Raw genomic sequence first — 461,373 nt, 5'->3', positions numbered from 1 at the left:
TAATGTTATCACTTCCACTCAGCATGTAAAACGGGTGGCTTTCGTCAACACTTTGCAGGGTGATGGATGCCTTGCCGTTTTCCAGCTTGCCTATGTAGCGCAATACTTTTTTGTCTTTTTCGGCTTGTTGTTTCAAATTGGTAAAGAAGGCATCTTCGGCTTTGAGCGCGTCGTAAAAAGCTTCAACAGTTTGCGCTTCCAAACATGCTTTTGGCAAGACGCTTTCTATCTGTACATCGGCCTCTTCCATTTCATGGCCTGCGTCGCGGGCAAGGATCAATATCTTACGCATAAAATCTTTACCACTCAAATCGTCACGAGGATCGGGTTCGGTATAACCTTTTTCTTGCGCTGCTTTCACCACATCGTGAAAGTTGGCATCCCCCTTAAAATGATTAAAGATGAAAGATATAGTTCCTGACAGGATAGCCTCTATCCGTTGGATACGATCGCCGCTGCTCATCAAATCTTTTAAGGTACGGATGATGGGCAGGCCTGCACCCACATTGGTTTCGTAAAAGAAATCTACACCGTGCCTGCGTGCGGTATCCCTGAAAGTTTTGTATTGCGCAAACGATGCGGAGTTGCCTATTTTATTACAGGTTACTACTGATACGTTGGCTTTAAAAACATCCTCGTAGAAAGCGATGGGTGCGGGGCTGGCGGTGTTATCGATAAACACGCAGTTCGGCAAGTTCATTTCCTTCATTTTGGCTATGAAGCCTGCTAAGTCAGCGGCGTTTTCTGAAGCCTGCAGATCGTCTTGCCAAGTATCTAAAGACAACCCATCGGCATTGAAAACCATTTTACGGGTATTGCTGATGCCTACTATTTTTACCTGGATGCCGTTGTTCTTTTGTAAAAAATCTTTATGCGCATTTAGTTGGTTAAACAACGTTTTACCGATATTGCCTGTGCCTAAGCAGAACGCATGCAGCGTTTTGGTTAGTTCGATAAAGAAGGCATCGTGCACGGCATTTAAAGCCTTAGCTAAGTCATGTGCAGAGATGATCACCGAGATATTATACTCTGACGATCCTTGCGCTATTGCCCTTACGTTTACACCGTTACGGCCAAGCGCATGGAACAACTTCCCGCTCATGCCGGGGGTTTGTTTCATGTTTTCGCCCACAACGGCTAATATGGCCTGGTCTTTTTCTACTACCAATGGCTCCAGCTTATTCGCCAATAGCTCCAGTTCAAACTCCTGCTCTATTAAAAGTTTTGCCTTATCAACCTCGTTTGGCTGCACGGCGAAGGTAATGCTGTGCTCTGATGATGACTGGGTGATGAGGATGATATTGATCTGCTCCCGCGCAAGCAACGAAAATAACCTGCCGCTAAAACCCGATTTACCCACCATGCCGCTGCCCTCTAAATTAAGGATGCTGATGTTATTGATAGACGAGATGCCCTTGATAGGTAAGGTAGACGCCTTACAATCGTGGCGGATAACTGTACCTGCAAAAGCTGGCTCAAAAGTATTTTTGATCACGATAGGGATCTTTTTTAAAAACGCCGGGATCATGGTTGGCGGATAGATCACCTTTGCGCCGAAATAGGATAACTCCATCGCTTCGGTATAAGTAAGTTCTTCTAACGGGAATGCTTTTTGCACCATGCGCGGGTCGGCAGTCATCATCCCATTTACGTCCGTCCAGATCTGAATCTCTTCAGCATTTAATGCCGCGCCTAATATTGCCGCGGTATAATCGCTGCCGCCACGGCCAAGGGTGGTTATTTGCCCGGCATCATTGCCCGCGATAAAGCCGGTTACGATGAGCAGCTTATCGCTGTTTTCGCGGTAAAACGTTTTGATAAGCAAGTCGGTTAGCTCGCTGTTTACTTTGGCGTTGCCAAAGGCGCTGTCGGTTTTTATTAGGTCCGACGCGTCAACAAACAGCACATCCTTAAAGTGCTGGGCGGCAATTTTGCTCACCATTAATGATGAACAACGTTCGCCAAAGCTCAATATCTGGTCGCGGGTTTTGGGAGTAAGTTCGCGCAAGGTAAGCACGCCCTGCAGCAATTCCTCTAATTGGTTAAAGTGAATTTTTAAGCGTGTATATGCAGGGTTTTGGTTTTGTACGTCAAGCAACGCCTTAACAGCATCAAAATGGCGTTTCTCTAACTCAGCTAACTGCGCGGTAAATTCTTTGCCATTGGCAGCATCCTCGGCCATTGATACCAACAGATTGGTTACCCCGCCCATGGCAGATAATACCACGACCGGGCGGTTGCCTAGCTTATCCTCATCCTTTAAAATTTCCAGTAAAGTTTTGATGCTGTTTACCGAACCTACCGACGTGCCGCCGAACTTTAGAATTTTCATTTTGTGATAAAATAAAAAAGCCTTCCTCTTTGCGGAGGAAGGCTTTCATTTGGTTTTGTTTATGTTTTTACACCATACGATTATCTTCCTCCGAAATATATCCCGGTGGTAATAATTGTTGTAATGGTGGTGTTGTTATTTCTCATATATATTATATCGGTAAAGTAAGTAGATTTTATTTTAATAACCAAATCTAAAGTTGTTTTATTTTTTCAAACCCTTTAAATCTTCCTAAATTGCGGCCGTATGCAGGGACTGATAACAAAATCAACCGGGAGCTGGTACCAGGTACGATCTGGCGACGAAACTATCGACTGCCGAATTAAAGGTAAGTTCCGGATCAAGGGGATAACTACTACCAACCCATTAGCGGTTGGCGACGTGGTTGATTTTGATATGGAGCCCGAGCAAGGTACAGGCATAATAACCAATTTACATCAGCGTAAAAACTATATAATCCGCAAGTCCATCAACCTTTCCAAGCAGGCGCAGATCATCGCCGCAAACCTTGATAGGGCTTTATTGGTGGTAACCCTTGCATCGCCCCGTACTTCGCTTGGCTTTATCGACCGCTTTTTGGTTACTGCCGAAGCTTACGATATCCCCGCCTGTTTGATATTTAATAAACTGGATCTGTTTAGCAAAGAAGGTTTAGAGATCTTAGCAGATTACCAGGCCATTTACGAGAACATCGGCTACCCCTGTTACTCGGTTTCGGCTTTGGAGGGCACTAATATCGATCATGTGCAGGAGTTGTTGAAAGATAAAGTAACGCTTTTCTCGGGCCATTCAGGGGTAGGTAAATCCAGCCTTATCAACCGCTTGCTGCCTGATCTTGACTTGCGTACCCACATGGTATCTGAATGGAGTGACAAGGGGATGCACACCACTACCTTTGCCGAAATGTTTGAACTGCCGCAAGGCGGATCCATCATTGATACGCCCGGCATTCGCGAATTAGGCGTTATTGATATAGAAAAAGAAGTGCTAAGCCATTTCTTCCCGGAGATGCGCAAACGGATGAACCAATGCCGTTTCAATAATTGCCGACACATCAACGAGCCCGGCTGCGCGGTGCTACAAGCGTTGGAAGACGGCGATATCTCGTTATCCCGATATGATAGTTACTTGAGTATTTATAATGGTAATGACACAAGGGCTTAACGGCCAACCCTTATCCTTGCATTTAAAAAATCTTGCAGGTAGCTACATTCGTTTGTAGCTCGTTTGAAAAAAGCGGTTGTTTTATAATTGTTTCTTAGCTCTCTAAAATAGGGGTTTTGCCTAACCAATATGTTATAATCTTCATCTTTTGAATGTATCCCCATCAAATTATATAAATTTTGTTTTTGCTGGCATTTTGCAGCCATAAAAGTGCACTTTGCTTTAAACTCAGGATCTTTACTTAGGCTGCATGCTTTTAAATAATATTTTTCAGCGTACAGGGCGTTAAGAAAATCTCCATCATAGTACTCCGTCGCTTCACGATACCGGTCATAAGAAGTATTGGTATAAGAAATGTAATACCACCCATTGCCATCCATCACCGTATTATAAACCCCATTGGCCATGATATAATAATATGACGACGCTTTTTTTGGATCGGCCTTCACCTTGTTTTGTAAGGATACCATGCGTTTGGCAAACTGTAATTTGGTATAACCTTTTACAGAGCTGGTGTATGCCTTTGGAAAATCAAGCATATGGCTTATAAATGGGTCTGAATGCAACGTTTTATCCCAATCATTTGGTGTTCTTTTTGAGAGCGACGGCGGAAGTTTCTTGAACGCGTCTGCGGCCCTGCTATATTTATGTTCGCGAAGAAATGAAGTACCTAACAGATCATACAAATTGTAATAGACGTTTTTGTTTATACCGGTAGTAAGCTGTTTAATGTACGGGGTTTTAACGGGTGCTTTTGCCCAGCTTATAATATTATTGAGGTGACCTGAATGAAGCTTACGCTGTAAAAAATCGGGTATATCAAAACCGGGCGGTCTTGGCGGGTGGTATTCGCTGTAGGTATCTATATAAGAATAACACAGCTGGCTTTTCAACAAAACCAACCCGGCCATCGCGGTATCTTTTCTGCTTAAATAGGCCGGCGCTAATACCTGCGCATAAAAATCGCGTGCTGACCGGGCGTATTGCCTCATATCATAGCTTTCATTATATCCTTTCCCTCCCGTGAGGTTAAACGCCCGTGTTTCCAGCGCTATCATTTTATTTAACCATGTTAACGACGGCACGAGCTCAGTTTCGTTAAGGATACGTTGTTTGTTTATCTTTTGCGTTAGCAGCAATAGTTTTATCAGCTGTTGCTGATTCGCAAGGTTGCTTTTTAATTTTTGGTTTTTTATGGCAGCCAATGCTTTCAACCCGTCCCGGGTATCGCCCGTTATCCAAGAAAGGTATGAAAACGCCAAGCTACCTAGGGCAGGTTCGGCACATTTACGCTCAGCAGCAAGCTTTTGGCAAAATGCCTTTAATGTGGGGAGGTACGCGGCCTGTTTTTTGGCGGTACTGTCTTCGCCCACAAAGTCGTAATAGCTGTATGGGTTATATATAGCTGTTTTATGTAGTTTAACAGACAAATACTGCTCTTCAATTTTGTTTATTTCGCGCACCAATAAAACTTTCAACAGCAGCGACTGTGGGTACACCTTATAAACCTGCTCCAGCGATTTTGTGCTTACGCGCGAATTGTGCAGGCCACTAATAGCATAAACAAATGCTTTTTCGCCCGGGGTTTTAGCAAACTTTAGCACATTAGCAGAGGCTTCATTGATATTGTTAAAATTTGTGAAAGCCTGGATTCGCCTCTCGGAATATAGGGCAAAAATTTTTGAAAACAGGTAGGCCGCTTTTGCGCTATTGCCGGCCGCTAATTCCCCACCAGCCCTTAAGGATAAAGCCCAGCCCATGACATGGCTTCGTGATTTAGAACCGGCTATATATTTATCGTAGATTTTATTTGATACTTTATAATCACCCGAATATCTTAACATTCGTTGAGCCTGATAATAGTAGCGTAATTTTATAAAGGCATCTTTTTCGGCACCCGCCCTCTTTAAAGCTTCGTATCCTTTATCGCGTAGGGCTTTCGGGTCAGGCGTTTTTGGGTTCCAACGGTCCTCTAACAAAACCGCCGCTAAGGGTTCTGCACCTTTTGCAAAGCGGTAATAGTTTAGCCCGCTATTTTTTGTGCCGGAAACAAGCACGTTCAAAAAGGTGTTTTTATAAAGGCTATCAGGGAGTTTTTTGTTGGGTTTAAGATAAGTTAATACCAGTACCGAATCTACCTTGCTGCTTAACCTGTACATTGCTTTTTCGACGTCATTCGCTGATGTACCTTTTCCAAGATAGGCTGCCCACTCAGACGAGTTTATTCCCCCCTCGCTGGCGGGTTTTTCATCATCATTTAAAAAAGCATACCCATTAAAGTAAAATGGCCGGTATGTGCTATTTCCCTGGATAGTGTTATGAAAAAACGATGCGTAATAATCGTATGGGTCCGCCTCCGGGCCACAGGCTACGTTAACCAATATCTCGCCAAAAAAACAGATCAGGAAGCTAATTAAGCAAATTAGTGACTTTATCCAGGTCTTCATATTTAAAGGCTTTAATGGTTGCCTCGTCAAGGTGAAAATAGGCAACATTTATGGTATCTGATTTAATTAACCCGGATAAATATTTCGCAGCACCCAGCAGGGCGGACAATGATGTATTTTCCCATCGCACCTCGTCATTTAATTTAAACCCGTACTGGGGCAAGTCGGTTTTTGCGCGATAACGGTTTCCCGTTTGTTTTGCAAATTGAGCCGGGTTGTTTAAGTCACGATAGCTCACATGTTTAGATATTCCGATGTACTCCTTATCTCTGAACGCCACGGCCCAGCTAAAAAGCGGTAATGCAACATCAACAGGTAAATGGTAATCGGCAATGTTACTGTTGATATATTTCTTCATTTCGGCGATATTTAAGATTGAGTTTTGATTGCCATACTTGCGCAAATTACCCATGTTATAACACATCAGCATCACCCTATCGGCGGGTGGTACGCCGTTGCGTTTTTGGTTTTTAAGCTGATGCAGCCTCAGCGTTACTGAAAGCATTTTTTGCCCGGCCTTCGTTTCTTTACGGATTTGTTGCAGCAAATAAAAATAATTATCGCGCGTGCTTGAAGTCCAGTCGCAATCTATTTGGAGTTCCTGGTAGTCGGGCAATCCGGCCTGTTCCACTTTTCCTTTTACAAAATAAAGGATCTTTTTAGTAAGGTCGTCAAGGTCGGGTTTGGTTGTACTTTTTAAAACATCATTTACAATAAATACTACCGGCACCATGCTCATTGTATCTGTCAACTTATTTTTAAACGTGATTGGCGAGATTGGGATTGGCGTTGTGCCGGCTTGATCCATATTAACATCCATAATGCGGACATAAAGTTTATTTACATGGAGCTTTTGGCTGTACATTAACTCCGCCGGGTTGGCGCTGTATGCGGTTTTCCAGTAATAAAAAGATGTGTTTATATTTCTATCGTGCCTGCACGCTGTAAATTGTAGAAGCAGTAACAATAGGGGGCGAAATTTCATTATTTCAAAAGTATTAATTTATAATTGTACTATGCGTGCAGTAATACAACGGGTTTCGGAAGCATCATGCCGTGTTGATGGCAACATCACCGGGGAAATTGGTATAGGATTTTTGGTGTTGTTAGGCATTGAGGATGCCGATAACGATGAAGACCTGCAATGGCTTGCTCAAAAAATAACCGGCCTACGCGTTTTTGGCGACGAGAATGGCTTGATGAATAAAGCCCTTGCCGACGTTAATGGCGAGATCCTGCTTATCTCTCAATTTACCTTATTCGCGCAAACCAAAAAGGGTAACCGCCCGTCGTTTCTGCGTGCGGCAAGGCCTGATAAGGCTACCCCGATGTATGAGCAAATGATAAAAATGCTGGAAATTATTACCGGGAAAAAAATAGCTACCGGTGTTTTTGGGGCAGATATGAAAGTTAGCCTGGTGAACGATGGCCCTGTAACGATTACAATTGATACAAAGGTGAAGGAGTAAGGCGCGTACACTTATGATTTTACTTACCCCGTCCCGATATCTATCGGGAACGCTTCGCTGGTCTATCGTCTGTGCTGACCAAAGAGGGTGAAAACTTTTGTCTTTTACTCCCTCTCCTTCGGAGAGGGCCGGGGAGAGGCCAACAAAAAAGGCCGGAGCAATCGCCCCGGCCTTCTACATAATAAATACTTAATTATAAATTATTGAACCTCAAAAACATTGCTAAAGCTACCACCATCCGGGTAGTAACCGGTGATGATCAGGCGGCCATTTTTTAGGTTGGTAATCACTTTATCCATATCGGCAACACTGCCTATAGGCTGCTTGTTGATGGACGTGATTACCGACCCTACAGGGATCTCGGTGTCATCAAAAATACCACCTGCGCGTACCTGGGTTACTACAACACCTGTACTTACATGGAATTTGGTTTTCTGCGCGGCATTTAACGGCTGGAAACTTGCGCCCAATTTGTTGAACAACTCAGCGGCCGATTTAGAAACTGCTGCGGTTTTATTTATAGGTGCATCTGCTTTAAGCGTAATGTTAAAGTTCTTTTCTACACCTGCACGTAAAACGGTGATATTTATCTTGTCGCCCGGCTGTAAACGTGCAACACGCTCTTGTAAGTCAGATGACTCGTAAACTGCGTTGCCTTCAACTTTGGTGATGATATCGCCTGTTTTAACACCTGCTTGCTCGGCACCGCCACCTGTTACCAGGCTGTTTACATAAAGGCCGTTTGTTTTATCGCTGTTAACTTGTTTCGCAGCTTCCGGATCGCTAAGGTCGGCAAAGCCGATGCCTACATAACCACGTTTAACGGTGCCGTATTTTTTAATATCGTTCAACACCTTTTTAGCCAGGTTGATAGGAATAGCAAAACCATAACCCTCGTACGAACCCGTGTGCGATGCTATAGCCGCGTTAATACCGATAAGCTCACCGGCAGTGTTTACCAATGCGCCCCCGCTGTTACCGGGGTTGATGGCAGCATCTGTTTGAATGAACGATTCGATACCTTTTCTAAGCGTAGGGTTATCCTGTTGCCTAACCGGGTATGGGCTGTCTTCGTCATCTTCTCGGCCAATAATATTGATGCTTCTGCCTTTCGCGCTTACGATACCTGCTGTAACGGTCGAGTTAAGTTTGAAAGGGTTACCAACAGCTAATACCCATTCGCCAACACGCACCGCATCCGAGTTACCTAATTTTACTATTGGCAGATTATTGCCTTCAATTTTTATCAGGGCAAGGTCGGTGTTTGGGTCGGTACCAATTACTTTTGCGTCAAAGCTGCGGTGATCGTTCGTAACGATGGTAATTTTCTCGGCCTTTGCAACCACGTGGTTGTTGGTTACAATATAACCATCGGGAGAAATGATTACACCAGAACCAGATGCCATCTGCGGGCCTTGCGGGCGCATGCGCTGGCCAAACATCTGGCCAAACATTTGCTCCAACTGGTCTTGCTGGCCACCGCCTTCGGCTTTAGTTGAATACGTTGTACGGATGTAAACTACCGCTGGCGTTACATCGGCCGCGGCCTGTGTAAAATCTACCGAACCCGCCGATGAGGTGACCGGGGCGTTTGAACGGTTGCTGGCAAAGTAAACTTTTTGTTTATCCTCTAAAGTCATGCTGTCGGCATACTTGTTTTCCACAAGCTTGTACACGCCTAACGCCATGGCACCACCCACAAAGGCGGTTAATAATGTTAAACCAATTTTTTTCATATTATTATTTACTTTTCTTTTGCTTTTTTAATACTGAGACTCAAATTTAATACCATATAGACGATATAATCAATAATAAGGTATATGTAATTTTGTTAAAAATTGTTAAATTAAGAGTAGCATCGGGCTATATTTGTTACGTAAAGTTCTACTTTGATATTTAACGACCAATATAAGCAAGCATTGTGCAAATAAACTTTTATAAATACCAGGGGGCCGGCAACGATTTTGTACTGATTGATAATCGCGACAGCGTAATTAAAAGTATTGATAAACAAGCGGTTGCAACACTCTGCGACAGGCGTTTCGGTATTGGCGGTGATGGCCTGATGCTGCTGGAGAACGAACCGGGATTCGATTTTAAAATGGTTTACTACAATGCCGACGGTAACGAAGGCAGCATGTGCGGTAATGGCGGCCGCTGTATCGTGGCTTTTGCCAAACACCTGGGGGTGATTACCGATACGACAAAGTTTCTGGCTACAGACGGTGTGCACCATGCCAAAATTTCAGCTGAAGGTAATTGGGTTAGCCTGCAAATGATAGATGTTGCCGAGATAAAAAAAGACGGCGATGCTTACGTTTTAAACACAGGATCGCCCCATTACGTAAAGTTAGCCGCCAACCTGGAGGTTAAAGATGTGTACAACGAAGGGTACGCCATCCGCAATAACCCCACCTACAAACAAGAAGGCATCAACGTGAACTTTGTTGAGAAAAAAGACGAGGGCTACTTTGTACGCACCTTTGAGCGCGGTGTAGAAAACGAAACCTACGCCTGTGGTACCGGCGTTACGGCTGTGGCACTGGCCATGGCCAAACACGAACATCAAATGGGTAGGGTAACCACTCCTATAAAAGTTTTAGGCGGCGATCTCAACATCCGCTTTGATCACGACGGCGAAAAATTCAGCAACATTTTCTTAGAAGGCCCCGCCGAGTTGGTTTTTGAGGGGGTGATAGCGCTTTAGTTATTCTCAACCAATCACTATTCAGCCAATTCACTACGCTCTTAAAAAAATGACGCCTTAAAATTTTAGGGTGTCGTTTTTTTACATTACGTTTGAATTTTTTCTCAGCGTAACTTCTATTAATTTTTTACTTATAAAAGTTAATGTTACGCGTAGACAGCACCAAGCCCTGCCAAATAATTTATGCCATTGCCCGGCACGATTACCTGTCGTACGTGATAGAGCCGCACATTGTTCAGTTGAACCCCAACGGCGAATTTTCTTTTACCCACCAGCGTTTATTCTCGAATACTGCAGAGGAGTTTACCCATTGTATTGATGATACCGACCGTAAACTGATTAAAATACTGGAGGATATTGAGCAGGGGAACGTTATTAAAAAATACTACAAGAAGCCCATTCGGCCGTTCGAGTTTTTTGCCAAGATCTTTACCGATCAACTATTTGATACTATCCGCCCAAAAATTGAAAAGAAACTGGTTGAGGCATTGGCCTTATTAGGTAGCGGCAACAAGCAAATTTACCTCATGAGTAAAGAGGGCTACCCCGCCGGGCGCAAGGTGCATATTGCAGATGAGCCGGCTTCGGTACTGTTCCATTTCAGGCGCAGCGAGGAGGAGATCCGCTATTTCCCTACCATCAAATACCAGGGCATGCGCATCGAATTTATGTTTAAAGATGCCGAGGTGATTTGCAACCACCCCGCCTGGATGCTGCTGGACGATACCCTTTACTATTTTGATAAGGAGATAGAGGGTAAAAAACTCCAGCCCTTTCTTAATAAACGTTTTATATCCATACCTAAATCATCAGAACAATCATACTTTGAAAAGTTTGTTGCCCCGCTAATAGAAAAGCATAACGTGTACGCCGAAGGTTTTACTATAAATACCGAAAAGTATGATGCAACTGCTTTCTTGAAACCTATCTACGTAGAAGGCGGCGCATCGCAATTACAGCTTTATTTTAAATACGCCGGCTATATTTTTCCCTATGGGGATGGCAGGACTATATCTGTAAGGATGGAAAAAACGGGCGACGATTACCTGTTTCATCGCATCAAACGGTCGGTTACCTGGGAAAAGGGAAAGCTTTCGATCTTAGAGGGGATGGGGTTAAAAACGGTATCGTCGCTATTCCAGAACTTAGAAGTAGCTAATCACCACGACGAGGGCGACCGATCGTTCCCTGTGTTTGAATGGCTGAACCAGCACCATGATGAACTGCTCGAAAAGGGTTTTGAAATAGAACAGCCCGACGGGCAAAAGCGCTACGTGTTTGGCAATACCAAGATAGACCTGGAGATAAGCGAAAATAACGACTGGTTTGACATTAATGCCGTGGTATATTTCGGCCCGTACCGCATCCCCTTCATCCAATTAAAAAACCATATTCTTAACCATAAAAAAGAATTTACACTCCCATCGGGCGAGATTGCCGTTATTCCCGAAAGTTGGTTTTCGCAATACGGCAATCTGCTGCACTTTAGCGAGGGTGGCGATGAATTAAAACTCCGCAGGCACCACATAGGGTTAGTAAACGAGTTAAGCGACGGCGAAATGGCCCAAGTTGCCATGAACCGCAAATTGCAAAAACTTACCGATTTTGAAGAAACGGAAGATATGCCCATGCCGGTAAATTTTGCGGGTAGCTTACGGCCCTATCAAAAGGCAGGCTATAACTGGTTCCACTTTTTAAAAGAGTACCATTTTGGCGGTTGCCTTGCCGATGATATGGGCCTTGGTAAAACCATCCAAACCCTTGCCCTGCTACAAAAGCACAAGGAGGACACAGAGAATGCCGGTAGCAAAGCCACATCGCTGGTTATTATGCCGACCTCCCTGATCTATAACTGGCTTAATGAAGCTAAGAAATTTGCTCCACAATTGAGGCTGATGGTGCATACCGGCGCGTTCCGTTACAAATCGGCAGAGGTATTTGCTAATTACGATGTGGTGATTACCACTTATGGCATCAGCCGGATAGATATCGAGATGTTTAAGGCTTACTTTTTCGATTATGTGATATTGGATGAGAGCCAGAACATCAAAAATCCGTCGTCAAAATCTTTCCAGTCGGTAAGGCAGTTAAAATCAAGGTTTAAGCTGATCCTGAGCGGTACACCGGTAGAAAATTCGGTTAATGACCTGTGGACGCAGATGTCGTTCATCAACCCGGGCTTGTTGGGTTCGCAACAATTCTTTCAAAACGAGTTTGTGACGCCGATAGAGAAAAAGAAGGACGAGGATAAAGCCCGTAAGCTACAGGCTATTATCAAACCATTTGTATTGCGCCGTACCAAGGAGCAGGTGGCAACCGAGTTACCGCCAAAAACCGAAACCTTGCTGTATTGCCAGATGAGCGAGGAGCAGGCCGAGGTGTACGATAAAGTGAAATCAGAATACCGGAACGAGCTACTTCGCAGCATTGAGGATGGCACATACGCCAAAACACAGATCCAGGTATTGCAGGGGCTAATAAAATTACGCCAGATAGCCAACCACCCATCTATGATAGATGCGGATTACGAAGGCGACAGCGGCAAATTTGAGAACGTTACCCATACCCTAACCAGCGTATTAAACGGCGGCCACAAGGTGTTGGTGTTCTCACAATTTGTAAAGCAATTGACCATCTACCGGAACCACTTTGATAAGGAAGGCATCCCCTATGTTTACCTGGATGGCAGCACACAGAACCGAGGCGACGTAGTAAAACAGTTCCAGGAGGAAAAAAAAACAAGGGTGTTCCTGATCTCGATAAAAGCCGGCGGCGTGGGCCTAAACCTAACTGAAGCCGACTATGTTTTCATCCTCGACCCATGGTGGAACCCGGCGGTAGAGCAGCAAGCTATTGACCGCACGCATCGCATTGGCCAAACCAAAAATGTATTCATCTATAAATTCATCACCAAAGATTCCGTAGAAGAAAAGATCCTTGCCTTGCAACAGCGCAAGCTAAGCCTGTCTCGCGCGTTGATCACCACCGAGGACAGTTTTATCAAATCGCTTACCGCGGATGATATTAAGGAGATACTGGGGTAGAATTTACGTCAATTTCTGCGCTTCGTTTGGGCAAATGTTCACGTTCACGTTGGTGAACACAGGCAACACTTTATAAACAACTGATTATGAGGTTGTCTGAAATTTAATTAACTGACAAAATAGTGCCACCACTTCATGTTTAAATAATACTATAATTCTCTCCCTGCTATCGCGCAAGCCAATACTGCTTTCCCAATGTAGGTAATAAAACTATGCGCAAACAAAAAAGGCTGATGTTTCATCAGCCTTAATCATATTTAATTATTTTTTTCCTATCCTGTAAAGTTTCCCGCTATCGGTTAAACCGTAAAGGGCACCGTCTTTACCGGTTACCAGGGCACGCCAGCGTTCGTTTTTATCTTTTAGCAAACGTTCCTCGCCTACAACTTTATTGGCGCGGATAACCAGCCTTGCAATATGCTGGCCGCTTAAGCCCCCAACAAACAGGTTGTTCTTCCATTCAGCAATGTTGCCGGTGTAAAAGGTGATGCCGCCCGGCGAGATAGTTGGGTCCCAGTAATAAACAGGTTGGGTAACACCATCCTTTTGCTGGATGCCGTCGCCTACTTTTTCGCCACTATATTCTATCCCGTAAGTAACCACGGGCCAGCCGTAATTGCGGCCGGGTTTAATAATGTTGATTTCATCACCTCCGCGTGGGCCAAATTCTGATTCCCATAATTCGCCGGTTACAGGGTTCCAGGCCAAACCATCCGGGTTGCGGATTCCGTATGCATAAACCTCCGGTAAAGCGTTTGCCTTCCCCGCAAAAGGGCCGCCTGCAACAGCTTTGCCCGCTTTGGTAATGTGGATGATCTTGCCGATCCCAGCGCTAAGGTCCTGTGCTTTCATGCGGATGTCGTTACCACTACGTTCGCCGGTGCTTACAAACAGGTTTCCTTGTTTATCAAACACAATGCGGCAGCCATACTGCAAGCCTCCTTTATAAGCAGGCGTAGCACGGTAGATAACCTCTACGCTCTCAAGCGTGGTTTCATTAGCCGATAGCTTGCCTTTGGCAATAGCCAATACGCCGCCATTGTCGGTGGGTTCGGCATAGCCCCAGTAGACCATATGGTTAGTGGTAAATGCCGGGTCAATAGTAACATCAAGCAACCCGCCCTGCCCTTTAAACAGCACCGCCGGGAAGCCTGTTATTTGCTTATCAAATCCGCCGCCTGCTTTTAGTATGCGCATAGTACCACCTTTTTCGGTCACTAAAAAGCGCCCATCCGGCAATACGTGGATGCCCCATGGATTTTTTAAGGTGCTGTTAATAACAGTAGCCGTATAAGGCGTTTTGGTTTTTATACCGCCTATACGTGTTTGTCCTTTAAAGGCTGGTTTGTAGGTAGTATTTGGGTTTTGCGTTTCTACGGGCGCAAGCGTGGTATCGCGTTTTGCAATATCAGCAGCATAGCTAACAGATACCACAGCGGACAAACCCATAGCTAACAAGGTTTTTTTATAATATATTATCATAAATAAATAGTTTTAAGGATATTACCACATTAAACCCCATTTGGTTTTAATGGCATACGTTCGTAACAGATATAATACCTATTAGGGGCTAAGCCCTGCAATATATAAAATCATTTGTTAGATGATCATTCACAAACAAAACCTCCCGGCATTTTGTATTAACACAATATTATTACAAATTAAAAGCATGGTCAAAATTAGTGTCCACTACTCCCGCATATAGCTTACTTTTTGTAACATTGCACAAAGTTTAATATTGACAACCGCAGCCAAAAAAATATTCTCGTACGTCATTAAGGCAACTATCATTGTTTTAGCATTCTTGTTTATATACAACAAGTTTTTAGGAAAAAATGACAGCCTTAAACAGTTTGAGGAATTAATATCTGTAATTAATCGCAACCAGGTTATATATACCTTATTAGCAGTTATATTACTAATGGTTATCAACTGGTTTTTGGAGAGTTTAAAATGGCAGTACCTTGCAAAAAAGTTAACCAACATATCAATTTGGGTTGCTATCGAAGCTGTATTTTGTGGGCTCACCTGGGCTATTTTTACCCCTAATCGTATTGGCGAATACGGTGGCCGGGTAATGTTTCTCCCAAATCGTAAACGCGTACATGGGGTATTTGCTATGGCCGTTGGCGCATTCGCCCAAAATGTGATCACTAACCTGGTAGGGGTAACAGCCTCATTATGGTTCATCTATTATTTTCTGGATATTAACATATGGCTTTATTTAACACTTTTGGCCTTGTCTATCGTGTTTTTGGGCTTTTTTTTGGTGTTTTATTTTAACATTAATTGGTTGGTAAGCCTGCTCGGCAGGATAAAGTTCCTTAAAAAGTATCACCGCTTTTTTGAGATCATAGGCCGCTATAACGTAAATGAGCTTTTAGTAGTTATCGGCTACAGCCTTGCCCGGTTCTTTGTATTCTCTTACCAATATTATCTCATTATTCATTTGCTGTTACCAACTATCCCGTTTGTAGAGATGATGCTAACCGTATTTGTTTTCCTGTTCGTACAATCGGCCATACCATCGCTTGATCTTTTAGACATCGGCGTACGTAGTTTTACGGCGATGCACCTGTTTTTATATATAACCAACCAGCAAATAGCTATAATTGCAGCGGTATCGTGTATTTGGTTAATAAACCTCATTATCCCTGCCATTATAGGTTCAGTATTTGTTTTTAAAATGAAGTTTTTTGATCGCACTGTATAGTACTATTTCGCTTATGCTAACTGGTTTATACCTATTAGTTGTTTCGTATCTCATAAAAGGGTGGGCTGCTTTAAAACGCCCGGCCATTAACACATCTGGTTTTATAACCAGGGTTACTATCCTTATAGCGGCGCGAGATGAAGCCGAACGAATTCGCTTCACAATTGATGATATCATCGCGCAGGATTATCCTAAAGAACTCACCGAAATTATAATTGTTGACGATCACTCTACCGACGATACTGCAAACATCATCCGTAGCTATGCTGCGCAGGGCGTAAAGCTATTACAACTGAAAGAAGACAAACCGCTAAACTCCTACAAGAAAAAAGCCATAGCAGAAGCCATTGCCCTATCGAAAGGCGATTTAATGGTTTGTACAGATGCCGATTGCAGAATGGGGTCAAAATGGCTGTCGTCAATCATAGGTTATTACGAAACTTATCACCCGGTAATGATATCATCGCCGGTAACCTATTTTGAGGAAAAAAGCTTATTCGAGCGTTTGCAAACGCTCGAATTCTCTTACCTGATAGGCATTGGCGCAGCGTTTATTGGTAATGGCCGTGCATCTACTTGCAACGGCGCTAACTTTGCTTACCGCAAAGATGTATTTTATGAGGTAGGTGGTTTTAAAGGTATTGATGACCTTGCATCGGGTGATGATGAGTTACTATTACAAAAAGTTGCCGAAGTTTATCCTTACAAAATAGGTTTTTTTAAAAACAATGATGCGGTAGTATTTACCCATGCCAAACATACCCTGCAGGAATTTTTACAGCAACGCCGCCGTTGGGCATCAAAATCGACCCGGTATAAAGATAAAAAGGTGGTAGCGCTAGCGGTTTGTATCTGGTTATTTAACCTTTCCTTACTGGTAAATGCTGGTTTAAGTTTTAATAGCCTGGTTTATCTTAAACTTTTTACAATTCAATTTCTGTTAAAATATTTGATAGAATTGGTTTTTCTGTTGCCAATAACCGCTTTTTTAAAACGGACAAATTTGGTTAGCCTCCTTATATTATTAGGGCCTATCCACATCATTTACTTTGTATATGTTGGCCTTATAGGCAACACCCGTAAGTATGCCTGGAAAGGCCGCATTGTTAAATAGAGATTAACATTTTTTAATCTCTTAAAAAAACCTTTGCAGCATCCATTAAAAAAGGAATATTTCGCTATTTTAGGCTGCCTTAACTGATAAATGCAAAATAACAACGATAGCACCGGCGAAGACGAACTGATCAGGCTACTGCTTAAAAGGCAGTCGGAATTGAATTCCCTTTTGGAAGTGACCAGGGCTATAAATAAGAACACCCCAACCCCAACATTAATTCAAATGCTGGAGGTTATCCTAAAAAACTATCTACAGATAGGTAAGTTCCGTTTTCTTATAGAAAAAGAAGGTGCTTACAGCTGTATATCTAAATATGGCGGTGATATCGAATCTGCCGTTACCCTTAACCATACCTGGGCTCATTTAAGCAAAATTAAAGCCCCTGCAGAACTTAGCAGCCATCCGGATAAGATATTGAGCAGGTACAATTATTTTATCCCTATATACCATAAAAATAAAGCGCTTGCATTCGCGCTGATAGGGGATTTCAACACTTCCGGCGATATGTTGAACAATGATCTTAATTTTATCCAGACATTGATCAATGTAATTGTAGTGGCGTTGGAGAATAAAAAGCTATTTCGTGAGCGCTTACAAGCCGAACGTTTCCAGCGCGAAATGGAATTGGCTGTAGAAGTACAAAATATGCTTATCCCGCTAAGAGAGCACAAAGAAGAAGGCGTAGAGGTTGGTGCACGATACCTGCCACACCAGGATATAGGCGGCGATTATTTTGATTTTTTCCGTATTAACGAAGCTGAATTTTTATGGTGCGTTGCCGATGTATCAGGCAAGGGAATATCTGCTGCTTTACTTATGGCAAACTTCCAGGCAAGCCTGCACGGTTTAGCCGCTATTGAAGAAGACCTTACCACGGTTGTAGAACGCTTAAATAAAATTGTTATCCGCAATACTAAAGGCGAACGTTTCATAACCTTATTTTTAGCAAAGTATAACGAGCGTACCCGTAAGCTTAACTATATTAATGCCGGCCATAACCCAACCATCGTATACTCGGAAGGTGAGGTTGTTCCTTTAAAATTAGGCACAACTATGATAGGCGCGTTTGATGAACTACCCTTCCTGAATGAGGGCGAGATTGACCTTGAACCTGGTAGCCTAATATTTAACTACACTGATGGCTTAATGGATTATGAATCACAAAATTCAAAGGTATGGAGCGAAGAAAAACTCCTTGAATTTGTAATAGCTAATGGTGAACTTACTCCTGACGAATTTAACGAAGCCTTAATGAAACACATTAATCAGGTTGTTAAAGGCAAACCTATTGATGATATTACTTTACTTACCTTAAGAATATCGTAGCTGGCTTCTAACAGAGTCAATAATTTTATTTGAACCGATTATAATCCTAAACTTGCTGAGATCTCCAGCATCCTCTCAATAGGTTTCACAGCCTTTTCTATAATATGCTTAGGTACTTCAATCTCCGGCATTTCATTTTTTAAACACAGGTAAAGTTTCTCCAGTGTATTGCGTTTCATGTGCGGGCAATCGTTGCAGGCACAGGTGTTATTTGGCGGCGCCGGTATAAAGTTTTTATCCGGGTTATCCTTTTGCATTTGATGCAAAATACCTGCTTCAGTAGCTACAATAAAATCTTTATCAGGGCTGTTGGTGGCGTATTTTAATATCCCGGTAGTAGATCCTATATAATCTGCCATCTGCAATATAATTTCCTCACATTCAGGATGTGCCAGTATTTTTGCGTTTGGATAGCGCTCCTTAAGCCTGGTTAACTTTTCACGGCTAAATATCTCGTGTACCATACAAGCGCCATTCCAAAGTACCAAATCCCGGCCTGTTTTTTTAGCTACCCAGGCACCCAAATTCCTGTCGGGCCCAAAAATTATTTTCTGGTCTATTGGCAAGCTTTCTACTATCTGCACCGCATTGCTGGATGTACAAACGATATCGCTTAGCGCCTTCAGTTCTGCAGTACAGTTAACGTAGGTTATCACCAAATGGTCGGGATAATTCTCTTTAAATTTTTTAAAAAGGTGCGGCGGGCAGCTGTCGGCCAGTGAGCATCCTGCCTTTAAATCCGGTAAAAGTACTTTCTTATTTGGTGATAATATTTTTGCTGTTTCGGCCATGAAGTGTACACCGGCAAAAACAATAATGTCTGCATCTGTTTTGGCGGCTTGTTGAGATAGGCCCAGGCTGTCGCCAATATAATCGGCAATATCCTGAATATCTCCTTCCTGGTAATAGTGGGCCAGTATAACGGCATTTTTCTCTTTTTTAAGTTTTTCTATTTCGGCGAAAAGGTCAAGGGACGGATCGATGTGTTCGTCTACAAAACCTTTCACTTTTATTTCTTCGAAGATATCCATTCCACAAATCAATTAATAATAACTCTTTTTATATATATAAATAAACCTATTGTTATTAAGGTGTTAGTTATGTGCAAAAGTTGTAATACTATTTAAGCTAAAAGTTGTTTTTCCATTTTTACTAACATTTATAAACAACTTTTCCATTTTTATAATATTGATGGTAAGATGAGTATAAGAAACAACATTTATCTTAAAAACTTATTTGTTAATAATTACTTGCTTAATTATATGTTAGTTTCGTAGTAATATCGTCTTACAAATAGCTTAAAAGTAAACGTAAAAATTGTAATTTTCTCACTTATCAACGTTCTGCTTATTTTGTACATTTTTACTTACACAAAGTTAACACGTTTTATACCGCTTATTAACATAAGTGCTAATTTTACACAATACATATACTAAACATGACCAGAACTGTTGATTTCCTCGTGGTAGGATCGGGTATAGCCGGATTAAGTTTTGCACTAAAGGCTGCAAAGCATGGTAAGGTTCTGATAGTTACAAAAGCTAACGAAGACGAGAGTAACACAAAATATGCCCAAGGTGGCGTCGCGGTAGTTGTTGATAAAAAAGAAGATTCGTTTGAAAAGCATATAAATGACACCTTAATTGCCGGCGATGGTCTTTGCGACCCAGTAGTTGTAGAAGCCGTTGTTAAGGAGGGGCCCGATAGAATCCGCGAGATTATTGATTATGGTACCAACTTCGACAAGACGAACGAAGGTATTTATGACCTTGCCAAAGAAGGCGGACACAGCGAATTTAGGGTGCTGCATTATAAGGATATTACCGGTTTTGAGATAGAACGTTCGTTATTGGAAGAGATACACCGCGAGCCTAATATTGAGATATTAACGCATTATTTTGCTGTTGATTTGATAACCCAGCACCATTTGGGTGAGTTTGTAGATAAATCATCAGATAATATAAAGTGCTATGGCATCTATGCTTTTAATACCGAAAATAACCAGGTAGAAAAGATAGAATCTAAAATCACTGTAATGGCATCAGGCGGTGCCGGGCACATATATTCGGTAACGACCAATCCTGTTATTGCTACAGGTGATGGTGTGGCGATGGTTTATCGTGCAAAAGGCAAGGTGCGTAATATGGAGTTCATCCAGTTCCATCCAACGGCATTATTTAATCCTGGCGAGTACCCATCATTTCTGATATCAGAGGCGGTACGTGGTATGGGCGGAATATTAAAAAGAACTAATGGCGAAGAATTTATGCAGGAATACGATCCGCGTAAATCATTGGCGCCAAGGGATATTGTAGCAAGAGCGATTGATGCGGAAATTAAGAAATCGGGGGAGGACTTTGTTTACCTGGATATCCGCCATAAAAAGAAGAAAGATATTATAGAGCACTTCCCTAATATCTACGCCAAGTGTTTAGAGATAGGGATTGATATGACGCGCGATATGATCCCTGTGGCACCTGCCTGCCATTATATGTGCGGTGGCGTATTGGTAGATCACCAGGGGCGATCTTCTATTAACAGGCTATACGCCTGCGGAGAATGTTCGTCCACGGGCTTACATGGCGCTAACCGTTTGGCATCAAACTCTTTATTAGAAGCATTGGTATTTGCACATCGAATTTATAAAGACGCTGTTGTTGATTTTGCAAGTTTTGAGATACCAACCAATATCCCCGACTGGAATGAACATGGCGTTCAGCTTTCAAATGAGGATATCCTGGTTACGCACAACATCCGCGAAATGCAGAAGCTAATGAACGATTACGTGGGTATAGTTCGGTCCGATTTCCGTTTGGAAAGGGCCATGCGCAGGCTGCGTTTGTTATACGAAGAAACAGAAGATTTTTATAAGAAGACAAAACTATCCGTTAAGCTTTGCGAGTTGCGTAATCTGATACAAGTAAGTTACCTCGTTGTAAAATCAGCAAAGGCCAGGCACGAAAGCAGGGGACTACACTATACTACTGATTACCCTGAACATCAGGAAGTTTTGGAGGATACGATTTTTTAGAATTGAGCGAAAAACGGGATTCGAACCCGCGACCTTCAGTTTGGGAAACTGATGCTCTACCAACTGAGCTATTTTCGCTTGTATTTAAAGCAAAACTAATAAATATTTAATCACTATTCCGATAGCTATCGGGACATAAATCACTAATTAAATAAATATGCCTGTCATCTTATCCGTAAAAGACAAATCACCCGTATGGGGAACAGATTGCTTTATTGCCGAGAACGCTACTATTGTTGGTGATGTAATAATAGGGAATAACTGTTCTGTTTGGTTTAACGCGGTTATCCGGGGCGATGTGCATTATATAAAAATAGGGGATAACACCAACATTCAGGATGGCGCGGTGATACACGCCACTTATTTAAAGGCACCAACTAACATCGGTAATAACGTATCTATCGGCCATAACGCTATTGTACATGGCTGTACCCTGCATGATAATGTTTTAATAGGAATGGGCGCTATTGTTATGGATGATGTGGTAGTAGAGGAGTATGTGATCATAGGGGCAGGGTCTGTTGTATTAGAACGTACCATTTGCGAAAGTGGTTATCTGTACGCCGGCAGCCCGGCCAAAAAAATAAAGCCTCTTACCGACGAGCAAAAGGCTTTATTGAATAAGTTACCGCAAAACTATATCATGTATTCCGGCTGGTTTAAGGATTGATCTGCTCCTTCGGGATATCTATCGGTTCTTCTGCTTCCCAATTTGGCCTTAAGGTTATTTCTTTATCGTACAGCCATATATTTTCCGGCTGTGTTTTCAGTTTCACATTACCGCTATCCCAACGCCCATTTTTATTCGCATCGTACACCACCCTAATTTTATACTTTCCTGTTAAATAATTTTTATAAACTATTGATCCGCTTTTGGCAATAGGATCGCTATGTATCAGGTTCTTTTGGTCGTCAATCAATTCCACCACATAGCTTTTGCTGCTATCCGAGACATTAACTTTAAGTGTAAGCTGGCTATAATTTTCCGGCTTATCCGCCTCAAAATTAATACCTGTTCGTTTGTTTTTGTCCCCGTAAATATCCGTTACTGCAGCGTCGTTAAATACTATCTGATACTTGCCACCCGCACGCCACCGGTTTTTTACCAATAAAACACGTGGGTTAGCGGTGTCCCGCTGAACCGTGATGTTTGGAACATTTGCCGAATCGATAGTAAGCGCTATCAATCCGGGCTCTATGCTTTCTACAGGTAAGTTGGTGGTTATTCTAAGGTCTGTATTGGGCTTTAACTTGTTATCACGGTTAATACCATACTTAAAGGTGAGCGTGCGTGTAAAGGTTTCTTTTCGGCCTTTTAACTGGTACACGGTATCGATTGGCTTTTTGTCGTCATAAATAGCAACACGTAGCGAATCAAAATCCATATTACGCATAAATACTAATGCTGTGTCTTTCGTTTTGCTGATGTCTACTATCTTTTTTGCATCTAAGTCTGCAGGGTAAATAATTTTTAATGAGGGGTTATTTAAACGCTTATTAAAAACAAGTGATAATACACCATCGTTAGTTAACTTCTTTTCGGAGACCCTAAATTTTTGGGGCACTTGCTGGAACAGGGATAAACGGATACCCGATGTATCTTTGTTCAAATTTACGGTACGGTTAGAAAAAGCTATCAGCTCTTTATCGTTATCAAAGATCTTATTCGGGCTTGGTTCCTTTAAAGCGTATATCTTATATTCTCCATCGTGCAAATTATTTAAAGAGAAGTTTCCGGCCGAATCTGTCGTTGCAAAAATTGTGGGTTTCTTTTTACCGAATAACAAGGAGTCCTGTTTAACCGGGAAGATCATTACCGTTGCATCTTTTTCTTTTTCCTGCGTAATGCTGTTCATTACAAAACCCGACATGCTCAACGAGTCGATATGCGGGCCGGTAGAAAACACGTAAGTAAAATTATCCATCACGTTGCTTTCGTTTACATCTTGTATCGCCTTACCAAAGTTGATCACGTAGGTTGTGTTTTTTTGAAGCGAGTCTTTAAAATCGATGATGAGGTCGCGCTTACTTGTTTTGTACTCCGGTTGTTTTTCCATTGCCGGGCTAATGGTAATTTCCTGGTACGGATTACTCAGTTTATAAAATTCGTCAAATTCTAAACGGATCTCTTTCGCCGTAAAATTACGGGTCATGTTTTCAGGTGTTGACTTCAATAATTTTGGCGGGGTAAGGTCGCGCGGGCCTCCCATAGGTTTTTGGATGCTTGCGCAACCAAAAATAAGCAAAGCAAGAAAAATGAAGGAGAAAATTTTACCGAGAATAGCCGATTTTGAATTTAACATTGTTTTTATGCCCTATAAACGATTTTTGCCTTTTTATGAACTGTGATATTAAAAATCTAAAAAAATGCTTTCTGAACGATATTTTATAATTAACTGATTTACAGTTTGTTATACGCTATCTAGACACATGTACCATTAATACAGACACATCTGAAGGCGATACGCCCGAAATGCGGGATGCCTGACCTAAAGTGCGTGGTTTTATCCTCGCCAATTTTTCGCGTGCTTCTTTAGAAAGAGAAACCAGTTGGCGGTAATCAAACTCGGGGTTAATTTCCCGATCTTCCATTTTTTTCATCCGGTCAACAATTTCCAATTCTTTTATAAAGTAACTCTCGTATTTGATTTTTATTTCAGCCTGCTCAATAGTTTCTTTATCATAGGCCGATAATTTATTTTGCAATGAGCTATCTACCCGTTTCAGTTCATCAAAACCTATTTGTGGTCGCGAAATTAAATTAAACAACTTAGCGCCCTGGCTAATAGGCGAGGTGCCTACTTCTTCCAATAAACCATTTACTTCTGCCGGGTTAATGCTTTTGCTCCTGGTAAAGGCAACTATCTCGTCCGAGTCCTTAATTTTTTTGTTGACTTTGGCTAAACGTTCGTCGCTTATCAAACCCAGTTCGTGACCCATAGGGCTTAACCTAATATCGGCATTATCCTGTCGTAATAATAATCGATGTTCTGCCCTTGAGGTGAACATACGGTAGGGCTCTTCCGTGCCTTTGGTTACCAAATCGTCGATAAGGACGCCGATGTACGATTCGGATCTTTTTAGGATCAGTTCGTGTTTATCATTGAGTTTTTGATGGGCGTTAATGCCCGCTATAAAGCCTTGCGATGCAGCTTCTTCATATCCCGTGGTGCCGTTTATTTGTCCGGCGAAGAAAAGGTTGCTGATCTGTTTGGTTTCCAGCGTCAAACTTAGCTGGGTAGGTGGGAAGAAATCATATTCTATTGCGTATCCCGGGCGGAACATTTTTGCGGTTTCGAATCCGGGGATCTGCGTAAGCGCTTTGTATTGTACATCCTCTGGTAGTGAGGTTGAGAAGCCATTTACATAGATTTCGCAGGTGTTCCAACCTTCCGGCTCAACAAATATCTGGTGACGGTCACGTTCTGCAAAGCGGTTTATTTTATCCTCTATAGATGGGCAATACCGTGGGCCTAAACCCTTGATGCGGCCGGTAAACATAGGTGATTTTTCGAATCCTTCTTTTAGGGTTTCGTGTACTTTAGTATTGGTATAGGTTATCCAGCAGCAACGTTGATCTTTCGAAAGTTCAACATCCGTGTAAGAAAAGCGGCCACGCTCTTCATCGCCCCATTGCTCTTCCATTAAGGAATAGTTAAGGCTTCGTCCATCCACGCGGGGAGGGGTGCCGGTTTTCATTCGGCCCGCGTCGAAACCCATCGTCACCAGTTGTTCCGTTAATCCGGTTGCGGCCTTTTCGCCGGTACGGCCACCGCCAAATTTCTTTTCACCAATATGGATTACGCCATTTAAGAATGTGCCATTTGTTAGCACTACTGCATCCGCTTCGATTTCTACCCCCAACGACGTTTTTACTCCTGCAATGGTGTTGCCTTTAATCAGTAGTGAGGTTACAGTATCTTGCCAAAAGTCTACATTTGGTGTTTTTTCAAGTCCAATACGCCACTCTTCTGCAAAGCGTATGCGGTCGCTTTGCGCCCTTGGGCTCCACATAGCCGGTCCTTTAGAGCGGTTAAGCATACGGAATTGTAGCGACGTTTTATCCGTGATTATACCCGAATAGCCACCCAGTGCATCAATCTCACGTACTATTTGTCCTTTAGCAACCCCGCCCATTGCCGGATTACAACTCATTTGCGCTATTGTCCCCATATTCATGGTGATAAGTAAAACGGATGAGCCTAAATTGGCGGCGGCCACGGCAGCCTCACAGCCAGCATGGCCGGCACCAACAACTATTACATTATATTTCTTAAACATAAAACCTCCATGTTCCACGTGGAACATTATGTAATTTTTTAAACAGATGTTCCACGTGGAACATTAAAAAAAGAGTATAGAGCAAACGCCGCCCAAATGCCCTCTAATACAACAAAGGGGTAAAAGTTTATCATATATGACGACAACCCACACATGCCGGCACCTATAAAGTTCATTCCCGTGTAAAAATGTGTTTGTGCCGAAATCTTTTTGAACATATTTAACAAAAAAGCTATCAGTAATATAATAACGCCAATAGAAGCAATGATATCGGATGTTTTCATCTCACTACGCTTCTTTAAGTTCGCCTAATTCAATCCAGCGAGCGCTTTTTGCGTCCAATTGTTTATTTAAATAAGCCATTCTGTCTGTCAGTTTTGTTAATTCTTTTGGATCGATGTTGGTTGTGTTCAAAGCGTCGGAAGTTTCCTTTAGCTTATCTTCAATATCCGAGATCTCTTTTTCTAACCCCTCATATTCCTTCTCTTCTTTAAAACTGAGTTTAGCTTTTTTAGGTGCTTCTGCTTGTTGTTGAGTAGGGGCGGATGATGGTTTCTTATTCAATTGCTTGGCTTCTTCCAGTTCAACACGGTACGACGTATAGTTGCCGTTATATATAAGCACATTGCCTTCGCCTTCCATAATAAATAGTTGGTCGGTAAGTTTATCAAGCAAATACCTATCGTGCGACACCATGATCAAAATGCCGGGGAAGTTAGTTAAAAATTCTTCCAGCACATTAAGAGTGTCGATATCCAGGTCATTGGTAGGTTCATCCAGTATCAAAAAATTAGGGTTTTTGATCAGGATGCTCATCAGATGCAAACGTTTCTTTTCACCCCCACTTAGTTTTGACACCATTCCATATTGTTTGGCAGGAGGGAACAGGAATAAAGTAAGCAAAGCCGAAGCAGAAATAAGCTTACCATCGGCCATGGTAATAAACTCAGCAACGTTCTTTACAATATCTATAACGCGTTCATCTTCTTTAAAGCTTAAGCCAGCCTGGTTAAAGTAACCGATAACGGTGGTCTCGCCTTTTACTAATTCCCCACTATCCGGCAATAATTCACCGGTGATCATATTTAAAAGGGTTGATTTACCGCTACCATTTTTACCGGCTAAGCCTATACGGTCGCCTTTTTTAAACGTGTAGCTAAAATCTTTAATATAAGTATTTCCATTAAAGCCCTTGCCTATATGGTGCATCTCCATTATCTTGTTTCCCTGGCGGGAAACCTTAACACTTAACTCCACGTTTTCTTTAGCTCCGCGGTCTTTTGTCTTGGATTCCAGATCATAAAAAGCATCGATACGCGATTTTGATTTAGTGCCACGGGCCTTTGGTTGCCTGCGCATCCATTCCAGTTCTTTACGAAGCAAGTTTGAATTCTTTTGAAAGGTGGCCTCGTCAGACGCTTCTCGTTCGGCTTTTTTCTCCAGGTAATAACCGTAGTTGCCTACGTAGGGGATAATTTTGCCGCGGTCTATTTCCAGGATCTCGTTACAAACGTTATCCAGGAAGTACCTATCATGCGTTACCATCAGGATGGTTTTGCTGCCTTCTGTCAAAAGTTTTTCCAGCCACTCAATCGTATCAATATCGAGGTGATTGGTAGGCTCATCTAAAACGTAGATCTCAGGGTCTTCAATTAACAGTTTAGCTAAAGCTAAACGTTTCTTCTGCCCGCCAGATAGCGTATTAATGTGTTGGTTAAGGTGATGTATGTCAAGTCTTCCTAAAATGGTCTTGATCTTATACTCATATTCCCAGGCATCAATCTCGCTCATCTCCTCCATTACTTTATCCATCTCCTTCATGTTATCGGGGTCGTTCTCCAACAACTCCTCGTAACGGCGGATCAGCTGCTGCTGGATATTATCCGAATGGAAGATATAATCGCTGATGGTAACCGCATTTTTAAAGAATGGATCTTGCTCCAGGTAGCCAACGTTAAGGTCACGTGCTTGCGCAACTTTACCTTCGGTAGGCTTTAACGAACCGGAAAGGATTTTCAATAAGGTTGACTTTCCTGCACCATTAACACCAACAAGCGCAACTCTGCGTCCGCGGTTAATGCCAATTGTAAGGTTTTTAAACAACCAGTTGTCATGAAAGGAGTGGCCTAAATTTTCGGCCGAGATATAAGTGCTCACTAAATAGTATGTATTTTATCTGATGTATATATAAAAGTGCCCACGGTACTCTCTAATGATTTTTTGTACATGGCATGGGCAACCGTTGTACCTTTAACGCTCCTGTATTTTTTAAGCCCGCCAATTAAGATTGGGTCAATAACCTTAAATAGGGCAAACAATATTTTTTCTGGAAATCGCGATTTTTCACGTTTGCCAATTAGCATTGATGGCTGATAGATGTAAAGAGATTTCATATTAACCTTCTTCAGGTCATCTTCTAATTCGCCTTTAAGCTTAACGTAGGTCATAGCAGACGTAGCATCCGCACCAATGGCTGTTACTACATGAAACTGATTGACGCCGTTTTGGTATGCAAGCTTTGCCAGCAGCAATGGGTAATCGTGGTCTATTTTACGGTACATATCCTTATCCGGCGTTTCGGCCTTTGTTGTGCCCAGGCAGCTGAAGACCACATGGCCGGTAATGGCTACAGCATGTTTATCCAAGTCATCAAAATTGATCAACAGTTGCACCAGCTTTTTATGTTGGATAGGCAGTTCATGTCTAACAAGCACCAAAACCTCTGTGTACTCGGCCGCTTCCAGTAATATATTTAATAAATTACTGCCAATAAGGCCGCTTGCGCCCGCTATAATTGCTTTGTATGCCATTATGGTGGTTTTAACGCGCAAATTTACGCATAATTAAATTGTGGAATAGATATTGAGTGTTTAAACATATATTTAATTACAATAGGACGTATTTTACTTCTTATAAATCATAAAAATGAAAACAATATTTCACGCCGCGGGCGACAGGGGTTATAACGATATAGGGTGGTTGAAAGCTAATTTTTCGTTCAGCTTTGGCCCATACCAGGACAAAAAAAAGACGAATTTTGGTGTTTTAAGGGTGTTAAATGACGACTTTATTGCACGTGGAAATGGCTTTGGCCGACACCCTCACGATAATATGGAGATTACTACCATTGTATTGGAAGGGGCTTTAGAACATCAGGACAGCATGGGCAATAAAGGCATCATCAAAGCTGGCGATGTGCAGGTAATGTCGGCAGGTACGGGCGTTTTTCACTCCGAGTACAACCCTTCAGAAACCGAAGATACGTTATCATTACAGATCTGGGTCTTCCCCAAAGTACGAAACATCGCACCACGATACGATCAAAAGAATTTTGGCGATAAGTTTATACAAAACCAGCTAACAACGTTAATATCACCTGTTAAAGGTGATGACACATTATGGTTAAACCAGGATACCACATTCTCCCAGGGTAATTTTGATGCGGGGCAACAGTTAAATTATATAATCAAAACACCCGGAAACGGCGCTTATGTGTTCTTGTTAGAAGGTTCTGTAAACATTGCGGGCAAGGCTCTAAACAAAAGGGATGCAATTGGCGTTTACGATACAGAAGAATTTACAATAGAAACCAATAGCCAAAGCAAAGTATTGATCATAGAAGTACCGATGAGCTGATAAACATCAGAATAAAATTTCGGTAGCCTAAAACATTTGACCAATACTTTGTTTATAACGGGCAAGTAATTAATAACTTATGGCAGAACAGGCAATTACCGGGTACAAAAAATGGCTGGAAGGCGTTGGGGAACAGGGTGTGTTCTTTAAAAGCTTTTTCCGCAATATTTTTAGGGGCGGTTTTGAATGGTCGGAATTTGTGCGCCAATGCTATGAAATAGGTTATCGCTCTATGATGCTGGTTGGTATCACCTCTTTTATTATGGGGCTGGTACTCATATTACAACTTAGGCCGTCTATGTTAGAAATGGGCGCCGAAAGCATGCTTCCAAAAACCCTCGCGGTATCGTTTATCCGCGAGATAGGGCCGGTTATTATCGCCATTATATGCGCAGGCAAAGTAGCATCCGGAATAGGTGCCGAGCTGGGTAGCATGAAGGTTACCGAGCAGATTGACGCCATGGAGGTTTCGGGTGCAAACCCGTTACAATACCTGGTTGTTACCCGCATATTAGCGACCACACTGATGGTTCCTTTACTGACTGTTATTGGTGATGCAATTGGCCTTTTTGGTGGATTTTTAGCCCTTAATTTTACCGACGATATCAGCTTTACGTTGTACTTCCATAAATGTATTTCTTCCCTTGAATTTATAGATTTTTTACCCGCCGTGGTTAAAACAATGTTCTTTGGTTTTGCTATAGGTTTTGTGGGATGCTACAAAGGATATAACTCTAACAAAGGTACCGAGAGCGTGGGTATTGCGGCAAATTCAGCCGTAGTGACTGCTTCTTTATGGATCTTTGTAATAGATGCCGTTGCGGTGCAGATAACCAGCTTATTATTTTACAGGTAACCATGGAAGAAATAAAACAAAGTAAGACCGACATGGATAAAACTACTGGCGAAGTGGTGGTAGATATCGATCACATCTCAAAATCTTTCGGAACAAAGGATGTGCTTACAGATATTACTCTACAGCTAAAACGCGGTGAAAATATTGTTGTGCTTGGTAAATCGGGCCAGGGAAAGTCAGTTACTATACAATGCATTGTTGGGTTGCTTACGCCGGATACAGGCAAAGTTACCGTTTTTGGAGAGGATGTTGCTGAAATGAACGAAGAGCGGCTAAAGGAACTTCGTACCAAGGTAGGTTTCCTGTTCCAGAGCGGGGCATTATATGATTCTATGACCGTGCGCGATAATTTGGAATTTCCGCTAACGCGGATCCTGAAAATTACCGACCAGGCAGAATTAGACAAACGTGTCGAAGAAGCTTTGGATGGCGTGGGCCTCTCGGACGCGATAGATAAGCTACCTTCAGATTTGTCCGGAGGGATGCGTAAACGTGCGGGATTAGCGAGAACGATGATCGTACGGCCTGAAATTATGCTTTACGACGAACCGACTACCGGATTAGATCCCATTACTTCCCGTGAGATAAGCGAGTTGATCCTTAACATGCAAAAAAAGTATAAAACATCATCCATCATTATAACCCATGACATGGAGTGCGCAAAAATTACTGCCGACCGTGTTGTAATTATGAATGAGGGTACATATATAGCCGAGGGCTCGTTTGATGAGCTAAAAAACTCAAAAGACGAATTGGTAAAGTCATTTTTTAACGAAACAACATGAAAACCACATCATCACAAAAAGTAAGAATTGGTGCTTTTACCATAGTAGGGCTGGCCGTATTGTTCCTGGCCGTTTTTTACATCGGGAACCAAAAAAGCTTATTTAGTTCCACCTTTAAAGTTTATGGTACGTTTAAGAACGTTAGCGGGCTTACCGTTGGTAACAACGTGCGTTTTGCAGGTATAAACGTGGGTGTGGTTGAGGCCATAAACATCGTGACCGATAGCTCGGTAAGGGTTGACCTTACGCTGAATAACTCCGTAAGAAAATTCATTAAAACCGACTCGAAGATGAGCATCGGCAGCGACGGTTTGATGGGCGATAAGCTGGTTGTTATCGCTCCCGGCGGGATTACCAGCCAGACAGAAATAAGCGAAGGCAAGGAACTAAATTCCGTTAACCCTGTAGATGTAGACAAGATAATTAACAAGCTTACCAAAGTAGCAGATAATGCTGAAAGCCTTACCAGCGACCTGTCGCAAATTGTAGCCAAAGTGAATAGCGGTAAAGGGAGTATCGGCCGGCTGTTAAATAATGATAAGATAGCAAGAGACTTGGAAGGCACGGTAAATCAGGCTAAAACCACTATGAAAGGCGTACATGCCACCACGGCTACGTTAAATGAGGATTTAAAAGCTGCGCAAAGCAACTTTTTATTAAAAGGCTTCTTTAATAAGAAAAAGAAAGCCGCAAAAGCCAAACAAGATTCAATTAAAAAAGTACAGGAAGAAGCTATTAAAGCCAAAGAAAAAGCAGCTAAAGACGCCGCCAAAAAGAAGGACGATAATTAAGAATGACAGATAAGGAAGTAAAAAGGGGAAGTTAATTAAGCTTCCCCTTTTTGTTATAATGCTTTTGTTATCTCGTCAGATAACGGTTTTGTTGTAGAGCGGTAGCGGTGTATTAGTTTGCCGTTCTCGTCTATAAGGAATTTCTCAAAATTCCATTTAATTTCGCCGATAAAATCAGGGTTAGCTTCTTTGGTTAAGTAAGCAAATATTGGAGCGATATCATCACCCTTAACACTCACTTTTGAACTTAATGGGAACGTAACACCAAAGTTTTTCTGACAAAACTCTTTAACATCCGCGTTGGTACCAGGCTCCTGTCCGCCAAAGTTGTTTGCAGGGAAACCAACAACAACAACCTTGTCTTTGTACTGGTCTGCAAGTTTTTGCAGCTCGGCATATTGTGGGGTAAAGCCACATTTTGATGCGGTGTTAACAATAAGCAATTTTTTCCCTTTATACTTAGATAAAGAAAAATCATTACCATCGATAGTTTTTAGTTTAAAACTATAAAGCGGTGCGGGCGCAGACGTGATGAACATCATAGCACAGATTAATGTCAGTAATTTCATGGTTTATTTATTTGAAGATGAATAATTTAAGAGGGATATTGATTTATGGATGTAAAATTAGGTATTAAAAACCTCTTTTATCCAAATAGAAATCCTCTTTCTGCGTCATTTTTTTCTTAGCGGCAGGGGTTTTATCAGGGTACCCTAATAAGTGTAAGGTTCCATGTATGATAACACGATGCAATTCCTGTTCGGCGGTAACGCCAAACTTGGCGGCATTCTCTTTAATGCGCTCTATAGAAATAAAAATATCTCCTACTATTATCCCATCCTCTTCCGAATTATCAAAGGTGATAATATCTGTATAGGTGTCATGATCGAGGTATTCTTGATTAATCTTAAGCAGGTAGTTGTCAGAACAAAAAATATAGGTAAGCTCGCTCAGCTTGTGTCCTTCTGCAACAATGGTGTTGGTGATCCATTTACGAACCGCAGTTTTATTTTTTAATTTATATTTGATGTCTTCCTCATGGAAAGTAATTGCGGGCATTATATCTTAAAGTGTAGTTCAACCTCGTTACCACTTGCGTTAAATATACACTGGTCGGCAAGGTGTTTTAGTATAAATACGCCACGGCCGGTTAGCTCTTCCAAGCGATCTGCAGCTGTTGGGTCGGCAAGGTTATTATAGTCGAAACCTGCACCCTCATCGGTAACTGTCCAGATGATGCGTTTGCCATCAACCTCAACATTCACAAAAACAGTTTTATTTGGATCTAATTTATTGCCGTGTATAATAGCGTTAATAACCGCCTCATTGAGGCAGGTCATCATGTTGGCGAATACGTCCTCTGCTACGTTATATTTATCCGCCACTTCTTCAATCAAAGTCTCCAGCGGTGTGATGCTTTCGTATTTCGAAGGAAGTTGTAAGGTATAAAGTTCCGTGTGAACATTTGCCTGTGCCATATCATTTTCCATTAAGTTGATCAAAGTATTTTTTAATTTTTTGCCTGTAATACAAGTTGAGCGCCGCAGGTACGGTTTTTATTTGTTCCGTTTGCTTTGTTTTAACTTGTTCATAGTCCTGCAAAGCTTTAATATACCCCGGCGGCATATTACTTGCCGCCCGGCTCTCTCTTTTTTGGTCCTGCTCTCTCTCTTGCTCCGCTTTCTCGGCCTCAAGTAAACGCGTTTTTATTTGCTCTTGCCTTTTTAACGCTTCATTTGTAATTTTCTTGTTTACGAGATCGTTCTCAGTTTGTTCCATTTCTTTTGAAATTTTATCCAAATTTCCCAAACCGTTGGTCCCGTCTTTATTGTTTTCCTTATTTATCTGCTGCAGTGTTTGCCTTATCATTTGCTGCTCGCGCGCCATTTTGGCAAACTGCTCGCTCATGCCTTGCTGCCCTTGCTGGCCGCTTTTGCCCTGCTGAGGATTACCTGCCTTTTGCATTTGCTCGCGCGCCTTCTGCATATTTTGGTTGAGCTGCTGTTGCATCTTGCTCAATTGCGGTATCGACGGTTGTTTGCCTTTGCCCTTACCGCTTTTGCTTTGCTGTTTTTGCAATTGGTTAAGCGCTTCACTCAACATCAGTGCCAAATTGTTCATACTGGTCATTGCAAACTGCTGGTTACGCATGGCCTCGGGCGTTTTTCGTTCGCCTAAATTATCTAAAGATTGGTCTATTTGCTCATTAATGCCGGCAATTTCTTTATTAACAGTCGACTGGATCTGTGGAATGCGGCGGCTAAGCGAGTACAAACTATCCTCGGCCGTTTTTAAATTATCTTTAACATCTTTTTGTTTTTGAGCCAATGCAATGTAAGCCGGATCGGTTGGGCTGGTGTTGCGTAATTGCTGCATTATTTTTTCTTGGGCGAAGGAACTGTTCACCAGCGATTTTAATAACTCGCGCAGTTGGCGTGCATCCACAGCATTTTCGCTATCCTGCCCTTCGCTTTCATCATTTTGTAATTTATCGGCCAGTTGCTTCATTTGTTTGGCAGCTTGCTGTTGGGATTTTGACGCTTGCGGGCGACTGTTCTTTTTCAACGCGTCCAAACTTTTACTCATCTGTTCATCTATCGCTTGCTTTTCGGCCTCAGGGTTTTTAAAGTCCTGCTTACCACCGTTCTTTTCGTTCTCTTTTTGAAGGTCGTCCAGTTGTTTCTTGACGTTATCAAACTGGTTGTTCAGTTTATCTTGCTGTTGCAGGTCTTTGTCGTTATTGCCCGCCTTCCGTGTTTGGTCAGATAGTTTTTGCTGATCTTGCGCCAGTTGGTTTAGCTGGTTGATATTTTGATTAAGCCTCTGCTCAAAATCAAGTTTTTTGTATAATTCCAGTATGCGGTCAAGTTCTTTTTTTAGTGATTTATTGTCCATCTGCATTTTAGACAACTCGTCGCGTGTGCTATCTTTTTGGCTCTCCTGTAACATTTGTTGCAATCGTTGCAGCATTTCTTTGGTCTTATCATCCAGCACATTATTAAACAGGTTTTCTATCTGCTTTTGCATGTCCATCAGCTCCTGGGTTTGCTGTTGGTTTTCTTGTCGATTGTAAAGGTTCTTTTTGTTTTCGGCCTGGATATCTTTAACCAACTCATCCAGATCCTTGCGTTTTTGCAAAAGCTCTTCTACCTGCTTTTTCTCATCGAATGAAAGGGCGTTCTTATCCAATAGCGCTTGATTCAGCTTTTGTGCGCTTTTCTCAATCTGCGCGGCCAATTTCACTGCCGACTGCATTTTTTCTTTTACTGCATTAGATCCTTTGTTCAACTCTTCAGTTAGTTGAGCGGCATCAGGAACGTTCAAGGTTTTCACTGGCGTGCGTGCTTTTTTAGGGCCGGCAACACCGTCATTATCGGCAACTTCAAAATAATAGGTAACCTGGTCGCCGGGACGGATGCCCAGTTCCTTTAAGTCCCAGAAATAAAAGAAATTGGATTGGGTAGCTGACAAATCTGCCTTAACCGGTTTGTTTACAGCTTTTTCTGACCCTTTTTCACCAACTTTATAATGGAATATTAATGACGAAAAGCCATGGTCGTCCTGGATGCGGCCGTTAAAATAAAATGCCTTCATACTTACCGAATCCGGTCTTTCCTGCACTTCTATTGCGGGTGCTTCATCCGCAATTACATTGATACGGTAACTTGCAGAGTCGCTACGCCGAACGTTATTATTTAACGGACTAACGTTATAGGCTGTGTTTTTTAAGATGCGCTCTCGGTGTTCAAATAGGTTGCTATTTGTTGGTGGGATGGGAGTATTAGTGCCATCTATTTTAAACAAAAGCGAGGAAGCATTTTGCGTATGAAATTTCCAGTTTACCACAGTCCCGGCGGGGAGGGTAAGGTCGCCGGCATTGGCAATGATTTCATTCTTTTTGTGGAGGTAAGTAGGGTACGTTAAATCGGCGTCAAAGTGTAGTAATACCGGTTTTAGGTTAACCTTTATCTCGTATGGTGCCGAGCTAAATCCATTACCAACTAATTTAAACGAAGTGTTTTGCTGCAGGTTGGTAAACAGGTATTGGAAGCGGCTGATGTTCTCTTTATCAAGTTTAAACGTATTGTTTGCTGTTTCTATATAAATCTCATTAGGTAGTTTATCGCCGGTAAGTTTAAGGTCGAGTTTGTAATCTTCGCCCTGTAATGCAGATAAATTCTTATTCAAAAGCACAAATTGGAACGGGGCAACAGGTGCAAAATATTCGTTATGACGAATAAGCCTTTTGGTACTCTCTGTTAAAACAGATGGCGCTGCAAAAGCGATAATGCAAATTACGGCCGCAGGAGGCATAACCCACTTAAGGTATTTACTATTCTCGCGAATGTTTACCGCTGATGGAAAGCTTACGGGCTTTAATGTTTCTATTTTTTGGTTGATGCTGGCCTCCAGAAGATCGCGGTTTTCAGCGTTTTCAGCGGATTGCTTTTTTAGCTGAAGGGTATTCAGCAACTTGTCATGCACATCATTAAAATGTTGCCCTATTATTTCGGCGGCTTGGTCGTGCGTTAAGGTTTTGCCCAATTTAAGGCGCGCTAAAAGCGGAGGTAACACCAGCCAGATAACTAAGCCAATATTCAGCAGGATAAAAAAATAGAACAGGATGGTACGTAGTGTAGTGTTAAAATTCCCGAAGTATTCCAGCAACGTTATAACCACATAGGCCGAAAATATACCCGCGCCCAAAAATATCAATCCGCGCAGCAGGTTGTTATAATGGTACTTACGGATAAAGGTGTTGATCTTTTCGATCAACAAATCATAGTTTTCGGCCGAGGTCATAGTTTGGATAAGCTGCCAGCATAAGCAATAAAAACGAAAATAACGTATTAATTGATACGCAGGGCATATTTTATATAATGCCTGTGTTTTTATATACAATGCAATTAATGCCATGTTACGGTAATTTAATTATTATATAGCCGGCGGGAAACAATTAGCGGATAATTATTGTCGTTGAATTTATATACAATGAATATCACCACCTTTAAGGCATTCCGGAGCCGCAACTACCGTTTATACTTTGCAGGTCAATCCGTATCGCTTATTGGTACGTGGATGCAGAAAACAGCAGTAAGCTGGGTTATCTACTCGCTTACCCATTCCACATTTATGCTGGGCGTTACACTTTTCGCTAGCCAGTTTCCGTCATTTTTATTGTCGCTTTTTGGCGGAGTGGTATCAGATAGGTACAACCGTTTTAGGGTACTATTATCCACGCAGGTTGCCTCCATGATACAGGCCACCATCCTTACTGTATTGGTGTTGCTAAAACATTACGAAGTTTGGGAGATATTGGCATTAAGCGTTGTGCTCGGCATTATTAACGCGTTCGACGTGCCCGCCAGGCAATCATTGGTTTATGAAATGATCGAGGATAAAAATGACTTGTCTAACGCGCTTGCCCTCAATTCATCCATGGTAAACCTATCGCGATTAATTGGCCCCGGCATCGCCGGCTTTATATTAGAGTATTGGGGCGATGGGTTTTGCTTCGCGCTAAATGCAGGAAGCTTTATAGCGGTTATCGGATCGTTACTATTAATGCGTCTACCCAAATATGTGAAAATGGAACATAAGAAAAATGTATTTGGCGAGTTGCGGGAAGGGTTCGCTTATTTAAAAGCCACGCCATCCATTTCATTTGTGATATTGATGCTTGGGTTAATAAGCCTGCTGGTATTGCCATTTAGCACATTGATACCATACTATGCCCGTGAGGTTTTTAAAGGGAATGCCACAACATTCGGGGTGATTGATAGCGTTATTGGCCTCGGCGCATTTACCGGGGCTATATTCCTGGCATCGCTTAAGGCAGGAAGTAATTTGAAAAAGATCTTGAGCATCAACACGCTAGTGTTTGGTATTGGCCTGGCGTTGTTCTCGCACGAAAACACTTATTGGCTTGCGCTGGTATTTGCAACCATAGCGGGTTTCGGCATGATGTCACAGATCACCATCAGTAATACCCTAATACAAACAACAGTTGAGCCTGGCATTCGCGGAAGGGTGATCAGTTTTTATGCGATGGCGTTTTTTGGCTTACAACCAATTGGTGGCCTGTTGGTTGGATCGGTATCTAAATGGATAGGCGCGCCCGATACTATTTTGCTGGAAGGTGTCGCCGCGCTGCTAATTGGCTTGTTGCACTTCCGCTATCAGCGTAAAGAAAAACTGAGACAGAAAGATAACGTGATGGCTGTTGAAGAACACCACCTGCGGGCCGCAGTTTAACCCTTAAAATAACATAATTTAACGGGGTGTCAGCGTCACCACTGCCGAACACATCGTAAAATTACAAAAAGAACTAAAGGCAGACACTTACGATTGATGCAATATGCAAGGGCGTTTGATTTGATCTAATCTAACAAAACCAAAAAGGCCCGCTCATTTGAGCGGGCCTTTCAATAAGGAAGTTTAAACTTATTGTTTTACCGGGGCAGTTTCAGGGGCTTTACCTATCAGGTCCATAAACTGATCAAGTTTAGGGGTGATAATTATTTGCGTGCGCCTGTTTTGGGCTTTGCCGGTTGGCGTGTTGTTATCCGCAATTGGATTATACTCGCCACGGCCACCTGCGGTTAAACGTTTAGGATCTACTTGGTAAGTGTTTTGCAAAGCAAGCACTACTGACGATGCCCTTAAAGCACTCAGGTCCCAGTTGTTACGAATGTTTTTCATGGTAATAGGTACATTATCTGTATTACCTTCTATTAATACATCGTAATTTGAGTAATCTTTAATAATCTTTGCAATTTTGCTTAGGGTTGTACCTGCTTTATCCGTCAGGTCATAACTGCCGGATTTATAAAGCATGTTATCAGCAAGAGAAATATAAACCACGCCCTTTAATACTTTAACGTCAACATCTTGTGTTTCCGATTGGCTTAACGAACGGGTTAGGTTATTGGTAAGCACCATGTTAAGCGAATCGCTTTTGTTTTTGGCATTAACCAATTGTTGAATGTATTTGTTAGAGCTGTTTATTTCGTCGACCAGTTTAGAGATATTTAAGTTACCCTGCCCACTTGAGGTTAAACATTTGTCAAGGGCCGATTGTAATTGTTTGTTGTTAGCTCGTTCTGACGCTAATTGTTCATCAAGGCTTTTAACACGTTCTTTTGCAAGGCCAAGGTTACGCTCGGTGAGCAGGTAACGGCCTTTCATTTCGCGGGTATTGCTGTCAAGCTTATCGTAGTTGGCTTGTAGTTCTTTGTACTTTTTGCTGCTCACACAGCTGGAGGCTACCACTGCCATTATAAATAGCGAGGGTATCAATATTCGGAATTTCATAAATGTAAAAATTAGTAAAAAAATTTAATTGTCTAACTCTAAACGAATTAGGAGTAATAAAGTTTTGATTGCCACAGTTACTCACATCGTTATAACATTATCGCTAAATATTTGTGGATGCATAGGGTTGTTGATACCTTGGCAATCTATAATAGAGGCAATGATAAGCACAGCAATATCCGGACAATCCAGATTAACAAATTTAAAATGCCCGGCATGTGGCGCGATGTATGATGCATCGCAACAAAATACTTTTTGTGTAAATGATGGATGCAACAGTACGCTTTTTGCGCAATACGATCTAAATCAGCCGCTTGATAAAGCTATCTTGAAAAATCGCCCGGCCAGTATGTGGCGTTACCGGGAGTTGTTGCCGGTTATTGATGATAAAAATATTGTGACCATGGGCGAGGGATTTACGCCCATTATCCCTGTTAAAAACCTTACTAACCATACTACAGGTAATCAGGTTTACTGGAAAAATGAAGCCGGTAACCCTACAGGGTCGTTCAAAGCGCGTGGCATTGGCATGGCGGTATCAAAAGCCAAAGAATTGGGTATAAAAATTATAGCAACCCCAACAGCAGGTAACGCAGGTGGTGCGTTAGCAGCCTACGGCGCACGCGCAGGCGTAAAAGCTATTGTGTACATGCCTAAACTTACCCCGCAGGTATTTAAAGATGAATGCCGCTTATATGGTGCGGAACTGGTTGAGGTTGATGGTAACATTGCCGATTGTGGTAAATTGGTTGCCGACGGTGTTGCCGAATACGGCTGGTTTCAGATCTCCACCCTCAAAGAACCCTATCGTTTAGAAGGTAAAAAAACGATGGGCTTTGAAATTGCCGAGCAGTTTGGTTGGCAGCTTCCCGACGTAGTATTTTACCCTACAGGTGGTGGAACAGGCCTGATTGGCATTTGGAAGGCATTTGATGAGTTAGAACAGTTGGGGTGGATAGGCAGCAAACGCCCAAGAATGGTAGCTGTGCAATCTGAAAGCTGCGACGGCATTGTAACCGCTTTTAAATCAGGACATTATAGTGCAGAATTTGTTGATGGCGGATTTACCATTGCTAATGGCTTGCGGGTGCCAAAATCATTTGCCGATAAAATAATATTGCAAGTGCTGCGCGATAGCAAGGGTACGGCGCTTACCATTAACGATATAGAAATGAATGAGGGCATAAAAGAAGTTGCCCGCCACGAGGGTATGCTGATAGCACCTGAAGGCGCCGCCCTATGGCAGGCCTATAAAAAATTAAAAGCAACTAACTGGATAAAGCCCGGCGAAAACATTGTTTTGGTAAACACCGGGAGTGGGTACAAATACCTGGAAAATATAGTAATCTAAATCACCAGAAAGCCTCTTTTTCACCCAAAAACGACCCTGATAGGTTTCATTTGGCTACATTTTTGTACTGTAAAAACCAATTAAAACAAGCAGCATGTTAAAAGATTCAAAAGCGTTCAGCGGATTTTCTGTCAATGATATTGATGCCGCTTACCAATTTTACGGCGAAGTGTTGGGCCTGCAAGTTGAGAAGACTGAGGACATGGGCGGCATGGTTACTATCCATATCGAGGGTAACCAAAACAACATTTTGGTGTACAAAAAACCCAACCATCAGCCGGCTACTTACACCATTTTAAACTTCCCGGTTAAGGATGTGGAGGCAACCGTAAAGGAGTTAACTGCCCGAGGCGTAAAATTTGAGATCTATGATAGCGAATACCTAAAAACGGATGAACATGGCGTAGCCAAAGGCAACGGAGGCCCAACCATCGCCTGGTTTAAGGACCCTGCCGGTAACTTCCTTTCTGTACTTGATCCAACCTCCGCCCAATAGCGGCTGGTTAATTTCTAATTAATTTATTTTCAAAACCATTTGTTGTAAACGCCTGTTTACTTGTTAACTAAATATAATAAGTTATGGATAACAAACAGAATACAGGTAGCCCGGACAGAGACAGGATCAACGTAAACGAAGATTACGAATTACAATATTGGAGCGAAAAATTTGGTGTGAGCCGAGATGAGCTTAAGGAGGCTGTAAAAGCAGCTGGCACCTCGGTTGAAGCCGTACAGAAACAATTAAACAAATAATTGTACCGTCATGAGCCTGGAGAAATACGCCGAAAAACGAGATTTTACAAAAACCTCGGAACCCAAAGCCGGAAGAAGCAAGGATAAAGATAAACTGATGTTCGTGATCCAAAAGCACGATGCATCGCGCCTGCATTACGATTTTAGGCTGGAGATGGAAGGCGTATTAAAAAGCTGGGCCGTACCCAAAGGCCCCTCGACCGACCCCAAGAACAAACGACTGGCTATGATGGTGGAAGACCACCCATTCGACTATCGCAATTTTGAGGGGATCATCCCCCAAGGTGAATATGGCGGCGGTACTGTTATTATTTGGGACGAGGGCACCTATGAGCCTATCGAAGAAATAAAGGGCGGCAAAAAAGCACAGGAAAAACACCTGCTTAAACAGCTTAAGGACGGCTCACTTAAAATAAAGCTCCACGGCGAAAAGCTGGAAGGCGAATATGCCCTGGTGAAAACCCACGGCATGGGCGAGAACGGCTGGCTGCTTATTAAACACAAAGACGATTTTGCTTCTACTGCCGATATCACCAAGAAAGACAAATCAATCCTCTCCGGAAAAACCATTGAGAAGATGGAAAAAACCAGCGAAAAGGTTTGGAAAGATGGCGGGGAACAGGATATAGAAGAAGAAGAGCCAAAGAAGAAGTCGGTGTCTAAAAAAAAACTTCATGAGCCGATAGCAGACCTGGAAGAAGAGGCCGAGGAAACATCGATAAACAAGGACATTAATGCCAAGGACGTTTTAAAGAAAGCCCCCAACGGCAAGATCCCAATCGGCATAAAGCCCATGTTAGCGACCTTAGTTAACGAGCCCTTTGATGACCCTGAATGGGTTTACGAGGTGAAATGGGATGGTTACCGCACGCTTGGCTTTGTCAATAAAGGCGAAGTGCAGCTGCTATCACGCAATAATAAGGATTTTAATGAGAAGTACTACCCGCTTAAAAAACTCCTGGAAACCTGGGGGTTAAATGTGGTTATAGATGGTGAGATTTTGGTGCTGAACGATAAAGGTGTATCAAACTTTGGCGCCTTACAAAACTGGCGTAGCGAGGCAGATGGTGAACTGGTGCTATATGTATTTGACATTCTTTGGTACGAGGGTAAAAACCTTATGGATCTGCCCCTGGTAGAACGCCAGGCCATTATGCGAGATGTGATACCTACAGATGACGACCGCGTGCGTATCAGCCAAACCTTTAAAGCCAACGGCACCGAATTTTTTGAAGCCGCCGGCAAAATAGGTCTCGAAGGTATTATGGCAAAACGCGGCAGCAGTACCTATGCACCGGATAACCGCTCTAAAGACTGGCTTAAAATAAAGGTTAACAAACGACAGGAGGTGGTGATAGGCGGCTTCACCAAAAACGAAGGCACCGCCAAGCAATTCAGTTCGCTTTTGCTGGGTGTTTACGAGGCTGGGAAATTCCTGTATGTTGGCAAAGTGGGCACTGGCTTTTCAGATAAACTACAAAAGGAAATGATGGCGATGTTTACGCCATTAATTGTAGATAATGTGCCGTTCAACAGCGAGCCGGATGTAAACAAGCCCTCGCGTTTTAGGCCAAACCCGCCAAGGGCAAAAGCCACCTGGTTAAAGCCCGAGTTGGTTTGCGAGGTTAGCTTTGCCGAAGTAACCAGCGACGGCGTATTTCGCCATCCATCGTTCGAGGGGATGCGGGTTGACAAAAAAGCAAAAGAGGTAGTGCGTGAAACTGAGGCCGATACTAACGAAATTGTTGAAGAAGAGGAGCAGCGTCCCGAAAAGAAAAAAGAGCCTCAACGTAAAATTGTAGCCGCCCCAAAAGAGGCTGTTAAGCGTACCCTACTTAACCCCAAAGAAGAAACGCAGGTGAAAAAGATCTGCGGGCACGACCTAAAGTTTACCCACCTCAGCAAGATTTACTGGCCAGAGGATGGCATCAGCAAGCGCGATATGTTCAATTATTATTACCAGGTAGCGGAATATATTTTGCCTTATCTGAAAGACAGGCCGCAATCGCTTAACCGATTCCCTAATGGCATCCATGGGCCCAGCTTTTACCAGAAGGATGTACGGGGCAAATCGCCGGATTGGGTGAAGACTTTTCCGTACACTACCAGCGATGGCGAGGATAAGGATTACCTGGTAGGGCATGATGAAGCCACCCTGCTTTGGATGGCATCGTTGGGTTGTATCGAGATGAATCCATGGTTCAGTCGCGTGCAGTCGCCGGATAACCCGGATTATTGCATCATCGACCTCGACCCTGACAAAAATACTTTCGACCAGGTGATAGAAGCTGCGCAGGAAGTAAAAAAAGTGCTGGATGCCATAGATGTTCCAAGCTACTGCAAAACGTCCGGCTCAACGGGTATGCATATTTACATCCCGCTCGCGGCGAAATATGATTACGACCAGTCGCAGATGTTTGCCCGTTTGATCGTCAACATTGTACACGAGCAAATTCCCGATTATACTTCGCTTGAACGTATGATAAAGAACCGCAACGGTAAAATGTACCTTGATTTTCTGCAGAACAGACCCGGCGCAACTATTGCAGGCCCGTACTCGCTTCGGCCAAAGCCCGGCGCAACCGTTTCCATGCCGCTGCACTGGGACGAGGTAAAGCCCGGCCTTACGATGAAACATTTTACCATTCACAATTCCATTGCTCGCCTTAAGAAAGAAGGTGACCTGTTTAAAGGTGTGCTTGGCGAAGGCATTGATCTGGAAAAAACGATCAAAAAAGCGCAGAGTATATTTAAGTAATGGAAGCGTTCGACCAGAGACGCGAAGTATCGCGTCTCTACGAATAACGCCTGTAGAGACGCGATACTTCGCCTCACTTTGCATAAAACACATAGCTGGTTCAAGTTTAGCGCAGCGTAAATTGGACCTAAATATTGTAACCTTTAGCTTATGCAAGCAGAACGCTTGCTACATTTTGGGTCGAAGTTGAAAACTTCGACCAGTGAAGTAAATACCCCCTTCTGTCATCCTGAGCGATAGCGAAGGATCTATTATCGAACTCTCCCTCGCAGACTTAGCGGGCGGAGATCAGATGCTTCGCTATAGCTCAGCATGACAATCTTTTATACAACGAGCATGATAAACCGGACGTTAGCTCTCCTAAATGCGGCCTTAGCGCGTTGCGGATAGTACAGGCATCGCCTCACCACACCCTTTAACAGCGACGCGGTACAGCCGCGTGTTTTTTCTTTGGTTACTTTCTTTTTTGCGACAAAAAAGAAAGTAACATCCACTAACGATTCATATTACTCACTGCCATTCCTAACGAAGCCCCAATCGCCTGCTATGCCTCAAGAGATTGCCGCGTAGCTATCGCTCCTCGCAATGACGCGTGGGAGGATGTAGATAAAAAAATTATTATCCTCACAATCAACTATTTAAATTAATTCTAAAAGAAATCCTAATCAATTAGTTGTAATACTAATTGATTAGTAGTATACTTGTTTTATAATTATAATTTATGCAAAAGCTGGCTAAGCGCGAAGAACAAATAATGCAGGTATTTTGGAAACTGGGTAAGGCTTTTATAAAAGAAGTGATCCCAGAGATGCCGGATCCTAAGCCGCACTATAACTCGGTAGCAACTATGGTGAAGATACTGGAAGAGAAAGGCTTTTTAGATCATGACACCATTGGTAATATTTACCATTATTACCCAAAGGTAACCCGCGAAGAATATCAAAAGCATGCCATGAAGGATATTGTGAGCCAATACTTTGATGATTCATACCCCAGCATGCTGGCCTTTTTTGCCAAAGAGCAAAAAATAAGTGAACACGAACTGCAAGAGATCTTAAACCTGATTAAAACCAACAAGAAATGATACCATACGTTTTGCATGTTGCACTGTTAATAAGCGTTTGCCTTTTGTTTTACAAGTTGCTATTACAAAACGAAACGTTCCATCACCTTAACCGGTGGGTGCTGCTGGCCTGCCTGGTCTTAACCTTTATATTGCCCTTAATGCGTGTGCCTCAACAATGGGCGTTCAGGAATGCACCGGAAACTGTGGTAAGCATCCCGGTAACGGTAAAAACAAACCTCGAAACGGTTAAACCAGTGCAAGCAGTTGAGCAAGTAAAAACGCCGCAGGCTGCTATAGTTACTAAACCAACGGTCGAAAGATCGTTTATGGAAACAGCCGCTTTTTACACCCCGCAACTTTCAAAATGGGCGCTATGGCTATACTGGTGCGGTGTGGCAGCCTTTGGATTAAACTTTTTGCTGCAGATAATAGTGCTTATGCGCCAGGCTTATAAAAGCCGGGACATACAAGATGGCCAATACCGAATTGTAGAATTGGATACCGATAAAGCGCCATGCTCGTTCGGTAATTATATTTTTATAAACCCTGCAAAATACGATTGGGAAACCTACAGCCAGATTTTGCTGCATGAAAAGATCCACGTTAAACAGGGCCATAGTATGGATCTGCTTCTGTCGGAGTTGATGCTGGTATTTCAATGGTTTAACCCATTTGCATGGCTTTACCGCAAGGAGCTGGAGAACAACCTCGAATTTTTGACCGACAGCGATGTGCTGAATAATAACGAAGTAGAACGCGAAATGTACCAGATGAGCTTGCTAAAAGTATCGGTTCCCAACCTGTCGCTACGCATAACAACAAACTACAACCAATCACTTCTTAAAAAACGAATAGTTATGATGAACGCAAAAAGATCAAACATACACACCACCTGGAAATACTTTTTCCTGCTGCCACTTATGGCATTTTTAATGTGTGCTTTTAACGAGCCAATGGCAAACCGCCTGCCTATATTACAAACAACAGAAAGTAGAATCAATGCCGACATTGATTATGAAGGCACCTGGACCGCAATTATAAAAGATGAAAAAATTGACATGCAGTTCAATAGCGACGGAAACCGCAACCATATGAGCAACAGCAACTTTTTGGTGAGTGAGTTTAAACCATTTTTGCCAAACAAGTCTGAAAGCGATTTTAAACTGGTACGTGAGGCTGGTACTATGAACTTTACAGGTAAATTTAACGGTTACAAAGGAAGTGGGAGTTATAAATTTGTAAGAAATGCCGAATACATTACCTATCTTAAAAGCAAGGGGATAACCGATATAGAGCAAAACGATGAGTTGGCGTTTTTTATGATCAACATTAAAAAGAGCTATGTAGCTATGATGCATCGCCAGGGATACAAAAACCTTTCAAAAAGTGACCTGATAGCTACCGCCGCTTTAGGTGTGGATGAGCCATACATTGTATCACTTAAACAAAACGGTTTCCCCGGTATTAGTACGCAGGACTTGATAACCGGTAAAGCAATGGGTATTACAGGACTGTACATCAGCGAGATCCGTGAGGCCGGCTACCCAAAAGTATCTTTTGAAAAACTGGTTAGCTTTAAAGCGCAAGGCATAAACGGCCAATATATTTCTAAGTTTAAAACAGCAAGGGGAGCCGCGCCGGATAAAACAAAGGCCACTGCTAAAAACAATGATTCCGACGAAGACAATGCAGATGATATGATAGCCTACAAGGCCTTAGGTGTTGATGACAACTATGTAAAAGGCTTAAAAAACGCCGGCTTAAACAAACTGAGCAGCAGCGACCTTGCCGGGATGAAGGCCGTTGGCGTTACCCCGGAGTATGTGGCCGGATTTAAGCATGCGGGTTACGATGTATCGGCAGACGATGTTTTATCTATGAAAGCTTTAGGCATTACCCCCGAGTACCTGAACAGCTTTAAAAATGCCGGGTTTAAGATAAATGCCGACAAAGCCGCCGGTTTAAAAGCCTTGGGTGTTACTGCTGATTATATAAAAAGCTTTAAGGGGATGGGTTTTAAAGATCTTTCTTTAGACGATGCAACGGCTTTAAAGGCCTTGGGGATCACACCGCAGTATGTTACAGACATGCGCGAGAAAGGATTTAAATCGAATGATATTAATAAATATATTACGATGAAGTCCGCGTTTTAAGCCTTACTAATTGATAATTGAGAAGGCCGGACCTGTAAGGCCTGGCTTTTTTCATGTTGTCACGATGAACTTATTGCACCATTGATAAATTTTATTATAGTCCTTAGATAGGCTCAGCATGCGACGTTGTTATATTAAGCCGCTAACTGTACTTCAACCTTGTTTATAAGCGCGGACATATCAAAAGGCTTATGGAGTATATCATCCGGGGCACCGGCTTGGTTTAAGGTGGCTTCTATGTCGTCTTCTGCAGAGCAGATGATAACGGGGGTGTCTTTGGTGGATTTATTAAGCTTTAAAATTTTGCAGATGTCGCGCCCATCCATGCCCGGCATGTTTGCATCGATGATCAGCAGATCTGGATGGCTGTTTTGTACCTCCTCTATCACATGGTCGCCATTGGGTAGCGAAGATACCTCATAGCCGCTATTGATAAGGATATAACTCATGACCTCCAGTATCAATTCATTATCGTCAACTATTAATATTCTCTTGCACATAATACAAGGTTGTGCAAAGCCCGTGCCGTAAATTATTACGCCGTTAATATACAGTCAATTAAAGCGGGTATCGATCACAAAAATAGCTAAAATTAAAAAGCATAAGATGTTTACACCTTATGCTTTCAAATATAATATGTGGCTAAACCGCCAGATATGTATTAAATATGGATGAAAAATTCGCTGGCCGGGCGGCGAACTTTCGCGGCATTGGCTGTGGCATCATCTTCAGAACGGTAACCAATGGTGGCCATAACGGTTGCTGTTAAGCCTTTTTCCTTTAAACTTAACACTTCATCAAAGCCGGCCGGGTCAAAACCTTCCATCGGGCAAATATCTACATCCTGGTCTGCAGCAGCAGTAATCAAAACACCTAAGCCAATATATGCTTGCTTTTGCGCCCAAATCAATAGTTGCTCTGGCGTACGGCCCTTTATGGCTCCTAATACCATTCCCTCAAAGCCTGCTAAAGCCTCGCGCGGAATGTTGCGTGTAACAGCAACATTGTCTATGTATTTTTTACCAAAATCTTCGTTGATATTTGTTTCGGCAGCGAATACAATAAGTTGTGAAGCATCGGTAATTTGCGGTTGACCGTAACCTACAGCTTTTAATTTTTCGCGTGTCTCAGCGTCCTCAATTACCAATACGCGGTAATGTTGTAAGCCTATTGATGAAGGCGCAAGTTGCACGGCATCTAATATGGCTTGTAATTTATCGGCAGGTATTTTTTTTGTCGTGTCGAACTTTTTGGTGGCGTAGCGCCATTTTAGTTTATCTACTAGGGACATGTTATTTTCTTATTTAGTTATCCGGAAGTAAATGTAGATGTTGCAACACGTATAAAAGTCATAGAGAAGTAATACTACTATATGATAGATAATTTTAGAACTCGTTGGCTGTAGAGCGAAGGTCGCCGTATTCTTCGCCCTCGAAATGAGCGGTGTTTAAGGTTGGATCAATCTCAAGATTCCAGTAGGAGTGCTGGTTGTTCAAGTCATTTACAATGGCCGAGCAGCTGAAGGTAAGCTGCAACCTATAATTAACGCGGATACGCCCATTCAGCGTAACGGCATCAAAGCGTTTTACCTCAAATGTAAGCGCATCAAATTTTGATGAACCAAATTTGTCCCGGTTCTCCTCGGTTAACGCCTCCAATAACAAATTGTAGGGCTGCATACCGGGTTTAAACAAGTTGTCGATAGTTGCTTGTAAAGCGTCGTTATCCCGCGGGATATTAAAACCTTCCGTTAATATGATATCGAACCTTTCTTGCATGGTTAAGGCATGCGGTCTTTTAACTCGTTAACCTTTTCTTTACCCTCGTCCTTCAGGCGGTTCTTTTCGGCTTTTATTTCTTTTCTGGTACGGCCGGCGGTGTCTACGTTATCAACTTTAAGTTTATAATCGGCTTTCACTTTTTCAATTTCAAGCTTAAGGCGGGCTTTAATGGCATCGTTCGTTTCCTCTATTTTTTTCTCCATTTTAGCCGCGGTAGTATCTTTTTTACCGAAGATGCGCTGGAAAAAATTTGGCTTTTTAGGCTCTTCAAAAACAGGCGCGGCAACACCCACGCCGCCACCGCCTTCATCTTCGGTTTGGTGCATCAGGCTATCGGCAACAGCAGTATCAACAGGTGCAATGGTTTTGCGCAAACCCTCGCGCAGGCGAACGCTGTAAAAGCCGTACGCGCTGGTATCACGGGGCGTAAGGCCTTTGCCGGCCATCAACCGGCCTATGAGGTTAAAGTAACCGTGCAAGCCCTGCCTAAGGCTGCCATCAGGCTGAAAAGCATATAAGCCCGCTTTAGGTTTAGGAACAATGCTGGCCAGGAAAATACTTTCGCCAATGGTTAACTGAGAGGGGGATTTACCAAAGTAATACCTTGATGCTTCGCCAATGCCGTAAATACCCCGGCCCCATTCAATAATGTTAAAGTAAACCTCCAGCATGCGGTTTTTGCTCATAATACGGTTATTCTCTATCAACCATACGATCAGTATCTCCTCTATCTTACGCGACAGAGTTTTGTTCCTGCTCAGGAAAGCATTTTTTATCAGCTGCATGGAAATGGTACTGCCGCCGCGCTTAAATTTCTTTTCCTTAATATCCGTAATAATAGATTTACGGATAGACTCGTCCACAAAGCCACGGTTGCTGTAAAATGAAGGATCCTCGGCCGTCATCACCGCGTTGCGCACGTTTGGCGAAATTTGTTCTAATGGCGTAAAGTTTGATGCCCCGGCCCCGATGGTATGCGGAGGCATAGCTTTGCCCTCTTCGTAAGGCGTGTAAACAAAGGTATTATTAAGCTTGCCAAGGTCGGCACGGCCATATTTCAGGATCTTAAAATCGCCGTCCTTTTGAAGGCGAGAATCAAATACCAAATCGTCCAGATGTGCACGGTTCAAATACATATTTAAGCTGTAATTAAGCTTGCCGGTTACCTTAATGCCTTCTAACGACTCAAACATCCCCGTAGGGAACGAATCAAAAACGTCCTGCGCGTTTATCCAGCCGGTGTTTACCTTTGCCTCGTAAACCTTAACCGGGTTAAGGGTGTATTTGAAGTACGGACTGGCCGTTAGTTTTTTGAGGTGGATAACCGATGAACTGTCTAACGATACATAATTTCGCCCTACAAAAATATTGGCATCAATAGCCCCATAAGGCACCACAATATCGCTTACAGATAGCCCGGGATGGTTTAACAACAGGTTACGCACACTCCATGAACTATATATCTTGGTTTCGCCGCCGCTGTTTTTAACGTTACTTAGCTTGGTGCTGATGGTATCAAAATTCAGCTTCAACTTAAATTTCTTTTCGATGATGGGCAACTCTACCTTTTTGCCTTCGGCGTATAAATGTACGTCGATGTCTTTGTCAGATGGCACCATCTTGCCATCGATATGCCAAATTGCATCACCGTTATTTACGTTGATGGTAGACGCTAGCTTACCATCTTTAATGATAGCCTTTTGGGCCAGCAGGTTAAATTTGGTGCTATCATCCACAAAACTTATTTTAAAGTTATGCAACGAGAGGTTATCGGGTATCTTATAAAGCACCTCGTTGATAAGATTGTTGGAGAGCTCGGACAGGTCAACCTTATTGCCGGTGTTGGTGGTGTCTTTTTTCTTCTTGAACAGGAAATCGAAGTTTTTTACCCCTTTAACGCTGGTAAGGTTTAAGAAGCCATCCTGTAATATCACGTCGGCCAGTTTTATATTGCCAAAAATCAATGGAAATATCTTAACGCTTACACTAAAATTCTTGATAGCCAGCAGGCTGTCACGCTGGAACGGAACTATGCTAATATCGGTAAAAGCTACTGTACTTAAGCCCGTAAAACTTGCCGACCCTATTTTTACATCTAAATTATAATCCCTTTTTGCTTTTGCTTTAGCTTTGTAGATAGCTTTTTGGAGCAGTACCTCGCGTTTTGAGTAGGCAACATATCCGCCTATTAGCATAATAACTACTAATATTAGAACGGTTATACCTGCAATACGGATATATTTGGGGTTGATACGGCGCATATTGAAACTTTGCTTCAAAACTAAACTAAATATGATGGTGCAAACGGTTGCAAACTGCAAATTGTTTTCTTAACAAACGCATACCGGTACCTGTTTTCGTATTTTTGCGATGAAATATATATGGAATTTACTAAAGAACAAGTTTTACAAGCCCTTGGAAATGTTGAAGAGCCAGATCTGAAAAAAGACTTGGTTACCCTTAACATGATCCAGGATATACATATCGAAGGCAATAAGCTAACCTTTTCTGTTGTGCTTACTACACCGGCGTGCCCGCTTAAGGCATTAATTGAAAACGCATGCCGCAATGCTATCAGCCACTTCATCAGCAAAGAGATAGCGGTTACCGTGAACATGACATCGCAGGTTACTACCCAACGCAACACGGGGGTGCCGGGTGTTAAAAACATCATCGCGGTAGCATCCGGGAAAGGTGGTGTGGGTAAATCTACCGTATCGGTCAATCTGGCGCTGGCACTTTCAAAAACGGGCGCTAAAGTCGGTTTGATAGATGCGGATATTTATGGCCCATCTATCCCGATAATGTTTGGCCTGGAAGGTGTGCGCCCTAAGGCAACACAGGAGAACGGCAAAACACGCATAGAGCCGATTGAAAAATTTGGCATAAAATTGCTTTCGATAGGTTTCTTTACAGACCCTAATCAGCCTGTTCCCTGGCGCGGGCCAATGGTATCAACCGCGGTTAAACAATTATTTAACGATGCCGACTGGGGAGAACTGGATTATTTAGTGATAGACCTGCCACCGGGCACGGGCGATATCCACATTACGGTTACACAAAGCTTCCCGGTTACGGGGGCTGTAATTGTTACCACGCCGCAAAATGTTGCCCTGGCCGATGCTAAAAAAGGTATCGGGATGTTTATGATGCCGGCTATTAACGTACCTATTATGGGAGTGGTAGAGAACATGGCCTACTTTACCCCGGCAGAACTGCCAGATAACAAATATTACATTTTTGGAGAAGGCGGTGGCCGCAAGCTGGCGCAAACATTAGATGTGCCCTTTTTGGGAGAGATACCGTTAATCAAGGGCATCAGCGACTCGGGTGACGCGGGCCGGCCGATAGTGATGGACGACGATAGTGTAATGACTACTGCATTTATGGAAATGGCGAGGCGTGTTGCCCAGCAAGTTTCTATTTGTAACGCCCAAAGGGCCGATGCTGCACCAAAACCCTCCCCGGTTGGGTAGGGCTTAAAAAAGCCTCCCTTATTGGGGGAGATTTACAGGGGACGTATAAGGATGTTGATTTTTATTAATAACTTTACTTTATAATTTAAATAGATAATGAGTTTAACAGACAGGGTGGAAGCAGCGTTGGATACCATAAGGCCTTACTTAGAGGCAGATGGCGGTAACGTTTCTGTTGAAGAAATAACCCCTGAAGGTGTTGTGAAGGTAAAACTATTGGGGTCATGCGGATCATGCCCCATGAGCATCATGACGTTGAAGGCAGGAATTGAACAGGCCATTTTAAAGGCCGTTCCGGAAATTACCGGCATTGAAGCGATGAACCTAACCGATATTGATGACCCCAATGCGGTGCTTCCCGAAAACTTAAGATAGTGTTAATAAGTGTTAAATACGTATATTGATAATTTTCAATGATGTATTTTTACCTGCTTGTTTATACACCGCAGGTAATTTGCGTTAAAGTAATAAATGAAAAGATTAATTGGCATATTGTTTTTACTGACATCCTTATCAGCATTTTCTCAGCAAAAAGAGAAACCGCTGGTACAGTTTACGGGTGTGGTGTACAATGCCGATAGCGCCGGTGTGGTTGTGCCTTACGTAACGGTAACAAACAAAAGCAGCCACAACACGGTAAATATTACCAACTATAAAGGTTATTTTTCTTTTGTAGCGCACGAGCAGGATTCCCTGCAGTTTACCGCTATTGGTTTTGCACCCGCTACGGTTGTGATACCTGAAAACAGTAAAAGCAAAAGCTATACCGTACAGGTTACCATAAAACAGCAAATGATAAACCTGCCAATGGTAAGGGTTTTTCCATGGGCTACTACTGATGAGTTCCGCAAAGATTTTGTAAACGCCAAAATAGCGGATGACGACCTGGAGATCGCCCGTAAAAACATAAGCCGCAGCTCTATTGCAGCCATGACAAATACTTTGCCCCGTGATGGCCAGGAGATTCAGTCTGCAAACGCGCAATACATGCACCAGGATATTGTTAACCAGCACTCGCGTACCAACCCTTTACTTAACCCGCTTGCATGGGGCAGTTTGATCAAGTCGATCACCGATGGGGACAGTAAATAAGGTGTAGTAATTAGAGGTTAGTTAATTAGTGATTAGTTTAAACATAGAAATAATAAAAAAGCAGGATGGTAAACATCCTGCTTTTTTCGTTTATATAAAGTTTTGTTTCAGAAAGATAGGCCCTGATCTTCAATCAACCAATCACTAATCTTTACCTTCCTTTTTTGGCTGCCGGGAATTTCATGCGATAATCTACGTCAACGGCGCCTTTAGAGATATCGTTAAGGCGTTTTTCTATCAGGCGTTTACGCAGGGGGCTTAGTTTATCGGTAAATAATTTACCTTCTATATGGTCGTATTCGTGTTGAATAACTCGGGCTGCCATACCGCTGATCGTTTCTTCGTGATGCTTCCAGTTTTCGTCGTAATACGAGATCTTAATGGTAGGTTTGCGGCTTACATCCTCACGGATATCGGGGATGCTTAGGCAGCCTTCATTAAAAGACCATTCTTCGCCGGTTTCTTCAAGGATGGTAGCATTGATAAATGCTTTTTTGAAATCCTTAAGCGCAGGCTCTTCATCGTCAAATGGCGTAACGTCTACCACAAACAAACGCATAGACATACCCACCTGTGGGGCTGCCAAACCAACACCGCGTGCACCGTACATGGTATCAAACATGTTTCCCACTAATTCTTTAATGTGCGGGTACTCATCTGGTTCAATAGACGTGGCCTTTTTCCTTAAAACAGGATCGCCGTATGCTATTATAGGATATTTCATATTGCAAAGGTAGAAGTTTTCTTATTTAGGCTCAAATAATAAGGTTATCATACGGTCATTATCGAAGATCTCATTGCTGATCTCCAGCAGGCCTTCGGCGGTAACGGTGTTTATTTTGGCAAAAATATCTTCTAGCGAATCTATCCGCCCAAAATCCATCAGGCTTTTAGCCATCGAGATAATAAGGCTCATGCGGCTTTCTTCGGCCAGGGCTATCTGCCCAATAAATTTCTCTTTAGCCTGTTTAAGCTGTATCGTTCCAAGCTTATTGTCGCGTAGTCTTTTCAATTCTTTATGTACCAACCTAAGGGCTTTATCGGCTTTCTCGGCATCGGTACCAAAGTAAATGGAAAAGATACCGGTATCGGTTAACGATGTGTAATTAGATTCGATAGTGTAGGCAATGCCGTATTTCTCCCGAATCTCGAGATTTAAGCGGTTGCTCATGCCCATGCCGCCCAAAACGTTGTTAAGTAACAGCAAACCATATTTGTTTTGATGTGCCGATGGATAGGCCCTGCTGCCCAAAATGCAATGCGTTTGCGAAATGGGTTTCTTTAAGGTATAGATACCCCTGCTTATTGGCTCGGGCGCTATGCGATGTTTTTCATTGGTATTTTCGGGCACGCTGCCAAAATACTTTTCGCAAAGCTTTATCAGCTTCTTAAAATCGTAGTCGCCATAAACGGCGAAGATCATCTGGTGGGTATTATTATTGGCGGTGATGAATTGTTTTATATCCGCACCATTCAATACGCCAACACTTTCGGGCGTGCCTAAAATATTGTTGCCTATGGGGTGGCCTTTAAAAAGGTACTCCTCAAAATCATCCTGGATGGCCTCTTCGGGTTGGTCCAGGTATGACGAGATCTCGTCCAATATCACACCACGTTCTTTTTCCATCTCATCTTCGGGGAAGGTAGAGTGGAACAGGATATCCTCGAACAGATCTACCGTGCGCTCTAAATGCTGTTTTAGTAACGACGCGTGGATACAGGTATATTCTTTGGTAGTGTAAGCATTAAGGTCGGCACCAACAAGCTCCAGTCGGTTCAGGATCTGCGGGGTATTTCGCCTTTCGGTTTCTTTAAATAACAGGTGTTCAATAAAATGCGCGAGGCCTTCTTTTTGAGGCAACTCATCGCGCGAGCCGGCGTTAAGCACAAAACAGCAATGTGTGATAGGCGAAGGCGAATGTTTAAATAATATGCGGATGCCGTTTGGCAGCGCGTGAACCTGGTGATCTGTCATAAAACGTTCAAAGATAGCGTATAAACGTGCAAATTGTTTGGTATTGCTTATGTTTACCTCATGAAATTACAAATTGCCGACCTTGAATTTGAACCCATGTACTCGCACGAGGCTATACAGCAACGTATTGTTGAACTTGCGCAGGCTATAAATGATGATTTTGAAGGCCGCCAACCTATTTTTGTAGGGATCTTGAACGGAAGTTTCATGTTTGCATCAGACCTGTTGAAGGAAATTGTTGTGCCATGCGAAGTAACCTTTACCAAACTGGCATCGTACTTTGGCGGACTATCGAGCACCCGCACCATCCGCGATGATTTTGATCTGCATGTAAACATAACCGGGAAAGATGTTATCCTGCTGGAAGATATTATCGATAGCGGCAACACCATAAAATACCTGATAGAAAAACTACAGGTGCGCAACCCGGCATCTATTACGGTATGCACCCTGCTTTACAAACCCGATTCTGTTGAACACAGCATAGAAGAGTTAAAATACGTAGCCTTCCAGATCCCCAATAAGTTTGTTGTAGGTTACGGTTTGGATTATCGCGAGTTAGGCAGGAATTTGAGGGGGATTTATCAGAAGGTGGGGTAACTCTCGATGATTCAATTGATTTTCAATAATAGGAGAACTTCGGCAATTACAATTACTTGCATAATTTGCTGGGCGTGTGCATTTATTAATCTTAAATTATTTCCAAGCTATTCTTTTGGTCTTTTTATTTGGCTGCCTGCGGTGCTGGGGGCTTTGTCAACTATATTATATGCCTATAAAAATGAGGTAAGAAAGATATCTTGTTTCAAGTTGACCTTAGCAACGCTTTTGATTTTTTGTTTGGGATTATTAACCTTCGCATTTGAAGGGGTTATCTGCATTGTGATGGCCGCCCCAATCGGGATGTTATTTGCATGGCTTGGTTATTTGATAGGTTATGAAGTCGTTCGGAGCAAAACGGTTAATCCATCATTGATTGCGATATTTTTAGTAATATCGATGCCCATAATAAGTGGGTTTGAATACCTTAAAAGCAAGAGTGATACAGAGCAATTAAGATCTGTTACCACTCGTATAATAATAAAAGCCTCGCCTGGGTCTGTTTGGAAAAATGTAATTCAATTCCCGCAATTAACCCCACCTTCGGAACTGATTTTTAAAGCGGGAATAGCTTATCCGATTAACGCCAAGATTGACGGCGTTGGAGTCGGCGCCATCAGGCGATGTAATTTCTCAACAGGAAGTTTTGTTGAGCCAATAACTGTTTGGCAGGAACCACATCTTCTTAAGTTTGATGTAGATGAGCAACCGGAAACGATGAAAGAAATTAGTCTTTACAATCTTCATCCCAATCATTTACATGGCTACTTTGTTTCTAAACACGGTCAGTTTAATATAATAAAGTTGAAAAACGGCGACACATTATTAGAGGGTACCACGTGGTATAGTAATAATATTAAGCCTGGTATATATTGGAACCTTTGGTGCGATTTTATTATTCATAAAATCCACGAACGTGTTTTAGATCATATCAAAGCTGAAGCTGAGAAAGCCGGTTAAACCGGCTGAACCAACGTCATCTCACTCAATATCTCCAACGCTTCATCAATATTGCCAATGCGTTCTATACTTAGGCGGAGGGTGTTTTTTACTTCTTTAAGATTGGTGCGGCGCGGGTTGCGCTGTACAAATTCCAGTACTTCCTTAAACGCGTCTGTTTCAAAATAGGCCGATTGCTGGTTGGTAATAAAGTAGCCGCGCAGTACATTCTTCTTTAACGATACCTTCTCAAAGCCGATTGTCTTGCCCAGCCATTGCAGGCGCATGGAGTTCAGTAAGTCGTGTACTTGTGGCGGGATAGGGCCAAACCTGTCATGCAGTTGCTGTTTAAAGGCCTGCAATTCGGTTTCGTTATCCAGCCTGCTAAGTTCGGTGTATAGGTTATAGCGTTCGCCAATGTTGGTTACATATTCATCAGGGATCAAAATCTCCTGGTCGGTATCTATTTGGGTGAACGATACGTATGGCCTCGGCTTATCATCAGGGAACACGCCTTTAAACTCGTCTTCCTTCAACTCCTGGATGGCTTCGTCCAATATCTTGTGGTACATATCAAAGCCTATTTCGGCTATAAAACCACTTTGCTCGGCACCTAACAGGTTACCGCTGCCGCGGATGTCCAGATCGCGCATGGCTACGTTAAAGCCGCTGCCCAGGTCGCTGAATTCCTCTATCGCACTCAGGCGTTTGCGTGCCTCGTTGGTCAAGGTACTTAACGGCGGACTAAGCAAATAACAATATGCTTTTTTGTTGCTTCGCCCAACGCGGCCACGCATCTGGTGCAGATCGCTAAGGCCGAACATGTGGGCGTGGTTAATGATGATGGTATTGGCGTTGGGGATATCCAAACCAGCCTCGATAATGGTTGTTGCCACCAACACATCGTACTCGTGGTTCACAAACTTTAGCATTACATCTTCCAGTGCATCGCCTTCTAACTGGCCGTGGGCAATACCTATGCGGGCTTTTGGCACCAGCTTGTGAATCATGCCGCCAAGCTGCGGCAGATCTGCAACGCGGTTATGGATAAAGAACACCTGGCCGTCCCGGTCTATCTCTTGCTGTACCGCGTCTTTTATCAGCGTATCGTTAAATACGTGCAACTCGGTAAGTACCGGCTGACGGTTGGGCGGCGGGGTAGATATAATGGACAGATCGCGCGCACCCATTAACGAGAAGTGAAGCGTACGTGGTATAGGGGTTGCAGTCAGCGTTAGCGTATCTACATTGGCGCGCATGTGCTTTAGTTTTTCCTTTACAGATACACCAAACTTTTGCTCCTCATCTATGATCATCAACCCCAGATCCTTAAACTTTACATCCTTGCTCACCAGGCGGTGTGTGCCGATGATGATATCTACCTTGCCTTCTTTTAATCCCGCAAGAGTGTCTTTGATCTGCTTGCTGGTTTTAAAGCGGTTCACATAATCGATATTCACCGGGAAGCCCTTAAGCCTATCACTAAATGTTTTGTAATGCTGGGCCGCTAAAATAGTGGTAGGCACCAATATGGCTACCTGCTTGCTATCTGCAACGGCCTTGAAGGCGGCACGCACGGCTATCTCGGTTTTGCCAAAGCCCACGTCGCCACATATCAGCCTATCCATAGGGTGCGGCGACTCCATGTCTTTTTTGAAATCAACAGTGGCTTTTTCCTGGTCGGGCGTATCCTCGTAAAGGAAGGATGCTTCCAACTCGGTTTGCAAGTAACTATCGGGCGAAAAGGCATTCCCTTCCTGTGCTTTGCGAAGGGCGTAAAGCTTGATCAAGTCGCGGGCAATGTCCTTAACTTTTTTTTTTGTTGTTTTCTTAAGGCGTTCCCAGGTATCCGTTCCCAGCTTGTTCATGCGGGGTTCAGTGCCCTCTTTACCGCTGTATTTGCTGATGCGGTTAAGGGAATTTATGTTTACGTACAGCAGGTCGTTATCGGCATAAACCAACCGGATCATTTCCTGCGTTTTGCCGTTCACCTCCACTTTTTCCAGGCCTGCGTATTTACCAATACCGTGATCGATATGGGTTACAAAATCGCCGGGCTTAAGGTCGCGTAGTTCTTTAAGCGTAATGGCTTGCGAACGTTGGTAACCCTTCTTAAGCTTGTATTTATAATAGCGATCAAATATTTGGTGATCGGTGTAGCAAGCCAGTTTTTGTTCGCGATCTATAAAACCCTCGCGGATGCTGATGCTCACGGGGGTGAACTTTACGGTTTTATCCAGATCTTCCAGAATAGCGTAGAGGCGTTCTACCTGCCTTGCAGAATCGGTTAGAATGTAATTCTCGATCTTTTCGGCCTCGTTATTTTTAAAGTTATGGATCAGTAGGCTGAAATCCTTATTAAACGATGGCTGCGGGCGCATGTCAAAATGGATAGGCGTGGCATCGGTATAAAAAAATTGCTTGCCAAATTCAACCAACGGAAAATCATGCAGTTGGTCGGCAATTAGTTTCTCATCAGTAAAGCTAAATTTAGGGTCTATCCAATCTGGGTTTTGGTTCTTTTCATCAGCAGATAAAGCCTTCCAAAGTTGAGTGGCCTTTTTGTGACCGGTTTGGATAATATCCAGCGTAAACTGCACATCTTTTATCCATACCTGCGTACCGGGCTCTACATATTCCAGCAGGGAGATGTTATTCTCCGTCAGAAATTTAGATTGTACATTGGGTACAATGGTGATGTTTTTTACCTGCTCAACCGAAAGTTGGCTCTCTATCTCAAAGGTGCGGATAGATTCTATAATGTCGCCAAAAAACTCCACCCGGTAAGGCAATTCGTGCGAGAAGGAGAAAATATCCACAATACCACCACGTACCGAAAACTGTCCCGGTTCGTAAACAAACTCTACGCGGTCAAAATCATACTCCACCAAAAACTCGGTGATAAAGTCTATATTCAGTTTATTGTTGACGGAGATCTCCAATGTATTCTTTTCCAGGGAGGCACGGTCTATCACCTTTTCGGCCAATGCCTCGGGGTAGGTTACGATAAGCTGGCCGTATTCGGTAGAATGGTTAAGTTCGTTCAGTACCTCGGCGCGCGCCAAAACGTTGGCACTATCGGGCTGGGTAAATTCAAATGGTTTACGGTATGATGATGGGAAAAGCAGGGCCTCTTTACCGGTAAGGTTCTCCAGATCGGCCAAAAAGTAAGAGGCTTCTTCGCGTTCGGGCAACACAAATACCATGTGCTTGTGCTGTAAAAAATACAACGCTGCCGCCATGGCCGCATCACCCGATCCGACTAAACCACGAAGCTGAACCCTTGGACTTTTACCGGCATTTAAGGCTTGCGCCAATGCCTTTATCCGCTCGTCGGCCTTGTATCTCTCTAATATATCACGGATGTTCAAAACGTTGTAAATATAGGTAAAAAAGCCTTTTTTAAACAGACCGAACTATTTATCATAAAATTAAAGCAAACAATTTGCGCTTATGTTTACTTTTAAATGATATTTTGAAATCGCAAAAGTACCAAACTTTATACAACATGAAAAACTCAGTAATATTTGGATTAATAATAGGTGTTTTAAGCTTAATTTGGCTTTTTGTAATGCGCCAAACAGGCTATAACTTGTCAGACAGTAAAGCAAACCCAATAGAATACGTATCTATACTAATACCAGCTATAGGTTTATTTTTCGGCGTAAAGCAATTTCGCGATGGCGAACTTAAAGGCAAAATGGGCTTCCTGGAAGCGTTGATACAAAGCTTTAAGATACTATTGGTTGGCGGCGTATTTGCCGTATTTGCAGGCATCATATTTATAAACTGGGGTAACGGTGATAGTAACGACACAACGTTCCAGAGTTTTAGCGGCCGTATTTTTGGCGCCCTGCTTGTTGGTGTTATAGAGGCTTTTGCAGTATCTTTATTGCTTACCACCAAAAGCAACCGTGTCGATTAGGAAAATATTTAACCGGTATTTCGAATTAACCTTCTGGATTTTGGCTTTGGCCTGCCTGGCGTTTACTAACCCGGCAGGCCAGAGCCATTTTAGTTTGTGCCCGCTAAAGCTGCTCGGCATTACCTGGTGCCCGGGCTGCGGCCTTGGGCATGCTATTTCTTATTTGTTTAGGGGTGATGTTAAAAACTCGTTTCATGCCCATTGGCTTGGCATCCCCGTTCTGCTGCTTTTATTATACCGCATTTGCACGCTTCTTATAAATAAGCAATATAACTTTATCGCCCCACGTCGGTAAACAAATCCCTGCCGTATTTCGCCGAATAAATTACCACGCTTACCGATGCTTTATATCTGGTTGCCTATTATCCGTAGGCTAATTTGCCATTCGATAGTAGTTTTACATCATCAAATCACACAATAAAACTTAAAAAGATGAACACTTACAATCCTTATATGTCACTGCCAGGCATCACAACAGAGGAAATGGCAGTTTTACATCAAGCAACAAACGACTTGACAGACGCCCAAAAACAAAACTTTTACATGATCTATTCAGGCAAAAGGCGCAGCCCTCAGGACATCCTGATATTTACATTGCTTGGCTTTATCGGCATAGCCGGTGTGCAACGCTTTTTAGTTGGCCAAACATTGATGGGTCTGTTCTATTTTTTCACCGGCGGCTTTTGTTTGATCGGTACCATTGTTGACCTTATAAACCACCAATCATTGGCGAACGAGTACAACCAGAAAATGGCTTACGAGAGCTTCCAAATAGCTAAAATGGGCGGCTTCAATCAATAATAATTAAGTTATATAAATTAAAATCTTAAACCATATCACAATCATGAAAAATTTAAAAACACCTGCAACCCATAAATTAGTGTCACGCTTTGACAAAGAACTAATGAGCATTTTAATGAACGACCTTAAAACACTTAAGGCCCGTAACCTTAAACACGCGGCTTTATAAGGCTACCTAAACCTTATCACAATACAAAGAATCAAAACGGGGTAAGAATTGGCAAACCGGCAACGGTTGGCGCCAAAGAAAATATTACCTGAACGTTTTGATTTTTTTTGTTCTTTTCACCCTGACTTCTTCGAAAGAGTGGGCTTTAAAAAGGGCGGATGTAATGCCGGGAATAGATTACTCCCCCGCGGCACTTCGGTCTTACCCTCTTTGCGAAGCAGAGAGGGTCGACAAGCGTAGCGATGTCGGGGTGAGTAAAATCGCAAAGCGACGACATTGAAAAAAGTCTGCCCTATCGGGGGAGATTTAGAGGGCAACAAATTTCCAATCTTCGCCTTACCTTATTATCTTAGTGAAATTATGAAATTAGCACAGCTAACTACTTACCTGGAAAGCCTGGCTCCGCTGGCCTTGCAGGAAGATTATGATAATAGCGGATTGATAGTTGGTCAGCCGGATATGGAGATCAGCCAGGCCCTCATCTCGCTTGATTGTACCGAGGCCGTAGTTGATGAAGCCATTGCCACGGGTTGCGAGGTCATCATCTCGCACCACCCTATAGTATTTAAAGGGCTTAAAAAGTTCAATAGCAAAACCTATGTGGAGCGCGTGGTGGAAAAAGCCATCCGTAACAACATCGCTATTTACGCTATCCATACCAACCTGGATAATATTATGACGGGTGTTAACGCCCGCATTTGCGAAACTATTGGTTTAACCAATGCCCGCATATTGGCACCCAAACATAACCTGCTTAAAAAACTGGTTACCTATGTGCCCGTTGCGCAGGCCGAGCAGGTGCGTAAAGCATTGTTCCATGCCGGGGCAGGCCATATTGGCGAGTACAGCGAAAGCAGTTTCAACGTAGAAGGTACCGGCACCTTTAAAGGCAGCGAAAGTAGCGACCCTTATGTAGGCGAGCCCGGCGTGCGCCACCACGAGGAAGAAATGCGGATAGAGACGGTTTACCCCGCCAACCTGGAGAGCAAGATAATTATGGCGCTGGTTTTAGCGCATCCGTACGAAGAGGTAGCATATGATCTTTATAACTTAACCAACCAGCACCAGCAAATTGGCAGCGGTATGATAGGTGAACTGGAAATACCAATGGACGAAGCTGATTTTTTGGGCGAAGTAAAGGCCGCTATGGACTGCGCGGTTATCAGGCACACGGCACTTACGGGCAAGCAAGTTAAAAAAGTGGCTGTTTGCGGAGGCTCGGGAGGCTTTTTATTGAAGCATGCAATAGCCGCCGGCGCTGAGGTTTTTATTACTGCGGATTATAAATATCACGAGTTTTTTGATGCTGAGGGAAAAATAGTGATCGCAGACATCGGACATTTTGAAAGTGAGCAATTTACGCAACAATTATTGTGCGAAATTATTCAAGAAAAATTTCTTAACTTTGCCATCCGTTTAACAAAAGTGAATACAAACCCCGTCAAATATTTTATTTAATGGAACAAACCATAGAACAAAAGCTTAAAGCTTTATACGACCTGCAAACCATCCACACCAAAATTGACAAAATACGCCAGGTAAGAGGTGAATTGCCTATGGAAGTTGCTGATTTGGAAGATGATGTTGCCGGCCTTGAAACCCGCATTCAAAAAATTAAAAATGAGCTTGATGATCTTGAGGACGAAATTGTAACCCGCAAGAACCTGATCAAAGACTCTCAGGCGAACATAAAAAAATACGAGACTCAGCTTAACGAGGTTAAAAACAACCGCGAGTATGATGCAATTTCTAAAGAAATTGAGATACAAGGCCTGGATATACAAGTAAGCGAGAAAAAAATTCGTGAGTTTGGTTTTGAGATCTCTTCAAAAACAGCCATCTACGAAAAGGCGCAGGCTGACCTTGATGCCCGCCGCAGCGACCTTGATGCTAAAAAAGATGAGTTAGGCACCATCACCGCCGAAACAGAAAAAGAAGAAAATGAATTAACCGGCCAGGCAGAAAAAGCTACAGCTACTACTGATGAGCGTTTGCTTATTGCTTACAACCGTTTGCGTAAAAACGCTAAAAATGGTTTAGCGGTAGTTACTATCCAGCGTGATTCGTGTTCTGGTTGCTTTAACCAGATCCCGCCTCAGCGCCAGTCTGATATCCGTCAACGCAAAAAGATCATCGTTTGCGAGCATTGCGGCCGTATCCTGGTTGATGAGTTAATGGCTCTTGAAGAAGAGAACGTATAATTTGAACCCGTTCATAAACTTATATTAAAAAGGCCCCGTTTACGGGGCCTTTTTTGTTACCCGAAATGCTGTGCGAGGAGCGTAGCGACACGGCAACCTCAGCATATCCGTGTGTGTTGTGAGATTGCCGCTATCGCATAATGACACGGTTGTAGTTTTTTTCAAATAAAATTCCATTCCCAGCGTTAAGGGTTATCTTTACCACCGAGAAGATTTGAGATATGGGATTACCGCTAAGGATTACTTTTAATGACAAGGATTATGTTTACCAGATAGTAAACAGCCGCCTTATTAACCAAAATACTACTGAACTTGAGCTATTGCTGAACGGCGAAAAGCTGCAACTGATCAAAGAAAACACCATCTGGATTCAAAAAGAAGGCGAAGAACAACTCGATCCTAAATTTGTGCAGGCGCTGGGCAGGTCGGTATCGCTTAGGTTGCGGATGTAAGGTTTAGGTAGTTTTATAAAGGTACCAACCGTTACCTAATTCCCTTATTAAAATAAAATTAGAGGCAGTAATTTCGGGCATATCAGTTTTATTAGGGATATACATGTAGCCTACGGCATTGTCAAGTATGCCACCTATTAGAAAGGTAAGTGTGTTTTTTGTACTATTGCTGTTAGGGTAAACGTTATCAATAAACAATAACTTTAATTGTTTACGGACGTCATCAATTCCCTTCATATCCCGTGTACCGTTATCTAACGATGTAATTCCTTTTGCAACTAAGGTTTCCCTTGTTTTTTCAAACGCATCTTTATTATTATTAAAGTGTAATATGAGGGCGCTGTCCGAAGCCAATGTTAAACTGGTATTCCCTAATAAATATTGATACTCGCTTTTCGATTTAAACATTCTGTTATCCTTTTTTACAGTGTGCCGTGCAGCTATTACACTATCAACTTGTTGCGGGCTAAATGCTTTCAGATCCTCGTTTATTTTTGCGATTATACCGGTCATGGCAAGGGCTCTAAAAGCACTTACTTTCCAAATGGTATCCTTTTCAAAAAATAAATAGGAATCGAATTGCTGGGAATCCCTGGTGATAGTAACATTTATCATCGCCAGTTTATCCGTTTCTTTTAAAGTAAGAAATGATAGTTTAATGCCAGGCGCTATATCCGATCCATTGGGATGCCCATCAAATTCACCGGTACAATAACTTTTTAAATTATCGAAAGGTTCTTTAGATAGTAGTTTTTTAGCAAGCTGTAGCGGGGTATAGGTTTGAGCGTTACAAAGTGATGCTGAAAAAAATAAAGCGGCGATAAGGATTAGAGGTTTCATTTAACGGAAATCGTGAAAGCGAATATATTATTATTTATTCATCATAATCTGTCAAAACATACTCGTCTGCTTCCCGCCTTTGGGTGTAAACAATGTAAAGTCATACGGGGGCATTTCACGGCCTGCTAAGAAGCGTACGCAAGCCATACGGTATAATTGGTGTATCGACTGCGCAACGTGGCCCTCGCCGCTCATCCGGCGGCCAAAATCACTATCGTTAAGGTTGCCGCCGTGGCAGGCTTTTATCATATTTAGCACCTTATCTGCCCTGTCGGGGAATGCCTTGTAAATCCAATCGGTAAAGATCTCGGCAATGGCGCCATTCAGCCTAACAATGGTAAAGCCTGCGTCAACCGCGCCACGGTCGGCAGCGGCTTTAATAATGTCGGGAATCTCGTTGCTGTTCAGTCCCGGTATAATAGGCGCAACCATCACCCGGCAAGGGATGCCTTTTTCAGTCAGCTTCTGGATAACAGCCAGGCGGCTCATCCCGGTAACGGTCCGCGGCTCCAGCTTTTGCCTGAGTGTCTCGCTTAGCGTGGTTATAGAAACATTGACGTGAGCAAGCCGCATGCTTGCCAGTTCGCCTAAAATATCCTTATCCCGCAGTACTACATTATTTTTGGTAATGATGCTTACCGGGTGCCGGTATTTTAAGAACACTTCTAACAACCCCCGGGTAATTTTTAGTTTACGTTCTATAGGCTGGTAGCAATCCGTATTGCCCGATAAAATGATAGGTACGGGTTGATAGCCTTTTTTGTTCAAGTATTTTTCGAGCAGTTCGGGCGCATTGCGTTTTATGATGATCTTGCGCTCAAAATCCAGCCCGGCGCTAAAGCCAAAATATTCATGACTGTTGCGGGCGTAGCAGTAAATACAACCATGTTCGCAACCCTGGTATGGGTTTATAGAATGGAAATGGCTAAGATCGGGGCTGTTGGAAATGCTGACGATCTTCTTTGGGGTTTCTTCAAAAAGTTGGGTGTGGGTGTTCTCCAGTAACTCTTCGTCCAGCCCCTCTATATGGTCCAGCACATATTTGTTTTTTAAAAACCTGTTGTGGGTGTTTACCTGCGCCCCTCTACCCTTAAAAAATTCATCATTCTCCGCATGTGACATAAGAACAAATTTGCTAATTATTTTAGCAAACTACAATTCTATCATGTTATTTTTTATGGCGTATCCCCAATACCAATGGTTTTACATTCTCATCAACAGGCGGAACAGTCGCAAAAACGAGTTCAAAATCGCCAAGTTTTCGGTGAACACGGTAGACCTTGGTAACGACCAAACCACCACTATTACCGGCTCGGGCGAGTATTTATAGTACGCCAATTCACACAAATAGCAACGGCGCATGTTTACACCACATGCGCCGTTTTTTGCAACGTTTACTTTATAAACCCGTATCACGCCTTGCCGATAGGTTTTCATCCCGCCCAAATAAAGCAAGGGTGAACAAAGCATTAAATGCGCTTTATAAAAGCATTACAACCAAGCCGGGAAAAAAGGGCTTAGTAATCCCTTTTGATGCCTATAAAGACAAATTCATCATCCTGTCTGACCAACATAAGGGCGCACGTGATGGTGCGGATATATTCGCCAAGTCGGCTAAGAACTACCTGGCCGCACTTGATAATTATTACAAAGAAGGTTTCATCTACATAAACCTTGGCGATAGCGAAGAGCTTTGGGAAAACCTGTTTGTAACCGTTAAACGCCACAACAAAGTCACTTTTGAAAAAGAAAAACAATTTATACCCGGTGATAGGTTTGTAAAGATTTTTGGTAACCACGATCTTTATTGGGGAAACGACCCGCTGGCCGCTGTTAGTCTATTCCAGATCTATGGGCGGGCCATCCGGGTTTATGAAGGGGCTGTATTGCAAACCACAGTAAACAATAAGCCGCTCGAAATTTTTATGACCCACGGCCACCAAGGCGATCTGCAAAGTGATGGCAACTGGTTCAGCAAATGGTTTGTGTCTGATATATGGGGCCCATTACAAGGCTTTTTGCGCATTAACCCCAATACTCCTGCTTATAATAATCAGCTAAAAACCGACCATAACCGCATGATGTACGAGTGGAGCAGCCGGCGAAAAAACATGCTGCTGATAACCGGGCATACACATCAACCGGTATTTAGATCGTTAACGCAGCTGGAGATACTTTACATAGGGTTGGATAATGCCAAAAAAGCAAAAGACAATGTAAAGACTGCTGAAATTGAAAAGAAAATAACCGCCCTGCACCTGCACGGTAACACCCAGCCCGATTTTAATGGATACCTGGATACCTATTTTAATACCGGTTGCTGTTGTTTTAATGACGGCGATATCACCGGGATAGAGATTTCAGATGGGTACATCCGACTCATTAAATGGGCTTACCATAAGAAGGTAAGTGAAAGGCTTGTTTTGGAGGAGTGTAAATTGGAAGGGTTGCATATTTTAAGAGAAGCGGAGTAACCTGTGCGAGGAGCGCTCTTCGATCCAAAAACTACGCACCTTACTACCCATCTATCCATCCAACAAAAACACAAACAACTCCTTGGGCCCGTGAGCGCCAAGTACCAATGTTTTCTCGATATCCGCAGTGCGGCTTGGGCCGGTTACGTGGGCTATCATGCTTGGCACGCGGCTGCCGTATCTCTTTTTTAGCAACCTAAATCCATCTTTAAGATCGAGCACCATTTGCGAGGTGTAGGCCAGCACAATATGCACCGGGGGATATATGCTTAACCGGCGGCCTGCAGCATCGCCGTTAGAAAGCAATATGGTGCCGTTACGGGCAATTAAAGCTTCGCAAAGGGTAAATCCTACTTCTGCTTGCTCAAAATCTTTATCAGTCTCAAAAAAAGGATATTCGTATGTGTTCAGTATTTCCTGTAATTTAGGTTCCCAGCAGTAAATTTTGTGCCACTTGCGTTCTTCAGCAAGCTCCAAAAGGCTTTCAATAAATTGCACCTCATCTTCACAAAAAACGAACCGGCCGCTAACACCAGTAAACGCTTCTGCAAATAAAACCTCCAGCATCTCCTCGTTTGGGGGGTACATGGGCAGGTCTTCCAGGTTGGGATATGGATTATCGCGTTTCTCTAAAAGCGCTTTACGTACTTTTTTTAAAAGCTTTTCTTTTGATGTAGTAATATCCCTCATTGGTATTCAAAAGTAACAAGTAGAAAATAAAAAATCGCAAGCCTTATCCACAAATGCGGATAAAAGACTTGCGATCTTAAATATGTAAGCCCTAATTATTTATTTTTCTGAAGATGGCTCTTCGGGCACATCTATCATAGAAAGTTCGGGGTTAATCAGTTTATCGGGGATGGCGTTGTTATCCGGTATAAGTTCCGGTTCGCCATTAACAAATTTATCATAAGCCGTACGGTGCTCAAACGGCCTTTTGCCCAATATCTCCTCGAGATCCGATTGGAACAGTACCTCTTTCTCCAATAATTTGGCGGCTACATTTTCAAGTCCCTCGCGGTGCAGGTTCAACAGATCTTTTGTGCGTGCGTAAACAGATTCGATTAGGTTACGTACCTCGGCATCTATCAATTCGGCAGTAGCGTCAGAGTATGGTTTTACAAATTGGTTTTCGCCCTGCGGGTCGTAAAAGGAAAGGTTACCTACCTTTTCGTTCATACCGTATATTTTAACCATGCCGTAAGCAAGGCGGGTAATCCGTTCCAGATCGCTTAAGGCACCCGTAGTAATTTTGCCAAAAATGATGTCCTCGGCAACCCTGCCACCCATAGATAGTGTCATGTCATCGATCAGTTCTTCTTTGGCAACCAGGAACCGTTCGTTTGGCAGGTATTGCGCATAACCTAACGCGGCAACACCACGCGGAACGATAGATACTTTAACCAATGGATCGGTATGCTCCAGAAACCAGCCTGCAATAGCGTGGCCGGCTTCATGATAGGCAACAACCCGTTTCTCTTCGGGAGAGATAAGCGTATTTTTCTTCTCAAGGCCACCAATAACACGGTCAATAGCATCCTGAAAGTCTTTCATATCAACCGCCTCTTTGTTCTGGCGTGCGGCAATTAACGCGGCTTCGTTACAAACGTTAGCAATCTCAGCACCCGCAAAACCCGGGGTTTGGGCAGATAGTTTTTTTGGATCTACACCTTCGGCCAGTTTAATCGGCTTTAAGTGAACTTTAAAGATTTGCTCACGGCCAATCAGATCCGGTTTATCTATAGATACCTGCCTGTCGAAACGTCCCGGGCGCATTAACGCGCTATCCAGTACATCCGGGCGGTTAGTAGCCGCAAGGATAATGATACCAGAATCCGTACCAAAACCATCCATCTCCACCAGTAATTGGTTCAACGTATTTTCGCGCTCATCATTGCCACCCATCATGTTGTTTTTACCACGGGCGCGGCCAATAGCATCAATCTCATCAATAAAAATGATACAAGGCGCTTTGTCTTTTGCCTGTTTGAACAAGTCGCGCACACGTGATGCACCAACACCTACAAACATCTCCACGAAGTCGGAACCTGATAACGAGAAGAAAGGCACCTGCGCTTCGCCTGCAACAGCTTTAGCTAACAATGTTTTACCTGTACCCGGCGAACCTACCAGCAACGCGCCTTTAGGAATTTTACCACCCAGGTTGGTGTATTTTTTAGGGTTTTTAAGGAAATCTACAATTTCCATAACCTCTTGCTTAGCTTCTTCAAGGCCGGCAACATCATTAAAGGTTACCGATACCTGCGCCTCTTTATCAAACAAGGTAGCTTTAGATTTACCTATATTGAAGATCTGGCCGCCTGCGCCACCACCTGCACCACCGCCCATTCGGCGCATAATAAATAACCATACGCCCACAAGCAACACAGCCATTATCACACATTGAAAAAGCCAGCTGTTTAACAGGCTCTCTTTACCCTGCTCAAATTTAACTGCTACCTTATTAGCGTCTGGCACATCTTTTTGTGCTGCCGCTATAGATTGCTTTAAACTTTCGTAAGATGCATCGGTAAAATTGTATTGCGGCTCATTGCCGGATATGCCCAGGCTGCGCTGGCTTTTGTTGGCATCGGCATATTCAGATTTGCCTACACTGCCTTTTTTAAGGTAAACATCAGCAGTTATAAGGTCGCCGTTTTTGTAGGCCACAATGTGGTCAACATCGTTGTTGCGCAGCATTTGATTGCTTACCCTTTGAAAATCGATCGTTTTGCCGTTATTGCCGCTAATTAAGGTTGGTATAACCAGTATACCAATAATAGCAATGGCGTAAAGCCACATCAAATTAAATTTAGGCGGTTTCGGCGTAATTTTTTTATTCGGCACCTTGCGCAAAGGCTTAGGCGCGTCTGATTTCTTATTATCTTTAATTTCCATTTTTTACAAGCTCAACTGAGCAATAATATAATTTAAAAAGGGCATTGCGTTACCGCGCTTTGTTTAAGCGCTTTTATAGTTTTTAATCTCAGCATCGCCCCATAGGTCTTCAACGCCGTAAAACTCGCGTTTATCCGTTCTGAAGATGTGTATAACAACGTCTACATAATCCAGCAGTATCCACTCGCCATGCTCAAGGCCCTCTTTTCTCCAGGGATCTTGTTGCATCACTTTATAAATTTCTTCCTCAACACTGTTTGCTATTGCTTTTACCTGTGTGGTCGAATCGGCGTGGCAAATTACGAAGTAATCTGCTACCGAACTGTTTAAATTACGGAGATCGAGCCTTACAAGGTCATTACCTTTTTTCTCTTGCATGCCGTGGATGGCAAGTTCAGAAATGTAGGTAGATTCATTTATCACTTTACTTTTTACCATTAAAAAGATTTAGTTTTGAACGATTTTGGGTTTAATAATATTATACGTTGCAAAATAACATATTTTCAGGATTATTTGTTGGACAAAATTTAGTGTCACTAAAAGAAGTTGACTCTACAAACACATTCCTCAAAAATATCTTGTCAAATTCCAAGCCAGTACCCGAGGGAACGGTCATTATGGCAGAAGACCAATTTGCCGGACGCGGGCAGCGGGATAATAAATGGCACGCCCAACCGGGAAAAAATTTAACTTTCAGCATCCTTTTAAATCCAACGTTTTTATCGGCACAGCAGCAGTTTGACCTAACGCGCGCCATTAGTATGGGTGTATATGACGCATTGCACCCCCTATTACGTGACAGCCTGAAGATAAAATGGCCAAATGATATTTATTACGGTGATGCAAAGCTTGGCGGTATGCTGATAGAAAACATATTGCAGGGCAGCCAGATCAAACATTCCATTATAGGTATAGGACTTAACATTAACCAGGAGAATTTCCATCCGGACGCAGTTAACGCAACTTCTATCAAAAAGATATTACAAAGGGATTATGAATTAAAAAATATATTAGCTGAAATTTGCAACAATATAGAAGCATATTACCTGCATCTTAAAGCAGGCCGAATTGAGTTTGTAAGGAATTTATATTTGAGCCGACTATATTGGTTAAACGAACGGCATGCGTTTAAGTCGAACGAAGAGATCTTTGAAGGCGTTATAAAAAACGTTGAGCCTGCCGGGATGTTGGTTGTTGACAATAACGGCAAGGCAGAGACTTATAATTTAAAGGAAATAGAGTTTTTAAATAAATAATGAAAAAAGCGGTTTTAGCCATCGTGATGTTTCTATATGCAATTGTTGCTAAGGCCCAAATGCAAAACCCGGTAAAATGGGCATACGCGGCTAAAAGGATCAGCGCTACCGAAGCGGTTGTATTGTTAAGGGCCACTATTGATAATGGCTGGCATATATACTCGCAAAAAAGCAGCGGCGCGTTAAAAACAAGTTTCGTGTTTAATCCGGCCAAGGAATATACGCTGGTAGGGAAAACGATGGAACCTAAGCCCATAGTGAAGTTTGAACCGGCCATAAAAGCAAGCCTCAGTTATTTTGAAAATTCAGTTGTGTTTCAGCAGAAGATAAAATTAAGAAGCGCCAATGCAAAAACCGTAACAGGTAAGTTGGAGTATATGGCTTGTAAAACCCAATGCCTACCACCGGAGGAAGTTGAATTTACCATCCCGATAGGGAAATAAAACGAATAATATTAGAATTTTTAAATAAACTATAATGAGAAAAATACTTTTAGCGGTAACCGCATTAATGATAACTTTTGCTGCCAATGCGCAGGTAGAGTCGCATGTGAGATGGTCATACGCGGCCAAAAAAACAAGCGCGACGGAAGCCGTTGTTTTAATAAAAGCGACTATTGATCAGGGCTGGCACATTTACTCGCAAACCGTAAAGGATGGCGGCCCGGTAAAAACAAGTTTTACCTTTGACGTTTCAAAAGAATACACATTGGTTGGCAAGCCAAGCGAACCAAAACCCATTACCCGTTTCGAGAAAGTGTTTAACATGAATGTTGGCTACTTTGAAAACGCGGTTGTGTTTCAACAAAAAATTAAACTAAAATCGGCCAAGGTTGCTGCTGTTAAGGGTAAACTGGAGTTTATGACCTGTAACGATTCCAAATGTCTTCCACCAGACGAGGTTGCGTTTACTATCCCGTTAGGTAAATAATATTAAGATAAGACAAATGAGATCAGCTCCCCTGCGTAGCGCTTTTAAGCATGCGCTTTTACTTTTAGTTATCCTCTTTTCTTTTGTTGCGTTATTGCCGAAACAGGTAAAAGCACAAACTCCCGACACCGTTTCTACAAACGATGTTGAGTTTACGGATGTGCCATCGGCCTCTCAGCAGATCATCGCTAACAAGAAAAAGATAGATTCGCTCGCTAAAATAGAGGCCGACTCGGCGAAAGCCGCAGGGGCAAATGCTATATTGAGGGATGCCGCTGCAACTGACTCTTCTGCCGGCCTTTGGCAGTTATTCATCATTGGCTTTTTAGGAGGCTTTGCGGCATTTTTACTGCCATGTGTTTACCCTATGCTGCCATTAACAGTAAGCTTTTTTACTAAAAGAGGAGGCACAAGGGCAAATGCTATTTGGCAGTCATGCCTTTACGGGCTATCTATTATATTTATTTATGTAGTATTTGGATTGCTGATCACTATTGTTTTTGGCCCTGCGGCACTTAACGGCCTTGCAACCAACGGTATATTCAATTTCTTTTTCTTCTTGATGCTGATCGTATTTGGGACGTCGTTCCTGGGTGCGTTTGAAATAACATTGCCAAGTTCGTTAGCTAATAAACTGGATGCAAATTCTGATAAGGGTGGTTTGGCCGGGATCTTTTTTATGGCTGCTACCTTAGTAGTAGTATCGTTCTCTTGTACAGGGCCCGCTATTGGCGGTGTATTATCAAGCGCATTTACAAAGGGCGACAGGCTTGGGCCCGCGGTAGTAATGTTTGGCTTTTCGTTAGCCATCGCGTTGCCGTTCACCGTATTTGCCATGTTCCCGTCAGCGCTTAAAAGCCTGCCAAAATCTGGCGGTTGGCTAAACAGCGTTAAAGTTATTTTGGGTTTTATCGAGATCGCATTCGCTTTAAAATTTTTATCCAACGTGGATTTGGCCTACCACTGGAACTTAATAGACCGTGAGGTTGTTTTGTCGCTCTGGATAGCCATTGGCATTTTAATGAGTTTATACCTCATCGGGAAGATCAAATTCTCACACGATAGTGATGTGCAGCATCTAACTGTTACCCGCACATTTATTGCCATGGGTATGTTTGCTTTTACGGTGTACATGGTCCCCGGCCTTTGGGGAGCACCTTTAAAAGCCATTAGCGCATTATTGCCGCCATTGAGCACGCAAGATTTTGATATTTCAGGCGGGGTCGCAGCAGCTATTGTAACGCCGTTCAATACATCAAGCATCAAAATAAAAAAATACGAGGAGCTTTTTAAGCGCCTGCCTAAAGTAAAAGGGCTTGATGAATGGTACGACTATGACCAGGCGATACAACTATCAAAAGAATTGCATAAACCCATCCTCATCGACTTTACCGGATGGAACTGCGTTAACTGCCGCGAGATGGAGCAAAATGTATTGCCAAACCCGGAAGTGCTTAAGCGCCTGCAGAACGACTTTGTAATTCTGCAAATGGTAATTGATGATAAAACAGAGTTGCCTAAAGCGGAACAGTACACTTCGCCCGTTCAAAAGAAAGAAATAACCACCCTGGGCGGTAAATGGCTTGATCTTGAAATTTCAAAATACAACACTAACGCACAGCCATACTACGTAATTATCAATGAAACAGGCCAATCGCTGGTTAAACCAATTGGCGCAACCGATACTAAATCTTTTATTTCCTATCTCGACAGCGGGATAGCTGCCTATAAAAAGTAGGCGGGTAAAAAAAATTAATGTAAATTCGCGGAACTTTACAAAAACGATGTAGCACGCCTGCATGGCTTTTGTAAAGTTCTTTTTTTACACTTATAAAGCGACAGCGCCCTTTTAAAAATGACGCAGATCAAGAACATTGGAGTTTTTACATCGGGTGGTGATGCACCAGGTATGAACGCCGCCATCAGGGCGGTAGTACGCTCTGCAATCTATTATGGTATTGAAGTTACCGGTATCCGCAGGGGATATGAGGGGATGATAAATGGCGAGTTTTTTGCCATGGACAGGAAATCTGTTTCAAACATCATACAGCGCGGCGGTACTATCCTTAAAACCGCACGCAGCGAACAATTCAGAACAGTTGAAGGCCGTAAGCTGGCTTACGATCAGCTAAAAAAACATGGTGTTGATGCCCTTGTTGGCATTGGCGGCGACGGTACTTTTACCGGCGCGCATATTTTTGGCGAAGAGTACGATTTTCCTATTGTTGGTTTACCGGGTACTATTGATAATGACCTTTTTGGCACCGATTTCACAATTGGTTACGATACTGCAATTAACACTGTTATTGATGCGGTTGATAAGATCCGCGATACTGCAGAATCTCACGACCGGGTGTTTATTGTTGAGGTAATGGGCCGCGATTCGGGTTTAATTGCTTTGCGTACCGGTATTGCATCGGGTGCGGAAGCAATTGTGATCCCTGAGAGCAAAACAAACATTGATGCCCTTTGCGAGCGTTTAGAGCATGGCCGTAAAGATAAATTATCAAAAATTGTTATTGTTGCCGAAGGTGACGATGCCGGTGGCGCATTTGAGATTGGCCGTCATGTAAAAGAGCGTTTCCCACATTACGATACCCGGGTATCTATACTTGGGCACATACAGCGTGGTGGCCGCCCGTCCTGCCAGGACAGGGTGTTGGCAAGCCGTGTTGGCGTTGCTGCTGTTGAAGCATTGAAGGCAGGGCATAGGAACGAAATGATAGGTCTCATCCACAACGAGATCTCATACACCCCGTTTGAGCACGCCTGCAAACATAACGTAGAAATTAACCCCAACTTTTTAAAGATAGTAGAGATACTGGCTATATAAGTTTGGATGAGTATAAATCAGAAAGCCCCGCAATTTTGCGGGGCTTTCTGATTTATACTCATGGGTATTACTCCGCCTTTGGCGTAATATCTACCACTTTTGCTTCGGCTTCCCTTTGGAGCTTTTTAAGCATTTCGGTGCCGATAAGGGCATCTATCATGCCATTGCCGCCACCATTTTGGCCGTTAACCAGAATCTCGGGTACCAATTTGATCCCATTGCTGGCTAAAGCTTCTGCCACGCGTACTATCGCATATTGTTCGATACCCATCGCCTCGGTTTTTTGTTTGGTTACCTCAGCCTCCGCCAAACCTATCGCTTTGATCTTACCGGCATCGGCAGAACCATTAACTTCTGTCGCTGCGGCATCTGCCTTAGCGTTAATGGTTTTGGCTTCGGCATCGGCACGGGCAATAACGGTCTTGTTCTCGGCATCCGCTTTCGCGTTAATCACCCTCGATTCGGCATCACCACGGGCAGCAGCAACTTTTGAGGCAGCCATCTGGGTGTTGATCTCCACCTGGCGGGTAGATTTTACAACCTCTGGCTGCATATCCGCACCGGCTTTGGCACTTTCAAATTCCTTACGCTCTATTTGGGCGCTTTTCTGAATTTCGTAAGTAACGCGTTCCTGTTCTGCTATTTTACGGTCGGTAAGGGTTTTCATTAAAGCTTCCGGTGGCACAATGTCACCAATTAATGTATCTACACCCTCTACATTATAATCGGACAATACTTTGCTGATCTGGGCCCGGGCATCTTCCTGCCTTTGCGACCTGTTGGTCAGGAATTCAATAACACCACTCTTTTGCGCCGAGTTACGAAAGTAGTTGGCAATAGTGGGTTCCAACACTTGCGATACCAGGTTTTTGGTATTACCAAACCTCGCGATCACTTTAGGTGCATCGTTACGAGGAATGTGGATGATCTGCGATACGTCCAGATTGAACGTAAAACCATCAGAAGAACGTACGCTAATGGTACATAGGTTTTTGTCCAGTTCATGGCTTTCGGTACGGCTATTAGCCCAGTTCAATACAATGTTGGTGGTAGGGACTATCTCTACCGTGTGGGTGTAAATATTAACAGGGTGTTTCCCAGGGTCAAGCGGTTCATCCCAAACACCTTTGTCATATTTCTTCACAATGTTACCGTGGGTAAAGCCCACACCACTGGTATCCTTACCTTCGGGGCCAACAAAGGAGTTTACCACCCCTACATAGCCAATATGGATGTGCACCATTTCTACCTGTTCAACAATGGCAAACCATGGGTTAAGGTAATAGGTACCGGCCAGGATAACATCCTCCTGCAAACCCTTTTTACCGCCGGCTTTAATAAAGGCCATCGGGTCCTGGTAGTTACGGTGCCCGTCTACCGAGCCACCGGCAATTTCACCTTTATCCAAAGGCTCACCATCAAGCGTGGTTACAATACCCACCTTGTTTTCGTGGATGCTGGTAGTAGGTACCATCACAATCTCGAACAGGAAGGTGTTGATACGGTAGTTACCCGGTGTTAAGAACGCGGCTTGCGGGCCTTTTTGCCCGTTGTTTTCAAGAAACGCCTGCGAGTCTTGGAATTTATCGCAGTTTACCGGTTTGCCCAGCACACGGCCAATATCCATTGGCGCGCCGTCTTTGGCTTTTACCAGGCCCAGCCTGTCCTGCGGCACAACGGTAAAGGCTTCCATAGTAATTACATATTGCCATGGCCACATGCGCCAGTACAACCCCGGGGCAAGCGGTTTAGCCTGCATACCCGCTTCACCATCAATGGCGATAATACGGCCATCGGGCAGCCGCTTACTCCCATAAAGGGTAAATTTTTTAACAACTAAACCAATACGGTCATCAGGAACGATGATCATACCACATAAAACACGCAATACAAATTTGTAAAGCAGAACAGCACCCACCAGCGGAAACACCCACCAGAATTGGATCAATAAGTTTTCAGACATTTTATTTAAGTGATTAATTTAACGGGGCCCTTAAGGTGCGGGCTCCTCACAATAACTTATAGCTTTATGAGACCTTGGCTATATAGTATTATTATGATGCCGGAAGGATTTGCTTGTTACAAAAAAGGGCGGAAATATTTTTGAGCCCATTATTAGCACATTGTTATTAAACTATTTATTACAAGCCTTTTATATATAAATAATAATTTTTACCTTTGCATCCCCGCAGAAAGAACTCCGGGGACAATGTTGAATACATAAAAACAAAAGAATGGCAACTAAAATTAGACTGCAAAGACACGGTAAAAAAGGCAAACCCTTTTATTACATCGTAGTAGCAGATGCCCGTGCTCCAAGAGACGGTCGTTTTATTGAGCGTGTAGGTTCATACAACCCTAACACAAACCCGGCTACAATTGATATCAACTTCGAGAAAACGCTTGAGTGGGTAAACAATGGTGCACAACCAACAGACACTTGCCGTGCAATACTGTCTTACAAAGGCGTATTATACAAAAAACACTTACAAGGTGGTGTTAAAAAAGGCGCTTTAACCGAAGAACAGGCAGAAACTAAATTTGCTGAGTGGTTAGATCAGAAAGATGGTAAAATAACGGGCAAAAAATCAAACCTTAACGCTGCAAAAGACGAAGCCCGTAAATTGGCTTTAATTGCTGAGGCGAAAAAGAAAGAAGATAAAGCTGCAGCTATCGCTGCTAAGAATGCTCCTGTAGCAGAAGAGGTAGTTGAAGAAGAAGCAACTGAGGCACCAGCCGAAGATGCTGCTGATACCGAAACTAAAGCAGAAAGCGCTGAGTAATTATTTGAACGCAGGTTCATAAGCAAATGGCGAAGCAACCCAACGGTTCTTCGCCATTGTTATTTAAAAGTATTTATATGACAAACACAGCAGAATATTTTAGGCTTGGCAGTATCTTAAAAACCAAAGGCCTTAAAGGCGAAATGCAGGTTTATATTGATTTTGAAGATGCAGAGGATATCAAAATAAAATCGTTGTTTATTGATATTGCCGGTAAACTGGTTCCCTACTTTGTAAGCTCTATTAAGTTTTTGCAAAAAAGTCAGGCGTACCTTAACCTGGAAGATGTGGATACTATTGAAAAGGCCGCGATGCTGGTTAAAAAAGACATTTACCTGCCCAACAAAGTAAAGCCAAAAAAGAAGAAGGAAGAGTTTACCCTTAAAGATGTGAAAGGCTTTATTGCGGTTGATGAAACCCACGGCGAACTGGGCGAGATTTTGGATGTAGTAGAATATCCGCAACAACTTATCGCATCAGTAAACTATAAAAATAAGGAAGTGCTGTTCCCGCTTAATGTGGATATCATTAAAGGGATAGATATTGAAAGCGGCGAAGTTTACATCGATCTGCCGGAAGGTTTGCTGGATGTTTATTTGAGTGAGTAAGTAACACATGCAATAAATATGAATGAATAAAAGCTTCCTGATATGGGGGCTTTTTATTTTTTAAGCTTAAATTAGCGTATGGCAACAATATTCGCACCCATGCTTATCATCCCCAACGGGTTAAATGATGTAAACTTTTATACTAAAGCCTTCGGCGCGGTCGAGTTGCGCCGGTTTAGTAATGATGATGGTACAATCCACGTAGTAGAGTTAGCTATTGATGGGTCAATTTTTCACCTGCATGAGCAATGGGAAACAAAGTTAATGAGCCCTGATAGGGCTGGGGCAAGTACCGTATCGGTAAATATATTTGTTGACGATGTTGACGCGGTAGTCGCGCAGGCTGTCGCTGCGGGAGCGAGGATTACGTCGCCAGTGCAAGATTTTGATTACGGCTACCGCCAGGGCGATATTATAGATCCTTTTGGGCATTGCTGGCAAATACAGAAGAAGATTTAAGAGAGAATCAGGACTTTGAATCAATACGAAAAAGTCTTGGCTCTTGATACTTACTCTTGCCTCTAATAAAAGTATCTTTGCCCCATGCGTTTCGATATTATCTCTGTTTTGCCCGCCTTGCTGGAAAGCCCGTTTGCTCATTCTATTTTGCAGCGCGCCCAAAAAAAGGGCGTGGCCGAAATTGTGGTGCATAACCTGCGCAATTACTCTACCGCCAAACAGAAAAGCGTTGACGATTACCCCTACGGTGGCGGTAGCGGCATGGTGATGACCATCCAACCCTTTGCAGATTGTATAGAAAAGCTAAAAAGCGAACGCGAGTACGACGAGATCATTTTCATGAGCCCCGATGGTGAAACGCTAAACCAGGGCATAGCCAACCAGCTATCTATTAAACAAAACGTAATAATACTTTGTGGGCATTATAAAGGGATCGACCAGCGCATCAGGGACCTCTACGTTACGCGCGAGATCTCGATAGGCGACTATGTGCTATCTGGTGGCGAACTGCCCGCAGCGGTGCTGGTTGATGCCGTGGTTAGGCTGATACCGGGGGTGCTAAATGATGAGACCTCGGCCCTGTCTGATTCTTTCCAGGATGATATGCTGGATGCGCCAGTTTACACCCGCCCCGCCGACTGGAACGGGCATAAAGTACCGGCCATTTTATTGAGCGGCAATACCCCCGAGGTTGAAAAGTGGCGTTTCGAGCAAGCCCTGGAGCGTACCAAACAACGCCGGCCCGATCTGTTGGAATAAATCGAGGAATGGATTTACTGTTAATTGTTGGATTGTTAACTATTTAATAAACAATTAGATAATCCTATAAACCCATTAGAAACCGCCACCACTTGTGGACAAAATACATTTTGTGGATATTTTTAAAATAGGGTTTTAAAATCCAAAAAATATCCTTATAATTGCACTCCGATTTTTACGGGTTAAAAGTCGCTTTAAGAGCTAAAAATCATGGATTTAGTAAAATTTGTAGAAGAGCAATCAGTAGTTAAGAATACCTTCCCGTCGTTTAAGGCCGGTGACACTGTTAGCGTGCATTATAAGATCAGAGAAGGTAACAAAGAACGTATCCAACTTTACCAGGGTGTTTGTTTACAACGCAACAGCGTTGGTAACAGCGAAACCTTTACAGTACGTAAAGTATCTAACGGTATAGGTGTTGAGCGTATCTTTCCTATCAACTCTCCAAACATCGATAAGATCGAAGTTAACAGCGTTGGTAAAGTACGTCGCGCTAAATTGTTCTACCTGCGTGCCCTTACCGGTAAAGCGGCTCGTATCAAATCAAAAAGGGTTTAATTATCTTTTCGCCGTAAGGCGGATACAATATAAAGCATACCAAACCTGCCCGTTATACGGGCGGGTTTTTTTGCGTTGATGTAGATTTAGCAGCAAGGTAAACTTGTGGAGTCATTACGTGTTAAGGCAATAAAACAGATGTCAATTGCGAGCGATAGGCTGGGAGCAAAAAGCCCCGATGCATTTACACCGGGGCTTTCTGTATACATGAATAAATTATTTCTTATCGTCTTTCTTGACCGTTGCTTTTGGTTTTGCCGTTGCTTTAGCTACCGGCTTTTTACCTGCGGCAGGTGCGGCTGCTTTAGCTATCGGTGGTTTAGCAGGCCGCTCTTTTTCGAGGTCGTGCTCAATTACTAATGTTTCTTCGCCGTGTGCATCAGATAATGGTGTTTCTACATCTCGGATATGGGTATTTTCCACAACGTCTGATGTTACTTCGGTAGCTGGTGCAGCACCCGTTAGTTCAGCTAAAATGGTACGGCCGCCTTTAACAACCTGGTTAAGTTCTACATTTATTTTTGTGCCTAAAGGCAGGAACAGATCCACCCTCGAGCCAAATTTGATAAAGCCGAATTGCTGGCCTTGTTCAACTGCATCACCCTCTTTAACGTACCATACAATGCGGCGGGCAAGCGCCCCTGCTATTTGGCGGAACAATACCTGCACGCCCTGGCTATTCTCGGTTACAACAGTTGTGCGTTCGTTTTCGGTTGATGATTTTGGGTGCCATGCCACCAGGTATTTACCGGGGTGGTATTTAAAATATTTTACAACGCCACTAATAGGGTTACGGTTTACGTGCACGTTTACCGGCGACATAAATACCGATAGCTGGATTCTTCTATCCTTCAAAAATTCGGTTTCATCTGCTTCTTCAATTACAACCACTTTACCATCGGCAGGGCACAAAATCTGATTTTCGCTGGTAGTAATAGCAAACTTAGGGTTGCGGAAAAACTGAACGATAGTAACAAACAATAAAAACGACAAGATGTAAACTATCCATTTTACCACATGGGCATTAGGGAAATAAAATGATATAGCAGCATTAAGTAATGCTATAACCAGTATAGTTAAGGCAAGTGATGTATATCCTTCTTTATGAAAAGTCATATATAGGTTGATAAGTTTCTACAAAATTAAACATTTAGAACAAAGTACAAGTATGTATAAACAACCGGGGCAGCCAGCAGTAATCCGTCGAACCGGTCAAGCAAACCTCCATGGCCCGGAAGAATGGTACCGGAATCCTTTATATTGATGCTGCGTTTAAACATCGATTCTACAAGGTCGCCCAGGGTGCCAAAGCAAGAGATCAATATACCTACCGATACCCAGTTTTTCCAGCTTAGTTCGGGGTAATAGATGCTGATAATATAACCCACACCCGCGCTGATGACCACGCCGCCAATAAAACCTTCCCAGGTTTTTTTAGGGGAATGGCGCTCAAATAATTTGGTGCGGCCTATGCTCATACCTACAAGATAGGCGCCGGTATCGTTTGCCCACAGCATCAGTAAAAATGCCAGCGGGATATGAAAATTGTACGGGCCACTTACGTATGACAAAGCATGGAAAAATGTAAAGGGCATAATTACAAACACCATACCCAACAAGGTGTAGCCAATATTAGCAAATGGCGAAACAGATATTTTAAAAAGCTCGTAAATAAACACGATGCTAACGCTAATGGGCAATAGAAACAGCAATATATAACCTATATGCAAGCTATTTGCCCCAGCTAATGCCAGCGAGCCGGCGTAAGTAATAAATGCGAAAGCGGCGTAAATTAACGCACCGTTAAGTATCCCCATAGGGATGTTGGGGTTGGCGGTATCCTTTTTAATAAGGGAGTAAAACTCGTAAAGGCAAAAACCGCTCAACAGTAAATAAAAAGCACCAAATACATTGTGGCCCAATAAAAAGGAGCCTATCATCACTATAATAAAAAAGAAGCCTGTTATGGCGCGTGTTTTCATAAACTTATCTGGTTCAATATCATTATTTCGATAGCACTGCTAAAGTTTTCCTGGTGAACGTAAACTTCTATATCGCCAAATGCCTGGTGAGACGATGCCTGTTTATTAAGCAATACGGCATCTATCTGGTACCCGGTAAGCACCTGTTTCACAATTTCTGACTGATAAAAGTTCGACGAAGTAAAAATTTTAACCCAGTTCTTCTCCATTTAATAGGGGCTTTCGCTTGACCTGTGCTACTTTTTTGTAAACTATCAGCAAAATTATAATAATTAACGTGCTAAATAGATAGCCTGTGTAACTAAATAAGTGCGCATCATCAAGGTTTACCTTAATTTGCTTTTTTTGATAAAGGTAGGTGCCAATTACCGCGGTTGAATTGTTTAAGAAATGCCCCCATACCGCCGGCCAGATGCTGCCGCTATACGCTACAAAATAACCAAACAGCGCCCCTAACAAGGTACGGGGCAAAAAGCCGTAAAATTCCATGTGGAAAGCGCTGAAAAGTATCGCGGTTACCCAAATAGCAATGTGCGTGTTTTTAGCCCACTTTTCAAATATGGTTTGCAACACCCCGCGAAACATGAATTCTTCGGCAACTGCCGTTAAAAAGCCTATCAGGATTACATTTTTCACACAGTCCCAAACCGAATCCATTTTTAAGATAGCTTCGGTAACTCTGCGGGCACTCTCTTCGCTATCCTTCATCCATTGTTCTAACCCGTGGAGCCATTTAGGCAAAACCATTTGTTGGTTTACGTTGCTCAAAACCTCTATAAGTGGCATAGATACCAACATCACAAAAAAAGCAACAACAAACAGCAGCCACGGGAAACGGAAAGTAGGCTTAAGATAATTGTCGGGAGACCTCACAACCCATTTCGCAAAAACTAAGGGCGCCAAAAAAATGGGTATAGTGGTAGTAACCACCTGTAAAATATACAAAGCATTTATACTTTGCGGGTGGCTAAAGTTTAACCGTGCTATATCTAACAGTAGGTTTACGCCGTATAATGCGGCTATCATTCCAAAGCCCAAAAGGTTACCGGCTAAAAATATCCCGGCAAAAACAGCTATAAAAAGTAACAGTTGTTTTGCCGGGGATATTTGATTTACAGGGCTTTTCATCATATAGCTTAAATTTCTTAAATTTGCAGGGTTAAATATAAGCATGTCTGTACAAATAGGAAATATTGATTTAGGGGAGTTCCCGCTGTTACTGGCACCGATGGAGGACGTGAGCGATCCGCCGTTCCGTTATGTATGTAAGCAAAACGGTGCGGATATGATGTACACCGAGTTTATTTCGTCTGAAGGATTGATTCGCGATGCCGCTAAAAGCCGCCAAAAACTCGACATTTTTGAATACGAGCGCCCCATAGGCATACAGATTTTTGGCAGTGATATAGACCACATGCGCGAGGCTACTGAAATAGCTTCCCTTGCAGGCCCCGATCTGATGGATATTAATTATGGCTGCCCTGTAAAGCAGGTAGCATGCCGCGGCGCGGGCGCAAGCCTTTTGCAGGATATTGATAAGATGGTAGCGATGACCAAAGCGGTTGTAAATGCTACACACTTACCCGTTACCGTTAAAACACGTTTAGGGTGGGACGATAACACCAGAAATGTTTACGAAGTTGCCGAACGCTTACAGGATGTAGGAATAAAGGCGCTTACCATACATGGCCGTACCCGTTCGCAGATGTACAAAGGCGTTGCCGATTGGACGCTGATACACGATATTAAAAAAAACCCGCGCATCAAGATCCCGATATTTGGGAATGGAGATATCGATTCGCCCGAAAAAGCTGCCGAATGGCGCACGCAATTTGAGGTAGATGGGATGATGATCGGTCGTGCTGCAATTGGTTACCCGTGGATCTTCCGCGAGATAAAACATTATTTTAAAACCGGAGAGCATTTGGAAAAACCAACCATTGCCGAGCGTATTGAAGTTTGCAAAACCCACCTCGAAAAATCGATGGAATGGAAGGGGCCACGCACAGGTATTTTTGAGATGCGCCGCCATTACAGCAACTATTTTAAAGGTGTACCCGATTTTAAAGAGTACCGAATGAAACTTGTTACGGCCGCAACCGTAGAAGAAATTATGGATATACTGGACCAGGTAGACAAAAAATATGCTTTTGAAATGGCGTAATATTTGTTTGCATGCTATATATTTGAATTAAAGAGACAATAAAACACATGACCACTATCATAACTGAAGGTGTAAAGGTTTCAGTTGAAACGATTTATCAGCCCGAATATTCAAACCCTATGAATGATCACTTTATGTTTGCCTACAGGGTGAGTATAGAGAATATGGGCAATTATGCCGTACGTTTGGTAAGCCGCCACTGGTACATTTTTGACTCTAACGGTGCCAAGCGCGAAGTTGAGGGCGAAGGTGTAGTTGGGCAGCAACCTATAATTGAGCCGGGCAGCTCTCATGAATATGTAAGCGGCTGCAACCTAAAAACAGATATGGGCAGCATGAAAGGCGAGTACCAGATGGAGCGCCTGTTAGATAACTCTGTATTTAACGTGCAGATTCCCGAGTTTTATTTAATTGCACCTTACAGGTTGAATTAAGAGATTAGGCTATAAGAACCAAATATTGAGCCCCGACAGAAATGTTGGGGCTTTTTTGTGGCTAAAATCAAATATGCCTATGCCAGATAACGTTGGCCGTTGTACCAGCCCCTGTAATAACTATTAAGATAGTCAGGTAGTTACTCCCATAAATACAAAAGGCTGCCCTAAGGCAGCCTTTCTAAACAACAATCAAACTATTTAGATTATTCTGCCTTTTAAGAAGCTGGCCGGCTATCTTGCGGAGGCATATGCAATACGGTGTAATGCAAAATCAATAGAACGATCAATTGCATTACGCAACCCTATTAACTAATGCTACAATTAAAGTTTATTTATTTTAAGGTGCGCATTGGACTGAGGACGATAGACTACATTTGATTAATGGATAACCATAATTTTTCCTACTGGGAACGTACCGCGTTTATTGATAATGCCGATGTGATCATTATCGGCAGTGGCATTGTTGGCTTGAGTGCCGCCCTGCATTTAAAAACCCTCGAACCCAATTTAAAAGTGCTGGTTTTAGAGCGGGGATTTTTACCAAGCGGCGCAAGTACAAAAAACGCGGGTTTTGCCTGTTTCGGCACGGTTTCGGAGCAGTTGAAATTGCTTAAGCATACCCCTGAGGAGGAAGTTGCCCGCCTGGCTAACTACAAATGGCGCGGACTGCAACGCCTGCGCCAAAATCTGGGTGATGTTAATATTGACTACCACCAGCACGGTGGTTACGAGTTATTTATGAGTGGTGAAGAAACGCAGTCTGATGAGGCTATAGATAACCTAACCCGCTTGAATAATTATTAAAAGCTGCTATTGACGGGAAAGATATTTACACGGTTGCCGATGTTGAAATTGCCGGTTTCGGTTTTGAGGGTGTATCGAGAATGATCTATAACCCTTTTGAAGGGCAGATCGATACCGGCAAGATGATGCGCGCACTGCTTAATAAGTGCTATCAAAAGGATGTTATGGTATTAAACGGTTGCGAGATTTCGGCCATCCATAATCAAGGCGACCATATCCTTCTAACATCCCCGCAGGGCAATTTTAAGGCGAAAAAGGTTATTATGGCAACCAATGCATTCGCTAAACAACTTTACCCCGACTTAAAGGTTACCCCCGGCCGTGGGCAGGTATTGGTTACCAAACCTATCAAGGGGTTGAAACTAATGGGCACTTATCATTTTCAGGAGGGGTATTACTACTTCCGCAATATAGATGGGCGCGTGCTTTTTGGCGGCGGGCGCAACCTTGATTTTGCCGCCGAAGAAACCAGCGAATTTGGCCATACTGATGCTGTAAAGCAAAAACTTACCCAATACCTGAACCAGGTTATCCTCCCCGGCCAAAATGTCGAAATTGATTATTGGTGGAGCGGTATTATGGGTTTTGGCGAAGAGATAAGCCCAATAGTGAAGCAAGTAGGACCCAACATATTTTGCGCCGTGCGCTGCAACGGTATGGGTGTGGCAATGGGTAGTTTGGTAGGGGAGGAAGTTGCAGAGTTGGCGCTCAAAGCCTAATTATTTTGCCGTTCAAAATTATAAAAAAGACAACAGTTTGTATTGCAGTGTTTTATGTGTTCACGTTCACGGTGGTGAACAAACACAATTTTTTTATAATTGATTGAATATTAACAGTTTGTATTTTGTGTTTTTATGATGTGTTACTAATCCGTTGAAATTCAATGATTTACAATTTGAAATTGTGAACACGTCTACAACAACTCCACCAACCTTTCCAAAGCCATGCCGCGCGAGCCTTTTATCAGCACCGTTGCATTGGTTATCGGGCTTTGTTTAAGGCCTATCATCGCATCTTCGGCAGTCATGTAAAAGGTAGTATTGATGAGATTGGTATTATCTACCTCGGTTTGCTGGCTGGAGAAATCTTTACCGATAAAAATGCGCTCATCCACCTGGGCGGCCATGGCTTTTTGGATAACCGAGGTATGTTCAACTGCCGATTCTAAGCCCATCTCGAACATATCGCCCAGGATCATCACTTTATGATCAGCCTGGACCTTATCCATATTTTCGATAGCCACGAACATGCTGCTTGGGTTGGCGTTGTAAAAATCGCAAATGAGGGTATTGGTAGCCGTTTTGGTGATCTGCGAACGGTTGTTTTTGGGTTGATAACCCTCGATGCCCTGGTCGATCTCGTCGGACGAAAGCCCAAAAAAACGCCCGATACAAATGGCGGCTAAAATATTATCCAGGTTATAGGCCCCGGTAAGCTGCGATTGCACGTTGTAAGACGAACTTGTTTTATCGTGCCACTTCAGCGTTAAAAAAGGGGAGCTGTCCAGCAATTTGCCGCTCACCAGGTTATTACTATTCATGGTTTTGCCGTAGTGAACCACGTTTTTTAAGGCACGTGCTTCCTGCATGTCTGTAAGCGCCTTGTCATCGCTATTTACAAAAGCTATCTTCTGTGTTTCGGACTTCCCGTCTTCCGGACTTTCCGACTTAGCTAAATAATCATACAGTTCCCCTTTTCCTATTTTAACCCCCTCGACCCCGCCGAAACCCTCTAAGTGGGCTTTACCTACGTTGGTGATTAGCCCGTGGGTTGGCTGCGCGATGGTGCATAACAGGGCTATCTCTTTTTGATGATTGGCACCCATTTCTATCACCGCCATTTGGTGCGATGTATCGATAGCAAGAATGGTTAATGGCACACCGATGTGGTTATTTAGATTGCCCTGTGTTGCCAGCGTTTTAAACTTTTGCGATAGCACGGCGTTAATCAATTCCTTTGTGGTGGTTTTGCCATTAGTACCGGTAAGGCCAATAACCGAGATGTTTAACTGCCTGCGGTGGTGCCTTGCCAGGTCCTGTAAAGCGGTAAGCACATCATCAACCAATAAAAACTTTTCGCCGGTTGCATATTCGGGGTTATCTATAACTGCATAGGCTGCACCCGCTTCAATGGCCTGGGGCGCAAACGTATTGGCATCAAACTTATCGCCTTTTAACGCGAAGAATAAACTGCCGGGCGCGATTTTACGAGTATCTGTACTGATAACCGGGTGTTGAATAAATAACTTGTATAGTTGTTCGGTGGTTGTTTTCATGGTCAAATTGTAAACTAAATTACGCTTCTCTGTTCATCAAGGCAATAACGGCTTTAATTTCTCCGTAGGTGTAAGCATCGCCTAACGCTTCTTTAATGGGCGACAGCATGGCGCTGCCATAACTTTCAACCGCCTCCTTTATAGCCGGGATCTTATTTTCGTTAACAAATTCGAATACGTCAAGTTCGCCGGTTTGTATAAAACGGCTCAGGTGGCCTTCAATTGTGGTTGGCGATAAACCGCGCTCGTGCGAGATCTCGGTAACGCTTTTACCCTCTTTATACAGGTTATAAGTAAACTGAAAGGTATCTGATACCTTACCCTTTTTAATTTTTGGTTTCCGCTCACGCTTAACCGATTTCTGTTTGATGCGGGATGGTAATCCCTTGGCCTCGCTGTACGTATTCACGATCGCCAAAAACTCGCGGCCGTATTTAGCCAGTTTTACATCACCAAAACCGGAGATGAGCCTTAACTCGTCCATTTTTTGTGGCAGGTAGGTCGCTACTTCCAGCAAGGTAGCATCCGACAGGATAATGTATGCCGGCAAGTTTTCGCCAAGGGCAATTTCCTGTCGCTTTTTGCGCAGATCGGCCAGTAATTCAGCCTCATAATTCAGCACTTCCTGTTCCTGCTCATCTGTAACCTGGCTTGCTATCAGTTCAACCTTTAGATCGCCCTTTAAAACGGCTTCGCTTTTTGGGGTGAGGCGGATAGTTGGGAAACCTTCGTCAACGCTTTGCAAAAAGCCTTGCGAAATCAACTCGCGTAGGTAGCGCTGCCAGTCGGCCTTGCTGATATCAGCCCCAATACCGTATGTTTTAAGTGCTTTATGGTCGGCCCAGATCTTTTCACTTCTTGAACCACGAAGGAAATCGATCAGGTATGTTGTACCGAAACGCTCTTTTAATCTCACCACAGCAGAGAGCGCTTTTTGGGCGATAAGCGTACCATTAAATTTGGTAAACTCGCTCAGGCAAAAATCGCAGGAGCCGCAATTATCCGGGAATGCTTCGTCAAAATAATGCATCAAATACTGGCGGCGGCAGGCGTGCAGCTGGCAGTAATTTACCATGTCATCCAGCTTTTTTAGCATAATGGCGCTTTGTTCCTTGTTGTTCTGTACGGTAGCAAAACCACGCAATTTAATGGCATCGCCGGGCGAGTAAAGTAGCAGCGCATTAGAAGCCAAACCATCCCTGCCTGCACGGCCGGTTTCCTGGTAATAGCCTTCTATGTTTTTGGGCAGGTCCATATGCACCACGTAGCGCACATTGCTTTTGTTGATACCCATACCAAAGGCGATAGTTGCCACGATGATCTTGATTTCATCTTTCAGAAAAGCTTCCTGATTGCGTGCCTTTACCTCGTTAGTTAGCCCGGCGTGGTAGGCTGCCGCAGCGAAGCCCTCTTCTTTTAAGTCATCCGCCAGGGCTTCTGTCGACTTCCTTGAAAGACAATAGATGATCCCCGAATCATCTTTATGCGACTCTAAAAAGCTCAAAAGTTGGTTAAAACTATTCTTTTTGGGGATGACCCGGTACGTAATATTCTCGCGGTTAAATGAGGAGATAAAAACCGCGGGCTGGTGCAGGTTTAGCTTTTCTAAAATATCTTTTTGAGTAAGCTTATCGGCGGTAGCAGTAAGGGCAATCACCGGCACACCGGGAAACTCCGTTTTTAACCCTGCCAGCATCAGGTACTCGGGGCGAAAATCGTGGCCCCATTGCGAGATACAGTGCGCCTCATCAATAGCTATCTGCACCACGTTTAGGGTATGCAAAAATGCCATCATGCGGTTATCGGCACCAAATAAACGTTCGGGTGCCAGGTACAGCAATTTCAATTTGTTATCGCGCAGCTGTATGGCAATGTCCTTTTGCTCCTCGGCACTCTGGCTGGAGTTTAGGAATGCCGCGGGGATGCCGGTAAGGTTCAGGCTGTCTACCTGGTCTTTCATCAGGGCTATCAGTGGCGATATTACGATGGTTAAACCACCAAGCAATACGGCAGGTAACTGGTAACAAAGGGACTTGCCACCGCCTGTTGGCATTAGGGCAAGAGTGTCTTTATTATTTAAGACATTGGCTATGATGGCTTCCTGCGAAAGCCTGAACTCTGAGTATCCGAAATATTTTTGAAGGGCTTGTATGGGCGTCATGGTGTGTATGCAAAAGTGCAGATTTGAATTAATAGCCTGATGATGAAACCTCAAAAAAATATCTTTAGATTAGCCTTTACTGACACAAGCATTTTATACATGATAAAAAAGCTACTCTTTGTTTTGATAGCCGCGCTCTGCGGTATCCCTGTTTTCGCGCAGCAGCTACAATCGCCCGAGCAATTTTTAGGATATAAACTTGGCGATAAGTTTACCCCGCACTACCGCGTAGTGGAGTATTTTAAATACGTTGCCGAAACGGCTAAGAACGTGCAATTACAGCAATTTGGCACCACAAACGAGGGCCGCCCATTGCTGGCGATGTTCATCGCAAGTGATGATAACATCAAAAGACTGGAAGAGATCCGCCACAATAACCTGCGTATTGCAGGGGTGGAGAGCGGCACAATCACGCCAAATTCGCCGGTAATTACCTGGCTAAGTTATAATGTACACGGCAACGAACCGGCATCGAGCGAGGCCGCGATGTGGACCTTGTTTGACCTTGCCGATCCATCGAACGCAAAATCGAAGGAATGGTTAACAAACAGCGTGGTAGTTATTGACCCATGCCTTAACCCGGATGGGCGCGACCGTTACGTGAACTTTTATAATTCGGTAGGTGGTATAACGCCTGATGCCAGCCCATTATCGCGCGAGCACATGGAGCCCTGGCCGGGCGGCCGCGTAAACCATTATTACTTTGATTTGAATCGCGACTGGGCATGGCAGGCACAAAAAGAAACGCAGGCACGTGTTGGCCTGTTTAACCAATGGCTGCCCGAAGTGCATGTAGATTTTCACGAACAGGGCTACAATAACCCATACTACTTTGCCCCAGCTGCCGAACCATACCACAAGGACATTACCCAATGGCAGCGCGATTTCCAGGTGGTGATAGGTAAAAACAACGCCAAATATTTCGACCAAAATGGCTGGATGTATTTTACCAAACAGGAGTTTGACCTGCTTTACCCATCATACGGCGATACTTACCCGCTTTATAACGGCTCGATAGGGATGACTTACGAGCAGGGGGGCATTAGCGGGGGGCTTGCGGTTGTTACCCGCAGCGGTGATACGCTTACTTTGGCGCAAAGGGTTTCGCACCATCACACAACAGGCTTAAGCACCGTAGAGGTTGTATCTGCAAATGCCCAAAAGGTGGTAGATGAGTTTAAGAAGTTTTATGATAACAGCCGCGAAAACCCACCGGGCCAATACAAAACTTACGTTATTAAAAACGACAATAATGAAAAGGTGAACGAACTGGCAAAAATGCTTACCCGCAATGGCATCCAGTTTGGTTACGGGCTGGCTAACAAGTCGGTAACCGGGTACAATTACTTTACAGGCGCTACCGAGCAATATAATGTAGAGCCGAATGACCTGGTGGTAAATGCCTATCAGCCAAAATCGGTATTACTGCATGTGTTGCTGGAGCCAAAAACCTTTATCCCCGATTCGGCAACGTATGATATTACCGCCTGGGCACTGCCTTATGCTTATGGGTTAAAAGCATATGGTGTAAAAGAATCTTATAAACCGGCCAACACGAACTCGAGCGTGGTTAAACCTGCTGCATTAACTAATACCAGGGCATATGCTTATGTATCGGCGTGGCAATCTGTTGCCGATGTCAGGTTTTTATCGGCTTTGCTAAAGAAGAATATCAAGGTACGTTACTCGGAGTTGCCTTTTGAGGCAAAGGGTAAAAAGTTTACCGCAGGCTCCTTATTGGTTACCCGTGCCGGGAACGAGAAAATAGATTTCGACCGCATAGTTACCCAGCTTGCAGCTGATATGGGCCACGAGATCACGCCGCTATCCTCCGGGTTTGTGGATAAGGGGTCGGATATTGGATCGTACGATGTAAAGTTCATTAAACAACCCCACGTAGCTTTGGTTACCGGCGATGGCATCAACTCGGAAGCGATGGGCGAGGTTTGGCACTTTTTTGAACAGCAAATTGGTTATCCCATCAACCTGATCCGTTACCAGGATATTAATCGCATTAAACTGGCAGATTATGATGTGCTGATTATGCCCGACGGTAGGTATAACGATCTTACAGCAGACAACCTGCAAAAGTGGGTTAGCGATGGTGGTAAACTTATCGCCTTGGAAAATGCGGTAGCATCGTTGGTTGATAAAAAAGGCTTCGATATTAAAAAGAAGGAAAGTAAAAAAGATGATAAGGCCGATCCGAAACCCAAGCCAAGCGTTAAACTTTATGCTGACCGTAACCGCGATGCTATCCGCTCCAGCATCCCCGGTGCTATATTTAAGCTGAATATGGACAATACCCATCCGCTTGGCTTTGGTTTCCCTAATTATTATTACTCGTTAAAGTTAAGCGATGATATTTATGATCTGCTTGGCGATGACAACTGGAATGTTGGCACTATAGAAAAGAATGGATATGTGGCCGGCTTTGCCGGTGTGCAATCCAAACAAAAAATAAACAACGGTATGCTGCTTGGCGTACAATCCATAGGCCGCGGCTCGGTAGTTTATTTGGTAGACGACCCGTTGTTCCGCAGTTTTTGGGAGAATGGCAAACTGCTGTTTAGCAACGCCGTGTTTATGGTAGGGCAGTAAGACAGTTTGCAGTGGGCTGTTAGCAGTTTGCTGATTATTATTAACCCGACCAAACAAAAAGCGATGAATTATACGTCCATCGCTTTTTGTTTTGGTGCGAACTGCCTACTGCAAACTTACCCCCCGCTTTTCACCCTGCCTTTTTCGTCTTCGGCACCGGTTTGGTGCTGACGGGCTTTTATCTTGTTATTGCCAAAGTTGTAAGTAAAGGTTATCCGGGCAATACGGGTTTCGTTTTTCTGCACCAGGTTTAGATTGGTGACCGAAAAGTTGGTACTCACCCTGCTTTTACGGGTGTCAAATATGTCGGACACCGCCAGTTTGATGTTCATCTTTTTCTGGTAGAACGAGTGGCTGATGCCGGCGTCTATCGCGTATTGCGATTTTATTTTGAAGATGCTATAGCTTTGGGCAGATTGATAATTGCCTGTCACTTCTAATTTATATCCCGGTACTATAAAGGTTTGCGTTGCACGGCCCTGGAAAGAGAACTGCCCGTTGTTTAGCGCCTGGCCCAAAAGCACGGGCGATTTAAAATTCTGGTAAAAACCATCCACATTAACGTTTCCCGTCCACCATTTGGTAATGGTGTAAGGCGTATTGATATTGATGTTATAATTATCGCGTGTTGCCAGGTTCTCGTTCGTTTGGAAGGTTGCCTTCTTTACGGTATCGGTGTACAAAACATCCACACTTGCATCTGTGGTGCGGCTGTAGCCAAGGGTTACGTTAACGGTTTTATTGTAGGTGTAACTAAGTTCGAAGGTGTTGGTGTACTGCGGTTTAAGAAACGGGTTGCCTTTTTCGTAAGTGTACTGGTCCAGGTAATAGATGAAGGGGTTAAGGTTATCATAGCTTGGGCGGTCTATACGGCGGCTATAGCTTAAGCCAACCTCATGCTTATCAGATAAAGTTTGGTTGATAAACAAAGTTGGGAAAAGGTCAAGGTAAGATCGGTGCACAATCTGGTCGTTCGTAATAAGGTTACCTGTAGATATGGTATTCTCGGCACGTAAGCCTGCTTGTATGGATGTTTTTTTGAAAGTTTTGCCAAGGTTTACATAAGCCGCGTTTACTTTTTCGTCATACACAAAACGGTTAGTACGCGATTGGTCGTTTACAAAAACACCGCCTTGTTTAATCTCGGCCTGCAGGTTGTTATCCGTTTTTACCGAACTGAATTTTACACCCGTTTCCAGTTTCAAACTTTTGCTAAGCGGGTAAGTATAATCAGCCTTGGCAGTATAAATGCTGATGGTTGATGGTGTTTGGTTACGCAAAAACAATGGTGGCTTTTGTGTGCTGCCATCTGGCAGGAAAAAATAGGTGTCGTAATTAGCGAAGGAGTTATTCTTAAATTTAGAATAATCAAGGTCAATACTTAGTTCCTGCCCGGTTGTATCTATTACCCATTTATCATTCAGGTTTACAGCGATGTTGCGGTAGGTTTGCTTGATACCGGTAAGTGTGTTCTGAAATGAATCTATCCCCATTGGTATCGAGCCGATATTGGTGCGGCTGCTATTGTTATTCACTTCGTTGGTGTAATCTCCGCTTACCACAAAACCCAGGGTATTAGTAGCCGATGTATTATAATCTGCACCCAAGCGGTAGTTGTTATAATGTACAGGCTTTTTCATTATAGTGTTCTGAGTGAAGTAACGCGTTGTTGGCCCGCTTACTACAGTACGGTTAATGTCCAACACATTTTGGCGGGTAATATCGCCACGGCTAAGCGTACCAAATAGGTTCAGGTTTCCTGTTTTATGGTTTATGGTTAGGCTGGTGTTGTCCCTAAAGTTTTTCCCGTAACCTGCGGCGGTTGTTAAGCTGCCGTTGGTGCCGCTTTGCTTATTCTTTTTAAGTTTTATGTTGATGATACCCGAGTTACCCGATGCATCGTACTTTGATGATGGGTTGGTGATCACCTCTATCGATTGAATGGTGCTGCCATCGGTAGACCTTAACATTGCTGCTAACTGGGTGGACGATAAGTAGGTAAGTTTATCGTTTATCATCACGGTTACGCCTTGCTTACCTTTAAGGGTGATGTTATCGTCCTTATCTATGGTAACACCCGGTGCGCGTTCCAGGATCTCTAAAGCCGAGTTGCCCGCGGCAAGTACACTATTCTCCACATTCATTACCGTGCGGTCAAATTTACGTTCGATAAGCGGTTTAGCCGAGGTGATGGTAACCCCCTGCAAGTCGTGGCTGGTTTGCTGCATGCTTATGGCCGGCGCGGCGGTGGCATCGCCAACAACATCAAAGGCGGGGCTAAAGGATGGTTTATAGCCTACATTGGTTGCTTTAACGAGGTATTTGCCTGCCGTAACACGATCGAAAACATATTTCCCGGCATCGTTTGTAAGCGTGCCTTTTACTACGGATGAGTCTTTCGCCCGCAAAAGCATGACGGTGGCATAGTCCATCGGTTTTGCCTGTTCGTTTAAAAGGTGACCGCTTACTGATGCAGGTTTTGTGCTTTGCGCGTTAGCAATATAACCGCAAGCAAGAAGCAGTATTATATATAGTAGTTTGTTGATATGAGATTTCATGGGTGTAAAAATTTAGGCAATACGAGCCCTGCGAAAGATCTTCTTTCGATTTTTGAACGGGCGTTAAAATTTGAATTATTGGGGCGGTTATATCGCCGGGCTATATAATATATTGTGTAGGTGTATGCATGGCTGTAGGTTTATGTTGTATGCGGGCAATATGCCAACATGTTGATGTCTTTGTTATAAGATGGTAAAAGGGTACTAAAGGTTACAGATAAATGTTAATTTATTAGCTGTGGGAACAGTATTTCTGCAATATCCTGATATATAAAGCTATGTGCATGGCCGGGGGTTGCCGCACGCGTTTTGTTTGATGCCAATGCCGTTTTTGTAGTATGCGGCAATGCATGATTTTTATGAGTAGATGAATTATAAAATGGTAATATAAGCCCGCTGAATAACAGCAGGCTTATATATTTTATGATGGGTTTCATTATTGACCGGCGTTTGCTTTTGCAGTACTATCTGCAATAACTTTTTGTTGCGGCGTTTGCGGGATAACCAGCGTATCCACCTTACATTGCAAACCGTTATCGGTCATAATAAATTTTGCAGGCGAATGGTCGTCGCGTTTGTTGGTGCTGTTGCAGCCGTAATAGTCAATATCCCTTAAAAAGCGGTCTATCTGGTCGTCAACAACAACTTTTGAATTTAACGGGATCCTGAGGGTTAAATGTAACCTTTGGGCGCGCCATAACCGGTCGTCTTGTTTTTCTAAACGGCGGTTAAATTTAAGAACGTTGCCTTCCTGCACAAACTGATAGTTGGTGCCACGTGCGTTGTAAAGGGCTTCCTGGTAATCGCTGCCACGGGCACTAAAAGATTCTACAAGAACGGGCTCAACCACGTCACTTTTCTCGATCGTGATATCTATGTTTTTATCGGGCATGTCCATATTGTTATCGTCGTCATCATCAAGGATAACACGGTTACCAAAATCCTCCTTAACCCTCAGGCGGATGCTGTCTTCCTTCGTCAGGAATTTAATATCGTTAAGCTTTAGGTAATAAGTACTATCGGCAGATGGTTTGATGTTTATGGTTTGGCTAAAGCTGGCGTACTCTTTAAAGTCCGCAGATGTTTTGGCGGTGTAATATATAACGATGCTTAACGCGATGATCCAGGTCATTAACAATGCAGATCCCGCGGTGCGGTTGATAACATTACCACGAAACACATAATGGATAAGTGTTAAGATAATTGCAAGCAAAGGTATAATTGACATTAGCAATGCGCAAACTATAAATATGTTATTAACGTGCTGGTTGGCAATGTTAAAAGGGAAGATGCGATAAATGCCCATGTTGAAATTGCCGTATGCAAAAGCAGATACGGTAACTATAATGAGTGCTATGATACCCGCGAATGCGCTTGCGATAAGTGCAATGGCTATCAGTTTGCCAAAAACCTTACCGGCACCGCCTAAAAAATTACCGAAGTGGGCAAAAATATCGCCGGCAAAATCGCGGGTTTTGTAAACAAAGGGGCGGGCTTCGTTATGAAAGTTGTGCAGGCTGCTTTTAACCGTATTCAACTCTTCTTCAAAGTTGTTTTTAAAACCCTGCAGATCCAGCTTTTGGCCTTTCATAGCCATGCGGTCGGCACGGGTAATGGCCTTAGGAACCACTATCCAAAGTATAACGTAAATTATAAAGCCGGTGCCAAAAAACGCTACCGAAATGGCAAATAATAAACGTATCCAAACCGGGTTGAAATCAAAGTAGTTAGCTATGCCCGAGCATACGCCGGCAACCAGGTGGTCGTCCGGGTCGCGGAACAGGCGGCGGGGCTCGTTGCCATAGGTGAAAGCTTGCTGTGCATGCGGTTTTGCGCCGTCTTCCTCTATTTCAAAATCCTCTACCGAGCCCATTTGCTCAACAACGGTTTTTACATCCTGTATAACAATAACCTGTTTGCCCTCTTTAAGCAGGGTCTCGTTAAACATTTCGGCAATGCGGTTCTCAATATCGGTTGTAATTTCCAGGCTATCTGCCGAGTTTAGGAAATGGCGCTGCACATCGGTCATGTAGCTTTTAAGTATCTCGTAGGCATCCTCCTCTATATGGAAAACGATGCCGTTTATATTGATGATTATGGTCTTATTCATGATGGGGTGGTGATTTGTTGTTTATTAATTGTTTCTGTTGCCAATTGCGGTTTCTACGGCAAAGGCCAGTTCTTTCCAGGTGCCATCGAGCTGTTCCAGCACCTTACGGCCTTCATCACTAAGTACATAGTACTTGCGTGGCGGCCCGGATGTTGATTCCACCCAGTTGTAAGAAAGTAGGCCATTGTTCTTTAATCGGGTTAATAAAGGGTATAACGTACCCTCAACCACAAGCAAGCGGGCTTTCTTAAGCTCAGCAATTATATCTGATGCGTAGATCTCGCCCTTTGCTATAACGGAAAGAATGCAGTACTCCAGTATGCCTTTCCTCATTTGGGTTTGTGTATTTTCAACAATCATAATGCAAAGATATATGTTTTGGAATGTATTATGCAATACATAGTACTGTATTTTTTATCTTTTTTAATTTTTTTAAAATATTTTTATGAAAAAGCATCTTTTTTTACTTTTTTATTTGATTTATTGATAGTGGAACACTACTTTTATGATTAATTAACTATTAACTGATCTTATTATTAACAAACATGAAAAAACTTCTACTAGTAAGTTTGTGTTTCCTGATGTTATGTGTAACGCAGGTGTATGCACAAAATCGTACAATTACTGGTACAGTTACTTCAAAGGATGACGGTTTGCCGTTACCGGGAGTAAGTGTTACAGTAGCCGGAACTACAATTGGTACTCAAACCAATGCTTCGGGAAAGTTCTCCCTAAATGTGCCGGCATCGGCAAATTCACTTCGGTTCTCATTTATTGGTTTTTCAACCATTCAGGTTCCTATTGGCGCCAGCGGAGTAGTAAATGCAAGCCTAAGCTCAAGTGCAAGCCAGTTGAGCGAGGTGGTAGTTACAGCGGGTGGTATCGAAGCTCGTAAAAAAGAGCAAGGTTATGCATCAACAACAATTAAGCCGGCAAGCTTAACGTCTACCAAACCGGTAAACGTTATTTCGGGTTTAAATGGTAAAGTTGCAGGTTTGCGTATCAATGCAACAAGCAGTGGTGTTAACCCTAACTACCGTGTTGTTTTACGTGGTATGCGTTCATTAACCGGTAACAACGATGCATTGATCGTGGTAGATAACGTTATTGTTCCTAACGCAATTTTGAGCAACCTTAACCCTGAAGACGTTGAAGACGTTCAGGTATTAAATGGTGCAGGTGCTGCCGCGTTATACGGTTCTGAAGCATCCAACGGTGCGGTTATCATAACTACCAAAAAAGGCCAGAGAGGTCAAACTTCTGTACGTGTATCTAATACCACTACAATTGAGCAGGTTTCTTTCTATCCTAAATTTCAATCTGGTTTTGGTTCTGGTTCTAACGGTAATTATCAGGTTTATTTACCATATGAAAACCAGCAGTATGGCCCTGCGTATGATGGTACTGTAAGGCCGGTTGGTTTACCATTGGAAAATGGCGATCAGCAAACGGCGGTTTATTCATACAAGGATGCAAAAAACAAATTCTGGAAAAACGGTTTAACCAATCAAACTGACTTCAATTTGTCATCTGGTAACGAAAATTCTACCATTTATGTTTCTGGGCAGTATGCTGCAGTTACCGGTACAACTCCCGGCGACAAATTTAACCGTACTAACTTAAGGGTTAACGGAACTCAGAAAATCCTTAAAAATCTTAACTTAAATTATAGCACAGGTTATACTCAAAACCGTTACGATATTACGCAAGCAACGGCTACTATCTATGACAACTTGTTGAACAGCCCTGGGCAGTTAGACATAACTGATTACAAGGACTGGAGAAATAATGAGTATGCTAACCCAATAGGTTATTTCAACGCATACTACAACAACCCCTACTTTATTGCTGATAACAACCGTCGTAAAACGAGGAATGATTATTTGGTAGGGAATGTTGAAATGAAATACAATCCATTAAAATGGTTAGATTTCACTTACCGTGTTGGGATTACCACCCAAAATACAACAGAAAAAACAACTGTTGACAAGTTTGCCTTTAGCGATTACAATAAATCTCAACCAGAGCAAACAGGTACTTACAAAATTAACGATATCTTAGGTTCTAACCAGGATTATTCGTTTTACCAAACCCGTATCAATTCAGATTTCCTGATCGGTATGAGGCAGAATGTAAAGGATTTCAGCTTTAAATTAACATTAGGCGCAAGTATACGTAACGATATACAAAAAGATCTTAGAGCTACTGTCAACGGTTTAGTTGTACCGGGTTTATTTAACTTAAGCAACAGTACCAGCGTACCAACAGCAACGTCAAACTATTACAATGCTCATCAGCAAGGTATTTATGGTGACTTTACTGCCGGTTACAAAGATTACTTATTCTTACACGTTACCGGTCGTAATGATTGGGTGTCTATTTTAGCACCAAATAACCGTTCATTCTTTTATCCGGCCGCCGATGTATCTTTCGTAGTTACAGATGCATTTAAAGAATTGAAAGACATCAGAGGTATTGACTTTATTAAACTACGTGGTGGTTTATCTAAAGTGGGACAGGTTAACTTAGGACAAAATTTTGGCGCATACCAGTTATTGCCAACATTTAGCCAGGGTGCGGGTTACCCGTACAGCGGCCAGGGTGGCCTTACTTTAAGTAACAGCCTTGTTTCACTTAACTTAACCCCGGAGATCACTAAAGGATGGGAAACCGGTTTTGATGCCAACTTCTTTGGCAACAGGGTAGTTTCTAAGTTTACCTACTTTAGTACCAAAACAAACGCACAAACCGTTCGTACCGGTGTATCCAATGCTTCCGGCTTTAATCAGTACCTTACTAACGTTGGTTTAACCAGTTCAAAAGGTTTTGAAGCTGCTTTAAGCGTCACTCCTTACAAAACTGCCGATTGGGATATCACAGTAGGTGCTAACTACGCCCATACAAATAATAGGGTAGAATCAATCAGTGCCGATGTGCAACGTATAAATTTAGCGTCATACACATCTGGTGCAGGTTCTTATGCAGTTGCCGGAGAAGCATTCCCGGTAATATTAGGCCATGATTACAAACGCGACCCTCAGGGCCGTATCATCGTAGATGCTCTTACCGGTTATCCTAATGCAGCTGACGAAGTTAGTGTGTTAGGAAATGCGCAACCTAAAGACATATTAGCGGTTAACTTATCAGTTAAGTACAAAAGTTTACGTTTTTCAGCTTTAGCTGAATATCGTGGTGGTTATAGCATCTACAATGCTGGTGCAGGTGGGTTAGATTTCTCGGGTTCATCATATAATAGTGGTTTTTACAACCGCGATCGTTTTGTGATCCCTAACTCTGTTTACCTTGATGCAGCTACAAACACTTATGTTCCAAATACAAACATTACTGTACGTGATGGTGGTACCGGTTACTGGACTGATGATCCACGCTCGAGCATGGATATCAACTACGTGTACTCTGGTGCATTCTGGAAAATTCGTGAGGCTTCATTAGCTTACGACTTACCAAAATCATTATTAGGCAAAACCAAAGCTATTAAAGCGGTTACTGTAAGTGTACAGGGACGTAACTTATTCTTATTTGCCCCAAAATCAAATGTGTATACAGATCCTGAATACAGTGATGGTGACGGAACAGCAGGATCAAGTGGTAATGCTATCGGTTTAACCAATTTAGGACAAACACCTCCATCTCGTTATTTTGGTGGTACTATCTCCGTAACTTTTTAAGTAAATTATCATGAAAAAAATATTTAGTATAGCTTTAACGGGCATTTGCCTGTTTTCTGCGACATCTTGCAAAAAATATCTGGATGTCAATGATAATCCTAACTTGCCAACAGCGGCAACGCCGGCTTTGGTGCTTCCACAAGCTCTGACAGCTACTGCAGCCCTAATTGTTAATACAGGAGATTTCAATACATATGGCTCTGAATTAAACGGTTATTTTGGTAACGCCGGCGGTTTTGGTAGCTTAGGCCCACTTATTTCTTACGCTTTTACAACCGGTGATAAAAACGGCTTGTTTAATAATACGTATGACAATTTGGAAGATTATCAATACATTATTGATAACCCGGCTTCTAATTCAGCATATATTGCAATAGCTAACGTAATGAAGGCATATGACTTTCAATTATTGGTAGATACTTACAACGATGTGCCGTATACCGAGGCATTAAAAGGGCTTGGTAAATTACAGCCAAAATATGACAAAGGTGCAGACATCTATAAAGATCTTGGAGATAAGCTTGATGCGGCAATAACAGTTTTAAACACGGCAGCATCAGAGAAAACATTAGAGAACGCTGATGTTATGTTTAGAGGTGACCTTAAAAAATGGGCGCAATTTGCGAACACATTGAAATTGCGCTTGATCCTTCGTGCAGGTGGTAAAGTTAATTTTACGAAACCAACGCCGGATGCTACTGCAGGTTTTTTAACGGCGGATGCAGCGGTTAATCCAGGTACCAAAATTAGCCCTATTGGTTACACAAAAGTTTTAGGCAAACAGAATCCTTTATGGGATAAATGGGCATTTTCTGAAACTGGCGGGGCCAGGACAGCAGGTGCGGTATATCTGGCATCCCCATATTTTCTTGCGTTTTTCGATGGTACTAAATTGGTTGATGATAACCGCGGTCTTGCATACTTTTTTAACTACAATGGTACAAATACAGCTAAAAACAGGTTGGGCTATACAGAAGCAAATGCCCCCAAGGCACCAACCCCAGTTTTCTTTTACGCAAACTCGGCCAGGGATGAGGGTTACATAGGTGTTTTGAAAGGTGAAACACAAGACCAGCCGTTAATTTTGGCATCAGAAAGTTACTTTTTACAGGCCGAAGCTAACGTTAGGGGTATTGTGACAGGTACTGCTGCAACGAATTTCAACGCCGGTATAAAAGCCTCTTTCACATATTTGTATACAAATGCAAATAATACAGTGGTTGGGCCGGTTGATGCAGATTATGCTACCTATCTTGATGATAATAGTGGTAGCAGGTTAGTTAATTTTAATTTGGCTACAACAACCGAGCAAAAAGTAGAAGCAATTATTACGCAAAAGTATATTGCTCTTGCATTCCAATTTGGTCATGAAACCTGGAGCGAATATCGAAGAACCGGATATCCGGCTATTACCGGTAACACCGCTACTACCACTTTTGCTTCAATTGTATCACAATCTACAGCGCCGGATAAGTTGCCAACCCGCATATTGTACCCGGTATCTGAGTTTACTTATAACAGTAGTAACGTGCCGAGTGGTATCAGTCCTTACACCTCTAAAATTTTCTGGGCTAAATAAATTTTAATAGTTAAATTTTAAAGAAATGAAAAAATATTTAAAAATGCTCCCTGTTTTAGCCTTGGTAACAGGACTTAGTTCTTGTTTAAAGGATAAACCTATCATAGCAGACAAACCTCAAAACATTGTTGAGTTTTACACAACAGAAGGCTACCTATCTTCAGCAACTGCTGTTTATCCGGTGTATGGTAAATCATTTGTTATTGGCGAGGATGCCTCATTCGATGTAATTGTAAGTTATTCAGGTACCGAAACTGCCCCACAGGATATTACTGTAGAGGTTGCGGTTGATCCTGCAGCTTTAACAAAATATAATACCAAAGCAGCGGTTGATGGCGATCAGGAATACGGACAACTGCAGACAAATGTTTTCAGTATACAAAGTGGAACTGTTGTAATTAAAAAGGGTGAAAGACGTGCAACTTTAAAAGTTAAGGTAAAAATTCCTGCTGATTTTGACTTTGACGGTTCATATGCATTGCCGTTAACCATTAAAAAAGCATCTACGGGAACCATTAGTGGTAACTTCGGTTCTGTATTATATGCTATTGGCGGTAAAAATCAATATGAAGGGGTCTACCATAGCACTGGTGTAAGGGTTCACCCAAGCTTGGGCCCATTCCCTTTCGACACCGATGTAACCATGAATACCGCGGGTTCTAAAGGTATTAGTGGCGACGCATTAGCTGATTTGGGGCCAAACCTTAAGATCATTGTAAATGCTGACAACTCGGTATCGTTATCAAGTACTGCACAACCTTCAGTAGCCTTAACGCCAGGCGGTGTCAACAAATATGATCCTGCTACAAAAACGTTCACATTGACGTATTTCTACAATACCGGTGCGCCGCGTAAAATCACTCAGACGTTAGTAAAGAAATAATTTAATCTTTCGATTATAGTAAGGCATCCTATTACTATAGGATGCCTTTTTTTTGTGCATGCTAAAGAGGGACGGCGACAAAGTCATAATAAAAGCGAGTTCAGTTAGTGTGTTAACTAGCAAGGCATTATCTAATAACGGTACTTGAGCTAGATTCTACATATTCCGACACGCTTCCCGGCCCGAGCCGAGACCCATGGTGGTGTTAAGCCTACAGCGGTATTGTTAATTTCGACAAGATTAATTAGGCGCCAGCCAGCTCCAGAAATCGGGTATCGTAGCAGCACCTTAATATCTTTTCACGGTCGGCATCTTTGTAGAAAAATTTTTCATGGTCATTTCATGGCGCCGAATAAGTCACTTTCATGGACCACGTCTTATGATGATATAACCAACACGATATCGGTTAACAAAAACATTGATCTGATGTAATAATCTTTTCCAGTATGTAGCGACGCTGATACTTAAATGTCATATGGGATGAGTAAAAGTAGTACTCACCAAACCAAACGCCCCTGCGATTATTTTGGCGGAGGCTGAATGAGTGAGGGCGTTAAATTAATGATATTTTTTGAACTTAATTTTTCTGAGTTGAAGCTGCATTATAAAAACCATAAACTGTTATTTTATCTGCCTGTATTGTTGTTGAAAGCGTAACTGTACTCTTTACTTCTTTACCATCAACCTTGGCAGGGATAAAATCTAATAAGCCCGAAGAATTAGATCTAACGTAAACCTTTTTTCTTTCACTTGTACCGTTGCTTTCATAGTCGGCATAAACATCGCCAATTTGCCCGGTCGGCTCTACACTTATAGTATATTTTACATTTATATCAGATTTCTCTTTAAGTATCGTCGGCGGGATATCTTTGCTGTTGTAAAACGAAAGGAACGCCAATGTTGAGCCTCCAATCTTTACCGGTGCTTCTACTTCTTTTTTATCAGGCGCATTCACACTGTAGTCCATTTTTATAAATGAACCCGAATCCTGGTTGGTGTACAACATTTTTGATTTAGTATAATCATATTGCTGAACAAGTTTATTGTCGGGGTCGTAAAACATCCATGTACCTACTTTTTTATTATCCTGGTATTTGCCCCTAACAACAGCCCCACCGTCTGCATCAGTTACCATATACAGACCCTGTCTCAAATCTTTATTAGCAGCAGAAACGTGATATTGTTCGGTTAGATTTAGGGATACTTTTTTCTTTACTAGCTTATCTTGTGACATAGCTGCGAGTGGTGCAAGCAATAATGTTAATACTGTGATCTTTTTCATATAGGTAATTTTAATTGTTTTATAAATTTAAAAAAATTATTTAAAAAAGCCTAACAGTTAAGCTGGGGCTTGTATATTAATTATAGACTAATGTAAGGATACATGCTTTAATTTTCTGTGTAACGCTGGTTTAGGCGCCACCATATAAATGTAACGAAGCTTTTAGTTTAAAACAAGTATCATGTAGTTTATTTCTTATCTACACTATACTTGCCCGGCCCGATGAATAACAATCCTGCAAACATACTGGCATCTTCTATGGCGTGTGCCGCGCCCTGCAAGCCATCGCCCTTACCAAGGTGTGTAGCTGTTGCTACAATAAGGTTTATAACTAACAATAGGCATACGGGCCTAAACGCCAGCCCTACAACTATCAAAAACCCACCCAGGGTTTCTACCAAAGCCGCAGCAAAACCCCAAAATACCGGTGCGAAGTGGATGCCGACATATTTTGTTGATACACCTAACCCTGCCCATGCATTGGTGCCGCCAATTAATTTGGGATAACCGTGAAAGATAAACATTGCGCCTAAGCCAACGCGGATGATGAGCAAGCCCAGATCTTTATACTGCGATAATTTACTTAAGTATGCCATAGGTGAGTGTTTAAATTTATGAATAACTTATTTCTACGCCTTCTGTTTTAACGGATAGTTTTACAACCTTGCCCAGCACCAGGCTGCAATTATTTGATATATGCCCCGCCGGAAAATTAAAGCAAACGGGGTAATCGTATTCGGCTACCACATCCATTACAATCTCCGGCAATGTTTGGCCAAAGGGGATGTCATTATCTTTTAGATCAGTAAACCCACCCACAATCAGCCCGGAAAGGTTTTTAAGTTTACCTGCACGTTTAAGCGCACGCAGCATCCGGTCTATTGCGTACAGGTATTCGCCCACGTCTTCAATAAAAAGGATTTTTCCACTATAATCCATATCACTTACCGAATTAATTACGGCCAGCAGCAGCGAAAGGTTGCCGCCAATAAGGATGCCTCCGGCAGTACCCATGCGGTTTAGCGGGTCGGGTGCTATATGGTAATTCAGTTCCTCGCCAAACAGCGCTTTCCTGAGTGTTTCCAAAGAGTATGCCGATGCATCGGGGATATTCAACGGCATTTGCCCGTGTATGCAGGGCAAACTATAATTACTTATTACGTGCGAGTGTAGCAGGGTAATATCGCTGAAACCCACCAGCCATTTTGGGTTAGTTGCAAGTTTACCAAAATCTACCAGGTCTACCATGCGTATAGTACCATACCCCCCACGGGCACATATAATGGCTTTAATGCTGTCATCATCAATAAAGCGTTGCAAATCGGCAGCGCGTGTAGCATCATCACCGGCAAATTGATGGAAACTTGCGGTAACGGTATCGCCTAATATCACTTCCAATCCCCATGACTCAAGCAAATTAACCGCATCCGTCATAGGGATAGGCAGTTTTTTGGCGGGGCAGGTAATAGCAACCTTATCGCCTTTTTTTAGGTATGGTGGGGTAAGAGGGTATGTTCCGTTGGACGGCATAATTCCGAATAATTAAATTTGTGCTTTTGAGTGATCAACTTCCGTCTTCTGGCCGTACGGACTTTCCGTCTTACCGACTAAAAAGTTATCTTTGCAAATTAATAAACATCCCTGTTTAATGTCGCAACTTAATAAATATAAAAGATACACCATTACATCGGCTTTGCCTTACGCAAACGGGCCGCTGCACATTGGCCACTTGGCGGGCGCATACCTGCCGGCAGATATTTTTGTACGTTACCTGCGGCTAATGAAAAAGGATGTTGTGTACATCTGCGGGTCCGATGAGCATGGTGCTGCCATCACCATAAAGGCTAAAAAAGAGGGCACCACGCCGCAGTCTATTATTGATAAATACCACAACCAAATAAAAGATAGTTTTGAGGAATTTGGGATAGCGTTTGATATTTATCACCGCACCTCATCACCCATCCATCACGATCTTTCGCAAGAGTTTTTCCTGAACCTTTACGAGAAAGGGGAGTTCATTGAGAAATTCTCCGAACAATATTACGATGAAGATTTCGACCAGTTTTTGGCCGATAGATACATTACCGGCACCTGCCCGGTTTGCAGCTACGATAAAGCCTACGGTGATCAGTGCGAGAACTGCGGCACGTCGTTAAATCCAACGGATCTTATCGACCCAATATCGACTCTGAGTAACAAAAAACCGATCCTGAAACCTACCAAGCATTGGTACCTGCCACTGGATAAATACCAGCCCTGGTTAGAAAAATGGATAGATGAGAAAGAAGGTGAGTGGAAAGTTAACGTATTTGGACAATGCCGCTCGTGGTTAAAATCGGGCTTGCAGCCAAGGTCTATGACCCGCGACCTGGATTGGGGGATAGACGTTCCGTTAGAAGAAGCCAAAGGCAAAAAACTTTATGTGTGGATGGATGCGCCGATAGGCTATGTATCTGCCACCAAACAATGGGCTATAGATAATGGCAAGGATTGGGAACTGTATTGGAAAAAACAACCCAATACCGAAGATGATGCCTGCCTGATGCATTTTATCGGTAAGGATAACATCGTGTTTCATTGTATCATCTTCCCGGCAATACTTAAAGCGCACGGCGATTATATTTTACCGCAGAATGTACCGGCCAACGAGTTTTTGAACCTGGAGGGCGATAAGCTTTCCACATCCCGCAACCACGCGGTTTGGCTGCACGAGTACCTGGAAGAGTTCCCCGGCAAGCAGGACGAACTGCGTTATGTACTAACATCGATATTACCAGAAACCAGCGACAGTGAGTTTACATGGAAAGATTACCAGGCACGCGTAAATAATGAATTGGTGGCCATTTTGGGTAACTACGTTAACCGCGTAATGATACTGATGCACAAGTACTACGATGGTAAGGTAGAGAGTGATAGTGCTATTATCACGTTAACCGATGCTAAAGTAGATGCCGAACTTGGAGGTTACTACGACGATCTGGGTAAAAACCTGGAAAGTTACCGTTTCCGTGCAGCCATGCAGAACGTGATGGATATGGCACGCCTTGGCAACCGTTACCTTACCGAGCAAGAGCCATGGAAGACAATTAAAACTGACCCAGAGGCCGCTAAAGCAGCCTTACATAACAGTTTAATATTAATAGGCCATATTGCAACTTCCCTGCAGCCATTTTTACCGGCAACTGCAACCAAGATATTTGGTATGCTAAATTTAGATGCGGTTACATTTGACCAGGAACTTGAATTTGCCAACGGCCATCAACTTAACCCGGCTGCTTTGTTATTTGAGAAGGTAGAGGATGAGGCAATAGAAAAACAAGTGCAAAAACTGGCTGATAAAAAAGCGGCATCTGCCGTTGTGGTAACACCCGTTATAGCACCTGCAAAAACCAATATCACTTTTGATGAGTTTGTAAATATGGATATCCGTACCGGGACTATTTTAACCGCCGAAAAGGTTGCCAAAACTAAAAAACTTTTAAAGCTGACGATAGATACCGGGATAGACCAACGCACCGTAGTATCAGGCATCGCAGAGCATTACGAGCCCGAGGCCATTATTGGCAAGCAGGTAAGCATACTGGTAAACCTGGAACCAAGGGAGATAAAAGGCATCATGTCGCAAGGGATGATCCTGATGGCAGAGAATGCTGAAGGCAAGCTAAGTTTTGTTGCCCCGGCGGATGAAATGCCAAATGGATCAGTAATACGATAAGCCACTATGCAGATGTACAAATTGGTTTGACTAACTCATTCAAAATTTGCACCTTTGCAATTCTTTAAATACCGGTCCTGTAGTTCAACGGATAGAATAGAAGTTTCCTAAACTTTAGATATGAGTTCGATTCTCGTCAGGACCACTAACTTTTACTGAAATCCGCGAAATTCAACGTAATTTTGCGGATTTTCTTTTTTTCACATACAAGATTCCATACAATTCTTAAACATAGGTAGTATATAGACTATCCAACATTTCTAAACGCTGCCGTCATAGCTGTTGCTTTTTGATCATCATCGATTTTATTGTAGCGCGCGAATGATGATATCGATTTATGTCCAGAGATGGAGCGGATTAATTCTGAATCAACACCTTTTCTGAACATATAAGAAACAAATGTCTTTCTACCCATATGTGTTGAAATTAAATCATACAATGGGAACACCTTTTCAATTCTTTCACTACCTCTATATCTAACTTTGCTAATTGGCCTATCAAGCCCAGCCTCTTTGCCAATGTCTTTGAGGTAATCATTCATTTTTTGATTACTAATAACAGGTAGTGCCCTTGTACCTAATATGTTTTTGTACCTATTCAAAATAACCAAGGACTCCGGAATTATTGGAATGTTGATGCGGCTTTTAGTTTTTACGGAGGTAATATTTATAAAACCACCAATTATATCAGTCCTCTTTAAATTTTTTACGTCGGAGTATCTAAGTGAGGTAAAACAACAAAAGCAAAATACATCTCTTACCTGACGCAGATAATCTTGTTTTATTTCCAAATTATATAAATTTGTTAACTCGTCTGGGGTGAGGATAATAATCTCAGCCTCTTGAGTGCGTATTTGAAATGATTTATAATTAAGATTTTTGTTGTACCCCAACTTAGTGGCCCAGTCTAAAAACCATTTTAAGATCTTAATATTTTTAGATATAGTACTATTTATATGTTGTTTCTTTACTTGAAAGTACTCTACATATTTATTAAAAAAGGCGTTATCAATCACATCGAAGTCAATACTTATTTTTGCTTTTTGACTAAACTCCCATAGGTGCTTTCTGTTTTTGCTTAATTTTTTGACGGTGGCAACACTTGCCTTCAATTTGTAGCCATCGATAAATTCATCATATAATGCAAAAAGCGATTTTTTGTTAATTATCTTATCAGCATTTAAAATATTTTTTATGTAACTGGCTGTGGGTTGCAGGTTAGCAATTTTAGCTTCTCTATATATTTTCTGTATTTCGTCACACTTTGTTTGGATAAGCATATTGATCTCCATGCTACCTGTTACGCTTGGTTTTACCCTGTGATTTTTTGCGTCCCATTTACTTGCATCGATGCGCTCACCTGTTGATACCCAAGTGCGCATGCCGTCAAATGTAACATCTATTAATATAGGTACATTTTTAACAATTAACTCGCCTGTGTTTTTGTCTTTTCGAGTTTCCAATTTAGGAGTTGTATTAGCCATTATTTTATCTAAATTTTAATTAATTTATTGATTATTTATATATAATATATTAATAATCAATTAGTTGCAAATATAGTCATTTGAAATTATTGGGCAATAGTGGGGTGATCTCGATATGTTGAGTGAACTTTATTCGTGAAAAATTTGAAACCTTGTTTTTTGTTATTAAGATTTGACCGAAAATTTAGAGCCTTTTTTCATACGGTAAAATTAAGGCCTTGATTCATTTATGATTGGAAGCTTACACAATGTAGCGAGCCGCCAAATTTGGCTAATTCGTCGCAATTAATACTTAACACGTTAAATCCCTGGCTCTCCAGCCATTTTCTATTCATCCAATTATACTCTATTTGAACGTTTTTATGTAATGTGTATTCAGGCATAATAATGCAGTCATTAAACCGGATGTAATTAACATACACACCACGTGCAGAAAATAAACAACTTCTTGTTTTTTTGTTTTTACAGGCGCATTGTATTGGTTCATTTACTGGGTTATCAAAAATAGGTAATACCTCAAACCCATTGTTTATGGCTACTGATTTAAGCATTTTTACGTATTCAATATCCTGCTTCAAGTGCGATAGTTTTGGATATTCACTAATAAATATAGTGTCTTCGTCTTTGAACGCCATATAGCCATCAGTATGCCCTATAACATCGTAGTAACTTCTGCCGACTACAATCGCATCTAATCCTGTATAATACTTCACAATGCCTTCAATGTCCTTGCCGGGATTGTCTTCATATACCTTTTCGGTCATAAACACCTTTTTGGTATTATGCACAAAATTACCACCATCGATGTTTAATGGTACATCTATTATCTGTGATGTAAATGCTTCCGCTAATGCTTGTTTAGTTAGCTTATTCAGGTACTGGTAATACTTCGTTTCTTTAGCTAATGTGCAGTAATTGGGTGAGTAATTAAATTTATAGATTTTGTCTCCTGCGAATACTCCCATGCAGTCCCTCAGCCATATCTCGTCAAAGTAATTAATAACTATTGTGGCAATGTTAGGCTTATGTCTAAACCTGGCTTCTAATTCTCTCGCTACTTTTTTAGTATTAGTAATTACAAATAATTTAATATCCCTTGGTATTAATTCTATTAACTGATCATAGAAATTAACCAAGCTTTCGTATTCGTTTGAAAAGCCTTTTGGATAAGCTAAAAAGAGGTTATTAGATTTGCTAAAATCTGCCTTTAACATAATAAATTCGTCAAAAAAAGACGCTCCCTTGCGAACGTAAAAAGGAGGTTTTTGAAGGCAAAATCTTTTTTTATCCTTCTAATTTTAATAATTATAGGTTGTATAATTACTTTGGTAAAAGTATATGATTGTTAAATTGGAAATATTGTAAAATAGGGGAATTATGGCCTATTAAGTTAACCAACTCTTAAGCTTTTGATGGTGCCCCCATCTATCTCCACAAATTCATTATGAACAGTTCTAAACGTCCAAAAATTGGTTTTAAGGGAACGGTTAATATCCTCTTGATCTTTTTTGAATACATGAGCGGTTATCCTACTTCCATCGTTATAAGTTACCTCAGTATATTTATTCTTGCTATGATCGGCAATTTCGTGTGATATGTAATCCAGTATCTTTGTAGCTTCCATATATTTGATAATTTAAAATTATAATTAAAATATAACAAATTATAATTTAATTACCCAGCCAGCCGGCGTTTTATAAGTGTTGTTTTTTATTTTTTCAAAATTTATATTTTCATAATCCTCATTCAGAACTTTACCAAGTTCGTAAGTAATTAAATAATCTCCTCTGTAGTGTAATCCTAATATTTTTAACTTGATTTTTTCTATTGCTTTAGCAGGAGGTACATACTTGCTATTAAATTCAATTTCATCATCTTTTATCCTTGCCACGGATATACCTTTCGTAAAATTCACATCAACATTGCTTACAGTTAGTGTTACATATTTTACATTGACACCGTTCACAGTAATGGATGGCATATCAATTTTACAAGCCCAAAGTAATGACCAATAATTAACATCTTTATCATTGGTTATTGTTTGATGTTTTTCTGTTTTCCTGTAATCTGCATCATCGTAATATGTACTCCAATCAATATTATAGTTACGTGTGATAGACCAACTTGGATTAAAGTTCGATTTATCTATGTTATCATAGAAGTTTTGGAATGAGGGAATATATTTATTTCCAGCTTTAATAACCCGAATCAATTCCGCCCTTAGTTTAAGCTTAAATGCTTCATAAGTATCAGGTGCTGTTTTTTCTACGTCATAAACCTGTGTATTAATACTCGTGCTTTTTTTCTGCGCAGACTCTTTAGGCGATAGATTTATTACACTTATTGATTGGTCAGGATTTATTTTAAATTCATCAACTCCGATAACATCGTCTTGTGAACGACCATCTTTATAATATGTCATAGCAAAACTTGCAGTTATTCTGCCGTTGAACTGTGATACCTCTAATCTATTTAGTGAATATTCATTGCCAATCCCTCTTATTTTACATTGTGATACCTGGCTCATTATCTCTTTACTATTATTAAAGTATTTAGAAATATATGAAGTTAATTCAGGTGAACACATTGCCCCTAAATTTAAATTCTTCGTAAGGGCACTTGAATTACTAATGCTTGAATAATAGGCAATAACTGCTTTTAAACTTACGCTTACTGTAGCCATAAGTTTATTATTAACTTTTTGATTTAAATAAATATCATTCAGTTCGCTATACAATACTTTATCTTCTTGTTGTGCGAAACCTGTATAATCAATTGCCTTGGTAGGGTCAAACGGTGAGTTGTCGTTAGCCAATTCTCTTATTTCTTCCTTTTGTTGTCTAAGTGCTGTTAATTGTCTTTGTATATTTACAGGTATTGGATTTATTGCTGAACTTCTAATCTCTTTAGTAGCTTGTTGATTTGCAGATAAATAAATAATGCTGTAGGCTTTATCATCATCACCAAAATAATATTTACCAATGTGAATGTTGTTCTTACTCATTGCAATAGCCAATTTATCGATAGAGATAGTAGCATACTGAATTTGGATATAGCTTAATTTACCCTTATCCATTATGTAATGGGTGCAAAAATCGGCTGTTTCACCTAAGTCAATCATTGGAACATTTTCTTGACAAAATATAACATCGCTTATTTGGCCATTTTTATAGTCCGTGCGATAATCTTCTCTCACTTGGTGATAGCCCTGGGCTCTATAATAACTTTTTACTTGGTAGTCGATTTGTTGTTTAACCGTTTCAGCATTTTGTCCTATGGTTTGGCATAAAACAGTTATTGGGCTAAATGATAATAAGATTGCGAAAAGTTTTTTAGGGAATTTTTTAATCATAACGAACAGATTTAGTTTTGTATTTGTCCCTAAATACATCTACAAAAAAACAAGCGTGGGACTGTAACCAATCGTCTGCTTTAGAGGTACTCGGATACCCGAAACACAAGACAAAAAGTTACGCCCACGCTTTACCGTAGGCGTCCACTTTTTATTCACTTGCGCTTCTTGAAGATTCCGAGTTTTCTAAAGCAAGAATAAAAGCTAACGCTCTATTTTATTTATAATTAATATTCTATTTTTATTTATCCATTTGTTCTTTTTTACGAAATTAATAATCTTTCCCGAATTTAAGTCGAAGAGGTTTTTATCGGGCATTAATGTCGTATATGATTTACCGCTGCAATATGTGCTGTATATGGCACTTACCTTAATTTTTCAATAAGGGTTCCGTCTAAAAAGGAAATTGCAATATAGAGGCTATATAAAAGCAAAAGCCAGAACGAAGTCCGGCTTTTTATTGTTCTTGCTTTTAATTTTATAGAAACTCTTTACCAATTTCGTCCAAATATTTATTAGGGTCTATAGTTGTTGCACTAACGATTGTAATTTTATTATTTGTAAAATCTGGGTGTGCTTTCAGTATAATGTTTATAAAATCCTCGTGGGGGTTGTCAAAGTTGGGCACCTTTAATTTGTTTAAATCTGATTTTTCGTTAATCCATATTTGTCTAAGAATGTCTATTTTATCGTCTAACTGAATGGAATAAATGATTTTAATTAAGTGATTCATGTTTTTTATTTTTAATAAAGTTATTAAATATATTGATGGTATTAGTTTAATGATATGGTTGAATTGTCCTAACATGTCCCGGTGTCCCACTATGTCGATTGGGCCACCGGGACATCGGGACGTTAATTATTTAACCATCTTCCCACTTTTGATTTACTGACACCAATCTCTCTTGCAATATCTCTTATTGTTGCGCCAGAGCCATTTTTTCGCATCTCTATGGCCCTTGCTTTTAATGTATCATCATCTAATGTTGTTGCCAAAAGCGAGGCTTCATCGCAGAATTCAACAAATTGAAACGTTAGTAATGTTTCATCCTCCTCATGGCGATGCAATTCGCATTTTAACACATTACTGGCATCATACTTTAGTTCACCACTTCTACTGGGCTTGACCTGTTTTATATAGCGATAACCACCGTCAGCGCTTGAAACACCAACTGCAAATACAGTATCAGCAAAATTGCTTAGTTGTTTACTACCTGCTAAGTCATTAATCGTTAGCGGTTGAGAAGCGTGTCTTTTGGGCGTGTGTGCAAGTACAAGAATCGTGATGCCTAACTCAGTTTTAAGTTGTTTCAAAAGTTTCATCAACTCCATTGCAACCTGAACATCGGATGATGTTTGGGCGCTTAAAAATGTTATATTGTCTATTATTATTAGTTTAGCACTAATATCAATTATATCCATTTTTATTTTTTCCAATAATACCTTCTCAAATCGATTGTTACGGTCAACCACCAAATCCGTAAAATCTACGTTGTCAGTAAAAAGGTCATTGCTGAATTGGTGTACATCACCAGCCTCGTTGCTATACCTTTTTTGAAACTGCTTGTCGGATAACTCAAAATCGTAATAGATTACCTTACATGGCTCGTATTGATTTTCCAATGATAGTAACTCTGCACCCCGGCTAACTGCGTCAGCGATTGCAACAGCCAAAATGCTTTTACCGATACCTGTATCGCCAAATAAAATAGCCAATTCTCCGGAATGAAGAAAAACGTCAAACATCTTTTGTATCTCCGGCATATTTTTGGCATCTTCCATTCGTTGTAAGGCCGTACGGACACTTTTTCTTTCGGTTTGTGAAGGTTGGGTTAAAAATAAAGTAGTCGCTTCAATAATAATAGCGCTAAGTTCTTCTGCTGTTCCGCCTAATTTAAAGAAATCCGCAACATCCTTTCCTCCCTGCTCTATCACCCATTGAGGTAAAGTTATAGCTGGGCATTTCAAAGCATTGGAAAGTTCATTAGATCGTCTAATGCCGGTAGCGTCTGAATCGTACAGAACAGATGTTATCTTCATTCTGCTATCAAATAAGTTCTTCTTTATTTTAGCTGGCAGATCTGCCGTTTCGCTATTTAGGGTGATTGCGTTAAATCCGTGAGCAATCAAAGCGAGTGTGTCCTTTTCACCACCTGTTAAAATAATATCCTGCATTTCAGGGTATGAATCAAATGGGGTACCAAATGTGTAATTAATAGGTTTAACACCTGCATACCAAAATGCTTTAGGGTCAGGGCAGTAGATTTTTGCGTAATTATCACCCTTATAGGCAAACCACATTTTATTGTTCGGTTTTTCCTTTGTTATTGGATAAAGGTCTTCATCATAGAGAGTACTATAAGAGTCGAGTGCAACAACCCTATATTGATCTAATGTTGCACCGTCAATTCCATATTGTGCCCAGTAAGCAATCTCTGCAGTGGTGAAATCTGAACTTTTCCGATCTGAAAAGCTAACTTTAACCAAATTGTTTTCTCTGTCCAAAATGTCCGGTTGCACCCAACTACTAACAGTTGTGTTATCGAAGCTTTCCACTTCATTCATCATTGTGGTGAGCAATAGGTCTGATTCGATAACCGGGTCAATACCATAATGAAATGCGGCGAAATCAAAGACGTCACCGCAATAGGTTTCTTCTCCATAGTCTTTAAAACGCCATTCACCGAACCAATAGTAAATACTTAAGCTTGGCTTGGTATCGTTGTAAAAAGGGTTGAGAACCGCGCGACAACTTCTGTTATTATTGTTTAGTTTTAGATTTGGAATTATCTGTTTGTAGAATAAAAAGCCATCTTTTGTGGCTGCAAGAATTGTATTTTTTGTTAATTTATTATTTATAGCTAACATCTTATTCAAATTATGAAGTATTAATAATTTTACTTCATGTGTATTTTATTTCTTAGGCGCAGAAGTCCTGCACCTAAGTAGATGCGGTGGCGGGTAGCCGAAAGGCTTAAAGCCTGTGTTTGTTAATTATATTTTGCTCCTGACTTTTTTGGTGAAACCATTGTCGCTTTTAGCAGATCACTTTTCTGAAAAAATACTTGCCTACCTACTCGGAAATAAGTTAGCGTGCCATTTTTTTGAAGTCGTGAAATAGTGGGTAATGACACATGTAGAAAGTTTGCAGCATCTAACCTGGTCAAAAGGTCGTTGTCTTCAACTTTATTAACTGGTTTTATTGAGGATTGGCTTAGGGCTTCCAAAACCCCATTTTTAGATTCTGTACGTATTAATTCGGCCAGTCCCCTAATTGATTGTTCGATAAGGCTATTCCAATGCTTTACGGCTGTTTGGTACTCCTCGTGATTTTGTAACATTTAATAATTCATTTTATAATAATTAGCAATTTGTAATGGAACCTACCATCCGGCACAAATAGATTTAAAAATGTAAAAATTTTACAAGCTTTATTTTCAGTTTTTTCTATATTACAGCCAATGAGTTTAGATGATTTAAACGGGATGATTGATAGATCACTTGGTGTGTCAAGTATCATGAGCAACAAAAATAGCTTTAGCAAGATGCTTGAGGCATCAAAGGGAGTGTCCAACATTTTAGGAACTACCAACCGTATGTATGAATTGTTCGGCAAGTCGTCCGGGCTTTCTAACGCTCTTTCTGGAATGGATTACTTAGCTAAGGCTTCGACAATACAAAAAGGATATTTAGGAATTGGAAGTGCTGACTGGATATCCCAAACATCAGCCATTAGAAACATGGGGGTGCCGAATAACTTTTTCGCCATTAGTAAAGGATTGGGGGCAACACTTGCAAACTCTCTTTCTCAAAATATTGGGCAATTATCGGCATCAAACTTAATGATAAAGGGATTGGGCAGTACTTTAGGTAGCGTAGCAGGGAGTGTCATAGCAAATAGTCTTGATTCGGTTTTAGGTAAGCAATATGGTATATTAAACCAGCTAACACAAACAATACCTAATGGAGTTACTACCGCACGGTTGTCGCAGTATAGGAATGTCTTTAATACACTTGGAAGTTTATCGGCAAAAATTGCTGCACAGGGAGTATCAGGTGGCTTGAATAACGAATCATATAATTATTTTGAGGATGCTACTGAACAAGCGGCGGAAATAACAAATGCAGTTGTACAACAACAATCTGTTACCAGTGACAACATAGATCAATTATATATTTTAATTAACGATATAAATAAAAAAGTTGGCTCGCTAAATAAATCTGAATTACAAACAATCTCATTTTGGATTGGCCTGTTAGCATTGTTTTTATCGTTTTATCAAATTATTCAACAAAAAATTGATTCTTCCAACCCAAGTTCAGCATCAGCTACTAAACAACAGTTAATTGATTTAAGGAATGAGGTAATTGATGCTTACAAAAATAATCGTGATATATACTCTCCAGTAAGATTTACAAATAGGCGATGCAAATTGCTCGTAAAGCCACGGTTAAAGTCTCACTTATTATTATTAATTCCTATCAACGAAAAACTATCGATAATTAACACCAAAGGAAAGTGGGTAATGGTCACATGCTTAGATCAAGATAGCTTACCGGTAACAGGTTGGATTTTGAAAAAGTACTTAACCAAAGCCACTATAAAAGCTAATTGATTTTTGCGGCATACAAATTTCCATACAAGATCTCTTTTATGCACTTTTATCTTGTTTTGTTAACTGATAATCGACGACTTAATATTGCATACTCGCTTCTAAAACCAGGTATGAGGCCTTATTAACCTTGCTCAACTGATAACATAAGCGAGGGTATCGTCAGGACCACATACGTGTAATTCAAAATCGATCAAAAGCCTGTAAATCAAATGTTTACAGGCTTTTTGTTTTTAGCAAAAAGACCAATTGATGCATCTTTTTTCACTGTTCGGGTGAGTTTTAGAGCATTTTTCGGCCGCTTGCTAATTAACTCACCAAAAGTGTCATAAACAATTGGTTATCAACTTGTTCAAAAATTGAACATCTTGATATTCAGGGTTCCTAAATGTAGGTTTATAACAATTTTTAAACTAACAAGGGAGAGTTAATGAAAACTAAAAATTTCAATTTGCTTTTTTATCTGAAGAAGATAAAGGGCTATCAATCAGGCGAAATGCCTCTTTATTTGCGTATTTCTGTGGATGGGAAAAGGAGTGAAGCAACCATTGGGCGAGGAATCGAACTCGGTTCGAGTCCCGTCCAGTTTTATTATATAGTTCTTATTAGCTCGACCATCAGTTGAACATTATGTATGAAGCAATGCAAAAATTAAGTAAGCCATTCCTTAATAAAGAAGAAGTTATGGAATATTTAAGCATAAGTGAAAGTACACTTGGTCGATGGGTAGGTAACGAACACATGCCCTGTATAAAAAAGGGAAAGTTTACTTATTGGGATAAAGATGAAATCAATAAATGGATGAAAATTGAAGTAGCGTAAGCTCGAGCCTGATCCGAAAAGATCAGGCCTTTTTATGCTTTTAAGTGCCGAGGACGAACGATCTAAGGCTTAACTGCATAAGTGCCCAGCGAAAAAGAAAACCGTCCTCTCATCATATTTCAGCAACTAAAATAATCTTTATATCGACACATTACCGACAAAGTAAAATAGACTAACCATCCTAAAGAACATAAGCATTGTGTTTCATATAATCGCTACGTTCCACAACAAGAGTTGCCCTGATTATATAATAAGTGTTCGACTTGCAACCGGTCATGATGGACTGTCAATTGCATTTTTACACATTATTGCTGATGCTATTAATTGGAGGTCGATAAAATAAAGCACTTCATGAATTGTGATTAACGACGACAAAACAGTTAACTTGTCCAACGATCAAACTTCAAACGAAAATCTCCTTTCGAGTGGCACTGGGAACAGAAGTTAACGGTTATACCACATATAATTATGGAGTGGGATTTGGATTGGGTTTGAATCGTTCTTATAGCAATACAAAGCTCTTTTATTATCAAAATAACATGGAGGTAAAACGCACAATTTATTCATTAATTTTAATGTTGTTTTTTGAGTCGTGTGTCGATTCACCTAATTGCGATCAAATAGCTGCAATGTTAAAAGATCGTGTAGAATACAATTTTGTACTAACTGATTTGGATATCAACGGTCATGATGCATATATGGAAGGCATTGACCTTAAGGACAATTTAAACAAATCGTTCCTGGAGGGCAGTGGTTGGATAGCTAGAAACTCAAGTAAATTTATAATTGGGGATACTATTTACAAGCAAAAAGGTCAATATTCTATTACAATTCGACGTAAAAAAAAGACCCTTGTTCTTCCATGCCAATGTGGAATTAATGTTTATAAGGATACTCTAACTAACGAAAAGTTACCTACTTCGGAACATTAGAGTAACCACAACGCATAATTGTTAATAGTTTATTCCGCGCTGTACGATATAATCTTTATATTTGGAATAACATTTACAACCAGGGCTTATGAAACACTGGTGAGTTTTTGAATTTAAAAAGGGCAGAATCAGCCTTTAGTATATTGGACCGACATAATTCGATTCTTGTCAGGACCACAAAATTACTGAAATCAGTTATATGTAATAAAAAGTCAACTCTAACAAAGAGTTGACTTTTTTAATTTAGTCAACTTTTTACTCAAACTTTATTTGTTCCAAATACCTTGTCTACTTTTGTCGCCGTCAATCAATTGAACAACTAATCAGATACTTAGAGAGCGCTATCTAATCTGATTCCGAGTACAAGAATAACACTCGATAAACATACTCAGCCTAAAAACTGTAGCCTGCGCCAATTTGGAAACCCAGCCCAAAGCCGGCAAGATATCTGCGGGAGCTAAAAGCCATTGTGGAGTGTACATTGATATGATTAAATTCGGCAAATAACGTACCGCCGGTCGTATTAAAACCCGAACCGTAATCATTTAGATCCCGGTTAATTTGCCCGGTAACTTTGTTAAGGAAAATTTTAAAGCCCACGTTCAAGTCTGTTTTAGGGTGAAAAACGTACTCGGTAAAAATGCCATAACTAAGCATTTCGCTTCGGGGTGAACTCAGTATATCGGGGAGGCCATACACAGATCTGCGGAACGCCAGGTAATCGCCACTTTCTTTGGTATAGATCAAATCGGCGCCAAGTATTCGGAAATCGCACACTTTATTACTGAAATAAAATGATAACGAGCCGTTAAAGCCATAGCCGGTGAAGCCTTTAGAGATATGAATATCATTGGTGGTTGCGCCGCCGTTTCCATTGCTACTGCTGATGGTTTCATTCCGGGAATATTTCCCGGCATAAGCTATTGCACCGTAACTTAGGTTGATGTTTTTAAAAGTATGCGATTGGTAAACGTTCAGCACGCCGCTGGTTGCATCTCCCTGGCCGGAAGCGCCAAGCTGCTCTGCTAATACCCCTGCAATGTAAATCTTCCTTTTAGCAGAATCTTGCGATTGCGGTTTCATCATCAGCTGCACATCGTTTTGGTAGAGGCCCGGAGCGTAGTACTGCTTGGAGCACGATGACAAAAAGCAGGTCGTTGTCATGGCTGCGACAATGGTAAGGTATAGGTTTTTTTTCAATGGATTAATAATTGTAGTGCAAGTTAAAGTAATCCATTAAAATATTCATCATTAAAATCAATACAGTCTTCGGGCGTTAACTACAGGACATAAACATTGGCTGTGGTAAGCAAAGCCCCTCACCAAAAAAAACGCCGCATCAATTTACTTACATATTGCTTGATGAAATAAGAATACAAAACTTCAGAAACTTAAAAAAATTCGTTTGATCCCGTTTCTATATTCTTGTCATTTTTTACCGCAACTATACCCCATTTTCTTTGGCCTTTAAATTGCAATGTACTATAGCATGAAAAACAATGTACTTGTAATTGAGGATGAGCCTGTAATTGGCGAGATGATGTGTATTTTACTGGAGATGGAAGGGTACAAAGTGATCTGTTCCAACGACATAAGCTTTGCCAAGGGTAAATTGGAAACTAAAGATATAGCATTAGTAATGCTGGATCTTAAGCTGGGCCAGGAAAGTGGTGAAGCAATGTGCCGGTACATAAAACAACATCCAGATCTGCAACACATCCCTGTTGTACTTGTATCTGCAAATGCAGATCTGCAAGGTATTAAAGAACGTTGCCAGGCCGATGATTACCTGGCCAAACCGTTTGATATGAAAGACTTTGTTGAGAAGGTAAATTACTGGGCAAAAGATTATAGATTGACCGCGTAATATATAGGTTTACATTTGTAAATTTTACGAGCCTTTAGATGCAAATCAGAAGGCTTTTTTATTTTATCTGTTTTTTCCTGCTAAATCACCCTAAAGTATGACCTGTAAAATTTGCGGATTATACATTTTTGACGGAGATTTAAACAAACTAACGAAACATGAAAAAAGTGACAGGCCTGGGCGGCGTATTTTTTAAAAGTAACGACCCTAAAAGTATGAACGACTGGTATGCAAAAAACCTTGGATTAGGAACCAGCGAATACGGAACAACGTTTGAATGGAGGCATGCTGATGATCCATCGAAAACGGGCTCAACCAGCTGGTGTGCATTTCCGCAGGATACAAAGCATTTCAACCCGTCCGAAAAGCCTTTTATGATCAATTACCGGGTAGAGAACCTGGTTGAATTACTTGAAGAACTAAAAAAAGATAACGTAACCATCGTTGATGAAATTGCAGAATACGATTACGGAAAGTTTGTACACGTGCTTGACCCTGAAGGAAACATCATTGAACTTTGGGAACCCAAAGATGAATAATATAAACGCCCCCGTTATTATCCGGGGGCGTTTGGTTTTAATCTATCACAATACTATCTATCCCTTTTTCTACGGCGGTATCCTGTATACCCGGTACTTTTAAACCTTCTATACGGTATACGCTGATGTCCGTCATGCCAAGGAAGCCCAGCATAAACCTAAGATAGGGTTCTGCAAAATCGGCACTTTTCATGGGGCCTTCAGAATATATGCCGCCCGAGGGGATGGCTATATATAGTTTTTTGTTCTTTATTAACCCTTTCGGGCCGTTCTCGTCGTAGGCAAAGGTTACGCCCGCCCTGGTGATATGATCTATCCATGCTTTTAGGGTAGATGGGATGCTGAAATTGTAAAGTGGCGCACCTATCACAATAACATCGGCATCCTGTATTTCCTGTATTGCCTGGTCGGAGTGTTTTATAGCTTCCAGGCTCTCTGGCGTGCGTTGTTCTGCCGGGGTGAAGAACGAAGTAAGGTGTGCTTCTTCCAGGTGAGGGAACGGTGTTTTAGCAAGGTCTTTTGTGTTGACGGTACTACCGGGGTAAGTAGCTTTTATTTTCTCAACAATAGCATTCCCCAGTTTTATGCTCATAGAGGCCTCGCCCCTTGGGCTCGAAATAATATGCAATATTTTTTTCATCAGTTTATATGTTTAATGCGGTCAAAGCTATGTACATTTGCTTATAAAATATTAGTAGTAAGCAAAAGGTTAGTGGTAACCTTTAAGTTAGTTTATTAAAAATCAAATAGTTATAATATGAATCCACCAATAACCCGGTCAGAATGCAATGGCAGGCTAACCTCAATAGGCGATGCGCTTTATGTAATTGGCGGCAAATGGAAATTGCGTGTAATTGTCGCTTTAATGGAGGGAACAAAGCGCTTCAACGAGATTCAGCGTACCGTAGAGGGCATCTCGGCCCGTGTATTATCAAGCGAGTTAAAAGACCTGGAATTGAATGGTTTTGTGAAAAGGGTTGTGCATGCAAGCCAAACACCGGTGGTGGTAGAATATAGCATTACACCCTATGCCGATACATTAGGTGATGTATTGGAAGCACTATCCAGCTGGGGTACTAACCATAGGAATAAGTTGCGGAAAGAGCGATAATGCGTTACTTTTTAACCCTTAATATAGCCGGCGGAGCTAATGGCTTAATACTAATTTTACTTGTTAACTTTGCATCACATTATGGCAGATAAACAAAACGCAGCATCCGAAGAAAAAACGATACTTCACCCAAGAAACGCGCACCGCAACCGGTATGATTTTCAGGCATTGATAAAGGCGGTACCGGCCCTGCGTAATTTCGTTTCACAAAACGACCATGACGAATTAACAATTGACTTTACCGACCCGGAAGCTGTAAAAACGCTTAACCAGGCATTGCTTAAAAAACAATACGGTATTAATACATGGGATATCCCCGAAGGGTTCCTTTGCCCGCCCATCCCCGGCAGGGCCGACTACATCCATTACATTGCAGATATACTTGCCGAAGGCAATAAAGGGGAAGTGCCAACCGGCAGCACCATTAAGGTATTAGATATTGGTGTTGGCGCTAATTGTATTTACCCGCTTATTGGCCATAAAACTTACGGATGGAATTTTGTTGGCAGCGAAGCTGATTACATAGCTCTCGCATCTGCCAAAAAGATAGTGGAAGATAATGGGCTGGCCGCGGCTATCGACATCCGCAAGCAAACCACCTACGCCAATATTTTTGATGGTGTAATAAAACCCGGCGAAAGGTTTGATATGACGATGTGCAACCCGCCGTTCCACTCGTCATCAAAAGAAGTTAAAGAAAAATCGACCCGCAAGTGGAAAAACCTTGGGCAGGATAAGGGTGCCGAACTAAACTTTGGCGGCCGTAATAACGAGCTTTGGTACGAAGGCGGCGAACCCCGTTTCCTGAACAAGATGATCACCGAAAGTAAACAGTACGCGAAATCGTGTAAGTGGTTCTCGTCCCTCATTTCTAAAAAAACCACGCTGGATGGTTGCTACAAATCCCTTGATTACTATAAGGCTGCCGATGTAAAAACCATCAGCATGGCGCAAGGCCAAAAAACCAGCAGGATACTGGCCTGGAGGTTTTAGTATTCAACCAAAACTGTCGTGCTGAACGATAGTGAAGCACCTGATCTGCGACTTGTTTGCCGTTACCAGATTCTTCACTATCGCTCCGCGGACATCCTTTAATTAAGACCTATCCCAAAACATGGGTGGTTCAATGCCCAATGCGCGCAGGTAAACATAACCCTGGCCACGGTGATGGATCTCATTATCTATCATGTAAAAAATAGTGTTGATGATGGTGTTTGGGTATTGCCCAAATGCGGCTTCGGTTTGTTGGAAACGCTCTGCGGTTAATTGGGGCCATAATTCATCTATCTGGTCGGTTACCTCATCCCAGGCTTCTAAAAATTCGGCTTTGGTGGTTAATTGTACCTCTTCGTTAAAATGATCGAGCGCCGGGGTGGTCTCCCATTTGCTCGTAACCACACCATTAATGCCTGCGCTTGCAAGGCCCAGCATTTCGCCGGCAAGTATATTGTAGGTGCGCATGCCGCCAATGCTAAATTCAAAAAAGTCTTTCTCGGGGAACGCAACTATCACCTTGCGGCTTAAGCGGCGGTGCCCCTGCCAGTTTTGTAAAAGTTCGTTTGCTGTTAGTACCGATACGGTTGCGGTTGTTTCTGCTGTGTTTGTCATGGCTGTTAGTTTTTAATTTGTTTAACAAAGAAACAACCCGCCAATGACAGCAGTATGTCAGCAGGGTTTTAAGAATAAGCAATAAATAAAAGGAATCACTATTGTGCCAAAAATTCGTTAACCATCACCACAAACGTATCAGGGACCTTGCTCCCTGGCTTGGGATTATATGCCTCGCCAATGTAGCTGCCATGGGTGCCCGGCAATACTGCTAAACTGCCGTGGGGAAACAGGCGGGCCATTTTCGCGGCATGTTCTGGCGTTGGTAGATCCTGGTTGCCAATTACTACAAAGGTTGGCGCTTGTATCGATTGTAATTGCTCATCCGTCCAACCTTTAAATGTCAGCATCCGCTGCACATCTTTATTAAACATATTCATAAGGCCTTCTTGTGTGCCTATTTTCAGGTATTCGTCTTTATATATCTGTGGCATGTGGCTAAAGTCGGGGTTTTTAAAACCATCCCAAAAGCCGGCCGGCACAGCATCGCGACTGTAAAAGGCTGATGCGATGATCAACCTGCGTACTTTATCTGCGTGGCGAAGCCCCATCTCTATACACGTTTGGCCGCCATTGCTAAAACCCAAAATATCTGCCCTGTCTATCTGGAGCTGGTTTAACAACTCAGCTACATCATCAGCATCCTGCGTAAAGCTTTCAGGAGCGTTACGGTCGCCCGTGTGGCCGTGGGCTTGCATCTCAACCGCTATCACTTTGTGCGTTTTAGCCAGCAAGGGCATTATGCGACTAAAATTTGTTTTAATGGTTGAGCCACCGCCATGTATTAATACCAGTGGGCTGCCCTTGCCGTGGATCTCGTAATACATTTTAAGCCCGTTCAGCGTGGCGTATTTGCCAGCAGTTTGCCCATCAGATATATAGCTTGTCATAATAAGTAGTAGTATAAGGGTTAATGATTTTAGATATTGCATATGCATTCGTTTTACACACTTGTCTGCAGAAAGGGCACTACGCCGCCTTATCCTTACTATATTTATTCCTGTACTCTACCGGCGATAGGCCTGTTATCTTTTTAAATATCATTCTAAAAGCCTTGGTGTCGGTATAACCAACGTTGTACATTACCTCGTTAACATTCTCGCGAAGGGTTTCCAGGCTCATTTTGGCGGCTTCGATACGTACGCGCTGCATGTACTCCACAACCGTGTTTGAGGTGGCCTTTTTAAAGCGCCGCTCCAGGTGGCGGCGGCTAATGGCAAACATATCGGCAAGGTGGTCTACCGTTATTTTCCCCTGGTAGTTATGCTCAATAAAATCCTGCGCTTTTTTGATTACCTCGTCTTCATGGTCCTTTTGCCCGTGGAAGATGATAAATAACGACTGGCTGTTGCGCTCGATATCTATCTCGAAGATCTTTGATGAATTGATGGCCATATCCCGGCCGGCAAATTTCTCTACCAGGTAAAGCAGCAGGTTTAAAGACGAGTATGCGCCGCCGCTGGTGTAAATGCCGCCTTCATCGGTGATGATCTTGTAAGGCATCAGGTTTACATCGGGGAACATTTTTCTGAATTCATCTGCCATTAACCAATGCGTGGTACAACTGCGTCCTTTCAGTAAGCCCGTAGAGGCCAATATAAACGCCCCTATGCACAGCGAAACCACTTCGGTACCTGTTTTATATTGTTTAATTATCCAGGGGATAAAATCAGCGTTATCACTTAAAACTTTGTTCACGTCGCCATGTACCGCGGGGATAATGATGAGGTCGGTTTTGACAACTTCATCATAGGTAAATTCGGGCTTAATGGTGAACAGGCCATTGGTAAGAGCGGTCTCTTTACTTAAACCCACCAGCTGGATCTTAAACAGGGGCGCTTTCTTCATCCGGTCGAGCGTTTGGTTCACCATCGAGAACATTTTGTAAGTGGCCTCTATGTTGCTCAGGCTGGTTTCGCCCTGCGGGATAAGTATTGATATGTGTTTCATAGTTTCAAAGTTAGTAGGTATCACCGTCGCAATCAACCCCTTAGATTGTCGTAATTACACCCTTTTAAATATACAAAAGGCCTGCACCTTTGTATCGTACCAACACATTAATTTTGATGATAGAAATTTTTAAAACCAATGTGCGTGCAAAAAGCAGGAGCAGGCAGCTTATTCAGCAGCTTACAGCACAATTCCCGGCCAGTAAAATAAACTTCGACCTTGACGATTGCGACAGGATATTACGCGTAGAAGGCCGGGATATTTGTGCCCAACGTATCATCGAATTACTTAAATTGAATGGGCATTGCTGTGAGATACTTACGTAACATATTATAAACCTATAAAAAACAAAACCATGTCAAAGATTAGTGCTTACATCAATTTTAAAAACAACCAATGTGCGGAAGCTATGACCTTTTACCAGAGCGTATTAGGCGGCGAGCTAACCCTGATGCCTGTAAAAGAGTCACCCATGAAAGATAATTTCCCGGCGGAGGCACAAGGTGGCATGCTACACGCCGACCTTACCGGCAGCGATTTTAACTTGCTGGCTACCGATATGCATAACCCCAATATTGAGGCGGTTGTTGGGTTGGTATCACTAACCATAACCTGCGCCAACAAAGCCGAGGTGAATCAAAAATTTGCCAAACTGGCGGAAGGCGGTAAAGTTGTGCACGAGGTAATGACCTTTTTTGCGGGAACAATGGGCAATGTGATCGACAAATACGGAATAGGTTGGGGCGTGTTTACCGAAGAGCAATAACCCATAGAATTAAACTATAATGAACCAAAAAATTATAAGGGTAACCTATTGGGTTTTAACTGTATTATTTGCTTTGGCTATGTTGGGTGATGCTTATGGCGGTATCAGTAAACAAGAAGCCGGGCAGGAGGTAATGCGCCACTTAGGTTACCCCATTTACATTATGGTGATAACGGGTATCTTCAAATTATTTGGTGCGATTGCCATACTGCAAAACAAGTATAGAATTGTAAAAGAATGGGGATTCGCGGGCTTCTTTATCAACTTTACGGGGGCTTTTGCATCAAGGGCTTTTGTTGGCGATGCCGCGGGATTATTAGCGCCGCCTATAGTAATGTTATTGATAATGTTTATCTTGTATTACTTTTGGAAACGTTATCAAGCTATTAATAACCTATAACCATGGATACCTTAACCACCATTATTGGCATTTTTGCCGGGATAATTGTAGTAGTGCTGATACTGGCCGCTGTTGCCCCTAAAGGCTACAATATCCAGCGTAGCATTATCATCAACAAGCCCCGTCAACTTGTTTTTGATTATGTAAAATACCTGCGTAACCAGGACCATTACAGCAAATGGGTAATGATGGACCCCAATAAACGCATGGCCTATACCGGGACAGACGGCACCGAAGGCTATAATGCTGCCTGGGATAGTGATATGAAACAGGCAGGCAAGGGCAACCAAACTATAGAAAAAATTGTGGACGGCGAACGCGTTGATATCCGCGTGGTATTTATAAAACCTTTTGCCGGCGTGGCCGATACCTATATAGCTACCCAAGAGGTTACTGCCGATACCACTACCGTTAAATGGGCCTTTACAAGTAAAATGCCTTTCCCTATGAACGCCATGTTGCTGTTCATTAATATGGAAAAAATGTTGGGCAACGATATGGAAGAAAGCCTGAACAACCTGAAACGCGTTTTAGAACAACAATAAACTATTAAACCTTAAACTAAATATTATGAAAATTGCCATGATCATTATCCGTACGCTGATGGGGCTGCTGCTGCTATTCGCTTCGATTGTATTTCTGTTCCACATCCAAATGGGTAAAATGCCCGAAATGAGCGATGCCGCTAAAACCTACAATGCAGGCCTCGCTACTGTAAACATCATGACTATTGTAAAGGTGCTTGAGCTTATCTGCGGTATTGCATTCGTAACAGGCCGTTTTGTGGCGCTGGCTAACGTGATAATATTCCCTATCGCTGTAAACATTTTATTGTTCCATGGCTTACTGGCTCCGAGTGGGGTACCTGCGGCAGCGTTTTTATTTTTAGGCTGTTTGTTTTTGGCCTACTACTATCGTGCAAAGTATGCCCCGTTATTTACTGCAAAATAATTGGCCTAATATATTCGCGAAACTTTAAAAAAGGGCGCTAAGAAAAATTCTTAGCGCCTTTTGTGGTTAAAAACCGATAAATTAGCACATGCATAAACTGGCTTTCCTACTGCTTTTTCTTTCGGTTATCGCTTCGGATAATTCGAAGCGTAAACCCAATGCCGACAAGATCCCGACGATGTTTAAAGGAAACTTCGTTGACGATTATGGCATCCGTTATACGGTTAACGATACGTTGTTTATGCAGTTGCCGCGCACCAAATACCACATCAATAAATGGAATGTTAAAGACCAGTACATCGTAGCCCGTAACGACGACCAAAACCCCGGAGAGGGTGGCCTTTATACCCGGATAGACTACATGCAGTTCAGCAATATGGAGCCTTGGAAATGGGGTTTCTGTTTAAGCGTTTACGACGCCAAAACCGACCAGATAGCTGAAACCACCGCTAAAGCCGACCGCCAAAATCCCATGAAAGGCCGCAACGGTTTCCCCTTTTCAAGGATGAAAAGGAAGGAATAAAGTAAGAAGGCCGCACCAATTGGTGCGGCCTTCTTTATACAATGTAAAAGGCTAACTACTTACCCAATCGGCGTTTTAGCTCATCAATAGGCATGCTGATCATACGGCCAACTGCTTTTTTACCGCGATAGGTAATAACCTTCATTTGCGTAGCATCAATCGGGATGTTAACAATGCCGGTATATTTAGGGTAAAAATTATCCGGGTACGAATTATCGAAGCTGTAGTAAGTGTCAAGTCCCGGTACTTCATTAGTAAGGGTAACATTTAGGGTGCTATCTGCATTGCGGCCCGGTTTAAAGTCAGGGTCGTAGGCGCTTGGGGCATATTTGGTTTCGGCCTGATTAAAGCGGTCGAAGTGTTTTTCCACCTTGGTAAAGAACGTGGTAAAATTCTTTTTGCTCGCCGGCGACCATACGCTTTCTGCTACTGCAAAGCCACGTGGCCAAGTCATATACTCCGCCTGCCGAATGTTGTAAACCTGCTCTGTCCATAAGTTGGCTTGCCCGCCTTTTATCATTTTGGCATCAACACCTGCCGGTACCGGGTCAAACTCATAAGTTTTGTTCAGGCGAAGACTGGCGTACACGTGTGGCTCCATTACGCGGTCGCTTTGCATATAATCAAGGTAAACAAACGTAGTAGGGCTCATAACCACTTCGTGGCCAAGCTTTGCCGCCTCTATGCCACCTTTAACCCCACGCCAGCTCATCAAAGCAGCATTCGGGCCAATGCCACCTTCCAGTATCTCATCCCAGCCCATAAACTTCTTGCCTTTAGATTCTACTATCTTTTCAAGTCGTTTTTCAAAATAGCTTTGAACCTCTTCCTGTGTTTTTAGGTTTTCTTTTGCCATTAAGGCTTTAACCTGGTCGCTTTGCTCCCAAAAGTTTTTGGCACACTCATCGCCACCCATGTGGATGTACGGGAACGGGAACAACGCGGCAATTTCGCCAACCACTTTATCTAAAAATTGATAGGTAAATTCGCCGGCCGGGTTTAAGGTGTTATCAACAAGGGCAGGGTGGCCTGGTTTGCTCCAGTCCATGATTTTCTCGCCAGAGCGTACAACATATTTATCTGCACCTGCCGTAGCCGAAAGTTCCGGGTATGCCGCAACAGCAGCAAGGCTATGGCCTGGAACATCAACCTCGGGCAAAATATTTACAAAGCGGTCCTGCGCGTATTTAATTACCTCGCGGATATCGTCCTGGGTGTAAAAACCACCGTAGTTGCGTGCTTCGTTAGGTTTTGGTGCTATAAAATCACCAAAGCTACCCTCACGTTTGATATTGTAGGCACCAACGGTTGTAAGTTTAGGAAGGCTTTTTATCTCTATCCTCCAACCCTCATCATCGGTTAAGTGCCAGTGGAATAAGTTAAGCTTATATTTTGCCATGTTATCTATATAGCTCATCACTTCTTTTTTAGTGAAGAAATGGCGCGAAACGTCAAACATCAGGCCCCTCCATGCAAAACGCGGGTAGTCGGTAATGTCAACGATGGGAACAGTCCATTTTACGTTGGATACCACTTTGCCTTCAATTTGGTTAGGCAATAATTGCAACAGGGTTTGCACGCCGTAGTAAAGCCCCGCAGGCGTGTTGGCGCGGATGGTTATTCCTTTAGCCTTCGCAGATAAGTAGTAACCCTCTTGGCCAATAACGTTATCCGTGGTTTTGTTAAGTACCAGCTTAATAGCAGCATCGGCGGCAATGGGTTTTACCTTGATAATTTTACCGGTAGCCGTGCTGAATTTGTTTTTGATCAGGTTCAGTATCGGCGTCATTTCGGTTTGTGAAGCTGCCTGGATGGTCAGCGTTTTTGGCAAAGTGTAAGTGCCGGCGTGCTCTGTTATTTTAACCGGTTCGGGAATAATGGCAAGTTTGGTATCGGCCTGGCTAAAAGCGACGTTTGCCATCAGGGCGGCACCTACCAATAAGGATAATTTTTTCATGGGCTATAATTGAGGTTTTACAATTGAGGTAACAGCATGCAATTTATAACTTTTTAAATAATATTAATAAGTTTTTTGTACTTCAAAACGGTGTTCGTAACTGCCTGTATATTAATATTGGAAAAGGCGTTAAGGTTTTAGTTTTTTTATTAAATTGCCATCACAAACCATTAATTGCGCCTGCAATTATTAATCAATTATTAAAGCTAATTAAAATTAAACCATGTCAACCGACCGCAGAAAGTTTTTGAAGCACTTGGGTACCTCCGTATTGCTTACCTCGGCATCGCTCACCAGTTTGGCCGCTAAAGAAGAAAATGAAGTAAGGATAATGCGCGATGAAAAACGCGTAACCCCAAACGACAAGATACGGATAGCTACCATTGGCATGGGTATAATGGGGTTTAATGATACTAACGCAGCGCTTAGTGTACCCGGTGTGGAAATGGTTGCCGCCTGCGATCTATACAAAGGCCGCCTTGCCCACGCCAAAGAAGTGTATGGCAAAAGCCTGTTCACTACCACGGACCACCGCGAGATATTGGACCGCAAAGATATTGACGCCATAATTATTGCCACCAGCGATAACTGGCACAGCCAGATAGCTATTGATGCCATGAAGAAAGGCAAGGCTGTTTACAGCGAGAAACCGATGATCCACAAGATAAGCCAGGGGTTGGAGGAGATCCGCGTGCAGAAAGAAACCAAGGCGGTTTTCCAGGTGGGCAGCCAGCGCGTAAGCAGCATAGCGTACCGCAAGGCAAAGGAGATGTATGATTCGGGCGCTATCGGTAAGATCAACTCTATTGAGGCATCGTTTAACCGCCAAAGCGCTTTAGGCGCATGGCAATATACCATCCCTACTGATGGCAACATCCAAAATGTAGATTGGGCGCGCTACCAAAGCAATGCCGATGTGAAGCAAGATTTTGACCCCAACCGTTTCTTCCGCTGGAGAAATTACCGCGAATACGGTACCGGTGTTGCCGGCGACTTATTTGTTCACCTGCTTAGCGGCATCCATTTTATAACAGGCTCTAAAGGGCCTGAAAGCATTTACTCGATAGGCGATCTGGCTTACTGGAAAGATGGACGCAACGTGCCGGATGTAATGAGCGCCGTTGTACGCTATGGCGAAACTAAAGAGCATCCTGCCTTCCAGGTTACCTTGCGGGTTAACTTTATAAGCGGCGAGGGCGATAAAACCACTACCAAAATTGTTGGCTCGGAAGGGGTGATGGATATTGGCGGCGAGGGCGAAGCCTTTACGATCCACCAAAATAAAATGCCCGAAGCACCGGGCATTGGCGGTTGGGATTCTTATTTCACCTACACCGAAAGCGAGCAGAAAAAACTGATGGACGACTATAACAAACGCTGGACAAAAGCCCAGCAGCAAACGCCGCAGTTCCAACCGATAAACTACCGTGCCCCCGAAGGGTATAACGCCTCAAACGACCACTTCGCCAACTTTATGGAATCGGTACGTACAGGTAAGCCCGTTGTGGAAGATGCCGTGTTTGGCTTTAGGGCCGCTGCGCCTGCATTGGCCTGCAACGATAGCTACTTTGAAAACAAACTGATCCATTGGGATGCCGAGAATATGAAAATAGTTGGGTAGAGAGTCAAGACTTATAGAATCAAGAAACAAGACAGAATTTAATAGAAAAGCCGCTGATAATTCAGCGGCTTTTTCGTGCTGTCCCACTTTTTATAACAAGGTGCAAGACGTTTTTGTAATTGATTGATACTTACGCATTTGTAATTTAACAATTTATGATTTAACTTCAATAAAAGTTGCAACTAAACGCAGTAAGTGATTGTTAATTAAATGACTATGTGTTTTGTGCCCCTGTCTCATAGTGAGACAGAGTGGGACAGGGTAAGACAGTGAGACAGAATGGGACAGTGACCCAGCTAACCCGTCCTGAAAAAAGTTTACACTTTTGGTTGTTAATACTGTTGTTGATTGTCAGTCTAAGCTTGTCGAAGACCTCTGCACTTTACCAATGGGTTGCCATGCCCAAAATGCTAAATGCTTTCCTTCATCATTCAGCCTTCAAAATTCATTATTCAATATTAACGCCGCCTATGTGTAACGATAATCAATCTTACCTTATCCTATTAGCACTCACCCCCTCATTAGTCATCTTAACTGGTTTGATCAACCCATCTTTATCAAAGATCATTTTATCGATGCAGGTTACGCGGTGGTTGCCATCTGTTTCGGTAAGGGGGCGTCGGTGGTAAATAATGTACCATTCATCTTTGCCCGGCACTTGTACCACCGAGTGGTGGCCTGCTCCAGTAGCTATTGCAGGGTCTTGCTTTAATACCACGCCAATTTTTTTGAAGGGGCCGTTTATGCTGTTACTTACGGCGTAAGCTACCTGGTAATCGGGGCCTGTCCAGCCTCCTTCGCTCCACATAAAGTAATATTTCCCCTTACGGATAAACATAATTGGGCCTTCTACGTAACCCTGCGGGGTAATCTCTTTAAAGATCTTTCCATCGGCAGCAGGTTCAACGCCCGTAAAATCGCTTTTTAGCTTTGCGATGTTGCAATGGCCCCATCCGCCATAGATAATGTAATACTGGCCGTCGGTATCTTTAAACACAAACTGGTCTATAGGCTGCGCGCCATTCACTATCTTATCAATAAGTGGTTTGCCTAAATAATCCTTAAAAGGGCCTTCAGGCTTATTGGCCACAGCCACGCCAATGCCACCGTATTCTTTATCGCTTTGGATATCATTAGCCCCGAAGAAGAAATAATATTTGCCGCCTTTTTGCACAATGGCAGGTGCCCACATTGCGCGTTTAGCCCATTTTACGTTTGATGAATCGAGCACGTTATCGTGCTTGGTCCAGTTCACCAGATCGGGCGAGGAAAAAGCATCAAAATGCACCTGTTTGTTATACTTGTCAGAGTACGTAGGGTAAACCCAGTACTGCTTGCCAAAAATAGTAGCTTCAGGGTCGGCGTACCAGCCCTGGGCTATGGGGTTGCCAGATGTTTTCTTAATAGATTTTTGCGCGTATGCCGCCTGCAATATAAACGCAGGGAGCAATAATAGTATAATAGATTTTCTCATAAGCTTATTTAAACACGGCCACAATATAGCCAACCATTTCCCTAATCCGGGTGTTCCATTTGCCCATAGCCTCTGTACCGGGCACAAAATCGGTAGGCATCACAGTGCCATAATTGATAATATAATCGGAAGGGTATGGCACAACATCCAGCCCCGCCTTTTTATAGATGAACATTGCCCTGCGCATATGGTAGGCGGATGTTATTAACAAATATGGAGGCTTTAACCCGGCCTTTTGTATTAACTTCTTGGAGAACGCGGCATTCTCCATGGTATTGCGCGCTTTGCCATCTAACAGTACCAGGCTATCGGCAATATTTAATTTTTTAAGCTCCTGCCCAACAAATTTCGCCTCGCTGAAGCCGTCGGGATTAAGATCCGAATTACCGCCGCTAAAAAGCAGGTGCGTGGCGGTGCCTTTTTCAAGTAATTTTACCGCGGTGTAGTAACGGTCGGCAGCGCCGTTAAAATGTCCTTCACCTTTTTTATCTTCAGATACAAAGCCACCCAAAAATATAGCCGCGCTGTAGGTTTTTGCAGGTGCATCATAAGCTTCGATATCCCAAATGTTTGCCACTAAATTAGCCGTAAACCTGTTGCCAAAAAACCAGAATATCGCGATAGCAAAAATTAAAGCCTTACGCTTGCTGGTTTTATCTTTTGCAAATAATGCGTAAAGTAGCAGGCAAAATACCCAGGTGAAGGGCAAAATAAATACGTAAAGTAGTTTAGAAAGGGCGTAAACCATTTGCAATTAATGTAAGCGCAAATTAATTTAATTTTTTTGAAAGCCGCATGTAACCCGTTTTATTATATATGCGTCTAACCAGATGTGATGGTGATGGCCCGAGATATTTAAGTATATCCGGGCTTTTTTATGCTTTAAAATCCTTAAGTGCATTATGCTGCTTACATGTGTAAATACCAGATATGTGGTATTGTGAGCGGGATATTATTCCTGTTAATTAGTGGTGTTAAAACCTAAAAAATAAATAATCACTCACTAAATTTTAAGCACAATGAAAAAGATCTTTACTATCGCATTCGTCATCCTGGCCGGTTTTGCTACAAAATCACACGCGCAGGGTTTTAAACTTGGTTTAGGCCTTGAGGGCGCTTTGCCATTAGGCTCGTTAAAAAATTATTATAATGTTGGTGGAGGTTTAACCATCCGTGGTGCCTTCAGTATTGACGATGCAAGCGCTGTAACCATTACAACGGGCGCTATTGCGTTTATCCCTAAAGATCTATCTAACGTAGGTATTGACACAAAAGCACAATTAAACATCCCGGTTAAAGCCGGTTATAAATACAACGTTGGGGGCCCAGTTTATGTTATCGCCGAGGCTGGTGCAACCATTATAAGATCGTACTATAGCGATGCTAACGGCGACCTGCAATCAATAGGCAGCACGCATTTTACCTATGCGCCGGGTGTTGGTGTTAACCTGGGTGGTTTTGATGCCAGCATAAGGTACGAGGGTTACCAGGGCCAGGGCTTTATGGGCTTACGCGTCGGCTTCAATTTCTAAAATAAATAGCTGTTAAGCAAAACAAAAAATCAACGATTAATAAGGCCGCTCATTTATTGGGCGGCTTTATTAATTTATACTTATTTTTAGTGGAGATAATTTGCCCACTATGCGTAAAATACCGGTAGCTATTGTTGATGATAAGCAATTGCTTCGCGAAGCTTTATTAAACAATATCTCGTACTATACCGAGATAGATGTAGTGCTGCAGGCCTGCAATGGCGCTAACTTTTTAGATGCATTAAAAGGCCTTAGCCCCGAACAACTGCCGCAGGTTGTGTTGATGGATATCGAAATGCCTGTAATGGATGGGATCGAGGCCGTAATCATAGCCAAAGACCGCTACCCGGATATGCATTTTTTAATGCTCACCGTTTTTGATGACGACGATAAATTATTCGAGGCGATCAAAGCAGGGGCAAGCGGATATTTACTTAAGGACGAAAAGGTGTCTAACATTGTAAAAGCCATAGCCGAAATTGTGCACGAAGGTGGTGTGCCGATGTCGCCACGAATAGCGCGTAAAGCCCTGGCCATGCTACGGAACAAACCAGATGTGGTAGAAGAGCCCAAACCCGAAATTGACCACACCCTCTCCACCCGCGAAATGGAGATCCTGAACCTTATTGTTGACGGGCTAAATTACCAGGAAATAGGCGAGCGGTTATTCATCAGCCCCCACACGGTACGAAAACACATTGCCAATATTTACGATAAACTGCACGTAAGCAATAAGGCATCTGCCATAAAATTCGCTACCGGTAAAAAGTGGTTTAGTTAAGAAGGTTGCGTACCTACGGCACGCAAGATTTTTATCCGTAGATTTCTACAAAGCGTTAGCTCCTAACGGAGCATTTTTTTGTATAGATATGTCAACTTTAAAGTATCCACAACTTTATCATAGATTTTTGGGTTATTGCTTCATGAAGGTCAGGTAAAGAACTTTTTTCTTCGCTTTCCAATTTTGCGAATAAGCAAGATTGTTAAGCCTCTTAGAGACTACCGCTTTGTAACAAAGCAAGTAAACATGTTTTGCTCCGTAGGGGCTACCCTAACAAAAAAGGAATTAAAAGACAAAGCGGCAACCTTATGCAGATTGCCGCTTTGCTTTATCTTATTTAACGCTAAAACTATACTTTAACATTTTCCATGCCGTACTGCCTCAGCACATCGGCGGGTACGCCCACCCATTTGTTGGGGGTGTTACCTACGTAACCAATATCCTTAGTGCCCATTTCACTGCTCCAGAAACCGGAAGCTGTAAGGTCGCGCATGCGGTTAAAAAAGGCCACGCCCTGCGCCATTTCTGGTTTTGCTTTAGCCGGGTAGGCTATCTCATCCAATATCTGTGTTTTTTGGGTAGTGCTGCATTTAATAAATGTGTTGCTATACCGGTTTAAACATTGCAGGTCCAGCCATTTTAAACCGCCACGCATGGGCAGTTTGTGGCTTGGAATGTCCTTTACAATAAACTCTATAAACTCGGGCACCTTGGCATCTGATGCACTGCCCGAATGGGCATCCTTAGGGATAATAATATCGGCAAGCATGGTGATGGTAGCCATTTCGTGGTCATCAAAATACTTTTCGTCCTTTAATTTACTTTCCCGTTCCACTTCATATGCCTGCCTGCCGGGTACAGCTTCTGCTTTGGCGTTTGCATTTTCAGTTTTTTTATCGCCGGGCTTACAGCCACCCAGGAATAAACTGGTTGATAGTGTTCCTAAACCTATTGCTTTGAGGGAGTCGCGTCTGTTCATGATGCCTTATACATTAAGTTTTTTACGTTCCTGAATTATATACTCTGCGGTGCGCATGCTTAGGGCCAATATGGTCCAGGTAGCATTTTTATCGCCCTGCTGCACAAATGGCGCGGCATCAACCACAAAAAGGTTTTTACAATCGTGCGCCTGGCACCATTTGTTCAGTGCCGATTTTTTTGGGTCGTCGCCCATACGTACGGTGCCAACTTCGTGGATGATCTTGCCCGGTGCTTCTAAACCGTAGTTAGTATCTTTGCCCTGCATGGTACCATAAATAGCGCCCATGTTGTGCAATACTTCCTCAAAGGTTTCCTGCATATGTTTGGCCTGGTTTATCTCGTCGTTAGTCCATTTGTAATTGAAACGCAGCACCGGGATGCCGTATTTATCAACCACCCCGTTAGGGTCAATCTCGCAATAATTATCGGCACGGGCTATGGCAGTACCACGACCGGCCATGCCAACCTGTGTGCCATAAAAACGGCGGTAATCATCTTTTAAGCCTGCGCCATAACCGCCGCCATCTTTCTTTTTACCATCGCGGCCCGGTACAGCGCCGTTCATGTCTTGTATGCCACCACCAAAACCGTACGATGGCATGTGCATGCCGCCGCCATATTCGATGTGGTAACCACGCGGGAAGTCCAGTTTTTTGTTATCTAACCACCAGGGCGAATAAATGTGCACACTGCCCACGCCATCTTCGTTATAACGTTTGCGGTCCATCAGTTGCGGAAGGAAACCACCCGCGCCTGATCCGGTAGAATCATGCAGGTATTTGCCCACTACACCACTGCTGTTAGCCAGGCCACCCGGGTGTGCTGCCGACTTTGAGTTTAACAGTATCCGTGCCGATTCGCCCGCGCTTGCACCAAGTATCACTGTTTTGGCGTTTACCTGGTATTCCTGCAAATCATCCTTATTTACGTATGATACGCCGGTTGCAACACCATCCTTATTAGTGATAACCTCGCGCACCATGGCGTTTGTAATTACTTTTAAGTTGCCGGTTTTCATGGCCGGGATAACCAGGCAGGATGATGCCGAAAAATCGCCGTAAACCTTGCAAGAGCGGCCACATTGCCCGCAAAAGAAACAAGCGCCACGGTCTTTATTATTCGGTAACGCCTCGGTTAGTACCGAGCCGCGGCCCGTAATAACTTTTACGCCTGCTTTGCTTGCGCCTTGTTTAATAAAAAGCTCATTTAAACGTGGCTTTGGCGGCGGCAGGAAAATGCCATCGGGTTCGCTTTCTATATTTTCTACCGTGCCGTAAATGCCTATCATACGGTCAACCTTATCGTAGTAAGGCTTAAGCTCGTCATAGGTTATAGGCCATGGGTCGGTAAGGCCATCTTTTGGTTTAAAATCTTCGGGGCCCATCCGTAACGAGATCCTTCCCCAGTGATTGGTACGGCCACCCAGCATGCGCGAACGGAACCAGGCAAATTCAGTACCATCTTTTTGGGTGTAAGGTTCGCCCTCCAGTTCCCAGCCGCCGTAGGCAGCATCAAAATCGCCAAAAGGGCGGGTGGTGCCCGCGCCGCGGCGTGCAGATTCCCATGCCCATTTTAACTGGTGCGAATCTGTTTTGGGGTCGAAGTAGGCACCTGCTTCCAGCATTAAAACCTTAATGCCTGCATTTGCCAAAACGTAGCCGGCCATACCGCCGCCCGCGCCCGAGCCCACAACCACTACATCGTAGGTTTCGGTTGTTTTCTTGATCTGTATCTCTTCCATTAATATACTATATGTCGAACTATAAAATATTTGCGTTGATGATCTACAGTTGTTTCAGCGTGATGTTCTTAAATGCTACGTCCGCGCCGTGAGATTGTAAAGCGATGCGGCCTTTTGGGTAAGCTGCAAAGTCTTTCCAGGTTTTAAACTTGCTGTTGTTCAGCATTTCGGTCCACTCGGGGCCGCCTATCTGTACATCAACAGTTTGTTTACCATTAAGCCAAAAAGTCAGGTGGCCTTTATCTTTACGGATCTTGGCCGTGTTCCACTGACCTGCAGGTTTCGCTGCATCAGCAGGGGCTGCCTTTAAATCGTATAACGAACCTGCAAGGTGGCTCGGCTTTTTATTGTCTTCGGCTTTTACGTTATCTAATACCTGCATCTCGATACCCGAAAGGTAGGTAGCGCCTAAAGCAGGGTCTTCGTGCACGCCAAAAATGATACCGCTGTTACCGCCTTCTGCAATTTTCCAATCAACAGAAAGTTCATAATTTTCGTACTCGCCATCGGTTACCAAATCGGCTGAATGCGGTGCTTTAGGGTCAAACTGCAAAGCGCCGTCTACAACGCTCCATGGGCCTGCGTCTTTTTGCAAATAAGCATGCCAGCCTGTGGTTGTTTTGCCATCAAATAACTTGGTTTGTGCCATAGTGGTGTACTGTAACGCTGCAATAGCAAGCGTGCTCAAGATCAATTTTTTCATTAGATGTTTTTTTAGCAGCGTAGGGGCGCTACGTGTAAATTTTAGAAAGCTAAATGTAGGATTTATTTTTATTGATGCTATATCAACGTAAACATCAATCAAAAATTTTACAGATGCAGAAGGAGTAAGGGGGCCGATAGTGCCTAATCCTTATGAAACAGGAAGTTCAACCCCGATGCTATGCCGAACTGCACATAAGCGTAGCTATCCTCAAAGTAGATGTTATAATCGTCCTGCCCGCGGTAACCGCCGCCCACCATAAACGATACATTTTGCATAAATGGGAATTGGTAGTAATATTTAAGCCCGGCGTTGAACCGCTTCTTTAAATTGAGCGCGCCGTAGCCATTGTACTTATCAGCTATATAAGTAAAATCGAACTGGATGCGCTGCCAATTTTTAAAGTCGGATTTTTTTGGATCGATGTCGTCCTGGTATTTTTTGGCTATATTATATATATAGCCGCCATTTACGCGCACAAATCCATAACGCCCGGGCAAGCCTACTGCCGTACCCGACTGGCCGAATAATCCGCGGTGGACCTCTACACCCAACGTGCTATAATGGTTGTCAATGGTATTTGCCTTATCTATCCGTTTACCAATAGTGTAGTTTGCCGAAAGGAAATCAGTACTAAACTTGCCGCTATCGCGGTTAAAGCCGCCATTAGGTTTAAGTGTTGGCCCGCGAATGCCGTTGGAGTGGTGGGTGTATGATAATTGTAAAAACTGCGGTTTGTAAGGGTCGCGGTTTAGCCTGTAGTATAAATTACCGCTGGGCATATAGCTTGGCGATTTCACAGGCTCGCCGTTTGCTTTTAGTAACCGAAGTTTCACCCTTGTAGAAATATCAAAAAAGAAACGCGACTTAGCGCTGTTTAACATTACAAAGTGCGCGTTAATATCGCCCACCAGCATGGTTTTTACAGGCTGGAAAAGCTCCTGCCCAAAAAAGGATGGCTTTAAATTTTGTACGTAAATATTATTGAACGCTCGGTTAACAATACGATTGGCAACCTTGCCGGTATCTATAGGGCTAACTATTGTAGTATCGACAGAGGCATAAGTCTTGCCCGATGTTGCCACAAATAGGAATAAAAAAAAGAAGAGCGCTTTAGTAAAGTGTTTAAACATATATCAACGAAACCTAATAAATGATTTACTTAGAAAATAGTTTTTCTTAATAGCAATTTAGAGTGCGGTTTATAAGGTTTCAAAAATACATGATACCACATCATAATAAAGTAAACATGCATAAAACAACAAAATTGTTTACCTTGCATGCTCATCTTTAATAATATAAGTGACTTTTCAGGATTTTAATTTCAACGAACAGCTTTTAGAAGGCGTTTTGAGCATGGGGTACACTACTCCAACTCCTATCCAGGCAATGGCCATCCCGGCTATTTTAAATGGCGACGACCTTATAGCCTGCGCACAAACAGGCACCGGCAAAACAGCATCATATTTGCTGCCGGTTCTAAATTATATATGTAACACGCATAAGCACCATACCACAGCCCTTATACTTGCCCCAACGCGCGAGCTTGCCCAGCAGATTGACCAGCAGGTAGAAGGCCTTGCCTATTTTACGGGCGTAAGCTCGCAGGCGATTTTTGGTGGTGGCGATGGTATGGCTTACGAGCAGCAACGCCGTGGCATCCAAAATAACGTAAACATCATTATTGCCACCCCGGGCAGGCTTATTGCCCACCTTACATCGGGCGTGTTAAAGTTTAATGATATCACGCATTTGGTATTAGACGAGGCCGACCGCATGCTCGATATGGGGTTCTCTGATGATATTATGCGTATTATAGGTTATCTGCCTAAAAAACGCCAAACGCTTTTGTTCTCAGCTACCATGCCGGGCAGGATCCGTACGCTGGCCAAGGCTATTTTGACAGATCCGCAGCAAATAAACATTGCCATATCGCAACCTGCGGCAGGTATCGACCAGCAGATCTACAAATTGCATGACGGGCAGAAAACGCCTTTGTTAAAAATGCTTTTGAAAGATGGCGGCTACTTAAGCTCAATCATTTTTGCATCCCGTAAGGAAATTGTAAAATCGCTTTATAAAGAGTTGAAGTCGGCCCATATTAGTGTGGCCGCTTTTCACTCAGACCTTCAACAGAACGAGCGCGAAGAGATCCTTCTAAAATTCAAGAACAAACAATTGCCTGTAATAATTGGTACCGATGCATTATCGCGCGGTATTGATGTGGAGGGTATTGACCTGGTGGTGAACTACGACGTACCCGGCGACCCCGAAGATTATGTACACCGTATTGGCCGTACCGCACGCGCCGCATCTAAAGGTACGGCGATAACCTTTGTGAATAACCGCGACCTAAAACGTTTAAAAAGCATTGAGGACCTGATAGAGAGACCGATCGCTCTTAAAGAACTGCCTGAGGTGTTGCAAAGTATTGAGGCGCCGCCACGCGAAGATCGCCCGCATGGTTCTGCATCCGGCCAGCGCAGGGACGGTCAACGCAACCCAAAACGCTTTGGTAATAAGAAGCCACCGCGCCCGGCTTCAAATTAAACCTTTTAAAAAATAGCTGGTCTATTTGTTTTGTATAGTCAATGCGTTACATTTACACAAACCAAATTAAACAAACCAGATAATGACATCAAGACGTTCGTTCCTGAAAAGCACCGCGGTGCTTTCGGCCGGCCTGCTATTGGCACCAGAATTATATGCAGCCCATAAAAAGAGATATGTGGGCGTACAGCTTTACACCGTGCGCGATGCAATGGCTAAAGACCCAATTGCTACACTTGCCAAAGTTGCTAAAGTAGGCTTTAACTCGGTTGAAGGCGCTACTTATACCGGCACGCAAAAGTTCTACGGAATGGAGCCTGCCGAATTTAAAAAGGTATTGGGCGATAATGGCCTTATTATGCCAAGCGGGCACTTTATGCTGGGCGAAGGTATGCCAACCGCTAAAGGCACCATAAGCAACGAATGGCAAAAAGCTGTTGACGACGCTGCTGCTGTAGGCCTTAAGTATATGGTTTGCGCATATTTGTTAGACAGCGAGCGCGGCACACTTGATCATTATAAAGAAACTGCCGAAAAATTGAATAAAGCAGGCGAAATAGCAAAAAAAGCAGGCATCCAGCTTTGTTACCATAACCACGATTTTGAATTTGCATCGCAGGATGGTAAATACCCGTATGATGTATTGCTGAACACCACCGATGCCGACCTGGTAAAAATGGAGATGGATATTTACTGGATGTACAAAGCCAAGCAAGACCCTATCGCTATGTTTAAAAAACACCCGGGCCGTTTCCCGTTATGGCACGTAAAGGATATGGATAAAACGCCAAAACAAATGTTTACCGAAGTAGGTAACGGTGTTATCCCTTTCAAAACCATTTTCCCGCATGCTAAAAAGGCGGGCTTAAAATACTTTTTCAACGAGCAGGATATTTGCCCGGGCGATCCGTTCGTGAGTATCACCCAAAGCTACAACTACATAAAGGCGAATAAATTTCACGTTTAGGTTAAGGAAGCAATATAACAAGAATTAAGATACAAGAAAGCCCGGTCACATAAGCAGCCGGGCTTCTTGTGTTATAAAAACCCCGTCATTGCGAGCGATAGCGTGGCAATCCCCTACTTACAGGGCCATAGATTGGTTTATTGCGAATTGCCACGCTATTATCGCTTAAAAGCAATGACGCGTGGATCTTTGGGACTCTACACCACCTTTATCCCATATTTGGTCAACAATCCCTCCAGCCCCGCCATGGCGAAAACCGCTTTTTTAAGGTTGTTCAGTTCCGGGTCCAGGATGATGTTGTAGGAGGTTGCGAAATTTACGGACGAAAGATCGCTGCGGTTAAAAACAGTTTCGAGCAGGTCGCATTCGTCAAAAACGGAACCGTTTAAATTAGTTTGGGTAAAGCTTACTTCTTTTAATGACGAGCGTTTAAATTTGGTCTTCACCATTTTTTTACCCGCGAAGGAAGCATAATCTAAAATACAATTATCAAACCCAACGCCAAACAAGAAATCCTCGCTTTTGCTAAAGTTTACGCCCATTATTTTACACGCTTTAAATGTGATATCGTTAAGGGTGGAGGAGTCAAATTGCATCATAGACAGGTTGCATTCCTCGAAAGTGCAATCCAAAAACTTATTGCGGCCAAAATTGCTGTTGCTAAAATCGCAGTTGCGGAACGTACAGCTTTGAAACTCTTTATGGTTTACAACAGCGCCGGTAAGCACCATTTTATCGAAGGCTTTATCGTCGTAATGTGGTTGGGTAAACATGGGTTAAAGGTAAGGTTTTGCTGAAAATGGAAGGGGTGAAGCAGTCAAAAATTTCTCCACAACGTTAGTTTGGAGTGAGAAGAAATAACACAGATTAAAAAATTGTCAGCCTGAGCTTGTCGAAGACATAAGCACGCAAAGGCTTTACACCATGACAATCGCGTAGTTCTACTCACCCCGCGACACTACGTGCGCGACCCTCTCTGCTACGCAAAGAGGGTGAGAAGAGAATACCAATTCTTAAACCCTCTTTGCGCCAGCGAAGAGAGGGTGGTCGAGCGAAGCAATGACCGGGTGAGTAAGATCACGAATGGACAGGCCAACTACTGCTTATTGCCCCCTTCCTATTATGGTCAGACAGGCTCTCCATACCATTCTTACAAAACCCTATTCACCTGCCCCGCCACATCAGCAATCACCTCTGCCGATTTAATGATGCGCTCGTGCCCGGCACCGCTGTAGTTTTTGGTTTTAATGGAGGGATGGGCTTTTAAAAATGTTTGCAGGTAGGCATTGGGCAGCATGGCATCCTGCTCGTCATAGGCCAGCCAATGGTTTAGCGTGTCGTCAAACTTATACAATTTCTGCATGGCATATTCTGACGGGTAAACACCGTAGCGGGAATTAAAATCGTCAAGGAAAGTTTGCTGCGCAGCATCCGGTACACCAACCGCTGTCATACTCCTCATAAAGTTCTCCTGCAATAAAATAAATGGCGCGATGCTGATAAGCAGTTTTGGAGTAATACCCAGATCGGTTAATGCCGATACATTAGCCATCGTTCCAAAGGAATGGCCAATAGCGATATCCGGTTCGCCTGTTTTGGCAATCACAGCTTTAACCGCATTGGCAAATAGTAAAAGGTTAGACAAGTCGCCATCTGAACTGCCGTTTGCAGGCGCATCAAACGCTACGATCTGCAAGGCTGGGTTTTCCTTTAAGGCGATTATCATGCCATCAAAATCGGCCGCTTTTGAGCCCCAGCCGTGGCTTAGTAAAACGCGGGTATCACCATTACCCCATTTAAAGCCATTTACCTGTAATTGCTTATGGGTAAAATATGGATCGTCGACAACCACGCTAAACTTTTCGGCTTCGCTCATAAGCTGTTCCTGCTGTAAGCGCAAGGGCATTTTTGGCGGGTAGCAAATCAGCTGCCATAATATGGTATTAAGTTCTTCGGGTTTATTTTCGGCTATCAGGGTTTTAACGTCCTGTATAATTTGCTTCAATTTTTTCATATGGTAGATAGCTATTCAAAGCTATAAATTAAAATAGAACCGATAGTGGTAAATTATATAAGTTTACACTATATCTAACAAGCCGCATTTACGTATATGAAGCAAATATTAAAAATTGTGGGTGTTATTGTGCCGTTATTGGTTGTGTTACTTTTGCTTGCTTCATTGTTAACGGTGTTGAAAGCTCCAACCTATCATTTATGGTTGCTGGCCATAGCCGTGACCGAATTCCCGCTGATATTTATTGGGATCACAAGCGTGCTGTTAATTGCCTGCGTTTGGGTAGAAAAGTATCAGTCGGTTTCTACTGTTGCAGGATTATTGGCGCTGATGCTGTTTGTATCGCCCATTATCAGGGCATACATGGTGGCATCATCGCTTAAGCAAAACTTTAATACCGCATTCGGGCCGGGCAGCACCATCATCAAAGGGGATAATGACCAAAGCCCGTTCAGCTTTTTTAAACTGTTTAGTACTGCCGATAACTCTGTCGTAAACAATACATTAACGTATAGCGATAATTTAACGCTCGACTATTACCCCGCGCAATTTGGAGGTAAAAGGCCTTGCATAATTGTAGTACACGGGGGCTCATGGAGCAGCGGCGATAGCAGGCAACTGCCCGAACTGAATACTTATTTAGCAAAGGCCGGGTACAATGTGGCGTCTATCAATTACCGGCTTGCGCCAAAATACGAGGCACCACTGGCCATTGACGATGTTGGGCAGGCGTTTACTTATCTGCGACAAAATGCAGATAAGCTGAACATCGATACCGATAATTTTGTGCTTTTAGGCCGCTCTGCAGGGGCACAAATTGCCCTCTTATCGGCTTATAACCGCCCTCAAAACGGCCTGAAAGGTGTCGTTAATTTTTATGGGCCGGCAGATATGGTTTGGGGGTATTCGAAACCGGCAAGCAAGCTGGTGATGGACTCGCGCGGGGTGATGGAGCGTTACCTGGGCGGTACTTATATGGCCGTGCCCGAAAAATACCTCGCCAGTTCGCCAATTGAATTTGTAACCAAAGCGACTTTACCAACGCTTACTATACATGGCGGCAACGATGTGCTGGTATCGCCAATACACAGCCAAAAATTGGATGCTAAACTTACCCAAAACGGTGTAAAGCATTACAACCTTGTTTTGCCCTGGGCCACCCACGGGTTCGATTATAACCTGAACGGGCCGGGCGGGCAACTATCTACCTATGTGGTAGAACGGTTTATAAACACCGTTTGCAAGTAAACAATATTTAATTTATTAATTATTTTGTTCATTTATTTTGCTTTTTACTTAAAAATACCAGTATAACTTTTATTTTTACAATAAGAGATTTGCTAACCAATGAATAATTTTAATATTCTTTTTTATTCGGCCCCTAATCCGATGTGGGTATTTGACATCATTACCTTGCAAATATTGGAGGTGAATAATGCTGCCGTTACTGCTTATGGTTACAGCAAACAACAATTTCTAAGTAAAACAATTAAAGATCTTCGGCCCCCGGAAGATATGCAACTTGTAGAGAAAATAATTTCGGAGATAAAAACGGATCAAACATACTTTCGGGAATTTAGGCACCAGGATAGCTGCGGCAGGACATTCGATGTAGAAATCATGTCGTATGCTATGATTTTCGATGAAAGGCAAGTAAGGCTGGTTGTCACTCAAAATATTGAGGAGAAAAAGGCGATAGCCGGCAAGCTAAAATTTACACAGCACAAGTTGAGCCGTATGCTCGAAACCACCAGCATTGGGTTTTTTCAGGTAGACCATAACTCGATAGTAACCTACTGGAACCGCGCTGCCGAAGGATTAATAGGATATAACCGCAAGTACGTTTTGGGCAAAAATCTATGGGATGTATTCCCTGAAGCCATTGATACTGATTTTTATTCCAGGTATCAGCAAGCGATAAAAGAGCGCCGGAACGAAGAGTTTATTTCTTATTTCTGGCCTATTCAAAAATGGTTTACTGTAATTATATACTATGTTGAAGAAGGTGTAATTATACACTTCAGGGATATAACCGAAAGTAAAATTTACGAAGAACAGCTACTGGACAAAATTGTGAGATTAAAAGAAGTATCTCATTTAAATTCGCATTATCTGCGTAAACCTGTTGCCAGTTTACTTGGGTTAGCCGACCTGATTACTAACTCATTAATTAGCAATGACGAAATTAAAATGGCTGCTGGCTACATCAAAGAATGCAGCCTTGAACTTGACGCTGTTTTACGCAAGGTAAATAACAAGGTAAATAATGAATTGGAACCAGTTGCCTATGAGGAGATCAGAAACTTCTCTTTAAATAAAGCATTAGGGCAGGTTATTGCAGAGGTGCAAAAGCAATTCACTGTGCATACCATTGTTTTAAACAGCAAAGAAAACGTTACTTGTTATGGCAACGAGCATAGTATTGCAGTGGCAGTAAAACAACTATTATACAATGCCATAAATTTTTCACCTTCTGCAAGCAGGGTCGAGGTTTGCCTTGAGGTGGTGAGTAAAAATGCAATCGTATCTGTACGGGATTTTGGTATAGGGATAGATAGCCAAACCCTTAACCGCATTTTTATGAGTTTTATTAACAAAAGCGTTGCTGAAGAATTAGGGACAGGTTTAAGTAAAGTGTCAGATGTAGCTTTAAGGCACAATGGAAACGTATGGGTAGAAAGCAAGCCCGGTAAAGGTGCAACATTTAGCATGCGGCTCCCAATGTCTAACATTGGCGTTTACAAGCAAATTGGAAACACAAACTTTTCTGATTACCAAGGGGCCGGTATGTTGGTAACATATGATGAGCCGTTAGCCTGTATCGTATCTGAGTGGGAGGGTTTTCACAGTTTACACACCATAAAAACCGGATGCCTTAAGTTGTTGAACTTGGTTGTAGATAAACAGGCCAAATTTATCTTAAACGATAACATAAAAGTAATAGGTACCTGGAACGATGCTGTAGAATGGGTTGCTAATGAATTTTTTCCAATGCTACAAAATGCGGGCGTTACACACATAGCTTGGGTTTACTCGTCAAGCACGTTTAGCAGGCTCTCGGCAGATATGACCATAGCTAATCTTAATGGCAATATCGTAGTTGCAACATTCGAAGACAGTGCTATTGCAAAACAATGGTTGCACAAAATGAGTAAGACCTACAATCCTGAATAATAATCATAACCCTTTTCTGCCCAATAATCTGGCGGGCGCTGGTTGCTGAAGGTAATGGTGCCGATGCGTTTAAGGTTTTTGATGCCGTACTTTACCGGGATGATGAGGCGGAGGGGTTCGCCATGTTTTGGCATAAGGGGTTGGTTGTTCATTTCATATGCCAATAGGGTTTGCGGGTGCAGGGCGCTTGGCATATCTATCCCTACGTAGTACTTTTTATCCGGCGTAGCCATGCCTACGTATTCCAGTTGGGTTTGGTCGGCCAGTTTAAAGTGGTCCATAAAATCGATGAACTTAACACCGCCCCAATGCGAGATCTGGTCCCAGCCTTCCACGCATTTAAAATCGTAGATGATCTCGGTTTTTGGGAGTGCCTTTAGTTCATCTAAGGTGATCTTCATCACCTCGCCCGATTGCTTTTTTACCTGTAGCATCCACCCGTCTACATCTATGGCGTCTTTTATACCAACGCCGCTATTATAGCGCACCACTTTTGCCGCTCGTTCTTTAGGGTAAGTTTTTACCAGGCTGTTATTGCTAAATACCCTGCGGAAGGCAAGCTCTGTTTTATTTAAAGCCCTGCGCAATGGCGCCTTTGCCCCGGCAGTAGCCGTACGCATTTCTTTAGGCGAATTTTTAAGCCAGTTCCAGCCACCGTAGGCCGCGCCCGACATGACTGCGAACGTACCGAACGAAATGAACGTACGCCTGTTTATTTTCTGCTCGGTAGTGAGCGGCTTTTTTGGCTTTTTACTTTTCATTGCTTATGGTCGGTTTAATAATATGTTTTGGCTGATCGTTTACTACCTCGAAACCGGTAACAACCGATTGGAAGTTTCGCCACCCGGCAAGCACCACCTGTACTACATGGATGATAAAGAAAAATACGTAGCCAATGGTGAGCACAAAATGTTCTATCCGTGCGGCGTGGTAACCGCCGCAAAGCCAGGTGATGGTATTAAACTGTACGGGTTTGTAAATAGCCAGCCCGGTTATCAGCGAGCCGAACCCCATAATAATGATAGCGGTATAGGCTATCCGCTGCGCGGCATTATATTTTTTTTGCGGCGGCGCCATGTTGCGGATATGCAGATCGTGAAGCAATACCAGCCACGCCTCTTTAAACGAATTGCGCTTGGGAACCAACTCCCGCCACTGGCCGGAGATGAGGGTGTATAGCACATATACCACACCATTTATAGCAAAGAACCACATAAAAAGAAAGTGGAAAGCCATGCCCTCTGCCAAACGGCCTGGTATGTTAAGCGCGTCGTTAAACCATTTGGGGAAGAACCTGAAAAACGTTTGACCAAAAAAGCCAAATGTATAAGTATCGTTAGCCCAGTAAATGAGCATACCGCTCCAGATCATAATGGTGAGGATCGGGAAGTTTACCCAATGTGTCCACCGCATGGCTAAAGAATGTTTCTCTTTTATCGCTTTCATTATCTATATAAAAATAGCATTAAATATTGATGCCGAATTAATTACTTGCAGTAACCGTTTGCGGAAACGCCAAACGGGTTGCAGCAGATATTTGGCCTGTCTGCATGTTCTGTATAAACCCGATCAGCTCCCAGCCTTGTGCCGAAAAATTCTTTGGTAAGGCAATGCTGGCCTCGCCGGTTTTAATGTTCCCTATCGGGATAGTTTGTAATTTGTTTACGATCTGGATGTGTTGCAGCGTACGGCCGCCGTTCTCGCCGCTTTTAACAACCGAAGTGGCATTCTTTTGTACCAAGGCCAACACCAAAGCCGAGTTGGCTGATGCGCCTTCGGTATCGTATTTTACCGTCGCCTTATCTTTACCGGCCGTTAATCCCGTTAGGGTAATTTGTGTTTTTGAAGCACTCGCCAAACTTGTGCGGATGGCGTTACGCAAGGTGCCTTGTGCCGAGCCTACAAATTCGGTGCGGCCGTTTACAATGGCCTGAGGCGTATAAACGCCGCTTAATTTCAGCCAGCCTGCATAAGTGCTTTGTCGTTTGCTAAAATCGGCACTGCTAAAAACGTCCTTCCAGCCCAAGCGGTTCCAGTAATCTACATGGTAGGCCAATATATAAACGGGTTTGCCGGCAGTCTCCTTTTGTACACGGGCAACCAATTCATCTGCTGATGGGCAACTGGAGCAGCCTTCGGAAGTAAATAGTTCCACTACCGCGAAGCCTTTATCGTCGCCGTTGGTAACAATGGGTTTGCCTGATCTTGCAAAGCTTGCGAACAGCAACCCTGCAATGGCAATGCAACTAATGGCGCTAAATATTTTTATCTTTTTCATGGATGGATGCGTTTTTATGGGCTTAGTCGGTACGCCGATCAAATCCTTACAAATAATATTACATTTATAAATGCGCCTTGTTTATATACGTAAGGTACGGCAAATAAATTTTGTAAGGATATTGATGAAATACCGACTAACATGACAGATTTATAAATGGACATGACAGAACAAGGGCCAGATACCCACCAGCTCGACCCGCATAATTGGGTAAAAAACCACGCTGACTATTTATATAGGTACACCATTACCCGTGTAAGCGATGAAGAACAAGCCCGCGACCTGGTTCAGGAAACTTTTCTGTCGGCGTTGCAGGGCTTGGAGAAGTTTGCCGGCAAAAGTTCGGAACGGACGTGGCTAACTGCCATCCTGAAGAACAAAATTATAGACACCTACAGGAAAAAATCATCCGGCTTAAAAATAGCCGGAGTTGATAAGGCCGAGGCCGAGCAACAGGATTTTTTTAATGCTGATGACGGGCACTGGACAAAAGAACATGCCCCGCAAAACTTTGGGATAGACAGCGCGGATATACTAATGAACAAGGAGTTTAACCAGATCCTTAAACGGTGTATGAATAAACTGCCCGCGCTGTGGCTTTCCGTTTTTACCATGAAGCATATGGACGACGAGGCTACCGACTTTGTTTGCGCCGAACTGAACATCAGCACATCAAACTACTGGGTAATTATTCACCGGGCAAAACTTAACCTGAGGGCATGCCTTCAAAAAAACTGGATGTAGATATGAGCGATTTGAAAAGTATTATATACAACTGCAGGCAAGCCACCTTTTTAATAGAGAAGCGCATGCTGAGCAAACTAACCTTTAGGGAACGGATAGAATTACGCATACACCTTGCCGGGTGTGATGTTTGTACAATTTATGTTAAACAAAGCCAAAAGATAAACGATATGGTAAAACAGTTACTTAAAAGCGATACCAATACTGCTGTGCATTTAGATGAAAGTTTTAAAGAGGCCATGCAGGAGCAGATAGAAGAAAAGCTAAATAAAAATTAAATTGTTTGTAAGGTTAGTTTAATGGCTCCGACAAAGGGGTAAATTAAAAAACTAAAAACAGATGAAAACTTACAACAGAAATCAAAGGTCGGCCTTTTCGGCTATGCTGCTTACTGCAGTTGTCGCTTTATTTTTTAGTGTCAACGTGAATGCCCTCTCGGTTAACCGGGCTATCAACCACAATACTGCCGCTATTGATACCGGCAAAATGAAGACGAAGGAAGATAAGATGAAGATGAAAAAGAAAAAAGCCGCCAAAATGGACAAGAAAGTGGAAGACGACAAGATGAAGGAAGATAAGATGGGTAGTAAAATGTAATTAAGGTGTGTTTTGTGTATGAAAAGTTGGGGGAGCTAAAATCCCCCTTCTTTTTTTTAAATAATTTAATCAGATATGAAAAAGTATATACTTTTAGTGTTGGGGTTTATGTGTGCTGCACAGGTAATGGCGCAAACAGGTTTAAAAAAGGGCGACCCCGCACCACCGTTTACAGCTAAAGATAACACCGGCAAAACGGTAGATCTGAAAGCGTTGCTTAAATTAAACAAAGCCGTGGTGTTGTTTTTTTACCGCGGCCAGTGGTGCCCGTATTGCAATAAGCAAATGCAGCACATACAGGATTCATTGCAGTTATTAACAGGCAAAGGCGCTTATGTAATTGGCGTAACACCCGAAACAGACGAGAACATTAAAACCACTGTTGCTAAAACCAAGGCAACGTATTCTATAGTGCAAGATAAAGGGTACAACATCATGAAAAGCTACGGCGTAAAATATGTGATGGAAGATGCCACGGTTAAAAAGTACCAGGGCTACGGTTTAGACATGACCAAAGCTAACGGCAATGCCGAAAACGTACTGCCGGTGCCTGCAACCTATGTAATAAACAGCGCGGGCAAAATAGAATTTGTCCATTTTGATAAGGATTATAGCAAGCGCGCATCTGTAAAAGATATTTTGGCTGTGCTTTAAACAAAGCAACTTATTTCTTAATTTGCCTTGGGTTGTGTAAGACGCCCGGGCATTTCTAGTTCATGAACATGAAAAAACTATTGATACTACTTATACTATGTTCGGGTGCTGCCATGGCGCAGGAAAAAAATCAGCAAACGCTTAAGTTTGCTATCGTGGGCGATGTGGTGAAAGAATCTGTGATCACCATGGATTCGCTGAAGCAATACACCATAAGCGCTATCGGGGATATAAAAGTAACCGACCATACCGGGGCGTTCAAGCACCAGGATGATGAGCTGAAAGGCATCCTACTCAAGGATGTATTATCGCACACAAGAATTAAAACAACCAGCCCCAAATTGCTGAGCCGTTTTTACTTTGTTTGCACCGGCGCAGATGGTTACAAAGTAGTTTACTCCTGGAACGAACTGTATAATACCACTGTTGGCAACCATGTGTACATCATTATGGAGAAAAACGGTATCAAGGCGGATAAAATGCCCGAGAGCATGCAGATGACATCCGCCAACGATTTTAAAACGGGGCGCAGGTATTTGCACAACTTGGACAAGATCGTGGTGAGCCAAGTGCAATAGATAAGTGTTAAGTCAAAAGTTAAAAAAGGCTGTTGGTAAAGCTTGTTTTAACATCATTGCCGTTGGCTTTAGCCATCGGATCAGAGCAGGAAGTAAATGGCTTTAGCCCAACTAAATTAACTGGTTAACCAAAGCCACCCCTTTTTAACCTGCTATTCCGCCCCATAAATGGGCGGCAATTAAAGAAGTTTAATCAAGCTATCTCCAATTCATACTCACTAATGCCATCCAATTCCTGCGGGTTATGGCTTACGATGAGTGTTGTTGAGCCAAGTTCTGTAAACACGCCTTGTAGATCTTTTATCAATGCCGATTTCATTTTGATGTCGAGGGCAGAGAAGGGCTCATCCATCAGCAATAACTTTGGTTTGATAGCCAGTGCCCGGAGGATTGCCAGCCGCTGCTGTTGCCCGCCGGAAAGGTGATTGGGTTTATGGTCGGCAAAAGTTTCTAATCCGCCAATGGTTAAAAGGCGGTCTATCCATTGCGCATCTTTAGTAGCGTATTCAAGATGTTCCTTTATCGTCATGTTCGGAAACAGCGCGTAATCCTGGAAAACGAAACCGATGTTTCTTTGCTGTGGCGATATGTTTATCTTCTGCCCCGCATCAAACCAAATATTATTTACTGTTTTAATCGTGCCGATATCAGGTGTTATCAACCCCGCCAACATTTTTAAAAATGTAGTTTTCCCCGCGCCGGACGGGCCGGTGATACGGGTGATGCTGCCGGGTTTAAAGTCCTTCTTTATCCGCAGTACCTGCAAGCCGTCGTAGGCCTTCAGCTTTTTTTCGATGTTTACCGCTATCATTCTAAAGGGCTTTTTGCCTGGTATTTATTGTAAATAAAAACACTCAACACCATCACAAAGGTAATGGCAAACAAGATAAGCGAATAGTTATTGGCGGCGGTGTAATCCATCTGCTCTACTGAATCATAAACCGCGATAGATGCCACCCGCGTAACGCCGGGGATGTTGCCGCCTATCATCAGCACTACACCAAATTCGCCCAGGGTATGGGCAAAAGTTAAAACGGCTGCTGTTAGTAATGATGGTTTGATGTTGGGCAACAAAACGTATCTAAAAGTTTGCCACTGCGATTTACCCAGCGTATAAGATGCCTGCGCCAATGATGTTGGCAATTGCTGAAACGCCGATTTAACCGGGCTGATCATAAATGGCATACTGTAAATTACCGACGCCAGCACCAGCCCCTGAAACGAGAATACAAACTGCACGTCAAACGTTTGTTGCAGCCAATGCCCCAACCCCCGCTGCGGACTAAATGCCAATAGCAAATAAAAGCCCAAAACAGAAGGCGGCAGCACCAAAGGCATGGTAATAATAGCTTCTATAATTATCTTGAATAACGACCGCTTTTTGGACAACCACCAAGCCAGGGGCAAACCGATGAGCAGCAATATCAGGGTGGTGATTGCCGCTAACTTGAGGGTGAGCCAAATGGGTGACAGGTCCATACGTTATAGGGTGTGGTAACCGTAAGCTTTAAATATTTTTTTAGCTGCCGGGCTTAATATATACTGATAAAATTTTTCAGCCGCGGGTTTGCCCTTGGCGTTTTTGAGCACCACCATCGCCTGCTCAATCGGTTCGTAATCTTTCGGGCTCACGGTTTTGTAATATAGCGGCACTTTATTATTTGCATCTTTAATAAGGGCTAACGTGGAAAACCCAGTCTGCACAACACCTGTAGTGATATAGGTATTTACCTGCGTGATGCTTTCGCCAAAAACCATCTTTGGTTGCAGTTTATCATAAATGCCGGCCTTGGTTAAAGCCTGCATGGCAGCTTTGCCGTAAGGCGCAATGGCCGGGTTACCAATGGCTATTTTTTTCAAATTTTGATTCAGAAGTAGCTTAATCCAATTGGTGAAGTTTAATTTTTGGGTGCTGCAGATAATAAGCACACCTTGCGCGTAAACTATGCTGTTTTTAAGTGTCAAACCATCCTTTTGCAAAGCCTCGGGAAACGCTCTATCCGCAGACATAAATACATCGTAAGGCGCACCGTTGCGAATTTGGGTGCTCAGGTTGCCCGATGAGCCGGAGATAACATCTATGTCTATTTTTGTGCGCGTTTTAAAATCGCGTTTCAGATCTTTCATTACCAGCTGCAGGTTGGCGGCGATAGCCACCGTTATTTTTTGGGCATCGGCAACACCTGCGGACAAGCCCCAGAGAATGAAAAGCAACGAAAACGTTTTAGTGAATAGTTTCATCGGTGGCAATGTGTTGTTCCACAAAATACGCATTATTGCAACATCGGTACAAATGTTAAATGATAATCCAAATACCTTACATTTGTTTAGCGTTGGCCGCCAATTGTAAACGCTTTCTGTAAACCATCATCAATTCAAATGAAAAGAATTATCACCCTCTTGCTGGTTATTGCTGCCGGCATATTTAATTCAAACTCGCAAGCCCCAAAATTCATCACTGTTAAAGGCAAAGAAGTTATAGGCACCGATGGCAAGCCATTTTTAATGCGTGGTACAAACCTGGGCAACTGGCTGGTGCCCGAGGGTTATATGTTTAAGTTTAAAAAGGTCAATTCGCAACGTTTGATAAACGAGGCGTTAACCGAACTGGTTGGGCCGGAAGAAATGAAACTGTTTTGGCGAACTTTCCAGGACACCTACATCACCGAAGCGGATATCAAATTCCTAAAAGCATCGGGTATGAACTCTATCCGCATCCCGTTCAACTATAAGCTTTTTACTTACGAGGACTACATGGGGCAGAACAACCCAAACCGTGGGTTCGAACTGCTGGACAGGGTGCTTGGCTGGTGTAAAAAGGCAGACCTTTATGTTATACTGGATATGCATTGCGCGCCCGCTGGCCAAACCGGCGATAATATAGACGATGGCAACGGCTACCCGTTCCTGTTCACCAGCGCGTCAAGCCGTAAACTTACTGCTGATATCTGGCGCAAAATTGCAAATCATTACAAGAACGAAACCATTATTATGGGGTACGATCTGTTGAATGAACCCATAGCCCATTACTTTGATGTAAAGGCCATAAACCCACATTTAGAACCAACTTATAAGCAAATAACCGAGGCAGTACGCTCGGTTGATAAAAACCACATTGTATTTATTGGCGGCGCGCAGTGGGACAGCAATTTCAAGATCTTCGGTAAGCCGTTCGACAGTAAGAGTGTGTACACCTTCCACAAATATTGGACGGAAGTTAAGCAAGACGTTATACAGGAATACATGGACTACCGCGACAAATACAATGTACCCATCTACGTTGGCGAAACCGGCGAGAACGAAGATGCCTGGGTAAAAGATTTCCGCATCCTGTGCGAAAAGAACCGCATTGGCTGGCATTACTGGCCATACAAAAAGTTGGATAACTTAAAGGGCATTATCAGTTTTAATGTGCCCAATGGTTACGAAGATATCATCAACTATACCGAAAAGGATCGCGGCAGTTTCGAGAACATCCGTAAGGCAGCTCCCGCAGATCGTGAAAAGATACGCAAAGCCTTATGGGCATTTTTAGAGAACAGTAAATTTGTGAATTGCATCCCCAACAAAGGGTATATAGAGGCATTGGGGTTGAAGGTACCGGCTAAACAAAATTAATTAACATATATTTATGAGAAACTTTTTCACCTGCCTTATACTGTTATGCCTGTTAACGGGCACATCGTTTAAGCCTGCACCAGAATGGACCGCTCTTTTGGATAAAAACCTGTCGAGGTGGGAAACTTACCAAAGTTATTATCATAAAGTTGGTTACAAAGGGCAGCAGCCGGTGGATGAGTATGGCAATCCGCTTAAACCCATTGGTTACAATGTAAACAAGAACAATGTTTTTTCGGTGGAAATGCAAAACGGAGAGCCGGTATTAAAAATAACCGGAGAGATATACGGCTGTATTTTTACCAAGCAAGATTTCAAGAACTATGATCTTAAACTAAAATTTAAATGGGGCGAAAAGAAATGGGTGCCCCGGCTGGATGATTACAAAGACTCGGGCTTATTATACCATTCGCAGGGCAAGTGTGGTGTAGAATATTTTCGTACATGGATGCTCAGCCAGGAGTTTCAGGTGGTAGAGAATAGCACCGGCGATTACTGGTCGCAATCTACATCTCAGGCGGACGCAAAAGCGGTAAAAGATTCCAGCTTTAAATTCAATAACCTGAATGGCAAATGGACACCGATAGGCGGTGGTACCGGCAACGGAAGTTTCTGCGAAGCAGGTGCCAAAATGGATAAGCATATGGGCGAATGGAACGAGATGGAACTTATTACCTATGGAGACAAAAGCCCGCACATTGTTAACGGCAAGGTGGTTATGGTGCTTAAAAATTCGCGGTTTAAAGATGGCGATGTTATGAAACCTTTAACACATGGTAAACTTCAGCTGCAAAGCGAAGCAGCCGAAGTTTATTATAAAAATATCATGATCAAGCCCATAACGGGGATACCGGCTAAGTACGCACAGTACTTTAAATAGGCTTACCTACTTGTCACTAATCATTACCGGTGTGCCTTTAACGCCGCCCATAATAATGATCTTGGTATTTGGCGAAAGGGCAATATCTTTTTGGGCTTTAATGCTTTCGTATTGTAGCTGCTTATCAGATAAACCGGTTGATAGGATCTTCTGGTAATCTGCTATACCCTGGGCTTCCACGCGTTTACGGTCGGCTTCCTGGCGTTCTTTCTGCAGCACGAAGGTCATCTTTTGCGCTTCCTGCTCGGCATTGATTTTAGATTCGATACTTGCCTTCACAGATGCCGGCAACGAAATGTTGCGCACCAGGATCTGTTGCAGGTCGAGGCCGCGTTTTTCAAAGCTAAGTGCTATGGTCGAGTTTATTTTATTCTGAAATTCTTGTCTTTTTATCGAGTACAGGTCAACCGCTGCATAGTTCACTGCGTTATCGCGTATGGCGGTACGGGCTACCGTGCGTACAATTTTGTCCACGTAGTCCATGCCAATATTCTGCATAATAAAAGGAGCCTTGTTGGCATTTACTTTATAAAGCACGGTTAGGTCTATCGTAACCTCCAACCCGTCTGATGATAGCACGCGGATGGCGTCATCGCCCTGCACTTCGCCTTCGCTGTGCACGGCGCTCATGGTGTAGTTTTGGGTTTGGGTGTTAAAGGTGGTTACATCAACCAGTGGGTTAATAACATGCAAGCCGCTTTCCAATACATCGTTTTGCACTTTACCAAACAGTACCTGTACGCCAACTTTACCGGGATCGATCACCTTAAAAACCGAAAATAGCAGGCTGATGCCTGCTATTGCTATACCTATAATGCTGATAATGCCGCCAAAGCGGTTAATAGGCTCAGCAGAACGTTTTATTGTTATACCTACAACAAGCACAACAATACCAACAATTATTAAAAACATCGTATGTTTTGGTTAGGGTTATTTTGTTTTTGTAGGTTAGATATGCGAATGGGTTTATTGTTACACTATTTATTGTTCTGCAAGTTCTTGATCTCTTTTATCAGCCTTATTTTAAGGGTGATAATGATACCGGCTATAAACGCGCAGGCTAAAACATACTCCCAGCGCGCTGCTTCAACGGCATTCCAGATAATAATGATACACAAAAATATAGCGATGTTATAAAACACGTTAAGTGCTACCTTTTTGCCCATATTAGTAAACGTTTAGTTCGGGGTCTATCTCGGCTTTCCAGGCTAAGATGCCTCCTTGCAGGTTGCTAAGGTTGGTATAACCTTGTGCCTCTAACTGCATAATTGCGGCCATACTGCGTTTGCCGCTTCTGCACATAACAACAACAGGTTTATCTTTCTCCACTTTATCGGCCTCAATTAAAATGCCGCCAAGGGGTATGGATAAACCGCCTATGTTTGATGTTTCGTATTCAAAGTCTTCCCGAACATCTATCAGTTGAAGATCTTCGCCGCTATCTAACTTTTGTTTAAGTTCCTGTACGCTTATTTCTTTCATGGTAAATATAATTAATAGCCAAAGGTATGTTTTTCCGTATCAAATATTTGTAGTCAATCTGTAACAATCAGTACCTAAGTGCGTTTTATGGTTAGGTGTATATTATTACCCTATTACCTTAATGAAAAAAGTAACCAGGTTTTTTTGGTTCTGTTCCGGCGCGCATGTGGACACACTAAAAAAATACCCTATAGAACATAATAAGTATGTGGGCATTGGTGCCACCATATTTTTCACTGCGCTTTTTGCATCGCTATCCGGCGGCTACGCTATGTACTTTGTATTTAGCGGCAATGCATTTGCCATTGGTTTCGCCATTCTTTTCGGGCTGATATGGGGTTCTGCCATCTTTAATATGGATAGGTACATTGTATCCAGCATTAATAAAGAGGGTAGCATGAACCAGCAGATATTGCAAGCCACGCCGCGTATTTTGCTTGCGATTATGATAGGTGTGGTTATCTCGCGCCCGCTGGAGCTTAAGATCTTTGATAAGGAGATCCGCACCAAGCTGAAAACGGCCTACCTAAAAGGGCAGCACAGTAAGATAGATACCCTGCAAAAAACCTATCAGCAAAAATACGGGCAGGAGTTGGTTAAAAATACCGACCTGAAGAAGGAGAAAGATTCGCTTGAGCGCGATATCAACCGTTCGCGCTACGAGTTGAACCAGGAAGTTTTTGGCGATAAAACCAACCAAACATCGGGCATCACCGGGTACGGCACATATGCCAAGCAAAAAGCACAGGTACTTCAAGAGAAACAAGACAGGTTAAAAACCGTTACCGAGAACCTTGGCCAAATGGACCGGTACCTGAGTAAGCGTAAAGATTACGAAGGGTTAAACGCTACCCGTTTATTCAGCGAAAAGCAGCTGGACAGCCTATCTAATGTGGCCGGCTTTGCAGACCGTAACTGGGCGCTGGGCCAGCTATCATATAACGTAGATGGCACGCGCGATTTGGATACCTATATGGCTATCTCGTTCATCGGCTATTTGTTCATCCTGTTCGAGTGTTTGCCGGTTTTTGTAAAGCTGATGTCGCCCAAAGGGCCTTATGATACGGCGCTTGCCAAGATCAGCGAAGCGAACACCCATTTTGCAGATAAGGATAAGGAGAGAGAAATAGCTGTTACCGATAACACTTACGACCATAGCCTTGACGCAGATATTGCCCGGCGAAAGCAAATCATTACCGGGCAATCGGAGTATGACCTGGGCAGGCATAGTTATGATTAGGCTTTTTTGTAATAAAATTGATAGATAACAGTTACTGATTTAATTGGTAATTTCATCACCTGAATCATAGCATCTCAATGAAGAAAATACTACTCCTTGCCGCCGCCGCTTTTTTCGTATTTGGCGCCAATGCACAAACTAAAGCACGCAACGGGCTTTACTATGTTGTATCATTCCCCAACGCAGCCCATCACGAAGCCGAAATAACGGTAACCGTTCCCGATATTACCGAAAACGGGCCACTAAGAATGAGGATGAGCCGTTCATCTCCGGGCCGTTATGCTACGCACGAGTTTGGTAAAAACATTTATAATGTAAAAGCTTTTGACCTTAGCGGTAAACAACTTGTAATTAAACAGGTTGAGGGCGATGTTTACGAGGTTGCAGACCATGGTTCTGTAGTAAAAATAAGCTATACCCTGTTTGGTAACCATACTGATGGCACTTATGTAGGTATAGATGCCAGTCATGCACACCTCAACATGCCTGCAGCATTTATGTGGGTAGTTGATAAGAACATAGTAACCCGCCCTATCAAATTTGAGTTTATCGACTTGGATAAATATGGCTGGAAGGTAGCTACCCAGCTTAAGCACGAAGGGGATAACGTTTATAGCGCGCCGGATATGCAATATATGATGGATAGCCCCACCGAGTTGTCTGCCGTTAAAACCAACTACTGGGATGTGGTAAACACCAATGGTAAAAAGCAAAAAATGGGCATCGCCGTACACTCTGATGATGACCAGGCCACGATAGACAACTTTGCCCAGATGGTGAAAAAAGTGGTGTTAGAAGAAAAAGCTGTTTTTGGCGAACAGCCAGATTATGATTATGGCAGCTACACTTTCCTGGATGATGTACATCCCACTAACTTTGGCGACGGGATGGAACACCGCAACTCTACCTGTATTGTGGACGGATCTGACAAAGTAGCCGGTAACGAAAAGGATTTGTTGGGCACTTACTCGCACGAATTTTTTCACAGCTGGAATGTGGAGCGCATCCGCCCAAAATCATTAGAGCCGTTCAATTTTGAGCATGCCAACATGAGCAATGAGCTTTGGTTTGCCGAAGGTTTTACACAATACTACGGCGAGATGCTGTTGGTACGCAGTGGCTTTAACTCGGTTGATGATTACACCCGTACGGTTGCCGGTTTGGTTAACTCGGTTTTAGCAGCACCTGCCCCGGCAAAATATCCGCCAACCCAAATGAGCCGTTACGCGGTATTTACCGACGCCGGTGTTGCAGTTGATGCGACCAATTACGGTAATATATTTACAAGCTATTATGTTTACGGTGGTGCAACTGCATTAGCGCTCGACTTGCGTTTGCGCAGCGAGTTTAAGATCACCCTTGACGATTATATGCGCCAGGTTTGGTTAGCCTATGGTAAAACCGACAAGCCTTATACCATTCCTAATTTACAGGAGGTTTTGGGTAAAGTTACCAACCCTAAGTTTGCAACGGCATTTTTTGCCGATTACATCTATGGCGTAAAAAAGAACGATTATGAAGCCTTATTGGCTAATGCCGGCTTAGTATTGCAAAAAGCAGCGCCGGGCAAAGCATGGATAGGCCGTATAGCAAGCAAACCATCAAACGGTGGTTTAACCATCACTAATTCAACCGTATCAAACACCCCGGTTTACAAAGCAGGGCTTGATGCAGGCGACACCATCTTGAAAATTGACGGACAGGATGTAAAGGCAGCTACCGCTATCGCTGATATTATAAAGGATAAAAAACCGGGCGATAAGCTTTCGGTATCTTATAAAAACCGTACAGGTAGCCACGATGCTACCATAGTAGTAGAAGAGAGCCCTGCATTTGAGGTAGTAACTTTCGAAAAAGCAGGTAAAACATTAAGCCAACAACAAAAAGATTTCCGCAGCAGCTGGTTATCATCAAAAGTTAAATAAATGAAATTTAAGATATTTTTAGCAGCAGGCGCGTTAGCCCTTGCACCCGTAGCGGGCTTTTGCCAGGATGTAAACAAACTGATCAAACAGGATGATGTAGAGCGCATCATTAAAACGCTTAGTGCCGACGATATGGAAGGCCGCGGTACCTTTACCAAAGGGATAGATAAAGCAGCAACATTTATAGAGGGTGAGTTTAAAGCCGCGGGTTTAAAACCGATGGCAGGCGCAACAGGTTTTCGTCAAAACTTTAGCATGGTGCGTACGTCGGTAGTTAGCTCAAAGGTTACCCTTAACGGTGCCGATGTACCAGCCGAAAACGTAATTATTAGTGCGTCAGGCTCATTCAACTGGACAAGTCCGCAAGGTGTAGAAGTGGTGAAGATCACATCAGATAAAAACTTCATTGCCGAGTACCAGGCCCTAATGGCAACCGATAAAAAGGCGCTTGTGTTGGTTGATACCAGCTTTGCTAAAACCTACATCCGTATTGCAAGCCGTATGAAACGTGGCGGTACATCGTTCAAAGGCGCTACCGCATCCAACAAAACGCTTGTGTTTGTAATGGGCACTTTTGCTGATGTAAAATCGCTAACCGTTAGTTATGATGCAGCCGTTAAAGAGCAGCCATTGTTTAACGTGGTGGGTATGATCCCCGGTAAATCTAAACCAAATGAATATGTGGTGTTTGGCGGCCATTACGATCACCTGGGTATTATTAAAAAAGGTGCCGAAACAGATACTATCGCTAACGGTGCCGATGATGATGCATCAGGTACTACAGCGGTTATCAGCCTGGCTAAGTATTACAAAAAGCTAAATAACAACGAGCGCACTCTTGTATTTGTAGCCTTCACAGCCGAGGAAATTGGTGGCTTTGGTTCGCAATACTTTTCTAAACAGTTAGACCCTGATAAGGTAGTTACCCTGTTCAATATCGAGATGATTGGCAAAGCGGCGAAATTTGGCGAGAACTCGGCGTTCATCACCGGCTTTGAGCGTTCTGATTTTGGCGCCATCCTGCAAAAAAACCTGGAGGGCACAGCCTTTAAATTTTACCCGGACCCTTACCCAGAGCAAAACCTGTTTTACCGCAGCGATAACGCCACGCTAGCCGCTTTGGGCGTACCGGCGCACACCATATCTACAGATCAAATCCCTACCGATAAACTTTACCACACGGTAAAAGATGAATATTCGAGTTTGGATGTAAACAACATTGTGGCAACTATCCGCGCTATCGCGTTAAGTTCGCGCAGTATTGTTTCGGGTAAGGATACCCCTACAAGGATCCCAAAGAAATAAATACACCCGTATAACCACAAATTCATAGGGCTCAAACAATTGTTTGGGCCTTACTGTTTAATGGCTAAACTAAACACGAATATTATGCAATGGATGGGCAGACGCGAAAGCAGTAATACAGAAGATGGCAGCAGCAGCGGCGGTGGACGGGGCTTAGCCCTTGGTGGCGGCGTGGTAGGTATTATTGCCGCGGCCATATACTTCTTTACCGGGATAGACCCATCGGCTCTTCTTAATCAAACCCAGGGTGGCGGCGCGCCGCAAGAGAATAACCAGCAGGTAGTGCCGGATAGTAAAGAGAAAAAATTCTCTAAGGTTATCTTTGCCGATACCGAAGATATCTGGACCAAACTTTTTAATGATATGGGCAAAACCTACGACCAGCCCAAACTGCACTTTTTTATAGATGCGGTAAGCACTGCTTGTGGCCAGGCTGGTGCCCAAACAGGGCCGTTCTATTGCCCCGGCGATCAGAAAGTATACATCGACCTTTCTTTTTTTGATGAATTATCTAACAAGTTTGGCGCCGCCGGCGATTTTGCACAGGCCTACGTTATAGCCCACGAGGTTGGCCATCACGTGCAGGACCTGCTGGGCGTATCTGCCAAAATGGACCAGGCCCGCCAACAGTTAAGCGAGGCAGAATACAACAAACTATCTGTAAAGCTGGAATTGCAAGCCGATTTTTACGCCGGCATCTGGGCGCATTACGAGCAGAAAACCAAAAATGTGCTTGACCCCGGGGATATAGATGAGGCCTTAAATGCTGCCCATCAAATTGGCGACGACCGCCTGCAGAAAGAATACCAGGGCGAAGTACATCCCGATAGTTTTACCCACGGCACCAGCGAACAACGCATGTACTGGTTTAAAAAGGGTTATGAAACGGGCGACATGAGCCAGGGAAATACTTTTGCAGCAAGTGATCTGGAATAGGGTATTCCGGGCAAAATGTTCACGTTCACGGCCGTGAACGCACGCATGTATTTGCAACTTGCTTATAATAAGATAGTTGTATTTTTGACGAACTGACAAAATGGTGCCACCATCTTATTGCGTATAATTGCTATGCAACAAGTTCGGCATTACTTGTAGGTTTAACTCGGGTCTACAATAGCCCGGACGCGATTTTCTATTTCCTGCACTAATTCATCTACGGGGGTAGTGCCGGGTTCAATGGGGTCAAGCACTTCCCATTTCATAGGGGTGAAGGTATTGAGCGGGTACAGGCCATAACGGATCATTTTCCAGCTATCAGTAATGGCAACGGGTACCAAAAGCGCGTTAGGGCATTTTTTTAATAAGGTAGCCACCCCTGCCGACTGAAACTTTTTTACCCTGCCATCTTGCGAGCGGGTGCCTTCCGGAAATATCATTGCGCCCCAGTTATTGTCCTTCATGCGGCCGGCAAATTTTACCAGCTCGGTGATGGATTGTCGCGGGTCTTTGCGGTCGATGTTTGCGCCACCGCCGTGCCTTAGGTTAAATGATATGGATGGGGTACCTCTTGCCAGCTCCACCTTCGAGATAAACTTTGCGTGGTATTTACGCAGGTGATAGATCATCGGCGGGATATCAAACAAACTTTGATGGTTAGCCACAAAAATGATCGGCCTGTTTAGGGGCAGGTTTTGTTTGTTAATGAAAGTTACTGTGTTACCTAAAATATAAAAGGTACGTACCAAAAAATAATTCAGGATATCTACAGAGCGTTTATGCGCGCTGTACCCGCCAAACCTTAGGCAAAGCCATTGTATGGGATGGAATATCACCAGCATTAAAAAGAATGCAAAAATGGCAAACGGGGAGAGGATGTAGCCTAAAAACTTTTTCATCAAGGGCGCAAATTTAAAATTTTTTGCGGAAATGATAAATGACCGGTTATAAAGTATTCTCTAACTGCATTAAACGTGCTTTCAATACCGCTGCCACGGCAAGCGAATCGGTTATCTCTCCGCTGCAAACCATCCGGTAAACATCCTCAAAAGGCACTTTTTTTACAACGAGTTGCTCGGTATCTTCAGGTTCGGCCTTGTGCTGTTCCAGGCCCCGGGCAATGTACAGGATGCAAAGTTCGTCGCTTACCGAATTGGAGAGGTACATACGCTGGATCTCCGTCCATTGCGATGCTTTCAAGCCCGTTTCTTCCAGCAGTTCGCGCTTTGCCGATGCTAACGGGTCTATACCGATGATGCCGCCACCCTCGGGCAGTTCCCAGCTGTATTGGTTTAATGTAAAACGATACTGGCCTACCAGGTAGGTGTTCATATCAGCATCTAAAGGCAAAATACCAATGGCGATATTTTTATAATGCACCTGCCCGTAAATGCCGGGGTTGCCCGACGGGTTGATCACCTGGTACTCGGTAACGTTTATCCACGGGTTATCGTAAATTTCCTTTTCTGATGTGATCTTCCAGGGGTTAGCTTCGGGGTGTTGCATAGGATAAAGGTAGTTTTTTTACGGATTTTGTCCACTATGTCATTGCGAGCGATAGCGTGGCAATCGCACGGAGATCAGTTATCTATTAGTTCTTCGTTAGGAATGGGTTGGTGAGCAATATGAATCGTTAGTGGACGTTACTTTTTTTTCTCTCAAAAAAAGCAACCAAAAAAAGTCGCGGCTTGGTAACACCCTGTGTAAGTCAGTGCTTTATTAATTAGATGCCACCCGTGTGTTACGCTATGCCGCATTTGGACGTTGTCGTCAGGACAGTACGTTTTTCTTGAGCAACATATTCCATTTCTTCTATCGTCAAATACAACAGCTTCGTATTACATAGGCTGACGAACCAAACAGCTCTACTCCTAATGCGGCATTAGCGTGTTGCGGATGGCACCACAACTGCTAAAGCACAATCTTTGACAGCGACACGGTTAAGCCGCGTGTTTTTTCTTTGGTTCGTTTCTTTTTTGCGACAAAAAGAAATGAACATCCACTGACGATTAATAAAACGCAAACCATTCCTAACGAAGAACTAATAGCGACATTTCTATCAGATTGGCACACTATAGCTCGTAATTAGCTGTATTTTAAAGCCTAAAATCACATTACTCCACTAAATCTCTATTCCTTTTCAAATATCCCGGCACATTAACCAGCATTATGCCAACCAGTATCACAACCAGGCAAATGAGCTGCGCGGTGTTCACGTGCTCATTTATAAGCAACCAGCCTAAAAATACCGCGACAACCGGGTTTACATAAGTATGTGTGCTGATAATAGCGGGTGGTTTGATGGTAATAAGCCATATAAAGGAAAGGTACGCCAGTAACGACCCAAATACGATCAGGAATACTAATCCGCCCCATGCCTGCCAGCTTACATCAGCGAAGGCGAAACCCCGCTGTTCGCTTTTGGCGAATGCGATGATGGCGCTTGCTATTCCTGCTGCCAATAGCTGCACGCTCGCATTCATGGTAGATGTGCTACAGCCCTTGTTGTCTTTTATCATCAACGAGCCCAATACCCAAAGCACCGCGCTAAACAGCACCACCACACTTGCAATAGTTGCCATGGGCGATGGGTTTGCTACGGCTACGCCAAGTTTCAGGAACAGGAAGATGCCCGTAAAGCCGATAAGCAGTCCGCTTACAATATATTTGTTGGAGAAATATTCCCGCCAATTTTTTCTGTCGAGCAGTAAAAATATCAGCGGCTCGGTGGCTACCAGTATGGCGGCCTGGCCCGAACTGATGTATTGCTCGGCCCATGCTATCATGCCCGTGCCGCCAACCAGCATCATAGTACCGCTTATAGCATGGCGGATAATGAGCTTCTTTTCGGGGAAACGCTCTCCTTTAAATTTGCAAAAGGCCAGCATCAGCAAGCCGGCGCTTAAGTACCGCAAGCCAACCAATATAAACGGCGGGAAGCTCTTTAACCCGTAAGCCACAGCCAAATAGGTTGATCCCCATATAATGTATATGTTGAAGAACGCGAAGGCAACCAATAAGGGCGAGGCCGTTTTTTTTGTCATTGCTGTTGGTATTAAACAAAAAAAGGCGCACCGTGTTGGGTGCGCCTTGTATAATTTGTCGGTATTTAATATTATAAACCGAAGGCGCTTTTTACTTTATCTACGTAGTCAAGTTTTTCCCATGTAAACAGTTCAACCTCGCGGGTTATGGTGCTGCCATCGTGCGCGTTGAATGATTTGGTAACAACCTCGCTTGGGCGGCCGAAGTGGCCGTATGCAGCGGTTTCGCTATAAATAGGGTTACGCAACTTAAAGCGGGTCTCGATAGCGTAAGGCGTCATGTTAAAGATCTCTTCCACTTTCTTAGCTATCTCGCCATCGTTGATGTCAACTTTAGCGGTACCGTAAGTGTTTACATAAATGCCCATGGGTTTCGCAACGCCAATAGCGTACGATACCTGCACCAATACCTCATTACAAACACCGGCAGCTACCAGGTTTTTAGCAATGTGGCGGGTAGCGTAAGCAGCAGAACGGTCAACCTTTGATGGGTCTTTACCTGAGAATGCACCACCACCGTGGGCGCCTTTACCACCGTAAGTATCAACAATGATCTTGCGACCGGTTAAGCCGGTATCGCCGTGCGGGCCACCAATCACAAATTTACCGGTTGGGTTAATGTGGTAGGTGATGTCGTTGTTAAAGAAGTGGGCGTATTTTGGATATTTAGCCTTAACACGCGGGATAAGGATCCCTACGATATCGCTGCTGATCTTAGATAGCATCGCTTCTTCCTCGCCAAAATCATCATGCTGGGTAGAGATAACGATAGCATCGATACGGGTTGGCTGGTTGTCATCGCTATACTCTAACGTAACCTGCGATTTTGCATCAGGGCGAAGATATTTGATGTCGGTATTTTCACGTCGGATAACTGCAAGTTCGCGCAATAAAGCGTGGGCGATATCTAAAGCCAAAGGCATATAGTTGTCAGTTTCTATGGTAGCGTAACCAAACATCATACCCTGGTCGCCGGCGCCTTGCTCTTCTTTAGCCTTGCGGTCTACGCCCTGGTTAATATCCGGCGATTGCTCGTGGATGGCCGATAGCACACCGCATGAACTGCCATCAAACATATACTCGCCTTTGGTATAACCAATGCGGTTAATAACATCGCGGGCAATTTTTTGTACGTCTAAATAAGCTTTTGATTTTACCTCGCCCGCTAAAAAAACCTGGCCGGTGGTCACTAAAGTTTCACAAGCCACCTTCGACTCGGGGTCGAAAGCTAAAAAGTTATCGATCAACGCGTCCGATATTTGGTCGGCAACTTTATCCGGATGCCCTTCAGACACGGATTCCGATGTAAATAAGTATGGCATATATTTTAAAAATAAACGTTAAAACCGAAAGGTAAAGATCTATCTGAAACGTAGTAAAAGGAGCAGGGTTTAGCACTTTTTTACGTGGTTGCAATCCAGTCCCGCTGTTTAAGTTGTCAACAATGGGGCATTAAATCAGTCCACTTTCGGGTGGCAAAAATAAAACAATTTTTCACAAAGCCGAAAATACATTTACTTTTGGCGCTGGTAAACTTATATAGTTGAAAAGGAAAGCGTTATTTATAATAAACCCGGTATCGGGAGGGAAGAATAAGGAAGGTGTACCGGAGCTTGTACAGAGATATGTTGATACAACTATTTTTGATTACGACATTGAGTTTACCACCGGTATTTTCCACGCAAACGGCTTAGCAAAGGCGGCCGTGGGCGAGTACGATATTGTTGTTGCCGTGGGCGGCGATGGTACCGTTAACGAGGTAGCATCGGGCATTGCAAATACTGATACCACGTTGGGGGTTATCCCTTATGGATCCGGTAATGGCCTCTCCAGGTTCTTAAATATCCCCATGAATGTGGAGGATGCCTTTAAAACCTTTAACCAGGCGCGCTCCATTAAAATTGACGCGGGCAAAATGAACGGGCAATGGTTTTTTAATATGGCCGGAATGGGTTTTGATGCCCATATAAGCCACGTGTTTGCCAATGGTAGCGAGAAGCGCGGTTTTGTGAGTTACTTTAAATCGTCCATCAAAGAGATCTCTACGTACCAATCCAAAAACTACCATATAGAAGTTGACGGCGTGCCTTATGACCGCGAGGCATTTATGCTGAGCATGGCCAATTCATCACAATATGGCAACAACGCGCACGTATCGCCTACTGCATCGGTGCAGGACGGCTTGCTGGATGTTTGTATCATAAAACCATTCCCGCTGTGGCGTTTTCCGGAGATGGGTTTAAGGATGTTTACCAAAACGGCCGATAGTTCTAAGTACGTAGAGATCGTTAAAGGGAAGCATATCCACATTACACGCGCGCAGGAAGGCCCAATCCACCTGGATGGCGAGCCACAGGTTGCAGGCACAGATATTAATATAGAAGTGGTGCCAAACGCGCTGAACGTGATCGTTGGCGCATCGTATCATAAATAAAAAGCCTCTCCCCAACCCCTCTCCGAGGGAGAGGGGCTTAAGAAAGGCTAAGTATAACATATAAAATAAAGTCTCCCCTATCGGAGGAGATTAGAGGGGGCTTATTATATGGCTAAGAAAAACTTCACCGGCATCATGTACTCTACCGACCCGGATTTCCAATACCGGGAAGAGGGGAATAACGAGCAGCAAACCCTGCCACCACAGCAGCAAAATCTAAAGATCTACCTGGATAGGATAAAAGGTAACAAACTGGTAACCCGAGTAAGCGGTTTTATTGGGGTGGATGCCGACCTGGAAGCTATCGGCAAAAAATTGAAAACCAAATGCGGCGTAGGCGGCTCTGTTAAAGATGGCGAGGTGCTGTTACAGGGCGATTTTAGGGACAAGGTGCTCGCCATGCTGCAAACCGATGGCTACAAAGCTAAAAAAGCCGGAGGTTAGTGTATCGAAATAAAAAATATTAATTCGATTTAGCAATTGATAATCAAGGATTTATATGGTGTGTAAAAGATACATTATGTAAATAAATACTCAAAAATACTTGGTTCTTAGTGTATCAAAAGGGTAGTTTTGTAGCAACCAATTATAAAATTATCTTCCTGATGAACACCACTGCTAACCGGGTACCCAATTTAGGGTATCTAAACCTGGCTAATAGCCCTGCTATTTATTACCAGTTAACCCCAGCGCAACTTGTTGAAGCTGCCATTAAACGCAACGAAGGTGTACTAACCGACACCGGCGCGCTGGCTATTGACACCGGCAAATTTACAGGCCGCTCGCCTAAGGACCGCTTTATTGTTGATGACCATGTAACGCATGATAGTGTATGGTGGGGAAGCGTCAACTACAAGTTTGACGGTGCAAAATTCAACGCCCTATATAACAAGGTTACAAAATATCTTGCCGGCAAGAAGATGTTTGTGCGCGATTCTTGCGCCTGCGCTAACGAAAAATACCATATCGATATCCGCGTGGTTACCGAAACAGCTTACCAGAACCTGTTTGTGCACCACCTGTTCATCCGCCCCGAAGTGGTGAACCCCGAAAATGAACCCGAGTGGACCATAATAGCGGCCCCCGGCTTTTTAGCCGATCCTGAAAAAGACGGTACCCGCCAGCCAAACTTTTCTATCATCAATTTCAGCAAAAAGATCATACTGATAGGTGGTACAGGCTACACGGGCGAGATCAAGAAAGCTATCTTTTCGGTACTGAACTTTATCCTGCCGCATGATAAGCAGGTGCTGTCTATGCACTGCTCGGCCAATACGGGTTCTAAAGGCGATACCGCGATCTTCTTCGGCCTATCCGGCACGGGTAAAACAACCCTCTCTGCCGACCCTGAGCGCAGCCTTATAGGCGACGACGAACACGGCTGGAGCGATTACACCATATTTAACTTCGAAGGCGGATGCTACGCTAAATGCACCGGCCTTACTGCCGAAAAGGAACCACAGATCTTCAACGCTATTAAGTATGGTGCTTTGTTGGAGAATGTGAACTTTATACCTGGTACGCGCAGGGTTAACTTTAACAATGTAGATAAAACAGAAAACACCCGCGTAGCATATCCTCTATATAACGTAAGCAACGCTGTGATCCCGTCTATAGGGGCGTCGCCAAAAAACATTTTCTTTTTAACTGCGGATGCCTTTGGGATTTTACCGCCGATTGCAAAGCTAACGCCAGAGCAGGCCATGTACCACTTCATATCCGGCTACACCGCCAAAATAGCCGGTACTGAAGCTGGCATTACCGAACCCACAACTACCTTTTCTGCCTGTTTTGGCGAAGCGTTTTTGCCATTGCACCCCGTAGCTTACGCCAAATTGCTTGGCAAAAAGATAAAGCAGCACCAGGTAAACGTATGGTTAGTTAACACCGGGTGGACAGGTGGCGCATACGGCACAGGCCAGCGAATGAAGCTTTCGCATACCCGTGCTATGATAACCGCGGCGATAAACGGCGGGTTAGATAATGTAGATTACCACCAACACCCTGTATTTAATATAGCTATCCCACACAACTGCCCCAACGTGCCCGACGAGGTGTTAGACCCAAAGAACACCTGGCTTAATGCTGATAATTATGACGATAGCGCAAACAAGCTGGCCTCGGCCTTTGTTAAGAACTTCGACAAATATGCGGCGTACAGCACCCCGGAAATTATAAATGCAGGGCCAAACGTAGCCTTAGAGGTGTAATTAGACGCTACTATATCAGTTTAGTTACATACTTTTTATGTGTTATAACTTGCTATTCCAAAAAAAAATGGGTTGTATTGTAAAAAATTGTCTGCGATGTAGACAATTTTTGTGTTTCAAAGCGTTATGTAATCACCAATTTCATAACGCTTTTGCAGCGGTATATTAAATAATTATAAAGAATTACATAAAAAGTTTTTTTATTTCATTTAAATTCTATTTTTGTTATTCGCTTAAAACGCACACATTTTTATTAACTTATATTATAAACAAAACGAAAACTAAAATTTAAAAAGTAATGGCAAACGCACCAACAAAACCAACTACTCCTGTTAAAGAAAGCTCAAGTGCATCGGGCGCATTTGCAACTTTGACCATCCCTATCTGTATAGTAGTGGCAATTTTGATATTTGTATTCATCTTAGGCCACCCAAGTCACTACAAAGGCGGCGATCCTGCAAACGAGCCAAACCCTGGCGATTTATTCGGTACCGTACACAAAGGTGGTGTTATCGTACCTATCATCATGTCATACCTGTTAATGGTTATCGTGTTTTCAATTGAAAGGTTTGTAGTTATTGGCAAAGCTTCTGGTACAGGTAATGTTGACGCTTTCGTAAGAAGGATTCAATCTTTACTAAACGCAGGTAACATCGACGGCGCTAACGCTGAGTGCGACAAACAAAAAGGTTCGGTAGCAAACGTTATCAAATCTGGTTTGAAAAAATACAAAGAAATGGAAGTTGATACAACTTTAGATGTTGAGCAAAAAGCTTTAGCTATCCAAAAAGACATCGAAGAAGCAACAGCTTTAGAAATGCCAATGTTAGAGCAAAACTTAACCATCATCGCTACTTTAGTATCTATCGGTACATTAACCGGTCTATTAGGCACGGTAATCGGTATGATCAAGGCTTTCGGCGAGTTGGCATCAGCGGGTGCTCCCAACCAATCAGCTTTATCAAACAGTATTTCTGAAGCGCTTATCAATACTGCGTTAGGTATTGGTACTTCAGCTGTGTCAATTGTAATGTATAACTTATTTACATCGAAAATTGATAAACTTACTTATGCGATTGACGAAACTGGTTTCAGCATCGTTCAAACATTTGCAGCATCTCACAAAAAATAATCCTGTAGAATATTAGTGCGCAAAAACACATTATAACAAAATATAATTTGGATAATTGCGATAATTAACTATCTTTACATTATTATATTAAAAAAGGAACAAGATGCCAAGAGTAAAAGTCCAAAGAAAGAGCACCTCGATAGATATGACCGCCATGTGCGACGTAGCTTTCCTTTTGCTTACCTTCTTTATATTAACAGCAAAACCACGTACAGAAGATCCTGTACCGGTAGATATACCTGCATCGTCTGTCACCCAGCCAATACCTGATGATAACGTGCTAATGCTTACAGTGGCCGAGCAAAAAGTTTTCTTTACTGTGGATGGTAACGATGTCCGTATCCAAACCCTAAAACAAATGGGCGAAAAATACGGTCAGACGTTCACTGCGGAAGAGCAAACTAAATTTTCAGGAACAGCAATTTTTGGTGTTGCCATGAAAGATCTGAAAGGCTTCCTGGCTTTAGATGCCGGGCAAAAAAAGGAGTATAAGCAACAAGGTATCCCTGCGGATACTACAGCTAATAACGAACTTGCCGACTGGATCCGCGAAGCACGTAAAGCAGATAACGCTTTACACAGTAAGATATTAAGGATATCTATCAAAGGGGATAATAAAGAAGAATACCCAACCATTAAAAAGGTTATCGGTATCCTTCAGAAACAGAGAGTTGACAAATTTAGTCTAATTACTACAATTAGAGCAGCACCTAAAACGAACTAAAAATGGCAGAATTAGACACCTCCGGCGGGGGCAAAAAAGGCGGCAAAGTAAGAAGTAAGAAAGCCTCAACACGTGTGGATCTAACCGCAATGGTGGATCTTGCCTTCTTGTTGATCACCTTCTTCATGCTAACCACCACGCTTTCTAAACCGAAAGCGATGGATGTAACCATGCCGAATAAGGACGAGAAGACAAAAGAGCAGTTACCTGTTGCCGCATCGCGGTCTATGACAATTTTATTAGGCGCTAACAATAAATTGGAATGGTTTATTGGTGAGCCGGGTAAATCCCAGCCAACTACTGAAGGGTATGGCAAAGACGGGCTCCGCAAAACGCTTATTGAAAAAGGCAAAGAAATTCAGGCAAGCTTTGGTAACTATATGGTTGTTCTGATCAAACCAAGCGATAAATCAAATTATAAAAATTTGGTTGACGTATTGGATGAGATGAAAATAACCGCAGTACAATCGTACGCGATTGTAGATATACTGCCGGGCGAAGTTGAATTGCTTAAGCGCGATGGTAACTACTAAAGGAATAATTAAAGTAATTAAACGTTAACATAATGTTTGGATCAAAATTAGACATACTAAACCAGCAGTGGATTGACGTTGTTTTTTCAGGCCGTAACAAAGCTTATGGTGCTTACGAACTTAGAAAGGATAACCCTCGTAATACAAACAAGGCCCTTATAATTGGTGTAGCAGCATTCGTTTTACTTATATCTTTTAAAACAATCCTCAATGCAATAGAGGGATTTATCCCTAAAGCTGATGATAAGGTGAAGGTTACCGAGGTATTACTACCTCCGCCTCCCGTAAACGAAGCGGTAAAACCACCGCCACCGCCACCAGAACCACCTAAACCAAAAGTTGACCAGGTGCGTTTCCCTCCTCCGGTTGTAAAACCAGATAACGAGGTGCGCGAAAAAGATCCACCGACTGTAGAAGATTTGAAGGTTGCGGATCCGGGTCAGAGAGACCAAAAAGGCGACCCTAACCAGGCAATTACTATTGATGAGCCGGTTGGTAACGCCGATGTTAAACAGGTGGTTGAAGAAAACCCTAACCAAATTTTCACCGCGGTAGAGCAATCTCCTGCATTCCCTGGTGGGGAAGGTGCATTCGGTAAATATTTGGGTAACAACATTAAATACCCTGCTATTGCAAGGGAAAACAACGTTACAGGACGTGTGGTTTTAACCTTCGTAGTAGAGCGTGATGGTTCATTAACTGATATTAAGGTACTACGTGGCCTTGGTAGCGGCACAGATGAAGAAGCCGTGCGTGTATTGAAGAAATCGCCTAAGTGGAAACCAGGTATACAAAACGGACGTCCGGTTCGTGTACAATACAGTATCCCGGTAAACTTTACACTGGCGCAAGAATAAAATTAATGTTATCAAATAACAATGAAGAGCAAAAATCGCCCAAAAGGCGGTTTTTGCTTATTTTAGGAGTTACTGCATTTATATGCTTTATAGCTTTGGGGCTCATGATCATCTTTTGGGATAGCTTCCTGAGCCAGTTACCAAAGCCCCAAAAAACCATTTTTGGTTGTATTATAATTGTATATGCTATTTTACGCTTTGCGCGCTATTTAAGAAAGGACCCAAATGAAGCTTAGTTATAAATTATTATTGGGAGTTTCTTTTTTAGCCGGCTTACAAAGCTGTCAGCAAAATGCCGGTAAAAAAGTAGTACTTGATGGGTTTACATCCGGCACTGCACAATTTTATGGCGATGAGTCGTTTTCGCCTATAGTTGACGAAGAACTGTATGTTTTTAAGGCAAGTTACCCCGAGGCAAACCCTGTAGTTACTTATAAACCCGAAAGCGAGGTTGTAAATAATTTAATGAATGATAAAGTGAGGGTAGTGATAATGGCGCGCAACCTGGATACCGCCGAGCTTGGGGTATTAAAAAGGCGTTCATTAACCCCAGACGTTAATAAATTTGCGGTGGATGCTGTTGCCCTTATCGTAAATGAAGCGTCAAATGATACTATTACCTCGGTAAACGAGATCAAGAGAATGCTAAACGGGCAATCAAAAACTGATAAAAGTATCGTTTTTGATAACCCTAACTCAAGTTTGGTAAGGTATTTGAAGACCCTATCAGGCAATAATGAGTTAAAGCAAAAAAATATTTACGCATTAAGTTCAAGTAAAGAAGTTATAAAGTACGTTAGTACACACCCTAATGCGATAGGAATTACTGGATTTGCATGGCTAAACGACCCGGATAAGGACTATGCAGAGGCAGTTGGCAAGGTTAAAATTATGGGAATTAAGGATGAAAGCAGTAAAACTGCACCTAACGAGTACTTTAAACCTTCGCAGACAACGCTCGTCCAACATACGTATCCGTTAAGCAGGTCGTTATATATAATTGATTGCACAGGCAGGAAGGGTTTAGCATCCGGTGTTGCATCATTTTTAGCAAGCGAGCGTGGTCAACGAATTATATTAAAATCGGGCTTATTACCTGATTCTATCCCGCAAAGGGAAATAAATATTAAACACTAACTATATACATAACAAACTAAGATGAAAATGATCAGTAAGATAAGTAAGATAGTATTAGCACTGGCGCTTGTTGGCTCCTCTGTTTCAGCACAGAGCATAGCCGATGCAAAAAAAGCGATAGATGCAGAGCAGTTCCAGAAAGCTAAATCGATGCTTAAGAATTTAACCGTAACACAACCTACTAAGGATGAAAACTTCTTTTACCTGGGTTGGGTATATATTCTTCAGGAATATCCGGATTCGGCAAAAACCAATTTCCAAAAAGGGATTGCTGTAAACCCAAAATCTGCTTTAAACTATGCGGGTTTAGGTGCCGCCGCGTTTATGGATAAAGACAAAGCGACAGCTACCACAAACTTTAACCAGGCAGTAGCCCTGGCAGGTAAGGATAGCAAACCATATTTATATGTGGGCGAAGCTTACCTGTTAAACGATGTTGAAGGTAAAGTGCCTGCTGCCGATGCTAACGCTGCTATAACAGTATTAACAAAAGGAAAAACAGTTAACGCTAAAGATGCCGAGATCTTGGTTGCTTTAGGTGATGCATTGCGCACCCAAAGTAAAAACACCGAAGCTTTAGGTAACTATCAATCTGCTTTAGATCTCGACCCAAAATTGGCTCATGCTAAAGTAGCAACTGGTGTTATCTGGAAATATGCTAACAACTTCGAAAGTTCAGAAACTGAATTTAAAGCCGCTTTAGCTATCGACCCTAACTACGGTCCTGCTTACCGCGAGTGGGCAGAAACTGATATCCGTTGGGCGTTAAGCGATCCAAAAATGGCATCGGCTAAAGTTAAAGAAGGGGCTGATAACTACCGTAAATACCTTTCGCTAACAGATCTTTCTGTTGAGTCGCGCTTACGTTATGCCGACTTCTTGTTATACGCCGGTGATTACAAAACATTGCAAACAGAAGCTACCGCTTTATCAAGCGCTGCAAATGGTAATCTAAAAGTTTACCGTTACTTAGGTTATGCCGGTTACGAAAATAAAGATTACCCTGCCGGCTTAGCCGCGATAAATACATGGATCACTAAAGCAGACCCAAAACGCGTTATCCCTCGTGATTACGTTTACCTGGGCCGTTTACAAATTGCTTCTAAACAAGATTCCTTGGGTATTGCTTCGTTACGTAAAGCGATAGCAGTAGATACTACGCAGGTAGATGTTTATCCGGAGATAGCAAAAGCGCTATACGGTCAAAAGAAATATGCTGAGGCCGGTGACGCTTACCACGTGTACACTCAAAAAGGCAGGAACGTAAAATTATTAGATCACTTTTACGAAGGTATCAGTTATTACTTCTCTTACGATGAGAAAAGCCCGGGTGCAGAAGCTACCATTGCGAAAGCAGATTCAGCATTTAGCTATGTTACGCAAAAAGCACCAACAGATCCTAACGCCTATTTATTCCGCGCTCGTGTAAATGAGTTAAAGGATAAAGACCGTAACAATATTGTAGGTTATGCTAAGCCTTTCTACGAAAAATATATAGAGGTAACCGCTGCCAAAGGTGGCGCACCGGTAGATAAGGTGAAAAAAGAATTAGCTGAATCTTACGTTTACTTAGCAACTTATGCCGAGTTTAAAGAAAAAGATATGGCCAAGGCTACAGAAAATTACACCAAAGCAAGGGATAACGACCCTACTAACAAGCAGGTAGTTTCGTTCTTTTCACGCAAAACCGGCTCTGCCGGCAGGGGTAAGTAATTAGCCTAATAAATAATAAAAAAGCCCCTTCAAAAAAGGGGCTTTTTTATTATGCGCTCATTTGTATATTTGCACTATGGAACTAAAAAGTTTACCTGTCAACTATTTGCCCATCATATTCCAGATGCTTGTGGCTATGGGTTTTGTTGTTACTACGATGTTTGTAACGCACAAAATTGGCCCCAAGCGCCAAACTAAAGACAAGCTCACACCTTTCGAGTCGGGTATCGAGGTAGTGGGTAATGCCCGTACACCAATGTCTATCAAATACTTCCTGGTAGCCATACTGTTTGTGTTGTTTGATGTGGAGGTTATATTTATGTACCCCTGGGCGGTAAATTTTCGCGATTTGGGTTCTACCGGAATGATAGAGATGTTCATATTTATGGGTACCCTGCTTGCAGGTTTTTTCTACATCATTAAAAAAGGCGCTTTAAACTGGGATTAGTTTAGACTGATTCTAAATATATTCCTGAACCTCCATAGTGTATCTGTTACATCGTAATTATTGTAAATTTGCACATCAGTTTTAACTGAGCATTTAATATTATTTGATAAGGAATATAATGAGTGATATTCAAATAGTTGAAGCCCCTGCGGGTGTTGAAGGATCGGGGTTTTTTGCCACAAAGCTTTCTGAGGCCGTAGGTTTGGCACGTTCACACTCTTTATGGCCATTACCTTTTGCAACATCATGCTGCGGTATCGAGTTTATGGCTACCATGGGTTCCCATTACGATCTAAGCCGTTTTGGCGCCGAAAGGCTTAGCTTTTCGCCCCGCCAGGCCGATCTTTTAATGGTAATGGGAACAATATCTAAAAAAATGGGCCCGGTGCTACGCCAGGTTTACCTGCAAATGGCCGAACCACGTTGGGTGATGGCTGTTGGTGCATGCGCGTCAAGCGGCGGTATATTTGATACTTACTCTGTATTACAGGGTATAGATGAGGTTATCCCGGTAGATGTTTACGTTCCCGGTTGCCCGCCACGCCCCGAGGCTATTATTGATGGTTTTATGGCTATTCAGCAATTGGTACGTACCGAGTCTATTCGCCGCCGCGAAGAACCTAAGTACCAGGAATTACTGGCTAAATACGGGATCCAATAATGGCTAAAATAGCAAACGAAGAGCTTTTACAAAAGCTAACAGATAAATTTCCTGGCCAGGTTACCCAAACATCTGCCGATTTTGGCTTGCTTACTGTAGAAACAGGCAAAGATGCAATTACCGATGTGCTAACCTTTTTAAGGCACGATGCAGCACTGCAATTCATCTATTTAACAGACCTTACCGCGGTACATTACCCCGAACTTGAAAAACAGATCGTTGTAGTTTATCACTTACACAGTTTAACAACTAATACACGCATCCGTATAAAAGTTTCTCTTTCGTTAGAGGATTTGCATATTCCTACAGCAGCAACCATTTGGGAAGGCGCTAACTGGATGGAGCGTGAAACATACGACTTTTTTGGGGTGATATTTGACGGTCACCCGGACCTGCGCAGGATACTTAATGTTGATGACATGACGGTATTCCCGATGAGAAAGGAATTCCCGTTGGAAGATCCAAACCGTATTGATAAAAAAGATTACTTTTTCGGGAGATAACATAAATGCAGAACCACCCGGTATATACAGATAACGATCCGCAAACAGAATACTCCACGCTAAACCTGGGGCCTACACACCCTGCAACCCACGGTGTGTTCCAGAATGTATTGCAGATGGATGGCGAACGTATTGTAAGCGGCGTATCAACCATTGGCTACATACACCGCGCATTTGAAAAAATTGCCGAGCACCGCCCGTACTACCAGATAACCCCGCTTACAGATAGGCTTAACTATTGTTCGTCGCCCATAAACAACATGGGCTGGCACATGACGGTCGAAAAACTTTTGAACATCCAAATGCCAAAACGTGTTGATTACATGCGTGTAATTATCATGGAACTGGCCCGTATTGCCGATCATATTATTTGTAACGGTGTATTGGGTGTTGATACAGGCGCTTTTACAGGCTTCCTTTACATGATGGAGCACCGCGAAGAAATTTACGAGATCTATGAAGAAATTTGTGGCTCACGATTAACAACCAATATTGGCCGCATAGGCGGTTTCGAACGCAACTTCAACCATATCGCGTTTGCCAAGATCAAAAAGTTTTTGGTGAGGTTCCCGCCGGTATTGCGCGAGTTTGAAGCACTGTTCAATCGTAACCGGATCTTTGTTGACCGTACTAAAGATGTAGCGGCTGTTACCGCGGCCGATGCATTAAGCTACAGCTGGAGCGGCCCCATTTTGCGCGCTACCGGTGTAGATTATGATGTACGCGCGATGGAGCCGTACTCATCTTATGAAGATTTTGACTTTGAAGTACCAGTTGGCGAAAACGGCGACGTTTACAGCCGCTTTTTGGTACGTAACGAAGAAATGTGGCAAAGCCTGCGCATTATAGAGCAAGCGCTTGCCAAAATAGAGAAAGAACCAACCGATATATTCCACGCGGATGTACCGGCGTTTTACCTGCCTCCAAAAGAGGAAGTTTATAATAACATGGAAGCTTTGATTTATCACTTTAAAATTGTGATGGGCGAGGTTGATACCCCTAATGCGGAGGTTTACCACGCGGTAGAAGGTGCAAACGGCGAATTAGGCTTTTACCTTATCAATGATGGTGGCCGCTCGCCATACCGTTTACACTTCCGCAGGCCAAGTTTCATTAATTACCAGATGTATGCGCCAATGAGCAAGGGTATGTTATTATCTGATGCTATTATTAACATGAGTAGTTTAAACGTTATAGCCGGAGAGTTAGATGCTTAGTGTACAGGACACCAACACACCGGTAACATTTTCGCCGGAACTGATCAGCAAGTTTGCTGATGTGGTTAGCCGTTACCCCGAGGGGAAACAAAAATCAGCATTGTTGCCTATACTGCATTTGGTACAAGCTGAGTTTGGCTGGACCAGCGTACCCGCGATGGATAAAGTTGCCGAATATCTTGATATCCAACCTATAGAGGTTTACGAGGTAGCTTCATTTTATACCATGTACTTTTTAAAGCCGCAAGGCAAGTATATGTTAGAGGTTTGCCGTACCGGCCCTTGCGAAATTGTGGGCGCAACCCCAATAATGGACCACATAGAAAAAACACTTGGTGTTAAGGAAGGCGATGTTACCCCCGATGGCTTATTTAGCTGGAGAGGCGTAGAATGTTTGGCTGCCTGTGGCTTTGGCCCCGTGCTGCAAATTGGCCCCGAGTACACTTTTTATGAAAATTTAACCACGCAATCTGTCGATAAACTGATTGGTGACCTGAAAGGAAAAGCGAACAACTAATGGGACGCAAACTTTTACTTGAACATATAAACGTACCCGGCATCAATACATTTGATGTTTACCGCTCAAAAGGCGGTTACGCTGCTGTTGAAAAGGCTTTGAAAACCCTTACACCCGATGAGGTGGTGGAAGAGGTTAAAAAATCGGGCTTGCGCGGCCGTGGTGGTGCAGGTTTCCCTACCGGGATGAAATGGAGCTTTTTGGCTAAGCCCGAAGGTGTGGAGCGTTACTTAGTTTGTAACGCCGACGAATCTGAACCCGGTACTTTTAAAGATCGTTATTTAATGACTTACCTCCCTCACTTATTAATTGAGGGGATGATAGTAGCCAGCTTTGCGCTGGGTGCAAAAACATCATACATATACGTACGCGGCGAAATGATGCCGCAGATCCGCATCCTGGAAAAAGCCATTGCCGAAGCAAAAGCGAAGGGCTTTTTAGGAAAAAATATTTTAGGTACCGATTACAGCCTGGAGCTTTACGTACAACCGGGTGGTGGTGCTTACATCTGTGGTGAAGAAACCGCTTTGTTAGAATCATTGGAAGGTAAACGCGGTAACCCCAGGATCAAACCTCCGTTCCCGGCTATTGCTGGCTTATATGGTTGCCCAACGGTGGTAAACAACGTGGAATCTATAGCGGCTGTTGTGCCTATCATTAACGACGGTGGCGATGAGTATGCGAAATTAGGTATCGGCCGTAGTACGGGTACTAAACTGATCTCGGCAGGGGGTAACCTTAAAAAGCCGGGTGTTTACGAAATTGACCTGGGCCTGCCTGCTGAAGAATTTTTATACAGCGACGAATATTGTGGTGGCATCGCCAACGGCAAACGTTTAAAAGCGGTGGTTGCGGGTGGTTCGTCAGTGCCTATCCTGCCTGCTAACTTATTCCTGAAAACCGTTAATAACGAACCCCGCTTAATGAGTTACGAATCATTAGCCGATGGTGGTTTTGTTAGCGGTACCATGATGGGGTCGGGTGGTTTTATAGCGTATGACGAAGACCAGTGTATTGTACGCAACACCTGGAACTTTGCACGTTTCTACCACCATGAAAGTTGCGGACAATGTTCGCCTTGCCGTGAGGGTACCGGATGGATGGAAAAAGTTTTACACCGCCTGGAATACGGACACGGTAAAATGAGCGACATGGACCTGCTGATTGATGTATCAAAGAAAATTGAAGGTAATACCATTTGCCCGCTTGGTGATGCAGCGGCATGGCCGGTAGCCAGCGCCATCCGTCACTTTAGGGACGAGTTTGAATGGCATGTAACTAACCCGTCGGCAGCGTTGAGTGGTAACTATGGTATCGCGCATTACGCAGATCCGTTGCCTAAGTTGGAAGTAGTAGCAAGTTAATAAAGAATAAAACGCGTCATTGCGAGGAACGAAGCAATCCTCGATAGAGTAGTTTGCGACATACGCGTCGAAGATTGCCAAGCTATTGATTGCAGTGACGAAACGATATATAAGAAGCACAAGGGTTTTACTTTTGACTTTTTAATTTTGAATTATAAATGAAGGTAACGATAGACGGATTTCCTATTGAAGTAGAAGCCGGGACAAGCATCCTGAACGCCGCGAGGCTGATAGGTGGCGATATTGTCCCGCCTGCTATGTGCTATTACTCTAAGCTGGAAGGCACTGGTGGTAAATGCCGTACTTGTTTGGTACAGGTAACCAAAGGTTCTGAAAAAGATCCCCGCCCTATGCCAAAGCTGGTAGCAAGCTGCCGTACTACGGTAATGGATGGTATGGAAGTGAAAAACATCACTTCGCCCGAAGTTATTGAGGCACGTAAAGGTGTGGTAGAGATGTTATTGATAAACCACCCGTTAGATTGCCCTGTGTGCGACCAGGCCGGTGAGTGCCACCTGCAAGACTTAGGTTACGAGCATGGCGCCGCGAAAACCCGTTACGAGTTTGACCGCCGTACATTCGAGCGTATAGATATTGGCGATAAGATCCAACTGCATATGACGCGTTGCATCCTTTGCTACCGTTGTGTATTTGTTGCCGATCAGATAACCGATCACCGTATCCACGGGATCTTAAACCGTGGCGATCATTCAGAAATTTCTACTTACATCCAAAAAGCGGTTGATAACGATTTCTCTGGAAACGTAATTGACGTTTGCCCGGTAGGCGCGTTAACCGATAAAACCTTCCGTTTCAAAAACCGTGTTTGGTTCACTAAACCGGTAGAGGCGCATCGCGAATGCGAAAACCCGAAATGCTGCGGTAAAGTTACCTTATGGTATAAAGGCGAGGATGTTATCCGCGTAACCGCACGTAAAGACGAGTACGGAGAAGCAGAAGAATTTATTTGCAATACCTGCCGTTTTGATAAAAAGAAAACCAGTGACTGGGTGATAGAAGGCCCGCGTAAAGTATCGCACAAGTCTGTTATCAACTCCAACCACTATGATACGCTTAAACCATTGCCGGTTGTAAAAACCAATCAAGTGTTGATAGAAGCGAATAAAGTACAATTTGAAAGGGAGACACGCCTGTAATGGAATTAACAGACATTGCCATAAAATTTGGCCTCATCATTATTATATTCCTGATAAGCCTGGTGGTAGCCATGTATTCTACTTATGCCGAGCGTAAAATAGCGGCGTTTTTCCAGGATAGGAGAGGCCCTAACCGTGCAGGCCCGTTTGGTATGTTCCAACCACTGGCGGATGGTATGAAGATGTTCATGAAGGAAGAGATCATCCCAACCAACGCTACACCTTTCTTGTTCATTGTTGGCCCTTCGTTAGCTATCCTTACCGCATGTATCGGTTCGGCGGTTATTCCGTGGGGGCAAAACCTGATAATTGGTGATAAAGTTATCCCGTTGCAGGTTACAGATATTAATGTAGGCATCCTTTATATATTCGGTGTGGTATCATTAGGCGTTTATGGCGTAATGATAGGTGGCTGGGCATCAAACAATAAATACTCCTTGTTGGGTGCTATCCGTGCGGCATCGCAAAATATAAGTTACGAAATTTCGATGGGGCTTTCTATCATTGCCCTGTTATTGGTTACCGGTACTTTAAGCCTTGGCGAAATAGCACAACAACAACACGGCTGGCACTGGAATGTGATCTATCAGCCGGTAGGTTTTATCCTGTTCCTGGTTTGCGCATTTGCAGAAACCAACCGTACGCCGTTCGATTTGCCGGAGTGTGAAACCGAGCTGGTTGGTGGTTACCACACCGAGTACTCATCCATGAAGTTGGGTTTTTACCTTTTTGCAGAGTACATCAACATGTTTATATCATCGGCAGTAATGGCTACCTTATATTGGGGTGGATACAATTACCCGGGTATGGACTGGGTTACCGCGCATGTTGGCCCTGTTATAGGCCCGCTTATTGGTACCGCGGTTTTCTTTGCTAAAATATTTCTGTTCATCTTCTTCTTTATGTGGGTACGCTGGACTATCCCGCGTTTCCGTTACGATCAGTTGATGGACCTGGGCTGGAAGATACTGATACCTTTAGCTATAGCTAATATTGTTGTCACAGGTATTGTTATTACTTTTTTAAATAGATAGGGGTTATTTCAATGGAATCATTAAGTAATAAAAAGAAGCAACTAACGGTAAAGCCGCTCAATTTTTGGGAGAGGGCTTACCTGCCAGCTATTGTGAGCGGCCTGGCCATCACCATGAAGCACTTCTTTAAAAAACCGGTTACGATTGCCTACCCCGATGAGAAACGCGAATTCTCTGAAAACTACAGGGGTCTGCACTCGCTTAAACGCGATGAAAATGGTGCCGAACGTTGTACAGCTTGCGGCCTTTGCGCGCTATCATGCCCTGCAGAAGCTATTACCATGCAAGCAGCAGAACGCCAGAAAGGTGAAGAGAATTTATATCGCGAAGAAAAATATGCTGCAGTTTACGAGATAAACATGCTACGTTGCATTTTTTGCGGCTTATGCGAAGAGGCTTGCCCTAAAGAAGCGATTTACCTGGATGGTGATATTGTACCGTCTGATTACCTGCGGAAAGATTTTATTTACGGTAAAGACAAATTAGTAGAGGCACCTTTAAATCAATAACCAAAGTTTTATACCTTTGCCCAACCTTATTACGGGCAAAAGTATTTTGTAAATATAAACATGAGTACATTTTACTTCATCGCGTTTTTATCCATATTTTTTTCGATACTGGTTATCTCTGCAAAAAACCCGGTGCATAGCATACTGTACCTTATACTCACCTTTTTTACCTTCACCATCCACTACATATTGATGAACGCCCAGTTTTTGGCGATCGTGAATTTTATAGTTTACATGGGTGCTATATTGGTGCTGTTCCTGTACACGCTGATGCTGATAAACCTGAACAAGGAGAGCGAGCCTGTTAAACCATTTATGGTGAAGATAGCCGCCGTATTTGGCGGTGGCATATTGGCCGTAGCGCTGATATCATCCCTAAAATCCTTAGGCGTGTCTGACCCGGTAGTGTTAAAGAACCCCGAGCTTGGCTTGGTGAAAAACCTTGGTAAAGTATTATTCCACGAATTTTTGTTACCGTTCGAGGTATCCTCTGTATTGCTGTTATCGGCAATGGTAGGTGCGGTACTGCTGGCAACAAAAGACCCTAAAGAACCAAAAGCAACCATCTGATGGAAAGTTTAAACCAAACCATTCAAGCGGTTCCGCTTAACCACTACATTTTATTAAGCGCTATCATATTTTCGATAGGTGTAATGGGTGTTTTATTACGCCGCAACGCTATTGTAATATTTATGTCGGTCGAGCTGATGCTTAACTCGGTTAACCTGTTGCTTACCGCATTTTCGGTTTACCGTGGCGATGCGGCCGGGCAAGTATTTGTATTTTTTATTATGGCCCTGGCCGCTGCAGAAGTTGCAGTAGGGCTTGCCATTATAGTAATGATATACCGCAACACCAACTCTATCGATATTAACGTATTGAACAGGTTGAAGTGGTAAAATGCCCCACCCAAACCCTCCCCGAAGGAGAGGGGCTTAGAAAGGCAATGAACAGAATTTGTATAACCAATAAAAAAATTAAAAAATCTCCCCTATCGGGGGAGATTTAGAGGGGGCTTATGGACAATTTGATCTGGCTTATTCCTGTACTACCCTTAGCCGGTTTCGTTATAAACGGACTGGGGCGTAATACCCTGTCTAAAGGTATTATCGGTGCTATCGGTAGCTTATTGGTATTGGTTGCATTTGGTTTAAGTGTTGTTACTTTCTTCCAGATAAAAAACTCGGGTGTGCCGGTTGAGGTAATGCTGTTCGACTGGATCTCGGTTGGTAGCTTCCATATTCCGTTCGCGTTCCTGATAGACCAGTTAAGCTCCATTATGCTGCTGATCATCACCGGGGTGGGTTTCCTGATCCACTTATACTCGGTAGGTTACATGCATGATGATAAGGGTTTTGGTAAGTTCTTCGCTTATTTAAACCTGTTTGTTTTCTTCATGCTGCTGCTGGTAATGGGCAGCAATTACGTGGTAATGTTTATCGGTTGGGAAGGCGTTGGTTTGTGCTCATACCTGCTTATCGGTTTCTGGTACACCAACCCAAGCTATGCCGATGCCGCTAAGAAGGCATTTATTATGAACCGTATTGGCGACCTCGGCTTTTTGCTGGGCATATTCCTGCTGGTAAATACATTCGGCAGTACAAACTTTGCGGATATTTTCCCTAAAGCACCGGAGGCGGTTGCTGCAGGTGCCCCAATAGTATTAATTACGCTATTGTTATTTGTAGGTGCAGTTGGTAAATCGGCACAGTTGCCATTGTTTACCTGGTTACCGGATGCGATGGCCGGCCCAACCCCGGTATCAGCACTGATCCACGCGGCAACGATGGTTACGGCAGGTATCTATATGATAGCCCGCTCTAATATTCTGTTCACCCTTGCGCCGGATACGATGGAAGTGATTGCCATCATCGGTTTAGCTACCGCGGCTTTTGCGGCATTAATTGCGCTTACACAAACAGATATCAAGAAAGTATTGGCTTATTCTACCGTATCGCAACTGGGCTATATGTTTTTAGGCCTGGGCGTTGGTGCTTATACAGGCGCTTTCTTCCATGTACTTACACACGCTTTCTTTAAAGCATTGTTATTCCTGGGGGCAGGTTCTGTTATCCACGCCATGAGCGGGGAGCAGGACATGCGCAAAATGGGCGGATTAAAAGGTAAGATCAAGGTCACTTTTATTACCATGCTGGTTGGTACTATCGCTATAGCGGGTATACCTCCGTTTTCGGGTTTCTTTTCAAAAGACGAAATTTTGGCCGCGGCCTTTGCACATAGTACAACGTTTTATGTAGTGGGTGTTATCACCGCAGGGTTAACCTCGTTCTATATGTTTAGGATGATGTATCTTACCTTCTGGGGTAAGTTCCGCGGGACGCATGAGCAGGAACACCACGTGCACGAGTCGCCTGCAAATATGACCATCCCGTTGATCGTGCTGGCTATATTATCTGCCGTTGCAGGTATGATAGGTGTACCGGCAGTTATGGGAGGCCACCACGAATTAGGCGCTTACCTTGCACCTGTATTTGAAGCATCACATACAATACTTGGCGAGCACGAACTAAGCCATAATACTGAATGGATCCTGATGGGCGCTTCTGTATTGATCGCGTTATTGGCGATGGGCTATGCCTACAGCAAATACGTGAGCGGCTCGCATGTGCCGGTCTCTGATGAGGAAGAACGCCCTGCATTGGCAAACCTATCTTACCATAAATTCTATATCGACGAATTGTATGATAAGATTATCCGAAGGCCTTTGGATGCCATATCGGTGTTCTTTTACAAAGTGGTTGAACTGTTAGGCATAGACGGGTTTGTGAATGGTTTGGGTAAAGGCACATTGGAGACAAGTAAAGGCCTGCGCCTGTTACAAACAGGTAATGTGGGTTTCTACATATTTATGATGGTGGTGGGCATTATTGCCATTTTGGTGTACAGTTTATTTAAAATATAAGCGCTAAGCGCTTACCCTATAAAATGACGGTTAGTATTTTACTTTTTTTACCGGTTTTGGCAGCACTATTGGTGTTGCTGGTTAAGAACGAAGTTGCAAAGCACGCGGCATTATTTTTTGCTGTGATAGAGCTTGGCTTAGCCGGTTATTTCCTTGCGGGTTTTGTGCCCGATGCATCTGTACAATACGGGTTAGACCTGCCGTGGATCCCGCAGATGGGGGTCTACTTTAAGGCAGGTATAGATGGTATCAGCATGGTGATGGTTTTATTGACCACTGTGCTTGTTCCGGTTATTATCCTTACCACTTACAAGCACGAGTATAAAAACGCCAAAGCGTTTTACGCGCTTATCCTGTTTATGCAGGCAGGTTTATTAACCGTGTTTACCGCGCTGGATGGTTTCTTGTTCTACGTAGGATGGGAAGCAGCATTGATCCCTATTTATTTTATTTGCGCGTTATGGGGCGGCGAAAACCGCATCCGTATCAACATTAAATTTTTCATTTATACATTTGCAGGGTCGTTGTTTATGCTGTTGGGTATCATTTACCTGTACCTGCAAACACCGGGCAAGCTATACGATATTAACGGTTTTTACAATTTAAGCCTGACGCTAACACAGCAATCATGGGTTTTCTGGGCGTTCTTCATCGCGTTTGCCATTAAGATGCCTTTGTTCCCGTTCCATACCTGGCAGCCGGACACTTACACCGAAGCACCATCTGCAGGTACCATGATGTTATCGGGTATTATGCTAAAGATGGGTATCTACGGCGTTATCCGCTGGTTGATCCCGAATGCGCCCGCAGGCTTCCTGCAATGGCAAAACCTGGTGATGATATTATCGGTTATTGGTATTGTTTACGCGTCGCTGATAGCATTCAATCAAAAAGACGGTAAGCGTTTGGTTGCTTACTCCTCCATTGCGCACGTTGGCCTTATTGCCGCCGGCATCTTCGCCTGGACAACGCAAGGGGTACAAGGCGCAATGATCCAGATGCTTAGTCACGGTATCAATGTGGTAGGTATGTTCTTTATCTGGGATATCATCAGCCGCCGTTTAAACACCCGTGATATTAACCAGATGGGCGGTATTGCCAAAGTAGCGCCTAATTTTTCTATCGCATTTTTAATCATCCTTTTAGGAACGGTAGCCCTGCCATTAACCAATGGTTTTGTGGGTGAATTTTTGTTGTTGAAAGGGGTTTACAACTATAACATTTGGTTTGCCGCGGTTGCGGGTTTAACTATCATATTCGGCGCGGTTTATATGCTGCGTATGTACAAAAATGTAATGCAGGGCGAAACCAACGAATTAACCATCACCTTTACGGATATAGCCGGTTCAGAAAAATTGGTACTTGGTATAATTTGCGTGCTGATCATCGCCATCGGTGTATATCCGCAACCTATCCTGCATATCTCAGAAGCTGCGGTTACCAATTTGGTAAACACAGTAAGCGCAAAATTTAACAACGGAGGCTTTTAGAATTTATATATGACTACGCTAATAATCATATCTGTTTTACCCATCGTAATTTTATACCTGGGTTTATATAAAGTTCAGAAAGCTTTATTGCCGGTAACCGTAATTGGTTTGCTGGTAGCTTTAGGTGCAGCCGTTGCACAATGGAACGACAACGCTGTGCCAATTTACAGCGGCATGATGTTGTTTAACAATTTCTCTGTCGCGTTTTCGGTAGTAAGCATCGTCTCAACCATTTTGATCTTGCTTTTATCTAAAGGATACTTTGAGAAAATAAGCAACCACATTGCAGAGTACTATGCCATCATCCTATTCTCGTTGGCAGGGATCATCGTAATGGTATCATACCATAATTTGGTGATGATGTTTATCGGCATCGAGATCATGTCGGTAAGCTTATACATCCTTGCGGGGATCCGTAAAAGCGATTTCGCGTCAAATGAGGCCGCTTTAAAGTACTTTTTGATGGGTGCTTTTTCAACGGGTTTCCTGTTATTTGGTATCACCTTGTTATATGGTTCTTCAGGTTCTTTTGATTTGGATATGATCCGCGAGTGGGTAGTTACCCATCCCCGTAATATCGACCCAATGTTTTATACAGGTATCCTGCTGGTAATCGTGGGCCTCTGCTTCAAGGTAGGCGCTGCACCGTTCCATTTCTGGACGCCGGATGTTTACGAAGGCGCGCCTTCGCTGATCACCCTGTTCATGTCTACCGTGGTTAAGGTTGCAGGTTTCGCGGCTTTCCTGCGTTTATTCGCGGCTTGTTTCTCAACCATCGCCGCCTTTTGGACACCCGTGTTACTGGCTATAACCATCGCTACTTTGTTTATAGGTAACATAACAGCCCTATATCAACAAAGCTTTAAACGTATGATGGCTTTTTCGAGCATATCGCATGCGGGCTACCTGTTGTTTGCTATTGTAGCTTTAGGTGCTGGTTCGGCTAATTCGGTATTTGTGTATGCTACGGCTTATTCTATCGCTTCTATCATCGCCTTTGGTGCATTGATACTGGTAAGGCAGCAAACCGGCAGCGATAACTTTGAAGGATTTAACGGCTTGGCTAAGAAAAATCCTTTCCTGGCATTGGTACTTACCGTAAGCATGTTATCATTAGCGGGCATCCCGTTAACGGCCGGCTTTATTGGCAAATTTTTTATGTTTACCGGTGCTTTGGCACAATACAATACCTGGTTGGTAATAGTTGCGGTGGTTAACGCCATCATCAGCATCTTTTACTATTTCAGGGTTATTATAGCCATGTATTTCCGCAATGCAGAACGTGCCGAGGTTGAAGTACCCGCTTACTATAAGTTTGTATTAGGCTTTTCTGCCATTGCAACCATCGTTATCGGCGTTTATCCGTCATTTATATCTGCCCTTATTTAATAAGGTACGTAACTACAATTTGATTTAATATTTGTAGTTTTACGGATATAGTTAATGGAAAACTTTTGGGAATACCTTCAAAATTTAACCGACGCACAGTCTATTTTAAGCAGTGGGGGCTTTTACCTGTTGCTTATTGTGATATATGCTGAGACGGGTTTGTTTTTTGGTTTCTTCTTACCCGGCGATTATTTGCTGTTCCTGGCGGGGTTGTTAAGCGCGGCAGGTATCATCCATGTCCCTATTTACACACTGGTACTTTCTTTGATAGCAGCTGGCATTTTGGGTAATTACACAGGTTATTGGTTTGGCTACCGAACGGGGCCTGTACTGTTCAGCAAGAACGATTCCTTCTTTTTTAAGAAGCGTTATATAGTAGTCGCCGAAGAGTTTTACGCCAAATACGGCGGCATGGCTTTGATTTTAGGCAGATTTTTCCCGATAGTTAGAACTTTTGCCCCTATATTTGCAGGTGTTGTAAAAGTCGACTTTAAAAAATTTACCATTTACAACATAATTGGGAGCGTTGCCTGGGTAACAACATTAACCTTAGCGGGTTATTTTTTGGGCAGGCGGTTCCCCGACTTAAAAGATTACCTGCAGTATATTGTACTGGGGTTAATAATAATTACAACAATTCCGCTGATTATTGCTTTTGTGAAAAGACAATACGCAAAATCAAAAGACGTAAATTAATATATACAGATACATGAGCACACAACATCCCTGGCATCAGGTTTCACCGGGTGATAATATTCCTGAGATAGTAAACGCGATAATTGAGATACCAAAAGGTTCTAAAGCAAAATACGAGATAGACAAAGAGTCGGGCTTGTTAAAGCTGGACAGGGTGTTATTTTCGTCGGTAATGTACCCGGCCAACTACGGTTTTATTCCGCAAACTTATTGTGATGATAATGACCCTTTGGATATCCTGGTGCTTTGTTCAACAGACGTTTTCCCGATGTCTATCATCGAAGCGAAAGTAGTAGGCGTTATGCACATGGTTGATAACGGCGAGCAGGATGATAAGATCATCGCGGTAGCAAAAAACGACATGTCGGTTAATTACATTAACGACCTTGCCGAACTGCCGCCACACGCTATGAAAGAGATAGTACGCTTTTTTAGCGATTATAAAATACTGGAGGGTAAAAACGTAACCATTGAGCACTTGCTGGGTGTACGTTACGCGCACAAAGTGATACAAGAGGGTTTAGACCTTTATAAGTCTACCTTCCCCGATAACAAATAAAACAATAAATGGACCCCGGACCTTACGAAATTAATGCCTTCTATATTTTCCTTACCATATTTCTGGTATTGCTAAACGGATTTTTCGTGGCAGCAGAATTTGCCATGGTGAGGGTGCGGGGCTCGCAAATTGAAATCAAAGCCAAATCTGGCAGCGGTGTAGCTAAAGTTGCAAGGGGCATTTTACATAATTTAGATGGTTACCTGGCTGCCACGCAGCTCGGTATCACCATTGCATCACTGGGCTTGGGTGTTGTGGGCGAGGGCGTTGTTACGAACATTGTACTGCGCGCTTTTCTGGCTTTAGGCATCACGCTTACGCCGGGCTTTGTCACCGCAAGCCATGTACTTTCGTTTGTAGCTATAACGGTTTTGCACATTGTATTTGGCGAACTTGCTCCAAAATCATTAGCGATCCAAAAATCGGTACGTACAACGCTGGCGGTTTCGTTACCGTTAAGGGCGTTTTTTATTGCAGCCAGGCCATTTATATGGGTGTTAAATGGCTTTGCAAATTTTATCCTGAAGTTATTTGGTATAACCACTTTAGAAGGTGGCGAAGCACATCACTCATCAGAAGAGTTACAGTACCTGCTTGAACAAGGCAAGGAGACCGGCGCATTGGATTCAAACGAGCACGAATTGATTCAAAATGTGTTTGATTTTAATGAGCGCGTGGTAAAGAATATTATGGTGCCACGTACCAAGATATCGGGCATTGAGCTTGATACCAGTAAGGAAGTGCTTTTAGAAATATTGATCACTGAAGGATACTCTCGCATGCCGGTATTTGATGAAGTGATAGATAAAATTGTTGGTATTGTACACGCTAAAGATATTTTGCCACTGTTGGCCCGTGGTGAACAAATTGTATTGAAAGATATTATCCGCAAGCCATATTTTATCCCCGAAACCAAAAAGATAAACGACCTGATGGCTGAACTGCAGCAAAAGCGCATCCAGATAGCAATTGTATCTGACGAGTTTGGTGGTACTGCCGGGATGGTTACGCTGGAAGATATTGTAGAAGAATTGGTTGGCGAGATCCAGGATGAGTTTGACGAAGAGAAACCAATTGTTGAGAAATTGAACGACCGCGAATTTGTGGTTAACGCGCTTGCACCGATATATGATGTGAATGAGCATCTGCCGCATGACCTGCCCGAGGATGGCGATTTTGATACCGTATCCGGGTGGTTGGGCCATATTTTTGGTAAGATCCCTGATGTGGGCGAGCAAAAAGAAAGTAATGGCTACAACATCACTGTACTAAAAAAATCTGACCAGAACATCGAATCTGTAAAACTGGAGTTGCTTATTAACGAAGAGGACGCCGTAGATTTACATTAATGGCCAGTACCAAGTAGTTTGTATCACGACCTGGATATGCTACTTCTAAAAATCTTGATACTTGATACTAACTACCTGATACTAAAAAAGGAACATGCAGCTTTTTTATACGCCGGATATCGACCCAACTTTCTCGCAATACTTTTTAAGCGAAGAAGAAAGTAAACATGCCGTACGCGTGCTACGCCTTAGCGTTGGCGATGACGTTACACTTATAGATGGCAAAGGCGGATTATACCAAGCTGAAATAAAAGATGCCCACCCCAAGCGGACCATCCTTCAAATAAATTCGGTTGCCACCGGGTTTAACAAACGCAACCATTACCTGCACATTGCCATAGCGCCAACTAAAAATTTGGATAGGGTTGAGTGGTTTCTGGAGAAAGCTACCGAGATAGGTATAGATGAGATCTCGCTTATTATCTGTCAGCGATCCGAACGTAAAGAGGCCAAGGTGGAACGCTTGGATAAGATCATTACATCAGCTATTAAGCAATCCATTAAGGCGTATCACCCGGTACTGAATGCTCCTGTTTCGTTAAGCCAATTTTTGAAGCAGCCGTTTAACGGACAAAAATTTATAGCACACTGCGATGGTGGGGAAAAGGCAGAACTGGCACAATCTATAGAGAAACAAAACCGTTATTTGATACTGATAGGCCCCGAAGGTGATTTTAGTCCGGCCGAAGTGGATGCCGCTTTGCAGAACGGATATAAAGCCATAACTTTAGGAGAAAGCCGCCTGCGTACCGAAACAGCCGCCCTTGAAGCCTGCTTTGAGGTGAATTTTTTGAACCGATAAATGAGAAGATCCATTTTTGTTGCCACCGCTATTGGCCTGATGTTTTGCATCAGCAGCTTTACAGCGCCGTCATACAAAATGGGCAGGCTAAAATATAACGGAGGCGGCGATTGGTATGGCGACCGTACCGCACTGGTAAACCTCATCAAATTTTGTAACGATAACCTAAAGACCAACTTTATGCCCGAGGAAGAAGTGGTTGAGGTGGGCAGCGACCAGATCTATAATTACCCCTTCGTATTTATGACCGGCCATGGCAACGTGATATTTAGCGACCAAGAGGCACGCAACCTGCGCAAGTATTTAACGGGTGGTGGTTTTTTGCATATCGATGATAACTACGGGTTTGATAAATTCATTCGCCCGCAAATGAAAAAGGTATTCCCCGAATTAGATTTCGTGGAACTGCCGGCCAATTACGCCATCTATCACCAGAAATTTAGTTTCCCTAATGGGTTGCCTAAGATCCACGAACACGATGGTAAACGCCCGCAAGGCTTTGGCCTTGTTTACAAAGGCCGCCTGGTATGTTTTTACAGCTTTGAGTGTGATTTAGGAAACGGCTGGGAAGATTATGGCACCTATGCCGGCGACAGCCAGGATGCGCGTTTAAAGGCGCTTAAAATGGGTGCAAACCTTATCCAATATATTTTTATCAAATAGAGTAGGTATTCTTTTTAATTCTTAAGTCCCAAAGACGGCGGAGCCTTCTTGAGAGCCATAACAAAATAATTAACTTCGAAAAAATTACGGATCAGACGATATGTACAAAATAAAGGTTAATACGAAGCACGATTTTGAGGTAGACAAAAAAGCCGATGCGCTAACCGTTAACGGCGAAGCCATCGATGCCGATATACAGCAACTGAATGATCTGTTGTATCATGTAATAAACAACAATGGATCATACAACGCCGAGGTAGTAAGCTTTGACCGCGAAGCAAAAACTGCCGAGATAAAGGTAAACAACAATATTTACAAAGTTGCGGCTAAAGATCAGTTTGACGTACTGCTGGATAAGATGGGTCTAAGCAACCTCATGACCGCCAAAGTGAGCGAGATAAAAGCGCCTATGCCCGGCATGGTATTAAAAGTACTGGTAGAAGAAGGCGCCGAGATTAAAAAAGGCGACAACCTGTTTGTGCTGGAAGCCATGAAGATGGAAAACATCATCAAGGCCCCTGCAGATGTAACCATTAAAACCATCAAAATAAAGCCCGGCGATAAAGTTGAAAAAGGACAGATATTAATGATTTTCTAATCGCCCCTAAAAAACGGTAAGCCACATCAAATTTTGTTGTGGCTTTTTTGTTACAGTTATTACATCTCTATAATTTTGATAAATTAATGATTGGACAAATTATATTTTGATTTGCGAATTGTGTTGGTTAATTTGCATTGTCCAACTAAAGCATTGCCAACATGAAAACCATCGTCTTAACCGCGTTCATCTGCCTCGTGCTATCTACTGCCAACGGGCAGGAAAAAGGAATAAACTTTCAGACCAAACTAACCTGGGCACAGGTAAAGGAAAAGGCTCAAAAAGAGAATAAGTACATTTTTGTAGATTGCTATACCACTTGGTGTGTGCCATGCAAGGTGATGGCGAAAGATGTTTTTACCAAGCCCGAAGTATCGAACTTTTTCAATGAAAAATTTGTGAGTGTGGCACTGCAGTTTGATGAAACTAAAAAGGACGATGCCGATACCAAAAGCTGGCGCGCCGAAGTACAAAGGATAGGGACAGAATACAAGGTAAATGCTTATCCAACCTACTTGTTCTTTAATCCCGACGGGGCCTTGGTACATAGTATAATTGGCGGCTCGGACGCTGCAACGTTTCTTGAAAAATCGAAGGCTGCTTTAAACCCTGCCAGCCAGCTGGTAAACCTTAAAAAGCAATATGCCGATGGCAACCGCTCGCCCGAATTTATGTTAACTTTTATAAAAGCACTTGGCACGGCGTGGGACGGGCAAACCGCCGACGTGATCAACGTTTATCTGCCAACCCAAAAAGATCTGCTTACGCAGGGAAACTTACAGCTTATTTACCAGTCTACTAAAAAGTCTGCCGACCCCGGCTATAAAATAATACGCGAACATAGCAAGGAATTTGACGCCGTAAACGGCCCCGGTGTTAGCCGCACAATTATTAGTACCATAGCATTTGATGAGTTGGTATTACCTATAGTGCGTAAAAATGGTGCGCGCGTTAACAACGGCGGCATGTATTTTTATACAGGCGAGATCAATAAAAACGTAGATTGGGCAGCGGTAAAAGCGAAACTAAAAGCTGGCTACCCGGATTTGGCCGATGATATATTTGCCACCTCCAGGTTATCCTATTTGCGAGATCGTGAGGACTGGCCAACTTATGTTACCGAGGCCAACGCCTATGCGGATAAATACAACGACACAGAACATGCCGACCAGATAGACACTTTTGCCAATTATATTTACCTTTTTACAGATGATAAAAAGTGCCTGGAAGGTAGCTTAAATTTAACCAGAAAAGTACTTGCTATTGATGGGCCTAAAAAAGACTGGTACCTGATAATGTACGCCAATCTACTCCACAAGACCGGTAAAAAGGACGAAGCCCTCGCAATAGCCGCCGATGGTATAAAACGCCTTGGCGATAAAGCCTATGGGTTTAAAGAATTACAGGACCGGTTAACCAAAAAGGAAACCGCGCAGCAATAGCAGCCCTAACTTAACTCGCCTAACTTCATTAAGGCATAAAATAGCCCGGTGCAATGTAATGCCTGGGCTATTTTATTTTCGGCCAGCAACTGTTTCACTTCGGCAATGGTATATTCTTCTACCACGATGCGTTCGTGCTCGTCAAGCTGTTGTTCCTGTACTTTTTTACCGCCTTTGGCCAGGTAGCAAAAGGTTTTGTTATTCGCGGTAGATGGATTGGCGTACACGGTGCTGATCAGTTCTACCTGGTCGAATAGGTAGCCGGTCTCTTCCAGTAACTCGCGGCGCATTCCTTCTTCCGGGTTCTCACCATCCTCAATTACACCACCGGGGATCTCAAGCGATACGATATTGGCGGCATGCCTGTATTGGCGCACCATCAAAATCTTGTTATCCTGGGTTATAGCAACTGCGTTTGCCCAGTTAGGATATTCTAATACGTAGTATTCGTCTACAATAGTGCCGTCAGGCATTTCGCATTTGTCGCTGCGCAGCGTGGCCCACGGGCCTTTATGGATATAGTGTGATGAAAGGATTGTCCAGTTAAGTTCTGTCATGTTGCAAATATATAGGGCTTTTTATAAAAAAAAAGAGACGCATATAATGCATCTCTACTATAAATATTTAAATCATTAAACTTCTCTTTTTTAGAATTAAGCGATTAGAATTAGAAGTTTTAAAATTACCAACTACCGCTGCTTCCGCCGCCCCCGCCGCTCCCACCGCCAAAGCCGCCGAAACCACCACCGCCTCCGCCACCTCCGGAGAAACCTCCCCAGTCGCTGCCGCTGCTCCGGCCGCTGCCACCAAGCATGCTGCCTGCCAAAAACCACCAGAACGGACTCGCGCCGCCGCGGCCGCCAATAATACGGCCGCCGCCGCCACCGCCACGTTTGCTGAAAATGATGATCAGTACTACTACAACGACGATCACAATAAACCCTATCGGGCTGCCATCGCCTTTGCGTTTAACTGCTCTTGCGTCGGCTTTGTATTCGCCACGCATCGCTTTAATAATATCATCCGTAGCGGCATCCAATCCGCCATAATAATCATTAGCCTTAAAACGGGGCTTCATATCGTTTTGGATGATCTGTTGGGTGGTAATATCAGGCAATGCACCTTCAGCACCGTAGCCTGTTTGGATGGCCATCTTGCGGTCGTCTATAGCTACCAGTATCAAAACACCATTGTTTTTTTCTTTTGTACCGATGCCCCATTTCCTTAATAACTCAACACCGTATTGGTTGATATCATAATCCTTAGTGGTTTTAATAATTACAACCGCAATTTGGGTACTGGTAGAATCGTTATAGGCATTTAGCTTATCCTCAAGTTTTATCTTATCAGATGCCGAGAGGGTGTTGGTGTAATCGGTAACTAATGTGCCCGATTTTTCAGGAATATCTTGTGAGAAGGTTGTACTGATACAAAGCATCAGCCCAAGCCATAGTATTGTTTTCTTTAACATCACTTGTTGTTAATTGCCATCCATAAAGGCGATATCATCGGGCAGTTCATTCTTGTCGTTAAGCAGGTTCGGGAAGTATCTCTGTAGATGCTCGCCGGCTTCTTTTATCCCCGTAATGATGCCCTCTACCAAGTTGCCATATTTGAAATGGTTAAGCATACTTTCTTTTGTGGTGTCCCAAAAATCGGCAGGTACAACACTGTTTATACCGGCATCGCCAATAATAGCAAATTTACGGTCCACCGTGGCTACGTAAATAAGTACCCCGTTGCGCAGCTTGGTTTTGTGCATTTCCAGTTTGGCGAAGTATTTAGCGGCACGGTCGAGCGGGTCGTCGCTGCAAGTTTTTTCCATGCAAACACGCACTTCGCCGCTGGTGTTCTTTTCGGCATCGGCAACAGCTTGCTGTATGCGTTGTTGCTCGTCTTCGGTAAATACGGCCATTGGTTAATTAGTGATTTAGTGATTGATTGTCCCGATAGTTATCGGGATTAGTAATTTAAGAATGTTAGCGAATAAGCGATCTTCAAATCACTAATTCGCTAACGCATTAAATCGCTAATTAGAACGCTACTTTTGGTGCTTTATCAGAACCGGCTTCGCTTTGGAAATACCCTTTAACAGGGAAACCAAACAACTTAGCGGTAATATTAGCCGGGAACGTACGAACCTTACTATTGTACGCCTGTACCGACTCATTAAAATCTCGGCGGGCTACACCAATACGGTTCTCAGTACCCTCTAACTGTACTTGTAAATTCCTGAAGGCATCGTTAGCCCTAAGCGTAGGATAGTTTTCTGATGCAACCAATAAACGGCCTAAAGCGGTGCTTAACTGGCCTTGTGCTTCCTGGTATTTCTGGATGGTTTCCGGTGTAAGTTTAGTTGGATCAACCTGGATTGAGGTAGCCCTTGCGCGTGCATTGGTTACTTCGGTTAAGGTTCCTTTTTCAAAGTTAGCTTCGCCTTTTACGGTTGATACCAGGTTAGGTATAAGGTCGCTGCGGCGTTGGTACTGGGTTTGCACTTCGCCCCATTTGCCTTGAACGTTCTCGTCAGATTTTACCATGCCATTGTAACTGCAGCCACCCATTAGGGCCAATACTACAACAACAGCTATTACGATAAGTAGATTTTTCATTTGTGTGTTTTTGTTTATTTATAGTGATGTGAATTTACAAATTAGATTACAAAACCTGTACCGTTGTTACAAAACGCAGCATTTACGCCATAATGGCAACAATTAGCTGTGTAAATGTAATTAAATACCGCTAACAAGCTATATGATTTTATATTTGCCAACGTTAACACGTTACTGATCACGCATTATCATCCCAGCAATAAATGAAAAAGATATTTTCTGCTCTTTTAATTTGTACCGGCCTGCATGCAGCGGCCCAAAAACCCCACGAAAACTTAGTGCAATACGTAAAGCCTATTATCGGCACACAACGTATGGGCCATACATATCCGGGCGCAACCGTACCTTTCGGCATGGTGCAGCTTAGCCCCGAAACTGATACCGCCAGTTACGAACTTAACGGTAAATACAACCCTAAAGTTTATGAGTACTGCGCAGGTTACCAATACGAGGATAAAACCATTGTAGGCTTTAGCCACACCCACTTTAGTGGTACAGGCCACTCAGACCTGGGTGATTTTTTAATTATGCCAACTGTGGGTGCTTTAAAACTTAACCCCGGCGTTGCCGATAAACCGGGCAGCGGTTACCGCTCGGCTTTCTCGCATGCTAACGAAGTAAGCGCGGCCAACTACTACAAGGTAAAGCTCGATGCCTCAAACATTACCGCCGAAATGACCACCAGCACCCGTGTTGGTTTCCACCAATACACTTTCCCAAAATCAGATCAATCGCATATTATTTTAGATCTGATGGCGGGTATCTATAATTATCCCGACAAAACTGTTTGGACTTACGTAAAGATCCTGAACGATAGCACACTGGTAGGTTACCGCCAAACAAACGGCTGGGCACGTACCCGCAACCTGTACTTTGCTATGGCGTTCAACAAAAAGTTTACTCAGCATGGGTTTAAGAAATATGATAAGCGCGAAGTTTATGGCGGTTTCTGGGGTAAATTCAATCAATCGAAAAACTTCCCGGAGATAGCAGGCAAGCAGATCCGCGCTTACTTTGATTTTAAAACCGAAGAGGGCGAAAAGATCAAGATAAAATTCGCGTTATCGCCGGTGAGCATGGATGGCGCAATGGCAAATATGCAAGCCGAAGTACCGGGCTGGGATTTTGACAAAGTAAAAAACGACGGGCAAGCACAGTGGGAAAAAGAGTTGGAGAAAATTACAATCAACGCTTCTACAGAGCGCAAGCAGGATTTTTATACCGCCATGTACCACACCATGATCAACCCGACCATTTACATGGATGTTGACGGGCAGTACAAAGGCCTCGACCAAAATATTCATAAGGCGGATGGCTTTACCAACTATACCACCTTCTCGTTATGGGATACTTACCGCGCTTTGCACCCGCTGTTTAATATTATTCAGCCGCAACGTAATGCAGATATGGTAAAATCGATGATGGTACATTTTGATCAAAGCCCCGAAGGGATGCTACCTGTTTGGAGCAACTCGGGTAATGAGAACTGGTGTATGAGCGGCTACCACAGCGTATCTGTAATTGCCGATGCTGTTGTTAAAGGCAACGCGCCGTTTGATACCGAAAAAGCTTTAGCTGACTGTGTGGCTACAGCGCGCCACCGCAGTTATGAGGGTATTGGCGAGTATATGGATAAAGGATATATCCCTGATGAGAAAACAGGTGTATCGGTATCTAACACTTTAGAGTATGCTTATGACGATTGGGCTATTGCACAAATGGCTAAGAAATTAGGTAAAACGGACATCTATAATGAATTTATAAAACGCAGCGAGAATTATAAAAATGTGTACGACAGCAAATCGGGCTTTATGAGGCCAAGACTCGCAGATGGTACTTTCCGCGCTAAGTTTGACCCATTAAGCACCATTAACGAAGGTTTTATTGAGGGTAATGCCTGGAATTACACGCTGTTTGCACCTCAAGATCCCGAAGGTTTAATAAAACTGATGGGAGGCAACAAGCGCTTTGTGCCTTATTTAGATTCGTTGTTTACCATGAACCTGCCGGATAAATACTTTGCCGAAACAGAAGATATTACCCGCGACGGTATCATTGGCAACTACGTGCACGGTAACGAGCCATCGCACCACGTCGCATATTTGTACAACTGGACAAACCAACCATGGAAAACTCAGGAACGGATCCGAATGATATTGCCACGTATGTACAAACCAACCCCGGATGGTTTGGGCGGTAACGACGATACCGGCCAGATGAGTGCCTGGTACATTTTCAGTTCGATGGGTTTTTATCCTGTAGCGCCGGGTTCAGTTGATTACTCCATCGGTAGTCCATCTGTAAACAACGCCACCATACAGGTTGGAAGCGGTAAAACTTTTAACATCGTTGTGAAAAACCAAAGCGAGAAAAACGTTTACGTACAAAAAATGACCCTGAACGGTAAGCCATATACGGCCTTAACCTTAACCCACCAAGATATTATGAATGGGGGCGAGATGGTGTTTTACATGAGTGCAAAGCACAAATAAGAAAATAGAGTGAGGAGTAGAGATTAGTTGAATAATATTGAATAAATATTGTCGAAGTATAATTGAAAGGTGGGTAGCGGGAGTTGCTCACCTTTTTGATTTATTGATCAATCCGGCGGGCTTGCCGGTAACAATCAATAAATCGTTGTGATTAGGTTTGTATAGGTTATTCTATAAATTCTTTAATTAAAAAAATTCCGGTTCAGACGAACTTACTATCCTGCCATGCAGTGGCGCTCTCTTATAGCCAGGCTGTTCAATTTTTCTTTAAGGATGGTGCGGGCACGGTGCAGAGTAGTGCGCGATAATAATTCGCTCATGCCTAATTTGCTTCCTATTTCCTGGTGAGAAAAACCTTCTATAGCGTACATGTTAAATACCGAACGGTAGGTGTCCGGTAACTGTTGCACCATGTTCATCAGGTCGCGGGCTTCTAAACCGTTATCGTTGTAGCTGCTGCTAACCGGAATGCCTTGCTCAGCAAAATCCTCAACCAAAACCACATTTTTAGCCTTGCGGTAACGCGAAATAGCACTGTGTACCATAATACGGCGGATCCATCCTTCAAGGCTCCCTTCGCCACGGTAATTGCCCATGTTCTTAAACATTTTTATAAAGCCTTCCTGCAATATATCCTGGGCTTCGTCTTTATCTTTAGCATAGCGCAGGCAAACGGCAAGCATTTTTGGCGCTAATACCTTATATAACATTTCTTGTTGCTTTCTGTCGTTACGCAGGCAACCATCCCAAAGGGTTTGTAAGCGGTTATCAACGGTAGTCATCATCATCTTCATTATTTAATATGTAATGGCCTATGCCAAAATGCAACCATTTTTATAAGTTGTTGATTTTAAGGTATATAAATTATATGATGAGTGAAAAGTGTTCGGTATCGTACGGTCAACCGTTCTTTACCGAACGTCTTTTTTAAAAAAAGACTGCCCACTGCCAACTAAAAACTGCTAACCGAAAATATTATCTTTGCACTATCCGGGATAAAAACCCGGCAATAGCAACATGGTAAAAGAAGTAGAAATTGTATGCCCGCCCGGGGAGCAGGAAGATGAAGCAGTTTTAATTGGTCTGGCTTCGACAGCAATAAATATCCCGCAGCAAAAAATTACCGGTATCAAGATCCTAAAGCGGTCTATTGACGCGCGTGGCCGAAAGGTGCTTTACCGCATGCAGGTACGCGTCTTTGTAGATGAGCCTGTACAAACGGAGATCTATACCCCCGAATATAAAAGCATTAAGGATAGTAAAAAAGTGCTGATAGTGGGTGCCGGCCCTGCGGGGATCTTCGCCGCGCTGCAATGTATTGAACAAGGGCTAAAACCTATGATACTGGAGCGAGGTAAAGATGTTAAACAACGCCGCCGTGACTTGGCGAATATCAACAAACAAGGCCTGGTAAACCCCGAAAGCAATTATTGCTTTGGCGAGGGCGGGGCAGGCACATACTCCGACGGTAAACTTTACACCCGCAGCACCAAGCGTGGCGATGTGAATAGCGTACTTAAAACTTTTGTAGCCCATGGTGCGACCGATGATATTTTGGTGGATGCCCGCCCGCACATCGGCACCAATAAACTACCGCAAATAATCACCGCCATGCGCGAAAGTATTTTAGAAGCAGGCGGCGAGTTTTTATTTGACACCAAGGTAACCAGCCTGTTGGTGAGTTTCGGTAAGATACAAGGCGTACAATTAGCCAATGGCGAAAAGCTATTGGCAGATGCCGTAATATTGGCTACAGGCCACTCGGCACATGATGTTTTCAGGATGCTGTATAGCCAGGATATTTTAATAGAGGCCAAGCCATTTGCACTCGGCGTACGGATAGAACATCCGCAGGAAATTATTGACCGTGCCCAGTACCACTGTGAATACCGCGGCCCGGATTTGCCCCCTTCATACTATAATTTGGTGGAACAGGTGGAGGATAGAGGTGTGTTTTCGTTTTGTATGTGCCCCGGCGGAATTATTGCCCCCTGTGCTACCGCGCAGGATGAGATAGTAGTGAACGGTTGGAGCCCAAGCAAACGCAATAATCCTTTTGCCAACTCGGGTACGGTGGTACAGATAAACATGGAAGACGTAAAGGGGGATATGAACGATCCCTTTCGCATGCTGAACTTTCAGCAACAGGTAGAGCACCTGGCTTTTAAAGCCGGCGGCGGTAACCTGGTTGCCCCTGGCCAGCGCATGGTTGATTTTGTAGAAGGCCGTGTATCTTTGGATTTGCCCGAAAACTCTTACCTGCCCGGTTGCAAAAGTGTAGACCTGAAAGAGGTGCTTCCTGACTGGATCCATAACCGCCTGCGCAAAGCATTGCCTGCATTTGGCCGTAAAATGAAGGGGTATTATACAAATGAAGCCATATTAGTAGGGGTAGAATCGCGCACGTCATCGCCCATCAAAGTGCCCCGCGACCGCGAAACCTTTCAACACCCGCAGGTAGCAGGTTTGTTTCCTTGTGGCGAAGGTGCGGGTTATGCCGGAGGTATAATCTCCGCCGCGATTGATGGTGTCAATTGCGCTGACGGGGTAAAAAGGTATTTTAGTTAATTAAAACGCGTCATTGCGAGGTACGAAGCAATCTCTACACAAGCAGGTCCGCCCTGTATAGCAAAGAGATTGCTTCGTGCCTCGCAATGACGCGAGGAGAATAATTTACTTAATAAGGCAGTTCCTCGCAGGTAAACCCGGCTATTTGCAGCATGTGATTTATAGTTTGCGGCTCAACGCCGCTGCTTACAACGCGCAGGATATTGTCGCAATCTTCCAAATCAAAATTATATTGGCGTATCTCGGCCAGCGAAGTTAGCAGCGGATGGATCCGGCTTACTTCCTGCTTGTTGGTAACGCTTGTTTTAAATATCAGCACATCCATGATAGAGTGAGTTTTTAGTTGTAGGTTATTGGGGTGCGGGATTCCGGTGTGGGGAGCGGCTATAAATTGATTACTCCTCGCTTCCCACACCTCGGTCCGGCATTTATTCTTTTTCTGCAATCGGCTCGTCTTTCCAGGCATCGCGCCAATCCTTACGCTCGTTGCGTGGTTTGCACCAGGCAAAGCGGCTTTCCATTTGCTCCTTAAAACGTGTACGATCTTCCGGCGACATGTCTTTTAGCCTTTCTTCCATCATTTGCTTACGGCGCATCCATGGTGGGCCACCCCCGCCCCGGCCTTTGGGCCCGCCAAAACCAAATAGTATTTTACATAGCACAAATATGCCCATGGCCTGCCAGTAAGTAATGGTTGTTACGTGTAAAATATCGGGTAGCAGGTTGTTCCAAAGCTGCATTACTACATAACTAACAAGAGCTAATATGGCTGCGATGCCTATGGGGAAAAATATGAACCTGCGTTCGTAAAATAACTTTTTCATTTTGTTTCTTTTTTTAATATTCTGTAATTTCTTTATACAATTGTTTTAACCGCTTACGCAGATGCAATACTGCGTAGCGTTTACGCGATACAAGCGTGTTGATGTTCTCGCCTGTTTTTTGGGCTATCTCTTCAAACGGCATATCGTCAAGCTCCTGCCAAATAAATACCTGGCGTTGGTTTTCGGGCAGCTCGTCAAGCGCTATAAAAAGCTGGTCCCAAAAAAGATTGCGCAGGTAAGTGGTTTCGGGCGTGGTTGGTTCGGTAAGCAGTATCGATTGAAAATCAAAATTATCTTCCTCGTCATCACCCGCGGCAGGCAACATATCATCCAACAAGGTTTCGGTACGTTTTTTATGCTTGTCGATGATCCTGTTTTTTGCCACACGGTACAACCACGCGCTGGTTTGCTCTATAGGCCCGGCATTTACCACATTGCTAAACTGATACCAAACATCCTGCAGGATGTCCTCTGCATCGGCATCGTTTTTTACCCGCTTGCGGATAAATCCCAACAGGCTTTTACCATACGACGCAATGGTTTGTATGATATGGCTGTTGTTATCCTGGGGCATCGATGCTGCTGTCAATTTATGATGTGTTTAAATATAAAGACGAGCCACCTTTAAAAACATTTTAAATTATTTTATTTTTTTGGAGATAGGATGGGTAAGCGAGGCAGGGCGGGTTTACTCACCCCGTCCCGGTAGCTATCGGGATCGCTGCGCTCGTCTACCCTCTCTTCGCTGCGCGGAAAGAGGGTAAAAAAAAGTTATTAATATTCAAACCCCCTCTTTGCGAAGCAGAAAGGGGGTGATGGGGGAGTAAATTTTACTACAACGTTATTGCCATAGTTGGCGTTCGGTCGCTTTCGTTCTTAAGCCTGTCAAGCGCGGTTACAACGTAGAAATAGGTTTGCCCTTTTTGGACGTTACTATCCATATATAATGGCTCGGTATCGTATTGGATATGCAGGATGTTTTTGGGATCGCCCAGGTCAAATTTCTCATTTCCCTGGAAACGGTAAATCACATAACCATAAACGGTTTCATTATCCGCAGCGGGCAATGGTGCCTGCCATCTCAGCATTATACCCTTTGCTTCGGGTTTAGCAGTGAAAGCCTGCGGGGCATTCGGCGGGATCGAATCTCGCCATAGCATTGGTGGCGGCAGGGCCGGGTATCGGTAAAAATCTTTCTTTAAAGTATCTACCAAATGATTAGCATTGGCCATCAACGTTTGCGACCTAAAGTAAACACTGCCCTGCACTCTCGGGTTAGCCCGGATCAAACGTAACTGGTTTGGTATCTCAGATGGGTTTTTAAACGCGGGGCTGCGCTGCTCATAAAAGCGGTATGGCCCCTGGCCAATGTATAAATGCCTGTTGTAAGTATTGTTGCTCCACCAGTTTAACAAGGTATCAAATGATGCGGCGCGGTTGCCAATGTGCCAGTAAATTTGCGGGTTAATGTAATCTATCCAGCCTTCCTGCATCCATTTGCGGCTATCGGCAAAGTTTTCGATGTATGACGAACCACCATTGGTGGCAGAACCATCGGGGTGCTGGCTTTTATTGGCCCAAATACCAAACGGACTGATACCGAACTTCATATTTGGTTTATACTTGTGGATGCTGTCGGTAAGCATGTGCACCAGTTTATCAACGTTATCGCGGCGCCAATCTTTTATATTATCAAAGCCCTCGCCGTATTTGTTAAAAGCATCCAAGTCGTTTATTACTTGGCCTCTTACCGGGTAGGGGTAAAAGTAATCGTCCATGTGAATGCCGTCAACATCGTAGTTTTTTACCACATCTAATATTACCTGCACAATGTATTCGCGCACCTCGGGTAAACCGGGGTTAAATAATTTTATGCCATCGTAATAAAAAAACCACTCGGGTTTAGTGCGGGTGATATGATTAAGTGCCAGGGTCCAAAATTTATTATCAAAGGTTGCACGGTAGGGGTTAAACCAGGCGTGCAGTTCCATGCCGCGCTTATGGGCTTCGGTAGTGGCAAATTCTAAAGGATCGTAACCGGGTTCCCGGCCTTGGGTGCCGGTTAAATATTTTGACCATGGCTCACGGCTTTTAGCGTAAAATGCATCGGCCGCCGGCCTTACCTGGAACATAATGGCATTGATACCCGCCTGCTGATGAAAATTCAATTGGTTTAGCAAGTCTTTTTTTTGAGCTTCGGCAGTAGCGCGGGCATTGGTTGGCCAATCGAGGTTTACAACGGTGGCTATCCATACACCTCTAAATTCGCGCTTGGGCTGGGTTTGGGTAACCAGTTCTGGCGTAACGCTTTGTGCAATTGACAGGGAACATATAATTGAAAAGAAAACGGTAATAAATAAGTATCTGTAGAATTGCATTAAGTACGTGTTTTATTTTTAAAGCCTCAAAGATATAAACTCATAACTAAGCTGTTTTAGTATTAGTATAATAATTACAGCTATTTTGTGTTTTATTGATATTGTATTTATTTTAGCCCGGCCCTGTATACGTACAAACAACACGAATTTTACTGCGTTGTGTTAGTTTTTACCTATATTTATAAATAAGAAGTAAGATAAATTATACCAGGTTACCGGCCTGTTATATTATCATAACCTTTAACTAATTACTATGGAATACCAATCATTTGATAATCAGCCTAACCAAGCGCCTAAAAAAAATTCGAACGTAATTTACTTTTTGATAGCGGTTGTGGTTGCATTATTAGGTACCGATGTTTACCTATATACGCAAAAGAATAAGTCGGACACGAAAATCGTTTATCAAAATGATGAGAAAACCAGGCTGCAAACCGAGCTTGACAGCCTTGAAGCGCAAATAGAGCAGGTTAATGCGGGCAGATCAAAAATGTCGGTTGCTATGCAGGCAAAGAATGATTCGCTGCGTGTGAAGATCCGTGTGTTAAGAAGTGAACTTGCCAAAGGTAAACTTACTGTTGCCGAGCTTAACAAAGCCCAGGAGGATATTAAACAATTGAGATATTTTGTTACCAAATACACTGCCGATATCGAAGAGCTTAAAAAGGAAAATTCGACCTTAGCTACCGAGCGGGATACTTTAAAGACCAATTTAGCCACCGTTAGCCAAAAGGCTACAGCGCTTGAGCAAAAGAACCAGGAACTTGATACCAAGGTTAAGGTAGCATCGGCCATTAAGGTAGCCACCGCCGATGTTGTTGCATACAAGGTAAAAAATAGCGGTAAAGAAAGCGACGTTACAAAAGCCAAACAGGCGCAAAAAATTAAGATAAACTTTACTGTCGCCACTAATGCTGTCGCCGAAAAAGGTCTGCATGACGTGTATGTACGTATTATTGACCCAACTGGAAACCTGATCACCCAAAACGATTCGGGTACATTCAGCGCCGATAGCCAGGATCTGCAATTTACCTACAAAACTTCAATCGACTTTAGGGATGATGGTAGCGGTTATACTATCGACTGGATAAATCCTGTACCGTTCCAAAAGGGCACTTACACTGTGCTTTTATATGCGGATGGTTACACTATGGGTAAAACCAGCATCACACTGAAATAAAGAATTATTTACATCTTCAAAGACCCGGTTGCATTTGCAATCGGGTCTTTTTTGTCCATGCCTGCTGGCGCATGCGTGCGTAACTTCAAATATTGTAATATGTCGATGGATGTAGTATCATAATTACACGCCGAACGCCGGGGCCCGAAAAGGATAGCGAAGGTATTGCTTACACATTCGGTTGGCTAACTGCAATCGGCCACTTAGCCACGCTTAAAATTACAAGGCTGTAATTATACTGTCTCCGAACTATCCGCAGGAAAGCTTAAGTAAAAAGTGGTGCCCACATCAATGGTAGTTTCAAACCATACCTTACCATTGGCATTTTCGATAGAGTTTTTAACGAATGCGAGGCCCAATCCGGTGCCCGAACTTTTGGTAGTGAAGTTTGGCTCGAAGATCTTTTCGCGCATATTTTCCGGGATGCCATTACCATTATCTTTTATGGTAAGCAATATGTTTTTAGTGGTAACAAGGTAATTAATATCGATAACACAGTTACGCTCTTGCGGGGTTGCTTCAATAGCATTTTTAAGCAGGTTGTTAAAGCAACGCAGTATCTGGTCGCGATCGGCACCAATATAGAATGGTGTTGTTGGCGGCTCCATGGCTATGGTAACATTATCCATCTGTTTAAAAATGGTGACTGCTTTACCAAAAATCTCAAAAATATCCATTCGTTCTATTCGCGTATCAGGCATTTTGGCAAATGCCGAAAACTCTGATGCGATAGACGACAAACTCTCAATTTGCTCCACAAACGATTTGCTGAAGCGCTCAAACTTTTGGTCAAATTTAGGGTCTTTATCCCTCCATGATTTATCAAGTAGTTGTAAACCCAGTTTAAGCGGCGTTAACGGGTTTTTAATTTCGTGCGCAACCTGCTTTGCCATTTCGCGCCAAGCCGTTTCACGTTCAGACTGGGCAAGTTTTTGGGCACTGTTCTCCAATGCGGCTATCATATTATTATACTCTTTAACCAACGCGCCTATCTCATCGTCTCGGTCCCATTTAATAGGCTCGTTCTTTTTACCGTAAATTGTTTTACTTAAGTTGTATTGGATAAAATTTAGCGGCGCGGTAATCTGGCGGGCTATAATCACTGCGAATAAACCAATGGCTATAAACACCAGCGCATAAACGTTTATCATGATGTTAAGTAACGACCCAATGCGCTCGGTATAATCAGCAACGTTTGCAAAGTAGGGCAGTTGCAGATAGGCAATGGTTTGGTGCTTAACGTTACGGATAGGGGCATAGGCAGCGGTATATTTCAATAACCCTATCTTTTCTTCGCTTACCACCTCAGATTTTTGCATGCCATTTAAAGCGATAAATGCGCGCCCGTTCATTTGGCGGCAAAGCAAGCCATAATCGTAAATCTTGGGCTGTGTTGTAATCAGCAGTTTACCCTCGAGGTTAAACAGGCTAAGATCGGCCGAGTAAGTGTTGGCCAAATCATCAAATTGTATCTTGCTGTTTTCTGTAATATTACTTGTGTAATTAGTAATTGGCCCGTCCTCCAAAGCTGCGGCTATCTGCATTATTTTAGACCGGATAAGCTTTTCTTGCTGGGCCTGGTACTGTGTGCTGATAGATACGAAGGTAATTATGCCAACCAGTATCAATGTGATAACCACAGCAAATATCATGGAGAACTGGATGCGTGTTTTATAAAGTATCCTATCTAACGTAAATTTAAATGTCCACTTAATACGGTCGTTATTTACATTTAGTATTTTAACGCGGATCCATATTAAACGAATGAGAATGATACTGCCACCAAAGGCCAGGAACACTACAAAGAAAAACGTAAGCGCGGTAATTGTTGAGAGCAGGACATTGTTTTCTTGCGTTACAACAATAAGGTTACGGTTAGCCGGCTTGTACAGTAAATGGCTGTAAGTTGTAAACTTATTGGCAAAATCCTGCTTGGTGCTTTGGGTGGTTTGAATAATATACTTTTTAAGCGGGCCTTTAAACTCGTTATTGCGGATGCTATAAACATAAGTACCGCTTTGCCCAATAAGAGTATTATCGGTATAAAACGCGAATGAATAATTTTTAAATTCATCGGCACTGCCCTTTACCTCTTTATCCACTAGCAGATCGGGGAAGGTGCCTGCGGCTAATAATGGTTTTGACTTAAGTTCCACCACAATAGTGCCCAGCTTTTTAGTGCCATCCATTACCGGTAGTATGGCAAAATAACTTTGAAAGCCGAAGGATTCATTTTGGCGATAGAAATATGTAGACACCTTAAAAGAACTATACACCACCATATCCTTAAATACATCAAGCGAATAATTTTTATCAACAGAGATAGGTTGATCTAAGTTGTCGTACTCATGTACTTCAAAATCGTACTTGGACAGGTATCTGTCAAAATACATCTTTTGAAGGCGAGTTTCCAGGTAATCTGATGTGTGGTCGGATTTTTTGTAATAGTTTACTAATAATGGATCAACAATAATTTCTTTCTCGATCTTCTTAAACAATACGTCGGCAGTGGCATCATCCGGCACTTCAAGCCTTTGTATTAGTACTTTGCGCAGGTTCTGTTCTTTAATGGCTTCAAAATGGTTAAGTTTTATTGAAGCGATAACGGCGCATATTAATACAATACTTAAAAAAGATGTGGCTGTGAATTTTTTGTCGCTATATAAAAAGGCGTAGCCTCTTATAACAACCATTGTCATCCACAGCAGGTAAAACAAGCTAAACTCCCAATAAAAAGCAGTGATTGCCGTAGCTATAATTATACTGCATAAGAAGATAAGTAACTGTTGTAAAACAGGGATATCCAACTTAAAGCAAAAAGTTAATATAACCTCGTTTAGCAATACAAACATCATAAAGCTAAAGCAGAGCATAAGCACCCCCAGCAAACTAAAACCCGAAAGGTTAAGTACGTTATTTACATCGAAACTGATGGTAGAGTTGAGAACCAAACCATAATACACCCTTAAAAGGTTAGTGGATGTAACAATAAGTAAAAGTATACTGCCAATAAGTATTGCATAACTTACTGCTTTGCCCGGTATCCTGCTCATGAGCCTGAGCCGATACGTGTAGGCAAATACAACAAGCCAGCACATAAATAATATGTTGATACAAAAATCGCCAAGGGAACGGAATATTGGCGACGAGGCATACAGCTTAGGGCTAAACAGCGAAAGTTCCTGCGTAAAGTTTGGCCAGCCGTAATAAAGGTTTACAAACCTAAACAGTACTGCAAAGCCCGCCATAAACAATAACGCCCAATATATATATCCTTTTTGGGTGAGGTAAATCGCTATGTTATTTACCAATATTAAAAGCGTGAGGATGGCCAATAACCAGAAGCCGGCTACAATGTAAAAAAAGCGGTGGTTAACACCTTTAACGAGTTTTAACGAGAACAGGTACACGTTATTAATATTGTGTACGGCATAAACATTCTTATCGGTAAAATCTGCTATGGCTATATTGTCATCAATAGTAAGATCTTTAGCGAAGATATTTTCGAGGTATTCGTTTGTGAATGGATAGCTGGTTTTTACCGGGATAAAGAATATAACAGATGTATTACCCTCGGTTTTTTTGATTGTTTCGTAATATCCGTTTGGTTGTTTGATAAACGAACAACCCTCTTTTACCTTATTAAAATTGGTGGGTATAATTTTGGCACCGGTCCAAAAATCGAGTTCTCCATTTTTATAAACAAGTATCCAAATAGCGTTGTCTATTGTATACTCGTTAATATACTGCAATCCTTTGGCAGGAGTGTTGCGTAATTGCTTTATCTCGTTAAAAACCTGCTTATCCTTTATTGAATTATAAATTAGCGTTTCTTTACCATGCAGGTTGTTTTCTAATAATTTGGCCGTTTGTAAAAGATTATTATCGGGCGTATATGTGCCTTCTACAACTATTGCTGTAAATAGCAATGTTGTAAATAACAATCCCAATAATACACGTATTTTCCCGGCGGTGCTCAAACTTTAATTCTACTCTAAATCATCTTTAAATAAAGCCATCCGTTAACTAAAGCATGGCTTATTATAACTATTCTATCACGGCACTTGCCGTAGCAACTTCGCGGTTCACCTTTTTAACAAGGCCTTGTAATACCTTGCCCGGGCCAACCTCGGTAAACGAGGTAGCGCCATCTTCCAGCATGTGCTCAACGGTTTGTGTCCAGCGTACAGGGCCGGTTAACTGCGCTATCAGATTATGTTTTATATGTTCAATATCTGTATATGGTTTTGCATCGATGTTTTGATACACCGGGCAAACGGGCTCTTTAAATTCGGTATTTACAATTGCAGCCTCCAGTTCAACGCGCGCGGCTTCCATTAAAGGCGAGTGGAATGCACCACCCACGTTTAATTTAAGCGCACGCTTGGCACCTGCTTCGGTCATTTTGATACAAGCAGCTTCAACACCCGCCTCTGTACCGGATATTACCAATTGACCAGGGCAGTTGTAATTTGCAGGCACAACTACGTCTGTTAAACGTTGGCAAATATCTTCTACTGTAAAATCATCTAAAGCTAAAATAGCTGCCATGGCACCGGGCTGTATCTCGCAAGCTTTTTGCATTGCATTTGCACGAGCGGCCACTAAACGCAGACCATCGGAAAATGATAACGCGCCAGCGGCCACTAATGACGAAAATTCGCCCAGTGAATGCCCTGCAACCATATCCGGTGCAAAATCAGGTAACACTTTAGCCAATATTACCGAGTGCAGAAATATGGCGGGTTGGGTAACGTTGGTTTGCTTAAGATCTTCCTCGGTGCCATCAAACATTACATCGGTAATGCGGAACCCAAGAATTTGGTTAGCTTGTTCAAATAATTCGCGGGCTTGCTCGCTTTGTTCGTAAAGGTCTTTACCCATGCCAGGGAACTGGGCACCCTGGCCCGGAAAAATGTATGCTTTCATTGTATAGTACTTTTTATTAGATGCGAAAGGCGGGTAATCAGTGCGTTTTCACATTCATCAACCCACTCTTCGCATTAACTTAATTTCGAAGAAATCAGGTTTAAAAATTCTGTTCTGGTTTGGCCTTTCAAAAACTCGCCGGTAAATGCCGATGTGGTGGTTACCGAGTTTTGTTTTTGTACGCCGCGCATGCTCATGCACAGGTGCCTGCACTCAATTACCACGCCAACTCCTATAGGGTTAAGGGTTTCCTGGATGCAATCACGAATTTCGTTTGTTAAACGCTCTTGCACCTGCAGCCTGCGGGCAAAAACGTCAACTATCCTCGGGATTTTGCTTAGGCCCACTACATATCCGTTAGGAATGTACGCAATGTGCGCTTTACCGAAAAATGGCAGCATGTGATGCTCGCACATGGAATACACCTCAATATCTTTTACAATTACCATTTGGCTGTACTCTTCCTTAAACATGGCCGAATTCAGGATCTCTTTTGCATCCAGGTCATAACCGTGTGTAAGGTAAAGCATGGCTTTTGCTATACGCTCGGGGGTTTTAAGCAGGCCTTCGCGCTCGGGGTTCTCACCTATCTGTTTTAAAACGTCAAGGTAATTTGCCGACAGGTTTTGGATCAGATCAGGGTTATAGCGGTCAATTTTTTGATAGCCGTTAATGCCCTCGTCCCTGTCGGGAATGTTATCGTGGTCAGTCATGGGTTTGGTTTATCCGCCAAAGTATTCAGCAGAGTTATTTTCTGTTTCGTACAATTTTACCGAGTGCAGGAATACGCCCGGGTAAGCCTCGATAGGGCCTTTAAGTTGGTTGAAGATGCCAATGCAAAGCAATTCGGTTGATGCCATTATGCCCTTCATAAATTCAACATCCATATTGATGTTCTTATGGTCCAGCTTTTCAATAACGTATTCGTTAATAATAACCTTAAGGTCTTTAAGATCCATCAGGTAACCGGTTGCGTGGGTTACTTCGCCTTTAACGGTTACAAACAGGTTGTAATTATGGCCGTGCCAGTTTTGGTTGGCACATTTGCCAAATACCTCGTTGTTTTTCTCTGCGCTCCATTCCTCGCGGTACATGCGGTGTGCGGCGTTGAAATGTTCCTTGCGCGTAATGTGTATCATCATAGCAATTAATGGTGCAAATATACAAAACAAAAACAGGCGAGTTGTTTTATCTTAGCTGTCAAAAATTAGGCCTTTATGCGGATATTATTTGTAGCGGCTACTTCTTTTGAAGTTGAAAGTTTAAAGTTGAAAGTTGAAAGTGAAAATAGTGGCGCTAACTTTAAACACTCAACTCTCGACATTCAACTTCTCATAACCGGTGTAGGCATGGTAACAACCGCTTTTGCTTTGGGCCGCGAATTGGCAACTAAACAGTACGACCTGGCTATAAACCTGGGTATTGCAGGCAGCTTTGACCGTAGCATTGCCCTTGGGGACTTGGTTGAAGTAATCGAAGACACCATAGCCGAACTCGGCGCGCAGGATGACGAAACGTTTTTACCAATAGCCGAGATGGGTTTTGGTGAAAGTGTTTTTAAGGCAACTAAACAACTATCTAATATTTTTAAGGACCAATACATTAAAAAAGCCAAAGCCATCACGGTTAACACGGTTCATGGAAACCAAGCCTCTATCCAACAAATAGAACAACGATTAAATCCGCAAATAGAAAGCATGGAGGGCGCAGCGTTCTTGTATGCCTGCCGGGAAGCGGGGGTGCCTTGTATGCAAATCAGGGCTGTGTCAAATTATGTGGAAAAGCGTAACCGGGATGCTTGGCAGATAAGTTTAGCCGTTAAAAATCTGAATACATTTGCGATGGGATTGTTGGAAAGTTTAAAGGTTGAAAAATTGTAATGTTCATACGTTGCTTTTAACCTTTCAACATTCCAACCTTACAACATTTAAACGTCAGCACCATGAAACTAACCATCGGCTTTTCGCCTTGCCCTAACGATACCTTTATCTTCGACGCGCTGATCCATCATAAAATTGATACCGAAGGCCTGGAGTTTGAAGTATTTTATGATGATGTGGAAACCCTTAACCAAAAAGCCTTTAGGGGCGAATTGGATATCACCAAGCTAAGTTACCACGCCTTTGCATACGCTGCAGATAAATATGTTTTGCTTGACGCAGGCAGCGCCTTAGGTTTTGGTGTTGGCCCCATGCTGATATCTAAAGGCAGCGCCGAAGATTTAAAAGCAAGACTGGAAGCAGGCGATCATACCGTTAAGATAGGCATCCCCGGAAAATACACTACTGCAAATTTCTTACTGAGCCTTGCCTACCCTGACGCCGTCAATAAAAATGAATTAGTTTTCTCGGATATTGAGAACGCTGTTTTGGATGGCCGTGTAGATGTTGGGCTTATCATCCACGAAAACCGTTTTACCTACCAGGATAAAGGTTTACATAAGATCATCGACCTGGGCGATTACTGGGAGAAACGCACAGGTTGCGCTATCCCGCTTGGCGGTATTGTTGCCAACCGCGACTTACCATTGGATGTTCAGCATAAAATAAACAGGTTGATCAAAAGCTCTGTAGAGTTTGCTTTCGCCAATCCCAAATCAGGGCTGGAGTACATCCGCTCGCATGCGCAGGAAATGAGCGAAGAAGTGATGTACAAACACATAGATCTTTACGTAAATAAATTCTCGGTTGATTTAGGTGAAGAGGGTAAGAAAGCAGTAAAGCTTTTATTTGATACAGCGCTGGAGAAAGGAATTATACCAAAGGTGAGTGAGGGTTTGTTTTTGAATTAATAATTGATTTGTCATCCCGAGCGATAGCGAAGGATTTAAATGAACTGTGCCTTCCAATTTGCAAGGCGGCGATTAGATACTCCACTACGTTCAGCATGACAAGTATTTTCACCTCACATCTCCTTCGGAGAGGGCCGGGGAGAGGCCATTACTTCTCAGCCAACAGATCATCAGTCAGCTTTTCAAATTCGCTGATGAACTCTGTGTAATGCTCGCCTGTCCCCGGACCGCTAAAGCCGGTGTGGATCTTACGCACGTCGCCTTTTTTATCAATGATAATAGTGGTTGGGAAACCTACAACTTTGGTAAGCATAGGCAGGCTTTTAGCGGTTTCTACCTTGTTGCTGGTATATCCGGTTATCAATATCGGGTATTTGATATCAAACCTGTTTTTCAATTGTGCCAATGCCTTTTGCGATTTGGCAAAATCGGTAGTACGTTCGTAGGCCAGGCCTATCACTTCTACACCGCGCGATTTATACTTTTTGTAATAGTTGACCATGTAAGCCGTTTCATCCATACAGTTAGGGCACCACGACCCCATGATCTGTACAATAACCACCTTGTTTTTCAAACGCGCGTCATCAAGCGAAACTGGCGTGCCGGTCAGGTCCTTAAAGGTAAAGGCAAGTTTTTTATAGCCGGGTTTCAATGCGGATAGGGAATAAGCATCAGGCAGTTTGGCATTCTCGTTCCGTACTGCAGTCCAAACATCGGTACCTGTTAAGCCGGAGAAAAACTTGCCACCGGTAAGAGTGTTATCATTTGCGATCTTAGCGGTGAACAAAAACGCGTGCCCACCATCAAAACAGGAAAGGTATAAGCTATCGCCGCTAACAGTGCCTTCCAGAAAGCGGTAATCACCTGTTGTGGTCAGGAAGGTGCCGGTAACCTTTTGGCCGGTTTGCTTAAACTCACCAACAGTGGTGTCGCGGCCTGTGCTGTCGCCAATAATGGCGCTCCAGCGGCCTTCAACATTATAATTTGTTTTGGAAGGGGTTTTAAAAAAGCGCCATGGTGTACCGGCCGTCGCGGTAAAGTCCATTGGTACATCACGGTCGCCTAAGTGCCTTATGTAGTGGCCTGTTAAATTGTTGCCAGTTTGTTTCAACCGAAATTCAGAATCAAACAGCGGCATTTTTATAAAAACCGAATCACCTTTACCGGTAACATCGGTTACCTTAAAATGCTCGGTGCTGTTTATTATAGCCAGTTGTTGTTTGCCGCCGGCGTTGGTCACATCAAAATTAAACGCTATCTCTTTGTCCGTAGCAGTTTTTAAAACACCCCGCCACAATCCGGTTTGTAGTTTGTTTTGTGCTGATGTTATATGGGTTAGCGCGGCGACAAATACCGCGCTGAACAATATCTTTTTTATCATGATAAAAATAGTCTACTAATTTTATATACTTTTCAAAAGTAATAAATGCAGCCAAACTATTTCAAGACACCGCGCGATATGACAATGCGCTGAATTTCTGAAGTACCCTCATAGATCTGTGTTATTTTTGCATCGCGCATCAGGCGCTCCACATGATATTCTTTCACGAAACCATACCCGCCGTGGATCTGTACCGCCTCCACGGTAGTTCGCATGGCAGTTTCTGATGCAAAGAGTTTGGCCATTGATGCCGCTTGCGCATAAGGCTGGCCGTTATCTTTTAGCCATGCGGCACGGTAGCAAAGCAAACGTGCCGCTTCAATTTCAGTTGCCATATCGGCCAGTTTAAACTGAATGGCCTGCAAATCGGCAAGGGTTTTACCAAAGGCCTTACGCTCTTTAGCGTATTGTATCGATAGTTCGTAAGCTCCCGATGCTATCCCCAATGCCTGCGATGCAATACCTATGCGGCCGCCTTCTAACGTTGCCATCGCGAATTTGAACCCGAAGCCATCTTCACCAATTCGGTTCTCCTTAGGCACTTTCACATCTGTAAACATCAGCGAATGCGTATCAGAACCGCGGATGCCCAATTTATTTTCTTTATTACCCACGGTAAAGCCTTCCATGCCTTTTTCAACAATAAGGGCGTTAATGCCGCGGTGCTTTTTGCTGGCGTCGGTTTGTGCCATAACTATATAGGTAGATGCCGTGCTGCCGTTGGTTATCCAATTTTTGGTGCCGTTAAGCAGATAATGGTCGCCCATATCAATAGCGGTAGTGTGCTGTGATGTGGCGTCAGACCCAGCCTCGGGTTCGCTCAGGCAAAATGCGCCTATTACCTGGCCTTGCGCCAATGGGATCAAATATTTTTGCTTTTGCGCCTCGTTACCATATTTCTCCAATCCGTAACAAACCAGCGAATTATTAACCGACACCACTACAGATGCAGATGCATCAACCTTAGATAGCTCCTCCATTACAATAGAGTAGGATATAGCATCCATTCCGCTGCCGCCGTATTCCGGCGATACCATCATGCCCAAAAAGCCAAGCTCGCCAAGTTTCTTAATCTGCTCGGTCGGGAATTTTTGCAGTTCGTCGCGTTCTATTACGCCGGGTTTTAATTCGGTCTGTGCAAAATCGCGCGCCGCCTGGCGTATCATTAAGTGTTCTTCGGTTAGTTCAAAATGCATAGTGTAAATGTAAAAACAAATTTCAACAAATGCTATGCGTGCATAGTAAAAATATAAGCGCAAAAAAAGAGAGCTCTTTTGAAGCTCCCTTTTCCCCTAATTAATTTAAACTATTGATTAAACCCAAAATAAAAGAACTTATTCATCTCAACTTGGGCAACTGAGAATTCAACTTAAGCCTTATTAACAAATTGAAAATTTTTCATAGGTAGATGATATATTTTTCAAGGATGTATGCAGGACCGTTTAGATTTTAACAAAAGGTAAGCCATAATTTAAAACAACGTTAAATTTATAGAAAGGGTGAAGTTGGTAATACTCCTTAAACGAGTAAAATGTACTTAAATAAAATCTACCGTATTTATATATAATTATTATTTAGACTGATAATTAAGTAGTTATGAACATAAACGAAGTTTGAACATTCGTTTTTAACCCTGAAAACTGCGTATAAGTACGTGATTTTAAATTTTCGTAAAGATTTAATTTAAATTTTGCTTTAATGCTTCTTTAACCACACTTTTATCAAAAATTAGTTCAAAAAATGTGTACGGAAAATTATAAGTTTCCGTTTTTCTATACACATTCTGTATTTATTTTCAGACAAATCATTAAAATGATACTTAAAAAGAACACGATCTATGCCGTCGCTGCCTGTATGGTCAGTAACCTGCTATTGACGGCCTGCCAGGATAAGAATAAGTTTTACGCCGAGCACGATGTTGTAGTGAACAATATTGACAAAAGTGTTAAACCCGGAGACGATTTTTTTGCTTACGCCAATGGCACCTGGCTTAAAAAGAACCCTATCCCCGCTGCTTACTCATCCTGGAGTATTTATAACCTGGTACAGGAAGACCTGCGTAATAAAATGCTGAAGATAAACCAGGATGCCATGAAGGGAGGCGGCGCAAAGGGCAGTAACACTCAAAAGATAGGTGATTTTTACTTCAGCGGAATGGATACCGTTAAAATTGAAAACTTAGGCACAACGCCACTTAAATATGAGTTGGCTAAAATAGACGCCGTGAAAGACGTACAGGGCCTTGTTGATGAGTTTGCATATTTAAGCACCATTGGCGTAACAAACCCAATAGCTGCATTTGCCGGGCAGGACGACAGGAACAGCGAAAAGATAATTATGCAGTTATATCAATCTGGTATAGGTTTGCCCAACCGTGATTACTATTATAAAACCGACGAGCACACCACCGCCGTTCGTAACGATTACCAGCAAAAGCACCTGCCTGCATTATTTAAATTTTTAGGTAATGATGATGGAGCTGCTAAAACAGCAGCACAAAAAACGTATGCCTTAGAGAAGTTTTTGGCTGACAGCTCGAGAACGCTAGAAAACCTGCGCGACCCATACCACAACTATAATAAAATGGCGGTTGCCGGCGTAAATAAGCTTTCGCCGCTTATTGATTGGAAACCCACATTCGATAAACTGTATTACAAAGATGTGGATACCGTTATTGTCGGCCAGCCCGAATATCTGCGCGCAGTAAATACCGCGCTTACGAAATTCAGTATAGACGACTGGAAAAACTACCTGCGTAAAAACCTGCTTAACGAGTTCAGCCCGTACCTAAACAAGGCGATTGCCGGTGAAAATTTCAGGTTTTACGGTACCGTGATATCGGGACGCAAGGAGCAATTGCCCCGCTGGAAACGTGTGCTTGATATTGAAGAAGATGTAATGGGCGAAGTGCTGGGACAGATCTTTGTAAAAGAGTATTTCCCCGAGCCAACCAAAAAGCGTTACGAAGATATGGTTGAGGCCGTGCGGGGTTCTTTTAAAAACCATATAGAAAAACTGAACTGGATGAGCGCTGCTACCAAAAAGCTCGCTTATGATAAACTGGCAAAGGTTTATCCAAAAGTAGGTTTTCCCGATCATTGGAGAGATTACTCGGGTTTGGATATCGATAAAAACCAATTTGTACAAAACATCATCAATAGTTCCAAATTTGACCGTAAGTTTAACGCGAACAAATTAGGCAAACCGGTAGACCGTACCGAGTGGGGGATGACACCGCAAACCTATAACGCCTATTACAACCCTTCCAACAACGAGATCGTATTGCCTGCCGCTATATTTATGGTACCGGGCACTTTAGATGAGAAGATTGACGATGCAGTTGTGTATGGCTACGGCGCGGCATCAACTATTGGCCACGAAATTACCCACGGTTTTGACGACCAGGGCCGGCAATATGATGAAAAGGGTAACCTTAAACCATGGTGGTCTGCACAGGATTCGGTAAAATTTGCACAGCGTGCTCAAAAACTGATTGAGCAATTTAACGGATATAAAGTGGGCGATCAAAATATAAATGGTAAAGCTACACTTGGCGAAAATATTGCTGATTTGGGCGGCGTTGTAATAGGCCTTGATGCCTTCAAAAAAACAAAACAGTATAAAGAAGGCAAAGCAATAAATGGCTTAACCCCGGTGCAGCGCTACTTTTTAGGCTATGCGCTTGGCTGGCTGGGCCACGACAGGAAAGAAGCCTTATCTAACCAGGTAATCTCTGATGTGCACTCCCCACGCTTTTTACGTGTTAATGGTCCGTTTAGCGATGTGCCCGAGTTTTACGAAGCATTCGGCGTTAAAAAAGGCGACAAGATGTGGATCGACCCAGATAAACGAGTGAAGATCTGGTAACCCCACTCAAATCCTCCCCGTATGGGGGGGGCTTACAGAATAGTTAAATAAAAGTCTCCCCTATCGGGGGAGATTTAGAGGGGGCTTTCTATATTTACACCATGCAAATCATCCACACCTTGCAAGAATGGTGGCAGCATCAAACCTGGCAAGAACTCACCGGGGTTATAACTGGGCTTGCATGTGTGTATTTGGCGGCTAAGAATAATATCCTCAACTGGCCCATCGCTATCATCAGCACCGTTTTATATATTTACATTTATCACAAGGCAGCACTTTACGCCGATATGCTACAATACGTTTACCTATGCATTACCAGCATGTATGGCTGGTACAACTGGAGTAGGTTACCTAAGGTAGATGATAAAAAGACGCCGGTGGTATCTATCAACCAAAAGCAAATGTTGTACGCGGCGCTGTTTGTGCTGGTTTTAACCCCTGTGCTTGGTTACACGCTTATTACCTTCACGCAAAAACTAAATTACCGCCCGCCTGCTTATCCTTATATAGATAGCTTTTGCACGGCATGTAGTTTTGTAGCCCAGTTTTTTTTAACCCGTAAAATTTTACAAAACTGGCTTATCTGGGTTTTTGTTGATATTATATACACTGTTATCTACTTTAAAAAAGACTTGCAGATAACGGCTTTTATGTTTTTTATATTGATCATCATTGCGGCCGTAGGGTACGTAGATTGGAAAAAGGAATATAAAAAGCAACTCTCAAATCTAAATCATGGGTAAATCAGAAATAATCAAGATAGCTATTGTAGGCCCCGAATCTACCGGTAAATCTACCATGTCGGCATTTTTGGCAAAGCATTACCAAACCGTTTGGGTGCCCGAGTACGCCCGGGGTTATTGCGAAAAGTTAACCGCCCCGCCCACCTGGCAGGACGAAATCAATATGTTTCACGGTCAGCTGGCGTTAGAGGAAGAAATACTGTCCAGGGCGAACAAGCTGCTTATTTGCGATACCACTTTTATCACCGTAAAGATCTGGAGCGACGAGATCTTCGGCAAAGCCCCGCAAGAGGTTGTTGACGAATTGCCCAAACACCCTTATAACCTTTACTTACTTTTAGATATCGACCTACCCTGGCAGGATGACCCCCTGCGCGATTTCCCCCATAAGCGCGAGCATTTTATGGATATATGGCAAAAGGAATTAAACACCCTTAACGCCAATTATATAACTATATCAGGCACCGGCGAAGACAGGTACGCAAAAGCTACTGAAGCTATAGATGCGTTTATTAGTCAGAACGGATTATACTAATTATGAATTAATAGAATGGAGGAATTTTGGATAGTTATTCCATTAATTTTTTAATTCACATAAATATTTGGGTTCAGACATTTTTTTTCATCCCCCTGTGCAACGTTACCAAATACCCTGCGTCATTTAACCTGAAACCTGTCAATAATTTGGAAGCCGTATACGTAGATAAACATTACAACCTGGTGGTTGAGTGTAAGCAGGGCAGTAAAAAAGCCTGTTATGAGTTGTACAAGCTATATGCTAAAGCGATGTTGAATGTCGCCTTTAGGATAGTGGGCAACATTGCCGAGGCGGAAGATGTTTTGCAGGAATCATTTACGGATGCTTTTCATAAGCTGAAGGATTTTAGGCAGGAAACCACCTTCGGGTTATGGCTTAAACAAATTGTGGTTCACCGCTCCATAAACCTTTTACGCAAACGCAAGTTAGCGTTTGTTGAGGTAGAGGACGGCCACCTGGAAAACGTAGCCGATGAAGAGCCCTGGGATGATGACGATGTACAATACCAGGTAGCCCAAATAAAAGAAGCCATGAAGGAATTGCCCGAAGGCTACCGTATTGTTCTATCCCTTTATTTATTAGAAGGGTACGATCACGAAGAGATAGGGCAGGTATTAAACATAACAGAAAATACATCAAGAACACAGTTTTTGAGGGCAAAGCGAAAACTGAGCGAAATATTAGTAAGAAAAGGAATTAAGAAATGAGCAAGCGGTTAGAAGATTTTATGAAAGACCACAGGGCGGAATTTGACGACCTGGAGCCACGCGGCGATATCTGGAACAACATTGCCCTTGAATTGGATACCTGGGACGAACAACAGCCAAAAAAGCGCGAAGCAAAAACTTTTTCGCTGGGCTTTGTGCTAAAGGTAGCCGCATCAGTTATTGTGGTGATGGGTTTAGGATTTGGCCTGTATTTAAAAAATCAAAAGCCGGCAGGGATAGACCTGGCCGACATTAATCCAACCTATGCCAAACAACAGGTGCATTATGCATCAATGATAGAGAGCAAACGCACCCGGTTAAAATTGGTTGCCAAGTTCGATCCGCAGTTATATAATGAGTTTAACGCGGAGCTTTTAAAGATGGATGCCAACTATAAAAAATTAAATATTGATTTAGCAACCAGCCCCAACCAGGAGCGTGTTTTACGTGCAATGATCCGGAACTTGCAAATACAAACGGAGGTGCTTAATCAGCAACTGAGTGTAATTGAACAATTTAACCAAAGTAAAAAGGATCATGAAAATGAAAACAAAAATATTTAACAGGTTACTTGCTGCTTTTGCAATAGTAACCATTGGCACAGCCGCCTTTGCCCAGGAAACCCCTGTGCAACCGCCAGCCCCGCCGCAAGCACCAGAGGTAACCACCCCAAAGTTTGACGCTAAGCAGTTCAACAAAAAAATGGGCGACCTTAAGGTTAAAATGAAACAGCTTCAACAAAAAATGAAGCAGAAAAACTTTAATGCGAACAAAGATATGGCCTTCGCTTTTAAAGATTTCGACAAGAATTTTAGTGAAAGTTTCAAAGGATTTAATAAAACGTTTAAAGAGAGTTTCAAGGATTTTGATAAAAACTTTAATACCAACTTTAAAGATTTCGGTAAAAATTTTGCCGGCAGCTTTAGCGAAATGGCGCCTGAGTTTTCCGGCACTTTTAAAAACCTTGATGGTATAAGCTACGGCAATAGTAGCAATATTAATAGCGACGAGTACAATGAGAAAGTCGCCAATGGGCAAGTTATCGAAAAGGTAAAAAATTACAGTAAAAGTTATAGTGTTAATGGCAATGATGTTTTGCAGATAAGCAACAGCTTTGGGAAGATAGTAGTAAACACCTGGGCCAAAAATGAATTTAAAGTTGATGTACAAATGAAATTTGGGTCGGAAGATGAGGATTACGTTAAGAACATGATAAACGGTTCAAGCATCAGCGATAGCAAGAATGGTTCAATAGTGTCATTTAAAACCAACCTTGCCCGTAACAACGGCAGTAATGGAAACAACCACATGGAAATAAACTACACCGTTTATATGCCTGCCGGTAATGCGGTAGACATTACCAATAGATTTGGCAATATAACCCTGCCCGATCTTAATGGTAAAGCCACCCTGCATGTATCATACGGTGCTATATACGCTCAGCAGCTTTTAGCTAAAGATAACGATATACGTGTGCGCTATGGCGATGCAAACATTATAACCTTTAACGGGGGCAAGCTTGATGTTGGCTATGGTAAAGTAAAAGCAGGTACGGTAAGCAATGTAACCGCAAATATATCTTTCGCCGGTTTTAGTGCTGATAGGTTAAAAACTGCGGCTGATATCAATATTAAATATGGCGACGGCTTTAATATAGGCACCATCGACAGGTCGGTACGTAGCTTAAATATCAACGCTTCTTTCACCAAAATAAAACTTGATTTCAAAGGCGCTGATAGTTTCAATTTTGATGTGGTAACCAAATTTGGAGGCTTTAATTATAACGACGATAACATGAAGGTGACCTCTAAAAACCCGACAGACGAGGATAGGGGCTGGTCGTCGACAAAAACCTACAAAGGCTATATTGGCAAAAGCAACAGTGATAGTAAAATTTCCATTAATGCGAGCTACACCGACGTACGTTTTTACTAAAAACTATTGTATCAGTCAAAAAATATTAACCCCTGCTACAAACGGCAGGGGTTTTGCTATTTTTAGGGCATACATTTTATACCTGCATGGAAATTTTAACCGACCCGGAAGCGTGGGTATCGCTTATCACACTTACTGTTTTAGAGATCGTTTTGGGTATCGATAACGTTATCTTCATTTCTATATTATCAGACAAACTACCAAAGAACCAACAAGAACGCGGCCGCAAGGTAGGCTTGGGCATGGCCATGATAACCCGTGTATTATTGCTGCTTACCATTACCTGGGTAATGAAGCTGACCGCACCGCTGTTTAGCCTGTCGGGTATATTTAATGTTACCGACCCGGAATGGGTAGAGAAACTGTCTATATCCGGCCGCGACCTGATCCTGATTATTGGAGGTTTATTCCTGATCTATAAAAGCACTTCCGAGATCCATCAAAAAATTGAGGGGGAGGAAGAGGGCGCGGATAACGTTAAACCGCATTCATTTTGGGCAACCATCTTCCAGATAATGGTATTGGATATCGTGTTCTCTTTAGACTCTGTTATTACCGCCGTAGGTATGGCTAAGCACGTCGAGATCATGATTGCGGCAGTTGTAATTGCAGTGGGCATTATGATGTGGGCATCAAGTGCGGTGGCCAACTTTGTAAACAAACACCCTACGGTTAAAATGCTGGCGTTGTCGTTTTTGCTGCTGATAGGCGTATCGTTACTGGCCGAAGCATTTGAGCAACATATCCCCAAAGGGTATATTTATTTCGCGATGGCGTTCTCAATTTTAGTAGAAATGCTGAACCTGAAAATGCGCAGCAAAAAGGTCGCTAAAAGCGCCAAAGGTATCAAGGCAGTGCCGGCAAAAAAGTAGCATATATCACATTCCTTGTTCACGTTCACGGCCGTGAACGTGAACGATTTTTTGTAACTTGCTAATAATCAAACGATTTGTAAATGTCACTTACTGACAAAACGCTGTCACCACTTTTTTGATTTACAAAAAACAGCCCGGTGTCGCGCCATCGCTCACAATAGGGTATCCTTTCCTGCTACTTAAACTTATTTTTCAAAGCGGCCAGTTTGCTCATCATATCCATCTCTGGTTCCGGCTCAGGTTTTGGCTTTGGGGTAAAAGTTTTTTGAACAGATTTTTGCGGTTGAGGCCTTGGTGCAGGGGCTTCGCGTTTTTCGTTCTCCTTCATGCTTAGGGCAATGCGCTTGCGGCTTACATCCACATCTGTCACGGTTACCTCTACCTTTTGGTGCACCTTTAAAACCTCGTTAGGGTCTTTTATAAAGCGATTGGTTATCTGGCTCAAATGTACCAAACCATCCTGGTGAACGCCTATATCTACAAATGCCCCAAAATTGGTGATGTTGGTTACGATACCGGGTAGTTTCATGCCTAATTTTAGGTCGCCGATAGCGTTAACGCCGTCGGTAAAACTAAATGCTTCGAACTGTTCGCGTGGGTCGCGACCAGGTTTGGCAAGCTCGGCTATGATATCGTTTAATGTAGGCAAACCTACCGTATCTGAAATGTATTTTTGCAGCGGGATAGATTTGCGCAGGGTGCTGTCGCGCATTAGGTCCTGCACGCTGCATTTCAGGTCTTTAGCCATTTGCTCAACCAGTGTGTAACGCTCCGGGTGAACAGAACTGCTATCCAAAGGGTTTTCCGCTCCGCGGATGCGTAAAAAGCCTGCTGCCTGCTCGTATGCTTTATCGCCCAGGCGGGCCACTTTTTTCAGTTGGTCGCGGCGTTTAAAAGCGCCGTTTTGGTTGCGGTATTCCACAATATTTTGCGCCAGTTGCGGGCCAAGGCCGGATACATACGCCAATATCTGTTTCGATGCCGTGTTCAGTTCCACACCAACCGCGTTTACACAGCTCATTACGGTATCATCAAGCGAAGTTTGCAGTTTGTTCTGGTCCACGTCATGCTGGTATTGGCCAACACCTATCGATTTTGGGTCGATCTTTACCAATTCTGCCAGCGGGTCCATCAAACGGCGACCGATAGATACGGCGCCTCTTACAGTAATATCTTTATCCGGGAATTCCTCACGGGCTACGTCCGATGCAGAATAAATAGACGCGCCGCTTTCGTTCACCATTACAATAGTAGCGCCCGGCAAGTTCAGGTTGCGCACAAATAATTCGGTCTCTCGGCCGGCGGTGCCGTTACCTATCGCGATAGCTTCAATGTTATATCTTTCAAATAAATGCTGAACAGTTTTTTCGGCCTCTTTTGCCTGGCCTGCTCCGGTATGCGGGTAAATGGCTGTGTTCTCTAACAGTTTACCCTGTTCATCTAAACAAACCAGTTTACAGCCTGTGCGGAAACCAGGATCGATAGCCATAATGCGTTTTTGACCAAGCGGCGCACCTAATAACAGCTGGCGGGCATTTTCGGCAAATACACGGATGGCTTCCTCATCAGCTTTCTTTTTTGTAAGCAGGCGGATCTCAGTTTCCATAGATGGTTTAAGCAAGCGCTTGTAACCATCGGCAATAGCCAGCCCAACTTGTGTAGCGGCGGCATTGCGCGATGTTAAAAATTCGCGCTCTAATAAAGCTACGGCATCCTCTTCGGTTGGTTTGATGTCCAGGTAAAGGATCTCTTCTTTCTCGCCGCGGCGCATGGCCAGGATGCGGTGGGATGGTGCCGACTTAACAGGCTCCGTCCACTCAAAATAATCTTTGTATTTGATGCCTTCCTGCTCTTTTCCCGGGGCAACTTTCGACTCAAAAACGCCTTTTTCCGTAAATAATTGGCGCATCTTGGCCCTTGTTTCCGCGTGTTCGCTGATGTGTTCGGCAATAATGTCCCGGGCACCGGCCAATGCCTCGCCAGCGGTTGCTACGCCTTTTTCGTCGTCAATAAATTTGCCTGCCTCCAATTCCGGGTCGATGCTTTTTTGGGCGAGGATAACATCTGCCAATGGCTGTAAGCCTTTTTCGCGGGCGGCAGTTGCGCGGGTTTTACGTTTTGGGCGATACGGCAAGTAAATATCTTCTAACCGTACCATCGTTTCGGCAGCGTTAACCTCTTTCTCCAACTCGCGGGTTAACTTGCCCAGATCGATAAGTGATTTCAGGATTGCCTCGCGGCGTTTATCAAGTTCGCGCAATTGCAGCACACGGTCGCGGATGGCGGCTACCTGCACTTCATCTAAGCTGCCGGTAACCTCTTTACGGTAACGGGAAATAAAGGGAACGGTTGCGCCCTCGTCAAGTAAAGCAATAGTTGCGCTCACCTGCTTGCTGCCAACAGAAAGCTCCTGCGCTATTTTTATATTGTATGATTCCATTTGATTTGATTTCACCGATTCAGAAGATTACACTGATTACCGGGAATGCGAAGTTGTCACTCTTTAAGCAGAAATCAAACGGATAGTTTTAAACAAGACGTTAAGTTAGTCTTGCCTAATTTTATTATTTTGTTTGTGCTAATTAATTATTACGTTTGTTGAATGGACATGCGCCCCATCTGCCTGATAATCACGCTAACAGCTTTTGTATCTGTCGCCTACGGGCAATCAGATACCTTAAAGCACAAGTACACCTTGTTTAACCCCGTGCCCCGAGAAAAAATGAAGGATATGGAAACCGACCGTCCCGATGTTACGGAAAGCGCCTATTCTGTAGCGCCCGGGCATTTCCAGGTAGAGAGCGACTTGTTAAGGCATGTGCGTAACAAAAGTGACGGTGTACAAAGCATCCAAAATACGTATAACCTGGCCAACTATAAACTGGGGTTAACCGAGCGGTCGGACATTCAACTGGTGATACCAACGTACACAACCATCACCGTGCGCGACATTGCCACCGGTAAAATAACAAACAAAACATCGGGCATTGACGATATCTCCGTGCGGTTTAAATATAATATATGGGGCCACCATGGAGGCAAAACGGCGCTGGCCGCGTTGCCCTATGTTGTATTGCCAACCTCGGCTTTTGCAAACAATGGGATGCAGTATGGTATGGTGTTCCCATTCGCGCTATCGCTAAGCGAGGAATGGAATTTTGGCTCGCAGGTGGCAGTGAATGTTGCCAAAGAGGACGATAGCCATTTTCATCCCGAATACCTTTATTCCTTTACCTTTGGCCGGGAGCTCTCGGAAAAACTCAGCGCTTTTGTAGAAGGGGTTGCCACCTATAATGTTTTCGCCAAAAAGGCCGAGACCTTTGCCAATGGCGGGTTGATATTTTCTGTAACCGGTAACCTGAATATTGACGCGGGGGTAAATATCGGGCTTAAGCAAAGTTCCGACAAGATATATTTCCTGGGCATTTCGTTCAGGTATTAGTAACGTCATAATAATAACTATGCATACGCTATCCGAAGAAAATTACCTGAAATGTATTTACCGCCTTTGGCAGGACAAAGGGCAAAAGATAACGCCTACTGCCATTGCAGAGTCGCTTGGTAACAACCCGGCATCGGTGGTGGATATGATCCGTAAGCTAACCGATAAGCAATTGATATCGTATGATAAAAAGAAGGGTGTAGAACTAACCCCGCAAGGGCAAAAAGATGCAACTTTAATTGTGCGCCGCCATCGTTTATGGGAAGTGTTTTTGTTAGAGAAACTGGGCTACAATTGGGACGAGATCCACGATATTGCCGAAGAGCTGGAGCATATTAAAGACGCTACCTTAGCAGATAGGCTGGATAAGTTCCTTGGTTTCCCGGAGTATGACCCGCACGGTGACCCGATACCCAAAGCCAATGGGAAAATGGCCAAGCGTTTTTCTACTACCCTTGCCGATGTTAAAACCGGCGGCAGTTGCCTTGTTGTGGCGGTAAAAGATACCACCAGCCAGTTTTTACAATACCTGGTAAAACTGGATATCAACATCGGTACAAAAATTCAACTGATAGAGAAAATTCCGTTTGATAGTTCATTAGTGATCAGTATTAATGGCAACGAGCATAAAACCGTTTCGCAAAAGTTTGGAGAGAGTTTGCTGATAGATATGTAGGAGATGTGCAGATGCGCGCGTCTTTGCGAGGAGCGATAGCGACGTGGCAATCTCTTTGAGCTATTCGTTGATGCAAGATGTAGAATCGTCCTAAAGAGATTGCTTCCTCGCAATGACGCGTTAGGGAATCGCAATGGTATGTTTTATAGCGCACGCTATATTCTTATCCTCCATGCTCGCCTAACAGATCCTTTAAACTTTCTAATGTATCGGCTTCCTCTTTAGGTTTATCATGGCGCCAGCGCAAAATTCTGGGGAACCGTAGGGCTATGCCCGATTTATGCCTGCTTGACTTATTGATCCCTTCAAAACCTATCTCGAAAACCAATTCTGGCTTTACGGTGCGTACCGGGCCAAATTTTTCTAAAGTGTTGCGTTTTACGAAGTAATCTACTTTGTTTATCTCGGCATCGGTAAGGCCGCTGTAGGCCTTGGCAAACGGCACCAATTTATCGCCATCCCAAACGGCAAAGGTATAATCGGTGTAAAGATCGGCGCGGCGGCCATGGCCCTTTTGGGCGTAGATCATGACGGCATCAACAGATAGCGGGTCGATTTTCCATTTCCACCAATCGCCTCTGCGGCGACCAACCTGGTAGGTTGCGCTTTTGCGTTTCAGCATAATGCCTTCGGCGATCATCGCGCGGGATTGTTCCCTTGTTTTTTCCAGTTCTTCCCAGCTATCAAATTTGATGAGCGATGAAATGCGGAATACTTCGGGAAATTCGGTTGCGGCTTGTACCTTTTCCAATATCTCGCGCCTCTCCGATTGAGTTTTAGTGCGGATATCTTCGCCCGCATATTCCAGGCAATCGTAAACTATGGTAGCAACAGGGCTATCGGTCAGGATCTTTTTACTCAGGTTTTTACGGCCGATACGGGTTTGCAACACGCTGAACGACATGGGTAACCCATTCTGAAAACTCAGGATCTCGCCGTCAAGTACAGTGCCGTCAGGCAGTGCATTCAAAAAATCATGCAGCTCGGGGAATTTCTCGGTAGCCAGGTCCTCGCCACGGCTCCATATAAAGATTTGGCCGCCGCGTTTTATCATTTGCGCGCGGATGCCGTCCCATTTCCACTCGGCCTGCCAGTCGGCGGCATCGCCAAGGGCGTTGCCAACATCCTCTGCCGACTTACGCTTTTCTGACGTTTCCTGAATAGGGTATGCCAAAAAGAAAGGATATGGGCGCGAGATATTATCGGCCGCGTTTTGTTCCTCTATCAGCTGGTCGTAGGTATAGTCTTCCGGCATCCAGCTGCCCATAATTCGATGGGTAAGGGCAGGAGCTTCTATCCCGGTAATATCAGCCAGGGCTTTCACTACCAGGTTATTTGAAACGCCAATCCGGAAACTGCCCGTAAGCAATTTATTAAACACAAAGCGCTCCTGCCTGTCCAGCATCGCCCATGATGTTATCAGCCAAAGTTTCTTTTCTTCTTCGTTTTTACTGCCGATGGCATTTATCTCGGCTATCCATTCCGTTAAAGTCTTGCTGCTGCTGTTTTCGCTTTCGGGCATCAGTAATGACATGGTTTCGGCAAGGTCGCCAACCACCTGGTAACTTTCTTCAAATAACCATCGCGGGATGTTTGACGCCTCGATAGCCCAATTGCGGATAAGTGTAGAATTGATGGGCCGCTTTGGCCGCCTGCCGGTAAACAGGGCAAGCATATGCATTTTATCGGTATCGGGTACGTTGGTAAAATAGTCCTTCAGTACCTTAACTTTTTCGTTGGTTTTGTTGGTCTCGTCTAAAGAAAGGAAGAGTTGTGCAAATGCTTTCACGATGTAGCCCCCTCTAATTCTCCCCCGATAGGGGAGACTTTTTGAATGTCTTGAGCTATAGCAAGCTCCTCCCCTTTCGGGGGAGGTTGGGTGGAGGCTTCCGCATCTTCCTCTTCACCACCATACAGCGTATGCACCTCGCTGGCGTTGAAACCTATTTCGTTTAAATACCTGGTGAACGATGCCGTGTAACCGTGAGTTAGGTAAACGCATTCGCAATCGGTAGCATCAATAGCGCTAACCAGGCCGTTCCAATCGGCATGGTCAGACATGATGAAACCGCGGTCGGCCGCACGGCGGCGTTTGGCACCACGTATAGCCATCCAGCCGCTGCAATAACCAAAACTATATGGCCCAAACTTGCGCATCCACGGCGTACCTACAGATGACGGCGGGGCAATGATGATACCTTTCCTCACTTCTTCTTTTGATGATTCTAAAGTGATACGTTCCGTTGGGTTTAATATCACGCCATTACGGCGCAGGGCTTCGTTCGTGTTTTCGATAACGCCGTGGGTGTACACCTTGCCAATGCTTAGATCAAGGTTTTGCAGGATGCGCTGGGCCTTACCTAACGAGTAGCCAACTATTACCGTGGCTACGCCATTTTCGACATTGCTACGCCACCAATTGTTTACTTCACTAAAGATTTCTGACTGTGGTTTCCATGAATAAACCGGCATCCCGAAGGTACACTCAGATATAAAGTGATGGCATTTAACCGGCTCGAAAGGGGTAGAGATACCGTCATCATCCGTCTTATAATCGCCTGATACCACCCAAACAACGCCCTTGTATTCAATCCTGATCTGCGCGGAGCCAATTACATGGCCCGCCGGAAACATGGAAATACTTACGCCATGTTTAACAACCGTTTCGCCATACTCGATAGTGCGCAGGTTAATATCACCTAAGCGGTAAAGCATCACCTCGCGCGACAGGTTGTGCGCTAAATAGTTCTTATGCCCAAAGTAGGCATGGTCTGCGTGGGCGTGGGTGATCACGGCATCGTCCACAGGTTTCCAGGGGTCGATGTAAAATCGGCCCTGTTCGCAGTAAATGCCCCTATCCGTAAATTCAAGCAGTGGTTTAGCCATGGTTAGTATAATAACCTATGGCGTTGAAATTAGTTTGAGTTTGTACTGATGACTATTTGGCACGCCCGTTATAAAAAACAGGGCAAAAAAAACAGTCGCGATAATCATCGCGACTGTCATATCTCAGTGTGCTAAGTATTAGTTTGTGCCTGCCGGTTTAACGGTAGTTAACTTGCTGCCCAAAGTAAGGTAATCTGTTAGTACCTGTCCGGCCTCTTTTTGTAAGAAATCCATATCCTCCTTTTTAGGTTTTACCTGGCCTTTTTTTAGTGCCGGCAAACCTAAGGCTACCCTACGTTCGTTATTATGCTCAAACGCTTTTTTCTCATCGGCATCGCGCTGCTCTTTCAGTTTCGCCTCGTTTAGGGTTACGCTGGTTTCGGTAGCTTGCTTTTTAGATTCTTCAATATCCTGTAACAGGTATTTGTAGCTTTGGCTTGATGCCATACGATCTTCATGCAATTTTTTAAGCTGCGGCAATACGGTCGCAAAATTACCTACGGTAGTGTAATCGCTTTTCTCGATCACATCAAAAGGCATTGCAGATGGCTCGGTATCTTCACCGTATTTATCTAAAGGTATAACAGACGGGAAATCAACATCGGGCAATACGCCTTTATGCTGTGTAGAGTTACCATTTATGCGGTAGAATTTAGCGATGGTTAAGTTTAACTGGCCAAATTTATTCTGGCTGCCGGTAGCTACAGTTTTGGTTTTACCCGCAACGGCCAACAATTTATCTTTTAATGATGGGGTGATCACCTTGTCAAGATCGATAGCGTTTTGTACCGAACCTTTACCATAGGTTTGTGTACCCAAGATCAACCCACGGCCATAATCCTGGATCGCGCCGGAGAAGATCTCTGATGCCGACGCGCTAAAGCGATCAACCAATATGGCTAACGGGCCTGCGTAGGCAATGGCAGGGTCATCATCTTTGTCAACCTCTACCTTGTTACGCGCATCGCGCACTTGCACCACAGGGCCGGTTTTGATGAACAGGCCGGTAAGCTCAACAGCCTCCATTAAAGAGCCGCCACCATTTTGGCGAAGGTCAATTACCACACCGTCAACATTTTCACGTTTCAGGGTATCTAATATCAGCTTAACATCACGGGTGGTGCTTTTGTAATTAGGGTTACCTGCTTTATAGTCCGCAAAATCAAGATAAAATGCAGGGATAGATATAACACCTATCTTAACAGTTTTACCATTTTGATTGTACGTGCGGATCTCTTTTTTGGCAGAGATATCCTGTAAAATGATCTTTTCGCGTACCAGTTCAATCACCCTTGGTTTAGCGGTAACGGCGCTGCCTTTAGCTAATAACTGCAACCTTACCGTTGTGCCTTTAGGGCCACGGATCAGCGCGATAGCGTTATCTATCCTCCAGCCTACAATGTCCTGAAACTCGCCGGTTTTGCCTTGTGCTACGCCAACAATGCGGTCATCAGCATTAACCAATTTGCTTTTATCGGCAGGGCCGCCCGGGGTAACGTTTTTAATGGTTACATATTCGTTCTCTATCAATAGCGATGCACCTATACCCTCTAAAGAGCGCGACATGTCAATATTAAAGTTAGCCGCGTTTGACGGGTTAAAGTAATTGGTATGCGGGTCGATAGCTTCGGTAAACGAATCCATAAACGCCTGGAACACGTCCTGGTTAGACAGCTTGTTTGACTGCGAAAGGATGTTGGTGTAACGTTTCTTTAAAGTCTCTTTATTAGCGGCAAGTTCTTTACCGGTAAGCTTAAGGTTAAGCAGATCATATTTTACACGTTGTGCCCAAACGTTATGCAGGTCGGTTTCTGAGGCTGCCCAAGGCAATTTATCACGATCGTATGTGTAGGTATCATTCTGGGCGAAGTCAAACGTTTTGCCCAATTGCGTTACCGAAAAATTAACATACTCGTTATAACGCTTTTGAAACACGTTGAAAATGTAAAATACATTGGCCAGGTTACCGGCTTTAATGTCATCATCAAAAGTAGTTTTAAACTGGTCAAACTCCTTAATATCTGATGCTAACAGGTAGTTATGGTTCTCATCAAGCTTTTTGATATAACGGTCATATATGATAGCCGATACCGAATCATTCAATGGTACTTTTTTGTAGTTATAGTCAGAAACCAAAGTGTACACATATTTTAAAACAACACTTTGCTGCTCATCGGGCTGCAGGTCATTAGGGCCTGCGTGTTTGTAGTTTACTTTGGCTGGGGCTGCATTACACGCAAACGCGGTTGCTAATGCCAGCATTAAATATAATTTCTTGAACATATCTTTTACACTATTTAAATCGGGACTTGTGTGAAACATCAATACTTGTGCCTGTTTTTAATTTATAGAATATAAAAAGAGACAGCCACAAAGCTGTCCCGCTAATATATTGAATAACAATATTACAATAATGTTTGGGTTGTTTTATTATAGATGCCGCATTTTACCTAATTGTTACAAAAACAGGTTTTATTTGGATTTACCGGTAACGTCAACAGCTTCGGCGTAGCGCAGCTCTGATTTTGGTAACCAAACCTTGTTGCTTTGTACAAATTTGATCTTGGTATCTATTAACTTAACGTCATCAGTACGGCCTGTAGTACGTGCAAGGTCGCGCGCTTCTGCAAGATCCTGCTGTGCCTGGGTAAGATCGCCAAGGTCGGCTTTGATAAGTGCCAGGCTAATCAAGTTATTTATGGTGTGCTGGTAGTCGTTCTGTTGTTTAGAGATCAGGATGCTTTGCAGGTAATACCACTTAGCTTCCGACAGGCGGTTCTCGCCAACGTAGATCTTGGCAAGTTCGCTAAAACGGTAGCTGGCTAAGGCATATTCGCGGAAACGCATGTTGTGTTGTGCCGCGCGCATTACAATGCGCTCGTTTATCTCCAGGGTAAACTGACTGCGGGGTATGATGTTTTTTGCAAGCTTTTTTGGATTATACACCAATTGTTTGGCCGATAAAAACCGTTTAAGGGATAGATCTTTCACTTGGGGTATCTGAGGGTATCTCGCGTGTTTTTTAAAATCGCCGCGCCACCACTGAGCAGATGCCGACAGGTTTAAAGCGCAAAAGATCACTAATATTATGTATCGCATTTAAATTAGAATCGGGGGGATATTAAGTTAATTATTTTAACTGGTATGCAAATATAAAAATTACTTTTCTGATTTACAATACCTCAAAACGGGTATAAACAAGTTTGATTTACAGCCTTATACAAGGCGTTACAAAAACGTAATGTGCCTGAAAATATTGCTTCATCAAATAATCTTTTTAACGATGAAACAGACAATTCTTATTCAAACACCTCCACATCTCCGTCGTGCAAGGCCCAAACCATGTAAGGATGAGTATCGGCATGGTAAATATCGCCGTTGCTGGTGATGCCAATGATCCCTGCAAAACCATCGTAAGGTTTCATTTCGTCAAGTGTTTTTGCTGTCGCGATAGATAGGGGCATGCCGTCGGTTACACGGGTAACAATTTTTGATGCCACCGATGCGCTGGTGATATCCTCGCCCACGCCTGTGCAGGAAATGCCCGCGAAAGCATTGGCATAATTACCTGCCGTGGTGGCAGAATCGCTCACCCTGCCGGGGATCTCGAACCCTTTGCCACCGGTAGAGGTAGCAGCGGCTATATCGCCATAAATATCAAGCGCCACGCAGCCAACGGTACCCAATCGGATAGAGTCGCTTAGTTTTTTCTCGTATTCTTTACGGCGCTGGGGTATTTCGGGGTTGTAATAACTAAAGCCGTTTTCGGATGCGAATCCATTTGCGCCTTGTCCGCTAAGTACGCGGTCGTCATATTCCATCAATTTTTCAGCAACGCAAATGGGGTTTTTAATATCCTCAATATTGATAACACCGCTAAACTTTTGGGTTTTGCCATCCATCAGGGAGGCACTCAGGCGGATCTTGCCATCGCTTTGGATCTGCGAGCCGGTGCCTGCGTTAAAAAGGTCGCAATCCTCCAATAATCGCACAGCGTAAACCACGGTTTGGGCCGCGGTGTGGCTCTCCAGGTATTTGTGGCCAAGGGTAACAATTTCGCGCAGGGCATCCTGTTTGGCTTTTTTTACCTCTTGGTTTGTGTTAGATTCGCTAAAAAACCCGCCGTGTATGATCAGTTTCATTGTAATAGATCGCTTTTGCTTTCACCATCCTGTACGCCAATATAAACGTCCTCCTCAACCTTAACCGCTTTTTTGATGATCATGCGGTGCTGTTGTAGATCGTACTTATCAAATATCGACATTACATGCACCTTTAAATTCTCAATAGAAACGGGGTCGCCTATCTCTACATCATAAACGTTGGTTTCTACAATATTCTTGCCATCAACCAACATTATTAATCCTGATCCTATGGCCTCCATCATACAGCCCTCGGTAATTAAAAGGCCGGCATCTTCGCCAAGTCCAATGCCCAGTATGCCGGGGTTTGTGGCAACGGCGTATAATAAACGGCCAATGCGGCCACGTTGTACAAAGTGCGTATCCACAATTACAGAATCTATAAAACCAAGGCCGGCGGTTATTTGCACTTCGCCTTTTATAAGGGCCTCGTTGCTTTGCCCGCGGTAAATCATGTGGGTTGATGCCGCCGCAGCACCTGCTGAAGTACCTGCAACAATAAAATTATCGTTCTGGTAGCGTTGTTTCAAGATCTGTAGGAACTGCGTACCGCCGAAAATAGCGGTTAGGCGCAGCTGGTCGCCGCCGCTAAACATTACAACATCGGCCTTGCTTATGCGCTCCAGGTAATCGGGGTTGGCGGCATCCTCGCGGCTTTTGATATGTAAAATATTAACGTGGGTAACATTAAGCTGGTTAAAGGCTTTAATGTATTCGTTACCAACAAGTTCGGGGATTTGCGATGCGGTGGTAATTACTTCAACAACAGAACCTTCGTGCTTATCCGATTCATTAATGATGCGCCGCAAAATACCTTTTTCAAAAAATTTGATATAGTGAGGTTGCATGATATGCTCCAGCACACTTACATTACTGCCCATATCAACAGCACCACCAATTATTATTAATTTTCCTTTAGGGGCATCCATAATCTTTGTATCAATTTATACAAATTAAAATAAAATTGATTAAAAACTAATGGTTTAATTAATAAAACTGCATTTTTTAGCCGAAACATTTTATTAGATTGATAAGTTCTTTAGATTTAAAAGAAATTCCCGATTCATTTTTGAAGCATATATGAAGATTGAAAATATACAGGTATTACGTGGCCCGAACCTTTGGAGTGTTAGCCGGAAAAAATTAATACAGATGCGGTTAGATCTGCAAGAAATGGAGGAACGCCCGTCTAACACCATCGATGGTTTTTACGAGCGTATGAAAGCGCTTATCCCCAGCCTGTACAGTCACCGCTGTTCGCCGGGTGTACCGGGGGGCTTTTTTGAGCGGGTGATTGCAGGTACCTGGATGGGGCACGTGATAGAGCATATCGCTTTAGAGATCCAAACCCTTGCGGGGATGGAAACCGGCTTTGGCCGCACCCGCGAAACCAAAACGCCGGGCACGTACAACGTTGTGTTTGCTTATGTAGAAGAAAAGGTGGGCGTTTTTGCTGCCGAATCGGCCGTGAATATCGTGCAGGCCTTGATAGACGGTACCGAGTACGACCTGGAAAAAGATATCCAGACCATGCGCGAAATTCGTGAGAATACCCGCCTTGGCCCAAGCACAGGCTCGATAGTGGAAGAAGCCATTGCCCGCCGCATCCCCTGGATAAGGCTGAATAACCAATCGCTTGTGCAATTGGGTTACGGTAAAAACCAGGTACGTTTCCGCGCCACCATGACGGAGAAGACCAGCAGCATTGCCGTGGACATTGCCAGTAATAAAGATGAGACCAAGCGCCTTTTACTGGAGCAGGCCATCCCGGTTGCAAAGGGGATGACCATTAGCAAAACCGAGCAGGTGATAGAAGCTATTGACCGAATTGGTTTCCCGCTGGTATTTAAGCCGCTTGATGGCAACCACGGCCGCGGCATCAGTATCAATATCAATACGGTAGAAGACGCTATTGCCGCTTATGAATTTGCCGCCGCGATTTCGCGCCGCGTTATTGTGGAGCGATTTGTTACGGGGTACGATTTTAGGGTGCTGGTGATAGACAATAAAATGGTAGCCGCCGCCCTGCGCGACCCGGCCCATATCATAGGCGATGGCGAATTGAACATTCAGGAACTGATAGACAAAACAAATACAGACCCGCGCCGCGGTTACGGCCACGAGAATGTTTTAACCCTGATAGACGTTGACCGTGATACCTTAGACCTGCTGGAAAAGAAAGGTTATACTTTAGAGACCATACTGGAGAAAGACGAAAAGCTCTTTGTAAAATCGACCGCCAATTTAAGTACCGGTGGTACATCCATTGATGTTACCGACCATGTGCACCCGCAAAATATTTTTATTTGCGAGCGCATCTCCAAGATCATCGGCCTGGATATTTGCGGGATAGATATTATGGCGAAAAACCTTACCGAACCGCTTACCGAGAACGGCGGTGTGGTATTGGAAGTGAACGCAGCGCCTGGCTTTAGGATGCACATTGCCCCAAGCGAAGGTTTGGCGCGCAACGTGGCAGGCCATGTGATAGATATGCTGTACCCTCCGGGTAAATCGGCAAGGATCCCTATTATTGCCATTACCGGCACTAACGGTAAAACTACCACCACCCGTTTAATAGCGCATATAGTAAAAAATAACGGGCACCGTGTAGGCTTTACCACAAGCGATGGTATCTACGTACAAAACACCATGATGCTAAAAGGCGATACCACCGGCCCGGTAAGCAGCGAGTTTATATTGAAAGACCCAACGGTTGATTTTGCCGTGCTGGAAACTGCCCGCGGCGGAATCCTGCGCTCGGGTCTTGGCTTTAGCTCATGCGATATTGGTGTGATCACCAACATACAGGAAGACCACCTTGGCCTGTCAGATATCCACACCCTTGATGACCTTACCCGCGTAAAAAGCGTGGTGATCAACGCTGTTAGAAAAGGCGGCTGGGCTGTGTTGAATGCCGATAATAAATACTGCGTGCAGGTTGGTAAAAAAGCCGATTGTAACGTGGCGTACTTTAGCCGTGATGAGAAAAACCCGGTTATTGTAGCGCATTGTAAAAAAGGCGGCATCGCCTGCGTATGCGAGAATGGCTTTATTACCATTATAAAAGGCGACTGGAAGATCCGTGTGCAGCGCACCATCCAGATCCCGCTAACCTTTGGCGGTACCGTACCGTTCATGATCGACAACGTAATGGCGGCCACGCTGGCTACTTACCTGCATGGTTTTAAAACCGAGGATATCAAGATCTCGTTAGAAACTTTCATCCCATCGGCGGCGCAAACCCCGGGGCGTATGAACATCTTCGAGTTTAAAGATTTCCGTTTCATGATAGATTTTGCGCACAACCCTGATGGCTTTAACGGGATCAAAACTTTCCTGAGTCATATAGATTCGCCGCTTAAAATTGGTATCATAGCCGGTACCGGCGACAGGCGCGATGAGGATATCATTGAGTTAGGTAAAATAGCTGCAGAGATGTTCGACTACATCATCCTCCGCCAGGAAAAACACCTGCGCGGCCGTACCGAAGAGAACATATTAGACCTGTTAAAACAAGGTATAGCAATCGGCGGCAATACGCCTTTCGAGATTGTACCGAAAGAAATAGATGCCATTAAACATGCCATGAGCCTTGCCAAACCGGGCTCGTTTATCACCGCGCTAAGCGATGTGATAAGCAATGCGATAGAAACGGTACAAAACTACCAGGAGCAGGAACGTAACGGGTTGTTTAACGTGTAGCCCCCGGCTCCCTGAAGGGGTAGCTTTGAAAAGCTTAAAGCCCGTCTGATTTTTCAGGCGGGCTTTGTTCATATGCGTGTTAACCAAAATCATCGAAACGAGCGCTCGTTTATTTGTTGAAAAGCATCTCACCTCAATATTTTACTCACCCGGTCTTTGCTTCGCTCGACCACCCTTTCTCCGCAAGCGGGAAGAGGGTTTTTGCCCTCGTTTTACCCTCTTTGCGAAGCAGAGAGGGGCGACCAGCGTAGCGTTGTCGGGGTGAGTAAATTATGCGCCTGCAAGGTCTTCGCTATCGCCCAGAATGACAAGCTATTAAACCTTTTTATTCAGATACGGCTTGGGTGACGCTAAATAATAATGCCACAGCATCATACTCGCCACTGTTCTATATGGCCTCCATTGTTCGGCTATTATCATCAATTCTTCTTTAGTGGTTTCTTTGGGCAAATCTTTCAATCGTTTTACTGCGTTTACAATGGCCAGATCGCCTACCGGCAAAACATCGGTGTGTTGCAGGGCAAACATTACGTACACATCTACCGTCCAGTTGCCAATGCCTTTTAAGGCGGTAAGTTGCCGGCGGATGTCCTCATCTTCCATTCGCTCAAAAGCTTCGAGGTTTATTTGTCCGCTGATAATGGCTCCGGCAAGGTAGCGGAGGTAAGCTGTTTTCTGCCGGCTGCAATAGCACTCTCGCATTTCAGCATCGGTTAGTAACAGGATGCGGGCCGGGGTTATTTCCTGCACACGTTCGCGAAGTTTGTTCAGGGCAGATAATGCCGATGCCAGCGATACCTGCTGCTCCAGGATGATATGCACTAAGCTCTCGTACGTGTTTGGCCGCGACCAAAACGGGGGGTAACCGTATAGTTTGATAACGTTGGCAAAGTCGGCATCCATTGCGCCAAGCTGGTCGCAAATGGAATGATAGGTGGCTTGGGTAAACTGTTGGGGCATATAATTGTTATTATAAAATTACTAACTTTTTTAGGATTTAGTGTTTCTAATGCTGATTTTTACATTTATGATCAACCTGCCGCCATTAGCCGAACGCATGCGCCCAAAATCATTGGATGATTATGTGGGCCAGAAACACCTTGTTGGGCCGGGTGCCGTTTTGCGCAAAGCTATCGAGAGTGGAACGCTGCCATCCATGTTGTTTTGGGGGCCGCCGGGTGTTGGCAAAACTACGCTGGCTTATATAATATCGCAATCGCTATACCGTCCGTTCTTTTCGCTGAGCGCTATCAATTCGGGGGTGAAGGATGTGCGGGAGGTTATAGAGAAGGCTTCCTTATTAAAAGAGCAGGGTGAGATTTTGCCGATACTATTTATTGATGAGATCCACCGCTTCTCTAAATCTCAACAAGACTCGCTGCTGGGTGCCGTAGAACGCGGCATTGTTACGCTGATAGGGGCCACTACCGAGAACCCATCGTTCGAAGTGATCTCCGCTTTGCTGTCGCGGTGCCAGGTTTATATTTTGCAGCACCTTGCAGAACAGGACCTGCTCGACTTGCTGGAGAAAGCCAAAAAAGAAGATGTTGTACTGAAAGAAAAGAACATCGTCATCAAAGAACACGAGGCGCTATTACGTTTGAGTGGCGGTGATGCCCGCAAACTGCTTAACATATTTGAGCTACTGGTAAACGCCTTCGACAGCAAAAAAATAACCCTGACCAACGAGGTAGTGTTGGAGCATGTACAGCAAAACATGGCCCTGTATGATAAAACGGGCGAACAGCATTATGACATCATCTCGGCCTTTATCAAAAGCATGCGTGGCAGCGACCCTAACGGCGCAGTGTACTGGCTTGCCCGCATGATCGTAGGCGGGGAAGACCCGCTGTTTATTGCCCGCCGAATGCTCATCCTTGCATCCGAAGATATTGGCAATGCCAACCCTAATGCTTTACTGCTGGCACAGGCTTGCTTCGAATCTGTAAACAAGATAGGCATGCCCGAGTCGCAATTGATATTGAGCCAAACGGTGATTTACTTAGCTACATCGCCCAAAAGTAATTCGGCAACTACGGCAATTGGTGCGGCTATTGCTTTGGTACGCGAAACCGGCGACCTGCCTGTTCCACTGCACTTGCGCAACGCCCCAACCAAGCTGATGAAAAACATTGGCTATGGCAAAAATTATAAATATGCCCATAGCTACGAAGGCAATTTTGCCGACCTTGATTTTTTGCCGGAAGAGATCCGCGGGACAAAAATTTATAATCCCGGTAACAATGCACGCGAGAATGAATCAAAAGAAAAGCTGAAGAAACTTTGGGGCGACAGGTACAAATATTAGTATCTTAACCGCACCGGTTTTTCGGGCTTAAATCTTACTTCCTTCACATGATATCAACCTTTTTCGATCACGAGCTGAAATCCTTTTGGCGGTCAAAAAACACAGGTAAAAGCATTGCCATAAAAATAGTAATGGGGGTACTGATCTTCATCCTGCTTTTATATGTGCTTGCCTTCGGCGTTTTCCTTGATGTTATTTTAAGCAAGATGTTCCCCAAGGAAAACCTGACGGTTGCATTCTGCGGTATCATATTGGTGTATTTCCTGTCGGACCTGCTGCTGCGGATGCAGCTTCAGGAACTGCCCACCTTGAAAGTACAGCCCTATTTGCACCTGCCGGTAAAGCGTAATAGCGTGGTTGGTTATCTGGCGCTTACATCTATGCTTTCGTTTTTTAACCTTTGGCCAATAGTGCTTTTCGCGCCGTTTATTATTAAGGTGATAATGCCTGCATCGGGCGCAGGTATCGCGGGTGCTTTTATAGTTTCTATCATCGCGTTTGCATTATTTAACAACTACCTGGCTTTATACATTAAGCGCAAAGCCAACTTAAACGGATGGGTTTTTCTAATGGCCGGCGGCTTTTTAGCCATAATTACCTGCGGCGATTACTTATGGCACTGGTATTCGCTTAAAGCAATATCATACCTGTTTTTTGGCAACCTTATCATAAAACCTTACCTGGTATTGCTGCCTTTGGCACTTGCCGTTATCATGTACTACGTAAACTTTTACTATTTAAAAGGCAACCTGTACCTGGAGGAATTAAGCTCTAAAAAAGAAGCCGCCAAAAGCAGTACCGAGATCCCATTCCTGGGCCGTTTTGGTAATATAGGCGACCTGGTAGCTAACGAGGTAAAACTCATTCTGCGTAATAAAAGGCCAAAGTCAGCCTTGACTATGGGGCTGTTTTTTATGTTTTACGGGCTGATATTTTATACCAACCCAAAAATGGGCGAAGGTTTTAAAGTATTTGTAGGGATGTTTATGACGGGCATCTTCATCATCAACTACGGGCAGTTTATGTTTAGCTGGCAGGCCTCGCATTTTGATGGCATCCTGGTAAGCAAAGTAAAATTCACCGATTTTTTAAAGGCCAAATATTTGCTGTTCACTATTGTATCAACGGTAGCTTTTATCCTGACCACGCCGTATGTTTATTTTGGGTGGAGAACGGTGATGATCCATTTTGTGATGTACCTGTGGAACCTGGGCATCAATACCACTATTGTACTCTACTTTGCCAACCGTAACTATAAACGCATCGACTTGAGTAAAGGCGCCTCCTTTAACTGGGAGGGTGTAGGTGCAAGTCAGCTGTTATTGTCGTTCCCGCTGATATTGTTTCCGTACCTGATCTATCTGCCGTTTAATTATTTAGGATATACCAATGTAGGCCTGGCGGTATTGGCCGTGGTAGGCATCGTGTTCATCATAACCCGTGATTTCTGGATCAAAAAACTCGACCAGGATTTCCAAACTAAAAGATATCAAATAGCCGAAGGCTTCAGAAATAAATAACCATGATAGAGATAAAAGACCTTAAAAAAGTTTACAACGGTGTAACTGTAGTAAATGTGCCATATCTGCAAATAAACAAGGGCGAAAGCATCGGCCTTGTGGGTAATAACGGTGCCGGAAAAACCACTTTGTTCCGCATGATATTAGATCTGATCCGTGCTGATAAAGGCGAGGTGGTATTAAAAGGCGAAAAAGTTGCCGGAGGCGAAACATGGAAGAACTACACGGCAGCCTACCTTGATGAAGGTTTCCTGATAGATTACCTTACCCCCGAGGAATACCTTTATTTTATAGGCGGGCTACACAACCAGAACAAAGCACAGGTTGATGAAAAGCTTGTGGGTCTGTCAGAGTTTTTTAACGGCGAGATCATCAAAAAGGGCAAATACATCCGCGACCTGTCTAAAGGTAACCAGTGTAAAGTTGGCGTAGGTGCATGCCTGCTGCAACAGCCGGAGTTATTGATGCTGGATGAGCCTTTTGCCAATATTGACCCAAGCACGCAGTTCAGGTTAAAGAACATCCTTAAAGACCAGAACAAAAACCATGGGGTTACCACCATTGTATCCAGCCATGATTTGAACCATGTAACCGACGTGTGCGACCGCATTTTGCTGATGGAAAAAGGTGTGGTTATCAAAGATATCGCCACAAGCTCGTCAACCTTGACTGAACTGGAAGAATACTTCGGGGTAGGCCAAAGCACGGCATCGTACACGGTAGACCCTGAAGAAAACCACTAACCATTGCCTATGTATTTGATAAGAGAAGCAACGGTTGCCGATGTGGGTGCCATTATACAGATAGCCGAACAAACCTGGTGGCCAACCTATGAGCCTTTGCTTGGCAAAGAGCAGGTTGCCTACATGTTGGCGGAATTATATTCAGTAGAAAAAATAACCAAACAGATAGCAGAAAATCAGCAAACGTTTTTGTTGCTTTTAGAGGATGGGCAATCTGTAGCCTTCGCCGGCTACTCGCCACGCGAGGAAGATGCCGGGATCTACAAACTTCACAAGCTTTACTGCCTACCCGTTACCCAGGGCAAAGGCTACGGTAAGATATTGATAAATGCCGTTGCCGATAAAACTATAGAAGCAGGCAAGCACACTTTAGACCTCAACGTAAACCGTTATAACAATGCCAAAAGCTTTTACGAAAAAATGGGTTTCACGGTGATACTGGAAGAGGACATCCCCATTGGACCTTACTGGATGAATGATTATGTGATGCGAAAGGAGTTGTAAATTATTCACTATGTCGTTGAGGGGCATAGCGACGTGGCAATCTCGTCGAGTTCGATATGCGAACGACGAGATTGCCACCCTATCGCTCGCAAAGACATTTTTTAAAGGGAAAGGCGTAATCAATGCGCCTTTCCCTTTAATGTGATTCTTTAACCTTATGCTGTAAAAGCTTCTATCGCTTTTTCTATCCGGATAATGGTTTCGCTTTCGCCAAGTAGTTTGGCTATGTCGAAGACGTGAGGCCCAAATTTGCCGCCTACCAGCATAATGCGGAACGGCAGCATTACATCGCCGGCCTTTAAGCCTTTTTCTTCGGCAAGGGCTTTGAATTTAGCTTCCAGTTCGTGGGCGTCAAATGTGTCGGGGCTGCTTAATATGGCGATGAACGCGGTAAAGAAATCTGTTTTGGCATCCGTCCATTTTGGTTTAACGGCGTTCAGGTCATACTCTGCAGGCTGTTGGAAAAAGTATGCAGACTGCTGGTAAAAATCGGGCAGCAAAACGCAACGCTCTTTAACCACATCAATCACCTTCAACAGGTATGCCTCATCTTTTATAATGATGCCTTTAGCCTTTAATATTTCCCAAACTTTAATCTTCAAGGTTTCGGCAGGGGTGCGTTTTATCCACTCGGCATTGTACCATTTGGCTTTTTCAAAATCGAATTTTGCACCCGCTTTGCTGATTCGGTCTATAGAGAATTTCTCTATCATTTCGTCAAGCGTAAAGATCTCCTGGTCGGTGCCATCGTTCCAGCCAAGCATAGCCAGCAGGTTCAAAAATGCTTCGGGAAGGAAACCTAACTCGCGGAAACCCGGGGTTAGTTCGCCTGTTTTGTTATCCAGCCAGTTCATGGCATATACCGGGAAACCAAGGCGTGCTCCATCGCGTTTGCTTAGTTTGCCGTGGCCGTCTGGTTTTAATATCAGCGGTAAGTGCGCCCATTGCGGCATCTCGGCTTTCCAGCCCAGATACTCCCAAAGCAGGATGTGTACCGGTGCAGATGGCAACCACTCTTCGCCACGGAAAGCATGGGTTATTTTCATCAGGTAATCATCAACCACCACGGCTAAGTGGTAAGTTGGCATCCCGTCGGCTTTTAAAAGTACTTTATCGTCAACCTGGTTAGTTTCAAAACTAACATGGCCGCGGATCATATCGTTAAAATTGATGGTATCATCCTCCGGCATTTTTATGCGGATAACATGTGGGGTGCCATCATGTAAAAGTTTCTCGGTTTCCTGCAAAGGCAGGTTAAGCGAATTGCGCATGCCGTTGCGGGTAGAAAGGCCGTATTGGAAGTTTGGAACATCCTTACGTTTTTCGTTTAACTCGTCGGCGGTATCAAAAGCATAATAGGCGTGGCCGTGTGCCACAAGTTTTTCGGCGTATTCGCGGTAAATGGGTTTGCGTTCGCTTTGGCGGTACGGGGCGTACTGGCCGCCCACAACCGGGCTTTCGTCCGGCGTAATGCCGCACCATTTAAGGCAGTCTAAAATGTATTGCTCGGCACCATCTACGTAGCGGGTTTGGTCGGTATCTTCGATACGGAGCACAAAATCGCCTTTGTGTTTTTTGGCAAATAAGTAATTAAACAAAACGGTACGCACACCACCAAGGTGTAAACCACCTGTAGGGCTTGGCGCAAAACGGACTCTTACTTTTTTTTCTGACATCGCGCAGCAAAGATAACCCTATTAACCGTAAGCCAAAAGATTGATGTAAAATGTGGCAGGATGGTTATCTATAGAATGAGAAAGTCTGCGTCTATAGAAAGTGATTCTATTTAATTTCAGCATGATTTTTTTCAAGCAAACGAATTAGTGCCTTCTTGATTGTCGTGTCAGTAACTTGATGCATCATGAATTTCACATGCTCAATTTGATCGGGCGTTAATGTATCCGACATCTTGAAATGGTCACTGTAATTCATATTGGCTACTATTCCACTAATCATTTCTCCTTTATCCTTGCCCTCTAATTTTAAGAGTTTGATTGGCTTATATTCAAACCTGTCAAAAGTCATGTCGTTTAAAAAGCTCACTTGTCCCACTAAACGGCGAGTTTCAGCAATACCATCATCTGTGATAAATTTGGTAGTAACGAATACCTGTAAAGAATCAAATTTTGTAATTGCTCTATATTTCGGGCCAGAGGGTTTGTATTCCATCATCCCATTAGAATAATCCTTGTATTCGCCTATAAGGTTTATCGACTTATATTGTCCTGGAGCAACAACTATAGGGAATGATTTAATGTTTTCATCGCCTATTCTTTTAAAGTATGGTTTTGTTGTATCGTTTGGAATAACCTCCAGTTCAATATTCGCTTCGAGTAGCATCTCATTCTGATTCCCCTCGTTTTTATAAATCATTGGAATAATTATTTTCTCATTAACTGAAGGAGTTAAAAAAGTATAAATCATTTCATGACTAACATTGAAAAATTGATAATACATTGTAATGATTGAGATAATGAATGCGAGGATGCTCATAATGCTGATGAAATTAGCATTAGAACTTAAATATCTGGAAACACGACGAATTAATCTCATAATCTATCAAATCATAATTTCCTAATGTCTGTAAGTTATTATTAGTTAAGAAATTAACGTTAATGGATACTCTTTTTTACAAATACGTCACACCGTCAAACACGGATTTTGTGTAGTAAATTGGCTCAAAAGGTTCATCATTAAGCATCTGGCAATCGGCTTTTACGTTGGTGCAAAATACATCGCCAAATATGCTTGCAATGGCGGCATCGGCAGCGTCGCGGCCGGTGGCTATTTTTACAAGTCCGTTAAGCGGGGCAAGTTTAGTAGCATCAAACAGGATCCACTCGCCGCCAATGTAAGCCTCAAAACAAGCGTGGAAATCTGCAGGGACAAGCTTATAAGCATACCCTGTAAAGTAGCGGGCAGGGATCGTTAATGCACGGCAAAGGGCAATACCTAAATGCGCAAAATCTCGGCAAACACCCGCTTGCTGGGTAACGGTATCGTAGGCCGAGGTTTCAGAATTACTAAATCCACTCAGGTACTCTACATTTTTATGGATCCACTCGGTAACAGCAACCACCTGCTGATAGGTGTTGTCGATATGCCCAAACGTGTTGTTTGCTAAACGGTACAACTTGTCTGATTGGCAATACCTGCTTGGGTTTAAATAAGTTAAAACCAAAGGGTGAAACTGACTTACCGGGATCTCCAGGAAATTATGATAATCTTTTATTTCGTAGTAATTATCAACCGTGGCTTCGTACTTAATGTTTACGTGCCCGGTTTCGGGGATGTCCAATCTCACAAAGCGGTTTTCGCCATTAGTTGATGGTAACTCTTCGGCCTTTATATAAGGATCTATGCTGAGCTTTTCGTATAGTATAGTTTGGTGCGCTGTACGCAGCGCGTGTACGTTTAATATAAGTGTGCTGGGTGCCTTAACTTCGTATCCTAACTCTGCCGAAACTTTAAACTTCATCTTTTGACACAGGTAATTTTGCAAACGCTTTTTCCATCCAATCTCCCGATATATGCTGTAATGCCGCTTTCAACTCATCATCCCATTGTGCCGAAATACTGGCCATGTCTTTTTGAGTATATCGCTGCTCAACCAACGTAAAAGTATCTTTCTTATAAAGTGCAACATCGATCGGGAAATCGACATTGTTACTGCTCACCCTTGTAGAATCGAACGAGAGGAACGCAGCCTTCAATGCCAAATGCATGCCAGAATCTTCGTCAATAGTACGATTTAAAATAGCCTTGCCATGGCCCGAGTTGCCAATAGCAACAAACGGTGCGCCCTGCCCAAGTTCTACCCAGTTCCCTTCGGGATATAGCAGGAAAAGTTTGTGCTCGGTATCGCCTTTTAACTGCCCGCCAATAATGGTGTTGAGGTCGAATTTAAAGCCGGCCTTCTCCAATGTTATGCGGTCTTCTTCACCAACGCGGCGTACCTGCTCGCCAAAGGCGTTCACGGCCTGGTAAAGTTTATCAAAGCTTTGGGTTTCTACCAGTTCGTTAAAATACACAACGGCTTTGTCACGTACAGATCGCAGCCCGCTGGTCATGATGAACATGCTGCCGCCGTCTTTTTGTACGGTGGTCAGTTTCTTTTTAACGGTAGTTTCGGTACCCGATGTAATGCGGGTATCGGCAAGGGCAATTAAGCCTTCTTTAACTTTAATTCCTAAACAGTAAGTCATGATTTTTTGAAAAAGAACCAAGATATAAGAATCAAGAGTCAAGACAAATTATTCTCTTGTCTTGACTCTTGGCTCTTGTATCTTGCCTCAGTATTATTGCTGTTGTTGTTGTTGTTGAATCATCTCCATATACTTCGCATAGCTATTGCGCGATGCTGTAGTAGAAGCTTTTGGGTGATCATTCGATACGGTAAATATATCTTTTTCTTCGTGAACCTGCCCGTCTTCATATCCAACAGAAACCGATACTTCCAGCCTGTGGCCTGCCGCTCCTTTATAAACGCCCTTAACCGGCGAACAATCAGAGAAGTTACGTCCCACCGCTAAACGCACATGATTTTCGTTAGCCACGCAGTTATTAGTAGGGTCGATGCCAAGCCATCCGTATCCGGGCAGGTAAGCCTCGGCCCAGGCATGGGTCGCGCCTTCGCCGCGCATGCCATCTTTATTTGGGCAGATGTAACCGCTAACATATCGGGCCGGGATACTAACCAATCGCAGCATCACCATCAACAAATGGGCAAAATCCTGGCAAACGCCGGCGCGGATCTTCCAGATCTCATCAAGCGTGGTTTCAACGGTGGTTACACCTTTTATATATTCGAAGTTCTTGTAAATATAGCTGCAGAATTTTAACGCCGTATGGTAAGGGGTGTCTTCCACTTTACGTTCAGATTCTACCACCGGGCGCAGTTCGCTCAATCCCTCAAAATATTCCTGTTTCAGGAAATCGATATAAGGCACTACGTGACGCAGGTTAAACAGATCGTTCCATTGCTCGGATGAAAAAATATTATCTAATGGCAAAGGGCGCGGGTGTGTGATGATGGATAATTGCGAATTGATCACCATCAGGTTATGCGGTTCGGTGTAAGTAAAACTGCCTACTTCGTTACCGTAATAATCAATATAAGTATCTACCTGCGGGTGCCCGCTGATGTTCAAATCGTGCTTTAAAACTTCCTGGTAAATATCAACAATAGGGTATAGGATAATTTTGTTGGCGCTATCGCGCACAAAACCATCGTAAGCGTATTTGGTGACATGTTGTATTTTAAATTCGGGCATGATATAATGTTTAATTTGACGATTTGACGATTTGAAAATGCTTGTCCCTTCATTTTCAAATTTCAAATCAGCACATTTTCAAATTGAGATTAAGAGTTTGCAAAGTAATACTCGTTAAGCGAGTTGCCAATGCGGTAAAGGTCCTCGCGCAGGCTGGTTAGGTACTCGTGCAGGCCCACCTGGCTAATACTTTTAACCGAGCTATATTTGATATTGCTTTGCAGCTTTCCTATTTGAAATGAGATCTCGCGGTAATCGTTCACATTGCTGTTGTTCTTCAGCCTGTCAAAATACCGCTGGATATTATTTACCGAATAGATAACAGAGCGCGGGAAATCGTTATTCAAGATCACCTGCTCAATTACGTTATGTGCTTCTAATCCGTCGCGGTAGGTTTTTTGGTAAAGCTCGTAGCCTCCTATTGATAACAACAGGTGTTTCCAGTAGGTGATATCAAGGAGCAGGTCGGGGTTGTTGTTTATCGGCCCAAACTTTACATCAAGGATATCTATCGACTGGATCGCGCGCTCCAGGTATTTACCAATGTTCATAAAGCTGCGCGCCTGGCCGCGTTCCATGGTGATTTCCGCGGTTCCATAATACAGCATAACCTCTTTGATCAGCACATCCAAAACACCTATTGGGTCGTCCTTTTTAAGGCCTGCTAAAATGCGGGGTTCTTTGGCGGTATGGTAATACTCGTTAAGGCATTGCCAAAGGTCTTTTGGGATGTGTTCCTGTACACTGCGGGCGTTTTCGCGGGCAAGCGTTACCAGGTTCACGATAGAGTTCGGGTTATCCTTATCTATCACCATGAATTTTAAAACCGCCCGGCTGTCGTTATTCAACTTGGCTATCAGTTCTTCGTCCGACCCCGAAAAAATGTGGATCACCGGTTCCCAGGTAAAGCCTGCAACCGAATCCTGCGACGAGGCATAGTTGGTCTTTAACATTCTTAAAATTCCGTCGCTACGCTCAATATATCTGCTTAACCAATAAAAACTTGCTGCTACCCTACTTAACATTTGTCGTTATAATAATGAACATCGAATTTTGAACGCCGAACATCGAAGCACTTCAATATTCACTATTCAAAATTCAGTATTCGACATTTATTTTCAATTCTTTCTAACTCAAAACCCACGTATCCTTGCTGCCGCCGCCTTGCGAACTGTTCACCACCAATGAGCCTTCTGTTAAGGCCACGCGGGTCAATCCGCCGGGTACAATCTCGATGCCATCGGGGCCGCAAAGCGCATAAGGCCTTAAATCGATGCGCCTTGGTTGCAAAACACCGCCAATATAACACGGCGCTGCCGACAGACTAATGGTTGGCTGCGCGATAAAATTGCGCGGGTCTTTCAGGATCTCCAGTTTGTATTTTTCTATCTCTTCCTCGCTTGATGCATGGCCCATTAACATCCCGTAACCGCCGCTTTCGTTGGTCTTTTTTACAACCATTGTATTAATGTTCTTGAAAACAAAGTCGCGCTCGTCCGGGTCAGACAGGCGGTGCGTTGGCACGTTCTTCAGTATTGGCTCTTCGTTCAAGTAATACTTGATCATGTCGGGTACATAAATGTACGTCGCTTTATCATCGGCCACGCCATTACCTATTGCATTTACTATAGCTACGTTACCTTTACGATAGGCTCCCATTAGCCCGGCCACGCCTAAAACGCTGTTTGGGTTAAATACCAACGGGTCTAAAAAGTCGTCGTCCACACGGCGGTAGATTACATCAACCTGTTGCAGGCCGGTTGTGGTTTTCATATAAACCTTGTGGTTGTTCACTACCAGGTCGCGCCCTTCTACCAATTCCACACCCATTAAACGGGCAAGTGTGGTATGTTCAAAGTAAGCCGAATTATATATCCCCGGACTAAGCAACACTATAGTTGGGTTGCTTATCTGCCTTGGTGAAAGGGAAAGTAGATTTTTGTATAGAATAGATGGATATTCCGTTACACTCCGCACACTACAATTTGGTAACAGGTCGGGGAACAGGCGTTTGGTTATCTCGCGGTTCTCCAACATGTAACTTACACCAGATGGGGTGCGAAGGTTATCTTCCAGTACATAAAAAGTTCCATCATGGTCGCGGATCAGATCGATACCGGCTATGTGTACATATACATCATATGGCACATCCAGCTGATACATTTCACGCAAAAAATGCGGGCATGAGTACACGATATCTATCGGTACAATGCCGTCTTTTACAATGAATTGGTTGTGGTAAATATCTTTCAGGAAAAGGTTTAGCGCTGTAAGCCTTTGTTTAATGCCTTTTTCTACAAAGGCCCATTCATCAGAAGTAATAACTCGGGGAATAATATCAAACGGAAATATCTTTTCGATGCCCTCGCCGCTATTGTAAACGGTGAAGGTAATTCCCTGCGTCATAAACAGGCGTTTAGCCAGTTCTTCTTTTTTATTCAGATCATCCGGCGATTCTTTAGCCAAATACTCAATTACTTTTTGATAATGGTCGCGAACAATGCTGTTTTCGTTGTACATTTCGTCCCATACGCCGTTTATTAAATTGTATTTTTCAAAGTGTTGCGACTTGTACATAAAATATCCCCTTTAATGTCCTAAAAAATTAATTTGTTATTTAAAACGGTTTATTTAAATCTATTTAACAGCTATAATTAACTATTCTTTGGTAAATTATAAAAATAATCGCACAAATAATGCAAGATTTATATTATTTTATAATAATAGCTTTAATTTTTTGAATAAAAGTAAATGCTTAATGCGTTTGTTTCTGCAGGTAGATTACAGAACAAGCAATTTAATGCAAGTGTTTGCAGGTGTAATAAGTATTTGTTTGGAAGGAAAAGAAATTTATAAAGCGGCATGTCTAAGCGATAGCATCTGTATGCCACCACTTACACCATCGTAGCATTTGAAGGCAGTTTAACCAACATTAACAACTGTATTTCGCCAAGGTAATAGATAAGTATATGCGAAAGTAAACTTAGCTTACCTGTCACTTTGCTCTTCCATATTTAAATCGGTATTGAATGGGCTTTTAGTAAACGGATAAACAGATTGCTTTAAAAAGCCTTTAGGATAATTCCCCTCGTGTACACCGGTGCCTGCGGGCCATTCGTTGCCCGGCAAATAATAAGTGCCAAAGATTATATCGATCAATGGAAAAATGGAAGCGAAATTATGCCCGTAATACTTTGGGTCCTCGCAATGATGCCAATGATGGTATTGAGGGGTAGTGAAAATATACTTGATGAAGCCAAAATTAACACGGGTATTGGCGTGTATAAGTACCGCATGTATGGCTATAAAAATAATATAAACATTAAAAACAGTTGTTGAAAAGCCCAGCACATACAAGGGAATAAACGTCATTGCCCTGGTGAAAAATATATCCATAAAATGAGTGCGGCTGCCGGCCAGCCAATCCATATTTTGTGTAGAATGATGGATGGAGTGGAAACGCCATAAATAAACCCGCGTATGGAAAAAACGGTGTGCCCAATATTGAAATAGATCTGTAGTGAAAAAAGCAATAAATAAAGCGACAATAAAAGGAAGGCTTTGCACCCACAAATGCATTTTATCCAAACCCATCCATCCGAAAAACAATATTGCAGGCTTTTGGGTAACAATGCCAAAAAATTGAATAAATAAATGACTGATAATAAAGTAAATCAAATCGGTACGCCACTCTTCGTGAAACTTGGTTTGAAGTTTGTTTTTGGGGAAAAACAACTCCAGGGGTATAAAAATCACGGTCATTAAAAGCAGGTCGAGCAACATCCAGTCTAACCCGAAATGCCAGCTAACTTTTTCAACGCCCCGGCCTTGTACTGTAAAGGCGCCAAGTAATATAGCCACCCCAGCGATACCCGATCCTATAAAAGCAAGTGTGAGTTTTTTACTAAGCAGGATGCTAATTAATGCAAAAAAGAACGCTGCTATGATACCGGCCGCCATTAAAATTTGCATGCTTTCTTTAGTGTAAATTTCTCTAAACTCCGGTGTGGTTAGTCGCTCCGGGTATCGGAAACAAAAGATGCCCAAAAGCGCCAACACCGATAAGAAAATGGATATATACCCACTTATCTGACCTTCTCCAACTTTTAAACGTTCTCTTTGCGGCATATGCTAATCGGTCTAAAAAAACTCAAGTAATTGTATTGCAAGCTAGTTAATATACTCAAACAAAAAAATAAATTGATCATGTGTAATTTCTCAAACATCTTAACCGGATTTGAGCCGAATGTATAAAACATGGGCAACTGTTAAGTAATAGTCTCTTTGGTTTCGGTGGGCAGCTTATCGTTAGTAAAATCTTTAAAAAGCAATTCCCAGGCTATTTTAAACCAGATAATGATGGGTATATACGCTTTAATGGCGTAAAGCTGCATCCAATGCCGCGCAGGCTTAGGGAAAGCGTCAGACGGGCCAAGGCCGGTTATCACGAGCAGTAAAACCAGCATGATAATGTTGAAACGGCTAAAGGGTTTCTCCTGCATCATCATGTATATAACGGCACCCGAGGTAGCAATAATAAAGGTAGGGTGTTCTGACGCGGTGCTGAATATAACAACCATTAACAACATGGAACACATTACCTGTAGCTGAAATTTGAGCGAGGCATATTGCTTAAACCTCAATAAAGCGGCACCAAAAACAGCCGCACCACCCAATAAGAATGGCCAGTTAGGGATGCTGCTATCCTGGAACAATCTGCGGGTTACACCCATAATACACCAGTCGAAACCGGTGGTAAGGTCTTGGTTGGTGAGGTTTTTGGATGATAGTGCGGCAAACCAATCCCTGTAACTTTGAATCAGAAAACCCGGCCCTGAAATTATCGCCGGCAGGCAGAAGAAAACGACCAACCATATAAACGACCAGATGATATATTTTACCTTGTTTTTAGAGAATACAAAAAACGCTAAACCAACAATAGGATAGATTTTCATCAGCGTACCAAAAACGGTAAAAAGCGTGCTATATTCATCTTTCTTTCGCCTTATAAAAGTAAAACTAAGTATGATTATAGCAGCAATAGCGGGGTTAAACTGCATGTAATGGCTGGAGTTTGCAAACTCGATGGCGCACAGTAAAAGGATAGCGGTTTTGGTGCGATTGTTAAACGGCAGGGTGTTGATGGCCCACAAAAACATAGCGGCATTGCCAACCTCCCAAAAAAAGAAGCCCCAGCTTTCGGGCATCAGCGACATGGGCGCTATGAGCAATGTAAACGCCGGACCGTAGATGTACACGTCATAATACTCTTTTGGGTATAGCAAATAAAGATTTACATGGTCTCGAAAGTGAAAGTATGAGGTGCGGAAGATGAGGTAATTATTATCTATATGCCTGAAATACTTTAGCTGCCAGCAAAAAATAGCTACGGCTATATATAGCACGCATGTCCATTGGTAGCCCGTTAGTTTTAGGAATTTTTTTGGTGATAATGCTTCGCTCATCTACGGTATAAAATAAAGCAAAATAAATTTATTTGCTTAGGCTAAATGCAACAAAAAGGCCGCTTTATAAAAGCGGCCTCGTATCGGCATAAAAATTAATCTCTTAGTATCTTATCTTTTATGGTGTTCAAAGCCGCGGGCTTCAAACGCTAAAAGTACGTTGATAATTACCCTATTGTAAATAGCCGTGTTACTTGTACTGCTGATAACAATTGCGCCATTGGTACGGGTTGCCGCGTCAATAGTTGCAGAAGGGATTGCGGTAAGCAATTTATTAAGGTGGAAGGCAAGCTTGGCAGTTACGTTGGTAGTTGCATCGATGGTAACATTTTCAACTTCAGCTTTAAGTATGGCGTTGTCGTTGTAATCAAATTCGATTGGTACGGCGACACCACCGGTTGTAGTAAATGTGCCTTTAACCGTAAGCGGAATATCAGCACCTGCCGATTTTACCAAAAGCACCTTTACTTCAATTTGTTTATAAGTACCGGTATCAATTTTAGCGGTAATAGTTACCGGGTCAATAGCCAGCAGATCGAGATTGTTGATGTTTTTTGTGGTGATCTCTATTTCCCGGTTATTCTTTTTGGCTTCCAGTTTAAAACGGCTGATGTTGGCAATAGCCGATGTCCATTTGATACTGGCGTTTGTGGCGACTGATGCGTTAGTTTGCAACCCACCTGTGGATGTCGTATTCACCGTTGAGGAAGCATTATCGGCACTAAGTGCAAATGCAACATCCGCGCTTGATGCCGTGCTGGTGTTTGAGTTGTCTTTTGTACACGATACCAGGGCAACGCTTGCCACCATTGCAATTGCGCTAAATTTTAAGATCGATTGTTTCATATTGTTATTTGTAGGGGTTGTTATAGCTTAATACGGCAGGAGGGCACATCTGGTTGCTTTGTGCTGTGAAATAAAAAAGATTTTGCTCTTGTCGCTCTTTTGATAAGCCTACGCATTGCTGCATAGGCTTTTGAGCATATATTATAAGGTATAGCTAGGGTTTTAGAAAACGTAATTGACAGAGAGCGATAAGGCGTTTGCGAAACTTAAATTGAAAGCGTTATAAGTGCCTTTTATAGATCCATCGTTTGTTTGATGTACATAACTTAAATTGCCGAGCCCAGCTGCAAGTCCTAATTTTTTTACGGGGAAGTAAACAAAATCTAAGCTAACGCCGCCTGAGTAGATTTTGTAGCTATAATCATTATACGAAGGACTGGTGTCGTAAGAAGCATCTTGCGCTCCGTATAGATAATTTAAATATGGGCCGGTTCTTATACCGATTTTATTATCATACAAAACGTATTTTCTTAAATATACCCCGGCACCAAATCCATGCGATTTTTGTACGCTAAATGAATTTAAAGCGTTTTCATTTTCTTGTTTCGATCGCCCATAACCAACTGTGATACCGAGATCAAGGTTGTCTGCAATAAAATAGCTGTAGTTGGGGTAAAAGTTGTAGGATGTTTTTTTTGAATGAAAATTATCGCCGTAAGCGTTGGTATTTGGGTCAAACGATCTGGAATCGTCGCTTGAAGTAGATACGCCAAAACTGGCACCCAACATTTGGCTGCCTTTTTGTGTTTGTGCTTTAGCGGTTTGGATGGCAATAACTGATACGCATACCAGCAGGAGTTTTTTGTACATAAAATTGTTTTAAGGTTTGTTATTTGATTTAAAATCGGCCTTATGACGGTACCTCACGGTATTGGTTTAACGCGTTTTTAGGGAAATATTTAAATTATAGCTAACATGTTTATAATGTGCCGTTTAAATTTTACGGCAATTTATTTACTTTACAAAAGTTGCAGCTGTATATTATTACAGTGTAAATTTGATGCTCATCAGCTATAAAAACTAAACATGAAATTAATATACCTACTGACGCTGCTGTTGTTAACTGCCCCTGCGCTTGCTCAGGAAAAAGCCGATTCTGCAAAAAACATGGCCGTAATTGTAAAAAGCGATTACAGCGACGACTGGGCCGACCTGCGCCATTACGAAGTTGAGAATAAAACATTGCCAACCCCGGCAGCGGGCGAAAAGTGCGTGGTTTTTTTGGGGAGTTCGATTTTCGAATTTTGGAAAACGCGCGTGCCCGAATATTTTGAAGCACATAAAAACTATATTGACAGGGGGATAGGTGGGCAGATAGCGCCACAACTATTGCTTAGGTTTCAGCAAGATGTAATTGCACTAAAGCCCCATGCGGTAATTATACTGGCCGGGAGCAATGATATTGCAAGCACAACAGGGCATGTAACCAACCAGCGCATTTTGGATGATGTGAGATCGATGGTAGAGCTATGCCGGATCCATAAGATCACCCCTATACTTTGTGCTTACGTACCAATCAATGAATATCCATGGCGTAAAGGGTTCCCTGCTGCAGAAAAAATCATAAGCCTTAATAAGGCTATAACAGAGTATGCGACTCAAAACAAATTGATATTATTGGATTATTACAGCCCACTGGTAGATGATAAGCAAGGCACCCGCGCCGACCTTACCCTTGATGGTGTGCACCCAAACGTAGCCGGATATAAAATTATGGCTAAGGTAACTGACGAAGCGATAGCCAAAGCTTTTAAATAGAAATTTGCTATAGGCGATATAAATACATCGGTAAAAACTATTGACTTATGAAGATAGCAACCTACAACGTAAATGGAGTTAACGGACGCCTGCCGGTTTTGCTGCGGTGGCTTGACGAAACCACACCCGATGTTGCCTGCCTGCAGGAATTGAAGGCGCCAGATGAAAAATTTCCGTTGGATGCAATAAAAGAGGTTGGATATAATGCTATATGGCACGGCCAAAAAAGCTGGAACGGTGTGGCTATTTTAGCACGTAATGCCGAGATCCGGGAAACGCAACGCGGCCTGCCCGGCGACCCGGACGATACCCACAGCCGTTATATTGAAGCTGTGGTAAAGGGCATTACCATAGGCTGCCTGTATTTGCCAAATGGTAACCCGGCACCCGGTCCAAAATATGATTATAAACTACGCTGGTTCGAACGTTTTACGGAACATGCCGCGGGCTTGTTAGCCTCCGGCAAACCTGTGGTTCTAACAGGCGACTATAACGCGATACCTACCGAACTGGATGCATACAAAGCAGAGCGTTGGGTAGAGGACGCACTTTTTCGCCCCGAGACGCGCGAAGCATATAAAAATCTTGTTAACCAGGGGTGGACGGATGCTATCCGTAAACTTAACCCCGATAAGGTAATTTACACCTTTTGGGATTATTTCCGCAATGCCTATGGGCGCGACGCCGGTTTACGGATCGACCATTTTTTGCTTAGTCCGGATTTAGATAAGCGCTTGCTGTCCGCAGGTGTTGACAGGCAAGTACGAGGCTGGGAAAAAACCAGCGACCATGGTCCCGTATGGGTGGAGCTGTCAGATGTATAACTTTGCCTTAAATCATACTAAGGTCATAACTTAATCTTTATAAAACTCTTGCATTATTTTGCAGTTTATTTGTTGATTAATTTAACACAACCTATTAGTTTGAATAAGAGCACCATACAATATTTTACGCCGAAATATAGCGGCTATTTAAGCGCAGTTTATTTGTTGTTGTTTTTTATAGCGACCGGAAATTCAGCATATAGCCAAGTGAAGATCGCTACGGATACAGCCAAGGCAACGGTTGCCGCGCCGGATACGGTAAGGATGCGCAAAGAAGCTGCGGATTTGGCTAAACAATATGATATTGGTGACCTGTTCAGTGATATTTTTCATCCTAAAAGGAAGCTGGATTCCGTTAAAAAGAAACCATCGGGCATTACTATTATTCCTAATATTGCATCAAACCCAAGTATAGGGTCGCAAATAGGGATAAAGGCGGTGGCAGGCAGGGTACTGGGCAACGAGCCGGGTACTTTTATGTCGGTAGCGGCTACTTCGGCATCTATCACCACAAAAAACATCATCTATTTTTACATCAACCACAACATATTTACACCCGGTAACCGCTGGAACTTTCAGGGTAACCTCGTAGCCGCTAAAACCGTTACGCCTGATTTTGGTATCGGCATTGGCAACGGCGCTACAGGTAGCGTGAACGATAAGATCCTTACCGACCCGGACCGTAAGGGATATGCTATCCACTCGCAGTTTTATAGTTTCCGCGAAAAGGCTTATAAGGAAATAGATAAAGGGTTGTTTGTTGGGGCCGGTGTTTCATTTGACCTAAGAAGGAAAATTACCGACGTAAGTACACCCGAAGTGCCTACGCCATACTCTATTTACAACGAACGTTACGGATTTAATAACGATCATTATACATCCAGCGGATTATTGTTTAACATACAGTACACCACCCGCGATAACCAAAACCGTGCTTACAAAGGTATATACGTTGATGCCGGTTTCAGGATAAACCAATCTTGGATGGGGAGCTCTAAAAACGCGGTTCAGTTTACTGCCGATTTCAGGAAATACATTAGCCTGTCAGAAAGTCGCCCCGAGCATGTTATCGCATTCTGGAACTGGGGATCTTACTTAATAAGCGGTGCCCTGCCATATCTTGATCTTCCGGGTACAGCCAAAGACGGTGCTTTCCGGAGCGGTCGTGGTTATACAACAGGTTATTTTAAAGGCACCCAATACGATTACTCGGAAGCTGAGTACCGTTTTCCAATCACCAACAATAATTTTTTAAGTGGCGTGGCATTTGTTAACGTACAAACTGCAAACGATGAGTTAGGTACCAAGCTGTTCGAAAAATGGCAGGCGGGATACGGTGGAGGGTTGCGTGTACTATTCAATAAGGCAACGCGTACCAACCTGTGTTTAGATTATGCCTGGGGTAATTATGGCGCGCGTGGTTTCTTCCTCGGGTTAAACGAAGCGTTCTAATTATTAGCCAGTTGCTTTAAATAGTCAGAAACTTTACTGCCGCCATAATCGGCGCTGCCTTCGTGGCTGAACACCATTTTGCCCTCCTTATCAAATATGACGGTAGTAGGGAGTGTACCCTTAAATAAACTTTCAGGGAAATTACCGTTAATTCTGTACAATGGCATAGCGTAATCGCGTTTACGCATAAACAGTTCTGATCTGGCAAAATTGCCATCGGCATCAACCATAATAAAAACAATATTTTTGTTGTTCTTCAGCTTTCCGTAGAGTTCATTTATTGATGGCATTTCGGCAACGCAGGGCGGGCACCAGGTAGCCCAAAAGTTTATAAAAACTACTTTGCCCTTTTGCTGCTGCAGGTTTAAAAATTTACCATCGGGGCCTTCAAAAGTTACTGACGGTAAAGTTACGGGGGCGCCTGCGTATACGGTTTCTGTAATATCCGGTTGAAAGAACCCCACTTTCATGAGCCCCCTAATAAATAACCCTTTTACCGACGGTAAAAAAAGCACAAGTAACAAAAAAGCGATGAACAGGCCATTGAGCCAATTCGTTTTTACCTGTTTCTGTAGCGCCTGCAAATTCATAACTTTAAAATTAGCTTATTTTGTGTGCAGTAGTATTTGGCAGGTTAAAATTATATTTTTGGACGAGCAGAAATGTAACCTATGGAAAACCCAAGTGCCGAAATATTAAAAACCAGGCAACACTTTGATATATTGGATGGCCTGCGTGGCGTAGCCGCATTATCTGTTGTGTGTTTCCATTTTATGGAGATGGTTTACGCGCCCGACAAAAATTTTATTGCCCACGGTTTTCTAGCGGTCGATTTCTTTTTTTGCCTTTCGGGTTTTGTGATCGGCTATGCTTATGACGATAGGTTAAGCAAAATGGGCATTATCGAGTTTTTTAAATCGAGGATCATCCGCCTGCACCCACTGGTTATTTTAGGATCGATATTAGGGTTGCTCGCCTTTTTGTTTGATCCGTTTGTGGCGTTCCCAAACGGATACAGTGCGGGTAAAATCGCGCTGATATTCTTAAGTTCAATCTTGCTTATTCCGTACCCCGTAATGCAGGAGCGGGCCTTTAACCTGTTCAGTTTTAATGCGCCGGCCTGGTCGCTGTTTTGGGAATATGTGGCCAATGTTTTTTACGCGGTCATCCTTTTCAGGGTAGGGCGCAAATGGTTGCCGGTCCTAACAGCGATTGCCGCGTTGGGCATTTGCTACATCGCCTACAGATCTGGCAATGTTATAGGCGGCTGGAGCGGTGGGACTTTTTGGGATGGCAGCGCGCGCATAAGTTATTCGTTTTTAGCTGGCCTGTTGGTTTACCGCAGTAAGTGGATCGTCAAAAGCAAACTGGGCTTTACAGGGCTGGCCGCATTGTTATTGCTTGCCTTTGTGATGCCTTTTAATAAATGGGTTTGGCTTACCGAGCCTCTGGTGGTATTGTTTTATTTCCCATTGTTGGTTGCATTGGGCGCAGGCGCCATATTAAAACCGGGGTTAAAAAAGCTTTGCCAGTTCTCCGGCAGTATCTCATATCCTCTATATATGACGCATTACGCTGCTATATGGGCGTTTGGTAATTACTACGCAGCTAATAAGCCGGCAGCTGGTCAACTTGCGGTAATAATTATTGTTGGGATGATAGTATTAGTAGCTTTTGCTTACCTGGTAATGGTATTTTACGATACGCCCGTGCGTAAATACCTAACCACTAAAAGAAAGCAAAACCTACAAAAATAACCTGCGCTAAATTTTACAAAATACCGTTAAGTAATTCATACCTTGCAATTAATGGCGGACTACTTAACGTTACTAAAAGACTGGATTGTTGACCTTGGCGATAAGCACGAAGTTGACCCCTTGTTACTGGGGTGTATTTACGTGGCTTGTAAAGTGTCGCTTTTTACATGCCTTGGGTTTTTAGTAAGAAATATCCGCGCCAAAAAACCAATCACGTTATTGATACTATTGGCCGGCACCTTTTTTAGCATCCCCTACATTTACATTATTATTGCAGGCCGTAATATTCCTTTTTGGGTTTATATCTTTATAGGGTGTATGTTTTGCTATGGCGGGTTCACTATCTGGAAAAAGGTTACCGACAAGCCAAAAGCGTTAGATATCGTTGAATGAATATTAACAGCGGAACATAATAAAGCCTCTCAAATTATTTTGAGAGGCTTTATTATGTTATTTATTTTTATCAAGCCCTTTTACCGGCCATGCTTCGCTTTGCATCAGCAGGCTAAACCAATCTTCGAGGTGCCATGTATGGGTTAGTTTTCCGTTTTTAAGATAATGGAATTCGTGCAGGGCGATGCTTGCTTTTTTATTGGTTGCGGGGATGCCCAGTATATCGTTATTGTGTGTAAATACGATGGATGCCCTTACTCCGGCGCGTTCATGTGTGCCAAATATTTCGTGGATGACGATCTCTACATCCGGCAGTACAGAGGTAAAGTAGGTGATAATATCCTTTAACCCTTGCGGGCCATCTTCCTGGCCGGGGCCAAGCGGTATGTCTTTCCAGTCGGGCGTGCAAACCATGTCAATCAGGTTGGGCTGTTTGGTTTTCCATGCGCCGTAAAATATCTCAATGGCTTTGCGCTCTTGTTGTGTTAAGGCCTTTACTAATTCCGGTGTTTCAGTTTGTGCTGTCATCTTGTTTCGTTTTGTTGAAACAAAGGTCGGTTAGACGGGCAGCCTATCTCTGGTGATGATTTAAGTTTTATCTGTTAAGCAACCAGGTGCAAATAGGGTTTGCTATTTTCTTCCAAAAGCCATTTACGGTATGCCGATGGTGTTATCCCGGAAAACTCCTTGAAAAACTTGGTGAAGTTTGATGGGTCGTAAGTTAAGCGATTAGCAATATCGTTTATAGACAGGTGCTGCTGGGCCAGTAATTGTTTGGCCTCTTTAAAAATGCGCTGTTCGTAAAAGTGGCAAGGGGCTAAGCCGGTATGCAGTTTTATAACGCTACTTACATGAACCGGATGCAGGCACATAATACTTGCGATGTCCTTTATATGAAACATCTCCTCTACACGGCCGGCCATAAAATCGTCTATATGCTCGTTAAGCACCTTTAGAAACAACTCTGTGATCTCGGCCTGTCTGCTTAAATATTGGTAAGGGACCTTCATAATAACAAGTCAAATATCGAGCTTTAAAATTCTAAAAAATGGTGAAGATTTAAGTATTTCAAATGCTAAAGCCTCCCCGTGGAGCAGGAAGGCTTTAATAATATTAGGGTGAGATGTTATTTTATTGCCAGCAGATCCACCTTTTCAATAATAGGGTCTTTGGCTAAAAGCTCGGCTGCGTTTGCCATTAATGCTTCGGCTATTTTACCATCCAGGTGCGCCTGGCGGCCTTCTTCTGTTTCAAAGGTGTCAAATATCCCAAACGTTGATGGGCCCAGTTGCAGGGCGTACCACCTTACGGTGCCCGGTTCTGCTTCTGCCAAAGGCAAAGCGCTTTTTAAAAAAGCAAATACATCGGCTTCCTTACCAGGTTTTGCTTCTACGCGGGCTAATAATGCAAATTTTTCCATAATTGAGTGTTGTAGTGTGTTTGTAGCCTATAAACGTAAAATTAACCAGTTGCGATGTTTAATTATATTATTTATCCAGGTTGCCTGTACCCTTCAATGCCCAGTAAACCAGCACCGGTTGAAAAAACAAGCGTCCAAAACGTTTTGCATCGGTATCTAATCCAAATGCGCTGCGATGATTTCTGTATTGCGAGATATTCCCGGGGAACACCGCCGTGAAAAAGGCTGCCGCAACTTTGCCAACATTGGCCACATGTTTTTGGGAGGAAATACCAGGGCGCTCTCCAGCGTAATTTCTGCAATGCCGGAGAGAGTAGCACAGTGATGAAGTGCAATTATGGGTTCGCTAATCCCAGATTTAGTTAATGCTTGTACTTAGTAAGTAAAGCTATTGGCGCAACATCAATCAGTTCGGGCGGTTTTACCATACTAAGCGTACTGCTTTTGTATTTTTGAAATGCGCTGTTTAGCTATGCGCACAACCAGGCCCTTGCTTTGTGATAACGCGTCGTTTGTAAATGTTGTTATAAACAATGTGGTTAAAACATGAATATACCCTTGCGGATACTTTTTGCAATTGATTTGTCAGGTTTCATTTTGTAGATTATTGGTTATTGTATTGTTCGTCGGTTACTTGTTCTAACCAATTAACTGGCGAACCATTTTGTTTTTCTTGAATAGCTATATGGCTCATGGCGGTGGTAGCGGTGGCGCCATGCCAGTGCTTTTCGTTAGGTGCAAACCAAACTACATCGCCCTGATATATTTGTTGTATTTGTTCGCCTTCGCGCTGTACCCAACCACTGCCTGCTGTAACTATTAGCGTTTGCCCGAGCGGATGGGTGTGCCAAGCGGTGCGGGCTGCCGGTTCGAAGGTTACCAGTGCCATAGCCACGCGGGCGGGATCCGGCGGCGCAAATAGCGGATCGATACGCACTGTCCCTGAAAAATATTCTGAAGGCCCCTTGCCTGAGGGCTGTGAGCCGCAGCGTTTGATTTCCATTATATGTTGATTTTAAAGATACGTCCATTTTTAACACACGGTACTGTATTTTGTTAAGTAGCTATCTCATTTTATTAAACTACTTTAACTTTTGTTAAAGTTGAGGGCCGTTCCTTTGTGGTATGGAAAACATGACAGAAACCGTACAGCGCTACGTTAACGGCTGGAACGAGAAAACACACGAAGCGGTAAAGGCGGCATTTGTACAATGCTGTGCCGATGGTATTACATATAAAGATAAAAATACGCCTATGTTAAAGGGCATCGATGCTTTGGTAACCCTGGTTATGCAATCGCACGATATTGTGCCGGGGCGTGTATTTTCGGTATTGACCCAGCCAGAGTTTTTTGATCGTAGCTGCTATTATACATGGGGTATATCCATTCCCGGGAGCGGCGAACTTTCAGGCAGGGATTATGTGGAGTATAATGATGAGAACCAAATTACGGCGATAGTAGGATTTTTACCGGCATAATTGTAATATCGCTCATGTTTGAGCACATCCTTGCAAATTTTGCAACGCATATAACGCTTGATGCTGCGGATACTGATAAGGTTACCGCAGCATTCCAGTATAAAGTGGTTTCTAAAAATGGCAGTTTGCTGGAGGCGGGTGAAGTTTGTCGGAACATTTACTTTGTAAACAGGGGATGCCTGCGCATTTTTAACCGCGATAAAAACGGCGACGAACATAATATTATGTTTTGTCCGGAAAACTGGTGGGGGAATGACATGACCAGTTTTACGGGTCAGTCGCCGGCCTACTATTATATTAGCGCGCTGGAAATAACCGAAGTTGTTTATATCAGCCATAAAGCTTTGGAACAACTATATATCGACGTACCCAAGCTGGAACGCTTCTTTCGCATCCTGGTACAAAACGGGTTCAGCTTATTTCAGCGCCGCATTAACACTAACCTATCTAAAACTGCCCAAGAACGGTACGTTTTATTTCAACAATTGTATCCCAGATTGGAGCAGCGCATTTCGCAGAAACACATTGCATCATACCTGGGCATAACACCGGTGTTTTTAAGCATGATAAGGAAAAGGAACAAATAATATTAACAACATTGGTGTGCAAAAAGGTAAAGCAAAGCACCCGTTTGTTATATTTGTTCATATTTAGCTGTTATTAACAACTACCCTATGCGCATTATAAAAGCCGTTTTTATTGCATTTATTATAATTACAGCTGTATCATGCAGCTCAAAAACACAACCGCAGCCAACACTGGCCGGCAATTGGAAGATTACCAGCGCCGTGGGTAACGATGGCCGCCAGTGGACAGGTAGCTTCATCCTAACCGAGGATATCCCCGGTTATAAAGGGGTTTTTCAATGGCAGTCGGTAGATGGAAAGTCTTCCGGAACAGATACCGTAACAGCTACTTACGAATCTGTTATAAAAGTACTTATCATGAGATCGGTGGCGGTAACCGGCAACATCGAAAGTGTAAATTATTCCATGAATGTATCTAATGGATCCACCAAAATGGAAGGCGTTTGGACAGGGTCAAGCGATGGTACGGTAGAAAACCCCGGTAGATTATCAGCGGTAAAGCAATAAATAAGAAGGGTGCGAACAAGCCATCGGGCATATCTCCCAAAACGGGGTTTGCGACACAAAATAATTGGCGACAGCGATGCGAAGCACGCTAAAACTTAACATTAACTTAACCTAAGTAGCGTTATATTTCCGCTTTACAGTAACTCACGGATTTGAAATGCTTATCGTACTCGCTGCACTGGTTTCGCTGGCTTTATTGGTATTGTTTTTTTATGCGGTTATCCCTAAAAGCATGCCCTTGGTATTTTGGGGCAAAGTAGAGTTGTTTTGGGTAATGATATCTTTCTTAAGTGTGTTATATGGCACTATGGAAGTGCTAAAGATAGATAAGCGAACCGAATACGAAGAATTACACAATGCTGCTAAAATTGATTTTGAAGAAGCACAGATATTAATTGGCGAGCATTTGCCGGTGCTTGATCTGCATCACCCATCTGCGGGGCAAAAGACAGGACTGGAGTGGTTTCATACCATGGTGAATTTGATGGACGAGGGTTACGAGTCACGTAAATGGGAAGATTTTGCAAACTATACCAAGGGTTTTTTATTTAAAACCAAAGGGATTTCGGTTAATGAACATATCCGGGCCTTAAAATATCACTGGCCCGAAGACCCACAAATTAAAACTGACGATATTGCTTTTAAGCGAGATATTAAATTGATAGCTGATAAGTTGGAGGCCATTGAACGGGAGAAAGAACAACTGCTGAAGCAAGCACCAAGCAATAAACCAGTTACCTGGCCACGTTATATTATAGCTTTGGTGTTTTTGATAGGGCTGTCGTTGAAAGTCCTGAAGATAAGGCACGAGTCGTATAGGTAATTTAGCTACTTACCAACCTTCAAGCTATAACCATCATCAAAACCTCTAAAATCTTTTTTTAACCTCCTGGATAAGATGTTAAGTGTTTCGCCCCGGCGGGTCACTTGCAGGTAATGGAACTCGGGTTTATAGTCAGGAGAAATATCATGCATTTTCTCGTTATTAGGCCTAAGTGGCTGATGCAAACCGCCACCACCACCAATGACCAGGAAATTCTTACCCTCTACCTTAAAATTTTCAAAATTATGCGAATGCCCCGAAAGGAACAGTACTGCTTTTTTTGATTTAATAAATGGCGGCACAAAACTATGCCTCACAGCCACTGATGGGTTTACGATAGTGCTATTGGTATAAGGCGAATGGTGGCAGCCAACGATGATCAATTTTATAGCCGGGTCATTATCCAGGGCCGGTAATTTTTCTTCATACCACTTGTTTTGTTGAGCGATATCAGCTACAGACATTGTGCCAAAATTGGAATTTAGCAATATTACGGCTACGGAATCTACAACCTCGGTAAACCCTAAGGGATCATCGCCAGGAAAACGCTTCTTAAAATTATTGATGCCTTTTTTAGCGTTGAACATCACCTCGTGGTTACCCAATGTTGCATAAACGGGGATAGAATCTTTAACCAATTGCGCAAGGTAACCATCGATATTTTTCCAGGCACTCTTACTTCTGCCAAGCGAAACAACATCGCCTAAAATAAAAAAGGCTTTGGGCCGCATGCTATCTACAGCCATAAATATCATTTTTGTGGCCAGTAAATTATGATTGGGTTTAAGCCACAATTTTTCTATCCACATGGGTTCCTGCGTATCACTGGCAAAGGCAATAACCGGCTTCTGGTTTTGCGCGTTAATTATATGCGAAAAAGTTATCACCAAAATGCAAAGGAACAGCAATCGTTTCATGTAATTAGAAACGTTGATTAAGATAATTTAGTTTGAATGGCTGCGAGCGTGCCGTTTACCGCGCTTAACTAACAATAAGCTTAGCTATATAGTGACCTACGTTTGATTGTAACTTATGAAATAGCATTAGATGATTTTTAATAGTAATAAAAAAAGCGAAGCGCCTGAAATAAAGCGAATAGCTTGTAGTTGTGGAGGATAGACACCAGCTGATGTCTATATTGCAAACAAAAAAGCCTCCAGATTTCTCGAAGAGGATTTATTTCGGTAGCAACATAATAGTACCCAGTCAAATAAACCCCGCAGGCTTGCCGGGCAAGGCACTGCGGGGTGGTAACCGCTACGTTACAGTTCTTTATCTTCAAACATTTTTGCGTCGCGGGTATTTTTTTGTACAGCAATAGATGAAAACATGCTTAAGCAAAACGCCATAGCATAAAAACCTTTTTCGCTTCGGGCAAGATCTGCATTCCACAGGCCAATGGTGAGTAACACCATTGCAGCAATAGTGGCAAACCAGCTTAAGCCGTAATAAAGGTCGGTAACAACATGTCCCTCTGCCCTGTCCCTCACACTTTTTTGTACCGAGATTACTGCAAACAAGCCAAATAGTAAAATGGTGAAGTAATATCCTTTTTCGTTCAATTCCATAGTTGCATTCCATAAGCCAATGCAATAGCCTACTGTTCCTGCTAATAATGCAAACCACGAGGCGCCCATAAATGCGGCGGTTGGTTTAAACGGGCTTCTAACTTTATCACCATATTTTAAGATGGGTGAATTTTCCTCTGTTCTGTTTTGTAGCGATTCCATGTTTTTCGTTTTAGTGATTAATATGGAAGCAAATGTCGGCTGTACCATAGGCCTAAAAAAATCGGAATTTGGAAATTACTGACGATATATTATTTAAATATTATACTTTTATATACACGAACTTATTCTCATGGACTCACTTAAGGAGTTGATCCAATTACTCAATGTCGCCGATAGAAAGCTTTTCAGGCAATTTTTACATCGGAAAAATAAACGGGAAGATGTAAAAAACCTGCAGTTGCTCAGTTTGATAGAAACTGACGATATGTATGGCTTAAATAAACTTTATGGACCGGAAAAAAACAATGATGCATATCATGCCCTTCGTAAAAGGCTGCAGGATAATTTGCTGCTGTTTTTATCTCAGAAAACGTTTGAAAGCAATCATTCCGACACCTATGACGCGTTGCGCCTGGTGGTGGTAGGGCGTTTTTTATTAGAAAATGATATTGTAAAAGTAGCGTTCAAATGCCTGGACAAGGCGGAGCGTTTAGCTGAACAATTAGAGCAATTTAATTTATTGAACGAGCTTTTGCTTTTAAAGCTGCAGTATGCCCACCTGACGGGGGCTGAAAGCCTCGACATCCTGACCGAGCGTTTCTCACAAAACCAGGCCCATATGCAACGCGAGGCTAAGCTGAATATAGCCTATGCCTTTTTGAGGCAGGAACTGCAGGAGATACACCTGAAAGGGAAGATCGTTAATTTAACGGCGCTGATGATTACAACCATCCGGAAATATAAAATCTCTGCCCGGGACCTGATGACGTACAAATCTATTTATCAGATTCTTTTCATCGCGAATGAATACGCGGCAATACAACAGAACTATGGATTGATAGAGCGATATGTTAACCGTACGAATCAATTTATAAAAGGCCTGTCCTACAAAAATTCGTCTTATCTTTTTTACCATATATCCATCTTGTATTTTTTGGCAAACTTTCATTTACGCCAAAGTGATTTTGCAAAAAGTGCAGCTTATCTTAAGGAAATGATGGGTTTGATGGCGACAGATAGTCGTTATTATAAGCTGTTTTATCTGCGTTATCAATTACTTTACGCACTTAATTTGTTTTTTACCGGCTTTGCAGAAGATGCGACCGCGTTGTTACAGGAATCCCTTTCTAATACAAAGCATACGTTTAAACCTGAAGATATAGAGGATTTACGATTATGCCTTACTATGTTTTTAGGCTTGTGTAATGATCGGGGAAGTTTAAAAAAACTGGCCTTGTTAACGCGCACTGATGCCTGGTATGAAAAGAAGATGGGCATGTTATGGGCTATCCGAAAGAATTTGATGGAAATTTTGGTTCACGCGCAGTTCTCCAACATCGAGCTTGCCATGTCTCGCCTTAGTAGCTTCAGGCGGCGATATAAGAAGTATCTGGTTAAAACATCGGAGGAGCGTGTGTTATCGTACCTGAGGTTGGTTGAAAAATATCTGATAAAACCTGATATAGTGTTTGAAGCAACGTACAAAAAGGCGGTTATAAACCAATTGGGTAAAGCAGAGAACAATGATATTTTTACTTTAAGCTTTATAGCATGGTTGATAGCACACCAGGAGAAAAAAACGGCCTATGAGGTTGTCTTAAAACTTGTATAGGCTGATGAAGAAATTAATTTGGAAAGGCTTCTCAATGAACCTGACACTGCAAAAGAGAAGATCGCTATAAAGCGACTCAAAATTCAACCCTGTTAAATACGCAGTTAATTCTTGTTCATTACATTTTGAAGAGTGATTTTCCAAAGCTGATAACCTGTTTTATTTAAGTGCAGGCCGTCGGCGATAAAATAATCGGCATTAGGCGTTCCCTCGGCATTCAACATTGGGGTAAATATGTCTACCCATTTCCAATTCGGATGATTATTTGCTATTTCTACCGAGATAAGCTCATTTGTATATTTAAACTCCTCTCTAAGACCCCAACGAGCTACGCTTGGCTTTAAAGAAATGAAATAACAGGGAATTGAACCGAATTTATTTTTAACCCGTTCTGTTAATTGTTGAAAGAAAATAAATACCTCTTGCGGGCGTCGCCCATCTGCAAGGTCGTTATCGCCGGCATAAAAAACTATCCTTTCTGGCTGATATCCATCTGTAAGCTGGTTAAAAAACCAAGTACAGGCAGCAAGTGTCGAGCCTCCAAAACCCAGGTTAACGGTACTTAACTCCTTAAAATCTTCGGCAAGGTCTGTCCATTGCCTTACAGATGAGCTCCCATAAAATAATGTATCAGGCGTATAAGTTAGTGCTGCACGTTCTTTTTCTAAACGATGTATTTCATCTTCATACCAAAGCATATAAGGGCGGTTAAGGTGCCAAACCTAATTAAATGAATTGGAAAAAAGGTTTCGCAGGTATTTTTAAATTATTATAGTTAAGAAATTAATTTTGGAGGGCTTTTGTTTAGTTGCAAAGTATTACAGCTTAACGTTGATAGCTGTCCTTGTTATTATGTCATAAGGCCGTTATTTTTTTTAAATTATTCACAAAAATTTATTTAAAAAATTAAAATATTTACTATTTTGGAGCTGTCAAATTCCTTTGACCAATTTCTTTATTTTTTTAATATTCACGAAATTTAACTGGAGAAATAATATCAAAAAATTAAAACTACGACAGGCAATATCTAATCAAATTCGCAAAAGGGCTAAGCAGCAATTACCGTGTATTAAAGAAATAGCGGTAGCGGCCAATCATAAATTTGAACTTGAAATAGATCAATTTTTACGTAACTGGGTTGTTCAACACGAAAATGAAATGCTACTTAGGTTTGATCAGCCGCTGGAGGAATACCTTGCAAATGATGCTCTGCGTGATTTTTTCCTGAGCTCGGTTCATCCTTTACAGCAATTGTTGCAGCAAAGTACAATTGCCAACCATTTAGGAAGAGGCGTTAACGAGGTTTATTTTGACCCAATTTGCGGAGACCCCTTATTGTCAACTTTTGAACAACGGATTTATAACCTTGCGCGCCGGATGGATAGTGAAAGGATGGATATTCCTTTTCGCACGATTCAGCCAAGCAAGCAGACAGAGGCTGGCGATACCGCGGATATTAGCACCTATCCGGTTGATTGCGAGCAGCTACGCTACAACAGCGGCAATCATTTTACCAGCCGCCCGGCGAATGATAACGTATTTGATGAAAACAGTAAACACTGTATGGTCAAGTCAGCCAATAATTTGAATATAATATTCAAGCGTGGTTTTCTGGAAGATCGCTTACAGGAGATTAAGGACCTTACATTTGAATTACATCAGGCAGGGGATAAACAGCTGCAATTTTTTGTTATTTGCAGTCGGCATTCGCTTAAAGAGGGGCATTTCGGAGCCTCCCTGGTCATTATGGACCCGGCAAATCCCCACTTTCCGGTCCGCGTGCTGGTTTGCGACACCCTTCTTAAGGAATTGCCACAACATCCGCGTTGGTGGCATCATTTTGTTGCCGAATACTCTAATGTATTTGGTGACGCCGTAGCAGAGATTATAGAAGATCTTTCGCACCCTTTGCAAAAGGTAAATATTAAAGGTGATGACCCTTACCGGCATGACTGGGATTGCCCATACTACGTTACCAGCATGACAGATGCACTTGCCGATCTTGTGAAAGAAACCCCCGAACTAATGGTCAACGGAAGTTTACAGGAGATACATAGCGCTATGAAGGGTTTGATGCTTGATTATTATCAACCTGATCAAACGATCAAAGAAAGAAACGATATCAAACACACCAATTGCTTAAAACGATGGAATAGCGGTATGAAAGTAATTAAAGAACTGTTATATGATATGTCGCGTAACTCGTCCTACGAAGCGTAACTGTTTCACAATTGCGAGCGAAGTCGATATTAGTTTCCCTGGTTAATTTAATGCAATGAAACTTTATTATTAATTAAGGCAAGTTTAGTATATCCTCCCGCTATGGAAAGTTACAACTTCGGATAATTATGTCTATGGTTCGCGACCACATTAAATTATAAAGCCTCTCAGATTCTCTAAGAGGCTTTTTAGTTTTCAGGTAGCGGGAGCAATACAATATCGAACCATTTAATCGAAGATATTGCGAATATTAACAATTTAGTAATAGTCGTTTTGGCGCCACGTATGTTAGTAGCAGCTATCAGGTGAAAATACAGTAAACACCTTCGCTTCAAATTCTAATATTGGGCGGGTGTGAGATCGTAAATTATACGCAATTATAAAGGACCAACCCCTTCGCGAAAGTTTATTTACTTTAACGAATAATCACACCTGAATATTTTATTGTTAACTTAGGCTACCAATTGTATAAACGATGGCTACAGTTCCATTTTAACGGTATGAAAAGGTTTTTTACCCTGTTTTTTGTTTGTTACTCCTCTGTACTGTTTGGGCAAAACAATGAATTTCAGTTCTCTAAATTGGATATTGGCAACGGCCTGTCGCATAACCAGGTGAATTGTATTTTAAAAGACCGTAGCGGCTTTATGTGGTTTGGCACATTGTCTGGCTTGAGTAAGTACGATGGTTATAAATTTAAAGTATTTAAGCACGAAGAAGGCGATACGGCAAGCCTGAGCGACGATTTTATGGTAAGCCTAACCGAAGGGCCCGATAATAAGTTATGGGTAGAAACAAGGAACGGGTTCAATATTTACGATCCGCTTAAAGAAACTTTCAACCATAATATCGCCGCTGTCCTCAAAGCGTTTGGTGTACCCGCGCAAAACTTTACAGGATTAAAAAAGGACAGAGCCGGTAATTTTTGGTTTCTTAACTCATTTAGCGGTATCTATAAATATAATCCGCGCACAAAAAAAACAGAACATATCAACTATAAAGCAGGTCTTAACACATCTGTTTACAGCAACGCCGTTGCAGACTTATCTGTAGACACGAAAGGCAATATTTGGCTGGTTTACAATAAAGGGATTTTGGAGCGCCTCGATCCGTTGACCCACAAGGTAAATTATCGCAGGCAACTGAGCGAACTACCCATCGGTTTAAACACTTCCTATAAGGTTTTTATCGACAGGCAAGATGATGTTTGGGCATATGTGCCAAGTTATTCATCAGGTGTTTATTACTTAAATTCAAATACGAGCATTTTTAAGCATCTGGATAAAGATGGCACCCCGTCCGGCCTCAATACAAATGTAATTGCCGCGGTGGTACAAGATGATCATAGCAGGATCTGGATAGCTACCGACCATGGGGGCATCAATTTGCTTAATAAAGCAGATTTTAAAACAAAGTACCTGCTTAACCGCGAGGAGGACGAAAAAACCATCGGCCAAAATAGTTTAACAACGCTTTACAAGGACAATACCGGTATTATTTGGGCAGGCACTTACAAGCGTGGCATCAGTTATTACCATGAGAGCATCATTAAGTTTCCATTATACACCCATCATTTGTCTGACCCGGGGAGTTTAAGTTTTAGCGATGTAAATAAGTTTATTGAAGATGATAAGGGTAATCTGTGGCTGGGTACAAACGGAGGGGGCTTAGTTTACTTTAACCGTAAAGATGGCAGTTTTAAACGCTACATGCATGATGCTGCAAATAGTAACAGCCTCACCAATAATGTTATTGTAAACATGTACCTGGATCATAAACAAAAGCTTTGGATAGGCACATATTTTGGCGGGCTGGATAAATTTGACGGCAAAACCTTTACACATTACCGCCATCGCGATGATGACCCGGGCAGTATATCTGAGGACAGGATCTGGTCGATAATTGAGGATCGGGACAATAATTTATGGGTAGGCACCCTTGCCGGCGGCCTAAACCTCTTTAACCGCAGCACCAATTCTTTTAAACATTATAAAATGGTGCCCGGTTCATCCAACACCATGCATTCCAGTTATGTTGCCGCCTTACTTGACGATCGGCATAACAATCTTTGGATAGTAACATCCTACGGCGTTGATGTGCTTAACCGGCGTACCGATCAGTTTATGCACTATGTGCACGATGATAAAGATCCCAACAGTTTGGTTAACGATAACACCAATAATATTTTAGAGGATAGCAGCGGGCTCATCTGGATAAGTACACGCGAAGGCATCAGCATATTAAATACAGCAACAGGTAAGTTCAAAAACATTACCCGCAAAGATGGCTTGCCGGATAATACCGTAATAGACTTAAGGGAGGATGACGCCCACAATATTTGGGCGAGTACACCCAACGGGTTATCGAACATTATTGTTGATCGTAAAAGTAAAGGATTGCTTTTGCGCTTTATCAACTATAACGAGAAGGACGGTTTGCAGGGGAGGGAGTTTACAGCCAATTCATCTTTTAAAACCCGGGAGGGTGAGTTGATTTTCGGTGGCGGTAACGGCTTTAATATTTTCAAACCTGCAGGTTTACGCAATAGTACAAACGCCCCGCTACTGGCCTTTACCGATTTCCAGGTGTTTAATAAAAGTGTTAAGGCAGGCGAAAAAATCTTTGGGAATATGATTCTGCCAAAAGCTATATCACATATTGATACTGTTGAACTTAAATATAATGAAAACGTTTTTTCTATTGAATTTGCTGCCCTGAATTATTTTGACGCAGATAAGGCGAAGTACGAGTATATGATGCAGGGGTTCAATAAAACCTGGATTAGTGCTGATAACCTTACCCGAAAGGCCACCTATACCAATTTAGATGCCGGCGACTATACCTTTAAAGTGCGCGCCGCTAATCCAGGCTTTTGGCAAAGTAAAGAGATTGTGCTATACATTAAAATACTGCCCCCATTTTGGAAAACTACAGTTGCTTATGTTTTATACGCCTTGCTATTTATAGGCATCTTATTTTTTATACGTAGCAGGGGGATTCGCAAACTACGCCTCGAATTTCTTTTAGAGAAGGAGCGCGAGGAAGCACAACGCATGCATGATCTCGACCTAATGAAGATCAGGTTTTTTACTAATGTAAGCCATGAATTCCGTACGCCATTATCATTAATTATGGCGCCGGTTGATAATATTGCTAAACAAATTACCGAACCCGGGATAAAAAAGCAATTGCTTTTGGTAAATCGTAACGCCAAGCGATTATTGAACCTCGTAAATCAATTGCTCGATTTTAGGAAGATGGAGTACCAGGAGTTGAAACTCCATAAAACCACGGGCGATATTGTTGAATTTATCCATGACCTTTCTTACTCATTTACGGATGTTGCCGAGCAAAAGCAAATTAGCTTTGTATTTGACAGCGAAATTGAAGAGTATTACACCAGTTTCGATCACGAAAAAGTTGAGCGTATTTTATTTAACCTTTTATCAAACGCATATAAATTTACCCATGCAGGTGGGCAGGTAAGTGTATTGGTCAATTTAAAAAATCAAACTGTTGGATATAATAACCAATTTGAAATAAGGGTAATTGATACAGGAATAGGTATCCACGCAAATAAGCAAGGGAAGATCTTCGAGCCGTTTTTCCAGAATGATATCCCCGGTACAATGCTGAACCAGGGCAGCGGGATAGGCCTGTCGATAGTAAAAGAATTTGTGCGCTTACACGCGGGTGAGATAACTGTTGAAAGTGAATTGAACCAGGGCAGTTGCTTCACTGTTATGATCCCGTTGCAGCAATTAAATAAAAATACATTTACAGATAAGGCCGTTCATTTACAGCACTCCGAAGACGATTTACAGATATCCACCAACCGTGAAGTGCAGGTAAGGGATGGCCGCGACGGTAAAAAACCTGTTGTGCTTTTGGTTGAGGATAATGACGATTTCAGGTTTTACATTAAAGACAACTTAAAAGATTCTTTCCATATCATCGAAGCGGAAAACGGTAAACGTGGCTGGCAAAAGGCGCTTGCACAACACCCCAACTTGATAGTGACCGACATAACCATGCCGGAGATGAACGGCATAGACCTTTGTATCAAGATCAAAAACGATAAGCGCACATCGCACATCCCGGTAATATTGCTTACCGCGGTAGCCGGCGAAGAGCAGCAACTAAAAGGTTTAGGAACGGGTGCTACCGATTATATGACCAAGCCCTTCAATTTCGAAATTTTGCTTTCTAAGATCCGCAATATTTTGTTGCAGCAGGAGCATATGCGCAAAACCTATCAAAAGCAGGTTGAAGCTAATCCTACCGAAGTAAAGGTAGATTCGCCGGATGACGGGTTTATTAAAAAAGTTTTACTGTTGATAGATAATAATATCTCTAATCCCAATTTTTCGGTCGAGGAACTTAGTAATGAAATGTTTGTGAGCCGTTATACGCTTTACAAAAAAATACTGCAGATGACCGGTAAAACGCCAAATGAACTGGTTAGGCAAATGCGGCTAAAACGTGCTGCGCAGTTATTAGAAACCGGCCATTTAACCATCTCCCAGATCTGTAACAAGATTGGGTTTAAAAGCCAAAAGTATTTTGTTAAAACCTTTAAGGCGGAGTATAATATGCTACCATCCAGGTATGCCGAAACACATCATCAATAAGCTTTCATACATCTTTACAACAGGCTTCATTTGTAACTAATGGGGTTTGTATTTCAATAACTTTACGGTTTAAATAGCCGCACATAAATTATAATAAACTATAAATCAATAGTTTAAATATAAGTTGACATTTGTGCCCCCATTTATCCACAACAGGATATTAAATACCCCATAATTTTATCTCCGAACCAAATGACGGTGCAGGGGCATTCTTAGCAGCCAATGTTATCGCATTACCAATTTAACCAATTTTAGTAAAATACATTCGGGATTGCTATGAAACCGACGCGGAGATCTCCTTCGCACCGGCGTGGTATTGCAATTTGAACTATGCTGCCAACGAACCAATCAAACCAATTATAAAATAATAAACTAAAAAACCGTTATGGGAAAAATTTTACGATCAGTACTACTTTTTGCCTCCTTTTTTATAAGCGTTACAGCAGTAGCGCAAACAGGGAGTATAGTAGTAAGAGGAACAGTAACAGATGAGAAAGGAGTAACCCTGCCCGGGGTTACGGTGTCTGTTAAAGATGCGCAGGTTAATGCGCTTACTAATGTAGACGGTAAGTATAGTATTACTGTACCTGAACAGGGCAGGGTACTTGTATTTAGTTTCATAGGCCTGCAGCGCCGGGAAGTTACTATTGCCGGTCAAACACAAATAAACGTACAGTTGCTTTCTTCAACTACGGCCTTAACAGACGTTAACGTTGTTGCGATTGGTTACGGCTCGCAACGCAGGCAAGATGTTAACGGAGCTATATCATCCGTAAAAGCGGCAGATATTGCAAACTTACCTCAGTCAAGTATCGATCAGTTATTGCAGGGTAAAGCAGCCGGTGTTACCGTAACCCAAAATACAGGTGCGCCGGCAGCCAAACTTCGGTGCATATCAGGGGTATTTCCACATTCAATTCTGGCGAGCCCTTATATGTAATAGATGGCGTACCAATATCAGGTGCTGCCAATGCTAATGGCGGTACCGCGTTAAATGCTAATAATGGCGCAAACTCGCCAAGTCCGCTTGCATTACTTAATCCAAACGACATCGAGTCGTTAGATATATTAAAGGATGCATCGGCGGCAGCTATTTATGGTAACAGGGCGGCAAATGGCGTAATTATTATCACCACAAAAAAAGGCCGTAGTGGTACCGCCCGTATCAATTATGACGGTTACGCCGGTTTCCAGCAGCCGCAAAAATATTTGAAACTGATGGATCTTACCCAATACGCAAGTTTACAAAACTCGTTGGCTGATGCCTATGGTGTGGGCCGCCGCGGCGAATTTGCCGATCCCAGCTTGTTAGGTAAAGGTACCGACTGGCAGCGCGCCATTTTCCGTACAGCTTACCAGCAAAGCCACCAGTTATCTATATCCGGTGGTAAAGAGGGGCTTACTTATTACCTATCGGGCGGGTATTACGACCAGGATGGTATAGCTATCGGCTCAAACTTTAAACGTTACTCGTTTCGTAGCAACGTTGATGCGCAGGTAAACAACTGGTTTAAAGTTGGCTTAACAGTATCCGGCAGTAAATCGTCAGAAAACATCATATACAGCGATAACGGTGGTATAATTTACAACGCGTTATTACAAGCACCGGATATAGCGGTTTACAACGCCGATGGTACTTTTGCAGGCCCGCCAAATACACCCGATGCGGTTGGTGGTATCTTGAACCCTGTGCAACAGGCAACAAGTATTTCCAATATCCTCAACAGGAATAATTTAAACGGAAACCTATATGCCGATATCAGGTTCATCAAAGATCTTACCCTAAGAACTGAGATAGGCGGGGACTTTGGTTTTTCGAACAACAATATTTTTACACCAAGCTACTCGTATGGCAGGTTTACCAACCCTACAGCCACACTTCGCGAGCAACAAAACACAAATAGTTATTATAACTACAAAGAGTACTTGACCTATACCCATACATTTGCGCAAAAACATAATTTAACCGCATTATTGGGTTACGAACTTTCATCGTCAAGATGGGGTTACACACAGCAAAGTATCTCGGGTTTCCTAACCAACTCCCTGGGAGATAATATACCCACGGAAAATTTGGGGACTTCCACAACCGCTGTTATTGACGAACGCAAAAGTGCTCCGCATAACCTGGAGTCGGAATTTGCGCGTGCTATTTATACATTCAATAACAGATACAGCCTTACCGCTACTCTGCGTACAGATGTATCGTCCAACTTTGCGCCGGGCCACCAGCGTGGTTACTTCCCATCGTTCGCGGCATCATGGCGTTTATCTGATGAGGATTTTTTCAAGCCAATTAAAAGCGTTGCCGATAACGTAAAGATCCGTTTAGGTTATGGCCAGTTGGGTAACGAGGGTATCCCGCCGTATTCATTCGGTTCGCAATTAAACCCAACTATTACGGGCTTAGGTACAGGCTTTTTAGTGGCAAGGATCCCCAATGCAGATCTTACCTGGCAACACCAGATAGAATATAACGCAGGTATCGATTTTAGTTTATTTAATTACCGCATAGAGGGTTCATTCGACTACTTTCAGCGTAAAGCAAGCAAATTCTTGTTTCAGTTGCCATTACCGGCATACGTTGTAGGCGGCCCGGATTATTTGGGCGGTATTGCTTCGCCATTTATTAACTCAGGGGGGATTACCAATACAGGTTTCGACATTACATTAAACACGCGCAATATCGTGTCTAAAGATTTTAAATGGAGCAGTACTTTGATCTTCTCCCGTTACAAAAATAGGGTAACCTCTTTAGCTAATGGTTTACAGCAGCTTGTTCAAAGTGTAACCAACGGTTTCCTAAGCTTGCCTATCACCCGTACCACTGTAGGTGGCCCGCTTGGCGAATTTTACGGTTACAAAGTTAAAGGCGTATTTAAATCTGATGAGCAGTTAAGGAGCGCGCCGGTACAGTTTGGCTATCCCGTATCAAACGACCCAAACCTGGGTAATAAAAGGACGTGGTTAGGTGATGTACAGTATGAAGACCTTAACGGGGATAACGTAATAGATGCAAAAGATCAAACCTCATTAGGCAGCCCTCAGCCTAATTTTACTTATGGTTTCACAAACAATTTCAGTTACAAAGCTTTCGACCTGAGCGTATTTTTACAAGGCTCGCAAGGCGGGCAGATCCTGAACCTGCTTGATCGTACTTTAGGCGGCCTGGCAAATCTTTATCAGAACCAGTACGCATCACAAGCGAATTTCTGGAGTCCGGCTAATCCAAATTCAAACCTCCCTGCGCCAAGGGCAGGTACAGACAATGCCAACCTTCAAATCTCAGATAGGTTTATCCATAGCGCTTCGTATCTCAGGATTCAGAATGTGAGTATCGGTTACAACTTCCCGGTTGGTCTTATCAAACGCATTAAGCTTGCGCGTTTAAGAGTGTATGCCAGCGGCCAAAACCTGTACACATTTACCAAGTATAATGGTTACGACCCGGAGATAGGCTTACAAAACCAAAACCCACTTTTAGCTAACGTTGATATTGGTAGGTATCCATCTGCACGTACCATAACGTTTGGTATTAACGCACAGTTTTAATCTATAAATAAGTATAAAATGAAAAGACATATAAAATATATAGCAGGCTTAGCCGTAATGACGTTCATTACTGCAACAAGCTGCAAAAAGGAATTTTTTAATAAAGCACCCGAAGATGCAATAACGCTTGATAATTTTTACCAAACGGCAGAGCAGGTACAGTCGAGCACAAATGGTTTGTATAATAACGTTTGGTTCAGCTGGAATAACAAAGCATCGTGGGCAATAACCGAGATTGCGGGCGGTAACGCGCGCACCTACTCGAGTGATGTAGTGGCTTTCGGTAATTTCTCTGTAACGGGCGATAATACCGAGATCTCAAACGCATGGACATCTATGTTCACCGTAATAGCGCAATCAAACGCGCTCATCAATAACCTGCCATTAAAAGTACCGGCCTCGGTACCATCGGCAACGGTTAACAACGCACTTGGCGAAGCGCGCTTTATGCGCGCAACAGCTTATTTTTATTTGGTTAGGCTATTTGGGCCGGTACCGATTATTGAGAACAGTCTTGATTACGTTAATAACTTTCAAATCAACACTAATACGGTTGTTGACATCTATAAATTTATTGAAAACGACCTGAAATTTGCCGAAGCAAATTGTACATCAATGATCAGGAGCGGTTCATCTGTAGCGCAAGGCCACGTATCAAGTGGTTCTGCTACAGCAATGCTCTCTAAAGTTTACTTGTACGAACAAAAGTACGCGGAGGCACGTGCATCTGCTGAGAAGGTTATTAATAGCGGCGAGTTTAAACTGTACGGAGCGGACATCGCGGGCAAAACCTACAACGATCTTTTTGTTACCGCTAATAACAACAATGAGGAATCTGTTGCGGCATTACAATGGGCTGCCGGTGCGCCGTACGGTCACGGTAATTCATTACAGGCATCTTTTGCTGTCAACTCTATCATTACAGGTACAGGCGATGGATATTCTGTAATTGGCCCCACTATTGATCTTCAGCAAGCTTATGAGCCGGGTGATCTTCGTAAACATGGCACTATCATGTTGGCAGGTGATAAATATCCCGAGTTAAACCAGGCTGCAGGTGGCTTTACAGTACCGGCAGATGTTAACGCCCAAAATACAAAAGCAGGTATCAAAAAGTATGTTACTGGCACACCGGCAGATAATGGCGGCAAAGGTGCAGCACAGTCTGCCGGTAATAACACTTACATTATGCGTTATGCCGATGTATTGTTAATTGAAGCAGAGGCTGTACTGGCGGGCGCCGCTACTACAAGCAACCCGGCTGCGTTAAATGCCTTTAATAAAGTAAGAGCGCGTGCGGGTTTAAATCCATTACCGGCTATAACCAAAAATAATATTTACCACGAGCGACGCATTGAGTTTGCTATAGAAGGTGATTATTGGTTCGACCTTGGCCGTTTAGACGGGTTTAATGTTGCATCGCATCCTTTAGCGGCTGCTATAATTGGCAACCAGGAACGTGGTACTTATAGTAACGATACGCCGCCGGTAGTGTACACTCAAAAAATACCGATCAGTGCAAGCGGTTTCTTGTTCCCGTATCCAACTACCGAGGTGGCGGCAAACCCAAAACTCAACGAAGCACCGGTACCATACACGTTTAAATAAAAAATAGATTTAAAAGAAGATGAAAAATTCAAAAATATATCACCTGGCATTAGCTGTACTAATGATAATTGGTATTGCAGCTTGTAAAAAAGATAGCCCGGAAGGCGGTAAGGGTGCGCCTGTAATTACCCGTGTACGTACGGTTAGCAAAGCCGATACGATAGCCGGTGTAGAGCACCGCATAACGCTCGATTCGAGCAGCGTTTATGATGACCATACCGTTATAGCATCAGATTCGACGGTTACCAACGGTAAATTAAATAACCAATATGCTATACTTGGCGAAAATTTACTGACCACCAACGCGGTATTATTTAACGGGGCATCGGTTTATTTTAACCCGGCCCTGGTTACCGATAAGGTTATCATCATCACCATACCCGATGGCACGCCGTTTGGCCCAAGCCAAAGCAATAAATTGACAGTGGTAACTAAGTACGGCAAGGTCGATTTCGATTTCAGCATTCAACAGCCACCGCCATCCATCACCAATTTCGACCCGCTTGCAGCCGGCTCGGGTGATATTGTAACCATCAACGGTAAAATATTTAACGGTGTGACAGGTGTGAAATTCGATAACGCGCCTGCCGAGATCATTGGTACGCCTACAGATACCCAGATCAAGGTTAAAGTCCCGGCGGGTGTGGTGCAGTCGTACATTTATGTTACAACACCGGGCGGTACAGCCAAATCGGTAGCATCATTCGGGTTTAAATATATTATTTATGACGACATGCTATCAGCAGGCTGGGGCGGTCAGGGTAGCGGTGGGTACGATGGATACGGCAGTACCCGAAAATACAATAGTACAGAGCATCCTAAACGGGGCGCGAACGCGATTGCCGTAACTGTTGATAACGGCTATGGTGCTTTGCAGTTGGGTTATGGCGGTGCTACGCTTAGCGTTACATCGGCAGGCTTAAAGTCGCTTAAATTCTCTATATATGGAGGCGCTGCCTTTAAAGCCGGCGATAAAGTGCAGGTTGTTATAAATGGCAACTATGGTAAGGCTTACCCGGTAGAAGTTACCGTAGGTGCTTATACCGATTACACCATTAAACTGAGTGACCTGGGCGACCCGGCAACAATCAGTGAAATAACTTTTCAGACATTGGGCGTAGCCGCACCGGGCACCTTTTATGTAGATGATTTGGGTTTTATTTAGTACTGGTTATATTTAAGTTACGCCATCATCGGTTACCGGCCTTTGGCTTACCGGTGGTGGCTTTTTTATGTTCAAAAATTAAAGCTTCAAATGAATATGATAATAAAGGGAGGGGCTACAACGCTGGCGGCTTTTATTGCCCTGGTGGCTTGTAAAAAAGATGGCGCCACTGCTTCGGCACCAAACCAGGCCGATACCACAGGCACAACTACGGTTGTAATTACAAAACCTTCCGACCCGGGATTAGGTGTTACACAAGGTTTTTTTCTTGATGGGTGGCAACCAAAACAGTTTGCTTTATCTAACAGTATCGTAAAAGGCACTAAGCCGGCCGCATCTAATATTACTGCTACGGTTGATGTTGCCCAGGTGCTTACCAAAGTGTCAAAAAAAATATATGGTAATAACACAAACCCGTACATGGGGCCGTACATTACCGACCCGGTGCTGATGAACTATCTAACCAAAATGGAACCAAATATATTGCGTTTCCCCGGTGGTAGTTTATCTGATGTTTACTTTTGGGACAGGAGCGACAACACACCGCCCAGCGATGCGCCCGCTACTTTGCAGGATGCAAAAGGGGTTATTTCAAATGCAAATTACTGGTATGGCAACAGCCCCGGCGACAATGCTTTTACGCTCGATAATTATTACAAGGTGCTGCAGCAAACCAATAGTGCGGGCATCATAACTGTAAACTATGGTTATGCCCGTTATGGCAAAGGCTTGCACCCCGATCAAACTGCCGCCCATTTGGCTGCCGACTGGGTACGATACGATAAAGGGCGTACCAAATACTGGGAAATAGGTAACGAAAACTGGGGTAATTGGGAAGCCGGATATCGTATCGCTGTTGCCGATAACAAGGATAACCAGCCACAAATACTTACCGGTTTACTATATGGTACGCATTTCAAGGTTTTTGCCGATTCGATGCGCAAAGCAGCTGCTGAGGTAGGTAATACGGGCATCAAAATAGGAATTGTATTAACAGAAGCCGACGAACACCTGAATCCAACAGTGATTACCAGCGCCTGGAATGCCGATGTTTTAAAGCAGGCGGGTAACGCGGCAGATTTTTATGTGGTGCATAACTATTACACGCCGTATTTTCAAAATTCTACCCCGGCAGAGATATTGGCTACCGCTTCAAAAGTTACCACCTCTACAATGGATTGGGTAAAAACCTCGGTTGCATCGGCAGGGGTTACTCAAAAACCGGTCGCGTTGGATGAATGGAATATTTTCGCGACAGGCTCGCAGCAAATGGTATCTAATGTTGCCGGCCTGCATGCGGCTAAGCAAGCTACTAAAGAAACACGCGAACTGTTTTATAGTATGCAACGCCTGGTAGGCGCAGGGGTTATATTTGGCCACCATGATGATACCGCTTATGGTGTTGGCTGGCGGCTGAATAATTATCGCTCAGATGTAAAAAGCACAACGGGCAGTTACCCCGCAATGTACGGTTGGGACCTTGCTAAAATTGAGCAAGACAGTACCAAAGACATCAACGGCATCCCATTTAAACGTCAACGGGAACTTGTAAAAGACGCTTACCGGCGCGGAGGAATAAATACCTTTTGCTGGCATATGGATAACCCGGTAAATGGTAAGTCGGCCTGGGATACCACACAGCTGGCGGTAAAGGATATTTTACCGGGTGGTGCGGCAAACGCAGAATATGTGAAATACTTGGATAGGGCCGCCGCATACTTAAGTAGTATGAAAGGGAACGAAGGCGAGCCGATCCCCATTTTATTCAGGCCGTTTCATGAGCTTACAGGCAACTGGTTTTGGTGGTGCGCCAATACCTGCACCCCAAATGAATTTAAAACCCTATGGCAATTTACCATTGGCTACCTGCGCAATACTAAAAAACTGCATAACCTGCTTGTTGTATATTCTGTAGCTGATTTTGATACCGAGGCCGAATTTATGGCCCGTTATCCGGGAAATGATTATGTTGACTTTGTTGGCTTCGACAATTACTGTGTTAAAAGCGTCGATCGCTATCAACAAAACCTTGATAAACGTTTAGCTCTCCTTGATCTTATAGCCGCAAAAAACCATAAGGTAGCTTGCCTGCCCGAAACCGGGTATGAACGCATTCCGCAGGCAGACTGGTGGACAAAAGTGCTGCTAAAAACGCTGTCTAAACACAAAACATCATACGTTATGGCCTGGCGCAATGATAACCCCGGCCATTTCTACGCACCTTATCCCGGGCAGGTTAGCGAGGCAGATTTTAAAGAGTTTGCTACCAAAACGCTGTTTCAAAAAAACATAACGCCCCTTGCTATATATGGCAAGTACATGCCTGTTCAATAATTAAAATAATGTTATCATGTTGATCATCCTAAATAAACTATATAAAGCAATTTTACTTTGTGGGTTGCTAACTTTAAGTGCGCAGCAACTGCTTTTCGCGCAAATAGGCGTTGTTAAGCAGGTGCAACTAAAATATTTCCAACTGCAATCTTACGAGTTGGTTCAGCCAGGAGGGAAGCAGCTCTCAGGCGCGGCATATTCACCAAATGTAAAATGGTACCCTGTTACCGTGCCGTCTACGGTGCTAACCGGCCTGGTAGCAAATAGGGTTTATCCAAGCCCATACCAGGGGTTAAACAACATGCTGATACCCGATGCATCAGATGAATTTAATAAGCAATACCAGCTCGAAAAATACAGCCATATCCCCGGCGTAAGCAACCCGTGGAAAAAACCTTATTGGTACCGTACAAATTTCACAATCCCGAAGGGTGACAAAGGCAAAATTTTTCAGTTGATATTCAAAGGTATAAACTACCGTGCGGAGGTTTGGCTGAACGGAAAGCGCATTGCAGATAGTTCGCAAATGGTGGGGATGTTTGCCGAACATAATTTGAATGTGAATGGGCAGGTTACTGCAGGCGGCAACAATAATTTGGCTGTCAAAATTTATCCTTTAGATTATCCCGGCCTGCCTGCAAAAGAACAATTGGAGGCACTCGGTCCGTTTTATGAAAATGGAGGGCCAACAGGCGATATCGGTAAAAACGTTACGATGTTATGCTCTGCCGGCTGGGATTGGATGCCACCCGTGCGCGACCGCAATATGGGCATCTGGCAGCCGGTTTACCTGCGCACAACAGGCGCCGTAACTATTGGCCGGCCAAAGCTGGTTACAGCTTTGCCGTCTTTACCAGATACAAGCAAAGCGACGCTTTCGTTGGCATTAACATTATCTAACTACAGCAAAAAAACTACTAATGGGGAGCTAAGGGTAACTATCAAACCCGAGAATTTTAAGGGCGCTGCTATTCAATTTTCTAAGCCTTATACGGTGATTGCCGGGGGGGCTAAAAGTGTAAACTTGGATGCTAAAACTGTAAAGGAATTATCGGTAAATAACCCAAAATTATGGTGGCCTAACGGTTATGGCCGTGCTAACCTATATCGTATCCGCTTGCAGTATGTGAATCAAAATCAACTTACAGATGATACAACATTTGTTTTCGGCATCCGTACGGTAAGTTCCCGGGCAACAGATGTGAAAGGCTTTACCCGTCGCGAGTTTTTTGTGAACGGTAAACGAGTGCACTTAAACGGCGGTGCCTGGGTGCCCGATCTAATGGTTAACCGCGATTCCGCCAGGTATGATCATGAACTTCATCTTTGTAAAACAGCAAATGTAAACCTGGTGCGCATCTGGGGCGGGGGCATCACACCACCAGATCAGTTTTGGAATGATTGTGATAAATACGGGTTAATGGTATGGTCGGACTTTTGGATCACCGGCGATACACAGGGCGAGTTTAAAGGTTCGCCGGAGTGGCCGCTGGAAAGCGATGTATTTATTAATAACGTAAAAAGTACCATCTACCGGATCCGTAACCATCCAAGCCTGCTGGTATGGACGGGCGGAAACGAAGGCCATGCCCGTAAAGAACTTTACGATGTGATGCGCCACAGCATCATAACCTTAGACGGCACACGCCCCTACATCCCCAGTTCATCAGGCTTTGCCAAACTACCGGCAGGGTGGGATGGCGCGTGGCCGGATAATAAACCTACAGGTGTTTACAGCAGCGGGCCTTACGCCTGGCAAGACCCAAAAGTATATTTCAAATTAGCTGCAGCCGGCCGCGACTGGGTATTTAAGGACGAAACGGGCCTGCCATCGCAACCGCCGTATAATACGTTGGCCAAAAATATCCCTGATACCACCTGGGATGAAAAACTACCTTTCCCAATTAATAATATGTGGGGGTACCACGATGCGGCCACAGGTGCCGGTAAATACGACGAATACTACAAAAACATGGTAAGCCGTTATGGGCAACCCACAACACGCGAGGATTTTTCTAATAAAATGCAGCTGATGAATGCCACAGGTTATCAAGGGATATTTGAGGCTGCAGGTCATAAGTTGACCGAAACAGGAGGGGTGATGTTATGGAAACTGAACGCCGCGTTCCCAAGCGTTGTTTGGCAAATTTATGACTGGTACCTGCAACCAAATGCAGGCTATTACTTTATGCAAAACGCTGTTGAACCGATCCACGCCCAATTTAATCAAAACGATTCGACAATTACGATATTGAACCGTACACACCATGCCACAGGTCTATTAAGCCTACAAGCAGATATATTTGATGCGAACAGTAAACTAATAAACCGCCAGCAGGCGAGAATTAGTTTGGCTGATGAAGGTATAAGGTCGGTATTGCCTTTAAAAACTGTTTTGCAACATCAAAAGGGACTAAGCTTTGTTGTTTTAAACCTGAAAGATAATAAAGGCAAGGTTGTATCGCACAATGTTTACTGGATGGCGCCGGGAAACGATTATAAAGTATTGAATACGATGCAAGGGGCATCTATAAAAACGCAGGTCTTAAATAGGATATCTGACGGCAAAGAAGTTAAATGGTCGATTTTGTTAAGTAACAATAGTAACAAGATCGCATTTTTTGTGCGACCGCAGCTAATGTCAAGTCAAGAAGAAGTAGCGCCAAGTTATTGGAGTGCAAACTATATTACCCTGGCACCAAATGAACACGCTAAACTCACGGTTTCTGCTCCAATTGATGTATTACATAAAAAAAAACCGACAAGGATTGAAGTAAGTGGATGGAATGTAATTAAAAAAACCGTTGGTATAAATAATATATCCCCTGAACTGTGGTTTCGGGGCAAGTGATGTTAACACCGATCTGTAGCGATAAATTCAAACTTTATTCGGGCGTGAATTTTTGTTAATCATCAGTCTAAGCTAAGCAAGCCATGTTTGACCGTGTCAACGACTTGTCGGGATGCCGGGACCCAAGGCTTGCTGGTTTTGGCAAAACATCGTTTGATTTGGACGACTGTCTAAATAAGGCTTTATTCAATCTTTCAAGGCTTCAATAACTTATAATGAAGTGGATGCCAAATTCAAGCGGAATTGGTTCGATATCTCAAAAACTGTGTTTTGATGGAGAGGCTTATCGAAGCTATCGAATGAACCAAGCTGCTAAATTAATCTACAACAAGTTAGGAGCAAAAAAAAAATCGGACAAAACTTGATTTCCAAGCTTGTCCGATTCGGTAGCGGGAGCAGGACTCGAACCTACGACCTTCGGGTTATGAGCCCGACGAGCTACCAACTGCTCCATCCCGCACTATCTTTGTTGGTATTACATAACGGGCATAACTCCGAAATGTTTGTTCCAATTGTCAAAAAAGCAATTTGCTGTTCCTTTTAATTGGTCTGCAAAGATATAATTCGTTTCTTTGCAGTCCAAATAATATTTTAATTATTTTTTTATGGCGCATAAGGCAGGTTTTGTAAGTATAATTGGTAAGCCCAACGCGGGTAAGTCAACCCTTATGAACGCACTGGTGGGCGAAAAGATGAGTATAATTACTCCAAAGGCGCAAACCACCCGCCACCGTATTTTGGGTATAGTTAATACCGACGACTACCAAATCGTGTTTTCTGATACCCCCGGCATCATCAAACCGCACTACGCATTGCATGAGAGTATGATGCACCAGGTTGACGGATCTATTGTGGATGCCGACCTGATATTGCTGGTTACTGATATCCACGAGGAATTTAACGAGCAGGATGTGATTAAAAAACTGGAAGGCTCTACTGCGCCGCTGGTTGTTTTGATCAACAAGATAGATCTATCCAGCGAAGAAGAAGTAAAGGAGAAGGTAGACTACTGGCAGGAAAAACTGAACCCGAAAGCGATTTATGCGATATCTGCCCTGCACGATCACAATATTAAAGCCGTTATGGACTTTGTATTAGAAGGCTTGCCGGAGCACCCCGCGTATTATGAAAAGGATGCGTTGACAGACAGGAACGATAGGTTCTTCGCTTCAGAGATGATCCGCGCGCAGATCTTTAAACAATACAAAAAAGAGATCCCATACAGCACCGAGGTTATTGTTACCGCGTTTGTAGAGGGCGAAAAGCTGCATCGAATCAGCGCCGAAATTATTGTGGAGCGCGATTCTCAGAAAAATATCATCATAGGCACCAAAGGGGAGATGCTGAAAATTGTAGGCACTTATGCCCGTAGGGATATGGAAGACTTTTTTCAGAAGAAGATCTTCCTGGAAATGTTTGTAAAGGTTATACCCGACTGGCGCAGCAAAAAAAATTACCTGAAAAAATTCGGATACGAATAATAAATATTTACGATTTACGAATTACGATTTTAGATTTATGCTGATCGGGTTTGTAAATTAGCATATAGGGTTTAGATGCGGTTAAATCGTAAATCTAAAATCTGCAATCTAAAATTGAAATGAGTAATATAGTAGCCATAGTAGGCAGGCCCAACGTTGGCAAATCCACTTTATACAACCGTTTAACCGAAAGCCGTAAAGCTATTGTTGACGATTTTAGCGGCGTAACCCGCGACAGGCATTACGGTACATCCGAGTGGATAGATAAAAAATTCACGGTGATAGACACCGGCGGTTATGTAGCCAATTCCGAAGAACTTTTTGAGGTAGCCATCCGCGAGCAAGTGCTTATCGCTATCGAAGAGGCATCGGTAATCTTATTTATGGTTGATGTTACCACAGGTATCACCGATCTGGATGACGAGATCGCTAACCTGTTACGTAAAGGTAAAAAGCCGGTTTTTGTTGTAGTAAATAAATTGGATAACAACGCCCAGCTGGCAGATGCTTCCGAGTTTTACAGCTTGGGCCTTGGCGAGATCTACACCCTGTCGTCAATGACAGGCTCGGGTACCGGCGAACTGCTGGACGAGGTTGTGAAGCATTTTGAGGATGTACCTTTTGAAGAGAACACCCGCCCTAAGTACGCCATTATTGGCCGCCCTAACGTTGGTAAATCATCTATCATTAATTCCCTTATTGGCCAGGAGCGTAACATAGTAACGCCAATTGCCGGCACTACGCGCGATTCTATCCATATCCATTATAACCGGTACGGGCATGATTTTATGCTGATCGATACCGCAGGGATGCGTAAAAAAACCAAGGTAAAAGAGAATATCGAATTTTACTCGGTAATGCGTACCATCAAAGCTTTAGAAGAAGCCGATGTGGTGATTATTATGGTTGACGCGGTTGACGGACTTGAAGCGCAGGATGTGAACCTGTTCCACCTGGCCGAGAAGAACAAAAAAGGCGTGGTTATCGTGGTAAACAAGTGGGACCTGATAGAAAAGAACAACAAAACCATCAAGGTATTTGAAGAACAGATCCGCCAAAAGTTAGCGCCGTTTAGCGATGTACCAATCGTGTTTACATCGGTATTAGAAAAACAACGTGTGTTAAAGGTGATTGAAGTTGCTAACCAGGTTTATGCCAACCGTGCCCGCAAGATCCCTACCAGTAAGCTTAACGAGATAATGCTTCCGATAATTGAAAAATACCCGCCGCCATCATTAAAAGGCAAGTATGTAAAAATCAAATACATTACGCAGATAGCGGGTACATCACCGATGTTCGCGTTCTTTTGTAACCTGCCACAGTATGTAAAAGAACCATACTACCGCTTTATAGAGAACCAGCTTCGTGCCAATTTCGAATTTTCGGGAGCGCCTATCCAGGTTTGGTTCAGGCAGAAGTAAGAAGGTTTAATTTTATATTAAATAGCGATGGGTTTACTCATCGCTATTTTTGTTTATGGCTTTTTGGTAGCGATTGCTTCATACGATTCGTCCTTGGGTAAGGGGGATGTAGGGAGTTTATATAAGTAGCAACCTTCTAAGCGAGAGAATTAATAGCTGCAATATGTTTAGGCCATCGCCTACAATCCTTATCTTTACTTCTACAATTATGCAATCTCCACTCAATAAATATAACGTCAAATTTCAGGAAGCGCTGGCGGGGTTAAACCCCGAGCAGTTAGCTGCTGTAAATCAAATGGATGGCCCTGTGCTGGTAGTTGCCGGGCCGGGTACGGGTAAAACGCAAATATTGGCGGCGCGTATCGGCAAGATCTTAACCGATACCGATGCCCTGCCGAGCGAGATCCTGTGCCTTACCTATACCGATGCAGGTGCTGTTGCCATGCGCAAGAGGTTGTTTGAATTTATTGGGCCCGATGCTTACCGCATTAATATTTATACCTTCCACGCCTTTTGTAACGAGATCATCCAGGAGAACCTGGAATATTTTGGTAAGCTGAATTTGGAGGCCTTGTCAGATCTGGAATCGGCAATGTTGTTTCGTGAACTTGTGGATGAGTTTGATAAAGAGCACCTGCTGAAACGCTTCACCGGGGACGTTTACTACGATGCCCCGCGGTTAAAAAAATTGTTCTCGACCATGAAGACCGAGAACTGGACTGAGGAACTGATCAAGCAAGCCGTACGGGAATACCTTGATGACCTGCCAAACCGCGATGAGTTTATCTACAAACGCGCTAATGCCAAAGCAGGCATCAGCATAGGCGACCCGAAGCAAAAGGACATAGATAAAGTTCAGGAAGCCATGAGCAAACTGCTGGCTGCAGTGGGCGAGTACCAAAACTATTCCCGCAAAATGCGCGATAATAATTGGTATGATTACGACGACATGATCCTTTGGGTGTTAAAAGCATTCCGTGAGAATGACGAGATTTTGCGCCGCTACCAGGAACGTTATCAGTATATTTTAGTGGATGAGTTCCAGGATACGAGTGGCTCTCAAAATGAGTTGTTGAAGTTTCTACTGAATTATTGGGAAACCCCAAATGTGTTTGTGGTGGGCGATGATGACCAGTCGATATTTAAATTTCAGGGTGCCAATATGAAGAACATCCTGGATTTTGCCGGCGACTACGTTTCTACCCTGCAAACGGTTGTGTTGAAGCATAATTACCGTTCTAACCAACACATTCTTGATATATCGAGGGCACTTATCAATAACAATAACGAGCGCCTTACCGCCCAGTTAAAGCTGGATAAAAACCTAAAAGCATCTCACCCGCGTTTTACCGAGGAGATTGTTGAGCCAATCATCAAGGAGTACGAAAACCCAAGCCAGGAACTGGTAGATGTAGCCCTGAGTATAAAAAGATTGGTAGATAAAGGCACACCGCCCGGGGAGATCGCGGTGATATACCGTAACCACAGCCAGGTAGAAGAATTACTGCACTTTTTAAATACCCAACACATTGCTGTAAATACTAAGCGAAAGATAGATGTTCTAAGCATCCCGTTTGGCGAGAAGATCATTAATATCCTGCGTTACTTGAGTATGGAATTGGACTCTCCGTATAGTGGCGATGAATTGCTGTTCGAGATCTTGCATTACGATTTCTTCAGCATCCCGCCTATCGAGATTGCCAAGGCCAGCATCGCGGTATCTAAAGAGAACTTCACCACCGCAAGTAACAACCTGCCAAAAACATCGCTGCGTCGCTATATCAGCGAAATTAAATTGGTAGCCCAGGCCGATCTGTTTAGTAAGCAGCCTGCTCAGCAGGAAATGAAATTTCTGGTAAACGATATTGATGCCCTGCTTACCGATGCGGTAAGCGTTACGCTGCAGCAGTTTTTCCAGAATGTGATAGCTAAGATGGGCATCCTCAAATACATTATGCAGCAGCCCGATAAAGGCGTGCATATGCAGGTATTAACAAGCTTCTTCGACTTTTTGAAAGATGAAAGCCGTAAGAACCCCGAAATCAAAATAGCCGACCTGATTGTTACTATTGACCTGATGCGCAAAAACAACATCAGGCTGGAGTTGAACAAGGTTATCTTTTCTGACAATGGCATCAACTTTCTTACCGCCCATGGTTCCAAGGGCCTGGAGTTTGAGCATGTCTTCTTTATTGGTTGCGATAAAAAAACCTGGGACAGCAAAGGACGCAACAGCGGTTTCAGCTATCCGGATACGCTCACGAGGGCAGCATCTGACGACATTGCCCAGAAAGAGGAAGCACGCCGACTGTTTTACGTGGCGCTTACCCGTTCAAAGCAATGCCTTAATATTTCTTACGCGGGTAAAGATAAGAATGGAAAAGATCAGGAACCATCGCAGTTTATTGGTGAGATATTGGCCGACACACACCTACTGGTAAACCATCCAAAGGTTAGCAGCGATGATATGCTGGAATTTTTCGCCACGCAATTTAACGAGGCTGATAAACCTGTGGTGGAGTTGTTGGATAGGAATTACATTAACCAGCTTTTACAAAATTATACGCTATCGGTTACACACCTGAGCAATTATCTGGATTGCCCGCTTAGGTTCTATTTTCAATGTTTAATCCGGGTGCCATCAGGTAAAAGCCCGTCGGCTACCTTTGGGCAGGCCGTGCACTGGGCGCTTAATAAAACCTATCGCCGCTTAAAAGAGAACGACGATGAGTTCCTGTCTACCGAAGAATTTCTGAAAGAGTTCCGTTGGTATATGTACCGTAACCGCGATTCGTTCACCAAGGAAGATTTTAAGCGCCGGGTTGATTATGGCGAAAAGATACTGCCGTTATATTACGAGCAAAATGTATCTACCTGGAACAAAGTTGCCCAAACCGAGCGCAGCATCAAAAATATTGAAGTAGCCGGGGTACCAATAAAAGGTAATCTGGATAAGATTGAGTTTGACGGCAAGCAGGTAACCGTGGTTGATTACAAGACAGGCCGCGTGCGTAACGCCAAACCCAAACTGGAACGCCCAACAAACGAAGAACCCAATGGCGGCGATTACTGGCGACAAGCCGTTTTCTACAAGATCCTGGTAGATAACGACCGCACCAACGATTGGGAAGTGATCAACACCATTTTTGATTTTGTAGAACCGGAAAAAGAAGGGGAGTATTTTAAAGCCAAGGTGGTGATAACACCACAGGATATTGAAGATGTAACAACTCAGATAACCACCGTTTACCAAAAAATAATGGCCCACGATTTTAATAAAGGCTGTGGTAAAGTTACCTGCGACTGGTGCCACTTCGTTAAAAGCAATTTTAAACAACCGGAGGGTTTGCTGGAAATTGCCGAGGGAGAGGATCCGGAATAAACTATTTTTTCTTTGTCATCCTGAGCGATAGCGAAGGATCTGTTATTGAACTATCCAATCGTATTTTGCTTGGCGTAGATCAGATGCTTCACTATCATTCAGCATGACAAGCTTTTAAAATAGGAAGGGCGCTGTAGGCGCTTTTCCTATTACATATCCATCATATCATGATCCATCTTGCGTTTGCTGCCGCCCATTTTCATGAGGCTGGGGGTAACGCGCAGGTAAACCTGGAACCCAATGGGTGCTGTGCCGTAAAGCGGCCTAAGCGCTTGCGGAGAGGCGTTCAGCGTAGCTTGCAAGCCAATGGTCAAGTTTGTTTGTTTAAACGTTGATACAATACGGTTTGTGCCGAGTGTGATGGCGTTAATGCTAAAGTTCGGGTCGCCGGGGTAAAGTGTTTCCAGATCAAGTTCGCCGGCATCTTTCTGCACGTATTCGTACCGGCCGTAAATTGCGGTTTTATTTAACTGCAGGCTGTTTTCTAACAATACAGCAGGCTGCGTGCGGCCATGGTGGCGGTTTTGCCCGTACACCAAAGTAGTGGCAACATAGCTGTTCTCACCAAGCATTTTAGTGTGAATAGCCGATGCGGTAAAGCGGTCGACATCATCATTCGGCTCGGCTTCTTCCGGGCTTTTTAGCCAGCCGTTTGATACCTGCAATGCCCACTCTTTTGATGGGTTAACCGACAGTCGTACCGAGTAAGAATCAAACTTAGGCTTATCAAAATCATAACGATGCTCGTCGGGTTCCCTGCCTGTAAATAACGATCCCTCAAGTTTTACATTTTTATAACGAAACCCTAAAGTAGCCGTACCAAAAGTGATATGCGTAGCATCGGCATAGTGGTGACTTAAAGGCGCGTCGGGGTTATTCATAGCCGATAGACGGTGCATAAATACCGGCGGCCCAAGTGCAGGCTCGCCCGGCATCCCAACGGAAAGCGATACGTCGGTATTTTTGGCGACACGTTGGGTGTAGGCTACGCTTAGTTCCGAAAATAGGTCGTGCGGGTGCTGGCGGTCAACCAGTTTTTTGCCTTGGTAAGATTCGCCTGTTTGATACAGCAATGGGTAGCCGCCGTTACCTACTGTGAAGGCATCCAGCGAAAACATGGTGTTAACCGCAAACAAACCATTACTACCTACTTTGCGCTGCGCCATGTACATAAACCAGTTGGGCACATCAAACTGGCTGTCTCCTCGGCTGCCTTTGTTAAAAACGTCCTGCTTATTATACCGCGCAAAAAAGCTTCCGTGAATCATCTGCATCCACTTTTTACCGTGTATCATGTACATATACATCGGTGTTTCGTCGGGCACCCAAGAGGTTCCCGAGCCATCACGGTTCATTGGCAGATCGAGCGAGAACTGGCTGGTCATGCTCATGCTGTGGCGGGTAGTATCATGCTGCATTTCGGCCATCATTTTGGCATGATCGTGCGGCATGGCTTTTTTGGTGGTGTCTTTTTGAGTATGCTGCATATGGTCCATTTGCTGTGCATTGGCGGCAAAGGATATTATCAGTACAAAAAGTATGGTGATATATTTTTTCATTGGGTAGAAGTCTATAAGTTAAAAAAATTGTACTCGAACCGTACCAGGTACATGTTGACGCTGTTACGCTGCATATTATTGTACAAAGGGGTTCGGTACGAGAAATCGAGCCGGCAAACGCTATTGAAAATGAATTGTACTGCAGGTGCAACATCAAGGTAGTTTTGGTTATACCCCGGGTTGTTTTTGCCAAGCAATTCTACATACAGGTTCAAATTTACCTGGTCGTAGCTTTTGTATTGTTTTGGCAGCACCAGATAACCGGCAGATAGTGTGTAGGCCAATGCTTCTTTAGCGCCGGTAATAGTGCCATAATCATTAGCACTATTTAATCCTCTCAGGTAACTACCCGATGCAGACAGAGCCAGCTTATGCAGCAACTGCGTAAACACCAAACCGCCCTGCAAACCCGAATTATCGCCCTCTAAAGCAATCTCCTGTTGCTGGTATGGATTTCGGCTAACAGCCGCTTTGCCAAACACCGCCCCGCGAAAATGGGTTTGCACCGCATCAACAGAAAGGAAACGGTACTTGGCATAAAAGCTGCCACCTTCAAACCTTTGGTTGCTTTGATAAAAGTTGGATGTGTACACGGCGCCATGCAGCATCAACTTGCCCGTAGCGCCGTACATGGCCTCTAAAGTAGTCCGGTTTTTAAATACGGATGCTTCGGTAAAACCCTGGTTCTCTAACCGGATGCCTAACGAGTGGGCGGCCATATTGCTGGCCGGTTCGGTGTTTACATATAACTCTTGCGCGTGCGCAAAGCATGCCAATGCCGTAAGGCAAAAAGCCAATAAAATAACTTTCATAAGTTGTCTTAAGAAAGTGCTTAAATTGCTAAATGATACGTGCGGCCTGTAGCGGTAGCTGCCTCTTCGGGGGTTTTACCCAAATGCTTTTTGGTAACCGAATTTGGCGCGAAACCTTTATCTACAATGGTTACAGTAACCGGGCCGGCTAAAGCCTTGTCGGCATTAAGCAGCTTGTAGGTGTTGGCACCATAGGTAAAAACATTATCGGCAACCTTGGTATTATCGAAGTTAAAGGTAGTTTTCAGGTAACTTACCGAGAAGCCCGAGTCTTTAACCTTTTTGCTGATTTGTGAAAAATCTACGGGCACATCATTTTTGAAAGTGATAATGTAGATGTTACGCATCAGGTCGGGTTTTATCTCGCTAACAAACGGCAGGGCTTTTAACGATTTCTCAGTAGTGCGGGCACAAAGGGAACAGGTAAGGCCGCTAACTTGTAGTTCGGCTTTGGTAAATTGTGCTTTTGCAACGGTTACGGTTGCTATAAGTAGAATGATATATACTTTTAAAGTTTTCATGTTATTAAAATTGAATTTGAAATTGATAAGTTAAATCTCGAAAAGAAGATCCAATGTCAAATTTTCAAAGTCCGGTTTTTAATAAATGATGGGACGCTTTGTTTCGGCGCGTCGGGTGGGCCGCGGTCAAAAAACGCATTCAATAGCATCTGATGCACAGGCAAAATAAAATCGGCAAATGTGGATGACGGAATAGTTACCGGGGACACTTTTGGGATAAATGAATTAGGCTGGCTTTCGTGGCTATCCTTAACTTTTACATCGAGTTTAGTATCCTTACAGCATTTCATTTTGCTTTTAGCCATTGGCTTAACGCAGCTTTTGGCCGGGGCATTTATTTTGATATCGGCAACGTGATTACCACAGTAATGCAAGTTAAGGGCAAAGCCGGTTGATGTAATTACGTACATCAATACTATAAACAATATGCCGCCCTTTTTTATCATTAAAACAAAAGTACACTATTAACTGCCTCATTTCAAACTTGTAGAGCATTTATTTATTGTCCAATGTTTGGAAAATAAAATATAATCCCTTTTTATACAAGACTTATTTCGTCACTTTCAAAGTTGCTGTTACCTTTCCGCAATCCAGCATATCATCACCATAATATGGGTTGCGGATGCCCTCAGTTTCGCTTAACCACGCGGCTCTTTTCATGGGGCAATACTGCTGGTAAAGCGTAGTGCCGTTAAGTTTTAACGCCGATAAAAGGCTGTACATGTTTTTGGACAGACTTTCGAAGTGCTCGCGCTGATGGTCTATCACCGTGGTTTGGCTAATGTGGCGGCTATCAAATTTTAGTTTATCCAGGTAGGTAGCCAACAGCTTTTGCTGTGCAGGTTTTAAACCTTTAACCGGTGCAGATAACGCTTCTAATAGCTCCGCAGAGCGGGTTTTAGCTAATGCAGCGTTACTGCCAACCAACGCGTTTTTCACGCCGATGTATGAGGTGGTTACCTTATCAATTGCCGCGTTTTGTGCGTTTGCCATTAATATGGTGCAGCTTAACAGCAGGGCCAAAAATATTGCTTTCATAATTTTATGTATTGGAAGGATGTTTTGAAAATATGGTGCCGAACAATATCGCAAAAATCGCGTAAAAAATCGTTACTATCCAAACGATGTAATGCAGGTGTATATTGCTAATAATGGCTTTTACCAAAGCCGCGCCGCCTATAAAAAAGTGCGCAAAGTTAGCTACTGCTATTGGCTTGTTATAAATGCCGCCAATAATGGCACCCTTAGCCATCCAGTTAAGCATAGCAAAGCCAAAAAACAACGCCCCTAAAATTTGTAATTGCAACTGGTAAAGTTTGGAAAAGCCCATGCCGGTGTAGGTGGCAATCTCTTGCGGCATAAAGGTGAAGGCAACGCCAATAAACGCCAGAAAAATGGCACTCGCCATCATGATAGGTTTAGTGTTCATCCACCTAAGGTATCAATTAATGGCTGCATTGTTTGATGATCTCCTTACATCCTGCCTCTATCAGTTTAAAAATCGGGGCAAACTGCGTATCGTCGTAATATGGGTCGGGAACTATCTGATCGCCCAAAAGCATTTTAACTTTCAGTCGGTCGGCATTGTTTCGCGCCATGGCAAGCACACTACTCAAGTTGTTTTTATCCATCACCAATATCAGTTCGAACGCGTCAAAATCGCTGGTACGGAACAAACGGCATACTTGCTTGCTGATATCTACGCCCTGGTCGGCAGCAGCTTTTACAGATCGCCTGTCGGGCGCTCGGCCAATATGCCAGTCGCCCGTACCTGCCGAATCTACCTGCCAGTCCAGCCCGGCCTTATCTGCCAGGTTCTGCATAATACCCTCCGCCAATGGCGAACGGCATATATTGCCTAAGCAAACCATTAGTATTTTCATGATGCGAATATGCAAATGCAGATTAAGGAATTTGCATATCTGCATATCCCCGTATCTGCACATCGGGCTATGCCCCAAATATTTGATTTAATAACCCCGCTAATCTAACGCCGCCTTTTACAAGCTGCCGGTTAAGGGTGCCGATGTATTCGAAATTGTACCTGTATACGTTTACTTTATCGCCATCTTTATTGCTTGCATAGATCTTTGCTGCTATTTGATTAGACTCGAACAGCCACTGGCTAACCGGTGCTTTTTGCCATTCAGCGCGTTGCGCGGCAGTTGTATGGTTTATCCAAATGCTATATTCGGTATAGCTTAATTGCTGAAAATCTATCAGCTGGCTATCCCAGATAGAGTGCAGGTTGGTTTGGTTATTAAACCACATAACCTTAACGTCGTTACCACCTTTATCGCTCAGGTGGCCGGTGTGCAGGGGCTGGTGAACGTCTTCTACAACGTGGATCAGCATGCGCAAGGCAAGCAGTTTATTGGCCTTAGGCAGGCTTTTCTTTTTAAGTTCACCAACTAAAAAGTTGATTTTGGTATAGGCATCGGTAGCAGTATCCTGTTTTAAAAACGCTTGCATTTCCGGATAGCTGTATTCCTTATCAAAGTTTATAAAATGCCAGTTGTACAAATAACTATACTGAGGGTCTGATTTGATGAAGTCGGCCCAGTTGCTGGTCATCGCTATAGACTCGTTGCCCAGTATGGCTTTAATGGCGGCGCGGGCTTTTGCGTTAAGGTGACTATCGGCAATTTGGCTGCTGATGCGGTGGCCGTTGGTGCCCCATGCCATGGTTTGGATAGGCAGGTAAATGATGGCGATGCCTAAAATGATTTTTTTGAAAATACTGGTTTTCATATTTTTTACAATGGCTTTGGTGTACAGGAGTTTCTTTTTACTAAACGTGTATTAATGGCTATCACGCTTGATGTTGGGTTGAACTGAACAAGCGAATCTGACTTCTTCACTATCTTAAATCGCTCTTCGTAAATGCCCGATCGGAAGCAGCCCGAAGGGTCTTTGTAGCTATAGTCGACATTGCAGAACAGGCCGCGCACATGCAGGGTATCGTTCCGCTGCTCGTAAACGCCTTTAGCATATTCTGTCCATTGGCCACTTTTGGTGCAGCTATCTGCCCCGGCGTTTGCTTTACTGATAGTTTTGATGCTCACAAAAAACGAATCGCAATTAAACTTTAGGTTATATAAAGAATAACTTACCAATTGTTGCTGCATTGTTACACTATCCTGCTGCCACTCGCCCTGCAAATAGCTCTCGCCCGGCGTTTGCATATCTGGGTTAAACTTGCAGGCAGTTTGCCATAAGAAGGTGAAAGCTATCCCGATAGCTATCAGGATGTAAAAGGCGAAAGCTTTTTTCATGAACGGGATAATTTAAAAGCCTCTCCCCAAAACGGAAAGAGGCTAAATTCTGCTCCCCTTTAAGGGGGGGCTGTGGGGGGCTTATTATTTTAAGCTCCCTATCATATCTTCGGGGCGTACCCACTCGTCAAATTGCTCGTTGGTGAGGTAACCCAGGCCAACTGCGGCTTCGCGCAGCGATAGGTTATCTTTTAGGGCAGTCTTGGCAATTTTAGCAGCGTTTTCGTAACCGATGTGCGGGTTAAGCGCGGTTACCAGCATCAGCGAATTTTCGAGGTGCTTTTTAATACCGTCGTAGTTTGGTTCGATACCAACCGCGCAATGGTCGTTAAACGATACGCAGGCATCGCCTATTAACCTTGCCGACTGCAGGAAGTTTGCCGCCATAAGCGGTTTAAAAACGTTAAGCTCATAATGGCCGTTAGAACCGCCAATGCTAATGGCAACATCGTTACCCATAACTTGCGCGGCAACCATGGTAACCGCCTCGTTTTGGGTTGGGTTAACTTTACCCGGCATAATTGACGACCCCGGCTCGTTATCCGGGATATGTATCTCGCCAATACCCGAACGCGGGCCCGATGCCAGCATCCTGATGTCGTTAGCTATTTTCATTAACGATACCGCTATCTGTTTTAACGCGCCGTGGCTTTCTACAATTGCATCATGTGCTGCAAGGGCTTCAAACTTATTTTCGGCAGTGATGAATGGCAGATTGGTGAACTTGGCAATGTACTCGGCAACTTTAACATCATAACCTTTTGGCGTGTTGATGCCCGTACCAACAGCAGTACCACCAAGGGCAAGCTCGCTAAGGTGATCGAAGGTATTACGCAACGCCTTTAAACCATGGTTAAGCTGCGATACATAGCCAGAAAATTCCTGGCCCAAAGTAAGCGGCGTAGCATCCATTAAGTGGGTACGGCCAATTTTTACAACGCTTTTAAAAGCCTCGCTTTTTGCCTTTAAGGTATCGCGCAATTTTTCGATCCCCGGGATGGTTACATCGATCAGGATCTTGTAGGCCGCGATGTGCATAGCGGTTGGGTAGGTATCGTTTGATGATTGCGATTTGTTCACGTCATCATTGGGATGGATGAAAGTTTTGCCTTCGCCCAGTTTATTACCCTGTAAAACGTGCGAACGGTTTGCCACCACCTCGTTCACGTTCATGTTTGATTGTGTGCCAGATCCGGTTTGCCAGATCACCAGTGGGAACTCGCTGGCAAGCCCGCCTGCTAATATCTCGTCACATACCTGTGCTATCAGGTCGCGTTTATCGGCAGGCAATACGCCCAGATCGGTATTTGTATAAGCCGCCGCTTTTTTAAGGAAGGCAAACGCCTCTATAATTTCCTTCGGCATTGATGCCTCGGGGCCAATTTTGAAATTGTTGCGCGAGCGTTCTGTTTGTGCGCCCCAGTATTTGTCGGCGGGTACCTGTACCGCGCCCATGGTATCATGTTCGGTTCTGAAACTCATATGGATAGTATGTTTTTGCGAGGGCAAATTTAGGGTTTTATGTGGGTTTAAGCCAGTTGCAATAAATTAAATACACTGTAAAATGCCGGATACTAAGGCAACCCTGCCGGATACTGTTTCATGATTGTGCAATACGCGTAAACCCTGCAGTTTTATATCAACAAACAAATACTAACTTAACACCGCGAATCATGAAACTGCTAATTACCAAGACCGCTTTTATAATTTTATGCTTACTTGCGCTTTGTTGTAGAAGCATAGCGCAAAAACGCCAACCTAATGCAGGGCAAGAGAGGCACTTTGCCCTGGTTGGTAAAACTTATGTTGATACCACAAATTCAACACCCGAAAAAATGGAGTTTTACCATAAGCAAGTGCGGTTAAATAAATTTGCTAACGAGCATTTCTACTTTAATTGGCTTGGTAAACAAAACATCGGGATACGTTTTGACACCACAAGCAAAAGCAAAATTTACGAAGGCCTAAAGCAAACCGTTAATGGGCGGGAATTTAGCAGCATCTTAATTGACGGGACAACTTCTGTAGAGGTTATCATCCAAAATATCCAATCGGAGCCCCAGGCGCTAAATTACTTATATCGGGTTGTTAAGAATAATAACCAGGAGCTTATTGGTTGGAGGCCGCCCTTCAATATCAAAACCCTGGCCGATGGCACCAGGTACGCTTACTTAGGTAAATTTGATTATACGCCCGGCCAGTTCATTAAGGTGGAGATTTATAATATCAAAAATTTTCGTGAGCAGGACGCCGTGTTTATTGACTGGAGAAAAATTGAAAAGGCTAAGGTGGATGCGTCCATACGATACGTTAGGCCGCACGCGCCAATGCCCGACTACATGCTACTTTCACACAATTTTAATGACTTACACCGGGATAGCGACAGACACATTTATTATGAGCATAAAAAGATCGTTTTTAGGGACGTGCCTTATGTAGATATGATTGAAACGCGGGAGGTTGGCGATGCTAAATTCCGCTTATCAGATAGTTTGCAAAGCCTTGCCTTTAATATTGGAAAGGGTGATAGACTGTATTATTACAGGATCAGTTTGAAACGAAATATTGATGGTAAAACCGACAGCCTGCAACTGGGAGAAAGTAACAGCACGTTCGAATTATTTAAAGAGTATTGGAAGTCGCCCGGTGTATATAACATCATCTTCACACCAAAAATACTTGAACCTGGCGGGCACCCTGTAAAACTATTGCACAATTTAGCCACCGATATCAAATTTACGGTTCTGCCCCCATTAAATAAGCAACGTACCGTGTCGTTAAAAACATTAGGTTATATATTAGTGATATTGTTAACAACAGGTGGCTTTATGTTTATGATGTATCGCGATAGCCAAAAGCGAAAGCTAAAACGTGAGGAACAAAACAGGCAGATAGCATCATTGCAACTACAATCGGTAAGGGCGCAGTTGAACCCGCATTTTATTTTTAACGCCCTGGCAGGGATCCAAAACCTCATGAATAAAAGTGAGGTAGAGAACGCCAATAAATACTTAAGCAAGTTTGCCCGCCTTACCCGTAATGTGTTGGATGATGCTAATAATGAACTTACCTCTATTGAACATGAAACCGACCTGCTGAACGATTACCTGCTGATGGAGCAAATGCGCTTCGGCTTTAAGTTTAGTATCGCGGTTGATGAAAAGGAGATAGACCAGCAGATCGAGATCCCGGCCATGTTGCTGCAACCTTTTGTAGAAAACGCGGTAAAACACGGGGTTTCGGCATTGGGCGATAAAGGCAAGATCGATGTTGCGATAATTAAAACGGATGCTACACTTGTGCTATCGGTAACCGATAACGGCAATGGCTTTGGCGGAGATACAACTGGCGGCATGGGTATGAAACTTTGTGCCGACCGGATAAAACTGCTGAACAGCATTTATAAAACCGCCAACATTGTGATGCACAAAGCATCAAATAATAACGGGACATTAATAACCATTGAACTGCAAAACTGGCTATAATGAAAGCGCTGATAATTGACGACGAAACCTCTAACCGCGAAAACTTGCAGCAGCTGTTGCAGGTTTACGCCCCAGATGTGCAGGTAGCTGCTTTAAGCGATAGTGTTGACGACGCGCTGAAGGCGATTATACTCCACCAACCACAGCTGGTGTTCCTGGATATACAGTTGCATGCCCAATCAGGGTTCGATCTGTTGAAGCAATTGGGCGATATCAATTTCGAGATCATATTTGTGACTGCCTATAATCAGTATGCTATACAGGCCATCAAATTTGCCGCGTTAGATTACCTGCTAAAACCGATAGATATTGACGAACTGAAGCTGGCAGTGGATAAGGCCCGCAAAGCCATAGCCCAAAAACAAAAGAACGACCGGCTTAATCACTTACTGGATTATTTGAGGGATGATAAAAAGGCGCCAGTCCGCATCGCCCTGCCCATGTTTAGCGAAACGCGCTACGTAAACATTGTGGACATTGTACGATGCGAGGCAGATAATACTTACACCAAATTTGTGCTTGCGGGCGGCGAACAGATCCTGGTATCAAAAACACTAAAGGAATATGCCGATATGCTAACCGGGCAGGGCTTTATCCGCGCGCATCAATCGCACCTCGTAAACATTACCTTCATAAAAAGCTGGCTCCGCGAGGACGGCGGCAGTTTATTGCTGACGGATAATACTAAAGTCCCGGTAAGTAAATTAAATCGCGAGAAAGTAAAGCTTGCCTTATCGGGCGTTATTTAATTAGCAGCATTGCTTTTTGCCCAGCTATCCAACGCCATAACTTTATCTGCATTATCTTTTACCCAAGCCGCATTTTCCGGCAAAGCTGTCTGGCTTATCACCCGCACAAACGTGTCAAAATTATCCGTTTGCGATAGCTTGTAAAAGAATTGCGCGTACTTGTATTGTTTACCGGGAGTGATGGCGAAAGCGGCAAACAGCTCTTTTAATTGCGCGGTAAGCAATGCTGTTGGCGAAGCGTATTTACGCGTCATAAACCCGGCTAATGCTTTGGTAATGGTTTTGTTTTGGGCAAAGGCTTCGGCTTTGGTGGTGGCTGTTGGGATATAACCAACTTCGGCCTCGAGTGTACCGCGTTGCAGCATGTTTTGCAGGTTGCCAAAGGCCTCTTTACTACGGGTCGAGTTTGGCTCTAATTGTAAAAAGCGGCAAAAGCCAAGCACAGCATCGGCACGTTTATTTTCATGAAAGGTGACCAGCGCGTACATCCTGGTGCTGCCCGCATCCATAGAATCGCGTTTAATGGCGCCAATAAAACTTTGTTCGGCATCTGGGTAAAGCTTACTGCGATATTGTACAATGCCTAAATTATAGTAAATACGTTGGTTAGTACTATCGGTTTTTAAACCATTCTTATAAGCTTCAATAGCTTTGGGCAGCTGTTTTGCATTGCCGTAAATACTCCCCATTAAACTATAAGATGCGGCAGTAAGTGTGTTGCTTGCATTCGTTTTAATGGCCGTTTCCAGGAAGGGAATGCCATCCGGCCCGTTGCCGCCGCTAAATAGGGTTAAAGCCATTTCGTAATTGGCGCGGGCGTTTGCAGGTTCGGTAACTAACGCGTTTTTATATTTCTCTATCGCGGCGGCATATTGTTTTTGGCGGTACAGTTGCTGGCCTTCTTTGGTAAGGCTGGCGGCATCCTGTGCAGATGTACTGGTAAACGCAGTTAAAAATAATATTATTCCCGCCAATGATCTCATATCCAAATTTACGGTTTATTAATATTTTTGAAACATTAATCAAATTTTAATCTTTTACCACTTATATAATTTTTAATTTTCGCCTTTGATTTTGTGATTGATTTTTTACTTATGAGACAAGTGTGCACAACTGTCATTTCCCTTGCTTTTTCTTTACTTTCTTTAGCCTCATGCTCCCGCGGAAAAGGCGATAATAAACAAGGCATCGCCGATAACGGCAAACCTTTTAATACTACCGAACTACTTAAATATGACCCTGCAAAAGGCGATAAAAAGATAGAAGAATTTATGGATCACTTGCACAAGGTGAGTGGCTTTAACGGCAACGTACTGGTAGCAAAAAAAGGTAAAATAGTATATGAGGGCTCTTTTGGTTGGGCTAACCACTTAACACGCGACAGCCTGAAGTTAAACTCGCAGTTCGAGCTGGCCTCGGTAACCAAAACCATGACGGGTACTGCCATTATGCAACTTTGGGAAAAGGGCAAAATCAAACTTGACCAAAACGTTAAAGATTTTTTCCCCGATTTTCCGTACGATGGGGTAACCATCCGCCTGTTGCTTACCCACCGCAGCGGTATGATGAATTACGTTTATTTTTTGGATAACATTTACCGTAGCCAGCACCTTAACCAAAAGAAAGGTGTTACCAATAAAGAGGCCATGGCGTTAATAGCCCAATATAAGCCAGCACGTTTTAATAAACCAAACGCCAGCTTTTTATACAACAATAGCAACTTTATGGTGCTTGGCGCCATTATAGAGAAAGTGACCGGCATGAACTATGCCGATTACATGAAGGAGAATATTTTTAAACCTGCGGGGATGACGCACACTGCTGTTTATTCTAAAGCGGTTTATGATAAGATCCCGGCGGATGTTGTTGGGCACGACCGTAACAGCTGGAAATACTCGGTAGCGCAAAACTTTTTGGACGGCCCCGTGGGCGATAAAGGGATTTACAGTACGGTTGGCGATCTGTTTGTTTTTGACCAGGCCCTTAAAGCCGGCCGTTTAATAAAACAAGCTACACAAGATTCAGCTTATACAGACCGTAACCCTATGGTGCGCGGGCATTTCAATTATGGTTACGGTTGGCGCTTATTTACCAGCCCGGGCCAAAAAGTTGTTTACCATACCGGCTGGTGGCACGGGTTCCGCCATATATTTTTGCGCGATATGAAAAACGATGTCACCATTGTTTTGTTAGGTAATGTAGTAAACGGCAGCCTGCTACACCTCGACGACCTTTTTAAAATGACAGGTATGCCCGTAGTGCGTAAAGGTGCCTATAACGGAGCGGGCGATACAGCGGAGGATTAAGCTTCGGATATGCAAATGCGTGGATATGCAAATTTGCAGATGACGAATTAAAATATATTTACCTGGATATGCAATTATCTGCAAATACGCACATTTACATATCTGCACATTTTAATTATTATGTTCGATAAATTAATGGAAGCCCAGCAAAAGGCTGGCGAAGTAAAACAACGTTTGGATGCCATAACCGTTACCGGCACTGCCGAAGGTGGAAAAATTACCGTAACTGCAAATGGTAATAAGGTTGTAAAATCGGTGGTTATTGATCCGGATTTTTTAAAAGATGCCGATAAGGAAGAACTTGAAGAGCTTTTGGTTGTTGCCATAAACAAAGCTATTGAGCAGGCCGAAAATCTGAGCCAAACCGAAATGGCAGCCATGACCCAGGCAATGCTTGGCGGAATGGGCGGCTTGGGTAACCTGTTTGGCAAATAAAAGTATTACATCTAAAACAGCCTACAACACTATGAAACTTACATATTACGGACAGTCGACCGTTGAATTGGTGGCCGATGGCAAAACATTGCTCTTCGACCCGTTCATCACACCAAACGAACTGGCAAAGGACATCGATATAAATAGCCTAAAGCCTGATTATATCCTGGTATCGCACGGGCACGGCGACCACGTTGCCGACTTGGTTACCATTGCTAAAAGCAGCGGCGCAAAAGTTATTTGCATTGCCGAAATTGCGGGTTGGTTGGGCAAACAAGGTGTAGATAATGTACATGGTATGAACATTGGCGGTGGCTTTAACTTTGATTTTGGCCGCGTTAAGATGGTAAACGCCGTACACTCGAGCACTATGCCGGATGGTTCTGCAGGTGGTAACCCTGCAGGTTTCCTGATCTACTCGGAAGGTAAAGTGATTTATTTTGCAGGCGATACCGCGCTTACCTACGATATGAAATTATTGGCCGATGATAACATAAATTGGGCATTATTGCCAATTGGCGATAACTACACTATGGGTGCCGATGATGCCATCAAAGCAGCAGATTTCATCAACTGTAAAAACATTATCGGGGTGCATTACGATTCATTCCCGGTTATTAAGATTGATAAAGATGAGGTAGCCCAAAAATTTATCAAAGCAGGCCTCAATCTAAAATTGCCTAACGTTGGCGATAGTTTAGACTTGTAATGTTATAGCTCTATCAACAAAAAATCCCTCCTGACGTACGTTGGGAGGGATTTTTTGTTACAAGAATAAAATACTTAAAGGATTAAAAAAATTACATCTTCATTGCGGTGTCTTTCTTCATCATTGTGTCCTTCATCATTTTCTTACTCTTCATTTTTTTCTTCATCGGTTTTTTCTTAGTAGTGTCCTGTTGTGTTTGCAGAGGCGTTGCGGCGAATGCATTTACACTACCGAAAGAGATGGCGGCAACCGCGATCATACAGATAGTCTTTTTCATAATGAGTTAATTTTAAGTTATTTAGTTTATTAATTAAACTTCATTAACTCATAATTGTTGTGCTATCTTTTAAATTAAATAACAGTGCCGCTTGGTATAATGGCGCGCTTTTTAATAATTACAATACCATCGGTAACCGTATAAGTGGGGAAATCCCCATCTGCTAACGGCTCGCCGCAATTGATCTTCACATCGTCGCCTATATAAGTGTTTTTGTCGATGATGGCATTTTTGATGCAGCACCTGTCGCCAATACCCATAATAGGTTGATTATTTTCTTTCGCTACCGCGATCTCCTCAAGCGTTTGGTAATTATCACTACCCATCACATAACAACTTTCTATCTCGCTCTCTACACCAATACGGGTACGGATGCCAATAATGGAGTGGATGATGTGGGCGGCGTTAATGATACAGCCGTCGGCAATGATAGAGCGGTCTATCAGCGTACCCGATATTTTGGTTGGCGGCAACATGCGTGCACGCGTATAGATCTGGTTTTTGTTGAACAGATTAAACTGCGGGATATCATCTGTAAGGCCAAGGTTGGCGTCAAAGAATGATTTGATAGTACCGATATCCGTCCAATACCCTTCGTACTGGTAACTTATAACCTTGTGGCCTGCTATAGCTTGCGGGATTATTTCCTTGCCAAAATCGGTATGTTCATTTCCTTCCAGCAACTCGTAAAGCAGGTTTTTGTTAAAAATGTAGATCCCCATCGATGCGAGGTAAATGCGGCCCTGGGCCTTCATTTCGTCGCTAACATCAGATACCAGGCTTTCGAAACCTGATTTAGGTTTCTCCACAAATGAAGTGATCAGGCTGTCAGAATCTGTTTTCAGGATGCCAAAACCGGGCACATCGCTTACGTTCACCGGGATGGTGGCAATGGATATATCAGCTTTTTTATCGATGTGCTGCTGTATCATTTCTTCAAAATCCATCTGGTACAGTTGGTCACCAGATAGGATCAGCACATACTCAAAATCGTGCGTAGCCAGGTGGTGTAAACTCTGCCTAACCGCATCGGCCGTACCCTGGAACCAACCACCGCTTGTAGGCGTTTGCTCGGCAGCTAAAATGTCAACATATGCCTTGCTGAACGTGCTAAAGTGATACGTGTTTTTTATGTGTTTGTTAAGCGACGCCGAGTTAAACTGCGTTAAAACAAAAATACGGTTGATACCCGAATGCAGGCAGTTAGAGATGGGGATATCCACCAAACGATATTTACCCGCAATTGGCACTGCCGGTTTTGAACGGGTTTGTGTAAGTGGTGCCAAACGGCTGCCCTGGCCGCCTCCAAGTACAATACTGATTACTTTAGATGTCATATCTTAGGAATTAAACTTTGGTACAGGTTTATATATTCTTTTGCCGAGCGGCCCCACGAAAAATCGAGGTTCATCATGCGTTTGCGCAAGGTTTGCATTTTGCGGGTGTCTCTATACAGTACAACCGCGCGGGTGATGGATACGCAAATATCATCAACCGTAACATTGTTAAAGCGTATACCGTAACCGCCTTCTTCGCCAAAGTCAATCACGGTATCTTTTAAGCCGCCGGTACTGCGCACTATAGGCATAGTGCCGTAACGCATCGAGTACATTTGATTTAGGCCACATGGTTCTACGCGCGATGGCATCAGCAGAAAATCTGCCCCGGCGTAAATTAAATGCGCCAGCGATTCATCATAGCCTATAAACACATTGCAGTTTTGTGGGTACAGTTCCTTCAATAAGTTTAGCGATATTTCGGTAGCGCTATCGCCTGCGCCAAGTATCAGGAAGTTTACTTTATCGCCGTGTTCTTTTATGCTTCGTTCTATAGCCGCAGGTAGCTGATCTGACCCTTTTTCGGTAACTAAACGGCCTATAAACGCTATTAGAGGTTTATCTAACGACAAGCCAAAACGCTCGCAAAGGATCTCTTTATTTTTTTGTTTGCCTTTAGTAACAGTTGTCTCGTTAAAGTGTTCGGGCAGCATAGGATCGGTATCGGCATCCCAAACTTCGGTATCTATGCCGTTGATGATGCCTACTCCTTTATCGCGCTCTACATAAAACAGGTACTCTAACCCATTAGAACTGATACTTAGTTCCTGCAAGTAGCTTGGCGATACGGTGGTGAACTTCCAGCAGCATTTTACTGCAGATGCCAGCGGGTTAATGCCGCCGTTCCAGTCCAGCAGGCCTGTCTTATAAAAGTCGATCTCTGGCAGATAATGTAAATTTTCCCAGCCAAACGCGCCATGGTATTGGCCGTTATGAATGGTAAACACCGTTGGGATGTGCGACAGCCTGCGGTACAAATAAGAATTATACATCAGAAAGGGCACCAGGCCCGAGTGGTGGTCATGGCAGTGGATCAGGTCGGGTGTTTGGCCGCTCCAGTTTATCCAATCCAGAAAGCAGATCTGGAACGCCAGGAATTGTTCCCTTTCATCCGGGTAGCTGTAAATATTTTCACGGTCCAGCAATCCTGGGATCTTTACCAGATAAAGCTCAAAACCCAGTTTATCGGTTTGTTCCTTTAATATCTCGAAATAGATCCTGCGTGTACCCAGTAGCGTTGTACCCTGAAAAACAATATCAAAAGTGTTTTCATGAACAAACTTGCGGTTGTAAAAAGGCATTACCACAGCGGCTTGCATTCCTGCCTGGTTTTGGTATTTTGGCAACGCGCCAACCACATCGGCAAGTCCCCCAACTTTAGCAATAGGGTAGCATTCGGCACTCAGGTGAAAAATTCTCATTCGGGATTATATGATGGTTAAGGTACTAAACATTTCCCCAAAGGAACAAACACATAATTTGAAAAATGTGTTTAAAAAAGTGATATTATTTAATTAGAAATAGGGGTTAATTACAATATCGGCATTAATGCTAATTAGAGCGGAGCGTTTATTGTGAAATTGTTAATGATGTTTTGGAGGGAGCGGAGTAGAGGTGGTGAGAGCGGGGAGTTTATCAGGTATAATCTATAAATCTGCCAAATTTAATATTTGTCATCCTGAGCGATAGCGAAGGATCTAATCACCAGCAAGTATGCCATCATGCCCATCATGAGTATTTTGTGGCGGCCATTCCATTATGTCATTATTCAAGAACTTCCAAGCGGTATTTTCTTGTTCAATTAAATTTATTTTTTTCGCCCTCGTCTATCCTTTTATCTCCTTCTCGCGCTCTATAGCGTGATTGACATACTGATACCTTTCATACCAAACCAAATAGAAGCATTTGTATTTAGAGGTAAAACTATAAGACTGACCTAAACCAAAATAATGTTCGTATAGGCGCTTCTCAATATCATTCGTAATGCCCGTATATAAAACCTTTTTTGTATAGTTTGTAAGGATATATGTATAGTAATTATGTTGTTCCATATATCTGGTGTATACTCATCGCTCGATTAATAGATACTTCGCTATCGCTCAGCATGACAAAGTGGAGGTAAGTCTTTAATGTGCCTCCAACCAATTCGAACCTGTACCTATCTCTACCATGATGGGTACCTCGGTTTTGATGGCGTTTTTCATGTTTTCCAGGATGATGGGTTTTACAATTTCTATCTCGTGGTTGGGCACATCAAACACCAATTCATCATGCACCTGCATGGTCATGCGGGCATCCAGCTTTAGTGCTTTAAACTCGCGGTGGATGTTGATCATGGCTATCTTGATCATATCTGCAGCCGAACCCTGGATGGGGGCGTTAATGGCATTTCGTTCGGCAAAGCCACGTACGGTTTGGTTAGCGCTGTTAATATCGCGCAAGTAACGGCGGCGGCCCATCAGCGTAGTTACGTAGCCATTTTGGCGGGCAAATTCCATGGTATCGGCCATGTATTGTTTAATGCCGGGGTACTGGGCAAAATAGTTTTCAATGATCTCGGCAGCCTCTTTACGCGGGATGCCCAAGTTTTGTGATAACCCAAATGCCGACTGCCCGTAAATGATCCCGAAGTTTACCGCCTTGGCATTACGGCGCTGCGTGCTATCCACATCTTCAATTCCTATGCCGTAAACTTTGGCGGCGGTAGCGGTGTGGATATCTATATTATCGATAAAGGCCTGACGCATGTTAGGGTCTTTGCTGATCTCGGCGATGATGCGAAGCTCTATCTGCGAATAATCAGCAGATACGATGCTGTGGTTGGCATCACGCGGGATGAACGCCTTCCTCACCTCGCGGCCACGCTCGGTACGGATAGGAATATTTTGCAGGTTTGGATTGTTGGAACTTAAACGCCCGGTTGCGGCTACCGCCTGGTTGTAGCTGGTATGCACACGGCCTGTTTTCGGGTTCACCATGGTAGGCAAAGCGTCTACATAGGTTGATTTTAGCTTTTGCAGCTGGCGAAAATCTAAGATATCCCTCACAATATCGCTTTTAGCAGCAAGGCCTAAAAGCACATCCTCGCCGGTTTGGTATTGGCCGGTTTTGGTTTTTTTGGCTTTAGGGTCGAGCAGTAACTTCTCGAACAATACCTCGCCCAGTTGTTTTGGCGACGCGATGTTGAAACGTACGCCAGCCTTTTCGAACACTATTTTCTCCAGTTTGGCTATATCTATTTCCAGTTCTTTTGAAAATTCTATCAAAGTTTCGTGGTCTATTTTAACACCTTCATGCTCAATATCGGCCAGTACATATATCAGCGGGTTCTCTATTTTATGCAGCAGGTTTTCGGCTTCAACTTCTTTTATTTTTGGCTCAAATACGGTGCGGAGTTGCAGCGTAACATCGGCATCTTCGGCGGCGTAATCTTTTATCTTTTCTATTTCCACATCGCGCATGTTGCCCTGGTTTTTGCCTTTGGGGCCAATCAGTTCGGTGATGGAAACAGGTTTGTATTGCAGGTAATTTTCTGACAGAATATCCATGCCGTGGCGGGTATCCGGGTCTATCACGTAATGCGCCATCATGGTGTCAAACAGATCGCCCTTCATTTCAACATCATACCATTTCAGCATCAGGATATCGAACTTCAGGTTCTGCCCGGTTTTGCCAATGTTGGGGTCCTCAAATACTGGTTTAAACTCGGCAACTATTTTCTTAGCCTCGGCCTCGTCATGTGGTGCCGGTACGTACCAGCCGTGGTGATGTTTGATAGCAAAGGATAGGCCCACCAATTCGCAATGGTTAGCATCGGTACCAGTGGTTTCGGTATCAAAGCAAAAGTGCTTTTGTTGTTTTAGGATGTTGATGAGTTCGGCACGTTTCTCAAAGGTGTCGGCCAAAATATATTCGTGCTCAACCGTGTTGATGTTCTTGATGTCAACCGGCTCGGGTGCTTCGTAAATATCCTGTACATCTACAGAAAGGGTGGTTCGGCCTTCGGCTGTAGCATTGCCAAACAGGTCAGTTTGCCCAGACACAGCGCGGGTTTCGGTAATACTGAAATCATCGCCAAATACACGGCGGCCCAGCGTACGGAACTCCAGTTCGGCAAAAAGTGGCTCAAGCAGATCTTTGCTCGGTGCGCACATTTCCAGCCCTTCCTCGTCCAGTTCTACCGGTGAGTTTAGGTTGATGGTTGCCAACTTTTTCGACATCAGGCCCTGCTCTGCAAAGTTCTCCACGTTCTCGCGCAGTTTACCTTTCAGTTCATGGCTGTGCGCGATGATCTCTTCTACCGAGCCATATTGTTTAATCAAAAGCTTGGCAGTTTTTTCGCCTACGCCGGGGATGCCGGGGATGCCGTCTACGGCATCGCCCCAAAGGCCCAGGATATCTATCACCTGCTCAGGGCGCTCTATTTCCCATTTGGCTAGTACTTCCTTAACACCCCAGATCTCCATATCATTACCCATACGGGCAGGTTTGTAAACACGGATATTATCAGATACCAGCTGCGCAAAATCCTTATCGGGCGTCATACAGTAAACCTGGTACCCTTTCTTTTCGGCTTTTTTGGCAAGGGTGCCTATAATGTCGTCGGCCTCGTAACCATCGCTTGTGATGAGCGGGATATTGAAACCAAGTACTACTTTAAAAATGTAGGGAAGGGCTTTGCTCAGGTCTTCGGGCATAGCTTCGCGGTGGGCTTTGTAACCTGCAAAATCGGTATGGCGTTCTGTTGGTGCATCGGTGTCAAAAACCACGGCCATGTGGGTGGGTTTCTCTTTACGCAAAACCTCCAGCAGGGTGTTTGTAAAACCCATCACTGCCGACGTATTAAAGCCGCCCGATGTAAAACGCGGGTTTTTACTTAAAGCAAAATGCGCCCGGTATATCAGGGCCATACCATCCAATAGAAAAAGCTTCTTCATAATTTTTTGATTACACCGATTTTGGGTGCGATTAAATCGATTACACCGATAACTTCAAAAATACGATTTCAAGAGGTTAATATCGAACACAGAATGCCGAATATTGAATGGTGAAATATTTCCGTGTTTTAAATTAAGGGCGAGATGTTCGTTATTATTTACCTGAACGAACAGTTTGGCACGTGGTCGTTAACCATCCCTGTGGCCTGCATAAAGGCATAACAAATAGTAGTGCCGAAAAATTTAAAACCGCGTTTTTTCATGTCCTTACTTATCGCGTCAGATTCGGGTGTGCTTACGTGCGGGCCGGTATATTCGGTAATAGGTTTGCCATTTGGCATAAAGCTGTACAGGTATGTATCAAACGAGCCAAATTCCTTTTGCACATCCATAAATAACTGCGCGTTCCTGATAGCCGAACTTATTTTTAAGCGGTTGCGAATGATGCCGGCATCGTTTAATAAGCGTTCTTTATCAGTATCGTCAAAGGCCGCCACCTTTTTTACATCAAACCCCGCAAACGCCTTGCTATAACCATCGCGCCTGCGCAAAATAGTGATCCAGCTTAAACCCGCCTGTGCCGCTTCGAGGGTAAGGAACTCAAAGAAAACACCATCGTCGTGCACAGTTTTGCCCCACTCTTTATCATGGTATTCCATGTAAAGTGGGTCGGTACCACACCAGGCGCAGCGAGTTAAGTCACTTTGCGGTTTTGAGTTTGCAGTTTGCATAGGCATCAAATTTAACATTAAATAATAAACGCCATTGTAAGGTACGAAGTAGTCTCGTTAGTACAATTGTACATCTTGCATAAAGGATTTGCTTATAAATACTTATTTTCATCCGCCGCTATTAATCATAAATTTACCGCATAACTAAATAACCACATGGAAAGCATATCTCCCAATATTTTTGTAACCGACATGAAAGCCACCGTATCTTTTTACAAGATATTAGGCTTTGAACTAACCATGACCGTACCCGAAACCGGCGACGAGCTGGTGTGGGCTATGATGGCAAACGGCGCGGTTACCATGATGTTCCAATCCTTTGAGAGCTTGGCCGAAGAGTTGCCGCAAATAAGCCGAACGGATGGTGGGTCGTTATTATTATATATCAATGTGAAAAATATCAACGCGTTTTTTGAAGATATAAAGGATAAAGTAACCGTACTTAAAGGCCTCGAAACAACCTTTTACGGCGCTACTGAATTTTCGATATTAGATAACAACAACTACGTGTTAACTTTTGCAGAGCACCAATAAATGATAAGCTTTAAACGGGTTGACCATTTCCACGTTTGCGTACCGCCCGAAAGGCTGGAAGAAGCAAAAGCCTTTTACACCGGAGTGTTGGGGCTGGACTTAATTGATAGGCCCGATCATCTTTTTTCGTCGCCGGGTTACTGGTTAAATATAGGCGACGTACAGTTGCACATAGGCGTGGAAGCTGCCCTGCCGCGCACCATACGCCATGTGGCGATGGAGGTATCAGATGTTGATGCTGCCCGCAAGTACCTAAAAGATAATGATGTTGAAATTATAGAAGAGCCTATTATACCCTGCCGCCGCCGTTTTGCTTTCGTTGACCCATTTGGTAACCGCATGGAATTGTTGCAGCTGCTTTAAAATCATTGGTCTGATTTAAGGGTGCACCAGGTTATTGAACTGTTGGTAAGTATCGGGATGCTCGTAGCGGCTTCTACCATTTCCTGTATGATGAGCGTGCGAAACCATACTGCGCTGGAGATATTTTGGCTTATTGTAGCGATTTTTACCAACTACAGCAAAAAGAGTGATGGTGTTAAAGCGCCAATTCTATAGCTGGGTCCCAAAATATTTCTTTAAAATTTTGCACCTGGTTATCTGTCACCTCAACGCCTTCGTTTTGCAGAATTTGTTCCATGGTATTGCCTCCAAAATGGAATTTACCGGTTAGCAGACCCTGTTTGTTTACTACCCTTTGCGCGGGCACCGGCGGGTTGGCGGTTCCGCTGGCCATCATGGCATAACCCACAATGCGCGATGATTGCTTTGACCCAAGATATGCCGCGATTGCCCCATAAGATGTTACCCTGCCCTTCGGGATTTGTCTGACCACATCATAAACATTATCGAAAAAGTTGTAGTCGGCCATTGCAGGGATTAAAAGGTAAACTTAAGGTAGTTGATGTTTTTATTATGCTGCAGGTATTTTTTCTCGTAATAGGTTTTAATGGAGAGCACCTCGTCCGCATATTCCGAATGGTAAAGGTCTTCGGTTTTAGCGAACAGCTGTAAGTTAAGCTCTGTTATTTTCTCGGCTGTATAAGCATGCAGTTGGTCATTATCGGTTTTTAGGTTCATATAACCGCCCGGTTTAAGCACTATGCGGTACATATCTAAAAAGCGGGGAGAGGTGAGGCGTTTTTTCTCGCGGCTCAATTGGGGCTGCGGGTCGGGGAAGGTGATCCAGATCTCGTCTACTTCGCCGGAGGCAAAATAATCAACCAGGTTTTCTATCTGGATGCGTAAAAAGGCCACGTTGTTCACCCCATCTTCGGTAGCGGTTTTTGCGCCGCGCCAAATGCGATTACCCTTGTAATCTATCCCGATAAAGTTTTTATCGGGGAACATGGTGGCCAGGTTAACAGTGTACTCACCTTTGCCGCAGGCGAGTTCTAAAACCACCGGGTTGTTGTTCTTAAAAAAACCGGTAGCCCAGTTGCCTTTATAAGGTTTGCCGGCATCCAGTTGCAATACATTACTGAAAGTTTCTATTTCGGCGAAGCGCCTTATCTTGTCTTTTCCCATAAAAAGGCAAAAGTACATAAATTTTTAAGTAGGTAATCTGTATGTCCCTCGTAGAAAAGGTTAACAAAAGAAAAGGGATAAACTATATAAGCTTATCCCTTCAATGTCTTGTTTCGCAACAGGATGATTATTTTAATATGCCTGGTATGCCGGCACGTCGTCTTTATCAAGTAATATTTCGGTTTCGTTCTTTTCTTTCTTTTTGAAAAGGTTGTTGAATAAGCCCTTTGCTTTATCCCAAACACCAACTACGTTATCTTCACTAACATAATGCGATGCCTTTTGCGAAAGGATACCCACCAACGTCTTTACAATAAAGTTAGAGTGTTTGAACAAGGTTTTATTCAAAGCTAACGGCAGCACAAAACGCGATATCAGGCCTAAAAAATCCTGCTGAAAAAAGCCGGCATTTTTAACCCCGTCAATAGTTGATGAACCCGGGAACAATGACATTGCAGTTGAAAATATAGCAGCCGGGCCGCTAAAGCGCGCCTTTAAAGCAACAGCCTGCTCAGCCTCTAAATTTTTAAGGCGGCCAATTTCGCCCTGTAGTTCAAATATATTTCTGATCGGTGTTTCCATGGTCTTATTTAAATAGCTTTCTTATCATCGCGTTAATTATTGGGCGCTCAAAACCACGTTTGGCAACCATAACTAAAACGGTAATTAACAGATACAGTAACGCCACGCAGCCAAACCCCTGCCAGTAGGAATGCAGTATATCTGCAAGGAACAAAGCCAGGGTAAAACTTGCGAATAAAAAGGTTAGCACCCCGGTTATTATAATTACGATCTCGATTATAACATCGGCTATGATGGAGGTGCTGCGCTCAATAACTTCGTATTTAATAAGTTTAAAACGTGTTTCGGCGTAATCCTTTATCTGGTCGACAATCGGGCGCGTTGCTTGTTCTTTTTCGGGTTCCATATCGTGTTATTAGTTACGGCGTATTAAATAAGCCCGTAACGGTAAATTATGCGTGTTCCAGGTCGTCTTGATATTCTGCTTCGGCGCCTTTTACTTTTGTTTTAATGTTGTCAACAACCTTGTCTTTAAGGCCTACCAGCTTATCAATTTCGTTAGCAGCAGTCTCTTTGATAGAATCGCCAAGGTTTGCTAATGATTCAGATAGTTTGTCGCGTGTTTCGGTACCTTTTTCTGGTGCAAATAAGATTCCCAGTGCCGCTCCTGCCGCTAATCCTGCAAGTAGGGCGACAACCACTTTTGTGTTATCGTTCATATTGTATTAATTTTTAAGTTGAATATTTGTTTTATTAATTATTAAATAAATTTTTATCCTCGGTATATATGGGCGCTTTATTGCATTTCCGGCCCGGGCCGTATTCGCTCCAGCCTATCGGCCGCCATACGGTTAGTTTCATAAATCTCTAATAATAATAAGAAATAGGAAAGCAACACAGGTCCAAAAACCAGGCCAAGAATACCAAAAAGCGGCAACCCTATAAAAACTCCTATAACGGATATGATAGGATGTGTATTGCCAATGCGTTTGTTAATGATGAGCCTCAGCACGTTATCTACATTGCCAATGAACAGCAGGCCATAAGCCAAAAGTAAAATGCCTTTTAAATTATGCCCGCCTGCAAAAAGTATAACGCTTGCAGGTATACACATGGTTGGCGCACCAACCACCGGCAGGAAAGACAGGAACGAGCCTATTACCCCCCAGAATATAGCATCGGGGATGCCAAACGCGTAAAAACCCATGGCCAGTAATGTGCCCTGCGTAAGCGCTATAACCCCCTGCCCTAAAACGTTAGAGTAAGTAGAGTTGCGCAACTCGGTAGCGAATTTTAAGGCATGCTGTTCGCGAAAGGGGGCGTATTTTAACAGGCCAACCTCAAACGCGTGCATCTGCACAAACATAAAGTACAGCAAAAAGTACATAACCAAAAGGGTAAGTACAATGCTTGCAGCGCTGCCTAATAATGAAGGGAACAAATCGGCCGCGTAAGCACCAAGCTTTTGCAGGGTTTCTTCTGCAAAGTGGGGCTGGTTTATGTTTGCCGCGGTAAAAGCGTCTATCTTCTCGGTCCATTTATCAATGTTGATAGATTCGCGGTTGATACTGCCTATTTTACCTATCACCATTATACTTAACGAAAGGAACGGGATCACGATAACGATAAGCGATATCAGGATGATGACAATGGCAGCGAGTGCACTGTTAATTTTCCGCTTTTCGGTCATATACAAATAAAACGGGCGGAAGATGGTAAAGAGCACAATGGCACCCAGTATAGAGCTAAAAAGATCGCTTAGGGCGTACAATAAAAAACAGCCGAGCACAATTATACTCACCAGTATAATGTTGTTGCGCTGCTTATAATTAAAAATGGACATTGTTACCCCCGGAAAGCTAATTGTGATACGAATATATAACAAAAAAGCGCCAAAAAGTTTTTAGCGCTCTTGCATATTTTAGGTTAAAAGGCGCCCAGTAGTTTATCTATTTTTTGGGCAGATTGTGTGATGCTATCCATGTATAATTCCAGGTCGCCGCCTTTGTCTTCCACCTCGTATCGTAACCCCTCTAAAGCAAGGTAAATGTTAGAGAGTTGGTTCTTGATGTCGTGCTTTAGCATATCCATCGCGTCGTTGCTTACCGCTTTGTTTTGTTCGCTCTCGCCCATGTTATTTTAGATTGATGGCTTTCATTTTATTGTAAAGCGTTTTACGGTCGATGTTTAAAATTTCGGCAGCCTTGGTTTTATTAAAGTTTACCTCGCGCAGCACCTTTAAAATTGTTTCGTGCTCGGCACCAAGGGCTGCATTTTTAAGATCGTGCTTTGGCTCTTTGGCCTCGTTTGCGGCCGATGGATTTGAGGGCTCGTATGCCGATACTTTAAAATTAGAGATCTCCAGCGGCAGCGTTTTCATGGTAACTTCATTGCCTTCGCTTAGCAAAGTCGCACGGCGCACCACGTTCTTCATCTCGCGGATGTTCCCCTGCCAGCGGTAGTTCATAAAACACTCTATTACCTCTGGGGCAAAAGTGGTTACGTTGCGGTCAAGCTCCTGATTTGCAATTTTTAAAAAATGCTCGGCAAGCATCATAATATCGTTGCCACGCTCGCGCAGTGGCGGCATGTGTATGCTAAACTCGTTAAAGCGGTGGTAAAGGTCCTCGCGGAAACGGCCTTTGCTGATACCATCCTGCAAATTTTCGTTTGTGGCAATGATGATGCGGACATCAAGGTCTATTTCTTTGGTACTGCCTATGCGTTTTACTTTACGCTCCTGTACGGTGCGCAATAATGCCGCCTGGATCTCGTAAGACAAATTGCCAACTTCATCTAAAAACAAAGTGCCGCCGTTGGCCATCTCAAAGTGACCAATTTTGGTATATAAAGCGCCGGTAAATGACCCTTTTTCGTGCCCAAAAAATTCGCTTGCGGCTAATTCTTTGGTAAGCGACCCACAATCCATAGCAACAAAAGGTTGGTTATGGCGCGGGCTGTTCAGGTGGATGCTCTTGGCTACCGACTCTTTGCCGGTACCGCTTTCGCCTAATATAATTACGCTGTAATTGGTTGGTGCTACCAACTCAATTTGCTTTAATAATTCTTTTGATGCCCGGCTGGTACCTACTACAAACTCGCCGGATAGAATCTGCTTTTTGTTTTCTTTCTGCGGTTTGCCGTTACTGTCGGCGCTGTAATCATGAGCGGCCATTTCCTGTAAGGCATACTGGGTTTCAATCGCCTTGGTAATGGTGTTTAGGATCTCGTCTGGGTAGAGGGGCTTGGTGATGTAATCGTAAGCTCCCATCTTGATAAGTTCAACGGCCATCTTAATATCCGAGTAGCCGGTAATAATAATAACACCTGTTTTTGGATATAGAGCTTTGATGTTTTTAAGCATCTCGCGGCCATCGGTATCCTCCAACCTAAAATCGCACAGTACCAGGTCAAAATCGGCCTTTTTTAAACACTCCATACCGGTGCTGCCGTTAGCAGCCGTACTTACCTCAAAGCCATTGCGTACCAAAAATTTTGATAGCAAAATTCCTACGTTAACTTCATCATCAATGATGAGTATTTTCTTCATAGCAGTATACGTGTGTACAGGTAAATGTATTTGCAGGTTAAATTACAAATATTTGCTAAGTTATCAGAATTATAATTGATAGTATATCCAAAATGGCTTTTGCATAAAAAAAGGAGGCCATAAGCCTCCTTTTTTTATTGTTTTATAGGTAGATGTTTAGGGCTTTAGAAACCGTAAGCAACCCGCACACCTACAAAGCTTGGTTTGCTGTTATCAACAGCGCTGTTGAATTTGGTGGTAGCCTCGTAACGTACACCGGCATCAATAAAGTTACCGTTTGCACTAACCGGGAATTGAACACCAATTTGCGGCGCGTAAACAAACGCTACAGATTTGTCGTGGTATGTATCGTTGCTATTTAACAAGAACGCTGCACCTGCTTCACCCTGGATGTAGAAATTTTGAACAGGGAAGAACTTGATACCCGCTTTAACCGGCAATAATTTAATATCTGTAACGTCAACACCGGCAACACCGCCTACATCTTTTTTACCAAAAATGTTGTTGTAACCAGCATTAATAGTTACGAATACCTGGCTTGCTACCGGGATATCGGCCTGTACCGAACCACCAAGGTTCCATTTGTGGGTGTCTTTAAGGTCGCCCACAGGGATGCCTGCATCAACACCGATGCTATAGCGTATGCCGCTTTTAGTAGTAGTGCTTGTAGAAGTAGAAGTTGTTGTTTGGGCTTTAGCGGCGAATGATAATCCGGCGAAGGCTAAAACTAATGTTGCGATTTTTAATGTACTTTTCATGATATTATGATATTAGATTATGTGCTTTTTGTTTAGCACGGGGCAAAGTAAAGCATGAAACCGGCACTGATTTTTCATCCTATTGTCACGTTAATTCAATCGATTGATTAACAGTATTTTAATTTTTGACTTTTTGCTTTATTTGGTCAGAATAGTGTCATACGGCCCAGAAACGAATGAAATTCAGATGAAATAGTTATTTTTAGAAGAAAGGCTTGAAATTTAGAGGCCGGTGATCCGGTAGTTTTATACCCCAAAAAGTGTCACGAAATACTTGATGAAATTGCTTGTGTAAATACCCTCGGGGTCGAGATTTGGATCAAGAATGGTGATATTTATTCCCGCGACTTTTGGCGAGCGAAAGAGGGGGGAAAGAAGAGCAAATAGTTCGGGATAAGTTAACCCACCAGGTTGTGGCGAATCGACACAAGGCATTACCTCATTTTCTAAAACATCCAGATCAAGGTGAATCCAAAAGCCATTGAGATGGGCAGTCTTTTCTAAAAACTGTGATACGATGTTATTGATGCCCTGTTTACGAACTGCGTGCAACGGGTAATAATTGACATTGCTATTAGTGATAAGATTTACATAATCATCTTCCAGGCAACGGTTGCCTACAGCAAAAACATTCGCTTGTTCAAAATAGGGGTGGAGGGAATTGATATTGGTGAGTTTATCCGGCCCGTTACCGCTTACTATGGCAAGATCCATACCGGCTACGGCTTTGGTTTCAGAAAAGGCAGGGGTTACATAATCGGTATGGCCGTCTAAAAAGAAAAGGCCGTAGTTACCAAGGCTTTTTAAGCCAAGCGCGCAACCTATTAAAATACTACAATCACCACCTATCACCAACGGAAATTGTTTTGCTGTTAGTGCCGCTGTGATCTCTGCAGATAATTTTTTTGAATAAGCCACAATAGCATCGGCATTGAGCACGCCCGATTCTTCGTCAAGTTCCACACGGTAGGGCGGGGCAGCAACATGGAAAATGTTTTGTGGCTGTAATGCATTATAAAGGCCATGCTGTTTTAGCCAGCGGGGCAGTTTGTTAACGCCGGGTTCAACCGCGTTTAGTTGTTTTAACCCTAAGTTGGTAGGGGCTTCTATGATGATAAGCTTTTGCATACCGCACCATCAACATTATTTTCCTTTAAAATCGGCCTTGCGTTTTTCCATAAAAGCAGCTACACCTTCCTTAAAATCTTCGGTGCCGAAACATTTACCAAACTCGCGGATCTCGGTCTCGAAACCGTTGATACACTCGGTGCCAAAATCATTAACGGTTTTTATGGCTGATGCCAGCGCAAGAGGCGCGCGGGTAAGTATCTTATTCATGATCTCCTCGGCCTTTTGCAAAAGGTCATCCTGGAACACTACGTGGTTTACCAAGCCTGCTTGCAGCGCCTCTGCAGCGGTAAGCATATCGGCGGTCATGATCAGTTCAAGCGCTTTGCCGCGGCCAACCAGTTGGGTTAAACGTTGCGTCCCGCCATAACCCGGTATCAAACCTAAAGTAACCTCGGGCAGGCCCATTTTGGCATTATCAGACGCTACACGGATATGGCAAGCCATGGCCAATTCTAAACCACCACCTAACGCGAATCCATTAATAGCGGCTATTACAGGTTTGTTGCCGTTAGCAATTACATCAAACACGTTAGATTGGCCGGTGCGGGCAAGGTCGGTGCCGCCTTTTACATCCAGGTCTGCAAATTCAGAAATATCGGCACCGGCAACAAATGCTTTGGTGCCAGCACCGGTAATGATGATACCACCGATGGCGTTGTTTTTAAAAGCATCTGTTAAGGCTTCGTGCAACTCATAAAGGGTGATCTTGTTTAGCGCGTTTAGTTTGCTTTCGCGATTGATGATAATGTATTGGATGCGCCCTTTATTTTGAACAAGGATGTTTTCGAATGCCATGATTTTGATGGTTAAAAATTGCGGTTGGTATGTACCCAGTTGGTAATGTAAGTTACAATATCGGCAGTGCTGGTTCCCGGGGGGAACAGTTCGCCCACGCCGATCTTTTTCAGTTCTGCCATATCATCAGCAGGGATAATGCCGCCGCCGGTAAGCAGTACATCATCCATCTTTTTCTCTTTTATCAAAGCCATCACCTTGGGGAAAACCGTCATGTGCGCGCCAGAAAGTATAGAGATGCCAATAGCGTCCACATCCTCCTGCAGGGCGGTGTTAACCACCATTTCGGGCGTTTGGCGCAGGCCGGTGTATATCACCTCCATGCCGGCATCGCGCAGGGTGGTGGCAATAATGCGTGCCCCGCGGTCGTGCCCGTCCAGGCCTACTTTGGCAACTAATACACGTATTGGGCGGTTAAATTGGTTCTCGCTCATGTTTATAAGGCAGTAAAAAGCTAAATCAAAGTTAAGAGAAAGAATTTATAAGTGATTAGCAATTTTATTTACAACGCTTCCAAGATCTTTCTTTACCTCGTCATCAGTAAAGCGCAATATGGTTAAACCAAGCCCCTGCATTACCAGGTCTCGATTTGCATCATAATCTTTCTTTTGCAAATGGATAGGGCCATCAACTTCGATAACTAATTTTAAAACATCACAATAAAAATCAGCGATATAAAATGACCTCCTTCCGAAACCATTAACTACAAAAATAGGGTACTGGCGTAAAAACTTCTGGTTATTAATATTACGACGACGCAATTCATACCAAAGAAGCTTTTCGGAAAGGGTTTGATTGTTACGAAGCAAACGGCAAAGTTGGGTAACAGGGTTCATTAAAGGGAAGGTAGTAAAAATCTGTCTATTGTTTTAACCCTTATTAACAGCAGTGTAAATTTCACCGGCAGTATTGTTCCTCTTTTAAGGGGAAGGCTGGGACCGTGCTGTGGCAGTTGCTTAGATAAGGGGTCAAAATGTGTACGGGTGGGCAGATGAAGGACTTGCATCTTCCTTTACCCCTTATTAACGGCAGTGCAAGTTGCACCGGCAGTAGTTTTCCCCTTTTAAGGGGAAGGCAGGGACAGTGCGATGGCAGTTGCTTAGATAAGGGGTCAAAATGTGTGCGGGTGGGCAGATGAAGGACTTGCATCTTCCTTTACCCCTTATTAACGTTGCTTCAAGTTGCACCGGCAGTGGTGTTCCCCTTTTAAGGGGAAGGCAGGGACAGTGCTATAGCATTTGCTTTCATAAGGGGTCAAACCAATAGGTAGGGAAAAGGACAAATGTGTTAGGGGTAGAAGTGGATACCGGCCCTCTGGCTAAGGCCCGTGCATTATGAGCGGATGACCTGGCCGCGGGCAACGCCACTGATTTGTGAAAAATCGAGAAGCAAATTGACGTTAATAGCTATGATATACCTGATATGTAACTGAGAAAAAACGTGAAATTTCCGTACTTTTGCCAACTGTTACAAACATCATGAGCGAAGAAAGATCACTAAATTTTATAGAAGAAATTGTTGAAGCGGACTTAGCTGCCGGCAAAAACGACGGTAGGGTTTTAACCCGTTTCCCGCCCGAGCCGAATGGTTACCTGCACATTGGGCACGCTAAATCGATATGCCTGAACTTTGGCCTAGCTAAAAAATATAATGGTAAAACCAATCTGCGGTTCGATGATACCAACCCTGCTAAAGAGGAGGTTGAATATGTGGACAGCATTAAAGAGGATGTAAAATGGCTTGGGTTTGAATGGGCCGAGGAACTATATGCTTCGGATTACTTCGACCAGCTTTATGAGCTTGCTGCTGAAATGATTAAACAAGGCCTTGCTTATGTTGACGACAGCACCGCCGAAGAAATTGCCGTACAAAAAGGTACGCCAACCGAAGCGGGTGTGGCTAACCAATACCGCAGCCGCTCTATTGAAGAGAACCTACAACTTTTTGCAGACATGAAAGCGGGTAAATACCCGGATGGCGCCAAAGTGCTACGTGCCAAGCTGGACCTGGCATCCACCAATATGCACCTGCGCGACCCATTGATGTACCGCATTAAACATACGCATCACCACCGTACCGGCGATGCCTGGTGCATTTACCCGATGTATGATTTTGCACACGGGCAAAGTGACGCCATCGAGCACATTACCCACTCGATATGTACGGTTGAGTTTATACCACACCGCCCGCTTTATGAGTGGTTTATTGAGAAACTGAACCTGTTCCCGAGCAAGCAATATGAGTTTGCCCGCCTTAACCTTAACTATACCGTGATGAGCAAGCGCAAACTGCTGCAACTGGTAGAAGAAGGCCATGTAGACGGTTGGGACGACCCGCGCATGCCTACCATTAGCGGCCTGCGCCGCCGTGGTTATACGCCTGCCAGCATCCGCGAGTTTTGCGAGCGTATTGGTGTTGCAAAGCGCGAGAACATGATAGACGTTGGTTTGCTGGAGTTTTGCATCCGCGAGGATCTGAACAAAAGTGCGTGGCGCCGCATGGCAGTCCTTGACCCAGTTAAACTCATCATCGATAACTACCCGGAAGGTAAAACAGAGATCTTCCACGGGGAGAATAACCCCGAGGCAGAAGGTGGCGATGGCAGCCGCGAGTTTCCGTTTGGCCGCGAGCTGTGGATAGAGCGCGACGACTTTATGGAGGAGCCTACCAAAAAATATTTCCGTTTAGGCATTGGCCTGATGGTGCGCCTGAAAAGCGCTTATATTATTAAGGGCGAAAGCATTGTTAAGGATGCCGATGGCAACATCACCGAGATCCATTGCTCGTACATCCCCGAATCGCAGAGTGGTAACGATACCAGCGGCATCAACGTGAAGGGTACTATCCACTGGGTGAGTGCCGACCATGCCAAAAGTGTTGAAGTGCGCCTGTACGACCGCCTGTTCCAGGTGGAAGACCCAGGGAGTGAGGACGGTGACTTTAAAGATTACATTAACCCTAATAGCCTGCATGTATTGCCGACCGTTTATGTAGAACCCGATCTGGCGAACGCCCCTGTTGGTACCGCCGTACAGTTTATGCGTAAAGGTTATTTTACCCTCGATAAAAATTCGACGCCCGATAATTTAGTGTTTAACCGCACGGTGACGCTGAAGGATGGGTGGGTGAAGAAATAGTTTTCAGTTATAAGTTGGCGGTTAGCAGTATCAATTCGAATATTGCTAACCGCTTTTTTGTGCAAACTGCAAACCTGTAACTGCCAACTTTCCCTTAGTATTTCTTATACACGTTAAACAGTACATCCAAATCAAACTGTGTTAGCGTGCTTGATCCTTCGCGCTGTACAAAGTGGCGTTTAAAGGCGCCGATGGCGGCGGGGAGGTTGCTGGTATCATAACCTATTAACCTAAGCGCTGTGGCGCTATCGAAGTTAACAGGTGCGGGTACAATGATGATATCCGAATAATAACCGAACCCTCTTTTAGCCAATGCCTCCCATGGAAAGAGTATGCCGGGATCTGGTTTGCGGCCGGGGGCAATATCGCCATGGCCTATAAAATTTGCGGTGGGGATGTTGTAATCCTTTTTTAGTTTGGCCAGCAGGATAAACAGGCTGTTCATCTGTTGGGTGGTAAAGGGCACGTTGCCTTTATTGTCCAGTTCTATCCCTATCGAGCAGCTGTTCATATCGCTGATGCTGCCCCATTTGCTAACGCCGGCATGCCAGGCACGCATATAATCGTTCAGCATGTGGATAACCTTGCCATCTTTACCTATCACGTAATGCGCGCTTACCTGCGGTTTAACTAGCGTGAAGGTCCGCACCGTTTGGGCTACCGAATCTTGCGCGGTATAATGGATGACTACATAGTTAGGTTTGCGCAGGTTAAAGTTTACCGTGCCAATGAAGTCTGAAGGAATGGCAGCACCCAGGCTATCGACCAGCATAGCGGGGTTTTCGGTCAGTAATATTTTGCCCAGACTGTCAGCTTGTGTTGTGTAAACACTATTTGTTTTGGTATGCGGATTAATTACTTTTTTAGAACAGGCGGTTATAGTAGTTGCGGCAAGAAGCAGCAGGAACAGGCGGTTTTTCATAGTCGATGCTAAATTAGCAATTTTTGTGCCTTGATGATGAAAAACCATGCTTTCCACGCGTCATTGCGAGGTACGAAGCAATCTCTTTGCTTTACAGAGCGGACGATTAGTTCTCCGTTAAGTGTGGCAGTGTGCTTTATTTATCGTCGGTGGATGTACGTTTTTCGTGTTACTTTTATTTTGTTTTGGTACTCAAGAGGGCTACGCCGTTCTTTTCGCTCAAAGAAAGTAACCAAAGTTGCGACTTGGTAACACCCTATGTAAGTTGGTACTTTATCAGTTGCAGTGCCACCCGTGCGTTACGCTATGTCGCAATTTTAGATTATCGTTCCGTTCACCTGGCTCGTTTAAGTTAAAGTTTTTGATGCATATAGACCATTTTCGTGACGTCACGAAAATGGTCTATATGGTTTCAATCCCAGCCCTACTTATTCTTCTTATAAAAATCCTCCAGCGTATCCTTATACTCTTCGCGACTAAAGAGGTTTACCAGATCAAGGAACGATTTGTAGTTGGTGGTGTATTCGAACGTGTACTTGGCAACCGCGAGTTTAGAATCATCCGTCAGGAACTGGTTCATAAGGGTTGCCAGTTGGTTAATGGTGAGGCCCAACTCTTTGCTGTTTATTTTGGCTTTTATAACGGCTATCTTCTCCTCATCGTTACGCTCTGTTGCATCTTGTTAATTCCTGATAGCACTAAGTAAATCCACAATATCCTGCTGCCCTGCCTCGTCGGTTATTTCAACGCTTTCAAATTCGTGCCAGGTATGGTCTATCTCGTTATCCCATGTACCAGAATGCAGGTCGGGCACATTCCATTTATCGGCGTAGAACCAAGCATCTTCAATTAGTTTAGCTAAAATGGTTTTCTCGATATCTGCTAACGGGATGTTCGTCGCGTTATTGAAGATAATAAAACTATGGTTTTTGTAATTGGCACCGTCGCGATAGCGATAGGAGAATTTAATGTTTGGCATGAGGCTAAGGTAGCCGGATGCTCATTTAGTGTCAATCGGATATAAGTGAACTTATACTTTAAAGCGCCCGTTATGGATCTTTAAAAATTCTACGTCGGGAAAAAACTTCTTTGGTTCAATTAGCGATTTCCCATCATATGCAATAAAGTTGTCCTTGATACTTTGAATGTTAGAAATATTCATAAGAACAGACGACACTTTGATTTTTAGGTCTTCGGTAATTGTTATCAGGCCGCGGTCAAAAGCCTTGTCATGTAGCGTATTTAACGCTAATCCGTTGCGTGGGTTAAGGCGATTGCCTGCATCCATACTCCAAGGTAAAATGTGGCTTGCTATCAGTAATTCTGGATGATTAATACCGGTAATACAACAGGTATCGTTAAAGTTGCTGAGTACCATTTTTCTAAATACGGTCTGGTCTAACCGTACTACAACTTGACGGGTGGCCTCTCTCCCAATCATAGTTTTAGGTTCGATAAGTTCTATCGGGTTTAGCTGTTCAATAGTCGTGTTCTTCTTTTGGGCGAGCAGTGTTTCGCTCTCTATAAATAACTCGTCCCAATTGTTCATGTACTCGTTCCAAACTTCCCTGTCAAGTTTGCTTACGTTAGGTAATCCTTTAACGCCTCTTTCTGCAAGTTTTGGGTCGAAACTTGCAAAATTGCCAAGTTTACGCGCGACCGCGGCAGGCGAACGGTCAATGATCAAAGCCCACTCTTTCACAATAGCGTTACCCGCACTCATCTTTCCAAATGGGATTTTAGAGTATAAATTTATTGCTAAAAGTAACTGGTCTTTCGTCCAGAGGGTTTGGCCTTCTTTCATGATTATTCTTCTACTTCGAAAAATACATGTTTACAAGCATTATTTAAACATTCCTCAATTTTTAATTTAAGAAGGGTATGTAAGAAATCGGATATTTGCCTTGTTCTTGTTCCGCATACAGGGCAAGTTGTCGGCTGGTCACTAATTAAATAATAAGTGTGCATTTAATAAATATAACAATTGTTTATAAACGACACAAGCCATGTAATTAAACCTGATAGGAGCTTTATCGGCTTTGAGCACAAGGCTTTTAGACGTAATAGCTTTATTGCCGTTATAAAAATGATATAACCGGCTTTACTTTATATCGCTTTTATAACCCTTTTTCTCCCCCTGTCCCACGGTGTCCCACTCTGTACCGTTTTTTCACAAATCGGGTAAGGCTTAAAAACGCAATAACTACTTAGTATTTAATGTCTTATCACCTAAATTATCAAGATAAACTTCACGAAAAAGCGAAAAACATAAAACTGCAACTAATTGTAATACAAGGTGTTCCGCTATTTGTCTCACTATATAAATATAAAAGTGGGACAGTAACCAATTCTCCCCTAATACTGGCCTATAGATAGCAGCACCAATGTGCAGGCGTAATCTGTTGCTATGCCGTTTTCGTGGGCAAGGCGGCGTAGGTCGGCGTTTTCGGTGCCGGGGTTAAATATGATGCGTTTGGGGTGGGTGTTAATGATATAGTCGTATAGGGGCGGTTGGTTTTGCGGGCCTATGTATAGGGTTATGGTGTCTATATCGGTGTGGATGGTTTCGGGCTTTTCGATAGGTACGCCGGCAACCTCGCCGGTTTTAATGCCTACGTTTACGATGCTGTGCCCTTTGTCAATTAAACGGTTAGCGGCGAGGTAAGCGTATCGGCTTGCATCGGGCGTGGCGCCCAGTATCAGTGTTTTTTTATCGGCCATGTAAGTATAACGTGCGGGGCGGTTGTTTAGTTTGCAGTTGTTGGCCGGCAGTTTGCACGTTTACAATCGGGTGATCTATGCCTTTTCGCGTCGCCTCGTTTTAACGAGTACTAACACAACGCCGGCACCTATAAGCGCTATCCCCGCCGAAGCCAATACAATGCGCCAGGTTTGGTGGTTCTCTATCCCTTTTATCAACCCAATAACCCCCTGGGTTAGCAGCACTATAAAGATAAACAGCGAGGGCAGCAGTTTTTGGCGCATTGTTTTTTCCATAACTAAAGTTAAAGGAAATTATCGCTTTTTTAAAAATTCGGTTTTCAGTACGATGCTCATGCCGTCAATTTTGCAATCCACCGCGCCGTCGTCATCCGTAAGGCGGATCTTTTTTACCAGCGTGCCTTGTTTAAGGGTAACGCCACCGCCTTTTACCTTCAGGCTTTTAATGAGGGTAACACTGTCGCCGTCGTTAAGGGTGTTGCCGTTGCTGTCTTTTACGTTAGATTCTGCCATGGGGCAAAGCTACAAAACAAAAAAGCCTTCCCAACATAGTCGGGAAGGCTTTCAAATATATAGTCGTTACAATTATTTGGTAACGTACATTACTTCTTTTACTGCTTTAACCACGCGGTCGGGGTTTGGCAGGTATTCCTGGATCAGGGTTGGTGCGTACGGCAATGGTACGTCGCCACCGGTGATGCGTAATACAGGTGCATCAAGATAATCAAAAGCGTCTTTTTGTACTTTGAAGGCGATCTCAGTAGCGATTGAACCTAAAGGCCAGCTTTCTTCAACAATTACTAAACGGTTCGTTTTTTTAACTGAAGCAATAACGGTATCGTAATCGATAGGGCGCACAGTACGTAGGTCGATAACCTCTGCATGGATGCCTTCTTTTTCAAGTTCGGCAGCGGCAGCGTTAACCACTTTCATTATTTTACCAAAACCAACTAAGGTAACATCGGTACCTTGTTTGGTTACGTTTGCTTTACCTATTTCAATGTAGTACGTTTCTTCGGGTACTTCACCTTTATCACCGTACATCAATTCAGATTCCATAAAGATAACCGGATCGGGATCGATAATGGCAGATTTTAAAAGGCCTTTTGCATCGTAAGGGTTTGATGGTACAACCACTTTTAAGCCCGGGCAGTTTGCGTACCAGTTCTCGAAACACTGGCTGTGCTGAGAGCTTAGCATCCCCGCGTTACCTGTTGGCCCGCGGAATACAATTGGCACAGAGAACTGGCCACCACTCATCGACATGATCTTGGCAGCGCCGTTGATGATCTGATCGATAGCTACCAACGAGAAGTTGAACGTCATAAACTCTATAATAGGTTTTAAACCATTCATGGCCGATCCTATACCGATACCCGCGAAACCCAATTCAGAGATAGGCGTATCTATAACACGTTTAGCACTGAACTCGTCAAGCATACCCTGGCTTACTTTGTAGGCACCGTTATAATCGGCAACTTCTTCACCCATTAGGTACACAGTCTCATCCTTGCGCATTTCTTCCTGCATGGCTTCTCTTAGCGCTTCCCTGAATTGTATTTCTCTCATTATGTTGTTAAAATGAAGTTTTTTACGACCGCAAATATAATCACTAATGTGTAAAATGCAATTGCGTGCCGATATAATAAAGTGGTTACAATTGGGGCTTAGCTTTGGTTGGCATCAGCGAAGTGTAAAATCAACTCCGGGTCCGGGATATTGTGCAGATATTCTGCTTTGCGCGAGTATTGTCCCACGCCGGGATAGTCGCCTTTTGCGTCGCTAATATCCAGCATTAATTGAAAATGCAGGTGCGGTGGCCAGTTGCCGTTTTCTGTAGCGTTGCCAAAGGTGGCTATCTGTTGGTTTATGCTTATGGCTTGCCCAACTTGCAACCCCATCAAACTCGTGCGACTCAAATGCCCGTATAAACTATACATTGTTAACCCCTCCAGGTCATGTTGCAGAATGATGGTAGGCCCGTAATCGCCAAAGTTATCATTGTCAGCAAAGCTATGTACCGTTCCCGCCAATGGTGAGTAAACAAGTGTACCGGCATCGCCCCAAATATCCACACCTAAGTGCAGGCGGCGTGGCTCGTCGGCAGTGTCAAAATGGGCGCTGCGTGAATAGATGGTGCGGTGTTCCATATAACCGCCAATGCCGTAGCGGCAGTTGTTATCGTTTAGCTTTTTGGTTACCCATTGGGTAAAGGCCTTGGTATCGGTAACTAACTCTGGCGTAAGTTCGGCGTTGGCGGCGGTAAGGTCCAGTTGGTAAAGGCAGTCGCTTTTAACATCAAAGTCCACCACTTTGCCAATGGCACCGGGGTGGACTTCGATATAAGCTGCTAATTGTTCGGTAGCAAGCATCAAGGGTTATTTTTCTTCTTCCGTATCGGGTTGGCGTGGCTCGTGGCTTATCTTGTCGAAGATCTTTTCCATGCGTTCAACATACTCGCTGGTGTCATCCACAAAAAACTCCAGTTGTGGTATCACCCTCACCTGGTCCTTAATACGGGCACCAAGCTTGTAGCGGATCTCCGACGCGTGCATCTTGATGGTTTGCAGGGCGGTTTGGTTATCGGTATTGTTAAAAAAGCTTAAAAAGACGCGGACGATGGCCAGATCAGGCGTAACCCTCACCTTGGTAATGGTAACCAATGTATGCGGTAGGTAGTTCATGCCCTCGCGTTGAAATATCGCGGCCAGGTCTTCCTGAATTACCCCGGCAAATTTTTGCTGACGTTTAGATTCCATAGTGTTTAATAAACGCCGCTTGGGCGATTGGGTTTGAATTATTATTTGGCGAAGGTAATGGTTAAAGCTAATGATTTGAAAATGCTTCTACAAAATTAGGTTGGTAAAAAAGCCCTTTCACCAAGTTGATAGTTTGATTCTTAACTCCCTCTCCTTCGGAGAAGGCCGGGGAGAGGCATTTACAAATCCGCTTTTATCTCATCCAACCTTTTTACACTCAGGCTCGAGCTGATGCCCGATGCTATAACTGCAATCACTGTAACGGTTAAAAACACCAGGCCTATATCACTTAATTTAAAGGCAACGGGGTAGGCGTCTAATACAGACAAGGCCGACCCCATTTTTATCAATCCAAATTGCTTTTGGATCAAACAAATGATCAGCCCTAATGCCAGGCCTGCAATACAGCCGATAAACGAGATCATCATCCCTTCAAAAAAGAATATGCGTTGTATTAGCCCTTTGTTTGCGCCAAGGCTGGTTAGTATGGCAATATCTTTCCGCTTGTCTATCACCAGCATGGTAAGCGAGCCAATAATGTTAAATATGGCAATGATGAGCACAAACGTCAGGATCATAAATATAGACCAGCGCTCGTAATTGATGGTTTTATAAAGTTCGGTGTTTTGTTCCTTACGGTTACGCACGGTAAAGCTTTTGCCTATGCGGTCTTCAATGGCTTCCTGCACCTCGTCCAGGTCGGTGTCTTTTTTATAATTAAGTTCGAGTGATGATACCTGGTTGGGTTGATCGAGCAGTTCGCGGGTAAATTCTATCGGGGTGATGATGAGGTCGTCAAAATCCTGCTGGATGCCAAACACTCCGGATGGCTGTATGGAACGGAAAACAAAATCGTTCATCGGGTCGGTAGAGCTGCCCGCATTCCGCCTTGGCGAAAAGATCTGCAAAGCGACAAACTGGTTCTTTAAACTTACCCCTAAGCTGCCCTGCACGGTTGAGCCTATAACCGCATAGTTTTCGCCTTTATCTTTTAACGTGAACGAACCAAATTGAATGGTGCTATCCAGCATCCGCCCCTTTAAAAAATCATCGCTTACACCCTTTACGGTAGCAATAAACGACCTGCCCGAGTAGCGGATCAACGCCTTTTCCTGTAGTACCTGGGTGTAAGATACTGCACGCGTATCTTTACCCAACGCGTTAAAATAAGGAGTGTTAGGATCGAAGGTTTTGCCCATACGTGGCTCTATCTTCAATTCGGGGGTAAAGTTGCTATATAGTGACAGAATGACACTCTCTAAGCCGTTAAATACCGAAAGGATAATGATGAGCGCCGCGCTGCCCACCAATACACCAAGTATAGATATGCCCGATATGATGTTTATGGCGTGTGTCTGTTTTTTTGAGAACAGGTACCTTTTGGCTATGTAAATGGAGGTGTTCAAATGCTGCTATATTACAAATATGGGTTGGTTTGTTTTTCGTACCCGATAGTAGTTTCGGGGCCGTGGCCCGGGTAAACTGTACAATCATCGGGCAGGGCAAAAAGTTTTTCTTCGATACTTTTTACAAGGGTGCTTAAATCTCCACCCGGCAAGTCGGTACGGCCAATGCTATTCCTGAATATTACGTCGCCGCCTATCAGAATGTTGGCCGCTTTATCGTAAAAGCACAAATGCGCCGGCGAATGGCCGGGTGCAAATACCAGGTCCAGTTCGGTATTGCCAAATTTAACGGTGCCTGTTTCGGGCAAAAATGTATCGGGCAGGGGCGATGGATCATACCGGAAGCCCATTGATGGCGCGTAAGCCACAACCGCGGCCAGCAATTCAGATTCGCCCTTGTGGAACTGTGGTTTTAACCCGTATTGTTCAAACACAAATTTGTTGCCCAACACATGGTCTATATGGCAATGGGTATTCAGCAATAAAACAGGCTTTAAATTATTATCGGCAATGAAACTCACCACCGTGTTTTGCTCGGCAGCGGTGTCCATACCCGGGTCTATTATTGCGCATTCGCCGGTCTCGTCAAATAAAATATAGGTATTTTCCTGGTAAGGATTATTTACAAAGGATTGAACGGTAGCCATAGGGCAAAAGTAGCTATTAAAGGTGAAAGGTAACTTCGAATTAAATAATATCAAATAACGAATGTTGAATTTATAATAACCAAGTGAAAAGCCTTACTTCATCATTCGGGGTTGGGCATTCGATGTTTGATATTTTAATTTCAATCCTTCCACTTAAACGTTTTGATCATCACGTCTACATCTTTTTTAATAAAATTAAGAACAGGTTGGATGGAATCTAGGCGGGGCTCGGAGTTGAAGTAGAGTGCTCCACGCAGATAATGTTTGGTACTATCTGTAAGGTAAAATTGTGCCGATGATGCCGCGTTACCATCAATGGTGTAATAAATGCCGTAAACTTTCCGGTCCGGATAGGCAATAACGCCCTCATCTATGGAAGTTGCTTTTACGCTGTGCTTAAAACTGAGCTTGTGGGCATCTTCTATCAATTGGTTAAATTCTTTTTTGGAAGTAATGGGCTGGTAGCTTAAATGCAGCGTTGCATTAAATTGGGGGAATTGGATGTTTTGCCAGCAAGGTTTGGCATCCCTTGATCTGTCCTGTTCTACCTTGCTATATTTTGGATAATCGAAAGTAAACGGGCAGCCTTCGGTGTATGACTGGTACTCTTTTGCGGGGTAAACAATGCGGTAATATCCCCGCGGCTTTGGCGAGTAATCTGTATTGCCGCCACAGGCAGCGAAAAGCAATACGATTATTATCAGCGCAAAATATCTCACGGGTGTTTTTGTTTTGAGTTCCAGATCTCCCAGGCCTTTTCGGCCTGCAATACTAACATTTCATATCCGTTTTTTATGGCCGCGCCCTGCTCCGCACCTTTTTTCAGGAAAAGCGTTTCTCCCGGGTTGTATATGAGGTCAAACAGCAGGTGGTTTTCCGTTACACCCTCATATGGTATTGGTGGGCATTCATCCACGTTAGGGTGTGTGCCAACCGGGGTGGTGTTAATAATGAGTTTATGATCGGCAATGTCTTTTACAGTAAGGTCGCTAAACAAGATATTGCCTTCAGCGGGTTTGCGGGTAACACATTTGTAGGGGATCTCTTTATTGGTCAGCACGCATTTAACAGCCCTTGCCGCGCCGCCATCGCCTAAAATTAAAGCAGTTTCGTGTTTATCTGTCAACAATGGGCTCAACGACATGTCAAACCCATAAATATCGGTATTGTAACCCTCCAACCTAAAATCGTGGCCTTTTACGCCTACCTCGCCCGAAAACGCTGCTTCCAGCGGGCTTTCGGATGTAATGCGGATGCAGTTGACAGCGCCGGCGCCTTTGGCATCGTGCTCAATCCAATCCAGGTATTGTAAAACATTTACTTTGTGTGGGATGGTTACGTTAAGGCCGCAGAGGTTGGGGTTGTTGTGCAGTAATTTGGGCAGGTCGGCAATGTTCTCTAAAGAAAAAAGTTCGTAGGTGCAATCCCCGATATTTTCTGTTGCAAATTTCTCGGTAAAGTATTTTTTAGAGAACGAGTGCGTTAGCGGGAACCCGATGAGGCCATAATGTTTCATTGCCGGCAGTTTTATAAAATGTAATATTAGCAACAATACGGCAACAATTATAGTTTTTTCTGTTTTACACCGATGCTTTTATAAGTGCTTCGTACGGGCCGATTCTTATTTCAATAAATAAAAAATCCTCATGAAATATTATGCGGGTTAAATATTTAGGGGCGGTTGCCTTATTTAATACATTCAAATTTAACGACCAGTTCCCACCGTTTCGGGTTTTCTACGAGTTTAAACATCTGGTCGGCCGAGTCATTTAATTCGCACCTGCGGATGTTGGTAAAACCGGCGTCGCGCAGTTCTTTTTCTGTAGATTCCCAGTCCCACAGCCAAAGGTGCTCCAGGTAGCCAAACAGGTGTTTGGTAACGGCTTTAAAACTGCGTGGCCTTACCTCAACGCCCATCATCATCCGTTTTATGAGGGTAATAGAAGCTTCGGGGTCGTGCTTTACGTCTTTATCGGTAACATAGTCACGTACCAGCGTTTCCAGGTCGGGCATAATAATGCGGAAGATACCGCCCGGTTTAAGCATTTTATAGGTATTGCGCAAAGCGGTCCTGAAATGCTCAAGCGACATATGCTCTAACACGTGCGAACAGTAAACGCCATCTGCAGTGCCATCTTTTATCCCGGGTAAGCCTTTGGTGATATCGCCGTATTGCACATTTTTATCAAAAACCTGCCCAAGGCTTTTCTTTAACAAGAAACCTACAACCGGTGTATTCTGGATAACAAGAGTTGGTGATACATCGAAATTTTTCCACTCTGCAGGGGCAGTTTGTCCGCAACCGTAATGCACATATAGTTTATTTTCAGACATAATTTATACGGGATTTCTAATAAAGAAAAGCGAATTGTTTACCGTTTTAAAGGTAAACGTTTTACATGAATTACAAAGGTGCCAAAAACGCATAAGTTAGAACAAATAGCTCTTTTTAACGTACAACCGTTTAATAGCAACGCGTTTTATTATTAGTTTAGCAATAAATACATCAACCATGTTAAGTAACCGTAATATATTGTGCATTAGCGGTACCGAGTGGAACGGCAATTATATTAAAGCGGTGGTTGAATTAATGAAGGTTTTATCTACCCAAAACCGCGTCCTTTTTGTGGAGAATGCCTATACCTATAAAGATGCCCTTGCCGGGGTAAGCGACAAGGATAAAATAGATTTTAAAAAAGTATTTGGCCTTAAAGTCCGCATCCGCACCGTTAAAACAGATAATGGTGGTACGGTGCATGTATTGTTCCCCCCGTTGGTTTTTCCGGTTAATTTTTTGGCCGAGGGGATGCTATATAATAATCTTTTAAAGTTTAATGCGTGGCTGTTGCGCGGTGTAGTAAAAAAGGCCCTCAAAAAGCTGAATATGCAGCAGGAACTGATCAACTTCACCTCTTTTAACCCGGGCATGGGGCTGATGACCGGCCGCACATTTGGCGAAAAAACACTGATATACCACTGTTACGACGAAATAAAAGGCGCGCCTTATTGGCTTGCCCGCCACGGTTTGCGGTTAGAAGAGGGCTTTTTAAAAATGGTTGATGCTACTATTGTAACCTCACAAGGGTTGTACGATAGCAAGAAAGGCCTCACCAAACAGTGTTTTATTGTAAAGAATGCCGTAAAGGTAGATCTGTTTAAAAAAGGCTTTAATAACTCGCCAAACCCGGGAAAAAAAGTGGTTGGCTATATAGGTACCGTTGATGACCGCAGCGATTATGATTTGCTGCATCACCTGTTCACCAGTATGCCCGATGCGGAGTTTGTATTTGTAGGCCGCATACTTAGCGAACGTGGCTTAGCCATCCTCCAAAAATACCCCAACGTTAAGATTGAGGGCCCAAAAATGCCGGAGCAATTGCCTGCATACCTGCAAAGTTTTTCGGTAGGTATAATACCTTTTGTGAAGGATGATTTTACCAAGGGGATCTATCCTATGAAGATAAACGAATACCTGGCTGCCGGCCTGCCCGTAGTAAGCACCGCATTTGGTGATATTACCGATTTTGAAAGCCTCATCAAAATAACAGATGACAAAGAAACGTTCCTGCAATATGTGTTATCTGAAATTGCAGATGACACGCCTGAGAAACGCATGGCCCGTTTAAAAACTGCCGAAAACAATACCTGGGATAAACGCGCCGAAGAACTATCTATCGTGATTGAGCAGGTAGAGGCCGGGTTAAATTAACATCCACCCTAAGCCCAATTCATCAAACGGAAAAAAATCCCGTTATTTGAGCATCCATTTATGAACCCGTACCAACAGAAACGCCGCTGGAAATATTTTTTGCTTGCCTTTGCCGTGGTTATTGCCAGTGGGTCGGTTTTTTACACCAGTTACCTGGTGCGCAATATTGCCCGTTCAGAGCGTACCCGTGCACAGGTTTGGGCGCTCAGTATGAAACAAATTGGCAATACATACGATAACGACTTCTTATCATATGTGCTATCGGTGCGGGATAGCCTGGTGGTGCCCGCCCTTGTTACGGATGCTAAAGGCGATTTTTTATTTACCCGCGGGCTTGATGCAACCAAAACTTTCCTTGGTTATGATAAAGAAGAGTTAAAGCAGCGCAAACTAAGCTACGACCCACAATATTTTAAAGATGAGCTTGCTTATATGAAAAAGCAGCATGCACCAATTAAGCTTACCACTGTTTTAAACGAAACCTGGCTGGTTTATTATAAAGATTCGCCACTGCTTACGCAGCTTAAGATGTTCCCTTATATCCAGCTGTCGGTTATTGCAATCTTTCTATTGGTTGCTTACACGGCGTTTAGCTCGTCGAGGAAATCGGAGCAGAACCAGGTTTGGGTTGGTTTGGCAAAAGAAACAGCCCACCAGTTAGGTACGCCTATATCATCGCTAATGGCATGGATAGAACTTATCAAAGATAAGTTTAATGCCGAAGACGACCCTTTAATGGCCGAAATGGAGAATGATGTAAAGCGGTTGGAAATAGTTGCCGACCGATTCTCTAAAATAGGGTCGACCCCTAAACTGGAAGAGCATGCCGTTTACGAAGTGGTGAAAGACTTTGTAGATTATTTTAAAGTAAGGGTAAGCAATAAAATTAGTTTTGAACTTACGGGTAACCGCCGCCTGCACGCCGGCCTTAACGTACCCTTGTTTGACTGGGTATTAGAGAACCTGCTAAAAAATGCGGTAAATGCCATTGCCGAAAGCGGCAGTATAAAGGTGCAGATAACCGGCAGCAAGCAAAAGAATTTGATATACATTGACGTTACCGATACGGGTAAAGGCATCCCGCGGTCTAAATTTGATACCGTTTTCCAACCCGGGTACACCACCCGTAAGCGGGGTTGGGGATTGGGCTTATCGTTAACTAAGCGGATGATACAAAACTACCACAACGGCCAGATATTTGTGAAAGATAGCGAGGTAGGTAAGGGCACAACCTTTAGGATAGTATTAAAAACAATAAGATATGATAAGCAAGCCAAGATCTGACGAGTACGCGCCATATGCAGCCGGTTATGTAAATAAAGTGCCCGATGGTGCCGATGTTTTGCAGGTATTGGCAGATAACCAAACGGCAACCTACAACCTGTTCCACAGCATGACAGACGAGCAGGCCATGCATGCCTACGCCGAAGGTAAGTGGACGCTGAAAGAAGTGCTTGGGCACATGATAGATACCGAGCGGGTATTCTCTTTCCGGGCGTTCGTGTTCTCTCGCGAGGATATCTCCCTGCCGGGCTTTGACCAGGAAACATATGTATTTAGCACCGATTTTAACAGCCGCACCATTCAAAGCCTTGCCGACGAATTTAAGGCCGTGAGAGAAGCTACACTGTTTTTATTTAGATCATTTAGCGGGGAGCAATTGCATCGCAGCGGTGTTGCCAGCGGGGCACTGGTTAAAGTAGGCGCGTTGGTTTACATTACCGCCGGGCACGAAATTTATCACCTGGATATTATAAAGGAAAGATACCTGAAATAAAAAAGGGCCTTATTAAGGCCCCTTTTTTATGATATAATGCTTTATTAATTATCCCAACGGGTACGTTTTGTAGCATCAAACTCGGGTGTAGTGCCGGTTATATTCGCATAAACGGTAAATTCTGAAGCAACGGGCTGGTTTTTATACATTCTCGGTATCCAGTCAATCGCAAATTTGTCTCTTGCTACTATTCGACCATCTTATCAAGCACTTCTTTTTTCTCGATGCGGTATGATAGTACCAGGCCAATGCCGCCAAACATGGCTATCAATGCAAAGTAAATGGCTTCGTTCTCACGATCTGTTTGTGCAAAAACGGTGCGGTCGAGCACATAAGCCAGGAATAAGCCTAAACCTGCACCTATTAATAACAGGCCCCAGGTAAGGTTTTGATAAGGTGCCGGTTTGGGTTTGTAGTTGCGTGGGTCCATACCGCGTTCTATCATCGCCATGCGTTCGCGGTTCCTGATGTAAAAAATCCCAAAAACGAGCGAGAAAAACCCTAAAAAGCAAATTGCTACTAATACGCTATCTTCCATGATATTTAATTTTAATAAGTTAATTTTTTGTTTGTTGTTGCACCATTGCGGTGTATTTGTAAGCTATGACCACACTTTTTTTAAGGAGGTTACACATAGCAAGAAAAATATTTCGGGTTTCGGAGGTTCGATTTCGGATTTGTCTATCCCCACATATTAGCGCTATACTATAGGCAAGGTATCGGACTTCTGAAGTCAATTTCCCTAAACATAAATCCGAAATCTCAAGTCCGTATCCCTAAATCGGTGTATAATTATATAAATCCGAAATCGAAAATCCGAAATCGTAAATCAAACTGTAACCTGTTCCCCTCACTTGTAGTCAGAGTGTTTGTATAATATGCAAAGCAAGCTTACCGATATAGAGCTGATAGAACAAACCCTTGGGGGCAACCAGGCGGCCTATGCCGATCTGGTAAAGCGCCACCAGCGGTTTGTGTTTACTTTAGCGCTACGTTTTGCAAAAGGCAGGGAAGATGCCGAGGAGATAGCGCAGGATTGTTTTATAAAGGCCTACCGGTCGCTCAGCTCTTTTCAGCAGCAATCAAAATTTAGCACATGGTTGTACAGTATTGTTTACACCACCGCCATGACTTTTTTGCGGAAGAAGAGATTGGATACCGATTCAATTGATGCAGACGAAAGTTATATACAGATAGAAAGCAAACCGAGTGGTTATGACGAGTATAACGTCGAGAATAAATCGCGGTCGTACTATTTAAACCAGGCTATTGAACAGCTTTTGCCCGATGATGCTACTATAATTACCCTGTTTTATAAAGGTGAGCAATCCTTGGAAGAAATTGCGAAGGCAATGGGGATAGAGGCCAACACGGTTAAGGTAAAACTATTTAGGGCGCGCCAGCGTTTGAAAGATAAGCTGGAGCGTAATTTAAAACACGAAGTTAACGAACTGATATGAACAGTATAGAAGAAAAGCTTTGGGACTACATTGATGGGACACTGCCTGCAGCTGAGCAGCAAGCCATTGCCCTGCTTATTGAGCAAGAAGAAGTTTACCGTAATAAGTACAATGAGTTGTTACAGCTAAACAGTGAGTTTAAAGCGATGGAACTTGAGGAACCATCAATGGCGTTCACCTACAACGTGATGGAAACTATCCGGGCAGAAAATGCCATGAAACCGCTTGAAGCCACCATAAACAAACGTATTATAACAAGCATAGCAGCATTTTTTATATTTACTATTACCGCCATGTTAGTGTACGTGCTAAGTACCGTAAACTGGTCAATCGGCGGTAGCGAATTTAAAATACCCGTGGAGCTCAACTTAAAAGCGGTGCACTTATCAAACTTCTTTAGCGGCCCGGTTGTAAAAGGATTTTTGTTTTTTGATGTGGTAATGGGATTGTTCCTTTTAGATCATTATCTGCGCCGCAAAACTGTGGCAAAAGGGCAATAATTGTCAGGCCTTGTATATAAAACTACTGACATTAGTTACGCCTGCTAAATTAACAGGATATTAAATTAATGTAAAAAAGCGCTCTATTGCGTTATAACGACACATTTAAGATAAGTTCAAAATTTTCATGAAGTTTGGTATAGTATTTGTATTAACCCCTGCATACCGGCAATCTTGCCGGTTAATTGTGATAAGGTTTAGGTTGAAAGTCTCCCGACGCAAGGTTGGGAGGCTTTTATTTTTTTATGGGCACCCGTTCAATTTCGCATTAAACCTTTTCACTAAAAATTCATCTTACAATTGCTACCTTAGTGGTAAATTATGCCAATGAAAAAAACGTTAATATACTTATTTACCATGCTAATGGCGTGCGTAACTTTAAATACTTACGCGCAGCAGGAGCCACGTATCCCCGAGGCAAGTTCTACACAAACCATAATACAAGACTTTGGACTTGGTAAAATAACCATCACCTACTCGCGCCCAAACGTTAAGGGGCGCAAGATTTTCGGTGGCATAAACCCATACGGGCAGGTTTGGCGAACAGGTGCTAACTGGGCTACAACCATCACCTTTAGCGAAAACGTTTTGGTAGAAGGTAATAAAGTCCCTGCCGGTACCTATTCCTTATTTAGTATCCCCGAAAAAAATAGCTGGACCATTATCCTCAATAAAACTGTAAAGCAATGGGGCGCTTACACTTACAAGCAGGATGCTGACCTGGTGCGCTTTACTGTAAAACCAATTGATGTTAAAGAGAAACGCGAAAGCTTTACAATGGCGTTTGCTAATTCTACCACCAAAACATCCGATCTTTATATTATTTGGGACCATACCGCGGTGCCTATTCACATGCAAACAGATGATGATGCGCAGATAACCGCTAACATTGATAAGCTGATGCAGGGGGATATAAAAAAGCGCCCATATTTTAATGCTATACAATACTACTACGAAAACGATAAGGATCTTAAAAAAGCCATGCAATGGGCATTAGAAGCCGAAAAGCTGGAGCCAAAGGCACCATGGTTCAAACTTTGGAAGGCACGTGTACAATTAAAAATGGGCAACAAAACTGCTGCCATTGCAACTGCGCAGGAAGGCATAAAATTGGCTAAAGAAAGCAACGATGAAGAGTACGTTCGCCTTAACGAAGCGGTAGTATCACAAGCAAAAGACTAATTAAAACCCCGATATATGGAAGCCTTAAACCAAAAGTTTAAGGCTTTTTTGTTTCAAATAAACTGCTGGGAATGCGCGTATAGGTTTGCGGCTGCACAAACACAAGCTTTATTAACGGGAACGCGGTTTTAATAGCCAGCCGTACCCTTTCAATAGAGGCGGTAATATCTTCGGTATCGATATCCGGACTAAATTCCACGATTAGCAGGAGCACCACGTCATCCGGCGCCTGGTAGGTAGATAACACGTTTATTACTTTAATAACCGCTTCATCCTTTTCGGCAAGCACCCTTATTTTGTGCTGGGTGTTACGGGCTATGCCTTCGCCCATAAGCAGGCTGCGGCTTTCGCGGGCCAAAATGGCCGATACAAATACCAGCAGCAAACCTACCAATACCGATGCGATGCCATCCATATATGGCATGTTGTAGTTGTGGCCTATTAGCATAAAAACAAAAACGATGGCCAGACCTAATACAGCGGCCCCATCCTCAAACAACACTAAAAAGCTCGAGGGATCTTTACTCCTTACAATGGCCGACCACCAGCTTTGCCCGTTACGTACTTTGTTAAATTCTTTTATAGCGATAACCAGCGATACGCCTTCAAATACAAACGATGATGCCAGTACAATGTAGTTCCAGAACGGGTCGCCCAGTTCTTCAGGTTTAACGATGTGATTAATGCCCTGGTAAATGGAGATGCCCCCGCCAAGCCCGAATATCAATATAGATACGATGAACGACCAGAAGTAAAGCTCGCGCCCGTAGCCAAAAGGGTGGCTAACATCCGGCGCTTTGTGGCTGCGTTTAAGGCCGTACAAAAGCAGCACCTGGTTCACGGTATCAACCATGGAGTGGATCCCCTCGGATATCATGGAGGAGCTGTTGGTGAAACCACCCGCAATAAATTTAGTTACAGCAATTAACAGGTTGGCAGCAAGCGCGCTGTAAATAGATGCATTGTTTGTAGCTTTCATACTTGTATACTACTAATGCCAAAAAGCCGGATGTGTTTTGTTTGATATGTTTTTATTGAGCGGTAGCCGGTTTGGCGGCTATCAGCTTATTTAAAATGTAAGCGATAATAATTACCCCAATACAACCAATAGCATTCAACCACAGGTAGGCAACTGTTTCGTAATAACCCATAACACAAATGATTATTTCGGTTATTACGGCAGCGATAAACACCGGCGTGCCCCTGATGCTTTTAAGATAAAAAGCCACGATGAACACCCCAAGGATAGTACCATAGATATAGGATCCCAACTGGTTTACGGCCTCTAACAGGTTGCCAATTTTGCCAGCGTATAAAGCCATGCCAATGCATACCAGGCCCCAAAATACAGTTGCAAGGCGGGATGCGGTAACATAGCTTTGTTCGCTTCCATTAGGTTTTAAGATACGTTTATAGATATCTACAACCGATGTGCAAGCCAGGGCATTCAATCCGCTTGCGGTAGAGCCCATTGATGCCAGGAAGATAATCGCAATAAGTAAGCCTATCAATCCCTTTGGGAGGTATTGCGTAACAAAGGTTAGAAACACGTAATTGGTATCGTTAACGGCCTCGTTCCCACTACTTTTTTTGATGATGTTGATAGCGCTTTTGCGGATGGTATCTGCCTGTGTTTCGGCAAGTTTTAATTCGGCTTTTGTTGAGGCAATTTGCCCGGCATCTTTACTGTCGAATGCTTTTACAAGGGCTTCGGTCTTTTCTTTTTTGTTGGCGAACGCGCCTTCATATTGCTTTTCCAGCTGATTGAACTGCGTGGCATATGTGCTTTTCTTTACCTGTTCTACCTCGTAATTATTAAAGAAAACGGGCGGGCGGTTAAACTGATAAAAGCTAAAAACCAGCACACCTATCAGCAGTATCAAAAACTGCATCGGGATCTTGATCAACCCGTTCATGATGAGCCCAAGCCTGCTTTGCCCTACCGTGCTGCCGGTTAGGTATCGCCCAACCTGGCTTTGGTCTGTACCGAAATAGGAGAGCTGTAAAAAGAAACCACCGATGATCCCGCTCCAGATATTATACCGGTTATTAGCGTCAAATTTCCAGTCGATAACGTTCATGCGGCCCATGTTGCCGGCCAGTTTAATAGCTTTGCCAAAGCCCACATTTTGCGGTAACAGCAACACCACAAAAACACCTGCCAAAAACATCCCCGTAAAAATAATGCTCATTTGCAGCAATTGGGTGTACGACACCGATTTTGCCCCGCCGTAAACGGTATAAAAAAGCACCAATCCCCCTATAAAAAGCGTTGTGTAAGTAGTGTTGATATGCAAAATGCCCGACAGGATAATGGCCGGGGCATAAATGGTTATAGCAGTAGAAAGCCCACGCTGAATTAGGAATAGGATAGAGGTAAGCGCACGGGTCTTTAAATCAAACCGTTGCTCTAAAAACTCGTAAGCGGTATAAACCTTCAGCTTATGAAATATCGGCACAAAGGTGATACACAATACGATCATGGCCAGTGGCAGACCGAAGTAGAATTGCACAAAACGCATCCCGTCGCTGTAAGCTTGCCCGGGGGCGGATAAGAAAGTGATAGCGCTGGCCTGTGTAGCCATAACCGAGAGCCCAACATGGTACCAGGGCAGCGAGCGGTTGCCCAGGTATTGGTCTATATTTTTACTGGTGCCGCTTTTCCATACACCATAAATAACAATGGCGAGCAGCGTTGTGCCCAGTACTATCCAATCGGTTAAGCTCATTCAAAAGATTTAGTGATGAGCCAAAATACCAGGATCAAAAAAACCAGCCATACGATAACAATACCGTAAAACTGGTTCCAGTTTTTTATAAAAGAAGGGAGGTCGGTATTCTCAGACCTTTTCACGGCCTTTCACCAGGAATTTTAAGAAGATAGCCGCGGTTAACAAACCGAAAACACCACCTACAGGGATCCAGATAAAGCCTCTTTCTACAATTGCACCAACAAACATACCGGTTAATAAAGCAACCAGGTAAAATACGTAATCGTAGTTTTTTTCTTCGTGGTGATGTGGGTGTTGATGATGTGACATAGTATTATATTAAAATATGATGCTGCAAATTTATATTATTAAAGTATTGATGCCTAATTCAAATTACTGATTTTTTGGCTTGCTCAATAAATTAACAAACAGGCGGTATGCGCCCGGCACGCCGGCAGGTAATTCCCTAAAGAATGCAAGCGATGTGTAAACAAAACGGCCTTTTCCTAAATTTGTTACAATAAGCGAACCTTTATTAGGCGCCATGCCGGTATCATTCATTTGTAGTGGAGTACTGTACCGGCTATCAATATTATCTGCAAAGTATAAGCCGCGTTCCTGAATCCAGTCGCTGAAATCGGCATCGGTTATTTTGTTAGGGTAATTTAGTACGGGGCTGGTTGGCTCAGCAAAAGTTACTTTAGCATCTTCTTCGGTTACGCGTTGGTTAACTATCGTGAACGGGTATGGGCCAATGTTACGGGTAACCAAACCATTGTTGTTATTGTATTGCACCACCAGGTTGCCGCCGTTTTTAACGTATTCCATCAGCTTAGGCTGCTCGTAGGTAAGGCGCTCGTTTACGTTATAGGCGCGCACCCCGGTTACAATGGCGTCATAAACAGACAGGTCTCCATTGATGATCTCGCTTTCGGTAAGGGTATGGACGTCGTAGCCCACCTCGCGTAAAGATTCGGGGATCAAATCTCCTGCACCGGCAATGTAGCCTATTTTTTTGCCTGCGGTTTTCAGGTCGATGTTTACCAGTTTAGCTTGCGCCGGCGGGAAGATAGTGATGGGCGGCACGTGGTTGTACCTGATATCCAATAAGCCCAGTGAAAATACTTTGCCGTTGACGGTCACGTCAGCTTGTAAAATAGCTGTGTTAGTTTTGCTGTCCGTAGGTGATACGGTAAAAACTACCGTCCATTCATCGCCTTTGTTTTTGGCTGTAAAATCAATTTTCTGCGGACTGATCTTCCACCCCGCAACAGGCTTAAGGGTGATGCTGCCGCTTGCATTGGTAAAGCTTTTTAATTTTACCTGGATAGTTTGCGGCTGCGTATTATTAAAGGCGTAAACCTTTTCGGCAATATTGGCGGTAACAGGTGGGGTGATTTCTAAAGGTTGATAGATTTCGCCACGGGCAGGGTCAACGTATTTATATATCAGTTTACGGTAGTAATTAATAGTCTTCCCGGCAATATTAAAATCAACTCTCACTATTTGCGCGTCCGGGTTTTCCGGGTTGCCAACTTTTAGGTCATCGTTTATTGTATAGCTGCCAATACCATGGGGCGATTCCAGCCAGTAAGGTTGGGTAAGTTTATTAGCTGCAAATTTTTGTGACAGTGTTTTAAGTTGGTTCTTTTTAAACACGCTATCCGCATAGGTGATAAATGTATCCGTTATGGTAATACCAAAGAGTTTTATAGGGACATCGCTGCTGTTAATCCCTTGCAATTGAATTTTCATGGTATCGCCTATAGCATAAGCGGGTTCTGCCGTGTACGCCTCAAACCATAATCCCGCGCATGCTGCAATCAGATCTTTTAACTCTTTGGTCTTTTGTTTGTGCCAATATTCATAAGCGGTTGTTGCACCTTCGGTTAGCCTAACGGTTTGAAAAGCTTTGTTGGTGGCTACGGTTTGGTCAACATCGCCAAGTAAAGCTACTAACGCAGGTACTGACGCCTGAGGTGCATCGCTGTTGAATGCTTTGGTGATGGCCGCAATTTTCTGAGCTATCGGCGTACCGAATGGTGTGCGGGTCCAGGTGGCATCCACGCCATCCAGCAGGTCGGTTTTTGGGGCATCGCCAAGGATGGTTTTGAAATATTCAAAGGCATCGCCGCGTTGCTTGGCCGAGCCAAAGCCCTGCGTTTTATGGTTGCTGCGGCTTTCGGCAGCTATTTCGCCGTAGCTTTTACCTAATGTCGGGTTGTATCCACCAACGTTTATTTTAAACTGATCCGGCGAGGTTGTGTTAACTGAGCCAAAGCTAAAGGTGTTCCATAACAGGCGTTTTGCCTGCCATACGGTTGTATATTTTAGTTGTTCGGGGTAACGTTTTGGGTCGGCTGCCGCGCTAAATGCTTCCTGTGCTAATATGGCCGATGCGGTGTGGTTACCGTGGCCGCCCTCGCCGGTTGTAGGGAAACGGCAGATCATCACATCAGGCCTAAAATTACGGATCACCCAAATCATATCGCCCAGCACTTTATCCTTGTCCCAAAATTTAAGGGTTTCTTCGGGGTTTTTAGAAAAACCGAAATCATTAGCGCGACTAAAAAATTGTTCCGCGCCATCCATGCGGCGGGCAGCTAAAAGTTCCTGCGTGCGGATCAAGCCTAAAAGTTCGCCCTGCTCGGTGCCTATCAGGTTTTGCCCGCCATCGCCACGGGTTAATGATAAATATCCCGTACGGTAATGTTTTTCCTGCGCCAGGTAACCTAATAAGCGTGTGTTCTCGTCATCGGGGTGGGCGGCTATATATAATACGCTGCCCAACACATTCAGTTTTTTTAGGTTTTGCTGGACAGTGCCAATATCTGATGGTGGTGCGGTTTGTGAAAATACTTTAGCGTAAACTAAAAACAGGGCGATGGTAACAGGCAGGATGCGCTTCATAGCCGCAAATATATCTGAAAGAACGCTTTACGCAATAAATGGTGTGATAATTATAGCGTCATAATTACATTTTAGCTTCATTATTTAATCGATTGATTGAAATTACAATTCCATGATAAAACATCCTTTTATTAATCAATCGATTAATTAATTTTGCACGGGACAAAAAAGAAAATGGAAAAGGATAAAACAGATAAAAAAGATCACATACTCGATGTTGCTGAGCGTGTTTTCGCCGAACAGGGGTACGATGGTGCATCCACCCGTATGATATCAGGCGAGGCCGGGGTTAACATGGCTATGCTTAATTATTACTTCGGTTCAAAAGAAGGGGTTTTCCTGGCAATATTTGATCGCAGAATCAGCAACTTTCAATCTGTGTTGCAAAGCATCGGTAACGATGACAGCATCAACTCATGGGAAAAGCTGGACAAATATCTCGATAGCTATATAGATAAGGTGGTAACCAATAACTGCTTCCACGTTATGCTGAACCGCGAAATATCCAAGGCAAAAAAAAGTGACCTCACCGACCAGATCACGGATATTATGATGAAAAACGTAAATGTTTTTTTAGACATTATAGCCGGTGGGATCAAAAAAGGCGACTTTAATAAGGAGGCAGATCAGCAGCTATTGGTAGCTACCATATTCGGTACCAAAAACTACATTGTAAATACGCCGCATATCTCTTCAAAAGTATTAGGCTATGATGTGCTGGATGTTAAAGTACAGAACGATCTGCTTAAACCCCGGTTTAAGAAATACATGAAAACACTGTTAAAAGCTTACTTGCAAAATGAAAATGACAACAATAAATAATATACCCTTGAAACCCTCACCACTAAACAAAGCCCTAAAGGCCGCGGGTAGTTTAGCGTTGCTGCTTTTAGCATTGCTAATTACCAACCCCGCCGCCGCGCAAGACAAAATCCTAACGCTTGAGGAAGCCCTTAAACTGGGAATTGATAACAGTAAAGTGCTTAAACTTTCGCAATCGCGGATAGACCAGGCGGTGTCACGATACCAACAGGCTAAAGACCGCTCGTTGCCTACAGGTAGTGCCAGTTTTGGTTACAACCGCGCACAGATCCCCGCCAATAAGTTAAACCTTGGCGAAGAGAGCTTAACATTGCCAACAAGTGCTAACGCTTACCTGGGTATCTTATCGTTAAACCAGGTAATATTTTCAGGTAACAAGTTAAAGTATGCCCGCGAGTCAACCAATTTACTAAGCGAAGTTGCCCGCCTGGATGCTGTTAATGATAAAGACCAGATAGCGTACAACATTATCGACTCGTACTACAACCTGTACAAGGTGCTGCAAAGCAAAAAAGTGGTTGACCAGAATTTGGCTACCATTGATGCGCAGATAAAACAATCGCAACGCTTTTTTGACCAGGGTTTGGTTACCAAAAATGATGTGCTTCGGTTCCAGTTACAACGCTCGAACATCGAGTTGAACGGCATCGACCTGGAAAACAACCGCCGCATTATCAACTATAACATGAATATCCTTTTAGGATTGCCGGAAACCACCCAGTTAGGTATCGCGCAGATTGTTGAAGCCGACAGGAACGCCTTGCCGCTAACCAGCTACCTGGATTCGGCCATGACCAACCGCCCCGAGTTTAAACAGTTAGACCTGCGTACGCAGGTTGCCGATATCAACATCAAAAACATCAAGGCAAACACAACGCCAACGCTTTCGGCATCGGGCAGTGCTTATTATGTAGGTGTATCTGCAAACCCACTGCCTAAAAGCGGTAACTACATCACCCCAATATCTATCGGCTTAACGTTAGGCTGGGATTTCGGCAGCCTTTGGACAAATAAGAACAAGGTTAACGAAGCTAAATTACAGCGCGAAGAAGTGATCATAAACCGCGGCATCACTATGGATAACGTAAAGAACGAGGTTAACCAAAGCTACCAGAACTACAAGGCTGCTTTAGATAAAATAACCCTGCTGCAAACATCCATTAACCAGGCTAACGAGAACAACAGGATCCTGGAATCGAAATACAAAAGCAATATATCATCGGCTACAGATCGTGCCGATGCGCAAACCCTGCTTTACCAGGCCGAGATCAACTTGGAGTTGGCTAAAGCCGATGCGGGATTAGCATACTACACATTATTAAAATCAACAGGAAAACTTAACAAATAATTACAATATACAAAGCGATGGCAAAGGAAACACAAGAAACAGAACAACCTAAAAAGAAAAGTAAGGTACTTCCTATCATATTAGGGGTGGTTCTTTTAGGGGGTATCATATTCGGCGTAAAAGAATATATATACTTCAGCAAACACGTTGATACTGATGATGCGCAGATAGATGGCGACATAAGCCCGGTTGTGGCACGTGTTGGCGGCTATGTTGACAGCATTATGTTCGAAGAAAATACGCACGTTAACAAAAACCAGCTACTGGTTAAAATTGACGAACGCGATTACAAAGTGAAATTAGAGCAGGCACAAGCAGCACAAGTTGGTGCAAGCGCTAACATTAATGTTGGCGAATCTCAAATCTCTACCACTGCCGCAAACTCATCAAGCGCTAAAGCTGATGTAGCATCTGCAAAGGCACGTTTAGATAAAGTGCGTAAAGATTACGACCGTTACGCCAACCTGGTGCAGGATGGATCGGTAACGCGCCAGCAATTTGACCAGGCCAAGGCCGATCTGGAAGTTGCACAGGCAAACTACAATGCATCGCGCGATAAATACAAAGCCGCGATAGAGCAGATAGCTACCAGCCGCAGTTTGTTAAAGGTTACCAATACAGGTGTAAGCCAAAAACAAGTGGACATCGATTACGCGAAACTACAGTTGAGCTATACCGATGTAAAATCCCCGGCAAGTGGTATGGTAGCTAAAAAGAATGTACAGGTAGGCCAGTTGGTACAGGCAGGGCAAACTTTATTTTCGGTAGTGAACGATAACAGTATTTACATTACCGCAAACTTTAAAGAAACCCAATTAAACGATATTAAGAACGGTTTAAAAGTTGACCTTAAGGTTGATGCTTACCCAAGTTTAAAAATTGAAGGTACAGTTTACAATTTTTCGCCTGCTACAGGTGCAAAATTCTCTTTACTGCCACCAGATAATGCTACCGGTAACTTTGTTAAGGTTGTACAACGTATCCCTGTTAAGATCAAGATCACAGGCAGCAAAGAAGATATAGCGAAACTACGCCCGGGTATGAGCGTTGACGTTTCGGTAATTACAAAAGACTAAATAACATGGCTGAAACTGGCTTTAAAAAATGGATAATTACCATAACGGTAATTATGGCATCGTTGCTTGAGCTTATCGATACCACCATTGTAAACGTAGCTATACCGCACATACAGGGTAACCTGGGCGCAACTTTAGAGGATATTGCCTGGGTGGTTACCGGTTATGCCGTGGCAAACGTAATTATCCTTCCAATGTCGGGATGGCTTGGTGGCCGATTTGGCCGCAAGCAGTATTTCCTTACGTCTATTATTGTATTTACGATAGCCTCATTCTTGTGTGGTAATGCAACCACGCTTGATGAACTGGTGATCTTCCGGATCCTGCAGGGCATCGCGGGTGGTGGTTTAATATCTACGGGCCAAACTATTCTGATAGAGACCTGGCCCCGCGAGCAGATTGGTACTGCTACAGCACTATTTGGTTTAGGCGCGGTGGTAGGCCCAACTGTAGGCCCAACCATTGGTGGCTGGATAACCGAGAACTACTCATGGCCGTGGATTTTTTATGTGAACTTACCGGTAGGCGCACTTGCGGCGTTCCTGGCTTATACGTTTATTAATGAAACGCCAAAGGCTGAGAAGAAGCCCATCGATTGGTGGGGCATTGGCTTGCTTGCGGTTGCCGTAGGTAGTTTACAAACCATCCTTGAAAAAGGTGAATCGGAAGATTGGTTTGCTACTACTTATATTACTGTGCTTACTGTTTGTGCTGTTTTGGGTACCCTGCTGTTTATATGGCGGGAAATGAGTACCGAACATCCTATTGTAAACTTCAGCATAATGCGGCACCGTAGTTTCGCGGTAGGTATGTTCACTTCGTTTATACTTGGGTTTGGGTTATACGGTTCGGTGTTTGTGTTCCCGGTATTCTGTCAGAACCTGCTTGGCTTTAACGCCCAGCAAACGGGCGAGTTATTGTTCCCCGGCGGTTTGTGTACAATATTTATGATGCCATTTATAGGTAAGATGCTTAACAAAGGCATCCCCGCACAATTTATGGCAACGCTTGGTATGTTCCTTTTCTTTGTGTTTACCTGGATGCTAAGCAATTCTACCCTGGCAACCGGCGAAAATGATGTGTTGATACCGCTATTGATCCGAGGTGTAGGTATGGCCTTATTATTTGTGCCTTTAACTACGCTTGCCATGGCCGACCTTAAAGGACCCGAACTTGGGCAGGGATCTGGCTTGAACAACATGATGCGCCAGTTGGGCGGGTCGTTTGGTATCGCTGCTTTAACAACCATCATACACATTCGCCAGGGCTTGCACCGGAGTATATTAATAGAACATATTAACCCATATAACCCTGCATTTACCGAAAGGATGCACATGCTTACCCAGGGGTTTCTATCCCGCGGTAAATCTGTACTTGATGCTACCCACATGGCTTACGCAGCTATTGAAGGCACGGTGATAAGGCAAACCATGTTGTTAAGTTATGACGATGCTTATTGGATCTCTGGTCTGGTGATGCTCTTCTCGATACCGTTACTATACCTGCAGCCCTTTAAAAAGCTAAAGGCAGTAGCAGACTCTCACTAAAAAAACAAAGCCATTCTGTTCTTACGAACGGAATGGCTTTTCCAAAAAATCAACAATTAAATTTGTATTCCTCCCTGGTACCGGTAATATTATAAGCTATAAAATTATGATGATAACAGGGGTTCGTAATAATCTAAGGCTTAAAATTAAGGGTTTTAAATTAACAAACCCAAACATTGCCGGATATTATTTATACAAACCGAAAATTTCTGCTTTTTTAGAAAATAATTTTCCCGGTAGCTGTTACCAATGATGCTATTCTCACGGCATCAAAAATGCGCTCTTCGGTAGTGCCAAGTTTTATTAACGAATCTTCGTGCGCGTTCACACACATTTCGCAGCCGTTAACGGCCGATATGGCAAGGCTCATCAATTCAAAAAACTCTTTCCCGGTTACAGGTTTCATCATCAGCTGCATGCGGATGCGCGCCGGGATCTGGGTGTATTTTTCCTTCTGGGTAAAATGCCTGAAACGGTAAAAAATATTGTTTGATGCCAATAACGATGCACAGCCCACAGCTTCTGCCACATCGGCATCGGTAGCTTCGGCTTGTTTGGCAATATTGGTGTAATACGCGATCAGCGGCGCATTCTGGTTATTAACGGCAGTGCTTAAACCCAACAAAGCGCATTCTTTAGCGCTTAAATGCTCGGATGTAAGTGTGCTGGTAAAATTCAGTTTCAGATCGCGCAGGTAGCGTGATTCGCCTGCCTCTAACAGGCTGATGGCGGGGGTGCGGTATGTTTTGTCAAGGCCGGTTGTTTCCAACAGTTCCTGAACTATTTCGGTGCTTTCGCTCATGGGTAGATATACAGATGTGTAAATGTGCAGATTTCAGATGTGCAGATGATAAGAATTTGACATCTGCACATCTGAAATTTGCACATTAAAATTATGCAGTTAAAGTTTCCTGGCCTTTTTCCCAGTTGCAAGGGCAAAGTTCGTCGGTTTGTAAACCATCAAGTACGCGTAAAACTTCTTTAACGTTACGGCCCACATTAAGGTCATTAACACATACCCAACGGATAACACCTGTAGGGTCGATAATGAAAGTAGCACGGTAAGCGATTTTTTCGTTTGGCTCTAAAATGCCAAGGTCTTCTGCTAATGATTTTGAAGTATCAGCCAACATCGGGAACTTAAGGTCGCGAAGGTCATCGTGGTGGGTTCTCCAGGCAGCGTGTACAAACTCGCTATCGGTTGATGCACCAATTAAACGGGTTTCGCGATCGCGGAATTCACCAAAGTTTTTGTTGAACTCGGCAATCTCTGTAGGGCATACAAAAGTGAAATCTTTTGGCCACCAGAACATTACGGTCCAAACGTTATCATCATTAACAAGATAGTCTGAAGTTAATGTTTCAAACTCTTTGCCTTTTTCAAGACTTGTTACGGCTGTTTTAGAAAATTGAGGGAATTTTTGTCCTATCGTTAACATAATGGTTGTTTTGTTATAATTTATGCAACAAATATACGGTTTAAACACCCTCGGTTTGCATCTTAAAAATCTATAGTATATAGTTTTTATCTATGGGTTATCTGGTTGGTATTGAGGGATACTATTAACGCCGGTGTAAAATACTCCATGATATTACGGGGTAAGTTTGTTAAATTAACTAAGTGCCAAATAATTAACTGGCAGAATATTACATTTGTAACCCCGTTAACCGTAAATTGAATTTAACGCATGTACGATATTTGTTGCATAGGGCATATCACCTTAGATAAAATTGTTACCCCCAAGGCTGTGAAGCACATGGCGGGTGGCACAGCTTTTTATTTTTCGAACGCTATCCGAAATATGGATGTGAAATACGGCCTGGTTACCGCAGTAGCCGATACTGAACTGCCCAGCGTTACCGCCCTGCGCGATAAAGGTATCGAGGTAAAAGTATTGCCCAGCGCATATACCGTTTATTTTGAAAACATTTACGGCGAGAACCAGGACAACCGTACCCAGCGCGTTTTACAAAAAGCGGATGCCTTTGTAGCCGAAGACCTGAAAGATGTGGAAGCCATCATTTTTCACCTTGGCCCGCTGCTGGCAGATGATATGTCGACCGATCTGATCAAAGCTTTGTTTAGCCGGGGCAATGTATCAGTAGATGCGCAAGGTTACCTGCGCGAGGTAATTGACAAAGGCGTACACGCCATAGACTGGGCCGATAAAAAGGAAGCGTTGAAATATATCGATGTACTAAAAGTGAACGAACACGAGCTGGAAGTGCTTACCGGCATAGCCGACATTAAAGAAGGGGCGAAGGTACTGGCCGAGTGGGGCGTAAAGGAGGTGGTTGTAACCCTGGGCAGCATGGGCTCGGTAATTTATCATGATAGTATTTTCTACACAATCCCCGCCTACAAACCTACCGAAGTGGTGGATGCCACCGGCTGCGGTGACACCTACATGGCGGGTTACCTATACAAACGCGTTAAAGGCGCCGACATCCAAAAAGCCGGCGAATTTGCCGCCGCCATGGCAGGCCTAAAAATAGAAACCTCCGGCCCGTTTGAAGGCAGCGAGGCGGATGTTTTGGCGATGATGGAGAGGTAGGTTTAAACCCGTACAATTGCGAGGTGTGAAGCAATCTCTTTAGGATAGTTATATACCCTACATGTGCGATTTGCTTAAAGAGATTGCCACGTCGCTCTCGCTCCTCGCAATGACGTGGTGGTTTACTTAATTGGTTCTTTAAGTATTCTAACCCTTTCCTCGATATCCAAATTAGTTGTATCCGAGCATACCACTACATCAATAATTTCGGTATCATGTTTAGCAGTAAACACGGCATACCATAAAGCATCGTCAATATTAGTGTCCCACGTAGTTATAATATCAAAGGGTGGGAGATGTGAATTTTCTATATCAACTTCTCTAAAGACGATTTCATCGTCAATCATGTCGTGTAATAATTCGGACTGCAATCCTGCACAACAAACATAGCAGGCGTTGGAGTTAATTAATTTATTAGACAGTTCTCTTAGAACACTTCTGTTGCTATCGTTGACTACTACAACAGCTACCCAGTTGGAATTTGGCGGAGCCTGTTCCCAATTAATATCTGTAGCGTATTTTTGATAGCTCAGTTTTCTATTATTTATTACGCCCAGTTCTTCCATTCTCCCTTACATCCCCAACTGGTTCATTACATATTCAAATACAAACGTCCAGTTTTCTATGGCTTGCTGGGTGCTTTGGCCGCTGCCGTGGCCGCTGTCAAAATCCATGTGGAGGATGATGGGGCTGGTTTGGCCGGGGTTGTTTTGCAGGGCGGCGACGAACTTTTTGGCGTTCATCGGGTCAACACGGGTATCGTTGGCACCGGCGGTTACCAGCATTGGGGGCACGTTAACACCCACACGGATATTTTGGTAAGGCGAGTAACGCAGCAGCCATCTAAACTGTTCCGGGTCTTCGGCTGCGCCGTACTCCGGGATCCAATAACGGGCAATCAAAAATTTATGGTAACGCAGCATGTCCAGTAGCGGTACTTCGCATACAATGGCTTTAAACAGGTCGGGGCGTTGGGTAGCGGCGGCACCCATCAGCAGGCCGCCGTTGCTGCCGCCAAGGGCTACTATTTTGCTTTCCTTTGTGTATTTCTCTTTGATCAGCCATTCCGCGCATGCGTAAAAATCATCAAAGCTGTTTTGCTTTTTGGCAAGCATCCCGTCCAGGTGCCACTGCTCGCCAAACTCGTCGCCACCACGGATGCCGGGCTGTACCACGATGCCGCCCGCCTGGATGAACGGCGCGTAAAAGCCGTAATACCCCGGCTTAATGCCCGACTGGAAACCACCGTAGGCAGTTAACAGCACCGGGTTGTTGCCATCCATTTTAAGATCTTTACGGTGCACCACAAAGGCCGGCACACGGCTGCCGTCTTTAGATTTATAAAACTTTATCTCGCCGACTATCTGGCTCATATCAACCGGCAAGATCCGTTGGTAAAACAGCGTCCACTTATAATCTTTAGGAGAGCAAACGTAGGTTTTTGGGGTGGATGTAAACGTTACCAGCGATATGTACAGCTTGTTTTCCTCGCGGTCGTAACTCATGCTGCTTACGCTGCCTTTTTCGGGCAGGGGCACGGCGCGCAGTTTTTTACCGGCAAGGTTGTAGATGGTCAACCGGCTTTCAATGTCTTTTTTATCCTGTATAATAATGCTATTTTTAGTCACCGCGTAACTCTCCATCACCGTGCTGCTCTCGGGGATCAGCGTTTTCCAATTCTTATAATCCGGGTTCAGCTTATCAGCTATCATCAGCTTACTGTTGGGCGCGTTATCATTGGTTTTTATGTACAGGTGGTTGCCGATAGCCTCGGGATACGCCTGGAATTTTTTACTGTTGTAGATCAGCTTGCCATCCTTTAAACTCCCGGTAGGGCGCATGCGTAAACTGTTCGAGTAAAAGTCGCCCTCGCCGCTAAAGGTTACATCGCTGTAGCGGTTATCATAAATAAAGTAGCTGTTTTGGGCATCTTTGGTAGTGCCTACAAAGGTTGCCTTCTCTATGGGGTCGCCAACTTTTAGATAGTAAGTTTTAAGGGGGCGTTGCTTGTCTACATCTTCCTGGCTGCGCAGGGTAACGTATGCATGTTTTTGGTCCTGCGCCCAATCGAACCCGCTGGTATTAGTAACAGGTTCATGAATCTGCTTGCCCGTGCGGGTATCAATAAAGTAAACGGTGTTCACCTCGGCACCACTTTTTTGTGCGCTGATGGCCGCGCGTTCGCCATCATAAGTATAGCTTGTGCCACTGGTCGAGATCTTGCCATCGGCATCCAGCGTAACCGGGTCCCATATCAAAATCTTTTTACCGTCGATAATGGTGTAGATCTTATATTGCTTATCGCCCTTTTTCTTCACCGTTTGAAAAACGCGTTTACCAACCGTGTTTAGCGGGCCTTCGTAATCCATGTTTAGGTAGGCGGCAATCTTCTCTTTCAGGTCGGGGTGCACCTTTTGGGTTTTGGCAAGGTACTCTACACCATAATCATGCTGCTTTTTGGTCCACTCTATAACATCCTCATTCTTTTTATCTTCCAGCCAGCGGTAATTATCGGTTAGCTGTACCCCGTGCAGGGTATCAACAACAGGCTTGGCTTTAGTTTTTGGCGGGTCGAATTTTATTTGTGCGTTTGCGGCCATAGCGGCGGTAGTAATTAGGGTGAGCAGTAGGGTGCGTTTCATTGTGATATGAATAAGGTGCAGGCTAAGATAAGTAATGTGAGCTGCATTTTATATCCCGCTAAAATCATAAAATTTAGGAAATGCAGTTCCAATAGCGTTTGGGTTGGGGCGGCCCTTCTATTCGCTCATACGCCTGCAGGCATTCCGCACGGGCCGGTATCCGCTACTATAAGGTTTAGGGTTGTAGGGTCAAAAAATAAAGGGGCGGAGGAGGATCATTAAGAGCGGTGCCAATCGTATAAAAGGTAACAGAACAAGCCAATCCCTCCAAGTAAATACAAGCAAAATTTCCAGCCCCGAGTTTTGTGGCTTGCAAAGTTAATTACAACAGAACTATTGACCACCATTTGTAGCGGATAGTTTTCATAATCCAAAAAATCCAGAGTTAGAACGCGGTATAAAGCAGGCGGATAATATAAAATAAGTTTGTCACCTTGAGCCACATCAACTGATTGAGGGATGATATATGAGGTATCGTCATTGAATGTAATTATGTGAGAATAGACCGGCACGCTCTTTTTATTTTTACTACCAAATGTATAAGAGGTAATTGCTGTATTAACCTTGATTACATTCCCTGTAATTTTATTCAGCTGATCTACACTATATAGTTGCGATATCAGTTGGGCCAGAAGCATTGTGATTAAAACAATAAGAAAGAAATATATAGCATGTTTTGTATTTTGTTTATTGTTATATAACTCCTTAAGTTTTGCAATATTTAACATTATTTATGAAGGTTATAGGTATCTAAAGGTAGTTATTCAGCAATGACTTGTTAGAAGTAGGGCATAATTTTTTGAGATCATTATATACTATTTCATTCAAAATATATCATAAAAAGGTGCTTTTAAAGCGACAGAAGGTGCTGTCTCAGGGTTTCCCACGGTGTACCGTTTTTTGCCGAATAGTATGAGCCGGCCAAAAAGCACAATTAGGTACAATACAGAATATTCTGGATTGTACCTAAAGAAATACTTGATGTAGAGTGGAATTTACTGTTTTTGTTATCGTTTGATTTTTAGACTGTTAAAAACTGTCCCACTCGTTGTGTCACAAACAGTGGGACAGTAAATATAAATCGGTTAAAAACCTTCGCTAATGGCTGCTTCTTCGGGTATTATAACCGTCTTATCGGCCATTCTTTTTTTGGTGAGTTTATCAACCCGGCTCATTAGAAAGATGCTTAAAATGGAGATGCCGACAATTACATAACCCACCACATTGTAATGTTGTAATGGCGCGCCCTTGCTTGGCTGGGTAACTATAATGCCCGCAACAGCGGCGGCAACACCACCCGCTATTTGCTGCAGCGATGCGTTGATGCTCATGAAAGCGCCACGGTCGCTCATTTCCGGTATAGCACTTGTCAGTGCTGAAGATGGGATCATGCGGCTCATGATCCCCATCATCATTAAAATGTTTAATACCATTACCAATATTAGCGGCGTAACGCCAAGGTTGGTATACACCACACACATGATCATCATCCAAACAGATGCTACGGCGAAGATCTTGAACTTATCTATCTTATCACTTAGCTTCCCAATTACCGGCATTATCAGCAACGAGCTTAAGCCCGATACCATTAGCAGCATGGTAAGTTGCTTGTAGTTGACACCAAGGTTATTCACCGCGAAGGCGCTGCCAAAAGGCATCATCATAAAGCCACCTATAGATAGCAGGGCGGTCGAGGTAAAGCCTACCCGGTAATCTGCTTTTGAAACTGTGTGCCACAAATGCGCCAATGCCGATCTATCGCGCTGGATAGCTAAGTGGGTTGTTAACGGTTTAAGGAAAAACCCAATAGCTGCCGCGATGAATATACTCAAGCCGGCCACCATCCAAAACGGCGCTTCCCAACGGTAAAGTGTAGCGATGTAAATGCCGATGGGTACACCCAATACCTGGCTTGCGCCAAAACCCATTTGGATAAAGCCCATTACCCGGCCGCGTTGCTGCAAGGCAAAGATATCGGTAATAATAGCCATGGATATGGAGCCGATAACGCCACCAAATAAACCGGTAATGATCCGCGCGGCAACGAGGGCAGTGTAGGACTGCGCCATCCCGCAAAAGATTGTGCCCACAATAAAACCGACGTAAAAGAACAGCAGTAACTTCTTTCGGTCGAACTTATCGGCGAAGCCGGCAGTTAACAAGCCAGAGATCCCTGCGCTAAAGGCATAGGCAGATACTGCCACGCCAAATGCCGAGGGTTTTAAGTTAAGCGATTTCATTAGCATATCGCCCAGTGGCGACATCACCATAAAATCAAGTATCACCGTGAACTGGGTGATAGCCAGTATAAATATCACAAATTTTTGATAGCCCGTAAAAGGTACTGCCGGTTGGTTGTTTTCCATTTTTGGTTAGGTTAATTCACAGCAGTAATAGCCGTGGTTATTCATTAATTCAATTATTTGTGGATGGCTTATTGTGTACGATACTATCCGCAAAACGCAATCCTCATCGTCCAGGTCTACGTTCCAGCATTGTATATCGGGGTTGGCATCAAGTACGGTATGCAGCAGCAGTTTATCGGCATCGCAGTTAACGTTGGTTTTAAAAAGCAGTATGTGGTCAAAATTTTCTATTGTGTTCATAAGCTTATTTTTTAAGGGCTTTAACAACCAATTCAAAGGCCTGCCAAAGCATTTCGTCGGTAAGTTTAAAGGGCTTGCCGCCCATACTTTTGCCTTCGTTATCAAAACGGATAAGATTGTATAAGGGAGAAAATGCAATAGACCAGTAAACCTCAAATGGCATAACCTCAATTTCGCCACGGTCTATTATGTTATGCATAAACTTGCTCATGGTAACTTTAAACTCGGTTAAAAAGCCTGCAAGAAATTCCTCCTGGTAACTGGATGTACGCAGTTGTTCAAAAAAGGAGTTTATCTGCGGTTTATCTTTTATATATGCGTAACGGTTTAGCCATTGCCTGCGCAGACCGTCTTCAAAAGGCATATCGGGGTTAAAATCTTTAATCATGGCCTCTGCCATTACCGTTCCTTCTTCCATGGCGATCTTCAGGATCAGGTCGTCGCGATCTTTGTAATAGATGTATAGCGTAGCTACAGAAATATTGCAAGCCTTAGCTAACTTATTCATGCTAAAGCCTTCCAATCCATCTTTTACGATCAACTCAATAGCGGTTTGCTTAACCAATTGTACTTTATCTGAATTTCTTACACGCATCTAAATAAATCAAGATGCAAATATAAATGAATATTCATTCATTTATTAATTTATTTCAATTTAATTGTTTATTGGTGCCGAACAAGGGATTGCGAGTCAAAAAGCACAGTTTATATTTAAACTGCCGGAAGCCGGAAGATTTGGGAGAATTGTCAAAAAAAATGCCGTATAAATTATCAATGCTACTAATTTGGAGCAGAGTAACTTAACGGCACAGGGTTCGATAGCTTCAGGGAAAAAGGGTTTATAATCCCCTTCTAAATCCCATTAATTAGAGTTTTTTCTATTTGTGTCTTCCCAAACGGAGCCGTACACATATGATTTTTTATCGCAAATATTGCATGAATATCTTTTTATAGGCAACCAAAAAAGTGTTGCCTTCATCAAGGCCGGCCTTCGCGCGCGGTTGGTGAGCTTGCCTTTATCGCAATGCGGGCAGGCTTTTTTTTGTTTTGTTTCCATTGTAGGGGTAATCAAGGCTAACAATTAATAAGGTTAAAGTGCCAATTTAGCAACAATCATTCAGTTATTGCGTAAAAAGTAATTTGTTAACAAATTTTTAATTAAGGCGTTTAATACAGCGTCTTAAATAAGTTGAATTGATTATCAAATATGGTGTATAATGTACACATTTAAAGAATTTTCAGGGTGGACAAAATCAGGACAAAATTTTATATATAGCTTTTAGAGTTGTTAAAGCGTGTTTATGATGTGGTCTAATTCGTCATCCTCAGAAATTTCCATTTTTTTTCGGAGCCTTTGTTTAGCCTTTTTTACGCCATCAATAGTAATGCCCAGCATACTTGCCATTTCGCGGTTGTTAAGTTTCAATTTAATTAACGCAAGTAAACGTACATCTGTGCCCGATAAATTGTGGTAGGCCTGGCGGAGGTTATAAAAGAAAGTATTATGCACCCGAGTAAACAGCTTCTTAAACTCAACCCAGTTATCCTCGGTCATGATATGTGCTTGCATCATTTTATCAAGGCTTTCCGCTACTTCAGATCCACTGTATTTAAGTTGTATGTTTTCCAGTTCGGCCTTTATCTCATTTATCAGGTTGTTTTTTTGAGTCAGATTTTCGGTGTACCCGTTTAGTGCCATTGTTGCATTTTTCAATTCCTCATCAACCCTGCGTTTTTCTGATGCCAGCAAGTCCTTATCTTTATTAGCCTTTTGCCTTTGGCGGTTATATACCAATGCTATTATTATTATAAGCAATATTAATACTACTATAACGCTATATAATTTGAAGGTATCTATTCGCGTGCTTTTTTTTAAGTTGTCAAATTCTTCACGGCTTCTTTCAGTAATCCATTGCATGCGCACGCGCTCTATAGCCGCTATATTATCACGCTTTGATACTATTTCGCGTAGTTTTTCCGAATCATCGCGGTACCTTATCGCATCCTTAATTTGATTATTCTTTTCGCTTATTGTAGCCTTCAGTTCATAATAATCTACCCTTTGCCCAAGCACGTCTTCTGTGCATAAGGCAAGGGTTTTGTCAACATTGTTCAATTGTGCTGTTGCGAGCTTAAGGTTATCTTGCTCTATATTTATTTTAACCAAACGTAATAAAGCAATGGCCGAATTCTGTTTTTGATCGTACTTAATTGATGTTAGATAATCGAACGTTATAAGCGGGATAGCTTTTTCGTAATAGTGCTGCAGAAAATAAACAGAGCCTATATTGCCTGTTGTAATACCCATCCAAATAGTATCCTTACTTATCTTTGCCATATTTAAGGCATTGGTAAAGTAAACTAACGCGTCTTTATACTGCCCGTCGTTGCGGTAAGTGAGGCCGATGGTATTTACAATATTAATGCGCGTGCGGGATATTTTTGTTTGATACTTTAAAGCTTGGCGGAGGCTCTGGCGGGCGTTCTCAAAATCGCCAAGGTAGTAGTAGAAGTTGGATGCCTCCGAAAAAAGGTTACCCATACCCGGCACGTTATCAAAGCCAACCTCACGAAAATTCTGTTCAGACAGGAGGTAATAACGACAAGCTTCCGCATTTTTCTTATACAGGAAGTAATAATTTGCTTTACGATGCTGGTAGATGCCGACTTCCAACTGCATCTTTTCTTTTTGAGCGAAAGCGATTGCCTGGTCAAAATACTTATTGCTTATTTGGTTATATCCGCGATTTACGGAGTAGTAATCGGCACGCAGGTCATAGGTAGCGCAAATAAGAGACCGGTCGTTCAGATCTTCTGCAATAACTGCAAGGTCGTCCAGGCTATGCATGGCATCTGCCTCGGTCATTTTACGGCAATCCTTATATAAAATTCGGGCTAAGTCTATGCGGTTGGCTACGGCAGTATCTTTAAGAGAATTGAAAATATTCGGGTGATATACGGGCTTTTCTCGCTGTCTGGCAACATAAGAAAATAGGGGTACTGTCAATATTAACCATACTATAGGTATGCCAATTAGCCTTAATGGCACAAGGTTTAAATACTTTGAAATCAAACCGTCAAGTAATAGTTATAAGTAGGGGATCAATTATGTGCTAAATTACTAAAGGTCGATATATTATTCAATAAGCAAGTGTACAATAAAGCTTTAATTAAGGGGGCATTCACCTTTTAAACGTGTACGTTATTTAACGGGCCCGGGTTCGTGTATTTGGTTTAATGACAGCGGAATCAATTTTCTGGTTTTAAGGAAGGTGATAGTCACGATCACAAGCGTCATGCTGCCGCCAAACAAAACCGCCGGGATGGTTCCGAATAACTTAGCAGCCATGCCTGATTCGAAATCGCCTATCTCGTTAGATGAACCAATAAACATAGAGTTTACTGCCGATACCCGGCCGCGCATATGATCTGGCGTTAAAAGTTGCATAATAGTGCCACGGATGATAACACTCACGCTGTCGAACGCACCCTGTAAAAACAAAAACACCAGCGACACGTAAAATACAGTTGAAAGGCCGAAGCCTATTATGCATACACCAAAACCTGCAACTGCTATTAATAAATTGCGCCATGGTTTATTCATAGGCGAAAAACGGATCATGGCCAGCATGGTTAATGCCGCGCCTAATGATGACGCCATACGCATGATACCCAAACCTTCGGCTCCAACCTTTAATATATCAAGGGCAAAAACCGGCAGCAAGGCCACAACGCCGCCAAAAAACACCGAGAACAAGTCGAGGCTCATGGCATAAAACATCATTTTGTTGGTAAAGACAAAGTTGAGGCCTTCTTTAAGACTCACCCAAATATTTTCTTTTGGTATAAAAACCGGGGGGTACTCGCGCAGCACATATACCAATATAAGCGATACAAGCATAAATATTAACGTTAAGCCAAAGGTTGCAGTAATGCCGCTTAAGCCCGGGATGACGTGATGTGCAAAGCCATAAATAAAACCTCCGGTAAGCGGCCCAAGTATAGATGCCACTTGCCAGCTGGAGCTGCTCCAGGTACTGCCGTTAGGGTAAAGCTCTTTAGGTATGCTTTGGGCATATATGGTAAAGGTTGCCGGGCCATAAAAGGCACGGGCAAGGCCGTTACAAAATATCATGGCGTACAGTATCATCAGTATGCCATTGGTGTGTAATTGAGATGCCACGTTGGTAAGCGTTGTAATAAACATCACAAAAGATGAGATAAATACGCCAACAAAAATAATGAGCAGCATTTTGCGTTTTTCATACTTGTCGGCAATGTAGCCGCCATAAAGGGCTATGCCCACCGCAGGTATCGCTTCACTTAAACCAATAAAAGCCAACGCAATTTTGCTGTGCGTTAACTGGTAAATATAAAAGCCAAGCACAACCGTTTGCATTTGATAGGCAAAAGTAAAACAAAACCGCATGCCCAGGTAAGATCTAAAATCTTTGTATTTAAGGGCGGCAAAAGAATCGGTTTTGGGTATTATTGTTCCGTCGTCTGGCACTATGGTAGTATATTAGAAATGAGGCCGCAATTTACAATAGTAAGATGCGGCCTCAAAGTATTATCATTAAAAATTTAAACCGTGCTGGTCTATCAGATAAACCAATGCGGTTATGGCTGCGGCCCCCAGTTCAAGCTCACGTTTGTTCACGTTCTCAAACACATCGTTCGGTGTGTGGTGGATGTCGAAGTATCGCTGCGAATCTGGCCTGAAACCTATTAACATAATAGAAGGGATGGTTTCTTTTAATGGACCAATATCTGTACCGCTGCCACCCGCAATAAGTCTGTCGGCCTCGTAGGGTTCAAACAGCGGTTTCCATTTTTTGTTAAGGTCTTTTAAGAATGATGCTGATGCGCCTTCAAAGCTAAAACCACGAGGGGTAAAACCGCCCTCGTCGGTTTCTATAGCAGCAATGTGTTCTTCTTTGTTAGCGGCAGCAATTTCAGCATATTTCAAGCCGCCTTTATGGCCATTCTCTTCGTTCATGAAAAATACCGCACGGATAGAATTTTTTGGTTTGTAACCGGTCGCCTTCAAAACCCTCAAGACCTCTACAGATTGCATTACGCCTGTACCATCATCATGCGCGCCCTCGGCCAGGTCCCACGAATCGAGGTGGCCGCCAACGGTGATGAATTTATTTGGGTTCTCGCTGCCCTTTATCTCGCCAATAACGTTGTATGATTTAACATCGGGCAGGGTTTGACAGCTTTGTTTAAAGTAGAATTTAATAAGCGGAAATTTACGCAGCCTAAGCATATTGCTCAGCTTGTTGGCTGCCAACGTAGATATTGCTGCTGCCGGGATCTTCTTGCCACCCTCGGCATAAACGGTGCCACCTGTATGCGGATAATCGTCAAGCGCAGGGGTTATCGAACGTACTATTGCACCAACCGCGCCATATTTGGCCGCCGCCGCCGGCCCTGCAAAACGTTGTACACCTGCAGAGCCATAGCCCGCGCCTGTCTCAATAAAACGCTGATCGAACGGGCCGTTAAAAAACACGATCTTACCTTTTATAACGCTTTCGCCAAGGGCATCCAGTTCTTTTAAACTGCGAACCTCTACAATATTTGCGGTGATGCCTGAAGCAGGTGTACCAACAGACATGCCCAGGGCAGCTATTGGCACCGATATTTTGGTTTTGCCATCTATAATATACCCCTGTTCTTTTGCGCCGCGTACCCAATGTGGTACCATCACCTCTTGCAGGTAAACTTTATCAAATCCGTAACCATCCATCAGCTTCTTGCTCCACTCGACAGATTTTGCAGCACCTGCCGAGCCGCTTAGACGCTGGCCTATCTTTTTACACAGGTAGCGCAGGTTCTCGTAACACTGGCCGTTAACCAGGGCTTCGTCATAAAACTTGCGGATCTGTAAGGAGTCTTGTGCTTGCGACGATATCGCTGTTGCTAATAAAACAATGGAAAGGAGAAAGGATTTTTTCATGATAAGATGCGTTTAAGCAAATGTAATATTTGCCACGCATTTTAATAGCTGCCTTATGATATTTTATCCCAGTTTAGACCCGCATTTTGAGCCTGGAAGGCAAGGTTTAGGATCTGGTTTTCGGGTGCGGCCAGTTGAGGGTCTTTCTCGAAAATTTCGATAACGCAGTCGCGGGCTTGCTGCAGTATTTCCTGATCGGTGGTAAGGTCGGCAACCTTAAGGTCTAACACACCGCTTTGCTGGGTGCCCTCGATGTTACCGGGGCCGCGCAGTTGCATATCTATCTCAGCTATTTCGAAGCCGTTATTGGTCTTAACCATGGTATTTAAACGGATGCGGCCATCGTTGCTTAGCTTCTCGTTACTCATCAAGATACAAAACGACTGTTCGGCGCCGCGGCCAACACGGCCGCGTAACTGGTGCAATTGCGAGAGGCCAAAACGCTCGGCATTTTCAATGATCATAACGGAGGCGTTGGGTACATTTACACCAACCTCTATCACTGTAGTTGCTACCATTATTTGCGTTTTGCCTTTTACAAAGCGTTCCATTTCAAAATTCTTTCCGGCGGGTTTAAGTTTGCCGTGTACTATGCTGATGCGGTAATCAGGTAATGGAAATTCCCGTGTCATGATCTCGACGCCGCTCTCGAGGTTCTTAAGGTCGAGTTTTTCGCTTTCCTTTATAAGCGGATATACCACATACACCTGGCGGCCTTTGGCAATCTCTTCTTTCATGAAACCGAACATTCGCAGGCGTTGCGCCTCGTAAAAATGTACGGTTTTGATGGGCTTGCGGCCGGCCGGCAGTTCGTCAATTACAGATATATCAAGATCGCCGTACATGGTCATAGCCAGGGTACGGGGGATTGGGGTAGCCGTCATCACCAGGATATGCGGGGGAACGATGTTCTTGCGCCAAAGCTTAGCGCGTTGTTCAACACCAAAGCGGTGCTGCTCGTCAATAACCACCATGCCCAGATTTTTGTATTGCACTTTATCCTCTATAAGCGCATGCGTACCTATCAGGATGTTAAGTGAGCCATTTTCCAGTTTTTCGTGGATACCCTTTCGGGCTTTGGTAGGCACCGATCCGGTGAGCAGGGCGACTTCAATAAAGCCATCGCCTACCAGGGCCTTTATAGTTTGGTAATGCTGATTGGCCAAAATTTCGGTAGGTGCCATAATACAGGTTTGGAAACCGTTATCAATGGCTATCAACATACTCATTAGTGCCACCACCGTTTTGCCGCTGCCCACGTCACCCTGGAGCAAACGGTTCATTTGCACACCGCGCTGGGTATCGGTACGGATCTCTTTTAGCACCCGCTTCTGCGGATTGGTTAGCTCGAAAGGTAATTTATCGTGGTAAAAGTCATTAAAGTAGTGGCCAACTTTATTGAAGATGTTCCCTTTAAACTTTTGCGTGCGCATCAGTTTATTCTTTAGCAGTTTTAGTTGCAGAAAGAATAATTCTTCAAACTTCAATCTGTATTGTGCCTCCTTTAACTGGTTGGCATCATTAGGGAAATGGATGTTGCGGTAACTCTCCTGCCTGCCTGCCAGTTTAAAACGGTTAAGGATATAAGCAGGTAAATTCTCGTGGATGTCTTTTGCAGTTTGCTCAAGCAGGGCCGCAATTAGTTTTTGAAGGCCTTTGCTATCCAAGCTAAACTGCTTCAACTTTTCGGTAGAGTTGTAAGCAGGCTGAAGGGTTAAGTTACCCTTTTGTATCGGTGCGCCGGGCAAATAAGGGTCCATCTCCGGATGAGCCATTTGGGCTTTATGATTAAAAAAGCCGGGCTTGCCAAATATCACATACACCTTGCCTGGCACCAGCATCTTCTCGGCCCATTTAATCCCCTGAAACCATACCAGTTCTATTGTGCCGGTATCGTCATTGGCCTGCACTACTAAACGTTTGGTGCGCTTTTCGCCAATAAGTTCTTTTTTGTTTACTCGTGCAAGTACCTGCACATAGGGCATATCGGGTTGGATATCCTTTATTTTATAAAATCGCGTACGGTCAATATATTTATAAGGGATGTGCCGTAACAGGTCTTCAAAATTGTTTATCTGCAATTCCTTTTTAAGCACATCCGCACGGGCTATGCCTACACCTTTTAAATACTCAATGGGTGTTTGAAAATGCTGACTGTTCAATTTTTATATAGATCAGGGCTTTAAAGCAATTACAGAGATCTCTACATTGACACCTTTTGGCAACGCAGATACTTGTACCGTTTCCCGCGCCGGGAAATCAGTTGTAAAGTACGACGCATACACTTCGTTAACCTGCCCGAAGCTTTGCATATCAGTTAAAAAGATGGTGGTTTTTATGATGCTGTCAAATCCGATACCAGCCTCTGTCAATATCGCTTTAAGGTTTTTCATTACCATGATAGCTTCATCGCTAATACCGGTTGTTACTATCTCGCCTGTTTTTGGGTTGGCTGGGATCTGGCCGGATACAAACAGTAAACCTTTTGCGGCAACAGCCTGGCTATATGGGCCAATTGGCGCCGGGGCATTATTGGTGTTGATGATTGTTTTCATGATGGTGTTATGTTGAGGTATTACTTTTTCAGAATAAACCACTGGATAAGTTTCCAGGTGATGCCGGCCACAAACATACAAATGGCAATAGCATTTATAATATGCATAACCTTTAGGTTAAAGCTGGTTGGCCTGTTTGGGTCCTTTTTTCTAAAGAAGTACATAACACAAATTTAATAAAAAAAAAGAAAGCCCTCCGAGTTATTCGGAGGGCTTCTTAAATAATATTTTATTTAGATATTATCTTTGTTTGAAGGCAACACGACGGTTAGCAACACGTCCTTCTTCAGTTGAGTTATCAGCAATCGGGTTAGTTTCACCGTAACCTTTAACTTTTAATTTTGATGCAGCAACACCAGAGTTAACTAAGTAAGTTTTTACAGAGTTAGCACGGTCACGTGATAATGATATGTTGTGAGCAGCAGTACCTTCAGATGAAGCGTAACCATCGATCTCAACAGTTTTACCAGATGAACGTAAGTCAGCTGAAGTAGCATCTAATACTGGGTAAGACGAAGTTCTTAATACTGAGCTATCAAATTCAAACTGGATGTTTGAGTAAGCAGTACCAGTAGAAGCCATTGCAGTTGAATCAGCTTTAGGGAATACGATAACGCAACCAGAACCGTCAACAACGCTACCAGCAGGAGTGTTAGGGCATTTGTCAAATTGATCAGATACACCGTCACCATCAGAATCTTTCTTAAGATCAGTAACTGCGTTTTCAACGTTGGTTACACGGCCTTTAAGAGCTTCAACTTCCTGACGTAAAGCAGCATCGTACAATTCGTCGTACATCATAGCTACCGGGTTAACCCATTCTAAGCTCGGTTTTGATTTTGAACCTAAAGTGAATTCTAAACCACCGTAACCGTAAGAGTAACGATCTTTTGTGTTTACACCGTTAGTAACACCATCAAAGTTACCACCATCGATAAAGTTAATTGTGTAACCCAAGTTTAAAGCAACAACATCGCTTAAACGGAATTTAACACCAGCACCAACCGGGATAACCAATTCTTTAACGTATTTGTCTGTACCAACGTTACCACCAGTTGCACCGTTTTTATAATCAAACGGAGTACCAGTTACAGGGTAGTTACCGGTTGGGTTGTACATAGCTAAACCAGCACCTGCATTTAAGAAGAAGTTAACAGAGTTTTTACGACGGATAAAGTCGATAGTTGCAACGTTAACAACACCACTTAAAGTAGCTTGATAAAATTTAGTAGTGTAATTACCAACAGATGCGCCATTGTCGCCAGATACTTTACCACCGCGTACATCTAATTGTAAGCCGAAGTTGTGACCCAATTGATCCCTTACCGAGATACCGTAACCTAACTCAAGCGCTTTGTTTGAGAAGTTATTCATTCTTCCGCCGATCGCAAGAGCTGGTGAAGTAACACCGGCGTTCAAGCCAATGCTCCAGGTTTTGTACTGACCTCTGCCGCCAAATACCTTAGCGGTAGACATGGTTGATGACATTGTTGTGTCTGCCATAGTTGTGGTCATAGTTTTAGTGCTGTCTGTTTGTGCACTTACCATACCAGCAACCAGCAGAGAAGCAAATGACAATGCTACTGATTTCTTTAATGTAGAGTAATTCATAGTTTTAAGATTAAACGATTTATTTGTGATTTTTTTCAAAATTAGTAATTATGTTTGAAACAAATACCAATTTTTATTCCAAAATTCACAATATCTACTACAAACTGTAGTAATGTTTGTTTTTTTTTAATTTAATATTTTATTGTTCATGAAATATCTACCTGTTAACGAACAGTTATTTACAAATAATAGAAAAAATTTCGTTTCGCGAATTAAATCCAATTCTATTGCCATTTTTCACTCCAATGACGAATACCCGAGAAATGGCGACCAAAACTTCATTTTTAAGCAAAATCCCGATTTTTTTTACCTTACGGGGATAGATCAGGAGCAAAGTATATTGGTTTTATACCCTGATTGTCCTAATCAGCAATACAGAGAAGTACTTTTTTTAAGACAAACCAGCGAACATATTGCAGTTTGGGAAGGACACAAGTACACTAAGGAGGAAGCGCGCAAAACATCGGGAATCCAAAACATATATTGGCTGCAAGAATATGATACTGTGTTGCATAGTATCATAAACTACGCAGATAATATATATATCAATACTAATGAGAACGATAGATATGCGCACACTGTACCTTACCGCGATTTTCGAATGCTGGAGACACTGCGCCAAAAGTACCCCTTGCACCATTACGAAAGGTCGGCACCTACACTGCGTGATCTGCGTGTTGTAAAGTCGGAAATTGAGGTTGCACTCACCCAAAAAGCATGTGATATTACCAAAGACGCTTTTATCCGCGTACTAAAATTTGTACAACCCGGTGTGGCCGAGTATGAAATAGAGGCCGAGATAACCCACGAATTTTTAAAACAGCGCGCAACAGGCCATGCTTACAGCCCAATTATAGCATCTGGTAAAAACGCTATTGTGCTACATTATATAGATAACAACCAGGTTTGTAATGATGGTGATGTGATATTATTTGACTGGGCTGCAGAGTATGCCAACTACAATGCGGATATGAGCCGTTCTATCCCGGTTAACGGCCGCTTTACTAAACGCCAGCGGCAGGTATATGATGCTGTGCTGCGCGTTTTCCGTGCTGCAAGTAAAATGATCGTTGCCGGTACGGTTTGGAACGAGTACCACGACGAGGTGGGCAAAATAATGACAGGCGAACTGATTGTCCTTGGCTTACTTTCGAAACACGATGTGGATAAGCAAGACGCTAAAGCGCCTTTATATAAAAAATATTTTATGCACGGTACATCGCACCACCTGGGTTTAGATGTACACGATTTTGCCAGTCGTTACAAACCATTCGAGGTTGGCAATATCCTAACCTGCGAGCCGGGTATCTACATCCCCGAAGAAGGTTTAGGCATCCGTTTAGAAAACAACATTTTGATCACCAAGGATGGTAACCGCGACCTGATGGCACATATCCCTATTGAAGCAGAAGAGATTGAAGAGTTGATGAACTCATAAAGAGTATTAAGACGGTAAGAATAAGAGTCAACACAACAAGAAAGCCCTTTAATATATTAAAGGGCTTTCTTGTTTAGGTCTAAATGTCCTGAGTGTTATTTTGAGTATTCTTCTGCAAACCGATATAGATTAAAATCGCCCTCTTTTGCGGCTTCGGAAATGTCTTGCTGTAGCTTTTGTTTATTAATCCCCACCATTTTATTTTGTTGGATAATATTGTAGACCTTTTGGGTAAGCAGCAGTTGGCGGCGAGTGTTTTTTGTTTTATGGTTTGATAGTATAAAATCGGTTATGGCATCTATCCCGTCGTTTTTGGATGCCACGGTTTTAAAAATGGGCAGCTTACCATCCTTGCTTTGCTGCAATATCTTTTTAAGGTTGTTGATGAAGAGGTCGGCGCCATCCCTATCAGCTTTGTTGATGATAAAGGCATCAGCAATTTCCATCAACCCCGATTTAATGTTCTGAATCTCATCGCCGCCCTCAGGTACCAGCATCACAAAGGTTAGGTCTGCAAGGCCGGCAACCTCCACTTCTGATTGCCCTACGCCAACGGTTTCTACTATGATATGATCGAAGCCCGATGCGCGTAATACATCCGTCATTTCGATGGTCTTGGCAGACAAGCCACCAAGCGAACCACGCGTAGCCAGCGAGCGGATAAAAACATCCGGGTGGTTAAAATGCGATGCCATGCGGATGCGGTCGCCGAGTAGTGAGCCAAAATTGAAAGGTGAGGTAGGGTCGATTGCCAGTACGGCCACCTTTTTACCCTGCTGCACCAGGTTATTAATAATGGCATTAACCAACGTACTTTTTCCGGCGCCCGGCGGGCCGGTAATACCTATAATAGGTGTATGTATATTAAAGGTAAGGCTCTTTAAAAGCTGGGCGCTGCCGGCAAGGCTGTTTTCCACAATAGTCAACGCCCGCGCTACCGATCTAAAATCGGTGCAGGTAGGGGTTATATTTGGTGTGGATACGGGCATGTTTCAAAGAAACAAAAATACGTGATATTTAATCAAGCCATAATAATATAAATGGGCAAGCTTAGATAATTATATTTGCAGCGAACATAATTATGTATAGTTTAAAATCTTCATTGGTAATATCAACCTATAATTGGCCAGCAGCACTTGAACTTTGTCTGAAAAGCGTTTTGTTGCAAACAAAAATGCCAAACGAGATCATTATAGCCGATGATGGCTCTGGCGATGAAACACGGCAATTGGTAAACGATTATAAAAAATTATCTCCGGTACCAATTTTACATGTATGGCATACCGATGAGGGCTTTCAAAAAACCATTATTTTAAACAAGGCTATTAAACAAAGTACAGCACCATACATTGTTCAGATTGATGGCGACGTGATATTGGAGAAACATTTTATCGCTGATCATTTAAGGTCGGCACAACCTAAAGCCTTTATAAGGGGCACACGCGCTATGCTTACGCCTCAAAAAACACAGGAACTATTAAATAATAAAAGTATTAATATATCCGTATTTACTGCCGGGCTTAAACACCGTAACAATGCACTACGGTTATATGCGTTAAGGTTTTTGGGCGCACGGACTAAGATGTCTTCAAATAGCGTACGTGGCAGCAACATGTCTTTTTGGAAAGAAGATTTTATTAATATAAATGGTTACGATAATAGTATTAAAGGTTGGGGGCACGAAGATGAAGAACTGGCCGCCCGCTTTATTAATATAGGTGTAATTAAAAAAATCGTTAAACTTTGTGCCGTGCAGTATCATTTGTATCACCCTGTTTCGGGCAAAAGCAATGAGCCCAAGCAACGCGAACTTGTTGAGCAGGTTAAGCATGACAAAATTAAACAAACCCCAAACGGCTACCGCCAGATTATTTAATGCAAAGCAAGGTAAAAATATCGTTAAATATATCAACCTATAATTGGCCGGCGGCTTTACACTTATGCCTGTTAAGTGTGAAGGCACAAAGGGTTTTGCCGGATGAGGTTGTTATTACCGATGATGGATCAAAAGAGGAGACCCGGTTATTGATCGAATCTTTTCAGCAGGATTTCGCTGTTCCTATAAAACATGTTTGGCAACCCGACGAAGGTTTTCAACTGGCCCGGATCAGGAACAAAGGCATAGCTGCATCATCAGGCGATTATATTATACAAATTGATGGCGACCTGATCTTACATCCCATGTTCGTTGCTGATCATATAGCTTTTAGCGAAGCCGGTACTTTTACCGGCGGGAGCAGAGTTTTGTTGGATAAGGCTTATTCGGCTGTATTGCTCAAATCAAACCGTATTAAAATAAATTTTTATAACAACGGCGTTAAAAATAAATTGAACGGTATCCGCTCGCGAACGCTTACAAAATTCTTGTCAAACTCATATAAGGTAAATGATATCTACTATTTGCGCGGTTGTAATATGGCTTTTTGGCGTACGGATCTTATTAAGGTTAATGGTTATAATGAAGCATTGGTTAACTGGGGAAGGGAGGACAATGAAATAGCCATTCGCTTGGTTAATAGTGGCGTAACAAAGCGGTCACTGAAATTTGGCGGCATAGTTTATCACCTTTATCATCAGGAAAACAATAAAACAGGGTTTGATACAAATAATGACCTGCTAAAGCAAACTATAGAAGCGAAAAGCACCTTTTGTATTAAAGGGTTAGATCAATATTGATAAATGGCATAGCATATTGCCAATAAATAAAAAACCAGCTTAATTATCTTATTGGTATTAAGAGAAAAATGGCTCTTTTTTGTCCGCCCATCAAAGTGAAAACGCTCGCCTAAACCGGCAAGCCTAAATCTGAGCAGGGTTTCAAATAAAACACCAGCCTCGCTATTTAAGCGTAACGCCATAACATATAAAGCTACAAGGGGTATAAAACCCTGCTTGTTTTTTACAGCTATTCTTAAGCTTACAAGATACTCTAAAGCAATTGTTAATAGTATAAATTGAGGAAATAGCCGCAGGTATCTATTTTGAGGATCTATGACCATCGCAATCCCCAATATCAGCAGGGCCACAAACAAGGTTTCAACCGTATTTAAAAAACTATATGAGCTGTACCGCGGGTTGCGTTCTGGTAAATGGCTTATGCCTTTACCATATCTGTAGAATCGCTTAAAATCTGGCTGGCCATTATTCCACCAGGGGTGGGTAACATCGGCACTATTGATGCATTTGTAATTTTTGAAGTTGTGCAGTTCGCGTATGCGGATAAAAAACTCTACGTCTTCGCCGCCACCAGTTTTGGGGTATATGTCAGAGAAGCGCACATTGCCCACTGCTTTACGGCTTACCATAAAATTGGCGGTTACGCCCCAAGCAAAAGATTGCTTGTGTTTAGCAATGGCAAACATACTCATAGACCCATTGGCGTTAACAGCGTGTGCAAACGGCGTTGATATGTCAGGCAAATTAACCACGCCAATAAAGCCAATTTCGTTAGGGTTTTGTAGAGCGGCATCACTATAGGCAAACAGCAGATCGGGCAAAACTTCGATATCATCATCTAAGAATAGGATCCAGTCGCCCTGGCCTGCCTCTATACCAATATTGCGGGTAACTGAAGCGCCTTCGTTAACCTTGTTTATAGTCAAAAATATTTTCTCATTATCAACAAGTTGCATGATAGATTGATGCGGTACAACAGCGGGGTTATCTGCTACTAAATAAAATTTAACTATAGCATTTGCGGGCGTTTGCAAGTTTAATATGGGCAACAGTGTGACCGCGTTTAGCCTGAAAGAAGGTATTACAACATCTATAGCAACCACTCTGATTTTTTTTGGGCAAAAATAAACTAATTTAATAATTTTACAGTTTTATTGTAAGATGATACAAGGCGGTAGCAAACATTTGAATGGTACAAGCAGCTACAACCCGGTGGTAAGTATAGTTATAGCAACATATAATGCCGCAAAGGTTTTAGAAGGCGCCATCAAATCCATTACAGCGCATGCGCCGCAAAATACTGAACTTATTATTATTGATGGCAATAGTACCGATGGTACTATTGACCTTTTACAGCAATACGATGAGCACATCACACTATGGCAAAGTGAGCCTGATAATGGCATCTATTATGCTTTAAATAAGGGTGCAGGTCTTTTTAAGGGCAAATGGGTGTATTTTATGGGTGCCGATGACAGGCTGCTGCCTGGCTTTGGTAAAATGACCTCGCTGCTCCGAAAGCCTGATACGCTATATTACGGCGATGTTGAAACAGATGGACCCTTGTTTTTAGGCGAATTTACCGAGTACCGGCTCGCTAAATTTTGCATAAACCATCAAACCATATTTTACCCTGCAAAGGTTTTTAAAAAGTACAGTTACAATACAAGGTACAAAGTACTGGCAGATTACGAACTCAATATTGCTTGCTGGGGTAATAAAAACTTTAAGAAACAATACTGGCCTATACAAGTAGCTTTTTACAGTACCAAAGGTTATTCTTCAGTAGCAACCGATGATTTGTTCCAGGAGGATAAGTTATCTCTCATTAAAGAAAATATGAGTTGGTTTACCTACCTGCGGTTTTTGTTGAAAAGACTAAAAGAGAAACGTAAACCAGATGGGGTTTTCCGGGCGGTAAACCCTTAATTAATGGCCAAATGCAATTCACCTGCTTATAAATAACAGTTACTTGAAAATACTATTCGATCATCAATATTTCTCTACTCAAAAGTATGGCGGCATTACCCGCTATTTCGCAGGATTAAACGAGGGGCTCAATAAAAGGCCCGGCATAAAAAGCACTATCGCCGCCCTCTATTCAGAAAATGCTTACCTGCCAAAGGGATTGTTGCCCCTAAATAATGTAATTGGGCGGAAGATATTTAACGGTCACACCAACCGCTTGTTCCGCTGGAATAAACGCTACGCTAACTATCTAATTAAACAGGGTAATTATGATATTTTCCATCCAACCTATTACGACACCTATTTTTTAGACATCGTAAGAACGCCATTCGTAATTACGGTACACGATATGATCCACGAAGCGCTCCCACATTTTTTCCCCGATGCGACAGAAGTAATCGCCAGGAAAAAGCAGCTAATAGAACAGGCAGGAACGATTATCGCTATTTCTGCATACACCAAACAGCAGATCATCAATTATTATCCGCAGGTTGAAGGTAAAATTAAGGTTGTGCACCACGGATATATCCTAAACCAAACATCGGCAAGCGCGTTGATCCTGCCTGCCAAATATATCTTGTTTGTTGGCGACCGCGCCTTTTATAAAAACTTTGCAACCTTTATTAAATGTATAGGCAGTTTATTACAACACGATAAAAGCCTGCATCTGATATGTGCAGGTGGTGGCCTTTTTACTCAGGAAGAAAAATTAATAGTAACAGACTTTAACATTTCTGCACAATGCCGGCAGCTAACTGTAACCGATGCGCAGCTAAAACAATTGTACATCCAGGCAACAGTTTTCGCTTTCCCGTCTTACCAGGAAGGCTTTGGCTTACCGTTGCTGGAGGCCTTTGCCAATGATTGCCCGGTGGTATGCAGCAACGCAACCTGTTTCCCCGAAATAGCCGGCGATGCCGCCTTATACTTCGACCCAATGGATGGAACTTCCATAAAACAGGCGGTAGCCAAGGTTTTAAATGACGATGATATCCGCCGGGTGCTCATCACAAAAGGCAAGCAACGGTTGCAAAGCTTTACATTTGATAGCTGCGTTGATAATACCATACAGGTTTACAAGGCGTTAATAAAAAGCATTTAACTATACATAACCAAATTTGTATAATTTTGCATCTTAACTTTTTAAATGAAAACGTATTTCCGTTTATTATCATTTGCAAAACCGATTGAGAAATTTGCAATACCCTATATCCTTACTACACTTTTCGCTGTAATATTTAGCACGTTAAACCTGGCTTTGGTGGCGCCGTTGTTAACCACGCTGTTTGCCAATAACCAGGTGCATACATTTTTACCATTAGGGCCGAAGCCTGCGTTTATAGATATCATGGCAACCTTTAATTATTACGTGCGCTATGCTATTAATAATTATGGTACCGGCGGGGCGTTAAAATTTGTTTGTGGTACTATTGTTATATCGGCTTTGCTGGGGAACTTTTTCCGTTACCTGTCGCAGCGCATTATGGAAAATTTACGAGTGTATACCCTTTTAAACCTTCGCCGTACCGTATTTAATAATGTAATGAACCTGCACCTCGGGTTTTTTAGCAACGAGCGCAAGGGGGATATCATCTCTAAAATAGCATCAGATGTTCAGGTGGTTCAATATTCGGTAACCGGTACGCTACAAGTTGTTTTCAAAGAGCCGCTAACGTTGGTTACTTTCCTGGTGATGCTTTTCCTGATCTCGCCAAGCCTTACTTTATATTCATTTTTGATCATCCCCTTTTCGGCATTTATTATAGCACGGATCGTAAAACGGTTAAAGCAACAGGCTGTAGCCTCGCAACAAACCTATGGTAACATGATCAGCTACCTGGATGAGGCGCTTTCGGGTATCAGGATCATTAAAGCTTTTAACGCCACATCGTTCATAAAAAACAGGTTCGATAACGAGAATAAGAAGTACTCGGATATCACCAAAGCTATGGCGCGCAGGCAGCAACTGGCATCGCCCGTATCCGAGTTTTTAGGCATATGTATGGTTGCGGGCATCGTATTATACGGCGGTAATTTGGTGTTGAATAAAGACACTGCTTTAAAACCTGCCGAGTTTATCGCATTCATCGTTTTGTTTTCGCAGATACTGAGGCCGGCAAAAGCCATCTCAGATTCGTTCAGTAACATCCACCAGGGGATAGCCGCCGGCGAACGTGTGCTAAGCCTAATAGACGAAAAACCTGCCATTTTTGATTCCCCTGATGCATCAACTATAAAAGATTTTAACAATGCTATCCGCTTCGAGGATGTATCGTTTGCTTATCAGGAAAAGGCAGTATTATCAAATGTAGACCTTGTTGTGCCTAAAGGTAAAACCATAGCATTGGTTGGCCCGTCTGGTGGTGGTAAATCTACCATGATGGATCTTATTCCCCGCTTTATGGACCCCCAAAGTGGACGCATCACTGTTGATGGGCAGGATATTAAAGGCGTAACGGCGGATTCGCTGCGCGGATTAATGGGTGTTGTAAACCAGGATTCTGTTTTATTTAACGATACCATCTATAATAACATCGCTTTTGGCAAACCAAATGCCGCCCAGGCAGATATTGAGGCAGCTGCCAGAATTGCCAATGCGCATAACTTTATCTTAGAAACCGATAACGGGTACGAAACCAACGTGGGCGACCGCGGTACAAAGCTATCGGGCGGGCAACGCCAGCGGATCTGTATAGCCCGTGCGGTGTTAAACAACCCGCCAATAATGTTGTTGGACGAGGCCACGTCAGCCCTTGATACCGAATCTGAAAAACTGGTGCAGGATGCATTGAACAACCTGATGAAGAACCGTACATCACTCATCATTGCCCACCGTTTAAGCACTATCCAAAACGCGGATCTGATAGTGGTACTGGAAAACGGCAAGTTGATTGAACAAGGCAACCACCAGGACCTGATCAACAAAAACGGCTTGTACCGTAAGTTAATAGATATGCAAACCTTTAACGAAGGATAAACCGAATGACGGGGACAAAAGAAAAAGTTGCCATATTAATACCCTTTTATAAAGATAGTATTACCGAATACGAAATACTTGCCTTAAAACAGAGCCAAAAAATTTTGGGCGATTTTCCTATAATTGCTATAAAACCCAACTGGCTCCAACTGACGGATGAGGTTAAGGAATACCTGACAGACATCATCTCGTTCGACGATCAATTTTTTGCCAACGTGCCCGGTTATAACGCTTTAATGACTGATAGTGCGTTTTATAAAACGTTTTTAAATTACGAGTATATACTCATCTATCAGTTGGATGCTTTTGTATTTAAAAACACACTTAATTACTGGTGCAGCCGGGGTTACGATTATGTTGGTGCCCCATGGATGAATTATCACGATTATCCCGACGTTATAAAGACGGCAAAATCCAACTTAAAAAAATGGTTTTACACCCGTTTTAATATTTTAAAGGATGGCCTTCCATCCCCTTTGCAATTTGAGAATAGGGTAGGTAATGGAGGCTTTTCGTTAAGGCGCGTAGATAAATTTTATAAAGCTTGCCTGAAAATGAAGGAGGAAATAGCGTATTATAATACCCGCCACGAATACCAATTTGGCGAGGATGTTTTTTGGAGTGTTGAAGTAAACCGCAAAGGTGAATTTTTAAAGATACCATCCTATAAAATTGCAGTCGGGTTTTCTTTAGAGCAATCGCCAGAGCGGGGCATGCGAATTTTAAAAGGGGAGTTACCATTTGGCTGCCATGCTTGGGATAGGGATTTGCCTTTCTGGCGGCCTGTATTTAAAACACTTGGATATGACATCTAACCCTGATCAATAATAAATATGTACATATCTATATAGGCACTATTGGAAATTCAAAGGGTTAATTATTCAGTATTAAGAGTAAAAATTTAGTTTGTAGAAACTAATGAAGCAGTCTATTTTTTAGTAGCTTCATTTAATTATAAACCAAATCACTACATATGAAAATCAAAAATCTTTTAATCGCAATTCTTGCGTGTTTTATTTTATTTACAATTAATTCATGTAAAAAAGATCAAGCTAACTTATCTGTAAGTTCTAATTTAAAACTCTCTGATTCTGTTTTCGACTATATTAAATCATTAGGCTATCGCGATTCGGAAATTTTTGATGCCGGCGAATATTATATAGTCGATGACGATATCCTATTTTCAAAAAAAACTGAAGTTCAAGGAAGGCCTTCTGCCAAGTCAAAAATGAAAACAAATCAATATGACGGGGCCGGTATTTTATAATTATTAAGTAAACAAAAAACGGCCTGCTTAACAGGCCGTTTTTTGTTTACTTAAATTTATGTTATTTTAAGCGACTCTAATGCAAATATCAACATATGCAATATGGATAATTTGAATACTCCAATTTTTCAAACAGCATTTCCTACACTATTTATTGTATTTAACAGACCGGATACTACAGAGCGGGTATTTGCAAAGATTCGCGAAGCAAAGCCACCCCGGTTATATATTGCTGCAGATGGCCCAAGGGAGCAACGGCCCGGTGAAGATCTTTTATGTGAACAAACCCGTGCAATTGCATCTAAAGTAGATTGGCCCTGCGAAGTGAAGACGCTGTTTCGTGATACAAACCTGGGATGCAAAAATGCGGTATCATCTGCTATAGATTGGTTTTTTGCTCATGAAGAAGAGGGTATCATATTAGAAGACGACTGCCTGCCAAATAATGATTTTTTCAGATACTGCGATGTAATGCTGGAGCGTTATCGCCATGATACCCGCATACGGCACATTGGTGGTGCTAATTTGCAATATGGCAAAAAATGGGGCGATGCAAGTTATTACTATTCTAACATGACCCATGTATGGGGTTGGGCCGGTTGGCGCAGGGTTTGGAATGATTATGATAAAGAACTGGGCCGCTACCAGGTTGCCGATGTGCGGGCTAAACTGGAAACTATTTTTGATGACCGCTTTGCCGTTGATACCTGGTTTGAAACCTTTGTTAAAGTGAAAGCGGGCGAGATAGATACCTGGGATTACCAGTATGCTTTTCTTAACTTTTTTAATAACAGCCTTTCGGTAATACCTAACTATAATCTTATTAGTAATATTGGGTTTGGCGAAAACTCTACCCATACCCTTGATGCTAATAACCCTAATGCCAATGTGCCTTTGCAAGACTTGGGTGAAATAACGCACCCCCTATATGTATTATCCCAAAAAAAAGCCGACTACTTTACCCTTAACCAGGATTTTAACCTCGATTACAGGTGGAGGCGTTACAACAAAACCAAGCGCAAACTTAAACGCTGGGTACAAAACCTGTTCAAATAGAAAAGCCACCCACCCAACCGGGCGAATGGCTTAAATTACGTTAATAGTAAATTCTACTTAATTAAACTTAAAGCCTAAGCCCAACGAGAATACCTGGTTGCGATAATCTGGCGCGCCGCTGTTAGAGTAATTTTTATCAAGGTCGATAGCGTAACGGCCCCTTAACTCTACATTACGGTTAAGGTTGATACCCACACCAATAACACCCGATATGTAGCTTTTATCGCCACGGTAGTTATACTCTGATTCTGAGATGGTGTTAAAGCCATCGTCGTAAGTATTACGGGTTGATGTGATGAACGTTAACTGCGGGCCAATTACAAAATTAAAGCCCGGCACCAAACGGAATTTAGCTAATAAAGGGATATCAACATAATTGGTGCGCTGCTTAAATGTACCGTCGATAGTTTCGGCTTTATAACCTTTCTGCGAAAACAAAATTTCTGGCGCGAAAGATAGCGGGTAGGCGATTGGTACCTCAAACGTTAAACCCGCGTGCCAGCCTGCAATGGTGCTAGTGCTAAAATCAGAGTTGTAAGCATCAATGGTGTTAGAAAAGTTTACACCACCCGCAATACCAACCTTCGGCACGTAAAAATCATCGCCACCACGCCTGTTGTATCGTTCCTGCACGGGGGCGGGGCGCCTTACTACGCGTCGTGGGTAACGCCTGTCATAACGTTGCGCGCTTACTGATCCGGCAACGGCAATAAGGCAAACTGCCATTAGAAGAAATTTTTTCATCGGTTCTATTTTTTTAATTGTTGTCGAATATTATCGGCATTATCCCATAATATTTCCTGATTGTTAATTTTTATAACCTATAGAGTGAAATTCTGCGCCAAGGTTTATTCGTATATCTCATATAATATCTTTACCGGGTAAAACAATTAGCCGTAATTGAGATTTAAGCTACATTTGGATAACAATGAAACAGAAAAATTACATAACCTGCTGCCTCGTTTTAATATTTAGCCTGCTTAGCCAAGCTGGTTCCGCTCAAAACAAAAGCTTTATCGCCACCATAACCGAACAAAACCGCTGGGTAGATTCGGTGTACAAAAAGCTGAGCCGTAAGGAGCGCATAGGTCAGTTGTTTTATGTGAGGGCGCATACCAATAAAGGAAAAGCCTACGAAGATTCTGTCGCTAACATCATTCGCGATGAGCATGTTGGTGGCCTGGTGTTTTTTCAGGGAGGGCCGGTAAGGCATGCCAACCTGATCAATCTTTATCAAAAGCAATCGAGAGTGCCATTGCTGATAGCGATGGATGGCGAGTGGGGTTTGGGCATGCGCCTGGATTCATCCGTATCGTACCCATACCAGATGACGCTTGGCGCTATCCAGGATAATACCCTCATTTACAAAATGGGGCAGATGGTGGCTTATGATTTTAAACGGTTGGGCATGCATATCAATTTTGCGCCCGATATGGATGTCAATAATAACCCCAACAACCCGGTGATCAATTACCGCTCGTTTGGCGATAATAAATATAACGTAGCTAAAAAAGGAATCGCCTATTTTACAGGCATGCAAGATGCAGGTGTTATCGTATTCGCCAAGCATTTCCCCGGCCACGGCGATACTAATGTAGATTCGCACCTTGCTCTGCCGCAATTGCCATTTACAAAAGGGCGTTTAGATTCTTTAGAAGAATACCCGTTTAAGCAAGCCATAGAGGCTGGTATAAGCGGTGTGATGATTGCCCACATGAATATTCCCGCGCTGGATAGTACCAAGAATCTGCCGTCAACCTTATCCCGCCCAATAGTAACCGGTGTGCTTAAAGATTCTTTGCGGTTTAAAGGGATCGTAGCATCTGATGCGATGGAAATGCAAGGCGTTGTAAAAAATTTCCCTAACGGTGAGGCCGATGTAAGGGCATTTTTGGCAGGGAACGATCTGTTAGAACTATCTGTCAACTCAAAAAACGGGGCTAAACTTATTTTAAAAGCTATCAAAAAAAAGAAGATAAGCAAAGAAGAGTTTGAAGCAAAGATCAAGAAACTACTTGCTGCCAAATACTGGGCAGGTTTAAATTATTACAAACCAGTATCGCCGGCTACCATCCCGCAGGATATAAACCGCCCTGCTGCTGCCGAACTGATCCAGCAACTGGCGGATGCGTCGGTAACGGTAATAAAGGGCGATAGCCGCAGCATAAGGCAAGATCCTTTACGGAAAACCGCTATCATCAGTATTGGGTTAGATAAGCCGACGGTTTTTCAGATGGAGCTATCAAAATGGTATGCCAACAGTATGATCTTCCACGTAGATAAAAATATGGGAGTGCCCGAAATGAACCGCATGCTGCAAGTGTTAAAGCAATACCCGCAGGTTTTTGTAAGTATCCATGATACGCGCACGCGCCCGGCCAGTAAACTCGATTACAGCAATAACGTAAAGCTGTTGATATCTGAACTGGCCGCTAAACCAAATGTAGTGATGAGCCTTTTTGCAAACCCCTATACTATTGCCGGTTTGCCGGGCATCGAAAAAAGCGCGGGGATCTTGGTTGGTTACCAAAAAGATGATGCTATGCAACGCTCTGCAGTAAAAGTAATAACAGGGTTAATGAAACCCGCGGGTAAACTACCGGTAAGCATCAACACGTTTTTCCCTACCGGGACGGGAGTAAGCTTTTAATTGCTGGCTAAGGCTTTTTTGAAGGTAGTATCGTTAGCATTAAGCACTCGGTAGTAAGCATTGTTGCCCCATTTAAAACGGGCCGCGTTGGCTTTTACCAGCGTTTTGATAGTTTCTTTAGACTGCTGCAGATCTGTAGGCTTAACATACTTGATGGTTTGCGATGCATAGCCAATAAAATTTTTCAAACCCTCGTCGCTAAGGTTATATTGCTCAATAAAGTTATCGGCGGTTGGGTACTTCGACATCATTGGTTGCAGCCTGTCAATAATATAAGCGGTAAAAAGTTGGTTCTGCGCAAGCTGGTCTACCAGTTGCGTGTTTTGCGCGGTATCTGCAGGTACAAAAACATCGGGCATAATCCCACCCCTGCTAAACACCTTGCGGCCTTTGGTAGTGTGGTAGGCTGATGCGCCAATGAACGCGCTATCGCTTAAGTTGCTCCCGGCATTCAAAAATTCACCTTTGCGCATACGGTTAAGCAGTTCGGCACGGTAACTTGCCACACCATTTGCATACGATTTTTGGATCGATCTGCCCGACGGTGTATAATACCTTGCAACAGTTAAGTTAATAGCGGTACCATCCCCAAACGGGAATTGTTGCTGTACCAAACCTTTCCCAAAAGAGCGGCGGCCAACTATGGTTGCCCTATCCAGGTCTTGCAATGCACCCGCCAGTATTTCACTTGCAGATGCGGAGTACTCATCGATAATAACCGTTAGGCCGCCATTTTCGTAACTGCCCGAGTCGGTTGCAAAATAATCTGTACGTGGTTCGTGGCTGCCTTTGGTGTAAACTATCAGTTTGCCTTTTGGTAAAAATTCATCGGCCATACTGGTAGCAGTATTTAGGTAACCACCGCCATTGCCGCGCAGGTCAAGCACCAGTTTCTGCATGCCATCGGCCTTTAATTTTTTAAGTGCATCCCTAAAATCATCGTCGGTGGTTGATGCAAATTTGCTTATTTTAACATAGCCCGCGTTGCCCACGTTATAGGCGGCATCAAGGCTGCTCAGGCTAACACGGTCGCGTTTTATAGGAAAATCTTTTATGGTTTTAGCTCCATCACGGCTAATGCCCAGGCTTATCTGCGTGTCCTTTTCGCCCCTAAAAGTTTTGCTGATGCGCTGTACATCCAGTTTAGTGCCCGAGAAAAGTTTGCCATCTACGTTTATCACCCGGTCGCCAACAATAACACCTGCTTTGGCGGCGGGGCCACCGGTATTAACCTGGGTAATTACAAGGGTATCGCGCAGCAATTGGTATTCTAAACCGATGCCGTTAAAACCACCTTCTAAGCGTTCGTTGATAGAACGTGCTTGTTGCGCGGGCAAATAAACCGAATGTGGGTCGAGGTTTTGCAGCATTTCATTAACGGTAACACCCTCGATGCTGTCGGTATTTACCGAATCCACATACTTTTCATTTACAAGGGAGAGTACCCGGGAAATTTTATCGGGACCGGAACCAATGCCGAGTTTGAGGCCTACATTATCGCTGTCTGTAAGAACAATGCCGATACCTATTCCTATCAAAATTAAGATGATCGTCCTGAAAATTATTCCCGCAGTTCTTTTCATGTGTAAATAGCCATTGCAAATCTAATAAATAGCAGCTATTGCTTATAATTTATATCACCTTCGTTGCTTTGATGTTTTTTATTCAATTTTGTTAAAAATAAATTTAACTCCCTCTCCGAAGGAGAGGGTTGGGGATAGGCTAAAATGGAAAGAAGTACCGAAAAAGATTCTAAATACAACGGCCTGGAAAACATGCCGCTGATGGAACTTTTACAGAACATCAATAACGAAGATAAAACGGTCCCTTTGGCGGTAGAAAAAGCCTTGCCGCAAATTGAGGCGTTGGCAAAGATCACTACCGACCGCATGCGCAACGGTGGCCGCCTGTTTTACATAGGCGCCGGCACCAGCGGCAGGTTGGGCGTGGTTGATGCATCAGAGTGCCCGCCAACTTTTGGTGTCCCGTTTGATTGGGTGGTAGGCATAATAGCCGGTGGCGATACAGCCATCCGCAAAGCGGTAGAATTTGCTGAGGATAACACTACACAAGCGTGGAAAGACTTACAGGAATTTGATATAAACGAGGGCGATGTGGTGGTAGGTATTGCAGCATCTGGCACTACACCTTATGTTATTGGCGGCTTAAAAACGGCTAACGAGCATGGCATTGCCACGGGCTGCATTGTTTGTAATGCGGGCAGCCCGGTAGCAGCGACAGCCCAATACCCGGTAGAAGTAGTTACCGGCCCTGAGTTTGTAACGGGCAGCACCCGCATGAAGGCAGGCACCGCGCAAAAACTGGTATTAAATATGCTAAGCACAAGCGTAATGATACAACTGGGCAGGGTAAAAGGTAATAAAATGGTAGATATGCAGTTATCAAATGATAAGCTGATACAACGCGGCACCAACATGGTAATGGCTGAAACCGGCCTGTCAGAAAACGAAGCCGCCGCTCTTTTAAAACAGCACGGTAGTGTACGTAAAGCCGTTGATGCTTTCGAAAAATAAATAAAATGAAGTTATTGCAATTACTAATCGCCTCGTTGTTATTTGTTATTGCCGGTTGTTCGCAACCTAAAGCGCATAAGGAAACAAAAGTCTACGCTGAATTTAATAAAGCTGATAAGATGGATGAGGTAGAGTTTTGGAAAATTATAGATTATTCTTACGAGAGCTCAGCGGGAGATTTAGAAATGCAGTCAAATGTTATTATCAAAGGACTTTCGCAGTATACACCTTCGGAGATTATTGAGTTTGAAGTGATATTTACAAAAAAACTTATTGAAGCAAATGACTACAAAATAATTGCCATTAATCATATTGTTGATAGCCCTGTATCTGACGATGGGTTTTTATATTTTCGTTGTTGGCTAATTAGCTTAGGCCGAAAAAACTTTGAACAAACGATAAAAAAACCGGACTATTTAGCTCACGTGATACAAAAAGGAGTAGTTCCTGATTTTGAAAGTATGCTTTATATTTCTACTTCGGCGTATAAAAATAAAACAGGAAAGCAAGTTGAGGATGCCACATTTCCACGAGAAGTTGCTTTCCGTAGAGGACTTAATTACGAAACCGGCGGGGCGAAGATTACAGGTAAAGATTGGAAAGAAGAAGATTTACCAAAGTTATATCCAAAGCTTTGGGCTAAGTTTAACTAAGTATAAATGCACGAAATAGAACCATATTACCGCTGGCGGGATGACTATGTAGCATCAGAGGATGAGTTTTCGCCCTTTTACGCTACGCAGTATAGCGAGTTTGAGTTTGATAAGCAGGTATATAACTATTTGCTACACCCGCAGTGGGATTCATTTGGGTCTAACACGTTGTACTTAAAAGTATTGTATGTGGATTACGACCGCGGCTACAGCATCATAGAATTTATTGGCGAGTGGAACGACGCCATCAATAATGATATTATGCTGATGAAGCGCGAGATCATCGAGCTGATGATTGACCAGGGCATTACTCAATTTATCCTGATAGGCGAGAATGTGCTGAACTTCCATTTTTCTGATGACAGCTACTACGAGGAATGGTTCCAGGAGGTAGAAGATGGCTGGATAGCCGGCATCAATTTTCAGGAGCATGTTATCCGCGAGTTTAAAAGCGCCAATATAGATTACTACATCAACTTTGGCGGCCAACTTGACGAGCTTAACTGGCGTGCCTTAAAGCCCGTGCAGGTGTTTAAGCTGGTAGAAGAACAGTTAACCAAAAGGCTCAACTAATTTCATCAGATTGTAAGCTTTATAAAAGCCGCAACTTTATACGCATTAAAGCGTTTTTACTATATTCGTACAAATAATTTCTAAAAAATAAATGGAAACTAAAACCCAAGATTACGTTTACGAGAATGTAAGTTATGTAGAAAACCCAGACGCGTCCCGAAGGTTTATTGCGAATGTGTTTGTGTGGATGTTTGCCGCGCTTGCCATATCTGCAGCCTGCGCGTATTTCTTTGCCAATACAAAAGAGTTATCGGCTCTTATCCGTAACCCGGAAACCGGTGCTAACAATATATGGGGAACAGTAGTTATGTTGTCTCCTCTAATCATTGTGTTTCTTTTTAGGCCGTTGTTAGCCAAAATAAGCATTGTGGGCGTTGGCTTAATGTTCGTTGTATTTTCGGCTTTGATGGGTATCAGCCTTAGTTCTATATTTTACGCTTATCCGCCGCAATTGATTGCAAGCGCGTTTATAACATCGTCAATTGTATTTGGTGTTATGGCGGTTGGCGGTTACATCACCCACCAGGATTTGACTAAATTCGGCTCTATCCTTATCATGCTTTTAATAGGCGGTGTCGTGGCAACGGTGTTAAATGTACTTATATTTCATAGCGGAGGTTTTGACCTGATCATTAGCTATATTATGGTTGCCGTGTTTGTAGGGCTAACCGCTTATGACGTGCAAAAGCTAAAGCGCATTGGTGCCGGTATAGAGTATGGCGATGCCTCAGGCAAAAAAATGGCCGTTATGGGCGCTTTAACACTTTACCTTGATTTTATAAATCTTTTTCTCGCATTGCTTCGCGTATTTGGCGGTAACAGGAGATAGTTAGATATCTAATACAATTGAAGCCGTTTGCTGATAAAGCAAGCGGCTTTTTTGGTTTAAGAGTTTACTCACCCGGTCATTGCTTCGCTCGACCACCCTCTCTTCGCTACGCGAAAAGAGGGATGAAAATAAGCATCCCCTCTTTGCGCAGCAGAGAGGGGGCAGGGGGTGAGTTATCATTTGCACTTTACAACATTATTATTCATCTTTGTAACGCTTATGGAGAAAGACGGAGGGATTAGACCCTGCGATGTCTTAGCAACCTGTTACTTAACAAGGTGCTACATTCTACTCCGGTTAAAAGAATAACCGGGGACAGATAAGTGAAAGTCAATTTAACACCCGACTTTTCGAAATAAGTTTTTTAGTATCAGGTAATTAGTATCACGTATCAAGACTTTTCTTGTGCTGGTTATTATGCTCATGTATCGAAATTTCGGTACTTGATACCTGATAGTCGCTACTTGATACCAACAAATGGATATTAGAAAAGAATTACAAAAGCGCATACTGGTTATTGACGGGGCAATGGGCACCATGATACAGCGTTACGAACTTGCCGAGGAGGATTTCCGCGGCGAGCGTTTCCGCGATCATGCCTCCGACCTTAAAGGCAATAACGACCTGCTGAATATTACCCGCCCGGATGTGATCAAAGCCATCCATGCCGAGTATTTGGACGCGGGTGCTGATATCATCGAAACCAATACTTTCAGTACACAAAAGATCTCGCTTGCCGATTACCACCTCGAAGAACTTGACTACGAATTAAGCTACGAAGGTGCCCGCATAGCCCGCGAAGTGGCTGACGAGTATACCAAAAAAGACCCGTCGAAACCGCGTTTCGTAGCAGGAGCTGTTGGTCCTACAAACCGTACCGCATCTTTATCGCCCGATGTAAACGACCCGGGTTACCGCGCTGTTACTTTTGACGACCTTGCCGAAGCTTATTATGAGCAGGTGCGTGGTTTGGTAGATGGTGGATCGGACGTGTTACTTGTCGAAACCATATTTGATACCCTGAATGCTAAAGCGGCGCTGTTCGCTATCGACAGGTATAAAAAAGAATGTAAAGAGGCGGGTAAAGATTATCTTGCTTTCCGCGATACAGGCGGCATCATGATCTCGGGTACCATTACCGATGCGTCAGGCCGTACCCTTTCGGGCCAAACAGTAGAGGCTTTCTGGAATTCTATCAGTCATGCTAATTTGCTGTCTGTAGGGTTGAACTGTGCTTTGGGTGCAAAAGAAATGAGGCCCCATTTAGAAGAACTTTCTGCTAAGGCGGGTGTGTTTATCTCGGCGTACCCTAATGCTGGTTTGCCAAACGAATTTGGCGCTTACGATGAAACCCCGCATGAAACCGCCCACCAGGTTGATGATTTTATCAAGGCCGGGTTGGTAAACATAGTGGGTGGTTGTTGCGGCACCACGCCCGATCACATTAAATGTATTGCCGATAAGGCTGCTAAATATTCCCCGCGGTTACTTCCCGAAATTGAGCCCTATTTGCGTTTAAGCGGACTGGAAGCCGTAACCCTTACCCCCGAAACAAACTTTGTAAACATAGGTGAGCGTACCAATATCACCGGGTCGCCAAAATTTTCCAAACTTATCCTGGCCGAAGATTACGAGGCTGCTCTTGCTGTTGCCCTGCAACAGGTAGAAGGTGGCGCGCAGGTGATCGACATTAACATGGATGAGGGGATGATAGACTCTGAAGCGGTGATGGTTAAATTCCTGAACCTGGTTGCCAGCGAACCCGATATTGCCAAACTGCCCATCATGATCGATTCCTCTAAATGGACGGTTATTGAGGCAGGTTTAAAATGTTTACAGGGGAAAGGTATCGTAAACTCTATTTCATTAAAAGAGGGCGAGGAGAGTTTCAAAGAATATGCCCGTAAGATCTTGAGCTATGGCGCAGCAGCCGTTGTAATGGCCTTTGATGAAACCGGCCAGGCAGATTCATTAGCACGCCGTAAAGAGATTTGCGGCCGCTCGTATAAGATCCTGGTTGAAGAAGTCGGCTTCCCGCCCCAGGATATCATCTTCGACCCGAATATATTGACCGTTGCCACCGGTTTGGAAGAGCACAATAATTACGCGGTAGATTTTATTGAGGCTACCCGCTGGATAAAACAAAACCTGCCATACGCTAAAGTGAGCGGCGGGGTGAGTAATATTTCGTTCTCGTTCCGCGGTAACAACGTGGTGCGCGAGGCGATGCACTCTGCATTTCTGTACCATGCCATAAAGGCCGGGTTGGATATGGGTATCGTAAACGCCGGGATGCTGGAGGTTTACCAGGAGATCCCTAAAGACCTGTTGGAACTGGTTGAAGACGTGCTATTAAACCGCCGGGACGATGCCACCGAACGTCTGGTCGAATTTGCCGATACTATCAAAAGTAAGGGTAAAGAGATAGTGCGTGATGAAGAGTGGCGCAAGAACCCGGTAGAGCAACGCCTGTCGAACGCCCTTGTAAAAGGCATCATTGAGTACCTGGACGATGACGTGGAAGAAGCCCGCCAAAAATTTGCCAAACCCTTAGAGGTTATCGAAGGCCCCCTAATGGATGGCATGAATGTAGTTGGCGACCTTTTTGGCGCGGGTAAAATGTTTTTGCCGCAGGTGGTAAAATCGGCCCGTGTAATGAAAAAGGCCGTTGCTTATTTGCTGCCATTCATCGAACTGGAGAAACAACGTGTGATAGATGCCGGTGAAGATAGCAGCGGCAGTCGCGCCAATGCGGGCAAGGTTTTAATGGCCACCGTAAAAGGTGATGTACACGATATTGGCAAGAACATAGTTGGTGTGGTGCTGGCCTGTAACAACTTCGAGGTAATAGATCTTGGGGTGATGGTGCCTGCCCAGCGAATTATAGAAGAAGCAAAAAAACAGGAAGTAGATATCATCGGCTTGAGTGGTTTGATCACCCCGTCGCTTGATGAGATGGTGCATTTTGCCAAGGAGATGGAACGCCAGGGCTTTACTATCCCGCTAATTATTGGTGGGGCTACCACGTCGCGCATCCATGCGGCGGTAAAAGTGGCGCCGCATTATTCGGGTGCTGCCATCCACGTACTGGATGCATCACGCAGTGTAACCGTTTGCAGCAGCCTGATGAACCGCGACACCCGCGACGGCTACATCCAAAACATTAAAGACGAATATACCAAAGCCCGCGAAGCGCATGCCAACAAAAAAAACGACAAGCGTTTTGTAAGCATCGAACAAGCCCGCGGACAAAAGTTCCAGATAGATTTGAAAACGGTAGCACCGGCGCCATCATTTTTAGGCACTAAAGTTTTTGACGCTTATCCGTTAGAAGAATTAGTACCGTATATCGACTGGACACCTTTCTTCCATACATGGGAGTTGCGCGGCAGCTACCCCAAAATATTTGCCGATAAGTTTGTAGGCGACGAAGCCAAGAAACTTTTTGATGATGCGCAGGCATTAATGAAACGTATTGTAGATAATAAGCTATTGCGTGCAAGCGGCGTTATCGGTTTTTGGCCGGCTAATAGCGTGGGCGATGATATCGAATTATATACCGACGAAACCCGCCAACACTTACTTACCCGCATCCACACGCTGCGCCAGCAGAACGAAAAGGTGAAAGGCGAACCATATTATGCCCTGTCGGATTTTGTGGCACCAAAAGAGAGCGGCGTTGCCGATTACTTTGGAGGCTTTGCCGTAACTACAGGTATTGGTTGCGATGAACTGGTTGCCGAATTTGAGGCCGACCATGACGATTACAACAGCATTATGACCAAAGCCATCGCCGACCGCTTTGCCGAGGCCTTCGCCGAAAAAATGCACGAACTGGTACGTAAAGAACATTGGGGTTATTCCAAAGATGAGCAGTTAGCTACCGACGAACTTATCAAGGAAGAATACCAGGGCATTCGCCCGGCACCGGGTTACCCCGCCTGCCCGGATCATACCGAGAAAACCACCTTGTTTGAGATATTAAGTGCCGAAGAAAACGCCCACATGCACCTTACCGAAAGCCTCGCCATGACACCGGCAGCAGCAGTAAGCGGCTTTTACTTCGCGCATCCGCAGGCAAGGTATTTTGGTTTGAATAAGATAAGTAAAGACCAAGTGGAGGATTATTCTGAAAGGAAAAATTTATCTGTGGAAACGGTTGAGCGTTGGTTGGGGCCGAACTTGAACTATTAGGGAAGTATCAAGTAGTTAGTATCAAGTATAAAGACCGGAGCAATGCACAATTTTAAAGAGTTAAAAGTATGGAGAGCAGGGATAGAAGTGAGTAAGTCTATCTTTACAATGACCAGAAATTTCCCCGGAGAAGAACGTTATGGTTTGATATCTCAAATGACACGGGCTGCGGTTTCTGTTCCTTCTAATATTGCTGAAGGTTGCGGACGAAAATCAAATAAAGAATTACATCAATTTTTAAATATTTCGTTAGGCTCAGCTTTTGAGCTCGAAACTCAATGTATAATTGCAAAGGAGTTCGGCTATATCGATGCCAAACAACTTGAAGAGATTACTCAACAACTTACTGATATACAAAAGATGATAGATGGTTTGCAAAAAAGCCTTGATACATAATCAAGTCTTGATACTTGATACTAATTACTTGATACTAATATGAAGATTACCGAACATATCGCAAATGCAGCAGGGAAAACCTTGTTTTCCTTCGAACTTATCCCGCCACTAAAAGGGCAAAGCATCCAGGGGATCTATGATGCTATCGACCCGTTGATGGAGTTTAAGCCACCGTTTATTGATGTGACTTCGTTGCGCGAAGATTATATTTATAAGGAACACGAAACCGGTTTATTGGAGAAACTGGCTTATCGCAAGCGTCCGGGCACTATCGCTATTTGTGCCGCTATCATGAACAAATACAAAGTAGACACTGTTCCGCATTTGCTTTGTGGGGGGTTCACTAAAGACGAAACCGAGAACGGCCTGATTGACCTGCAATTTTTAGGTATTGATAACGTACTGGTTTTACGTGGCGATGCCCGCCGTGGGGATGCTTCATTTGTGCCTACGCCCAATGGCCACTGCTATGCAACCGACCTGCTAAAGCAAGTGGTGAACATGAACAACGGCGTTTACCTGCACGAACATTACGAAGGTATTTTAAAAACAGATTTCTGTATTGGTGTAGCCGGTTATCCTGAGAAACACTTCGAGGCGCCAAACTTAAAAACCGACTTTAAATATTTGAAGCAAAAGGTTGATATGGGTGCAGGCTTCATCGTTACCCAGATGTTTTTTGATAACCAAAAGTATTTCGATTTTGTTAACAGCTGCCGTGCCGAGGGTATCAACGTGCCCATCATCCCGGGTTTAAAGCCTATTACTACATCAAAACAATTGGTCAACCTTTCCAAAACCTTCCATATCGATATCCCCGAGGGGCTAAGCGATGCCATCCACGAGTGTAAGGATGAAAAGAACGTAAAAGATATTGGTATAGAGTGGATGATAGAGCAGTGTAAAGAACTGGTGAAATTCGGCGCGCCGGTACTGCATTTTTATACCATGGGTAACCCTGGTCCAACGAAGAGGATAGCGGAAGCGATATTTTAGATACAATAAGTTTGTCATGCTGAGCGATAGCGAAGCATCTAATCGCCGACATGCATCTTCGATATGCATAGTTCAATAATAGATCCTTCGCTATCGCTCAGGATGACAAGTTTTATAACAAGAGAGGCCAGACGATTAGTCTGGCCTCTCTTGTTATATTCTAAAGCGATTACTTATATCCCTTCGCCTTTCATTTTTGAAGCGGCAACCAATGCTTTGTAAGCATTAACCACGCCACCTGTTTTTGACAGGGTTGTAAAGTCGACCTTTTCGGTTGTGCTGCCCGGTTTTAAAACCATCAGGCCGGTTACCGGTGTGGCGGATGCCAGTAGGGCTTGTTTAACTTGTTTTGCCGTTAATGATGGGTAGTACTCCAATATCAACGCTGCAATACCTGTGGTAATGGGCGATGAAAAGCTGGTGCCGTCAGCGGTATTAAATTCGGCATCCATGTTTACAGATGTTACTTTAACACCCGGTGCAAAAATGTCCACATTCTTTTTACCGTAATTGCTGAATGTGCCTGCAAGATTAGCGTCAGCTTTATCGGCAGATGCGCCTACACTTAGTACGTTATCAGCATCAAGGCCCGATCCGTCCTCAAACATATCATTCGGAAACTCCGGCTTGGCATCCATATCCTGGTTGTCGTTACCCGATGCCTGGATCAGTAATACGTTTTTAGCGGCGGCATATTTAAAGGCCTCATCAACCCATGCCTTGTGCGGCGATAGTTTTTTACCAAAGCTCATGTTTATTACACGTGCGCCGTTATCAACCGCGTAGTGGATCGCGTTAGCAATATCTTTATCGTACTCATCGCCGTTAGGCACACCTTTAATAGCCATGATGCGCACGTTATCAGCAACGCCATCAATGCCATATTTGTTATTACGTACCGCGCCAATAAGGCCGGCCACGCCAGTACCATGCTCGGCATCGGCAAATTTTAAAATACTGCTGCCGTAAGGCTTGCCATCCTGCACATCCGGGTTGTCGCCAACAATACGTTTGCGGGCCTCAAGATCAGGGCTAACATCGTTGTTTAACTTAGCAAGGTATTCGCTCAGCTCATTAATGATCTTGGCGTTGGTTTCGTTGCCACCTTGCTGCTCAAAAACAGAGGCCCAAACATTTTTACTTTGTGTAATGGTATCGCTTTTAGAAGTTATCTTAATAAGGTCGGTCTTTTTAAAAGAAGCGTCGCTTTTTAAGTTAAGCGCTTTTTTAATGTACCCACTGGTAGCCATCAGCGCGTTCATCACGGGTTGTAATTGCTGGATTTCGGTTTTAGATTTGGTAAGCGTAGCATCGTGCTGTAGCTTCACCTTTTCCCAGTAGGCAAATTCCTTTTCGCTGCCTGCAGGGGCGCTGGTCAGGTTCTCGTATTTGCCTTTAAGCCTGTTGTACTCGCGTACTTCTTCCGTAGTTTCGGTGAAATCGCATTTGCCGCCGGGGCCGCCTAAAAAGTTCCAGCCGTGCACATCATCGATGTAACCATTCTTGTCATCATCAATTCCGTTACCGGGAATTTCTTTGGTGTTGGTCCAAAGCACCGGTTTAAGATCAGCCTGCGCGGTATCTATACCGCTATCTATGGTGGCAATAATAACCGTTTTGCTTTTTTTGCCTTTAACAAATAAGTAGGCCTGGTTTAAACTGATGCCGTAGTAGCCATCGGTCTTAAGGTCCATCAGGTGCCAGTTTTTTGGAAGTTCGGCAGGGGCTTTCGGGGCAACCTGCGCGGTAACATCAAAGCTTATTAAAAGGGCGGTGCTCAGTAATAGGCCCGTAATGGTCTTGCAGAATTTATACATATTTCTCTTTAGTGTTTATACTTATTATTCATTGCCAATAGCCCCCTCTAAATCTCCCCCGATATGGGACTTTTGTTTTGCTCTTTTTTTAAGCCCTCCCTTTCGGGGAGGGTTTGGGTGGGGCTGAACTGCTTAGTTTAATTACAGGTCAAATTTAATACCCTGCGCTAAAGGCAACGTTTTAGAATAGTTTATAGTATTGGTTTGTCGCCTCATATACACTTTCCATGCGTCAGATCCGCTTTCGCGGCCGCCGCCGGTCTCTTTTTCGCCACCAAATGCACCGCCTATCTCCGCGCCGGATGTGCCGATGTTAACGTTAGCAATGCCGCAATCAGAACCCGCGTATGATAGGAATGTTTCTGCCTCGCGTAAATTATTGGTCATGATGGCCGATGATAAACCTTGCGGTACGCCGTTCTGCAAATCGATGGCTTCTTCTATGGTTTGGTATTTGATGAGGTAAAGGATAGGAGCAAAGGTTTCGTGCTGAACGATCTTGTAATGATTCTCTACCTCGGCAATACAAGGCTTAACATAACAGCCCGATGCATAGGCGTCGCCTTCCAGCTTGCCACCTTCAACCACAAACCTGCCACCCTCGGCTTTGCATTTTTCGATAGAATCCAGATACAAAGCAACCGCATCCGTGTCTATCAGCGGGCCCATGTGGTTATGCTCGTTCAGCGGGTCGCCAATTTTTATTTGCGCGTAGGCCTTAACCAATTTTTGTTTAAACGCATCGTAAACCGTTTCGTGGATAATGAGCCTGCGGGTACTGGTGCAACGCTGCCCGGCGGTACCCACCGCGCCAAATACGGCACCAATAAGCGACATGTCCAAATCCGCGTTTTCTGTGATGATGATAGCATTGTTACCGCCAAGCTCTAAAAGGCTTTTGCCCAAACGCGCGCCAACAGCAGCACTTACCGCCTTGCCCATACGGGTAGACCCGGTTGCCGATACCAATGGTACGCGGGTATCGTTGCTCATTAATTCGCCTATCTGGCGGTCGCCGATGATAAGGCAGCTAACGCCTTCATCTATATTATTCCTTTTAAAAACTTCCTGCGCGATGTGCTGGCAGGCAATGGCCGTTAAAGGTGTTTTTTCTGATGGTTTCCAGATGCAAACATCGCCACAAACCCAAGCCAGCATGGCATTCCAACTCCAAACCGCTACCGGAAAATTAAAGGCCGAGATCACGCCGACAATCCCCAACGGTTGGTATTGCTCATACATGCGGTGCTCCGGGCGTTCGCTGTGCATGGTTAAGCCATATAACTGGCGACTAAGCCCCACCGCAAAATCGCAGATGTCTATCATTTCCTGCACCTCGCCGTAACCTTCCTGCAGGCTTTTGCCCATCTCGTAAGATACCAGGGTGCCAAGTTGTTTTTTATTTTCGCGGAGCGATTCACCAATCTGGCGGACTATCTCGCCACGTTTTGGTGCCGGGATGGTGCGCCATGTTTTAAACGCCTTTTGGGCGGTTTCTACCACGGTGTTATACTCATCAGCAGTAGCAAACGTTGCTGTGGCTATTTTTTTACCATCTGTTGGCGATATGATATCTTTAGCTTCGGCGCCGGCGTTGCTGCCCCAATTGCTGCCCGTACTAAAGGCATGGTTTATATCGTTAATATGTAAATGTTCAAGAATATCTTTTATTGCTAAGCTCATAATTGGTACTTTTGTCAAAGGTAAAAATCTTTAGGGCAATTAATCAACTCATCAACTGCCGGCATAAATGCTTTTCATTTATTATCAGCCATTTGTATTAGCGCGTGTTAATAATGTTTGTATGTTGAAAACTTAATTGACTTATAGAGGCTTATTATTGTAATTTGAACTCATGTTTAAGCCTTGCGGATAAACATCCGTCGGCAAATATGGTGTTCTGCAAATAAACTTGAATGGAAGAAGAATTTGATTTTGGTTTTACCGAAGATCCAAAGTTTTCGGTAGAACGGTACGAAGAAATGATCCGCAATCATGACCAGTACTTTTTTGACGCCCAGGCGTTTGAGAACATTATAGACTACTACATAGAAAAGAACGACCCGGCAAAAGCGCTGCAGGTATCAGAGTATGCCCGCAACCAGCACCCATTTGCAGCGGTTTTCCTGATAAAACAAGCCCAGTTGCTGGTAGTTACCAACCGCGCGAGCGAGGCGTTTGCCGTGCTGGATAAAGCCGCCATGCTGGAGGCGAGCGATGCCGATATTTACATCATCCGCGGTAACCTTTACGAGAGTATGGAGCGCAATATCGAGGCTTTGGAAAACTACGAAAAGGCGCTTGACCTTTCGGAAGAAACAGACGAGATACTATTGCATATTGCCTACGTTTACCAAAACATGGGCGATTATGATACCGCGATAACCTACCTAAAATTGTGCCTTAAACAAAACATGGAAAACCAGGATGCGCTTTATGAGCTGGCATTTTGCTACGATGTTTTAGACAACCAGGAAGAGAGCGTTCAGTTTTACCAGCAATACATCGATAACGAGCCCTATAGCTATGCCGCATGGTACAACTTAGGAAACGCATACACCAAGCTTAGCCTGTTCGAAAAAGCTATCGACGCTTACGATTATGCAATCCTGATCAAAGACAGCTTTGCATCAGCTTACTTTAACAAAGGTAACGCCCTGGTTAACCTGGAGAAATATGCCGAAGCGATTGAGGTGTACCGACAAACGTTTGAGTACGAGCAGCCCAATGCCGATACGTATTGCGCTATAGGCGAGTGTTACGAAAAGCTGGAGCAGATGGACGAGGCGCGTTCGTTCTACAAAAAATCAGTCAAGATGGACCCTAAACTGGCAGATGCCTGGTTTGGTATCGGCGTGACACTCGATTTTGAAGAGCGCTATTTTGAGGCCCTGCACTTTTACAAAAAAGCGTTAGACCTTGATATTGCCAATGCCGACTATTGGTTTGCCATTGCCGATGCAGAGTACAAGCTTGGCCACATGAAGGAATCTGAAGATGCCTACGAGAAAGTAGTGGAACTTAACCCGCTTGACGTGGATGCCTGGCTGGATTATTCGTCTATCATGTATGAGCAAAAACGCCTGGTTGATGCCATCGAAGTAATATCGCAAGCTATCAAAAACAACCCGGATGCAGCAGAATTGTATTACCGTATGGTAGCTTACCTGTTTGCCAAAGGCGAGTATAATGAAGCATTGAACTACCTGGAGATGGCTTTAGCGTCTGACCCGGAGAAGCATTATATCCTGTTTGATTACCTTCCACAGCTTCAGGAAAATAAGGTGATTGTTGATATCATTAACCGATACAGTAAGTAAGAGATTAGAAACCGGTGATCAGAGATTAGTAAGAAATCAAATTCAACTAATTATAACCAATAAAATGTTGAAAAGGCCGGACGAATAACTCGTTCGGCTTTTTTGTTGGTCTTTGTTTTTACTCCCCGTGGGAGGGTTAGGGAGGGGGCGAATAAATTGACTGATTCTTTTCGACGGGTTACCTACTATAATTTTATAACACTGTGGTGGCAACATTTTGTCAGTAGTGTGTTTTTAATAAATACCTGATTGTTAGCTATTTATAAAATAATAAATGCGTTCACGGCCGTGAACGTGAACATTTGGGCGATCCGGGCGGCGAATTAGATTCCGCGCCCTCTTTTCGCAGCAGTTGGCGTGAGTAAAGTATCAAACAACCCCATCCCTCATTCGTTAATCATATAAACCGAATAATTATGAATACTCCAGATAGCCCAACACCCGACCCGAAAGTTAACGCGGCCGAACAAGATGTGATCACCAATAAGGATGATACCGAAAAAGCGACCAACAACGACGGTGCCGTAGCCGATATGGATGGCATCACCGAAACCCTGAGCGAAAGCGAACCCGCCACCGACTTAAACGCGGATAACCAGATCACCAACAACGATAGCGCAGGCACGGATCAAGTGGAGCAAGATGAGCAGTTTTAGATCAACATAATCAAACACCTAACAGCAGCCCAAATAAGGTTGCCGTTTTTGTTTAGGGATTAGCGCAATAATAAATACCCTGTAGACGGTATTTTTACCGGCGTAAAAAGTGTTATTTTTATTTCACGTATTTTAGGTGTGTTGAAATACTATTAACATGGTAATACACGCGTGCACAACCTAATACCCCTAAACCAAATGGAAGTTGTAAAAAGTATTTTTATTGTTGATGATCACCAAATGGTTATTGACGGCCTTAGGCTAATAATCGATACCATTAATGGGTTTGATATTGTTGGCGAAAGCACCAGCGCCCCACACGCCCTGGATATACTTGCCACTACCCACGCAGATATTTTATTAACCGACGTAAGCATGCCCGAAATGAGCGGCATCGAACTTACACGGTTGGTTAAAAAGAAATTCCCGCATATTAAGATCATCGCGCTATCTATGTTTAGCGAAAGCCAGGTAGTTGCCGAAATGATAGACGCGGGCATCTCCGGCTATATCCTTAAAAATACCGGCAAGCAGGAACTGATTGAAGCTCTTAATAAGGTATCATGTGGCCAAAACTATTTTGGGCCGGATATTACGCTGCAACTCATGAAATCCTTCAAACGCAACCAGGACGAAACATCCCGCCTTACCGACCGTGAGATTGAGATCATCAGGATGATTGAGCAGGATTTTGGCAATAAGCAAATTGCCGATATGCTTTTCATCAGTGAGCGCACGGTTGAGACGCACCGCAAAAACATCCTCCGTAAAACCAATACCCAAACTGTGGTAGGCCTGCTTAAGTATGCTTACGAACGTAAGATCATCTAATAGTACCCTGTAACCATTCTACAATTTTTTAATTGCGGTTAGTACGTAGTAAAATATGCCCTTTTAAGGTGATTGTACCTCGTAGTGGTTTTCGTCAACTTTGTTTCGACAAACAACCACTTAAAACAAACACGATGAAAAAACTTAGACATGCATTAATACTAACAATGCTAATTGCCGTAAACGCGGTATCATGTAAAAAAGACGACGGCGGCACTAACAACAACGCAGGTGGCTCGGCTACAGTTACTGCAAGTAATTATGGTTTCGACGGTACCGCGGGTGCTTCATTTAAAAGCACAAAAGCCGGCATTGTACAAGTAGGGAATCTTTGGACGCTTAGCGCGATTAAAGATGGCAGTAACGAGTCTGTTTCTATTGTACTGGGTAATGTTACATCAACAGGTACTTACAAGTTAGACCAGGATAACAATGATGGCAACGGCGCTATCATGTTAAAAGATTTTAACAGTCCAACAGGTGTTGGCAGCTACAGTACAGACCTACCGGCAACAGGCGGCATGAAAGGCGGTGGCGAAGTTATTATCACCAAATTAACAAGCACCGAAGCCGAAGGTACATTCTATATTGTTGCCCATAACAGCGCAGGTAAAGATGCTTTTGTTGAACAAGGCAAATTTTCAGGAACTTTAAATAAACGATAAGATCAACTAAACCTTACGATAAAGCGTCCCCGGCTTCCGGGGGCGCTTTATTTATTTACTGTGAGCGAATAACCAGGGGATAAGCTGTGGCTCGGCAAAGGCGTCGTCCCAGCTATTATGGTCATCGTTGGGGTAAATGGTAAATTTGGGGTCGGCACCGGCGGCTTTAAGGGCATCAACCACCACCTGCGAGTGATCGAAAGGTACCACGCTGTCCTTTAACCCGTGGAAGATCCACAAGGGAGTTTTCTTAGCGTACTTGCTTACGTTGTTGGTGTTATCGCCACCGCATATGGCAAAAGCCGCGGCAAAGGTGTTTGGTTTGCGCCTCAGCATTTCAAACGCACCCATACCACCCATGGAAAGGCCGCCGATATACAATTGCTTTTTATTTACAAATGGTTTGTCCAGAAAATTATCTACTAAACCTAATAAGGCGCTCATGGCTTTTGTAGGTTCGCCGCCTTCCTGGAAATTGAATATGTATTTGCCTGCGTCGTTTTTGTCAATTTTTACGTTAGACCAAAACCCATCTACCGGGCATTGCGGGAAAACTACTATAGCCGGGTAATTCTGGCGGATGGTATCATTCAGGAATAATTTGGGGCCGTATTTTATTTGCGACTCGTTGTCGTTACCTCGTTCACCTGCACCATGCAGCACAATAATGAGCGGATATTTTTTGTTCGGGTCGAATTTTTTGGGGAAGAGGATACGGTAAGCCAGCGTATCTTTTTTGGAAGTATATGAACCCTTATCAAATGCCGAATTAACCTGCCCCTGCGCTAAAAAAGGAAATGCCAGGTACATAATACCCAGCATTGCCAATATTCTTACTTTTTTAATAATCATAGTAAACGTTTAATGTGGTTATCCCTACTAAACGTAAATAAACCGGTTTCGATTTAAATCAACCTATTTATTTTTTAATGCGGTTACCGCTGTGCTTTTAAAATCCAGCTTTTTGAGGCCGTTTTGGATCTCGGGAGCACTCATAAATAAGTTCCACAACAAGCCACTGCGATAATTCTCTATCATCACGATAATAGGTCCCTGGTCGATAGCCAGGTATGATTTTGCATACCAGTCTTTAGATTCGCTGAAGGCGTCGGTAAAACCATATTCGCCCCAAATCTTATCGCCAAGGTCATAATAGAAATGGCGCAATGCTTTCATCGAATACTCCGGCGTGTACGGGAATGCCGACAAAGCCGCGGTAGGTGTAATTACACCCAGATCATTATCCGGCGAGTGTGCGTTATACCCTTCGTAATTATCGCTGGCAGTTAAGCCCCATGAGTTTTCGCCATAGCCCTTAAACTTTTTAGGGTTATCTATACAATAGGCGCGGTTGATAAGCGTATGGTTAAGGTTCTGCTCCCAGTAATTGGCATAACGGTCGCTTAAGCCTCTAGGGTTAAGCCCAAGGAATGAATATTGCGAAAAGAACAACGGGCCGCCATAGGGGAAACCCAAAGGCAATTTGTAGCCGTAATAGGTATTGCCGTTCTTAAAAAAGTCGCTTTGTGCCCAACCGCGGTGGTAAACATCGGCAGTAACGGGGTAGCGGTCGGCCGATGCGGCAAGGATGTAGGTGATCAAACACTCATTAAAACCACGGATTGGGAAGTTCATAGCCCAGCCGTTGTTGGGGCTCCAGTGCCAGTACAGGTTGTCGCGCCCTTCGTGTGTGTACCAGCTCCACTCTGTTTCGCCCCAGATCCAGCTGATAACATCGCGTATGCGGCGTTCTTTTGGCGTATTGGCGGTGTAATATTGTTTAGCGCAGATAAGCCCTTGCAGCAAGTATGCGGTCTCTACCAGGTCGCCGCCATCGTCCTTACGGCCAAAGCGGATAGTTTTACCGGTTTCGCCGTTTAGCCAATGTGGGAATACGCCATGGTAAGCATCGGCCCGGAATAAAAACTCAACGATCTTCAGCATCCGGTCGACTGATTGTTCATGGGTGATGAACTTGCGGTGATCGGCTGCTATCATGGCCATAACGCCAAAACCAGAGCCACCAATGGTTACTACTTCATTTCCATAATCGAAAGAGGTATTGCTGCGCTCGCGGGCAAGACCGCTAACGGGGTGCCCAAAATCCCAAAAGTAACGGAACGTTTGGCGCTGTACTACATCTAAAAGAGCGCTATCGCCTAAATTTTTAATGATGCCTACGGGCTTTATGCCATCTTGTTTAGCGGTCGGCTTTTGTGCCATGCCGTAAACAGATGCCATTGCCAGGCAGGCGGATATTATTACTTTCTTCATTAGTGGATCTGTTTAAAAAACTGCGGGTTAGTTTGAGATAGCAGTTTTTAATTCTTATAAATTAGGGCTGGTAAAGCCTAAACCTTTCATGCCGGTTTTAATTTCGGGGCAGCTCATAAATAAATTCCACAGCAAGCCGCTTCTGTAATTCTCTATCATCACGATGATAGGCCCCTGGTCAATAGCCAGGTACGAATCTGCAAACCACGGGTTATTTAAGTTATACGCGTCGTAAAAGCCGTAAGGCCCCCACATTTTGTCGCCCAGTTTATAATAGAAAAATTTAAGCGCCGCCATTGATTCTGTTGGCGTATATGGTAACGATGAGATAGCCGCAGTAGGCGCAATTACACCAACATCATTTGTTGGCGAACTGGCTGTGTAGCCACCTTCAATATCGCTTGCGGTTAAGCCCCAACTTTCGGTGCTATAGCCATAGTACCCTTTGGGGTTGGCAACAGTGTATTTGTAATTGATTTGGCTATGTGCTTTATTCTGTTCTTCGTAGTTAGCGTACGCATCGCTTAAGCCATTCGGGTTGATACCCAGGAATGAATAATGTGCAAAGAATAACGGGCCGCCCTGCGGTGGGCCTAAAGGTAGTTTTAAACCATAATAAGTGTTGCCATTCTTCATACTGCCATTGCCTGCCCAGCCCTGGTCATAAACAGCTTTTGGCACACTGTGCGTAGTAGACGAAGCCGCCAATACGTAAGCGATCAGTCCCTCGTTCCAGCCGCTAATTTTCATGTTGATGGCCCAACCGTTGCTGGGGCTCCAGTGCCAGTATAATACGTTTTGATCGCCCTGCCTAAACCAGTCCCACTCTACGTTGTTCCAAAGCGTGCTGATATCTGCGCGCAGGGTTGTTTCATCATTACCCGCACCGTTAAAATACTGGCGGGCGGTAAGCAGGCCCTGCATCAGGTAGGAAGTTTCTATCAGATCGGCACCATTATCCAACGCGCTAAAAGGCTGTACCGCGCCTGTAGCGCCGTTTAACCAATGCGGGAACGCCCCATGAAAAGTTTGGGCCTTTGTTTTCAGGAAACCTACTATTTTTTGCATGCGGGCCAAACCCTCGGCACGACTGATAAACCCGCGGTTAACACCAACCACCATCGCCATAATACCAAAGCCCGAGCCGCCCGTAGTAACCACATCGCCCGATGTATTACGCTCGCGGGCGAGGCCGCTGGTTGGGTGCCCAAAATCGTAGAAATACTTAAAAGTTTGTTTCTGAACCAGATCAAGCAGCTGGTTGTCTGATATGGTAGTAAATTTATTAGTAGAATCGATACCTGTGGCAAGGGCAACGTTTACGCCGGATTGCAGCGCGCCATCTTTTGAAGACCTTAGCGTCGTGCTTACATCCAAAGTGTATTTACTGATAACCGCAAGCGTAGGTTTTATAACTATGGTATTGTCGCTATCCTCGTAGCTGGTAGCGAAGCTTACCGCCACGCCCGCTTTATCTTTTAAGCTTACAGCTGATGCAACAGTTGCCTTATTTACCGGGGTAGAGAAGGTTATTTTGATAACCGGGGTTTTGTTAACGTTGGCATAGGTGTAACCATTAAATACACCGTTTACCTTTAGGGCATCAAAACTGAACGACGAAGGCGTTATGGGTTTAACAGGATCTGGTGTTGGCGTGTTGCCACCTTTACTGCATGCAAAAAAAACCATCAATAAACTTAAGCCGGCAAAAATCTTTAAATCTCTCATCATCAATACATCTTGGTAATCAATTGGCCTGCAACCAAATTTCAAAAAAAGAGGCTGCCCGGCTATACACCGAACAACCTCATACTCAATCAAATGTTTACTTTCCTCGTCCTTCGAGTTTAGCAATAGCGCCAACTTCTTTGTCAGATAGTGCTTTGCTATATATTCTTACTTCGTCAATAGAACCTGTTAAAAAACTTGCCCAGCCTTCAGCACCGTGGGTTGTTGTTTGGCTTGGCGTGGTCATAAACTGCGGTGCGCCAAATACTATGTTACCCTGGTTTTTAAAGTTTAAAGGGCCTGTAACACCTGGAAACGCCTGGTTAACAATGCGTGTACCATTCATATAAACTTTACAGGTTGCTGTAGCTGCATCATAAGATACCGCGAAGTGTACAAATTTATCGAACCAGTTTTTTGTGCCATTAACTTCTAAGGTTTTATCATCGGTACCATTAAAAATGTGGATCCGCAATAAACCGTTGTCGTTTGTGCTACCGTTCTCGAAAAATATTTCGATGTTGCCCCAAAAGCCGGCTTTGTTTGCTAATGAAAAAACAGGTACGATACCCACAGTTGGTGGCGGGGTGTTGATCCACTCGGCAAATGTGAAGCTTGTTAAGCTGGAGACAGCGGCAGACGGCGCTGTTAACACATAGCTATTTAAAGCGCCTTGTAAAGCACCGCCTTTAACACCTGTACTAAAGGTTGTACCTGTGTTAGTACCGGCAACCTTTGAAACGCTATCAACCAAATTGCCATCAAAAGACCATTTTGCAACAAGGCTTTCGGGAGCGACTTCGTTTGAGCTGGTGAAACCATCAATACTTAACGGCGGGGCGTAAGAAGATGGGTCGAATTTTTTTTGACATGATGATAGCGCGGTACTTACAAGTGCCGCCGCTATTAAACATATATTTAATTTTTTCATTTTATGTAAAGGTTAAAATTAATTGTATCCCTGGTTTTGAGTTAATACGCCAAAGCTTAAGTCTATCTCGTTCTGTGGGATAGGCCAAACTTCGTTTTTGTTAGCTTTCCAGCCTTTAGGGCCAAATACGGCTAACCCACGTCCCTGGCGTATAACGTCAAAGTAGCGGTCATACTCTTGTGATAACTCAACCCTTCTTTCTTTCCAGATAGCAGTACGTAAGGCTTCCTTATCGGTTGTGGTAACTTTTGGTAAAACTGCGTTGTTACCGCCCCTTGCTCTTGCCCTAACCAGTTCAAGGTCTGCGAGCGCCGTAGTAGCGTCGCCAAGTTCATTGGCTGCTTCAGCATTCATTAACAATACATCAGCATAACGTATCACGCGGATATTTTGCTGCACACCTTCGTTGTAACCGTTTACGAACATGCTAAACGGCACGTAAGCTTTTTGGTTATACATTGGGTTATCACCGGTTGCCGGTATCGCATCACCCTCGGGCGTAGTTTCGCCGCGGAAAATGATAGATGCATCACGGCGGGGGTCGCCTGTTTCAAATGCATCCGCAAGGCTTTGGGTTGGTACATTAAAGCCCCAACCACCACCGGTTACACCCCTTACACCCTGTATTTGCGAATACTGAGAATTTGATGCAGCAGGGTTACCCGGTATAAGGTCACTCTGGATCTCAAATATCGATTCCACATTGTTCTCGTTATTGGTCCTGAACATTTGCTCGTAATTAGGGAACAATGAGTAACCTAAGCCTTTTACCTGGTTGGTAAACGATAAAACATCAGCCCATTTTTGCTGGTACATAGCAGCTTTAGCGTGTAACGAAAGCGCTGCGCCTTTAGTGATCCGGCCCGCATCGGTAGCGGGATAGGTGGCAGGCAAAATAGCGGCAGCGTCTACAAGGTCTGTTTCTATTGCAGCCCAGACCTGCGCTTTTGGCGTACGCGGAATGTTATACTCACTTGCATCTTTTGGTGGAGCAAGGCGCAAAGGCACATCGCCAAAGGCCCTAACCAACCTAAAGTAAGCGTAGGCCCTTATGAATTTACATTCGGCAATGTAACGGGCCTTTAAATTAGCATCCATTTCAATTGCAGGCACACGGGTAATAACCTGGTTTGCAAAGTTGATTGTTTTGTATTCGCCACCCCAAAAGTCACCAAGCTGGCCCTGGCCTGCGGTTACAGTAAAATTGTCGTAATCGTTCATGTAAGTGGCGTCAGTTGCGCTGCTGCCTTTTTCAGTATCGTCAGAACCAACACTTTCAATTGCCATAGGGGCAAAGGCAATGTTTGTCCACTCGTGCAGGTTAGCATAAGTGGCGCTTACTGCGGCCTTGGCATCATCGGCAGTTTGCCAGAATTGAGTTGCCGGCTGTTGCGCCTGGCGGGGTACATCTAAAAAGCTTTTTTTACAGCTTTGCGATAATATAAGAGATGCAAAAAGTGCAATACCTGCTGCTTTATGCAATATGTTTTTTGAGTAATTCATTTTTAATTAAATTAAAAAGTAACGTTAACACCAAAGTTATAAGTAGCGTATAACGGGTACACGCTTGCATCGATACCTGCACTGCCGGGGCCACCACCAACTTCGGGGTTAAAGCCTTTGTATTTAAAGAAGTTTAACGGGTTTTGCGCGTTAGCGTAAACTCTTAAACGTTTAATACCGATAGTATTTAGCATCGAGCTTGGCAAGGTGTAACCCAATTGCGCGTTCCTAACCCTGAAATAAGCACCGCTTTCTACATAAAAAGAGTTTGGTGCCGAGTTACCGGTTGACCCTACGTTTGCTGATGGGTATGTATTTGAAGTACCCGGCCCATGCCAGCGGTTGTCATAAAAGTCTTTCGTGTAGTTTTCGTTTCCAAAGCGGTAGGCAATGTTTGCGTTGTAAACATCAACACCTGCAAGGCCCTGAAAATCTAAAGCCAGATCGAAGTTTTTGTAGCCAAAGCTGGTATTAAAACCGTAGTTGTATTTAGGGTTAGGGTTACCTAACACCACGCGGTCTTTACTGGTAATAGTTCCGTCCCCATCGGTATCGGCATATTTAAAGTCGCCGGGCTGTGCGCTGGTTTGGCCGGATGATGCAACCTCAGCTGCGGTTTGGAAAATACCCACAACTTTGTAACCGTAAAACTGGCCAATTGGCTCGTTAACTACTGAACGTGTTGCTAAAGCACCGTTTGCTATACCATCACCACCCTGATATAACGGGTTTTTGCCCGATACAACTTCAAGCAATTTATTGTTGTTGATACCAATATTACCGCTAACCGAGTAAGTGAATTCGCCGGCAGTTCCTCTCCATGTTGCAGAGAACTCTAAACCGCGGTTACGGATCTTAGCCTGGTTGCCAATTAAACCACCCGAAGTACCTGTTGAAGATGGTACAGGGATAACAAAAATAGCGTTGTTGGTTGTACGGTTATAGTAATCAGCCTCAATAGTTAAATGGTTATTAAACATTGCCGCTTCTAATCCAATGTCGGTACCTACGCCAATTTCTAAACGTAAAAGTTCCGGCTGTACGGTATTGTAACTCGCGCCCTGGTAAGGCACGCCGCCAAACACCGCGGTTAAATAAGGGTCGCGTGCTATGGTTGGGGTTAACGGGTTATAAGGGATACCTGCGTTACCTACTTTACCCCAGCTGCCCCTTAGTTTTAAAAGGTCAAAAACGTGCTGGTCTTTCATGAAATCTTCTTTGGTGATAACCCAACCCGCACCTATTGAAGGAAGCGTAGTGTGTAAGAAATCGCCGTAGAATTGTGAAGCGGCATCATCACGGATAGAGGCGTTTAACAGGTACTTATCTTTAAAAGCATAATTGACACGGCCAAAGTATGATGAAGCCGTATTTAATGAACCACCATCAGTAGAGGTACGGTTTGTACCAAGTGACAAGTAAAGGTTTTCATCGCCACCGCCCGGTACATTCTCTGCACGGCCGTTAAATGTATAACCCTGGTTGCGTTGCGCGGTTTGGCCGGCTAATACCGAAATTCTGTGATCGCCAAATTGGTTATCGTACGTCAATGTATTTTCAACGATCCAGTTGCGGGTTTCGGTCCTGTCCTGGCTTAATACGCTGGTAGTGTTACGTTGCTTTAAGGTAGCAACATATAATCCGTTGTAGTTTTTAACTTCTGCCTGGCCAAAATCGCCACCTCCACTTGTTTTAAAGTTGAAGTGTTTTAAGAACGTTAACTGCGCGTATACATTACCTGTAAAACGGAAGTTAGTTGACCTTTGGTTGAAAAAATCAAGTGAGGCTTGCGGGTTGTAGTTATTGCCATCCCCCAGGTTGTAATCACTTGGATCACCGTAAGCGCCATCGGCATAATAAACCGGCACAACAGGCGCTGCGCCATAAACTTCGTGGAATATGCCACCGGGGATATCTTTTGATTTGCTGTATAAACCGCTTGCACTTACACCTAATTTTAGGTTTTTGTACGGTTGGTAGTCATCTGTTAAACGCATTGTATAGCGTTTGTAGTTGTTGGTTTTGATGTTACCGTTTTGGTCAAGTATCCCTAATGACAAGTTGTAGCTCGATTTTTCGGCACCGCCGTTTATCGATACCTGGTGGCTTTGTACGAATGCGTCCCTCAGTATTTGTTTAGACCAATCCGTACCCGTGCCATAACTGTTAGCGTCGCTAAATAATGGTGTAGAGCCATTGCTTGCAAACAGTTCATTAATAATGGTAGCATATTCGGTAGCATTAGCCATTTTTACCGGGTTTGTAACCGATTGCCAGCCCGCGTAACCGTTGTAATTAACAGTAGTAGTGCCTTTTTTCCCTTTTTTGGTAGTAACCAAAACAACACCGTTGGCCGCTCTGATACCGTAGATAGCTGTACTCGAAGCATCTTTAAGGATGCTCATGTTTTCAATATCCGAAGGATTAAGAAAGCTGATATCATCGTACCAAACACCATCAACTACGTATAGTACGTTAGTGTTACCATATATGGTACCCGCGCCACGTATCACTACTTTTGGCGATGCCCCCGGCGAACCTGAGTTGGTGATCTGCACACCTGCCACTTTACCTTGTAAAGCACTTAGCGGGTTAATAGATGCTTGTTTTGAAATTTCTTCGCCTTTAACTGATGCTACCGAACCGGTTACATCAAGTTTGCGCTGAACGCCGTAACCGATTACAACTACGCCCTGCAACTCGTTGGTTGCGCTTAATAGTGATACATCGATATTGGTACGGCCAGATATTAAAACGTCTTGCGTGGTATAACCTAAGTAGGATACCTGCAGTGTTGCATTTGATGCGGCACTTACCGTGTAAATACCATTGACATCAGTTTGAGAGCCTGAGGATGTACCCTTTACAGCAACTGATACGCCTATAAGCGCTTCCCCCGTTTTTGCATCAGTAACCTTACCTTTAATAGTAACGTTTTGTGCAAATAGGGCAGTTGAGAAAAAAGTAAACAATAGGAGCAAGCCCGAGATTGTGTAAATTCTCTTCATAGTGGTTAATAAATTTTAAGTACTGGTTTAATTGGTTCTTGAAGCCTCGAAGTTGAGGAGATAATATAATTTAAGCAAATAATGCAACTCTACATTAATACATCAACCCTCAAATACTTTCACAAATACTTTAAGAAAGAAATATAAATACTTGATATACACCAATTTAGCGAGGTGTTTTGCTTGGCTTGCATACTACAGATATTATGCAAGCATAGTAGTAGGAAAGTAGGGGTATGAGAGGTAATGATGTAGTGTTATAACTCGATGAGAAACTCTACCAAGTTCTTGTCATGGTCGAGATTGAGCTTTTTACGTAGCCTGTAGCGCCTTATTTCTACGCCGCGTAACGAAATGTTCAATAACGATGCCATTTCTTTACTGCTCATGTTCATGCGCAGGTAGGCGCAAAGCTTTAAATCGTTGGGTACCAGGTCCGGGTGGCCATATTTAAGTTTTTTGAAAAAGTTTTCGTGCGCCTCGTTAAAGCTATTTTCAAAAACATTCCAGTCGCGGTCATCGCTCATTCCTTGCTCAATAACCTTGTGGATCTTTTTGAGCTGATCTTCTGACAACTTTTTGCCGGTGCTATCTTTAAAATGGTCTATCTCGTCACTTATTTTTTGAAGCAGTTCGTTCTTGTAGACGATATTCATGGCCGAGTTTGCCAGCTCGCGGCTCTTGCTTGCAAGATCAGCCTGCAATTGCTCGTTTTTAATAGTTACGATATGCTGCTCATTAGCAATTGCTTCGCGCTGTAAAAATTCTTCTTTTTCGCGTTGCAGTTTATCCTGAATCTCGTGTTGGTGGCGCAGTAGTTTCAGCAGGTAGTATTTGCGGATAGCGTAGTATATCAAAGCTGCCATAATCAAATAAAATACGATGGCAGCCTTACCCGCATACCATGGTGGCAAGACCTCGAAGGTAAATGTGGTTATACCCGATATGTTTTGGTCGTTAATTTTAGCACGTACTTTAAAATGGTAAGTGCCCTGGTTAAGGTTGGTAAATTCTTTTTGGCTTTGCGCGCTCCAATCGCTCCACTGGTGCGAATAGCCCTCCAGGTAGTATTGGTATTTTATTTTCGACTGCTTATAGTAAGGTAGCGAATATGCAATTCGGATATTGTTTTGATTGAAGGGGATGGCTATCTCGTTGTCATCGCTGTTCATATCCGTTATTACCGATGTTTTGTCGGTGATATTGTCTACCTGGCGTATCAGTACCGGTGGCAACTTCAGGCTTGGCTGGCGCGATACATCTTCATCATTTAATATTACAAAGCCATCGTCGACACTTATCAGGTAGATCTGGTTATTGATCATGCTGATGTTCTCGTAATTCTGCACCATTTGGCCGTTAAGCATACTGAAACGGTTAGAATCGATAGTAAGCGTGCCGGGCACGGATAGGTCTGCCAGTGCCACGCGCCCATGGTTGATGAACCAATATTTTTTGCCGATGGCTGCTATTACTTTATTTGATGATTGGAAAGTGTTTAGCTTTTTATTTAGCTGCTGATATTTGTAGAACCTGTCCGTAATGTCATCGTAAACATAAAAGCCTGAATCGGAGGAGAATACAATGCGGTTATCCAGGTTAAAAACACCCACATTATAGCTGTCGGGCAGGCCAGAACTTTTGTCGTAATACTTTTGTGTTATTACCTTTTTACTATCAGCACTTAACGTTACTTTGTAAATACCTTTATAGGCGTGGCTTATCCAGATCTGGCCTTTGTTATCCTGCTCCACATAGCGCGAGGGTTCGCCAAAGCCCTCTACCCTATGGTCGAAAACCCAGTTACCAACTGCATCTTTATTATATATGATAAGGCCTGTGTATGTACCCTGGATTAATTGATTTGTATTGAATTTTTTAAGTGTCCACCCGCCGCTTAGCGATGTTATTTTGGTGATAGATGCTCCGTTTACCTGAAAAGTGCCGTCGTTATGGCCGCAAAGCAATTTGCCATCTTGCAGCGATAGGTCCCATACTTGGCCTTGCGAGCCGGGGATAAGCTTAAAGTCGAAAGATTGCAACGGGGTTTTTGTGCCGTGGTTTATCCAATCGCTGTAAAAAAGGCCCTGGTTTGTGCCCAGGTAGATCTTATTATTGAATATTATACTGGAGTACACCGTGCCAAAGCGCCCCGTTTTGTCAAAGTAAAAATAAAGTGGTGAGTTTACTTCGATCCTGTCGATACCGTTATCGAGCCCCGCCCAAAGGTTTTGTTCGGCATCGGTGTATAAACTCAACACTGTGTTGTTTTGCAACCCGCTGGATTTGTTGATGTGCTGCACCACATTGCCCGCGGTATCGATAATGACAATACCGTTTAAAATAGTGCCGTAAGCAAAGTATTTGCCGGGTATAGTAGCGCCATTGTTAAGCTGGTAATTTTTAAGAAAATCATTTGCCTGGTTTTGCCATAGTTTTATGGTAGTACCATCGTATATAAACAAACCGTTTTTGGCAGTGCCAATAAGGTATTTATTTTGGGAAAATGGGAGGATGGATAGTATCCTGCTGCCTAAAATATTACTGCCGTTTACATAAATGAGTTTATTATTTTTTAGTTCGAACAGGCCTGCATCAACCTGTTCCACAAAATATCGGTTGCCTGTTTTAAAAAGGAACAGGAATGGTTTAGGGGCTTTTATGACATTTATTTTGCCATTACTGTAAATGTAGATGGAGCCAAACGATTGAAAGATAACCCTATTATTATCGACATAGATCTTCCAGGTTTCTTCTGTTACAGGCTGGTGTTTCTTTGGAACAAGATGGGTAAGGGAATTGTATTTGAGGAAGCCTTTTTTATTGTTTTCCCAGTAACCGAATTCGCCAAAGCCGCCAGAGTAAATTTTGCCCTTGCCATCAGCAGCTACCGAGCGTACGATGAGGCCATTTGGCATCCGGTTAAGCTGCCAGTACTTGCCATCGAAAGAGAGCAGGCCCTCGTCGTTACCAAAATACATAATGCCGTGTTCATCTCTCGTTACCGACCAGTTTTGATTACCCGACTGATACTGCGCCTTGGTATAGTTTTGTACATAAGGCACACCAATGCTTTTTACATCGGCTGCATTAGCCAGTGTATTAATGAGTGTCAGTAAAGCAAACAAGAATTGTTTACGCATAGGTATAGCCGCACGTGTTGGTATGTCAAAAATACAAATTGACTTTGAATAACCGTGATGCTTGTAAGCCTAATCTGCTAAATGAACGATTCCCTTTTTAGCAGTATTTACCGGCTGGGGTACTTTTACATAGTAGCCCGTGCCATCATAAATACGTTTGCGTGGGTGTTCTTTACAATCGTCGCTGCAGCAGCCATCCATCGCGGTGCCGCATTCATCACACTGTGTGAAATGTTCGTTACACTCGGGGTTGGCGCAATTGATCATCTTCGGCGTGGTTTTACCACAGTTACGGCAGGTTGAAATCACAACCGGGTTTACGCTGTTTACATCAACCGAAAGGCGGTTGTCAAAAACGTAGCATTTGCCCTCAAAATCTTCGCCGCCGGTTTCTTTACCATATTTGATAATACCGCCATGTAGTTGGTAAACATCGCTGAACCCTTCGTGTAATAGCAGGGCCGATGCCTTTTCGCACTTGATACCGCCGGTGCAATAGGTAAGTATTTTTTTATCCTTGTATTTGGCAAGCTCATTTATCATTGCCGGAAAATCGCGGAAGTTCTCAATATCCAGCGTGACGGCGTTCTTGAATTTGCCAAGGGAGTGCTCATAGGTTGAGCGTACATCTAATATCACCACATCATCACGGTCCTTCATGGCCAAAAATTCTTTTGGTTCTAAATGTTTACCGGTTTGCTGTTGCGGATTTATCATACCCGGCTCGCGAAGGCCAGAGTGTACAATTTCTGATTTATAGCGGCAGTGCATTTTTACGAATGATGGCTCGTTTACAACATCCACTTTGAAATCGATACCTGCAAAACGCTCGTCTGCATGCAGGGTATCGATATAAGTTTTGCACGCTTCGGCAGTGCCGGAAACGGTACCGTTAAGGCCCTCATCGGCCACAATAATACGCCCGGTTAACCCAAGGGATTTGCAAAATTTTAAATGATCGGCCGCAAATTGCTCGCCATCGGCTATTGTTGAATAACAATAGTATAGTAGTGTGTTATATTTTATCATGACAACATTGATACCGCTGCAAACGGTGTTAAATGAAGCGCAAAGATAGTAAAAAGTTGAAAGTTTAAAGTCGAAAGTAAGCTATTGGTACTTTGCACTTTCGACTTTGCACTTTCAACTCTCTACCTCAAACCGTAAAATATCCTGAAGCCTTGGATGTATTTTTTATTGCCGGCGTAAGAGATACCGTAATCTACACGGAAGATGAGGCGTTGTACACCTACGTAAAACTCCTTGTAATTAGGGTTGCCTTTAGTTGTTAAATAGTTGGCGCCTATTACTTCCTCCAGTTTGAGCTTCCTGATCAACGGGATCTTGTTCAGCAACGATCCTGCAAAATTGTGCTGGTAATGTGCTTCAAAGAACGCGCCGTTTGTACTGTAAGTATAAAATGGCAGGAAGTGGAAGCTGCCGATGTAGGTAGGGTCGAACGTGGTACCCTGGTTACCTAAGTAATGGTAATAATCCATATAGTACAGGTTGTTATTCCGGAAGAAATCCCCAGCTGTTAACTTGAAAGACGAGAAACCCGACAAACCTATACGGACGTTGGATTGCAAGATATCAACCGATGCAAAATCGTAATCAACATCAGACCCGAACGCGCTTTTTATACCCTTGCGGTAATTAACCGTAAGGGTTGGATACTTTGACGGGATATTAAATTTGCCCGTAGGCCTGGTGATGTATTGCTGATCGAACGTAAAGGCTACCGATGTGGCAAAAGTTAAGGCCTGGTTTTGCGGGAACAGGAACGAGCGGTCATCCACCGGGGCGCCCGCCGGGGCCAACGGGTTGTTTGAGGTAAATTCCTTGTCTTTTACGTCTACCAGATGGCCAAATGCATTGTTATACATTTGGGTACGGCTGGCGTATTGCAATGCAGCCGACCATAGTATGCCGTTCCTTAACTCGCGCTGAAAACCGAAGCCCCCGTATTGCGAGCGGTAATATTTTACGTAATTATTCTCGTAAAGTATCGTACTTAAAGTATTGAAATAAAGTGAGCGTGTACCCACGTTATTTAGATCGAGCACGTCGCTACCAAAATCTACATAAAATTTTTGGTTATGGAACGGGTCGTTTAGATATTCGGCATGCACGTTAGCGCTAAAAAGTTTGTTGCCAAAACCATAACGCACAGCCGGGGTGATGCTGTACGAATGCAGGTCGTCAATTTTATGCGAATAACGCACCTTGGCGTTTATACCAAAGCCTTCAACCGTATTATAATAAAACGTTTGCAGGAAAGGGAAAATATAAAGCGAATCGCGCTCGCTGCGGTTGCTTGCCCGGTAGCCAAATATGGTGTAGGTAAAGTAGTTGATGTTGTTTTTAGTATGTTGGATACTATCTAAATAAGCATCTGTTTTTTGGTAAGCGGCTATGGCATCCTTTTTCTCGTAGTCGCGCGTCTCTTGCCTGGTTAAAGGTAATGGGCGTGTAGCATTCCAATAAGCGGGGGTTTTTAGATTTGCCGCGGTGTCAATACGTAAAACCTCGCCATTAAAATACCCTTTAGGGAAGGTTGGGTTTATTTTATAGTTGTTGTAGATGCCCTGGTAGTATCCGCCAAACTTAAAACCTAAAACAGATCCTTTAAAGTTCACCTGCACGGCTGCCGGCATCCATACGCTATCTGTTATGGGGATATACTGCTGGCTTATTTTTAAAGTGTCTACCAGGTTTAAGCTTGCCCTTTTATTGGTAAGCATCAGGTCGACACTGTAAATGCGCCAATCGCCTTCTACAATGTACATATTGCCCTGAAAGTACTGGCCGTTCTCTCGTTTGGGGATCACCTCAATTTTATCAACTGTCAGTCCGTTTTGTATGGTGCTGCCAACCAACCTATAATCGTAATACTTAGCTGCATCTGTGCCGATGGGTGAAAGATAAGCACGTGTGCTCAAGCCATTTATTTTGAATACATCGTTATAAAAATTTACCTGCAGATCTGATGCTTTACTATAATCGAATGCCGTATTAATACCCGATTTTTTTGACGCAATGGTAACCTCGTGGATCTTATCAGGCATTGCAACGTTAAGGTTTGATAGAATCTCGGTTTGATAAAGTATGCCGCGGCCGTTAGAGTCGAGGTCTAATGCCTGGATAACAGCCTTACTGGTTAGGGCCCTCGGCGAACTTAAAAGTTTTTGAACTCCCTTTACATATACCGCGCACGAGTAGCTTTTTACTTCTTCTAAATGTTGCTTGCGCTTAGCTATTACCCGGCTCATAATGGTATCGCCGGGGTCCAGGTTTTGTTTCCACTTGTCAGATACCTGGCTTAATTTAAAAGTCTCGTTGGTTAGCTGTATATCATGTGCCTCGGGCTGGTCGCCAATGGTTATTTTTTCTACCTGTTCTGCATAACCTGTAGAGCGGTAAATAACATTGTAAGTGCCGGGGCTTAGTTTTAATTGATAAACGCCTTCCTCGTTAGCGGTTGTGCCATAAGTAGTGTTGCGGATATATACCGATGCAAAGGGCACCATCTCGTTTTTTTGACCGGTCACACGGCCAGATAAAGTAGATTGTTGTGCCGATGCGGTAAAGGCCGTCAGTATAAATATTATAAGGGGTAGGCATCGTCTCATATAGTGTTTTTACGGTTAAATACTATTTGTGCTTAAAATGTTTGTGTGTACACGTAATTTACATTAAATGTTTACATAATCCCTGCAATTGTTTGTTAATGTTTAATTTTGGGGCTTTAACTCTTTATAATATGTATAATACATTGCAACCGGTTTTACAGCATGAACTTGCCGATATTGAAAATGCCGGCCTATATAAACGCGAACGAATCATTACGTCGCCGCAGGGTGCAGATATTACTGTGCAAGGCGGGCAGGAAGTAATCAACTTTTGCGCCAACAATTACCTGGGCCTATCCGGCAATCATAAAGTGATTGAAGCTGCTAAGGCGGCTATGGATACCCACGGCTACGGCTTATCATCGGTACGTTTTATTTGCGGTACACAGGATATACATAAAACACTTGAACAAAAAATATCTGAATTTTTAGGGACTGAAGATACCATCCTTTACGCGGCCGCTTTTGATGCGAATGGTGGTGTTTTTGAGCCGTTATTTAACGATCAGGATGCTATTATTTCTGACGAGTTGAACCACGCATCTATTATAGATGGCGTGCGCCTTTGTAAAGCGCAGCGCAAACGTTATAAGCACGACGATATGGCCGATCTGGAAGAGCAACTGAAAGCAACGCAGTCTCTTCGCCATCGCATCATCGTTACCGACGGCGCTTTCAGTATGGATGGCACCATTGCGCAGCTTGATAAGATTTGCGCCCTTGCAGAACAATACAATGCTTTGGTAATGATTGATGAGAGCCATTGCAGCGGCTTTATGGGCAAAACCGGCCGTGGTACACATGAGCATCACAATGTAATGGGTAAGATAGATATCATTACCGGTACGTTAGGTAAAGCTTTAGGTGGTGCATCGGGCGGGTTTACATCTGGCCGTAAAGAAATTATTGATATGCTACGCCAGCGTTCGCGTCCATACCTGTTCAGTAACACTTTGGCACCGGCTATTACGGGCGCGTCTATCGCGGTATTGGATATGCTAAGCGAAACTACCGATCTGCGCGATAAACTGGAAAGCAATACCCAATACTTCCGCGAGAAGATGACTGCGGCGGGCTTTGATATTAAGCCAGGCGTGCACCCAATTGTACCGGTTATGCTGTACGAAGCAAAACTTGCGCAAGAGTTTGCTGCTAAGATGCTGGAAGACGGCATTTATGTTATTGGCTTTTATTACCCGGTTGTGCCGCAGGGTAAAGCACGCATCCGTGTGCAGATCTCCGCTGCGCATGATGTAGCGCACTTAGACAAAGCCATAGCTGCGTTTACAAAGGTAGGTAAGGCTTTAGGGGTGATTAAATAATACCTGTTATATTTGTAGTTGAATTTTTTGAATAAGAGGTTATAATGCAATCTAAAATAGATCAATATACAGCCGAGATAAAAGCTTTTACAGCCGCCAAGGCTGATGAACTGGAAGCTTTCCGTATTAAGTTTTTGGGCACTAAGGGGCTTATAAAAGACCTTTTTGAAGAGTTTAAAACCGTTGGCCCCGAAGAGAAACGCACTTTTGGTAAAGTGCTTAACCAGTTTAAGCAATTTGCCGAAGGCAGGTATCAAGAGATACAGGAAAGCCTTATAACCGACATTGAAAAGCCGAAATCTGAAATTGACTTAACTTTGCCGGGCGATGGTTTTGAGGTAGGCTCGCGCCACCCGCTTTCATTGGTACGTAACGAGATCATCGATATATTTAAGCGACTTGGTTTCGTAGTGGCCGAAGGCCCGGAGATAGAAGACGACTGGCATAACTTCTCGGCCCTGAACTTCCCGCAGGAACACCCCGCGCGCGATATGCAGGATACCTTTTTTATTCGCAAAGGTGATGGTAGCGACGATATCGCCTTGCGCACCCATACGTCATCGGTACAGGTGCGCATGATGGAGAATGGCAAACCGCCGTTCCGTGCGATAATGCCCGGCCGTGTTTACCGTAATGAAGCCATATCGGCCCGTGCCCATTGTTTTTTTCACCAGGTAGAAGGTTTATATGTAGATGAGAACGTATCATTTAGCGACCTCAAGCAAACCCTTTACCACTTTGTGCAGGAGCTTTACGGCGAAGGTACCAAGGTGCGTTTCCGCCCATCGTATTTTCCGTTCACCGAGCCATCCGCAGAAATGGATATCTCGTGTACCATTTGTAAAGGAGCCGGCTGTAACATGTGTAAGTACAGCGGTTGGGTAGAGATCTTGGGCTGTGGTATGGTTGACCCTAACGTTTTGGAGAATTGCGGTATCGACAGTAAAAAATACACCGGTTTCGCCTTTGGGATGGGGATAGAGCGTATCACTAATTTAAAATATGTAATCCGCGATCTGCGTTTGTTCTCGGAGAACGATGTGCGTTTCTTAAAACAGTTTACAACAGATATTATATAGATGAGGAATATACCGGCACTGCTTATCATTTGCCTGCTGTTTTTGGGCTGCGGCAAAACCGAGAGCGTAGTGCCGCGTGTACCCGTTAATGTAAAAATTGTAAAAACAGATCCCCGCTACACGTCGCTTAATGCCCCGGGGGGATATGCTTATATATCAGGCGCAGGAGTAGCGGGTATTATTATTTACAGGCAAACAGATGGATCATATGTAGCGTATGACCGTTGCAGCAGTTATCAGCCTGAAAAATTATGTGCCATTGCGGTTGATGATACGGGTTTTACCGCCACCGACCCATGCAGCGGATCTAAATTTTCGCTTAGTGATGGCGGGCCGGTAAAAGCACCTGCTACCAAATATCTCAGGTCGTACCTTGTAAATACCACGCAATTTGAGATATTTGTTTCAAACTGATCATGGAAGCCGATAAAATTAAAGATAGTATTAAGCGGGCAGCGCAAGATCTGTTTCGCAAATTCGGTTACCACAAAACAAGTGTGAACGAAATAGCCAAGCGGGCTAAAATTGCAAAGGCAACCATCTACAAGTATTTTGATAGTAAGGAAGCCGTTTTGCATGTGCTGCTAATGGACTATATTAAAGCAAGCGTTGATGAACTGATCAACACCAACACGCCCGATATGGATGAGGAAGCTCACCTGAGCAGCCTGATCATGAAAACATGCCGCCTCTCATACACCGTTTGTAACGAATTTATAGGCTGGGATTTTATCCGCGAAAGTACCAACTCACAAGATTTTTTAAAAAACCTTTCTAACGAGCTGGAAGAACTGCTCGTTCAATCATTCACCCAACTACCCGGCATACGCAAGCACGAGGGTTATCACCAACGGGTACGTTTCCTCATCAAATGTAGCAAAAGCATCGTGTTCAGCTTCGCGTTTACATCAGTAAGTGACAGCGACGTGCGCAAGAATTTTGTATCTTTTCAGAAAGAGATCCTACCTTATTTGGTGAAGGCGGCGATATTGGTTTAATGTGTCTGCTTTTTTAAATCTTTTTATATTTTAAGATTACCAAACCAATTTACATGGAAAATGAATTTGACGAGGTAATGCTTAAACGCACCGACGCCGACCTGATAAATATCCTAAACAGCCCCGCCGGCAATTAGCAACCCTTAGCCCTCAATTCTGCACAGCGCGAATTTGAATGTCGTAACTTATCACAGGAACAAATATCTGTAGCCTCACAGGTTATTCAACAAAAGCAACAACACGACGAAACACAAGCAAACGGACATCTTGGCGTTTTAGCTAAAATAGTTGCGTTGTTATTCCCGGGAATTTTATTGATCGGTTTTCTTTTACATACAAAGCCGAGGGATACGATCGCAAAGCCAAAGAGTTAAGGAGGTGGACATTATATGGCGTTTTGTTCTACACTTGTATTGTTATCTTAGAAAAGGTACTTGCTTCCCTCTCTTAATCATCTATTTGACTATGACGGTAAAATTATTCTAATTTTTATTTGGAAGTCACGTTTTTAATAACTTACTTTGAATAACAAAGTACTTTTAAGTGAAAGAAAATCAAATCCAGGACGAGCTTACATCCATCCGCAATATGATGGAGCGCTCCTCAAAATTTATCTCCCTTAGCGGCCTTAGCGGTGTGCTGGCAGGGGTTTATGCTTTGATAGGGGCAGCCATAGGCTACAGCATTATTTATGGCAGCGGCGGCTTTTTTAGCTATCGCGAATATGTGATGGATGATGTAAAACGCTCGCCGGGTAATCTTTATACGTTAGTCTTGGTTGCGCTGGCAGTTTTGTTGGCTTCGCTTATTACAGGTGTTTACTTAACCCTGCGTAAAGCCAAACAAAAGGGGCAAAACCCATGGGGGCGTACCAGCAGGCAATTGTTATTTAACCTGGCTGTACCTTTAGTTACCGGCGGTGCACTATCACTCATATTGATCTCAAGAGGCTACTTTGGTATTATCGCATCGGCCACGTTAATATTTTACGGATTGGCATTGGTAAATGCCAGTAATATTACTTATAAGGACGTACAGTATTTAGGGATCATAGAAATTGTATTAGGTTTGCTGGCCGCTTTACTGCCGGGCTATGGTTTACTATTTTGGGCTATAGGCTTTGGCGTGTTGCACATTGTTTACGGCAGCATTATGTACTTAAAATACGACAGGTGAAGATTCCATTCGAAAAACTCGACAAGGCCTTTGAAAACAGGCTTCGTTTGCAAATAATGAGTGTGCTGGTGGTTAACGAGCGCTACGATTTTAATTCGCTTAAGGAACTGCTTGATGCATCAGACGGAAACCTGGCATCGCACCTTAAGGCTTTAGAAAAAGAAGAGTACATCACCGTACACAAATCATTTTTGGGCCGCAAGCCAAATACCAATTATGAGGCCAGCACAAAAGGCAAGCAGGCGTTTAAGCAACACCTGGACGCCTTGGAACAGATCATAAAAAATCAGAAAACGTTATAACTATATTTTTTTATCCAATTACTTTGTAATTCAAAGTACTTTTAAATTATCTAAATCATGATCGAACAAATTGAACAACCTGAAAAGTGGTACCAAAAATCTATCCTTTTAAAACTGGGCATTATCACACTCTTGATCCTTTTACTACTCATCCCGCAATCGTGGATCCAGGACCTGATCGTAGAGCGGCAGTACAACCAGGAGCAAAATGTTAAAAGTATAACAGATCAATGGTCAGGCAGCCAGTTAGTGCAGGGGCCAGTATTGATAGTGCCTTACAGGTCGCCGGCGGTGGCGGGCAAGCCCGATGTAATTAATTACCTATATGTGTTGCCGCAAACCTTACAGGTAAAAGCAGGCATAAATGTCGAACCTTTTAAAAAAGGACTGGTTAATGTGAATGTTTATAATGCAAAGGTTGACCTGAAAGGGAATTTTAATCAACCCGACCTGAATAAACAGGGTATTGACCCCGCATTGGTAATGTATGATAAGGCAAGGCTCGTTTTTAGCCTGTCGAATTTGAAAGGGTTGAAGAACAACCCCGGTGTAAAAATTCAGGGGAAGGTTTATCCCTCAGAACCGGTGACAGAACAAGGCGGGGTCTTGAACAACGGCATGCAGGTGAATTTTGCAATGCCGCAAAGCGGGGCTTTTGCATTTGATTTTACGATGAATGTTAAAGGCAGCAACGACCTCGAGTTTTTACACATCGGCAAAACTACCGATGTTGAAATCAGCAGCAATTGGACAAGCCCACTTTTTATTGGCCGTAGCACACCAGATAACCGCGCCGCGAATGCTGATGGTTTCGAAGCGAAATGGCACATGTTGTATTACAACAGGCCGTTCCCGCAGCAATGGGTTAACGATCTTTCGGTTTTAAAAAACACCAAAGATAAACTGGATGCATCTTTTGGTGTAAGGCTCCAGATCACTATTGATGATTACCGTAAAGTAACCCGCACGGCCAAATACGCCACACTAATTATTCTGTTAACGTTTGTGTCCCTGTTACTAACCGAGCTTATCCGCAAGCAACGCATCCACTTGTTTAACTACACGCTGATAGGCGCCGCCATGATCGTGTTTTACCTGCTGTTGTTGTCATTCTCAGAAAAGATAGGTTACAATATATCTTACCTTATAGCCTCAGTAAGTACCATCGGGCTGATCGCTGCATTTACGGCATCGCTGTTTCAAAACAGGGTTGCGGCTGTTCTGTTCGCGCTTATCCTCGCCATATTTTACGGGTTTATATTCATCATTATTCAATTAGAAGACTTTGCGCTATTAGTTGGCAGTATAGCCTTATTCGCAATTGTAGCAGCACTCATGTATTTCTCCCGAAAAATTAACTGGGACAAACACTAACGCAAATCATTCTACCGGCAGGCGATTCGCCTGCCGGTTTTAAAAACTAAACATAAAACCATGCATACAAGTAATTATTGGATAGGGTATTTCCAGGCAAATGCCCTTCAAAAAAGAGTGAACTGGAACATCGCGCCCGCTATTACGCAAGACGAGATAGTTGCCATCCTGCCATCGTTACAGGCATGGCAACTGGGCGAAACATCCGAAGGGGCGCACCTCATTGCAGCGTCTACCAAATATGCCTACCGCATTGGCGACCCGGATTATGTGGATGCCGTTAAACTATTTATTAAAGAGGAGCAGAAGCATGGCAATAACCTTGGCCGCTACATTGATAAAATTGGGCAGAAGCGCATAAAAAAGGATTGGGGCGACAGCCTGTTTAGGCAGGTGCGGTATTTTAACACCAACATGGAGCTATGGACGCTGGCCGTCATCGTGGTAGAAAGCACCGCTCAAATCTTTTACCAGGCCCTTAAAGATGCCACCCAATGCCAATTGCTGAAAGATATTTGCACCGATATTTTGATAGATGAAGCACCGCATATCACCTTCCAAACCGAGCGGTTGGCTATCATCTTTGAGGGGAAATCAAATTTTGGAAAATCCTGGCGCAAGGCGGCCTACAAGCATTTCTTCCATGCAACGTCGCAATTGGTTTGGTACGGGCACAAAAAACTGTTTATGGCAGGCGGCGTAACGTTTGAAATGTATGTGAAGAAGATGCAGTATAAATATAAAAAGACGATTGATGTGATAACTACCGCCCCGGCCGGGCATAACAACATGATTTTTAAATATGGAAACTAAGCCTTTAGATATGCAGGTAAATTCAATTTTATATAGTCTTAAAATTTGGCTAACCAGCGTTGCTTTAGCACCGCTAATATTCCTGGTCGTCGACTCATTTACGAGTAAGGACTATTCCCCTGATTTCGAGGATTTGGTATCACGCCAATTGGGGATGTATTTGTTATGTGTAGTAGCCGGATCTATTTTTTCCTTTTTTACCTGGGTGCTCTTTACACTTATAATAAAGGGAATCATCACTTGGTTTTCACTGTTCCCCAAAATTAAAATTGTAATAGCTATAATAGGCGTACTGTTAACCATCGGTACTTTCTCAATTTTTTTATACGATAAGGAGTTTTTAAATGAGTTTTTTTACCTGATGGTCTCTAACTGCATTTGTATTGCAGGCAGCTCTTTGTACTATAAGTTGGAGATTTCTACGGAGGCCGAAGGCATCACAACTTAAATAACAAAAAATTTCAAAATACCGTTTTGGTTTTGGGTATAAATTTATTATGTTTGCATAGTAAAATTTAATCTACACTACTATGAGCCAGGAACTAATAGAATTTTCGGAGCTTATTGATGAGCAGTTCGAAATAGAGATAGATTTAGGTAACGTTGAACCGGATAACTTTTGGAACAACATCGTTAACCTGTTTATCTGAAATTGTCCATATTGCTTTTCATCTGACGGCAGTCGTCGGCAGGGATGAAATGCTATTTCCTTAGTTCATAGGATCTTCCAAAACGGGATTATTATTCGCTATGGTGCCGGGTATTATTTATGGGTAATAAGCGGGGCAACAATGATTATTGGTACGCGTGTTTACAAATGCCAAACCGCTCGTTCTAAAAATTAATAAATACGTTTAACTTTGCAGCCTGATGAGTAGATCTGCAAAAAAACCTAAGTTCTTTGAGAACGTGACTGTTATTGATATTGCCGAAGAAGGTAAGGGCGTTGGCAAGGCCGAAGATTTTGTGTTATTTATCGAAAAGGCCGTTCCCGGCGACGTTGCAGATGTTGAGGTTTACCGCAGCAAAAAAAGCTTTGGCGAAGGCAAGATCATCAAACTCATCACCCCATCAGAATACCGCGTGCCTGCCTTTTGCGAGCACTTTGGCACTTGCGGCGGCTGTAAATGGCAGCACATGACTTATGAGGCGCAGCTAAAGTTCAAACAAAAAGCTGTACATGATGCCCTTACCCGTATCGCTAAAATTGATGTAGAGCACATGGATGCCATTGTTCCTTCTCCTGCCGATAGGTATTATCGCAATAAACTTGAATATACTTTTTCTAACAAACGCTGGCTATACGACGGCGAGAGCCGCGAGGACGAAACGCTTGATATGAATGCCCTTGGTTTCCACATCCCCGGCCGTTTTGATAAAATACTGAACATAAACCACTGCTACCTGCAGGCCGAGCCGTCAAACGATCTGCGTAACAGCATTAACGCTTTTGCCAAAGAGAATGACATCAGTTACTACGATGTGCGTGCGCATACAGGTGCTTTACGTAACCTCATTATCCGTACTTCGTCAACCGGCGAGATCATGGTGATCGTTGTTTTCGCTCATGCGGATCAGGAGCAGGTAGACCTATTGATGAACTATGTAGACGCTGCCTTCCCTCAAGTAACATCGCTGCTATACATCCTCAATCAAAAAATGAACGACACCATTTTTGACCAGGAAGTAATAGCATGGAAAGGCCCCGAATACATCCACGAAGAAATGCCTGCTGCCAATGGTAATGTGGTGCGCTTTAGGGTCGGCCCAAAATCGTTTTACCAAACAAACTCTATCCAGGCCCTGCGCCTGTATGAAATAACCCGCGACTTTGCGGGCTTCACCGGCGACGAATTGGTTTATGACCTATACACCGGCGCAGGCACTATTGCCAACTTTATTGCCGGCCATGTGCGGGAGGTTGTCGGAGTAGAGTATGTACCATCGGCTATAGAAGATGCAAAGGTAAACTCGCAGATAAATAACATCAACAACACCAAATTTTTCGCCGGCGACATGAAGGATGTGCTGGTGCATGATTTTGTAGTAGAGCACGGCAAGCCGGATGTGATCATCACCGACCCGCCAAGAGCAGGGATGCACACCGATGTAGTTGCCCGTTTAATGGAGATAGAAGCCGACAAAATTGTCTATGTAAGTTGCAACGCCGCCACCCAGGCCCGAGACCTGCTGATCCTGAAAGAAAAGTATGATACAGTAAAAATACAGCCGGTAGATATGTTTCCGCATACCCAGCATGTAGAAAATGTGGTATTGTTAAAACTTCGTAAATAAACACTAAGGGTTAAATAAATTGCCCATTAATTTACTCGCCTAAATTCGTGCCGGCGAAAAGGTAATTATTGCTAATTAACAGCACTATAGGCTATTATTTATTCGAATGTTTTGGTATTTTAGCTTCATAAAGCAAATGCCTGCCTAATTGCTGTTGAAATGGATGCTCCTATACCTTTTTTTAATTTCTCGATAAAAAAGGTTTTATCCCGCGAAGCCGACAACCTGAAAAGTGCGCGGATAAAAATTGTGTACACCACACTGCTGCTCACCCTGCTAAAAATTGCGATACTAATGCCCTTGGTTTATGGTACCATACAAGGTCATCAGCTATATCGCATCGCCTTCGTTTTTGTGCTGTATATTGGGCTTACCAAATACTTGTTATATAAACCTGCTCATATTGGCACTGTAGCGCATACCATCATATTATCGGGCGTTTTCGGGATCTGGTCAAACCTTATTGTTCTTAACCAGCACCTTAACCTGGTTACCGTGCAGTTTGTATTTATGGTGACTTTTGTGGGATACTACCTTATCAATAATAGGTTTGCCATAGTCTACAGCGTATTTGCTATAGCGCCAGTAATGTACAGCCTGGTAGTTAGTAACCGCGCACAATGGCATCTGGATGGGATAACGCAGGAACTGCCATCGCCAGGTTTCGAGGTGATCGTTTTCCTTAATTTTATTACCATTGTGCTTATCCATTACTTGTTTTACAAGGCTTTTAGGGATAACGTAAACGAGAAAGAAGAGCTAAATAAACAATTACAGGCCACCGTTGCCGAAACCAAGGCATTGGCCGAATCTCGGTCGTTGTTCCTGTCAACCATGTCGCACGAGTTGCGCACGCCGCTCAACGCCGTTATTGGGATGACCGGACTTATAAAAGACACGGCCACCAAAGAGCAAACCGAGAACCTTGATATTCTGGAATTTTCGGCCACCAGCCTGCTTACCCTGGTGAACGATATTCTTGATTATAACAAAGGTGAAAACGATAAAATAGAATTAGAAGCTATTCCGGTAAACCTGCCGGTAATGCTCCATAAAGTGTGTTCGGGCTTGCAGCATAAAGCGGCCGAAAAAGGTTTCCAGTTGGTGTTGGATGTAGACCAGCAATTAAAAGACCAATGGATAGTAACCGACCCAACCCGCCTTACGCAGATCATATACAACCTTGCCGGTAATGCCATTAAGTTTACCGAGCACGGGCAAGTAAGCGTGAAAGCGCTTGTCGAAGAAAGATCAGAAGATAACGTAACCGTGAATTTTTCGGTATCTGACACAGGTATTGGTATTCCTTTAGATAGGCAAGTGCTGATATTTGATCCGTTTACCCAGGCATCCGCAGATACCACCCGCCATTATGGTGGTACGGGGCTTGGGCTTGCTATTGTGAAGCGACTATTAAAATTATTTAACAGCAGCATCGAGCTAAAGAGCGAACACAAGAAAGGCTCAGTGTTTTCCTTTGCCGTTCAGTTTGATCTGTACAAAGGTAATGTAAACCCTGTATCGTTGCATACCGTAATGAACAATAACCTGGAAGGCCTTAATGTTCTTATTGCCGAAGATAACGCGGTAAACTCCCTATTGCTGGTGAAACTGTTAACCAAGTGGAATATAACCGCAACCGTCGCCAACAACGGCATGGAAGCGGTTAAAAAGCATAAGGAGAATAAATTTGATGTGATACTGATGGACCTGCATATGCCTGTAATGGATGGTTACCAGGCCACGCAGATGATCCGTGCCTTAAAAGATAAAAGCAAAGCGCAAACCTTTATCATCGCCCTAACCGCATCGGTATCTCACAATATCCATGATAAAATTAAAGAGGCCGGTATGAACGATTACTTGTCTAAACCATTCCAGGCAGCGTCTTTACATCAAAAACTGGAGGCACTGAGTGCCGCTAAAGCAGGCAAAGTTTCAGCAGGGTAGATGATAGGGTTAATGGCGGCCTAATAACTGGCAAACTTCCTTTATCGTTTCACTAACGGGTTTAAACTCAAAACCAATAGCTTGTTTTATTTTACTGTTATCAAACTCCCGGGTGTTTGATGCTGCGCGGGCACTTGTTTTATCTAAAGCGGGGGCTTTACCAGATAATAGCCCTAAAAAAGAAGCGCCACGCCAGGCCAGGTCCATCATCCATGGTTTGGCTAATGTTTTTGGAGCGGGTACCTGTAGGCCATTGGCTATCTCTTCAAAAAGCTGTTTGTATGGGCGATTTTCAGCGTTGATGATGTACCGCTCACCGCTCAGGTCGGTTTCCATCAGGGCTACCATGCATTTGGCAACATCCTGCACATCCACAAAACCTATAGTGCCCCCGGTGTAAAACTTAAGGCCTTTGCGCACGGTCTCGAAGATCTGCCCGCTTCCGGCTTTGCCTGCGCTTTTGCCGATGATTATCGTTGGGTTTACAATCACAGCATCCAATCCTTCGGCAATGCCACGCCAAACTTCCATCTCGCTTTCCAGTTTTGATATGGCATATCCATCAGTTTCGGTCGACGAATCCAGGTGGTGGTTCTCTGTGATCAGTTCGCCGGGTTTGGCCTCACCAACCGCCGCTACAGAACTGGTATGCACCACGCGGATGCTTTTCTCATTACACAAGTCTACCAAATTGGCCGTACCTCTTACATTAGTGCGAATCATAGGGTCTTTATCGGCTTGCTTAAGTGATACAAAGGCGGCACAATTGTAAACCTGTGTAATTCCTTCCAATGCATCTTCCAAACTGGCGGCGTCCATCAGGTCGGCATTAACCCAATCTATCTTATCTGCATAAGGCACCAGTAGTTTTGGGATGGTAGATGAAGCACGTTTACTGCAGCGGATCCTGTTTCCGCGAAGGATAAGTTCCTTCGCTAATTCGGCCCCTAAAAAACCTGTTGCACCCGTAACTAAAATCATATGCAAATGTGCAATTAGATGTGCAAATGTGCAAATAGGCAGATGTGCAGATGAAAAATACAAAAAATGATGTCTGATATTAAGATTTGAATATCTACACATCCAAAAATATCTGCACATTTGCACATCCTCGTATCTGCTCATCAATAAAACATGTCTTTAGCCGATTTTTTTACTCCCATAGATCTTAAAAAGATCACGCCAAAGAATGGATATTTCACGAGCCAGCTGGGCGATAAAATAAACCATCACTCGGTTGATTTCCCGGATCTGGAGCAAAAAACGGATATCGCCATTATTGGTGTGCTGGATGACCGTAACGCCATAAATAATCCGGGTTGTGCCTTAGGACCCGACTATGTTCGCGAAAAACTGTACCTGCTAAACGAGGGTAGCTATAATACTAAAATAGTAGATTTAGGTAACATCGCCCGCGGCGAAACTGTGGTAGATACTTACTACGCCCTTAAAACAGTGGTAGAAGAACTGATAAAAAAGGATATAATTCCATTGATTATCGGCGGTGGACAGGACCTTACTTACGCTCAATACCTCGGCTACGAAAACCTGGAGCAAAAGGTTGATATGTTGGTAGTAGATTCGCAGCTTGACCTTGATGACGACGGCTTTAGCGAAACTATTGAAGCCACATCGGCATCGTACATGAATAAAGTGATCCTGCACGAGCCTAACTACTTGTTCAATTACAGCAACCTGGGCTACCAAACCTACTTTGTAAACCAGGATAGTTTACGGGTGATGGATAAGCTTTATTTTGATGTACACCGTCTTGGCGAGCTTACCCAAAACATCGCGGTAGCTGAGCCCATAATCCGCAATGCCAACATGGTGAGCTTTGATATGGGTGCCATCCGCTCATCTGATGCGGCCGGTAATGCCAACGCCAAACCAAATGGTTTTTACGGCGAAGAGGCGTGCCAGATTTGCCGTTATGCGGGTTTTAACGATAAACTAACCTCGATAGGGTTCTACGAATTTAACCCGGCTTACGACACCAACGGCCAAACGGCCATGCTGCTATCGCAAATGATCTGGTACTTTATTGATGGCGTTTATAACCGCAAGCGCGACTTTCCACTCAACCCAAAATCGCAGTATCTTATTTATAAAACCAGCCTTACGCATGATGAGCACGAACTAGTATTTGTAAAAAGCAAAAAAAGCGACCGCTGGTGGATGCAGGTGCCTTACCCAACAGGTGGCTCAAAAAACGAGCGATTTCATTTAGTGCCCTGCCGTTACGAGGATTACAAAACAGCCGTATCCGGCGAAATGCCCGACCTTTGGTGGCGCACCTATCAGAAATTGAACTAACCTGCAATTGATTAGGTATTTACACGTTATTGTACTTTACTAATAATTTAAATGAAGAAATTTCTTTTCACCTTAGCGGCATTTTTGCCGGCTTTGGCCTTTGCGCAAAACGCGCAGCCTTTTACCGTTAAAAGCAAACTGACAAATATTACCGGCCCTGCAACCGCCTATTTGGTTTACTACTTAGGTGCGAACAGCCAAACAGATTCTGCTACAATTGTCAACGGCGAATTTAAGTTTGAGGGTGTAATAATGGATCCGGTAACCGCGTCTATATTCATCGATCATAAAAATCTGGGATTTGCTAAATATGTAGAGCAAAACTTCCCGGATGGCGGCCCCTCAAAAACAGCTGATGGCTTAAGCTTTTTCCTGGAAAAGGGGTCTATTAATGTAAGCGGTAAAGATTCTATCGCTACAGCGGATGTAGTTGGCTCACCTATAAACGATGATAATAAAGCTCTTAAAGCACAGCTAAAAGTTATTATTGATAAAGCACAAAAAGTGACCGAAGAAGGTAAGAAAGCCGCCGTAGAGCAACAGCGTTCTGCAGCGTTCCAGAATGCGATGCAGGCTAAATACAAAGCATTGCAGGACGAGCAAAAGAGCGTTATCAAGAATTTTATTACTACGCACACTACAAGCTATATAAGCTTACTGGCACTATCAAGCGTTGCCGGCCCCAACCCGGATGTTGCCGAGGTAGAGCCATTGTACAATATGTTATCTTCCGATCTTCAAAAGTCTGAGGGTGGTAAGCAGCTGAAAATGTCTATAGATGCATTGAAAATCACAGCTATAGGCGCCCTGGCCCCCGATTTTTCTCAGAACGATGCAAAGGGTTTGCCCGTGCGCTTGTCATCATTTCGTGGTAAATATGTACTGCTTGATTTTTGGGCATCGTGGTGCGGCCCCTGCAGGCAGGAGAACCCCAACGTGGTAAAAATGTATAATAAGTATAAAGGCAAAAACTTTACCGTGCTTGGTGTATCGTTGGACAAAGCGGATGGCAAATCCGCCTGGTTGTTAGCCATCAAAAACGATGGGCTGACGTGGACACAAGTATCCGACCTTAAGTTTTGGAATAACCTTGCCGCAAGTTTATACGGCGTGCAATCCATCCCTCAAAACTTTTTGATAAATCCCGAAGGTAAAATTGTAGCCAAAAATCTGCGTGGCGATGACCTGGATAAAAAGCTGGAACAATTGCTTGGAAAAATTTGATTTTAAGCATAATAACCGCATATTAGGCCTTAACAAAACTGACTGTCATTATGAAAAAAATAACCTTAAGCGCAATAGCGCTTTTGCCTGCGCTGGCTTTTGCGCAAGGCGGTAAATTTACCGTTCAGGGTAAATTAGGTAGCTATAACGCACCTGCCAAAGCATATATCCAATACCGTAAAGAAGGCAAAACCATTATGGATTCTGTGGTACTTAAAAACGGCGCATTCAAATTTGAAGGCGAAGCGGCAGCTGTACCAGGACAAGGCTATTTATTGCTTAACCCAAAAGGTAACAGCATGAATGCGTCTAAAGATTACAAAGCCATTTACATAGAGCCCGGAATCATCACCGTAAACACCACCGATGATCTTACTAAAGCAACGGTTACCGGTACAAAATCGAACATCGAGAACGAGCAATACCAAGCAGCGTTAAAACCTGTTAATGATGGTTATAAAGCCATGGAAGCTAAAGAAAAAGCAACGCCGGAAGCCGATCAAAAATCTGACGCTTTTATAAAACAAGCTAAAGCTGCAGAAAAAGCGATTGACAAGCAGGAAAAGGCTATAAATCAAAAATTCATAAAAGACCATCAGGATTCTTACGTAAGCATGAATGCATTGCAATCGCTTGCCTACAGTTCAGATTATGTGGAGATAGAGCCGTTATACACCTCGCTTTCACCTAATATTAAAGTATCTGAATCTGGTAAGGCATTTGGCGAATTATTGCCAAAGATGAAAGCGGTAGCCTTAGGCGCAACCGCACCTGAAATTGCTGAGACGGATACTTCGGGCAAAGTAGTTAGCTTGTCATCGTTCCGCGGTAAATATGTATTGGTGGATTTTTGGGCATCATGGTGTGGCCCTTGCCGCCAGGAAAATCCTAACGTAGTAAAGGCTTACAACGCATACAAAACCAAAAACTTCACCATCCTGGGCGTCTCACTTGATGGTAAGGGTGCTAAAGGCGCATGGGTTGGCGCTATCCAAAAAGATGGCTTAATGTGGACACAGATCTCTGACCTTGCAGGCTGGAAAAGCCGACCTGCCGGAGAGTATGCCGTTCGCGCTATCCCGCAAAACTTTTTAATTGATCCAAGCGGCAAGATCATCGGTAAAAACCTTAGGGGTGATGACCTGGAAGCTAAACTTGCCGAGTTGTTCGGGAAAATCTAATTCTGAGTCCGATGTCCGGAAGTCCGAAGACGATAAATAGTTTAAAATAGAAAGTCCGAAAGATTTAGCTGCTAAGCTTCTTCTTTCGGACTTTCTGTCTTTACCGACTTTCGGACTATCTAACTATAATAGATCAAACCCAATATCTTTCCTGAAATATACCCCATCATAATAGATGCGCGCCGCGTCGGCAGTGGCTTGTTGCAGGGCATCAAACATATTATCCTGCAGGCTGGTAACCGCTAATACACGGCCGCCTGTTGCTTTAATATCGTCGCCATCCAGGTTGGTACCCGCATGGAAAACATATGACCCGCGAACGTTCTCTATCCCGCTGATGGTTTTATCTTTTAGATATTCGCCCGGGTAACCGCCCGCAACACATACCACGGTTGCAGCTGTTTTTTGGGAGATGATCATTTCTTTTTCGTTCAGGTTACCTTCGGCAACGCCAATCAATAAGTCCACAAAGTCCGACTCGATACGTGGCATAACGCTCTCTGTTTCGGGGTCACCCATGCGGCAATTGTACTCGATAACCCATGGCTCGCCGTGGGTATTCATCAGGCCGATGAAAATAAAACCTTTGTACGGGATGCCTTCTTTTTTCAATCCCTCAATAGTTGGGATAATAACCCTTTGCTCTACCTTTTGCATAAAAGCCTCATCAGCAAAATGCACCGGCGAAACGGAGCCCATACCGCCTGTATTTAAACCTGTATCACCTTCTCCAATCCGTTTGTAGTCCTTGGCCTCGGGTAATATTTTATAATTGGTGCCGTCGGTCATTACAAAAACCGAAAGCTCTATTCCCTGTAAAAATTGTTCGATAACCACCTTAGAACTGGCATCGCCAAACTTGGCTTCGGTAAGCATTTCTAAAAGTTCCTGGCGGGCTTCCTCAAGGGTAAGGCAAATTAAAACACCTTTACCTGCTGCCAGGCCGTCGGCTTTTAAAACTACAGGCAAGCCTGTGGTGGCGAGGTAATCGAAACCTTCCTGCAAAGTATCGCGCGTAAACGTACGCGATGCTGCTGTAGGCACACTGTGGCGCTGCATAAACGCCTTTGAATAATCCTTGCTACCCTCCAGTTGGGCGCCTTCCTGCTGCGGGCCAATAACCGGGATGTTCTTTAGTACCTCATCTGTTAGGAAAAAATCATGGATGCCTTTTACAAGCGGCTCTTCCGGGCCAACCAAAACCATCTTAACATCGTTAGCCAAAACAAAGGCTTTGATGCCTTCAAAATCAGTAACCTTAAGGTTTACGTTGGTGCCATACTGGCCGGTGCCGGCATTGCCCGGTGCAATAAATAGTTTGTCGCATTTTGGGCTTTGTGAGATTTTCCAGGCGAAGGCGCTTTCCCTTCCGCCCGAACCAAGGATCAGGATGTTCATGCGAGCAAATATAATGTTTGATGTGCAGATGTGCGAATATGCAGATGTGCAGATTGTTTGAAGATGAATAATTAAATCATATAGCGGTCAGATTGACGAATTTAACATCATTTGCCTATCCGCACATCTGCATATTTGCACATTAAATCCTATCTTTGCATGTCAAAATGACTTTAAAATTGCACTGGCGCAATTATTGAGTTTGGTGCATTATATAAAAATAATATGTTAGATTTTTTCAGTAAGCTTTTTGGAAGCAAATCAGAACGAGACGTTAAAGGGATTTTGCCAATAGTTGAGAAAGTGAAGGCTGCTTATGCCAAGCTTGACCAGTTAAGTAACGATGAGCTTAGGGCCAAAACCATAGAATTTAAAGAAACCATTGCTGCCGGCCTTGCAGGTATCGACGGTGAAATACAGGCCATTAAAACACGTACAGAAACCGAACTGGAAATGGAGGTAAGCGAAAAAGTTGCCTTGTACACTCAGTTAGATAAGCTGGAGAAAGACCGCAATAAAGAACTTGAAGATATTTTAGCGAATATTTTACCCGAGGCTTTTGCCGTGGTAAAAGAAACCTCGCGCAGGTTTGCCGAAAACAAAACGATTGAGGTTACTGCCACACCGTTTGATCGCGAACTGGCTGCCAAAAAGAGCAACGTACTTATAAAAGGTGATAAAGCTGTCCATCATAACACCTGGCTTGCTGCCGGCAACGAGGTTACATGGAACATGGTACATTATGATGTGCAACTGATTGGTGGTATTGTGTTACACCAGGGTAAAATATCTGAGATGGCAACAGGTGAGGGTAAAACTTTGGTAGCCACGCTGCCTGCTTACCTTAACGCACTTGCCGGACAGGGCGTACACATAGTAACCGTAAATGATTACCTGGCACGACGCGATAGCGAGTGGATGGGTCCGTTGTACGAGTTCCACGGGTTGGCGGTTGATTGCATTGATAAACACGAGCCAAACTCTGAAGAGCGCCGCAAAGCCTACTTAGCTGATATCACCTTTGGTACCAACAACGAATTTGGGTTTGACTACCTGCGTGACAATATGACACGCAGCCCTGAAGAATTGGTACAGCGCAAACTGCACTATGCCATGGTAGATGAGGTCGATTCGGTATTGATCGATGACGCGCGTACACCGCTAATAATCTCAGGCCCTATCCCTCGTGGTGACGAGCATGAGTTTTATGAGTTGAAACCACGTATAGAACGTTTGGTTAACGCGCAAAAAACTTACGTTAACACCGTATTGAACGAAGCCAAGAAAGCCATTAACGATGGTAATACCGGTATTGAAGATGGCGGTTTAGCGTTATTGCGGGCACACCGTGCATTACCCAAAAGCAAAGCATTAATAAAATTTTTGAGCGAGGGCGGAAACCGTACTGTTCTGCAAAAAACGGAGAACCACTATATGCAGGACCAGGGCAAAGAAATGCCGAGGGTAGATTCTGAATTGTTCTTCATTATTGATGAGAAAAGTAATTCGGTAGAGCTTTCTGAAAAAGGTATCGAGCTTATCACCGCATCGGGCGAAGATCCTCACTTCTTTGTGATGCCTGATGTTGGTACCGAGATCGCAAACATCGAAAAATCTGATGCGCCGGCAGAAGATAAGATAGCGAAGAAAGACGAACTGATGCGCGATTTCTCTATAAAATCAGAACGGATCCACTCGGTTAACCAACTGCTTAAAGCTTATACCTTATTTGAAAAAGATACCGAGTATATCCTTGATGATGGTAAAGTGAAAATTGTTGATGAGCAAACCGGCCGTGTATTGGATGGCCGCCGTTACTCTGATGGTTTACACCAGGCTATCGAAGCTAAAGAAAATGTTAAGGTAGAGGATGCTACACAAACCTTTGCTACCGTAACGCTGCAAAACTACTTTAGAATGTACCATAAACTTTGTGGTATGACGGGTACTGCTGTTACCGAAGCGGGTGAATTTTGGCAGATCTATAAACTGGATGTGGTAGAGATACCAACAAATACGCCAACCAGCCGTGCAGATATGCAGGACCTGGTTTACCGTACCATCCGCGAAAAATATAATGCCGTTGCAGATGAAATTGTAAAACTTACACAGGCCGGTCGCCCGGTACTGGTGGGTACAACATCGGTAGAGATCTCGGAGTTATTGAGCCGTATGCTTAAGCTACGAGGCATCAAACACAACGTACTGAATGCTAAGATGCACCAGAAGGAGGCGGATATTGTTGCCGAAGCTGGTCAGACAAGTACCGTTACCATTGCTACCAACATGGCAGGCCGTGGTACGGATATAAAGTTAGGCCCGAATGTAAAAGAGGCTGGTGGTTTAGCCATTGTAGGTACCGAACGCCACGAAAGCCGCCGTGTAGACAGGCAGTTGCGTGGCCGTGCAGGCCGCCAGGGCGACCCGGGTTCTTCCCAGTTCTTTGTATCGTTAGAAGATAACCTGATGCGTTTATTCGGATCAGAGCGTATCTCTAACCTTATGGTGCGTATGGGTATCGAAGAGGGTGAGGTTATCCAGCACTCTATGATCTCAAAATCTATTGAGCGTGCTCAAAAGAAAGTAGAAGAGAACAATTTTGGGATCCGTAAGCGTTTGCTGGAGTATGATGATGTGATGAACTCTCAGCGTACCGTTATTTATGCTAAACGTAAAAACGCATTATTTGGCGAACGCCTTGATGTAGATTTGAGCAACACCATTTTCGATGTAATTGAAGATGTGGTTACCGAATACAAGGAGGGAAACAATTACGAAGGATTCCAGATGGAAGTAATCCGTTTGTTCTCGGTAGATACTCAGGTAAATTCTGAAGAGTTTAGCGCTACATCTCTTGCTAACCTGGTAGAAAGCACATTTATTGAAGTAACCGACTTTTACAAACGTAAAGCAGAGGCTATTGCCCAACAGGCTTACCCGGTTATAAAAGATGTTTACGATACCCGCGGCCAATATGTGGAAAATATCGTGGTACCTTTCTCTGATGGGATCCACGGTTTACAGGTATCTGTACCGCTTAAAAAAGCGGTGGAGAACAAAGGTTTAGAGGTGTTTAAATCGTTTGAGAAAAACGTTACGCTTTACCTTATCGATGATGCCTGGAAAGAACACTTGCGCGAAATGGATGAGTTGAAGCAATCGGTACAAAACGCGGTTTACGAACAAAAAGACCCGTTATTGGTTTACAAGTTCGAGGCTTTTGAATTGTTCCGCCAGATGTTATCAAACGTAAATAAAGAGCTGGTTAGCTTCTTGTTTAGAGGAGGTATCCCGGTTCAGCAAGAGCCTGAGGAGGTGCGCGAGGCAAAACCTCAGCCCAAACTCGACCTGAAAAATATGCGTACTTCAAAACCGGAACTGGTAAGCGAAGCTAACGGCATGCCGATGGACGATACCCGCGAGATACAAAAACCAACCCCGGTAAAGGTTGAGCAAAAAATAGGCAGGAATGACCCATGCCCATGTGGTAGCGGCAAAAAATACAAAAGCTGCCACGGCCAGGGGATGAATTAAGAATCTCACCCAACCCTCTCCTGAATGAAGGGGCTAAAAAATAATCCACGCGTCCATTGCGAGATACGAAGCAATCCCCGATCTACAGAGCCGCTCTGTATAGCAAAAAGATTGCTTCGTGCCTCGCAATGACGGTTAAAAGGAAATCTAAAATGAAAAAAGCAATGTTTGATTATAAAGCTCTGGTAAGCCTCATCAAATATTGCTTTTTTTTTATGCTGATAGTGTGCTCATTCGGGGCATCGGCGCAAACCCGCGGCAAAGTACAAGTAGTGGCACCGCCACTGTTTGATACGCTATTAGCCAAACGCGCTACGCTTAATAAAGGACGTGGCGGGGGCTCGGCGGGTTACTCATCATATGGTTACCGTGTACAGATCTATAGCGGCAGCAACCGTGGGGCGGCATTCAACGCCCAGGCAAAGTTCAATATGGAATTCCCGGAGATGCGCACCTATATTGTGTACAAAGAACCAAATTTTAAAGTACGTGCCGGCGATTTTCGTTCGCGTATCGAGGCCGAACGCATGAAGGAGCAATTGAAGCCCTGGTTCCCGGCAATGTTTATTATCTCAGAGAAAATCAATCCACCCAAAACGGTTATCACTAATGATTAAGGAAAAAATACAGCAAATAGCAAAAGATATTTTTAATGATGTAGTGGCTAACCGCAGGCATTTGCACTCGCATCCCGAACTTTCTTTCCACGAGGTAGAAACATCGGTGTTTGTGGCAAATAAGCTGGAAGAGCTTGGGTTGGAATACAGCAAAATGGCCGATACAGGTTTAGTAGCCCTTATAAAAGGCGATAAGCCGTCCGATCGGGTAGTGGCCCTACGTGCCGATATGGACGCGCTGCCGATACTGGAGGCAAATGATGTGCCGTACAAATCGCAAAACCCGGGTGTGATGCACGCATGTGGGCATGATGTGCATACTTCGTCATTACTTGGTGTAGCTAAGATCTTAACCGATCTTAAAAGCGAGTTTGGCGGTACGGTAAAACTGATCTTTCAACCTGCAGAAGAAAAGTTGCCGGGTGGAGCCAGCCTGATGATACAGGAAGGCGTATTAGAGAACCCTAAACCACAGGCCGTGATAGGCCAGCATGTGATGCCGCTGATAGACGCCGGTAAAGTAGGTTTCCGCGCAGGCAAGTATATGGCGTCAACCGATGAACTTTATGTTACCGTGAGGGGCAAGGGCGGGCATGGTGCGCAACCGCAGCAGAATGTAGACCCGGTTGTTATTACGGCGCATATCATCACCGCGTTGCAGACCATCATAAGCCGCTCTGCCGATCCTAAAAGCCCATCGGTTTTATCCTTTGGAAAAGTGATCGCCAATGGTGCTACAAATGTAATTCCTAATGAAGTTTATTTGGAAGGAACTTTCCGTACAATGGACGAGAAATGGCGTTCTGAGGCTCATATCAAGATCAAAAAAATGGCTGAAGGTATTGCCGAAAGCATGGGCGGTACCTGCGAGTTCAATATCATGAGAGGCTACCCGTTCCTGATCAACGAGGAAAAGCTGACAGCGGCAACCCGGGCAAATGCCGAGGATTATTTGGGTAAAGAGAACGTGCTCGATCTGGATATTTGGATGGCGGCAGAGGATTTTGCTTATTACTCACAGGTGGCAGATTCTTGCTTTTATCGCCTGGGTACACGTAACGAAAGCCGCGGAATTACGTCATCAGTACATACCCCAACGTTTGACGTAGAGGAAAGTGCACTGGAACAAAGCGTTGGCCTTATGGCTTACCTTGCCGTAAAACAGTTAGGGAATTAATTTAGAAGTTAATGGTTCATAAATCATAGCCGCGCTTAATTACCATGAACAAAAAGTTACTAATAGCATTCTGCTTTTTACTTTCTGCCTTTGTCTCCAAAGCGCAGCAGATCCCACGTTTTAATCCTGATACCATCCTTACCATTACCATCGATACCGCAGTTGCCAATATCCGGTCGCATAGGTTAAACGCGCAGGATTTTATTGATGCAGTAATGAACGATACCAGTTTTTACAAGGCTTTCCAAAACATGAAAAGTTACGCCTTTACTGCCGAGAACCGCATTTACACCTACGATAAGAAGAATAAGGTTGATGGCAAGATCTACCGCCGGTTACTGCATAGCAACAATGGCGGCAAACATAAAATTGAATACACAACCAGGCGCGACAGTGGGAATGTTATAAAGAAAAACGGTAAGTACCAGTTGTACACCGTAGAGATGTTCGACTATATTTTCATGAACGCCTACAACTCGGATTTTGTGAAGGGCGAAGGTACATCTGCTGAAAACAAAGGTAAAAATGAAGGATACAAAGCCAAATTGAAAACCCTGATATTTACACCGGGCAGAAAAGTGCCGGGCATCCCTTTCATCAGCGGTAAAACAGAGATCTTCGGGCCGGAGTTACGCCAGTTTTACAGTTATGAGTTCGCACGCGGTAAATACCTGGATAGCATCCCTGTTTACCGGTTTAAGGTAAAACGCAAGCCCAGTACAAGCCCGGATGATGTGATGATACAGGAGATGACCACAATTTTCGATGTAAACAATTTTGAGATACTCGGCCGCTATATCGATATGAAATACAGCAATATGCTGTTTGATTTTAATGTGCAAATGAATATCGAACTAAATAAATTTAACGACGAGCTATTACCCATCAAAATCAGCTATCAAGGCAACTGGGATATCCCATTCCACAAGGAGGAACGCGCCAGCTTTTTAATTGTGCATAAGGATTATAAGAAGGAATAATGCTCATTAATTAACCGTCATTCCAAACTTGTTTCGGGATCTCTCAGGACAGTTATACAGTAACCCTTGCGTGTGGGATGCCGAAACAAGTTCGGCATGACGGCTAACTTTTCTCGGCTATTTCTTTTATAACAAGGTTACGTTTCACCAGTAATGCGGTCACATACCTTTTAAGGAATAACCAGTTTGCCAGTTTCCCTAATATTCCTAACGGTGATTCAAAAATAAACACATCCTGCATAATGGTTCTTGTGCCATCGTGATTAAAGTAATGTTCATGTCTGAAACTTTTAAAAGCACCGCTTACCATTTCGTCCGTAAAGAAAACTGGGGCGTTAAAGTCTGTGATCTTTGATGTAAGGTTTTGCCAGATACCAAAATGCTTAGCCCGCCATGTAACGGTTTCGCCAAAGCCAATTAACCCACTCGTACGGCCAGCAATTGCCCGCTCGCCGGTATGTGCTGTTGATGCAACATGTACATCAATGTCCCGCGAAATGTCAAAGCATTTTTCGAGTGGAGCATTGATAAATGTAGTTAATACTATTTTCGACATATCTACAAGTTAAGCCATGAAGTAAAGTTCGGCATCGCGCATAGTCCTGAAAGAAACGAAAACGCCGATCATAAAAATAACCGGCGTAATCATAAAAATCCTTAAAATCAGTGTTTAAAATTCTGCATTCTTCGGGAACCTTGGGAAAGGGATCACATCGCGGATGTTGCCCATGCCGGTAACAAATAGCACCAATCGTTCGAAGCCTAAACCAAAGCCTGCGTGCGGGCAACCACCGTAACGGCGGGTATCAAGGTACCACCAAAGTTCATCTTTAGGGATACCTATCTCGTCCATGCGTTGCTCCAACCTGTCAAGGCGTTCCTCGCGCTGCGAACCACCTACAATTTCGCCGATACCGGGGAACAGGATATCCATAGCGGCAACAGTTTTGCCGTCGTCGTTTTGGCGCATATAAAATGATTTTATCTCTTTAGGATAATCCGTCAGGATCACCGGTTTTTTAAAGTGTTTCTCAACCAGGTAACGCTCGTGTTCCGACTGTAAGTCGGTGCCCCAGCCTTCTATCGGGTATTGGAATTTCTTCTTTTTGTTTGGGGTAGATTCTTTCAGGATCTCGATAGCCTCGGTGTAGGTCAAGCGCTCAAAATCGTTATCTAAACAAAACTGAAGTTTCTCTAACAAAGTAAGGTCAGAGCGTTCGTTTTGTGGTTTTTGTTTCTCTTCATCTTGCAGGCGCTGGGTTAAAAATTCGATATCTTCCTTGTTTTTATCAAGCGCGTAGCGGATAACATACTTTAACAGTTCCTCGGCCAGGTCAGCATTGTCCTTAAGGTCATAGAAAGCCATTTCGGGTTCTATCATCCAAAACTCGGCCAGGTGGCGGGTAGTATTTGAGTTTTCGGCACGGAAGGTAGGGCCAAAGGTATAAATATCACTCAGTGCCATTGCACCAAGTTCGCCCTCCAACTGACCGGACACGGTAAGGTTGGTAGATTTACCAAAGAAATCTTGCTTGTAATCTACTTCGCCGGTATCGGTACGTGGTACATTGGCAAGATCGAAGTTGGTTACGTGGAATGCTTCGCCGGCGCCTTCGGCGTCAGACTGGGTAATAACGGGCGTGTGCAGGTAAACAAAACCACGCTCCTGGAAAAAGGTATGTATAGCGTATGAAAGCGTGTTACGCACCCTGAAAATTGCACCAAACGTACTGGTACGAAAACGCAGGTGCGCAATTTCCCGTAAAAATTCAAGACTATGTTTTTTTGGTTGAAGCGGGTATTTCTCCGGGTCGCTGTCACCTAATATTTCGATACTTGTTGCCTTAACGTCAACGCTTTGCCCTTTACCTAACGATGCTACCAGCCTGCCGCTAACGCTAAGCGCTGCGCCGGTGGTAATACGCTTTAATGTGGCAGGGTCGGTATTTTCAAAATCGACAACAATTTGCAGGTTATTATTTGTTGAGCCATCATTTAAAGCAATAAACTGATTGTTACGGAAGGTACGCACCCATCCTTTAACAGTTACATCAATATCGGTTTTACCGCTTTCAAGCAGTGCTTTAATTTTTGTACGAGAGCTCATATAAAATAGTATATGCGGCAAAAATACAATTATTTGCTAAACCTGTAAGCAGTAAAACCGTACTTAAATGGATATAACTTAGTTACGTGGCAGATAGATCAGGAAGTTGCCTTTGGTAAATTTAACACTATCCGCATAAATGCTTGAGGTAACCGGAAACTTGCGTTTAAATTTCAAAGTAAATGTACCCGCAATTACATGTTGGGTCGAATCAACATCGGTAACTATTAATGAACTACCGCCAGCAACACCTGCATTGTAACGGCTTACGGTGTCCTTGCCAATTAATTGATAATAGCGGGCCTGGTTGCCTGTTAAAGCATACGTGCCTTTGCCGGTGTATTTAATGTGCATTTTGATGCCTGCATCCCTGCCAAGGCCCAAAATAGAAATGGAATCGGTGCCAACTTTTGCGCTGTAAGGTTCTGCATAAACAGATAAGCCATTTTTTTCGGCAACAAAATATTGTTGGTAAGAAGTGCGGCAGCAATTGTCGTCGTTTTTCAAACAAGATGAAAGGAGTAGGGCGAAGAATCCCAGGGCGATAAAAGTAAACTTTTTCATGATCAATATTTTTAATGTGTTAGTTTATACTTTACGTTAAAAAAGTTGCGTGTGATACAATGTGTGTGAATTTTTTGTATGAAGCGGAATTAAAGTATTTTCAGAATCGAATGGATAGCATTATGTTAATTAAATAATTCTGTAAATTCTGATTCAGACAACCTAAGTTTGCAGCTCAATTAAATTTAATTTGAAACCGAAACTTAGCCTGGTTATTGGTATTGTATGTATCTCTTTTTCGCCAATATTTGTAAAGCTGGCGGCCTCACCAGCCATTACATCGGGCTTTTACAGGATCTTTATTGCATGGCTGTTCCTGCTTCCTTACTGCGTTTTAAAAGGCAAATTAAAAACAACTCGCAGGGCGCTTGTTATTACCATTATTGGCGGTGTTGTTTTTGGGGCAGATATTGCCATGTGGAATATTTCGCTGTTAAAGATCAGCGCTACCATATCAACCTTGTTGGCTAATCTTGCCCCGGTTTGGGTAGGGTTGATGAGTTATCTACTATTTAAACATAAAGCGGGCAAGCTGTTTTGGGTGGGCACTTTTGTAGCGATAATTGGGATGGTGATATTGGTCGGCTACGAGAATGTGATACACCTGGAATTTAGTCCGGGGATATTATACGCCGTGGCTGCAAGCATACTTTATGCCGCTTACCTCATGATAACCAAGGGCATCATCAAACACATAAACACCTTTACTTTTATGTGTTACAACATGCTGGGGGCAGCGGTGTTTCTACTGGCAGTTGCACTTACCCGCGGCGACGCGTTAACCGGATTTGATACTGCAACCTGGGGTTGTTTCCTGGGGATGGGCGCTCTTTGCCAATTGATAGGATGGCTTACCATCAATCACTCGTTACGTTATCTCGAATCTACGCGTGTAGCCATAGCTTTGTTAGGGCAAACAGTTATCGCCGGGTTTTTAGCCATAGGCCTTTTGGGGGAAACCCTGCACCTTAAAGAGATAATCGGGGGTGCGATAGTTTTGATTGGAATAGCAGTTTCGTTTTTGAAATCCAAAAACGCTGTACTCATCCCAAAGGGAACTGATTAATTACTTAGTTAACCAACCATTATCGCCCATCCAGGTCTTGGCCCAATTGAACCACAGCCCTTTGCTTTTTGAATTTACCAGGCCAAAACCATGACCACCGGCCGGAAACAGGTGCATCTCGGCTTTTACCTTGTTTTTAAGCAAAGCTTCGTACATCAGTAAGGCATTCTCTACGGGCACAACGTCATCATCTTCGGCATGTACTATGAATGTTGGCGGGGTGCTGGCTGTAACTTGCTTATCGTTAGAGTATAGATCGGCCTGTTGCTGTGTTGCATTTTTGCCTATCAAGTTCTCACGAGAACCAACGTGTGCCTTCTCACCAAAAGATATCACGGGGTATATCAGCATCATAAAATCCGGGCGAACGCTGATGTTGTTTGGGTTATCAATAACCACTTTATCAAAGTGCGTCCCCTCGGTCGCCGCCAGATGCCCGCCTGCCGAAAAGCCGATAATGCCTATTCGGTTTAAGTTAATGCCCCATTTGGCAGCATCCTGCCTAACTATTTGTATGGCACGTTGGGCATCTTGTAACGGGCCTATGGTTTTATCAACCATGATGCTATCGCTGGGTAAACGGTATTTTAATACAAATGCAGTTACGCCAATCTTATTAAATTCTCTGGCTATATCTATTCCTTCATGTCCGGAGGCGAGGCCTGCATAAGCACCGCCGGGGCATATTATTACGGCTGTACCATTTGCCGTGCCTTTGGCAGGCAGGTAGGGCGTAATAGTAGGATTTGTTACTTTAAAGATCCATAATTCATCATTTCTTTCAGCATAATTAGCTGGTGCTGCTTTACTGTTAGGTACGCCCTTTGGATATAGCAGCATCGATTTTTGTTCCTGGCTAAAGGCAAGGGTTGTAGTAGCAGTCAATATTAATACGGTTAAAATACGCTTCATCATAAAAAGTAGCATTGGTAAGGGCAAGGTACAATTTATGGCAACAAAAAACGACGCTGTGGTGTGCAGCATCGTTTTTTGTATTTTATCTAAAAGCCGGACTTTAATTCTTCGGTCCGCCAAACTCCATTAAGTACGATTTTAAAAACTCGTTTAGGTCGCCATCTAACACGGCAGCGGCGTTAGAGGTTTCATGATCTGTACGGAGGTCTTTAACCAGTTTGTATGGGTGCAATACATAGTTACGGATCTGCGAACCCCATTCTATCTTTTTCTTGTTCCCCTCAACCGCGCTTGATGCCTCGGCACGCTTGCGCATCTCGGCTTCATACAACTGCGATTTAAGCAGGCGGATAGCATTTTCTTTATTTTGTAATTGAGAGCGTGACTCCTGATTTTTAATGATAATGCCCGATGGCTTGTGATATAACCGTACGGCAGTTTCTACCTTATTTACGTTTTGGCCACCCGCACCACCCGCGCGGAAAGTCTCAAACTCGATATCGGCGTCTTTCACCTCAATATCTATGGTGTCATCTACCAACGGATAAACATATACTGAAGCAAATGAGGTATGGCGCTTAGCGTTAGAATCGAATGGTGAAATGCGCACCAAACGGTGGACGCCATTTTCGCCTTTCAGGTAACCATAAGCAAATTCACCTTCTATTTGCAGCGTAACCGTTTTTACACCGGCCACGTCACCTTCCTGGTAATCCTGCTCAGACACTTTGTGCCCGTTCTTTTCGGCCCACATAATGTACATGCGCATCAGCATGGCGGCCCAGTCGCAGCTTTCAGTGCCCCCGGCGCCCGCTGTAATTTGAAGTACGGCATTAAACTGGTCTTCCTCGGCGCTAAGCATGTTCTTAAATTCAAGTTCTTCGACCACGGACACAGCCTGCTCGTATTGCTCGTTCATTTCTGCTTCGGTAGCATCGCCACTCTGCATAAATTCAAACAACACGTTTGTATCGTCTATTACCGAAACCACTTTCTGGAAAGCGTCGGTCCATACTTTTTTTGCTTTGATGGATGCCAGAACTTTCTCGGCATCTTTAGGATGATCCCAAAAGTTTGGGCCTATGGTTATATCCTGTTCCTTTTGCATGGCATCGAGTTTGGTATCGATGTCAAAGATGCCTCCTCAGGGAAGTTGTTCTATCCCTTAAATCCTGCATGTTCTCTTTTGTCATAATGGCAAATATATAAAATTGCGGTTAGGCCAAATAAAAAAGGCCTACAATTAATTGCAGGCCCCGTAGTAAAAAATATTTTTGCTTACGCGATGCGCATCTGGTTTAACAACACACCCATATCGGCAACGTTACCGTTTACTTTAGACAGGATGGTGCTTAGCGCAAACTCTTTATTCTGTTCGCCTTTTGATTGTTCCATTAACTGGTGCATTACCGGTGGGATTAATTCGTCGGCAATTTTCATAGCCTCGGCCATGCCTATGTTATAAAAATTGTTCAGCTTATTAGCAAACCTATTAGCCACGCTATGGATAAGCGGGTTATCATATATCGCCGAAAACTGGAAGTATTTTACCAGGTCCTTTAATTTGCCCGTATCCATTTGGTTTTTTAATACCTCAATGATAGAGCTTGACGCCTCATTAATTACCGCCTCGCGGTGTTCTACAGGCACTACCGGGTTGTTCATAACAGCCGTATCGGCATTGTTTTTTACGAGCAAAAAAAGTTTTTCAAACATGGCAATATTTGTTTAAAAGGCAGATTAAGAAAATGATGAAAAATAATTGGTTTATTTACCAACACCACAAATATATTAAATATTTATTTTCACTTTCTAAAAATTATCAAACATTTGTTATTGAAATGACAATTCGTTAGTGTAAAACAAACACTATCTTGGGTGTGTTAAAATAACACTTAACTGTCCTTTTTTCACTTTTAATATCAGGCTCAGTTTTAACTTGTTACTTTTACAAAAAACATCACAACTATGCTGCCAAATATTGATTTTACGAGCACCCAATCGTATAAATACTTAACAGATCACTACATTGATATCGTATCAAAAAGTTTGAAGGAATTATTTGAAACTGATAATCAGCGATTTGAAAAATTCTCGCTTCAGTTTGGGGATATTTTGGTGGATTACTCCAAGAACCGCGTTGATGATGAAACACTTGCGTTACTTACCCAATTAGCACGCGAGTGTGGTGTAAACAAGGCAATTGAAGCCATGTATTCTGGTGAAGCCATCAATGTTACCGAAGGCCGCCCGGTTTTGCATATCGCTTTGCGTAACCGCAGCAACACCCCAATTTTAGTTGATGGTAAAGATGTAATGCCCGATGTTAACGGCGTATTAAATCACATGAAAGAGTTTAGCGAGGCCATCATCAGCGGGGCGTGGACAGGTTATACAGGTAAGGCTATTACCGATGTTGTAAACATCGGCATCGGCGGCTCGGACCTTGGCCCCGTGATGGTTACGGAAGCACTAAAAGCTTACAAGAACCACCTAACCATGCACTTTGTATCAAATGTGGATGGTACACATATAACTGAAACTTTAAAAGAGGTTGACCCGGAAACTACACTGTTCCTTATCGCTTCTAAAACATTTACTACGCAAGAAACCATGGGTAATGCCCACAGCGCCCGCGATTGGTTCATTAAAAACGGCGGTAAGGACGAAGATGTAGCCAAACACTTTGCAGCATTATCTACCAATAGCGAAGGCGTTGCGAAATTTGGTATCGATACCAAAAACATGTTCGAGTTTTGGGATTGGGTTGGCGGCCGTTACTCGCTTTGGAGCGCGATAGGTTTATCTATCTCATTAAGCATTGGCTTTGATAATTTTGCCGAATTGCTTGATGGCGCACATGCGATGGATAACCATTTCAAAGATGCCCCGCTTGAGCAAAACCTGCCTGCTATTTTGGCATTGATAGGTATTTGGCATAATAACTTTTTTGAGGCTGAAACAGAAGCTATTCTTCCGTACGATCAATACATGCACCGCTTTGCTGCTTACTTCCAGCAAGGGGATATGGAAAGCAACGGTAAACATGTAGACCGTAACGGCAAGCACGTAGACTATCAAACTGGCCCCGTTATTTGGGGAGAGCCGGGTACAAACGGGCAGCACGCGTTTTACCAACTGATACATCAGGGGACAAAATTGATCCCGTGTGATTTTATAGCGCCTGCGCAATCGCATAACCCGCTTGGCGAGCACCACAATATGCTGCTCTCGAATTTCTTCGCTCAAACCGAGGCTCTAATGAACGGTAAAACTGAAGAAGTGGTAATTGACGAATTGAAGAAGGCCGGAAAAAACGAAGAAGAGATCAAAAAAATTGCACCTTTTAAAGTTTTTGAAGGCAACCGCCCTACAAACTCTATTCTGGTTAAAAAAATAACACCGCATACGTTGGGCAGTCTGATCGCCATGTACGAGCATAAAATATTTGTACAAGGCATCATCTGGAATATTTACAGTTTCGACCAATGGGGTGTTGAACTGGGCAAGCAATTGGCCGGAAAGATTTTACCTGAGTTAAAAGATGATGCAGAAGTTAACACACACGATTCATCAACCAACGGTTTGATCAATCAGTACAAAGCCTGGAGGTAATCGGTCTGCAGTTTTAAGTTTGCAGTAAGTAGCTCTATTTAATTTGTCATGCTGAACTTAGTGAAGCATCTAATCGCCGATATACATATCGTAAATTAGGTTCTTCGGTATAACTCAGCGTGGCATTTTTTGGTTATTGCGGCCGCTGATCGTTTTGGTCGTACGGGTTTTTGGGATGAAATGCCTCATTGGGTAGGTGTGCATATTTAGGGTTTTTGCCGTATTGGTTTGGCCATGATTTGCCTTCTTCCAGCAAAAGCCAAAACGTATAAAAAGGAACAAGTTGCCACCAGCCGCTGTTGTCCAGATCATGACAACGTTTGGCGCCCTGTGCCCAACGGAACCAAATTAGAGGAATAAACATAAGCAAATAAGAATTTGAACTGTTGTGATGCCTCAATTGTGAACTAATAAAAAAGATGCCACCGATAAAAACCAATATACTCAGGCCATATTCGGTGCGGGAAATGCGGCCATCGAAAGAAAAGGAATCGTTGAACATAATGTTGGTTTAGGTATGCTAATATAAGTAATTTCTTCTATTAAGCTTGCCTTACGTTATAACACATCAAAACCACTCCACTACCAAACACCTTAGTTTTATAAGGGTGCATAGTTAACCTGCTTTTAAACAATGGCCGGCCTTTTTTTATTGCCAGGGGATAGATCCATATCAGGTATTCATCTACGAGGTTTAGCTTAATAAGCTGTGTAACAAGTTTGCCACTACCATAAACGATCATGTCTTTCCCAGGCAGCGTTTTTAACGCCCTAATTTCTTTGCCAATAGGGCGGTTGGCCAATCGGGCATTTTGCCAGTTTCCGATTTTAAGCGTTTTAGAGAATATCACCTTTTCATACCTATTCATCATATCTGCAAAATCTACAATCTCACGTGGGGCAGAAATATTTGACTGCTGGGCCTGCCAGTAAGGTGCCATACACTGATATGTGTTGCGGCCAATCAACAAAGTATCAGCATTGCCAAGTTGCCTGGTTATGATCTTCGCCATTTCGTCATCCCAATACGGTTCATGCCAGTCTAACTCGCCATGCGAGCCGGCCATAAAACCGTTAAGGGTTATATTCATCGATATAACTAACCTGCGCATGGTGTTACGCGGGGGTGTAGCAAAGTACCGTAATGCCACATTCAAACGGGCTGGCTTTAACTAATTTAAGCGGCAGATTAGCTTCCAACGCGCCGTAAATGGTTTTGCCTTTACCAATGGCAACAGGGTTAACAAAAATGTGGTACTCGTCTATCAGGTTGTGTTTTATGAGTGCCGCTCCAAATGTTGCACCGCCATAAGCCACAATATCCCCGCCGGGTTGTGCCTTTAGTTTATTTATCTCTTCGGTTAGGTCGCCGGTGGCAAGGGTTGTGTTCTCCCATGGGCTTTCGGCCAGGGTTTTGGTGAAAACTACCTTAGGGTCGTTAACCATTTTGTGGGTAAATCTATCTGCAGATGGGTCGGCAGAGCGTTCTTTCCAAACCGGGATAAAACCTTCGGCCAGTACACGGCCAAGTATAATGGTGTCTATTGGTTCGGTTATTTCCTGTACATATTCTTTTAGTTTATCATCCCAGTTCCAGGTCATCCAGTCCATTTCGTTATTTGGGCCTGCCACAAAGCCATCAAGGCTCACCTGCATCTGTAATTTTAGCTTTCTCATTTTGTTGTTTTGTTATGATGATACAAATGTACCGTAGATGGTTTATAAGGTAAGGTGCAAAAAGGACTAATTAGGGGTTGTTTACGACTTTCTACTTCACTACATTTACTTCTGATAAACCAATTCATCGCCAAAATGAGACATGTATCTATCCTGATAACCAACGAGGCCGTATTAGCCAGCATTGCAGACCCGCGCATCATGTTTACCGGCGTTAACGACTTTTTGGCTGCAGCCGGCAAGCCACCAATGTTTAATGTGCAGTTGGTTGGGTTAGAAAAAGAGGTGCGCCTGCATGGCGGTTTGTTTTCGGTACATACAGATGCGGTGATAGGAGAGGTTAAGAAAACTGACCTCATTATTGTTCCGGCTTTTGGCGGGGATATGGCTACTGCTATAAAAAGTAACGAGGAGTTTATCCCCTGGATAATTGACCAGCAGTATAAAGGTGCCGAAGTTGCCAGCCTTTGCGTAGGCGCGTTCCTGTTGGCAGCAACGGGCCTGCTCGATGGTAAAGAGGCATCGAGCCATTGGCGCTTTGCAGAGGAGTTTAGGAAGATGTTCCCGAAGGTAACTTTGGTTGACGACAGTATAGTTACCGAGCAAAACGGCCTGTACAGTAGTGGCGGCGCAACATCCTACTGGAACCTGCTTTTATATTTGGTTGAGAAATACGCCGGGCGAGATATGTCTATAATGGCAGCTAAGATGTTTGCATTGGAGATAGACAGGAAGAGCCAGTCGCCGTTTATTATGTTTAACGGGCAAAAAACCCACGAGGACGAGTCGATCAAGAAAGCACAGGAGTTTATAGAAGCCAACATAACCGAAAAGATCTCGGTAGAAGAACTGGCAATGAAGTACGCTATTGGCAAACGCCATTTTGAGCGCCGCTTTAAAAAGGCGACCAACAACAGCCCGCTGGAGTACATTCAACGTGTTAAGATAGAAGCCGCTAAAAAGCACCTGGAAAGCAGCCGGATGAATGTTAATGAGGTAATGTATGATGTTGGCTATTCGGATACCAAGGCCTTCCGAACCGTGTTTAAAAAGATAACCGGCCTATCGCCGGTAGAGTATAAGAATAAGTATAATAAAGCGAGTTAAATGTTCACGTTCACGGCCGTGAACGGGGGTTTATATTTGTAATTCGCTGATAATTAAATATTTGAATATTTGTTGCACCTGACAAAACAATGTCACCATTATTGTCCTTAAAGCATATCGCTTGTACTCGTAGATGGTTGGATCGCTATTGCAATGGTCTTATATATATCAGAAAAGCTGCGAACATTGGGGCTTTTCCATTTACTTCTTTACAAACTTAACCTGGAACAATTTATTCCATTTTTTGCCGGTTATAAAAATGCGTTTGGTGGTCTTATCGTAAGCAATGCCGTTTAAGACATCGGCATGGGGGTTACGGTTCAAATACAGGTCGGTCATATCAATTTTTTGTAGTACAGCACCTGTTTTAGGGTCTATCACTAAGATGTTATCAGTATTCCAAACATTCGCGTAGATCTTTCCATCAATATATTCAAGCTCGTTAATTTCATTAACTGCACCTTTATCATCATAAACATCAACAAATCCCTTTTGCTGATAGGTGTTTTTATCCAGGAACCAGATACGGTTGGTGCTATCGTCCATATAAATTTTATTAGCGTCGTGCGTCATTCCCCAGCCTTCAATGCCTACGTTATTATCAAACTTGCTAAGTAGGTTTAGCGTTTTTTTGTCGTACACAAAGCCTATTTTTTCGGTGTAGGTAAGCTGGACAATTTTGTCACCAATAACTGCTATCCCTTCAGCAAAGATTTTGGGATCGATATTTACTACTTTAAGTACCTTGCCTGTAGTTAGATCAACTTTGCGCAAGCTTGATTGACCATTTCCTTCAACCACACGCCCGCCATCGCTTTCATACATAACGCCGTCCTGGTACTCTAATCCCTCTGTAAAAGATGCAGTATCATGCGGAAAAACTTTCTCTACAACAAAACCCAATTGCTCCGGTGCTTTGGCGGCAAGCAGGTTGATGTTGGTGGTTAAGTCCTGGCTTTGGCCGGCCTGGTAAACTTTTGCGGTTATCACACGCGCGCCAAGTGCAAGGCTATCGGTTTTAACATTTACAGCCGATGAATCTTTAGCCGTGCCAACGCGTGTACTGTCGAGCAAATAAACAACCGAATCTATTTTAATATCAGCAGGATAGCCAATTTTCAGGGCAATTTGTTCACCTG

Annotated in this window: 425 protein-coding genes, 3 tRNA genes, 2 pseudogenes and 1 riboswitch (2 of these 431 only partly in view); of the genes and pseudogenes, 217 read left to right on the top strand and 213 right to left on the bottom strand. The window is 43.4% G+C overall.

Annotation, left to right across the window (positions count from 1 at the left end):
• Positions 1 to 2,332, bottom strand: partial view of a bifunctional aspartate kinase/homoserine dehydrogenase I gene (gene thrA / locus ABIB39_RS02565; RefSeq protein WP_354427040.1) — the 5' portion only. 119 nt of this gene lie to the left of the window's left edge; 2,332 of the gene's 2,451 nt are visible here — the first part of the coding sequence; it begins with the start codon at positions 2,330 to 2,332; its stop codon lies beyond the left edge, outside the window.
• Positions 2,333 to 2,578: 246 nt separating this feature from the next.
• Between thrA and rsgA the strand changes: the two genes are divergently transcribed.
• On the top strand, positions 2,579 to 3,496 hold the full coding sequence (gene rsgA, locus ABIB39_RS02560; protein ID WP_354427039.1) for a ribosome small subunit-dependent GTPase A: 918 nt from the start codon (positions 2,579 to 2,581) through the stop codon (positions 3,494 to 3,496).
• Here the strand turns inward: rsgA and ABIB39_RS02555 are convergent.
• Both ABIB39_RS02555 and ABIB39_RS02550 read right to left on the bottom strand, forming a co-directional pair.
• Entirely contained in the window at positions 3,493 to 5,943 is a 2,451-nt protein-coding gene (locus ABIB39_RS02555) for a hypothetical protein (RefSeq protein ID WP_354427038.1), read from the bottom strand. The two genes, rsgA and ABIB39_RS02555, sit on opposite strands and share 4 nt — an antisense overlap.
• The gene (locus ABIB39_RS02550) at positions 5,906 to 6,928 is read right to left on the bottom strand and encodes a hypothetical protein (protein WP_354427037.1); all 1,023 of its coding nucleotides are present in this window, start codon (positions 6,926 to 6,928) and stop codon (positions 5,906 to 5,908) included. The genes ABIB39_RS02555 and ABIB39_RS02550 overlap by 38 nt, the downstream gene beginning before the upstream one ends.
• A gap of 31 nt (positions 6,929 to 6,959) precedes the next feature.
• Here ABIB39_RS02550 and dtd point away from each other — a divergent pair, with 31 nt between their 5' ends.
• The gene (gene dtd / locus ABIB39_RS02545) at positions 6,960 to 7,412 is read left to right on the top strand and encodes a D-aminoacyl-tRNA deacylase (RefSeq protein WP_354427036.1); all 453 of its coding nucleotides are present in this window, start codon (positions 6,960 to 6,962) and stop codon (positions 7,410 to 7,412) included.
• A 200-nt stretch (positions 7,413 to 7,612) separates the two neighbouring features.
• On the opposite strand, the gene ABIB39_RS02540 is transcribed toward dtd, so the two are convergent.
• The gene (locus tag ABIB39_RS02540) at positions 7,613 to 9,148 is read right to left on the bottom strand and encodes a Do family serine endopeptidase (RefSeq protein WP_354427035.1); all 1,536 of its coding nucleotides are present in this window, start codon (positions 9,146 to 9,148) and stop codon (positions 7,613 to 7,615) included.
• 185 nt (positions 9,149 to 9,333) lie between these two features.
• Between ABIB39_RS02540 and dapF the strand changes: the two genes are divergently transcribed.
• On the top strand, positions 9,334 to 10,119 hold the full coding sequence (gene dapF, locus ABIB39_RS02535) for a diaminopimelate epimerase (protein ID WP_354427034.1): 786 nt from the start codon (positions 9,334 to 9,336) through the stop codon (positions 10,117 to 10,119).
• A 143-nt stretch (positions 10,120 to 10,262) separates the two neighbouring features.
• Positions 10,263 to 13,163 (top strand): DEAD/DEAH box helicase, encoded by a 2,901-nt coding sequence (locus ABIB39_RS02530; protein WP_354427033.1) that lies wholly within the window; start codon positions 10,263 to 10,265, stop codon positions 13,161 to 13,163.
• Between the two features lie 261 nt (positions 13,164 to 13,424).
• Here the strand turns inward: ABIB39_RS02530 and ABIB39_RS02525 are convergent, their stop codons facing one another.
• Complete coding sequence (locus ABIB39_RS02525) at positions 13,425 to 14,645, bottom strand: PQQ-dependent sugar dehydrogenase (protein WP_354427032.1); 1,221 nt, start codon at positions 14,643 to 14,645, stop codon at positions 13,425 to 13,427.
• 256 nt (positions 14,646 to 14,901) lie between these two features.
• Here ABIB39_RS02525 and ABIB39_RS02520 point away from each other — a divergent pair, with 256 nt between their 5' ends.
• The 3 genes from ABIB39_RS02520 (at position 14,902) to ABIB39_RS02510 (ending at position 18,319) form a co-directional block, all read left to right on the top strand.
• Positions 14,902 to 15,876, top strand: coding sequence for a lysylphosphatidylglycerol synthase domain-containing protein (locus ABIB39_RS02520; protein WP_354427031.1), 975 nt, complete (start codon positions 14,902 to 14,904; stop codon positions 15,874 to 15,876).
• Positions 15,877 to 15,889: 13 nt separating this feature from the next.
• Positions 15,890 to 16,990, top strand: a complete 1,101-nt coding sequence (locus ABIB39_RS02515; RefSeq protein WP_354427030.1) for a glycosyltransferase family 2 protein — start codon at positions 15,890 to 15,892, stop codon at positions 16,988 to 16,990.
• 90 nt (positions 16,991 to 17,080) lie between these two features.
• On the top strand, positions 17,081 to 18,319 hold the full coding sequence (locus tag ABIB39_RS02510; RefSeq protein WP_354427029.1) for a PP2C family protein-serine/threonine phosphatase: 1,239 nt from the start codon (positions 17,081 to 17,083) through the stop codon (positions 18,317 to 18,319).
• Between the two features lie 38 nt (positions 18,320 to 18,357).
• Here ABIB39_RS02510 and nadA read toward each other — a convergent pair whose 3' ends face one another.
• Positions 18,358 to 19,350: a quinolinate synthase NadA gene (gene nadA, locus ABIB39_RS02505; protein WP_354427028.1), complete on the bottom strand. Its 993-nt coding sequence runs from the start codon at positions 19,348 to 19,350 to the stop codon at positions 18,358 to 18,360.
• Between the two features lie 407 nt (positions 19,351 to 19,757).
• Here nadA and nadB point away from each other — a divergent pair, with 407 nt between their 5' ends.
• Complete coding sequence (gene nadB, locus ABIB39_RS02500; protein ID WP_354427027.1) at positions 19,758 to 21,350, top strand: L-aspartate oxidase; 1,593 nt, start codon at positions 19,758 to 19,760, stop codon at positions 21,348 to 21,350.
• A gap of 5 nt (positions 21,351 to 21,355) precedes the next feature.
• Here nadB and ABIB39_RS02495 read toward each other — a convergent pair.
• Positions 21,356 to 21,428 (bottom strand) — tRNA-Gly (locus ABIB39_RS02495).
• A gap of 79 nt (positions 21,429 to 21,507) precedes the next feature.
• On the opposite strand from ABIB39_RS02495, the gene ABIB39_RS02490 reads away from it, so the two are divergent.
• On the top strand, positions 21,508 to 22,020 hold the full coding sequence (locus ABIB39_RS02490) for a gamma carbonic anhydrase family protein (protein ID WP_354427026.1): 513 nt from the start codon (positions 21,508 to 21,510) through the stop codon (positions 22,018 to 22,020).
• Here the strand turns inward: ABIB39_RS02490 and ABIB39_RS02485 are convergent.
• The 5 genes from ABIB39_RS02485 to ABIB39_RS02465 form a co-directional block, all read right to left on the bottom strand.
• Entirely contained in the window at positions 22,010 to 23,653 is a 1,644-nt protein-coding gene (locus ABIB39_RS02485) for an Ig-like domain-containing domain (RefSeq protein WP_354427025.1), read from the bottom strand. The two genes, ABIB39_RS02490 and ABIB39_RS02485, sit on opposite strands and share 11 nt — an antisense overlap.
• Before the next feature lie 115 nt (positions 23,654 to 23,768).
• Positions 23,769 to 25,631, bottom strand: coding sequence for a tRNA uridine-5-carboxymethylaminomethyl(34) synthesis enzyme MnmG (gene mnmG, locus ABIB39_RS02480; protein WP_354428786.1), 1,863 nt, complete (start codon positions 25,629 to 25,631; stop codon positions 23,769 to 23,771).
• A 38-nt stretch (positions 25,632 to 25,669) separates the two neighbouring features.
• Entirely contained in the window at positions 25,670 to 25,915 is a 246-nt protein-coding gene (locus ABIB39_RS02475) for a CBU_0592 family membrane protein (protein WP_354427024.1), read from the bottom strand.
• Between the two features lie 4 nt (positions 25,916 to 25,919).
• Positions 25,920 to 27,788: an ABC-F family ATP-binding cassette domain-containing protein gene (locus ABIB39_RS02470; protein WP_354427023.1), complete on the bottom strand. Its 1,869-nt coding sequence runs from the start codon at positions 27,786 to 27,788 to the stop codon at positions 25,920 to 25,922.
• The gene (locus ABIB39_RS02465; RefSeq protein WP_354427022.1) at positions 27,788 to 28,441 is read right to left on the bottom strand and encodes an NAD(P)H-binding protein; all 654 of its coding nucleotides are present in this window, start codon (positions 28,439 to 28,441) and stop codon (positions 27,788 to 27,790) included. Before ABIB39_RS02465 ends, ABIB39_RS02470 begins: the two co-directional genes overlap by 1 nt.
• 115 nt (positions 28,442 to 28,556) lie before the next feature.
• Here ABIB39_RS02465 and ABIB39_RS02460 point away from each other — a divergent pair, with 115 nt between their 5' ends.
• The 4 genes from ABIB39_RS02460 to ABIB39_RS02445 all read left to right on the top strand — a co-directional run bounded on the left by ABIB39_RS02460 (position 28,557) and on the right by ABIB39_RS02445 (position 31,699).
• Positions 28,557 to 29,267 (top strand): pirin family protein, encoded by a 711-nt coding sequence (locus ABIB39_RS02460; protein WP_354427021.1) that lies wholly within the window; start codon positions 28,557 to 28,559, stop codon positions 29,265 to 29,267.
• 79 nt (positions 29,268 to 29,346) lie between these two features.
• Entirely contained in the window at positions 29,347 to 30,123 is a 777-nt protein-coding gene (locus ABIB39_RS02455; protein WP_354427020.1) for an MlaE family ABC transporter permease, read from the top strand.
• Positions 30,124 to 30,125: 2 nt separating this feature from the next.
• The gene (locus tag ABIB39_RS02450; RefSeq protein WP_354427019.1) at positions 30,126 to 30,908 is read left to right on the top strand and encodes an ABC transporter ATP-binding protein; all 783 of its coding nucleotides are present in this window, start codon (positions 30,126 to 30,128) and stop codon (positions 30,906 to 30,908) included.
• Entirely contained in the window at positions 30,905 to 31,699 is a 795-nt protein-coding gene (locus ABIB39_RS02445) for an MlaD family protein (protein ID WP_354427018.1), read from the top strand. The genes ABIB39_RS02450 and ABIB39_RS02445 overlap by 4 nt, the downstream gene beginning before the upstream one ends.
• Before the next feature lie 53 nt (positions 31,700 to 31,752).
• On the opposite strand, the gene ABIB39_RS02440 is transcribed toward ABIB39_RS02445, so the two are convergent.
• The 4 genes from ABIB39_RS02440 to ABIB39_RS02425 all read right to left on the bottom strand — a co-directional run bounded on the left by ABIB39_RS02440 (position 31,753) and on the right by ABIB39_RS02425 (position 36,502).
• Positions 31,753 to 32,268 (bottom strand): glutathione peroxidase, encoded by a 516-nt coding sequence (locus ABIB39_RS02440; protein ID WP_354427017.1) that lies wholly within the window; start codon positions 32,266 to 32,268, stop codon positions 31,753 to 31,755.
• A gap of 64 nt (positions 32,269 to 32,332) precedes the next feature.
• Positions 32,333 to 32,758, bottom strand: coding sequence for an rRNA maturation RNase YbeY (gene ybeY, locus ABIB39_RS02435; protein WP_354427016.1), 426 nt, complete (start codon positions 32,756 to 32,758; stop codon positions 32,333 to 32,335).
• A complete protein-coding gene (locus ABIB39_RS02430) occupies positions 32,758 to 33,177 on the bottom strand; it encodes an ATP-binding protein (RefSeq protein WP_354427015.1) in 420 nt (139 codons plus the stop codon). Before ABIB39_RS02430 ends, ybeY begins: the two co-directional genes overlap by 1 nt.
• A 1-nt stretch (position 33,178) precedes the next feature.
• Positions 33,179 to 36,502: a DUF4175 family protein gene (locus ABIB39_RS02425; protein WP_354427014.1), complete on the bottom strand. Its 3,324-nt coding sequence runs from the start codon at positions 36,500 to 36,502 to the stop codon at positions 33,179 to 33,181.
• A 189-nt stretch (positions 36,503 to 36,691) separates the two neighbouring features.
• Between ABIB39_RS02425 and ABIB39_RS02420 the strand changes: the two genes are divergently transcribed.
• Entirely contained in the window at positions 36,692 to 37,954 is a 1,263-nt protein-coding gene (locus ABIB39_RS02420) for an MFS transporter (protein WP_354427013.1), read from the top strand.
• Between the two features lie 189 nt (positions 37,955 to 38,143).
• Here the strand turns inward: ABIB39_RS02420 and ABIB39_RS02415 are convergent, their stop codons facing one another.
• The gene (locus ABIB39_RS02415; protein ID WP_354427012.1) at positions 38,144 to 39,013 is read right to left on the bottom strand and encodes an OmpA/MotB family protein; all 870 of its coding nucleotides are present in this window, start codon (positions 39,011 to 39,013) and stop codon (positions 38,144 to 38,146) included.
• A gap of 160 nt (positions 39,014 to 39,173) precedes the next feature.
• Here ABIB39_RS02415 and ABIB39_RS02410 point away from each other — a divergent pair, with 160 nt between their 5' ends.
• The 6 genes from ABIB39_RS02410 to ABIB39_RS02385 all read left to right on the top strand — a co-directional run bounded on the left by ABIB39_RS02410 (position 39,174) and on the right by ABIB39_RS02385 (position 47,094).
• Positions 39,174 to 40,364, top strand: a complete 1,191-nt coding sequence (locus ABIB39_RS02410; protein ID WP_354427011.1) for a threonine synthase — start codon at positions 39,174 to 39,176, stop codon at positions 40,362 to 40,364.
• A gap of 94 nt (positions 40,365 to 40,458) precedes the next feature.
• Complete coding sequence (locus ABIB39_RS02405; RefSeq protein ID WP_354427010.1) at positions 40,459 to 40,860, top strand: VOC family protein; 402 nt, start codon at positions 40,459 to 40,461, stop codon at positions 40,858 to 40,860.
• A gap of 83 nt (positions 40,861 to 40,943) precedes the next feature.
• On the top strand, positions 40,944 to 41,117 hold the full coding sequence (locus ABIB39_RS02400; protein WP_354427009.1) for a DUF3606 domain-containing protein: 174 nt from the start codon (positions 40,944 to 40,946) through the stop codon (positions 41,115 to 41,117).
• Between the two features lie 10 nt (positions 41,118 to 41,127).
• The gene (ligD, locus tag ABIB39_RS02395; RefSeq protein WP_354427008.1) at positions 41,128 to 43,875 is read left to right on the top strand and encodes a DNA ligase D; all 2,748 of its coding nucleotides are present in this window, start codon (positions 41,128 to 41,130) and stop codon (positions 43,873 to 43,875) included.
• Positions 43,876 to 44,596: 721 nt separating this feature from the next.
• Positions 44,597 to 44,959: a BlaI/MecI/CopY family transcriptional regulator gene (locus tag ABIB39_RS02390; protein WP_354427007.1), complete on the top strand. Its 363-nt coding sequence runs from the start codon at positions 44,597 to 44,599 to the stop codon at positions 44,957 to 44,959.
• Entirely contained in the window at positions 44,956 to 47,094 is a 2,139-nt protein-coding gene (locus ABIB39_RS02385; protein WP_354427006.1) for a M56 family metallopeptidase, read from the top strand. The genes ABIB39_RS02390 and ABIB39_RS02385 overlap by 4 nt, the downstream gene beginning before the upstream one ends.
• A 134-nt stretch (positions 47,095 to 47,228) precedes the next feature.
• Here ABIB39_RS02385 and ABIB39_RS02380 read toward each other — a convergent pair whose 3' ends face one another.
• From ABIB39_RS02380 to ABIB39_RS02365, 4 genes are all read right to left on the bottom strand, one after another.
• Complete coding sequence (locus ABIB39_RS02380) at positions 47,229 to 47,594, bottom strand: response regulator (RefSeq protein ID WP_354427005.1); 366 nt, start codon at positions 47,592 to 47,594, stop codon at positions 47,229 to 47,231.
• Between the two features lie 161 nt (positions 47,595 to 47,755).
• Complete coding sequence (locus ABIB39_RS02375; protein WP_354427004.1) at positions 47,756 to 48,385, bottom strand: NAD(P)H-dependent oxidoreductase; 630 nt, start codon at positions 48,383 to 48,385, stop codon at positions 47,756 to 47,758.
• 94 nt (positions 48,386 to 48,479) lie between these two features.
• The gene (locus ABIB39_RS02370) at positions 48,480 to 48,872 is read right to left on the bottom strand and encodes a hypothetical protein (RefSeq protein ID WP_354427003.1); all 393 of its coding nucleotides are present in this window, start codon (positions 48,870 to 48,872) and stop codon (positions 48,480 to 48,482) included.
• Positions 48,873 to 48,874: 2 nt separating this feature from the next.
• Positions 48,875 to 51,154, bottom strand: coding sequence for a transglycosylase domain-containing protein (locus ABIB39_RS02365; RefSeq protein ID WP_354427002.1), 2,280 nt, complete (start codon positions 51,152 to 51,154; stop codon positions 48,875 to 48,877).
• 102 nt (positions 51,155 to 51,256) lie between these two features.
• Here ABIB39_RS02365 and ABIB39_RS02360 point away from each other — a divergent pair, with 102 nt between their 5' ends.
• From ABIB39_RS02360 to ABIB39_RS02350, 3 genes are all read left to right on the top strand, one after another.
• Entirely contained in the window at positions 51,257 to 52,351 is a 1,095-nt protein-coding gene (locus ABIB39_RS02360) for an Mrp/NBP35 family ATP-binding protein (protein WP_354427001.1), read from the top strand.
• A 96-nt stretch (positions 52,352 to 52,447) separates the two neighbouring features.
• Complete coding sequence (locus ABIB39_RS02355; protein ID WP_354427000.1) at positions 52,448 to 52,726, top strand: NifU family protein; 279 nt, start codon at positions 52,448 to 52,450, stop codon at positions 52,724 to 52,726.
• 96 nt (positions 52,727 to 52,822) lie between these two features.
• Positions 52,823 to 53,443, top strand: coding sequence for a carboxypeptidase-like regulatory domain-containing protein (locus ABIB39_RS02350; RefSeq protein WP_354426999.1), 621 nt, complete (start codon positions 52,823 to 52,825; stop codon positions 53,441 to 53,443).
• Positions 53,444 to 53,594: 151 nt separating this feature from the next.
• Here ABIB39_RS02350 and def read toward each other — a convergent pair whose 3' ends face one another.
• Together def and ABIB39_RS02340 are read right to left on the bottom strand one after the other, a co-directional pair.
• On the bottom strand, positions 53,595 to 54,167 hold the full coding sequence (gene def, locus ABIB39_RS02345; RefSeq protein ID WP_354426998.1) for a peptide deformylase: 573 nt from the start codon (positions 54,165 to 54,167) through the stop codon (positions 53,595 to 53,597).
• A 21-nt stretch (positions 54,168 to 54,188) separates the two neighbouring features.
• Positions 54,189 to 55,418: a M16 family metallopeptidase gene (locus ABIB39_RS02340; RefSeq protein WP_354426997.1), complete on the bottom strand. Its 1,230-nt coding sequence runs from the start codon at positions 55,416 to 55,418 to the stop codon at positions 54,189 to 54,191.
• Positions 55,419 to 55,478: 60 nt separating this feature from the next.
• Between ABIB39_RS02340 and hpt the strand changes: the two genes are divergently transcribed.
• Positions 55,479 to 56,018, top strand: coding sequence for a hypoxanthine phosphoribosyltransferase (gene hpt / locus ABIB39_RS02335; RefSeq protein ID WP_354426996.1), 540 nt, complete (start codon positions 55,479 to 55,481; stop codon positions 56,016 to 56,018).
• Positions 56,019 to 56,024: 6 nt separating this feature from the next.
• Complete coding sequence (locus ABIB39_RS02330; RefSeq protein ID WP_354426995.1) at positions 56,025 to 56,978, top strand: SRPBCC family protein; 954 nt, start codon at positions 56,025 to 56,027, stop codon at positions 56,976 to 56,978.
• Here ABIB39_RS02330 and mfd read toward each other — a convergent pair.
• On the bottom strand, positions 56,975 to 60,328 hold the full coding sequence (mfd, locus tag ABIB39_RS02325) for a transcription-repair coupling factor (RefSeq protein WP_354426994.1): 3,354 nt from the start codon (positions 60,326 to 60,328) through the stop codon (positions 56,975 to 56,977). The two genes, ABIB39_RS02330 and mfd, sit on opposite strands and share 4 nt — an antisense overlap.
• 137 nt (positions 60,329 to 60,465) lie before the next feature.
• Here mfd and ABIB39_RS02320 point away from each other — a divergent pair, with 137 nt between their 5' ends.
• From ABIB39_RS02320 to ABIB39_RS02290, 7 genes are all read left to right on the top strand, one after another.
• Positions 60,466 to 60,882, top strand: coding sequence for a DUF4199 domain-containing protein (locus ABIB39_RS02320; RefSeq protein WP_354426993.1), 417 nt, complete (start codon positions 60,466 to 60,468; stop codon positions 60,880 to 60,882).
• Positions 60,872 to 61,177 carry a DUF2752 domain-containing protein gene (locus tag ABIB39_RS02315; protein WP_354426992.1) on the top strand — a complete coding sequence of 102 codons (306 nt, stop codon included), beginning with the start codon at positions 60,872 to 60,874 and terminating at the stop codon, positions 61,175 to 61,177. Before ABIB39_RS02320 ends, ABIB39_RS02315 begins: the two co-directional genes overlap by 11 nt.
• A 137-nt stretch (positions 61,178 to 61,314) precedes the next feature.
• Positions 61,315 to 61,683, top strand: coding sequence for a TM2 domain-containing protein (locus tag ABIB39_RS02310; RefSeq protein ID WP_354426991.1), 369 nt, complete (start codon positions 61,315 to 61,317; stop codon positions 61,681 to 61,683).
• Positions 61,684 to 61,726: 43 nt separating this feature from the next.
• The gene (locus tag ABIB39_RS02305; RefSeq protein ID WP_354426990.1) at positions 61,727 to 61,852 is read left to right on the top strand and encodes a hypothetical protein; all 126 of its coding nucleotides are present in this window, start codon (positions 61,727 to 61,729) and stop codon (positions 61,850 to 61,852) included.
• 360 nt (positions 61,853 to 62,212) lie between these two features.
• Positions 62,213 to 63,310 carry a Nif3-like dinuclear metal center hexameric protein gene (locus ABIB39_RS02300; RefSeq protein WP_354426989.1) on the top strand — a complete coding sequence of 366 codons (1,098 nt, stop codon included), beginning with the start codon at positions 62,213 to 62,215 and terminating at the stop codon, positions 63,308 to 63,310.
• Entirely contained in the window at positions 63,310 to 64,053 is a 744-nt protein-coding gene (locus ABIB39_RS02295; RefSeq protein ID WP_354426988.1) for a zinc ribbon domain-containing protein, read from the top strand. Before ABIB39_RS02300 ends, ABIB39_RS02295 begins: the two co-directional genes overlap by 1 nt.
• Before the next feature lie 221 nt (positions 64,054 to 64,274).
• The gene (locus ABIB39_RS02290) at positions 64,275 to 64,505 is read left to right on the top strand and encodes a hypothetical protein (protein ID WP_354426987.1); all 231 of its coding nucleotides are present in this window, start codon (positions 64,275 to 64,277) and stop codon (positions 64,503 to 64,505) included.
• Between the two features lie 3 nt (positions 64,506 to 64,508).
• Here ABIB39_RS02290 and ABIB39_RS02285 read toward each other — a convergent pair whose 3' ends face one another.
• Both ABIB39_RS02285 and ABIB39_RS02280 read right to left on the bottom strand, forming a co-directional pair.
• Positions 64,509 to 65,345: a hypothetical protein gene (locus ABIB39_RS02285; protein WP_354426986.1), complete on the bottom strand. Its 837-nt coding sequence runs from the start codon at positions 65,343 to 65,345 to the stop codon at positions 64,509 to 64,511.
• 51 nt (positions 65,346 to 65,396) lie between these two features.
• The gene (locus ABIB39_RS02280; protein ID WP_354426985.1) at positions 65,397 to 66,467 is read right to left on the bottom strand and encodes a PA0069 family radical SAM protein; all 1,071 of its coding nucleotides are present in this window, start codon (positions 66,465 to 66,467) and stop codon (positions 65,397 to 65,399) included.
• Positions 66,468 to 66,510: 43 nt separating this feature from the next.
• Here ABIB39_RS02280 and ABIB39_RS02275 point away from each other — a divergent pair, with 43 nt between their 5' ends.
• Positions 66,511 to 66,675, top strand: coding sequence for a hypothetical protein (locus tag ABIB39_RS02275; RefSeq protein ID WP_354426984.1), 165 nt, complete (start codon positions 66,511 to 66,513; stop codon positions 66,673 to 66,675).
• Positions 66,676 to 66,718: 43 nt separating this feature from the next.
• Positions 66,719 to 67,819, top strand: a complete 1,101-nt coding sequence (locus ABIB39_RS02270) for a metallophosphoesterase (protein ID WP_354426983.1) — start codon at positions 66,719 to 66,721, stop codon at positions 67,817 to 67,819.
• A gap of 51 nt (positions 67,820 to 67,870) precedes the next feature.
• On the opposite strand, the gene ABIB39_RS02265 is transcribed toward ABIB39_RS02270, so the two are convergent.
• From ABIB39_RS02265 to rsfS, 3 genes are all read right to left on the bottom strand, one after another.
• Positions 67,871 to 68,509, bottom strand: coding sequence for a LutC/YkgG family protein (locus ABIB39_RS02265; RefSeq protein ID WP_354426982.1), 639 nt, complete (start codon positions 68,507 to 68,509; stop codon positions 67,871 to 67,873).
• A gap of 99 nt (positions 68,510 to 68,608) precedes the next feature.
• Positions 68,609 to 70,717: an ATP-dependent zinc metalloprotease FtsH gene (gene ftsH / locus ABIB39_RS02260; protein ID WP_354426981.1), complete on the bottom strand. Its 2,109-nt coding sequence runs from the start codon at positions 70,715 to 70,717 to the stop codon at positions 68,609 to 68,611.
• A gap of 63 nt (positions 70,718 to 70,780) precedes the next feature.
• Complete coding sequence (rsfS, locus tag ABIB39_RS02255; protein ID WP_354426980.1) at positions 70,781 to 71,155, bottom strand: ribosome silencing factor; 375 nt, start codon at positions 71,153 to 71,155, stop codon at positions 70,781 to 70,783.
• A 92-nt stretch (positions 71,156 to 71,247) separates the two neighbouring features.
• Here rsfS and ABIB39_RS02250 point away from each other — a divergent pair, with 92 nt between their 5' ends.
• The 5 genes from ABIB39_RS02250 to pfkA all read left to right on the top strand — a co-directional run bounded on the left by ABIB39_RS02250 (position 71,248) and on the right by pfkA (position 75,736).
• Positions 71,248 to 71,973 (top strand): biotin--[acetyl-CoA-carboxylase] ligase, encoded by a 726-nt coding sequence (locus ABIB39_RS02250; RefSeq protein WP_354426979.1) that lies wholly within the window; start codon positions 71,248 to 71,250, stop codon positions 71,971 to 71,973.
• Positions 71,973 to 72,416, top strand: a complete 444-nt coding sequence (locus tag ABIB39_RS02245) for a protein-disulfide reductase DsbD domain-containing protein (protein WP_354426978.1) — start codon at positions 71,973 to 71,975, stop codon at positions 72,414 to 72,416. Before ABIB39_RS02250 ends, ABIB39_RS02245 begins: the two co-directional genes overlap by 1 nt.
• A gap of 34 nt (positions 72,417 to 72,450) precedes the next feature.
• Complete coding sequence (locus ABIB39_RS02240) at positions 72,451 to 72,903, top strand: protein-disulfide reductase DsbD domain-containing protein (RefSeq protein WP_354426976.1); 453 nt, start codon at positions 72,451 to 72,453, stop codon at positions 72,901 to 72,903.
• Between the two features lie 16 nt (positions 72,904 to 72,919).
• On the top strand, positions 72,920 to 74,641 hold the full coding sequence (locus tag ABIB39_RS02235) for a protein-disulfide reductase DsbD family protein (protein WP_354426975.1): 1,722 nt from the start codon (positions 72,920 to 72,922) through the stop codon (positions 74,639 to 74,641).
• Between the two features lie 117 nt (positions 74,642 to 74,758).
• Positions 74,759 to 75,736 (top strand): 6-phosphofructokinase, encoded by a 978-nt coding sequence (gene pfkA / locus ABIB39_RS02230; RefSeq protein ID WP_354426974.1) that lies wholly within the window; start codon positions 74,759 to 74,761, stop codon positions 75,734 to 75,736.
• A gap of 67 nt (positions 75,737 to 75,803) precedes the next feature.
• Here pfkA and ABIB39_RS02225 read toward each other — a convergent pair whose 3' ends face one another.
• Positions 75,804 to 77,699 (bottom strand): SPFH domain-containing protein, encoded by a 1,896-nt coding sequence (locus ABIB39_RS02225; RefSeq protein WP_354426973.1) that lies wholly within the window; start codon positions 77,697 to 77,699, stop codon positions 75,804 to 75,806.
• Between the two features lie 271 nt (positions 77,700 to 77,970).
• Here ABIB39_RS02225 and ABIB39_RS02220 point away from each other — a divergent pair, with 271 nt between their 5' ends.
• The 5 genes from ABIB39_RS02220 (at position 77,971) to rplS (ending at position 80,903) form a co-directional block, all read left to right on the top strand.
• Positions 77,971 to 78,519, top strand: coding sequence for a 30S ribosomal protein S16 (locus ABIB39_RS02220; RefSeq protein ID WP_354426972.1), 549 nt, complete (start codon positions 77,971 to 77,973; stop codon positions 78,517 to 78,519).
• A 77-nt stretch (positions 78,520 to 78,596) separates the two neighbouring features.
• The gene (gene rimM / locus ABIB39_RS02215; RefSeq protein WP_354426971.1) at positions 78,597 to 79,127 is read left to right on the top strand and encodes a ribosome maturation factor RimM; all 531 of its coding nucleotides are present in this window, start codon (positions 78,597 to 78,599) and stop codon (positions 79,125 to 79,127) included.
• Positions 79,128 to 79,205: 78 nt separating this feature from the next.
• A complete protein-coding gene (locus tag ABIB39_RS02210; RefSeq protein ID WP_354426970.1) occupies positions 79,206 to 79,586 on the top strand; it encodes a VOC family protein in 381 nt (126 codons plus the stop codon).
• A gap of 84 nt (positions 79,587 to 79,670) precedes the next feature.
• A complete protein-coding gene (gene trmD / locus ABIB39_RS02205; protein WP_354426969.1) occupies positions 79,671 to 80,345 on the top strand; it encodes a tRNA (guanosine(37)-N1)-methyltransferase TrmD in 675 nt (224 codons plus the stop codon).
• 210 nt (positions 80,346 to 80,555) lie between these two features.
• Positions 80,556 to 80,903 carry a 50S ribosomal protein L19 gene (gene rplS / locus ABIB39_RS02200; RefSeq protein ID WP_129877254.1) on the top strand — a complete coding sequence of 116 codons (348 nt, stop codon included), beginning with the start codon at positions 80,556 to 80,558 and terminating at the stop codon, positions 80,901 to 80,903.
• A 462-nt stretch (positions 80,904 to 81,365) separates the two neighbouring features.
• Here the strand turns inward: rplS and ABIB39_RS02195 are convergent.
• The 4 genes and pseudogenes from ABIB39_RS02195 to ABIB39_RS02180 all read right to left on the bottom strand — a co-directional run.
• Positions 81,366 to 82,019, bottom strand: a pseudogene (locus ABIB39_RS02195) (phosphatidylserine decarboxylase family protein); the annotation flags it as partial.
• A 26-nt stretch (positions 82,020 to 82,045) separates the two neighbouring features.
• Positions 82,046 to 82,885: a phosphatidate cytidylyltransferase gene (locus ABIB39_RS02190; protein WP_354426968.1), complete on the bottom strand. Its 840-nt coding sequence runs from the start codon at positions 82,883 to 82,885 to the stop codon at positions 82,046 to 82,048.
• Positions 82,882 to 83,094, bottom strand: a complete 213-nt coding sequence (locus ABIB39_RS02185; RefSeq protein ID WP_354426967.1) for a hypothetical protein — start codon at positions 83,092 to 83,094, stop codon at positions 82,882 to 82,884. Before ABIB39_RS02185 ends, ABIB39_RS02190 begins: the two co-directional genes overlap by 4 nt.
• A complete protein-coding gene (locus ABIB39_RS02180) occupies positions 83,075 to 84,016 on the bottom strand; it encodes a CPBP family intramembrane glutamic endopeptidase (protein WP_354426966.1) in 942 nt (313 codons plus the stop codon). Before ABIB39_RS02180 ends, ABIB39_RS02185 begins: the two co-directional genes overlap by 20 nt.
• Positions 84,017 to 84,056: 40 nt before the next feature.
• Here ABIB39_RS02180 and dusB point away from each other — a divergent pair, with 40 nt between their 5' ends.
• The 4 genes from dusB (at position 84,057) to ABIB39_RS02160 (ending at position 87,009) form a co-directional block, all read left to right on the top strand.
• Positions 84,057 to 85,049: a tRNA dihydrouridine synthase DusB gene (gene dusB, locus ABIB39_RS02175; protein ID WP_354426965.1), complete on the top strand. Its 993-nt coding sequence runs from the start codon at positions 84,057 to 84,059 to the stop codon at positions 85,047 to 85,049.
• Positions 85,050 to 85,096: 47 nt separating this feature from the next.
• The gene (apaG, locus tag ABIB39_RS02170; protein WP_252758665.1) at positions 85,097 to 85,483 is read left to right on the top strand and encodes a Co2+/Mg2+ efflux facilitator ApaG/CorD; all 387 of its coding nucleotides are present in this window, start codon (positions 85,097 to 85,099) and stop codon (positions 85,481 to 85,483) included.
• Between the two features lie 384 nt (positions 85,484 to 85,867).
• Positions 85,868 to 86,290, top strand: coding sequence for an NAD(P)/FAD-dependent oxidoreductase (locus ABIB39_RS02165; RefSeq protein ID WP_354426964.1), 423 nt, complete (start codon positions 85,868 to 85,870; stop codon positions 86,288 to 86,290).
• Between the two features lie 80 nt (positions 86,291 to 86,370).
• On the top strand, positions 86,371 to 87,009 hold the full coding sequence (locus tag ABIB39_RS02160; RefSeq protein WP_354426963.1) for an NAD(P)/FAD-dependent oxidoreductase: 639 nt from the start codon (positions 86,371 to 86,373) through the stop codon (positions 87,007 to 87,009).
• Between the two features lie 194 nt (positions 87,010 to 87,203).
• Here the strand turns inward: ABIB39_RS02160 and ABIB39_RS02155 are convergent, their stop codons facing one another.
• The gene (locus ABIB39_RS02155) at positions 87,204 to 88,565 is read right to left on the bottom strand and encodes a UDP-N-acetylmuramoyl-tripeptide--D-alanyl-D-alanine ligase (RefSeq protein WP_354426962.1); all 1,362 of its coding nucleotides are present in this window, start codon (positions 88,563 to 88,565) and stop codon (positions 87,204 to 87,206) included.
• A gap of 19 nt (positions 88,566 to 88,584) precedes the next feature.
• A complete protein-coding gene (gene recQ, locus ABIB39_RS02150; protein WP_354426961.1) occupies positions 88,585 to 90,726 on the bottom strand; it encodes a DNA helicase RecQ in 2,142 nt (713 codons plus the stop codon).
• A gap of 99 nt (positions 90,727 to 90,825) precedes the next feature.
• Here recQ and ABIB39_RS02145 point away from each other — a divergent pair, with 99 nt between their 5' ends.
• Positions 90,826 to 93,327, top strand: coding sequence for a M14 metallopeptidase family protein (locus ABIB39_RS02145; protein ID WP_354426959.1), 2,502 nt, complete (start codon positions 90,826 to 90,828; stop codon positions 93,325 to 93,327).
• Between the two features lie 116 nt (positions 93,328 to 93,443).
• On the opposite strand, the gene ABIB39_RS02140 is transcribed toward ABIB39_RS02145, so the two are convergent.
• From ABIB39_RS02140 to ABIB39_RS02125, 4 genes are all read right to left on the bottom strand, one after another.
• Positions 93,444 to 95,885 carry an outer membrane beta-barrel protein gene (locus ABIB39_RS02140; RefSeq protein WP_354426958.1) on the bottom strand — a complete coding sequence of 814 codons (2,442 nt, stop codon included), beginning with the start codon at positions 95,883 to 95,885 and terminating at the stop codon, positions 93,444 to 93,446.
• Positions 95,886 to 96,109: 224 nt separating this feature from the next.
• Complete coding sequence (locus ABIB39_RS02135) at positions 96,110 to 96,322, bottom strand: hypothetical protein (protein ID WP_354426957.1); 213 nt, start codon at positions 96,320 to 96,322, stop codon at positions 96,110 to 96,112.
• Complete coding sequence (locus tag ABIB39_RS02130; protein WP_354426956.1) at positions 96,322 to 97,995, bottom strand: PspC domain-containing protein; 1,674 nt, start codon at positions 97,993 to 97,995, stop codon at positions 96,322 to 96,324. Before ABIB39_RS02130 ends, ABIB39_RS02135 begins: the two co-directional genes overlap by 1 nt.
• A 24-nt stretch (positions 97,996 to 98,019) precedes the next feature.
• Positions 98,020 to 98,355, bottom strand: a complete 336-nt coding sequence (locus ABIB39_RS02125) for a PadR family transcriptional regulator (protein ID WP_354426955.1) — start codon at positions 98,353 to 98,355, stop codon at positions 98,020 to 98,022.
• 185 nt (positions 98,356 to 98,540) lie between these two features.
• On the opposite strand from ABIB39_RS02125, the gene ABIB39_RS02120 reads away from it, so the two are divergent.
• The 3 genes from ABIB39_RS02120 to ABIB39_RS02110 are packed head-to-tail and all read left to right on the top strand — an operon-like array spanning position 98,541 to position 104,146.
• Positions 98,541 to 101,684 carry a SusC/RagA family TonB-linked outer membrane protein gene (locus ABIB39_RS02120; protein ID WP_354426954.1) on the top strand — a complete coding sequence of 1,048 codons (3,144 nt, stop codon included), beginning with the start codon at positions 98,541 to 98,543 and terminating at the stop codon, positions 101,682 to 101,684.
• A gap of 10 nt (positions 101,685 to 101,694) precedes the next feature.
• Positions 101,695 to 103,263, top strand: coding sequence for a SusD/RagB family nutrient-binding outer membrane lipoprotein (locus tag ABIB39_RS02115; protein WP_354426953.1), 1,569 nt, complete (start codon positions 101,695 to 101,697; stop codon positions 103,261 to 103,263).
• A gap of 25 nt (positions 103,264 to 103,288) precedes the next feature.
• Positions 103,289 to 104,146: a BT_3987 domain-containing protein gene (locus ABIB39_RS02110; protein ID WP_354426952.1), complete on the top strand. Its 858-nt coding sequence runs from the start codon at positions 103,289 to 103,291 to the stop codon at positions 104,144 to 104,146.
• A 577-nt stretch (positions 104,147 to 104,723) separates the two neighbouring features.
• Here the strand turns inward: ABIB39_RS02110 and ABIB39_RS02105 are convergent.
• The 3 genes from ABIB39_RS02105 to ABIB39_RS02095 all read right to left on the bottom strand — a co-directional run bounded on the left by ABIB39_RS02105 (position 104,724) and on the right by ABIB39_RS02095 (position 106,958).
• Positions 104,724 to 105,428: a toxin-antitoxin system YwqK family antitoxin gene (locus ABIB39_RS02105; protein ID WP_354426951.1), complete on the bottom strand. Its 705-nt coding sequence runs from the start codon at positions 105,426 to 105,428 to the stop codon at positions 104,724 to 104,726.
• Between the two features lie 188 nt (positions 105,429 to 105,616).
• On the bottom strand, positions 105,617 to 106,024 hold the full coding sequence (locus ABIB39_RS02100) for a DoxX family protein (protein ID WP_354426950.1): 408 nt from the start codon (positions 106,022 to 106,024) through the stop codon (positions 105,617 to 105,619).
• Between the two features lie 16 nt (positions 106,025 to 106,040).
• Positions 106,041 to 106,958, bottom strand: a complete 918-nt coding sequence (locus ABIB39_RS02095; protein ID WP_354426949.1) for a S66 peptidase family protein — start codon at positions 106,956 to 106,958, stop codon at positions 106,041 to 106,043.
• A 118-nt stretch (positions 106,959 to 107,076) separates the two neighbouring features.
• Between ABIB39_RS02095 and metG the strand changes: the two genes are divergently transcribed.
• Both metG and ABIB39_RS02085 read left to right on the top strand, forming a co-directional pair.
• A complete protein-coding gene (gene metG, locus ABIB39_RS02090) occupies positions 107,077 to 109,143 on the top strand; it encodes a methionine--tRNA ligase (protein ID WP_354426948.1) in 2,067 nt (688 codons plus the stop codon).
• A 73-nt stretch (positions 109,144 to 109,216) separates the two neighbouring features.
• A tRNA-Arg gene (locus ABIB39_RS02085) sits at positions 109,217 to 109,288 on the top strand.
• Between the two features lie 102 nt (positions 109,289 to 109,390).
• On the opposite strand, the gene ABIB39_RS02080 is transcribed toward ABIB39_RS02085, so the two are convergent.
• From ABIB39_RS02080 to ABIB39_RS02050, 7 genes are all read right to left on the bottom strand, one after another.
• Complete coding sequence (locus ABIB39_RS02080) at positions 109,391 to 110,626, bottom strand: site-specific integrase (RefSeq protein WP_354426947.1); 1,236 nt, start codon at positions 110,624 to 110,626, stop codon at positions 109,391 to 109,393.
• Between the two features lie 227 nt (positions 110,627 to 110,853).
• Positions 110,854 to 111,840, bottom strand: a complete 987-nt coding sequence (locus ABIB39_RS02075) for an agmatine deiminase family protein (protein WP_354426946.1) — start codon at positions 111,838 to 111,840, stop codon at positions 110,854 to 110,856.
• A 176-nt stretch (positions 111,841 to 112,016) separates the two neighbouring features.
• On the bottom strand, positions 112,017 to 112,250 hold the full coding sequence (locus ABIB39_RS02070) for a hypothetical protein (protein ID WP_354426945.1): 234 nt from the start codon (positions 112,248 to 112,250) through the stop codon (positions 112,017 to 112,019).
• Positions 112,251 to 112,289: 39 nt separating this feature from the next.
• The gene (locus ABIB39_RS02065) at positions 112,290 to 113,978 is read right to left on the bottom strand and encodes a hypothetical protein (protein ID WP_354426944.1); all 1,689 of its coding nucleotides are present in this window, start codon (positions 113,976 to 113,978) and stop codon (positions 112,290 to 112,292) included.
• A gap of 478 nt (positions 113,979 to 114,456) precedes the next feature.
• The gene (locus tag ABIB39_RS02060) at positions 114,457 to 114,711 is read right to left on the bottom strand and encodes a hypothetical protein (protein ID WP_354426943.1); all 255 of its coding nucleotides are present in this window, start codon (positions 114,709 to 114,711) and stop codon (positions 114,457 to 114,459) included.
• 122 nt (positions 114,712 to 114,833) lie between these two features.
• Positions 114,834 to 116,846 (bottom strand): AAA family ATPase, encoded by a 2,013-nt coding sequence (locus tag ABIB39_RS02055; protein ID WP_354426942.1) that lies wholly within the window; start codon positions 116,844 to 116,846, stop codon positions 114,834 to 114,836.
• A 122-nt stretch (positions 116,847 to 116,968) separates the two neighbouring features.
• Positions 116,969 to 117,319 carry a helix-turn-helix domain-containing protein gene (locus ABIB39_RS02050; RefSeq protein WP_354426941.1) on the bottom strand — a complete coding sequence of 117 codons (351 nt, stop codon included), beginning with the start codon at positions 117,317 to 117,319 and terminating at the stop codon, positions 116,969 to 116,971.
• 120 nt (positions 117,320 to 117,439) lie between these two features.
• Here ABIB39_RS02050 and ABIB39_RS02045 point away from each other — a divergent pair, with 120 nt between their 5' ends.
• The 4 genes from ABIB39_RS02045 to ABIB39_RS02035 all read left to right on the top strand — a co-directional run bounded on the left by ABIB39_RS02045 (position 117,440) and on the right by ABIB39_RS02035 (position 120,345).
• On the top strand, positions 117,440 to 118,594 hold the full coding sequence (locus ABIB39_RS02045; RefSeq protein WP_354426940.1) for a hypothetical protein: 1,155 nt from the start codon (positions 117,440 to 117,442) through the stop codon (positions 118,592 to 118,594).
• 427 nt (positions 118,595 to 119,021) lie between these two features.
• Positions 119,022 to 119,216, top strand: a complete 195-nt coding sequence (locus tag ABIB39_RS23285; RefSeq protein WP_502916141.1) for an Arm DNA-binding domain-containing protein — start codon at positions 119,022 to 119,024, stop codon at positions 119,214 to 119,216.
• Between the two features lie 5 nt (positions 119,217 to 119,221).
• Positions 119,222 to 119,413 carry a helix-turn-helix transcriptional regulator gene (locus ABIB39_RS02040; protein ID WP_354426939.1) on the top strand — a complete coding sequence of 64 codons (192 nt, stop codon included), beginning with the start codon at positions 119,222 to 119,224 and terminating at the stop codon, positions 119,411 to 119,413.
• 425 nt (positions 119,414 to 119,838) lie between these two features.
• On the top strand, positions 119,839 to 120,345 hold the full coding sequence (locus ABIB39_RS02035) for a hypothetical protein (protein ID WP_354426938.1): 507 nt from the start codon (positions 119,839 to 119,841) through the stop codon (positions 120,343 to 120,345).
• Positions 120,346 to 120,738: 393 nt separating this feature from the next.
• Here the strand turns inward: ABIB39_RS02035 and ABIB39_RS02030 are convergent, their stop codons facing one another.
• Positions 120,739 to 121,545, bottom strand: a complete 807-nt coding sequence (locus ABIB39_RS02030) for a hypothetical protein (RefSeq protein WP_354426937.1) — start codon at positions 121,543 to 121,545, stop codon at positions 120,739 to 120,741.
• A 289-nt stretch (positions 121,546 to 121,834) separates the two neighbouring features.
• On the opposite strand from ABIB39_RS02030, the gene ABIB39_RS02025 reads away from it, so the two are divergent.
• A complete protein-coding gene (locus tag ABIB39_RS02025) occupies positions 121,835 to 122,212 on the top strand; it encodes a response regulator transcription factor (protein ID WP_354426936.1) in 378 nt (125 codons plus the stop codon).
• A gap of 158 nt (positions 122,213 to 122,370) precedes the next feature.
• Positions 122,371 to 122,751 (top strand): VOC family protein, encoded by a 381-nt coding sequence (locus tag ABIB39_RS02020; RefSeq protein ID WP_354426935.1) that lies wholly within the window; start codon positions 122,371 to 122,373, stop codon positions 122,749 to 122,751.
• Between the two features lie 37 nt (positions 122,752 to 122,788).
• Here ABIB39_RS02020 and ABIB39_RS02015 read toward each other — a convergent pair whose 3' ends face one another.
• Positions 122,789 to 123,391 (bottom strand): FMN-dependent NADH-azoreductase, encoded by a 603-nt coding sequence (locus ABIB39_RS02015; protein WP_354426933.1) that lies wholly within the window; start codon positions 123,389 to 123,391, stop codon positions 122,789 to 122,791.
• Positions 123,392 to 123,508: 117 nt separating this feature from the next.
• On the opposite strand from ABIB39_RS02015, the gene ABIB39_RS02010 reads away from it, so the two are divergent.
• Together ABIB39_RS02010 and rlmF are read left to right on the top strand one after the other, a co-directional pair.
• Complete coding sequence (locus ABIB39_RS02010; protein ID WP_354426932.1) at positions 123,509 to 123,862, top strand: winged helix-turn-helix transcriptional regulator; 354 nt, start codon at positions 123,509 to 123,511, stop codon at positions 123,860 to 123,862.
• 81 nt (positions 123,863 to 123,943) lie between these two features.
• Positions 123,944 to 124,855, top strand: a complete 912-nt coding sequence (gene rlmF, locus ABIB39_RS02005; protein WP_354426931.1) for a 23S rRNA (adenine(1618)-N(6))-methyltransferase RlmF — start codon at positions 123,944 to 123,946, stop codon at positions 124,853 to 124,855.
• 102 nt (positions 124,856 to 124,957) lie between these two features.
• Here rlmF and ABIB39_RS02000 read toward each other — a convergent pair whose 3' ends face one another.
• The 3 genes from ABIB39_RS02000 to ABIB39_RS01990 form a co-directional block, all read right to left on the bottom strand.
• Positions 124,958 to 125,470 carry a DinB family protein gene (locus tag ABIB39_RS02000; protein WP_354426930.1) on the bottom strand — a complete coding sequence of 171 codons (513 nt, stop codon included), beginning with the start codon at positions 125,468 to 125,470 and terminating at the stop codon, positions 124,958 to 124,960.
• 98 nt (positions 125,471 to 125,568) lie between these two features.
• Positions 125,569 to 126,360 (bottom strand): alpha/beta fold hydrolase, encoded by a 792-nt coding sequence (locus ABIB39_RS01995; protein ID WP_354426929.1) that lies wholly within the window; start codon positions 126,358 to 126,360, stop codon positions 125,569 to 125,571.
• Positions 126,361 to 126,439: 79 nt separating this feature from the next.
• Positions 126,440 to 127,420, bottom strand: a complete 981-nt coding sequence (locus ABIB39_RS01990; protein ID WP_354426928.1) for a GlxA family transcriptional regulator — start codon at positions 127,418 to 127,420, stop codon at positions 126,440 to 126,442.
• A gap of 116 nt (positions 127,421 to 127,536) precedes the next feature.
• On the opposite strand from ABIB39_RS01990, the gene ABIB39_RS01985 reads away from it, so the two are divergent.
• From ABIB39_RS01985 to ABIB39_RS01960, 6 genes are all read left to right on the top strand, one after another.
• Positions 127,537 to 127,746: a hypothetical protein gene (locus ABIB39_RS01985; RefSeq protein ID WP_354426927.1), complete on the top strand. Its 210-nt coding sequence runs from the start codon at positions 127,537 to 127,539 to the stop codon at positions 127,744 to 127,746.
• Positions 127,747 to 127,775: 29 nt separating this feature from the next.
• Positions 127,776 to 128,186, top strand: coding sequence for a VOC family protein (locus tag ABIB39_RS01980; protein ID WP_354426926.1), 411 nt, complete (start codon positions 127,776 to 127,778; stop codon positions 128,184 to 128,186).
• 19 nt (positions 128,187 to 128,205) lie between these two features.
• Positions 128,206 to 128,586, top strand: a complete 381-nt coding sequence (locus ABIB39_RS01975) for a DoxX family protein (RefSeq protein WP_354426925.1) — start codon at positions 128,206 to 128,208, stop codon at positions 128,584 to 128,586.
• Positions 128,587 to 128,588: 2 nt separating this feature from the next.
• Positions 128,589 to 129,131, top strand: a complete 543-nt coding sequence (locus tag ABIB39_RS01970) for an SRPBCC family protein (protein ID WP_354426923.1) — start codon at positions 128,589 to 128,591, stop codon at positions 129,129 to 129,131.
• A 25-nt stretch (positions 129,132 to 129,156) separates the two neighbouring features.
• Positions 129,157 to 129,537 carry a DoxX family protein gene (locus ABIB39_RS01965; protein WP_354426922.1) on the top strand — a complete coding sequence of 127 codons (381 nt, stop codon included), beginning with the start codon at positions 129,157 to 129,159 and terminating at the stop codon, positions 129,535 to 129,537.
• An 88-nt stretch (positions 129,538 to 129,625) separates the two neighbouring features.
• Positions 129,626 to 130,060: a hypothetical protein gene (locus ABIB39_RS01960; protein WP_354426921.1), complete on the top strand. Its 435-nt coding sequence runs from the start codon at positions 129,626 to 129,628 to the stop codon at positions 130,058 to 130,060.
• A gap of 55 nt (positions 130,061 to 130,115) precedes the next feature.
• Here ABIB39_RS01960 and ABIB39_RS01955 read toward each other — a convergent pair whose 3' ends face one another.
• Positions 130,116 to 132,017, bottom strand: coding sequence for a beta-N-acetylhexosaminidase (locus tag ABIB39_RS01955; protein ID WP_354426920.1), 1,902 nt, complete (start codon positions 132,015 to 132,017; stop codon positions 130,116 to 130,118).
• Between the two features lie 223 nt (positions 132,018 to 132,240).
• On the opposite strand from ABIB39_RS01955, the gene ABIB39_RS01950 reads away from it, so the two are divergent.
• Positions 132,241 to 133,638: a Gfo/Idh/MocA family oxidoreductase gene (locus tag ABIB39_RS01950; protein WP_354426919.1), complete on the top strand. Its 1,398-nt coding sequence runs from the start codon at positions 132,241 to 132,243 to the stop codon at positions 133,636 to 133,638.
• A 490-nt stretch (positions 133,639 to 134,128) separates the two neighbouring features.
• On the opposite strand, the gene ABIB39_RS01945 is transcribed toward ABIB39_RS01950, so the two are convergent.
• Entirely contained in the window at positions 134,129 to 135,112 is a 984-nt protein-coding gene (locus tag ABIB39_RS01945) for a glycoside hydrolase family 43 protein (RefSeq protein WP_354426918.1), read from the bottom strand.
• Between the two features lie 4 nt (positions 135,113 to 135,116).
• Positions 135,117 to 135,860 carry a YdcF family protein gene (locus tag ABIB39_RS01940; RefSeq protein WP_354426917.1) on the bottom strand — a complete coding sequence of 248 codons (744 nt, stop codon included), beginning with the start codon at positions 135,858 to 135,860 and terminating at the stop codon, positions 135,117 to 135,119.
• 271 nt (positions 135,861 to 136,131) lie between these two features.
• Between ABIB39_RS01940 and ABIB39_RS01935 the strand changes: the two genes are divergently transcribed.
• Positions 136,132 to 136,644: an outer membrane beta-barrel protein gene (locus ABIB39_RS01935; RefSeq protein ID WP_354426916.1), complete on the top strand. Its 513-nt coding sequence runs from the start codon at positions 136,132 to 136,134 to the stop codon at positions 136,642 to 136,644.
• A gap of 109 nt (positions 136,645 to 136,753) precedes the next feature.
• Positions 136,754 to 137,425 carry a response regulator transcription factor gene (locus ABIB39_RS01930; RefSeq protein ID WP_354426915.1) on the top strand — a complete coding sequence of 224 codons (672 nt, stop codon included), beginning with the start codon at positions 136,754 to 136,756 and terminating at the stop codon, positions 137,423 to 137,425.
• 349 nt (positions 137,426 to 137,774) lie between these two features.
• On the opposite strand, the gene ABIB39_RS01925 is transcribed toward ABIB39_RS01930, so the two are convergent.
• From ABIB39_RS01925 to ABIB39_RS01910, 4 genes are all read right to left on the bottom strand, one after another.
• Entirely contained in the window at positions 137,775 to 138,404 is a 630-nt protein-coding gene (locus ABIB39_RS01925) for a gluconate 2-dehydrogenase subunit 3 family protein (protein WP_354426914.1), read from the bottom strand.
• A gap of 6 nt (positions 138,405 to 138,410) precedes the next feature.
• Positions 138,411 to 140,147, bottom strand: coding sequence for a GMC oxidoreductase (locus tag ABIB39_RS01920; protein ID WP_354426913.1), 1,737 nt, complete (start codon positions 140,145 to 140,147; stop codon positions 138,411 to 138,413).
• Positions 140,148 to 140,190: 43 nt separating this feature from the next.
• Entirely contained in the window at positions 140,191 to 140,850 is a 660-nt protein-coding gene (locus ABIB39_RS01915) for a 3-keto-disaccharide hydrolase (protein ID WP_354426912.1), read from the bottom strand.
• 143 nt (positions 140,851 to 140,993) lie between these two features.
• Positions 140,994 to 141,983: a hypothetical protein gene (locus ABIB39_RS01910; protein WP_354426911.1), complete on the bottom strand. Its 990-nt coding sequence runs from the start codon at positions 141,981 to 141,983 to the stop codon at positions 140,994 to 140,996.
• Between the two features lie 169 nt (positions 141,984 to 142,152).
• Here ABIB39_RS01910 and ABIB39_RS01905 point away from each other — a divergent pair, with 169 nt between their 5' ends.
• Positions 142,153 to 143,400 carry a DEAD/DEAH box helicase gene (locus ABIB39_RS01905; protein WP_354426910.1) on the top strand — a complete coding sequence of 416 codons (1,248 nt, stop codon included), beginning with the start codon at positions 142,153 to 142,155 and terminating at the stop codon, positions 143,398 to 143,400.
• An 82-nt stretch (positions 143,401 to 143,482) separates the two neighbouring features.
• A complete protein-coding gene (locus ABIB39_RS01900) occupies positions 143,483 to 144,367 on the top strand; it encodes a TIM barrel protein (protein WP_354426909.1) in 885 nt (294 codons plus the stop codon).
• Positions 144,368 to 144,564: 197 nt separating this feature from the next.
• On the opposite strand, the gene ABIB39_RS01895 is transcribed toward ABIB39_RS01900, so the two are convergent.
• Together ABIB39_RS01895 and ABIB39_RS01890 are read right to left on the bottom strand one after the other, a co-directional pair.
• Positions 144,565 to 145,140, bottom strand: coding sequence for a pentapeptide repeat-containing protein (locus tag ABIB39_RS01895; RefSeq protein WP_354426908.1), 576 nt, complete (start codon positions 145,138 to 145,140; stop codon positions 144,565 to 144,567).
• A gap of 377 nt (positions 145,141 to 145,517) precedes the next feature.
• Positions 145,518 to 146,381 carry an alpha/beta fold hydrolase gene (locus tag ABIB39_RS01890; RefSeq protein WP_354426907.1) on the bottom strand — a complete coding sequence of 288 codons (864 nt, stop codon included), beginning with the start codon at positions 146,379 to 146,381 and terminating at the stop codon, positions 145,518 to 145,520.
• Positions 146,382 to 146,477: 96 nt separating this feature from the next.
• Here ABIB39_RS01890 and ABIB39_RS01885 point away from each other — a divergent pair, with 96 nt between their 5' ends.
• Both ABIB39_RS01885 and ABIB39_RS01880 read left to right on the top strand, forming a co-directional pair.
• Positions 146,478 to 147,629, top strand: coding sequence for an alpha/beta hydrolase fold domain-containing protein (locus ABIB39_RS01885; RefSeq protein WP_354426906.1), 1,152 nt, complete (start codon positions 146,478 to 146,480; stop codon positions 147,627 to 147,629).
• 99 nt (positions 147,630 to 147,728) lie between these two features.
• Positions 147,729 to 149,555 carry a PAS domain S-box protein gene (locus tag ABIB39_RS01880; protein WP_354426905.1) on the top strand — a complete coding sequence of 609 codons (1,827 nt, stop codon included), beginning with the start codon at positions 147,729 to 147,731 and terminating at the stop codon, positions 149,553 to 149,555.
• On the opposite strand, the gene ABIB39_RS01875 is transcribed toward ABIB39_RS01880, so the two are convergent.
• Genes ABIB39_RS01875 through ABIB39_RS01865 form a run of 3 tightly spaced genes read right to left on the bottom strand, consistent with a single transcriptional unit; the run spans position 149,540 to position 151,833 of the window.
• Positions 149,540 to 150,316, bottom strand: coding sequence for a molybdopterin-dependent oxidoreductase (locus tag ABIB39_RS01875; RefSeq protein WP_354426904.1), 777 nt, complete (start codon positions 150,314 to 150,316; stop codon positions 149,540 to 149,542). The genes ABIB39_RS01880 and ABIB39_RS01875 overlap by 16 nt on opposite strands.
• Positions 150,306 to 151,001 (bottom strand): cytochrome b/b6 domain-containing protein, encoded by a 696-nt coding sequence (locus tag ABIB39_RS01870; RefSeq protein WP_354426903.1) that lies wholly within the window; start codon positions 150,999 to 151,001, stop codon positions 150,306 to 150,308. Before ABIB39_RS01870 ends, ABIB39_RS01875 begins: the two co-directional genes overlap by 11 nt.
• A 37-nt stretch (positions 151,002 to 151,038) precedes the next feature.
• A complete protein-coding gene (locus ABIB39_RS01865) occupies positions 151,039 to 151,833 on the bottom strand; it encodes a DUF1223 domain-containing protein (protein WP_354426902.1) in 795 nt (264 codons plus the stop codon).
• 156 nt (positions 151,834 to 151,989) lie between these two features.
• On the opposite strand from ABIB39_RS01865, the gene ABIB39_RS01860 reads away from it, so the two are divergent.
• From ABIB39_RS01860 to ABIB39_RS01840, 5 genes are all read left to right on the top strand, one after another.
• Complete coding sequence (locus ABIB39_RS01860) at positions 151,990 to 152,577, top strand: sigma-70 family RNA polymerase sigma factor (RefSeq protein ID WP_354426901.1); 588 nt, start codon at positions 151,990 to 151,992, stop codon at positions 152,575 to 152,577.
• Entirely contained in the window at positions 152,553 to 152,855 is a 303-nt protein-coding gene (locus ABIB39_RS01855; protein ID WP_354426900.1) for a zf-HC2 domain-containing protein, read from the top strand. The genes ABIB39_RS01860 and ABIB39_RS01855 overlap by 25 nt, the downstream gene beginning before the upstream one ends.
• Positions 152,856 to 152,916: 61 nt before the next feature.
• Positions 152,917 to 153,174, top strand: a complete 258-nt coding sequence (locus ABIB39_RS01850; RefSeq protein ID WP_354426899.1) for a hypothetical protein — start codon at positions 152,917 to 152,919, stop codon at positions 153,172 to 153,174.
• Positions 153,175 to 153,249: 75 nt separating this feature from the next.
• The gene (locus ABIB39_RS01845; RefSeq protein WP_354426897.1) at positions 153,250 to 153,828 is read left to right on the top strand and encodes a peroxiredoxin-like family protein; all 579 of its coding nucleotides are present in this window, start codon (positions 153,250 to 153,252) and stop codon (positions 153,826 to 153,828) included.
• A 68-nt stretch (positions 153,829 to 153,896) separates the two neighbouring features.
• Positions 153,897 to 154,406 carry a hypothetical protein gene (locus ABIB39_RS01840; RefSeq protein WP_354426896.1) on the top strand — a complete coding sequence of 170 codons (510 nt, stop codon included), beginning with the start codon at positions 153,897 to 153,899 and terminating at the stop codon, positions 154,404 to 154,406.
• A 193-nt stretch (positions 154,407 to 154,599) separates the two neighbouring features.
• Here the strand turns inward: ABIB39_RS01840 and ABIB39_RS01835 are convergent, their stop codons facing one another.
• The 3 genes from ABIB39_RS01835 to modA are packed head-to-tail and all read right to left on the bottom strand — an operon-like array spanning position 154,600 to position 156,647.
• Positions 154,600 to 155,217 (bottom strand): ATP-binding cassette domain-containing protein, encoded by a 618-nt coding sequence (locus ABIB39_RS01835; RefSeq protein WP_354426895.1) that lies wholly within the window; start codon positions 155,215 to 155,217, stop codon positions 154,600 to 154,602.
• Positions 155,214 to 155,885 (bottom strand): molybdate ABC transporter permease subunit, encoded by a 672-nt coding sequence (gene modB, locus ABIB39_RS01830; protein ID WP_354426894.1) that lies wholly within the window; start codon positions 155,883 to 155,885, stop codon positions 155,214 to 155,216. Before modB ends, ABIB39_RS01835 begins: the two co-directional genes overlap by 4 nt.
• A 3-nt stretch (positions 155,886 to 155,888) precedes the next feature.
• Positions 155,889 to 156,647: a molybdate ABC transporter substrate-binding protein gene (gene modA / locus ABIB39_RS01825; protein WP_354426893.1), complete on the bottom strand. Its 759-nt coding sequence runs from the start codon at positions 156,645 to 156,647 to the stop codon at positions 155,889 to 155,891.
• A gap of 138 nt (positions 156,648 to 156,785) precedes the next feature.
• On the opposite strand from modA, the gene ABIB39_RS01820 reads away from it, so the two are divergent.
• Both ABIB39_RS01820 and ABIB39_RS01815 read left to right on the top strand, forming a co-directional pair.
• On the top strand, positions 156,786 to 158,024 hold the full coding sequence (locus ABIB39_RS01820) for a glycoside hydrolase family 5 protein (protein WP_354426892.1): 1,239 nt from the start codon (positions 156,786 to 156,788) through the stop codon (positions 158,022 to 158,024).
• Positions 158,025 to 158,037: 13 nt separating this feature from the next.
• Positions 158,038 to 158,904 (top strand): 3-keto-disaccharide hydrolase, encoded by an 867-nt coding sequence (locus ABIB39_RS01815; RefSeq protein WP_354426891.1) that lies wholly within the window; start codon positions 158,038 to 158,040, stop codon positions 158,902 to 158,904.
• A 6-nt stretch (positions 158,905 to 158,910) separates the two neighbouring features.
• Here ABIB39_RS01815 and ABIB39_RS01810 read toward each other — a convergent pair whose 3' ends face one another.
• From ABIB39_RS01810 to ABIB39_RS01800, 3 genes are all read right to left on the bottom strand, one after another.
• Positions 158,911 to 159,816: a prohibitin family protein gene (locus ABIB39_RS01810; RefSeq protein ID WP_354426890.1), complete on the bottom strand. Its 906-nt coding sequence runs from the start codon at positions 159,814 to 159,816 to the stop codon at positions 158,911 to 158,913.
• Between the two features lie 65 nt (positions 159,817 to 159,881).
• Complete coding sequence (locus ABIB39_RS01805) at positions 159,882 to 160,070, bottom strand: DUF6358 family protein (RefSeq protein WP_354426889.1); 189 nt, start codon at positions 160,068 to 160,070, stop codon at positions 159,882 to 159,884.
• A 1-nt stretch (position 160,071) separates the two neighbouring features.
• On the bottom strand, positions 160,072 to 160,386 hold the full coding sequence (locus ABIB39_RS01800; RefSeq protein ID WP_354426888.1) for a rhodanese-like domain-containing protein: 315 nt from the start codon (positions 160,384 to 160,386) through the stop codon (positions 160,072 to 160,074).
• 121 nt (positions 160,387 to 160,507) lie between these two features.
• On the opposite strand from ABIB39_RS01800, the gene ABIB39_RS01795 reads away from it, so the two are divergent.
• The 4 genes from ABIB39_RS01795 to ypfJ all read left to right on the top strand — a co-directional run bounded on the left by ABIB39_RS01795 (position 160,508) and on the right by ypfJ (position 165,792).
• Positions 160,508 to 161,626, top strand: a complete 1,119-nt coding sequence (locus ABIB39_RS01795; RefSeq protein WP_354426886.1) for a DUF4407 domain-containing protein — start codon at positions 160,508 to 160,510, stop codon at positions 161,624 to 161,626.
• A 77-nt stretch (positions 161,627 to 161,703) separates the two neighbouring features.
• Positions 161,704 to 163,551: a M61 family metallopeptidase gene (locus tag ABIB39_RS01790; RefSeq protein ID WP_354426885.1), complete on the top strand. Its 1,848-nt coding sequence runs from the start codon at positions 161,704 to 161,706 to the stop codon at positions 163,549 to 163,551.
• Entirely contained in the window at positions 163,552 to 164,856 is a 1,305-nt protein-coding gene (locus tag ABIB39_RS01785; protein ID WP_354426884.1) for a M20/M25/M40 family metallo-hydrolase, read from the top strand.
• An 84-nt stretch (positions 164,857 to 164,940) separates the two neighbouring features.
• Positions 164,941 to 165,792: a KPN_02809 family neutral zinc metallopeptidase gene (ypfJ, locus tag ABIB39_RS01780; protein WP_502916181.1), complete on the top strand. Its 852-nt coding sequence runs from the start codon at positions 164,941 to 164,943 to the stop codon at positions 165,790 to 165,792.
• Between the two features lie 161 nt (positions 165,793 to 165,953).
• Here the strand turns inward: ypfJ and ABIB39_RS01775 are convergent, their stop codons facing one another.
• The 4 genes from ABIB39_RS01775 to metK all read right to left on the bottom strand — a co-directional run bounded on the left by ABIB39_RS01775 (position 165,954) and on the right by metK (position 170,158).
• Positions 165,954 to 166,691 (bottom strand): lysophospholipid acyltransferase family protein, encoded by a 738-nt coding sequence (locus ABIB39_RS01775; protein ID WP_354426882.1) that lies wholly within the window; start codon positions 166,689 to 166,691, stop codon positions 165,954 to 165,956.
• 46 nt (positions 166,692 to 166,737) lie between these two features.
• A complete protein-coding gene (locus ABIB39_RS01770) occupies positions 166,738 to 167,298 on the bottom strand; it encodes an NUDIX domain-containing protein (protein WP_354426881.1) in 561 nt (186 codons plus the stop codon).
• Positions 167,299 to 167,906: 608 nt separating this feature from the next.
• A complete protein-coding gene (locus ABIB39_RS01765) occupies positions 167,907 to 168,836 on the bottom strand; it encodes an EamA family transporter (RefSeq protein ID WP_354426880.1) in 930 nt (309 codons plus the stop codon).
• Between the two features lie 71 nt (positions 168,837 to 168,907).
• Complete coding sequence (gene metK, locus ABIB39_RS01760; protein ID WP_354426879.1) at positions 168,908 to 170,158, bottom strand: methionine adenosyltransferase; 1,251 nt, start codon at positions 170,156 to 170,158, stop codon at positions 168,908 to 168,910.
• A gap of 221 nt (positions 170,159 to 170,379) precedes the next feature.
• On the opposite strand from metK, the gene ABIB39_RS01755 reads away from it, so the two are divergent.
• From ABIB39_RS01755 to ABIB39_RS01610, 30 genes are all read left to right on the top strand, one after another.
• The gene (locus tag ABIB39_RS01755; RefSeq protein WP_354426878.1) at positions 170,380 to 171,270 is read left to right on the top strand and encodes a diacylglycerol/lipid kinase family protein; all 891 of its coding nucleotides are present in this window, start codon (positions 170,380 to 170,382) and stop codon (positions 171,268 to 171,270) included.
• A 108-nt stretch (positions 171,271 to 171,378) separates the two neighbouring features.
• Positions 171,379 to 171,714 (top strand): translation initiation factor, encoded by a 336-nt coding sequence (locus tag ABIB39_RS01750; protein ID WP_354426877.1) that lies wholly within the window; start codon positions 171,379 to 171,381, stop codon positions 171,712 to 171,714.
• Positions 171,715 to 171,875: 161 nt separating this feature from the next.
• Complete coding sequence (gene pckA, locus ABIB39_RS01745; RefSeq protein ID WP_354426876.1) at positions 171,876 to 173,480, top strand: phosphoenolpyruvate carboxykinase (ATP); 1,605 nt, start codon at positions 171,876 to 171,878, stop codon at positions 173,478 to 173,480.
• Between the two features lie 298 nt (positions 173,481 to 173,778).
• Positions 173,779 to 174,612 (top strand): MotA/TolQ/ExbB proton channel family protein, encoded by an 834-nt coding sequence (locus ABIB39_RS01740; protein WP_354426875.1) that lies wholly within the window; start codon positions 173,779 to 173,781, stop codon positions 174,610 to 174,612.
• A 103-nt stretch (positions 174,613 to 174,715) separates the two neighbouring features.
• On the top strand, positions 174,716 to 175,336 hold the full coding sequence (locus ABIB39_RS01735) for an ExbD/TolR family protein (protein ID WP_354426874.1): 621 nt from the start codon (positions 174,716 to 174,718) through the stop codon (positions 175,334 to 175,336).
• A 2-nt stretch (positions 175,337 to 175,338) separates the two neighbouring features.
• A complete protein-coding gene (locus tag ABIB39_RS01730) occupies positions 175,339 to 175,869 on the top strand; it encodes an ExbD/TolR family protein (protein ID WP_354426873.1) in 531 nt (176 codons plus the stop codon).
• 32 nt (positions 175,870 to 175,901) lie between these two features.
• On the top strand, positions 175,902 to 176,726 hold the full coding sequence (locus ABIB39_RS01725; protein ID WP_354426872.1) for an energy transducer TonB: 825 nt from the start codon (positions 175,902 to 175,904) through the stop codon (positions 176,724 to 176,726).
• A gap of 225 nt (positions 176,727 to 176,951) precedes the next feature.
• Positions 176,952 to 177,863: a PstS family phosphate ABC transporter substrate-binding protein gene (locus ABIB39_RS01720; RefSeq protein ID WP_354426871.1), complete on the top strand. Its 912-nt coding sequence runs from the start codon at positions 176,952 to 176,954 to the stop codon at positions 177,861 to 177,863.
• Positions 177,864 to 177,884: 21 nt separating this feature from the next.
• Complete coding sequence (locus tag ABIB39_RS01715; protein WP_354426870.1) at positions 177,885 to 179,576, top strand: tetratricopeptide repeat protein; 1,692 nt, start codon at positions 177,885 to 177,887, stop codon at positions 179,574 to 179,576.
• A 76-nt stretch (positions 179,577 to 179,652) separates the two neighbouring features.
• Entirely contained in the window at positions 179,653 to 180,024 is a 372-nt protein-coding gene (locus ABIB39_RS01710; RefSeq protein ID WP_354426869.1) for an NADH-quinone oxidoreductase subunit A, read from the top strand.
• Between the two features lie 118 nt (positions 180,025 to 180,142).
• A complete protein-coding gene (locus ABIB39_RS01705; RefSeq protein WP_354426868.1) occupies positions 180,143 to 180,685 on the top strand; it encodes an NADH-quinone oxidoreductase subunit B in 543 nt (180 codons plus the stop codon).
• Positions 180,685 to 181,188, top strand: coding sequence for an NADH-quinone oxidoreductase subunit C (locus tag ABIB39_RS01700; RefSeq protein WP_354426867.1), 504 nt, complete (start codon positions 180,685 to 180,687; stop codon positions 181,186 to 181,188). The genes ABIB39_RS01705 and ABIB39_RS01700 overlap by 1 nt, the downstream gene beginning before the upstream one ends.
• Before the next feature lie 5 nt (positions 181,189 to 181,193).
• Positions 181,194 to 182,405 (top strand): NADH-quinone oxidoreductase subunit D, encoded by a 1,212-nt coding sequence (locus tag ABIB39_RS01695; RefSeq protein WP_354426866.1) that lies wholly within the window; start codon positions 181,194 to 181,196, stop codon positions 182,403 to 182,405.
• The gene (locus tag ABIB39_RS01690) at positions 182,398 to 182,922 is read left to right on the top strand and encodes an NADH-quinone oxidoreductase subunit NuoE family protein (RefSeq protein ID WP_354426865.1); all 525 of its coding nucleotides are present in this window, start codon (positions 182,398 to 182,400) and stop codon (positions 182,920 to 182,922) included. The genes ABIB39_RS01695 and ABIB39_RS01690 overlap by 8 nt, the downstream gene beginning before the upstream one ends.
• The gene (nuoF, locus tag ABIB39_RS01685; RefSeq protein ID WP_354426864.1) at positions 182,922 to 184,286 is read left to right on the top strand and encodes an NADH-quinone oxidoreductase subunit NuoF; all 1,365 of its coding nucleotides are present in this window, start codon (positions 182,922 to 182,924) and stop codon (positions 184,284 to 184,286) included. Before ABIB39_RS01690 ends, nuoF begins: the two co-directional genes overlap by 1 nt.
• Before the next feature lie 158 nt (positions 184,287 to 184,444).
• Positions 184,445 to 185,443 carry an NADH-quinone oxidoreductase subunit G gene (locus ABIB39_RS01680; protein ID WP_354426863.1) on the top strand — a complete coding sequence of 333 codons (999 nt, stop codon included), beginning with the start codon at positions 184,445 to 184,447 and terminating at the stop codon, positions 185,441 to 185,443.
• Positions 185,443 to 186,477, top strand: a complete 1,035-nt coding sequence (nuoH, locus tag ABIB39_RS01675; protein ID WP_354426862.1) for an NADH-quinone oxidoreductase subunit NuoH — start codon at positions 185,443 to 185,445, stop codon at positions 186,475 to 186,477. Before ABIB39_RS01680 ends, nuoH begins: the two co-directional genes overlap by 1 nt.
• An 11-nt stretch (positions 186,478 to 186,488) precedes the next feature.
• A complete protein-coding gene (locus tag ABIB39_RS01670; RefSeq protein WP_354426861.1) occupies positions 186,489 to 186,986 on the top strand; it encodes a NuoI/complex I 23 kDa subunit family protein in 498 nt (165 codons plus the stop codon).
• 60 nt (positions 186,987 to 187,046) lie between these two features.
• A complete protein-coding gene (locus ABIB39_RS01665) occupies positions 187,047 to 187,556 on the top strand; it encodes an NADH-quinone oxidoreductase subunit J family protein (RefSeq protein ID WP_354426860.1) in 510 nt (169 codons plus the stop codon).
• Positions 187,556 to 187,885: an NADH-quinone oxidoreductase subunit NuoK gene (gene nuoK / locus ABIB39_RS01660; RefSeq protein WP_354426859.1), complete on the top strand. Its 330-nt coding sequence runs from the start codon at positions 187,556 to 187,558 to the stop codon at positions 187,883 to 187,885. Before ABIB39_RS01665 ends, nuoK begins: the two co-directional genes overlap by 1 nt.
• Positions 187,886 to 188,004: 119 nt before the next feature.
• Positions 188,005 to 189,909 carry an NADH-quinone oxidoreductase subunit L gene (gene nuoL / locus ABIB39_RS01655; RefSeq protein WP_354426858.1) on the top strand — a complete coding sequence of 635 codons (1,905 nt, stop codon included), beginning with the start codon at positions 188,005 to 188,007 and terminating at the stop codon, positions 189,907 to 189,909.
• A gap of 23 nt (positions 189,910 to 189,932) precedes the next feature.
• Positions 189,933 to 191,399 (top strand): complex I subunit 4 family protein, encoded by a 1,467-nt coding sequence (locus tag ABIB39_RS01650; RefSeq protein WP_354426857.1) that lies wholly within the window; start codon positions 189,933 to 189,935, stop codon positions 191,397 to 191,399.
• 9 nt (positions 191,400 to 191,408) lie between these two features.
• Positions 191,409 to 192,788, top strand: coding sequence for an NADH-quinone oxidoreductase subunit N (locus tag ABIB39_RS01645; protein ID WP_354426856.1), 1,380 nt, complete (start codon positions 191,409 to 191,411; stop codon positions 192,786 to 192,788).
• A 54-nt stretch (positions 192,789 to 192,842) separates the two neighbouring features.
• A complete protein-coding gene (locus ABIB39_RS01640) occupies positions 192,843 to 193,484 on the top strand; it encodes a DedA family protein (RefSeq protein ID WP_354426855.1) in 642 nt (213 codons plus the stop codon).
• A gap of 13 nt (positions 193,485 to 193,497) precedes the next feature.
• Positions 193,498 to 194,043: an inorganic diphosphatase gene (locus ABIB39_RS01635; RefSeq protein ID WP_354426854.1), complete on the top strand. Its 546-nt coding sequence runs from the start codon at positions 193,498 to 193,500 to the stop codon at positions 194,041 to 194,043.
• A gap of 8 nt (positions 194,044 to 194,051) precedes the next feature.
• A complete protein-coding gene (locus tag ABIB39_RS01630) occupies positions 194,052 to 195,392 on the top strand; it encodes a hemolysin family protein (protein WP_354426853.1) in 1,341 nt (446 codons plus the stop codon).
• Positions 195,393 to 195,486: 94 nt separating this feature from the next.
• Positions 195,487 to 196,194: a 16S rRNA (uracil(1498)-N(3))-methyltransferase gene (locus ABIB39_RS01625; RefSeq protein ID WP_354426852.1), complete on the top strand. Its 708-nt coding sequence runs from the start codon at positions 195,487 to 195,489 to the stop codon at positions 196,192 to 196,194.
• A complete protein-coding gene (locus ABIB39_RS01620; RefSeq protein WP_354426851.1) occupies positions 196,195 to 196,857 on the top strand; it encodes a DUF4159 domain-containing protein in 663 nt (220 codons plus the stop codon).
• A 100-nt stretch (positions 196,858 to 196,957) separates the two neighbouring features.
• Positions 196,958 to 197,455, top strand: a complete 498-nt coding sequence (locus tag ABIB39_RS01615; protein ID WP_354426850.1) for an acyl-CoA carboxylase biotin carboxyl carrier protein subunit — start codon at positions 196,958 to 196,960, stop codon at positions 197,453 to 197,455.
• Positions 197,456 to 197,616: 161 nt separating this feature from the next.
• A complete protein-coding gene (locus ABIB39_RS01610) occupies positions 197,617 to 198,897 on the top strand; it encodes a thioredoxin family protein (protein WP_354426849.1) in 1,281 nt (426 codons plus the stop codon).
• A 5-nt stretch (positions 198,898 to 198,902) separates the two neighbouring features.
• On the opposite strand, the gene ABIB39_RS01605 is transcribed toward ABIB39_RS01610, so the two are convergent.
• The 4 genes from ABIB39_RS01605 to ABIB39_RS01590 form a co-directional block, all read right to left on the bottom strand.
• Complete coding sequence (locus tag ABIB39_RS01605; RefSeq protein ID WP_354426848.1) at positions 198,903 to 199,454, bottom strand: NUDIX hydrolase; 552 nt, start codon at positions 199,452 to 199,454, stop codon at positions 198,903 to 198,905.
• A gap of 125 nt (positions 199,455 to 199,579) precedes the next feature.
• Entirely contained in the window at positions 199,580 to 200,368 is a 789-nt protein-coding gene (locus ABIB39_RS01600; RefSeq protein WP_354426847.1) for a TPM domain-containing protein, read from the bottom strand.
• Between the two features lie 9 nt (positions 200,369 to 200,377).
• Positions 200,378 to 200,812, bottom strand: coding sequence for a TPM domain-containing protein (locus ABIB39_RS01595; RefSeq protein ID WP_354426846.1), 435 nt, complete (start codon positions 200,810 to 200,812; stop codon positions 200,378 to 200,380).
• A 118-nt stretch (positions 200,813 to 200,930) separates the two neighbouring features.
• Entirely contained in the window at positions 200,931 to 201,509 is a 579-nt protein-coding gene (locus ABIB39_RS01590; RefSeq protein ID WP_354426845.1) for a LemA family protein, read from the bottom strand.
• 203 nt (positions 201,510 to 201,712) lie between these two features.
• Here ABIB39_RS01590 and ABIB39_RS01585 point away from each other — a divergent pair, with 203 nt between their 5' ends.
• Complete coding sequence (locus tag ABIB39_RS01585; RefSeq protein WP_354426844.1) at positions 201,713 to 204,001, top strand: GH92 family glycosyl hydrolase; 2,289 nt, start codon at positions 201,713 to 201,715, stop codon at positions 203,999 to 204,001.
• Between the two features lie 215 nt (positions 204,002 to 204,216).
• On the opposite strand, the gene ABIB39_RS01580 is transcribed toward ABIB39_RS01585, so the two are convergent.
• Positions 204,217 to 204,795 carry an RNA polymerase sigma factor gene (locus ABIB39_RS01580; RefSeq protein WP_354426843.1) on the bottom strand — a complete coding sequence of 193 codons (579 nt, stop codon included), beginning with the start codon at positions 204,793 to 204,795 and terminating at the stop codon, positions 204,217 to 204,219.
• A 223-nt stretch (positions 204,796 to 205,018) separates the two neighbouring features.
• On the opposite strand from ABIB39_RS01580, the gene ABIB39_RS01575 reads away from it, so the two are divergent.
• Entirely contained in the window at positions 205,019 to 206,569 is a 1,551-nt protein-coding gene (locus tag ABIB39_RS01575) for an NAD(P)/FAD-dependent oxidoreductase (RefSeq protein ID WP_354426842.1), read from the top strand.
• Positions 206,570 to 206,678: 109 nt separating this feature from the next.
• Here ABIB39_RS01575 and ABIB39_RS01570 read toward each other — a convergent pair whose 3' ends face one another.
• The 4 genes from ABIB39_RS01570 to ABIB39_RS01555 all read right to left on the bottom strand — a co-directional run bounded on the left by ABIB39_RS01570 (position 206,679) and on the right by ABIB39_RS01555 (position 209,771).
• Positions 206,679 to 206,894 carry a hypothetical protein gene (locus tag ABIB39_RS01570; protein WP_354426841.1) on the bottom strand — a complete coding sequence of 72 codons (216 nt, stop codon included), beginning with the start codon at positions 206,892 to 206,894 and terminating at the stop codon, positions 206,679 to 206,681.
• A gap of 103 nt (positions 206,895 to 206,997) precedes the next feature.
• Complete coding sequence (locus ABIB39_RS01565) at positions 206,998 to 207,393, bottom strand: hypothetical protein (RefSeq protein WP_354426840.1); 396 nt, start codon at positions 207,391 to 207,393, stop codon at positions 206,998 to 207,000.
• A gap of 13 nt (positions 207,394 to 207,406) precedes the next feature.
• A complete protein-coding gene (locus tag ABIB39_RS01560) occupies positions 207,407 to 207,982 on the bottom strand; it encodes an RNA polymerase sigma factor (RefSeq protein ID WP_354426839.1) in 576 nt (191 codons plus the stop codon).
• A gap of 244 nt (positions 207,983 to 208,226) precedes the next feature.
• Positions 208,227 to 209,771, bottom strand: a complete 1,545-nt coding sequence (locus ABIB39_RS01555) for a glycoside hydrolase family 10-like protein (protein WP_354426838.1) — start codon at positions 209,769 to 209,771, stop codon at positions 208,227 to 208,229.
• A 253-nt stretch (positions 209,772 to 210,024) separates the two neighbouring features.
• Between ABIB39_RS01555 and ABIB39_RS01550 the strand changes: the two genes are divergently transcribed.
• Positions 210,025 to 210,951 (top strand): DUF8428 domain-containing protein, encoded by a 927-nt coding sequence (locus ABIB39_RS01550; protein ID WP_354426837.1) that lies wholly within the window; start codon positions 210,025 to 210,027, stop codon positions 210,949 to 210,951.
• A 233-nt stretch (positions 210,952 to 211,184) separates the two neighbouring features.
• Here ABIB39_RS01550 and ABIB39_RS01545 read toward each other — a convergent pair whose 3' ends face one another.
• From ABIB39_RS01545 to ABIB39_RS01530, 4 genes are all read right to left on the bottom strand, one after another.
• Positions 211,185 to 214,880 carry a sensor histidine kinase gene (locus tag ABIB39_RS01545; protein WP_354426836.1) on the bottom strand — a complete coding sequence of 1,232 codons (3,696 nt, stop codon included), beginning with the start codon at positions 214,878 to 214,880 and terminating at the stop codon, positions 211,185 to 211,187.
• Between the two features lie 118 nt (positions 214,881 to 214,998).
• Entirely contained in the window at positions 214,999 to 215,880 is an 882-nt protein-coding gene (gene fabD, locus ABIB39_RS01540; protein ID WP_354426835.1) for an ACP S-malonyltransferase, read from the bottom strand.
• Positions 215,881 to 215,954: 74 nt separating this feature from the next.
• Positions 215,955 to 216,593 carry a GTP cyclohydrolase I FolE gene (gene folE, locus ABIB39_RS01535; RefSeq protein ID WP_354426834.1) on the bottom strand — a complete coding sequence of 213 codons (639 nt, stop codon included), beginning with the start codon at positions 216,591 to 216,593 and terminating at the stop codon, positions 215,955 to 215,957.
• 9 nt (positions 216,594 to 216,602) lie between these two features.
• Positions 216,603 to 217,019 (bottom strand): 6-pyruvoyl trahydropterin synthase family protein, encoded by a 417-nt coding sequence (locus tag ABIB39_RS01530; RefSeq protein WP_354428784.1) that lies wholly within the window; start codon positions 217,017 to 217,019, stop codon positions 216,603 to 216,605.
• 78 nt (positions 217,020 to 217,097) lie between these two features.
• Between ABIB39_RS01530 and mqnB the strand changes: the two genes are divergently transcribed.
• Both mqnB and ABIB39_RS01520 read left to right on the top strand, forming a co-directional pair.
• The gene (gene mqnB / locus ABIB39_RS01525) at positions 217,098 to 217,760 is read left to right on the top strand and encodes a futalosine hydrolase (protein ID WP_354426833.1); all 663 of its coding nucleotides are present in this window, start codon (positions 217,098 to 217,100) and stop codon (positions 217,758 to 217,760) included.
• Positions 217,761 to 217,822: 62 nt separating this feature from the next.
• Positions 217,823 to 218,671 carry a menaquinone biosynthesis family protein gene (locus ABIB39_RS01520; protein WP_354426832.1) on the top strand — a complete coding sequence of 283 codons (849 nt, stop codon included), beginning with the start codon at positions 217,823 to 217,825 and terminating at the stop codon, positions 218,669 to 218,671.
• A 148-nt stretch (positions 218,672 to 218,819) separates the two neighbouring features.
• Here ABIB39_RS01520 and ABIB39_RS01515 read toward each other — a convergent pair whose 3' ends face one another.
• Both ABIB39_RS01515 and ABIB39_RS01510 read right to left on the bottom strand, forming a co-directional pair.
• Positions 218,820 to 220,052: a TlpA disulfide reductase family protein gene (locus ABIB39_RS01515; protein ID WP_354426831.1), complete on the bottom strand. Its 1,233-nt coding sequence runs from the start codon at positions 220,050 to 220,052 to the stop codon at positions 218,820 to 218,822.
• A 56-nt stretch (positions 220,053 to 220,108) separates the two neighbouring features.
• Positions 220,109 to 221,248 (bottom strand): acyl-CoA dehydrogenase, encoded by a 1,140-nt coding sequence (locus ABIB39_RS01510; RefSeq protein ID WP_354426830.1) that lies wholly within the window; start codon positions 221,246 to 221,248, stop codon positions 220,109 to 220,111.
• Positions 221,249 to 221,864: 616 nt separating this feature from the next.
• Between ABIB39_RS01510 and ABIB39_RS01505 the strand changes: the two genes are divergently transcribed.
• From ABIB39_RS01505 to ABIB39_RS01475, 7 genes are all read left to right on the top strand, one after another.
• Positions 221,865 to 223,919 carry a M13 family metallopeptidase gene (locus tag ABIB39_RS01505; protein WP_354426829.1) on the top strand — a complete coding sequence of 685 codons (2,055 nt, stop codon included), beginning with the start codon at positions 221,865 to 221,867 and terminating at the stop codon, positions 223,917 to 223,919.
• 101 nt (positions 223,920 to 224,020) lie between these two features.
• Complete coding sequence (pnuC, locus tag ABIB39_RS01500) at positions 224,021 to 224,662, top strand: nicotinamide riboside transporter PnuC (protein WP_354426828.1); 642 nt, start codon at positions 224,021 to 224,023, stop codon at positions 224,660 to 224,662.
• A complete protein-coding gene (locus tag ABIB39_RS01495; RefSeq protein WP_354426827.1) occupies positions 224,655 to 225,197 on the top strand; it encodes an AAA family ATPase in 543 nt (180 codons plus the stop codon). Before pnuC ends, ABIB39_RS01495 begins: the two co-directional genes overlap by 8 nt.
• Positions 225,198 to 225,346: 149 nt before the next feature.
• Positions 225,347 to 225,907 (top strand): RNA polymerase sigma factor, encoded by a 561-nt coding sequence (locus ABIB39_RS01490; RefSeq protein ID WP_354426826.1) that lies wholly within the window; start codon positions 225,347 to 225,349, stop codon positions 225,905 to 225,907.
• Positions 225,904 to 226,470: a hypothetical protein gene (locus tag ABIB39_RS01485; RefSeq protein ID WP_354426825.1), complete on the top strand. Its 567-nt coding sequence runs from the start codon at positions 225,904 to 225,906 to the stop codon at positions 226,468 to 226,470. Before ABIB39_RS01490 ends, ABIB39_RS01485 begins: the two co-directional genes overlap by 4 nt.
• Positions 226,445 to 227,842: a hypothetical protein gene (locus tag ABIB39_RS01480; protein WP_354426824.1), complete on the top strand. Its 1,398-nt coding sequence runs from the start codon at positions 226,445 to 226,447 to the stop codon at positions 227,840 to 227,842. The genes ABIB39_RS01485 and ABIB39_RS01480 overlap by 26 nt, the downstream gene beginning before the upstream one ends.
• An 86-nt stretch (positions 227,843 to 227,928) precedes the next feature.
• Positions 227,929 to 228,714 (top strand): TerC family protein, encoded by a 786-nt coding sequence (locus tag ABIB39_RS01475; RefSeq protein WP_354426823.1) that lies wholly within the window; start codon positions 227,929 to 227,931, stop codon positions 228,712 to 228,714.
• Between the two features lie 178 nt (positions 228,715 to 228,892).
• Here ABIB39_RS01475 and ABIB39_RS01470 read toward each other — a convergent pair whose 3' ends face one another.
• Positions 228,893 to 231,157, bottom strand: coding sequence for a Tex family protein (locus tag ABIB39_RS01470; protein WP_354426822.1), 2,265 nt, complete (start codon positions 231,155 to 231,157; stop codon positions 228,893 to 228,895).
• A 162-nt stretch (positions 231,158 to 231,319) separates the two neighbouring features.
• Here ABIB39_RS01470 and ABIB39_RS01465 point away from each other — a divergent pair, with 162 nt between their 5' ends.
• Both ABIB39_RS01465 and ABIB39_RS01460 read left to right on the top strand, forming a co-directional pair.
• Positions 231,320 to 232,159, top strand: coding sequence for a transporter (locus tag ABIB39_RS01465; protein ID WP_354426821.1), 840 nt, complete (start codon positions 231,320 to 231,322; stop codon positions 232,157 to 232,159).
• 19 nt (positions 232,160 to 232,178) lie between these two features.
• Positions 232,179 to 232,835 (top strand): metal-dependent transcriptional regulator, encoded by a 657-nt coding sequence (locus ABIB39_RS01460; protein WP_354426820.1) that lies wholly within the window; start codon positions 232,179 to 232,181, stop codon positions 232,833 to 232,835.
• A 163-nt stretch (positions 232,836 to 232,998) separates the two neighbouring features.
• On the opposite strand, the gene ABIB39_RS01455 is transcribed toward ABIB39_RS01460, so the two are convergent.
• From ABIB39_RS01455 to ABIB39_RS01430, 6 genes are all read right to left on the bottom strand, one after another.
• Entirely contained in the window at positions 232,999 to 234,624 is a 1,626-nt protein-coding gene (locus ABIB39_RS01455) for an ATP-dependent DNA ligase (RefSeq protein WP_354426819.1), read from the bottom strand.
• The gene (locus tag ABIB39_RS01450; RefSeq protein ID WP_354426818.1) at positions 234,621 to 235,721 is read right to left on the bottom strand and encodes a ligase-associated DNA damage response exonuclease; all 1,101 of its coding nucleotides are present in this window, start codon (positions 235,719 to 235,721) and stop codon (positions 234,621 to 234,623) included. Before ABIB39_RS01450 ends, ABIB39_RS01455 begins: the two co-directional genes overlap by 4 nt.
• 138 nt (positions 235,722 to 235,859) lie before the next feature.
• Entirely contained in the window at positions 235,860 to 238,004 is a 2,145-nt protein-coding gene (locus ABIB39_RS01445) for a carboxy terminal-processing peptidase (RefSeq protein ID WP_354426817.1), read from the bottom strand.
• Positions 238,005 to 238,193: 189 nt separating this feature from the next.
• Complete coding sequence (locus tag ABIB39_RS01440) at positions 238,194 to 238,820, bottom strand: tetratricopeptide repeat protein (RefSeq protein WP_354426816.1); 627 nt, start codon at positions 238,818 to 238,820, stop codon at positions 238,194 to 238,196.
• A gap of 200 nt (positions 238,821 to 239,020) precedes the next feature.
• Complete coding sequence (locus ABIB39_RS01435; RefSeq protein WP_354426815.1) at positions 239,021 to 239,863, bottom strand: isoaspartyl peptidase/L-asparaginase; 843 nt, start codon at positions 239,861 to 239,863, stop codon at positions 239,021 to 239,023.
• Positions 239,860 to 240,792 carry a cyanophycinase gene (locus tag ABIB39_RS01430; protein ID WP_354426814.1) on the bottom strand — a complete coding sequence of 311 codons (933 nt, stop codon included), beginning with the start codon at positions 240,790 to 240,792 and terminating at the stop codon, positions 239,860 to 239,862. Before ABIB39_RS01430 ends, ABIB39_RS01435 begins: the two co-directional genes overlap by 4 nt.
• A 151-nt stretch (positions 240,793 to 240,943) precedes the next feature.
• Here ABIB39_RS01430 and cphA point away from each other — a divergent pair, with 151 nt between their 5' ends.
• Entirely contained in the window at positions 240,944 to 243,568 is a 2,625-nt protein-coding gene (gene cphA, locus ABIB39_RS01425; RefSeq protein WP_354426813.1) for a cyanophycin synthetase, read from the top strand.
• A gap of 315 nt (positions 243,569 to 243,883) precedes the next feature.
• Here cphA and ABIB39_RS01420 read toward each other — a convergent pair whose 3' ends face one another.
• Positions 243,884 to 244,528: a DNA-3-methyladenine glycosylase family protein gene (locus tag ABIB39_RS01420; RefSeq protein ID WP_354426812.1), complete on the bottom strand. Its 645-nt coding sequence runs from the start codon at positions 244,526 to 244,528 to the stop codon at positions 243,884 to 243,886.
• Between the two features lie 67 nt (positions 244,529 to 244,595).
• Here ABIB39_RS01420 and ABIB39_RS01415 point away from each other — a divergent pair, with 67 nt between their 5' ends.
• From ABIB39_RS01415 to ABIB39_RS01400, 4 genes are read left to right on the top strand one after another with little or no spacing between them, the layout of a single operon-like run.
• Positions 244,596 to 245,876 carry a replication-associated recombination protein A gene (locus ABIB39_RS01415; RefSeq protein WP_354428782.1) on the top strand — a complete coding sequence of 427 codons (1,281 nt, stop codon included), beginning with the start codon at positions 244,596 to 244,598 and terminating at the stop codon, positions 245,874 to 245,876.
• Positions 245,877 to 245,923: 47 nt separating this feature from the next.
• A complete protein-coding gene (locus ABIB39_RS01410) occupies positions 245,924 to 247,396 on the top strand; it encodes a DUF5687 family protein (RefSeq protein ID WP_354426811.1) in 1,473 nt (490 codons plus the stop codon).
• Positions 247,397 to 247,398: 2 nt separating this feature from the next.
• Positions 247,399 to 248,139 (top strand): ABC transporter ATP-binding protein, encoded by a 741-nt coding sequence (locus ABIB39_RS01405; RefSeq protein WP_354426810.1) that lies wholly within the window; start codon positions 247,399 to 247,401, stop codon positions 248,137 to 248,139.
• Between the two features lie 9 nt (positions 248,140 to 248,148).
• Complete coding sequence (locus tag ABIB39_RS01400; RefSeq protein ID WP_354426809.1) at positions 248,149 to 248,643, top strand: GNAT family N-acetyltransferase; 495 nt, start codon at positions 248,149 to 248,151, stop codon at positions 248,641 to 248,643.
• A gap of 155 nt (positions 248,644 to 248,798) precedes the next feature.
• Here the strand turns inward: ABIB39_RS01400 and gltX are convergent, their stop codons facing one another.
• The 11 genes from gltX to ABIB39_RS01345 form a co-directional block, all read right to left on the bottom strand.
• Positions 248,799 to 250,319 carry a glutamate--tRNA ligase gene (gene gltX, locus ABIB39_RS01395; RefSeq protein WP_354426808.1) on the bottom strand — a complete coding sequence of 507 codons (1,521 nt, stop codon included), beginning with the start codon at positions 250,317 to 250,319 and terminating at the stop codon, positions 248,799 to 248,801.
• A gap of 106 nt (positions 250,320 to 250,425) precedes the next feature.
• The gene (locus ABIB39_RS01390; protein ID WP_354426807.1) at positions 250,426 to 251,136 is read right to left on the bottom strand and encodes a hypothetical protein; all 711 of its coding nucleotides are present in this window, start codon (positions 251,134 to 251,136) and stop codon (positions 250,426 to 250,428) included.
• A 136-nt stretch (positions 251,137 to 251,272) separates the two neighbouring features.
• Positions 251,273 to 252,121, bottom strand: coding sequence for a transglutaminase-like domain-containing protein (locus ABIB39_RS01385; protein ID WP_354426806.1), 849 nt, complete (start codon positions 252,119 to 252,121; stop codon positions 251,273 to 251,275).
• Positions 252,111 to 252,848, bottom strand: coding sequence for a proteasome-type protease (locus tag ABIB39_RS01380; RefSeq protein WP_354426805.1), 738 nt, complete (start codon positions 252,846 to 252,848; stop codon positions 252,111 to 252,113). Before ABIB39_RS01380 ends, ABIB39_RS01385 begins: the two co-directional genes overlap by 11 nt.
• Before the next feature lie 93 nt (positions 252,849 to 252,941).
• Positions 252,942 to 253,916, bottom strand: coding sequence for a transglutaminase family protein (locus ABIB39_RS01375; RefSeq protein ID WP_354426804.1), 975 nt, complete (start codon positions 253,914 to 253,916; stop codon positions 252,942 to 252,944).
• Positions 253,917 to 254,005: 89 nt separating this feature from the next.
• Positions 254,006 to 254,941: an alpha-E domain-containing protein gene (locus tag ABIB39_RS01370; RefSeq protein ID WP_354426803.1), complete on the bottom strand. Its 936-nt coding sequence runs from the start codon at positions 254,939 to 254,941 to the stop codon at positions 254,006 to 254,008.
• 103 nt (positions 254,942 to 255,044) lie between these two features.
• Positions 255,045 to 256,493, bottom strand: coding sequence for a circularly permuted type 2 ATP-grasp protein (locus ABIB39_RS01365; protein ID WP_354426802.1), 1,449 nt, complete (start codon positions 256,491 to 256,493; stop codon positions 255,045 to 255,047).
• 411 nt (positions 256,494 to 256,904) lie between these two features.
• Complete coding sequence (locus tag ABIB39_RS01360; RefSeq protein ID WP_354426801.1) at positions 256,905 to 258,044, bottom strand: sterol desaturase family protein; 1,140 nt, start codon at positions 258,042 to 258,044, stop codon at positions 256,905 to 256,907.
• 140 nt (positions 258,045 to 258,184) lie between these two features.
• Positions 258,185 to 259,381, bottom strand: coding sequence for a glycosyltransferase family 87 protein (locus tag ABIB39_RS01355; protein WP_354426800.1), 1,197 nt, complete (start codon positions 259,379 to 259,381; stop codon positions 258,185 to 258,187).
• A gap of 111 nt (positions 259,382 to 259,492) precedes the next feature.
• The gene (locus ABIB39_RS01350; protein ID WP_354426799.1) at positions 259,493 to 260,227 is read right to left on the bottom strand and encodes a hypothetical protein; all 735 of its coding nucleotides are present in this window, start codon (positions 260,225 to 260,227) and stop codon (positions 259,493 to 259,495) included.
• A gap of 162 nt (positions 260,228 to 260,389) precedes the next feature.
• Positions 260,390 to 261,037 carry a hypothetical protein gene (locus ABIB39_RS01345; RefSeq protein ID WP_354426797.1) on the bottom strand — a complete coding sequence of 216 codons (648 nt, stop codon included), beginning with the start codon at positions 261,035 to 261,037 and terminating at the stop codon, positions 260,390 to 260,392.
• A 216-nt stretch (positions 261,038 to 261,253) separates the two neighbouring features.
• Between ABIB39_RS01345 and ABIB39_RS01340 the strand changes: the two genes are divergently transcribed.
• From ABIB39_RS01340 to ABIB39_RS01330, 3 genes are all read left to right on the top strand, one after another.
• Complete coding sequence (locus ABIB39_RS01340; RefSeq protein WP_354426796.1) at positions 261,254 to 261,985, top strand: GDSL-type esterase/lipase family protein; 732 nt, start codon at positions 261,254 to 261,256, stop codon at positions 261,983 to 261,985.
• A 47-nt stretch (positions 261,986 to 262,032) separates the two neighbouring features.
• Positions 262,033 to 262,809 (top strand): exodeoxyribonuclease III, encoded by a 777-nt coding sequence (xth, locus tag ABIB39_RS01335; protein WP_354426795.1) that lies wholly within the window; start codon positions 262,033 to 262,035, stop codon positions 262,807 to 262,809.
• A 207-nt stretch (positions 262,810 to 263,016) separates the two neighbouring features.
• A complete protein-coding gene (locus tag ABIB39_RS01330; RefSeq protein ID WP_354426794.1) occupies positions 263,017 to 264,261 on the top strand; it encodes a BamA/TamA family outer membrane protein in 1,245 nt (414 codons plus the stop codon).
• Here the strand turns inward: ABIB39_RS01330 and ABIB39_RS01325 are convergent.
• Entirely contained in the window at positions 264,258 to 264,851 is a 594-nt protein-coding gene (locus ABIB39_RS01325) for a TlpA family protein disulfide reductase (protein ID WP_354426793.1), read from the bottom strand. The two genes, ABIB39_RS01330 and ABIB39_RS01325, sit on opposite strands and share 4 nt — an antisense overlap.
• An 81-nt stretch (positions 264,852 to 264,932) precedes the next feature.
• Here ABIB39_RS01325 and ABIB39_RS01320 point away from each other — a divergent pair, with 81 nt between their 5' ends.
• Positions 264,933 to 266,018: an acyltransferase family protein gene (locus ABIB39_RS01320; RefSeq protein WP_354426792.1), complete on the top strand. Its 1,086-nt coding sequence runs from the start codon at positions 264,933 to 264,935 to the stop codon at positions 266,016 to 266,018.
• 51 nt (positions 266,019 to 266,069) lie between these two features.
• Positions 266,070 to 266,411: a hypothetical protein gene (locus ABIB39_RS01315; RefSeq protein WP_354426791.1), complete on the top strand. Its 342-nt coding sequence runs from the start codon at positions 266,070 to 266,072 to the stop codon at positions 266,409 to 266,411.
• Between the two features lie 57 nt (positions 266,412 to 266,468).
• On the opposite strand, the gene ABIB39_RS01310 is transcribed toward ABIB39_RS01315, so the two are convergent.
• The 5 genes from ABIB39_RS01310 to ABIB39_RS01290 all read right to left on the bottom strand — a co-directional run bounded on the left by ABIB39_RS01310 (position 266,469) and on the right by ABIB39_RS01290 (position 268,834).
• Complete coding sequence (locus ABIB39_RS01310; RefSeq protein ID WP_354426790.1) at positions 266,469 to 266,939, bottom strand: ester cyclase; 471 nt, start codon at positions 266,937 to 266,939, stop codon at positions 266,469 to 266,471.
• Positions 266,940 to 267,013: 74 nt separating this feature from the next.
• Entirely contained in the window at positions 267,014 to 267,421 is a 408-nt protein-coding gene (locus tag ABIB39_RS01305; RefSeq protein ID WP_354426789.1) for a helix-turn-helix domain-containing protein, read from the bottom strand.
• Positions 267,422 to 267,537: 116 nt separating this feature from the next.
• A complete protein-coding gene (locus ABIB39_RS01300; RefSeq protein WP_354426788.1) occupies positions 267,538 to 267,831 on the bottom strand; it encodes a putative quinol monooxygenase in 294 nt (97 codons plus the stop codon).
• A 67-nt stretch (positions 267,832 to 267,898) separates the two neighbouring features.
• Complete coding sequence (locus ABIB39_RS01295; protein WP_354426787.1) at positions 267,899 to 268,084, bottom strand: DoxX family protein; 186 nt, start codon at positions 268,082 to 268,084, stop codon at positions 267,899 to 267,901.
• A gap of 351 nt (positions 268,085 to 268,435) precedes the next feature.
• Positions 268,436 to 268,834: a (R)-mandelonitrile lyase gene (locus ABIB39_RS01290; RefSeq protein WP_354426786.1), complete on the bottom strand. Its 399-nt coding sequence runs from the start codon at positions 268,832 to 268,834 to the stop codon at positions 268,436 to 268,438.
• A gap of 122 nt (positions 268,835 to 268,956) precedes the next feature.
• On the opposite strand from ABIB39_RS01290, the gene ABIB39_RS01285 reads away from it, so the two are divergent.
• The 4 genes from ABIB39_RS01285 (at position 268,957) to ABIB39_RS01270 (ending at position 271,227) form a co-directional block, all read left to right on the top strand.
• Positions 268,957 to 269,310: a hypothetical protein gene (locus ABIB39_RS01285; RefSeq protein WP_354426785.1), complete on the top strand. Its 354-nt coding sequence runs from the start codon at positions 268,957 to 268,959 to the stop codon at positions 269,308 to 269,310.
• Between the two features lie 14 nt (positions 269,311 to 269,324).
• On the top strand, positions 269,325 to 269,897 hold the full coding sequence (locus tag ABIB39_RS01280) for a Crp/Fnr family transcriptional regulator (protein ID WP_354426784.1): 573 nt from the start codon (positions 269,325 to 269,327) through the stop codon (positions 269,895 to 269,897).
• An 87-nt stretch (positions 269,898 to 269,984) separates the two neighbouring features.
• Positions 269,985 to 270,404, top strand: a complete 420-nt coding sequence (locus ABIB39_RS01275) for a hypothetical protein (protein WP_354426783.1) — start codon at positions 269,985 to 269,987, stop codon at positions 270,402 to 270,404.
• Between the two features lie 157 nt (positions 270,405 to 270,561).
• Positions 270,562 to 271,227 (top strand): hypothetical protein, encoded by a 666-nt coding sequence (locus ABIB39_RS01270; RefSeq protein WP_354426782.1) that lies wholly within the window; start codon positions 270,562 to 270,564, stop codon positions 271,225 to 271,227.
• Positions 271,228 to 271,232: 5 nt separating this feature from the next.
• On the opposite strand, the gene ABIB39_RS01265 is transcribed toward ABIB39_RS01270, so the two are convergent.
• Positions 271,233 to 272,144, bottom strand: a complete 912-nt coding sequence (locus ABIB39_RS01265; protein ID WP_354426781.1) for a metallophosphoesterase family protein — start codon at positions 272,142 to 272,144, stop codon at positions 271,233 to 271,235.
• A gap of 345 nt (positions 272,145 to 272,489) precedes the next feature.
• Positions 272,490 to 272,957, bottom strand: a complete 468-nt coding sequence (yiaA, locus tag ABIB39_RS01260; RefSeq protein ID WP_354426780.1) for an inner membrane protein YiaA — start codon at positions 272,955 to 272,957, stop codon at positions 272,490 to 272,492.
• Between the two features lie 130 nt (positions 272,958 to 273,087).
• Between yiaA and ABIB39_RS01255 the strand changes: the two genes are divergently transcribed.
• Positions 273,088 to 274,569, top strand: a complete 1,482-nt coding sequence (locus tag ABIB39_RS01255; protein WP_354426779.1) for a hypothetical protein — start codon at positions 273,088 to 273,090, stop codon at positions 274,567 to 274,569.
• 104 nt (positions 274,570 to 274,673) lie between these two features.
• Here the strand turns inward: ABIB39_RS01255 and ABIB39_RS01250 are convergent, their stop codons facing one another.
• Positions 274,674 to 275,267: a GDSL-type esterase/lipase family protein gene (locus tag ABIB39_RS01250; RefSeq protein ID WP_354426778.1), complete on the bottom strand. Its 594-nt coding sequence runs from the start codon at positions 275,265 to 275,267 to the stop codon at positions 274,674 to 274,676.
• 460 nt (positions 275,268 to 275,727) lie between these two features.
• Here ABIB39_RS01250 and ABIB39_RS01245 point away from each other — a divergent pair, with 460 nt between their 5' ends.
• From ABIB39_RS01245 to ABIB39_RS01210, 8 genes are all read left to right on the top strand, one after another.
• Entirely contained in the window at positions 275,728 to 276,789 is a 1,062-nt protein-coding gene (locus tag ABIB39_RS01245) for a hypothetical protein (protein WP_354426777.1), read from the top strand.
• A 500-nt stretch (positions 276,790 to 277,289) separates the two neighbouring features.
• Positions 277,290 to 281,420 carry a two-component regulator propeller domain-containing protein gene (locus ABIB39_RS01240; protein ID WP_354426776.1) on the top strand — a complete coding sequence of 1,377 codons (4,131 nt, stop codon included), beginning with the start codon at positions 277,290 to 277,292 and terminating at the stop codon, positions 281,418 to 281,420.
• Between the two features lie 385 nt (positions 281,421 to 281,805).
• A complete protein-coding gene (locus ABIB39_RS01235) occupies positions 281,806 to 282,360 on the top strand; it encodes a carboxypeptidase-like regulatory domain-containing protein (RefSeq protein ID WP_354426775.1) in 555 nt (184 codons plus the stop codon).
• Positions 282,309 to 284,972 carry a SusC/RagA family TonB-linked outer membrane protein gene (locus ABIB39_RS01230; protein ID WP_354426774.1) on the top strand — a complete coding sequence of 888 codons (2,664 nt, stop codon included), beginning with the start codon at positions 282,309 to 282,311 and terminating at the stop codon, positions 284,970 to 284,972. Before ABIB39_RS01235 ends, ABIB39_RS01230 begins: the two co-directional genes overlap by 52 nt.
• Positions 284,973 to 284,990: 18 nt before the next feature.
• Positions 284,991 to 286,580 carry a RagB/SusD family nutrient uptake outer membrane protein gene (locus ABIB39_RS01225; RefSeq protein WP_354426773.1) on the top strand — a complete coding sequence of 530 codons (1,590 nt, stop codon included), beginning with the start codon at positions 284,991 to 284,993 and terminating at the stop codon, positions 286,578 to 286,580.
• A 19-nt stretch (positions 286,581 to 286,599) separates the two neighbouring features.
• Entirely contained in the window at positions 286,600 to 287,745 is a 1,146-nt protein-coding gene (locus ABIB39_RS01220; RefSeq protein ID WP_354426772.1) for an IPT/TIG domain-containing protein, read from the top strand.
• 90 nt (positions 287,746 to 287,835) lie between these two features.
• Positions 287,836 to 290,079, top strand: coding sequence for a glycosyl hydrolase (locus ABIB39_RS01215; protein WP_354426771.1), 2,244 nt, complete (start codon positions 287,836 to 287,838; stop codon positions 290,077 to 290,079).
• Positions 290,080 to 290,095: 16 nt separating this feature from the next.
• A complete protein-coding gene (locus tag ABIB39_RS01210) occupies positions 290,096 to 292,930 on the top strand; it encodes a glycoside hydrolase family 2 protein (protein ID WP_354426770.1) in 2,835 nt (944 codons plus the stop codon).
• A gap of 387 nt (positions 292,931 to 293,317) precedes the next feature.
• Here ABIB39_RS01210 and ABIB39_RS01205 read toward each other — a convergent pair.
• Positions 293,318 to 293,390 (bottom strand) — tRNA-Met (locus tag ABIB39_RS01205).
• Between the two features lie 145 nt (positions 293,391 to 293,535).
• Between ABIB39_RS01205 and era the strand changes: the two genes are divergently transcribed.
• The 3 genes from era to ABIB39_RS01190 all read left to right on the top strand — a co-directional run bounded on the left by era (position 293,536) and on the right by ABIB39_RS01190 (position 299,214).
• A complete protein-coding gene (era, locus tag ABIB39_RS01200; RefSeq protein ID WP_354426769.1) occupies positions 293,536 to 294,411 on the top strand; it encodes a GTPase Era in 876 nt (291 codons plus the stop codon).
• A gap of 119 nt (positions 294,412 to 294,530) precedes the next feature.
• Positions 294,531 to 295,832 (top strand): ribosome biogenesis GTPase Der, encoded by a 1,302-nt coding sequence (gene der / locus ABIB39_RS01195; protein ID WP_354426768.1) that lies wholly within the window; start codon positions 294,531 to 294,533, stop codon positions 295,830 to 295,832.
• Positions 295,833 to 296,040: 208 nt separating this feature from the next.
• The gene (locus ABIB39_RS01190) at positions 296,041 to 299,214 is read left to right on the top strand and encodes an ATP-dependent DNA helicase (RefSeq protein ID WP_354426767.1); all 3,174 of its coding nucleotides are present in this window, start codon (positions 296,041 to 296,043) and stop codon (positions 299,212 to 299,214) included.
• Positions 299,215 to 299,363: 149 nt separating this feature from the next.
• On the opposite strand, the gene ABIB39_RS01185 is transcribed toward ABIB39_RS01190, so the two are convergent.
• The 10 genes from ABIB39_RS01185 to fumC form a co-directional block, all read right to left on the bottom strand.
• A complete protein-coding gene (locus ABIB39_RS01185) occupies positions 299,364 to 300,773 on the bottom strand; it encodes a hypothetical protein (RefSeq protein WP_354426766.1) in 1,410 nt (469 codons plus the stop codon).
• An 11-nt stretch (positions 300,774 to 300,784) separates the two neighbouring features.
• Positions 300,785 to 301,585, bottom strand: coding sequence for a hypothetical protein (locus ABIB39_RS01180; protein WP_354426765.1), 801 nt, complete (start codon positions 301,583 to 301,585; stop codon positions 300,785 to 300,787).
• A gap of 20 nt (positions 301,586 to 301,605) precedes the next feature.
• Positions 301,606 to 302,106 carry a heavy-metal-associated domain-containing protein gene (locus ABIB39_RS01175; RefSeq protein WP_354426764.1) on the bottom strand — a complete coding sequence of 167 codons (501 nt, stop codon included), beginning with the start codon at positions 302,104 to 302,106 and terminating at the stop codon, positions 301,606 to 301,608.
• Positions 302,107 to 302,162: 56 nt separating this feature from the next.
• A complete protein-coding gene (locus ABIB39_RS01170; RefSeq protein WP_354426763.1) occupies positions 302,163 to 302,552 on the bottom strand; it encodes an HYC_CC_PP family protein in 390 nt (129 codons plus the stop codon).
• Between the two features lie 103 nt (positions 302,553 to 302,655).
• Positions 302,656 to 303,144, bottom strand: a complete 489-nt coding sequence (locus ABIB39_RS01165; RefSeq protein ID WP_354426762.1) for a DUF3347 domain-containing protein — start codon at positions 303,142 to 303,144, stop codon at positions 302,656 to 302,658.
• A 4-nt stretch (positions 303,145 to 303,148) separates the two neighbouring features.
• The gene (locus ABIB39_RS01160) at positions 303,149 to 303,535 is read right to left on the bottom strand and encodes a hypothetical protein (protein ID WP_354426761.1); all 387 of its coding nucleotides are present in this window, start codon (positions 303,533 to 303,535) and stop codon (positions 303,149 to 303,151) included.
• Between the two features lie 16 nt (positions 303,536 to 303,551).
• Entirely contained in the window at positions 303,552 to 303,989 is a 438-nt protein-coding gene (locus tag ABIB39_RS01155) for a low molecular weight protein-tyrosine-phosphatase (protein ID WP_354426760.1), read from the bottom strand.
• Positions 303,990 to 304,056: 67 nt separating this feature from the next.
• Positions 304,057 to 304,857, bottom strand: a complete 801-nt coding sequence (locus ABIB39_RS01150; protein ID WP_354426759.1) for a S1/P1 nuclease — start codon at positions 304,855 to 304,857, stop codon at positions 304,057 to 304,059.
• 5 nt (positions 304,858 to 304,862) lie between these two features.
• A complete protein-coding gene (locus tag ABIB39_RS01145) occupies positions 304,863 to 305,381 on the bottom strand; it encodes a fumarate hydratase (protein ID WP_354426758.1) in 519 nt (172 codons plus the stop codon).
• 84 nt (positions 305,382 to 305,465) lie between these two features.
• Complete coding sequence (fumC, locus tag ABIB39_RS01140; RefSeq protein ID WP_354426757.1) at positions 305,466 to 306,863, bottom strand: class II fumarate hydratase; 1,398 nt, start codon at positions 306,861 to 306,863, stop codon at positions 305,466 to 305,468.
• Positions 306,864 to 307,054: 191 nt separating this feature from the next.
• On the opposite strand from fumC, the gene ABIB39_RS01135 reads away from it, so the two are divergent.
• Together ABIB39_RS01135 and ABIB39_RS01130 are read left to right on the top strand one after the other, a co-directional pair.
• Positions 307,055 to 308,866: a sensor histidine kinase gene (locus ABIB39_RS01135; RefSeq protein ID WP_354426756.1), complete on the top strand. Its 1,812-nt coding sequence runs from the start codon at positions 307,055 to 307,057 to the stop codon at positions 308,864 to 308,866.
• Complete coding sequence (locus ABIB39_RS01130) at positions 308,866 to 309,615, top strand: LytR/AlgR family response regulator transcription factor (protein WP_354426755.1); 750 nt, start codon at positions 308,866 to 308,868, stop codon at positions 309,613 to 309,615. The genes ABIB39_RS01135 and ABIB39_RS01130 overlap by 1 nt, the downstream gene beginning before the upstream one ends.
• Here the strand turns inward: ABIB39_RS01130 and ABIB39_RS01125 are convergent.
• The gene (locus tag ABIB39_RS01125) at positions 309,612 to 310,598 is read right to left on the bottom strand and encodes a tetratricopeptide repeat protein (protein WP_354426754.1); all 987 of its coding nucleotides are present in this window, start codon (positions 310,596 to 310,598) and stop codon (positions 309,612 to 309,614) included. The genes ABIB39_RS01130 and ABIB39_RS01125 overlap by 4 nt on opposite strands.
• 111 nt (positions 310,599 to 310,709) lie before the next feature.
• Between ABIB39_RS01125 and ABIB39_RS01120 the strand changes: the two genes are divergently transcribed.
• From ABIB39_RS01120 to ABIB39_RS01110, 3 genes are all read left to right on the top strand, one after another.
• Entirely contained in the window at positions 310,710 to 311,921 is a 1,212-nt protein-coding gene (locus ABIB39_RS01120) for a serine hydrolase domain-containing protein (RefSeq protein ID WP_354426753.1), read from the top strand.
• Between the two features lie 120 nt (positions 311,922 to 312,041).
• On the top strand, positions 312,042 to 312,356 hold the full coding sequence (locus ABIB39_RS01115; protein ID WP_354426752.1) for a YbaB/EbfC family nucleoid-associated protein: 315 nt from the start codon (positions 312,042 to 312,044) through the stop codon (positions 312,354 to 312,356).
• 31 nt (positions 312,357 to 312,387) lie between these two features.
• The gene (locus ABIB39_RS01110; protein ID WP_354426751.1) at positions 312,388 to 313,065 is read left to right on the top strand and encodes a metal-dependent hydrolase; all 678 of its coding nucleotides are present in this window, start codon (positions 312,388 to 312,390) and stop codon (positions 313,063 to 313,065) included.
• Between the two features lie 91 nt (positions 313,066 to 313,156).
• Here the strand turns inward: ABIB39_RS01110 and ABIB39_RS01105 are convergent, their stop codons facing one another.
• From ABIB39_RS01105 to ABIB39_RS01080, 6 genes are all read right to left on the bottom strand, one after another.
• Positions 313,157 to 313,342, bottom strand: coding sequence for a hypothetical protein (locus ABIB39_RS01105; protein ID WP_354426750.1), 186 nt, complete (start codon positions 313,340 to 313,342; stop codon positions 313,157 to 313,159).
• 74 nt (positions 313,343 to 313,416) lie between these two features.
• Complete coding sequence (locus tag ABIB39_RS01100) at positions 313,417 to 314,679, bottom strand: glucose-1-phosphate adenylyltransferase (RefSeq protein WP_354426749.1); 1,263 nt, start codon at positions 314,677 to 314,679, stop codon at positions 313,417 to 313,419.
• Positions 314,676 to 316,100: a glycogen synthase gene (locus tag ABIB39_RS01095; RefSeq protein ID WP_354426748.1), complete on the bottom strand. Its 1,425-nt coding sequence runs from the start codon at positions 316,098 to 316,100 to the stop codon at positions 314,676 to 314,678. Before ABIB39_RS01095 ends, ABIB39_RS01100 begins: the two co-directional genes overlap by 4 nt.
• A gap of 405 nt (positions 316,101 to 316,505) precedes the next feature.
• Positions 316,506 to 316,730: a GIY-YIG nuclease family protein gene (locus tag ABIB39_RS01090; protein WP_354426747.1), complete on the bottom strand. Its 225-nt coding sequence runs from the start codon at positions 316,728 to 316,730 to the stop codon at positions 316,506 to 316,508.
• Positions 316,731 to 316,805: 75 nt separating this feature from the next.
• Complete coding sequence (gene polA / locus ABIB39_RS01085; protein WP_354426746.1) at positions 316,806 to 319,616, bottom strand: DNA polymerase I; 2,811 nt, start codon at positions 319,614 to 319,616, stop codon at positions 316,806 to 316,808.
• Between the two features lie 158 nt (positions 319,617 to 319,774).
• Positions 319,775 to 320,347: a DNA-3-methyladenine glycosylase I gene (locus tag ABIB39_RS01080; RefSeq protein ID WP_354426745.1), complete on the bottom strand. Its 573-nt coding sequence runs from the start codon at positions 320,345 to 320,347 to the stop codon at positions 319,775 to 319,777.
• Positions 320,348 to 320,503: 156 nt separating this feature from the next.
• Between ABIB39_RS01080 and ABIB39_RS01075 the strand changes: the two genes are divergently transcribed.
• Positions 320,504 to 320,881, top strand: coding sequence for a VOC family protein (locus tag ABIB39_RS01075; protein ID WP_354426744.1), 378 nt, complete (start codon positions 320,504 to 320,506; stop codon positions 320,879 to 320,881).
• Entirely contained in the window at positions 320,882 to 321,244 is a 363-nt protein-coding gene (locus tag ABIB39_RS01070; RefSeq protein ID WP_354426743.1) for a VOC family protein, read from the top strand.
• A 175-nt stretch (positions 321,245 to 321,419) separates the two neighbouring features.
• On the opposite strand, the gene ABIB39_RS01065 is transcribed toward ABIB39_RS01070, so the two are convergent.
• The 13 genes from ABIB39_RS01065 to ABIB39_RS01005 form a co-directional block, all read right to left on the bottom strand.
• Positions 321,420 to 321,752 carry an MGMT family protein gene (locus ABIB39_RS01065; protein ID WP_354426742.1) on the bottom strand — a complete coding sequence of 111 codons (333 nt, stop codon included), beginning with the start codon at positions 321,750 to 321,752 and terminating at the stop codon, positions 321,420 to 321,422.
• Positions 321,753 to 321,760: 8 nt separating this feature from the next.
• Positions 321,761 to 322,408 carry a tRNA (guanosine(46)-N7)-methyltransferase TrmB gene (gene trmB, locus ABIB39_RS01060; protein ID WP_354426741.1) on the bottom strand — a complete coding sequence of 216 codons (648 nt, stop codon included), beginning with the start codon at positions 322,406 to 322,408 and terminating at the stop codon, positions 321,761 to 321,763.
• Positions 322,409 to 322,540: 132 nt separating this feature from the next.
• Entirely contained in the window at positions 322,541 to 322,990 is a 450-nt protein-coding gene (locus ABIB39_RS01055) for a hypothetical protein (RefSeq protein ID WP_354426740.1), read from the bottom strand.
• 4 nt (positions 322,991 to 322,994) lie between these two features.
• On the bottom strand, positions 322,995 to 323,336 hold the full coding sequence (locus ABIB39_RS01050) for a phage holin family protein (protein WP_354426739.1): 342 nt from the start codon (positions 323,334 to 323,336) through the stop codon (positions 322,995 to 322,997).
• A gap of 46 nt (positions 323,337 to 323,382) precedes the next feature.
• On the bottom strand, positions 323,383 to 323,649 hold the full coding sequence (locus ABIB39_RS01045) for a YtxH domain-containing protein (protein ID WP_354426738.1): 267 nt from the start codon (positions 323,647 to 323,649) through the stop codon (positions 323,383 to 323,385).
• 77 nt (positions 323,650 to 323,726) lie between these two features.
• Positions 323,727 to 324,773 (bottom strand): AI-2E family transporter, encoded by a 1,047-nt coding sequence (locus tag ABIB39_RS01040; protein ID WP_354426737.1) that lies wholly within the window; start codon positions 324,771 to 324,773, stop codon positions 323,727 to 323,729.
• Positions 324,774 to 324,856: 83 nt separating this feature from the next.
• On the bottom strand, positions 324,857 to 325,063 hold the full coding sequence (locus ABIB39_RS01035) for a hypothetical protein (RefSeq protein ID WP_354426736.1): 207 nt from the start codon (positions 325,061 to 325,063) through the stop codon (positions 324,857 to 324,859).
• Between the two features lies 1 nt (position 325,064).
• Positions 325,065 to 326,480: a sigma-54-dependent transcriptional regulator gene (locus ABIB39_RS01030; protein WP_354426735.1), complete on the bottom strand. Its 1,416-nt coding sequence runs from the start codon at positions 326,478 to 326,480 to the stop codon at positions 325,065 to 325,067.
• A 164-nt stretch (positions 326,481 to 326,644) separates the two neighbouring features.
• Positions 326,645 to 327,238 (bottom strand): hypothetical protein, encoded by a 594-nt coding sequence (locus tag ABIB39_RS01025; protein ID WP_354426734.1) that lies wholly within the window; start codon positions 327,236 to 327,238, stop codon positions 326,645 to 326,647.
• A 246-nt stretch (positions 327,239 to 327,484) separates the two neighbouring features.
• Positions 327,485 to 328,366, bottom strand: a complete 882-nt coding sequence (locus ABIB39_RS01020; RefSeq protein ID WP_354426733.1) for an arginase family protein — start codon at positions 328,364 to 328,366, stop codon at positions 327,485 to 327,487.
• Between the two features lie 15 nt (positions 328,367 to 328,381).
• Positions 328,382 to 329,164: an enoyl-CoA hydratase-related protein gene (locus ABIB39_RS01015; protein WP_354426732.1), complete on the bottom strand. Its 783-nt coding sequence runs from the start codon at positions 329,162 to 329,164 to the stop codon at positions 328,382 to 328,384.
• Between the two features lie 11 nt (positions 329,165 to 329,175).
• Positions 329,176 to 329,598, bottom strand: a complete 423-nt coding sequence (locus tag ABIB39_RS01010) for a cobalamin B12-binding domain-containing protein (RefSeq protein ID WP_067054416.1) — start codon at positions 329,596 to 329,598, stop codon at positions 329,176 to 329,178.
• Positions 329,599 to 329,643: 45 nt separating this feature from the next.
• Positions 329,644 to 330,000: an endonuclease domain-containing protein gene (locus ABIB39_RS01005; protein WP_354426731.1), complete on the bottom strand. Its 357-nt coding sequence runs from the start codon at positions 329,998 to 330,000 to the stop codon at positions 329,644 to 329,646.
• 642 nt (positions 330,001 to 330,642) lie between these two features.
• Here ABIB39_RS01005 and ABIB39_RS01000 point away from each other — a divergent pair.
• Complete coding sequence (locus ABIB39_RS01000; protein ID WP_354426730.1) at positions 330,643 to 332,301, top strand: glutamine--tRNA ligase/YqeY domain fusion protein; 1,659 nt, start codon at positions 330,643 to 330,645, stop codon at positions 332,299 to 332,301.
• A 94-nt stretch (positions 332,302 to 332,395) separates the two neighbouring features.
• Here the strand turns inward: ABIB39_RS01000 and ABIB39_RS00995 are convergent, their stop codons facing one another.
• The 15 genes and pseudogenes from ABIB39_RS00995 to ABIB39_RS00925 all read right to left on the bottom strand — a co-directional run bounded on the left by ABIB39_RS00995 (position 332,396) and on the right by ABIB39_RS00925 (position 343,090).
• A complete protein-coding gene (locus ABIB39_RS00995) occupies positions 332,396 to 333,223 on the bottom strand; it encodes an N-acetylmuramoyl-L-alanine amidase (protein WP_354426729.1) in 828 nt (275 codons plus the stop codon).
• 424 nt (positions 333,224 to 333,647) lie between these two features.
• Positions 333,648 to 333,878: pseudogene (locus ABIB39_RS00990) on the bottom strand (DUF4476 domain-containing protein); the annotation flags it as partial.
• Between the two features lie 27 nt (positions 333,879 to 333,905).
• Positions 333,906 to 334,202, bottom strand: coding sequence for a hypothetical protein (locus ABIB39_RS00985; protein ID WP_354426728.1), 297 nt, complete (start codon positions 334,200 to 334,202; stop codon positions 333,906 to 333,908).
• A 51-nt stretch (positions 334,203 to 334,253) separates the two neighbouring features.
• On the bottom strand, positions 334,254 to 335,027 hold the full coding sequence (locus ABIB39_RS00980) for an HNH endonuclease (protein ID WP_354426727.1): 774 nt from the start codon (positions 335,025 to 335,027) through the stop codon (positions 334,254 to 334,256).
• 551 nt (positions 335,028 to 335,578) lie between these two features.
• Positions 335,579 to 335,944, bottom strand: coding sequence for a CoA-binding protein (locus ABIB39_RS00975; protein WP_354426726.1), 366 nt, complete (start codon positions 335,942 to 335,944; stop codon positions 335,579 to 335,581).
• Between the two features lie 75 nt (positions 335,945 to 336,019).
• Positions 336,020 to 336,220: a hypothetical protein gene (locus ABIB39_RS00970; RefSeq protein WP_354426725.1), complete on the bottom strand. Its 201-nt coding sequence runs from the start codon at positions 336,218 to 336,220 to the stop codon at positions 336,020 to 336,022.
• Positions 336,221 to 336,238: 18 nt separating this feature from the next.
• Positions 336,239 to 336,457, bottom strand: a complete 219-nt coding sequence (locus tag ABIB39_RS00965; RefSeq protein ID WP_354426723.1) for a zinc ribbon domain-containing protein YjdM — start codon at positions 336,455 to 336,457, stop codon at positions 336,239 to 336,241.
• Positions 336,458 to 336,529: 72 nt separating this feature from the next.
• Entirely contained in the window at positions 336,530 to 337,513 is a 984-nt protein-coding gene (locus ABIB39_RS00960; RefSeq protein WP_354426722.1) for a pyruvate dehydrogenase complex E1 component subunit beta, read from the bottom strand.
• 98 nt (positions 337,514 to 337,611) lie between these two features.
• The gene (locus ABIB39_RS00955) at positions 337,612 to 338,316 is read right to left on the bottom strand and encodes a peptidoglycan DD-metalloendopeptidase family protein (RefSeq protein ID WP_354426721.1); all 705 of its coding nucleotides are present in this window, start codon (positions 338,314 to 338,316) and stop codon (positions 337,612 to 337,614) included.
• A 6-nt stretch (positions 338,317 to 338,322) separates the two neighbouring features.
• Entirely contained in the window at positions 338,323 to 338,703 is a 381-nt protein-coding gene (rbfA, locus tag ABIB39_RS00950; protein ID WP_354426720.1) for a 30S ribosome-binding factor RbfA, read from the bottom strand.
• 179 nt (positions 338,704 to 338,882) lie between these two features.
• Positions 338,883 to 340,109 carry an FtsX-like permease family protein gene (locus ABIB39_RS00945; RefSeq protein ID WP_354426719.1) on the bottom strand — a complete coding sequence of 409 codons (1,227 nt, stop codon included), beginning with the start codon at positions 340,107 to 340,109 and terminating at the stop codon, positions 338,883 to 338,885.
• Between the two features lie 11 nt (positions 340,110 to 340,120).
• Entirely contained in the window at positions 340,121 to 340,756 is a 636-nt protein-coding gene (locus ABIB39_RS00940; RefSeq protein WP_354426718.1) for an MBL fold metallo-hydrolase, read from the bottom strand.
• A gap of 140 nt (positions 340,757 to 340,896) precedes the next feature.
• Positions 340,897 to 341,475, bottom strand: a complete 579-nt coding sequence (gene gldD, locus ABIB39_RS00935) for a gliding motility lipoprotein GldD (protein WP_354426717.1) — start codon at positions 341,473 to 341,475, stop codon at positions 340,897 to 340,899.
• The gene (locus tag ABIB39_RS00930) at positions 341,472 to 342,272 is read right to left on the bottom strand and encodes a shikimate dehydrogenase family protein (RefSeq protein ID WP_354426716.1); all 801 of its coding nucleotides are present in this window, start codon (positions 342,270 to 342,272) and stop codon (positions 341,472 to 341,474) included. Before ABIB39_RS00930 ends, gldD begins: the two co-directional genes overlap by 4 nt.
• Positions 342,273 to 342,442: 170 nt before the next feature.
• Positions 342,443 to 343,090 (bottom strand): class I SAM-dependent methyltransferase, encoded by a 648-nt coding sequence (locus tag ABIB39_RS00925; protein ID WP_354426715.1) that lies wholly within the window; start codon positions 343,088 to 343,090, stop codon positions 342,443 to 342,445.
• A gap of 178 nt (positions 343,091 to 343,268) precedes the next feature.
• On the opposite strand from ABIB39_RS00925, the gene ABIB39_RS00920 reads away from it, so the two are divergent.
• Genes ABIB39_RS00920 through ABIB39_RS00910 form a run of 3 tightly spaced genes read left to right on the top strand, consistent with a single transcriptional unit; the run spans position 343,269 to position 346,242 of the window.
• A complete protein-coding gene (locus tag ABIB39_RS00920; RefSeq protein WP_354426714.1) occupies positions 343,269 to 344,465 on the top strand; it encodes a glycosyltransferase in 1,197 nt (398 codons plus the stop codon).
• A gap of 60 nt (positions 344,466 to 344,525) precedes the next feature.
• Positions 344,526 to 345,749, top strand: a complete 1,224-nt coding sequence (locus ABIB39_RS00915; protein ID WP_354426713.1) for a sensor histidine kinase — start codon at positions 344,526 to 344,528, stop codon at positions 345,747 to 345,749.
• On the top strand, positions 345,727 to 346,242 hold the full coding sequence (locus ABIB39_RS00910; protein WP_354426712.1) for a DinB family protein: 516 nt from the start codon (positions 345,727 to 345,729) through the stop codon (positions 346,240 to 346,242). Before ABIB39_RS00915 ends, ABIB39_RS00910 begins: the two co-directional genes overlap by 23 nt.
• A 187-nt stretch (positions 346,243 to 346,429) precedes the next feature.
• On the opposite strand, the gene ABIB39_RS00905 is transcribed toward ABIB39_RS00910, so the two are convergent.
• Positions 346,430 to 346,780 (bottom strand): DUF6249 domain-containing protein, encoded by a 351-nt coding sequence (locus tag ABIB39_RS00905; protein ID WP_354426711.1) that lies wholly within the window; start codon positions 346,778 to 346,780, stop codon positions 346,430 to 346,432.
• A 340-nt stretch (positions 346,781 to 347,120) separates the two neighbouring features.
• On the opposite strand from ABIB39_RS00905, the gene ABIB39_RS00900 reads away from it, so the two are divergent.
• From ABIB39_RS00900 to ABIB39_RS00890, 3 genes are all read left to right on the top strand, one after another.
• A complete protein-coding gene (locus tag ABIB39_RS00900) occupies positions 347,121 to 347,702 on the top strand; it encodes an RNA polymerase sigma factor (protein WP_354426710.1) in 582 nt (193 codons plus the stop codon).
• Complete coding sequence (locus tag ABIB39_RS00895; protein ID WP_354426709.1) at positions 347,699 to 348,202, top strand: anti-sigma factor; 504 nt, start codon at positions 347,699 to 347,701, stop codon at positions 348,200 to 348,202. Before ABIB39_RS00900 ends, ABIB39_RS00895 begins: the two co-directional genes overlap by 4 nt.
• Before the next feature lie 327 nt (positions 348,203 to 348,529).
• Positions 348,530 to 349,384, top strand: coding sequence for a DUF2911 domain-containing protein (locus tag ABIB39_RS00890; protein ID WP_354426708.1), 855 nt, complete (start codon positions 348,530 to 348,532; stop codon positions 349,382 to 349,384).
• A gap of 37 nt (positions 349,385 to 349,421) precedes the next feature.
• Here ABIB39_RS00890 and ABIB39_RS00885 read toward each other — a convergent pair whose 3' ends face one another.
• From ABIB39_RS00885 to ABIB39_RS00870, 4 genes are all read right to left on the bottom strand, one after another.
• On the bottom strand, positions 349,422 to 350,363 hold the full coding sequence (locus tag ABIB39_RS00885; protein ID WP_354426707.1) for a cation diffusion facilitator family transporter: 942 nt from the start codon (positions 350,361 to 350,363) through the stop codon (positions 349,422 to 349,424).
• 52 nt (positions 350,364 to 350,415) lie between these two features.
• A complete protein-coding gene (locus tag ABIB39_RS00880; RefSeq protein WP_354426706.1) occupies positions 350,416 to 352,113 on the bottom strand; it encodes a sodium:solute symporter family protein in 1,698 nt (565 codons plus the stop codon).
• Between the two features lie 111 nt (positions 352,114 to 352,224).
• A complete protein-coding gene (locus ABIB39_RS00875; protein ID WP_354426705.1) occupies positions 352,225 to 352,425 on the bottom strand; it encodes a hypothetical protein in 201 nt (66 codons plus the stop codon).
• A gap of 63 nt (positions 352,426 to 352,488) precedes the next feature.
• Positions 352,489 to 355,005, bottom strand: coding sequence for a PIG-L family deacetylase (locus ABIB39_RS00870; protein WP_354426704.1), 2,517 nt, complete (start codon positions 355,003 to 355,005; stop codon positions 352,489 to 352,491).
• Positions 355,006 to 355,179: 174 nt separating this feature from the next.
• On the opposite strand from ABIB39_RS00870, the gene ABIB39_RS00865 reads away from it, so the two are divergent.
• Genes ABIB39_RS00865 through ABIB39_RS00850 form a run of 4 tightly spaced genes read left to right on the top strand, consistent with a single transcriptional unit; the run spans position 355,180 to position 359,798 of the window.
• Positions 355,180 to 355,827, top strand: a complete 648-nt coding sequence (locus ABIB39_RS00865; RefSeq protein WP_354426703.1) for a TetR/AcrR family transcriptional regulator — start codon at positions 355,180 to 355,182, stop codon at positions 355,825 to 355,827.
• Positions 355,828 to 355,834: 7 nt separating this feature from the next.
• Complete coding sequence (locus tag ABIB39_RS00860) at positions 355,835 to 357,175, top strand: TolC family protein (protein WP_354426702.1); 1,341 nt, start codon at positions 355,835 to 355,837, stop codon at positions 357,173 to 357,175.
• 17 nt (positions 357,176 to 357,192) lie between these two features.
• The gene (locus ABIB39_RS00855) at positions 357,193 to 358,251 is read left to right on the top strand and encodes an HlyD family secretion protein (protein WP_354426701.1); all 1,059 of its coding nucleotides are present in this window, start codon (positions 357,193 to 357,195) and stop codon (positions 358,249 to 358,251) included.
• Between the two features lie 5 nt (positions 358,252 to 358,256).
• On the top strand, positions 358,257 to 359,798 hold the full coding sequence (locus ABIB39_RS00850; protein WP_354426700.1) for a DHA2 family efflux MFS transporter permease subunit: 1,542 nt from the start codon (positions 358,257 to 358,259) through the stop codon (positions 359,796 to 359,798).
• Between the two features lie 217 nt (positions 359,799 to 360,015).
• Here ABIB39_RS00850 and ABIB39_RS00845 read toward each other — a convergent pair whose 3' ends face one another.
• Positions 360,016 to 360,600, bottom strand: coding sequence for a carboxymuconolactone decarboxylase family protein (locus tag ABIB39_RS00845; RefSeq protein WP_354426699.1), 585 nt, complete (start codon positions 360,598 to 360,600; stop codon positions 360,016 to 360,018).
• 91 nt (positions 360,601 to 360,691) lie between these two features.
• Positions 360,692 to 361,237, bottom strand: a complete 546-nt coding sequence (locus ABIB39_RS00840; RefSeq protein ID WP_354426698.1) for a peroxiredoxin — start codon at positions 361,235 to 361,237, stop codon at positions 360,692 to 360,694.
• 249 nt (positions 361,238 to 361,486) lie between these two features.
• Between ABIB39_RS00840 and ABIB39_RS00835 the strand changes: the two genes are divergently transcribed.
• A complete protein-coding gene (locus ABIB39_RS00835; protein WP_354426697.1) occupies positions 361,487 to 362,353 on the top strand; it encodes a PfkB family carbohydrate kinase in 867 nt (288 codons plus the stop codon).
• A 122-nt stretch (positions 362,354 to 362,475) separates the two neighbouring features.
• On the opposite strand, the gene ABIB39_RS00830 is transcribed toward ABIB39_RS00835, so the two are convergent.
• The 13 genes from ABIB39_RS00830 to ABIB39_RS00770 form a co-directional block, all read right to left on the bottom strand.
• A complete protein-coding gene (locus tag ABIB39_RS00830) occupies positions 362,476 to 362,919 on the bottom strand; it encodes a DUF7684 family protein (RefSeq protein ID WP_354426696.1) in 444 nt (147 codons plus the stop codon).
• Between the two features lie 6 nt (positions 362,920 to 362,925).
• Positions 362,926 to 364,995 carry a prolyl oligopeptidase family serine peptidase gene (locus tag ABIB39_RS00825; RefSeq protein ID WP_354426695.1) on the bottom strand — a complete coding sequence of 690 codons (2,070 nt, stop codon included), beginning with the start codon at positions 364,993 to 364,995 and terminating at the stop codon, positions 362,926 to 362,928.
• A gap of 218 nt (positions 364,996 to 365,213) precedes the next feature.
• Positions 365,214 to 365,723, bottom strand: a complete 510-nt coding sequence (locus ABIB39_RS00820) for a hypothetical protein (protein ID WP_354426694.1) — start codon at positions 365,721 to 365,723, stop codon at positions 365,214 to 365,216.
• A gap of 357 nt (positions 365,724 to 366,080) precedes the next feature.
• The gene (locus tag ABIB39_RS00815) at positions 366,081 to 367,361 is read right to left on the bottom strand and encodes an MFS transporter (RefSeq protein ID WP_354426693.1); all 1,281 of its coding nucleotides are present in this window, start codon (positions 367,359 to 367,361) and stop codon (positions 366,081 to 366,083) included.
• Positions 367,362 to 367,367: 6 nt separating this feature from the next.
• Positions 367,368 to 367,601, bottom strand: a complete 234-nt coding sequence (locus ABIB39_RS00810) for a hypothetical protein (protein ID WP_354426692.1) — start codon at positions 367,599 to 367,601, stop codon at positions 367,368 to 367,370.
• Positions 367,602 to 367,605: 4 nt separating this feature from the next.
• Complete coding sequence (locus tag ABIB39_RS00805; protein ID WP_354426691.1) at positions 367,606 to 368,196, bottom strand: TetR/AcrR family transcriptional regulator; 591 nt, start codon at positions 368,194 to 368,196, stop codon at positions 367,606 to 367,608.
• A 693-nt stretch (positions 368,197 to 368,889) separates the two neighbouring features.
• Positions 368,890 to 370,467: a tetratricopeptide repeat protein gene (locus ABIB39_RS00800; RefSeq protein WP_354426690.1), complete on the bottom strand. Its 1,578-nt coding sequence runs from the start codon at positions 370,465 to 370,467 to the stop codon at positions 368,890 to 368,892.
• Positions 370,468 to 370,803: 336 nt separating this feature from the next.
• Positions 370,804 to 372,111, bottom strand: coding sequence for an MFS transporter (locus ABIB39_RS00795; RefSeq protein WP_354426689.1), 1,308 nt, complete (start codon positions 372,109 to 372,111; stop codon positions 370,804 to 370,806).
• Positions 372,112 to 372,177: 66 nt separating this feature from the next.
• Positions 372,178 to 373,566, bottom strand: a complete 1,389-nt coding sequence (locus tag ABIB39_RS00790) for a M20/M25/M40 family metallo-hydrolase (protein WP_354426688.1) — start codon at positions 373,564 to 373,566, stop codon at positions 372,178 to 372,180.
• A 53-nt stretch (positions 373,567 to 373,619) separates the two neighbouring features.
• Positions 373,620 to 375,728, bottom strand: coding sequence for an ATP-dependent DNA helicase RecG (recG, locus tag ABIB39_RS00785; RefSeq protein ID WP_354426687.1), 2,109 nt, complete (start codon positions 375,726 to 375,728; stop codon positions 373,620 to 373,622).
• A gap of 12 nt (positions 375,729 to 375,740) precedes the next feature.
• Entirely contained in the window at positions 375,741 to 376,121 is a 381-nt protein-coding gene (locus ABIB39_RS00780) for a RidA family protein (protein ID WP_354426686.1), read from the bottom strand.
• A 20-nt stretch (positions 376,122 to 376,141) separates the two neighbouring features.
• Positions 376,142 to 376,285: a DUF6728 family protein gene (locus tag ABIB39_RS00775; RefSeq protein ID WP_354426685.1), complete on the bottom strand. Its 144-nt coding sequence runs from the start codon at positions 376,283 to 376,285 to the stop codon at positions 376,142 to 376,144.
• A 76-nt stretch (positions 376,286 to 376,361) separates the two neighbouring features.
• On the bottom strand, positions 376,362 to 377,624 hold the full coding sequence (locus tag ABIB39_RS00770; RefSeq protein ID WP_502916136.1) for an OmpA family protein: 1,263 nt from the start codon (positions 377,622 to 377,624) through the stop codon (positions 376,362 to 376,364).
• Between the two features lie 256 nt (positions 377,625 to 377,880).
• On the opposite strand from ABIB39_RS00770, the gene ABIB39_RS00765 reads away from it, so the two are divergent.
• On the top strand, positions 377,881 to 379,170 hold the full coding sequence (locus ABIB39_RS00765; RefSeq protein WP_354426684.1) for an aminopeptidase P family protein: 1,290 nt from the start codon (positions 377,881 to 377,883) through the stop codon (positions 379,168 to 379,170).
• 95 nt (positions 379,171 to 379,265) lie between these two features.
• Here ABIB39_RS00765 and meaB read toward each other — a convergent pair whose 3' ends face one another.
• Positions 379,266 to 380,159 (bottom strand): methylmalonyl Co-A mutase-associated GTPase MeaB, encoded by an 894-nt coding sequence (gene meaB, locus ABIB39_RS00760; RefSeq protein ID WP_354426683.1) that lies wholly within the window; start codon positions 380,157 to 380,159, stop codon positions 379,266 to 379,268.
• Between the two features lie 92 nt (positions 380,160 to 380,251).
• Here meaB and ABIB39_RS00755 point away from each other — a divergent pair, with 92 nt between their 5' ends.
• Positions 380,252 to 381,046, top strand: coding sequence for a glycosyltransferase family 2 protein (locus tag ABIB39_RS00755; protein ID WP_354426682.1), 795 nt, complete (start codon positions 380,252 to 380,254; stop codon positions 381,044 to 381,046).
• A complete protein-coding gene (locus ABIB39_RS00750) occupies positions 381,046 to 381,846 on the top strand; it encodes a glycosyltransferase family 2 protein (RefSeq protein WP_354426681.1) in 801 nt (266 codons plus the stop codon). Before ABIB39_RS00755 ends, ABIB39_RS00750 begins: the two co-directional genes overlap by 1 nt.
• On the opposite strand, the gene ABIB39_RS00745 is transcribed toward ABIB39_RS00750, so the two are convergent.
• Positions 381,837 to 382,949 carry a glycosyltransferase family 2 protein gene (locus ABIB39_RS00745; RefSeq protein ID WP_354426680.1) on the bottom strand — a complete coding sequence of 371 codons (1,113 nt, stop codon included), beginning with the start codon at positions 382,947 to 382,949 and terminating at the stop codon, positions 381,837 to 381,839. The two genes, ABIB39_RS00750 and ABIB39_RS00745, sit on opposite strands and share 10 nt — an antisense overlap.
• Before the next feature lie 58 nt (positions 382,950 to 383,007).
• On the opposite strand from ABIB39_RS00745, the gene ABIB39_RS00740 reads away from it, so the two are divergent.
• The 6 genes from ABIB39_RS00740 to ABIB39_RS00715 all read left to right on the top strand — a co-directional run bounded on the left by ABIB39_RS00740 (position 383,008) and on the right by ABIB39_RS00715 (position 389,114).
• Positions 383,008 to 383,775 carry a glycosyltransferase family 2 protein gene (locus ABIB39_RS00740; protein ID WP_354426679.1) on the top strand — a complete coding sequence of 256 codons (768 nt, stop codon included), beginning with the start codon at positions 383,008 to 383,010 and terminating at the stop codon, positions 383,773 to 383,775.
• Between the two features lie 43 nt (positions 383,776 to 383,818).
• Positions 383,819 to 384,916, top strand: a complete 1,098-nt coding sequence (locus ABIB39_RS00735) for a glycosyltransferase family 4 protein (protein WP_354426678.1) — start codon at positions 383,819 to 383,821, stop codon at positions 384,914 to 384,916.
• Positions 384,917 to 384,961: 45 nt separating this feature from the next.
• Complete coding sequence (locus ABIB39_RS00730) at positions 384,962 to 386,791, top strand: ABC transporter ATP-binding protein (protein WP_354426677.1); 1,830 nt, start codon at positions 384,962 to 384,964, stop codon at positions 386,789 to 386,791.
• 5 nt (positions 386,792 to 386,796) lie between these two features.
• Positions 386,797 to 387,606: a DUF5672 family protein gene (locus ABIB39_RS00725; protein WP_354426676.1), complete on the top strand. Its 810-nt coding sequence runs from the start codon at positions 386,797 to 386,799 to the stop codon at positions 387,604 to 387,606.
• Positions 387,607 to 387,764: 158 nt separating this feature from the next.
• Entirely contained in the window at positions 387,765 to 388,058 is a 294-nt protein-coding gene (locus ABIB39_RS00720; RefSeq protein ID WP_354426675.1) for a hypothetical protein, read from the top strand.
• 102 nt (positions 388,059 to 388,160) lie between these two features.
• Positions 388,161 to 389,114, top strand: a complete 954-nt coding sequence (locus ABIB39_RS00715) for a nucleotide-diphospho-sugar transferase (protein ID WP_354426674.1) — start codon at positions 388,161 to 388,163, stop codon at positions 389,112 to 389,114.
• 57 nt (positions 389,115 to 389,171) lie between these two features.
• On the opposite strand, the gene ABIB39_RS00710 is transcribed toward ABIB39_RS00715, so the two are convergent.
• Entirely contained in the window at positions 389,172 to 389,858 is a 687-nt protein-coding gene (locus ABIB39_RS00710) for a porin family protein (protein WP_354426673.1), read from the bottom strand.
• A 184-nt stretch (positions 389,859 to 390,042) separates the two neighbouring features.
• Between ABIB39_RS00710 and ABIB39_RS00705 the strand changes: the two genes are divergently transcribed.
• Positions 390,043 to 391,764 carry a glycoside hydrolase family 3 protein gene (locus ABIB39_RS00705; protein ID WP_354426672.1) on the top strand — a complete coding sequence of 574 codons (1,722 nt, stop codon included), beginning with the start codon at positions 390,043 to 390,045 and terminating at the stop codon, positions 391,762 to 391,764.
• Here ABIB39_RS00705 and ABIB39_RS00700 read toward each other — a convergent pair.
• Positions 391,761 to 393,347 (bottom strand): S41 family peptidase, encoded by a 1,587-nt coding sequence (locus ABIB39_RS00700; RefSeq protein WP_354426671.1) that lies wholly within the window; start codon positions 393,345 to 393,347, stop codon positions 391,761 to 391,763. The two genes, ABIB39_RS00705 and ABIB39_RS00700, sit on opposite strands and share 4 nt — an antisense overlap.
• A 144-nt stretch (positions 393,348 to 393,491) precedes the next feature.
• Between ABIB39_RS00700 and murQ the strand changes: the two genes are divergently transcribed.
• The 7 genes from murQ to metF all read left to right on the top strand — a co-directional run bounded on the left by murQ (position 393,492) and on the right by metF (position 401,939).
• Positions 393,492 to 394,298 carry an N-acetylmuramic acid 6-phosphate etherase gene (murQ, locus tag ABIB39_RS00695; protein WP_354426670.1) on the top strand — a complete coding sequence of 269 codons (807 nt, stop codon included), beginning with the start codon at positions 393,492 to 393,494 and terminating at the stop codon, positions 394,296 to 394,298.
• 5 nt (positions 394,299 to 394,303) lie between these two features.
• The gene (locus ABIB39_RS00690) at positions 394,304 to 394,951 is read left to right on the top strand and encodes a DUF4240 domain-containing protein (RefSeq protein WP_354426669.1); all 648 of its coding nucleotides are present in this window, start codon (positions 394,304 to 394,306) and stop codon (positions 394,949 to 394,951) included.
• Positions 394,952 to 394,957: 6 nt separating this feature from the next.
• On the top strand, positions 394,958 to 395,524 hold the full coding sequence (locus tag ABIB39_RS00685) for a hypothetical protein (protein WP_354426668.1): 567 nt from the start codon (positions 394,958 to 394,960) through the stop codon (positions 395,522 to 395,524).
• A 91-nt stretch (positions 395,525 to 395,615) separates the two neighbouring features.
• Positions 395,616 to 396,353 (top strand): Bax inhibitor-1/YccA family protein, encoded by a 738-nt coding sequence (locus tag ABIB39_RS00680; RefSeq protein WP_354426667.1) that lies wholly within the window; start codon positions 395,616 to 395,618, stop codon positions 396,351 to 396,353.
• A 214-nt stretch (positions 396,354 to 396,567) separates the two neighbouring features.
• Positions 396,568 to 396,679, top strand: a riboswitch (SAM riboswitch).
• A gap of 151 nt (positions 396,680 to 396,830) precedes the next feature.
• Positions 396,831 to 400,547 carry a methionine synthase gene (gene metH / locus ABIB39_RS00675; RefSeq protein ID WP_354426666.1) on the top strand — a complete coding sequence of 1,239 codons (3,717 nt, stop codon included), beginning with the start codon at positions 396,831 to 396,833 and terminating at the stop codon, positions 400,545 to 400,547.
• A gap of 42 nt (positions 400,548 to 400,589) precedes the next feature.
• Entirely contained in the window at positions 400,590 to 400,943 is a 354-nt protein-coding gene (locus tag ABIB39_RS00670) for a four helix bundle protein (RefSeq protein ID WP_354426665.1), read from the top strand.
• Positions 400,944 to 400,982: 39 nt separating this feature from the next.
• Positions 400,983 to 401,939: a methylenetetrahydrofolate reductase [NAD(P)H] gene (metF, locus tag ABIB39_RS00665; protein WP_354426664.1), complete on the top strand. Its 957-nt coding sequence runs from the start codon at positions 400,983 to 400,985 to the stop codon at positions 401,937 to 401,939.
• A gap of 173 nt (positions 401,940 to 402,112) precedes the next feature.
• Here the strand turns inward: metF and ABIB39_RS00660 are convergent, their stop codons facing one another.
• Together ABIB39_RS00660 and amaB are read right to left on the bottom strand one after the other, a co-directional pair.
• Positions 402,113 to 403,756 carry a S8 family serine peptidase gene (locus ABIB39_RS00660; protein WP_354426663.1) on the bottom strand — a complete coding sequence of 548 codons (1,644 nt, stop codon included), beginning with the start codon at positions 403,754 to 403,756 and terminating at the stop codon, positions 402,113 to 402,115.
• A gap of 141 nt (positions 403,757 to 403,897) precedes the next feature.
• Positions 403,898 to 405,439 (bottom strand): L-piperidine-6-carboxylate dehydrogenase, encoded by a 1,542-nt coding sequence (gene amaB / locus ABIB39_RS00655; protein ID WP_354426662.1) that lies wholly within the window; start codon positions 405,437 to 405,439, stop codon positions 403,898 to 403,900.
• Positions 405,440 to 405,672: 233 nt separating this feature from the next.
• Between amaB and ABIB39_RS00650 the strand changes: the two genes are divergently transcribed.
• From ABIB39_RS00650 to ABIB39_RS00635, 4 genes are all read left to right on the top strand, one after another.
• Positions 405,673 to 407,076 (top strand): tetratricopeptide repeat protein, encoded by a 1,404-nt coding sequence (locus ABIB39_RS00650; RefSeq protein ID WP_354426661.1) that lies wholly within the window; start codon positions 405,673 to 405,675, stop codon positions 407,074 to 407,076.
• 416 nt (positions 407,077 to 407,492) lie between these two features.
• Positions 407,493 to 407,732, top strand: coding sequence for a hypothetical protein (locus tag ABIB39_RS00645; protein WP_354426660.1), 240 nt, complete (start codon positions 407,493 to 407,495; stop codon positions 407,730 to 407,732).
• Between the two features lie 198 nt (positions 407,733 to 407,930).
• Complete coding sequence (locus ABIB39_RS00640) at positions 407,931 to 408,563, top strand: response regulator (RefSeq protein WP_354426659.1); 633 nt, start codon at positions 407,931 to 407,933, stop codon at positions 408,561 to 408,563.
• A 134-nt stretch (positions 408,564 to 408,697) separates the two neighbouring features.
• Complete coding sequence (locus tag ABIB39_RS00635) at positions 408,698 to 409,228, top strand: hypothetical protein (RefSeq protein ID WP_354426658.1); 531 nt, start codon at positions 408,698 to 408,700, stop codon at positions 409,226 to 409,228.
• A gap of 51 nt (positions 409,229 to 409,279) precedes the next feature.
• On the opposite strand, the gene ABIB39_RS00630 is transcribed toward ABIB39_RS00635, so the two are convergent.
• From ABIB39_RS00630 to ABIB39_RS00590, 9 genes are all read right to left on the bottom strand, one after another.
• Complete coding sequence (locus ABIB39_RS00630) at positions 409,280 to 410,080, bottom strand: carboxylesterase family protein (RefSeq protein WP_354426657.1); 801 nt, start codon at positions 410,078 to 410,080, stop codon at positions 409,280 to 409,282.
• Between the two features lie 63 nt (positions 410,081 to 410,143).
• Positions 410,144 to 411,502, bottom strand: a complete 1,359-nt coding sequence (locus ABIB39_RS00625; protein WP_354426656.1) for a glucoamylase family protein — start codon at positions 411,500 to 411,502, stop codon at positions 410,144 to 410,146.
• A gap of 54 nt (positions 411,503 to 411,556) precedes the next feature.
• Positions 411,557 to 413,233 (bottom strand): glucoamylase family protein, encoded by a 1,677-nt coding sequence (locus ABIB39_RS00620; RefSeq protein WP_354426655.1) that lies wholly within the window; start codon positions 413,231 to 413,233, stop codon positions 411,557 to 411,559.
• Positions 413,234 to 413,327: 94 nt separating this feature from the next.
• Positions 413,328 to 414,161 (bottom strand): LamG-like jellyroll fold domain-containing protein, encoded by an 834-nt coding sequence (locus ABIB39_RS00615; protein ID WP_354426654.1) that lies wholly within the window; start codon positions 414,159 to 414,161, stop codon positions 413,328 to 413,330.
• A gap of 18 nt (positions 414,162 to 414,179) precedes the next feature.
• Entirely contained in the window at positions 414,180 to 415,664 is a 1,485-nt protein-coding gene (locus ABIB39_RS00610) for a RagB/SusD family nutrient uptake outer membrane protein (RefSeq protein WP_354426653.1), read from the bottom strand.
• Between the two features lie 11 nt (positions 415,665 to 415,675).
• Positions 415,676 to 418,672 carry a SusC/RagA family TonB-linked outer membrane protein gene (locus ABIB39_RS00605; protein ID WP_354426652.1) on the bottom strand — a complete coding sequence of 999 codons (2,997 nt, stop codon included), beginning with the start codon at positions 418,670 to 418,672 and terminating at the stop codon, positions 415,676 to 415,678.
• A gap of 257 nt (positions 418,673 to 418,929) precedes the next feature.
• Positions 418,930 to 421,815 carry a triple tyrosine motif-containing protein gene (locus ABIB39_RS00600; protein ID WP_354426651.1) on the bottom strand — a complete coding sequence of 962 codons (2,886 nt, stop codon included), beginning with the start codon at positions 421,813 to 421,815 and terminating at the stop codon, positions 418,930 to 418,932.
• Between the two features lie 69 nt (positions 421,816 to 421,884).
• Positions 421,885 to 422,844 (bottom strand): oxygen-dependent tRNA uridine(34) hydroxylase TrhO, encoded by a 960-nt coding sequence (trhO, locus tag ABIB39_RS00595; RefSeq protein WP_354426650.1) that lies wholly within the window; start codon positions 422,842 to 422,844, stop codon positions 421,885 to 421,887.
• A gap of 122 nt (positions 422,845 to 422,966) precedes the next feature.
• Positions 422,967 to 425,447: a DUF5686 family protein gene (locus ABIB39_RS00590; protein ID WP_354426649.1), complete on the bottom strand. Its 2,481-nt coding sequence runs from the start codon at positions 425,445 to 425,447 to the stop codon at positions 422,967 to 422,969.
• Positions 425,448 to 425,578: 131 nt separating this feature from the next.
• On the opposite strand from ABIB39_RS00590, the gene kbl reads away from it, so the two are divergent.
• The 11 genes from kbl to ABIB39_RS00535 all read left to right on the top strand — a co-directional run bounded on the left by kbl (position 425,579) and on the right by ABIB39_RS00535 (position 436,756).
• Positions 425,579 to 426,769, top strand: a complete 1,191-nt coding sequence (gene kbl, locus ABIB39_RS00585; RefSeq protein ID WP_354426648.1) for a glycine C-acetyltransferase — start codon at positions 425,579 to 425,581, stop codon at positions 426,767 to 426,769.
• A gap of 44 nt (positions 426,770 to 426,813) precedes the next feature.
• On the top strand, positions 426,814 to 427,848 hold the full coding sequence (pheS, locus tag ABIB39_RS00580; RefSeq protein ID WP_354426647.1) for a phenylalanine--tRNA ligase subunit alpha: 1,035 nt from the start codon (positions 426,814 to 426,816) through the stop codon (positions 427,846 to 427,848).
• Positions 427,849 to 428,262: a Rieske (2Fe-2S) protein gene (locus tag ABIB39_RS00575; protein WP_354426646.1), complete on the top strand. Its 414-nt coding sequence runs from the start codon at positions 427,849 to 427,851 to the stop codon at positions 428,260 to 428,262. It abuts the gene before it with no gap.
• Positions 428,263 to 428,264: 2 nt separating this feature from the next.
• On the top strand, positions 428,265 to 428,846 hold the full coding sequence (locus ABIB39_RS00570) for a TetR/AcrR family transcriptional regulator (protein WP_354426645.1): 582 nt from the start codon (positions 428,265 to 428,267) through the stop codon (positions 428,844 to 428,846).
• A 543-nt stretch (positions 428,847 to 429,389) separates the two neighbouring features.
• The gene (locus ABIB39_RS00565) at positions 429,390 to 430,022 is read left to right on the top strand and encodes a hypothetical protein (RefSeq protein ID WP_354426644.1); all 633 of its coding nucleotides are present in this window, start codon (positions 429,390 to 429,392) and stop codon (positions 430,020 to 430,022) included.
• A complete protein-coding gene (locus ABIB39_RS00560) occupies positions 430,019 to 430,324 on the top strand; it encodes a winged helix-turn-helix domain-containing protein (protein WP_354426643.1) in 306 nt (101 codons plus the stop codon). Before ABIB39_RS00565 ends, ABIB39_RS00560 begins: the two co-directional genes overlap by 4 nt.
• 57 nt (positions 430,325 to 430,381) lie before the next feature.
• Positions 430,382 to 431,698 carry a cell envelope integrity protein CreD gene (gene creD, locus ABIB39_RS00555; RefSeq protein WP_354426642.1) on the top strand — a complete coding sequence of 439 codons (1,317 nt, stop codon included), beginning with the start codon at positions 430,382 to 430,384 and terminating at the stop codon, positions 431,696 to 431,698.
• 60 nt (positions 431,699 to 431,758) lie between these two features.
• Positions 431,759 to 432,511 carry a ferritin-like domain-containing protein gene (locus ABIB39_RS00550; protein ID WP_354426641.1) on the top strand — a complete coding sequence of 251 codons (753 nt, stop codon included), beginning with the start codon at positions 431,759 to 431,761 and terminating at the stop codon, positions 432,509 to 432,511.
• Positions 432,501 to 432,959, top strand: a complete 459-nt coding sequence (locus tag ABIB39_RS00545) for a hypothetical protein (protein WP_354426640.1) — start codon at positions 432,501 to 432,503, stop codon at positions 432,957 to 432,959. The genes ABIB39_RS00550 and ABIB39_RS00545 overlap by 11 nt, the downstream gene beginning before the upstream one ends.
• A gap of 422 nt (positions 432,960 to 433,381) precedes the next feature.
• On the top strand, positions 433,382 to 434,806 hold the full coding sequence (gene rlmD / locus ABIB39_RS00540; RefSeq protein WP_354426639.1) for a 23S rRNA (uracil(1939)-C(5))-methyltransferase RlmD: 1,425 nt from the start codon (positions 433,382 to 433,384) through the stop codon (positions 434,804 to 434,806).
• Between the two features lie 159 nt (positions 434,807 to 434,965).
• Positions 434,966 to 436,756, top strand: a complete 1,791-nt coding sequence (locus ABIB39_RS00535; protein WP_354426638.1) for an ATP-binding protein — start codon at positions 434,966 to 434,968, stop codon at positions 436,754 to 436,756.
• 9 nt (positions 436,757 to 436,765) lie between these two features.
• Here the strand turns inward: ABIB39_RS00535 and ABIB39_RS00530 are convergent, their stop codons facing one another.
• Positions 436,766 to 437,737, bottom strand: coding sequence for an NAD-dependent epimerase/dehydratase family protein (locus tag ABIB39_RS00530; protein ID WP_354426637.1), 972 nt, complete (start codon positions 437,735 to 437,737; stop codon positions 436,766 to 436,768).
• A 153-nt stretch (positions 437,738 to 437,890) separates the two neighbouring features.
• On the opposite strand from ABIB39_RS00530, the gene ABIB39_RS00525 reads away from it, so the two are divergent.
• Genes ABIB39_RS00525 through ABIB39_RS00515 form a run of 3 tightly spaced genes read left to right on the top strand, consistent with a single transcriptional unit; the run spans position 437,891 to position 441,477 of the window.
• Positions 437,891 to 439,072 carry a formimidoylglutamase gene (locus ABIB39_RS00525; protein ID WP_354426636.1) on the top strand — a complete coding sequence of 394 codons (1,182 nt, stop codon included), beginning with the start codon at positions 437,891 to 437,893 and terminating at the stop codon, positions 439,070 to 439,072.
• 51 nt (positions 439,073 to 439,123) lie between these two features.
• On the top strand, positions 439,124 to 440,296 hold the full coding sequence (locus ABIB39_RS00520) for a redoxin domain-containing protein (RefSeq protein ID WP_354426635.1): 1,173 nt from the start codon (positions 439,124 to 439,126) through the stop codon (positions 440,294 to 440,296).
• Between the two features lie 50 nt (positions 440,297 to 440,346).
• Entirely contained in the window at positions 440,347 to 441,477 is a 1,131-nt protein-coding gene (locus ABIB39_RS00515) for a redoxin domain-containing protein (RefSeq protein WP_354426634.1), read from the top strand.
• 123 nt (positions 441,478 to 441,600) lie between these two features.
• Here the strand turns inward: ABIB39_RS00515 and purD are convergent, their stop codons facing one another.
• Entirely contained in the window at positions 441,601 to 442,875 is a 1,275-nt protein-coding gene (gene purD / locus ABIB39_RS00510) for a phosphoribosylamine--glycine ligase (protein WP_354426633.1), read from the bottom strand.
• Between the two features lie 225 nt (positions 442,876 to 443,100).
• Between purD and secA the strand changes: the two genes are divergently transcribed.
• The 4 genes from secA to ABIB39_RS00490 all read left to right on the top strand — a co-directional run bounded on the left by secA (position 443,101) and on the right by ABIB39_RS00490 (position 449,183).
• Complete coding sequence (gene secA, locus ABIB39_RS00505) at positions 443,101 to 446,409, top strand: preprotein translocase subunit SecA (RefSeq protein WP_354426632.1); 3,309 nt, start codon at positions 443,101 to 443,103, stop codon at positions 446,407 to 446,409.
• Positions 446,410 to 446,561: 152 nt separating this feature from the next.
• On the top strand, positions 446,562 to 447,026 hold the full coding sequence (locus ABIB39_RS00500; RefSeq protein WP_354426631.1) for an SPOR domain-containing protein: 465 nt from the start codon (positions 446,562 to 446,564) through the stop codon (positions 447,024 to 447,026).
• Complete coding sequence (locus tag ABIB39_RS00495) at positions 447,019 to 448,203, top strand: M20 metallopeptidase family protein (RefSeq protein ID WP_354426630.1); 1,185 nt, start codon at positions 447,019 to 447,021, stop codon at positions 448,201 to 448,203. The genes ABIB39_RS00500 and ABIB39_RS00495 overlap by 8 nt, the downstream gene beginning before the upstream one ends.
• A gap of 44 nt (positions 448,204 to 448,247) precedes the next feature.
• Entirely contained in the window at positions 448,248 to 449,183 is a 936-nt protein-coding gene (locus ABIB39_RS00490) for a hypothetical protein (protein ID WP_354426629.1), read from the top strand.
• Between the two features lie 103 nt (positions 449,184 to 449,286).
• On the opposite strand, the gene ABIB39_RS00485 is transcribed toward ABIB39_RS00490, so the two are convergent.
• The 3 genes from ABIB39_RS00485 to ABIB39_RS00475 form a co-directional block, all read right to left on the bottom strand.
• Positions 449,287 to 449,739, bottom strand: a complete 453-nt coding sequence (locus tag ABIB39_RS00485; protein ID WP_354426628.1) for an SRPBCC family protein — start codon at positions 449,737 to 449,739, stop codon at positions 449,287 to 449,289.
• A gap of 114 nt (positions 449,740 to 449,853) precedes the next feature.
• A complete protein-coding gene (asnS, locus tag ABIB39_RS00480) occupies positions 449,854 to 451,290 on the bottom strand; it encodes an asparagine--tRNA ligase (RefSeq protein ID WP_354426627.1) in 1,437 nt (478 codons plus the stop codon).
• A gap of 78 nt (positions 451,291 to 451,368) precedes the next feature.
• On the bottom strand, positions 451,369 to 451,854 hold the full coding sequence (locus ABIB39_RS00475) for a DUF6252 domain-containing protein (protein ID WP_354426626.1): 486 nt from the start codon (positions 451,852 to 451,854) through the stop codon (positions 451,369 to 451,371).
• A 190-nt stretch (positions 451,855 to 452,044) separates the two neighbouring features.
• On the opposite strand from ABIB39_RS00475, the gene ABIB39_RS00470 reads away from it, so the two are divergent.
• A complete protein-coding gene (locus ABIB39_RS00470) occupies positions 452,045 to 452,920 on the top strand; it encodes a DMT family transporter (RefSeq protein WP_354426625.1) in 876 nt (291 codons plus the stop codon).
• On the opposite strand, the gene ABIB39_RS00465 is transcribed toward ABIB39_RS00470, so the two are convergent.
• The 3 genes from ABIB39_RS00465 to ABIB39_RS00455 form a co-directional block, all read right to left on the bottom strand.
• Positions 452,921 to 453,835, bottom strand: a complete 915-nt coding sequence (locus ABIB39_RS00465) for an alpha/beta hydrolase (protein ID WP_354426624.1) — start codon at positions 453,833 to 453,835, stop codon at positions 452,921 to 452,923.
• Positions 453,836 to 453,935: 100 nt separating this feature from the next.
• Positions 453,936 to 455,028, bottom strand: a protein-coding gene (prfB, locus tag ABIB39_RS00460) for a peptide chain release factor 2 (protein WP_354426623.1) whose coding sequence is annotated in 2 segments (ribosomal slippage) — positions 453,936 to 454,967 and positions 454,969 to 455,028 — 1,092 coding nt in all. Because the reading frame shifts where the segments join, the coding sequence is not laid out codon by codon here.
• A gap of 85 nt (positions 455,029 to 455,113) precedes the next feature.
• Positions 455,114 to 455,551, bottom strand: a complete 438-nt coding sequence (locus tag ABIB39_RS00455) for a hypothetical protein (RefSeq protein ID WP_354426622.1) — start codon at positions 455,549 to 455,551, stop codon at positions 455,114 to 455,116.
• A gap of 252 nt (positions 455,552 to 455,803) precedes the next feature.
• On the opposite strand from ABIB39_RS00455, the gene pgi reads away from it, so the two are divergent.
• Positions 455,804 to 457,450 carry a glucose-6-phosphate isomerase gene (pgi, locus tag ABIB39_RS00450; RefSeq protein WP_354426621.1) on the top strand — a complete coding sequence of 549 codons (1,647 nt, stop codon included), beginning with the start codon at positions 455,804 to 455,806 and terminating at the stop codon, positions 457,448 to 457,450.
• 133 nt (positions 457,451 to 457,583) lie between these two features.
• On the opposite strand, the gene ABIB39_RS00445 is transcribed toward pgi, so the two are convergent.
• From ABIB39_RS00445 to ABIB39_RS00435, 3 genes are read right to left on the bottom strand one after another with little or no spacing between them, the layout of a single operon-like run.
• Positions 457,584 to 457,952 (bottom strand): DUF805 domain-containing protein, encoded by a 369-nt coding sequence (locus ABIB39_RS00445; protein WP_354426620.1) that lies wholly within the window; start codon positions 457,950 to 457,952, stop codon positions 457,584 to 457,586.
• Positions 457,953 to 457,992: 40 nt separating this feature from the next.
• Positions 457,993 to 458,562: a dihydrofolate reductase family protein gene (locus ABIB39_RS00440; RefSeq protein ID WP_354426619.1), complete on the bottom strand. Its 570-nt coding sequence runs from the start codon at positions 458,560 to 458,562 to the stop codon at positions 457,993 to 457,995.
• A gap of 4 nt (positions 458,563 to 458,566) precedes the next feature.
• Entirely contained in the window at positions 458,567 to 459,127 is a 561-nt protein-coding gene (locus ABIB39_RS00435) for a dihydrofolate reductase family protein (RefSeq protein WP_354426618.1), read from the bottom strand.
• A 135-nt stretch (positions 459,128 to 459,262) separates the two neighbouring features.
• On the opposite strand from ABIB39_RS00435, the gene ABIB39_RS00430 reads away from it, so the two are divergent.
• Positions 459,263 to 460,234: a GlxA family transcriptional regulator gene (locus tag ABIB39_RS00430; protein WP_354426617.1), complete on the top strand. Its 972-nt coding sequence runs from the start codon at positions 459,263 to 459,265 to the stop codon at positions 460,232 to 460,234.
• A gap of 201 nt (positions 460,235 to 460,435) precedes the next feature.
• On the opposite strand, the gene ABIB39_RS00425 is transcribed toward ABIB39_RS00430, so the two are convergent.
• Positions 460,436 to 461,373: the 3' portion of a glutaminyl-peptide cyclotransferase gene (locus ABIB39_RS00425; RefSeq protein WP_354426616.1), read on the bottom strand. It continues 142 nt past the right edge of the window; the window shows 938 of its 1,080 coding nt (coding positions 143-1,080); its start codon lies off the right edge, out of view; it ends in the stop codon at positions 460,436 to 460,438.

It is taken from the genome of Mucilaginibacter sp. UYP27 (assembly GCF_040547175.1).
Taxonomy (GTDB): Bacteria; Bacteroidota; Bacteroidia; order Sphingobacteriales; family Sphingobacteriaceae; genus Mucilaginibacter.
The sequence above is the reverse complement of the archived record's forward strand: the minus strand, read 5'-3'. Positions and strand labels throughout refer to the sequence as shown.

Excerpts from the sequence above, each read along its gene's own strand:
- rsgA (WP_354427039.1), top strand. The coding sequence starts at position 2,579 with ATGCAGGGACTGATAACAAAATCAACCGGGAGCTGGTACCAGGTACGA.
- ABIB39_RS02555 (WP_354427038.1), bottom strand. The coding sequence starts at position 5,943 with ATGAAGACCTGGATAAAGTCACTAATTTGCTTAATTAGCTTCCTGATC.
- ABIB39_RS02550 (WP_354427037.1), bottom strand. The coding sequence starts at position 6,928 with ATGAAATTTCGCCCCCTATTGTTACTGCTTCTACAATTTACAGCGTGC.
- dtd (WP_354427036.1), top strand. The coding sequence starts at position 6,960 with ATGCGTGCAGTAATACAACGGGTTTCGGAAGCATCATGCCGTGTTGAT.
- ABIB39_RS02540 (WP_354427035.1), bottom strand. The coding sequence starts at position 9,148 with ATGAAAAAAATTGGTTTAACATTATTAACCGCCTTTGTGGGTGGTGCC.
- ABIB39_RS02530 (WP_354427033.1), top strand. The coding sequence starts at position 10,263 with ATGTTACGCGTAGACAGCACCAAGCCCTGCCAAATAATTTATGCCATT.
- ABIB39_RS02525 (WP_354427032.1), bottom strand. The coding sequence starts at position 14,645 with ATGATAATATATTATAAAAAAACCTTGTTAGCTATGGGTTTGTCCGCT.
- ABIB39_RS02515 (WP_354427030.1), top strand. The coding sequence starts at position 15,890 with ATGCTAACTGGTTTATACCTATTAGTTGTTTCGTATCTCATAAAAGGG.
- ABIB39_RS02510 (WP_354427029.1), top strand. The coding sequence starts at position 17,081 with ATGCAAAATAACAACGATAGCACCGGCGAAGACGAACTGATCAGGCTA.
- nadA (WP_354427028.1), bottom strand. The coding sequence starts at position 19,350 with ATGGATATCTTCGAAGAAATAAAAGTGAAAGGTTTTGTAGACGAACAC.
- nadB (WP_354427027.1), top strand. The coding sequence starts at position 19,758 with ATGACCAGAACTGTTGATTTCCTCGTGGTAGGATCGGGTATAGCCGGA.
- ABIB39_RS02490 (WP_354427026.1), top strand. The coding sequence starts at position 21,508 with ATGCCTGTCATCTTATCCGTAAAAGACAAATCACCCGTATGGGGAACA.
- ABIB39_RS02485 (WP_354427025.1), bottom strand. The coding sequence starts at position 23,653 with ATGTTAAATTCAAAATCGGCTATTCTCGGTAAAATTTTCTCCTTCATT.
- mnmG (WP_354428786.1), bottom strand. The coding sequence starts at position 25,631 with ATGTTTAAGAAATATAATGTAATAGTTGTTGGTGCCGGCCATGCTGGC.
- ABIB39_RS02475 (WP_354427024.1), bottom strand. The coding sequence starts at position 25,915 with ATGAAAACATCCGATATCATTGCTTCTATTGGCGTTATTATATTACTG.
- ABIB39_RS02465 (WP_354427022.1), bottom strand. The coding sequence starts at position 28,441 with ATGGCATACAAAGCAATTATAGCGGGCGCAAGCGGCCTTATTGGCAGT.
- ABIB39_RS02460 (WP_354427021.1), top strand. The coding sequence starts at position 28,557 with ATGAAAACAATATTTCACGCCGCGGGCGACAGGGGTTATAACGATATA.
- ABIB39_RS02455 (WP_354427020.1), top strand. The coding sequence starts at position 29,347 with ATGGCAGAACAGGCAATTACCGGGTACAAAAAATGGCTGGAAGGCGTT.
- ABIB39_RS02450 (WP_354427019.1), top strand. The coding sequence starts at position 30,126 with ATGGAAGAAATAAAACAAAGTAAGACCGACATGGATAAAACTACTGGC.
- ABIB39_RS02445 (WP_354427018.1), top strand. The coding sequence starts at position 30,905 with ATGAAAACCACATCATCACAAAAAGTAAGAATTGGTGCTTTTACCATA.
- ABIB39_RS02440 (WP_354427017.1), bottom strand. The coding sequence starts at position 32,268 with ATGAAATTACTGACATTAATCTGTGCTATGATGTTCATCACGTCTGCG.
- ybeY (WP_354427016.1), bottom strand. The coding sequence starts at position 32,758 with ATGCCCGCAATTACTTTCCATGAGGAAGACATCAAATATAAATTAAAA.
- ABIB39_RS02430 (WP_354427015.1), bottom strand. The coding sequence starts at position 33,177 with ATGGCACAGGCAAATGTTCACACGGAACTTTATACCTTACAACTTCCT.
- ABIB39_RS02425 (WP_354427014.1), bottom strand. The coding sequence starts at position 36,502 with ATGACCTCGGCCGAAAACTATGATTTGTTGATCGAAAAGATCAACACC.
- ABIB39_RS02420 (WP_354427013.1), top strand. The coding sequence starts at position 36,692 with ATGAATATCACCACCTTTAAGGCATTCCGGAGCCGCAACTACCGTTTA.
- ABIB39_RS02415 (WP_354427012.1), bottom strand. The coding sequence starts at position 39,013 with ATGAAATTCCGAATATTGATACCCTCGCTATTTATAATGGCAGTGGTA.
- ABIB39_RS02410 (WP_354427011.1), top strand. The coding sequence starts at position 39,174 with ATGATAAGCACAGCAATATCCGGACAATCCAGATTAACAAATTTAAAA.
- ABIB39_RS02405 (WP_354427010.1), top strand. The coding sequence starts at position 40,459 with ATGTTAAAAGATTCAAAAGCGTTCAGCGGATTTTCTGTCAATGATATT.
- ABIB39_RS02400 (WP_354427009.1), top strand. The coding sequence starts at position 40,944 with ATGGATAACAAACAGAATACAGGTAGCCCGGACAGAGACAGGATCAAC.
- ligD (WP_354427008.1), top strand. The coding sequence starts at position 41,128 with ATGAGCCTGGAGAAATACGCCGAAAAACGAGATTTTACAAAAACCTCG.
- ABIB39_RS02390 (WP_354427007.1), top strand. The coding sequence starts at position 44,597 with ATGCAAAAGCTGGCTAAGCGCGAAGAACAAATAATGCAGGTATTTTGG.
- ABIB39_RS02385 (WP_354427006.1), top strand. The coding sequence starts at position 44,956 with ATGATACCATACGTTTTGCATGTTGCACTGTTAATAAGCGTTTGCCTT.
- ABIB39_RS02380 (WP_354427005.1), bottom strand. The coding sequence starts at position 47,594 with ATGTGCAAGAGAATATTAATAGTTGACGATAATGAATTGATACTGGAG.
- ABIB39_RS02375 (WP_354427004.1), bottom strand. The coding sequence starts at position 48,385 with ATGTCCCTAGTAGATAAACTAAAATGGCGCTACGCCACCAAAAAGTTC.
- ABIB39_RS02370 (WP_354427003.1), bottom strand. The coding sequence starts at position 48,872 with ATGCAAGAAAGGTTCGATATCATATTAACGGAAGGTTTTAATATCCCG.
- ABIB39_RS02360 (WP_354427001.1), top strand. The coding sequence starts at position 51,257 with ATGGAATTTACTAAAGAACAAGTTTTACAAGCCCTTGGAAATGTTGAA.
- ABIB39_RS02355 (WP_354427000.1), top strand. The coding sequence starts at position 52,448 with ATGAGTTTAACAGACAGGGTGGAAGCAGCGTTGGATACCATAAGGCCT.
- ABIB39_RS02350 (WP_354426999.1), top strand. The coding sequence starts at position 52,823 with ATGAAAAGATTAATTGGCATATTGTTTTTACTGACATCCTTATCAGCA.
- def (WP_354426998.1), bottom strand. The coding sequence starts at position 54,167 with ATGAAATATCCTATAATAGCATACGGCGATCCTGTTTTAAGGAAAAAG.
- ABIB39_RS02340 (WP_354426997.1), bottom strand. The coding sequence starts at position 55,418 with ATGACAGATCACCAGGTTCACGCGCTGCCAAACGGCATCCGCATATTA.
- hpt (WP_354426996.1), top strand. The coding sequence starts at position 55,479 with ATGAAATTACAAATTGCCGACCTTGAATTTGAACCCATGTACTCGCAC.
- ABIB39_RS02330 (WP_354426995.1), top strand. The coding sequence starts at position 56,025 with ATGATTCAATTGATTTTCAATAATAGGAGAACTTCGGCAATTACAATT.
- ABIB39_RS02320 (WP_354426993.1), top strand. The coding sequence starts at position 60,466 with ATGAAAAACTCAGTAATATTTGGATTAATAATAGGTGTTTTAAGCTTA.
- ABIB39_RS02310 (WP_354426991.1), top strand. The coding sequence starts at position 61,315 with ATGAACACTTACAATCCTTATATGTCACTGCCAGGCATCACAACAGAG.
- ABIB39_RS02305 (WP_354426990.1), top strand. The coding sequence starts at position 61,727 with ATGAAAAATTTAAAAACACCTGCAACCCATAAATTAGTGTCACGCTTT.
- ABIB39_RS02300 (WP_354426989.1), top strand. The coding sequence starts at position 62,213 with ATGAAATTAGCACAGCTAACTACTTACCTGGAAAGCCTGGCTCCGCTG.
- ABIB39_RS02295 (WP_354426988.1), top strand. The coding sequence starts at position 63,310 with ATGGAACAAACCATAGAACAAAAGCTTAAAGCTTTATACGACCTGCAA.
- ABIB39_RS02290 (WP_354426987.1), top strand. The coding sequence starts at position 64,275 with ATGGGATTACCGCTAAGGATTACTTTTAATGACAAGGATTATGTTTAC.
- ABIB39_RS02285 (WP_354426986.1), bottom strand. The coding sequence starts at position 65,345 with ATGAAACCTCTAATCCTTATCGCCGCTTTATTTTTTTCAGCATCACTT.
- ABIB39_RS02280 (WP_354426985.1), bottom strand. The coding sequence starts at position 66,467 with ATGTCACATGCGGAGAATGATGAATTTTTTAAGGGTAGAGGGGCGCAG.
- ABIB39_RS02275 (WP_354426984.1), top strand. The coding sequence starts at position 66,511 with ATGTTATTTTTTATGGCGTATCCCCAATACCAATGGTTTTACATTCTC.
- ABIB39_RS02270 (WP_354426983.1), top strand. The coding sequence starts at position 66,719 with ATGCGCCGTTTTTTGCAACGTTTACTTTATAAACCCGTATCACGCCTT.
- ABIB39_RS02265 (WP_354426982.1), bottom strand. The coding sequence starts at position 68,509 with ATGAGGGATATTACTACATCAAAAGAAAAGCTTTTAAAAAAAGTACGT.
- ftsH (WP_354426981.1), bottom strand. The coding sequence starts at position 70,717 with ATGGAAATTAAAGATAATAAGAAATCAGACGCGCCTAAGCCTTTGCGC.
- rsfS (WP_354426980.1), bottom strand. The coding sequence starts at position 71,155 with ATGGTAAAAAGTAAAGTGATAAATGAATCTACCTACATTTCTGAACTT.
- ABIB39_RS02245 (WP_354426978.1), top strand. The coding sequence starts at position 71,973 with ATGAAAAAAGCGGTTTTAGCCATCGTGATGTTTCTATATGCAATTGTT.
- ABIB39_RS02240 (WP_354426976.1), top strand. The coding sequence starts at position 72,451 with ATGAGAAAAATACTTTTAGCGGTAACCGCATTAATGATAACTTTTGCT.
- ABIB39_RS02235 (WP_354426975.1), top strand. The coding sequence starts at position 72,920 with ATGAGATCAGCTCCCCTGCGTAGCGCTTTTAAGCATGCGCTTTTACTT.
- pfkA (WP_354426974.1), top strand. The coding sequence starts at position 74,759 with ATGACGCAGATCAAGAACATTGGAGTTTTTACATCGGGTGGTGATGCA.
- ABIB39_RS02225 (WP_354426973.1), bottom strand. The coding sequence starts at position 77,699 with ATGTCTGAAAACTTATTGATCCAATTCTGGTGGGTGTTTCCGCTGGTG.
- ABIB39_RS02220 (WP_354426972.1), top strand. The coding sequence starts at position 77,971 with ATGGCAACTAAAATTAGACTGCAAAGACACGGTAAAAAAGGCAAACCC.
- rimM (WP_354426971.1), top strand. The coding sequence starts at position 78,597 with ATGACAAACACAGCAGAATATTTTAGGCTTGGCAGTATCTTAAAAACC.
- ABIB39_RS02210 (WP_354426970.1), top strand. The coding sequence starts at position 79,206 with ATGGCAACAATATTCGCACCCATGCTTATCATCCCCAACGGGTTAAAT.
- trmD (WP_354426969.1), top strand. The coding sequence starts at position 79,671 with ATGCGTTTCGATATTATCTCTGTTTTGCCCGCCTTGCTGGAAAGCCCG.
- rplS (WP_129877254.1), top strand. The coding sequence starts at position 80,556 with ATGGATTTAGTAAAATTTGTAGAAGAGCAATCAGTAGTTAAGAATACC.
- ABIB39_RS02190 (WP_354426968.1), bottom strand. The coding sequence starts at position 82,885 with ATGAAAACACGCGCCATAACAGGCTTCTTTTTTATTATAGTGATGATA.
- ABIB39_RS02185 (WP_354426967.1), bottom strand. The coding sequence starts at position 83,094 with ATGGAGAAGAACTGGGTTAAAATTTTTACTTCGTCGAACTTTTATCAG.
- ABIB39_RS02180 (WP_354426966.1), bottom strand. The coding sequence starts at position 84,016 with ATGATGAAAAGCCCTGTAAATCAAATATCCCCGGCAAAACAACTGTTA.
- dusB (WP_354426965.1), top strand. The coding sequence starts at position 84,057 with ATGTCTGTACAAATAGGAAATATTGATTTAGGGGAGTTCCCGCTGTTA.
- apaG (WP_252758665.1), top strand. The coding sequence starts at position 85,097 with ATGACCACTATCATAACTGAAGGTGTAAAGGTTTCAGTTGAAACGATT.
- ABIB39_RS02165 (WP_354426964.1), top strand. The coding sequence starts at position 85,868 with ATGGATAACCATAATTTTTCCTACTGGGAACGTACCGCGTTTATTGAT.
- ABIB39_RS02160 (WP_354426963.1), top strand. The coding sequence starts at position 86,371 with ATGATCTATAACCCTTTTGAAGGGCAGATCGATACCGGCAAGATGATG.
- ABIB39_RS02155 (WP_354426962.1), bottom strand. The coding sequence starts at position 88,565 with ATGAAAACAACCACCGAACAACTATACAAGTTATTTATTCAACACCCG.
- recQ (WP_354426961.1), bottom strand. The coding sequence starts at position 90,726 with ATGACGCCCATACAAGCCCTTCAAAAATATTTCGGATACTCAGAGTTC.
- ABIB39_RS02145 (WP_354426959.1), top strand. The coding sequence starts at position 90,826 with ATGATAAAAAAGCTACTCTTTGTTTTGATAGCCGCGCTCTGCGGTATC.
- ABIB39_RS02140 (WP_354426958.1), bottom strand. The coding sequence starts at position 95,885 with ATGAAATCTCATATCAACAAACTACTATATATAATACTGCTTCTTGCT.
- ABIB39_RS02135 (WP_354426957.1), bottom strand. The coding sequence starts at position 96,322 with ATGAAACCCATCATAAAATATATAAGCCTGCTGTTATTCAGCGGGCTT.
- ABIB39_RS02130 (WP_354426956.1), bottom strand. The coding sequence starts at position 97,995 with ATGAATAAGACCATAATCATCAATATAAACGGCATCGTTTTCCATATA.
- ABIB39_RS02125 (WP_354426955.1), bottom strand. The coding sequence starts at position 98,355 with ATGATTGTTGAAAATACACAAACCCAAATGAGGAAAGGCATACTGGAG.
- ABIB39_RS02120 (WP_354426954.1), top strand. The coding sequence starts at position 98,541 with ATGAAAAAACTTCTACTAGTAAGTTTGTGTTTCCTGATGTTATGTGTA.
- ABIB39_RS02115 (WP_354426953.1), top strand. The coding sequence starts at position 101,695 with ATGAAAAAAATATTTAGTATAGCTTTAACGGGCATTTGCCTGTTTTCT.
- ABIB39_RS02110 (WP_354426952.1), top strand. The coding sequence starts at position 103,289 with ATGAAAAAATATTTAAAAATGCTCCCTGTTTTAGCCTTGGTAACAGGA.
- ABIB39_RS02105 (WP_354426951.1), bottom strand. The coding sequence starts at position 105,428 with ATGAAAAAGATCACAGTATTAACATTATTGCTTGCACCACTCGCAGCT.
- ABIB39_RS02100 (WP_354426950.1), bottom strand. The coding sequence starts at position 106,024 with ATGGCATACTTAAGTAAATTATCGCAGTATAAAGATCTGGGCTTGCTC.
- ABIB39_RS02095 (WP_354426949.1), bottom strand. The coding sequence starts at position 106,958 with ATGCCGTCCAACGGAACATACCCTCTTACCCCACCATACCTAAAAAAA.
- metG (WP_354426948.1), top strand. The coding sequence starts at position 107,077 with ATGTCGCAACTTAATAAATATAAAAGATACACCATTACATCGGCTTTG.
- ABIB39_RS02080 (WP_354426947.1), bottom strand. The coding sequence starts at position 110,626 with ATGGCTAATACAACTCCTAAATTGGAAACTCGAAAAGACAAAAACACA.
- ABIB39_RS02075 (WP_354426946.1), bottom strand. The coding sequence starts at position 111,840 with ATGTTAAAGGCAGATTTTAGCAAATCTAATAACCTCTTTTTAGCTTAT.
- ABIB39_RS02070 (WP_354426945.1), bottom strand. The coding sequence starts at position 112,250 with ATGGAAGCTACAAAGATACTGGATTACATATCACACGAAATTGCCGAT.
- ABIB39_RS02065 (WP_354426944.1), bottom strand. The coding sequence starts at position 113,978 with ATGATTAAAAAATTCCCTAAAAAACTTTTCGCAATCTTATTATCATTT.
- ABIB39_RS02060 (WP_354426943.1), bottom strand. The coding sequence starts at position 114,711 with ATGAATCACTTAATTAAAATCATTTATTCCATTCAGTTAGACGATAAA.
- ABIB39_RS02055 (WP_354426942.1), bottom strand. The coding sequence starts at position 116,846 with ATGTTAGCTATAAATAATAAATTAACAAAAAATACAATTCTTGCAGCC.
- ABIB39_RS02050 (WP_354426941.1), bottom strand. The coding sequence starts at position 117,319 with ATGTTACAAAATCACGAGGAGTACCAAACAGCCGTAAAGCATTGGAAT.
- ABIB39_RS02045 (WP_354426940.1), top strand. The coding sequence starts at position 117,440 with ATGAGTTTAGATGATTTAAACGGGATGATTGATAGATCACTTGGTGTG.
- ABIB39_RS23285 (WP_502916141.1), top strand. The coding sequence starts at position 119,022 with ATGAAAACTAAAAATTTCAATTTGCTTTTTTATCTGAAGAAGATAAAG.
- ABIB39_RS02040 (WP_354426939.1), top strand. The coding sequence starts at position 119,222 with ATGTATGAAGCAATGCAAAAATTAAGTAAGCCATTCCTTAATAAAGAA.
- ABIB39_RS02025 (WP_354426936.1), top strand. The coding sequence starts at position 121,835 with ATGAAAAACAATGTACTTGTAATTGAGGATGAGCCTGTAATTGGCGAG.
- ABIB39_RS02020 (WP_354426935.1), top strand. The coding sequence starts at position 122,371 with ATGAAAAAAGTGACAGGCCTGGGCGGCGTATTTTTTAAAAGTAACGAC.
- ABIB39_RS02015 (WP_354426933.1), bottom strand. The coding sequence starts at position 123,391 with ATGAAAAAAATATTGCATATTATTTCGAGCCCAAGGGGCGAGGCCTCT.
- ABIB39_RS02010 (WP_354426932.1), top strand. The coding sequence starts at position 123,509 with ATGAATCCACCAATAACCCGGTCAGAATGCAATGGCAGGCTAACCTCA.
- rlmF (WP_354426931.1), top strand. The coding sequence starts at position 123,944 with ATGGCAGATAAACAAAACGCAGCATCCGAAGAAAAAACGATACTTCAC.
- ABIB39_RS02000 (WP_354426930.1), bottom strand. The coding sequence starts at position 125,470 with ATGACAAACACAGCAGAAACAACCGCAACCGTATCGGTACTAACAGCA.
- ABIB39_RS01995 (WP_354426929.1), bottom strand. The coding sequence starts at position 126,360 with ATGACAAGCTATATATCTGATGGGCAAACTGCTGGCAAATACGCCACG.
- ABIB39_RS01990 (WP_354426928.1), bottom strand. The coding sequence starts at position 127,420 with ATGAAACACATATCAATACTTATCCCGCAGGGCGAAACCAGCCTGAGC.
- ABIB39_RS01985 (WP_354426927.1), top strand. The coding sequence starts at position 127,537 with ATGATAGAAATTTTTAAAACCAATGTGCGTGCAAAAAGCAGGAGCAGG.
- ABIB39_RS01980 (WP_354426926.1), top strand. The coding sequence starts at position 127,776 with ATGTCAAAGATTAGTGCTTACATCAATTTTAAAAACAACCAATGTGCG.
- ABIB39_RS01975 (WP_354426925.1), top strand. The coding sequence starts at position 128,206 with ATGAACCAAAAAATTATAAGGGTAACCTATTGGGTTTTAACTGTATTA.
- ABIB39_RS01970 (WP_354426923.1), top strand. The coding sequence starts at position 128,589 with ATGGATACCTTAACCACCATTATTGGCATTTTTGCCGGGATAATTGTA.
- ABIB39_RS01965 (WP_354426922.1), top strand. The coding sequence starts at position 129,157 with ATGAAAATTGCCATGATCATTATCCGTACGCTGATGGGGCTGCTGCTG.
- ABIB39_RS01960 (WP_354426921.1), top strand. The coding sequence starts at position 129,626 with ATGCATAAACTGGCTTTCCTACTGCTTTTTCTTTCGGTTATCGCTTCG.
- ABIB39_RS01955 (WP_354426920.1), bottom strand. The coding sequence starts at position 132,017 with ATGAAAAAATTATCCTTATTGGTAGGTGCCGCCCTGATGGCAAACGTC.
- ABIB39_RS01950 (WP_354426919.1), top strand. The coding sequence starts at position 132,241 with ATGTCAACCGACCGCAGAAAGTTTTTGAAGCACTTGGGTACCTCCGTA.
- ABIB39_RS01945 (WP_354426918.1), bottom strand. The coding sequence starts at position 135,112 with ATGAGAAAATCTATTATACTATTATTGCTCCCTGCGTTTATATTGCAG.
- ABIB39_RS01940 (WP_354426917.1), bottom strand. The coding sequence starts at position 135,860 with ATGGTTTACGCCCTTTCTAAACTACTTTACGTATTTATTTTGCCCTTC.
- ABIB39_RS01935 (WP_354426916.1), top strand. The coding sequence starts at position 136,132 with ATGAAAAAGATCTTTACTATCGCATTCGTCATCCTGGCCGGTTTTGCT.
- ABIB39_RS01930 (WP_354426915.1), top strand. The coding sequence starts at position 136,754 with ATGCGTAAAATACCGGTAGCTATTGTTGATGATAAGCAATTGCTTCGC.
- ABIB39_RS01925 (WP_354426914.1), bottom strand. The coding sequence starts at position 138,404 with ATGAACAGACGCGACTCCCTCAAAGCAATAGGTTTAGGAACACTATCA.
- ABIB39_RS01920 (WP_354426913.1), bottom strand. The coding sequence starts at position 140,147 with ATGGAAGAGATACAGATCAAGAAAACAACCGAAACCTACGATGTAGTG.
- ABIB39_RS01915 (WP_354426912.1), bottom strand. The coding sequence starts at position 140,850 with ATGAAAAAATTGATCTTGAGCACGCTTGCTATTGCAGCGTTACAGTAC.
- ABIB39_RS01910 (WP_354426911.1), bottom strand. The coding sequence starts at position 141,983 with ATGTTTAAACACTTTACTAAAGCGCTCTTCTTTTTTTTATTCCTATTT.
- ABIB39_RS01900 (WP_354426909.1), top strand. The coding sequence starts at position 143,483 with ATGACATCAAGACGTTCGTTCCTGAAAAGCACCGCGGTGCTTTCGGCC.
- ABIB39_RS01895 (WP_354426908.1), bottom strand. The coding sequence starts at position 145,140 with ATGTTTACCCAACCACATTACGACGATAAAGCCTTCGATAAAATGGTG.
- ABIB39_RS01890 (WP_354426907.1), bottom strand. The coding sequence starts at position 146,381 with ATGAAAAAATTGAAGCAAATTATACAGGACGTTAAAACCCTGATAGCC.
- ABIB39_RS01885 (WP_354426906.1), top strand. The coding sequence starts at position 146,478 with ATGAAGCAAATATTAAAAATTGTGGGTGTTATTGTGCCGTTATTGGTT.
- ABIB39_RS01880 (WP_354426905.1), top strand. The coding sequence starts at position 147,729 with ATGAATAATTTTAATATTCTTTTTTATTCGGCCCCTAATCCGATGTGG.
- ABIB39_RS01875 (WP_354426904.1), bottom strand. The coding sequence starts at position 150,316 with ATGAAAAGTAAAAAGCCAAAAAAGCCGCTCACTACCGAGCAGAAAATA.
- ABIB39_RS01870 (WP_354426903.1), bottom strand. The coding sequence starts at position 151,001 with ATGAAAGCGATAAAAGAGAAACATTCTTTAGCCATGCGGTGGACACAT.
- ABIB39_RS01865 (WP_354426902.1), bottom strand. The coding sequence starts at position 151,833 with ATGAAAAAGATAAAAATATTTAGCGCCATTAGTTGCATTGCCATTGCA.
- ABIB39_RS01860 (WP_354426901.1), top strand. The coding sequence starts at position 151,990 with ATGGACATGACAGAACAAGGGCCAGATACCCACCAGCTCGACCCGCAT.
- ABIB39_RS01855 (WP_354426900.1), top strand. The coding sequence starts at position 152,553 with ATGCCTTCAAAAAAACTGGATGTAGATATGAGCGATTTGAAAAGTATT.
- ABIB39_RS01850 (WP_354426899.1), top strand. The coding sequence starts at position 152,917 with ATGAAAACTTACAACAGAAATCAAAGGTCGGCCTTTTCGGCTATGCTG.
- ABIB39_RS01845 (WP_354426897.1), top strand. The coding sequence starts at position 153,250 with ATGAAAAAGTATATACTTTTAGTGTTGGGGTTTATGTGTGCTGCACAG.
- ABIB39_RS01840 (WP_354426896.1), top strand. The coding sequence starts at position 153,897 with ATGAAAAAACTATTGATACTACTTATACTATGTTCGGGTGCTGCCATG.
- ABIB39_RS01835 (WP_354426895.1), bottom strand. The coding sequence starts at position 155,217 with ATGATAGCGGTAAACATCGAAAAAAAGCTGAAGGCCTACGACGGCTTG.
- modB (WP_354426894.1), bottom strand. The coding sequence starts at position 155,885 with ATGGACCTGTCACCCATTTGGCTCACCCTCAAGTTAGCGGCAATCACC.
- modA (WP_354426893.1), bottom strand. The coding sequence starts at position 156,647 with ATGAAACTATTCACTAAAACGTTTTCGTTGCTTTTCATTCTCTGGGGC.
- ABIB39_RS01820 (WP_354426892.1), top strand. The coding sequence starts at position 156,786 with ATGAAAAGAATTATCACCCTCTTGCTGGTTATTGCTGCCGGCATATTT.
- ABIB39_RS01815 (WP_354426891.1), top strand. The coding sequence starts at position 158,038 with ATGAGAAACTTTTTCACCTGCCTTATACTGTTATGCCTGTTAACGGGC.
- ABIB39_RS01810 (WP_354426890.1), bottom strand. The coding sequence starts at position 159,816 with ATGTTTTTAATAATTGTTGGTATTGTTGTGCTTGTTGTAGGTATAACA.
- ABIB39_RS01805 (WP_354426889.1), bottom strand. The coding sequence starts at position 160,070 with ATGGGCAAAAAGGTAGCACTTAACGTGTTTTATAACATCGCTATATTT.
- ABIB39_RS01800 (WP_354426888.1), bottom strand. The coding sequence starts at position 160,386 with ATGAAAGAAATAAGCGTACAGGAACTTAAACAAAAGTTAGATAGCGGC.
- ABIB39_RS01795 (WP_354426886.1), top strand. The coding sequence starts at position 160,508 with ATGAAAAAAGTAACCAGGTTTTTTTGGTTCTGTTCCGGCGCGCATGTG.
- ABIB39_RS01790 (WP_354426885.1), top strand. The coding sequence starts at position 161,704 with ATGAAGAAAATACTACTCCTTGCCGCCGCCGCTTTTTTCGTATTTGGC.
- ABIB39_RS01785 (WP_354426884.1), top strand. The coding sequence starts at position 163,552 with ATGAAATTTAAGATATTTTTAGCAGCAGGCGCGTTAGCCCTTGCACCC.
- ypfJ (WP_502916181.1), top strand. The coding sequence starts at position 164,941 with ATGCAATGGATGGGCAGACGCGAAAGCAGTAATACAGAAGATGGCAGC.
- ABIB39_RS01775 (WP_354426882.1), bottom strand. The coding sequence starts at position 166,691 with ATGAAAAAGTTTTTAGGCTACATCCTCTCCCCGTTTGCCATTTTTGCA.
- ABIB39_RS01770 (WP_354426881.1), bottom strand. The coding sequence starts at position 167,298 with ATGCAACACCCCGAAGCTAACCCCTGGAAGATCACATCAGAAAAGGAA.
- ABIB39_RS01765 (WP_354426880.1), bottom strand. The coding sequence starts at position 168,836 with ATGACAAAAAAAACGGCCTCGCCCTTATTGGTTGCCTTCGCGTTCTTC.
- metK (WP_354426879.1), bottom strand. The coding sequence starts at position 170,158 with ATGCCATACTTATTTACATCGGAATCCGTGTCTGAAGGGCATCCGGAT.
- ABIB39_RS01750 (WP_354426877.1), top strand. The coding sequence starts at position 171,379 with ATGGCTAAGAAAAACTTCACCGGCATCATGTACTCTACCGACCCGGAT.
- pckA (WP_354426876.1), top strand. The coding sequence starts at position 171,876 with ATGAACACCACTGCTAACCGGGTACCCAATTTAGGGTATCTAAACCTG.
- ABIB39_RS01740 (WP_354426875.1), top strand. The coding sequence starts at position 173,779 with ATGGCAAACGCACCAACAAAACCAACTACTCCTGTTAAAGAAAGCTCA.
- ABIB39_RS01735 (WP_354426874.1), top strand. The coding sequence starts at position 174,716 with ATGCCAAGAGTAAAAGTCCAAAGAAAGAGCACCTCGATAGATATGACC.
- ABIB39_RS01730 (WP_354426873.1), top strand. The coding sequence starts at position 175,339 with ATGGCAGAATTAGACACCTCCGGCGGGGGCAAAAAAGGCGGCAAAGTA.
- ABIB39_RS01725 (WP_354426872.1), top strand. The coding sequence starts at position 175,902 with ATGTTTGGATCAAAATTAGACATACTAAACCAGCAGTGGATTGACGTT.
- ABIB39_RS01720 (WP_354426871.1), top strand. The coding sequence starts at position 176,952 with ATGAAGCTTAGTTATAAATTATTATTGGGAGTTTCTTTTTTAGCCGGC.
- ABIB39_RS01715 (WP_354426870.1), top strand. The coding sequence starts at position 177,885 with ATGAAAATGATCAGTAAGATAAGTAAGATAGTATTAGCACTGGCGCTT.
- ABIB39_RS01710 (WP_354426869.1), top strand. The coding sequence starts at position 179,653 with ATGGAACTAAAAAGTTTACCTGTCAACTATTTGCCCATCATATTCCAG.
- ABIB39_RS01705 (WP_354426868.1), top strand. The coding sequence starts at position 180,143 with ATGAGTGATATTCAAATAGTTGAAGCCCCTGCGGGTGTTGAAGGATCG.
- ABIB39_RS01700 (WP_354426867.1), top strand. The coding sequence starts at position 180,685 with ATGGCTAAAATAGCAAACGAAGAGCTTTTACAAAAGCTAACAGATAAA.
- ABIB39_RS01695 (WP_354426866.1), top strand. The coding sequence starts at position 181,194 with ATGCAGAACCACCCGGTATATACAGATAACGATCCGCAAACAGAATAC.
- ABIB39_RS01690 (WP_354426865.1), top strand. The coding sequence starts at position 182,398 with ATGCTTAGTGTACAGGACACCAACACACCGGTAACATTTTCGCCGGAA.
- nuoF (WP_354426864.1), top strand. The coding sequence starts at position 182,922 with ATGGGACGCAAACTTTTACTTGAACATATAAACGTACCCGGCATCAAT.
- ABIB39_RS01680 (WP_354426863.1), top strand. The coding sequence starts at position 184,445 with ATGAAGGTAACGATAGACGGATTTCCTATTGAAGTAGAAGCCGGGACA.
- nuoH (WP_354426862.1), top strand. The coding sequence starts at position 185,443 with ATGGAATTAACAGACATTGCCATAAAATTTGGCCTCATCATTATTATA.
- ABIB39_RS01670 (WP_354426861.1), top strand. The coding sequence starts at position 186,489 with ATGGAATCATTAAGTAATAAAAAGAAGCAACTAACGGTAAAGCCGCTC.
- ABIB39_RS01665 (WP_354426860.1), top strand. The coding sequence starts at position 187,047 with ATGAGTACATTTTACTTCATCGCGTTTTTATCCATATTTTTTTCGATA.
- nuoK (WP_354426859.1), top strand. The coding sequence starts at position 187,556 with ATGGAAAGTTTAAACCAAACCATTCAAGCGGTTCCGCTTAACCACTAC.
- nuoL (WP_354426858.1), top strand. The coding sequence starts at position 188,005 with ATGGACAATTTGATCTGGCTTATTCCTGTACTACCCTTAGCCGGTTTC.
- ABIB39_RS01650 (WP_354426857.1), top strand. The coding sequence starts at position 189,933 with ATGACGGTTAGTATTTTACTTTTTTTACCGGTTTTGGCAGCACTATTG.
- ABIB39_RS01645 (WP_354426856.1), top strand. The coding sequence starts at position 191,409 with ATGACTACGCTAATAATCATATCTGTTTTACCCATCGTAATTTTATAC.
- ABIB39_RS01640 (WP_354426855.1), top strand. The coding sequence starts at position 192,843 with ATGGAAAACTTTTGGGAATACCTTCAAAATTTAACCGACGCACAGTCT.
- ABIB39_RS01635 (WP_354426854.1), top strand. The coding sequence starts at position 193,498 with ATGAGCACACAACATCCCTGGCATCAGGTTTCACCGGGTGATAATATT.
- ABIB39_RS01630 (WP_354426853.1), top strand. The coding sequence starts at position 194,052 with ATGGACCCCGGACCTTACGAAATTAATGCCTTCTATATTTTCCTTACC.
- ABIB39_RS01625 (WP_354426852.1), top strand. The coding sequence starts at position 195,487 with ATGCAGCTTTTTTATACGCCGGATATCGACCCAACTTTCTCGCAATAC.
- ABIB39_RS01620 (WP_354426851.1), top strand. The coding sequence starts at position 196,195 with ATGAGAAGATCCATTTTTGTTGCCACCGCTATTGGCCTGATGTTTTGC.
- ABIB39_RS01615 (WP_354426850.1), top strand. The coding sequence starts at position 196,958 with ATGTACAAAATAAAGGTTAATACGAAGCACGATTTTGAGGTAGACAAA.
- ABIB39_RS01610 (WP_354426849.1), top strand. The coding sequence starts at position 197,617 with ATGAAAACCATCGTCTTAACCGCGTTCATCTGCCTCGTGCTATCTACT.
- ABIB39_RS01605 (WP_354426848.1), bottom strand. The coding sequence starts at position 199,454 with ATGACAGAACTTAACTGGACAATCCTTTCATCACACTATATCCATAAA.
- ABIB39_RS01600 (WP_354426847.1), bottom strand. The coding sequence starts at position 200,368 with ATGTTAAAGAAAACAATACTATGGCTTGGGCTGATGCTTTGTATCAGT.
- ABIB39_RS01595 (WP_354426846.1), bottom strand. The coding sequence starts at position 200,812 with ATGGCCGTATTTACCGAAGACGAGCAACAACGCATACAGCAAGCTGTT.
- ABIB39_RS01590 (WP_354426845.1), bottom strand. The coding sequence starts at position 201,509 with ATGAAAAATCTACTTATCGTAATAGCTGTTGTTGTAGTATTGGCCCTA.
- ABIB39_RS01585 (WP_354426844.1), top strand. The coding sequence starts at position 201,713 with ATGAAAAAGATATTTTCTGCTCTTTTAATTTGTACCGGCCTGCATGCA.
- ABIB39_RS01580 (WP_354426843.1), bottom strand. The coding sequence starts at position 204,795 with ATGAAGATGATGATGACTACCGTTGATAACCGCTTACAAACCCTTTGG.
- ABIB39_RS01575 (WP_354426842.1), top strand. The coding sequence starts at position 205,019 with ATGGTAAAAGAAGTAGAAATTGTATGCCCGCCCGGGGAGCAGGAAGAT.
- ABIB39_RS01570 (WP_354426841.1), bottom strand. The coding sequence starts at position 206,894 with ATGGATGTGCTGATATTTAAAACAAGCGTTACCAACAAGCAGGAAGTA.
- ABIB39_RS01565 (WP_354426840.1), bottom strand. The coding sequence starts at position 207,393 with ATGAAAAAGTTATTTTACGAACGCAGGTTCATATTTTTCCCCATAGGC.
- ABIB39_RS01555 (WP_354426838.1), bottom strand. The coding sequence starts at position 209,771 with ATGCAATTCTACAGATACTTATTTATTACCGTTTTCTTTTCAATTATA.
- ABIB39_RS01550 (WP_354426837.1), top strand. The coding sequence starts at position 210,025 with ATGGAATACCAATCATTTGATAATCAGCCTAACCAAGCGCCTAAAAAA.
- fabD (WP_354426835.1), bottom strand. The coding sequence starts at position 215,880 with ATGAAAGCATACATTTTTCCGGGCCAGGGTGCCCAGTTCCCTGGCATG.
- folE (WP_354426834.1), bottom strand. The coding sequence starts at position 216,593 with ATGACTGACCACGATAACATTCCCGACAGGGACGAGGGCATTAACGGC.
- ABIB39_RS01530 (WP_354428784.1), bottom strand. The coding sequence starts at position 217,019 with ATGATACACATTACGCGCAAGGAACATTTCAACGCCGCACACCGCATG.
- mqnB (WP_354426833.1), top strand. The coding sequence starts at position 217,098 with ATGCGGATATTATTTGTAGCGGCTACTTCTTTTGAAGTTGAAAGTTTA.
- ABIB39_RS01520 (WP_354426832.1), top strand. The coding sequence starts at position 217,823 with ATGAAACTAACCATCGGCTTTTCGCCTTGCCCTAACGATACCTTTATC.
- ABIB39_RS01515 (WP_354426831.1), bottom strand. The coding sequence starts at position 220,052 with ATGATAAAAAAGATATTGTTCAGCGCGGTATTTGTCGCCGCGCTAACC.
- ABIB39_RS01510 (WP_354426830.1), bottom strand. The coding sequence starts at position 221,248 with ATGCATTTTGAACTAACCGAAGAACACTTAATGATACGCCAGGCGGCG.
- ABIB39_RS01505 (WP_354426829.1), top strand. The coding sequence starts at position 221,865 with ATGATACTTAAAAAGAACACGATCTATGCCGTCGCTGCCTGTATGGTC.
- pnuC (WP_354426828.1), top strand. The coding sequence starts at position 224,021 with ATGCAAATCATCCACACCTTGCAAGAATGGTGGCAGCATCAAACCTGG.
- ABIB39_RS01495 (WP_354426827.1), top strand. The coding sequence starts at position 224,655 with ATGGGTAAATCAGAAATAATCAAGATAGCTATTGTAGGCCCCGAATCT.
- ABIB39_RS01485 (WP_354426825.1), top strand. The coding sequence starts at position 225,904 with ATGAGCAAGCGGTTAGAAGATTTTATGAAAGACCACAGGGCGGAATTT.
- ABIB39_RS01480 (WP_354426824.1), top strand. The coding sequence starts at position 226,445 with ATGAAAATGAAAACAAAAATATTTAACAGGTTACTTGCTGCTTTTGCA.
- ABIB39_RS01475 (WP_354426823.1), top strand. The coding sequence starts at position 227,929 with ATGGAAATTTTAACCGACCCGGAAGCGTGGGTATCGCTTATCACACTT.
- ABIB39_RS01470 (WP_354426822.1), bottom strand. The coding sequence starts at position 231,157 with ATGGAATCATACAATATAAAAATAGCGCAGGAGCTTTCTGTTGGCAGC.
- ABIB39_RS01465 (WP_354426821.1), top strand. The coding sequence starts at position 231,320 with ATGGACATGCGCCCCATCTGCCTGATAATCACGCTAACAGCTTTTGTA.
- ABIB39_RS01460 (WP_354426820.1), top strand. The coding sequence starts at position 232,179 with ATGCATACGCTATCCGAAGAAAATTACCTGAAATGTATTTACCGCCTT.
- ABIB39_RS01450 (WP_354426818.1), bottom strand. The coding sequence starts at position 235,721 with ATGGCTAAACCACTGCTTGAATTTACGGATAGGGGCATTTACTGCGAA.
- ABIB39_RS01445 (WP_354426817.1), bottom strand. The coding sequence starts at position 238,004 with ATGTTCAAGAAATTATATTTAATGCTGGCATTAGCAACCGCGTTTGCG.
- ABIB39_RS01440 (WP_354426816.1), bottom strand. The coding sequence starts at position 238,820 with ATGCGATACATAATATTAGTGATCTTTTGCGCTTTAAACCTGTCGGCA.
- ABIB39_RS01435 (WP_354426815.1), bottom strand. The coding sequence starts at position 239,863 with ATGAAACTGATCATACACGGCGGGTTTTTTAGCGAATCTAACACAAAC.
- ABIB39_RS01430 (WP_354426814.1), bottom strand. The coding sequence starts at position 240,792 with ATGGATGCCCCTAAAGGAAAATTAATAATAATTGGTGGTGCTGTTGAT.
- cphA (WP_354426813.1), top strand. The coding sequence starts at position 240,944 with ATGAAGATTGAAAATATACAGGTATTACGTGGCCCGAACCTTTGGAGT.
- ABIB39_RS01420 (WP_354426812.1), bottom strand. The coding sequence starts at position 244,528 with ATGCCCCAACAGTTTACCCAAGCCACCTATCATTCCATTTGCGACCAG.
- ABIB39_RS01415 (WP_354428782.1), top strand. The coding sequence starts at position 244,596 with ATGATCAACCTGCCGCCATTAGCCGAACGCATGCGCCCAAAATCATTG.
- ABIB39_RS01410 (WP_354426811.1), top strand. The coding sequence starts at position 245,924 with ATGATATCAACCTTTTTCGATCACGAGCTGAAATCCTTTTGGCGGTCA.
- ABIB39_RS01405 (WP_354426810.1), top strand. The coding sequence starts at position 247,399 with ATGATAGAGATAAAAGACCTTAAAAAAGTTTACAACGGTGTAACTGTA.
- ABIB39_RS01400 (WP_354426809.1), top strand. The coding sequence starts at position 248,149 with ATGTATTTGATAAGAGAAGCAACGGTTGCCGATGTGGGTGCCATTATA.
- gltX (WP_354426808.1), bottom strand. The coding sequence starts at position 250,319 with ATGTCAGAAAAAAAAGTAAGAGTCCGTTTTGCGCCAAGCCCTACAGGT.
- ABIB39_RS01390 (WP_354426807.1), bottom strand. The coding sequence starts at position 251,136 with ATGAGCATCCTCGCATTCATTATCTCAATCATTACAATGTATTATCAA.
- ABIB39_RS01385 (WP_354426806.1), bottom strand. The coding sequence starts at position 252,121 with ATGAAGTTTAAAGTTTCGGCAGAGTTAGGATACGAAGTTAAGGCACCC.
- ABIB39_RS01380 (WP_354426805.1), bottom strand. The coding sequence starts at position 252,848 with ATGACTTACTGTTTAGGAATTAAAGTTAAAGAAGGCTTAATTGCCCTT.
- ABIB39_RS01375 (WP_354426804.1), bottom strand. The coding sequence starts at position 253,916 with ATGCCCGAATTTAAAATACAACATGTCACCAAATACGCTTACGATGGT.
- ABIB39_RS01370 (WP_354426803.1), bottom strand. The coding sequence starts at position 254,941 with ATGTTAAGTAGGGTAGCAGCAAGTTTTTATTGGTTAAGCAGATATATT.
- ABIB39_RS01365 (WP_354426802.1), bottom strand. The coding sequence starts at position 256,493 with ATGTACAAGTCGCAACACTTTGAAAAATACAATTTAATAAACGGCGTA.
- ABIB39_RS01360 (WP_354426801.1), bottom strand. The coding sequence starts at position 258,044 with ATGCCGCAAAGAGAACGTTTAAAAGTTGGAGAAGGTCAGATAAGTGGG.
- ABIB39_RS01355 (WP_354426800.1), bottom strand. The coding sequence starts at position 259,381 with ATGAGCGAAGCATTATCACCAAAAAAATTCCTAAAACTAACGGGCTAC.
- ABIB39_RS01350 (WP_354426799.1), bottom strand. The coding sequence starts at position 260,227 with ATGAAACAATCGATCTTAAAATTTAGCGCAATTGCAATGGTGGCAAGC.
- ABIB39_RS01345 (WP_354426797.1), bottom strand. The coding sequence starts at position 261,037 with ATGTACAAAAAACTCCTGCTGGTATGCGTATCAGTTATTGCCATCCAA.
- ABIB39_RS01340 (WP_354426796.1), top strand. The coding sequence starts at position 261,254 with ATGAAATTAATATACCTACTGACGCTGCTGTTGTTAACTGCCCCTGCG.
- xth (WP_354426795.1), top strand. The coding sequence starts at position 262,033 with ATGAAGATAGCAACCTACAACGTAAATGGAGTTAACGGACGCCTGCCG.
- ABIB39_RS01325 (WP_354426793.1), bottom strand. The coding sequence starts at position 264,851 with ATGAATTTGCAGGCGCTACAGAAACAGGTAAAAACGAATTGGCTCAAT.
- ABIB39_RS01320 (WP_354426792.1), top strand. The coding sequence starts at position 264,933 with ATGGAAAACCCAAGTGCCGAAATATTAAAAACCAGGCAACACTTTGAT.
- ABIB39_RS01315 (WP_354426791.1), top strand. The coding sequence starts at position 266,070 with ATGGCGGACTACTTAACGTTACTAAAAGACTGGATTGTTGACCTTGGC.
- ABIB39_RS01310 (WP_354426790.1), bottom strand. The coding sequence starts at position 266,939 with ATGACAGCACAAACTGAAACACCGGAATTAGTAAAGGCCTTAACACAA.
- ABIB39_RS01305 (WP_354426789.1), bottom strand. The coding sequence starts at position 267,421 with ATGAAGGTCCCTTACCAATATTTAAGCAGACAGGCCGAGATCACAGAG.
- ABIB39_RS01300 (WP_354426788.1), bottom strand. The coding sequence starts at position 267,831 with ATGGAAAAATTTGCATTATTAGCCCGCGTAGAAGCAAAACCTGGTAAG.
- ABIB39_RS01290 (WP_354426786.1), bottom strand. The coding sequence starts at position 268,834 with ATGGAAATCAAACGCTGCGGCTCACAGCCCTCAGGCAAGGGGCCTTCA.
- ABIB39_RS01285 (WP_354426785.1), top strand. The coding sequence starts at position 268,957 with ATGGAAAACATGACAGAAACCGTACAGCGCTACGTTAACGGCTGGAAC.
- ABIB39_RS01280 (WP_354426784.1), top strand. The coding sequence starts at position 269,325 with ATGTTTGAGCACATCCTTGCAAATTTTGCAACGCATATAACGCTTGAT.
- ABIB39_RS01275 (WP_354426783.1), top strand. The coding sequence starts at position 269,985 with ATGCGCATTATAAAAGCCGTTTTTATTGCATTTATTATAATTACAGCT.
- ABIB39_RS01270 (WP_354426782.1), top strand. The coding sequence starts at position 270,562 with ATGCTTATCGTACTCGCTGCACTGGTTTCGCTGGCTTTATTGGTATTG.
- ABIB39_RS01265 (WP_354426781.1), bottom strand. The coding sequence starts at position 272,144 with ATGAAACGATTGCTGTTCCTTTGCATTTTGGTGATAACTTTTTCGCAT.
- yiaA (WP_354426780.1), bottom strand. The coding sequence starts at position 272,957 with ATGGAATCGCTACAAAACAGAACAGAGGAAAATTCACCCATCTTAAAA.
- ABIB39_RS01255 (WP_354426779.1), top strand. The coding sequence starts at position 273,088 with ATGGACTCACTTAAGGAGTTGATCCAATTACTCAATGTCGCCGATAGA.
- ABIB39_RS01250 (WP_354426778.1), bottom strand. The coding sequence starts at position 275,267 with ATGCTTTGGTATGAAGATGAAATACATCGTTTAGAAAAAGAACGTGCA.
- ABIB39_RS01245 (WP_354426777.1), top strand. The coding sequence starts at position 275,728 with ATGCTACTTAGGTTTGATCAGCCGCTGGAGGAATACCTTGCAAATGAT.
- ABIB39_RS01240 (WP_354426776.1), top strand. The coding sequence starts at position 277,290 with ATGAAAAGGTTTTTTACCCTGTTTTTTGTTTGTTACTCCTCTGTACTG.
- ABIB39_RS01235 (WP_354426775.1), top strand. The coding sequence starts at position 281,806 with ATGGGAAAAATTTTACGATCAGTACTACTTTTTGCCTCCTTTTTTATA.
- ABIB39_RS01225 (WP_354426773.1), top strand. The coding sequence starts at position 284,991 with ATGAAAAGACATATAAAATATATAGCAGGCTTAGCCGTAATGACGTTC.
- ABIB39_RS01220 (WP_354426772.1), top strand. The coding sequence starts at position 286,600 with ATGAAAAATTCAAAAATATATCACCTGGCATTAGCTGTACTAATGATA.
- ABIB39_RS01215 (WP_354426771.1), top strand. The coding sequence starts at position 287,836 with ATGAATATGATAATAAAGGGAGGGGCTACAACGCTGGCGGCTTTTATT.
- ABIB39_RS01210 (WP_354426770.1), top strand. The coding sequence starts at position 290,096 with ATGTTGATCATCCTAAATAAACTATATAAAGCAATTTTACTTTGTGGG.
- era (WP_354426769.1), top strand. The coding sequence starts at position 293,536 with ATGGCGCATAAGGCAGGTTTTGTAAGTATAATTGGTAAGCCCAACGCG.
- der (WP_354426768.1), top strand. The coding sequence starts at position 294,531 with ATGAGTAATATAGTAGCCATAGTAGGCAGGCCCAACGTTGGCAAATCC.
- ABIB39_RS01190 (WP_354426767.1), top strand. The coding sequence starts at position 296,041 with ATGCAATCTCCACTCAATAAATATAACGTCAAATTTCAGGAAGCGCTG.
- ABIB39_RS01185 (WP_354426766.1), bottom strand. The coding sequence starts at position 300,773 with ATGAAAAAATATATCACCATACTTTTTGTACTGATAATATCCTTTGCC.
- ABIB39_RS01180 (WP_354426765.1), bottom strand. The coding sequence starts at position 301,585 with ATGAAAGTTATTTTATTGGCTTTTTGCCTTACGGCATTGGCATGCTTT.
- ABIB39_RS01175 (WP_354426764.1), bottom strand. The coding sequence starts at position 302,106 with ATGAAAACTTTAAAAGTATATATCATTCTACTTATAGCAACCGTAACC.
- ABIB39_RS01170 (WP_354426763.1), bottom strand. The coding sequence starts at position 302,552 with ATGATAAAAAAGGGCGGCATATTGTTTATAGTATTGATGTACGTAATT.
- ABIB39_RS01165 (WP_354426762.1), bottom strand. The coding sequence starts at position 303,144 with ATGAAAGCAATATTTTTGGCCCTGCTGTTAAGCTGCACCATATTAATG.
- ABIB39_RS01160 (WP_354426761.1), bottom strand. The coding sequence starts at position 303,535 with ATGAACACTAAACCTATCATGATGGCGAGTGCCATTTTTCTGGCGTTT.
- ABIB39_RS01155 (WP_354426760.1), bottom strand. The coding sequence starts at position 303,989 with ATGAAAATACTAATGGTTTGCTTAGGCAATATATGCCGTTCGCCATTG.
- ABIB39_RS01150 (WP_354426759.1), bottom strand. The coding sequence starts at position 304,857 with ATGAAAACCAGTATTTTCAAAAAAATCATTTTAGGCATCGCCATCATT.
- ABIB39_RS01145 (WP_354426758.1), bottom strand. The coding sequence starts at position 305,381 with ATGAAAAAAGCTTTCGCCTTTTACATCCTGATAGCTATCGGGATAGCT.
- fumC (WP_354426757.1), bottom strand. The coding sequence starts at position 306,863 with ATGAGTTTCAGAACCGAACATGATACCATGGGCGCGGTACAGGTACCC.
- ABIB39_RS01135 (WP_354426756.1), top strand. The coding sequence starts at position 307,055 with ATGAAACTGCTAATTACCAAGACCGCTTTTATAATTTTATGCTTACTT.
- ABIB39_RS01130 (WP_354426755.1), top strand. The coding sequence starts at position 308,866 with ATGAAAGCGCTGATAATTGACGACGAAACCTCTAACCGCGAAAACTTG.
- ABIB39_RS01125 (WP_354426754.1), bottom strand. The coding sequence starts at position 310,598 with ATGAGATCATTGGCGGGAATAATATTATTTTTAACTGCGTTTACCAGT.
- ABIB39_RS01120 (WP_354426753.1), top strand. The coding sequence starts at position 310,710 with ATGAGACAAGTGTGCACAACTGTCATTTCCCTTGCTTTTTCTTTACTT.
- ABIB39_RS01115 (WP_354426752.1), top strand. The coding sequence starts at position 312,042 with ATGTTCGATAAATTAATGGAAGCCCAGCAAAAGGCTGGCGAAGTAAAA.
- ABIB39_RS01110 (WP_354426751.1), top strand. The coding sequence starts at position 312,388 with ATGAAACTTACATATTACGGACAGTCGACCGTTGAATTGGTGGCCGAT.
- ABIB39_RS01105 (WP_354426750.1), bottom strand. The coding sequence starts at position 313,342 with ATGAAAAAGACTATCTGTATGATCGCGGTTGCCGCCATCTCTTTCGGT.
- ABIB39_RS01100 (WP_354426749.1), bottom strand. The coding sequence starts at position 314,679 with ATGACATCTAAAGTAATCAGTATTGTACTTGGAGGCGGCCAGGGCAGC.
- ABIB39_RS01095 (WP_354426748.1), bottom strand. The coding sequence starts at position 316,100 with ATGAGAATTTTTCACCTGAGTGCCGAATGCTACCCTATTGCTAAAGTT.
- ABIB39_RS01090 (WP_354426747.1), bottom strand. The coding sequence starts at position 316,730 with ATGGAACAACATAATTACTATACATATATCCTTACAAACTATACAAAA.
- polA (WP_354426746.1), bottom strand. The coding sequence starts at position 319,616 with ATGAAGAAGCTTTTTCTATTGGATGGTATGGCCCTGATATACCGGGCG.
- ABIB39_RS01080 (WP_354426745.1), bottom strand. The coding sequence starts at position 320,347 with ATGCAAACTGCAAACTCAAAACCGCAAAGTGACTTAACTCGCTGCGCC.
- ABIB39_RS01075 (WP_354426744.1), top strand. The coding sequence starts at position 320,504 with ATGGAAAGCATATCTCCCAATATTTTTGTAACCGACATGAAAGCCACC.
- ABIB39_RS01070 (WP_354426743.1), top strand. The coding sequence starts at position 320,882 with ATGATAAGCTTTAAACGGGTTGACCATTTCCACGTTTGCGTACCGCCC.
- ABIB39_RS01065 (WP_354426742.1), bottom strand. The coding sequence starts at position 321,752 with ATGGCCGACTACAACTTTTTCGATAATGTTTATGATGTGGTCAGACAA.
- trmB (WP_354426741.1), bottom strand. The coding sequence starts at position 322,408 with ATGGGAAAAGACAAGATAAGGCGCTTCGCCGAAATAGAAACTTTCAGT.
- ABIB39_RS01055 (WP_354426740.1), bottom strand. The coding sequence starts at position 322,990 with ATGGAAACACCGATCAGAAATATATTTGAACTACAGGGCGAAATTGGC.
- ABIB39_RS01050 (WP_354426739.1), bottom strand. The coding sequence starts at position 323,336 with ATGGAACCCGAAAAAGAACAAGCAACGCGCCCGATTGTCGACCAGATA.
- ABIB39_RS01045 (WP_354426738.1), bottom strand. The coding sequence starts at position 323,649 with ATGAACGATAACACAAAAGTGGTTGTCGCCCTACTTGCAGGATTAGCG.
- ABIB39_RS01040 (WP_354426737.1), bottom strand. The coding sequence starts at position 324,773 with ATGTCCATTTTTAATTATAAGCAGCGCAACAACATTATACTGGTGAGT.
- ABIB39_RS01035 (WP_354426736.1), bottom strand. The coding sequence starts at position 325,063 with ATGGGCGAGAGCGAACAAAACAAAGCGGTAAGCAACGACGCGATGGAT.
- ABIB39_RS01030 (WP_354426735.1), bottom strand. The coding sequence starts at position 326,480 with ATGAAGAAAATACTCATCATTGATGATGAAGTTAACGTAGGAATTTTG.
- ABIB39_RS01025 (WP_354426734.1), bottom strand. The coding sequence starts at position 327,238 with ATGAAAAGTACATTAAAAATCGCAACATTAGTTTTAGCCTTCGCCGGA.
- ABIB39_RS01020 (WP_354426733.1), bottom strand. The coding sequence starts at position 328,366 with ATGCAAAAGCTTATCATCATAGAAGCCCCTACCAACTTAGGGTTAAAA.
- ABIB39_RS01015 (WP_354426732.1), bottom strand. The coding sequence starts at position 329,164 with ATGGCATTCGAAAACATCCTTGTTCAAAATAAAGGGCGCATCCAATAC.
- ABIB39_RS01010 (WP_067054416.1), bottom strand. The coding sequence starts at position 329,598 with ATGAGCGAGAACCAATTTAACCGCCCAATACGTGTATTAGTTGCCAAA.
- ABIB39_RS01005 (WP_354426731.1), bottom strand. The coding sequence starts at position 330,000 with ATGAACCCTGTTACCCAACTTTGCCGTTTGCTTCGTAACAATCAAACC.
- ABIB39_RS01000 (WP_354426730.1), top strand. The coding sequence starts at position 330,643 with ATGAGCGAAGAAAGATCACTAAATTTTATAGAAGAAATTGTTGAAGCG.
- ABIB39_RS00995 (WP_354426729.1), bottom strand. The coding sequence starts at position 333,223 with ATGAAAAACCGCCTGTTCCTGCTGCTTCTTGCCGCAACTACTATAACC.
- ABIB39_RS00985 (WP_354426728.1), bottom strand. The coding sequence starts at position 334,202 with ATGCCAAACATTAAATTCTCCTATCGCTATCGCGACGGTGCCAATTAC.
- ABIB39_RS00980 (WP_354426727.1), bottom strand. The coding sequence starts at position 335,027 with ATGAAAGAAGGCCAAACCCTCTGGACGAAAGACCAGTTACTTTTAGCA.
- ABIB39_RS00975 (WP_354426726.1), bottom strand. The coding sequence starts at position 335,944 with ATGGCCGATAAAAAAACACTGATACTGGGCGCCACGCCCGATGCAAGC.
- ABIB39_RS00970 (WP_354426725.1), bottom strand. The coding sequence starts at position 336,220 with ATGGAAAAAACAATGCGCCAAAAACTGCTGCCCTCGCTGTTTATCTTT.
- ABIB39_RS00965 (WP_354426723.1), bottom strand. The coding sequence starts at position 336,457 with ATGGCAGAATCTAACGTAAAAGACAGCAACGGCAACACCCTTAACGAC.
- ABIB39_RS00960 (WP_354426722.1), bottom strand. The coding sequence starts at position 337,513 with ATGAGAGAAATACAATTCAGGGAAGCGCTAAGAGAAGCCATGCAGGAA.
- ABIB39_RS00955 (WP_354426721.1), bottom strand. The coding sequence starts at position 338,316 with ATGCTTGCTACCGAACAATTAGCAGCTTATATCGAAGTCCACCCCGGT.
- rbfA (WP_354426720.1), bottom strand. The coding sequence starts at position 338,703 with ATGGAATCTAAACGTCAGCAAAAATTTGCCGGGGTAATTCAGGAAGAC.
- ABIB39_RS00940 (WP_354426718.1), bottom strand. The coding sequence starts at position 340,756 with ATGGCTACCGTTCAATCCTTTGTAAATAATCCTTACCAGGAAAATACC.
- ABIB39_RS00930 (WP_354426716.1), bottom strand. The coding sequence starts at position 342,272 with ATGAAACATTATGGCCTCATCGGGTTCCCGCTAACGCACTCGTTCTCT.
- ABIB39_RS00925 (WP_354426715.1), bottom strand. The coding sequence starts at position 343,090 with ATGTCTGAAAATAAACTATATGTGCATTACGGTTGCGGACAAACTGCC.
- ABIB39_RS00920 (WP_354426714.1), top strand. The coding sequence starts at position 343,269 with ATGTTAAGTAACCGTAATATATTGTGCATTAGCGGTACCGAGTGGAAC.
- ABIB39_RS00915 (WP_354426713.1), top strand. The coding sequence starts at position 344,526 with ATGAACCCGTACCAACAGAAACGCCGCTGGAAATATTTTTTGCTTGCC.
- ABIB39_RS00910 (WP_354426712.1), top strand. The coding sequence starts at position 345,727 with ATGATAAGCAAGCCAAGATCTGACGAGTACGCGCCATATGCAGCCGGT.
- ABIB39_RS00905 (WP_354426711.1), bottom strand. The coding sequence starts at position 346,780 with ATGGAAGATAGCGTATTAGTAGCAATTTGCTTTTTAGGGTTTTTCTCG.
- ABIB39_RS00900 (WP_354426710.1), top strand. The coding sequence starts at position 347,121 with ATGCAAAGCAAGCTTACCGATATAGAGCTGATAGAACAAACCCTTGGG.
- ABIB39_RS00895 (WP_354426709.1), top strand. The coding sequence starts at position 347,699 with ATGAACAGTATAGAAGAAAAGCTTTGGGACTACATTGATGGGACACTG.
- ABIB39_RS00890 (WP_354426708.1), top strand. The coding sequence starts at position 348,530 with ATGAAAAAAACGTTAATATACTTATTTACCATGCTAATGGCGTGCGTA.
- ABIB39_RS00885 (WP_354426707.1), bottom strand. The coding sequence starts at position 350,363 with ATGAAAGCTACAAACAATGCATCTATTTACAGCGCGCTTGCTGCCAAC.
- ABIB39_RS00880 (WP_354426706.1), bottom strand. The coding sequence starts at position 352,113 with ATGAGCTTAACCGATTGGATAGTACTGGGCACAACGCTGCTCGCCATT.
- ABIB39_RS00875 (WP_354426705.1), bottom strand. The coding sequence starts at position 352,425 with ATGTCACATCATCAACACCCACATCACCACGAAGAAAAAAACTACGAT.
- ABIB39_RS00870 (WP_354426704.1), bottom strand. The coding sequence starts at position 355,005 with ATGAAGCGCATCCTGCCTGTTACCATCGCCCTGTTTTTAGTTTACGCT.
- ABIB39_RS00865 (WP_354426703.1), top strand. The coding sequence starts at position 355,180 with ATGGAAAAGGATAAAACAGATAAAAAAGATCACATACTCGATGTTGCT.
- ABIB39_RS00855 (WP_354426701.1), top strand. The coding sequence starts at position 357,193 with ATGGCAAAGGAAACACAAGAAACAGAACAACCTAAAAAGAAAAGTAAG.
- ABIB39_RS00850 (WP_354426700.1), top strand. The coding sequence starts at position 358,257 with ATGGCTGAAACTGGCTTTAAAAAATGGATAATTACCATAACGGTAATT.
- ABIB39_RS00845 (WP_354426699.1), bottom strand. The coding sequence starts at position 360,600 with ATGAGCGAAAGCACCGAAATAGTTCAGGAACTGTTGGAAACAACCGGC.
- ABIB39_RS00840 (WP_354426698.1), bottom strand. The coding sequence starts at position 361,237 with ATGTTAACGATAGGACAAAAATTCCCTCAATTTTCTAAAACAGCCGTA.
- ABIB39_RS00835 (WP_354426697.1), top strand. The coding sequence starts at position 361,487 with ATGTACGATATTTGTTGCATAGGGCATATCACCTTAGATAAAATTGTT.
- ABIB39_RS00830 (WP_354426696.1), bottom strand. The coding sequence starts at position 362,919 with ATGGAAGAACTGGGCGTAATAAATAATAGAAAACTGAGCTATCAAAAA.
- ABIB39_RS00825 (WP_354426695.1), bottom strand. The coding sequence starts at position 364,995 with ATGAAACGCACCCTACTGCTCACCCTAATTACTACCGCCGCTATGGCC.
- ABIB39_RS00820 (WP_354426694.1), bottom strand. The coding sequence starts at position 365,723 with ATGTTAAATATTGCAAAACTTAAGGAGTTATATAACAATAAACAAAAT.
- ABIB39_RS00815 (WP_354426693.1), bottom strand. The coding sequence starts at position 367,361 with ATGGAAAACAACCAACCGGCAGTACCTTTTACGGGCTATCAAAAATTT.
- ABIB39_RS00810 (WP_354426692.1), bottom strand. The coding sequence starts at position 367,601 with ATGAACACAATAGAAAATTTTGACCACATACTGCTTTTTAAAACCAAC.
- ABIB39_RS00805 (WP_354426691.1), bottom strand. The coding sequence starts at position 368,196 with ATGCGTGTAAGAAATTCAGATAAAGTACAATTGGTTAAGCAAACCGCT.
- ABIB39_RS00800 (WP_354426690.1), bottom strand. The coding sequence starts at position 370,467 with ATGACCGAGGCAGATGCCATGCATAGCCTGGACGACCTTGCAGTTATT.
- ABIB39_RS00790 (WP_354426688.1), bottom strand. The coding sequence starts at position 373,566 with ATGAAAAAATCCTTTCTCCTTTCCATTGTTTTATTAGCAACAGCGATA.
- ABIB39_RS00780 (WP_354426686.1), bottom strand. The coding sequence starts at position 376,121 with ATGAAAACAATCATCAACACCAATAATGCCCCGGCGCCAATTGGCCCA.
- ABIB39_RS00775 (WP_354426685.1), bottom strand. The coding sequence starts at position 376,285 with ATGTACTTCTTTAGAAAAAAGGACCCAAACAGGCCAACCAGCTTTAAC.
- ABIB39_RS00770 (WP_502916136.1), bottom strand. The coding sequence starts at position 377,624 with ATGGCAGACACAACAATGTCATCAACCATGTCTACCGCTAAGGTATTT.
- ABIB39_RS00765 (WP_354426684.1), top strand. The coding sequence starts at position 377,881 with ATGAAATATCTACCTGTTAACGAACAGTTATTTACAAATAATAGAAAA.
- meaB (WP_354426683.1), bottom strand. The coding sequence starts at position 380,159 with ATGCCCGTATCCACACCAAATATAACCCCTACCTGCACCGATTTTAGA.
- ABIB39_RS00755 (WP_354426682.1), top strand. The coding sequence starts at position 380,252 with ATGTATAGTTTAAAATCTTCATTGGTAATATCAACCTATAATTGGCCA.
- ABIB39_RS00750 (WP_354426681.1), top strand. The coding sequence starts at position 381,046 with ATGCAAAGCAAGGTAAAAATATCGTTAAATATATCAACCTATAATTGG.
- ABIB39_RS00740 (WP_354426679.1), top strand. The coding sequence starts at position 383,008 with ATGATACAAGGCGGTAGCAAACATTTGAATGGTACAAGCAGCTACAAC.
- ABIB39_RS00730 (WP_354426677.1), top strand. The coding sequence starts at position 384,962 with ATGAAAACGTATTTCCGTTTATTATCATTTGCAAAACCGATTGAGAAA.
- ABIB39_RS00725 (WP_354426676.1), top strand. The coding sequence starts at position 386,797 with ATGACGGGGACAAAAGAAAAAGTTGCCATATTAATACCCTTTTATAAA.
- ABIB39_RS00720 (WP_354426675.1), top strand. The coding sequence starts at position 387,765 with ATGAAAATCAAAAATCTTTTAATCGCAATTCTTGCGTGTTTTATTTTA.
- ABIB39_RS00715 (WP_354426674.1), top strand. The coding sequence starts at position 388,161 with ATGGATAATTTGAATACTCCAATTTTTCAAACAGCATTTCCTACACTA.
- ABIB39_RS00710 (WP_354426673.1), bottom strand. The coding sequence starts at position 389,858 with ATGAAAAAATTTCTTCTAATGGCAGTTTGCCTTATTGCCGTTGCCGGA.
- ABIB39_RS00705 (WP_354426672.1), top strand. The coding sequence starts at position 390,043 with ATGAAACAGAAAAATTACATAACCTGCTGCCTCGTTTTAATATTTAGC.
- ABIB39_RS00700 (WP_354426671.1), bottom strand. The coding sequence starts at position 393,347 with ATGAAAAGAACTGCGGGAATAATTTTCAGGACGATCATCTTAATTTTG.
- murQ (WP_354426670.1), top strand. The coding sequence starts at position 393,492 with ATGGAAAGAAGTACCGAAAAAGATTCTAAATACAACGGCCTGGAAAAC.
- ABIB39_RS00690 (WP_354426669.1), top strand. The coding sequence starts at position 394,304 with ATGAAGTTATTGCAATTACTAATCGCCTCGTTGTTATTTGTTATTGCC.
- ABIB39_RS00685 (WP_354426668.1), top strand. The coding sequence starts at position 394,958 with ATGCACGAAATAGAACCATATTACCGCTGGCGGGATGACTATGTAGCA.
- ABIB39_RS00680 (WP_354426667.1), top strand. The coding sequence starts at position 395,616 with ATGGAAACTAAAACCCAAGATTACGTTTACGAGAATGTAAGTTATGTA.
- metH (WP_354426666.1), top strand. The coding sequence starts at position 396,831 with ATGGATATTAGAAAAGAATTACAAAAGCGCATACTGGTTATTGACGGG.
- ABIB39_RS00670 (WP_354426665.1), top strand. The coding sequence starts at position 400,590 with ATGCACAATTTTAAAGAGTTAAAAGTATGGAGAGCAGGGATAGAAGTG.
- metF (WP_354426664.1), top strand. The coding sequence starts at position 400,983 with ATGAAGATTACCGAACATATCGCAAATGCAGCAGGGAAAACCTTGTTT.
- ABIB39_RS00660 (WP_354426663.1), bottom strand. The coding sequence starts at position 403,756 with ATGTATAAATTCTGCAAGACCATTACGGGCCTATTACTGAGCACCGCC.
- amaB (WP_354426662.1), bottom strand. The coding sequence starts at position 405,439 with ATGAGCTTAGCAATAAAAGATATTCTTGAACATTTACATATTAACGAT.
- ABIB39_RS00650 (WP_354426661.1), top strand. The coding sequence starts at position 405,673 with ATGGAAGAAGAATTTGATTTTGGTTTTACCGAAGATCCAAAGTTTTCG.
- ABIB39_RS00645 (WP_354426660.1), top strand. The coding sequence starts at position 407,493 with ATGAATACTCCAGATAGCCCAACACCCGACCCGAAAGTTAACGCGGCC.
- ABIB39_RS00640 (WP_354426659.1), top strand. The coding sequence starts at position 407,931 with ATGGAAGTTGTAAAAAGTATTTTTATTGTTGATGATCACCAAATGGTT.
- ABIB39_RS00635 (WP_354426658.1), top strand. The coding sequence starts at position 408,698 with ATGAAAAAACTTAGACATGCATTAATACTAACAATGCTAATTGCCGTA.
- ABIB39_RS00630 (WP_354426657.1), bottom strand. The coding sequence starts at position 410,080 with ATGATTATTAAAAAAGTAAGAATATTGGCAATGCTGGGTATTATGTAC.
- ABIB39_RS00625 (WP_354426656.1), bottom strand. The coding sequence starts at position 411,502 with ATGAAGAAAGTAATAATATCCGCCTGCCTGGCAATGGCATCTGTTTAC.
- ABIB39_RS00620 (WP_354426655.1), bottom strand. The coding sequence starts at position 413,233 with ATGATGAGAGATTTAAAGATTTTTGCCGGCTTAAGTTTATTGATGGTT.
- ABIB39_RS00615 (WP_354426654.1), bottom strand. The coding sequence starts at position 414,161 with ATGAAAAAATTAAATATATGTTTAATAGCGGCGGCACTTGTAAGTACC.
- ABIB39_RS00610 (WP_354426653.1), bottom strand. The coding sequence starts at position 415,664 with ATGAATTACTCAAAAAACATATTGCATAAAGCAGCAGGTATTGCACTT.
- ABIB39_RS00605 (WP_354426652.1), bottom strand. The coding sequence starts at position 418,672 with ATGAAGAGAATTTACACAATCTCGGGCTTGCTCCTATTGTTTACTTTT.
- ABIB39_RS00600 (WP_354426651.1), bottom strand. The coding sequence starts at position 421,815 with ATGCGTAAACAATTCTTGTTTGCTTTACTGACACTCATTAATACACTG.
- trhO (WP_354426650.1), bottom strand. The coding sequence starts at position 422,844 with ATGATAAAATATAACACACTACTATACTATTGTTATTCAACAATAGCC.
- ABIB39_RS00590 (WP_354426649.1), bottom strand. The coding sequence starts at position 425,447 with ATGAGACGATGCCTACCCCTTATAATATTTATACTGACGGCCTTTACC.
- kbl (WP_354426648.1), top strand. The coding sequence starts at position 425,579 with ATGTATAATACATTGCAACCGGTTTTACAGCATGAACTTGCCGATATT.
- pheS (WP_354426647.1), top strand. The coding sequence starts at position 426,814 with ATGCAATCTAAAATAGATCAATATACAGCCGAGATAAAAGCTTTTACA.
- ABIB39_RS00575 (WP_354426646.1), top strand. The coding sequence starts at position 427,849 with ATGAGGAATATACCGGCACTGCTTATCATTTGCCTGCTGTTTTTGGGC.
- ABIB39_RS00570 (WP_354426645.1), top strand. The coding sequence starts at position 428,265 with ATGGAAGCCGATAAAATTAAAGATAGTATTAAGCGGGCAGCGCAAGAT.
- creD (WP_354426642.1), top strand. The coding sequence starts at position 430,382 with ATGATCGAACAAATTGAACAACCTGAAAAGTGGTACCAAAAATCTATC.
- ABIB39_RS00550 (WP_354426641.1), top strand. The coding sequence starts at position 431,759 with ATGCATACAAGTAATTATTGGATAGGGTATTTCCAGGCAAATGCCCTT.
- ABIB39_RS00545 (WP_354426640.1), top strand. The coding sequence starts at position 432,501 with ATGGAAACTAAGCCTTTAGATATGCAGGTAAATTCAATTTTATATAGT.
- rlmD (WP_354426639.1), top strand. The coding sequence starts at position 433,382 with ATGAGTAGATCTGCAAAAAAACCTAAGTTCTTTGAGAACGTGACTGTT.
- ABIB39_RS00535 (WP_354426638.1), top strand. The coding sequence starts at position 434,966 with ATGGATGCTCCTATACCTTTTTTTAATTTCTCGATAAAAAAGGTTTTA.
- ABIB39_RS00530 (WP_354426637.1), bottom strand. The coding sequence starts at position 437,737 with ATGATTTTAGTTACGGGTGCAACAGGTTTTTTAGGGGCCGAATTAGCG.
- ABIB39_RS00525 (WP_354426636.1), top strand. The coding sequence starts at position 437,891 with ATGTCTTTAGCCGATTTTTTTACTCCCATAGATCTTAAAAAGATCACG.
- ABIB39_RS00520 (WP_354426635.1), top strand. The coding sequence starts at position 439,124 with ATGAAGAAATTTCTTTTCACCTTAGCGGCATTTTTGCCGGCTTTGGCC.
- ABIB39_RS00515 (WP_354426634.1), top strand. The coding sequence starts at position 440,347 with ATGAAAAAAATAACCTTAAGCGCAATAGCGCTTTTGCCTGCGCTGGCT.
- purD (WP_354426633.1), bottom strand. The coding sequence starts at position 442,875 with ATGAACATCCTGATCCTTGGTTCGGGCGGAAGGGAAAGCGCCTTCGCC.
- secA (WP_354426632.1), top strand. The coding sequence starts at position 443,101 with ATGTTAGATTTTTTCAGTAAGCTTTTTGGAAGCAAATCAGAACGAGAC.
- ABIB39_RS00500 (WP_354426631.1), top strand. The coding sequence starts at position 446,562 with ATGAAAAAAGCAATGTTTGATTATAAAGCTCTGGTAAGCCTCATCAAA.
- ABIB39_RS00495 (WP_354426630.1), top strand. The coding sequence starts at position 447,019 with ATGATTAAGGAAAAAATACAGCAAATAGCAAAAGATATTTTTAATGAT.
- ABIB39_RS00490 (WP_354426629.1), top strand. The coding sequence starts at position 448,248 with ATGAACAAAAAGTTACTAATAGCATTCTGCTTTTTACTTTCTGCCTTT.
- ABIB39_RS00485 (WP_354426628.1), bottom strand. The coding sequence starts at position 449,739 with ATGTCGAAAATAGTATTAACTACATTTATCAATGCTCCACTCGAAAAA.
- asnS (WP_354426627.1), bottom strand. The coding sequence starts at position 451,290 with ATGAGCTCTCGTACAAAAATTAAAGCACTGCTTGAAAGCGGTAAAACC.
- ABIB39_RS00475 (WP_354426626.1), bottom strand. The coding sequence starts at position 451,854 with ATGAAAAAGTTTACTTTTATCGCCCTGGGATTCTTCGCCCTACTCCTT.
- ABIB39_RS00465 (WP_354426624.1), bottom strand. The coding sequence starts at position 453,835 with ATGATGAAGCGTATTTTAACCGTATTAATATTGACTGCTACTACAACC.
- ABIB39_RS00455 (WP_354426622.1), bottom strand. The coding sequence starts at position 455,551 with ATGTTTGAAAAACTTTTTTTGCTCGTAAAAAACAATGCCGATACGGCT.
- pgi (WP_354426621.1), top strand. The coding sequence starts at position 455,804 with ATGCTGCCAAATATTGATTTTACGAGCACCCAATCGTATAAATACTTA.
- ABIB39_RS00445 (WP_354426620.1), bottom strand. The coding sequence starts at position 457,952 with ATGTTCAACGATTCCTTTTCTTTCGATGGCCGCATTTCCCGCACCGAA.
- ABIB39_RS00440 (WP_354426619.1), bottom strand. The coding sequence starts at position 458,562 with ATGCGCAGGTTAGTTATATCGATGAATATAACCCTTAACGGTTTTATG.
- ABIB39_RS00435 (WP_354426618.1), bottom strand. The coding sequence starts at position 459,127 with ATGAGAAAGCTAAAATTACAGATGCAGGTGAGCCTTGATGGCTTTGTG.
- ABIB39_RS00430 (WP_354426617.1), top strand. The coding sequence starts at position 459,263 with ATGAGACATGTATCTATCCTGATAACCAACGAGGCCGTATTAGCCAGC.